Genomic DNA, 453,696 nt, shown 5'->3' on the forward strand with positions numbered 1-453,696 from the left:
GCCTCGACCGCAGCGTGTTGGTCGCCGTGTACGGCGCACCGGCCGATCGGGCGCCGCGATGAGCCACGGTGCGGGCGGCATCGCCGATGTCACAAGCGGCTTCGGCTTCGGCGGGCGGTGACCACGTGTCCGTCCTCGACATCGCCCGGCAACGATTCCAGGGCGGGGCCGTCGTCCAACCGCTCCGTTCGGTCGGCGAGTTCTTCGCGATGTCACTGGACACGTTCGTCGCGATGTTCAAGCTGCCCTTCCCGTGGCGGGAGTTCCTGCTGCAGACCTGGTTCGTCGCGCGGGTGTCCCTGGTCCCCACGCTGTTGCTGACGATCCCGTTCACCGTCCTCGTGGTGTTCACCATGAACATCCTGCTGGTCGAGTTCGGCGCGGCCGACTTCTCCGGCACCGGCGCGGCGACCGCCTCGGTCACCCAGATCGGGCCGGTGGTGACCGTGCTCGTCGTCGCCGGCACCGGGGCCACCGCGATGTGCGCCGACCTGGGCGCCCGCGCCATCCACGACGAACTCGACGCGTTGCGGGTGATGGGTGTCGACCCGATCCGCAGGCTCGCCGCGCCCCGGGTGCTGGCGGCCACGGTGGTGGCGGTGTCGCTGGTGTCCCTGGTGACGCTCGTGGGGATGGCCGGCTCCTTCGTCTTCTCGGTGTTCGTCCAGCACGTCACTCCCGGTGCCTTCGCCGCGGGCATGACCCTGCTCACCCACCTGCCCGACCTCATCCTGGGACTGGTCAAGGGCGCGCTGTTCGGCATGGCCGCTGCGCTGATCGCCTGCTACAAGGGCATTTCCGTCGGCGGCGGGCCGCAGGGCGTCGGCAATGCCGTCAACGAGACCGTCGTGTATTCGTTCATCGCCCTGTTCCTCATCAACATCGTCGCGACGGCCGCCTATTACACGGGTCCCCAATGAGCACCGACGGCGCGGCGGCCGGCCGGCTCCACCGCGCGGCCGGCGGCATCGCGGGCGGCTGGAATCGCGTCGGCGCCCAGGTGGCCTTCTACGCCACGACCATCGCCGCGATGCGGACGGCGTTCGGCCGCTACGGCAAGGAGATCGTGCGCTTGGTCGCCCAGATGAGCCTGGGGACAGGCGCGCTGGCGGTGATCGGCGGCACGGTCGTGATCGTGGGATTCCTCACCCTGTCCACCGGTGCGGTCATCGCCGTGCAGGGCTACAACCAGCTTTCCGGCATCGGCGTGGAGGCGATGACGGGATTCATCTCCGCCTATGTCAACGTGCGCATCATCTCGCCGGCGGTGGCCGGCGTCGGCCTGGCCGCCACCATCGGGGCGGGCGCCACCGCCCAACTGGGCGCGATGCGCATCGCCGAGGAGATCGACGCGCTCGAGGTGATGGCGGTCCGGTCCGTGGCCTACCTGGTGTCCACCCGGGTGGTGGCCGGGGTCGTCGTGGTGATCCCGCTGTATTGCGTGGCGGTGGTGTGCGCGTTCCAGGCCGCGCGGTTCGGGACGACCGGCATCTACGGCCAGTCCACCGGCGTCTACGACCACTACTTCCGCACGTTCCTCAATTCCACCGACCTGCTCTGGTCTTTCGTCACCGTGATCGTCGCCGCGGTCGCGATCATGTTGGTGCACACCTATTACGGCTACACCGCCTCGGGTGGGCCCGCCGGGGTGGGCCAGGCGGTGGGGCACTCGGTACGCACCTCGCTGATCGTGCTGACGCTGATCGTGCTGGCGATTTCGCTGTCCGTGCACGGCCAGTCCGGTCACTTCAACCTGTCGGGATAGCGGGATGCCCGAATCACGCTCCCGGTCAATGCATCCCGCATGGTGGACGTTGATCCTGGTCGTCGCCACGATCGGTGTCATCGCGCTGACATCGGCGCTGTTCTCGGGCTCGTTCAAGTCCTACGTCGCGGTGACGGCGGTCTCCGACCGGGCGGGCCTGGTGATGGAGCACGGCGGCAAGGTCAAGATGCGCGGCGTGCAGGTCGGGCGGGTCAGCGCGGTCAGCACTCGGCGGGGCCGGGTCGACCTGACGCTGGAAATCTCTCCGGACGAGGTCGAGTACATTCCGGCGAACGTACGCGCCCGCATCCGGGCCACCACGTTGTTCAGCGCCAAGTACGTCGAGCTGGTCTACCCGCGCGACCCCAGCCGCGCACGGCTCGCCGCGGGGGCGGTGCTCCCGGTCGACAGCGTGGGCACCGAGGTCAACACCATGTTCGCCAACCTCGTCGGGGTTCTCGACCAGATCGATCCGGCCAAACTCAACGGGGTGCTCTCCGCGCTGGCCGAGGGCCTGCGCGGCCGCGGCGAGAGCATCGGGCAGGGCATCAGCGACGCCAACCAGGTGCTGCTGGCGGTCAATCCGCGCGCCGAGACCGTGCGGGCCGACCTCCGCGCAGTCACGCGGGCCGGTGACGGCTATAGCGCTGCGGCACAAGACATCCTGAGGTTGCTGGATGCGGGCAGCGTCACCGGCGCGTCCGTCGCCGATGCCGCCGACTCCGGCGCGTTGGACTCGTTGCTCACCTCGGTGACCGGCCTGTCGCGCAGCGGCATCGGCCTCGTCGGCCCGCTCAAGGGCGATCTCATCGAGGCCGTGCGCCTGCTGGACCCGACGACCGGGCTGCTGACGAAGTACAACCCCGCGCTGACCTGCATGCTGGTCGGCGCCAAGATCGCGCTCGACACCGGCTACCGCGACGCCACGGGCGGCGCCAACGGATACTCGCTGATCATCGACAGCTCCCCGCTGCTGGGCGCCGACCAGTACCGGTATCCGCAGAACCTGCCCGTCGTCGGGGCCAGGGGCGGGCCCGACGGCAAGCCGGGTTGCGGGTCGTTGCCCGATGTCGCAGCCGATTGGCCACTGCGCCAACTGATCACCAACACGGGCTGGGGGACTGGCCTGGACCTGCGGCCCAACCCCGGGATCGCTTTCCCGGGGTATGCCGACTACCTGCCGGTCACCCGGGGAGTGCCCGAACCGCCCAGCATCCGGTATCCGGGTGGGCCCGCTCCCGGGCCGATCCCGTATCCCGGCGCGCCGCCCTACGGCGCCCCGCAGTACGCACCCGATGGCACCCCGCTCTACCCGGGGCTGCCGCCGGCGCCGCCGCCGGGGGCGCCGCGCGAACCCGGTCCGCCACCGCCGGGATCCGAGCCGTTCGTCGTCCCGGCGCCAGCGCAGCGGCAACCCACCCCCGCGCCGCCGTTGCCCGACGCGGTGACACCGTCACCCTGACATCCGAAGACAGGCCACCATGAGAGAGAACTTGCCGGGGGCGATCTGGCGGCTGGCCGTGTTCATGGCCGTATGCGCGCTGGGCCTGGTCGCCATGCTGGCCATCTTCGCCGAGCTGCGATTCGGCAAAGAGGTGCCCTACCGGGCGCAGCTCGCCAACGTGTCGGGGCTCGAGCGCGGCAATTTCGTACGCATCGCCGGAGTCGAGGTCGGCAAGGTCGGCAACATCTCGATCCAGGACGACGGCACCGCCGTCGTCGAGTTCAGCACCGAGGACACCGTGGCCCTCACGGAGGGCAGCAGGGCGGTCATCCGGTATGCGAACCTGATCGGCGGTCGCTACCTCGCGCTCGAGGAAGGGGCCGGCAGCACCAGGCGCCTGCGGCCCGGTGCCACCATTCCGCTGGCCCGCACCGCGCCGGCGCTGGACCTCGACGCGCTCATCGGCGGCTTCCGCCCGCTGTTCCGCGCGCTGGACCCCGATCAGATCAACGCGTTGTCCAGCGAGCTGATCAAGGCATTTCAGGGCGAGGGCCCCACGCTCAGCTCGTTTTTGGCGCGGACCGCCGCGCTGACCCACACGCTCGCGGACCGCGACCGGCTGATCGGACAGGTCATCGTCAACCTGAACACCGTGCTGGGCTCGCTCGGCGACCAAAGCGCCCGGTTCGCGCAGTCCGTCGATTCGCTGTCGCAGCTGTTGGCCACGCTGGCCGAGCGCAAACGCGACATCAGCACCGGCCTCGCCTACGCCGACGCGGCCGCCGGGTCCGTCGCGGACCTGCTCGCCCACGGGCGGGCGCCGCTGTCGAAGGTCCTGCGCGAGTCGGACCGGACCGCGGCGCTGATCCTGGCCGACCGCGACTACTTCGACGATTTCCTCAACACGCTGCCGGACGCCTACCAGATGCTGAATCGGCAGGGCCTCTACGGCGACTTCTTCAGCTTCTACCTGTGCGACCTGCTTTTCAAGGTGAACGGCAAAGGCGGGCAACCGGTCTACGTCAAGGTGATCGGCCAGCCGTCGGGGAGGTGCACGCCGCGATGAAGTACTTTTCCGAGCGCAACCCGCTGATCGTCGGCGCGGTCGGCGTCGTCGTGGTCACCGGGGTGGTGGTGGCATCGCTGACCTACAGCAAGCTGCCCCTGTTCACATCCGCGCGCGACTACTCGGCCTACTTCGCCGAGGCGGGCGGCCTGTTGCCCGGCACCGCGGTGCAGGTGTCGGGGCTCAAAGCGGGGAAGGTCAACAGCATCGCCCTGGACGGGCCCCGGGTGTTGGTCAAGTTCGAGGTCGACAAACACATCCGCCTCGGGGATCGCACGGAGGCGTCGATCAAGACCAAAAGCGTGCTGGGCGCCAAGATCCTGGAAGTCAGCACCCGCGGCGGCGGCCGGCTGGCGGGGCCCATCCCGCTCGAGCGCACCACATCGCCCTACCAGTTGCCCGACGCGCTCGGCGATCTGGCCACCGCGATCAGCGGGCTGGACACCAACCGGTTGTCCGAATCGCTGGCCGTGCTGGCGGACACCTTCTCCGGCACCGCGCCCGACCTCAAGGTCGCGGTGGCCGGTGTCGCCCGGTTCTCCGCGACGCTCAACGACCGCGACGCGCAGCTGCGCAACCTGTTGGCCGAAGCCAACAAAGCGACGACCGTGCTGTCGCGTCGCAGCGACGAGATAGTGCGCCTCGTCGCCGACAGCAATGCGCTGCTCGCCCAGTTGCAGGGCCAGAGCCGCGCGCTGGACCGGATCTCGACCGACATCGCGGCGGCGAGCCGACAGATCAAGGGATTCATCGCCGACAACCGGCAGACCCTCAAACCGACGCTGGACAAGCTCGACGAGGCGCTGGGCATCGTCGACAAGCGCAAAGAGCGGATCCAGTTGGCGATCAAGAGGTTCGACCAATACGCCCTGTCGCTGGGCGAGTCGATGTCGTCGGGACCGTGGTTCAACTTCTACATTGCCAACCTGATCCCCGGTCAGTTCCTCCAGCCGTTCGTCGATGCCGCGTTCTCCGATCTCGGGCTGGACCCCAACGTGCTGTTGCCCTCGCAGCTCACCGATCCCCAGGTGGGGCAACCGGGCACGCCGCCGCTGCCGGTGCCCTACCCGCGCACCGGGCAGGGCGGCGAGCCGAGGCTGAACCTTCCCGATGCGATCACCGGAAACCCGGGCGACCCGCGCTATCCCTACCGCGAGCCGCCGCCGGCGCCCCCGCCGGGCGGGCCACCGCCGGGGCCGCCGGCGCTCGCGCCGGGGCAGACGGCCCCGCCGCCGGCCCCACCCTCGCCGTCGCCCGTCTACGTGCCGGCGCCCGGGGAGCCGCCGGCGCCCCCGAGGGCGGGGCAGCAATGAAAGTCCTACGGAAAATGAACGTCCTACGGAAAATGAACGCGTCACGCAAGCGAAGCACCGCGCGGCTGGGCCTGGCCGCCGTGCTCGTGGCCACCTTGGTCGCCGGCGTTGCCGCGCTGTGGAATTCGGCTGCCGCGGTGCGCAATACGACCGTGGTGGGTTATTTCGCCAACAGCAACGGCATCTTCGTCGGCGACGAGGTGCGCATCCTGGGGGTGGCGGTGGGCAGGATCGACAAGATCGAACCGCAACCGCGGCACGCCAAGATCACCTTCTCCTACGACGCGAAATACGCGGTCCCCGCCGACGCCAAGGCCGTGATCCTGTCGCCGTCGCTGGTCACCGCGCGGGCGATTCAGCTGACCCCGGCCTACACCGGCGGACCGCGGCTGCGCGACGGCGCGGTCATTCCGCAGGAGCGGACCGCGGTCCCGGTCGAATGGGACGACCTGCGCCAGGACCTCGAAAAGCTCACCCAGATGCTGCAACCCACCCGGCCCGGCGGCGTCAGCGCGATGGGAGCGCTGGTCAACACGGCCGCGGCCAACCTGCGCGGCCAGGGAGCGGGCATCAGGGACGCCATCGTCAACCTCTCCCAAGCGGTTTCGGCGCTGGGCGACCACAGTGGCGACATCTTCGGCACGCTGAGGAATCTGTCGGTTCTGGTGTCTGCGCTGCAGAGCAGCACGGATCTGATGCGGCAGCTGAACCAGAACCTTGCCTCGGTCAGCGGGCTGCTGGCCGACGACCCCGACGAGGTGGCCAACGCCGTCGCCGCCCTTGCCGACGTGGTGGGCGACGTCCGAAGCTTCGTGGCCGACAATCGGGAGGCGCTCGGCGCGACGTCGGAGAAGCTGGCCTCGGTGTCGACCGCGCTGGACCACAGCCTCGACGACGTCAAGCAGGCGTTGCACATCGCCCCGACCGAGCTGCAGAACTTCGTCAACATCTACCAGCCCGCGCAGGGCACGCTCAGCGGCGCGCCCGCCTTCGCCAACTTCGCGAACCCGGTCGCGTTCCTGTGCGGGGCCATACAGGCGGCGTCCCGGCTGGGCTGGGACCAGTCGGCGAAGCTGTGCGTCCAGTACCTGGCGCCGATCTTCAAGAACCGCGAGTACAACTTTCCGCCGCTGGGGGAGAACCTGGTGGTGGGTGCGGTGGCGCGGCCCAACGAGGTGACCTACAGCGAGGACTGGATGCGCCCGGATTACGTTGCGCCGCCGTCGCAGTCGCACACGGCCGGTCCCGCCGCCGGATTGCGGGGGCTGATGCTGCCCGAGGGGGGCGCCTCGTGACGGCCCGGCGGGCGGCGGGCCTGCTCGCGGTGCTGGCCGTCGGGCTCGGCGGCTGCGGCTGGCGAGGCCTCAACTCGATGCCCTTGCCCGGGACCGCCGGCGGCGGCCCGGGCTCGTTCACCATCCAGGCGCAACTGCCCGACGTGGGCACCCTCGAGCAGAATTCGCGCGTGCAGGTGGGCGACGTCACGGTGGGCAACGTCGCCAGGATCGAGCGGCAGGGCTGGCACGCGCTGCTGACGATCAGGCTGGCCGGCGACGTGGATCTGCCCGCCAACGCAACGGCACGGATCGGCCAGACCAGCCTGCTGGGGTCGCTGCACGTCGAACTGGCCCCGCCGAGCGACGTCGCGCCGCAGGGCAGGCTGAAACAGGGCTCGCTTATCCCGCTGTCCTCGGCCGGCAGCTACCCCACGACCGAGCAGACGCTGGCCGCAATCTCGTTGCTGCTCAACGGCGGTGGCGTCGGGCAGCTGCAGGACATCACGCAGTCGTTGAGCACCGCGCTGGGTGGGCGCGCCGGTGAGCTGCGCAGCCTGATTCAACAGCTGGACACCTTCACCGGCTACGTCAACGACCAGAGCGGCGACATCATCGCCGCGACCGACAGCGTCAACAACCTGGTCGGCCAGTTCGCCGCCGAGCAGCGGGTGGTGGACCGGGCGTTGAGCACGATCCCCGACTCGCTGCGCGCGTTGGCCGACGAGCGGCGGACACTGGTGGACGCCCTCGACCAGTTCGGCAAGTTCAGTGCGCTGGCCGCCGACTCGGCGAACCAGACCAAAGACGCCCTGGTCAAAGAGCTCGAGGATCTGGGCCCCGTGCTCGAGTCGCTTGCCAACGCGGGCCCGGCGCTGACCCGCGCGCTGAGTCTGCTCCCCACCTATCCGTTCCCCAAGGAGACGATCAGCAAGTGGGCCCGCGGCGACTACGCCAACCTGACCGCCATCATCGATTTGACGCTGAGCCGCCTCGACGCGTCCTTTTTGACCGGCACCCGGTTCGAGGGCAATCTCACCGAGCTGGAACTGCAGTGGGGCCGGACCATCGGCCAGATGCCCAGCCCGTACACCGCCGAGAATCCGCTCGTGGCGCCCTATCACTGGGATCAGGGGCGCTGACATGCCTCCGCTGACCAGAAGGATCTTCGTCCAATTGGCGATCTTCGGGGTCGTCGCGTTGGTCGGCGGGGCGGTGATGGTGTTCGGCTACATCCAGCTGCCGGCCATGTTCGGGATCGGGCGCTACCGGGTCACCGTCGAACTGCCGCGGGCCGCCGGCCTGTATCCGAGCGGCAACGTGACCTATCGCGGCACCGAAGTCGGTCGGGTCGACAGCGTGCACCTCACCGACACCGGTGTCGCGGCGGTGCTTTCGCTGAAATCCGGCATCGACATCCCCTCCGACCTCGACGCCCAGGTGCACAGCCAGTCGGCCGTCGGTGAACAATATGTGGCTCTGCTACCGCACGCGGATTCCCGGCCGCTCAAGGACGGCGACGTCATCCCGCGCGACCGCGTGTCGGTGCCGCCGGATCTCGACACGATGCTGGACGCGGTGAACCGGGGGATGGAGTCGATCCCGCGGGAGAACCTCAAGACGGTGGTCGACGAGGCGTACGCCGCGGTCGGCGGCCTCGGGCCGGAAATCTCGCGGCTGGTCGGCGGCGGCGCCACCCTGTCCGGCGACGCCCGCAAGAACCTCGACGCGCTGCTCGTTTTGATCGACCAGTCCGGGCCGGTCCTGGACAGCCAGGGCGGTTCGTCCGACGCGATACGGGCCTGGGCATCACACCTGGCCGACGTCAGCCGGCAGCTGCGCGACAACGACCCCGCCGTGCGCACCGTGCTGCGCGAAACCGGCTCCGCCGCAAACGAAGTGCGTCAGCTGTTCGACCGGCTGAACCCGACGCTGCCGATCCTGCTCGCCAACCTCGTCGGCGTGGCCCAGGTCGCGCTCACCTATCACCCCGGCATCGAGCAGCTGCTGGTGCTGCTTCCCCAGGCGGTGGCCACCGTCCAGGCCATCGGCGTGCCGAACCGGAACACCAAGCAGAGCTACAAGGGGCTGTTCCTCAGCTTCAACCTGCGACTCAACCTGCCGCCGCCGTGTCTCACCGGCTTCCTGCCGCCCCAGCAACAGCGGGTGCCGTCCTGGGACGACCACCCGGATCGGCCCGCCGGCGACCTGTACTGCCGGGTGCCGCAGGACTCGCCGAAAAACGTTCGCGGCGTTCGCAACACGCCGTGCGTCGAGCGGCCCGGCAAACGCGCCCCGACGGTACGGATGTGCGAGAGCGACGAGAACTACATCCCGCTCAACGACGGTGACAACTGGAAAGGCGACCCCAACGCCACGCTGTCGGGCCAGCCCATCCCGCAGCCGCCGGCGCCGCCACTGCCCATCCCGGCCGCCGAATACGACCCGGCCACCGGCACCTATGTGGGATCGGACGGGCGGGTGTACACCCGCAGCGACCTGGGCGCGGCCGGCCGCAAGGAACGCACCTGGCAGACGATGCTGCTGCCGCCGAACTGAACGAGCCGACGGCCGGGGCCCGGGCGTCGGCTCGGGTCACGACTTCGGCAGCGCGTCCCACTGCCGCTGCAGCCGTCGTTCCGCGGCAGTGGCAATCAGCCCGGACGGCGCGAACCGCTTGGACGGCACCGGCTCGCCTTCGGTCACGGGCGGCCCACCGCCGCGGATTGCCTTGGCGGCGGCCAGGATTCCAGCGATCAGCACGATCACGACCACCACCGCGAACAGGATCGACAGCGTGCCCTGGACGAAGGTGTTGCGGATGACGTCGTCGAGCTGACGGATGTTGCGGGCCGGACCGAACGCCGTCCTGTCCGCGTGCTCGGCCGCCGCGTATTGCAGGTGCTGGGTCCAGTAGCCGACCGCCGGATCCCCGGAGAAGATCTTCTGCCACGATGCGGTGAGCGTGACCGTCAGGTCCCACAGCAGCGGAATGCCGGGGATCCACGCCCACTTCAGCAGGCCCTTCTTGATGACGACGACGGTGAGGACACTCAGCGCGATCGCCGCGAGCAGCTGGTTGGCGCCTGGCCAGCGGACCGCCGAGGTTGCCCAGCGCGTCCGACAGCATGAACCGTGCGACCCGGGTGCCCGCATCGACGGCGGTCAGGATGAACAGCGCCTCGAACATGATCGCGAAGTGATACCAGAACGCCTGCAGCCGGGCGCCGCCCACCACCCTGCCCAGCACCTCGGACATGCCGACGGCCAGCGTCGGCGCGCCACCGGTGCGCGAGACGATGGAGTTCTCGCCCAAACCGGCGGCGGCGCGGCTGAGCCGGTCGGCGGTCGCCGGGGGCCCCGACAGGCCGAGCCGGTTGACGTAGTCCGCGGCGGTGGCCGCGGTGCCGCCGGTGTCGGCGATCGGGGCGTTGAGGGCGAAGTACAGGTGCTGGTCCAGGATCGCCGCGGCGATCAGCGCCATCACGGCGACGAACGACTCGGTGAGCATGCCGCCGTAGCCGATCAGCCGCATCTGGCTTTCCTTTTCCAGCAGCTTGGGCGTCGTCCCCGACGAGATGTGTCGCGTGGAACCCCGACAGCGCGCCGCACGCGATCGTGATGAACAGGAAGGGGAAAAGCGAACCCGGGAACACCGGCCCGTCGCCGGCGGCGGCGAACCGGGACACCCACGCGACCGCACCGACCAGAGCGATCACCCCGAACAGCATCTTGTGGCGGGTGGTGATGGGGGAGCGGTCGACGATCGCGACGGGCGGCAGGTCCTGACGGGTGTGGATGTAGCCGATCTCGCCTTGCTGCTTTGCCACGGACAGACCCTACGACGACCGCCGGGCCGCCGCCGGGTGACTAGTACAGCGCGCGCACGGTGTCGATCGTGTCGGCGTCGGCCGGGCCCTTGTCGTCGCGGTAGCGCAGCACGCGGGCGAAGCGCAGCGCCAGCCCGCCCGGATAGCGCGTCGACTGCTGCACCCCGTCCAGCGCCACCTCGACCACCTGCTCTGGGCGTAGCCGCACCGCGCGGCCCCCGATTCCGCCGACGGCGAGTTCGGTGAACCGGGCCGTCTGCCAGTCGAGCATGGCGTCGGTCATGCCCTTGAAAGTCTTTCCCACCATCACGAATTCACCGGTGACCGGGTCGCGCGCGCCCAAATGGATGTTGGACAGCTTGCCGTGGCGCCGCCCGGACCCCCACTCCACGGCGAGCACCACCAGATCCAGCGTGTGCACCGGCTTGACCTTCAGCCAGCCCGCGCCGCGGCGGCCCGCCTGGTAGGGGGCGTCCGGCGACTTGGCCAGCACCCCTTCGTGGCCGGCGGCCAGTGTGGCGTCGAGAAAGGCGGCCGCCGCCTCAGGGTCGGAGGTCACCAGCCGGTCGACCCGGTGCGCGGCCGGCACCAAAGAGTCGAGGGCGGCCAACCGTTCGGTGGTCGGAGCGTCGATCAGGTCGGCGCCGTCGCAATGCAGGATGTCGAAGAAGAACACCGAGAGCCGTTGGGCGGCAACGGCCGCATCGACGTCGACCGAGCGGCCGAATCGCGACGCGGTGACCTGGAAGCGGTGCGGGCGGTCGTCCGGCCGCAGCGCGATCGCCTCGCCGTCGGCGATCAGGTCGTGCACCGGCAGCGCCAGCGTCGCCTCCACCACTTCGGGCAGGCGGGCGGTGACGTCGTCGAGGCTGCGGGTGTAGACGGTCACCGCACCGCCGGACCGGTGGATCTGCACCCGGGCGCCGTCCAGCTTCGCCTCGAAAAGCGTTGTGCCGCCATGCCGTTCGAGCGCATCTTTCACGCCGGTCGCGGTCTGTGCCAGCATCGGGCCCACCGGGCGGCCGACCCGCAGCGCGAACGCGTCCAGGGCGGTGGCGCCGCCGCACAGCGCGGCCGCGGCCACCGCCGGCAGGTCCCCGCCCAGCATCGCGGCGCGCCGGACGGCGGCGGCGGGAAGATCGGCGGCCGTGGCCACGGCGTCGGCCATGATCCCGGCCAGCGCGCCCTGGCGCAGCTCCCCGCCGAGCAGCCGGAACAGGAATGTCTGCTCGGGTTCCGTTGCGGCGCTGAATAATCCGGCCACGAGTGCGGCCCGGCGCGCCTGCGAGCCCTTGCCCGCCACCGCGCCGATCCCGGAAAGGGTGGCGTCGACGCCGGCGACGGTGAGCGACGGTTCGGGCGCGGGCGCAGGCCGGGACCGCAGCGACGCCCAGCCGACACCGATCTGGCGCTGCGGCAGCTCGCCGGAGAGCCAGGACACGACGACGGCCACCAGCTGCGGGTCGGGCGCGGCACGGCGCAGCAGCTCGGCGATCAGTGCGACCTTGGCCAGGCGCGACGACGTGCCGCCCACGGCCAGCGACGCCGCGGCCACATCGAGGAGGAGCACGAAACCAGCTTGGCACGGCTCGCCGACAACCCCGCCAGGGCGACGCGCTAGCGTGCCTACGTAACGTTACAGATAGCAGGCATTCTGACAAGGAGCACCGGATGGAGATCAACGGAAAGAAGGTCGTCGTCATCGGCGGCGCGTCGGGGATGGGCCGTGCCACCGCCGAACTGCTGGCGCAGCGCGGCGCCCAGGTCGCGGTCCTCGACCGGGAGAACTCCGACGGCAAGAGCGTGGCCGACGGGCTCGGCGGCGCGTTCTATCCCGTCGACGTCACCGACTTCACCGGCACCGAGCAGACCCTGCAGAGCGCCGTCGACAAGCTGGGCGGCCTGCACGTCGTGGTGACGACCGCGGGCGGCGGCATCGCCAAGCGGACACTGACCAAGGACGGCCCGCACGACCTCGAATCCTTCCAGTCCGTCGTCGATCTCAACCTCATCGCCACGTTCAACATCAGCCGCCTGGCCGCCGCGCACATGGCCAAGAACGAACCCGAGGACGAGGAGCGCGGCGTCATCATCAACACCGCGTCGATCGCGGCCTTCGAGGGCCAGATCGGGCAGATCGCCTACACCGCCGCCAAGGCCGGGATCGCGGGCATGTGCCTGACGATGGCCCGCGACCTGGGGTCGCTGGGCATCCGGGTGCTGGCGATCGCCCCGAGCCTGTTCCTGACCGGGATCACCTCCATGGTTCCCGACGAGATGGCGACCGCCCTGGTCAAGGACGCGGCGTTCCCCAAGCGGATGGGCCGGCCCATCGAGTACGCGAAGCTGGCGGCGGCCATCGTGGACAACCCGATGCTCAACGGCCAGTGCATCCGGCTCGACGCCGGGCAGCGGTTCGCGCCCAAGTAGCCACCCCGGGTCGGGCCCCTGACCGGAATAAGTACACTCTTTAGGCAGCCGCCCCGCTCCCTTCCGGAGCGGGGCAGGCGGTCAGCCCCGCGCGAGGAGAACCCATGGCTATCGCACTGACCGACGACCACCGCGAACTCGCCGAGGTGGCGCGCGCGTTCCTCACCTCGCACAAGGCGCGCTGGGCGGCGCGGTCGCTGCTCGACGCCCCCGACGAGGCGCGGCCGGGATTCTGGCCGAACCTGGTCGAACTCGGGTGGCTCGGGCTGCACATCGGCGAGGAGCACGGCGGGTCGGGCTACGGATTGCCCGAACTCGTGGTCGTGGTCGAGGAACTCGGGCGCGCGGTCGCGCCGGGACCCTTCGTCCCGACCGTGGTCGCGTCGGCGGTGATCGCCAAGGACGGCACCGCCGCTCAGAAGTCGCGGCTGCTGCCCGGCCTGATCGACGGAACCGTCACCGCGGGCATCGGCCTGGACGGTCGCGTCGAACTCAACGGCGGCATGGCCGAGGGCGAGGCCGGGATCGTGTTGGGGGCCGGGCTGGCCGAGCTGTTGCTGATCGCCGCCGGTGACGACGTCCTGCTGCTCGAGCGCGACCGCGCCGGCGTGTCGGTCGAGGTCCCGGAGAATTTGGATCCGACCCGGCGGTCGGGACGCGTCCGCCTGCAGAACGTGAAGGTCACCGCCGACGACGTCGTGACCGGCGCGCGGGACTCCGCGCTGGCCCGGGCCCGGACGCTGCTGGCCGCCGAGGCGGCGGGCGGAGCCCACGACTGCGTCGAGTCCGCCGTCGCCTACGCCAAGGTGCGCCAGCAGTTCGGCCGCACCATCGCGACTTTCCAAGCGGTCAAGCATCATTGCGCGAACATGCTGGTCGGCGCCGAGTCGGCGGTCGCCGCGGTGTGGGACGCCTCGCGCGCGGCAGCCGAGGACGAAGCGCAGTTCAGGCTGGCGGCCGCGGTCGCGGCGGCGCTGGCCTTCCCGGCGTACGCGCGCAACGCCGAACTCAACATCCAGGTCCACGGCGGGATCGGCTTCACCTGGGAGCACGACGCGCATCTGCACCTGCGCCGGGCGCTGGTGAGCGCGGCCCTGTTCGGCGGCGACGCGCCGCCGTGCGACGTCTTGGAGCGAACCGCGGCCGGGGTGACCCGGGAGAACAGCCTGGACCTACCGTCCGAGGCCGAAGAGCTGCGCACCCACATCCGCGCCGACGTCGCCGAGATCGCGGCGCTGGACGGCAAGGCGCAGCGCGACAAGCTGATCGAGACCGGCTACGTGATGCCGCACTGGCCCAAACCCTGGGGCCGCGCCGCCGACGCCGTCGAGCAACTGGTGATCGAGGAGGAGTTCCGCGCCGCGGGCATCAAGCGCCCCGACTACTCGATCACCGGGTGGGTCATCCTGACCCTGATCCAGCACGGAACTGATTGGCAGATCGAGAGATTCGTCGAGAAGGCGCTGCGCCAGGAAGAGATCTGGTGCCAGCTGTTCTCCGAGCCCGAGGCCGGCTCGGACGCCGCGTCGGTCAAGACCCGCGCGGTCCGGGTGGACGGCGGCTGGAAGATCAACGGGCAGAAGGTGTGGACCAGCGGCGCCCAGTACTGCGCCCGCGGCCTGGCCACCGTGCGCACCGATCCCGAGGCGCCCAAGCACGCCGGCATCACCACCGTGATCATCGACATGAAGGGTCCCGGGGTCGAGGTGCGGCCGCTGCGGCAGATCACCGGTGGCTCGGAGTTCAACGAGGTGTTCTTCAACGACGTCTTCGTCCCCGACGAGGACGTCGTCGGGACGCCCAACTCGGGGTGGACGGTCGCGCGCGCCACGCTGGGCAACGAGCGGGTCAGCATCGGCGGCGGCAGCGGGGCGTTCTACGGCGGGCTGGCCTCCACTTTGGTGCAGCTGGCCGGGCAAAGTGGGGACCGGGTGGCGGGCGCGAAGGCCCGGGTGGGCCAGTTCCTGGCCGAGGATCACGCCCTGCGGTTGCTGAACCTGCGGCGCGCGGCCCGCAGCGTCGAAGGGGCCGGTCCCGGCCCGGAGGGCAACATCACCAAGCTCAAGCTGGCCGACCACATGGTGGAGGGCGCCGCGATCTGGGCCGCGCTGGTGGGACCCGAGGTCGCGCTGACCGACGGGCCCGGCGCGGTCGTCGGCCGGATGGCGATGGGCGCGCGCGGCATGGCCATCGCGGGCGGCACCTCGGAGGTCACCCGCAACCAGATCGCCGAGCGGATCCTCGGCATGCCGCGCGACCCGCTGATCAACTAGCGCCCGTTACCCCGGGCGCGAAGCACCGGCCATCTTCGCCGCCAGCCGCGACTGGCCGATCCAGCCCGGCAGCGCCCGGCGCACCGCCGCGGGCGCGTGGACGGTCACGCTGCCGTTGAGCAGTGCGCGCGACCAGGACACCGGGTCGGCGACTTCGCCGCCGAGCGCCGCATGCTGCGGGTGGACCGGTTCGCCGACGGCGCAAGCTTCCGCGACTACTTCGAGGCCAACTACGGCCCGACGATCTCGGCCTACCGGGGAATCGCGCACCAGCCGCACCGGGTCGCGGCCCTGGACGCCGAACTGGCCGAACTCGGTGACCGCCACCTCGCGCGCCCCCTGCCGGCGCCCCTCGTCAGGCCGGCGCGAACACCGGTGCGCCGCCGCTGCCCCGCTCCGGGCGCAGGTCCACGTTCATCCCGCATGCCACCGAACCCGGCTCGCAGCCAACGATGTTGGAGGCCACGCGCAACCCGCTCTGCTCGGCGAGCTCCACGATGGCGATCACGTAGGGCGTCGGGATCTCCGGGTTGTACGGGTGGTGGTTGACCGTATAGGTGAACACCGTCCCGCGGCCGGAGACCGGCCGGGCGACCAGCGTGGCGCCGCAGTCGCGGCATTCGCCGCCCGGCGGATGCACCCAGTGCGCACAGGCGTCGCAATGTTCGATGAGCAACTCGGCCGACACGTGCAATACAGTACACTCAATTGCTCATGGGTTGGCCGACGGCGGTGTGGGGATGACGTATTTCGAAAAGGACGCGATCGTGTCCGGCATCGGCATCTCCCGAATCGGGCGCCGCACCGGCATCCCCGGGCCGGAGCTGACGCTGGAGGCGGTCCGGGCGGCCATCTCCGACGCCGGCCTGCAGGCGGACGACATCGACGGGATCGCGACCCTGGGCGACACCCCGCCGGGCGTCGTCAACGCCGAACTGCGGATCGCCGCGGCCGACTGCGGATCCGGTTTCGGCACCGGTGGGCTGCTGAGCCCGGTGATGTCGGCCTGTCGCGCGGTCGCCGAGCGGCGGGCCCGCCACGTCGTGGTGTACCGGACGGTCCAGATGCTCGGCGGTACGGTCCCGGTGCAGCCGCAGGGGGACGAGGCCCCCGCCCCGCCGCTGGCGCGGATGTTCGACGCGCCCGAGGGGGCGCCGCGGCCGGCGGTCGGCCCGATGGACGACGTCAACGACCTGATCGCCGCGCACGCCTATTCGGCCGCGAACTGGCTGGCGCTGAACTGCCGCCGCCACATGGAGCTCTACGGCACCACCAAGGAGCAGCTGGGCTGGGTCGCGCTCAACGCCCGGCGCAACGCGGCGCTGAATTCTCTTGCGGTGTACCGCGAACCGATGGCGATGGCCGACTACCTGGGCGCGCGCCCGGTGTCGACGCCGTTCGGGCTGCTGGACTGCGACGTGCCGATCGACGGATCGGTCGCGGTGGTGGTGTCGAACGCGGAGTACGCCCGCGACTGCCCGCACCGGGCGGTGTCGGTGGAGGCGATCGGCGGGTCCGACGGCGCCGGCGGCTGGTTCCACCGCGACGACTACCCCAAAATGGCCATGTCGGATGCCGCGGCCCAGATGTGGTCGCGCACCGAGTTGACGCCCGCCGATCTCGATGTCGCGCAGTTGTACGACGGGTTCACGTTCCTGACGATCGCGTGGTTGGAGGCCCTCAGAATCTGCGGCGACGGCGAGGCCGGGCCGTTCGTCGAGGGCGGGGCGCGGATCGCCCGCGACGGTGCGCTGCCGCTCAACACCTACGGCGGCCAGCTCTCGGCGGGTCGCATGCACGGCTACTGGGCGCTGCACGAAGGCTGCCTGCAGTTGCGCGGCGAGGCGGGGGAGCGGCAGGTGGCGCAGCGCCCCGAGGTCGGCGTGGTCTCCGTGGGCGGTGGTCCGGTCGCGGGGTGCATGTTGCTGACCTGCTGAAAATGGCTGTTGGAGGGCGTAGTTGAGCGCAGCGGTCGGCCAGGCCGACAAACTGGCTTCGAGAATCGCCCGCGACATCGAGGCGGACGTCGTTCGCCGCGGCTGGCCGATCGGGGAGTCCCTGGGCTCCGAACAGGCACTGCAGCAACGCTTTCGGGTCAGCCGATCGGTGCTACGCGAGGCGGTTCGTCTCGTCGAGCACCATCAGGTCGCCCGGATGCGGCGCGGACCGGGCGGCGGGCTTTTGGTCTGCGAGCCCGACGCCGGCCCCGCGACCCGGGCCGTCGTGATCTACCTGGAGTACCTGGGCACCACGCTGGGTGACCTGCTCAACGCGCGCCGGGTGCTGGAGCCGCTGGCGGCCTCGCTCGCCGCCGACTGCATCGACGAGGCCGGGATCGCGCGGCTGCGAGCGGTGCTGCGCGCGGAGGAGCAGTGGAAGCCGGGCCTGCCCACGCCCCGCGACGAATTCCACGTCGCGCTCGCGGAGCGGTCGAAGAACCCGGTGCTGCAACTGTTCGTCGACGTCCTGATCAGGCTCACCGCGCGCTACGCGCGCACGGCGCGCACGGACTCGGCGAGTGAGGCCATCGAAGCGATCGAGCACATGCACGGCGACCACTCCGAGATCGCCGCCGCCGTCACCGGGGGCGACGCGGCCCGGGCCAAGGCGCTCAGCGAGCGCCACGTGGAACGGGTGACCGCCTGGTTGCAGGAGCATCATCCCGCCGGAGGCGGCGGCCCCGGCACCCGCGCCGCACGCGCGCGCCGGCGCGACGCCCAGGCGCCGCGCGGCAAGTTGGCCGAGGGGCTGGCGGCCACCATCGGCGACGACATCGCCGTCAGCGGGTGGCACGTCGGTTCGGTCTTCGGAACCGAGACGGCGCTGCTGGAACGCTACGGCGTGAGCCGGGCGGTGCTGCGCGAGGCGGTGCGGCTGCTCGAACACCATTCGATCGCGCGGATGCGGCGCGGCCCTGGCGGCGGGCTGGTCGTGACCACGCCGCAGGCGCAGGCCAGCATCGACACGATCGCGCTGTACCTGCAGTACCGCAAGCCGAGCCGCGAGGACCTGCGCTGCGTCCGCGAGGCCATCGAGATCGACAACGTGGCCAGGGTCGTGCAGGGCCACACAAGACCCGAGGTGTCGGCCTTCCTGGACGCGGCGAGCGCCATCGGTCAGGGGGCGACCGGCGACGTCGGCCTGGTCGCCGTCGAGGAGTTCCGGTTCCACGTCGGCCTGGCGCAGCTGGCCGGGAACGCGCTGCTCGACCTGTTCCTGCGGATCATCGTCGAACTGTTCCAGCGGCACTGGTCCAGCAACACCGGCCGGCCACCGCCGACATGGGGTGATGTCGGCGCCGTCGAACACGCCCACCTGCGGATCCTGCAGGCTGTCGCCGCGGGCGACGACAGCCTGGCCCGCTACCGTCTCCGGCGCCATCTCGATGCCGCCGCATCCTGGTGGCTGTAGCGCAGTTTGCGCGTATAGCCGCGGCCCTTCGTGGGTATGGAACTAGGAGCATCGCCACGGCCGGTCCAGGAGGGGACCGGCGCTTTGACCGAAAGCGGGAGCGCCGAGGTGTCCTTGGACATGGGGTACGAACGACAGGGTTTCGTTCACTCCGCGCTCCTGTACCAATCCGAACGAGAGTGCCGGGAGCTCGTCGCCCGCTTCGTCGCCGACGGTCTGACGGCCGGCGAACCCGTGCTGGTCGCCATGCCCGACGGCAACCTGGCGACCCTGCGCGACGAGTTGTGCGGCGGAACCGACCCGACGCGCACCGGGCTGCGCCTGGCCGACATCGCCGAGGCCGCGCGTAACCCGAGCCGGTTCCTGGCGGTCGCGGGTTCCTTCGCCGAGGAACACGCGGACCGGCGGGTGCGGATCGTGAGCCAGCTCGCCTGGCCCGGTCGCACCGACGACGAGTTCGTCGCCTGCACACAGCACGAGGCGCTGGTCAACGGAGCATTCGAGGGCAGCCGGGTGACCGGGCTGTGTCTGTACGACGCGCGCCGGCTTAGCGACGACGTCCTGGCCGGCGCCCGTGCCACCCACCCGCTGCTGTGGCGGGGGGGTGCGCTGCACCGCAGCGCCGACTATGCGCCCGACGACGCGCTGGCGCGCTGCAACCAGCCGCTCACCGCCGATCCGGGAGCCGTCACCTACACGGTCCGGACGTCGGAGGATCTGCGCCCCGCACGGTCCTTCGCCGTCGACTACGCCGGCTGGATGGGGCTGTCCCAGGACGGCATCGAGGATCTGCAGCTGGTCGCCACCGAACTGGCCACCAACAGCCTCATGTACACGGACGGCGCCTGCCGGTTGTCCTTCTGGCGGGAAGCCGAGCACCTGGTCTGTGAGGCGCGCGACAGCGGGCGGCTCGACGACCCGCTGGCCGGGCGGCTCAACCCGGGCGCCGCCGGCCCCGCCAGCCGCGGGCTTTTCCTGGTCAATGCCATATCCGACCTGGTGCGTACCCATACCACCTCGACCGGCACGACGATCCAGGCCTACCTGCGGTGCGAGCCCTCGCCGCAGTCGACCGGATGAGAACGGGCCCGTCAGCCGCCCTGTACCAGCCCCCCGCCCCCCGGATTGTGCACCGGGGGAATCGACGCGGTCGGGCTGCCGCAGCCCGCGGCGAGCGCGGTGATCAGCACCGCCGCCACCAGCCGAACCGTCGGCTTCGTGACATTGCCGCGAGTTGTCATGGACCGTACCTTCCCTCGAGCGGTGCGCTGGACTTCACGGGTTTGGCCGGCGGAGCGACGAACGAGGTGGGCGACCGCGAAACGCTAGCGGGCGGGGGCCTGTGACACCGGAGCCACCCCGGTGCCCGTCGGTGCCTCCGCTGCACAACCGGCGGACAGCACCGCGAACAGCGTCGCACCCACGGCAACCAGGACCTTCACCGTCTGCATCCCCTTGCCCGTTTTCTTCGCGTTCATCGAAGCGCCTTTCGTTGCCTGGTGGAAGATCTGTCTTTTCGATTTCCGCCGCACCGAATGCTATCGCCATCACCGCACGGCGGCAGCCTTTTTGGATCTGGATCCGGAAAGTGTTGGCCACCAATCCAACTCACGGGGCCGCAGATGGTGAGACGAAGGTGACGCCGGGCACCCGCCCAGCCCGGGAGGGGTTGCGTCACATTGATTTGCTTCGCCGCGGCGCGGCGTCTACTGTTTCGCGAATGCGTCTTCTCACGCGTGCTGTAGTAGCCGGCACCCGCAGCGGGGTCTGACCAAGACCGACCCCCCGCTGTGGGTCGCAAGCTACTCCCGTCGGTCGCTCCCCTCGACCGAAGAAGACCGAAATGCTTGTTTCCCGGCCGGTTTCCCGATCTCTGCACCGCTGCGACGCCGCCCTGCCGCGCGGCCTGCGGGAGGAAGCCGGCGCCATGTCCTGGGAGAGCCTTCTCGCGACCTACGGTCACACCGCCGGTCCCGTGCGGCTGGGGCAATGGGAGTGCACCGACGCGCAGCGGCCCGCCGGCCGGCTCGGTCCGCAGGCACGCAACTTCCGGGCCGTGATCGCCGTCGGCGACCGCATCGGCAACTCGACCGCCGCCGCGAGCGGGCCGATCGCGGCCCTCACCTCGATGCTGCACGAACGCGGGATCACCGTGGAGGTCTTGAACTTCCATCAGAAGCGGTCGGGCGGCGACACCGTGACCTTCGTCCGCGGTACCGACGGGGTCCGCGCTCGCTGGGCACTGGGCTGTTCGGACGATCCGACGCAGTCGGCGCTGCTCGCCGTGATCGCCTGCGCCAACCGACTCCTCACCTGACCCCCGCGAGCAGACGCAGAATCGCAGGCGCGCGGCGCGCGCAATGCGATTCTGCGTCTGCTCGCCGTGGGGAAGCCGTCAGAGCGGGCGCAGCATGATCGGCATGCCGTCCTTGGGCACCGGCATGCCGCCGTAGTCCCACTCGGCCCGATATCCGGGCCGGGGCAGTTCGAGCCGATACCTGCGCAACAGGCGGTGCAGGATCGTCTTGATCTCCAGCGTCCCGAACACCGACCCGATGCACTTGTGGGCGCCGCCGCCGAACGGCGAGAAGGCATAGCGGTGCCGCTTGTGCTCGTTGCGCGGCTCGGTGAAGCGGTCCGGGTCGAACTTCATTGGGTCGGTCCACAATTCGGGCAGCCGGTGGTTCAGCCCGGGATAGGCGATGACGTTGGTGCCCTTGGGGATGTAGTGGCCCAGCAGGTCGGTGTCGCGGACGGTCTGGCGCATCGCCCACTGCACCGGCGTGACCAGCCGGATCGCCTCGTTCATCACCAGGTCGAGCGACTCGAGCTTCTCGAGCGATTCGATGTCGAGCGGCCCGTCGCCGAGCCGGTTGGATTCGTCGCGGCAGCGTTCCTGCCAGTCCGGGTTGCCGGCCAAGTGGTAGATCATCGTCGTCGCGGTCGACGTCGAGGTGTCGTGCGCGGCCATCATCAAAAAGATCATGTGGTTGACGATGTCCTCGTCGGTGAACTTGTTGCCGTCCTCGTCGGCGCTCTGGCACAACACCGACAACAGGTCGTTGCCGTCCTTGCCGCGCTGTTCGGCGACGCGCTCCCGGAAGTAGTGCTCCAGCAGTTCGCGCGCCTTGATCCCGCGCCACCAGGTGAACGGCGGAACGGGGGTGCGGATGATCGCGTTGCCCGCGCGCGTGGTGACCGTGAACGCCTTGTTCACCTTGGTCACCAGTTCGTGGTCGGTGCCGGGTTCGTGGCCCATGAACACCATCGAGGCGATGTTGAGGGTCAGTTCCTTCATCGCCGGGTACAGCAGGAAGCGCGCGTCGTTGATCACCCAGTCGTCGACGATCACCTGCGAGACGACCTTGTCCATCTGCTCGACGTAGGAGACCAGTCGCGAGCGGGTGAACGCCTCCTGCATGATCCGGCGGTGGTACAGGTGCTCCTCGAAGTCGAGCAGCATCAGCCCGCGGTGGAAGAACGGCCCGATCACCGGGACCCAGCCCTGCTGCGAGTAGTCCTTGGTGCGGTTGGAGTAGACGACCTGCGCGGCGTCGGGACCGAGTGCCGCGACGGCCGGCATGGCCGCCGAGTCCCCGAAGATGACGGGACCCTTGGTCCTGTACATGAACATCAGGTAGTCCGGTCCGCCGCGCAACATCTCGATGAGGTGCCCGACCAACGGCAGCCCGGAGTCGCCGAGCACCGGTTTGAGCCCGCTGCCGGGCGGTGGGTCGGCCAGCTTGTGCTCCGGGAACTGGGTGTTCAGCAGCTTGCGTTCGACCAGGCCCATGCCGGGAAAGTTGTTGACCGACGGGGTGAAGCGGCGCCGCGCCCGGTCGAGCAGGTACTGCGGGGTGCTGATGGTGGCGACCATGGACGCTCCTTCGGGTGCCCGGGGCAGGTGACTGCCGTCACTTGTCACCATCCTTCGACACAAACTTGACGGCTGTCAAGTTTGCTTTTCGGTAGGCGTGGTGCAAGGTCGGGGGATGGGCACCCATGCCGTCGACCCGGAGCCGGGGCCGGCCCTGCAGCGGCGTGGGGACAAGCAGCGGCAGGCGATTATGCAGGCCACGCGCGAACTGTTGCAGGAAAGGCCGTTCGCCGAACTGTCGGTCGCCACGATCAGCGCCCGGGCCGGGGTGGCCCGCTCCGGTTTCTACTTCTACTTCGACTCCAAGTACTCGGTGCTGGCCCAGATCGTGGCCCAGGCCACCGAGGAACTCGAAGAACTCACCCAGTACTTCGCGCCCCGCCAGCCCGGGGAGTCACCGGAGCAGTTCGCCAAGCGGATGGTGGGCAGCGCCGCGGCCGTGTACGCGCACAACGACCCGGTGATGACGGCCTGCAATGCGGCCCGCTATACCGACGCCGAGATCCGCGACATCCTCGAGCAGCAGTTCGAGGCGGTGCTGCGGGAGATCGTCGCGATCGTCGAGGCCGAGATGAAGGCGGGGACCGCGCACCCGATCAGCGACGACATCCCGACCCTGGTGCGCACCCTGGCGGGCACCACGGCGCTCGCGCTGACCGGCGACCCCGTCATGGCCGGCCCCGACGACGACGTGAACCGTCGGGTGGCGGTGCTCGAGCGGCTGTGGCTCACCGCGTTGTGGGGTGGCGGGCGCCGGTGAGCGCCGCCGCCGCCGGTATCGTCTCGACCATGGCGCACCGCGCACCCGGGGGGTACTTCGCAGGGAAGCGGTGTCTGGTCACCGGCGCGGCCAGCGGCATCGGCCGCGCGACCGCCCTGCGGCTGGCCGCCGACGGCGCCGAGCTCTGTTTGACCGACCGCAACGCCGAAGGCCTCGAGCTCACCGTCGCCGACGCGCGGGCGCTGGGCGCGCGGGTGCCCGAGCACCGCGCCCTCGACGTCGCCGACCATGACGCGGTCGCGGCGTTCGCCGCCGACGTGCACGCCGCGCACCCGGCCATGGACGTCGTGATGAACATCGCCGGGGTGTCGGCCTGGGGCACCGTGGACCGGCTGACCCACGAGCAGTGGGACAAGATGATCGCGATCAACCTGATGGGCCCGATCCACGTGATCGAGGCGTTCGTCCCGCCGATGATCGCGGCCGGGCGCGGCGGGCGCCTGGTGAACATCTCCTCGGCGGCCGGACTGGTCGCCCTGCCCTGGCATGCCGCCTACAGCGCCAGCAAGTACGGGCTGCGCGGGCTGTCGGAGGTGCTGCGCTTCGACCTGGCCCGCCACCGCATCGGGGTGTCGGTGGTGGTGCCGGGCGCGGTGCGCACCCCGTTGATCAACACGGTGGAGATCGCCGGCATCGACCGCGAAGACCCCAGGGTCGCCCGCTGGGTCGAGCGCTTCGGCGGGCACGCCGTGTCGCCGGAACGGGCGGCCGAGAAGATCGTCGCCGGGGTCGCCAAGAACCGGTACCTGATCTACACGTCGGCGGACATCCGGGCGCTGTACGCGTTCAAGCGATTCGCCTGGTGGCCCTACAGCGTGGCGATGCGGGGAGTCAATGTGGCGTTCACGCGCGCGCTGCGGCCCGCCCCGGTGCCCCGGCCGGGGCGTGACCGGTTCGGGTCGCATTCCGGATAACGGGGTCGGCGGCGCTGACGCCGCGAATTCCCGTCTCGGCAGCCATTCGGTGTCAACAGAGTCGACATTGTCGCCAAAGTTGATTTCTTTCGATAACGGTCAGATCTCGCTTCAAAGCGATGCAGATCGCCGGCCGTGCGGCCGTAAGTTCTTGCGCCACGGACTGCTGAACAACACGCGGGTGCGGGCAGTGCCCGACCGGTGTTGTGATCCCGATTGAACGGGCCGCCCGAGGCGGCCGGCCCTGGCCTGCGGCTTCCAGAACGCCGGGTACGAGCTCGCCGGCCTGTACTACGCGGGCACCACCCCGTGACCCGGGCGAGCTACCGCGGCATGGCCAGTTCGAGTCGCACCCCGAGCAACCGGTCCAGCCGGTCGAGCTCGAAGAGGTCGCAGACCCGCAGCGCCGCGGCCACCACGACGTCGGGCTCGGTGGTGGGACCGTCCAGCTTGCGGATTTTGGTGCGGGTGTAGAAGGTCGCGGTTCGCACGGTCACCGCCACCCGGGCGACGGCCCGTCCCGACGTCACCCCGTCGTCGAGCGCTTTGCGGGCCAATTCCGTTACCGCCTCGGCCATTTGCGCGCGGTCGGTCAGGTCGCGGGGGAAGGTGACGACGCGGCTGCGCGAACGTGGCACCCACGGCTCGGTGCTGACGTGGGTGTCACCGCCGCCCTTGGCCAACAGCAGCAGCCACAGTCGGCTGCGCGCGCCGAAGGCCGCGGTCAGCAGCTCGGCATCGGTGCCGGCGAGCTCTCCCACCGTGGTGATCCCGAGCGCCGCAAGCCGTTTCGCGGTCTTGGTGCCCACGCTCCACGGCGCGTCGACGGGGCGGTCGGCCATCACGCTCATCCAGTTGGCGTCGGTGAGCGCAAAGACGCCGGCCGGCTTGGCGAAGCCGGTGGCCACCTTGGCGCGCTGCTTGTTGTCGCTGATGCCGACCGAGCAGGACAGCCCGGTCTCGGCCGACACGACTTCGCGGATCCGCTCGGCGGCCTCGACGGCGTCGCCGTCGCCCACAGCGACGTAGGCCTCGTCCCAACCCCACACTTCGACCGGGTGCCCGAGGTCGCGCAGCGCGCCCATGACCTGAGCGGACGCCGCCTCGTACGCCACGGGGTCGGCCGGCAGAAAGGTCGCGGCGGGGCAGCGCCGCGCGGCGGCCCGCAGCGGCATCCCCGCGCGCACACCGAATGCGCGGGCCTCATAGGAGGCGCAGGTCACGACCTTGCGCGGTTCGGCCGGGTCGCCGCTGCCGCCGACGATGACCGGCACCCCGGCCAGTTCGGGACGGCGGCGCAGTTCGACCGAGGCAAGGAACTGGTCTCAAAAACCAGTCGAGTCGACGTGCAGGATCCAGCCGGCCATCACTCCCCGCACAGTTTGCGGGCCAAGCTCTCCCATGCGTCGCCGAGCGTGGCGAGCGTGTACCCGCCGTCGTGGAGTTGATGCTCGACGTAATCGGCGTCGAGCAAGCAGAGCAGCGCGTCGGTCTGAACCTCGAGGTCGCCGGTGGTCCCGGCGGCCCGCAGCAGCATCCGTACGTGCGTGCGCTGCACCATCGACGGCGCGTTGAACCGGCTGTGCGGGTCGCGGTTGGCGGCCGACAGCAGCGTGTGGTGGGCGTGGGCGAAGCCGATCCGCTGCCGGCCGAAGGCCACCAGCCGGTCCGGCGGGGGCGCGCCGGGCCCCAGTGGCGGCGGGCCGAACAGAAATGCCTGCTGGGTGGCCCGTTCGTCCTCGTCGAGCAGCACCATCATCAGGCCGGCGCGGCTGCCGAACCGGCGAAACAGCGTGCCCTTGCCCACGCCGGCCGCCGCCGCGACGTCGTCCATCGTGACGGCGTCCGCGCCGCGCGCGGCCACCAGGCGCCGCGCCGCGTCCAGCAAGAGCGCGCGGTTGCGGGCCGCGTCGCCCCGCTCCTGCGGGGCGGACACGGGCAGCTCGCCCGGCCGCAGGACCTCGCTCACCCCTGCACTGTAACGCCCCGGGAATAAATCGGACTACGGTCCGCTTTGCTCCTGGAAGGATGGAGACCAACGAGCAAAAGGGGACGCAACGGTGTCAGAGAACTCCAACATCACAGTCTTGGCCTTGGTGGGAAGCCTGCGGGCCGCCTCGATCAATCGCCGGATCGCCGAACTGGCCGCGGCCCTCGCTCCCGACGGCGTGAGTGTCACGGTGTTCGAGGGGCTGGGGGAGCTGCCCTTCTACAACGAGGAGATCGACCCCGCCGTCTCCGATGGGATCGCGCAGGCGCCCGCCGCGGTGGCGGCGCTGCGGGCCGCGGCCGCCGCGGCCGACGCCGCGCTGGTGGTCACCCCCGAGTACAACGGCAGCCTCCCGGCCGTGGTCAAGAACGCCATCGACTGGTTGTCGCGCCCGTTCGGCGACGGCGCGCTCAAGGGCAAGCCGCTGGCCGTCATCGGCGGGTCCATGGGCCGCTACGGCGGGGTGTGGGCACACGACGAAACCCGCAAGTCCTTCGGCATCGCCGGCGCCCGCGTGGTCGAGTCGATCAAGCTGTCGGTGCCGTTCGCCACGTTGGAGGGCACGGCCCCGGCGGACCATGCCGAGTTGGCGGCCAATGTGCGGGAGGCCGTCGGCAAACTCGTCGCCGAGGTCGGCTGAGCGCGTCGAGGACGGACAAACCGCAGGCCGGCGAGCGGCCGCCTCGTCGGGAACGGACAGCCGAAGCCGTCGACCCAGGGGCCGGCGGCTTTGCTGCCGGCCGGATGCGGGATGGCCCGGCCGGTTTGTCGGTGGCCGGTGATATACCGGCACGCATGGATTGCTTCAGCGGGCATTGTGACGCGCGACACGCCGGGCGGGCGTCCGTCGCAGTGCTTACGACCAGGGAATTTCATAAATGTTGTTCAGAACATCTTGTATCTCTTCTTCTCATGACCCACTAGGTGTAGTGTTTCGAGCACCGGCAGATCCCCGATTCACCACGCCAGCCGGGCTGGCGAGGTTCCCGGAACCGGCAGCACCGGCCCGCCCGGCGCGGCGGCCGCTCAACGGGAATTCAGGGGCTTGTCGGATCGCTGAACACAGCACCGATGTAGTACCCGAGCAGTTGCCAGATCGTGTCCCGGATCGTTTTCCCAGACCGTTTTCGAGTCCCCATCTTCCGCGAAGGAGCGGCATTCCATGAGCATCACCGTGTACAGCAAGCCGGCCTGCGTGCAGTGCACCGCCACCCAGAAGGCTCTGGACAAGCAGGGTCTGGCCTACGACAAGGTCGACATCACGCTGGACTCCGAAGCGCGGGACTACGTGATGGCCCTGGGGTACCTGCAGGCCCCGGTGGTCGTGGCGGGAAACGACCACTGGTCGGGATTCCGGCCGGACCGCATCAAGGCGCTCGCGGGCGCGGTGCTCAGCGCCTAGCGCAGTCGACGGACAGCTGAGAAGGAGGTTGCGGTGCCCATGGGCAGCGCGGGGCGCAACCTGGACTGGATGAGTGGCGATCCGCTGCGCCCGGCTACGCCGCGCTTGCGCTCTCCACTGGTCTATTTCTCCAGCGTGTCGGAGAACACCCACCGTTTCGTGCAGAAGCTGGGTGTTCCCGCCACGCGGATACCGTTGCACGGCCACATCGAGGTGCATGACCCGTACGTGCTGATACTGCCCACGTACGGCGGCGGCCGGGCCACCCCCGACCTCGATGCCGGGGGCTATGTCCCCAAACAGGTCATCGCCTTCTTGAACAACGAACACAACCGATCCCTGATCCGCGGGGTCATCGCCGCGGGCAACAACAACTTCGGTGCGGAATTCGCCTATGCGGGCAACGTGGTCTCCCGCAAGTGCGGCGTTCCGTATCTTTACCGCTTCGAACTGATGGGAACCCCGGACGACGTGGATGCCGTGCGCGCCGGGCTCGCCGACTTCTGGAAGGAACAGACGTGCCACCAACCGTCACTGCAGAGCCTGTAACGTCCGGCACGCACACCCTGCCGGGGGAGACGGACTACCACGCGCTGAACGCGATGCTGAACCTCTACGACGCCGACGGCAGGATCCAGTTCGACAAGGACGTGCTGGCGGCGCGGCAGTACTTCCTGCAGCACGTCAACCAGAACACCGTCTTCTTCCACAACCAGGACGAGAAGCTCGACTACCTGATCCGCGAGAACTATTACGAGCGTGAGGTTCTCGACCAGTACTCGCGCAACTTCGTCAAGGAGCTGCTGGACCGCGCCTACGCCAAGAAGTTCCGGTTCCCGACGTTTCTCGGTGCGTTCAAGTACTACACCTCCTACACGCTGAAAACCTTCGACGGCAAGCGCTACCTCGAGCGCTTCGAGGACCGGGTCGTCATGGTGGCGCTGACGTTGGCCGCCGGTGACACCGGCCTGGCCGAGAAGCTGGTCGACGAGATCATCGACGGCCGGTTCCAGCCGGCCACCCCGACGTTCCTGAACTCGGGCAAGAAGCAGCGCGGCGAGCCGGTCTCGTGCTTTTTGCTGCGCATCGAGGACAACATGGAATCGATCGGCCGCTCGATCAACTCCGCGCTGCAGCTGTCCAAGCGCGGCGGGGGAGTGGCGTTGCTGCTGAGCAACATTCGTGAGCACGGCGCGCCGATCAAGAACATCGAGAACCAGTCGTCGGGCGTCATCCCGATCATGAAGCTGCTCGAGGACTCCTTCTCCTACGCCAACCAGCTGGGCGCCCGGCAGGGTGCGGGTGCGGTGTATCTGCACGCCCATCACCCCGACATTTACCGCTTCCTGGACACGAAGCGGGAGAACGCCGACGAGAAGATCCGGATCAAGACGCTGAGCCTGGGCGTGGTGATCCCCGACATCACCTTCGAGCTGGCCAAGCGCAACGAGGACATGTACCTGTTCTCGCCCTACGACGTCGAACGCGTCTACGGGGTTCCCTTCGCCGACGTCTCGGTGACCGAGAAGTACTACGAGATGGTCGACGACGCGCGCATCCGCAAGACCAAGATCAAGGCGCGGGAGTTCTTCCAGACGCTGGCCGAGCTGCAGTTCGAGTCCGGTTACCCCTACATCATGTACGAGGACACGGTGAACCGGGCCAACCCCATCGAGGGCAAGATCACCCACTCCAACCTCTGCTCGGAGATCCTGCAGGTCTCCACGCCGTCGCTGTTCAACGAGGATTTGTCGTACGCCAAAGTGGGCAAGGACATTTCGTGCAACCTGGGCTCGCTGAACATCGCCAAGACGATGGACTCGCCGGACTTCGCCCAGACCATCGAGGTGGCGATCCGCGCGCTGACCGCGGTCAGCGACCAGACCCACATCACCTCGGTGCCCTCGATCGAGCAGGGCAACAACGACTCTCACGCGATCGGGCTGGGGCAGATGAACCTGCACGGCTACCTGGCCCGCGAGCACGTCTTCTACGGCTCCGAGGAAGGCGTCGACTTCACCAACATTTACTTCTACACGGTGCTCTACCACGCCCTGCGGGCCTCCAACCGCATCGCCATCGAACGTGGCACGCACTTCAAGGGTTTCGAGAAATCCAAGTACGCGTCGGGGGAGTTCTTCGACAAATACACCGAGCAGGCCTGGGAGCCCAAGACGGACAAGGTGCGCCAGCTGTTCGCCGACGCGGGCATCCGCATCCCCGACCAGGACGACTGGCGGCGGCTCAAGGAGTCGGTGCAGGCCAACGGCATCTACAACCAGAACCTGCAGGCGGTGCCGCCGACCGGGTCGATCTCCTACATCAACCACTCGACGAGCTCGATCCACCCGATCGTGTCCAAGGTCGAGATCCGCAAGGAAGGCAAGATCGGGCGGGTCTACTACCCGGCGCCGTACATGACCAACGACAACCTGGAGTACTACCAGGACGCCTACGAGATCGGCTACGAGAAGATCATCGACACCTACGCCGCGGCCACCCAGCACGTGGACCAGGGGCTCTCGCTCACGCTGTTCTTCAAGGACACCGCCACCACCCGCGACGTGAACAAGGCTCAGATCTACGCCTGGCGCAAGGGAATCAAGACGCTCTACTACATCCGGCTGCGCCAGATGGCGTTGGAGGGCACCGAGGTCGAGGGCTGCGTGTCCTGCATGCTGTAGGGCACACTCGCAGGGCGGCAGACAGCCAGTCTGCCCAGGTCAGCCACGGCAACGCGGTATGGTGCTTGACGTGGTGAGAATGCCTCGACCTTCTCGGCCCCACCCCAGCGTCCAACCCGGGGCCAAGGTCGACGCGCGCAGCGAACGCTGGCGCGAACACCGCAAGAAGGTGCGCGGCGAGATCGTCGACGCGGCGTTCCGGGCCATCGACCGGCTCGGGCCGGAGCTGAGCGTGCGGGAGATCGCCGAGGAGGCCGGCACCGCGAAACCGAAGATCTACCGCCATTTTCACGACAAGTCCGACCTGTTCCAGGCGATCGGGGAACGCCTGCGCGACATGCTCTGGGCGGGGATCTTCACCTCGATCGATCTGAAGACCGACTCGGCTCGCGAGGTGATCCGGCGCGCCGTCGAGGAGTACGTCAACCTCGTCGACCAGCACCCCAACGTGTTGCGGGTCTTCATCCAGGGCCGCTCGGCGGCCAGTCCCCAGATCCTCGACGAGGGTCGCGGCATCACGCTGGCCGTGGCCGACATGTTCGACAACGAGCTGCGCGAGATGGAACTGGACCACGCGGCGGTGGAACTGGCCGGGAACGCTGCCTTCGGGTCGGCCGCCTCGGCCACCGAGTGGTGGCTGGGCCCCGAGGCGGACAGCCCGCGACGCATGCCGCGCGACCAGTTCGTCGCCCACCTGACGACGATCATGGTGGGGGTCATCGTCGGCACCGCCGAGGCGCTCGGCATCTCGATGGATCCCGACCGGCCGATCCACGACGTGGTGCCTGCCAAACCCGCCGCCGGCTGAGCGCCGCTATCCCGTCGCGGAATTCCCGCCTCGGCCCACGAAGACGGCCAGCACCGCGCCGCCGACGGTGCCGATCAGGCCGATGCCCACCGACGTGGCGGCGAAGCCGATCACGCCGACGAAGAACGCCCGGCGCCTGCCGAAGCGATCGCCGAGCTTGCCGCCGAAGATCAGCAGCGAGGCCAGCGCCAGCATGTAGGCGTCGGTGATCCACTGCAGGTCCGACAGGGAGGCGTGCAGGTCATCGGCGATCCGCGGGTTGGCGATGGCCACGACGGACGCGTCGAGGCCGACCATGATCACGCCCATGGAGACGGCCAGCAGGGTCCACCACGGATTGCCCCGCAAGCCCCGGCGACTCGGCGCCGCGTGCCGGCCTTGGCCGGCCAGCTCCGGGGCAGTCAGTGCGAGCGACATGTTTGCTCCATTCATATGTGGAGGTTAGCCTCGATTTTTCGTGCGGGTGGGGTTCGGGGGTGCTGAGCCATGAAGATCGCTGAGCGATAGCGATTTTGGGCTTGGGGTGTGTTTGGCCGTCCCGTGTCGCCGGGGTGGGCGGGCTTTCCTATGGCCGGTGGGTCTTTCGGGTCGTCGGGGCGGGTTTGCGGTGGTCAGGGGAAGGCGGCGCGGATGCGCTGCCAGGCGGTTGCGATGGCACCGGCCCAGCGCCAGGTGGCGTCGATGCGCAGCCGTAGTTGGCGGGCGCCGCGGGTGATGCGGGCCGCGACGTGCAGGACCCGGTAGCGGAAGGCGGTGATCTCGCAGCGGGCCAGCTGCGGGGCGTCGGTGAATCCGATCAGTTGGGCCCAGGCGACCAGATCGGCGGCGGCCAGGACGATTTCGAGCCAGGCGGCGTTGGACTGGAAATCATGACAGGGCAGGTTGGCCAGGCCGGCGGCTTTGGCTTCGCGGATGCGGTCCTCGACGCGGGCGTGCTGGCGGTGGCGCAGTTCCAGACCGGCCAGCTGCCCGGGAACCATCCCCGGTGGGGTGTCGGTGATGAAGGCGGTCACCCGCATGCCGTCGATGTCGGTGAAGCGCAGCTGCGCCCCGGGGTGTGGGCGTTCTTTGCGCAGCACCAGCCGGGTCCCGGCAGGCCAGGCCGACAGGTTGACCAGGCCGGTGGCCTCGGCCACCCACGCCCCGTCCCGGATCTGCCCATCGGAGTCGATCCCCGGATACCAGCCATCGCCGAGGTTGAGGGTGTCCACGGCGTCCTGGACCCGGGCATCGACGGGAAACCCGAAGGAGAACCCGACCCCGTGATCGCGGCAGGCCTGGGCAAACTTGTGGGTGGCTCCGGCGGAATCTGAGCGCACCACCACCGCCGGCGCAGCCGGGTTCTGCGGGCCGGGACGCCAATCTGCCGGCAGCGAATCCAAAGCCTGCTGAAGGACCGTGACGTGATCGGCGGCGGTATTGGATCCGGCGTTGCCTTTGCGCAGCAGCCCGGCCAGGGCCTCACCGCCGGCGATCTCCGGGCGGTCCAGAAACGCCAGCAGCGGGTGATGGCCGAACGACTTCTTCCACGTCGGCGCCGCCTGCGCCTTGTTGTCGGAATGGTCGATGACCAGCGTGGCGTCGATGTCGATGTACAGCGGCACACCCGCCGGGGGCGCGGCCCCGGCCGCCCAGGCCGCCGCCCGCGCCGATGCCCGCGCGGTGCGAACCTTCGGCAGGTGCGCGGCATCGATGCGATAATCGATCAGCCGCCACATCGTCGTTGTCGAGGCCTTGGCCCCGAACACATGCTCGCGATCCCCACACAACTGGCCGACCCCGTCGATGCAGTCCGCCCCGTCAGCCACCGCCGCGGCAAGATCGGCGAACACCGCACCCGGGGCATAAGTCCACGGCCCCTTGTAAGTATCGGCCAACACCGCCGTGACCTGCGCTGATAACCCGGTCAGATCGGCCAGTTCCCGCAACAGCCCCATCCCGGCGTGCGACACCACCCCGCGACCGTCCGCCGATACTTTCACCCGCCGCGTCACCGCGATACTCTTCACTTGCGAAGTGCCTTCCGCTCGCCATATGGAAACCTAGAGAATTCCCATTATGCGTTGCAGGACAGGCACTTTCGCGCATCAACACCCAGCTACTTCGGCATTCCGCGAAAAATCCGGGTTAGTTAGCACTTATCCGCCTCCGGCGATAGGCAGAAGTGGATGCTTGTCTCCAGTTACGCCGCTATACTCGACCTGTGATTTCCAGCGCAACGTCGCGCGCAGAGGGAGCCAGGCCACTGCGGGCCGACGCGAAACTCAACCGCGACCGGATCGTCGTCGCCGCGGCCGAGCTGTTCGCTGAGCGCGGGCTGTCGGTGCCGCTCGAGGAAATCGCCGCCCGCGCCGGGGTGGGGGTGGCCACGCTCTACCGGCGGTTCCCGACCCGCGCCGACCTGGCGGCCGCGACGTTCGAGCGCAACATCTCCCGCTACACCCGGGCCGTGGAGCGCGCCCTGGACAATCCGGATGCCTGGGACGGATTCGCCGCGCTGGTGTTCGAGTTGTGCGAGATGCAGGCCGGCGACGCCGGGCTGCGCGACCTGTTGACGACGGCGTTCCCCGCCAGCAGCGCCGTGGAGCAGCGCACCAATGAGACGGTGGAGAAACTCAGGGCCCTGATCGGGCGCGCGCAGGCCGAGGGCACCCTGCGGCCGGACGTGGTGGCCGCCGACATCGTCGTGATGTTGCTGGCCAACGCGGGCGTGTTGCGCGCCACCGGGACGTCGGCCCCGGACGCGTGGCGCCGGCTGGCGGCACTGATGCTCGACGCCTTCCGGGCGCGCCCGGCCACACCGCTGCCGCCGACTCCGCCGGAGCACCAACTGCGCCGCTCCATCGCGCTGCTCACCGAGGGGCGCTGAACGCCGGAGGTTACCCGAACCTGCGTTGACAGCCTTCCGCCGGCCCGACAGACTGGGTTCGACAAGTACCCGGTACCGGCGTTCCCAGGAAGGACCGCAGCATGACCATTGCCGAGCCCACTCCGGCGACGCAGGCGCAGGAGCCGGTGCACACCCGCGCCCTGATCATCGGGACGGGTTTCTCCGGTCTGGGAATGGCCATCAAGCTGCAGCAGCGGGGCGTGGACTTCGTCATCCTGGAAAAGGCCGACGACGTCGGCGGCACCTGGCGGGACAACAGCTACCCAGGGTGCGCCTGCGACATCCCGTCGCACCTGTACTCGTTCTCCTTCGAGCCCAAGCCGGACTGGCGCAACCCGTTCTCCTATCAGCCCGAGATCTGGGACTACCTCAGGGGAGTCACCGACAAATACGGGCTGCGCCGCCACATCGTGTTCGATTCGCTGGTCGACCGCGCCCACTGGGACGACGTCGAGGACCGCTGGCACGTGTTCACCTCCGACGGCCGCGAATACGTCGCGCAGTTCCTGATCTCGGGTGCGGGTGCGCTGCACATCCCGTCCATCCCCGACTTCGCGGGCCGCGCCGAATTTCGCGGCCCCGCTTTCCATTCCGCGCAGTGGGACCACAGCGTCGACCTGACCGGCAAGCGGGTGGCGATCATCGGGACCGGCGCGAGCGCCATCCAGATCGTGCCGGAGATCGTCGGGCAGGTCGCCGAACTGCAGCTCTACCAGCGCACGCCGCCGTGGGTGGTGCCGCGCTCCAACCCCGAGTTCCCGCCGGCGCTGCGCCGGGCGATGGCGAACGTTCCCGGGCTGCGGGCCCTGGTGCGCGCCGGGATCTACTGGGCGCAGGAGGCGCTGGCCATCGGCATGACCAAGCGCCCGGACCTGCTGAAGTTCATCGAGGCCTACGTCAAATACAACATTCGCCGCTCGGTCAAGGACCGCGAGCTGCGCCGCAAGCTGCTCCCGCACTACCGCATCGGGTGCAAGCGAATCCTGAACTCCTCCACCTATTACCGCGCGGTCGCCGACCCCAAGACCCAACTGATCACCGAGCACATCGCGCGGATCACGCCCGACGGGATCGTCACGGCCGACGGCGTCGAGCACAAGGCCGACGTGATCGTGTTCGCCACCGGCTTCCACGTCACCGACTCCTATACCTACGTCCAGATCAAGGGGCGCGACGGTGAGGACCTGGTGGACCGCTGGAACCGGGAGGGGATCGCCGCGCACCGCGGCATCACCGTCGCCGGCATGCCCAACCTGTTCTTCCTGTTGGGGCCGAACACCGGGCTGGGGCACAACTCGGTGGTGTTCATGATCGAATCCCAGATCCACTACGTCGCCGACGCGATCGCGGCCTGCGACAAGCGCGGCGCGCAGGCGCTGGCGCCGACGCGCGCCGCCCAGGCCGCGTTCAACGACGAGCTGCAGCGCAGGCTGGGGCCGTCGGTGTGGAACAGCGGCGGCTGCAGCAGCTGGTATCTGGACGAGCACGGCAAGAACACGGTGCTGTGGGGCGGATACACCTGGCAGTACTGGCGCCAGACCCGTTCGGTCAGGCCCGGGGAATATCAGTTCTTCGGGTTCGGGGAGGGCGCGCCGGGCCGGCCGTCGGCAGCTCCGCTGGGGGCTGCGGTCAACGGCTGAGCAACTCGATGAAGGCCCGCGCGGCGGCGTCCACACCGGCGTCGTCGTCGGTGGCCACCAGATCCAGCAACAGCCCGCGGGTCACGGCCAGCCCCAGCCTTGCCATCGCGCGGTCGTAGGGCGCGCCGGCGTTGGCCTCGACGTCGCGCAGCCAGTCCTCGACGGCGCCGGGGACCATGCGGGTGAACGGCTTTTCGCCCTGGGCCGCGCGCGAATAGCACTCGAAGAAGAGGCGTTCCAGCTGCCGGAGTTCCGGGCGGCGCAGGTCGGCCCACATGGCGGCGAAGCTCTCGGCCGGGTGCATCGGCAGCTCGGGGACGAGGGCCATCTGGCGGCGTTCGGCCTCCTCGACGATCGCGACCAACAGATCTTCGCGTGACCCGAAGTGGTGCAACAGCATTCGGTGGCTGGTTCCGACTGCCGCGGCCACGTCGCGCAGCGAACGGTCGCCGATGCCGCCCGCGGCGAACTCGTCGAAGACGGCCTGGAGCAGGTCCCGCCGCCGCTGCAGGTCAGGAGTGCGGACCATCGGCCCCGCTCAGCCGCTCGGCGCGGGCCTTGAGGCCGCGGGCCTCGAGTTCGAGGAAGCGCCTGGTCCGCCTGACCGTCAGCCGCCCGACCAGCGTGCCGAGCACGCCGCCCTGGTCGAGTTCCTGGCGTACCAGGGTGCGGCCGCCGGGCAGCGCGCCGACGTGGTGACGGGCGGTCACTCGCACGCCGGGGGAGCGGTGCACCCACGTCCACGCTGCACCGGGCTGGAGCTCGGTGACCCGCCAGATGAGTTTCTGCAGGCCGGGCTGTTTGATCGCGAACCGTTTGCCGACGGCGAGGCCGGCTCCGTCGAGCCCGGACAGCGACGTCACCGAGGCGGTCCATTCGGGCCAGCGCTCGACGTCGCTGAAGACGTCCCAGACGCGCTGCGGTGCGGCGTCTATCTCGATGCTATCGCCGGTAAACATGTACCAAATGGTACATTAATCGGGCGGGATTGCACACGCGGGCCTGCGATGCGTGGGCCCGCCGCCGATGCGCCCCGACGCGGCGACACGCGAACACAACGTGTTGTGTTACCCCGGCTTGTCGTACCCCAGGGGTAGTGTTTGGGCTCTAGGTAACGGCAGGCAAACCGTCTGGTGAAGTGGGGTTCTGGTGACCGACAACATAAAGCTGATTGACCGCGTCTCGGCGATCAACTGGAACCGGCTGCACGACGACAAGGACGCCGAGGTCTGGGACCGGCTGACCGGCAACTTCTGGCTGCCCGAGAAGGTGCCGGTGTCCAACGACCTCCCGTCCTGGGGCACGCTGACCGCCGGCGAGAAGCAGCTGACGATGCGGGTCTTCACGGGGCTGACGTTGCTGGACACCATCCAGGGCACGGTCGGGGCGGTCAGTCTGATCCCCGATGCGCTGACCCCGCACGAGGAGGCGGTGCTGACCAACATCGCGTTCATGGAGTCGGTGCACGCCAAGAGCTACAGCTCGATCTTCTCCACGCTGTGCTCGACCGCCGAGATCGACGACGCGTTCCGCTGGTCGGAGGAGAACCCCAACCTGCAGCGCAAGGCCGAGATCGTCATGCAGTACTACCGCGGCGACGAGCCGCTGAAGCGCAAGGTCGCCTCCACGCTGCTGGAAAGCTTCCTGTTCTACTCCGGGTTCTACCTGCCGATGTACTGGTCGAGCCGGGCCAAGCTGACCAACACCGCCGACATGATCCGGCTGATCATCCGCGACGAGGCCGTCCACGGCTACTACATCGGCTACAAGTTCCAGCGCGGCCTGGCGCTGGTCGACGACGCCAAGCGGGCCGAGCTCAAGGACTACACCTACGAGCTGCTCTTCGAGCTCTACGACAACGAGGTGGAGTACACCCAAGACCTCTACGACCAGGTCGGGCTGACGGAGGACGTCAAGAAGTTCCTGCGCTACAACGCCAACAAGGCGCTGATGAACCTCGGATACGAGGCGTTGTTCCCGCGTGACGAGACCGACGTGAACCCCGCCATCCTGTCGGCGTTGTCGCCCAACGCCGACGAGAACCACGACTTCTTCTCCGGCTCGGGATCGAGCTACGTGATCGGCAAGGCCGTCAACACCGAAGACGAGGACTGGGACTTCTAGGAAGTGCGGGACGGGCCTACGGGCCCGTCAGGCGCAGGCCGGTGACGATCTCCGGCTCGATCGCCACGACGGTGTCGGCGTGATTCACCCACGGGTGCAGCAGTTGCTCGTAGCGGGCGACGAGGTCGGGATCGGTCACGGTTCGCGCGTGGCCGGTCACGACGACGCTCCAGCCGGTCCGGGTGCGGCGGTCGAGGTCGTCGGCCTCGTAGGCCACGACGACGTGATCGGAGTTGCGCACGGCGGCGGAGATCGCCGAGGTCAGCCGGCAGCGGATGATGATGACGCCGTCATCCACCAGGTGGTTGACCGGGCGGATCGCCGGCAGCGCCTGCAGGTCGAAGACGACCCGCCCGACGTCGATGCCGGCCAGCAACCGCATCGCCTCGGCCTTGTCCAATCGCTCGGCGCCGTCCGGCAGCTGCGCCAAGCCAAGGCCGCCGTCGTACCCGTGTTGATTCACATTGTTAATTGTTAAGCTCCGCTAAGTGGGCGATAGGGCCTTAAGGCCCGCCGTCGGCCCATACTTGCGGGCGGCACCCAGGCCTGCAGCGCTTTGCGTCCGATCAGCTGACAGCCGTGCGTGTGTGCCAATTGCTTTGCGGCGGCTGTGAACTCCTGGTTGCTGACCACGATGCTGCGCGTGCATCCGTGGTGGCGTGCCCCGGAGACCACCTGCTGGACGGCCGCGACGCCGACCGGTTTGCCGTAGCGCTTGCACTGAACCGCCACCCGCTGGCCGTCCTTCTCGGCGATCAGGTCGACGCCGTAGTCCCCGACCGCCGGGGTGAGTCCCACCCGCCAGCCCGCCCGGCCCAGGCGTGCGGCGACATAACCCTCGAACTCGACGCCGTCCATGGCGTCGACCGCGTGCATCGTCGCGCGGCCCCGGTGTCCGCGCGGCCAGCGCCGGTTGGTTGCCCACGCCAGGAGCGCCTCGAGCAACACCGCCACGTAGAAGCCCACGACACCCGCCCCCGGGCTGCGCTGGACGACGCCGACCAGCAGCCCGCAGGCGAGCGGAACGACAAAGAGTGCCTTGCTCATTCGCGGGCCGGGTCCCTGTGCACGACTCGATGGTAGGGACGGGCGCTGACACGGCCGCCGCTAGGAGAAGTCGGGCACGACCTCGCGGACCACCGGCAGGTATTGCGGGCAGTAGTTTTTCACGGAGAGCCCCACCACCCGCTGGGCCGCCGTCCTGGAGATCGCGCTGCGGTCCATCGTGTCGGCGACGGCTGCGTTGAAGCCCTGCACGTCCGGGTACTGGCCCAACTGTGCGCATGTCGTCTGCGCGTACCGGCTCGACAGCCGCTCCAGCTCTTCCTCGGGCGGGTCGGCCGAGGCCCGCGGCAGCCCCGGGCCCCACGTTGCCGCAAGGATTCCGGCGCCCGCCAGCACTACTGCCGCCGATCGCATGGTTCGCGTGATCACGGTGGTCGTCCCCTAACGGCGCCGGTTCCCGCTCAGCTTCGCACACCGGCCACTTCACAACCCGGACATGGTCGTGCCGTGAACGGCATATGAATTGTGGGGATGGCGAGACGCCGCGGTGGCGCCGGCGACACCGCTGCCGTGACACTGTGTGGGTGACGAAAACCCCCTCCTCGCACAACGATCACCACCACCATTTCTGCCGTTCAGTGATCCGCTGGCTGCAGGTCGGCTACCCGAACGGCGTGCCCGGCCCCGACCGGGTGCCGCTGATGGCACTGCTGCGCAGCACACCCCTGACCGAGGACCAGATCCGTGAGGTGGTGCGCAACATCACCGCGGAGGAAGGATCCCCGGAGACGATCGACCATCCCATCGATCGCGACGAGATCGCCGAATTCATCTCCGACATGACCCACTACGACGCCGGCAAGGAGAACGTCATCCGGGTGGCCGCCACGCTGGCCGCGGCCGGGTGGCCGCTGGCCGGCATCGACGTCAGCGAGGTCATCCCCGGCGACGAGGACGGCGAGGCGGCCGAGCGGATGGCGGCGCGGCCGGCGGTTGCCTCAGAGGCGTGAGGTGTCGATGACGAAGCGGTAGCGCACGTCGCTGGCCAGCACGCGCTCGTAGGCTTCGTTGACGTAGTCCGGCTCGATGACCTCGATCTCGGGCGTCACGTCGTGCTCGGCGCAGAAGTCGAGCATCTCCTGGGTTTCGGCGATCCCGCCGATGTTCGACCCCGACAGGCTGCGCCGCATCAGTGCCAGCGCGAACGCCGGCACCTCCATCGGGTGCTCGGGGATGCCGAGTTCGACGAGCGTCCCGTCGACTTCCAGCAGGTTGAGGTAGTCGCCGAGCTTCAGGTTGGCCGAGACGGTGTTCAGGATGAGGTCGAAGCTGCCGCGCAGGTTGCGGAACGTGTCGCGGTCGGAGGTCGCGTAGTAGTGGCTGGCCCCCAGCCGAAGCCCGTCCTCCATCTTCTTCAGCGACTGCGACAGCACCGTCACCTCGGCGCCCATCGCCGCCCCCAGCTTGACGCCCATGTGCCCGAGCCCGCCCAGGCCGATCACGGCGAGCCGGGTGCCGGGACCGGCGTTCCAGTGCCGCAGCGGCGAATACAGCGTGATGCCCGCGCACAGCAGCGGCGCGGCCTTGTCCAGCGGCAGCGAGGCGGGGATCCGCAGGACGTAGTTCTCGTCGACGACGATCGCCTGGCTGTAGCCGCCGTAGGTGCGCTGGCCGTCGCGGCCGATCGCGTTGTAGGTGGTCGTCATGCCGCGCTTGCAGTACTGCTCGTTGCCGGCCAGGCAGCTGCTGCATTCCCGGCAGGAGTCCACGAAACAGCCCACGCCGACGTGGTCGCCGACCTTGTGCTTGGTCACCTCGGAGCCCACCGCGGTCACCACGCCGGCGATCTCGTGCCCGGGGACCACCGGGTAGTCGGGCTGGCCCCACTCGGCTTTGACGGTGTGGATGTCGGAGTGGCAGATCCCGGCGAACTTGATCTCGATCGCGACGTCGTGCGGACCCGGGTCGCGACGGGTGATGGTGGTCTTGGTCAGCGGTGCGGTCGGCGACGTGGCGGCATAAGCGGAAACAGTGCTCATCAACAGTCCTTTTCGGTGATAGCGCGTCTCGAAGAAGTTTAGCCAGGGTAAAGTCCTCCGGCCATGTGACGGTTCGGTCACCACCCTAGCCTCGCTTGCTGAGGGCGAAGTTTACGATCAGACCAAGTTGGTGTTCAGGCTGCGGTGGTGAATTGATTGAGGCTGCGGTCAAGGGTGCGCCATGCGCTCGACAGATCGCTGTGGCGAGCGAGATCGGTTGGGAGCCTTGGATTTAGCTCGGCCAAGTCGGGTGCCGGGATAAGTCCGTAGACCTTGGTGAATAGCACCGCGACGCGCCGGCCCCGCGGTGTGAGTTGGTAGCGGTGATGTCCGGACAGTCTGACGGTGAGGCCCTTGCGTTTGAGGCGGCGCAGGTCGTAGGTGGCCTGCCGGCTGGTGTAGGGGCCGCCCAGCAGGGCGGTGACGGCGCGGACCGGGGCAGGGTTATCGAACCCTGCGCGTAGGTGGGTAAATCCGACGACGGCGGCCATGACCGCCATCACCCGTGGGTCCCCGAACGGTAGTCCGGGGGCGTGTTGACCGTCGATCTGCGATGGTCGGGTCACCTGCGTGAAGGTGGCCACATCCGGAGCGGGTCGGGCATCGGCGGCTTGCGCGTCACACAGACGCTGGTTGGCGTTGTCGCCAAGCGCCCGTAGGGCTTTTTAGTTCTCGGCGGTGCCCAGGTGTGCCCATTGAGGTTGGTCTTCCAAAACGCCCCACCCCACTCGGGATCCCACAGATAGAAATAAAAGTGGTTGACGGAACCCATCTGCCGGCCCCACTCCATGTGCGGATGCGCCACGTGTTCTTGGCTCTTGGCCTTCCACGAGCGCCACACCGGGGTCTTTTCTTGGGCGATTCCGATCAGCACCACCTTGCCGTCCCCGCCCTCGTGCTCGGCGGCCTCGATCAACGGACGGGCAATCGCCTCCTTGTTCTCCCTCTTAACAAAGCGCCGCACCGGAATCGCGTTCGCCTTGGCCCACCGATACACCTCGGCGACGTACGCATCGCCGATCTTGCCGAACGCCGCCGATGAGGAATCCCGAACCCTTTCTGCCAATACAGGAACTGGCATACCCCGCCCACGCACTGCAGTTTCGGCACATAGGCCTGCAGAAAGATCCGGTCCACCGATCGACACGTGACCGTCACATGATCCCGCAGTAAGGTTGCACAGTCGGCCGCGATCGCCTCCTTGGTCTCAACAACCCGAGGCTACGACCGACACGAGGACCGACACGAGGACCGACACGAGGGATCTCCCACCGCGGAGATCCCTCGCCTTATTCACATCTCGACCTAACGGCCGAGATCAACCCAACCAGCATCCGTTTCCGTATGAGGACGCTCGCTACGTCTAGTTGATCGGGGCGTTCACCCAGCGCAGGTCGTCGACGATGCCGCGGGCCGCGACCAGTCCCTGCCCGGTCTGCCAGATCTGGTCGTTGACGACGAAGACACGGTTGTCCTGAGTCGCCGAGAGCCTGCGCCAGGGCGCGCTGTCGAACAGGGTGGCGGCCCGCTGCGCGGCGGCCGGAGAGGCGCACGACACGTAGATGATGTCGGCGTCGGCGACGGAGAAGTCGGGCGACCTGGCCAGGTCGGCGTCGGTGGTGCCCATCTCGACATAGGCCTTGTCGGTGAACCGCTGCGCCGCCGGCCGGTCCACGCCCACCGCGTCGAGCACGCTGGCCGGGAAGTTCCTGGCGCCGTAGACGCGCATGGTGTCCGTGGTCAACTGCACAATCGAGGCCTGATAGTGAGTTGCGTCGTGCTTGGCCCCGACGCGGGCGGCCCGTGCGGCGAACCCGTCGATGAGCCCGTCGACGGCACCACCGCGGGCGGTGGCGGCGCCGAAACCGCGCAGGTTGTCCTCCCACGCCGCCCCGGCCGCCCCCGTGAACACGGTCGGGGCGATCGCCGCCAGCTGCGGGTACAGGGTGGGCGTCAGCCCCTGCGAACCCAGGATGAGATCGGGGTGCGCCGCCGCGATGCCGCCCAGGTCGGGCTTGGCGCGGGTACCGACCCCGGGCAGGTCGTGCACCGCGTTGCCCAGGTAGGAGGGCTGGCTCGACGCGCCGTCGGGCAGGGCGGCGGCGACGACCCGCGATTGCAGCCCCAGGGCGCACAGCGCGTCGAGCGCGTCACCGGCGAGCACCACGATGCGTTGCGCCTCGGCCGGCACCCCAACGACATCGGGGGTGACCCCCGCCGCGTTGTGGGCCTCCCGGGTCGCCGGCCCGGGATCCGCCGCGGCGGGCTCGCCCGCGCACGACTGGTCGGGCCGGCGGTCGTTGCCCAGCACGCCGGCGCCGGCGATCTGGGTGGTCGGGGTGACCAGCGTCCGGGTCGGGGAGGCGGCCCTGGTGCCCGGACCCGCGGAACCGCAGGCGCTGCACGCCGCCACCACCACGGCCGCCAGGCCGGCGGCGGTCGGCAGCAGGGGGGCGGTGCGGATCACGCGGAGCATGCCGGAGAGCACGAGCCCGACGCTAACATCCGGCCGGGTCGGCGCCGGGGTGTCGGCGACGACACGCCCGCGTCGCAGCGGCATATACGACAGTTTGTAGGACTCGTGCTGCCATCGGCATGATCGGAAGCTACGATGCGTGGTGAACGTGTCTGAGAAGGATGTTTGGAGGAGCAGTTGACAGCCGAAGCGCCCCCCTTGGGACAACTCGAGGCCGTCCGACCGTACCCACCGCGGACAGGTCCCAAAGGGAACCTCGTCTACAAGCTGATCACCACCACCGATCACAAGGTGATCGGCATCATGTACACCGTCACCTGCTTCGTGATGTTCTTCATCGGCGGGTTGATGGCGCTGCTGATGCGCACCGAGCTGGCGGCGCCGGGGCTGCAGTTCCTGTCCAACGAGCAGTACAACCAGCTGTTCACCATGCACGGCACCGTCATGCTGCTGCTGTATGCCACGCCGGTGGTGTTCGGCTTCGCCAACCTGGTGCTGCCGTTGCAGATCGGCGCACCCGACGTGGCGTTCCCGCGGCTGAACGCGTTCTCGTTCTGGCTGTTCCTGTTCGGCGCGCTGGTCGCCCTCGCGGGCTTCATCACCCCGGGCGGCGCCGCCGACTTCGGTTGGACCGCCTACACCCCGCTGACCGACGCCATCCACTCGCCCGGCGCGGGCGGCGACCTGTGGATCACCGGCCTGATCGTCGCCGGTCTGGGCACCATCCTGGGTGCGGTCAACATGATCACGACCGTGGTGTGCATGCGCGCCCCGGGGATGACGATGTTCCGGATGCCGATCTTCACCTGGAACATCCTGGTCACATCCATCCTGATCCTGATCGCGTTCCCGATCCTGACCGCCGCGCTGTTCGGGCTGGCCGCCGACCGCCACCTCGGGGCGCACGTGTTCGACCCGGCCAACGGCGGAGTCCTGTTGTGGCAGCACCTGTTCTGGTTCTTCGGCCACCCCGAGGTCTACATCGTGGCGCTGCCGTTCTTCGGCATCGCGACCGAGATCTTCCCGGTGTTCTCCCGCAAGCCCGTCTTCGGCTACACCACGCTGGTCTACGCGACGCTGTCGATCGCCGCGCTGTCGGTGGCGGTGTGGGCGCACCACATGTTCGCCACCGGCGCGGTGCTGCTGCCGTTCTTCTCGTTCATGACCTACCTCATCGCGGTGCCGACCGGGATCAAGTTCTTCAACTGGATCGGCACCATGTGGAAGGGCCAGTTGACCTTCGAGACGCCGATGCTGTTCTCGGTCGGCTTCCTGGTCACCTTCCTGCTGGGCGGGTTGACGGGTGTGCTGCTGGCCAGCCCGCCGCTGGACTTCCACGTGACGGACAGCTACTTCGTGGTGGCGCACTTCCACTACGTGCTGTTCGGCACCATCGTGTTCTCCACCTTCGCCGGCACCTACTTCTGGTTCCCGAAGATGACCGGCCGGCTGCTCGACGAGCGGCTGGGCAAGCTGCACTTCTGGCTGACGTTCATCGGCTTCAACGCCACGTTCCTGGTGCAGCACTGGCTCGGGGACATGGGCATGCCGCGCCGCTACGCCGACTACCTGCCCACCGACGGCTTCCAGGCGCTGAACATCGTCTCGACCGTTGGGGCGTTCATCCTGGGCGTGTCGATGTTCCCCTTCGTCTGGAACGTGTTCAAGAGCTGGCGCTACGGCGAAGTGGTCACCGTCGACGACCCGTGGGGCTACGGCAACTCGCTGGAGTGGGCGACCAGTTGCCCGCCGCCGCGGCACAACTTCACCGAGCTGCCCCGGATCCGTTCGGAGCGCCCCGCATTCGAGTTGCACTACCCGCACATGGTGGAGCGGCTGCGGCGCGAGGCGCACGTCGGTCGCGCTCATGGCCCGGCGGACAAGGACGTCACCCGAGCCGACGACGTGCACGTCCGCAGTTGACGAGCGGCAGCGGCCCCAGGCACGAATGAGCCACGAACGGAGCCGCGGGTGAGCGCCGCACCCAAGGTATCGGCGCTGATCACCGTCACCGGCGTGGATCAGCCGGGGGTGACGTCGGCGCTGTTCGAGGTGTTGTCCAAGCACGGCGTGGAACTGCTCAACGTCGAACAGGTGGTGATCCGGGGCCGGCTGACGCTGGGCGTGTTGGTGTCCTGCCCCGCGGAGGTCGCCGACGGCCCCGCGTTGCGGGGCGACGTCGAATCGGCCATCTTCGGGCTCGGGCTCGACGTCAGCATCGAGCGCAGCGACGACGTGCCGATCATCCGGACCCCGCCGAGCCACACCATCTTCGTGCTGGGCCGGCCGATCACGGCCGGCGCGTTCAGCGCGGTGGCCCGCGAGGTTGCGGCGCTGGGCGTCAACATCGACCTCATCCGCGGCGTCTCCGACTACCCCGTCACCGGTCTGGAACTGCGGGTCTCGGTGCCGCCGGGAGCCGACGTCCCGCTGCGCGCCGCCCTGAACCGCGTGTCCTGCGATGAGTGTGTCGACGTGGCGGTCGAGGAGTACAGCCTGGAGCGGCGGTCCAAGCGGCTGATCGTGTTCGACGTCGACTCCACCCTGGTCCAGGGCGAGGTGATCGAGATGCTGGCGGCCCGGGCGGGCGCCGGAGGAGCCGTCGCCGCGATCACCGAGGCGGCGATGCGCGGCGAGCTGGACTTCGCGGAGTCGCTGCAGCAACGGGTGGCGACCTTGACGGGCCTGCCCGCGACGGTGATCGACGAGGTCGCCGACCAGCTCGAACTGATGCCCGGCGCCCGGACCACGCTGCGCACGCTGCGGCGGCTGGGCTACCGCTGTGGCGTGGTCTCCGGGGGTTTCCGGGGCATCATCGACCCGCTGGCCCACGAGCTGATGCTGGACTTCGTCGCGGCCAACGAGCTGGAGATCGTCGACGGCGTTCTCACCGGGCGGGTCGTCGGCCCGATCGTCGACCGGGCCGGCAAGGCCGCGGCGCTGCGGGACTTCGCGGAGCAGGCCGGGGTGCCGATGGCCCAGACCGTCGCCGTCGGCGACGGCGCCAACGACATCGACATGCTGGCCGCCGCCGGGCTGGGCATCGCGTTCAACGCCAAGCCGGCGCTGCGCGAGGTCGCCGACGCGTCGTTGAGCCACCCCTACCTGGACACGGTGCTGTTCCTGCTGGGCATCACCCGCGGGGAGATCGAGGCCGCCGACGCGGTCGACGGCGAGGTGCGCCGCGTGGAGATTCCCCCCGCCTGAGCTGGGCGCGGGGGGGTGACCCGGCACTCGCGGCGGCGCCGCGGTACGGCACGATGGTCGGGTGCCCGAGAACGGAAGCGAGTCGGCCGACCCCGATCTGCTGCTCGACTTCAGGAACGTTTCGCTGCGCCGGGACGGGCGGAACCTGGTCGGGCCGCTGGATTGGGCCGTCGAGCTGGACGAACGCTGGGTGATCGTCGGCCCCAACGGGGCCGGGAAGACGTCGCTGTTGCGCATCGCGGCGGCCGCCGAGCACCCGTCGACGGGCGTCGCCTTCGTGCTCGGGGAGCAGCTGGGCCGGGTCGACGTGTCGGAGCTGCGCTCGCGGATCGGGCTGAGCTCGTCGTCGCTGGCGCAGCGGGTGCCCGGCGACGAGCTGGTGCGCGACCTGGTGGTCTCGGCCGGCTACGCGGTGCTGGGCCGCTGGCGCGAACGCTACGACGATGTCGACTACCGGCGAGCGGTCGACATGCTGGAGAGCCTCGGCGCCGAGCACCTCGCCAACCGCACCTACGGGACCCTGTCGGAGGGCGAGCGCAAGCGGGTGCTGATCGCGCGCGCGCTGATGACCGACCCGGAGCTGCTGCTGCTCGACGAGCCCGCCGCCGGCCTGGACCTGGGCGGCCGCGAGGAGCTGGTGGCCCGCCTGGCCGACCTGGCCGCCGACCCCGACGCCCCCGCGCTGGTGCTGGTCACCCACCACGTGGAGGAGATTCCCCCCGGCTTCAGCCACTGCATGCTGTTGTCGGAGGGCCGGGTGGTCGCCGCCGGCCTGCTGCCCGACGTCCTGACCGCGGAAAACCTGTCCACCGCGTTCGGCCAGTCGATCGCCCTGGACCTCATCGACGGACGGTATTTCGCGCGGCGGGTCCGCAGCCGCGCCGCTCATCGGAGGCAACTATGACGTCAACAACCGAGCCCCCGCTGGTTCCGCGCCCCGCGGCCACCGTGATGCTGGTCCGCGACGGCGCGGACGGCCTCGACGTCTTCCTGATGCGTCGCCACGCCAAGATGCACTTCGCCGCCGGGACCATGGTGTTTCCCGGTGGCGGCGTCGACGACCGCGACCGCGACGCGAGGCTGGAGCGGCTCGGCGCCTGGGCCGGACCGCCGCCACAGTGGTGGGCGCGGCGCTTCGGCATCGACACCGACCTGGCCGAGGCGCTGGTCTGCGCGGCGGCCCGGGAGACCTTCGAGGAATCGGGGGTGCTGTTCGCCGGGCCGGCCGGTGACCCGGACGGGATCGTCGGCGACGCGTCGGTGTACCGCGACGCCCGCCGGGCGCTCGCCAACGGGACGCTGTCGTTCGCCGACTTCCTGCGCGAAGAAAGCCTGGAGCTGCGGTCCGACCTGCTGCGCCCGTGGGCCAACTGGGTCACCCCGGAAGCCGAACGCACCCGCCGGTACGACACCTATTTCTTCGTGGCGGCCCTGCCGGAGGGCCAGCGCGCCGACGGGGAGAACACCGAGTCCGACCACGCCGGCTGGACGACGCCGCAGGCCGCCATCGACGACTTCGCCGCCGGCCGCAGCATCCTGCTGCCCCCGACGTGGACGCAGCTGGACTCGCTGTTGGGCCGGACCGTCGCCGACGTGCTGACCCTGGAACGCCAGATCGTCACCGTGCAGCCGAACCTCGAGATACGGGGCGACAACTGGGTTTTCGAGTTCTTCGATTCCGACCGCTACCACCGGGCCCGGGAGTCGGGCGGGCTGGAGTGGCGGCTTTGAGCGAGTTCGTCAGCGTCGTGGCGGGCGAGGGGCCGGCGGCGGGACTGGCAACGCTGGTGGTGTCGAGGCCACCCACCAACGCCATGACGCGGCAGGTCTACCGGGAGATCGCGGCCGCGGCCACCGACGTGGCGGGGCGTGACGACGTTGCCGCGGTGATCCTGTTCGGGGGCCACGAGATCTTCTCCGCCGGCGACGACATGCCCGAGCTGCGGACGCTGACGGCGCCGGAGGCCGACACCGCGGCCCGGGTGCGCCGCGAGGCGATCGACGCGGTCGCAGCCATCCCCAAGCCCACTGTGGCCGCGATCACCGGGTACGCGCTGGGCGCCGGACTGACGCTGGCCCTGGCCGCCGACTGGCGGGTCAGCGGCGACAACGTCAAGTTCGGGGCCACCGAGATCCTGGCCGGCCTGATCCCCGGCGGCGGGGGACTGGACCGGCTGACCCGCGCGGTGGGGGCGAGCAGGGCCAAGGAACTGGTGTTCAGCGGGCGCTTCTTCGACGCCCGGGAGGCCTGCGAGCTGGGCCTGATCGACCAGATGGTGGCCCCCGACGACGTGTACGAGGCCGCGGTCGCGTGGGCGGGGCGCTTCCTCGGCGCCCCGGCGCACGCGCTGGCCGCCGCCAAAGCCGGCATCAACGCCGCCTGTGGCGACCTGTGTGAAGTCCCGCCGGACGAGCGTGTCGCCGCCGAACGGCGCCGCTACGTCGAGGTGTTCGCCGCCGCTGCCCAGAACCGCGCCCCCGGCGGCGGTTAGGCTGCCCTGATGAGCAGTTCGACCGACGCCGCCCGTGTCACCGCCGAGCAGGTGGAGGCCGCCCGGCACGACAGCAAACTCGCCCAGGTGCTCTACCACGACTGGGAAGCCGAAACCTACGACGAGAAATGGTCGATCTCCTACGACCAGCGCTGCGTCGACTACGCCCGCGGCCGGTTCGACGCCATCGTGCCCGACGAGGTCCAACGGGAGCTGCCCTACGACCGCGCCCTCGAATTGGGTTGCGGCACAGGTTTTTTCCTGCTCAACCTGATCCAGTCCGGGGTGGCCCGCCGGGGCTCGGTCACCGACCTGTCGCCCGGCATGGTCAAGGTCGCCACCCGCAACGGGCAGGCGCTGGGCCTGGACATCGACGGCCGGGTCGCCGACGCCGAGGGCATCCCCTACGACGACGACACGTTCGACCTGGTGGTCGGGCACGCCGTGCTGCACCACATCCCCGACGTGGAGCTCTCGCTGCGGGAGGTGTTGCGGGTGCTGCGGCCGGGCGGCCGGTTCGTGTTCGCCGGTGAGCCGACCAGCGCCGGCGACGTCTACGCGCGCACCCTGTCCACGCTGACCTGGCGGGCCGCCACCACCGTGACCAAATTGCCGGGTCTGGGTGGCTGGCGGCGGCCGCAGGCCGAGCTCGACGAGTCCTCGCGCGTCGCGGCGCTGGAGGCCATCGTCGACCTGCACACGTTCACGCCGGAGCAGCTGGAGCGCATGGCCGTCAACGCCGGCGCGGTCGCGGTGCGGACCGCCAGCGAGGAGTTCACCGCCGCGATGCTGGGCTGGCCGATCCGCACTTTCGAGGCGTCGGTGCCGCCCGGGCGCCTGGGCTGGGGCTGGGCGCGTTTCGCGTTCACCAGCTGGAAGGCGTTGAGCTGGGTGGACGCCGGCGTGTTGCGGCACGTGGTGCCGAAGGCCTGGTTCTACAACGTGATGATCACCGGGGTCAAACCCTCCTGAGCCACCTCGCCTTCGGCGCCGACGACGTCAGCTACCTGGCCTCGCCCCCGGGCGCCTCGGCGCTGGCAGCGGTCGCCGAGCTCGAGCTGACCGACGCCAGCCGCATCGCCGACATCGCCGCGGTGCGAGCCCGGTTCGGCGACCGGGCCGCGGTGCTGGTGGAGACGACGCTGTTGCGCCGGCGCGCCGCGGACAAGCTCGGGCCGTTGGGCCCGCAGGTGTCGCAGTGGCTGTTCACCGACGAGGCGCTGCAGCAGGCGACCGCGGCGGCGGTGGCCCTGCACCGGGCCGCGCGCCTGGCCCGGGCCGGGTTACCGGTGCACGACGCGACCTGTTCGGTCGGCACCGAACTGGCGGCGCTGCACCGCTCGGGCGTGCGGGCGCTCGGCAGCGACATCGACCCGGTGCGGATCGCGATGGCCCGCCACAACGTGGGAGCCACGACCGTGCTCTGCCGTGCCGACGCGCTGCACCCGGTGACCCGGGACACGGTCGTCCTCGTCGACCCGGCGCGCCGCGACGGCGGCCGCCGGCGGCTGCGCCCCGAGGACTACCGGCCCGCGCTGGACCGGCTGATCGACACCTACCGCGGGCGGCACCTCGTCGTGAAGTGCGGTCCGGGAATGGATTTCGATGCGCTGCGACGCCGCGGGTTCGACGGCGAGATCGAGGTGACGTCGTACCGGGGTTCGGTCCGGGAGGCGTGCCTGTGGTCGGCCGGGCTGGCCGGAGCGGGTGTGCGCCGCCGCGCGAGCATCCTCGACGGGGCCGGGCCGGGCGAACAGGTCACCGACGCCGAGCCCGACGACTGCGGTGTGCGGCCGCCGGGGCGATGGATCGTCGACCCCGACGGCGCGGTGGTGCGGGCCGGGCTGGTGCGCCACTACGGCACCCGACACGGCCTGTGGCAACTCGACCCCGACATCGCCTACCTGTCCGGGGACCGGCTGCCGCCGGGGGTGCGGGGCTTCGAGGTGCTCGACGAGGTGGCGTTCGACGAGCGCCGCCTGCGCCAGGTGCTGGCAGCGCGGGATTGCGGGGCCCTGGAGATCCTGGTCCGCGGGGTGCGCGTGGACCCCGACGCGCTGCGGCGGCGGCTGCGGCTGCGCGGCGGCCTGCCGCTGTCGGTGGTCATCACCCGGATCGGCGCCGGGGCCGCGGGGCGGGCGACGGCGTTCGTCTGCCGCCCGTCGCGCTGACGCCAGGTACGCTGACGGCGGTCATTCTTCCAGGCGCCCCGCCTGTTCAGTCTGCGAGGACAATTCGACGATGCGTCATCTGATCGTGGCCGCGGTGCTGGCACCCGCGGTGCTGCTGGGCTGGCCGGTCCCGTCATCGGCCTCCGCCGCGCCGTCGGCATGCGCCGGCCTGGGCGGCGCCGTGGAGGCCGCCCAGATGTGCCGGGTGCACGTCACGACGCCGACCTACATGCTCGACCTGACGTTTCCGGTGGACTACCCCGACCAGCAGGCGCTGACCGACTACCTCACCAGGAACCGCGACGGGTTCGTCAACGTGGCGCAGAGTTCGGGCTCGCGTGACCAGCCCTACCAGCTGGAGGCCACCAGCGAACAACACAGTTCCGGCCAGCCGCCGCACGGCACCCGCAGCGTGGTGCTCAAGTTCTTCGAGGACCTCGGCGCGCACCCGTCCAACTGGTACAAGGCCTTCAACTACAACCTGGGCACCAAAAAGCCCATCACCTTCGACACCCTGTTCGCGCCCGGCGCCGCACCGCTGGACGCCATCTTCCCGATCGTGCAGCGCGACCTGGAACGCCAGAGTCCCTTCGGGGTGACCATCCTGCCCTCGACCGGGACGGACCCCTCGCACTACCAGAACTTCGCCATCACCGACGACGCGCTGATCTTCTACTTCGCGCCGGGTGAGATGCTGCCGCCGTTCTCCGGCCCCGTGCAGGCCCAGGTGCCGCGCAACGCCATCCCGCCGCTGGCGCTGTAGCTGCTAGGCCGGCGCGAAGCCGTACACCTGGCCGTCGCTGGTGGCGGCCACCACCCGGCGGTCCTTGCCGACCGCGACCCCGACCGGGTATCCGGTGGCGGCGGGCAGCGGATAGCTGTTCGTGGTGCGGCCGTTGCCGGGATCGAACACGAGCAGCGACATGCCGGGCGCCTCGCCCTGCGGCGGGCCGGCGACCACGGTGTACCCGACGCCGCCGCCGGCCAGGCTCGACGACGACAGGGGGGTGACGTCGTCGCGGCGCCAGACCTGCTCGGCGTGGTCACCGGCGTCGGTGAAGGCGGCCAGCCGGGTGTCGGGGCCCCCGCCGGACACGATCAGCCCCTGCGGGGTCACCGCGGGTGGCGTCTGCGCCAGGAACCCCAGCGGCACCGACCACTTCGCCTTCCCGTCGGCGGTGCTCAGAGCCCACAACCGCTCGTCGCGCCCGTTGACGTAGGCCGTCGAGCCGTCGGCGGACAGCACCGGGCTGGCGATGACGCCGCCGCCCACCGCGTCGCTCGTCCAGTCGCGGGAGAGCTGCCCGGCGCGGAACTTCAGGCCGACGAGCTGCGCGGCCGGCGCGTCCGGCTGCCAGACGCCGAGCACGATCGTTCCGTTGGCCGGCGCGAAGGCGGGGGCCGCCGCGACCGGGCAGCCCGGCCGGGCCGGCGCGCAGTCCGCCAGGCCGCGCGTCGCGTCGGTCGGGTCGACGCCGTCCACCAGGTCCAGCGGGCTGCCGACCACCTCGCCGCGGTGGGCGTCGAACACCAGCACCTGTCCGAGGTGGGTGACGACCAGCAGGTGGCCGTGCCCCAGGAAGCGCGGGGTGGTCGGCATCCCGATCACCGGCTTGCGCCACCGCGTCCACTGCGTCACCGGGAAGGAGACGATGGCGCCCGGCTGGCCGACGTAGAGGTTGTCGAAGCCGTCGAACAACGGGCCCGCGAAGCCGCCGCCCTGGACGAGCCGCACGCACCAGCGCTGCCGGCCGTGGTCGTCGTTCTGCCACTCCATCAGCGAGCAGCCGGCCGGCGTCTGCGCGTTCAGCGCGAGGTAGCTGCGTGCGCTGAGCGCCGGACCGGCCGCCAACGAGCCCTTGACCGCACGCGTCCACTGCAACGACAGCTTGGTGGCCCCGCTCGTGGTGGTGTAGCTGCTGTTGGCGGCGTCGCCGTACTGGGCGGGCCAGCCCAGCGCCGGTGCCGCGTCGACCCACGAGTCGGTGTTGCCGCATCCGCCCAGCCCCACCGAGACGACGGCCGCCAGCACGACAGCCGGCCAGCGCCTAAGCCCAGGCAGGACATGTCGGGCAAGCACCTCGGTTTCCCAGATCCTTCCGCAACGGCGTGTGGCACGGGCAGCGAACGAGTACAGGTGAGGGTAACCCGCGCCGTCGCGCGGGTGCCGGATTGCCCGGCTCCTCGGCCCGCCGATTCCGGTGCCCGGCTATGCTGTCCGGCCATGACGTCCATGTGGGGTGCCCCGGTCCATCGCCGCTGGCGTGGATCGCGGCTGCGTGACCCCCGCCAGGCCAAGTTCCTCACGCTGGCCTCCCTGCGGTGGGTGCTGGCCAACCGCGCCTACTCCCCGTGGTACCTGGTGCGCTACTGGCGGCTGCTCAAGTTCAAGCTGGCCAACCCGCACATCATCACCCGCGGCATGGTGTTTCTCGGCAAGGGCGTCGAGATCCACGCGACACCGGAGTTGGCGCAGCTCGAGATCGGCCGCTGGGTGCACATCGGGGACAAGAACACCATCCGCGCCCACGAGGGCTCGCTGCGGTTCGGCGACAAGGTGGTGCTGGGCCGCGACAACGTCATCAACTGCTACCTGGACATCGAGATCGGCGATTCGGTGCTCATGGCCGACTGGTGCTACGTCTGCGACTTCGACCACCGCATGGACGACATCAACGTCCCGATCAAGGACCAGGGCATCATCAAGTCCCCGGTCCGCATCGGCCCGGACACCTGGGTGGGGGTGAAGGTGACGGTGCTGCGCGGCACCGCCGTCGGGCGGGGCTGCGTGCTCGGCTCGCACGCGGTGGTCCGGGGCGTGGTCCCCGACTTCTCGATCGCGGTCGGCGCGCCGGCCAAGGTGGTCAAGAACCGGCAGCTGTCGTGGGAGAGTTCGGCCGCCCAGCGCGCCGAACTGGCCGCGGCGCTGGCCGACATCGAACGCAAGAAGGCGGCCCGCTGAGGCGTCCCTCGCGGCCGCGCTCAGCCGATGTCGCGGTAGCGGCGCAGCGCCTCGGCGCGCTCGGTGCCGTGGTCGACGATCGGCTCCGGATACCCTTGGGGCCGTTCGCCTTTGCGTAGGTGCGCGTGGTCCGCGCCGGCCAGTTCGGGGACCCAGCGCCGGATGTAGTCGCCCTCGGGGTCGAACTTCTCGCCCTGCTTGTCGGGGTTGAACACCCGGAAGTACGGAGCGGCGTCGGTGCCGCACCCCGCGGCCCACTGCCAGCCGTGCTGGTTGTTGGCCATGTCCCCGTCGACGAGCTGTTCCAGGAACCATTCGGCGCCCCACTGCCAGGGCAGGTGCAGGTCCTTCACCAGGAACGACGCGACGACCATCCGCAGCCGGTTGTGCATGAAGCCGGTCTCGCGCAGCTGGCGCATCCCGGCGTCGACGAACGGAAACCCGGTCTCGCCCGCTTTCCACGACTCGAAGCGGCGTTTCGCCGCGACCCCGCTGTCCGTCCGGATGCCGTCGAACTCGCCGTTCCAGTTGCGCCAGGCGCTGGCCGGCCACTGGTACAGCACGTCGGCGTAGAAATCGCGGAATGCCAACTCCCGCAGGTATGCCTGCGCTCCGCTGCCCCGAAGGTCGAGGTCGGCGGCCAGGGTGCGCGGATGGATGGTGCCGAACTTCAGGTGTGCCGACATCCGGCTGGTGCCGTTGAGGTCGGGCCGGTTGCGGTCCTGCGCGTAACGCCGCAGCCCGTCCGCGACGAACGCCTCCCACTCCACCAGGGCCGCGCGCTCCCCGGCGGCGAGGTCGAGCGCGTCACCCGGGTCGGGGATTTCGCACTGCTCGACGCGCAGCGGCGCCGGATCGATCCAGCGCGCCGGGCCGGCGCCGGAACGGGCGGGTCCCCGCCAACCGACGTCGCGCCACCGATGGAAGAACGGCGTGAAAACCCGGTATGGGCTGCCGTCGGGCTTGGTGACCCGCCCTGGCGACACCAGGTAGGGCGAGCCCGTGGCCACCAACGGCACCGGGTCCAGGGCCGCGCGTACCCGCTCGTCGCGGCGCCGCCCGAACGGTGCGAAGTCCTCCGAGATGTGCACCGCCGTCGCGCCGATTTCCCCGGCGATCCGGGGGATCCGTTCCTGGGGCCGGCCGCGGGTCACCAGCAACCGGCCGTCCAGGTCCTCGCGCAGCCGGCGCAGCGAGTCGCCCAGGAACTGCAGGCGGCGCCGCCCCGACGACGCCTCCAGTCGCGGATCGAGCACGAAACAGGCGAGCACCTCGTCGCCGTCGGCCGCCGCGGCGGCCAGCGCCGGGTGGTCACGCAGTCGCAGGTCGCGGCGAAACCATAAAAGTGTCGGCATCTTTCGGCGCGCCGCTCAGCGGTTGAGCCGCCAGATGTGGGTGGCCAGCACGGTGGCGAAGGTGCACCACAGCGGGTAGGGCGCCAGCGCCAGCCCGGCCCGGGGGTCGGCCTGCGCGGCGCGCCGAGCCAGGTCGGCGCTGCTGGCCGCCAGCACCGCGGCGCCCACGGCCGAGGCGCCGAGTTTGTGGTACCGGAAGAACAGCCAGCTCCAGCCGGCGTTGAGCGTCAGGTTGACGCCGAGCGCGGCGGCGTAGGCGCGCGCCTCCTCGTGCTGTCCGGCCGCGCGGAACCGGTCGATCACCCTCGCGGACGTGGTCGCGATGTCGGCGTAGAGGGTGGTCCAGACCACCGGGAACGCGACCCCGGGCGGCTGGTAGCGCGGCTTGCGCAGCCGCGAGTACCAGGCGGGTACCCGGTTCGGGCTGGCGACGCTCCCCGTGCCGGCGGCGGCGGCGACGGCCAGCGAGGTGCCGGCCAGTATCGACTTGTTCATGCTGTGCTCCGTTCTTGTTGGGGTTCAACGCTTTCGGTACGGACGGGAGAGGCGGGCCACCAGATGCGCGGGCCGGCGAGGGCGAACAGCGCGGGGATGACCAGGGTGCGCACGACGAACGTGTCGAGCAGGATTCCCAGGCCGACGATGATGCCCAGCTGGGTCAGCACGATCAACGGCAACACCCCCAGCACGCTGAAGACCGCCGCCAGAACGATTCCCGCGCTGGTGATCACGCCACCGGTGGCCGCCACGGCGCGGACCATGCCTTCGCGCGCGTCGTGCCGCGCGGCCTCCTCGCGGGCGCGGGTGACCAGGAAGATGGTGTAGTCGACGCCCAGGGCGGCCAGGAACAGGAACGCGAACAGCGGCGTGCTGTTGTCCAGCGCCGGGAATCCGAAGACGTGGCTGCTGGACCAGCCGCCGGCGCCGAGCGCGGCCAGGGCGCCCAGGATCGTCGCGCCCAGCAGGATCGGCGGTGCGAGCGCCGAGTGCAGCAACAGGTACAGGACCGCCAGGATCACGGCCAGGATCGCCGGGACGAGCACCCGGCGGTCGCGGGTGGCGGCGTCGCGAACATCGAGGGCCTGCGCGTCGGCTCCGCCCACCAGCGCGCCTGGGGCGGCATCCTTGGTCGAATGCCGGAGCGCCGCAACGGTTTCGAAGGCACGCTCGGACGACGGCGGAGCGTCGGTCACCACCGACCACTCGGTCAGCCCCGAGGGTGACCGGCCCGACTCGGTCGCCGAGACGACCCCGGGGGTCGAGTCGATGGCGCGCTGCACCCGCGGCGCCCGCGCGGTTTGCGCGACGACCAGCGTCGGGTTGACCAGGCCGGCCGGGAAGTGCGCGGCCACGACGTCGTACCCGGCCACCGAGTCCGCCCGGACCCGGAACTGCTCGGTCTGGGACAACCCGATCCGGGTGCCCAGCAGGCCGGTGGCCAGGGCCGCCAGCACCGTGATCGCGACCGCGGCGACCACGGCGGGGCGCCGGTCGACCCACTGCGCCACCCGCAGCCAGGGTCCCGACTCGCGGGCGTGGCCCGCCGGCTGCGGAACGAAGGGCCAGAACAGTCGCCGTCCGCACAGCGCGAGCACCGGCGGCAGCACCACGAGCACGGAGACCGCGGCGACGAGCAGGCCGCACGCTGCCAGCGCCCCCAGGCTGCGGGTGCTGGGGGTGGACGCGCACAGCAGTGTCAGCAACGCCAGCACCACCGTGGCGTTGCTGGCCACGATGGCCGGCCCGGCCCGGCGCACCGCGCGCCGCAGTGCTTCCCGGTGATCCGGGTGCGCGCTCTGGCGCCGGAGTTCCTGGCGGTAACGCGAAATCAGCAACAGCGCGTAGTTGGTGCCCGCCCCGAACACCAGCACGCTGGTGATCCCCGCGGTGGAGCCGTCGAAGCTGAGCCCGGTCAGCCTCGCCACCGCGGTGCCCACCGCCGTGGCGACCCGGTCGGCGAATCCGATCACCAGCAGCGGGGCCAGCCACAGCACCGGCGACCGGTAGGTGGCGACCAGCAGCAAGGCGACCACCGCCGCGGTCACCGCCAGCAGGGTGACGTTGGCGTCGGTGAATGCGTTGGCGATGTCGGCGCCGAACGCCGGCCCCCCGGTGACATGGGCCCGCAGGCCGGCCGGCAGGCCGTCGCGCGCGGCGGCGCGTGCGGCGGCGACCTGTTTGTCCAAATCGACGCCCGACAGGTCGGCGCTCACGGGCGCCACCGCGAGGGCGGCCCTGCCGTCGGCCGACACCATCGGCGGCGCGGCCGCGGCTGGCGCGCCGGGCCCGGTGGCCGCCCGCATCCGGGAGCCGGCCGCCCGGGCCGCCGAGACGTCGGCGGCGTCCAGCGGTGCGCCGTCGGCGCGGGTGACGACGAGGATCAGCGGAACCCGGTCGCCGCCGGGGAACTGGCGGGCCAGGGCGGCGAGTTGCGCGGAGTCGGAGGCGGCCGGCACCGACTGCGGCGCCTGGCCGGCCGCGGCGTTGCCGCCGACGAGCACCAGCACGCCGACGCCCAGCAGCACCGCGGCCGATCCGGGCAGCCACGATCGCCGGCGCGTCACGGCCGCCGCCACTGCGTCCCAACCCAGGAGCTTCACTAACTTAAACATTAACCCACTTAACAACTAGGCGTGGTCGCGGTACGCTGGAATCCTGATGAACCCGGATCGGAGTGCCCAGGAGCGGATGGGACTCGAAGCGCTGATCGCGTCCGACGCGCGCGCCCTCGCGGCCGAATCCGACCAGTTGGGGCGGGTTTTCGCGGCCGCCCACCACGTGCACCCCAGCGATTTCCGCGCCCTGGTGCACATACTGGTGGCCGAGAGCGAGGGCGCTCCGCTGACCTCGGGCGACCTGCGGCACAAGATGGGTCTTTCCGCCGCGGCCATCACCTACCTCGTCGAGCGGATGATCAACTCGGGTCACCTGCGGCGCGAATCCGACCCCGCCGACCGGCGCAAGGTCATCCTGCGGTACTCCGCCGAGCACCGCGACATCGCCGAGGCCTTCTTCACCCCGCTGGCCGCGCATACCTACGCCGCCATGGCTGACCTGCCCGACGACGACCTGATCGCCGGGCACCGGGTGCTGACCGCGCTTATCATGGCGATGCGAAGGTTCCTCGACGACCTGGAGGTCGCGCGCGCCGGCCTGGGCGTCACATGAGGACGGATCGGGGCGAGATGACCACGCGCAAGCGCCGCCACATCGACGTGTGCCTCGACGGCGACGTCGAATACCGGGGCGTCACGACCGGGTTGGAGCGTTACCGCCTGCCCTACAACGCGCTGACCCAGACCAATCTCGACGACATCGACCTTTCCACCGAGTTCCTCGGCGCGCCGTTGCGGGCGCCCGTGTTCGTCGGCGCCATGACCGGCGGCGCCGAGCTGTCTGCAACCATCAACCGTAATCTGGCCGCCGCCGCACAGCGACTCGGCATCGGCATGATGCTCGGCTCGCAGCGCGTGATGCTCGACAGCGTGTTGGGCGAGACCGCCGCCTCCAGCTTCGCCGTGCGCGACGTGGCACCCGACGTGCTGTTGTTCGGCAACATCGGCCTGGCCCAGCTGACCAAGGACGCGGTGCCCGACATCGTCCGGGCCCTGGATCGTGTCGGAGCCAATGCGCTTGCGGTGCATACCAATCCGCTTCAGGAGGCCGTCCAGTGGGGCGGCGACACCGATTTCTCCGGGTCGCTCGACCGCCTGCACGACCTGAGCGACCTGCTGGGCTATCCGGTGCTGCTCAAGGAGGTCGGTCACGGACTCGGCGGCGCGGCGGTCGCCGATCTGCTGCGGCTTTCGGGTACACCGCCGGTGGCCGCCATCGACGTGGCCGGCGCCGGCGGCACGTCGTGGTCGCGCGTCGAGCAGCTGGTCCGCTACGGCGAACTGCGCTACCCGGACCTGGCCGACTGGGGCATCCCCACCGCGCAGGCGATCCGGGAGGTGCGCGCCGCGCTGCCGGACATCCCGCTGGTGGCATCGGGGGGTATCCGCAGCGGCATGGACGCGGCCAAGTCGCTGATCCTGGGTGCCGACGTGGTGGCGGTCGCGCGCCCGCTGCTACCCGCGGCCATCGAGTCCGCGGACGCGGCGACGGCGTGGCTGCAGCGGTTCCTCGACGAGCTGCGGGTGTGCCTGCACGGCTGCGGCGCACCGGATCTGCGGGCCCTGCGCTCCGTCGGCCTGACGGACATCTGACGGCGGGAGCGCGCATGGCGGTGATTCTGGCGTACGGGTCCCCCGCACTGGGGCACCTGTACCCGATGGTCGCCCTGCTGCGGGAGCTGGCCGGCCGCGGCCACGCGGTACACCTGCGCACCCTGGCCGCCGAAGTCGACGCCATGAGCGGGCTGGGCATCCACACCGAGGCGGTCGACCCCCGGATCGAGGCCATCACCGGGCGGGATTGGCTGGCGCACAACGCGTTGGACGTCCTGCGGGAAACGATCGACGTTCTGTGCCGGCGTGCAGCCATCGAGGTCGAGGACCTGCGCCGGGGGATCGAGGCGCTGCGGCCCGACGCGGTCATCGTCGACGCCAACTGCTGGGGGGCGATGTCGGTGGCCGAAGCCACCGGTGTTCCCTGGCTGGTGTTCTCGCCGTTCACCCCCTACCTGCGCTCGCGCGGCGCTCCGCCGTTCGGCCCCGGCCTGCGGCCGCTGCCCGGTGTCCTGGGCGCGGTCCGTGACGCGTCGATGCGCCCGTTCGTGACCCACCTCTTCGACCGCCGGGTGATGCCGCGGGTCAACGCAGTCCGCGCGGATCTCGGTGTGCCGGCGGTCGACTCGGTGGACGCGCTGATGCGCCGCGCCCCGCTGCTGCTGGCCGTCGGCGGCGAGCCCTTCGAGTATCCCCACCCCGACTGGGGCGACGTGGTGCACTTCGTGGGCGCCTGCGAGTTCGAACCCGCCCCGGTGGCCGTGCCGGACTGGATGGCCGCCATCGAGTGCCCGATCGTGCTGGTCACCACCTCATCGATCGCCCAGGCCGACGCCCGGCTCGGCCGTATCGCCCTGCAGGCGTTGGCCGGCGAGCCCGTCCACGTGGTCGCGACCTTTCCCGCCGGCGTGCCCCCCGCACTGCCGCAGCCGCCCAACGCCACCGTGTGCCGGTTCCTGAATCACGGTGTGGTCCTCGACCGCGCGGTCTGCGCGGTCACCCACGGGGGCATGGGCAGCACCGTCAAGGCCCTCAACCGCGGGGTCCCGGTCTGCGTGGTGCCCTTCGCCCGCGACCAGGCCGAGGTCGCGCGCCGCGTGCAGGTCGCCGGCGCCGGCGTCCGGCTGCCGGCGAAGCGGTTGACCGCCGACCGGCTGCGGGAGGCGGTGCGCACGACGATCGGCATGGCCGACGGCGCGCGCCGGGTGTCCGCGGGTTTCGCCGCGACCGGGGGAGTGGCACGCGGCGCGGACGTGATCGAACAGCGCCTGCTGCAAGGGGTTCCGCCGGGACTACCGGGGGCTGCCCTGCCGCCGCCGCGGGGTCGCAGCGTCTCGCCCGACGTCGGCTGACCGTCTCGTGGGCTCAGGGACGAGCTCGTCCTGGAAATGGGCCATCGCGTCGATCATCGCGGCGAAGACCCGGTGCGCGGCGCGCAGGTCGTCGTCGCTCAGGTCGGCCAGGGCGGAGGACAGATGCTTACCGAGGGGCATGAAGAACTCGCGCGCGAGCTCCATGCCGCCGTTCTCGTAGCGCAGCAGCCACTTGCGACGGTCCTCCGGGTCGGGTTCGCGCCGGATGTGACCCGATTCGATCATCCGGTCGACGAGGTAGGTGACCGCCGCGGGTGAGACGTCCATGCGCTGGCCCAGCTGCGCCAGCGTCAGGGGCTTTCCCGCGGTCTCGGAGACCATGATGTGCAGGAGGGCGTGAAAGTCGTTGCTGTTCACGTCGTTGGTCCGGGCGAAGTGGCGGCCAATCCGGTCGGACTGCGCGGTGATCGCCCGCATGTCGGCCGAAAGCTGCTTTTCCAGCTCGGTGCGGCCGGGCGGTGGGTCTTGTGCGCGGCGCTTGGTCACCTACCCGCATCCTTCATCAGGACTACCAGGGTATCGGCGCAGTCGTCCAAAGACCTAATGCGGGCCGCCGTGCGGCGGAAGTCGGCTGCCGGCGCCGCGCGGTCTCGCCGACGCCGCAGCCACGGCGATCCAGGAGGTGGCGGCCGCGGCGAAGGCCAGGGCCTGGGCGGTTTCGGTGCGGCCCGCCGGGTAGCACACGCCCGCGACGTAGCGGTCGATGAACCCGCCCTCGGGCAGCGGCGCCATCCCGGCCCGGTCCCGGGCCCACCGTTCCAGCCGCGTCAGCGGGCACGGCCAGCCGAGCGCCACGACGCCGGCGCCCCAGCAGACCGTTGCCAGGTGCAGCCAGCGGGTGCGCGGCCAGCGCAACGCCAGGAAGCCGCCGCTGGGCAGGTAGATCAGGTACCCGAGGTGTGCGCCGACGGTGGCGGCCACCACCGCGGCATGCGGGTTCTTCATCGAGCGCCCGTGCGCACCCGATAACGGCGTTCGGCGTAGGCCAGGTCGTCGCGCCACAGCCGGGCGGCGGCGTAGCGCATCAGCGGCGTGACCAGCGGGGCGGCGCGGCGCGCGGCCGCGAATCCGGGGCGTTGCGACGTCGCGACGGTGGCCTCGACCACGGCGACACCGGGACGCCCGTCCGGGCCGGGACCGGTTGGGGTGGCGTGGGTTTCGACGACGCTGCCGGTTCCCTCGCCCTCGACGATGCGCATCAGCACGGTGCGCGCCTCCGGGGTGGTGAACTCCGCGATCACCGGCACCCCGAACCGGCCCATCCGGAAGGTGACCGACACCAGGAAGCGGTCATCCTCCTCGGTCGGGGTGGTGAGCACCTCCAGCCGGGTGAACGAATAGGGGTGAAACCATGCGCCGTGCCACGGGTCGAGCCGGTTGGCGATGACGTCGCACGGTTCGCAGCTGCCGTCCAGGCGGGTGACGGCCGCCAGCGTGGCCCCGGCCGGTCTGGCCGGGATCACCGGCGCGTCCAGCGGCGCCTCGCCGCCGACGGCATCGAGCCGCACCCACGCCAGCACGCCGTCGTCGTGAGCGGGCAAAGGCCGCCAACCGAATTCGCAGCGCTCGCCGTCGAGGGCCAGGCCGTGCCAGCGGCAGAACAAGACACCGTCGCGCACGATCCCGGTGGCGAGGTCGGCCCCCAGGTGCGGGCAACCGGCGGGACCGACCCGCAGCAGGCCCCGGCGGTCGCGCCAGGCGACCAGTTCCAGCCCGGCGACACGCGCGCCCAGCGGCCAGCCGGCGCGCACGTCGCGGCTGGCCGCGAACACGAACCAGTTGCCGGTCGGCTTGCGCTTCGACCGGGCCAGCGCGGCGTCGATGACGTCCGGCCGGGCATCGCGGTAGGTCGGCTGCTGCTTCGTCCACGCCACCCGCGGAACCATCTGCAGCGGCCAGTCTTTGGGCCAGCGACCACGCAGGCGGTCGGCGGCGCTCACGGTCGGCGCTCCCGGCCGGTGGCCAGCCGGCGCAGCATCGCCGATCGCCCGCGGGTGGGAACGGTGCACAGCGGGTGACCGGCGAGCCCCCACCTGCCCAGCAGGTGGTTGGCGGCCAGCCAGCCCGAGGTGGCCGCGCGCTCCATGAGTGCCACCGGCAGGTCGACGCGGATGCCGTCACCGGCCAGCACCAGCCCCGGCTGCGGCGTGACCACCGCCGGACGGCATTGGTGGGTGCCCGGGGCGAACAGCGGGCAGTCGCTTCGCCGGAGCACGCGCTCGTGGCGCACCTGGGCCGCCGCGGTTTCCGGGTAGAGGGCGTGCAACTGCTCGAGGGCGCCGGCCGTGGACTCCGAGCGCGCGGCGTACGAGTGCAGTTCGACGACGGAGCCGCGATTGCGGCGGGCCCAGTCCGCGGCCTCGCGTTCGTAGCGCTCCAGCACGCTGATGTTGTCGAGCGGCTCGTGACCGGCGGTGCCGAGAAAGGCCGGGCGATCGGCGTCGACGGGCCGGTCCAGCCACAGCCGGTGCACCACGAACGGCGGCGCCGTGCGCAACCCGCCGACCCGGGAGCGCCACGGCTCGTCGCCGAGGCCCGGTGAGGCGTCCACGACGTGTCGCAGGCCGTGCACGTCCAGGGCCAGCACCACGGCGTCGGCGTGCAGTCGCTCGCCGGCCTCGGTGTGCACGTGAAAACCTTGGGCCGCAACGGGTTCCACGCGCGAGACCTGGTCGCCCAGGTGCACCCGGACACCCCGGTCGCCCAGGTGCGCGGCCAGCGGATCCCACAGGGCCGCATCGAAGTTCGCGTTGGCCACGTCGAAGATCAGGCCCTCGCTGGAGCCGAGGAAGTAGATGTGGAACATCGTCGCCAGCTCGGCGGCCGACAGCTGTGCCGGTTCGGCGAAGAAGCTGCGCGAGAACACCTCGAACGCGAGGTGCCGCGCCGACTCGGGGAAGTTGATGTCCTTGAGGAAGGTGTCGGCGTCGACGTGGTCGAGGCGCTGGTAGATCTCGGGCACCGACACCGCCGCCAGTGGCGCGGCGGCGCGCACGTCGAGGCGCGCCAGGTCGGTGAGCCGGAACGTCGGGCTGCGCAACGCGAACGCCAGCGCGTTCCACGGCGGGATCTGCGGCAGCCCGCGAAACGTGTCCCGCCGGCCGGCGCCGTCGATGAGGGGGTAGTCCTCGACGGGGGTGAGCATGCGCAGCTTCGGGTCGACGCGGCGCAGCAGGGCCCGCAGGTTGTAGTACTGGCGGAAGAAGGCGTGGAATCCGCGGTTCATCGGCAGCCCGGCGCCCTCGCCGTCGTGTTCGGTCCAGCCGCCGACCCGCCCGCCCAGGTACTCCTGGCGCTCGACGAGGTCCACGGCGACCCCCCGTTCGGCCAGTCCGGTGGCGGCCGTCAGCCCGGCGATGCCCGCGCCCACGACGACGGCGCGGGGCCGCGACGGCAGCCCGCTCGCTTCGGGCAGGCCGGGCCGGGCGGGATGGATCTGGCGGCGGCGGTCGGTCATCGCTTCGCCTCCTCCGGTGGCGCGTATCCCAGGAAGGTGTGCACGACGTCGCGTTCCCAGCCCGGCATGGTCTGGCTGCCGACGTCGGTGAGACCGGCCTCGAGCATCCGGCGGCGGAAGCGCGCCGCACCGTCGAAGGCCAGCACGCTGCGCCACAGGTGCCGGTACAGCGTGGTGTCGCGGGTCCGCCACCAGCCCGACGGGATGATGATGCCCCAGCACACCGCGTGCCAGATCCTGGTCGCGGCGCGCGAGTCGCGTACCGAGTACTCGTGCACCGCCAGGGTCCCGCCGGGGCGCAGCAGCGCCCGGAACGCCCGCAATTGGCCGTCCGGGTCGGCGAGATTGCGCAGCAGGTAGGCGGCCAGGATGCCGTCGAACGGCCCCCGGACCTCGTCGTGGGCGGCGAGGTCCTCGATGCGCGAGTGCACGAACCGCACCGACGGCGGCCACGGCTTGGCGCGCGCCGCCTCCAGCATGCCGCCGGCGGCGTCGACGGCGACGATCTCGGCCTCGGGGGCCACCGAGAGCAGCGCGGCGGTCGACGCGCCGGTGCCGCAACCCGCATCGAGCAGCCGTAAACCCTTGCCGCGTGCGGGAATTCGCATGCGTTCCGCCGACCGCCGCAGGTTGGCGTGGTAGCCCGGATTGGCGCCGACCAGCCGGTCGTAGGCGGCGGCGCCGACGTCGAACGCGCCGGGCACCTCAGCGCGCGGCAGCCCCGCCCTATCGACGCGCACGTCGGCCCTCCCACAGCATCAGCACCGCGGTGACCAGCGCGAAGCCGAACAGGAAATCCTCGACCGGGATGTCGAACGGGAACCGCACGCCGCTGGTCTGGCGCTGGTCGTAGATCACGATCGGTGCGTTGCGCTTGGTCAGCCAGCCGTCGACCGGCACCTGGAAGCCGAGCACGATCAGCATCGACAGCCAGTAGGCGGGCCGCCGGAAGAGCCCGGTGTGCAGCAGCCCGAACTCCAGCGCCACGACGAGGAACACGGCCGCCACGGCCGGCAGGGTGTAGCCCAGGCCGGTCATCGCCGCCTGGCCCGGTCGAGGATCGTGGTGACCGCGTTGTAGGTCAGTAACGCGCACAGCGGGATCACCACGAAGAACAGCGCCTCCTCCAGGGGCACCCGGAACGGGAGGTGGACGCCGCTGATGTAGCGCGGGTTGTACGTCCACACGCCGGCGGCGATCGCGACCGCGTCCCAGACCAGGAACACCGCGGCGACCGGGGCCACCGCGCGCACGACCCGCCGCGGCCGGCGGTAGACGCCGGCGCCGAAGAACTCCAGCGGCGCCGTGATCGCCAGGCACAGACCCAGCACGATCAGGTACTGCCAGCCCCCGCTCATGCCGCACCGGGCTTGCGGTGCTCGGGGTGGGCCAGCCGGGCGCGCCACGACCGCAGCAGCCCGCCGCCGGCGACCTGCAGCCGTCGCGTGGTGCCGACGGTGGCGCGCCGGCTGAACACCGAGAAATCACTGCCCTCAATGCAATCGAGTATCTCAGAGTAGAGCGTCAGTGCGGTGGCGACACAGGGCCGGGAACGCGGTTGCAGCAGCGCGATGCCGTCGGCGGCGAACCGGTAGATGTCGCGGGTGACGTCGTGCTGGGCCGCCAGCGCCGCACGGACCCGCGGGTCGGTGCGGTGGTGGTCGTGACACCACGTCAGCAGCTCACGGTCGACGCCGTGGGCGGCCAGTTCGTCGGCGGGCAGGTAGACCCGTCCGCGCCGCAGGTCCTCGTCGACGTCGCGCAGGAAGTTGGTGAGCTGGAAGGCACGGCCCAGCGCGGCCGCGTACGGGGCCGCCTCGTCGCTGGGAACCACCGTGCCGAGCACCGGAAGCATCTGCAGCCCAATGACTTCCGCAGAACCGCGCATGTACCGGTTCAGCGCGGCCCGGTCGGGATAGTCGGTGACGGACAGGTCCATCCGCATCGAGGCGAGAAAGTCCTCGAACAGGTCCGCGGAAATTCCGTAGCGGCGCACGGTGTCGTCGGCCGCGGCCAGCACGGGCTCCTCACGAAGGTCGCCGCCGGCGAAGAAACGATCGGAGAGCCGCTGCAGCCTTTCCGCGCGCGCGGCGACGTCCAGGGACGGGTCGAGATCGTCGAGGATGTCGTCGGCGTGGCGGGCGACGCCGTACAGCGCGTGTACCGCCGGGCGCTGGTCCGGGGCGAGCAGCCGGGTGGCCAGGAAGTAGGTGCGGCCGTGCTCGGCCGCGATCTGCCGGCACCGGCGGTACGCCGCACGCAACTCGGGATCGGTGATCCCCGCGGCGTCGAGTTCGGTGCGGATCATGGTTGCCGCGCTTTCAGGTCGAAACTTCTCGCCGGCCGCCCGGAGGCGCCGGTGATGCGGTCGGCGGCCAGCCGGCCCGAGATCAGCGTAGTGGGCACCCCCACGCCGGGCACCGTCGACGAGCCGGCGAGCACCGCGTTCTCGATGCCGCGCACGATGTTGGCCGGCCGGAACGGCCCGGTCTGGGCGAACGTGTGGGCCAGGGCGAAGGGGGTGCCGGCCGCCATGCCCTGGTGGGCCCAGTCCGCGGGGGTGTCGACGTGCAGCACCTCGGCGTCCGCGCGCAGGCCCGGCAGCAGCCTGTCCTGCACGATGTCGAGCAGGGTGTCCGCGTAGCGCTCGCCGGTGGCCGCCCAGTCGATGCCGCCGCGCGACAGGTTCGGTGCCGGCGCCAGCACGTAGAGCAGGTCGCGACCGTCGGGGGCCAGGGCCGGGTCGCTTGCCGTCGGCCGGGTGACCAGCAGCGAGGGGTCCGTCATGAGCCGGCCGTCGCGGATGATGTCGGTGAAGGTCTGCTCCCAGGCGCTGCCGAACAGGATGGTGTGGTGCGCCGTGGGCGGTGCGGTGGCGGCGCGGCAGCCGACGTGCAGCACCACCGCTGACGGCGCGGCGCGCAGCCCGAGCGGCCGGCGCGGCCGGCGGCCCAGCAGCGCGTAGGTCTGCGGCAGTTCGGTGGTCAGCACGGCCGCGTCGCAGGCGATGCGCTCGCCCTGCGCGGTGTGGACCGCGGTGATCCGGTCGCCGGTGCGGTCCAGCGCGGTGACGGCCGTGCCGTAGCGGAACCGCACCCCGGCGTCGGCGGCCGCCGCGGCCAGCGCGTCGGGCAGGGCCCGCACCCCGCCGCGGGGGAAGAACACCCCGGCGACCGTGTCCATGTAGGCGATCACCGCATAGACCGCCAGGGCCTGCTGCGGCGCGACGCCGGCGTAGAGCGACTGGAAGGTGAACACCCGCCGCAGGCGCGGATCGCTGATGTGGCGCTTGACCATCGTGTCCCAGCGGCGGAACCCGCCGATCGCCGCGAGCCGGGCCAGCCGGCCGTTGAGCAGCGACAGCGGGGAGTCGAAGTTCGCGGAGATGAAGCCGTCGAACTCGGTGCGGTACAGCCGGTCCAGCCAGTCCCGCAGCCGAAGGTAGCCCGCGGCCTGTTGCGGCCCGGCGAACTCCCGCACCGCGGCGGTCATGCGGTCGGCGTCGGTGTGCACGTCGATCGCACCGCCGTCGGCGAACATCGCCCGGTACGCCGGGTCCACCGGCCGCAGATCGAGCCGCTGCGAACGGTTTTCGCCGACGGCGGCGAAGACCTCGTCGATGATGTCGGGCATCGTGATCACCGTGGGCCCGGTGTCGATCCGGTAGCCGGCGACGTCGCGCCGCCCGGCCCGCCCGCCCGGCCACGGCTGCTGTTCGACGACCGTGACCTCGCGGCCGCGGCCGGCCAGGTGCAGCGCGGCGGACAGCCCGGCGAATCCGGCGCCGACGACCACGACGTGGTCGGTGCGCCCCCGTATCGTGCGCATCAGTGCGAGCCTCTCATGCCGCCCGCCGCGTGCACACACCGGCCATGTCGACCAGCGCGTCCCCGATTTCGCCGCCGATCCCGCTGCGGTCCAGGGCTTTCCGCGCCGCGGCGACACGCTCGGCGATCAGTTGCTCGATCCACTGCACCGCCCCGGTGGACAGGATCAGGGTGCGCCAGTGGTCGACGGCTGCCGCGTCGAGCCGGTCGTCGTCCATCAGCTCCCGGAACTGCCGGCGCGTCGACGCGTCGGCCAGCTGGTGGGCGGCGACCACCACGCTGGTGGCCTTGCGTTCCAGCAGGTCCCCGCCGCTGGGTTTGCCCGTCACGGCGGGGCTCCCGAACACGCCGAGGATGTCGTCGCGCAGCTGGAACGCCTCGCCGACGGCGCAGCCGTAGTCGCCCAGTCCGCCGAGCAGCCGCTCGCCGCAGCCGGCCATCGCGGCGCCGATCTCCAGCGGGCGGCGCACCGTGTAGTTGCCGGACTTCAGCCGGGCCAGGGCCAGCACCGACTCCATCGTGGGCAGGTCGCGCACGTCGTTCGCCAGGTCGGCGAACTGGCCCACGGCCAGTTCGCTGCGCATGGCGTCGTAGCGCGGCCAGGCCCGCTGCAGCTGGTCGGGCGCCAGCCCGCTGTCGCGCAGCATCTGCTCGGCCCAGATCAGGCAGAGGTCGCCGAGCAGGACCGCGGCCGATTCCCCGAAGCGGCGCGACGAGCCGGACAGCCCGCGCCCGCGATGCCAGTCGGCGAACTGGACGTGCGCCGCGGGCCGGCCCCGCCGGGACGCCGAACCGTCCATCACGTCGTCCTGCAGCAGGGCGAACGCGTGCAACAACTCCAGGCTGCCGGTCGCCGACAGGGCCGCGTCGCTCGCCGGTGCGCCACACAGCCAGCCCAGGTACATGAACGTCGAGCGCAGGCATTTGCCGCCGTCGAGGAACTCCAGCAGGATCTCGCCGGCCACTTCGACGCCGGCCGAGCCCAGCGCCTCGTCGCACCGGTCGGCGACGAAGTCGGTCACCGCGGTGAGCACCGCACGCCGCAGCCAGGCCCGCCAGGAGTCCAACTGGGTGATGTCGGGTGTTGCGGCCGCGCCGCCGGCGGGAACCCCGCCGCACAACGGCCGTGGACAAGCACCCACGGCCCCCACCGAAGCACCTGCGGCAACGTCGGTCAGCCTCCGGCTCGAACGGCTCAGATTCACGCGATGTACCCCTTTGCCGAGAAATCAAACCACCGCGTGGCGGCGGACGTCATGGCGCGGACGTGGGCCGGCCGTCGTGTCATTCAGTTACTTAAACATTAATCTAATGAATTAGTCGGTGGTTCGCCAGAGGTCTTTTCCCGCGCTGCGGGGGCCGGCAGGACCCGGAGCGCCGTTTCGCGCAGACACCGCCGGGTAGCCCGTCCCACATATCTGACGCATGCAAGAGCCGGCCCGGTTCAATGGAACCTCTGCACGACCTTTGCCATCGCCTGGCGATCGGGTTCGCGTTGCTGGTCGCGATGCCCGACTTCGTCATGCTGGCCGTGCGGTTGCGGGCGTCGACGCCGTGGGACGTCCTGGCCGTCTCCTCGGGTTCGGGCGTGCTGGCCCGGGCGGTGGCGCTGCGGCCCGCCGCCACGTGGACCGGGCAGACCATGACCAGCCTCATGCCGTTCGGCTACCGGGGCAGGAACTGGTGGCTGCGGGCGCGGATCTGCAGCGACATCGACGGCCCGGGGCTGTCGCTGTCCGCCGTGCGGGAGCGGCTCGTGGCCGGCGGAATCGAGGTGGCGCTCGACCAAGCTTGTGGGCGAGGCGATCTCACGCCGCTGGCCCGGCTGAGGATGACCGGGCTGTTCGATCCGGCGCCGGGCGGGGACGTGTCGTTCGACCCGGTCATCAACCTCGCGCCCGGGCTGAGCCTGCGCCCGGCGTGGCTGGCCGGCCTGCGGGCCAGCGCGTACCGGCGCAGCCGGGAGGGCAGGGACGGCGAAGCGGTTCAGCCGGCGCGCCCGGACAGGTGACGCAGGGCCTGATCGAGGCCGGGCCGCGCCCTTTCGACCAGACGGGACAAACCGTTAATGTCCTGCGGTGTGGCATTCACCGCATTTGACCCGGAGTTGATGTCGACGGCCGTGTCGCAGGCGGCTGGTATCGGCTCCTCGCTGCGTTCGGCGTACAGCGTCGCAGGCGTCTCGACCACCTCGGTGGCGACCGCCGCCCACGATGAGGTATCGGGGGCGGTCGCGGCGGTGTTTTCCGCGCACGCCCAACGGTTTCAGGCTCTGGGCACCCAGGCGGCGGCGTTTCACGACCAGTTCGTGGCGGCGCTGCACGGGGTGCAGGGCGCGTACGGGGCCGCAGAGGCGGCCAACACCACCACCCTGGGCACGCTGGAGAACGCGATCGCCCAGGTGCCGTGGTTCTCCCCGGTGAAGGATCTGACCGGGCGGCCGTTGTTCGGCAACGGCTCCAACGGCATGGCGGGCACGGGGCAGGCCGGCGGATCGGGTGGCTGGTTGATCGGCAACGGCGGTAACGGCGGCACCGGCGGGCAGGCGGTCGCGGAAATCAACGGCGGAAATCCCGGCGCGGGCGGCATCGGCGGGCAGCCCGGATTGCTCGGCCATGCGGGAAGCGACGGGCAGACCGGCGCCCCCTTGACGGGGGGCGGCGGGACCGGGCAGGGGATCGTGATCTCCGACCCGTACGGCACGACCACCATCCAGAACGCCTACATAGTTCAGAACAACGCTTACAACATCGGCTCGGGGCAGCAGATTATCACCGTCAGCTCCACCGGATTCACGATCACCACCGAGACCGGATCTGCCTCCACCAACGGCGCGCCGCTGTCCTACCCGTCGGTCTATCTGGGCGGGGCCTACAACAACATCTCCCCGAACAGTCCTTTGCCGGACCAGCTGAGCCAAATCCAGACCGCGACCAGCAGCATCAGCTATACCTACCCCAGTAGCGGCACCTACGACGCCTCCTACGACATCTGGCTGAATCCCACGCCGAACACATCCACGGTAAACCAGCAGGAGATCATGATCTGGTTCAACCATGTCGGCCCCATCCAGCCGGTCGGCTCCGACGTGGGCAACGCCACGATCGACGGAAAGCAGTTCGCGGTGTGGGAGGGCTACAACGGGAAGAACAACGTGGTCTCCTACGTCGCGGACGCACCGATCAACTCGTGGAGCAACATGAACGTGCTGGGTTTCGTCGACTACACGGAAACCGTCGAGCCGTCGGTGAACAGCTCGTGGTACCTGACCAGCATCCAGGCCGGGTTCGAGCCGTGGAACGGCAGCGTCGGCGCGGCAGTCGACACATTCTCCGCCAGCATCAACGGCACCCCCTGACCTCACCTGTCGAGCAGTCGAGGGCGGGGACGGCGAAGCGGCTCAGCCGGTGCGCCCGAGCAGGTGACGCAGGGTCTGATCGAGGCCGGGCCGGCGGAACCGGTGTTCGGCCGCTTCGAGCTTGCGGGGTAGCACGCGCTGGCTGGCGCACGCGAGTTCGCGGGCGCCCTGCGCGCCGAGCAGTAGCCGCGGGCCCAGCGGCGGGACCGGCAGCAGCGCGGGTCGATGCAGCACACGGGCCAGGGTGCGGGTGTACTCGTCGTTGCGAACCGGTTGCGGCGCGACGGCGTTGACCGGACCGGTCAGCGCGTCGTCCCACAGCGCGCGGTGGTACACGTCGACCATGTCGTCGATGCCGATCCAGGACAGCCATTGCCGGCCGCTGCCCAGCCGCCCGCCCAGTCCGGCGGAAAACAGCGGACGCAGCAGTCGCAGGGTGCCGCCGCGGGGCGATTGCACGATGCCGGTGCGCACCCGCACCACCCGCAGCCCGGCTGACTCGGCCGGCGCGGTCGCGTCCTCCCAGTCGGCGACGACGTCGGCCAGAAACCCGTCCCCGCGGTCGCTGTCCTCGGTGAGAAACTCGTCGCCGCGGTCGTAGCCGTAATACCCGATCGCCGACGCGCAGACGAACGCCGTGGGAGCGGGCTCGGTGCGGGCCGCCAGTTCGGCCAGCCGGCGGGTGGGACCGATCCGGCTGTCGCGGATCGCGCGCCGGTGGCCGTCGGTGAAGCGCCCGGCGATCGAGGCGCCGGCCAGGTGGATCACCGCGTCGATCCCGGCGAGGAGATCGGGGTCGGGGTCGTCGGGGTTCCAGCGCCGCTCGTCGCCGGAGCGCGGGGTACCGCGCACCAGCCGCACGACGCGGTGGCCGCCGGTGCTCAAAAATGCCGTCAGCGCCGAACCGACCAGCCCCGAAGACCCCGTGACGGCGACGGTCAGCGGTGCCAGACCGCGCTCGGCCGCGCGCCGGTGGGCCGCCAGGTCGTCGGCCAGCTGCCGGTAGCGGTAGGCGAACATCTCGCGCAGCGCCGCACCGGGCACCGGCGTCTCGACCCGGTCGATCACCCGGGTCTGTTCGCCCAGGTCTTCGAACTCGTGAATGTGTTTCCACCGCATGGCGATCCGCGTCGGCAGCGAGGCCAACCCGTCGCCGCCGACGGTGTCGACGAAACGCCGCGGCGGGTCGTAGCCGTCCGGTTGGTGCACGGCGATCCAGCGCAGCCCTGCCGGCAGGGCGAGCTCGGCGCGCCCGTCTTTCAGCGAGGCGGCCTCGGCCACGAGCCGCATCGGCTGCCACGGCGGCGAGAGTCGTTCGAAAGCACCCGGCCTGGCGTACCAGGCGAAGACGTCGTCGCGCGGCGCATCGACCACGCTCGAGAATTCCAGAGCCATGCCTCGAAGGTAGCTAACGATCCGGCAGGGCGTGCTCGACGATCGGCAGCCGGGGCTGCGGCTGCCGCTCGCCGCGCTTGGCCGCCACATACACCTGCGCGGTCTGCTCGGCCACCGTCTGCCAGGAGAAGTCCGAGGTGAGCCGCTCGCGGGCGGCGCGGGCGCGCCGTTGCGCGGCCGCCGGATCGTCGAGCACCGCACGTACCGCGGACGCCAGCTTCGCCACGTCGCGCGGCGGGCACGATACGCCGGTCCGCCCGTTGATCACCGCCTCGCCCAGGCCGCCGACGTTCGACGTCACCAGCGGGGTGCCGGCCGCGGCGGCCTCCAGGGCGACGATCCCGAACGGTTCGTAGTGGCTGGGCAGCACCGCGGCGTCGGCGCGGTGCAGCACCGCCAGCAGCTCGTCGTGGCCGAGGTGCCCGACGAACCGGGTCGCCTTGAGCACCCGGTGCTTTCGCGCCTGCTCGACGAGCCGGTCCCGCCGGGTCCCGGTCCCGGCGAGGGTCAGGGTGGTGCCGGGGTGGGTGCGCCGGATCCGCGGCAGGGCGGCGATGAGGTCGTGCACGCCCTTCTCGTACTCCAGCCGGCCGAGGTAGAGCAGTTCGGCCGGCCCGGTGCGCGCCCGGCGGTCAGCGAACGGCCAGCACGTCACGTCGATGCCGTTGCGGATCACGGTGATGCCGGCCAGGCCGGGGCCGAACAGTTCGGTGATCTCCTCGCTCATCGACGCCGAACACGTGATCAGCGAGTCGGATTCGCGCACCAGCCACGACTCGATGGCGTGCACCTGCCGGCTGATCGTCCCGGACACCCAGCCGGAATGCCGACCGGCCTCGGTGGCGTGAATCGTGGAAACCATTGGCACGTCGTAGAACTGGGCAAGTGCGATCGCCGGATGGGCGACCAGCCAGTCGTGTGCGTGCACGACGTCGGGGCGCCACGGCCGGTCGCGGCCGTGGCGTTTGATGACCAGCCCGGCCCGGACCATCGCATGACCCATCGCCAGCGTCCAGGCCATCATGTCGGTGCCGAAGCCGAACTCGTGGGGGTCCTGGGCGGCCGCGATCACCCGGACGCCCTCGTCGATCTCGTCGGAGGTCGGGTGCGTGCTGGGGTCGGTGCCCGAGGGCCGCCGGCACAGGACCACGACGTCGTGACCGGCTTCGGCCAGCGCGGTGGACAGGTGGTGCACGTGCCGGCCGAGGCCGCCGACCACCACCGGCGGGTACTCCCATGACACCATCAGGATCTTCACGCGGCGACCTTTCGCCGCGAGCGTGCGTGAAATGCCGCGCGCGGCGGCGTGTCGCCGTGCAGACACGCGCGCTCGCGGGAAGAGGCGAAAGTCACCGGGGCAGCCTACGCGCGTCCAGGGCCCCGAACAGCCCGTCGGCGCGGTTCCACCCCTCGGCGAGCCGCTCGGCGGTGTCGCGCCGGCCCGACGCCAGCGCGCCCGCGATCTCCCGGGCGGCGTGCGCGTGCAGGTGGGCGCGGTAGCGCGCGTAATCGGCCGCCGAGTCCTTGCTCACCATGAACGGCCAGTCGCTGGAGACGGTGAGCAGGGTCTCGCGCAGGACCTGGTCGGCGACGCGGTCGCGGGGGACCGGGCCGCCCAGCGGCGCGGCCTGCGACAACGCCTTGTCGACGGTGGTCAGCGCGGTGTCGACGACCTCGGTGTTGAGCCGGACCAGGTCGGCCACCTGCTCCCCGGACCACACCTGCCAGTCCTTGCCCGACCCCCAGGAGCTGGGTGGCAGGTCGACCCGGGCGCCGACGAACCCGTCGGTGAGCGCGTCACGCAGGGTGCCCACCCGCACGCCGGCGGTGGGCAGGGCGCGCAACACCCGCGCCAGCCACGTCGGGCCCTCGTACCACCAGTGGCCGAACAACTCGGTGTCGAAGGCCGCCACGACGTGCGCCGGCCGCCCGATGCGCTCGGACTCCGCGGCCAGCCGGTTGCGCACGACGTCGACGAAGTCGGCGACATGGGCGTCGACCGCGCGGTCGGCGCGCTCGGGGTCGTAGGGCGCCTTGGCCCCCGAATCCACGTTGCGGCCGGTCACCCGGGCCGGCTTGAGCCCGGTGAGGTGGTCGTAGGTGTGGAAGTCGCGGTAGGCGGCATGCCCGGGGTAGCCGGACTTCGGAGACCACACCCGGTAGCTGACCTGCAGGTCGCGGCCGAACGCCACGACGCCGGACCCGCCGACGGGCCGGCCCAGCGCGGTGTCGCCGTGCAGCGACGGGCCGTCGACCATGAAGTGGGTGACCCCGGCGGCGGCGTAGCCGTCCTCCAGGCCGGGGGCGTAGGCGCATTCGGGTGCCCAGATGCCGGTCGGGAAGTGCGCCAGCCGCTGCCGCGCGTCGGCCAGGCCCTCACGCAGCGCGAACTCGCGCAGCCGCGGGGTGAGCAACGGCTGGAACGGGTGGGCCAGCGGGCCGCCGAGCAACTCCACGGTGCCCGCGTCGACCAGGCGGCGCAACAGCGGGCTGCCGCCGTGCCGCCATCGGGTGGCGAACTCGTCCAGCGCCCGGTCCGCCTCGGCGCACTCGCGAATCCCCAACGCGCGCAGAGCTTCCGGTGAGCACGACGGGTACTCGGCCGACGTCGACCGAGGCGCCGAGCGCACGCTGGCGGCCGCTGCGGCTGCTTCAGTCGCACGCAGCCGCCAGTTGGCCAGCCAGTGCTGCATGCCGTCCAGGCAGTACGGGTCGTCGAGCTGGGCGTTGACCACGGGGGTGACGCCCAGGGTCAGCAGCCCGCGGCGGTCCTCGTCGGCCAGCGTGCGCAGCACCCGCAGCAGCGGCAGGTAGGCTGCGGCCCACGACTGATAGAGCCATTCCTCGCCGACCGGCCAGCGGCCGTGGTGGGCCAGCCACGGCAGATGCGTGTGCAGCACCAGGGTGAACATGCCCGGGACCGGGCGCGCGGCCGGGATCACGGCCGCACCGCGATCGCGACGAGATCCAGGCTGTCGTCGATGTGTCGACTGTCACAGCCATCGGCCCCGGTCAGCTCGAAGTCGTCGGCGGTCACGGCGGCGACGTCGGCCACCAGCTGCGGCGGCCACGGCGCCTCGGTGACGGCCCGTGCGATCTGCGCGTCGATGATGGAGCCGCCGTGGCGGGCATCCATCTCGCGCAGGCGCGGGCCGTGGAAAACGCCGCTGACCTCCGGTTCGGCGAAACCGCCGGCGACCAGCAGGTCGGTCAGCTCGGCGGCGTCGAGTTCACGGGTGTGGAACGGGTTGACCGGGGTGTCGCGGCCGGGGGAGAACGTGATCCGGTTGGGCGTGGACATCATCAGCAGCCCCGACGGCCGCAGCACCCGGGCGCACTCGGCCACGAACTGGCCCTGGTCCCAGAGGTGCTCGATGACCTGGAAGTTGACCACGACGTCGATCGACGCGTCGGGCAGCGGCAGCCGGGCCAGGTTGGCCTGCATGACCTCCACGCGGGGGTAGCGGCCGCGCACGTGGGCCACCGTGGCCTCGTCGTAGTCGAGCGCGACGACCCGGCGGGCGACGCCTGCGATCAGGTCGGCGCCGTAACCCTCGCCGCACCCGGCCTCGAGGACCTCGCGCCCGGCGCACAGCGGCGCCAGCCGCCGGTAGACCACCTGGTGGCGGCGAAACCAGTAGTTCTCGATGTCGAGGCCGGGGATCGTGCGCTCGCCCGTCAGCGTCAGCGCCGGCGCGGCGGCGCCGGAGAGGGGCGGGGGAACGTCGGGGACGGAGGCGTTCATTGCATAGGCAGGCTAACGCGAAGTGTCTGATTCGCGAACCGGGAAGCGGGCGCCCCGGCTTTCGGAGGGCGGGCAGGCCGCAAGAACGCGCACGACTACCCGCTATGGTGTGAAGGCAGAGCGCACACAGTTACCGGGTAGTAACAGGTCCGTGCGTTGCGAATCGTGTACCGAGGTCGCGCAGCCGGGCGCTGCGGGACCCCTTCGAGGAGGACGAACCACACTCATGACGAACATCGTGGTCCTGATCAAGCAGGTCCCAGACACCTGGTCGGAGCGCAAGCTGACCGACGGCGACTTCACGCTGGACCGCGAGGCCGCCGACGCGGTGCTGGACGAGATCAACGAGAAGGCCGTGGAAGAGGCGCTGCAGATCCGGGAGAAGGAGTCCGCGGACGGCGTCGAGGGGTCGGTGACGGTGCTGACCGCCGGTCCCGAGCGCGCCGCCGAGGCGATCCGCAAGGCGCTGTCGATGGGCGCCGACAAGGCCGTTCACCTCAAGGACGACGGCATGCACGGCTCCTGCGTGGTGCAGACCGCGTGGGCGCTGGCTCGCGCGCTGGGCACCATCGAGGGCACCGAGCTGGTCATTGCGGGCAACGAGGCCACCGACGGCGGCGGCGGCGCGGTGCCGGCTATCATCGCCGAGTACCTGGGCCTGCCGCAGCTCACTCACCTGCGCAAATTGTCCATCGAGGACGGCAAGGTCATCGGCGAGCGCGAGACCGACGAGGGTGTCTTCGCGCTCGAGGCGACATTGCCCGCGGTGGTGAGCGTGGCCGAGAAGATCAACGAACCCCGCTTCCCGTCCTTCAAGGGCATCATGGCTGCCAAGAAGAAAGAGGTCACGGTGCTGACCCTGGCCGACATCGGGGTCGAGCCCGACGAGGTCGGGCTGGCCAACGCCGGGTCGACCGTGCTGTCGTCGACGCCGAAGCCGCCCAAGACCGCGGGTGAGAAGGTCACCGACGAGGGTGAGGGCGGCAACCAGATAGCCCAGTACCTGGTCGCCCAGAAGATCATCTAGCACCCGCGCACATCCCACACACGAGAAGCCCAGACACGAGAAGAGCGAACAACCCATGGCTGAAGTACTGGTGCTCGTCGAGCACGCCGACGGCGCGGTGAAGAAGGTCACCGCCGAACTGATCACTGCCGCCCGGACGCTGGGCGAGCCGGCCGCCGTCGTCATCGGCAAGCCGGGGACGGCCGAGCCGCTGGTCGACGGGCTCAAGGAGGCCGGCGCCGCCAAGATCTACATCGCCGAGTCCGACGAGGTCGACAACTACCTGATCACCCCGTACGTCGACGTGCTGGCCTCGCTGGCCGAGTCGGCCACCCCGGCCGCCATCCTGCTGGCCGCCAACGCCGACGGCAAGGAGATCGCGGGCCGGCTGGCCGCGCGGATCGGGTCGGGGCTGCTGGTCGACGTGGTCGAGGTCAAGGAGGGCAACAAGGCCGTCCACTCCATCTTCGGTGGCGCGTTCACCGTCGAGGCGCAGGCCAACGGCGACACCCCCGTGATCACGGTGCGCGGCGGCGCGATCGAGGCGCAGCCGCAGGCCGGGGCCGGCGAGCAGGTCAGCGTGGAGGTGCCGGCGGCCGCCGAGAACGCCACCAGGATCACCGCCCGCGAGCCCGCGGTCGCCGGTGACCGCCCGGAGCTGACCGAGGCCACCATCGTGGTCTCCGGGGGCCGCGGCGTCGGCAGCGCCGAGAACTTCAGCGTGGTCGAGGAACTCGCCGACGCCCTCGGTGCGGCCGTCGGGGCGTCGCGCGCCGCGGTGGACTCCGGTTACTACCCGGGCCAGTTCCAGGTCGGCCAGACCGGCAAGACGGTGTCCCCGCAGCTCTACATCGCGCTGGGCATCTCCGGGGCGATCCAGCACCGTGCCGGCATGCAGACGTCGAAGACCATCGTCGCGGTCAACAAGGACGAAGAGGCGCCGATCTTCGAGATCGCCGACTACGGGATCGTCGGCGACCTGTTCAAGGTGGCACCGCAGCTGACGGAGGCGATCAAGGCCCGCAAGGGCTGAGGTTTCGCGTCTGCCCGCGCCTTTTAGCCGGTGAGCATCTTCTGGATGCGGCGCACGGCGACCGAGCACACCGTCACATACGGCGCCGACCACCACGGCACCGCGATGCTCACCCGCGCGCCGTCGCCCAGCGGGTCGACCCGGTGGTGGGTCGCCGGCACCCCGGCCACCTTCCAGGCCCAGTGCCGGCCCGGGTCGAATTCGGTGACGACGAACGGCACCGTGACCAGCAGCGAGGTCTGCACCGTGCCGGTCGCGTGCAACCCCAGTTCGGTGTGGGGCTCGTCGAGCCGGGCCCGCCGGATCGTCGGACCCCACCGCGGCCACGCGTCGAGGTCGACCAGCAGCGCCCACACCGCCGCCGGCGGCGCCGCGATCACCCTCTCGGCGGTGAGCATGACGGCGCCGCCCGTCACGGCGCCGACCGCCCGAGCCGGCGCTGCTGGGCGACGACGTCGTCCAGGTCGGCCAGCCGCCGCAGCCCGGCCAGCGGCCGGTTCATGCGCCGGTTGCCGGCGTCGAAGTTCCACCGGCCCCGGCGGGTCCGTCGCCGTCCATCAGAATGCCGAACCGGCGGCGGGCGTCGCGGTAGAAGTCCTCGAGGCGCAGGGCCTTACGCCGCCCGGCCCACTCGCCGAACTCGGCCCGGCCCGTGCAGAACCCGCGGGCGGGCAGCACCTCGATCCCCGGCCGCGACCGCACGAAGCGGTCGGCCGCCCACGAGGTGGGCCGGCACACGCTGACCGGGCCGGTGATCCGGTCCAGCGCCTCGCCGTAGGTGCGAGTTTGCAGGAACTCGGCCCGGTCGCCGAGCTCGGCCGCGCGGTGGCGCAGCGCCGACAGCACCAGGTGGGCCTTGCGCCGGTGGAAGCGGCGGCGCTCGAACACCGCCCGTGACTCGATGAGCAGCACCGACTGGTCGGGCCGGTCCAGAAAGTGCGGGCCCAGCTGGTCGGCGAGACACCACCGCCGCGCCGCCGTCATCGCGCCTCCGGTGGGTTACGCCACATGGTGCTCACGCCCTATCCGAACGGCCGGTGACGGCTACGTGAACCGGCCTACCCCTGTGGGCGTCAGGTTAACCGCGGCCGGGCCCCGGCGCCCCCGCGCGCGTGCATTTCGTCATCTGACGTGCACCGACACGTCAGCGCGCCGATGCCGACTCGCCGAACGGTTGCGACACGGTCGTGACATGAGCATTGCTTCTGTCCTCATACCCGGCGACAAACCGGCCGGCGCGGCGGCCGGCCCCAGCTACTCCCTGCTGCTGTCCACCGACCCCGCCATGATCGAGGCGGCGCAGCGGCTCCGCTACGACGTGCTCAGCAGCACCCCCGGCTTCGTCCTGCCGGCCAGCGGTTACGACCGGCGCGACGTCGACCGGTTCGACGAGTACTGCGACCACCTGCTGGTCCGCGACGACGACAGCGGCGAGCTGGTGGGTTGCTACCGGATGCTGGCGCCGGCGGGCGCGATCGCGGCCGGCGGGCTCTACACCGAGACCGAGTTCGACCTTCGCGCGTTCGACCCGCTGCGGCCGTCGCTGGTCGAGATGGGCCGCGCCGTGGTGCGCGACGGCCACCGCAACGGCGGCGTGGTGCTGTTGATGTGGGCCGGCATCCTGGCCTACCTCGACCGCTGCGACCACGACTACGTGACGGGGTGCGTCTCGGTCCCGATCGGGGACGAGGCGCCGGGCAGCCAACTGCGCGGTGTCCGCGACTTCATCCTGAGCCGCCATGCCGCGCCGCCCCGGTACCGGGTGCATCCGCGCCGGCCGGTGGTCCTCGACGGCAGGACCATCGACGACATCCCCGCGCCGGCGCGGCCCTCGGTTCCCGCCCTGCTGCGCGGCTACCTGCGGCTGGGCGCCCAGGTCTGCGGCGAGCCCGCTCACGACCCGGCCTTCGGCGTCGGGGACTTCTGCGTCCTGCTGGACAAGCGGCGCGCCGACACCCGGTACCTGCGCAGGCTGCGGTCGGTGTCGGCGGCCTCCCAGCTGACCTCCGACGCGGCCGGCGGCCCGCGGTGAATCCCGCGACCGGCCACGCCTGGCTGCCCCACAACAAGTGCGACGTCGGCTGCATCGGCCCGGGCACCGCGCAGGACGAGTCCCGCCTGCGGGTGGCGCTGCGGGTGGCGCTGCGCTGCACGCTGGCGCTGCTGCTGGCGCCGGGGCTGCCGCTGCTGGCGGTGCCCCTGCCCGGCCGGACCCGCGTCCAGCGGCTGTACTGCCGGTTGGTGCTGCGCTGTTTCGGCCTGCGGATCACGGTGTCGGGCAACCCGATCCGTAATCTGCGCGGGGTGCTCGTGGTCAGCCCCCACACGTCGTGGCTGGACGTCTTCGCCATCGGTTCGGTGTTGCCCGGGTCGTTCGTGGCCCGCGCCGACATGTTCACCGGCCGCGGGACCGGTGTGGTGGCCCGCATCCTGAAGATCATCCCGATCGAGCGGTCCAGCCTGCGGCGCCTGCCCGCGGTGGTGGACGCCGTCGCCGGTCGGCTGCGCGCGGGGCAGACGGTCGTGGCCTTCCCCGAGGGCACCACCTGGTGCGGACAGGCCCGGGGATCGCACCAGGGCCGCGGGTCGTTCTACCCGGCGATGTTCCAGGCCGCCGTCGACACCGGGCGCCCGGTGCAGCCGCTGCGGCTGACCTACCACCACGCCGACGGCAGCGTGTCGACCGTGCCGGCCTTCGTCGGCGACGAGACGTTGCCGCGGTCGATTCGCCGCCTGCTCACCGTGCGCCGCACGCTGGCGCGGGTGCAGGTCGAAGCCCTGCAGCTGCCGGGCGCCGATCGGCGGGACCTGGCCGGCCGCTGTCAGTCCGCGGTGGCCGCGGGGGCCTCCCGGCGCCAGGGCGACGGACACGTGCTGGTGGCCTGACACAGGCAGGTAACGTGGGGCGCGTCATGGTCTACCTGGATCACGCTGCCACCACCCCGATGCACCCCGCGGCCGTCGAGGCGATGACGGCCGTGCTCGGCTCGGTCGGCAACGCGTCCTCGCTGCACGCCAGCGGGCGGGTGGCGCGGCGGCGGATCGAGGAATCCCGCGAGCTCATCGCCGACCGGCTGGGCGCGCGGCCCTCGGAGGTGGTCTTCACCGCGGGCGGCACCGAGAGCGACAACCTGGCCGTCAAGGGCATCTACTGGGCCCGTCGCGACGCCGATCCGCGCCACCGCCGCATCGTGACCACCGAGGTCGAACACCATGCCGTCCTGGACGCGGTGAACTGGCTCGTCGCACACGAGGGCGCCCGGGTGACCTGGCTGCCCACGGCCCCGGACGGGTCGGTCTCGGCGGCCGCGCTGCGCGAGGTGCTGCAGGCCCACGAGGACGTCGCACTGGTGTCGGTGATGTGGGCCAACAACGAGGTCGGCACCGTGCTGCCCGTCGCCGAGCTCGCCGCCGTCGCCGCCGAATTCGGCGTCCCGATGCACAGCGACGCCGTGCAGGCGGTGGGCCAGCTGCCCGTCGACTTCTCCGCCGGCGCGCTGTCGGCGATGAGCGTGACCGCGCACAAGTTCGGCGGGCCCGCCGGCGTGGGCGCGTTGCTGCTGCGCCGCGACGTCGGCTGCGTGCCGCTCTCGCACGGTGGCGGGCAGGAGCGCGACATCCGTTCCGGCACAGCCGATGTGGCCGGTGTCGTCGGGATGGCGGCGGCGGCCCGGATCGCGGTGGACGGCCTGGAATCCAACAGCCTGCGCCTGCGGGCGTTGCGCGACCGGCTGGTCGACGGCGTGCTGGCCGCCGTCGACGACGTCAGCCTCAACGGCGCGCCCGATCCGTTGCGCCTTCCCGGCAACGCGCACTTCACCTTCCGCGGCTGCGAGGGCGATGCGCTGCTGATGTTGTTGGACGCCAACGGGATCGAGTGCTCGACGGGTTCGGCCTGCACCGCCGGTGTCGCCCGGCCGTCGCACGTGCTGATCGCGATGGGGGCCGACCCGGCCGGCGCCCGCGGCTCGCTGCGGTTCTCGTTGGGCCACACCAGCGTCGACGCCGACGTCGACGCGCTGTTGCGGGTGCTTCCCGCCGCGGTGGACCGCGCCCGCCGTGCCGCCCTGGCCGCCGCGGGGGCCTCGTAGGTGAAGGTCCTCGCTGCGATGAGCGGCGGCGTGGACTCCTCGGTGGCCGCCGCCCGCATGGTCGACGCCGGGCACGACGTGGTCGGCGTCCATCTGGCGCTGTCGGCCGCGCCCGGCACGCTGCGCACCGGGTCGCGCGGCTGCTGCTCCAAGGAAGACGCCGCCGACGCGCGCCGGGTCGCCGACGTTCTCGGAATCCCCTTCTATGTCTGGGATTTCGCCGAGAAATTCCAGGCGGACGTGATCGACGACTTCGTGTCGTCCTACGCGCGCGGCGAGACACCCAACCCGTGCGTGCGCTGCAACCAGCGGATCAAGTTCTCGGCGCTGTCGGCCAGGGCGCTCGCCCTGGGTTTCGACACCGTGGCCACGGGCCACTACGCCCGGCTGTCGGGGGGGCGGCTGCGCCGCGCCGTCGACCGCGACAAGGACCAGTCCTACGTGCTGGCGGTGCTGACCGCCGGGCAGTTGCGCCACGCGGTGTTCCCGATCGGGGACACGCCCAAGCCGCAGATCCGCGCCGAGGCCGCCCGGCGCGGCCTGGCGGTCGCCGAAAAGCCGGACAGCCACGACATCTGCTTCATCCCGTCCGGGGACACACGGACCTTCCTGGGCGAGCGCATCGGGGTGCGGCCCGGCAGCGTGGTCGACGCCGACGGCGCCGTGCTGGCCACCCACGACGGGGTGCACGGCTTCACCGTCGGGCAGCGCAAGGGCCTGGGCATCGCCGGGCCGGGACCCGACGGCGCCCCGCGCTACGTGACGGCGATCGACGCCGAGACCGCCACGGTGCGGGTGGGTGGCGTGACCGACCTCGACGTCGACGAGCTGGTCGGGCGCGCGCCGGTGTTCACCGCCGGCGCCGCGCCGTCCGGCGCGATCGAATGCGCGGTCCAGGTGCGTGCGCACGGTGAAACGGCAAGTGCCGTAGCGGAATTGGTCGACGACGAGCTGGTCGTGCGGCTGCGTGACCCGCTGCGCGGGGTGGCGCGCGGCCAGACGCTGGTGCTGTACCGGCCCGATGCCGGCGGCGACGAGGTGATCGGCAGCGCCACCATCGCCGGGACCGTTGCCGGCACCGGGCGCTAATTCGGCACGTTGGCGACGATGTTCGTCATCACGATGTCGGACACCGACTGCGGGAAGCCGCAGTAGGTGACCTCCAGCAGGGCCACCGACAGGACCCGGTAGTCGCGCCCGCAGCCGCCGGGGCGCAGGTGCAGCGAGTTCGCGTCGGCCTGCCAGTCGCCGACGAGCAGCTGGCCGGCCGCGCTGTCGGCGCAGTTGCCGACGCTGGTCACCAGCGCGCCGAACGCCCGCCGGGCGGTGTCGGCGTCCGGGTAGGCGGCGGCGCCCTCCGAGATCAGCGCCCCCTCGGGCGGGTCCTGGAACGTCGTCTTGTGGAACTCCTCGATGTCGGGCCCGAACGTCGCGGTCTCGGCGAACAGGAACCGGCATTGCGGCGGCGCGTTGTCGGCCAGGGCGTCGATGTCCACCGGGGTGATGCCGTCCATCGACGGAATGATCGTGAGGTGTTCGCCGGCGCCGGTGATCGCGCGCATCCGGGGCTGGTCCAGCAGCACCGTGTCGACATCGACGCCGTGCACGGGATGCCGGGTGGCGCCGTAGCCCGGCAGCGCCGTGCCGTCCACCACCCGCGTGCACGCCGCGGTGAGCACCACCGCGCCGGTGATCAGCAGGGGCCGCGTGAATCTCACCATCCGCCACACCGTCCGTTCCAGGGTTGAAACTACCCGGGCGGGCCCCCGGCAAACACCCCTGGCGGGGTGAGTCCCACGTGGCGTCGAATACGGTTGCCCGGTGAGTGCCTTCGCAACCGCCAGCGGCGTCGGCTCCTGGCCCGGCGTCACCCCGCGGCAGGCGGCCGAGGTCGTCGTCGGCGAACTGGCGGGCGCGCTCGCCCACATCGCCGAGCTGCCCGCCCGCGGCGTGGGCGCCGACCTGATCGGCCGGGCCGGCGCGCTGCTGGTCGACGTGGCCATCGACACCACGACGCGCGGCTACCGCGTCGCCGCCCGGCCCGGCGCGGTGACCCGCCGGGCCGTCAGCCTCCTCGACGAGGACTCCGACGCGCTCGAAGAAGCCTGGGAGACCGCCGGTCTGCGCGGCGGGGGACGCGTGGTCAAGGTGCAGGCGCCGGGGCCGATCACGCTGGCCGCCGGGCTGGAGCTGGCCAACGGGCACCGGGCGATCACCGACCCCGGCGCGCTGCGCGACCTGGCGGCGTCGCTGGCCGAAGGTGTCGCCGCGCACCGCGCGGCGCTGGCCCGTCGGCTCGAGACACCGGTGGTGGTGCAGTTCGACGAGCCGTCGCTGCCGACGGCGCTGGGCGGGCGGCTGACCGGGGTGACGTCGCTGAGCGCGGTCCCCGCGCTGGACGAGGCGGTCGCGGGCGCACTGCTCGACACCTGTGCCGCGACGGTGGGGGCCGACGTGGTGCTGCACTGCTGCGCCCCCGAACTGCCGTGGGACCTGTTGCAGCGCAGCATCATCGGCGCCGTGTCGGTGGATGTGGACACGCTGCGCGCGGCGGACCTGGACGGCATCGCGGCGTTCGTGGAATCGGGCCGCACGGTCATGCTCGGTGTCGTCGCCGCGAAAGCCCCGGCGGCCCCGGAGAAACGCCCGTCGGCCGAGGAGGTGGCCGCGTCGGTGGTCGCGGTGACCGACCGGCTCGGGTTCGACCGGGCGGCGTTGCGCGACCGCATCGGGGTCACCCCGGCGTGCGGCCTGGGCGGGGCGACACCGCAGTGGGCCCGCACCGCCATCGGGCTCGCCCGCAAGGCCGCCGAGGCGTTCGCCGACGACCCCGACGCGATCGGCCAGTAACCCCTATGCGGCCAAGGGGTTGCCGCCAGACACTCGCAATCTGGCGGCTGACGCGAAAGTTGGTGACGTGGGTCGAGGCTGGTCGCAGGGCAGCGGGTGTGAACGGCGCTGCGCTCGATGCGCGACCTGGAGCGACGGCGGCATGCATAGGTGGTGAGTTGGCCGCGGCCGGCATTTCCGGCGCGGCTCGATCAGCGAGAACTACCGCCCGACGGAAAACCCGCTTAATCGCGCTTAACCGCGCTTAACCGGATGACTTCGGGCACGGCTCGCGGTATTCGTGGACGCATGCGGTGGAGATCGTGGCGGTCGACGAGGGTTCTGCGACCTACTTCAAACCGACGCTCACCGCATGCGCTACTCAAAGATCGCTACTCCTGATCAGCCCACAATCAAGATCAACAAGATTCACCTACAAATCAGGGAATCCAAGCCAAGCCGGCAGCGGCATAGGAAACCCTCCACGATTTCGGGGGAAGCACACATCTGACGCGCGCCCCGCGTCAACGAATGCGCCATGGCTTGTCAGACCGTTCGCTTACGCTGCGCTCGTGGCCATGACAACCTCATCGCATGACGGGCGAGCTGAATCTAGCCGGGCTGACCTAGGCGTCGCCACACAGCCACCTGTGCTCGCCGCTCATTCGCCGAACGACAGCGGTCAGTGGCATTCATTGGCGGACCACCTGGCGGATACCGGACGGCGGTCCGGTCAGTTCGGAGCGGCGTTCGTTTCGGCTGACGCCTGTGAATTTGTTGGAAAAGTCCACGACCTGGGCAAGGCCGACCCGGCGTGGCAGCGCTACCTCGCGGCGGCAGCTGCAGGAAGCAGCCTGGAGACGGTCGACCACAAGCACGCCGGCGCGTTCATTTGCACAGAGTGGGGCTTGGGGGCATGTGCGTTTGTTATCGCTGGTCATCACGGCGGCATTCCGAACGCGGCCGATTTGCGCTTGAAAATTGCGGGTGGACCAACAGAGGGCCAAAGAGCCGCGATTGCATATGCTGAGACGCTGGGCGTCACACCTCCCGAGGTTCAGACGGTAATTCCGCCGCGGTTTGTCCCCACCTCCAGCACTGACGCAGCTGGCATGCGCCGAATGGAATTCTGGCTCCGCATGGTGTTCTCGGCGCTTATCGACGCTGACAGGCTAGATACCGAGGATCATTTTCGCCAAGGCTTGAGGGCGTTTCCGCAACTGAGCGGGCTAAGCGATCTCGACAACCGATGTGACGTGGGGCGCAGAATTGAACTAGTGGAGCGACAGCATGATCCGGTGGCGCGGGCTCGAACGGAAATTTTCGAGCAGGTGATGTCAAGGGCCACCGACCCGCCAGGATGGTTCGAACTCACAGCGCCGACAGGGTCGGGTAAGACCATAGCCGCGCTTTCATTCGCCCTGCGCCACGCGGCCACCAATGGTCAGCGCCGCGTGGTGACGGCGGTTCCCTTCATTTCGGTGACTGAGCAGGTTGCGAACGTCTATAGAAAATTGCTCGAGGATGGGTCGGGCTCGCCGGTCGTTCTTGAGCATCACTCCGGCATGTTCACGGCGAACGAGTCGCAAGCTGGTGCTGGGCTTTGGTCTCGGCTTGCAGCAGAGAACTGGGATGCCCGCGCCATCGTGACAACCACGGTCCAGTTGTTGGAGTCTCTCTTCGATAACCACCCCAGTCGAACTCGCAAGCTGCATCGTTTGGCGCAGTCCGTCATTGTTCTGGACGAGGTGCAGTCGCTGCCCTGGCGACTTCTTGTCCCGACGCTGGATGTTCTCCGGGAACTTGTCAGGTCTTACGGATGCTCGGTTGTCCTTACGACGGCAACGCAGCCACCGTTCAACAAGATCGGGACTGTAGACGGAGTCGAGCGTCGGGCCTTGCTCGACGCCGAGAATCGGAACAATGTCTTCGACCGCACCGACGCAGATGTCATCCGAGATCGCTTGTCATGGGACGAATTTGGGTCACGGGTTGCCACCGAAAGCGATCAACACAGCGGACAGTGTCTTGTCGTCCTGAACACCATTGCCGACGCCCGCGAAGTTTGTAACCGCTTGGTGGGACGGCCAGGGCTGGCGCACCTGTCGAGTCGGCTGTGTCCGGCGCATCGGGTCGATGTGCTGGACACGGTCATGTCGCGACTTCGAGGCGGTCAGCCGTGCACGCTCGTGTCAACACAGCTCGTCGAAGCAGGTATCGACATCGACTTTCCAGTCGCGATCCGCGCATACGGCCCGCTGCCGGCCATTGTCCAGGTTGCGGGACGCGTTAACCGCCACGGTCTCGCGGAGAGCGGGAAACTGGTCGTGATGGATCCGGTGGACGGCCGCGTTCCGCCGGACGAATACAAGATCGGCACGCAGATCACTCGCGAACTTCTGCATTCCGGGGCCGACTTGTTCGCGCCGGAAACGCTGGAAACATACTACGACCAGCTAATTCACGCCACCCGCGACAAGCTGGACAAGCTGGAGATACAGCGCGAGCGTGAGTTGCTGAACTTCAAGACCGTTGCTGAGCGGTACCGCGTGATCGCCGACGAAACGAGCCCCGTGCTTGTTCCTTATGGCAGCTTCGATCCGGAGCAGACGGACATCCCCGATGACCCGGTTTCTCGGCGTCGATTGCTGCGACAGCTGCAGAAGTACATGGTGTCGCTTCGTGCCCGAGAGTTGAATCGCTGCAAAGAACTCATTGAAGAACGGGACGGAGGAGTAATGGTATGGCGCGGCCCATATGACGCAATGTATGGCCTTTCGCTTGATAAGGAAACGGAGGCTCTGATCTGGTGAACCGCCATCCTGACGAAGTCGTGGTACGGGTGTGGGGGCCGTTTGCCTGCTTCACGCGGCCCGAGTACGCAACAGAGCGTGTGTCTTACCCAGCGATCACACCGCCAGCAGCGGTGGGTGTGCTCTCGTCAATCTTCTGGAAGCCCGAGTTCGACTGGATCATCACCCGAATCTGGGTCCTCGCCGAGCCGCGATGGGTTTCGATGACCCGTAACGAGGTCAAGAAGCGCGCTACACGGGGCGGTAGGATCGACGTACTCGAGGATCGGACGCAACGGCATAACCTATTTCTCCGGGATGTCGATTACGTCATTTTCGCGCGGCCGTCGCTTCGACCGCACACGTCGGACCCGGTTGCCAAGTACCGCGATCAGTTCCGTCGGCGGGTTGAGCGCGGCGCCTTATTCTCACCGCCCTATCTCGGCTTGCGGGAGTATGCCGCATCGTTCGCACCGGTCGATCTGACTGCAACGCAGCCACTTTCCGGGCTGACTATTCCTATTGGCCCGATGAGTCTCGACCTGGGCTATCACGGCGACGGCGGAAGTTTGACCGAGCCTGAGTTTTTCAACGCGACCGTTAGCGGCGGCGTGCTTGACGATGTTCCAGTCCCCGCGCGGCTGAGGGGGCGATGATGCTGCTGGGTAGTCTCGACGACCTGTACGGTCGGCTCATTGCTGAGGACCGATTACCTCCGATCGGGTACCAGCGCAAGCGGGTCCGTTTCCTCGTCGACCTCAATACTGACGGCCAATGCCTGTCCATCGTCGACACCGCTCCGGATGAAACGATCCGAGCCGTTCCGGAGTTCGGCCGAACGAGCGGTATCCGGGCATTTTTGGCATGCGACAACGGTCAGTACGTCCTTGGCCTGCCGAAGCGTACCGGTGACGAGGCGAAGGCGCTGCGCTGCCACGCTGCATTCGTAGATCGGCTCGATGAAGCGATGAAAACGATAGAAGCGGAAGACATCTCGGCCGCAAAGTCCCTCCACGTCATTGCCAAGTTCGCTTGTGACCGTGATCAGGCTCTCGAACAATTCAAGACTCGGGGTATTCCATGCGATTTCAACGACACGGGTGAACTGCCTGAAGCTAACGCCCGGATCGCGTTCAGGGTCGGCGGCGTTGATCCGACCGAGTTGCCTGCGGTCCGCAAGTGGTGGGCAGAAATCGCCAGCGACGACATCAGCGGGGAAGCAGAAGGAGTGTGTCAGGTTTCGGGCAGCCGATCGCGACTGGCCAGAAAAATGCCGGGTGTATCTGTCAAGCTTGGAACTCCTCAAGCTTTGGTCTCTGCGAACTTTGCTGCCGCGGAACGCTACAACGCGAAGCAATCCGGCGGCGCGCAGATCGCGGTTCCTGTGGCGATCCGCAGCCACCAGGCACTCAACTGGTTGTTGTCCGACGACCATCACCACCGTCGGATTGGCGACCTAACATTCGTGTGGTGGCTAGCTCCCGACTTGGCATTCGATCCGATCAACTTCATCGCACAGCCGCATGAAGACGATGTCGGAGCGCTCCTCGCCTCACCCTGGACTGGCCGGCGCGGACTATCGTCGTCGGACAGTTTCCGCCTGCTTGGTCTGTCGTTGACTGAAGGCCGCGTCGTTGTCCGATTCGATCATGTCAGCACGCTGGCCGAGGTCGAGCGACACACAACACGCTGGTTTGACCTCATCGCCCGACCAGGACGAGACGGCAAGACATGGTGGCCCGCGATCTGGCACCTTGCCGAGGCCGCCGTTCCGCCCGGCGAAGGCAATGCGCGGAAGGCGCGGAAGGACCGAATCGTCGAAGCACTCGCCCGCGCAGCGGTGGCCGGGACACCACTGCCACGCTCGGTGTTGGCAGCGCTAGTTGACCGCTGCCGGGCCGTGCCAACTCCTCGCAACGGCGACAATATCGACTGGACAGCAGTCGGCAGTCGCCTCGCATGCCTCAACCTCTACGCACACCTCAAGGAGGACCGGATGGGCGAAACCCACATAGCTGCAGTGCTTTGCGGCCGAATACTTTCTCAGCTTGAAGCCGCCCAACACGCCGCACTCGGTTACGACATTAACCGCACGATCGTCGACCGCTATTATGCCAGCGCCTCGACGACGCCGAAAAAAGTCTTCGCGGGTCTCTACAAAACCGCCAATCACCACCTGGCGAAGGCTGGTCGATCGCCGGACGGCAAGGGTAGGGGAGCGCAAATTGCAATCTCTCGCCGGCTGGGAGAGCTGACCGCGCTGATGATCGAGGCGGGTGGTTGGCCGACCGCCCTTAGCCTCGAACAACAGGCCGACTTCGCGCTCGGCTATTGGGACGAACGGCAAGCGCGCTTCCATCGCACGCAGGCAGATACCGCTGAAACAACTTCTGAGGAGGAGTGATATGACAAAGTCTGCCCATCTCAACATTGGGGGACGTCACGATTTCGTGATGCTTTACGACGTCACCGGCGGTAACCCAAACGGAGACCCGGACAACGGAAATGCGCCGCGCAGTGATCCCGAGACTGGTTATGCATGGGTCACCGACGTGGCGGTGAAACGAAAAGTGCGATCGTTCATCGGGGATGCCTACGCGGGTCGCGAGGGCTTCGAAATTTATGTCGGCGAGGCAGTTGCCCTCAACCAGCGGCACCGTGTCGCGTCGGTAGCCCTTGGCATGAAGCCGAACAACAAGCGCCCTGCTGCCGAACAGCAGAAAGTCGGCGCCGAACTCGCGCGACGCTACTACGATGTCCGCGCCTTCGGCGCCGTGATGTCGACCGGCGACCATCCGGCGGGCCAACTTCGTGGGCCAATCCAGATCACCGGTATCAGCACGAGCGTCGAACCCGTGCAGCCTTCTGAATTGACGATTACCCGCGTCGCGGTGACGAAGGAGTCGGATTTGGAGAAGCTTACTACGGGGGTGAAGGGTGGCAAGGATCGTGAAATGGGCTCGAAACACGTAGTACCGTACGCGCTTTTCCGTGTACAGGGGTTCGTAACACCTTCGTTTGCTGACAAGACGGGTTTCGGCGAGGAGGACCTCGCAGTGTTCTGGGATGCGCTGCAACGCATGTGGTCGCTCGATCGGTCGTCGTCGCGCGGTATGACGGGGTGTCGTGGAATCCACATCTTCAGCCATGAAGACCGCTACGGGCGATGCCACGCGGATCGGCTGTTCAGCCGTATTGCTATCACACGTAAGGTGGAGGGCCCAGCGCGGCAGTTCAGCGACTACGAAGTCAACGTCGACATCGAGGGGCTGGACTCGCTTGGCATTACCCACAGTCTCATCGGTGACTGACGACGACTGGGTGTTGCTGTCTGAGATCGAGCACTGGGTCTACTGCCCGCGCCAGTGGGCGATCATCCATCACGAGCAGCACTTCGCCGACAACGATGACACGACCAGGGGTCACCTCGAGCATCAACGTGTCGACACTGTGGGCCACGAGAGCCGCCACGGCGTACAGGTCTACTGGGCAGTGGACGTCGCTTCTGAGGTACACCGGTTGCGCGGTCGCTGTGACCGCATCGTGGTCGAGGGTGAACGATTCACTCCGGTTGAACACAAGTCGGGGAGGCGGTCGCACCACGCAGCGGTAATCCAGCTTGTCGGACAGGCGATCTGCCTTGAAGAAATGCTTGGCATCTCAATTGCGCATGGCCGCCTCTACCTGGCCGCCAGCAACACATTCCAAGACGTAGACGTGGGCAGTGAGGATCGAAGAGCAGCCGTGCGCGCTGCTGCCGCCGCGATTCGCACTGCGCGTGGAGAGCAGCAGAGGCTCCCGCGGCCGGCGAATGATTCCCGTTGCCCGGGGTGCTCGTTGAACGGATCTTGCTTGCCCCGTTTAGTTGACGACTCGCACCGCCAGCGTGGTCTACATGGAGCGACATGGTGCCCCTGATCGCCGATAACCGCCGGAGCCTATACCTCACCACCGTAGGGACGTTTGTGGCGCTTGATCACGATGCGTTCGAGGTGCGCCGACCCGAGTTGCCGACGGTGCGGGCTCCGGTGCGGAGCATCGAATCGATCGTCTGCTTTGGCAACGTCACGCTGTCCACACTCGCGATGGCAAGGTGCGCCGAGGATGGAATCGACGTTTCGTGGTTGACACGCGGTGGGCGATTCCGGTTTGGGTTACGTACACCTACGCATGGGAATGTGCTGCTTCGGATGGAGCAGTGGCGTGCTGCGGTGGACGGCGATCGATGCCTCGATATTGCTAAAGTCGTTGTCGCCGCGAAGGTGCTTAATACTCGCGTGGTGTTGCTTGACGCGGCGAAGGATAGATCGGCGTACAGCGAGGCGCTTCGCGGTGCGGCAGATGAGCTTGCGGGATTCGCTGAACAGGTCAGATCGGTGTCCGATCTCGACACTGTGCGCGGAATTGAAGGGATTGGAGCGAAGCGCTACTTCGCGGAGTGGTCGAGTCTGCTGTCACCCGAAGGCTTCACTTTCACCGGTAGGGTCCGTCGACCACCCTTGGATCCCGTCAATGCGCTGCTGTCGTTCGGGTACGCGATGCTTCGGACGCGGTGCCTAGCCGCTGCGGAACACGTTGGACTGGACCCCCAAGTTGGCTTCCTGCACTCGGTCCGGCCCGGCCGACCATCGCTTGCGCTTGACCTGATGGAAGAACTGCGGGCACCGTTCGTTGACCGGCTCGTTCTAACTCTGATCAACCGGCGGCAAATAACAGCGAAATCGTTCACTGTCGAACCGACTGGTGCCTGGCGGTTGACCGACGATGGTCGCGCGACGTTCCTCGCTGCCTTCGATTCGCATATGCGGGCGGCAGTCTCGCACCGCGTGGTCGAACAAGATATTGAGCGGCGAAAGGTGCCCGGATTACAGGCGCTTCTCCTCGCCCGCTACCTCCGTGGCGATCTGACGCACTACTTTCCGTACAGGACGACAGGACGCTGAGGATGGAAATCCTGCTGGTCTATGACATCAGTACCGTGTCGCCTGATGGGGAACGCCGTCTGCGGGAGGTCGCCAAGGTCTGCGAGGGATACGGCCAGCGCGTTCAGAAGTCGGTCTTTGAGTGCCGCTTGGAGAAGCGCGAGATCCGTCTCTTGGTTCATGACCTCGAAAGAGTCATCGACCCGACCGCTGATCGAGTGGCGATCTACAGACTTCGTGAGCCCTATCAACACCACGTGGTGGCGCTGGGGCGCGGGCCCGAGGTTGACTGGCGGCGTCCGGTTATCTTGTGACTGGGCGGACCCCACCTAGACATGAGATCTGCGGTCGAACCGCCCGCAGATCGGGCGCTGCTAGCGCCGAGATGCTCCTTGATATGTTGATAGTCGGCGCGGCCAAGTGGGAAGATGCTGGTCGCGAAGGGCGGCGTCGGGCTTTGCTCGGCGCCGAGGATCGGAACATCTTGGCCGCCGCCTGGCTCAACTGGACGATCAGCGGCGGCGTCGGGCTTTGCTCGGCGCCGAGGATCGGAACTAGTCGACCCGGACCATGGCGTGGTGCGCTACGCAGCGGCGTCGGGCTTTGCTCGGCGCCGAGGATCGGAACATCAACCCCGTCGCCGACGACGTCTACGAGCGGGCGGCGGCGTCGGGCTTTGCTCGGCGCCGAGGATCGGAACAGCATGCGGCCGCCGAGCCGCCGCATCTACCACCGGCGGCGTCGGGCTTTGCTCGGCGCCGAGGATCGGAACGCCTTGATCTTGTCATCGAGACAGATCATCTCATCTAGGCGGCGTCGGGCTTTGCTCGGCGCCGAGGATCGGAACGCTGTCCGCCAACTACACGACGACGAACGGCAGCGGGCGGCGTCGGGCTTTGCTCGGCGCCGAGGATCGGAACGTGCAGGCCGCCCACCACGAGGGCCGCTGGCTGATGCGGCGTCGGGCTTTGCTCGGCGCCGAGGATCGGAACGCGTTGCTGTCGAGCTGTGACCTGATCGCGGAGGGGGGCGGCGTCGGGCTTTGCTCGGCGCCGAGGATCGGAACAGGGGAGCTGCATAGTACTGCAGCCGTAGTTCGTGATCATTGGTTTTCTTGTCGCTGGTAGTGGGATAGCTGGGCTCGGTATTGATGTCGTCGTCGCCAGCGTGACCATGCCAGCAGGCTGGCGATGGTGCGGCGGGTGGTCAACAGGACCATGTCGAAAAGGCGGCGAAATTCGTTGACGGTCAACGTGATCAGTCCGACTGGGGTGGGGTGGGTGTCGCGTTCGACAGCGGTGGCCACGGCCAAGAAGGCGTGGGCGAGCATGGCCAGAGTGGTCCAGCGCTGCCAGGAGCGCCAGCGACGGACCTGGTGCTGGTCGAGGCCAGTCAGGCCCTTGGCGGCTTGGAAGGATTCCTCGATGCGCCAGCGTTGACCGGCGACGGTGACCAGGGTGTGCAGGGTAACGGGGCGTGGGGCGTAGCAGCGCAGGTAGGCCAACTCGCCTGTGGTGTCGTTACGTCGGATCAGCAACTGGTGGCAGCCGGTGTCGGTGTCGTCTTCGGCAAGCAGTGTGATCCAGGCCCAGGAGTAGTAGCGCTGCCCGTGGCTGCCTGCGCCGGCGGAGTGTTTCTGCCACGCCCACGGCGGCAGCTGCGCGGGGAGTTGGTCGACGCGGATCGGCCCAGCTGAGGTGGGTACTCGCCGGTTGGCGGCCACGGCCAGCACATAACCCAGCCCGTGGCCGCGGATGGCGGCACGCAGCTTGGGGTCGGCGCCGTAGACCTCGTCGCCGGCCACCCAGGCCGCGGGGACCTTCGCCTCCACGGCCCGTGAGATCAGCTGCTTGGCCAGGGTGGGTTTGGTCGCAAACCCCCTGCTATTGCCGGGGATTCCCGCCTCGTCGCAGCGATCCGGATTCTCGGTCCAGCAGCGCGGCAGATACAGTGCGCGGTCGATCAGGGCATGCCCGCGTGGGGCGGCATACGTCAGGTACACCGCGACTTGGGAGTTCTCGATGCGCCCGGCGGTGCCGCTGTATTGGCGTTGCACACCGACGGTTGCGGTGCCCTTCTTGACGTCGCCGGTCTCGTCGATGATCAGCACCGCGTCGGGATCACCGAAAGCGTCGATGACGTAATCACGCAGATCATCACGGACCGTATCGGCGTCCCACTTGGCGCGGGCCAGCAGGTGCTGCAACCCGTCCGGGGTGGCATCACCGCGATGTTCGGCGATCGTCCAGCAATTTTTGCGGTCCAGCCCCGAGACCATCCCGGCCATCAGTGCTGCGGCATGCCGCAGGGGTTCGTGGCGGGTAAACCGCGGCGCGATCCGATCGATCACCTCCGAAAACTGCGCCCACCACCGGTCAGGGTCTACGCTGGCAGCCGCGGCGGCCGCGGCATATTCAGTAGTTGTCACAAACTCCGAACAATGCCCCGGCCACCGCTTCTACCAGCGTAGACACGCCGAAACACTCCAACCCCGAACTACGGCTGCAGTAATAGGTGGGAACCTGTCGTGTCGACGCGGCGTCGGGCTTTGCTCGGCGCCGAGGATCGGAACCTACCAGCGGAAACGTGGAAATGTCCACCGGGGACGCGGCGTCGGGCTTTGCTCGGCGCCGAGGATCGGAACGCCAATCCCTCCATGAAGTCGGGGATGTCGCCCGGGCGGCGTCGGGCTTTGCTCGGCGCCGAGGATCGGAACAGTGAGGGGACGAGCTCGACGAGGTTGTCTTCGACGGCGGCGTCGGGCTTTGCTCGGCGCCGAGGATCGGAACCTTGAGGACCGCGGCGAACCCCGTCTCATCCATGACGCGGCGTCGGGCTTTGCTCGGCGCCGAGGATCGGAACGCCAAATGAGCGGCGAACTGCCCACCAGCTGGATAGCGCGGCGTCGGGCTTTGCTCGGCGCCGAGGATCGGAACCGACTGGTCAACGTCCTCTATGAGAACGACGACATCGCGGCGTCGGGCTTTGCTCGGCGCCGAGGATCGGAACATGGAGGGATTGGCGAACGCCGGGGCCACCGCTCAGCGGCGTCGGGCTTTGCTCGGCGCCGAGGATCGGAACAGCGTCCCTATCCGACAGTGCAGCGCGCAATCAGGCGGCGTCGGGCTTTGCTCGGCGCCGAGGATCGGAACATCGGTGGTGTTGGTGATGACGTCGGTCCCGCGCAGGCGGCGTCGGGCTTTGCTCGGCGCCGAGGATCGGAACAGTGGACGGGCGAAAACGAAAAGCGCCTAACCAGGGCGGCGTCGGGCTTTGCTCGGCGCCGAGGATCGGAACCTTGAGGACCGCGGCGAACCCCGTCTCATCCATGACGCGGCGTCGGGCTTTGCTCGGCGCCGAGGATCGGAACCCCGGCCGCGGCGGGCCGCCGGCGGGACTGTTCGGGCGGCGTCGGGCTTTGCTCGGCGCCGAGGATCGGAACATGACCGTCGACGGAGTGCGGTTCATCGTCGACTACGCGGCGTCGGGCTTTGCTCGGCGCCGAGGATCGGAACCTGCCCAAATCGACCACATCGACGACGACGACTGGGCGGCGTCGGGCTTTGCTCGGCGCCGAGGATCGGAACCTCGGTTGATCTCGTCGATGCCGATCTGGGCGGCCGGGCGGCGTCGGGCTTTGCTCGGCGCCGAGGATCGGAACCCAAAAAAGGCGTCACGACCGCGCCGGCGAAGAAAGCGGCGTCGGGCTTTGCTCGGCGCCGAGGATCGGAACGAAGAATCGGCGTTCGCGTTCGGTCCAGGTGGCTTGGCGGCGTCGGGCTTTGCTCGGCGCCGAGGATCGGAACCTGATATCGAAAACGCTTGCGATCGGGATTTTCCGAGCGGCGTCGGGCTTTGCTCGGCGCCGAGGATCGGAACGGCGAGCGAGTCCGGCAGCTGCAGCGAGCTCTCAGCGGCGTCGGGCTTTGCTCGGCGCCGAGGATCGGAACTGCGGCGCGCTGGACGTGTGGAGTGCCGATAACGGGGGCGGCGTCGGGCTTTGCTCGGCGCCGAGGATCGGAACCCGTCACGTGACGGAACAACTCCATGCGTCCCAGAGGGCGGCGTCGGGCTTTGCTCGGCGCCGAGGGAACCACCGCAGGTGTCCGTTGACATCCGACGTTGGGTATTGCCGCCGCATCTGGGGTATCGGCGTGTCTTTGTCAATCTATTTGAGGCACGGCCGGTACCGTTGTTTGGTGCGCACGTCGCCGGCAGCGCTGTGGCCCCGGGTCAACGGTGGTGTTGAGCTTGAACTCAACTCCACCGGAGGTTACTCGCGCTTGCCGCTAGCCGAGTGCGCCGCGGTGGCCTTTGATTTGGACTGCTCACCTATCCGCGGATTCCCGTCGTTTCGTGGACAGAGCAATTATCCAGGGCTGTGGTGGTTTTCGAAGACTCGTGAGCACATCGGCTATGAGTCATGGGTGGAGCGCGACCATTTGATGGCGCTGGATGCCGATCCCGCGGTCATTGGCGTTGCTTCGCAGCCGTTCCGACTGCATTGGGGTGATGGCAGGCACCACGTGCCAGACTACTTCGTACGTTTGTCCGACGGATCCGCGAGGGTTCTCGACGTGCGCAGCGATAACCGAATATCGGAAGCTGATGCTGAGTTATTCGATCGATCGGATCAGGCGTGCCGTTCGCTCGGATGGACCTATCGGCGTGTCGGCGAGGCAGATCCGGTGGTGACGGCGAACCTGAGGTGGCTGTCCGGGTATCGACATCCACGGGTTTACCGCCCGGCGGTCGCCGCGGCGTTGCAAGCGGCCTTCGACTCGGCGCGGCCACTGATGGCCGGTGTGAGATCGGTCGGCGAAGCGATCATGGTGCTGCCGGTGCTGTTCCACCTGTTGTGGCATGGACAGCTGGGCGTGGACCTTTGCGGGGCCGTCTTGGCCGAGGATTCGATCGTCGGCCCCGCTTTGTCGCGATGACGGGTATGCGTTCAGGCGTCATCCGTGAAGGCGATGAAATCCGTTTATCCGATGGAGTGTTCACGATTGCCACACTTTCCGGTGGCGCGGCCAGGCTGACTGATGCGGTCGGCGGGCAGTCGGTGGTACCCCTGTCTCGGCTGCTGGGTGACCCGACGTTGGAGTTGGTGTCGGGGTCGCGGCCCGCGCTGTGCTCTGAGGAAGCCTTGGCCGGTGTGCCGGAGGCTGCAGCTGAGCGTGCCCGCTGGTGGGAGCGGCACTTGATCGAGGTGTTGACGGGTCGACGGGTTGACGCCGAGGCAGGGAGGCGGCCGCGACCCGAGTTCGATCCGACGTCGTGTTCGCTGCGGCAGCGCGAGCTGGCGAAGCTCGCCGAGCTGCAGTCGGCCGGCCACGAGATCAGCTTGAACACGTTGCAGCGGCAACGCTATGCCTACGAACGAGACGGCCTGTTGGGCGTTGTCGATCGTCGTCACATTCCCCGCCGGCCGGTGTTTGGCCGGGTTGACGAGCGGCTGGTGGCCGCGCTGCGGCAAGCCATCGATGAGGAGACCGACCTGTCGACCGGGACGGTGAGTCGCTTGCAGCGGCGAGTGACAAAATCGTTGGTGGCTCAATACGGCGCGCAGGACGCTCCGGCGCTGCCCTCGCAGCGCACTTTCTATCGCCTGGTGAAGAGGTTGTCGGCGGGCCGGCACACGTTCGGCTCGGCACGCACCCGCCGTTCGCTGGCCAAACAGCCAGATGGCCCGTTCGGTGTGCTGACGGTGGCACGGCCCGGTGAGATGGTCGAGATTGATTCGACTCCACTGGATGTGCGGGTGGTCCTCGATGACGGCACGGTGGACCGGGTCGAGCTGACCGGCATGGTTGACGACGCGACCCGCTCGATTCCGGCCGCGGTGTTGCGGCCCACGACCAAAGGGGTCGACGCGGCGCTGCTGCTGGCCCGGGCGTTGACGCCGGAGTCGATGCGGCCGGGGTGGTCGGATGCGCTGCGAATGTCGCGATCGGTGCTGCCGCATCGCTGTTTGACCGGCGTGGATCAGCGGTTGGCTGATGCGGCCGCCCGGCCGGTGATCGCCCCGGAGACCGTCGTGTGCGACCACGGGAAGGCATATCTGTCGCAAACGTTTCGGCAAGCGTGTTGCACGCTGGGGATCAACCTGCAGCCCGCCCATCCGGATACGCCGACCGACAAACCCAAGATCGAGCGGACGCTGCAGTCGGTGGCCACCTTGTTCGCCCAGCATGTCGCCGGATATGTCGGCTCCAGCGTCGAGCGGCGCGGCAAGAACGCCGAACAGGATGCGGTGTGGTCGATCGTGGAGCTGCAGGCACTGCTGGACGAGTGGATCGTCGCGGTGTGGCAGAACCGGCCCCACGACGGGCTGCGTGACCCCGTCACGCCGGGCAAGGCGCTGACGCCGAACGAGAAGTACGCCGCATTGGTTGAAGTCACCGGCTATGTTCCGGTCCCGCTGTCGGCCGACGATTACATCGAGTTGCTGCCGTCGTGCTGGCGGCGCATCAATTCCTACGGGATTCGGGTCAACAACCGCACCTACGACGCCAAGGCACTCAACCCCTACCGCCGCCAGCACTCGGGGGTGGAATCCAAGAAGGGCCGGTGGGAAGTGCGCTACGACCCCTACGACGTGTCGCGGATCTGGGTGCGCAACCATCACGACGAGGGCTGGCTGGCCGTGACCTGGACGCATTTGCGCACCCGCCCGGCGCCGTTCGGCGAATCGGTATGGCAGCACGCGCGCACCGTGCTGGCCCAACGCGGGCAGGATCAGGCGACCGAATCCGAGATCGCCCGCGCGGCCGATGAACTGCTTGACCGGGCCGCGCAAGGCCCCGCATCCTCCGCACAGGAATCGAAGGATCGCCGGGTGGCGGGTCGAACGCGAGCGACCGCGGCGCCGGCGTGGCCCCGCCCGGACGCCGCCGAACCCTTCGCCGAGGCGGACCCGCCGCCAGGCGGTGATGAGGACGCCGAGGACACCGAGATCGCGCAGGTCATTCCACTTCCGGTGTTCGATGCACGCAAGGAGGCTGAGTCGTGGCGGTTGTGAACACGTTTGCCCCGGTGAGTCAACTCGAGGACCGGCGCCAACCCACTACCACGCTGGAGGGTTGGCGCCGTTTCGTTGATGCGGATCCGCCCGAGTTCACTCTGTTGCCCGATGCGCAGTGGAGCGCCCTGTCGGAGATCGAGCGGACCAATTACAACGAAGCCCGGGTAGCGCATCACAGTGAGCTGGTCGTGGTCACCACATCGGCGATCCAGCGCATCACCAACGAGGGTCGGCTGCTGACCCTGCTCAACCAACGCGAGATCGGCGCCCGGCGCGGGCTGATCATTTCCGGGGCAGCCGCAACCGGGAAGACTACCGCGGTCAAACAACTCGGCCGGTTTCACGAACTGCGTATCCGGACACGATTCGCCGACAAGTCCCGGATCCCGGTGGTGTATGTGACCGCACCGCCGAAAGGCTCGCCACGCAAACTCGCGATGGAGTTCGCACGATTTCTGGGCCTTCCGCCGATGCAACCGCGGGTGAATGTCACTGACATCGCCGACGCCGTCTGTCAGGTCCTCATCGACACCCGCACCGACATCGTGATCGTCGACGAGATCCACAACCTCAACCTCGATACCCGCGCCGGCGAGGAACTTTCCGATCACCTGAAGTACTTCACCGAACACCTGCCAGCCACCTTCATCTACGCCGGCATCGACGTCGAACGCTCCGGTGTCTTCACCGGCACCCGCGGACGACAGCTCGCCGGCCGATGCGGTGTGATCAACACCAGCCCGTTTCCTTTCGCCGGTGAATGGAAGTCGCTGGTGGCCGCGATGGAAGGCACCCTACGCCTGCACGGTCACACCGCGGGAACGCTTGTCGCCGAGGCCAAGTACCTGCACCAACGCACCGGCGGCATGATCGGAAGCCTGGCGCACCTGATCCGTTCGGCGGCTATCCGTAGCATGCTCGATGAAACCGAGAGTGTTACCAAAGATCTGATGGACACGGTGCTAATCGACTACGCGGCCCAAACATCGGCACAGCGTCATGCCAGCTGAGATAGCTACCCGACCGACATGGCCTCGGGGCCCTGCCATGCGATTGCCCCGAACTGTCACACCGTTTCACGCCGAGACGGTCCAGTCCTACCTTGATCGCCTCGCGCACGCCAACCACCTAGACCCCAGACAGCTGCGCCGCTACCTGGCCGACGGTCCAGCGATTTGTTGTCCCCGGCCGGACTGGCTGGCAAACGCCAGCAGCCACCCATTGGTCACTCTGCAGACCCGGCTAATAGGGTTGGTCGGCCGCGACCGCGACACCACCCGACAACGCCGCCACGCCCGACCCGCGTGCCGGCTGTGCATGGCACGCCGCGGTGTCTACGAGCCCGTCTACTGCTGGTTCCCCGACCACGCCACCGTCTGCCACCGGCACCGTCGCTGGATCGGTCCGGGCACCCACACCCTCGACGATCAACGCGATCTGCGCTGCGCGCCTGCCGTGATCGCCGCCGCTCAGCGCCATGCGCGACTGCATCACCGTCACAACGACATGCTGGACTTCGCGGTTAGGGACGCCACTCGGATCCACCGCCGGTGGTCGGGCTGGACAAGCCGGTTCACACTGTCGTCCGCGAACGCCGACATCGACGCCTACATCGCTACGTACCCCGATTTGATCGCGTTGGCCGGAATCTTGGCGGATGCTCGTCGCCAGATTTGGAACACCGCGGTAGCAACACCGGCCCGAGCCCACGCCGTCGATGCGGTCTACGCCAGCGTTGGCCGCCAATTTCCCCAACACCGTGACCAGAACCAGCCCATCGAACACTGGATCGACGATCAGCAACTCAGTGCCACACGCATTAGCAGGCCCGGTTCCCAAGGCAGGGAACGAGCCCGCAGCGTTGAGTAACCCGTCCGGGCCGGTGAGTGCCACCCCGGCATCTCGGGCCTGGCGCACCAGTTCGCGGGCGACTTCCAGCTCGTCGACCTCACGATTTTGGGGGGCTTCGATCGCCGCGGTAGCGGCCTGTTCTTCACTGTTCTGCGATGGCTCCACAGCCACGACAGTCTCGGTCATTCTAGCGACCTTTCCGCCCCCGACACACCGGGGGCCGTCAGGCCCACTTACACCGTTACCGCGACAGTCCCCGCGCGTCAGCCACGGCCAGCGCGGGTGTCCGTTCTCGTTTGACCTGAGGCACTATTTGCTGCCTGACCTGCGGTGAAAATATCGCCGGCCTGTGTGGTTGCGGGTTCGCTGTCGTTGTGACGGTGGGCGGCGAGGAAGTCGTCGACGATGCGTGTGCAGTCGTGGGCAGCCATGGTGCGCAGGCCGGTCATTCGCGCGAAGGCGAATGGCCCGATGAGTTGGCACAGTACGAGTTCGACGTCGAAGTCGCCGAGTTCGGCGCGGGCTTCGGTGCTTTGCAGGATGGCGTCGAAGGGTTGTCGGTATTGGTCAATGACTCGTGCGCGTAGCGCCCTGGGGGCGTGCTCACCGCTGGTGTGATCGGTGGTTGCGGTGGGGCCCAGGGCGAGCCAGGCCAGCGCGGTGACGTGCAGCGGAGCGTCGGCGAATAAGGCGGCCTGGCGGGTGAGCAGTTCGATGAGCCGTTCGCGCAGCGTTCCACTGGCCGGTGCGGGCGGGGTGACTTGAGGTAGCAGCCGCTCGAAGGTCGCTGCGAGCAACTGCGACGAGTTGTTGAAATGGCGGTAGAGGGTGGTGCGAGCCACCTTGGAGGCTTTGGTGACCGCATCGATGGTGACGGCCTCAATGCCGCCGCTGGTGAGCAGTGCGGCCGCTGCGTCCAGTAGGCGATTGCGGGATCGGATCCGGCGGGGGTCGATGTTGTCATCGTCGTTGCCGTCGTCGTGGCCGAACTCCAGCCGGCTGCTCACCCTGGCTCACCTCGCTGCTTCTGCGTTTTTGGCCGGCGTTGCGCGCTTAGGCCGACGGTTATGGCACTAACGGTAGCGCAGCGAAACGGTTCGTAGTGGGAGCGCCGTAGTGTCCGTTCGGCCTCCGTGGCTCGCAGTTACCGCTACTACTAGTAGCGGAGCGCTACTAGTAGTACTATTTGTGCATCACCCGAGGATGTGCCGACGGAGGCGCCATGTACCCCCAATGGATTCAAGCGTGCGTTGTGCAACGCGTGTCGCTGCGTGATGGGCTGGTGTTGGACTTCGATGACTGCAATGAGGTGGTCATTTACCGCCCGCTGCGGCTTACGCTGCCCGCCGTCGGTGACTTTCCGGTCGAGGCAGTGTTCATCGATCCCGGCCGGGTCGCGACTCATGAGCGCCCACTGCTGGATCTCGCCGGCGCGGTGTGTACGCAGGCATGGTGCGGCGATGGTGGTGGGCTGCACCTTGGATTTTCCAGCGGACACCGCATCGATGTTGACGCCCACCCGCAGGTCACCGCCTGGGAGTTGTACGGCAGGCACCACGGCTACATGGCGTGCCTGCCGCATGGGCGGGTCCGGGTGGTCCGCTATGACATCCCCGAGGCCGACGACGCCGAGGTAGATCTCGCCGCACGTCGTTAATGGTCTATTCCGCGCTGCGTCGCGCGTGCGCCGCTGAATAGCGCATGTATCGACCGATGTGGTACTGCGAGTAGCGTAGCGATATCGATAGTTTCGTTTGATGGAGGTGTGGTGGCCGACGGCGATCGGGACTTCTCGGGTACCACGGCGACACTGCTGAAGCGCAATGGTCGTTCGACCCCTACGGCCGATTCCAGCGAGTACAGCGCGCGGTTGGCGGCGCTGGCTGGGTTCACGGTGCGGCACAAGGCGCTGGTGATGGGGGCATGGGTCGGCGTTGCGGTGGTGCTGGCGCTGTTGTTTCCCCAGTTGGAGACGGTGGTGCGGCAGCAGTCGGTGAACCTGCTCCCGCGCGATGTGCCGTCGTTTCAAACGGTGGACCGCATGAGCGCGGCGTTCGGCGAACAGGGTTCCAAAACGATGGTGTTCGTCGCGATGGAAGACCCCGCCGGGTTGACCCCCGCGGCGCGGCAGCACTACGACCAGCTGGTGGCGCGGCTGCGCGCCGACACCGATCACGTCTTGCTGGTTGAAGACCTGCTGGCCGACCCGGTCACCGCGGCCCACGCGGTCAGCCACGACCACCAGGCTTGGTATCTGCCGGTGGGCGTGGCCGGCACGCTGGGTGATCCCACCGCGGCCGCCTCCGTGCAGGCGGTGCGCGACATCGCCGCTGGGGTGTTCGCCGGCACGTCGACCACGGCGTATGTGACGGGGCCGCCGGCGACGTTCAGTGACATGATCGCTTCTGCCGAGCACGACCTGCTGCTGATTTCGATCGCGACTGCAGGTCTGATCGCGCTGATCCTGCTGATCGTGTACCGGTCGGTGTTCACCGCGCTGCTGCCGCTGCTGGTGATCGGGGTGAGCCTGGCCGTCGGGCGCGGTGCGCTGTCCGCACTGGGCGAGATGGGTATGCCTGTGTCGCAGTTCACCGTGGCGTTTATGACCGCGATCCTGCTGGGCGCGGGCACCGATTACACGGTGTTTTTGATCAGCCGCTATCACGAGCAGCGCCGCGCGCAGGTGCCCGCCGATCAGGCCGTTATCCACGCTACAGCCAGCATCGGCCGGGTGATCCTGGCCTCGGCGGCCACCGTCGCGTTCGCGTTTTTGGCGATGGTCTTCGCCCGCCTGAGTGTGTTCGCCGCGCTCGGCCCGGCGTGCGCGGTCGCGGTGCTCGTCGGATTCGCAGCCACGGTCACGCTGCTGCCGCCGGTGCTGGCGCTGGCCGCCAAACGCGGTATCGGCGAACCAAAATCCGATCGCACCCGCCGGTACTGGAACAGCGTCGCCGTCGCGGTGGTCCGGCGCCCCGGCCGGTTGCTGATCACCAGCCTGGTCATCCTGCTGGCTCTGGCAGGAGTCGCGGCGACGATGAAAATCAGCTACGACGACCGCAAAGGCCAGCCCACCAGCACCGCCAGCAACCAGGGCTACCAGCTGCTGGACCGCCACTTCGGCAAAGATATCGTCATCCCCGAATTCCTGGTCGTGGAAAGCCCCACCGACATGCGCACCGGTAAGGGGCTGGCCGACCTCGACGAAATGGCCTCCCGCATCTCCCAGATTCCCGGCGTCAAAAAAGTTTCCGGGGTCACCCGGCCCACCGGAGAGCGCCTCGAGCAGGCCCAACTCTCGTGGCAGAACGGCCAGATCGGCGACAAGTTGGCTGGCGCCGTCGCCGACGGCAACGAACGCAAGGACGATCTCGCCAGGCTCACCGACGGCGCCGACCAACTCGCCGGCGGGCTCGCTCAGCTTGACACCACCCTGCGCAGCGCTTTGACACCACTGACCGGGATACTGGCTCAAGCTCAGTCCGCCGGCACTCAGGTTCAGCGGTTCCAGCCTTTGCTGCAACAGCTTTCAGCCACCGCCCCGGCCGTCGACCAAGCCATCCAATCCGGCCCCGGGCTGCGGCCCCTGGCCGAACAAGCCCAAAACGCCATCGCCATCCTCGACCCCCTCGTCGGCGCCCTCAACACCTCCCCGTGGTGCGCCACCACACCGCAGTGCGCCCAAATCCGCGATCAAGTTCAGATTCTGGTGAGCTTGCGCGACAGCGGATTCTTCACCGAGGTCGCCGACCTCGGCGACCACTACAACCCCGACACTAATGCCACCGTGGCCGGCACCCTCGCCAATGTCCAAACCGCGGTCACCGCCTTGGACAAGGCCTTCGGAGCCCTCGGTGATCCCGCCGACCTGGCCGGCAACATCAGTCGACTCCAAGACGGCATCAGCCAACTCGCCGCGGGCGCCCAAGCACTGGCGACCGGCGTGCACACGCTGGTCGACAGCAACATCGAACTGCTGTCCGGGATGAACCAGATCGCCACCCAACTGCAGAACTCCGCTCGCGCCAGCGCCTCCTCGGACTCCGCCAGCGGCTTCTACCTGCCCGCCAATGTCTTTGAGAACCGCCGATTCGCCGATGTAGCGAAACAATTCCTGTCAGCCGACGGCAAAACCGCACGCTTTGCCATCGAATCGACCCCCGACCCCTACAGTGGCGCAGCAATCCGCCTGGCACACGAGATCGTCGACGTTGCCAACGCGGCGCGCCCCAACACCTCACTGGCCGACGCCACCGTCTCGGTTGCCGGGTTCCCCGCCGTCAACTCCGACATCCAGCGATTGCTGCGGGCGGACTTCGCCCAACTGGCCATCGCCACCCTGCTCATTGTCGGGCTCATCCTGGTGATGTTGCTGCGCGCCATAGTGGCCCCGTTGTACCTGCTGGGCACCGTCGTGTTGAACTACTTGGCCTCACTAGGCATCGGCGTTCTGATATTCCAATGGGGCCTCGGATACGAAATCGCCTGGCCGGTACCGCTGTTGGCGTTCATCATCCTGGTAGCAGTCGGCGCCGACTACAACATGCTGCTCGTCTCACGGCTGCGCGAAGAATCCGGACGCAATATCCGCGTCGGCGTACTACGCACCGTCGCCAACACCGGCTCCGTCATCACCTCAGCCGGCCTGATCTTCGCCGCCAGCATGTTCGGCCTCACCACCGGCTCGATAGCCATCATGATCCAGGCCGGGCTCATCATCGGCTGCGGACTACTCCTCGACACCTTCCTGGTGCGCACCCTTACCGTCCCCGCCATCGCCACACTGCTGCGCGAAGCCAGCTGGTGGCCCAACGTGCGGCACCGCCATCGCGGCCGGCGGGCCGCACTGAGTTGCTGATCGTAGATCCACTGGTGGATTGACCATGCATGGTCAGGGCGTTTCGGGAACCGGTGAGCGAGGCTGACGTGGACTGTGTCGACGGCGCGAGCGCGGGCCGGGGTTTCTGGCGGCCGCTTCAGGCCCCAGCCGGAACCAAGCAGTGTCCGCTGATGGCTGACAAACCCCGGCCGCGCGCTGGACAGGCGCGTCCGAATCCTCCCGCACCTGCCCCACAGGCGACCCCTCTCCAGAGACAACTGATACCCCACCAAGCTCCCTTGCTGCCACGAAAGTCGACTTACCCCAGATTAAATGGCAAACCATCCGTTGCCGGTTGTCACTTGATCTGAGGCACCGCAGGTCAAGCGGCCATGGGTGCCTCAGATCAAATGACAACGGACAGCAGGAGCATTTCTGGCCGATCTGGAATTGGCCGGGCGGCGTCGGGCTTTGCTCGGCGCCGAGGATCGGAACCTGACGCGGCGGTGGCTGTTTCCGGCGCGCGGTGGGCGGCGTCGGGCTTTGCTCGGCGCCGAGGATCGGAACGCTGACGTCTACGCCGTGGAGTTCGCACCACTGTGGCGGCGTCGGGCTTTGCTCGGCGCCGAGGATCGGAACGCCACGGGAATCGAGACGTGGCTGGCCTCCGGTGGCGGCGGCGTCGGGCTTTGCTCGGCGCCGAGGATCGGAACGTATCACGCGATGGACGTGCGGGAATGGCTCCGCGGCGGCGTCGGGCTTTGCTCGGCGCCGAGGATCGGAACCCGAAAGGAAGGAGCCCATTGTGGCATCCCTGAGTGGCGGCGTCGGGCTTTGCTCGGCGCCGAGGATCGGAACGTCGGGGGAATCCTCAAGCACATCCCCGGGATGCAGGCGGCGTCGGGCTTTGCTCGGCGCCGAGGATCGGAACACCGTCACCACGTAGGTAGGCTGGGTCAGATTGGGGCGGCGTCGGGCTTTGCTCGGCGCCGAGGATCGGAACCAGAACGCGATCGTCGAAGACGGCCGCGGTCCGAGGCGGCGTCGGGCTTTGCTCGGCGCCGAGGATCGGAACGTTGTAGGCGGGCTGGTTGGTCACGGTGTTCCCTTGCGGCGTCGGGCTTTGCTCGGCGCCGAGGATCGGAACAGTGGTGGCTACGGCGGCGCCTACCCGGCGGGCTGCGGCGTCGGGCTTTGCTCGGCGCCGAGGATCGGAACTCACCCTCCTCCGGAGCGACGAGTATCGCGTAGGGGCGGCGTCGGGCTTTGCTCGGCGCCGAGGATCGGAACAAGAGTCGGAATCGGGACGTCAACGAAGTCCGGCTGCGGCGTCGGGCTTTGCTCGGCGCCGAGGATCGGAACGTCAAGTTCGGACCGCTGCTGGCCAACCAGGTGAGCGGCGTCGGGCTTTGCTCGGCGCCGAGGATCGGAACCTGATCAGCACGACCGGAGGACCCAACCCGGTCAGGCGGCGTCGGGCTTTGCTCGGCGCCGAGGATCGGAACGTTTACCTCGCGGTCGTGGGCGATGGCCGCGGCGTCGGCGGCGTCGGGCTTTGCTCGGCGCCGAGGATCGGAACGCCACCGCGTAGCCGTTGGCGTCCTTGACGACCGGCGCGGCGTCGGGCTTTGCTCGGCGCCGAGGATCGGAACGTGTACCCCGTTTGGTGCCGTTGCCGCGCTTGGGGCCTGGCGGCGTCGGGCTTTGCTCGGCGCCGAGAATCGGAACGGTTATGCACACGTGCTTGGTGAGGCACGAGTGTTCGCGGCGTCGGGCTTTGCTCGGCGCCGAGGATCGGAACATCGGGGAAACAATGACAATTCGAGATTTGGAGGGGCGGCGTCGGGCTTTGCTCGGCGCCGAGGATCGGAACAGGAAAACGACGTGGTGGTCGTATCCGAGGCTGTCGCGGCGTCGGGCTTTGCTCGGCGCCGAGGATCGGAACTCCTTGTTCGCCTCGCGGTAGGCGCGCTGCCTCGGCGGCGTCGGGCTTTGCTCGGCGCCGAGGATCGGAACCTGGGCACCAGCCTGTCCTCGGAACTGCAGACGTTGGGCGGCGTCGGGCTTTGCTCGGCGCCGAGGATCGGAACTGGGGATCGACGCTGATAAATGGTCGGCCGATCCTGGCGGCGTCGGGCTTTGCTCGGCGCCGCGGATCGGAACATCGCAGACCGCATCGAAGCTGGGACTAAGACTGTAGGCGGCGTCGGGCTTTGCTCGGCGCCGAGGATCGGAACGTCAACCCAGAGCAATGGTGCGACTTTCACACAGTCGGCGGCGTCGGGCTTTGCTCGGCGCCGAGGATCGGAACGTGATCGCCAGCAGCGTGAACGGTAGGCCGTTGACGGGCGGCGTCGGGCTTTGCTCGGCGCCGAGGATCGGAACGTGGAGTTGTGCGCCGGCAAGAGCGGGTCCGCCGAGGATCGGAGCCTGAGACCGTCTATCGTGTATCACGTCGGTCGTGGCGCCAAGGTTTGCCCGACGTCGCGGTCGCCTAACCGGCGCACAATCAAGATCAGTAGCATCTACCTACATCGTCTGATCTGACGCGCACCCCGCGAGCCGACCGGCGCGCCGCTGCCGCGTCGGTGCGCTCCGTTAGCCTGCCAAGGTGAGTTCAGCAGAAGCCGGCCCCGCCCCGCCCGAGGTCCGGCGGCAATGGCGCGAACTGGCCGACGAGGTGCGCGAACACCAGTTCCGCTACTACGTGCGCGACGCCCCAGTCATCTCCGACGCGGAGTTCGACCAGCTGCTGCTGCGGCTCACTTCGCTCGAGGAGCGGTATCCCGAGCTGCGCACCCCCGATTCGCCCACCCAGCTGGTCGGCGGCGCCGGCTTCGCCACCGACTTCGCCTCCGCCGAGCACCTGGAGCGCATGCTCAGCCTGGACAACGTGTTCAGCACCGACGAGTTCGACGCGTGGGCCGCCCGCATCCACGCCGAGGCCGGCACCGACGTGGACTTCCTGTGCGAGCTCAAGATCGACGGGGTGGCGCTGTCGCTGGTCTACCGCGAGGGCCGGCTGGTGCGGGCGGCGACCCGCGGTGACGGGCGGGTCGGCGAGGACGTCACGCTCAACGCGCGCACCATCGACGACGTCCCCGAACGGCTCAGGGCCGGCCCGAATCACCCGGTACCCGAGGTGCTCGAGGTGCGCGGTGAGGTGTTCTTCCGGCTCGCCGACTTCGAGGCCCTCAACGCCAGCCTCGTCGAGGAGGGCAAGACGCCGTTCGCCAACCCGCGCAACAGCGCCGCGGGCTCGCTGCGGCAGAAGGACCCCGCGGTCACCGCCCGCCGCAGGCTCCGGATGATCTGCCACGGCGTCGGGCACACCGAGGGCTTCCGGCCCGCGACCCTGCACGACGCGTACCTGGCGCTGGGCGCCTGGGGCCTGCCCGTCTCCGACCACACCACCCGGGTGGACGGCGTCGCCGGCGTGCACGAGCGGATCCGCTACTGGGGCGAGCACCGCCACGACGTCGACCACGAGATCGACGGCGTCGTCGTCAAGCTCGACGACGTGGCGCTGCAGCGCAGGCTGGGCTCCACGTCCCGGGCGCCGCGCTGGGCGATCGCCTATAAGTACCCGCCGCAGGAGGTGCAGACCAAGCTTCTGGACATCCGCGTCAACGTCGGCCGGACCGGGCGGGTGACGCCGTTCGCCTTCATGACACCGGTCAAGGTCGCGGGGTCGACGGTGGGGCTGGCGACCCTGCACAACGCCGCCGAGGTCAGGCGCAAGGGCGTGCTGATCGGCGACACCGTGGTGATCCGCAAGGCCGGCGACGTGATCCCGGAGGTGCTCGGCCCGGTCGTCGACCTGCGCGACGGCTCCGAACGCGAGTTCGTCATGCCCACCCACTGCCCCGAGTGCGGCACCGAGCTGGCCCCCGAGAAGGAGGGCGACGCCGACATCCGCTGCCCCAATGCCCGGTCCTGCCCGGCGCAGCTGCGGGAGCGGGTGTTCCACGTCGCCGGCCGCGGCGCCCTCGACATCGAGGGACTGGGCTACGAGGCGGCCGCCGCGCTGCTGAAGGCCGGGGTGATCGCCGACGAGGGCGACCTGTTCACCCTGACCGAGGCCGACCTGCTGCGCACCGAGCTGTTCCGGACGAAGGCCGCAACGCTGTCGGCCAACGGCGCGCGGCTGCTGGCCAACCTCGGGGAGGCCAAGGCCGCGCCGCTGTGGCGGGTGCTGGTGGCGCTGTCGATCCGGCACGTGGGGCCCACGGCCGCCCGCGCCCTGGCCACCGAGTTCGGCGACCTGCAGGCGGTCGAGTCGGCGTCCACCGAGCAGCTGGCCGCGGTCGAGGGCGTGGGCCCCACGATCGCCGCGGCGGTCACCGAGTGGTTCACCGTGGACTGGCACCGCACGATCGTGCAGAAGTGGCGGGCCGCGGGCGTGCGCATGGCCGACGAGCGCGACACGAGCGTGCCGCGCACCTGCGAGGGCCTGACGATCGTGGTCACCGGCTCGCTGACCGCCTTCTCCCGCGACGAGGCCAAGGAGGCGATCGTGGCGCGCGGCGGCAAGGCCGCCGGTTCGGTGTCGAAGAAGACCGATTTCGTCGTCGCCGGCGACTCGCCCGGTTCCAAATACGACAAGGCCGTCGAGCTGGGGGTCCCGATCCTCGACGAGGACGGCTTCCGCCGGTTGCTCGAGCAGGGGCCCCCGGACGGGGAAACCCCCGAATAGTTCCCCGCGGCCGGTTGCGCGCCCGCGTGTGAGGGTACTCACACGCCAATTGGTGGGCTGTTGGATTGGGGGACACCGATGACCGCTGTCGAGGTTCAGCACGACGGATACCCGGCGTACCGCCGCAAGGTTCGGTTCGACTGGGCGGACACCCCGCTGCACTGGGTGCCCGACGACCCGTTCTCCACGCACGTGATGAACGTGCTGCACCTGCTGTTGCCGGCCGGCGAGCGCTGGTTCATCCAGGTCGTCAACGAGGCCGAGCCAATGGTCGACGACCCCGAACTGCGGGCCGCGATCAAGCCGTTCATTCAGCAGGAGGCCTGGCACGCCTGGGCGCACCAGATGGTGCTCGACCACCTGGCCGACCAGGGGATCGACACCGCGCCCTACACCGACAAGCTGCAGAAGTGGCTGTCGGCCCTCGGCGACCAGCACGAGAAGTGGCCCAAGGCGTTGCAGCGCTGGTGGCTGTACCGGCGGCTGGCCGACGTCGCCGCGCTCGAGCACTTCACCGCGGTGCTCGGGCAGTGGGTCATCCAGAACCGCGGCCTCGACTATGCCGGCACCGACCCGACGATGCTGGACCTGCTGCGCTGGCACGGGGCCGAGGAGATCGAGCACCGCTCCCTGGTCTACGACGTCTACCAGAACGTGTGCGGCAGCTACCCGCTGCGCGCGTTGTCGATGCTGCTGACCATGCCGCAGTTCGTGTTCTGGTGGCTGGCCGGGGTGCGCTACCTGATGGCCAACGACCCCACCACCGATGCCAAGCCGCGCTGGCGCGACTGGCTGCGCGCCGCGCGCCAATACCGGGTGCCGGGGCCGTGGAAGCTCACCGTGACCGTGCCGCTGCGGTACCTGAGGCCCAGCCACCACCCGAGCACCGAGGCGTCCACGCAGATGGCGATGGAGTATCTGGAGCACTCGCCGGCGGCCCGGGCCGCCGCGGGAGGCGAGGGCTAGCGCGGCGCCGAATCGGCGGCACCGAACCTCAGTAGGATGACGGGCGACTACATGACCGTCCCGCGCGGTAGGGCGGACGGGACGCTCGTAGCTCGTTGACCGATGCCGATGAACGGCGCTCACCCGATCCTTTCGAGGGGTTCTCCGATGCACGTTGCGCTTTTCACCGATCTCCACCCCGACAGCCTCGGCGGGACACAGGTATCGGTGGCCACCCAGCGCCGCGCGCTCGAGCAGTGCGGGCACCGGGTCACGGTCTTCACCGCGCCGCTGCCCCATGCGGTCGACCCCGATCCGGGGGTGGTCGAACTGCGCGCGGTGCCGGTCCTCGATCCGCTGATCCGCCGCCTGGGCAGGCACGAGGACTTCGTCTTCGTCTGGCCCTCGAAGGCGAACGCCGCGATCATCGACGAGGCGTTCCGCACCCGCGGGCCCGTCGACGTCGTGCACACCCAGGGTGATCTGGGGGTGGCGATCGCGGGCGCCGAAGCCGCGCGCCGGCAGGCCATCCCGGTCGTCCAGACCAAGCACACGCGCTTCGACGTCTACTTCGAGCAAGCCACCCCGGCGCCGCTGTTCCTGGCGATCCTGATCAGCCAGATGCAGAAGCGGCACCTGTCCCGCGACTTCCGCCTGACCCCCCGCAAGGAGAGCGCGGCGTCGCGGCTGGCGTGGCGCTTCATGGTGGCGCACGCGCAAGCCGTGGACCACGAGATCACACCGACCCGGCATTTCGCGCAGTCCCTGGCGAGGCGGGGGGTCAGCCGGCCGATCTCGGTCATCTCCAACGGCGTCGACGACGAGATCGTCGACCGCGCCCGGGCGGCGCGGGTCGCGGGCCCGTCGGCCGGCGAGCCGCTGCGCCTCGTGTGGTGCGGCCGGCTGTCGTCGGAGAAACGGGCGCTCGAGGCGATCGAGGCCGTCGCCCGGGTCGAGGGCTGCACGCTCGACATCTACGGTGAGGGTCACCTCGAGGCGGCGATGCGCAAGACCGTCGACGCTGCCGGGCTGTCCGGACGCATCCGCCTGCACGGCCGGGTGGGTCGCGAAGAGTGCCTGGTGGCGATGAGGTCGGGCGATGCGCTGCTGTTCACCTCCTACGACTTCGACACCCAGGGGGTGGTGCTGCTGGAAGCGGTCGCCATGTCGCTGCCGGTGATCTACTGCGACCCCGCGCTGGGTGAAACGGTCCCCGACGGCGGCGGGATTCTGGCCGTCGACCCGTCCCCGGCCGCGCTGTCGGCGGCGATCCGGGTGCTCGTCGAGGACCGCGACAAGCTGGGGGAGATGACCGGCATCGTCACCGCCCACCGCGACACCGGCCGTCAGTCGCTGCAGACCGAGAAGATCATCGCCATCTACGACAGCCTGGTGAACCGCGTGCCCGCATAACCGGGCTCAGCGCAGCATGGTGGCCACGATCCCCGCGAGGTAGCCCAGCCGGGCCACCTCCGACGGGCGGAAGTCGGGGCCGGGGCGGCCCAGCACCACCGCGGTGTGCGGGTCGCCCAGCGGCGCCGCGACCATCGTGGTGTCCATGTCGCGCCACGCCTGCGGCACCCAGTCCCCGGTGTTGTCCAGCGTGACCGCCTGCTCGATCGGCAGCCAGGGGGCCGAATCGGCCTTGGTCTCCGGAGCGCCCGAGCTGCCGGCCAGGCGGTGCACCTTGCCCTGCGCGCTGTGCAGGACCGTGCACCAGCTCACCCGCAGCACCCTGGGCGCCTCGTTCGCCAGCACCTGCAGCTTGGAGCCCTTGCCGGCCGCCGCCGCGACACGGTCGAGAAGTTCGAGCTCCCGGTGCGCCTCCAGCCGCCCGGTGTGCGGGCGGACGCTGTCCACCCGGACACCGGACAGCGACTCGGCGGCCGTGATCAACGTGTCGGGCATCGCCCCGGCCGGCAGTTCAATGACCAGGTCGTCGATCGCATAACCGGCGGCGCGCTCGACCACGTCGAGCGACAGGATGTCGGCGCCCACCGAACCGAGCGCCACGGCCAGCGACCCGAGGCTGCCCGGGCGGTCGGCCAGCTCGATGCGCAACAGATACGACGGCACGGCCAACACTGTCGCACAGGGATGTGTCGGGAGCGTTTCGGCCGTCCCGGATCGGCCGGCTACACGCTCGCGGCCGGAGCCCGGCTGGGTCTGATGGCCCGGCTCCTCAGCGGCGCCTGCGGCGCCGCATCGTCGCCGGGCTAGGTCTGATGGCCCGGCTCCTCAGCGGCGCCTGCGGCGCCGCATCGTCGCCGGGCTAGGTCTGATGGCCCGGCTCCTCAGCGGCGCCTGCGGCGCCGCATCGTCGCCGGGCTAGGCTTTTCGCTCGTGTCCCAGATCTCTCGCGACGAGGTCGCGCACCTGGCCCGGCTGTCCCGGCTGGCGCTGACCGATACCGAGCTGGATAGCTTCGCCGGCCAACTCGACGCCATCCTCAACCACGTCAGCCAGGTCCAGGCGGTCGACGTCAGCGGCGTGGAGGCGACCGACAACCCGCTCAAGGACGTCAACGTGATGCGCCCGGACGAGAAGGCGCCCTGCCTGACCCAGCAGGAGGCGCTCGCCTCGGCGCCCGAGGCCGTCGACGGCCGCTTCGCCGTCCCGCAGATTCTCGGGGACGCCGAGTGAGCGAGATCATCCGTCTGGACGCCGCCACGCTGGCCGCCAAGATCGCCGCCAGGGAGCTGACGTCGGCCGAGGTGACGCAGGCGTGCCTGGACCAGATCGCGGCCACCGACGACCGGTACCACGCCTTCCTGCACGTGGCGGCCGACGAGGCGCTGTCGGCGGCGGCGGCCGTCGACATGCAGATTGCCGACGCGGTGGCCGCCGGCGAGCGGCTGCCCTCGGCGCTGGCCGGTGTCCCGCTGGCGCTCAAGGACGTGTTCACCGCGGTCGACATGCCCACCACCTGCGGCTCCAAGATCCTGGAAGGCTGGCGTTCCCCCTACGACGCCACCGTCACGCTGCGGCTGCGCGCGGCCGGCATCCCGATCCTGGGCAAGACCAACATGGACGAGTTCGCGATGGGCTCCTCGACCGAGAACTCCGCCTACGGCCCCACCCGCAACCCGTGGAACGTCGAGCGGGTGCCGGGCGGCTCCGGCGGCGGCAGCGCGGCGGCCCTGGCCGCCTTACAGGCGCCGCTGGCCATCGGCTCGGACACCGGCGGCTCCATCCGCCAGCCCGCCGCGCTGACCGCGACCGTCGGCGTCAAGCCCACCTACGGCACGGTGTCCCGCTACGGGCTGGTGGCCTGCGCGTCGTCGCTGGACCAGGGCGGCCCCTGCGCGCGCACCGTGCTCGACACCGCGCTGCTGCACCAGGTCATCGCCGGGCACGACAGCCGCGACTCCACCTCCGTGGCCGCCGAGATCCCCGACGTCGTCGGCGCCGCCAGGGCCGGCGCGGCGGGCGACCTGCGGGGCGTGCGCGTCGGGGTGGTCAGGCAACTGCGCGGCGAGGGCTACCAGCCGGGGGTGCTCGCGTCGTTCCAGGCCGCCGTCGACCAGCTGACGGAGCTGGGCGCCGAGGTGAGCGAGGTCGACTGCCCCCACTTCGACTACGCCCTGGCCGCCTACTACCTGATCCTGCCGTCGGAGGTGTCGAGCAACCTGGCGCGCTTCGACGCGATGCGCTACGGCCTGCGGGTTGGCGACGACGGCAGCCACAGCGCCGAGGAGGTGATGGCGCTGACCCGCGCCGCCGGTTTCGGCCCGGAGGTCAAGCGGCGCATCATGATCGGCACCTACGCGCTGTCGGCCGGGTATTACGACGCCTACTACAACCAGGCGCAGAAGGTGCGCACGCTGATCGCCCGCGACCTGGATGCGGCCTACGAATCCGTCGACGTCGTGGTGTCTCCGGCCACGCCGACCACCGCCTTCCCGCTCGGCGAGAAGGTCGACGACCCGCTGGCGATGTACCTGTTCGACCTGTGCACGCTGCCGCTGAACCTGGCCGGGCACTGCGGCATGTCGGTGCCCTCGGGGCTGTCGCCCGACGACGGCCTGCCGGTCGGCCTGCAGATCATGGCACCCGCCCTGGCCGACGACCGCCTGTACCGGGTGGGCGCCGCCTACGAGGCCGCCCGCGGCCCGCTGCCGCCCGCCATCTAAGCGCTCGCGCCGCCCGCCCGTCACCGGGCAAGATGAGGGCATGCGGATCGGAGTTCTCACCGGCGGTGGCGACTGCCCCGGGCTCAACGCCGTCATCCGGGCGGTGGTGCGCACCTGCGACGCCCGGTACGGCTCCTCGGTGGTCGGGTTCCAGGACGGGTGGCGCGGCCTGCTGGAGAACCGGCGCATCCAGCTGCAGAACGACGACCGCAACGACCGGCTGCTGGCCAAGGGCGGGACGATACTGGGCACCGCCCGCGTGCACCCCGACAAGCTGCGGGCGGGACTGGACCAGATCAAACAGACCCTCGACGACAACGGCATCGACGTGCTGATCCCCATCGGCGGCGAGGGCACCCTGACGGCCGCGCACTGGCTGTCGGAGGAGAACGTCCCCGTGGTCGGTGTGCCCAAGACCATCGACAACGACATCGACTGCACCGACGTCACTTTCGGGCACGACACCGCCCTGACCGTGGCCACCGAGGCCATCGACCGCCTGCACAGCACCGCCGAATCCCACCAGCGGGTGATGCTGGTCGAGGTGATGGGCAGGCACGCGGGCTGGATCGCGCTGAACGCCGGGCTGGCGTCCGGCGCGCACATGACGCTGATCCCCGAGCAGCCCTTCGACATCGAGGAGGTGTGCCGGCTGGTCAAACGCCGCTTCCAGCGCGGGGATTCGCACTTCATCTGCGTGGTGGCCGAAGGCGCCAAGCCGGTCGCCGGTTCGATCGCGTTGCGGGAGGGCGGGATCGACGAATTCGGGCACGAGCGTTTCACCGGTGTGGCCGCGCAGCTGGCCGTCGAGGTGGAGAAGCGGATCAACAAGGACGTCCGGGTGACGGTGCTGGGCCACGTGCAGCGGGGCGGCACCCCGACGGCCTACGACCGGGTGCTGGCCACCCGGTTCGGTGTCAACGCCGCCGACGCCGCGCACGCGGGCGAGTACGGCCAGATGGTGTCGCTGCGCGGGCAGGACATCGGGCGGGTGGCGCTGGCCGACGCGGTGCGCCAACTCAAGCTCGTGCCCGCCAGCCGCTACGACGACGCGGCGGCCTTCTTCGGCTGAGGCCGCCCGGTTCGGCAAACGCCCGGTGGCGCCGGCCTGACGATCTCCTGAATTCGCCGTGAGATCGGGCTGTTCTCGCCGCTCGCGCGTGCCGTCGCGGTTTCCCCATCGGCCGCGAGCGGTTATACCGGAGCTATGAGCAACCGCGGTTCGATTCGCGGAGTCGTTCAGCAGCCCGCCGGTGGGGCGGGGCCACCGGTCCCGCCGCACCGCCCGTCGGTCCCGCCCCGCCCGCGCGCCGCGCCCTCCCCGGCGTCGGCGACCGTCCCGCAGCCCTACCGTGGGGCCCGCGGCGCGCCCCGACCGTCCGGTGTGCCGACCCCGGCGCGTCCGGCCGCGCCGGCGTTCCGCCGCGAGTGGGTGGCGGGCGGGGCGTCGCTCGACGTCCTCGACGAACGCGACGCCGAGACCCCACCGGGGTTCGGCTGGCGGCGCCTGGTGCGGCGCGTCACCGGAATCGACCTCGGGCGGGGCAAACGCGCGGCGTACGAAGACGGGCTGCGCGAACGCATCCGGACGCCGGTCGGCGGCGCATTCGCCATCGCCGTCCTCAACCTCAAGGGCGGCGTCGGCAAGACCTCGGTGGTCGAGGCGCTCGGCTCCGCCTTCGCCCGCGTGCGCGACGACCACGTCGTCGCCGTCGACCTCGACGCCGGCAACCTCGCCGAGCGACACGGCCGCCGCAACGCCCTGAGCATGGCGGAACTGCTCTCCGGCAGCGCGGTCACCCGGTATCCGGACGTCCGCGCCCACACCTACATGAACAGTGTGGGGCTGGAAGCACTCGGCCCGCCGGACCCCGCGCGCACCGATTGGCGGCTCGGGCGCGCCGACGTCGTCACGGCCTTTTCGATCCTGCGCAAGCACTATTCGGTGGTGCTGGTGGACTGCGTCAAGTCCCTCAATTCGCCGGTGATGGACGCCGTGCTGCCCGAGTCGCGGGCGCTGGTGGTGGTGACCGGGGTGTCCATCGATGCGATACGCAAGACGAAGACCACGCTGGACTGGTTGGGCAACAACGGATATCGGCGATTGCTGAAATCGACCGTGCTCGCGATCAACCACGTCGCGAACGCCAGGGTGAACGACGCGGCGGTCAAGGAACTCGACGAGTTGTCGGCCCGGGTCGCCGCCGTGGTGGTGCTGCCGTTCGACCGGCATGTGCAGCAGGGTAAAGCGATCGCGCTGGACCGCCTCAGCGCGCAGAGCAGGCGCAGCTACCTGGAGTTGGCGGCCACGCTGGCCGACATGTTCCCCGGCGGGGGGACGGAGCGCGTGGCCCCGCAGCGCCACTAGGATCGACGCATGACCGTTGCTGCCGGCGCCGAACTGCTGGATTACGACGACGTCGTCGCGCGCTTCGACCCGGTGCTCGGGCTCGAGGTGCACGTCGAGCTGTCCACCGCGACCAAGATGTTCTGCGGCTGCGCCACCGCCTTCGGCGCCGAACCCAACACTCAGGTGTGCCCGGTCTGCCTGGGCCTGCCCGGCTCGCTGCCGGTGCTCAACCGCGCCGCGGTGGAATCGGCGATCCGGATCGGGCTGGCCCTGAACTGTGACATCGTGCCCTGGTGTCGCTTCGCCCGGAAGAACTACTTCTACCCGGACATGCCGAAGAACTACCAGATCTCGCAGTACGACGAGCCGATCGCCGTCAACGGCTACCTCGAAGCGCCGCTGGAAGACGGCACCACCTGGCGGGTGGAGATCGAGCGCGCGCACATGGAGGAGGACACCGGAAAGCTGACCCACCTGGGCAGCGAGACCGGGCGCATCCACGGGGCGACGACGTCGCTGATCGACTACAACCGGGCCGGCGTGCCGCTGATCGAGATCGTCACCAAGCCGATCGTGGGGGCTGGGGCGCGGGCGCCCCAGATCGCCCGGGCTTACGTCACGGCGTTGCGAGACCTGTTGCGCGCGTTGGACGTTTCCGACGTGCGGATGGACCAGGGCTCGATGCGCTGCGACGCCAACGTGTCGCTGAAGCCGACCGGGGCGGCCGAGTTCGGCACCCGCACCGAAACCAAGAACGTCAACTCGCTGCGCAGCGTCGAGGTCGCCGTGCGCTACGAAATGCAGCGCCAGGGCGCGGTTCTGACCTCCGGCGGCCGAATCACCCAGGAAACCCGGCACTTTCACGAGGCGGGGTACACCAGCCCGGGCCGCGTCAAGGAGACCGCCGAGGACTACCGCTATTTCCCCGAGCCCGATCTGGAGCCCGTGGCGCCCAGCCGTGAGCTGGTCGAGCAGCTGCGGCAAACCATTCCCGAGCTGCCGTGGTTGAGCCGCAAGCGGATTCAGCAGGAGTGGGGTGTGTCCGACGAGGTGATGCGCGACCTCGTCAACGCCGGAGCCGTCGAATTGGTCATGGCGACCGTCGAGCACGGCGCGTCCAGCGAGTCCGCGCGCGCGTGGTGGGGCAACTTCCTGGTGCAGAAGGCAAACGAGGCCGGCGTGTCCCTCGACGAGCTCGCCGTCACGCCGGCCCAGGTCGCCGCCGTGGTGGCGCTGGTCGACGAGGGCAAGCTGTCCAACAAGCTGGCCCGCCAGGTCGTGGAGGGGGTGCTGGCCGGCGAAGGCGAACCCGAGCAGGTGATGACCGACCGGGGTCTGGTGCTGGTCCGCGACGACTCGGTGACGCAGGCCGCCGTCGACGAGGCTCTGGCCGCCAATCCCGATGTGGCCGAGAAGATTCGCGGTGGCAAGGTGGCCGCGGCGGGCGCCATCGTCGGTGCGGTCATGAAGGCCACCCGCGGACAGGCCGACGCGGCGCGGGTGCGCGAACTCGTCCTGGCCGCCTGCGGGCAGGGGTAACGGCCCGGCGGGCGCCGTGGCGCGAACGATCACCGGAAAAGCCTGGCCAACACCCGTCGCGCGGATCCATGATGTTCACGTGGTGGATGAATCGTTCGAAGATCTCATGGCGATGCTGGACTATCCGGTGTTCGTGGTGACGACCCACGACGTCGGCCAGCCCTCGGGGTGTCTGGTCAGCTTCGCCAACCAGGCCAGCGTCGACCCGCCGGGATTCCTGGTCGGCATCGCCAGGAAAAGCCACGGCTTCGAAGCCGCGAGCCGTTCGGAGCACCTGGCCGTGCACGTCCTGTCGCGGCAGCACCGTGGGATCGCCGAACTGTTCGGCGACCAAACCCGTTCGCAGTTCAACGTTTTCGATCGCTGCGCGTGGCGCGCCGGCCCTCAGGGGATGCCGATCCTCGACGTCGCGATCGCCTGGTTCGTCGGCAGGACGGTGGGCCGGCAGGAAGTCGGCGACCACCTGATGTGCTTGCTGGCGCCCGTCGCGACCTGGGCCCCCGACACCGGAGAGGAACCGCTGTACCTCTCCGACCTCGACGAGGCCGCCCCCGGGCAGGAGACCTCGCACCGGCTTTTCGACGGGGCACCGACCGACGCGACCCGCCGGTACGGCGTCAGGTTCACACTCGGCGGGCTGTGACCGCGCTACGTCTTGTCGTCGTTGCTGCGCGGGAAGCCGCCGCCCTGCGGGAACAGCGGGAAGACGACGTCGTCGAGCTTCTCGGCATCCCCGGCGGTCCTGTTGACCGTCGCGCCCCACACGTTGCCGTCGGGTGACATCTTCAGGGCCCAGGCGTGGGCGTGGGTGTCCTTGCGCACCACGTCGGGTTCGCCGGTGACCGCCCCCGTCTTGGGGTCGAGCCGGACGGCCTCCGTCAGCTTGGGGTTGATCAGGTTGATCAGCACGGTGCCGTCCATCGCCGCGCAGCCGGCCACCCCGGGCTTGTCCGGCCACGTCCACACCGTGGAGACCTCCGAGGTCTTGGTGATGCGCTGCAGGCGGTCCTCGGTGGGGGTGCGGTCGGCGACGTAGAGCGAACCGTCGACGGGGTCGATGCACAGGCCGCCGCCCGAGCCGATGCCCGACAGCGCCGTCGTCGGCGGCGCCTGGCCGATGGTGGTCGGCTGCTCGATGCGCAGCACCTTGCCGGCCAGCGAATTGGGGTCGGCGGCCATCGCCGGGTTGCCCGCGTCGCCGGTCAGCACGACCAGGGTGGTGGGGCTGGTGAAGACCAGCGCCCCCATGTTCCCGATCGCGCCCTTGGGGATGCCGGTCAGGATGTCCTTGGGGATGTCGCCGTCGGCGATGCGGATCACCCGGTTGTCGGTGGGCGTGCTGATGTAGGCGTACATCAGGCGGTCCTGGCTGTAGGTCGGCGACAGCACGATGTCCATCAGGCCGCCGTCCCCGGACGGGTCGACCGGGATCACCGTCTTCACCTTCGGTTCGGCGCTGACCGAGATCTCCTTGACCGCGCCGGTGAGGCGCTCGGCGACCAACGCGGTCTTGCTGTCCATGCCCATGATCAGGCCGCTGGTGCTGCCCAGGCAGCCCTGCATCACCCCCGGGGCCGGGCACTCCTTGGGGAACGGCGTGGGCGGCAGCGGCGGCGGCGGGGGCGGCGTGGAGCTGGGCTGGGGCTTGAGTTCGGGGTTGGTGGTGAAGGGCTGGGACTGGTCGTCGTTGAACCGTGCGCAGCCGCTCGACACCAGCACCGCCGCGGAAAGCGCGGCGAGCCCGCCCCGAACCCAGCGTCCTGAACGCCGTAGTCGCATGACCGACAGGCTACGGACCCGGCCGCGGCCGCCGCCACACGCCCGCGCCCGACGGCCGCCGCGGGCGCACAAATCGGGCGATTCGGGGCCGACACGGACCGTTTCGGCGGTAAAAGCGCCGATTGCCTGGCGAAAGGGCCGCTCAAATCCCCAATTCAGGCATAAATGCCCTTACCCTGACACGCGTGACCAGTCAATCGCATGACGCACCGTGGCAGCGGCCGGACCAGTCCCCGGAGCCGACCCCGGGGCGCCCCGCCTCGGCACGCTTGGTCGACCCCGAAGACGACCTGACGCCGGTCGGGTATCCGGGTGACTTCGGAACCACCACCGTCATCCCCTACGCCGACCCCAACCAGACGGGTGGTCACGGCGCCCCGGCCTACAACCTGCTCGACAACCAGGAGCCGTTGCCCTACGTCCAGCCCCAGGCGCCGGCCCGGCCCGCCGCCGTCGAACCCGCCCACATCGATGCCGACGAGGACGACGAGCGCGAGCACGCGGTGGGCCGGCGCGGCACCCAGCACCTGGGCCTGCTGATCCTGCGCGTCGGCCTCGGGGTGGTGCTGGGCGCCCACGGACTGCAGAAGCTGTTCGGCTGGTGGGGCGGCTCGGGCGTCACGGCGTTCAGGAACTCGCTGTCCGATGTCGGCTACCAGCACGCGGACATCCTGGCCTACGTCAGCGCCGGCGGCGAGGTCGTCGCGGGGGTGCTGCTGGTGCTGGGGTTGTTCACCCCGATCGCCGCGGCGGGCGCGCTCGCCTTCCTGATCAACGGCCTGCTGGCCACCGTGTCGGCGCGGCCGCATGCCCACACCCTCTCCTACTTCCTGCCCGACGGGCACGAGTACCAGATCACGCTGATCGTGATGGCCGCGGCGGTGATCCTGTGCGGACCGGGCCGCTACGGCCTCGACGCCGGACGGGGCTGGGCGCATCGGCCCTTCATCGGTTCGTTCGTCGCCCTGCTGGCCGGCATCGCCGCCGGCGTTGGGGTGTGGGTGCTGCTCAACGGCGTCAACCCGATCGCCTGAAACCCCTACTGATAGGGGTTGGGCACCCGCCCGGAACTGGCCTCGGTCAGTTTGGGCAGCGTCGCGAAGTCGACCGCGGGCAGGCGCAGTTCGGCGCCGCTCTCGAGGCGGGCGCGGGCCCACGACCCCCGGTGGAAGCGCAGCCCGTCGATCTCCTCCCATCGCACCGTCCGGCTGCCCAGCAGCGTCCGGACGGTGACGCCCCGGTCGTCGGCCACGGTCCGCAGCCGCACGATCAGCGCCGACAGCAGCACCGGGATGGCCAGCAACGGCGCCGACGGCGGCCAGGCCAGCACCGGGATCAGCAACCCGAGGGCGAAGAATCCCACGGCCAGGTGCGCGATCGGCGAAATCCGGATCACCACGGGGGTCTGGGACGACGATGCAGTAGCCACCCCCGCATCATCCCACCGCGGCTGTGCGGGCGGCCCCGTTGCGGGTGTGAAGGCCCCGGATTTGACGGCTGAGCAGTGCGAAGGCTACCGTCGGACGTTATGGATAACGCCGGAAAGCCCGGGATGCTCGTAGTAATCGGTCGGCGCGTTGGGGCCTGACCAGCTTTTCGGCATTTGAAGCGATCCAGCACCAACGCGCAACCCTCGTGCAGCAGCTGAGCTGACGGGGGTTTTTTCTTGCCCACAGCGAGACCCCCACAGCGAGACCCCCAGAGTGAATAAGGACCAAACGACAGTGAGCGCTCCCACCAGGCCGCACACCCCGCAGCCACCCAGCGCGGCCGACATCGCCTCGGACGCGGTCAAGCCAGCCGCGAAGCCCCCCGCCGTCGGATCGAAAGGTGTTGCGCCGCAGCAACTCACCGGCGCTCAGTCGGTGATCCGGTCGCTGGAGGAACTCGGCGTCGAGGTCATCTTCGGAATTCCCGGCGGCGCCGTGCTTCCCGTCTACGACCCGCTGTTCGACTCCAAGAAGCTGCGCCACGTGCTGGTGCGCCACGAGCAGGGCGCCGGGCACGCCGCCAGCGGCTACGCGCATGCCACCGGCAAGGTCGGGGTGTGCATGGCGACCTCGGGCCCGGGCGCGACCAACCTGGTGACCCCGCTGGCCGACGCGCAGATGGACTCGATCCCCGTGGTCGCGATCACCGGGCAGGTCGGGCGCTCGCTGATCGGGACCGACGCCTTCCAGGAGGCCGACATCTCGGGCATCACGATGCCGATCACCAAGCACAACTTCCTGGTCCGCGCCGGCGACGACATTCCCCGGGTGATCGCCGAGGCGTTCCACATCGCCGCCACCGGGCGCCCCGGCGCGGTGCTCGTCGACATCCCCAAGGACGTGCTGCAGGGCCAGTGCACGTTCAGCTGGCCGCCGCGCCTGGACCTGCCCGGCTACAAGCCCAACACCAAACCGCACAACCGGCAGATCCGCGAGGCCGCCAAGCTGATCGCGGCCGCCCGCAAGCCGGTGCTCTACGTCGGCGGCGGCGTCATCCGCGGCGAGGCGACCGAGCAGCTGCGCGAGCTGGCGGAGCTGACCGGCATCCCGGTCGTCACCACGCTGATGGCGCGCGGCGCGTTCCCGGACAGCCACCGCCAGCACCTGGGCATGCCGGGCATGCACGGCACGGTCGCGGCGGTGGCGGGGCTGCAGCGCAGCGACCTGCTGATCGCGCTGGGCACCCGGTTCGACGACCGGGTCACCGGCAAGCTGGACACCTTCGCGCCGGAGGCCAAGGTCATCCACGCCGACATCGACCCGGCCGAGATCGGCAAGAACCGCCACGCCGACGTGCCGATCGTCGGCGACGTCAAGGCGGTCATCACCGAGCTGATCGCGATGCTGCGCCACCACGGCGTCGCCGGCAAGATCGACATGACCGACTGGTGGGCGTATCTGGACGACGTCAAGTCGACCTACCCGCTGAGCTACGGCCCGCAGAGCGACGGCAGCCTGAGCCCGGAGCTCGTGATCGAGAAGCTGGGCGAGATCGCCGGTCCCGACGCGGTGTACGTCGCCGGCGTCGGCCAGCACCAGATGTGGGCGGCGCAGTTCATCTCGTATGAGAAGCCGCGCACCTGGCTCAACTCCGGGGGGCTGGGCACCATGGGGTTCGCCGTCCCGGCGGCCATGGGCGCCAAGATCGCCCGCCCCGACGCCGAGGTCTGGGCGATCGACGGCGACGGCTGCTTCCAGATGACCAACCAGGAGCTGGCCACCTGCGCGATCGAGGGCGTGCCGATCAAGGTGGCGCTGATCAACAACGGCAACCTGGGCATGGTGCGCCAGTGGCAGACCCTTTTCTACGAGGAGCGGTACTCGCAGACCGACCTGGCCACCCATTCGCATCGCATCCCGGACTTCGTCAAGCTGGCCGAGGCGCTGGGCTGTGTCGGATTCCGTTGCGAGCGTGCCGAAGACGTGGCGGACGTCATCGCCCGGGCGCGCGAGATCAACGACCGCCCGGTGGTGATCGACTTCATCGTCGGCGCCGACGCCCAGGTGTGGCCGATGGTGGCCGCCGGCACCAGCAACGACGAGATCCAGGCGGCCCGCGGCATCCGGCCGCTGTTCGACGACGAAAGCGAAGGCCACGCCTGATGAACCTCACCTCACACACGTTGTCGGTGCTGGTGGAAGACAAACCCGGCGTGCTCGCCCGGATCGCGGCGCTGTTCTCCCGGCGCGGGTTCAACATCGAGTCGCTGGCCGTCGGCCCGGCCGAGCAGAAGGACATGTCGCGGATGACGATCGTGGTCTCCGCCGAGGAGACCCCGCTCGAGCAGGTGACCAAGCAGCTCAACAAGCTGATCAACGTCATCAAGATCGTCGAGCTCGACGACGACAATTCGGTGTCGCGCGAGCTGGCGCTGATCAAGGTGCAGGTCGACGCCGGCACCCGCAGCCAGGTGATCGAAGCGGTGAACCTGTTCCGCGCCAAGGTGATCGACGTCTCACCGGAGGCGCTGACCATCGAGGCCACCGGCAACCGCGGCAAGATCGAGGCGCTGCTGCGGGTGCTGGAGCCGTTCGGTGTCCGCGAGATCGTCCAGTCCGGAGTGGTGGCGTTGTCGCGCGGTCCGCGCGGCATGGGCACCAAGTAGATTTCAGCTGTTGCGAACGAGAAGGAGATAGGGAACGTGCCATCCGAGGCATTGGAGATGTTCTACGACGACGATGCGGATCTGTCGATCATCCAGGGCCGCAAGGTCGGTGTGATCGGCTACGGCAGCCAGGGGCACGCCCACGCGCTGAGCCTGCGTGACTCCGGCGTGCAGGTGAAGGTGGGCCTCAAGGAGGGGTCGAAGTCCCGGGCGAAGGTCTCCGAGCAGGGCCTGGAGGTCGACACCCCCGCCGAGGTCGCCAAGTGGGCCGACGTGATCATGCTGCTCGCGCCCGACACCGCCCAGGCCGAGATCTTCAAGAACGACATCGAACCCAACCTGAAAGACGGCGACGCGCTGTTCTTCGGGCACGGGCTCAACATCCACTTCGGGCTGATCAAGCCCCCGGCCCAGGTCACCATCGCGATGGTCGCCCCGAAGGGCCCCGGTCACCTGGTGCGCCGGCAGTTCGTCGACGGCAAGGGCGTGCCGTGCCTGATCGCCGTCGACCAGGATCCCACCGGAAAGGGCCAGGCGCTGGCGCTGTCCTACGCCAAGGGCATCGGCGGCACCCGCGCCGGCGTCATCAAGACCACCTTCAAAGACGAGACCGAAACCGACCTCTTCGGTGAGCAGGCCGTGTTGTGTGGCGGCACAGAGGAATTGGTGAAGACCGGCTTCGACGTGATGGTGGAGGCGGGCTACCCGCCGGAGATGGCGTACTTCGAGGTGCTGCACGAGCTCAAGCTGATCGTCGACCTCATGTACGAGGGCGGCATCGCCCGGATGAACTACTCGGTGTCCGACACCGCCGAGTTCGGCGGGTACCTGTCGGGCCCGCGCGTCATCGACGCCGGCACCAAGGAGCGGATGCGCGAGATCCTGCGCGACATCCAGGACGGCAGCTTCGTCAAGAAGCTGGTCGCCAACGTCGAGGGCGGCAACAAGGAGCTCGAGGAGCTGCGCAAGCAGAACGCCGAGCACCCCATCGAGGTCACCGGCAAGAAGCTGCGCGACCTGATGAGCTGGGTCGACCGCCCGATCACCGAGACGGCTTAGCCCCCGGGCTGGTGCGCCGACGCGAGCCGCCCCGCGACCGCCACCACCCGGCGGGCCAGGTGGTCGAGGGCGTTCGCGGCGGTGTCGCCGATGTCGTCGATGTTGTCGTGGGTGGAGACCAGGCTCGCGCCGTAGGGGTTGCCGTCGACGAACTTGGACGGATCGGTGTATCCCGGCGGCACGATGATGCCGCCGAAATGCATCAGCGTGAGGTAGAGGGTGACCAGCGTGGTCTCCTGCCCGCCGTGCAGGGTGTTCGACGACGTGAAGGCCGCATACACCTTGTCGGCGAGCTTGCCCTGGGACCACAGCCCGCCCAGCGAGTCGAGGAAGGCGCGCAATTGCGCTGCGGGGGAGCCGAAGCGGGTCGGTGAACCGAAGATCACCGCGTCGGCCCAGACGATGTCGTCGCCGGTGGCCGCGGGAAGGTCCTTGGTCGCTTCGTAGTTCGCGGTCCAGGCGGGGTTGTGGGCAAACGATTGCGGGTCCTGGGTCTCGACGACGTGTCGCACCCGGACCTCGGCGCCCGCGGCCTCGGCCGCGGCGGCGACGCGCCGGGCCATCGTGGTGCCGTGCCCGGTGGCCGAGTAGTAGATGACTGCGAGTCTGGTCACCGCGACAGCTTAGGCGCGAGGGTGGTCCCGGCGACAGATCGTCGCGAAAGGTATTGGCGCCGCGGGCAAGCCATTCGGTGCGGGCGTCGCGCGCGACGATGCGCCGACCGTCCGCCACCGGCGGAAACCGCAGCCGATAGGCTGGCCGCGTGAATCTGCCTGTTGTATTGATCGCCGACAAGCTCGCCCAGTCAACCGTCGCCGCGCTCGGAGACCAGGTCGAGGTGCGCTGGGTGGACGGCCCCGACCGGGAGAAGCTGTTGGCCGCGGTGGGTGAGGCCGACGCGCTGCTGGTGCGCTCGGCCACCACCGTCGACGCCGAGGTGCTGGCGGCGGCCCCCAAGCTCAAGATCGTGGCCCGCGCCGGGGTGGGGCTGGACAACGTCGACGTCGACGCCGCCACCGAGCGCGGGGTGCTGGTGGTCAACGCCCCGACGTCCAACATCCACAGCGCCGCCGAGCACGCCATGGCCCTGCTGCTGGCCGCGGCCCGCCAGATCCCGGCCGCCGACGCCTCCCTGCGCGCCCACACCTGGAAACGGTCGTCGTTCTCCGGCACCGAGATCCTCGGCAAGACCGCCGGCATCGTCGGGCTGGGCCGCATCGGGCAACTGGTCGCCCAACGGCTCGCGGCCTTCGGCGCGCACCTGGTCGCCTACGACCCCTACGTGTCGGCGGCCCGCGCCGCACAACTCGGCATCGAACTGCTGTCGCTGGACGACCTGCTGGCCCGCGCCGACTTCATCTCGGTGCACCTGCCCAAGACGCCCGAGACGGCGGGGCTGATCGGCAAGGAGGCCCTGGCCAAGACCAAGCCGGGTGTCATCATCGTCAACGCCGCGCGCGGCGGCCTCGTGGACGAGGCCGCGCTCGCCGAGGCCATCAGCAGCGGCCACGTCCGCGGCGCCGGGCTCGACGTCTTCGCCAAGGAGCCGTGCACCGAGAGCCCGCTGTTCGAGCTGCCGCAGGTGGTGGTGACGCCGCACCTGGGCGCGTCCACGGCCGAGGCCCAGGACCGGGCCGGCACCGACGTCGCGGCGAGCGTCAAGCTGGCGCTGGCCGGGGAGTTCGTCCCCGACGCGGTCAACGTCGGCGGCGGCGCGGTCAACGAGGAGGTCGCGCCCTGGCTGGACCTGGTGCGCAAGCTGGGGGTGCTGGCCGCCGCCCTGTCCAGCGGTCTGCCGGCGTCGGTGTCGGTGCAGGTGCGCGGCGAGCTGGCCGCCGAAGACGTGGACGTGCTGCGGCTTTCGGCGCTGCGCGGGTTGTTCTCGGCGGTCATCGAGGACACCGTGACGTTCGTCAACGCGCCCGCGCTGGCCGAGGAACGCGGCGTGACCGCCGAGATCACGAAGGCCTCGGAGAGCCCCAACCACCGCAGCCTCGTCGACGTGCGCGCGGTCGGCCCGGACGGCTCGACCGTCAACGTGGCCGGCACGCTGTCGGGCCCGCTGCTGACCGAGAAGATCGTGCAGATCAACGGCCGCAACTTCGACCTGCGCGCCGAGGGCACCAACCTGGTGATCAACTACGTCGACCAGCCCGGGGCGCTGGGCAAGATCGGCACCCTGCTGGGGGGCGCCGGGGTGAACATCCAGGCCGCGCAGCTCTCCGAGGACGCCGAGGGCCCGGGAGCGACCATCCTGCTGCGGCTGGACCGGGACGTCCCCGCGGAGGTGCGTTCGGCGATCGCGGCCGCCGTGACCGCCAACAAACTCGAAGTGGTCGACCTGTCGTGAGGCGCGCATGAAGCTGGCCGTCATCGCCGGCGACGGGATCGGTCCCGAGGTGGTGGCCGAGGCGGTCAAGGTCCTCGACGCGGTCCTGCCCGGCGTCCAGAAGACCGACTACGACCTGGGTGCCCGGCGCTATCACGCCACCGGCGAACTGCTGCCGGAATCGGTGCTGGCCGAACTGCGCCAGCACGACGCCATCCTGCTCGGGGCGATCGGCGACCCGTCGGTGCCCAGCGGCGTGCTGGAGCGGGGACTGTTGCTGCGCATGCGCTTCGAGCTGGACCACCACGTCAACCTGCGCCCGGCTCGGCTCCTTCCGGGCGTGAGCAGCCCGCTCGCCGGAAACCCGCAGATCGATTTCGTGGTGGTGCGCGAGGGAACCGAGGGGCCCTACACCGGCACCGGCGGCGCGATCCGCGCCGGAACGCCCCACGAGGTGGCCACCGAGGTGAGCCTGAACACCGCGTTCGGGGTGCGGCGCGTCGTGGTCGACGCGTTCGAACGCGCCCGGCGGCGGCGCAAGCACCTCACGCTGGTGCACAAGACCAACGTGCTGACGTTCGCCGGCAAGTTGTGGTCGCGGATGGTGGCCGAGGTCGGCGAGGAGTATCCCGACGTGGAGGTGGCCTACCAACACGTCGACGCCGCCACGATCTTCCTGGTCACCGATCCGTCGCGCTTCGACGTGATCGTCACCGACAACCTGTTCGGCGACATCATCACCGACCTGGCCGCGGCGGTGTGCGGTGGAATCGGGCTGGCGGCCAGTGGGAACATCGACGCGACCCGCGCCAACCCGTCGATGTTCGAGCCCGTGCACGGCAGCGCGCCGGATATCGCCGGGCGGGGAGTCGCGGACCCGACCGCGGCGATCATGTCGGTGGCGCTGCTCCTCGCCCATCTGGGCGAGGAGGACGCCGCCGTCAGAGTCGACCGGGCTGTCGCGGCCTATCTGTCGACTCGCGGGAACGAACGGCTCGCCACCGGCGAAGTCGGCGCACGGATTGCCGCCGGGCTCTAGCCTGCAGTCCCGGCGGGAGCAGGCGCGCCGGCACCAACGGCACCGCCAGCAAGGGGAACAGCCCGCACAGGCCCCAGGCGACCGGATACTTCGACGCCGTGATCAGCGCACCGAACATCGGCGGCGCGGCGGCCGCCATCAGCCGCTGCGTGGTGTTCTGGATGCCCAGCGCACGCCCGCTCCAGAACGGCCCGGCGAACTCGGTGATCGCGGTCGCCTCCAGCCCGTTGTCGAGCACCGCGAGCACCGAGATGGCGATCATGAGCGGCACCTGGTAGGCCGAGTTCAGGTGATCGGCCCACGCCAGCAGGAAGAGGGTCACGGCGGCCGCGCCGGCGATGATGCGAACCGGCCGCATCCGTGAGCCGATCCGGTCCGACCAGCGGCCCACCATGATGCGGCCCCCGGCGCCCAGGAGTTGCGAGACGGTGACCATGGCGCCGGCGCCCGCGATCGACCAGTGCAGGTTGTTGATCAGCCACACCAGCATGAACGTCACGGTGACCGTCTGCGGCATCATCAGCAGACCGGCCACCGCGTGGATGCGCGGCAGCATGAGCGATCCCCGGTAGGGGCTGGCCAGTTCCTGATCGGTGGCCGCCTGCCGGGGTTTTCGCGGCGGGTCGACGATCCCGATGGCCGCGGCCACCGCCGCCATCGTGCACGCGAAGGCCGGAAACATCAGGCCCGATCGCGGGCCGTGTTCGGCGAGCTCGGGAATCACCATCGCGCCCAGGGCGATTCCCAGCGGCTGAGCGGTCTGGCGGATGCCCATGGCCAGGCCGCGCTGGTGGGGCGGGAACCACGCGGACACCAGCCGTCCGCCGGCGCTGTTGCAGCTCGCGGCGGCCATGCCGCCCAGGAACAGGTACATGCCGGTCAGGAACAGCGAGTGGACCGATGCCGCGGAATACGCCGCCAGCGCGGTCAGGGCGGAACCCGCGGTCAGCACGACGCGCTCGCCGACGCGGTCCAGCACGTAACCCCAGAGCACCAGGGTGACGACCATGCCCCAGCTGGGCATCGACGACAGCAGACTGGCCTCGGTCAGCGGGATCCCGCGGGCAAACTGCAGCGAGGGGATCAGAAAGGCGACGCCGTTGATGAACAGGAACGAACTCGCCGTCACCCCCAGCGAAACGGCCATGATCGACCACCGGGCGCCCGCACTGGGTTGGCCCGTAGAGCCCGGGTCGGTCGGCACCTGCCCATGGTTGCACACGCGGCTGGGACGTCTCTGAAAGCGCAGGCCCGACGACCCGCCACGCCCGGCGGGCCCGCGCAGCAGCCCGACTAGGCTCAACCGAATGCGCCTTGGTCGAATCGCCAGCCCCGACGGCGTCGCCTTCGTCAGCATCGAGGGTGACCCCGACGACCCCGCCGAAATGACCGTCCGCGAGATCGCCGAGCACCCGTTCGGCACGCCGACCTTCACCGGACGGTCGTGGCCGCTGGCCGACGTCCGGCTGCTGGCGCCGATCCTGGCCAGCAAGGTGGTCTGCGTCGGCAAGAACTACGCCGACCACGTCGCGGAGATGAGCAACATGACCGGCCCCGCGCCGGCGGACCCGGTCATCTTCCTCAAGCCCAGCACGGCGATCATCGGACCGAACGTGCCGATTCGCCTGCCGGCCAACGCATCACCGGTGCACTTCGAGGGCGAGTTGGCGGTGGTGATCGGCCGGGCCTGCAAAGACGTCCCGGCCGCCAAGGCCGCCGCGAACATTCTCGGCTACACCATCGGAAACGACGTCTCGGCGCGCGACCAGCAGCAGGCCGACGGCCAGTGGACCCGGGCCAAGGGGCACGACACCTTCTGCCCGATCGGGCCCTGGATCGTCACCGATCTCAAACCACTGGATCCGGCAGACCTCGAACTGCGCACCGAGGTCAACGGGGAGACCAAGCAGCACAGCCGAACCTCGCTGATGATCCACGACATCGGCGCCATCGTGGAATGGATCTCGGCCGTGATGACTTTGCTGCCCGGCGACGTGATCCTCACCGGGACGCCCGCGGGTGTGGGTCCCATCGAGGACGGCGACACCGTCTCGGTCACCATCGAGGGAATCGGCACGCTGAGCAATCCCGTAGTCCGCAAAGGAAAGTCGTGACCTCCACCACCAACGTCCGCGTCCGGTTCTGCCCTTCGCCCACCGGCACCCCGCACGTCGGGATGGTCCGCACCGCCCTGTTCAACTGGGCCTACGCCCGACACACCGGCGGCACCTTCGTCTTTCGCATCGAGGACACCGACGCCCAGCGCGACACCGAGGAAAGCTATCTGGCGCTGCTCGACGCGCTGCGCTGGCTCGGCCTCGACTGGGACGAGGGGCCCGAGGTGGGCGGCCCCTACGGGCCCTACCGGCAGTCGCAGCGCAAGGACATCTACCGCGACGTGGTGGCCAGGTTGCTCGAAGCGGGTGAGGCCTATTACGCCTTCTCCACGCCGGAGGAGGTCGAGGCGCGGCACATCGCCGCCGGCCGCAACCCCAAGCTCGGGTACGACAATTTCGACCGCCAGCTGACCGACGCGCAGCGCTCGGCGTTCCTGGCCGAAGGCCGTAAGCCCGTGGTGCGCCTGCGGATGCCCGACGAGGACCTGCGCTGGGACGACCTGGTGCGTGGGCCCACCACCTTCGCGGCGGGCAGCGTGCCCGATTTCGCGCTGACCCGCGCCAGCGGAGATCCCTTGTACACCTTGGTCAACCCGTGCGACGACGCGCTGATGAAGATCACCCATGTGCTGCGGGGCGAGGACCTGCTGCCCTCGACGCCCCGTCAGCTCGCGCTCTACCGGGCGCTGATCCGCATCGGCGTCGCCGAGCGGACCCCGGAATTCGCGCACCTGCCAACCGTGTTGGGGGAGGGGACCAAGAAGCTCTCGAAGCGCGACCCGGAGTCGAACCTGTTCACCCACCGGGAGCGGGGTTTCATCCCCGAGGGGCTGCTGAACTACCTGGCGCTGCTCGGCTGGGCGATCGCCGACGACCACGACCTGTTCAGCCTCGAGGAGATGGTCGCCGCGTTCGACGTCGTCGACGTCAACTCCAACCCGGCCCGTTTCGACCAGAAGAAGGCCGACGCGCTGAACGCCGAGCACATCCGGATGCTCGACGCCGACGACTTCACCGCCCGGCTGCGCGACTACTTCGGTGCGCACGGCCGTCGCACCGGGCTGGACCACGCCGGCTTCGCCGCGGCGGCCCGGTTGGTGCAGACCCGCATCGTGGTCCTCGGCGACGCCTGGGATCTGCTGAAGTTTCTCAACGACGACGAATACGCCCTCGACCCCAAGGCCGCCGCCAAGGAGCTCGGCCCGGCCGCCGACGCGGTGCTGGACGCGGCCCTGGCCGCGCTGGACGGGGTGCCGGAGTGGACAGCGACGCACATCGAGGACGCGCTCAAAGGCGCGCTCATCGAGGGGCTGGGGCTCAAACCGCGCAAGGCGTTCGGCCCGATCCGGGTGGCCGCCACCGGTGCGACGGTCAGCCCGCCGCTGTTCGAGTCGCTGGAGCTGCTCGGTCGCGACCGCAGCCTGCTGCGCCTGCGGGGCGCGCGCACCGGATAGGGACGACGGGCGTGCGGAATGCGCCCGAAGTCTTTGGTAGTCTGCTCTGCGGTTCACAAAGGCCGACAACAGCTGGCAACGGCGGTCCCGCGGGGTGGCTTCACTCGCCCGCGATCGCTGCGACCAGCGGTTTCAGGCCGACAGTGGGGTATGGTGTAATTGGCAACACAGCTGATTCTGGTTCAGCCATTCTAGGTTCGAGTCCTGGTACCCCAGCAAAAGATGCGAGCAAAAGATGCCCACCGCAAGCGATTAGGTGGGCTTAGCCGGGTGAGCTATGCTGGCAGCTCGGATCGGTTCTGGCCCCGTCGTCTAGCGGCCTAGGACGCCGCCCTCTCACGGCGGTAGCGTGGGTTCGAATCCCATCGGGGCTACAAAAACCGTTCACCGGTCACTCACCGACCGATCCCAGCACCGCCGGTGCGGTGCAGCCGCCCACCGGCATGTGCGGCAGGCCGAGCTTGCGGTGGTCCCACGAGCGGGCGCGGCGGGGGACGATGCGCACACACACCCGCTTGTTCATCATCTGCTCGACGAACGGCTTCATGTCGTCGGTGTAGGGGCCGGTGTAGCGCTCCCACACGCTGACCCCCACGCGGTGCGAGACCTCGGGATCGTCGACGATCTCCGCCACCCCCTCGAAGGAGACGCCGCGCAGGGTGTCGTAGGTGTGGCCGTCCTCGATCAGGAAGCTGACCCGCGGATCCCGCCCGAGGTTGACCGCTTTCTGCGACTTGGCTTTGGTCTCCAGCCAGATCTCGCCGTCGACGACGGCGTACCACATGGCGGTCAGGTGCGGCTGGCCGTCGGAGCCGATGGTGGCCAGCGTGCCGGTGCGGCTCTTGACGACGAAGTCGGCGATCTCGTCCTCGGACATGACGATGCTCGCGCGCTGATTGGTTCCCATGGGTAGTCAGTCTGGCAGGCGCCCCTGCGTCGTTTGCCCGTAGTCCGCACTCGGCCCGGATTCAGAGCCGGCGGGTCATCGCCTCGGCGGCCGCCAGCAGGTCGGCGGCCCAGCGTACGCCGGGGCGTCGCCCGATCCGGTCGATCGGGCCGGACACCGAAATCGCGGCGACGACGACCCCGCTGCCGTCGCGCACCGGGGCCGACACGCTGGCCACCCCCGGCTCCCGCTCGGCGACGCTCTGCGCCCAGCCGCGCCGGCGCACCTCGGCCAGTGTCCGGTCGGTGAATTTCGCCGTCGGCAGAACGGACTTCTGGGTCGCCGCGTCGCTATGGGCCAGTAGTACTTTGGCCCCCGATCCCGCCGTCATCGGCAACCGCGCCCCGACCGGGACCGTATCGCGAAGGCCGGCAGCCGGTTCCAGGGCGGCCACGCAGACGCGCGAGGTGCCCTCGCGGCGGTACAGCTGGACGCTTTCGCCGGTGGTCTCGCGCAGTTCGGAGAGCACGGCCGCGCCGGCGGCCAGCAGGGGATCGTGCACGCGTGTCGCCAGTTCGCTGACCGCGGGTCCCAGGCACCAGCGCCCGTCGTCGTCGCGTGCCAGAAGGCGGTGCACTTCCAGGGCGGCCGCCAGCCGGTACGCGGTGGCCCGGGGCAGGCCGGTTCGCTCGCAGAGTTCGGCTAACCCGCATGGCGATTCGGCAAGGGTGCGCAGGACGCCCACCGCTTTGTCGAGGACGCCGATGCCGCTATGCTGTCTCACGAAGAGATACTAGCGTCTCGCATGGTGAGATCACCAGTCCGGATCGGGCGGCGGGCGCAGACGAGGCGAATCGAGACGAGGTCGAGATGGGATCGCAGATCAAGGCGGCCGGCGCGGGCGCGCCGCGCACCCTGGCCGAAAAGGTTTGGGACGACCACGTTGTGGTATCCGGTGGCGGTCCCGAACAAGGGGGGGCGCCCGACCTGATCTACATCGACCTGCATCTGGTGCACGAGGTGACCAGCCCCCAGGCCTTCGACGGCCTGCGCCTGGCCGGCCGCCCGTTGCGCCGGCCCGACCTGACGCTGGCCACCGAGGACCACAACGTGCCCACCGTCGACATCGACAAGCCGATCGCCGATCCGGTGTCGCGCACCCAGGTCGAGACGTTGCGGCGCAACTGCGAGGAATTCGGGGTCCGCCTCTATCCGATGGGCGACATCGAGCAGGGCATCGTGCACGTCGTCGGGCCCCAATTGGGGCTGACGCAACCGGGAATGACGGTCGTCTGTGGGGACAGCCACACCTCCACCCACGGCGCGTTCGGGGCGCTGGCCATGGGCATCGGCACCTCGGAGGTCGAGCACGTGCTGGCCACCCAGACGCTGCCGTTGCGGCCGTTCAAGACCATGGCGGTCAATGTGGACGGGGGGGTCGACGGGCGGCTGCCCGAGGGGGTGACCGCAAAAGACGTCATCCTGGCGCTGATCGCCGAGATCGGCACGGGCGGCGGGCAGGGCCACGTCATCGAATACCGCGGCACCGCCATCGAATCGCTGTCGATGGAGGGCCGGATGACGATCTGCAACATGAGCATCGAAGCCGGCGCCCGGGCGGGGATGGTGGCGCCGGACGACACCACCTACGAGTTCCTGCGCGGCCGGCCGCACGCGCCGACCGGTGCGGACTGGGACGCCGCGATGCGGTACTGGCAGCAGCTGCGCACGGACCCCGGCGCCGTCTTCGACACCGAGGTGCATCTCGATGCAACGTCGTTGAGCCCGTTCGTCACCTGGGGGACCAATCCCGGCCAGGGGGTGCCGTTGGGCGCTACCGTCCCGGATCCCGAGCAGATCGCCGACGAGGGCGATCGACGTGCCGCCGAGAAAGCCTTGGTGTACATGGGCCTTCAACCGGGCACTCCCATGCGTGACATCGCCGTCGACGCGGTGTTCGTCGGCTCGTGCACCAACGGCCGCATCGAAGATCTGCGCGCGGTGGCCGACGTGTTGCGTGGCCGCAGGGTTGCCCGGGGGGTTCGGATGCTCGTCGTGCCCGGCTCCATGCGGGTCCGCGCACAGGCCGAAGCCGAAGGGCTGAATGAGATTTTCACCACAGCGGGGGCGGAATGGCGACAGGCCGGCTGCTCGATGTGCCTGGGGATGAACCCGGATCAGCTTGCGCCGGGGGAGCGGTGCGCCGCGACCTCCAACCGCAACTTCGAAGGCCGGCAGGGCAAGGGCGGCCGCACGCATCTGGTTTCGCCGGCCGTGGCCGCGGCCACGGCGGTCCGTGGAACATTGTCCGCGCCAGCGGACCTGAACTGAACGACTGACAAGGGGACGAGCATGGAAGCCTTTCGCACCCATACCGGTATCGGCGTGCCGTTGCGGCGCTCCAACGTCGACACCGACCAAATCATTCCGGCGGTCTTTTTGAAGCGTGTCACCCGAACCGGTTTCGAGGACGGTTTGTTCGCCACGTGGCGCTCGGATCCCTCTTTCGTGCTGAACCTCAGCCCCTTCGACCGGGGCTCAGTCCTGGTCGCCGGACCCGATTTCGGGACGGGCTCGTCTCGCGAGCATGCGGTGTGGGCACTCATGGACTACGGATTCCGGGTCGTCATCTCCTCGCGCTTCGGCGACATTTTCCGGGGCAACGCGGGCAAGGCGGGCCTCCTGGCGGCAGAAGTTTCCCAGGACGGCGTCGAACTGCTCTGGAAGCTCATCGAGCAGAGCCCGGGCCTGGAAATCACTGCCAATCTTCAAGATCGAAATATCACCGCCGGAACGGCGGTGCTGCCGTTCAAGATTGACGATCACACCGCCTGGCGACTGCTCGAGGGGCTCGACGATATAGCCCTTACGCTGCGGAAACTCGGCGAGATCGAGGCGTTCGAGGCCACCCGACCCGAGTGGAAGCCGCGCATTTCGCCCACCCGATGAGGCCGTGCCGGGCGCCGAATTCGGGCCCCGGCGACCGCGGCGGCGGGGCCGATTTCGGGGGTTGCCCACGAGTCAAGGGCGGCAACCGGATTGCGAAATTGACGCTCGGCATGCCCTGAAACTGCGCGTGGCTCTTGGAAATTTGCCCGGTAAAGGTTTACCGTGTGCACTAGTCGGTTCCCAAAAACGAGGACCAACGGCTTCGGAGGGTATGGATGAACAAAGCAGAGCTCATTGACGTGCTCACAGAGAAAATGGGCTCGGACCGTCGGCACGCCACCGCCGCCGTCGAGAATGTCGTCGACACCATCGTGCGTGCGGTGCACAAGGGCGACAGCGTCACCATCACCGGGTTCGGTGTTTTCGAACAGCGTCGGCGCGCGGCGCGGGTCGCCCGCAATCCGCGTACCGGCGAGACGGTGAAGGTGAAGCCCACGTCCGTCCCGGCGTTCCGGCCCGGTGCCCAGTTCAAAGCGGTTGTCTCTGGGGCGCAGCGCCTCCCGGCGGAGGGTCCCGCCGTCAAGCGCGGTGTCGTAGCCGCGGGTGCGGCCAAGAAGGCGGCGGCCAGGAAGACCGCCGCCAAGAAGACCACGGCGACCAAGGCCCCGGCCAAGAAGGCCGCGACCAAGGCCCCGGTGAAGAAGGCGGCGACCAAGGCCCCGGTGAAGAAGGCGGCGGCCAAGGCTCCGGTGAAGAAGGCCGCGACCAAGGCCCCGGTGAAGAAGGCGGCGGCCAAGGCCCCGGTGAAGAAGGCGGCGGCCAAGGCCCCGGTGAAGAAGGCCGCGACCAAGGCCCCGGTGAAGAAGGCGGCGGCCAAGGCCCCGGCCAAGAAGGCCGCGGCAACGTCGCGGCGCGGCCGCAAGTAAGCAGTCCGCAGCAGAAGCCCTTCGGGGGCAGCGATGCCCCCGAAGGGTATTCGCGCGTCAGGCGCGCACGTTGGCGGCCAGTGCGCCGCCGATGTGGTCGGCCCCCGTCAGCCGCCCGGCCGACATCGACAGCACCCAGGTGCTGCCCTTGTTGTTGCGCGCCGTGTCGGGCTTGAGGCCGTCGCGTTTGCACCACCAGGCGATCAGATCGGGAATCACCTTGCCCTGGGTGCAGATGACAGGTGTCCCCGGTTGCGCGGCGATCTGCAGGGCCCGCTCGCGGCCGCGATCCGGGTCCTCGGCGTAGGACTCCTCGGTCAGGGCGGTCTCGTTGTGGATGGGCACGCCGAGTTCGGCCGCAAGCGGTTCCACCGTCTGCCGGCAGCGCACCCGGTCGGCCGCGTACACGTCCGTGGCGCCGAAAGCCGTCAGTTGCGGAACCAGCGCCTCGGCCTGGGCCCTGCCCCGCTTGTCCAGCGGCCGTAGGGCGTCATCGCCGGCGAAACGTGATTTGCTGCCCGCGGTGCCGTGCCGGACCACGAGCACGGTGTGGGTGTCTGCCGGGCCCTTGGCAAAGCGGCGCAACACTTTCCGATCGTGCGGGTAGCTCACCCTGGCCATGGCGGCGGCGACCGGCAGCCAGATCAGCTCGTCGACCTCTTTGCCCGGCGCGAATTCGCCACCGGCACTGCGTGCCGCCCAGTAGTAGACCTTCTTGGTCCCCTGCGGGACGGGGTAGCTCACCGAGGTGAGCCGCCGGCCCAGAACGGCGTGGTGACCGGTTTCCTCGCACACCTCGCGCACCGCGGCCACCGGCGCCGTCTCACCGGGATCGATCTTGCCCTTGGGAAGCGACCAGTCGTCGTAGCGGGGACGGTGGATCACGGCGATCTCGACGTCCGGGCCGGCCGCGCATACCCGCCACAGCACCGCCCCTGCGGCGTAGACGATCCGGCTCCCCGGGCGCCGATCGGCAGGCGGGGTCTGGGACGGCAACTTCGCTCCTGCAGGTCAATTCGGCTGGGCTTGGTCGCCCCCCGGTGTGACCTGGAAAGCTACCACACGGCCTCAGGAGCTCCGGTGCCGCTCCATCAGCGACTCCTGGTGGTCGCGAACCGTGTGGCCGTCGTGCGGCATCGCCGTCCACTGGCCGTCGGTGCACAGCTCCCAGCAGCGCGTGGACGGATCCAGGGCGGACTCGAACAGGTCGTTCAGCTGCGGGGTGAGCTTGGGGTCCTTGACCTGAGCCAGCACCTCGACGCGCCGGTCGAGGTTGCGGTGCATCATGTCGGCGCTGCCGATCCAGAACTCGTTGATGTTGCGGAAATGGATGATCCGCGAATGCTCGAGGAAGCGGCCGAGGATCGAACGGACGACGATGTTCTCGGAGAAGCCTTCCGCGCCGGGGCGCAGGGCGCAGATGCCGCGTACCACTATCTCGACCCGCACCCCGGCCTGCGACGCGCGGTAGAGCGCATCGATGACCTGTTCGTCGACGAGTGCGTTCATCTTCATCCGGATCCGCCCGCCACCACGCTCCTGGTGAGCGGCGATCTCGCGGTCGACGCGTTCGATGATGCCGGTGCGAATTCCGTGGGGAGCCACCAAAAGGTTGCGGTAGGACAACTTACGCGAATAGCCGGTCAGCGAGTTGAACAGGTCGGTCAGGTCCGCGCCGAGGTCGGGGGCCGCCGTCAGCAGCCCGATGTCCTCGTACAACCGCGCCGTCTTGCTGTTGTAGTTGCCCGTCCCGATGTGGCAGTAGCGCCGGATCGCCGAACCCTCGCGCCGCACCACCAGGCAGGTCTTGCAGTGCGTCTTGAGCCCGAGCAGCCCGTAGACCACGTGCACCCCCGCCTGCTCGAGTTCGCGGGCCCACCGGATGTTGGCCTGTTCGTCGAAGCGCGCCTTGAGCTCGACCAGGGCCACCGCCTGCTTTCCCGCCTCGGCGGCCTCGACCAGCGCCCGGACGATGGGCGAATCGCCCGACGTGCGGTACAGCGTCTGCTTGATCGCCAGCACGTTGGGGTCGGCGGCGGCCTGCTCGATGAAGCGCTGCACGCTGGTCGAGAACGAGTCGTAGGGGTGGTGCACCAGCACGTCGCCTTCGCGCAGCGTCGAGAAGATGCTCTTGGGCGTTTCCCGGTCGGCGAAGGCGGGATGCGTATCCGGAACGAACGCCGCGTCTTTGAGCCCCGGGCGGTCCAGCCCGTAGATCTGCCACAACGACGACAGGTCGAGCAGGCCGGGCACCTCGATGACGTCACCGGGGTGCACGTCGAGTTCGCGCAGCAGCAACTCGAGCATGCTCTCGGTCATGTCGTCGGCGATCTCCAGGCGTACCGGCGGACCGAAGCGCCTGCGCGCCAATTCCCGCTCCATCGCCTGCAACAGGTCTTCGTCGCGGTCTTCCTCGACCTCCATGTCGGCGTTGCGGGTGATGCGGAAGGCGTGCTGCTCGACGATCTCCATGCCCGGGAAGAGATCGGGAAGGAAGACCGCGATGAGTTCCTCCATCGGCAGGTAACGCACGACTTCCGGCCCGTCGATGCCCACGTCGCGGCTGTCGAGTTCGACGAAGCGATCGACGTTGTTGGGCACCTTCACCCGGGCGAAGTGCCGGGTGCCGTCTTCGGGTTGCCGCACGCTGACCGCGAGGTTCAGGCTCAGCCCGCTGACGAACGGGAACGGGTGGGCGGGATCGACGGCCAGCGGCGTCAGGACGGGGAAGACCTGCTCGGTGAAATAGGCCGACAGCCGTTCGCGTTCGGCCTGATCCAGATCGGCCCACGTGACGATGTGGATGCCTTCTTCGGCGAGCGCCGGTCGGACCGAATCGAGAAACACCCGCGCGTGCTGACTGGCGATCTTCTGGGTCTGCTCGCCGATGACGGCCAGTTGCTCGCGCGGGGTCAGGCCGTCGGCCGAGCGGACCGACAGCCCCATCTCGTCGCGGCGCTTGAGGCCGGCGACGCGCACCATGTAGAACTCGTCGAGGTTGGAGGCGAAGATCGCCAGGAATTTGGCCCGCTCCAGCAACGGCAGCGAGCTGTCGGCGGCCAGCGCGAGAACCCGCGCGTTGAAGTCCAGCCAGCTGAGTTCCCGGTTGAGGTAACGGTCTTCCGGCAGGTCGGTGCCCGCCGCCGGAGTCGTCGCGGGGGGTGCCGCCACCGCGGGGTCGCCCGCATGCCATACGCTCTCGTCGGGACGGGGTTCAGCCTCGGTATCGGTCACGAAGTGATCATTGCTCATCACCCCCGTATGCTGCTAGCGCCCGACATACATCCAATCGCCGTTGGCCCGAAGTTCACCGAGCGGACGGATCCGCCGGGCGGCGGGCATCACTGCTGGGCGACGGCCCGGGCGGTCGCCGCCCCGACACCGAGGCGCCGTGCGGCCGTCAGGTCGGCCGGCGTGTCCACGTCGCAACGTAGACCGGGCCACGCGCCCGTCAACTCGATCGCGCCCGAACGGCGATGCCGCGCCGAGGAATCCGGGCCGAACCGGGGGTCGAGCGGGGTTCCGAACGCGCACAGCGCGGAGGTTCCCGTGGCCAGCCGGTCGGCGACGAAGCTGCGGCGGTACTGGCGCGCGGCGGCGATCGCCTCGGCCAGTTCCCGAGCTTGCAGTGCGGGCAAATCTCCTTGCAGCACAACGATATTGGCGAACCTCTCGGACACCGACCGTTCGGCCGCGGCGATCGCGTTGTTCAGCGGGTCGCCGTGGCCGTCGGGGGTCGGGTCGGCCAGCACGCCGGCGCCGAGCCCGGCCGCCGCGGCCGCGGCGACCTCGTCGGGCGTGATGACGGTGATCGAACCCAGCGCCGGCACCGCGGCCGCGGCGGTCAGGGTGTCCACGAGCATGGCCAGCACCACCTTCTCGCGGGCCTGCGCCGACAACACGGGGGCCAACCTGGTCTTGGCGGCGGCCAGTCGCTTGACCGCGATGATCAACGCGACGTCGCCCCCGCCGTCGCCCCCGGTGCCGGTCATGAGGTCATCCTGCCAGGGCGCAGACTCCGGCGGTCCCGCCCGGCACCCTGGCCCGGCTACTGTGAAGCGCCGGGTGATGGTTTGGTGTCGCGACGACAGACAGGGGTGCCCATGGCCGGTACCGGGGGTGACGGCGGCGTCGCGGTGATGGGCGCCGGCGCGTGGGGCACGGCGCTGGCCAAGGTCCTCGTCGACGCCGGGGGGCCGGGGGCGGCGGTCAGGCTGTGGGCCCGGCGCGCCGAAGTGGCCGAGCAGATCAACGCGACCCGGTGCAACCGGGACTACCTGCCCGGTGCGTTGCTTCCGCCGGGCGTCCTCGCCACCGCCGACGCGGCCGAGGCGCTGGCGGGCGCATCGACGGTGCTGCTGGGTGTTCCGGCCCAGACGATGCGCGCCAACCTCGAGAAGTGGGCGCCCCTGGTGGCCGACGGCGCCACCCTGGTCAGCCTGGCCAAGGGCATCGAGCTGGGCACCCTGATGCGGATGAGCCAGGTCATCGTCTCGGTGACCGGCGTGGACTCGGCCCAGGTCGCGGTGATCTCCGGTCCGAACCTGGCCGGTGAGATCGCCGCGAGCCAGCCCGCGGCCACGGTGGTGGCGTGCAGCGACTCCGGCCGTGCGGTGGCCCTGCAGCGGATGCTCAACAGCGGGTACGTGCGCCCCTACACCAACAGCGACGTGGTCGGCACCGAGATCGGTGGCGCCTGCAAGAACGTCATCGCGCTCGCGTGCGGGATGGCGGCCGGCGTCGGGCTGGGCGAGAACACCGCGGCCGCGATCGTCACCCGGGGCCTGGCGGAGATCATGCGCCTGGGGATAGCGCTCGGCGCCAAGGGCGCGACGCTGGCCGGGCTGGCCGGGGTCGGCGACCTGGTGGCCACGTGCACGTCGCCGTATTCGCGCAACCGCTCGTTCGGCGAACGCCTGGGCCGGGGCGCGACCGTGCAGTCGGCGTTGCGGGCCGGCGAGGGGGACACCGTGGTCGAGGGGGTGACGTCGTGCGAATCGGTGCTGGCGCTGGCGTCCAGCTACGACGTCGAGATGCCGCTCACCGACGCCGTGCACCGGGTCTGTCACAAGGGGCTGTCGGTGGACGCCGCGGTGGCCCTGCTGCTGGGCCGCAGCACCAAGCCCGAGTGAGGGCGACCCGCGAGCCGCCCAGCCGGTAGCCTCTCCATATTGTGGATGCCTCTGACCGGCCGGTGGCCCCGCCACCCGGTGGCCGCGTGCGCGTTGCCGTCGTCTTCGGTGGCCGCAGCAACGAGCACGCCATCTCCTGCGTGTCCGCGGGCAGCATCCTGCGCAATCTGGACCGGCGGCGCTTCGACGTGGTCGCGATCGGCATCACCCCGGAAGGCTCCTGGGTGCTCACCGACGGCGACCCGGACGCGCTGGCGATCACCGACCGGCGGCTGCCGGAGGTGACCACCGAATCGGGCACCGAGCTCTCCCTGCCGGCCGATCCGCGGCGCAGCGGCCAGCTGGTGTCGCTGCCCGCGAGCACCGGCGAGGTCCTGGCGTCGGTCATCGGCGAGGTCGACGTCTTGTTCCCGGTGCTGCACGGCCCCTACGGCGAGGACGGCACCATCCAGGGCCTGCTCGAACTCGCCGGTGTGCCCTACGTCGGAGCCGGGGTGCTGGCCAGCGCGGCCGGCATGGACAAGGAGTTCACGAAGAAGCTGCTGAGCGCCGAGGGACTGCCCGTCGGGGCGCACGTCGTGCTGCGCCCGTCGCGCTCGACCCTGCGGCCCGAGGAACGCGAGCGGCTCGGCCTGCCGGTCTTCGTCAAGCCCGCCCGGGGCGGGTCCTCGATCGGTGTCAGCCGCGTCTCGAGCTGGGACGAGCTGCCCGCCGCCGTCGCCATCGCCCGCCGGCACGACCCGAAGGTGATCGTCGAGGCGGCGGTCAACGGCCGCGAGCTGGAGTGCGGCGTGCTCGAGATGCCGGACGGCACCGTGCGGGCCAGCACGCTGGGGGAGATCCGGGTGGCCGGCGTGCGGGGCCGCGAGGACGGGTTCTACGACTTCGCGACCAAATATCTCGACGACGCGGCCGAATTGGACGTGCCCGCCAAGGTCGACGACGACATCGCCGACACCGTGCGCGAATTGGCGATCCGGGCGTTTCGGGCCATCGACTGCCAGGGCCTGGCCCGCGTCGACTTCTTCCTGACCGACGACGGCCCGGTGATCAACGAGATCAACACCATGCCGGGGTTCACCACGATCTCGATGTTCCCGCGGATGTGGGCGGCCGGCGGTGTGGACTACCCGACCCTGCTGGCGACCATGATCGACACGGCCCTGGCCCGCGGGACGGGCCTGCGCTGATCATTCGGGGCGGGCGGGGTCGATCGGCACCGCCGCGACGGTCCGGTCGATCACCTCGGAGAGCTCCTGGATGGGCGTCGGCCCCGAGTCCGGCGGCAGCGTCAGCGCGACGTACACCGGCCGGTCGACCGTGTACCACGTGAAGGCCGCCGCGTCAGTCGTTGCGGGACCGGCGGATTGCGCCGGGGCGGCCGTCTCGAACCACTGCACGCGGTCGACGACCTGGATCGGCGACCCCACCATGAAGCCGGCGGGCCGGTCCAGCCCGCAGCGCAGCACCACGGGTTCGCCCCGGGGGTCGGCGCGCCAGGCGGCCGCGCCGTGGGGTGCCGGCTGGGCCAGCGGTGCGCGCCGGTAGTCGCCGAGCCGTTGCGGCAGCGCGCGGTCCAGCGCCCGGCACGCCGGGTCGTCGGCATGCGGCGCGGGCATCGCCGGAAGCGACACCGGTCGCGGAGGGCCCTCCCGGTTCGCGGCGACGGCCAGCACCACCCCGATCGCCACGACGGCCAGGGCCACCGCGGCGACGATCACCGCGCGCGGCGGCCCCGAGTCGCCGGAACCGGTGGCCGGGTCGGTCGTCAACGCCCCGTGCCTCCTTCTCGTACACTGGCGCGGTCCGCTCGCGCGGGCAGGTACCGAACTTACCGCAGGTCGCAGGAGGTGTGGTGGGCGACGACACGGCCGGCACCGCCCCGACCCTGCGGCAGCTCGGCGAGTTCGCCGTGATCGACCGGATGGTGCGGGGGCGCCGGCAGCCCGGCGCGGTGCTGCTCGGCCCCGGCGACGACGCGGCGATGGTGTCCGCCGGCGACGGCCGGGTGCTGGCGTCCACCGACATGCTGGTGCAGGACCGGCACTTCCGGCTGGACTGGTCGACGCCCCACGACGTCGGACGCAAGGCGATCGCGCAGAACGCCGCCGACGTCGAGGCGATGGGCGCGCGGGCGACGGCGTTCCTCGTCGGCTTCGGGGCGCCCGGCGACACGGCGGCGGCCGACGCCGACGCGCTGGTCGACGGGATGTGGGAGGAGGCGGCACGGGTCGGCGCCGGAATCGTCGGCGGTGACCTCGTCAGCTGCCCGCAATGGGTGCTGTCGGTGACGGTGCTGGGGGACCTGGACGGCCGCGCGCCGGTGCTGCGGTCCGGCGCCAAACCCGGTTCGGCGCTGGCCGTCGCGGGCGACCTCGGTCGTTCAGCCGCCGGATATGCGTTGTGGCACAACGACATCGACGGGTTCGAAGACCTGCGCCGCCGGCACCTGGTGCCCCGGCCGCCCTACGGCGCCGGAGCCGCGGCCGCGGCCGCCGGAGCGCAGGCGATGATCGACGTCTCCGACGGGCTCGTCGCCGACCTCGGGCACGTCGCCGAGGCGTCCGGGGTGGGCCTCGACGTGTCCACCGCGGCGCTCGCCGCCGACCGCGACCCGCTGGGTGAGGCCGCCGCCGCCGCGGGCGCCGACGCGTGGTCGTGGGTGCTCGGCGGCGGCGAAGACCACGCGCTGGCGGCCTGTTTCGCCGGCCCGGTGCCGCCCGGGTGGCGCGTCATCGGGCGGGTGCTCGACGGCCCGCCCCGGGTGCTCGTCGACGGCGCGCCGTGGGGCGGGTACGCGGGCTGGCAGTCGTTCCAGGATTAGCCGGGCGACGTGAGTAGGGTGGCGCGGTGACCGTCTACGCGATGACGAGGTGGCGGCGGTGACCGCGCGGCCGATGCACGAGCTCGTCGAGCCGGGCTGGGCGCAGGCCCTCGAGCCGGTGGCCGACCAGGTGGCGGCAATGGGGCAATTTCTGCGGGCCGAGGTCGCCGCGGGCCGCCGGTACCTACCCGCGGGACCGAACGTGTTGCGCGCCTTCACCTTTCCTTTCGAGAGCGTGCGCGTCCTCATCGTGGGGCAGGACCCGTATCCGACCCCGGGGCACGCGGTGGGGCTGAGCTTCTCGGCGGCCCCGGAGGTGCGCCCGCTGCCCCGCAGCCTGGCCAACATCTTCGACGAGTACACCGCCGACCTGGGCCATCCGCAGCCCTCGTGCGGCGATCTGACGCCGTGGGCGCAGCGCGGCGTGCTGCTGCTCAACAGGGTGCTCACCGTGCGCCCGGGCAATCCGGCGTCGCATCGGGGCAAGGGGTGGGAAGTGGTGACCGAGTGCGCGATCCGCGCCCTGGTCGAACGCCCGCGGCCGCTCGTGGCGATCTTGTGGGGCCGCGACGCCTCGACGCTGAAACCCATGCTGGCCGCCGGCGACTGCGTGGCGATCGAGTCGCCACACCCCTCGCCGCTGTCGGCGTCGCGCGGGTTCTTCGGCTCGCGCCCGTTCAGCCGCGCCAACGATCTGCTGAAGGAGCTGGGCGCCGATCCGGTCGACTGGCGGTTGCCCTGAGCGCGACGATGACGGCGCTTCGGGCACACCGCCGCGGATGGCCCGGGGCGGGGAGCCTTCGAGAGCGGAAGCCAGCCTGGACGAACACGTCACGTTCCTCGACAAATCAACGCGCCCGGAGCCGATGTAGGGCGTCCGCGGCGAGTTCGGGGCGGGGTCAGCCCCGGACGACCTTGCCGGCCTTGATGCAGGACGCGCACACGTTGAGCCGTTGCTTGTTGCCGCCGGGACGGGTGACGACGTGCACGGTCTGAACATTGGGGTCCCACCGGCGGCTGGTGCGGCGGTGGGAGTGCGACACCGACTTGCCGAAGCCGGGGCCCTTCCCGCAGATATCGCACACAGCGGCCATGTCAAAGCTCCTCAAATCATCGGGGGTCCGGCAAGCCGGCCGGGATAGCGCAACAGAGGTATCCCTGGAAAACCGGGTCAGCCCAGGATACCGACTGTGGTGGGCAACCACCAAAACGACCGGCGCCGACGGCAATCTTACGAGGCGCGGTGTCGGCGCCGGTGGTTAGGCTCGATTTGGCCGCTCGCCCGTGCCCGCGGGGTGGTGGCTCGCGGGCCGGTCGTGCGCGTCGTCGCCAGGCTACGCTGGCGCGCACCGGAGGCCGGCGCGGGAGGAGGTGGGTCGCTGTGAGCGCTTCGGAAGGCACGCTCGAGGGCAGGCCGGATCGTCCGCTGGACGCGTCGGCCCTGCGGGACTGGGCGCACACCGCCGTCGGCGACCTGATCGTCCACATCGACGAGATCAACCGGCTCAACGTGTACCCCGTCGCCGATTCCGACACCGGCGCGAACATGCTGTTCACGATGCGTTCCGCGCTCGCCGAGGCGAACGCGGCGGCCGGCGGGTCGGGCTGTGTCGCCCGGGTCGCGGCCGCGCTGTCGGCCGGTGCGCTGAACGGCGCCCGCGGCAATTCCGGGGTGATCCTGTCCCAGATCCTGCGTGGTGTCGCCGACGTCGCCGCGGCCCGCGCCGCCGATTCCGGGGGTGAACTGCCCGAGCTGGACGCCGCCGTCCTCGGGGCGGCGTTGCACCGCGCCGTCGACCTGGTCATCGCCTCGATGGGCGGCCAGGAGGTGCCCGGGACCATCGTCTCGGTGTTGCGGTCCGCCGCCGACGCCGTCGCGGCGTGCGCCGAGGAGGGCCTGGCCGCGGCGCTGACCGCCGCGGGCGACGCGGCGGTGGTCGCGCTGGAGAAGACGACGGAGCAACTCGACGTGCTGGCCGACGCCGGTGCCGTCGACGCCGGGGGCCGGGGCCTGCTGGTGCTGCTGGACGCGCTGCGGTCGACGGTCACCGGGCAGACGTCCGCCCGCGAGGTGTACGAGCTGTCGCCGCGCGCGCCGCAGCCCGACGCCCCCGCCGAACGGCCGTCCCCGCAGTTCGAGGTGATGTACCGGCTGGACGGTTGCGCCGCCGCCGGCGCGGACGTGCTGCGGGACCGGCTCGGGGAGCTGGGCGACTCCGTGGCGATCGCGGCCGCGCCGTCGACGGAGGGTGGCTATTCGGTGCACGTACACACCGACGACGCCGGCGCCGCGATCGAGGCGGGGCTGGCCGCCGGGCGGCCCAGCCGGATCGTGGTGTCCGCCCTGAGCTCGGGGGCCGCGGGATTGCCGGCGGGCAGCTGGACGCGGGAACGGGCGGTGTTGGCCGTCGTCGACGGCGACGGGGCGGCCGAGCTGTTCGGCGGTGAGGGCGCCTGCGTGCTGCGTTCGGACCCCGACGGCACCGAGCCGCCCGGCCACATCAGCGCCCACCAGCTGATGCGGGCCGTGGTGGACACCGGCGCCGCGCAGGTGATGGTGCTGCCCAACGGATTCGTGGCCGTCGAGGAACTGGTAGCCGGCTGCACCGCGGCCATCGGCTGGGGCATCGACGTGGTGCCGATACCGACCGGGTCGATGGTGCAGGGGCTGGCCGCGCTGGCCGTGCACGAAACCGGCAGGCAGGCCGTCGACGACGGCTACACGATGGCGCGGGCCGCCGGCGCGGCCCGCCACGGTTCGGTGCGCATCGCGACAGAGAGCGCGCTGACGTGGGCGGGCCGCTGCAAGCCGGGTGACGGGCTGGGCATCGCGGGCGACGAGGTGCTGATCGTGGCCGACGACGTGGCCCAGGCCGCGATCGGACTGCTCGACCTGCTGCTGGCCTCGGGCGGCGACCTGGTGACGCTGCTGGTCGGCGCCGGCCTGGAACCGGACCACGCGACGGCCGGCGAGGATTGCGCGGGCGTCGGCGACGTGCTGCAGCGACACGTGCACGACCACCACCCGGGCACCGAGCTGGTCACCTACCGCACGGGCCATCGCGGCGACGTGCTGCTGATCGGGGTCGAGTAGCCGTGGCGTCACTCGGCGAACCGCTGACCTTCGTCCTTGGCGCCAAGGCCGCCGACCCGCTCGAAGAGGCCTTCGGCATCCGCACCGTCAACGACCTGCTGCGCCACTATCCGCGCAGCTACACCGAGGGCGCGACCCGCTGGGGCGCCGACGGGGACGGTCAGCAACGCCCGGAGGCCGGTGAGCACATCACGATCGTCGACACGATCGCCGAGGCCGAGTCGTTCCCGATGCGCAAGACCCCGAAGAAGAAGTGTCTGCGCATCACGCTCGGCTCCGGCCGCAACAAGGTGACCGCGACGTTCTTCAACGCGAACTACCTGATGAAGGACCTCACCAAGGGCACCAAGGTGATGCTGTCGGGGGAGGTCGGGTTCTACAAGAACGTCATGCAGCTCACGCACCCGGCGTTTCTCATCCTCGACGCACCGGACGGCAAGAACCGCGGCACGAACTCGCTGAAGAACATCGCCATCGCCTCGCAGGCCACCGCCGGCGAGGTGCAGATGTCGGCGTTCGAGCGGGCCTTCTTCCCGATCTACCCGGCAACCACCAAGGTGCAGAGCTGGGACATCTTCCGCTGCGTGAGTCAGGTGCTCGACGTCCTCGACCCGGTCGACGACCCGCTGCCGGCGGCGCTGCTCGCCGAGTACGGCCTGGTCTCGCAGGACCGCGCGCTGCGCGACATCCACCTGGCCGAGAGCGAGCCGGAGCGCCGGCGGGCGCGCGAACGCCTGACCTTCGACGAGGCCGTCGGCCTGCAGTGGGGGTTGCTCGGCCGCCGGCACGGCAAGCTGTCCGAATCGGGGCCACCGGCGCCGGTGCGGGACGCTGGCTTGGCATCAGAACTGTTGCGGCGGTTGCCATTCGATCTGACTGCGGGTCAGCGCGACGTGCTCGACGTGATCGCGCGGGAGCTGTCGGCCACCCGGCCGATGAATCGGCTGCTGCAGGGCGAGGTGGGCTCGGGAAAGACGATCGTCGCCGTGCTGGCGATGCTGCAGCTGGTCGACGCCGGCTACCAGTGCGCGCTGCTGGCGCCGACGGAAGTCCTTGCCGCCCAACATCTCCGATCGATCCGCGACGTCCTGGGTCCGTTGGGCATGGCGGGCCAGCTGGGTGGTATGGATGACGCCACCAGGGTGGCGTTGCTGAGCGGATCGATGACGGCGGCCCAGAAGAAGCACGTCCGCGCCGAAGTCGCGTCCGGCGAGGCCGGGATCGTCATCGGCACCCACGCGCTGCTGCAGGACGCGGTGGAGTTCCACAACCTGGGCATGGTGGTGGTCGACGAGCAGCACCGGTTCGGAGTCGAGCAGCGAGACCAGTTGCGCGCCAAGGCCGCTCCCGGGATCACGCCGCACCTTCTGGTGATGACGGCCACGCCGATCCCGCGGACCGTCGCGCTGACCGTCTACGGCGACCTGGAAACCTCGACGCTGCGCGAACTTCCGCGGGGACGCCGGCCGATCACCACCAACGCGATCTTCGTCAAGGACAAGCCCGCGTGGCTGGAGCGCGCCTGGCAGCGCATCGGCGAGGAGGTCGCCGCGGGGCGCCAGGCCTACGTGGTGGCGCCGCGGATCGACGAGAGTGACGGCAAAGAGGAGCAGGACGCCCGCCCGTCGGCGACCGCCGAGGGGCTGTTCGCGCGGTTGCGTTCCCATGAGCTGGCCGGCCTGCGGCTGGGCCTGATGCACGGACGGCTGCCGGCCGACGAGAAGGACGCCGTGATGGCGGCCTTCCGTGCGCGCGAGATCGACGTCCTGGTGTGCACCACCGTCATCGAGGTGGGCGTCGACGTGCCCAACGCCACCGTGATGCTGGTGATGGACGCCGACCGGTTCGGGATCAGCCAGCTGCACCAGTTGCGGGGGCGCATCGGCCGCGGCGAGCACCCCAGCCTGTGCCTGCTGGCCAGCTGGGTGCCGCCGGGATCGCGGGCCGGCCAGCGGCTCACCGCCGTCGCGGGCACCCTGGACGGCTTCGTCCTCGCCGACCTCGACCTCAAGGAGCGTCGGGAGGGAGATGTGTTGGGCCGCAACCAGTCCGGGCGCGCGATCAATCTGCGCCTGCTTTCCCTGGCCGAGCACCGCGAGGTCATCGAGGCGGCGCGCGAGTTCTGTGCCCGGTCCTACGAGCAGGACCCCGGGGACGCCGGACTGGAATTGCTGGCGGCCTCGTTCACCGACACCGACCGCATCGAATACCTGGACAAGTCATGAGGGGCGCCAACCACAAGATGCTGTTGTGGTTGTCGGCGATCGCGGTGCTCGCCCTGGTGGTCGCCTACCAGACGCTGGACTCGAAGGCGGCCGAGCGCGCCGAGGTGGCCGCGCGCGCCGACGTGCCCACCGTGGCGCCCGGCACCGACGTGCTCGCCGGCATCGCGGTGCTGCCGCGGCGGCTGCACCGCTACGACTACCGCAGGGCGGCGTTCGGCGACGCGTGGGACGACGACAACGACGCCCCGCTCGGGCACAACGGGTGCGACACCCGCGACGACATCCTCAACCGCGACCTCGTCGACAAGACCTACGTGTCGATCAAGCGATGCCCGGACGCGGTGGCCACCGGAACCCTGCACGACCCGTACACCGACAAGACCGTCGCGTTCCAGCGCGGCGCGCACACCGGTGAATCGGTGCAGATCGACCACATCGTCCCGCTGGCCTACGCGTGGGACATGGGGGCCTACGCCTGGCCGCCCGGCGAGCGGTTGCGCTTCGCCAACGACCCGGCCAACCTGCTGGCCGTCGACGGGCAGGCCAACCAGGACAAGGGCGACTCCCCGCCGGCGCGCTGGATGCCGCCGAACACCGCGTTCGACTGCCAGTACGCCATGCAGTTCATCGCCGTGCTGCGCGGCTACCGGCTACCGGTCGACGAACCTTCCGCCGGCGTCCTGCGGCAGGCCGCGGCCACCTGCCCGGCGGGCTGAGGCAGGGGCGCCTCGGGTCAGGAGCCCGTGCCGTCGAAGGTGTCCGGGTCCGGGCGCAGCCGGGTGCCGTCGTGCAGGCCGTTGATCGCGTCCATGTGCGAGGAGGCCAGTTCGAAGTCGAAGACGTCGAAGTCGCCCGCGATGTGCTCGGCCCGGGCCGAGCGGAACACCACGGCGTTACCCAGCTGCAGGTTCCACCGCAGCAGCACCTGCGCGGGCGTCTTGCCGTACTCGCCGGCGATCGAGGTCACCGTCGGGTTGTCCATCAGCTTGCCCAGCGCCAGCGGCGTGTAGGACTGCGTCACCACGTTGTGCTGCGCGTTCACCTTGCGCAGCTCGTCCTGGTTGAGCAGCGGATGCAGCTCGATCTGGTTGATGGCCGGGGTGACGAAACACAGGTCGATGACGGTCGACAGGTGGTCCTCGGTGAAGTTGCAGACACCGATGGAGCGGGCGTGGCCCTCGCCGCGGCACTGGATCAGGCCGCCGAAGGAGTCCACGTATTTGCCCACCGACGGGGCCGGCCAGTGAACCAGGTAGAGGTCCACGTAGTCCAGGCCGAGTCGCTCCAAGCTGGCGGTGCAGGCGTGCTGGGAGCTGCTGAAACCCTGGTCGGCGGTGGCCAGCTTGGTGGTGACGAAAAGCTCCGCGCGCGGAATGCCGGAGGCCGCGATCGCGCGGCCCACGCCGGCCTCGTTGCCGTAGGCGGCGGCGGTGTCGATCAACCGGCAGCCGATCTCCAGCGCCGACGACACCGCGCGTTCGGCGTCGTCGTCCGACAGCTCCGCGACGCCCAGGCCGAGAACCGGCATGGTGTTCTCGTCGTTGAGAGCTATCGAGGGTACGGCGGCGCCCGAGTCGCCAGTCACGTCATTCACCTACCTGTGAAATTGAAGGTTCGTGGGTCCGGCCCAAGCCGCGTTCCATCCTCGAGCGAAGAGATCCGCGCCATCTGGTCGGCGCTGAGTTCGAAATCGAACACGTCGAAGTTACTCGCTATCCGTGAGGGGTTCACCGACTTGGGGATCACGATATTACCCAGCTGGATGTGCCAGCGAATCAACACCTGCGCCGCGGTTCGTCCACAACTTTCCGCGACCGCCACCACCGTCGGGTTCCTCAGCAATTCTCCCTGGCCCAGGGGCGCCCACGCCTCCGTCGCGATGCCGCGCTGCGCGTGCGCCTCCCGCAGCTCGCGCTGGGGGAACCGGGGATGCAGCTCGATCTGGTTGACCGCCGGGACGATGCCGGTGGCGTCGATGAGGACCGTGAGGTGCTCGGGTTCGAAGTTGCTGACCCCGATCGAGCGGATCCGGCCCTGGTCGCGCAGGTGGGCGAACGCCTTGAAGGTGTCCACGAACGTGTTCTGCGCGGGCAGCGGCCAGTGGATCAGGTAAAGGTCGAGATAGTCGAGCCCCAGCCGGTCCATGCTGGCGTCGAACGCGGCCAGCGTGCTGTCGTAACCCTGGTCGGCGTTCCACAGTTTGGTCACCACGTAAAGTTGGTCGCGCGGCACGCCGGACCCGGCAACCGCCCGCCCGGTTTCCCGTTCGTTGCGGTAGGCCGCGGCGGTGTCGATGTGCCGGTAACCGGCCCGCAGCGCGGCGCTGACCGCCTGCTCGGCCTCCGCCGGCGGGACCTTGAACACCCCGAGCCCGACGACGGGGATCGCATTACCGTCGTTGAGCGTGACGCAGTTCTTCTCGAGGGAGCGGCCCATGTCTAAGAGTGTGCCAGGCGCGCAGGAGCTCCAGTCCGGAGCGAGGCGCGTGTCGATGCGCCTGCCCGCTCGGCTGCAGGGCGCGGTCACCACCGTCGGCGTCAAGCTCATCCCGTGGATACCGGACCCGGCCAAGCGGGTGCTGTTCGGCGGTCGTTCGGTCATCATCGACGGCAACACGCTGGACCCCACGCTGCAGCTCATGCTGTCGGGTCTGCGCGCAGTCGGCGTCGACGGCCTGGTCGTGGACGACGATCCGGCGGCATCCCGGGCCCAGATGCACGAGATGACCGTCGGGTTTCCCGGGCCGCAGATCCACGTCGAGGTCGAAGACCTCTCGCTGCCCGGGCCGGCCGGTGCGATTCCGGCGCGGCACTACCGCCCGGCGGCCGGCGGCCCCGCACCTCTGCTGGTCTTCTACCACGGCGGGGGCTGGGTGCTCGGCGACCTGGACACCCACGACATGCTGTGCCGGTTGACCTGCCGCGACGCGGGCATCCACGTGTTGTCCGTGGACTACCGGCTGGCGCCCGAGCACGCCGCCCCGGCGGCGATCGAGGACGCCTATGCGGCCTTCGTGTGGGCCCACCAGCACGCCGCCGAACTCGGTGCGACGCCCGGGCGCGTCGCGGTGGGCGGGGACAGCGCGGGCGGCAACCTGGCCGCGGTGGTGTGCCAGCTGGCCCGCGGCGACGCCGGGCCCACCCCGGTGCTGCAATGGCTGATCTACCCGCGGACCGACTTCACCGCGCGGACCCGGTCGCTGAGCCTGTTCGCCCGCGGGTTCTTGCTCACCAAGCGCGACATGGACTGGTTCCACGCCCAGTACCTGAGGGATTCCGGCGTCGACCCGGCGGATCCGCGGGTGTCGCCGCTGCTGGCCGAGTCGCTGTCCGGTCTGGCGCCGGCGCTGATCGCGGTCGCGGGTTTCGACCCGTTGCGCGACGAGGGGGAGAGCTACGCGGCGGCGCTGCGGGCGGCTGGCACCCCGGTGGACCTGCGGTCGATGGGTTCGCTGACCCACGGCTTCGCCAACCTGTTCCCGCTGGGAGGCGGTAGCGCGGCCGCGACCAGCGAATTGGTTTCGGCGCTGCGCGCTCACCTGAGCCGCGCGTGAGGCGCCCGGTAGTCTAGAGGCGCCGTCGCCCGACCGTGGTCGGGACAACACACAGCGAAAGACCCACGCACCGAAAGATCAGGGAACCCGTGGCCGACAACCCCAAACGTCCCCCTCGATTCGACATGTCTTCCGGCGGCGGCAAATCCGGCCGCCTCATCCAGATCGGCGGCACCGCGGTCGTGGTGATCTTCGCGGTCGCCCTCGTCGCCTACATCGTCACGTCGCATCACAAAAAGGACGGCAACGCCGGTTCGGGCGACACGGTGCGGGTGACGTCGAGCAAGTTGGTCACCCAGCCCGGCACCGGCAATCCCAAGGCGACGGTCACGTTCTACGAGGACTTTCTGTGCCCGGCCTGTGGCAACTTCGAGCGCACCTTCGGGCCGACGGTGTCCAAGTTGATCGACATCGGGGCCATCGAGGCCGACTACTCCATGGTGTCGATCCTGGACAGCCCGCGGAACCAGGACTACTCGTCGCGGGCCGGCGCGGCGGCCCTGTGCGTCGCCGACGAGTCCATCAGCGCGTTCCGCCGTTTCCACGCCGCGCTGTTCAGCAGCGACATCCAGCCCAGCGAACGCGGCAGCAGCTTTCCCGACAACGCCAGGTTGATCGAGATCGCCCGGGAATCCGGCGTGGTGGGCAAGGTGCCGGAGTGCATCAACAGCGGCAAGTACCTGTCCAAGGTGACCGGCGAGGCGGCGGCCGCGCACATCAACGCGACCCCGACCATCAAGATCAACGGCGACGACTACGACCCGTCGACACCCGACGCGCTGGTCGCCAAGATCAAGACCATCGTCGGCGACGTGCCGGGCATCGACACCGCGGTCACGCCTGCGGCTTCGTGACGGCCCCGGTGGCAGCCGAACCCGTCGCACCGGTGGGCGCGGATTCGCTTCCGCGGGAGCGTGTTCCGGCACCCAGTGCGTGGTGGATGCTGCTGGGCGGTGCGATCGGGTTGGTGGCCTCACTGACCCTGACGGTGGAGAAGATCCACCTGCTGGGCAATTCGTCGTACGTGCCCTCGTGCAACCTCAACCCGGTCCTGGCGTGCGGATCGGTGATGGTCACGCCGGAGGCGTCGATCATGGGGGTGCCCAACACGCTGCTCGGAATCGTGGGTTTCACCGTGGTCATCGTCACCGGTGTCCTGGCGTTGGCGAAAGTAGCATTGCCGCAATGGTATTGGACCGGTCTGACGGTGGGGATCCTGGGCGGCGTGGCGTTCGTGCACTGGTTGATCTTCCAGAGCCTGTATCGCATCGGGGCGTTGTGCCCGTACTGCATGGTGGTCTGGGTGGTGACCGTCTCGCTGCTGGTCGTGTTGGCATCGGTCGCGGTTCGCCCGGAGCTCGGGCAGGCGGGGGCCGCGACGCGGCTGCTCCACCACTGGCGCTGGTCGCTCGCCGTGCTCTGGTTGACCGCCGTGTTCCTGCTCATCATGGTCCGGTTCTGGGACTATTGGTCGACGCTGCTGTAGGTGCCCGGTGACCCGGATCATCGGAGGTGTCGTCGGGGGGCGGCGCATCGCCGTGCCCCCGCGGGGAACCCGGCCGACCACCGACCGGGTGCGCGAATCGCTGTTCAACATCCTGGCCGCGCGACGGGACCTGACCGGCCTGGCCGTGCTGGACCTCTACGCCGGTTCGGGGGCGCTCGGGCTCGAGGCGCTGTCGCGCGGTGCGGGTTCCGCGCTGTTCGTGGAGTCCGATCAGCGCGCCGCCGCCGTCCTCGCGCGCAACATCGACACCCTCGGCCTGCCCGGCGCGACGCTGCGCCGGGGGCCGGTGGCGGCGGTCCTGGCGAGCGGGCCGGCGGCTCCGGTCGACCTGGTGCTGGCCGACCCCCCGTATGACGTCGACGCCGCGGAGGTCGAGGCCGTGCTGACCGCTTTGTTCGACCACGGTTGGGTGCACGAGGGAACCGTCGTCGTGGTAGAGCGCGCGGCGAACGGCGCGCCGCTGACCTGGCCGGCCGGCTGGCGGCCGTGGCCGCCGCGCGGCTACGGCGACACCCGACTGGAGATGGCCGAGGTGGGCTGAGGCGGACGTGTACCGTCATGCGTCATGGACGCCGCTGTTCCCCATCGCCCGGATCCGCATCGTCGGCGGCGCGGCCTGTGACGGGCGCGGTGTGCCCCGGGTCGTTCGACCCGGTGACGTTGGGCCACATCGACGTTTTCGAGCGGGCCGCGGGCCAGTTCGACGAGGTGGTCGTCGCGATCCTGACCAACCCGGCCAAGCAGGGCATGTTCGATCTCGACGAGCGGATCGCCATGATCGAGGAGTCGACGACGCACCTGCCCAACCTGCGGGTGGAGGCCGGAGAGGGCCTGGTGGTCGACTTCGTCACGGCCCGCGGGATGACGGCCATCGTCAAGGGGCTGCGCACCGACACCGACTTCGAATACGAGCTGCAGATGGCGCAGATGAACAAGCACATCGCCGGTGTCGACACCTTTTTCGTGGCGACCGCGCCCGAGTATTCGTTCGTGTCGTCGTCGCTGGCCAAAGAGGTCGCGACGCTGGGCGGTGACGTGTCCCGGCTGTTGCCCGAACCGGTGAACCGCCGCATGCGCGGCAAGCTCTCCGGCAGCCCGCGATAGAGGCGCCGCTTCAGGAGACGATGGTCTGGTTGCCGTGCACGATCACCCGGTCCTGGCAATGCCAGAGCACGGCACGCGAGAGAACTGCGCGTTCCACGTCGGCACCGACGCGAACCAGATCGCCGACGGTGTGGGTGTGGTTGACGCGCACGACATCCTGTTCGATGATCGGCCCCTCGTCGAGCACCTCGGTGACGTAGTGCGCGGTCGCCCCGACCAGCTTGACCCCGCGTTCTCGTGCGCGCTTGTAGGGGGCTGCGCCGACGAAGGCGGGGAGGAACGAATGACGGATGTTGATCGGTGGGTAGCCGACCGCGTCGAGAAAGTGCGGACTCAGTATCTGCATGTAGCGCGCCAGCACCCGAGATCCGCATTGCCGCTGAGCAACTGAAGCTGTCGTTTCTCGGCGTCGGCGCGGGTGTCCCGGGTGGCGGGGACGTGGACGAACGGCACCGCGAAGGGGCGTACCCGCTCGGCGAGGTCGGGGTGGTTGGCGACCACCATCGCCACCGACATCTGGAGTTCGCCCCGACGGTTGCGCCACAACAGGTCCAAGAGGCAGTGGTCGTCCTTGGACGCCATGATCGCGACCCGCTTCGGCTTGGCGGCCTCGGTGAACCGGTAGTCGATGTCGAACTTGTCGGCGACCGTGGCGGCGAACTCGCGCTCCAGTTCGTCGATGGCGGAGGTCAGGCCGGATAGATGAAAGATCGCGCGCTGCAGAAACGTTCCGTCCTCCGGTGCCGTGGAGTGCTGATCCAGGGAGATGACGTTGGCACCCATTTTGGTCAGGAAGGTGCTCACCGCGGCGATCAGCCCCGGGCGATCGTGACAGCGAAGGAGTGGCCGGCCGATGTCCGTCGGCGGCGGTGCAACGGCCGGGCGTTGCGGGAAGCTGTCCGCCCCGCTCGGCTTGGGCGCCGCGGAGTGCGCCATCATGACTTCACTTTCCCGATGGGTCCGATACGGGGATCGGGAGGGCAAACTTTGCACGTCACGATACCGCCCGGCGCCGGCCGTTCGGACGTTATCCGCGGTAACGTGTGGCGGGCCGCCCGCCAGTACGCCGATGACACGGTGGTTACACCACGAACTCGAGTTGCGCCGCGCGCAGAAGGAGAGACCCGGTGGGATACATCGCCCTGGAAGAGGCCTTCTCGATCCCCGGGATCGCCGATCCCATGTCCGGGTTGTCCTCTCGCGCAACGCCGTACGCCGAGGAATGGCTGCGCAAGCTGCCCGACTTCACCCAGTACCGGCTCCCGGAGATGGACGCCGCAGGCATCGACATCCAGGTGCTGTCGCTGACCGTTCCAGGTTTGCAGGCCGACCTCGACGCCGCCACTGCGCGCGACAACGCCCGGCGCGCAAACGACTTCCTGGCCGATGTGGTGTCCCGGCACCCGACCCGATTCCGCGGTTTCGCCGCGCTACCCCTGCAGGATCCCGGGGCGGCGGTCGCCGAATTGGAGCGCTGCATAGGCGAGCTGGGGTTCTGCGGCGCGTTGGTCAACGACCATCTGGGTGGTCGCTATCTCGACGAGCCGGTCTTCGAACCGCTGTGGGAAGCGCTGGAATCCCTGGCCGTTCCGCTCTACCTGCACCCCGGCGCCCCGCCGGTCGATCACTGGCACGTGCTGAACGGCCACCCGGAACTCTATGGCGCCATGTGGAGTTGGGCGGCCGAGGTGTCCGGGCACGCGCTGCGGATCTTGTGTGGCGGCGTGTTCGACCGCCACCCGTCCGCGACGCTGATCCTGGGCCATATGGGCGAGTTCCTGCCGTTCCAGCGCAGCCGGCTGGACTCGCGGTATGCGACCACCACCCCCGACTACCGGCTGCAGCGCCCCCCGTCTGCCTACCTGGGCACCAATATCGTGTTCACCACCAGCGGCGTCTTCTCCCCGGCGACGCTCACCGGCGCCGTGCTCGAGGTCGGGGCGGACGCCATCATGTTCTCCGTCGACTATCCCTATGAGTCGTCGCAGGCGGCCGTCGAGGGGTTCGAGCACACCACGCTGAGCGTGGCCGACCGCGAGAAGATCGCCCACGGCAATGCCGAACGCATCTTGCGGATCTGACTCATCCGATGGCCGCCCCGATCCGGTCGGCCACTCCAGGGTCGCCCGGTGCGCCGCCTTCGAAGACCGGCTGAACTGCGGGAACCCGTGGATGAGATCGGGATGATGGATGTAGGTCAGTTCGTTTGCGGCCGCGGCGAGTTTCCTCGCGTAGCCGTGCCGGACGTCCCGTAACGGGTCGAAGCCGTTGGTGACCAGGATCGCCGGCGGCAGGCCGGCGTGGTTCGGGGCGTTCATCGGGGTGATGTAGGGGTCGCGCGCGTCGCCGCCGTCGCGCAAGAGGTTGCGCATGAACCCGAAGATGCCGTTGGTCTCCACGTACAGCCCGGTGCAGTTCTCGCTGGCCGCGGGGGTCTCGGGCGGGAACGCGGTCTCCGGGAACAGCAGCACCTGCAGGGCGGGGCGGGGTCCGCTCTTGTCGCGCAGCTTCAGGGTCAGCACGCAGGTCATATTGCCGCTCGCCGAGTCCGCGCCCAGAGCGATTTTCCCCGCGTCGACACCCTGCTCGGCGGCGCGCCCGAACAGCCACCGCACCGGAACTTCGAAATCGTCGAGCGTGCCGTGCAGTTAGACCAGCGCGCCCGACGGGGTGGACGCCGGCCGGGTGGGGAGGTGCCGCGGCCCACCGGAAACGGTCGCCGAGGATCAACCCGGGGCCGGTGGTTACCTGCCCATGACGACGACCTATGACGACGAGGTCGGCACGGCCGACAGGAGGGGCGGCAGGGGCGCGGCGCTCAGGGCGGTGCTGGACGTCCGTCTCCCGCAGCCGTGATGGCCGAGCGCCTACGGTTCGTCGTCGTCGTCTTCGTGGCGCAGGAGTTTTTCGGGGTGCCAGTAGGTGTTGGTGCGGGGTTGGCCGCGCTCGAGGTGTTTGGGCGGGATCCATTCGGTGTCGCCGTTGGCGTTTTTGCGGGTGGTCCAGCCTTTTTCGGTGATGGGGTGGTGGCCGCCGCAGCCGAAGGTGAGGTCGTCGATGCCGGTGGTGCCGGATTTCGCGTAGGGGATGACGTGGTGGACTTCGCAGTAGTAGCCGCCCACGGTGCAGCCCGGGGCGCTGCAGCCGCGGTCCTTGGCGTACAACACGATTCGCTGCGCGGGTGAGGCCAACCGCTTCGTGTGGTAGAGGGCCAGGGTTTTGCCTTGGTCGAAGATCGCCAGGTAGTGACGGGAGTGGCGGGCCAGGCGGATGACATCGCTCATCGGCAAGATCGTGCCCCCGCCGGTGAGAGCTTGTCCGGCGGCGGCTTCGAGTTCGGCCAGGGTGGTGGTGGCGATGATCGAGGCGGGCAGCCCGTTGTGCTTGCCCAATTCCCCGGAGGCCAGCATCGCGCGCAGCGCGGCGAGCAGGCCGTCGTGTTGGCGTTGGGCGGGGCCGCGGGCATCTTTGTCGATGGCGTCCTGGGTGGGGGTGCCGTCGATGCAGGGGTTGTCGTCGAGGTTGTTGCACATGCCCGGCGCGGCGAGTTTGGCCCACGCCGCTTCGAGGGTGGCGCGCAGTTCGGGGGTGATCCAGCCGCTCAGGTGCGACATCTTGTCGGGGCCCTGGGCGCCCAGGATCAGCCCGCGCCGGCGTGCCCGGTCGGTGTCGGTGTAGTTGCCGTCGGGGTTGAGGGCGTTGTCGAGTTGCTCGGCCAGTGTGCTGAGTTGTTCGGGGCGGATGTGGGTGCCGTGGCGGGCCAGGTCGGCTTCGGCGCGCTCGCGGGTGGGTTGGTCGACCCAGCCGGGCAGCTGGTGGCAGAAGTGGCGGATCACGGTGACGTGTTCGGAACCCAGGCTGCCCTGGCGCTGACGCAAAGCGGTCTGGGCCAGCACCGGGGGTAGGGGTTCCCCCGTCAGCCCGTGGCGGGGGCCCAGGTCGGCGGCTTCGCGCACCCGCCGGTTGGCTGCAGCACGCGAGATCAGGGTGGCCTCGGCGAGGGCGTGGGAGAGTTTGCCGCCCAACTCTTGCGGGGTGGCTTGGTGGGCCAGGGTGTTGATCACCGCATGCTCGAGGGCGGGCAGGCGCCGGCGCACCTTTTCCACCCGGCCCAGCCAGGCCAGTAACTCCGGGGTGGTCAACGCCTCGCAGTCGAACCCCAGCAGCGTGTCCAGGTCGGCGTCGAGCGCGTCGAACGCCGCACCCAACGCCTCCCGGTCAACACTCACACCGCGAAACTATCGGCACCCACCGACAAGAAACCCCGGAATGTGACCACAGAAACCAAAGTGACACAAGTTATTTCACGCCGAGAAGGCGTGGTCGCGCGCTGCGTCAGTGCTGATGCCGACTGTGATCGTGGTGGTCGTGTTCGGCGTCGGGCGAGCCGCCCATCATGCGCAGCATCGGCATACCCCCCGACGCGACGAACCGGGCGACCAGCGCCACCGCAACGACGAGGAACGCGATGTTGAGCCAGGTGGTGTAGTTCCACGAGATCCCCGCGTGCAGCACCACCGCACTGCGCTGTGCCGGGATGAGATGCGCTGTGCCGAAGAGCAATTCGACCAGGTAGCCGGCGAAGACCATCGCGGCGTAGAAGGTGGCCAGCAGCATCAGCATCATCCTGGTGCCGTAGTACTTGCGGTAGATGTGCAAGATCGGCACGATCAGCAGGTCGGCGTAGATGAACGCGACGATGCCCCCGAAGCTGATGCCGCCGTTCCACAGCACCGCGGCGAGCGGCACATTGCCGATCGAGCAGACGAACGACGCGATCGCCACGATCGGTCCGACGATCGGCCCCCACAGTGCCGCCCAGCCCGGGTGGTCAGCCAAAAAGAAGCCCTGCCAGAAGCTTTCGGGCACCCAGGCTCCGATAGCCCCCGCGATCAGCAGTCCCACTACCAGGTCGCGCAGGATCGCCGACCACTCCATGACGAACACGTGCGACACGGACGTGAAGCCTTGGCGGGACAGGAGCCGCCGCCGGAACGAACCCTCGCCCTGGATCGACATGTCCATCGCGGCATGGCCTTCCATCGACCCGGCGAGTCCCCGCTCGGCCTGCGCGCGGGCGGCGTCGACGAGCCGCGAGCGCACGAACAACCGGAACAGCACGGCCAGCGCGACGATCATCAGCGGCCCGCCGACGAACTCCGCGGCGGTGAACTGCCACCCCATCAGCAGCGCCAGGATGATGCCCAACTCCACGACCAGATTGGTGGAGCCGATCTCGAATGCCATCGCCGCGGTGAAGTTGGCGCCCTTGCGGAACAGCGACCGGGCCAGGGCCACGGCCGCATACGAGCACGACGACGAGGCCGCGCCCAGGCCCGCCGCCAGCGCCAGGGTGCGGGGCCGGTCGTCGCCGAGGAGGGCAACCACCGTCGAGCGGCGCACCACGGCCTGCACCACCGCGGACAGGGTGAAGCCGAGGATCAGCGCCCACAGGATCTCCCACGTCATCGTGCCGGCGAGGGTCAGGGCGTGGCCGATCGCTGCTAGCACTGTCACGAGTTCCTCCGCCCGGTTGACGCCGCCCGTGCCGACCAATTTATACCCCGGTGGGGTATATGCCAAGCCTGGTGCGGAGGATCGACCCCAATTTTGGGACCCGCCCCGGGCGGCGCGCTCTCTAGAATTGCTGTCTGCGCGACAAAAAGCCGCGACAAAAACAGCGACAAAACGCGACAAAGGCGCGAACGGGCGAATTCCTCCGGAAATTCTCCCCGTTCTCCGCCGGGCAAGTGCCCGACACACCGGCGTCGCCACCACTGCCACAGACGTAACAGCAGGCACACTGGTAACAACAGAGTTTTTTGGCGAGACGCCCAGGAGGGTATGGCCGTGTACCGAGTCTTTGAAGCGCTGGACGAACTGGCCGCCATTGTCGAAGAAGCCCGTGGCGTGCCGATGACGGCCGGCTGTGTGGTGCCCCGCGGCGACGTGCTCGAACTGGTCGACGACATCAAGGACGCGATCCCCGGCGAACTGGACGACGCCCAGGACGTCCTCGACGCGCGTGACTCGATGCTGCAGGAGGCCAAGGACCACGCCGAATCCATGGTGAGCTCGGCGACCACCGAGTCCGACTCGATGCTCAACCACGCCCGCGCCGAGGCCGACCGGCTCCTGTCCGACGCGAAAGCGCAGGCCGACCGGATGGTGAGCGAGGCCCGCCAGCACAGCGAACGGATGGTCGGCGAGGCCCGCGAGGAGGCGATGCGCATTGCCACGGCCGCCAAGCGCGAGTACGAGGCCAGCACCAGCCGGGCCCAGGCCGAATGCGACCGGCTGCTCGAGAACGGCAACCTCTCCTACGAGAAGGCCGTGCAGGAGGGTATCAAGGAACAGCAGCGCCTGGTCTCCCAGAACGAGGTGGTGCAGGCGGCCAAGGCCGAGTCCGCCCGGCTCATCGACACCGCCCACGCCGAGGCCGACCGGCTCCGGGGCGAGTGCGACGTCTACGTCGACAGCAAACTCGCGGAGTTCGAGGAATTCCTCAACGGCACGCTGCGGTCGGTGGGCCGCGGTCGCCACCAACTGCGGACGGCGGCGGGCACCCACGACTACGCCACGCGCTAGCCGAACCGGCTCACCGCGGCAAACGCCGGTTCAGCCTGGCGCTATACGACCGGCGCCGTAGGATTTCCCCTATGACGCGGCAGCACAGCACCAAGGCGCACCGCCGTCCGGGTTCGCCGATGACGCTGGACATCACACCGCTCGGCCGACGCCCGGGAGCGATGGTCACCGTGCGTGAAACGGTGCCCAGCCCGTTGCGCATCGGGCTGGACATGATCGCGATCGAGCGGGGCGCGCCGCTGGAACTGGATCTGCGGCTCGAGTCGGTGTCCGAAGGGGTGTTGGTGAGCGGAACGGTCACCGCGCCCACCTCCGGCGAGTGTTCCCGCTGCCTGGGCGCCGTCGACGGACGCATCCAGGTGGTCCTGACCGAGCTGTTCGCCTACCCGGGCAGCACGACCGAGGCGACCACCGAGGAAGACGAGGTCGGCCACATCGTCGACGACACCGTCGACCTCGAGCAGTCCGTCATCGACGCCGTCGGGCTGGAGCTGCCCTTCTCGCCGGTGTGCCGGCCCGACTGCCCCGGGTTGTGCCCCGAATGCGGCGTCTCGCTGGCCGCCGAGCCGGGCCACTTCCACGACCGCATCGACCCGCGGTGGGCCAAGCTGACCGAGATGTTGCCGCCCGGGCCGGAGGCCGCGGGGGGTGAGCGTTGACCTCGCGGCGAGATCTGCTCGACGCGCTCGGTGTCGACCTGCCCGACGAGCTGCTCGAGCTGGCGCTGACGCACCGCAGCTACGCCTACGAACACGGCGGCCTGCCGACCAACGAGCGTCTCGAGTTCCTCGGGGACGCCGTTCTGGGCCTGACCGTGACCGACGAGCTGTTCCACCGCCACCCCGACCGGTCGGAGGGTGACCTGGCCAAACTGCGCGCCAGCGTGGTCAACACCCAGGCGCTGGCCGACGTCGCGCGCAAGCTGTCCGACGAGGGCCTCGGGATCCACCTGTTGCTGGGCCGCGGCGAGGCGAACACCGGCGGGGCCGACAAGTCGAGCATCCTGGCCGACGGCATGGAATCGCTGCTGGGCGCGATCTACCTGCAGCACGGAATCACCACGGCACGCGACGTGATCCTGCGGTTGTTCGGCGCGCTGCTGGACGCCGCGCCGACGCTGGGGGCCGGGCTGGACTGGAAGACCAGCCTGCAGGAGCTCACCGCCGCGCGCGGCCTGGGCGCGCCGTCCTACGTGGTGACCTCCACCGGACCGGATCACGACAAGGAATTCACCGCGGTGGTCGTCGTGATGGAGATCGAATACGGCTCGGGCATCGGGCGCTCCAAGAAGGAGGCCGAGCAGAAGGCCGCGGCAGCCACCTGGAAGGCGCTGGAGGCGCTCGACACCGCGGGGAAAACGCCCGTCTAGCCAAATTGACCTTGTGGTCGCCCGTTCCGGGGTGAAAATGGTGTGGTGGTCGCCTTGCGACGCCGTCGCTCTATGGTCCTTGCAGGCCGTCGTCTAGCCGGGTGCTGGGATCGCGTTGTGGGCCCTTCATTGTTGCCGCTTGTTCGAGCACGAGGATTAGATTCTGTTGTTGGCCTTGCGATTCCACGGGCGACCACACCCTTAGATATAGATCGGTGTGGAGACGGGAGGTCAGTGGCGGTGTTGCAGGAGTCCCATGATGACGAACAGATCATCGCCAGGGTCGCGGCCCTGGATATCGGCAAGGCCGAACTGGTGTGCTGTGTGCGTGTTCCTGCGCCCGACAGCGCGCGCAAACGGTTGCAGGAGGTGTCGACGCAGTCGACGATGACCGGCTCGCTGATCGAGTTGGCCAACCGACTGGTCGAGTTACGGGTCGAGCGGGTGGTGATGGAAGCCACCTCGGATTACTGGAAACCGGTGTTCTACCTGCTGGAAGCCCACGGGCTGGATCCGTGGCTGGTCAACGCCCGCGATGTCAAACATCTCCCGGGCCGACCCAAGACCGATGTGCTGGATGCGGTGTGGTTGTGCAAGGTGGCCGAACGCCAGATGCTGCGGCCCAGCTTTGTGCCACCCCCACCGATCCGGCGGTTGCGGGATCTGACCCGCTACCGCATCGACCTGGTCGGGGTGCGCACCGCGGAGAAGAACCGGGTCGAAAAGCTGCTCGAGGACGCCTGCATCAAGCTCTCGGTGGTGGCCTCCGATATTTTCGGGGTGTCCGGGCGCGCGATGATGGCGGCGTTGATCTCCGGCGAACGCGACCCCAAGGTACTCGCGCAGATGGCGCGGTCTCGGATGCGGACCAAGATCGGCCGGCTCGAGGACGCGTTCAACGGCCACTTCGACGCCCATCACGGGTTCCTGCTGGCGCGGATGTTGGACCGCATCGACGGTATCGACGCCGACATCGCCGCCCTCGACGAACAAATCGAGGCCTATCTGGCCCCTTTCGCCGCGGCGGCGACACGCCTGGATGAAATCCCCGGCATCGGGCCCATCGCCGCCGCGATCATCCTCGCCGAAATCGGCACCGACATGTCGCGCTTCCCCACCGCCGGGCACCTGTGTTCATGGGCGAAGTTCTCACCGGGGATCAACTCCTCGGCAGGCAAAACCAAGGGCAACGGCTCGACCGGGCACGGTAATCGCTACCTGGCGCGGGTCCTGGGCGAGGCCGCCGTGGTGGCCGGGCGCACCGACACCTTCCTGGGCGAACGCTACCGGCGCATCGCCCGCCGACGAGGCAAGAAACGCGCCATCGTCGCCGTCGGCCGCTCCATCCTCGTCATCGTCTGGCACCTCCTGGCCGACCAGGACACCCACTTCACCGATCTCGGCGCCGATCACTTCACCAAACACACAAACCCAGAGGTCAAAAAACGCAACCACATCCGCCAACTCGAAGCACTCGGCTACACCGTCACCCTCACCCCCGCAGCCTGACCACACCCGTATCGAGTCAGCTCACCGCCATTTTCGGATTAGATGACCGAGACAGATGCCCGAACTGCCTGAAGTCGAGGTGGTGCGCCGGGGATTGCAGTCCCACGTGGTCGACAGGACGATCACGGCGGTCCGGGTGCACCACCCCCGCGCGGTGCGCCGCCACGAAGCCGGGCCCACCGATCTCACCTCGCGGCTGCTGGGGGCGCGGATCACCGGGACGGATCGCCGCGGCAAGTACCTGTGGCTGCTGCTCGGGCCGGACACCGCGCTCGTCGTCCACCTGGGCATGAGCGGGCAGATGCTGCTGGGCGCCGTCCCGCGCGCCGAGCACGTGCGGATCTCCGCGCTGCTCGACGACGGGACCGTGCTGAGCTTCGTCGACCAGCGGACCTTCGGCGGGTGGCTGCTCGCCGACCTGGTGGAAGTCGACGGCAGCGTGGTGCCGGAGCCCGTCGCGCACCTGGCCCGTGACCCGCTGGATCCCCGCTTCGACGCCGACGCCGTGCTGCGGGTGCTGCGGGGCAAGCACTCCGAGCTCAAGCGTCAGCTGCTGGATCAGCAGGTGGTGTCGGGGATCGGCAACATCTACGCCGACGAGGCGCTGTGGCGGGCCAAGGTGCACGGCGCGCGCGTGGCGGCCACGCTGAGCCGCGCGCGCCTGGCCGCGGTCCTGGACGCCGCCGCGGAGGTGATGCGCGAGGCGCTGGCCAAGGGGGGGACCTCGTTCGATTCGCTCTACGTCAACGTCAACGGCGAGTCGGGGTACTTCGACCGGTCGCTGGACGCCTACGGCCGCGCGGGCCAGGCGTGCCGGCGCTGCGGCGCGGTGATGCGCCGGGAGAAGTTCATGAACCGCTCGTCGTTCTACTGCCCGAAATGCCAGCCCCGCCCGCGGCTTTGAGCGTCTCTCCCGGGCTTTCTCGCGCAGCCGTCGATTTCGGCGAAACATGAACCACCGGTAGAAATGAGCCATGACGGAACTTTGGGTCGAACGCACCGGAACCCGCCGCTACACGGGCCACAGCTCGCGCGGAGCGCGGGTCCTTATCGGTTCCGAGGACGTGGAGGGCGTGTTCACCCCCGGCGAGCTGCTCAAGATCGCGCTTGCCGCGTGCAGCGGAATGTCCAGCGACCATCCGCTCGCCCGCCGCCTCGGCGAGGACTACGCGGCGGTGATCAGGGTGTCCGGCACCGCGGACCGAGAACAGCAACGCTATCCCCAGCTCGAGGAGACCCTCGAGCTGGACCTGTCCGGGCTGTCCCGGGAGGACAGGGACCGCCTTCTGCTCGTGGTCAACCGGGCCATCGATCAGGTCTGCACCGTCGGGCGCACGCTGAAGTCGGGCACCACGGTCACCTTCGGGGTCGCCGGTGACACATCCGACGCCGGATCCTGACGTTCGGCTCACCGCCTGGGTGCACGGGAAAGTCCAGGGGGTCGGCTTTCGCTGGTGGACGCGCTGCCGGGCGCTGGAGCTGGGCCTGACCGGTTACGCGGCCAACCAGCCCGACGGCCGGGTGCTGGTGGTCGCGCAGGGGCGACGCGAGGCGGTCGAGAGGCTGCTGCAGCTGCTGTACGGCGGCGAGTCCTGGCCCCCCCAGCCCGGCCGCGTCGACAAGGTCGTGGCCGACTGGTCGCAGCCGCGGGAGCGTTTCGACGGGTTCGTCGAGCGCTAGTCACTCCAGTCACGTTGGCACCGTCGCGGCTGCCTATGGTTGCATCGCAAAACTGGTATCGCCGGCGCTATCGCATTTCAGCAGGGAGCACGGCTTCCCTTCCAGTGACGGCTGTGACCCCTGTGACGTGTGCGCCGACGGGTCGATTTCGGGCCCGTCGACACCCCCCGCGAGGAGGCCGGACGCGACGAATTGAGCGGTAGTCTGGCACGCCGTGTACCTCAAGAGTCTGACGCTGAAGGGCTTCAAGTCCTTCGCTTCGCCGACGACTCTGCGCTTCGAGCCGGGTATCACCGCCGTCGTCGGGCCCAACGGCTCCGGTAAATCCAACGTGGTCGACGCCCTGGCCTGGGTGATGGGGGAGCAGGGCGCGAAGACGCTGCGCGGCGGCAAGATGGAGGACGTCATCTTCGCCGGCACCTCCTCGCGCGCCCCGCTGGGCCGTGCCGAGGTCACCGTCACCATCGACAACTCCGACAACGCGCTGCCCATCGACTACTCCGAGGTGTCGATCACCCGGCGGATGTTCCGCGACGGCGCCAGCGAGTACGAGATCAACGGCAGCGGCTGCCGGCTGATGGACGTCCAGGAGCTGCTGAGCGACTCCGGGATCGGCCGCGAGATGCACGTCATCGTCGGACAGGGCAAGCTCGACGAGATCCTGCAGTCGCGGCCCGAGGACCGCCGCGCGTTCATCGAGGAAGCCGCCGGCGTGCTCAAGCACCGTAAGCGCAAGGAAAAGGCGCTGCGCAAACTCGACGCGATGTCGGCCAACCTGGCCCGGCTCACCGACCTGACCACCGAGCTGCGGCGCCAGCTCAAACCGCTGGGGCGTCAGGCCGAGGTGGCCCGGCGGGCCCAGACCATCCAGGCCGACCTGCGCGACGCCCGGCTGCGGCTGGCCGCCGACGACCTGGTCAGCCGGCAGACCCAGCGCGAGGCGATCCTGGAGGCCGAGGCCGCGATACGGCGCGAGCACGACGAGGCCGCCGCCCGCCTGGCGGTGGCGTCCGACGAGCTGACCGCGCACGAGACCGCGCTGGCCGAGCTCTCGACCCGCGCCGAGTCGGTCCAGCACACCTGGTTCGGGCTGTCCGCCCTGGCCGAACGCGTGGCCGCGACCGTGCGCATCGCCAGCGAGCGCGCCCAGCATCTGGACGTCGAGCCGGCCAGGACCAGCGACAAGGACCCCGACGCCATGGACGCCGAGGCCCAGCGGGTCGAGGCCGCCGAGCGGCAGCTGCAGGCGGAGCTGGCCGCGGCGCGCACCCGGCTCGACGCCGCCCGCGCGCAGCTGGCCGAGCGCGAGCGCGAGGCCGCCGAGGCCGACCGGGCCCACCTGGCGGCGGTCCGCGCCGAGGCGGACCGGCGCGAGGGCCTGGCCCGGCTGGCCGGGCAGGTGGAGACCATGCGGGCGCGCGTCGAGTCGATCGACGACAGCGTCGCGAAGCTGTCCGAGCGCATCGAGCACGCCGCCGCGCGCGTGCAGCAGACCCGGGCCGAGTTCGAGACGGTGCAGGGGCGGGTCGGCGAGCTCGACCAGGGCGAGATGGGCCTCGACGAGCACCACGAGCGGACCGTGGCCGCGCTGCGGTCGGCCGACCAGCGCGTCGCCGAGCTGCAGGCCGCCGAGCGGGGCGCCGAACGGCAGGTGGCCTCGCTGCGGGCCCGCATCGACGCGCTGTCGGTGGGGCTGGAACGCAAGAACGGCGCGGCGTGGCTCTCCGAGCACCACGGCGGGGCGGGGCTGCTGGGGCCCATCGCCAAGATGGTCAAGGTTCGCTCGGGCTACGAGGCGGCGGTGGCCGCCGTGCTCGGCTCGGCGGCCGACGCACTGGCCGCCGAGAGCCTCGGGGCGGCCCGGTCCGCGGTCGCCGCGCTCAAGGAAGCCGACGGCGGGCGCGCCGCCCTGGTGCTGGGGGATTGGCCGGCCCCGGAGGATTCGGCGCGGGCCGGCGAGCTGCCCGGCGGCGCGGTGTGGGCGCTGGACCTGGTCGAGACCCCGCCGCGGCTGCGCGGCGCGCTGACCGCCATGCTCTCCGGCGTCGCAGTGGTCGACGACCTGGCCCGGGCGCTCGAGCTGGTGGCCGCCCGCCCGCGGTTGCGGGCGGTGACCCTCGACGGCGACCTGGTGGGCGCCGGCTGGGTGAACGGCGGCTCCGACCGCAAGATGTCCACGTTGGAGATCACCTCCGAAATCGACAAGGCCGGCAGCGAGCTGGCCGAGGCGGAGGCGCAGGTCGCCCAGCTGGGCGCGGCGCTGTCGGGTGCGCTGACCGAGCAGGCGGCCCGCCAGGACTCCGCCGAGCAGGCGTTGGCCGCGCTCAACGAGTCCGACACCGCCATCTCGGCGATGTACGAGCAGCTAGGCCGGCTCGGGCAGGACGCCCGGACGGCCGAGGAGGAGTGGAACAGGCTGCTGCGGCAGCGCGAGGAGCTGGAATCCGGCCGCGCGCAGACCGTCGAAGAGGTCACCGAGCTCGAGACGCGACTGCGCAACGCCCGGGAAACCCAGCACGTCCAGGCCGAGGAGCCGGCGGATCGGCAGCGGATCGCCGCCGCCGCCGAGAGCGCGCGCGGCGTGGAGGTGGAGGCCCGGCTGGCGCTGCGCACCGCCGAGGAGCGGGCCAACGCGGTGCGGGGGCGGGCGGACTCGCTGCGCCGGGCGGCCGCCGCCGAACGGGAGGCCCGGGTGCGCGCCGAGCAGGCGCGCGCCGCGCGGGTGCGGGCCGCCGCCATCGCCGCGGCGGTGGCCGATGCCGGGCGGCTGCTGGCCGCGCGCCTGGACGGGGTGGTCGGCGCGGCGTCGCACATCCGCGATGCGCTGGTGGCCGAGCGGCAGCAGCGCTCGGCGGCGATGGCCGCGGTGCGCGACGAGGCGAACGCGCTGGGCGCCCGGGTGGCCACGCTCACCGATTCGCTGCACCGCGACGAGGTGGCCAACGCCCAGGCGGCGCTGCGCATCGAGCAGCTCGAGCAGACGGTGCTCGAACAGTTCGGGATGGCCCCGGCCGACCTGATCGCCGAGTACGGTCCGCACGTCGGGCTGCCGCCCAGCGAGCTGGAGATGGCCGAGTTCGAGCAGGCCCGCGAGCGCGGCGAGCAGGTGGTCGCGCCGGCCCCGATGCCGTATGACCGGCCGACCCAGGAGCGCCGGGCCAAACGCGCCGAACGCGAGCTGGCCGAGCTGGGCCGGGTCAATCCGCTGGCGCTGGAGGAGTTCGCCGCCCTGGAGGAGCGCTACAACTTCCTGTCCACCCAGCTCGAGGACGTCAAGGCCGCCCGCAAGGACCTGCTCGACGTCGTCGCCGACGTCGACGCCCGCATCCTGCAGGTGTTCAGCGACGCGTTCGTCGACGTCGAACGCGAGTTCCGGGAGGTCTTCACGGTGCTGTTCCCCGGCGGCGAGGGCCGGTTGCGGTTGACCAATCCCGACGACATGCTCACCACCGGCATCGAGGTGGAGGCCCGTCCGCCGGGCAAGAAGGTCACCCGGCTCTCGCTGCTGTCCGGCGGGGAGAAGGCGCTGACCGCGGTGGCGATGCTGGTGGCGATCTTCCGGGCCCGCCCGTCGCCGTTCTACATCATGGACGAGGTCGAGGCCGCGCTCGACGACACCAACCTGCGCCGCCTGCTCTCGCTGTTCGAGCTGCTGCGGGCGCGCTCTCAGCTGCTCATCATCACCCACCAGAAGCCGACGATGGAGATCGCCGACGCGCTCTACGGCGTGACCATGCGGGGCGACGGGATCACCGCGGTGATCTCGCAGCGCATGCGCGGCCAGCAGGTGCAGCAGCTGGCCGCGGCGTCCCCCTAGGTGGCTGGTGTTTTTCGCGTGGCGTTGACCGGGTAATCGGGTGCGGTCGGCGAGAATGGTTGGGTGAGTTTGGGTTTGACGCCGAAACAGGCGGATTTGTGGCGGTCGACGGTGGATTTCTGCGAGGGCCGGGTGGCGCCGGACTCGATTTACAGCGTGCTGCACCGGGAGTGCTTCAACTTGTTCGGCGATGAAATGTTCGCCGACTTGTTCACCGATGTCGGCCGGCGCAGCGTGCCGCCGATGATTGTGGCGGTGGTGATGGTGTTGCAGCGCATCGAGGGGCTTTCGGATCGGGAGGCGGTGGATCGGTTCGCGTTCGACGCGCGGTGGAAGTATGCCGCGGGCGGGCTGGACTTCGATTATCCGGGGTTTGTGCACACCGTGTTGGTGGACATGCGCGCGAGGCTGGCCCGCTCGGATCGCCCGGACCGGATCTTTGAGGTCACCCTGCAAGCGGCCAAGGCGGCCGGGCTGGTGGGCCGTAAGCGGGTGCTGGACTCGACCCCGCTGTATGACGCGGTGGCCACCATGGACACGGTCACATTGATCCGCTCGGCGATCCGGGGACTGCTGGCGGTCGCCGGCGCGGAGCTGCAACCCGCGCTGCGGGCGCGGCTGTCCCGCGACGACGACTACGTCAGCGCCGGCAAACCGGTGTGTGACTACGACGACGTGGCGGCGCGCGAGGCGCTGGTGGACGCGCTGGCCCGCGACGCGTCTGCGCTGCTGGCCTGCCTGGATGAGCAGGCGCTGAAGCCCGAGGTGGACAAGGCGGCCAAACTGTTGGCCACCGTGGTCGGCCAGGACCTCGACCAAGACGCCGCCGACGGGATATTCCGCATCGCGCGCCGTGTGGCCGCCGATCGGGTGATCTCCACGGTGGACCCGCAGGCACGCCACGGCCACAAGACCTCCGCGCGGGGTTTCGACGGATACAAGGGTCACATCGCGATCGACCCCGACGCCGAGATCATCACCGCCACCGAAGTCACCGCCGGCAACGCCGGCGACGCCCAACCCGCCACCGACCTGCTGGCCGGCGACCTACCCACTCCGGTGACCAGCGACACCAACACCGCCGACGGAGATTGCGTTGATCCTCAGGACGACTCGAGCCTCGGTGCAAGTGCTGGCACGACGACCGCGGCCAGCGCGGTCGGTGATGGTGATGGCGACGGGAGCGCCCCCAGCGTGTGCGGAGCCCAAGACCAGCGATGCCCGGCGGTTTACGGCGACGCCGCCTACGGTGCGGGCAAACTGCTGGCCGTGTTGGAAACCGCGGGCGCGGAAATCTTCACCAAGGTGCAGCCACCGACCGCGCCGGGTGGCCGCTACGCCAAGGACCGCTTCGTCATCGACCTCGACGTCGGCACGGTCACCTGCCCGGGCGCGGTGACCGTGCCGATCCGCCCGGCCAAGGGCGGCGGCGGCAACGCGGTGTTCGGCCCGGCTTGCGCCTGCTGCCCACTGGCCGAGCAGTGCACCAGCTCAACCGCCGGGCGCACCATCGCGATCAGCCGCTACGAGGCCGAACTCACCCGTGCTCGCACCACCCAAGCAGATCCGGGCTGGGTCGCCGACTACAAGGCCACCCGGCCGAAAGTGGAACGCAAGATCGGCCACCTGATGCGCCGCCGCCACGGCGGCCGCCGTGCGCGCGTGCGCGGCACCACCAAGGTCGCCGCCGATTTCTCCCTGCTGGCCGCCGCGATCAACCTCGCACGCCTGGGTGTGCTCGGATTACACCGGGAAGGCGCAAACTGGGCCGCCGCCACGACCTGAGGCCGGTCGGCGATGCCAACCGGCCCACCAGGACCGCCTGTAGACCAGCCAAGCAACGGAATCGCCAATCCCGACAACCGAATTCACCTGAGCTAGGAACCGCTCACGACCACACGAGCATCGCCCAATAGCCCGACCGGTCAACCAGCGCCCCCACAATGGCCGTTCGACACCAGCCACCTAGCACGCGCGAGCACCCGGGCACCGGCTGCCGCCGCCGGACGCCGTTGGCACGGCTGGAACAATGTCAGCGTGTCGCAAGGATTTTGGATCGCCCTCGTCGTCGTCGCCGTCCTGCTGGTCATCGTCGCGCTGGTGGCGGGGCTGGTGCGGTACCGGCGACGGCGCATCCGGCTGGCCCGGCCCGAGCCCGGCACGCTCGAGCGTCCCCGCGGCTATACCGCGTCCTCGGGTATCACGTTCAGCCAGGGCGCGCCCACCGCGGAACGGCTCGACACGACGGGACTGCCCGGGGTGGGCGACGACGCGACGATTCCCCGCGACGCGCCGCGGCGCACGGTCTCCGACGTCGTGCTCCCCGAACCCGAGACTGTCGCGCCGCCGCCGGAGACCCCTGCTGAGGCGCCGCCGGAGGCCCCCCCCGAGGCGCCGGCGGAGGCCGCTCCCGAGGCTCCCGGGGCCCCTCCGGAGGCTCCCGAGATCGAGGCCATCGAGCCGACCGAGGGCCGGCTCGAACGGCTGCGCGGCCGGCTGGCCAAATCGCAGAACGCGTTCGGGCGCAGCCTGCTGGGCCTGATCGGCGGCGGCGACCTGGACGAGGACTCCTGGCAGGACGTCGAGGACACCCTGCTGATCGCCGACCTGGGGCCCGTGGTCACCGAGTCGGTGATGACACAGCTGCGCAGCCGGCTGGCCAGCAGCGACGTGCGCACCGAGGCCGACGCCAAGGCCGCGCTGCGCGACGTCCTGATCACGCAGCTGCAGCCGGGCATGGACCGCTCGATCCACGCCCTGCCCCACGCCGACCGCCCGTCGGTGCTGCTGGTCGTCGGCGTCAACGGCACCGGGAAGACGACGACCGTCGGCAAGCTGGCGCGGGTGCTGGTGGCCGACGGCCGGCGCGTCGTGCTGGGCGCCGCCGACACCTTCCGCGCCGCGGCGGCCGACCAGCTCGAGATGTGGGCGTCCCGGGTGGGCGCGGAGGTGGTGCGCGGCCCCGAGGGCGCCGACCCGGCGTCGGTGGCCTTCGACGCCGTCGACAAGGGCATCGCCGCGGGCGCCGACGTCGTGCTGGTCGACACCGCGGGCCGGCTGCACACCAAGGTCGGGCTGATGGACGAGCTGGACAAGGTCAAGCGGGTGGTGACCAAGCGGGCCGAGGTGGACGAGGTGTTGCTGGTGCTCGACGCCACCATCGGGCAGAACGGGCTGGCCCAGGCCCGGGTCTTCGCCGAGGTGGTCGACATCACCGGCGCGGTGCTGACCAAGCTCGACGGAACGGCCAAGGGCGGCATCGTGTTCCGGGTTCAGCAGGAACTCGGGGTGCCGGTGAAGCTGGTCGGGCTCGGCGAAGGGCCCGACGACCTGGCGCCGTTCGAGGCGGCCGCTTTCGTCGACGCGCTGCTCGGCTGAAACCCGTTGCACGACCCCCTTACACAACGGGGCCGACGTTAATACCGCCGAAACACGGCGGCCCCAGCGCGGAAACAACCATCTCGCATGGTTCTGGTCAGGTCATCAGGCACATGTCTGACGGCCAGTTCACGGCCGACCGGAGGTGGTAGCGAGTGACATTCCCGATGATGGGTCAGCCAGATACCGGCGATACCGCCTGGATGCTGGCGAGTTCGGCGCTGGTGCTGTTGATGACGCCGGGTCTGGCGTTCTTCTACGGCGGCATGGTCCGCGCCCGCAGCGTGCTCAACATGATCATGATGAGCATCAGCGCGATGGGCGTGGTGACGATTCTGTGGGTGCTCTACGGCTATTCGATGGCCTTCGGCGACGACAAGGGCAACGTCGCCGGTGACCCGGGCCAATTCTGGGGCCTGAAGGGCCTCATCGGCGGGAACGCGGCGAAGGCGGACCCGAGCGCCGGCACCGCCGCCACCGACATCCCGCTGGTCGGCGGCATGCCGGCCACGGTGTTCGTGGCGTTCCAGCTGATGTTCGCGATCATCACGGTCGCGCTGGTCTCCGGCGCGGTGTCCGACCGGTTGAAGTTCAGCGCCTGGCTGGTGTTCGCCGGGCTGTGGGCGACGCTGGTGTACTTCCCGATCGCGCACTGGGTGTTCGCGTTCGACGGCGTGGTGGCCGGGCACGGCGGCTGGATCGCCAACAAGCTGCACGCGATCGACTTCGCCGGCGGCACCGCGGTCCACATCAACGCCGGTGTGGCGGGCCTGATGCTCGCGATCGTGCTGGGCAGGCGCAGGGGCTGGCCCACCACGCTGTTCCGCCCGCACAACCTGCCGTTCGTGATGCTCGGCGCGGGCCTGCTGTGGTTCGGCTGGTACGGCTTCAACGCCGGTTCGGCCACCAGCTCCAACGGTTCGGCCGGCACCACGTTCGTGACCACCACGATCGCGACCGCCGCGGCCATGCTGGCCTGGCTGGCCACCGAGCGCATCCGCGACGGCAAGGCGACGACGCTGGGCGCGGCGTCGGGCATCGTGGCCGGGCTGGTTGCCATCACACCGTCGTGCTCGTCGGTCAACGTGCTGGGTGCGCTGGCGATCGGCGCCTGCGCCGGTGCGGTGTGCGCGCTGGCGGTCGGGCTGAAGTTCAAGCTGGGCTTCGACGACTCGCTCGACGTGGTGGGCGTCCACCTGGTCGGTGGGCTGGCGGGCACGCTGCTGGTCGGCCTGCTGGCCGCCCCGGAATCCCCGGCCATCAACGGCGTCACGGGCGTGTCGCGGGGATTGTTCTACGGCGGCGGCTGGGCCCAGCTGGAGCGGCAGGCGATAGGCGCGTTCAGCGTGTTGATCTATTCTGGTGTGGTCACGCTGGTTTTGGCTTTGATCCTGAAATACACGATGGGACTTCGATTGAGCCCCGAGGCGGAGGCCGCGGGCATCGACGAGGCCGAGCACGCGGAAAGCAGTTACGATTTCGCGGTGACGACCGGCTCGGTACTTCCCACCCGGGTTGCCGTGCGGGACACCCGGAACGGCCTGGAGGAGGAGCGAATGGGCGAGAAAGTTGAGGCCGAGTAGAAATGAAGCTCATCACCGCGATCGTCAAGCCGTTCACCCTCGACGACGTCAAGACCGCGCTCGAAGACGCGGGCGTCCTCGGGATGACGGTCAGCGAGATCCAGGGCTACGGGCGCCAGAAGGGCCACACCGAGGTCTACCGGGGTGCCGAGTACTCCGTCGATTTCGTGCCCAAGGTCCGGATCGAGGTCGTCGTCGACGACTCCATCGTCGACAAGGTCGTGGACAGCATCGTGCGGGCCGCGCGCACCGGCAAGATCGGTGACGGCAAAGTCTGGGTCAGCCCCGTGGAAACCATCGTGCGGGTGCGCACCGGTGAACGCGGGACCGATGCGCTGTGACGCCGGCCGGACGCCGTTGATCCGGACCATGGAGGGATGACCCCGACCGGGTCCGACCCGTCGGGAACAGGAAGCGCTTGCGAGGCAACCGATTTGGTTGCCTCGCGGCGCCTTCTGCTGGCCGGGGGCGGTGAGCTCGGTCCTGCGGAGCTGCGGCGGGCCTGGCTGGAACTGCACGAGTCCTGGCTGGCGGCCAAGGCCGCCGAGATCGGGATCACCGGCGACGGCGGCTTCGCGATCGTCGGCGTCGGCGGCCTGGGCCGCCGCGAGCTGCTGCCGTACTCCGACCTGGACCTGATGCTGCTGCACGACGACCAGCCCGCCGACGTGCTCGAGCGGGTCGCCGACGGGTTGTGGTATCCGTTGTGGGACGCCAACATTCGGCTCGACCACAGCGTGCGCACCGTGGCGGGCGCCCTCGGTGTGGCCAACAGCGACATGGTGGCCGCGCTGGGCATGTTGGACGCGCGCCACATCGCGGGGGACGCGCGGCTGTCGGAGGAGCTGATCGCCGGCGCACGGCGCCAGTGGCGCAGCGCCATTCGCTCTCGCATGGACGAGCTGGTCGAGATCACCCACGCCCGCTGGCGGCGGTGCGGCCGGATCGCCCAGCGCGCCGAGCCCGATCTGAAGTCGGGGCGCGGCGGTCTTCGCGACGTGCAGTTGCTGGACGCGCTCGGGCTCGCCCAGCTCATCGACCGCCATGGCATGGCCAACCCGGACATGCCCGGCGGCTCGCTGGACGCCGCCTACCTGATGCTGCTGGACGTGCGCACCGAACTGCACCGCGTCTCCGGACGCGGGGGTGACGTGCTGCTGGCCCAGTTCGCCGACGAGATCAGCGCCGCACTGCATTTCGGTGACCGGTTCGATCTGGCGCGGATCCTGTCCGGCGCCGGCCGCACCATCGCCTACCACGCCGAGACCGGGCTGCGCACCGCCGAGATCGCGTTGCCGCGCCGCGGGATCTCCGCCCTGGTGCGGCGGCCGAAGCGGCGTCCGCTCGACGAGGGGGTCGTCGACTACGCGGGCGAGATCGTCCTCGCCCGCGACGCGCGTCCCGGCACCGACGCCGGGCTGGTGTTGCGCGTGGCGGCCGCGTCGGCGGACAAGGGGCTGCCGATCGGCGCCGGCACGCTGAGCCGGCTGGCCGCCGAGGCCCCCGATCTGCCGACCCCGTGGCCGCGCGAGGCGCTGGACGACTTCCTGGTCGTGCTGTCGGCCGGCCCGACCGCGGTGGCCACCATCGAGGCGCTCGACCGTACCGGGTTGTGGGGGCGCCTGCTGCCGGAATGGGACGCCATCCGCGACCTGCCGCCGCGCGACGTCGCCCACAAGTGGACGGTGGACCGGCATGTGGTCGAGACCATGGTCAACGCCGCGCCGCTGTCGACCCGGGTGGCGCGCCCCGACCTGCTCGCGCTCGGCGCGCTGCTGCACGACATCGGCAAGGGCCGCGGCGTGGACCACAGCGTGCTCGGGGCCGAGATGGCCCTGAAGATCGGTCCCCGGCTGGGGATTTCACCCCAAGACACCGAGCTGCTGGCCATGCTGGTGCGCCACCACCTGCTGCTGCCGGTGGTGGCCACCCGGCGCGATCTGAAGGACCCCGAGACCATCAAGGCGGTGTCCGAAGCCCTGGGCGGGGACGCCCTGGTGCTCGAGGTGCTGCACGCGCTGACCGAGGCCGATTCGAAGGCCACCGGTCCCGGGGTGTGGAGCGAATGGAAGGCGTCCCTGATCGAGGACCTGGTCCGTCGCTGCCGGATGGTGATGGCCGGTGAGGCGCTGCCGCAGGCTGAACCCATTGCGCCACAATACCTTTCACTGACCGGCGAGCGCAGGGTGCAGGTGGAGGTCAAGCCCGGCGGCGGCGAGCGCCTGCGGGTCGTGATGATCGCGCCGAACCAGCGGGGGCTGGTGTCCAACGCCGCCGCGGTGCTGGCGCTGAACTCGCTGCGCATCCACTCGGCGTCGGCGAACGTCCACGGCGACCTCGCGATCATCGAGTTCGTGGTGTCGCCGCTGTTCGGCGCGCCGCCCGAGGCGGGCCTGCTGCGCCAGCAGTTCGCCGGCGCCCTGGGCGGTGACGTCGACGTGCTGGGCACGCTGGAGAAGCGCGACAGCGACGCGGTGAGCGCGGCCACCGCGCGGGCCGGCGAGGTGCAGGTCGGCGTGCCCGTCACCCGTTCGACCGCCCCGCCCCGCATCCTGTGGCTGGAGACCGCGCCGCTCGGCCAGCTGATCCTGGAAGTCCGCGCGATGGACCGGGTGGGACTGCTGGCGCTGCTGACCCGGGCGCTGGAACGGGCCGGGGCCCACATCGTCTGGGCGAAGGTCAACACGTTCGGATCGACGGCGGCCGACGTGTTCTGCGTGACGGCGCCGGCGGGGGACAGCGAGCAGTCCGCGCGCGCGGCGGTCGAGCAGCACCTGCTGGCCGTGCTGGGCGGCCCCGCCGTCGAGGTGCTCGAGGAGCCCGTGGGTGACTAGTGGGCGCTACGCCCGCTCCGAATTCATCTGCCGCAGCGCGACGATGCGCGCCTGGATCTGGTCGCGGGTGGCGGCCGCGATCGGCGGCCCGCCGCAGCGGCGGCGCAGCTCGTTGTGGATCCAGCCGTGCGGCTTGCCGGTGCGGTGGTGGGTCAGCGACACCAGCGTGTTGAGCTCGCGGCGCAGTTCGCGGAGCTCCCCGTGCATCGACGGCACCGGCGCCGCGTGCGGGGTCTGCTGCTGCAGCTGGGCCCGCTTCTGCAGTTGCTCGTCCTGGCGCTGGTGCAGCAGGGCCCTCATCTGGTCGGCGTCGAGCAACCCGGGGATGCCCAGGTAGTCGGCCTCCTCGTCGCTGCCGGCGGGGGTGGCGGTGCCGAACGACGACCCGTCGAAGATGACCTGGTCGAGTTCGGCGTCGGCGCCCAGGGAGGTGAAGCCGCGGTCCTCCTCGCCCTGCTCGGTCTGCGTGCGGGTGGCGGGATCGCCGTCGAGCGGGTCCTCGTCCGGCCGGTGCGGCCGGCCCAGCACGTGGTTGCGCTGGGCCTCCAGCTCGCTGGCCAGCTGCAGCAGGTTGGGCACCGACGGCAGGAAGATGCTGGCCGTTTCCCCCGGCCGTCGCGACCGCACGAACCGGCCGATGGCCTGGGCGAAGAACAGCGGGGTGGAGGCGCTGGTGGCGTAGATGCCCACCGCCAGCCGGGGCACGTCGACGCCCTCGGAGACCATGCGCACCGCGACCAGCCACCGGCCCGTGCTCTCGGCGAACTCGGTGATGCGCCCAGAGGAGCCGGGGTCGTCGGACAGGACGACCGTGGGCTGTTCGGAGGTCAGCCGCTCCAGCAGCGCGGCGTACGCGCGGGCCGCGGTCCGGTCGGAGGCGATGATCATGCCGCCGGCGTCGGGCACGTGGGTGCGCAGCTGACACAGCCGCCGATCGGCGGCCGCGATCACCGCGGGCATCCATTCGCCGGCGGGGTCCAGCGCCGTGCGCCAGGCTCTCGCCGTCTGCTCGGCAGACAGCGGCTCGCCCAGCCGCGCCGCGTGCTCCTCGCCGGCGCTGTCGCGCCAGCGCGCCTCCCCGGAGTAGGCGAGGAACACCACCGGCCGGACCACCCCGTCGCCGAGCGCCTCGGCGTAGCCGTAGGTGTGGTCGGCCCGCGAGCGGAGGATCCCGTCGGAGCCGGCTTCGTAGTCGACGAACGGGATGGGGCTGTCGTCGCTGCGGAACGGCGTCCCCGTCAGCGCCAGCCGCCGCGTCGCGTCGCCGAAGGCTTCGCGGATCGCGTCGCCCCAGGTCTTGGCGTCACCGCCGTGATGGATCTCGTCGAAGACGACCAGCGTCCTGCGTTGCTCGGTGCGCACCCGGTGCAGGGTCGGGTGCGCCGCGACCTGGGCGTAGGTCACGGTCACGCCGTGATATTCCGGCGAGGTCACCGGGCTGGTGTTGGAGAACCTCGGGTCCAGCGCCAGGCCGTGCAGCCCCGCGGCCCGCGCCCACTGAACCTTGAGGTGCTCGGTGGGCACCACGACGGTGATCTGGTCGACGGCGCGCTGGGCGAGCAGTTCGGCCGCCACCCGCAGGGCGAAGGTCGTCTTGCCCGATCCGGGGGTGGCCACGGCCAGGAAGTCGCGTGGCTGACCCCTCAGGTATTTCACCAGCGCCCTGCGCTGCCAGCCCCGCAACGCGCGGCCGGGGTCGTGCCCGGTCGCCGCGCGTGGCTCCGTGCTGACCGGTTGCAACGACATTTCCCCCTGTGGTCCCGTTATCCGATGCGGCCGGCCTGGTTAAGTGGCGGACGTGAAATCTAGCACGGCAAGGCTTTTCGTCGCGGCAGCGACTCGGGCGAGCTAGCGTGCCGAGGCGGTGAGGTCGCGGGCCCGCAGCCAGGCGAGGATCCGGCCGGCGACGTCGGGCCAGCCGGGCTCGAGCATCATGTTGTGACCCATGGGGAAGAACTCCGGCTCGGTCCGGTAGGCGCGCGCGGTGGCGCGCACCTCCCCGACGCTGACGAAGCCGTCCTGCTCGGCGCCCAGCACCAGGATCGGCGTCCTCACGCGCCGGGTTCTGACCCGGCGGAGGATCGGGTCGGTCATGGCGGCGCGCACGCTCTCGGCCCCGGCGCGTTGCCGGCAGGATTCGACGACGGCCTCGGGCGTGTCGGCGCAGAACAGGTAGTCGCGGGCCAGGGCCGGGGTGGCGAGGAATTTCAGCAACGTGCGGTCGTTCCAGGCCTCCAGCGTCATCGACGGCCGGCGGCGCCAGACCCGCAGCGCCAGCGTGAGCACGCCCTGCGGTGGCACCGAGCCGACCAGCACCGCGGCCGGAGCGCGGCGGGTTTCCAGGTAGCGCTGCACGACGAAGCCGCCCAGCGAATGGCCGATCAGCACCGGCCAGCCGCCGAGGTCGTCGGCCACGGCGCGGACGTCGTCGATGTAGTCGGCGATGGAAACCTTGTGCAGCGGTGTGGGGGTGGGGCTGGCGCCGTGCCCGCGCAGGCTCACCGCGACCGCGCGGTAGCCCGCGTCGGCGAAGAAATCCAGGAAATTCTCCCAACACCACGCCGCGTGCCAACCGCCGTGGACGAACAGCAGCGGCGCCGGATGCGTCGGGCTGGTGGAGCCCTTGTCGAGCACCTCGAGCATGCGACTGACCCTCGTTTGCCGGCGGCGCGCCGTCAAGGCCTTCGCGCGCGGCCGAAGTGCCCCCGCCGCCGAACCACTAGGCTGGTCGGGTGTTTGAATCCCTGTCTGACCGGTTGACGGGTGCCCTGGCGGGACTGCGCGGCAAGGGCCGACTGACCGACGCCGACATCGACGCCACCACCCGCGAAATCCGGCTCGCTCTGCTGGAGGCCGACGTCTCGCTGCCCGTGGTGCGGGCATTCGTCAACCGGATCAAGGAGCGCGCCCGCGGGGCCGAGGTGTCCGGTGCCCTGAACCCGGCGCAACAGGTCGTCAAGATCGTCGACGACGAACTCGTCGGCATCCTCGGCGGCCAGACCCGCCAGCTGGCCTACGCCAAGACCCCGCCGACGGTCGTGATGCTCGCCGGCCTGCAGGGCTCCGGCAAGACGACGCTGGCCGGCAAGCTCGCGGCATGGCTGCGCGGCCAGGGGCACACGCCGCTGCTGGTGGCCTGCGACCTGCAGCGCCCGGCCGCGGTGAACCAGCTCCAAGTCGTCGGCCAGCGGGCCGGGGTACCGGTGTTCGCGCCGCATCCCGGCGCCGGATCGCCGGATCCCGACGCCGGCCCGCCGGACCCCGTCGCCGTCGCGGCCGCCGGGCTCGCCGAGGCCCGCGCCAAGCACTTCGACGTCGTCATCGTCGACACCGCCGGACGGTTGGGCATCGACGACGAGCTGATGGCCCAGGCCGCGGCCATCCGTTCTGCCGTCGACCCCGACGAGGTGCTGTTCGTCCTGGACGCGATGGTCGGGCAGGACGCCGTCACCACCGCCGAGGCGTTCCGCGAGGGTGTCGGCTTCACCGGCGTGGTGCTGACCAAGCTCGACGGCGACGCCCGCGGTGGCGCCGCGCTGTCGGTCCGCGAGGTGACCGGGGTGCCGATCCTGTTCGCCTCCACCGGGGAGAAGCTCGAGGACTTCGACGTCTTCCACCCCGACCGGATGGCCAGCCGCATCCTGGGCATGGGCGACGTGCTGAGCCTGATCGAACAGGCCGAGCAGGTCTTCGACGCCGAGCAGGCCGAGGCGGCCGCCGCCAAGATCGGCACCGGCGAGCTGACCCTCGAGGACTTCCTGGAACAGATGCTGGCCATCCGCAAGATGGGCCCGATCGGCAACCTGCTGGGCATGCTGCCGGGCGCCGGCCAGATGAAGGACGCCCTGGCGGCCGTCGACGACAGGCAACTCGACCGGCTGCAGGCCATCATCCGCGGGATGACGCCGCAGGAGCGCGCGGACCCGAAGATCATCAACGCGTCGCGGCGGCTGCGCATCGCCAACGGCTCGGGGGTGACGGTCGCCGAGGTCAACCAGCTGGTCGACCGCTTCTTCGAGGCCCGCAAGATGATGTCGTCGATGCTCGGCGGCATGGGCATCCCCGGCATGGGCCGCAAGTCTGCGACGCGAAAGAGCAAGCAAGCCAAGGGCAAGGCCGGCAAGAAGGGCAAGAAGGGCGCGCGCGGCCCCACGCCGCCCAAGGCGAAGAGCCCGTTCGGGGCGGGCATGCCGGGAATGCCGGGCATGCCGGCGGGATTTCCGGATCTGTCGCAGATGCCCGACGGCCTCAACGAGCTCCCGCCCGGACTGGCCGATTTCGACCTGTCCAAGCTGAAGTTCCCGGGCAACCCAGGAAGAAAGTAGCCGCAGCGTGCGCATGCGGGTGCGAGGCCGGGGACTGCCCGACGAGGCCGGGGTCGAACTGTGGGTCGTCGACGGCCGCATCAGCATCGAACCGGCCGCCGGGGCCGACACCGTTTTCGACGGCGGCTGGATCCTGCCGGGCCTGGTGGACGCGCACTGCCACGTCGGGCTCGGCAAGCACGGCGAGATCGAACTCGGCGAGGCGATCGCCCAGGCCGAGACCGAACGCGACGCCGGGGCGCTGCTGTTGCGCGACTGCGGCTCGCCGACCGACACCCGCAGCCTCGACGACCGCGCCGACCTGCCCCGCATCATCCGGGCCGGCAGGCACCTGGCCCGGCCCAAGCGTTATATCGCCGGCTTCGCCGTGGAACTCGAGGACGAGTCGCAGCTGCCGGCGGCAGTGGCCGCGGAGGCCGCCCGCGGCGACGGCTGGATCAAGCTGGTCGGCGACTGGATCGACCGCGGCGTCGGCGACCTCGCGCCGCTGTGGTCCGAGGACGTGCTCGCGGCCGCGATCGGCGCCGCGCACGAGCACGGCGCCCGCGTCACCGCCCACGTCTTCAGCGAGGACGCGCTGCCGGGCCTGATCAACGCCGGCATCGACTGCATCGAGCACGGCACCGGCCTCACCGACGACAACATCGCCCTGATGCTCGAGCACGGCACGGCGCTGGTGCCCACGCTGATCAACCTCGAGAACTTTCCCGGGATCGCCGACGCCGCGGCGCGGTATCCGACCTACGCCGCGCACATGCGCGACCTGTATGCCCGCGGCTACGAGCGGATCGCCGCGGCGCGCGAGGCGGGGGTGCCGGTGTATGCCGGCACCGACGCGGGCAGCATGGTCGCCCACGGCCGGATCGGCGACGAGGTCGAGGCCCTCACGCGCATCGGCATGAGCCCGACCGCGGCGCTGGGCGCGGCGTGCTGGGACGCCCGCCGCTGGCTGGGCAGGCCCGGCCTCGAGCACGGGGCGCCGGCCGACCTGCTGTGCTACTCGCGCGACCCCCGGCGTGGGCCAGACGTGCTCGCCTCGCCGGACCTTGTGATACTGCGCGGCAACGCGTTTCGTGCGGGGGTTGCCGCCGGGGCCGGGCGCGCGTCGCGTCCGGCGAGGGAATAGGATCTGAAGATGGCGTTGCCCAGCGGCGCGACATTCGCCGGATACATCGTGGCTCGGAGGCTGGGCTCGGGAGCGACCGGCACGGTGTATCTGGCCCAGGATCCGCGATCGTCGCGCTGGCAGGCGCTCAAGGTGTTGTCGCCGGCGCTGTCGGGCGACGGCGAACTCGGCCGCCGGTTTCACGCCGAGACCCCGATCGCCGCAAGCCTCTATCACCCGCACATCGTGCGGGTGAACGATCGCGGCGAGTTCGAGGGACAGCTGTGGGTCGCCATGGACTACGTCGACGGCGTCAACGCCGCGCAGCTGATGGCCGGCCGGTTTCCCGCGGTCTCGCCGGTCGGCGAGGCGCTCGCGGTGGTCAACGCCCTCGCCGAGGCGCTCGACTACGCGCACCAGCGCGGCCTGCTGCACCGCAACGTCAAGCCGGCCAACGTCTTCCTGACCGGCCGGGACGAGGGCGAGCCCCGAATCCTGTTGTCCGACTTCGGGGTCGCCGCGCCTGCCGGGACGACGGCCTACGCGTCGCCCGAGCAGTCGACGGGCTCCGACATCGACGGGCGCGCCGACCAGTACGCGCTGGCGGCCACCGCGTTTCACCTGCTGACCGGCGCGCCGCTGGCGGCGGGCTCGCCGCCGCGGCTCAGCGAGCAGCGCCCGGAGCTGGCCCGCCTCGACGAGGTGTTCGCCAGGGCACTCGCCCCGCGGGCAGCCGACCGGTTCGCGCGGTGCGCCGACTTCGCCGACGCGGCCAACGCGCACGCGGGCCTCGCCCCCGGCGAACGCGGCCCGGAAGCGGTCCTGGTCGCCGACTACCCCGCCTACGCCTGGCCCGAGTCCGACGACGCACACGGCGGCGCGCGCCCGGCGGCAGGGGCGTGGGGAGGGCGACCGGCCGGTCCCCCCGGCGCGGACGCACCGGCCGCCCCGCCCGCGCGTCCGTCGCGGGCGGTGCCGGCCAGGCGCGGGTTACGCAAGGCCGCTCTGCGGGTCGTGGCGGTGGCGCTGGTCGCGGGGCTGGTCGCGCTGGGTCTCGTGATCGGGCGCAGGACCCAACCGGCCCCGGGTCAGGGCGCCGGCCGCACACCGCCCCCGTCGGCCGCGGCCGGCGGGACCCGTAGCGCCGCGCCGCCCGCCGCCCCGGTCCCGCTGGACGGCACGTACAGCCTCGACGTCGAACGCACGAAGCAGACGTACAACTACGCCGCCGACCCGCAACCCCCGGACGTGACCACCTGGTGGGCATTCCGCTCGTCGTGCGCGCCGCAGTCCTGCACCGCGGCCGCCACCCGGCTCGACGACACCGGCCACCTGCGCGAGGTGTCGCCCGGTGCGCCGCTGTTCCTGGCGTACGGGGACGGTCGATGGCAGTCCTCCCCGGTCGACATCCGGTTCCCGTGCATCGGATCGGACGGATTGCGCCAGAAGCAGACCGCGACGCTGGTGCTGATGCTGCAACCGCGGGCGCGCGGCGACTTCGCCGGGGAAGAGACCCTCACCGTGCAGACCAACGAGTGCGGCCAGCGCTCGGCGGTCATCCGCATCCCCGCGGTGGCCAGCCCGCACGGCGGGGTGCCGCCGGGGGTGACGGTGCCGGACCCGACCGCCGGTCCGGCCGGTCCCGAAGGGGTGGCGCCGGCGCCCGTCGGGCCGGGCGCGGTGCCGTCGGGCACGCCCCACCCCTGAACCGGCCCGTCCCCGACGCGCGCGGCGGATCCCAAGCGGGCCGCCGAAAAGATTGTGAGTGCTTGCTATCTATGTTAGGTTCGGTGGCACCTGACGAACCTTGGAGGCACCCGGTGACCTACGACGTGATCATCCGCGACGGCTTGTGGTTCGACGGCACCGGCAGCCCGCCGCGAACCCGCACGCTCGGGATTCGCGACGGGCTGGTGGTCGCCGTGGCCGGCCCCGCCGACGGCCCGCTGGACGAGACCGGCTGCCCCGAGGTGATCGACGCGGCGGGCAAGTGGGTCGTGCCCGGCTTCATCGACGTGCACACCCACTACGACGCCGAGGTGCTGCTGGACCCCGGCCTGCCCGAGTCGGTGCGCCACGGTGTGACCACGGTGTTGCTGGGCAACTGCTCGTTGTCGACGGTGTACGCCGACTCCGAGGACGCCGCCGACCTGTTCAGCCGCGTCGAGGCGGTGCCGCGCGAGTACGTCCACGGCGCCCTGGCGTCCCGCCGGACCTGGTCGACGGCCGCCGAATACGTCGAGGCGATCGACGCCCTGCCGCTCGGGCCCAACGTCGGCTCCCTGCTCGGGCATTCGGACCTGCGGGCCGCGGTGCTCGGACTCGACCGCGCCACCGACGCTGCCGCGCAGCCCACCGCGGCCGAACTCGAGAAGATGGCGGCGTTGCTCGACGACGCGCTGGACGCCGGAATGCTCGGCATGTCGGGGATGGACGCCGCGATAGACAAGCTCGACGGCGACCGGTTCCGGTCGCGCGCGCTGCCGTCGACCTTCGCGACCTGGCGGGAACGGCGCAAGCTGATCGACGTGCTGCGCCGGCGCGGGCGGATGCTGCAGAGCGCCCCCGACATCAAAAATCCGGCGTCGGGGCTGCTGTTCTTCCTGGCGAGCAGCCGGATCTTCGGCCGCGGCAGGGGAGTCCGGATGAGCATGCTGGTGTCGGCCGACGCCAAGTCGATGCCGCTGGCCGCGTACACCTTCGGTCTGGGCACCCGGATACTGAACAAGCTCCTGGGCTCCGACGTGCGGTTCCAGCATCTGCCGGTCCCGTTCGAGCTGTACTCCGACGGCATCGACCTGCCGGTGTTCGAGGAGTTCGGCGCCGGCACCGCGGCCCTGCACCTGCGCGACCAGTTGCAGCGCAACGAACTGCTGGCCGACCAGTCCTATCGCCGCCGGTTCCGGCGCGAGTTCGACCGGCGCAAGCTCGGGCCGTCGTTGTGGCACCGCGACTTCCACGACGCGGTGATCGTCGGGTGCCCCGACCGCTCGTTGATCGGCAAGAGCTTCGGGGCCATCGCCGACGAACGCGGGCTGCATCCGCTCGATGCCTTCCTCGACGTGCTCGTCGACAACGGCGAGCGCAACGTCCGGTGGACCACCACCGTCGCCAACCACCGGCCCCGGCAGCTCGACAAGCTCGCCGCCGAGCCCAGCCTGCACATGGGCTTCTCCGACGCCGGCGCACACCTGCGCAACATGGCCTTCTACAACTTCGCCCTGCGCCTGCTCAAGCGCACCCGGGACGCCGAACGCGCGGGCGCGCCGTTCCTGTCCGTCCAGGGCGCGGTGCACCGCCTGACCGGCGAGCTGGCGGACTGGTTCGGCATCGACGCCGGCACGCTGCGCGAAGGCGACCGCGCCGACTTCGTGGTGATCGATCCCGCCGGCCTGGACGAGTCGGTCGACGCCTACCACGAGGAGGCGGTGCCCCACTACGGCGGCCTGCGGCGCATGGTCAACCGCAACGACGGCGCCGTGGTCGCGACGGGCGTCGGCGGCGCCGTCGTCTTCCGGGCGGGCCGGTTCAGGGACGGCTACGGCCGGACGGTCAGGTCGGGGCGCTACCTGCGGGCGGGCGCGCGCCGCGGGTCCCCGGCAGTGAGCGCCTGACATGGCCCGCACCCAGCAGCAGCGCCGCGAGGAGACCGTCGCGCGACTCCTCGAGGCGAGCATCGACACGATCGTCGAGGTGGGCTACGCGCGTGCCTCGGCGGCGGTGATCACCAAACGCGCCGGGGTGTCGGTCGGGGCCCTGTTCCGCCACTTCGAGACGATGGGCGACTTCATGGCCGCCACGGCGTCCGAGGTGCTGCGCCGCCAGCTGGAAACCTTCACCAAGCGCGTCGCCGAAATCCCCGCCGACCGGCCCGCGCTGGAAGCGGCGCTGACGATCCTGCGGGACGTCACCGCCAGCCCCACCAACGCAGTGCTCTACGAGCTGTTGGTCGCCGCGCGTACCGACGAAAAGCTCAGGGAGACGCTGCAACACGAGCTCGGCCAGTACCGGGCCAAGATTCACGACGCCGCCCGGGCACTGCCCGGCGCCGAGAGCTTCCCGCAGGATACGTTCCCGGTCGTGGTGGCGCTGATGACCAACGTGTTCGACGGGGCCACCGTGGTCGAGGGGGTGCTGCCGCAGCCGGACATCGCGGAGCGCCGGGTCGCGGTGCTCGCGGCCCTGCTCACCGCGGCGCTGCCGGGCGCAGGCTGACCCGCGCGAGCAGACGCGGAATCGCACGAAAGCGTGCGATCTGATGCGATTCTGCGTCTGCTCGCGGGGCTAAAGCTAAAGCGAGCCGATGCCCGTCTCCGGGTTCAGCGCGAAACCCCAGTCCAGCAGGTTGGCGGCCTGATCCCAGTACGTCGGTCCGCCCTCGTGGACCAGCCCGTACATCATGGCGATGACCAGCCGTCGCCCGCCGCGCGCGGCCGCCCCGACGAACGTCTTGCGGGCCGCGTTGGTGAAGCCCGTCTTGCCGCCGATCGCCCCGGGATAGCGCTGCAGCAGCTCGTCGCGGTTGGTGATGAGGCGCTCGCCACCATCGCCCGGGCCGCCGGGGAACATCGCCGACGGCTCGGCGGTGATCTGCGCGAACACCGGGTTGGCCAGGGCGGCGCGGAAGATGACGGCCAGGTCGTGCGCGGTCGTCGCGCCGGACCCGCCGGGCCCGTCCAGGCCGGACGGCGTCGACGCGTGCGTGCTCGTCGCCCCCAGGGACGCGGCCTTGGCGTTCATCGCCGCGACGGTGGCGTCGGCGCCGCCCATCAGGTGCGCCAGCGTGTTGGCCGCATCGTTGCCCGACACCAGCAGGATGGCGTCCAGCAGTTGGCGCGCGGTGTAGGTGCGGCCCGGTTCGATGCCCACACAGCTGCATTCGACGTCGGCGTCGGCGGCGTCGGCGACCACGGTCGAGTCCAGGCTCACCTGGTCGAGCGCCACCAGTGCCAACAGCACCTTGATGGTGCTGGCGGGTGGGTGCTGCACGTCCTGGTCGCGGCCGGCGAGCACCTCACCGCTGTCGAGGTCCGCCACGATCCACGTCTGGGCCGGGCCGTCGGGGATCGGCACCGAGCCGACCGGCTGCATGTCGTCGGCGCGGGCCGCCGGGGCGCCGACCGCGCCGACCCCGCCGGCACCGACGGTGAGCGCCGCGGCGAGTGCGGCGATGAGCTTCCGCATGGCCGCAGAGTCTAACTTCCGGCTCGTCGGGCGCCCGCGTTCAGTACTGTGCGATGCATGCTGAGCCTGGCCGAAATCTCCGACCGCCTCGAGATCCAACAGCTTCTGGTGGACTACTCCACCGCCATCGACAACCGGCGCTTCGACGACCTGGACCGGGTCTTCACCCCCGACGCCTACATCGACTACCGGGCGCTGGGCGGCATCGACGGCCGCTTCCCCGAGGTGAAGAAGTGGCTCTCGGAGGTGCTGCCGAACTTCCCGGTGTACGCGCACATGCTCGGCAACTTCTCGGTCCGCATCGACGGTGACACCGCGTCGTCGCGGGTGATCTGCTTCAACCCGATGGTGCTGGGCGGCGAGAGCGACCAGGTGCTGTTCTGCGGGCTCTGGTACGACGACGAGTTCGCCCGCACCCCCGACGGCTGGCGGATGACCCGCCGGGTCGAGACGAAGGTCTTCCAGAAAGTGATGTGAGCCGGTCAGGCGGATTTCCGGTGGCGGCTCCCGCTCTGGCACAATGGGCGGCTGTCCCTCGTGCGACCCACCCCGGCCGGGTGCTCGGGCGCGGGTCACACACGCGAGGCAAAACCGGATCCGGGCATCCCGCCCCGATCGCCGAATTGCAGCGTGACACACACAGGAGCGCGTAACACATGGCTGTCAAGATCAAGCTCACCCGGCTTGGCAAGATCCGCAACCCCCAGTACCGCATCGCCGTCGCCGACGCCCGCACGCGGCGCGACGGCCGTTCGATCGAGGTCATCGGCCGCTACCACCCCAAGGAGGAGCCGAGCCTGATCGAGGTCGACTCCGAGCGCGCCCAGTACTGGCTGTCCGTGGGCGCCCAGCCCACCGAACCGGTCCTCAAGCTGCTGAAGATCACCGGCGACTGGCAGAAGTTCAAGGGCCTCCCGGGCGCCGAGGGCACCCTGAAGGTCAAGCCGCCCAAGCCCAGCAAGCTCGAGCTGTTCAACGCCGCGCTGGCCGAGGCCGAGGGCGGCCCGACCACCGAGGCCGCCAAGCCGAAGAAGAAGGCCCCCGCCAAGAAGGCGGGCAAAGCCGAGGCCGCCGGAGAGAAACCGGCCGAAGCCGCCGCAGAGACGCCTGCCGAGGCGCCCGCCGAGGGTGACCAGCCCGAGCCGGCCCAGCCCGCCGCGGAAAGCTGACCGGCGTGGGCACTGTCGTCGTCGACGCTGTCGAGCACCTGGTCCGCGGGATCGTCGACAACCCCGACGACGTCCGGGTGGACATGGTGACCAGCCGGCGCGGACGCACCGTAGAGGTCCACGTCCACCCCGACGACCTGGGCAAGGTGATCGGTCGCGGCGGCCGCACCGCGACCGCGCTGCGCACGCTGGTCGCCGGCATCGGCGGGCGGGGCATCCGCGTCGACGTCGTGGACACCGACCAGTAGCACCGCGCATGGAACTCCCTTGGAGTTGACCGTCGGGCGCGTGGTCAAGGCGCACGGCATCGGCGGCGAGGTGGTCGTCGAGGTCCGCACCGACGACCCCGCCGCCCGGTTCGCCCCGGGCACCGCGCTGCGCGCCAGAGACGCCCGCGGCAGCGGGCCGGACCGCAGCTACGTCGTCGACAGCGCGCGCGAGCACGGCGGGCGCCTGCTGGTCCGGCTGGCCGGGGTCGGCGACCGCGACGCCGCCGACGCGCTGCGGGGGACCCTGTTCGTCGTCGACTCCGCCGACCTGCCGCCGATCGACCCGATCGACGAGCCGGACACCTACTACGACCATCAGCTCGAGGGCCTGCGCGTGCGCACGACGACGGGCGCCGACGTCGGCGTCGTCGTCGAGGTGCTGCACACCGCGGCCGGTGAGTTGCTGTCGGTGCGTCCGCAGCCCGCCGACGGTGCGGGCGGGGAGGTGCTGGTGCCGTTCGTCGGCGCGATCGTCACGTCGGTGTCGCTGCCGGACGGCGTCGTCGAGATCGATCCGCCCGAAGGTCTTCTGGATCTGGCATGAGAATCGACGTCGTCACGATCTTCCCGGCGTACCTGGACCCGCTGCGGCAGTCGTTGCCGGGCAAGGCGATCGAGTCCGGTGTGGTGGACCTGCGCGTACACGACCTGCGGCGCTGGACGCACGACGTGCACCGCTCGGTCGACGACGCGCCCTACGGCGGGGGTCCCGGGATGGTGATGCGGGCGCCGGTGTGGGGCGAGGCGCTGGACGAGATCTGTTCCGGCGAGACGCTGTTGGTCGTCCCCACCCCCGCGGGTGCGCTGTTCACCCAGGCCACGGCCCAGCGCTGGAGCGCCGAGGCGCACCTGGTGTTCGCGTGCGGCCGCTACGAGGGCATCGACCAGCGGGTCGTCGAGGACGCCGCCCGCCGGATGCGGGTCGCGGAGGTCTCGATCGGCGACTACGTGCTGCCGGGCGGGGAGTCGGCGGCGGTCGTGATCATCGAGGCGGTGCTGCGGCTGCTGGCCGGCGTCCTGGGCAACCCAGCCTCGCACCGCGACGACTCGCACTCGCCCGGGCTGGACCGGCTGCTGGAAGGCCCCAGCTACACCCGCCCGCCCAGCTGGCGGGGACTCGACGTCCCCGAGGTGCTGCTGTCCGGGGACCACGCCCGGGTCGCCGCCTGGCGCCGGGAGGTCTCCCTGCGCCGGACCCGGGAACGCCGCCCGGACCTGTGCCCGCCGGGGGACAAGGCCGGACCCTAGTCGAGCGCGGGGCCGATCCGGCCGTCGGGGAACATCGTCCTGACCGCCCGGGTGATCGTCTCGCGGGCGGTCACGTCGTCGGAGGGCTGCAGCGACTGCACCACCATGATGTAGCGGTGGTCGGCGCCGACCAGCCCGGTCGACAGGTGCATCCAGTCGGCGCCGATGCAGCACATCCAGCCCTGCTTGACCGCGACCGGTTCGGCGTAGAGGCCGTCGGGGATGCCGAACCGTTGCGGGTAGCCGTCGACGCCGTTGGGCGTGGAGCGGTCCAGGTCGTCGACGATCATCTTCGCCCGTTCGGCGGGCAGCCCGCCGGAGCCGTCGAGCAGCTTCTGGTAGTAGCGGATCAGGTCGGTCACCGAGCTGATCGTGTTCCACCAGCGGCCGTCGGGCGGCGGCGTGGTCGAGCCCAGTCCGTACCGGGCCGCCACCTCGGTGATGATGGCGTTGCCGCCGTCCTGACCCCAGAACCGCTCGGCCGCCCCGTCGTCGGAGGACTGCAACATCAGGTCCACGGCCTGGCGGTCGTCGGGCGTCAGCGCGGTCCTGCCCGAGGCCTCCTGCAACAGCAGGTCGTCGGCGATGAACAGCTTGGCCACCGACGCCGTTCCGGGGATCTGGCCGTTGCCGTTGGAGACGAGGCGGTTGGTGGCGCGGTCCAGGACCGCGACCGACAGCGTGGCGCCCGCGGCGGCGGCCTCGTCGGTCGCCTGCTGCACCCGCGCCTGCAGCAGGCCGAACTCGACGGTGGGCAGCGCCCGCTCGAGCGGGCGCGGCGCGCCGGCCCCCTCGAACAGATCGGCCAGATGCTGCGGCGACGGGGGCGCCACCGGGTTGGACGCGGGGGCGAGCGGGGCGTCGTACACCTTCGCCTGCACCTGGGTGCGCAGCTGGGTCAGGCAGGCCGTCGCGATCACCAACGTCGCGGCCGCGAGGGCGGCCGGCAGCGTCAGGGATCGTCGTCGCATGCCGTCATATCTACCACTGACCTGCGCGGTTGGCTTGCCGCACGGCGCGGTGATCCCCTGTGATTTTCACTGCATGGCAGGTGTCTGGCACAATTGACCAGTTGTCTCCAGCGGTCGCCGGCCGGCCGGGTCGCTTCCCGCGCCTGCTGCGAGACGAATTGGAACGCTCGAACCCATCGGCTCGGTGCCCGCCTCGCGCCCGCGTGCGGGCAGCCGTGAGCCGCGACTGCAAGGAAGTGTCTTTTCGCATGAACAGGCTGGACTTCGTCGACCAGGCGTCGCAACGCGACGACATCCCGGCCTTCGGTCCGGGCGACACCATCAACGTGCACGTCAAGGTCATCGAAGGCGCAAAGGAGCGCATCCAGGTGTTCAAGGGCGTGGTCATCCGCCGGCAGGGCGGGGGCGTCAGCGAGACCTTCACCGTGCGCAAGGAGAGCTACGGCGTCGGCGTCGAGCGGACGTTTCCGGTGCATTCCCCGAACATCGACCACATCGAGGTGGTGACCCGTGGCGATGTCCGCCGCGCCAAGCTGTACTACCTGCGTGAGCTCCGTGGCAAGAAGGCCAAGATCAAGGAGAAGCGCTGACGCGGCGCCGGCCCGGCGCTTCACCAGGGCGCAAATCGGGCTGGCTACGCTGATCTCGTGACCGATAGCACGGACTCGCCCGAACCCCGGCCCGACGCCGTTCAGTCAGAGCCGAAGGTTTCCACCCGCGAACCGAACGCGGCCGACGACACGGCCGCCCCGGAGCCGGACGCGGGGTCGCAGGAGGCGCCGGAAGCGGCGGAGCCCAAGCGCACCAAGCGGTCCGCCGTGCGGGAGTTCGCCATCCTGGCGGTCATCGCGGTGGTGCTCTACTACGTGATGCTGACGTTCGTGGCGCGGCCCTACCTGATTCCGTCGGAGTCGATGGAGCCCACCCTGCACGGATGTCCCGGCTGTGTCGGCGACCGGATCATGGTGGACAAGGTCACCTACGACTTCGGCGTCCCGCACCCCGGCGACGTCATCGTCTTCAAGGGGCCGCCGGCGTGGAACGTCGGATACAAGTCGATCCGTTCGAACAACACCGCGCTGCGCTGGGCCCAGAACGCGCTGTCCTTCGTCGGCTTCGTGCCTCCCGACGAGAACGACCTGGTCAAGCGCGTTATCGCGGTCGGCGGGCAGACGGTGCAGTGCCGGGCCGACACGGGGTTGACGGTCAACGGCAAGCGGCTTTTCGAGCCGTACCTGGACCCGGCGACCATGATGGCCAGCCCGGCCGTCTACCCCTGCCTGGGCCCCGAGTTCGGGCCGGTCACCGTCCCCGCGGGGCGCCTGTGGGTGATGGGGGACAACCGGACGCACTCGGCGGACTCGCGCGCCCACTGCACCAGCACCCCGACCGACGCGCTCAAAGGCATCCTGTGTACCGGCGATCCGATGTCGGGCACCGTGCCGGTCTCCAACGTCATCGGCAAGGCCAGGTTCATCGTGTGGCCGCCGGGACGATGGGGCCTCGTGGATTCGGTGAACCCGCAGCGAAACCGGTAGCGATGGCTCGGATATGAGGGGGCCTTGGCCGCCGCGGACGGTGATCCGCAAGGCAGGGGGTTCGCGGGGGCTGCGCACCCTGGAGTCCGCGCTGTACCGCAGCGGTCTGGGGCCGGTGGCCGGGGTGGACGAGGTGGGTCGCGGCGCCTGCGCGGGCCCCCTGGTGGTGGCGGCCTGCGTGCTCGGCCCTGGAAAGCTGGAAAGCCTTGCCGCCCTGGATGACTCGAAGAAACTGACCGAGAAGGTGCGGGAGCGGCTGTTTCCCCTGATCCGGCGCTACGCGTTGGCCTACCACGTGGTGTTCATCCCGTCGACCGAGGTGGACCGGCGCGGCGTGCACGTCGCCAACATCGAGGGCATGCGCCGCGCGGTGGCCGGCCTGACGGTGCGACCCGGCTACGTGCTCAGCGACGGCTTCCGGGTACCCGGCCTGCCGATGCCCTCGCTGCCGGTGATCGGCGGGGACGCGGCCGCGGCCTGCATCGCCGCGGCCAGCGTGCTGGCGAAGGTCAGCCGGGACCGGCTGATGGTCGCCATGGACGCCGACCATCCCGGCTACGGATTCGCCGACCACAAGGGCTACAGCACCCCCGCGCACAGCACGGCGCTGGCCCGGCTGGGCCCGTGCCCGGAACACCGCCATTCGTTCATCAACGTCCGGCGCGTGGCGACCGGCTCACAGACCCGGGTGGTGGCCGACTGCGATCCGGACCCGCCGGACGGGCACGGCGAATACCGTTGAGGAAAGATGGGACCAATTCGCAACGAGAAGGACGTCTGACCAGATGAGTGCCGAAGATCTCGAAAAGTACGAAACCGAGATGGAGCTCTCGCTGTACCGCGAGTACAAGGACATCGTCGGTCAGTTCAGCTACGTCGTCGAAACCGAGCGGCGTTTCTACCTGGCCAACAGCGTGGAGATGATGCCCCGCAACGCCGACGGCGAGGTTTACTTCGAACTGCGCCTGTCCGACGCGTGGGTGTGGGACATGTACCGGCCGGCGCGGTTCGTCAAGCAGGTGCGCGTGGTCACCTTCAAGGACGTCAACATCGAAGAGGTCGAGAAGCCGGAGTTGCGGCTGCCCGAATAGCCGGCCCGGTCGGCCCGGCGCTCACCCCGGCCGACCGGGAGCTAGTGGTCTCGTTCGTAAGTTCGTCGGGGGTTATTACCAGACGCCGCTGGTGCCGAGTCTGCGCTGGCGGCGTCGAGACTGCGTTCAGCGCTCCCTTTTTCGCCTCGACGGCGCCGCCACCGCAGTCTCGGCACCTCAGCGAACGGGCCCGACGAATTAACGGGCAAGACCGCTAATCCTCGACGTCGAGAGGCAGGCGGCCCCGCCGCTCGATCACCGCCCGCGCCACGTCGGCGAGCTTGATGTTGAGGCTCTGCGAATGGCGGCGCAGCAGGTCGAAGGCCTGGTTCTCGCTCATGTCGTGCAGCAACATCAGCATGCCGACCGCCTTCCCGATCTCGCGGTTGCTGAGCAGGCCCCGCCGCAGGCTCGCGGCGTCTTCCCCTTTGGCCGTGGCGTTGATCGCCACGCTGGCGAACGAGGCCAGTACCGCGGCCGCACCGGCCGACTCGGCGTCGAACAGGTTGGGGGTGTCGCTGAACAGGTTCAGCGCCGCGGCCTTGCGCTTGTCGATCAGCAGGCGAAACCCCATGGCTCCGCGCACCGGTGTCTCCTCGACGAGGACCGCCGCCAGTTTCGGCCACAGCGACGGGGAAGTGAGGTCGGTGTCGATCTGGGGGGTCTCCTCCTCGATCGCATCGATGCAGGGGCCGTCCCCGACGCGCCGTTCCAGCTCGTCGATCGAGTGCGCGAGCCGGTCGCTGGCGCCGACGGTGACATACCGGCCGTTCTCCCGCAGCATCAGGCTGGCGTGGTCGCAGCCGCGCACCGTGAGGGTCGCGGCGATACAGATGGCCGAGTACATCTCACCCGGGTCCGAGCCCTGGTAGATGATCTCGGCGAGCGCCGCGAAGACCGTCGCCGGGTCGGCCCTCTCCCCGCCGGGCGGCGGGCCGGCCGGGCCGGTGTTCAAGTCGTCTACCACGTTGTGCCTCCCTCACGGCGGTGTCCGAGCGTAGTCCGGCCCGCCTCGTGGCCGTAGATTATCGGTCGGCAACGCGGCGCCGATGCCCTGTGCTGGGGTTGCCGGCCTGTCAGCGAGTCGCCGGGTCGCAGCGAGCGCCGCGGATGCGGCGCGCTGCGCCGCCAGCCTACGGCGTGGAGCCGCGGCCGTCGGCCGTAATCGGCGTACTTGTTTTGGTTGTCCCTCGGCAGGGAAGGACAGTGCACGTGGGAATAACCGTCGCCGTGACCGGACCGACCGGCGAGATCGGGATCTCCGCGGTGACGGCGCTGGAACGCGAGCCCGCGGTGGACGCCATCGTCGGGATGGCCCGCCGGCCGTTCGACCCGTCGTCGCGCGGCTGGATGAAGACGGTCTACCAGCAGGGCGACATCCTCGACCGGGAGGCCGTCGAAGCGCTGGTGGCGCAGGCCGACGTGGTGATCCACCTGGCGTTCATCATCATGGGCTCGCGCGAGGAGAGCGCGCGGATCAACCTGCAGGGCACCCGCAACGTCTTCGAGGCCACGGTCGCCGCCTCGCGGCCGCGGCGGCTGGTCTACACCTCGTCGGTGGCGGCGTACGGCTACTACTCCGACAACCCCGTACCGCTCACCGAGGACGTCCCGCCGCGCGGATCCCCCGAGCACTACTACTCCGCGCAGAAGGCGGCGTGCGAGCAGTTGCTCGCCGACCTCGGCGCGAATTCCCCGATCGAGGTGTTCGTGCTGCGGCCGTGCATCGTGGCCGGCCACACGGCGACCGTCCTGGCCGACGTGATGCCGTGGAACCGCTTGCCCGGCCCCCTGCGGGCCCTGGTCGGGGCGCTGCCGGTGCTGAAGCCGGTCGTGCCGGACCCGGGTTTCCCGCTGCAGCTGGTCCACAACGACGACGTCGCGGCGGCGATCGCGCTGGCGGCCACCGCCCCGGTGGCGCCCGGCGCGTACAACATCGCCGGTGACGGCGTGGTGACGGTGGCCGACGTCGCCAGGGCGCTGGGCGGCCGGGCGGTGCGGGTCCCCGCCGCCGCGGCGGCGGCGGCGTCCGCGGCGATCTCGAAGGTGCCGTTCGTCCCGTCCCTGCTGGAATGGCTGCACGTCGCACGGACCTCGATGGTGATGGACACGACGAAGGCCAAGACGGTGCTGGGCTGGCGGCCCCTGCATTCCTCGGCCGAGGCCCTGGCGGCGCTGTCCTCGGCGCTGTGAGGCACGCCGATGTAGTTTGATCCCATGGGGTTTCAGCGCTGCGCCGGGCCCGCTGGCGCCCGTACCGGCGGTGACAGCACCCGGTGGGCCGCGTAACGGCGCGTCGGCGGGTCCAGCGCCTCACCGCCGACACGTCGACCACCCGGTCGGACACCCTCGTCGTCGAGGAGCCGCTGGAGATCCGGGTCAACGGCGCGGCGGTCACGGTGACGATGCGCACCCCCGGCGCGGACGTCGAGCTCGCGCAGGGGTTCCTGCTCACCGAGGGCGTGATCGCGGGCCGCGGGGACGTTCTGAGCATCCGGTACTGCGGCGGCCGCGACGCTCGGGACGATGCCGGCGCCAACACCTACAACGTGCTCGAGGTGACGCTGGCGCCCGGCGTCGCGCCGCCCGATCTCGACGTCACCCGCAACTTCTACACGACGTCGTCGTGCGGGGTCTGCGGCAAGGCGTCCCTGGACGCGGTGCGGCTGAGCAGCCGCTTCCACCCCGGTGCCGACGGCGCCACCGTCGCCGCGGCCACGCTGCGCGCGATGCCGCGCAGGCTGCGCGCCGCGCAGAAGGTCTTCCAGAGCACCGGCGGGCTGCACGCCGCGGCGCTGTTCGCGGCCGACGGCGCCGTGTTGTCCGTGCGGGAGGACGTCGGCCGCCACAATGCGGTCGACAAGGTCATCGGCTGGGCGCTGGAGCACGAGCGGGTGCCGCTGGCGGCGTCGGTGCTGCTGGTCAGCGGTCGCGCGTCCTTCGAGCTCACCCAGAAGGCCGTGATGGCCGGGATCCCCGTGCTGGCGGCGGTGTCCGCGCCGTCGTCGCTGGCGGTCTCGCTGGCCGAGGAGTCCGGCATCACCCTGGTGGCTTTCCTGCGCGGCGATTCGATGAACGTCTACACCCGCGCCGACCGGATCACCTGACCGTTTGCCGCCCTCGGGCCGGCGCGCTTGTGGATACGTGCGCGACTGGGGATAACCGGCCCTTCGACCGGGGATCTCGCGCCCGCCGCGGCGCGCCGTGTCGGGGCCGCCGCGCAGGGTGGCAGGCGTGACGACAGAAAAGACGATGACCCGGGTGGAGTTGGGCGCGATGGGCGAGGCGCTCGCCGTCGATCACTTGACCCGGATGGGATTTCGGATCGTGGACCGCAACTGGCGGTGCCGCTACGGGGAACTCGACGTGATCGCCGCCGACGACGCCGCCCGCGCGGTGGTGTTCGTCGAGGTGAAAACCCGCACCGGCGACGGCTACGGCGGGCTGCCGCACGCGGTCACCCCGCGCAAGGTTCGGCGCCTGCGCCGGCTCGCCGGGCTGTGGCTGGCCGGGCAGGACGTGCACTGGGCCGCCGTGCGCATCGACGTGATCGGCGTGCGGGTCGGGCGGTGCCGCACCCCCGAGATCACCCACCTGCGGGGGATCGGCTGATGGCGCTGGGTCGGGCGTTCTCGGTCGCCGTGCGCGGGCTGGACGGCGAGATCGTGGAGATCGAGGCCGACATCTCCTCCGGCCTGCCGGGGGTGCACCTGGTCGGGCTGCCCGACGCCGCGCTGCAGGAGTCCCGCAACCGGGTCCGGGCGGCGGTCACCAACTGCACCGACAACTGGCCCCAGGCCCGGCTCACGCTCGCGCTGTCGCCGGCGACGCTGCCCAAAATGGGATCGGTCTACGACATCGCCCTGGCGGCCGCGGTGCTCTCGGCGCAGCGGAAAACCCCGTGGGAACGCCTGGAGAAGACGCTCCTGCTGGGCGAGCTGTCGCTGGACGGGCGGGTCCGCCCGGTGCGCGGCGTGCTGCCCGCCGTGCTGGCCGCCAAGCGCGAGGGCTGGCCGGCCGTCGTGGTCCCCGTGGACAACCTGGCCGAGGCGAGCCTCGTCAACGGCGTCGACGTCTGGGGCGTGCGCTCTCTGAGGCAGCTGCGGAGCTGGCTGTCCGGGTCCGCCCGCCTGAGCGAGCGGATCACGGCGGTCGCCACGGATTCGGAGCACTCGGCCGACCTCGCCGACGTGGTGGGGCAGGCGCAGGCGCGCTTCGCGGTCGAAGTCGCGGCCGCGGGCGCGCACCATCTGATGTTGACCGGGCCGCCGGGCATCGGGAAAACGATGCTGGCGCAACGCCTCCCGGGGTTGCTGCCGACGCTGTCGGACAGCGAGTCGCTGGAGGTCACCGCGATCCACTCGGTGGCCGGCCTGCTGTCGTCGGACACGCCCCTGATCACCAGACCGCCCTTCGTGGCGCCACATCACAGCTCCAGCGTCGCCGCGCTGGTCGGTGGCGGCTCGGGAATGGCGCGCCCGGGTGCCGTCAGCCGCGCCCACCGCGGGGTGCTGTTCCTCGACGAATGCGCCGAGATCAGCGTCGCCGCGCTGGAGTCGTTGCGGACCCCGTTGGAGGACGGGCAGATCCGTCTCGCCCGGCGCGACGGGGTGGCCTGCTACCCGGCTCGCTTCCAGCTGGTGCTGGCCGCCAACCCGTGTCCGTGCGCGCCGGCGGACCCGCAGGACTGCATCTGCGCGGCGGCGACCAAACGGCGCTATCTGGGCAAACTGTCCGGGCCCCTGATGGACCGCGTGGACCTGCGGGTGCAGATGAATCCGGTGCGGGCCGGGGCGTTCTCGGTCACCGACGGTGAACCGACCGACCGGGTCCGCCGGCGGGTGGCGGCGGCCCGCGAGGCGGCCGCCGCGCGGTGGCGGCCCCACGGGTTCCGCACCAATGCCGAGGTCAGCGGGCCGCTGCTGCGGCGCAAGTTCCGGCTCGGCAACTCCGCGATGGAGCCGCTGCGCAGCGCAGTGGACCGCGGGTTGCTCAGCATCCGCGGTGTGGATCGCACCCTGCGGGTTGCGTGGAGCCTGGCCGACCTGGCCGGCCGGGACCTCCCGGGGCTCGACGAGGTCGCCGCGGCGCTCAGCTTCCGGCAGATGGGGGCGCGGCGATGACGGCGCGGGCCGACGACCCCGCGGCCCTGGCCTGGGCCTACCTGTCGCGGGTGGCGGAGCCGCCCTGCCCCGAACTCGCCGCCCTGACGCACGCCGTCGGCCCGGTGGAGGCCGCCGACCGGGTCCGGCGCGGGCTGGTCGGCGACGACGTGGCGCGGCACACCGCGGCGCGACGGGAAATCGACCGGGCGGCAGCCGATCTCGAGCTGCTCGCCGCCCGCGGCGGGCGACTTATCACGCCCGACACCGACGAGTGGCCGCTGCTGGCCTTCGCAGCGTTCGGCGTGCGGCCCGGCGCGCGGCCGGGCGGGAACCCGCCGATGGTGTTGTGGGCACAGGGCCCGGCGCGCCTGGACGAGGTGAGCGAACGCGCGGCCGCCGTGGTCGGCACCCGGGCCTCGACCGCATACGGCGAGCAGGTGGCGGCCGACCTGGCGGCCGGCCTGGCCGAACGCGACGTCGCGGTGGTCTCCGGCGGCGCCTACGGCATCGACGGCGTGGCGCACCGCGCGGCGCTGAACTGCGACGGCATCACGGTGGCCGCCCTCGCCGGTGGGCTGGACGTCGCGTACCCGGCTGGCCATTCGGCGCTGCTGCACCGCATCGGCCGGCACGGGCTGTTGTTCAGCGAATACCCGCCCGGCGTCCGCCCCGCCCGGCACCGGTTCCTGACCCGCAACCGCCTGGTCGCCGCGGTCACGGGGGCGTCCGTGGTGGTGGAGGCCGGGCTGCGCAGCGGGGCGGCGAACACGGCCGCCTGGGCGCGCGCCCTGGGCCGGGTGGTGGGCGCCGTGCCCGGGCCCGTGACCTCGTCGGCGTCGGCGGGTTGTCACGTGTTGCTGCGTCACGGCGCCGAGCTGGTCACCCGGGCCGAGGACATCGTCGAGTTCGTCGGCCGCATCGGCGAGCTGGCGCCCGAGCAGCCGCGCCCGGCCACCGCCCTCGACGGGCTCAACCAGGCGCAACGTCAGGTGTACGAGGCGCTGCCGGGGCGCGGGGCCGCCTCGGTCGACCAGATCGCGGTGGCGTCGGGCCTGCCGCCGGAGCAGGTGCTGGGGCCGCTGGCGATCCTGGAGGTGGCCGGGCTGGTGCAGCGCGCCGACGGTCGCTGGAAGGTCGTCCGCGCCAACGCCGCCCGAGCTGGGCGGACGCCGCGGCTCGTATAGTCGACGTGAGCCGGGTCTGGACGGGAGGACAAGTGGCGGGTCGACCTCTGCAAACGTTTGAAGTCGTCAGCACACAACAGCTGGCACCACACATGATTCGGGTGCTGCTGGGCAGCAACGAGTTCGGCACCTTCGTGCCCAACAGGTTCACCGACACCTATGTCAAGATGGTCTTCGTCTCCGACGACGTCGACATGGCCGCGCTGCCGCGGCCGTTGACGCTGGACAGCTTCGCCGACCTGCCGCCCGAGAGGAAGCCCGCGGTGCGGACCATGACGGTGCGCCGCGTCGACGCGGCGAACCAGCAGATAGCGGTCGACATCGTCGTGCACGGCGAACACGGGGTGGCCGGCCCGTGGGCGGCCACGGCGCAACCGGGACAGCCGGCGTACCTGATGGGCCCCGGCGGCGCCTACACACCCGACCCGGCCGCCGACTGGCATCTGCTGGCCGGAGACGAGTCCGCGCTGCCGGCCATCGCGGCGGCGCTGGAAGCGCTGCCCCCCGACGCGGTCGGCAAGGCGTTCATCGAGGTGGCCAACCCCGAGGACGAGATCGCCTTGACCGCACCGGACGCCGTCGAGGTGCACTGGGTCTACCGCGGCGGTCGCGCCGACCTGGTGCCCGAGGACCGCGCGGGCGACCACGCACCGCTGATCGAGGCGGTCACCACCACGCCGTGGCTACCGGGGCAGGTGGACGTGTTCATCCACGGCGAGGCGCAGGCCGTCATGCACAACCTGCGGCCCTACATCCGCAACGAGCGCGGTGTGGACGCGCGCTGGGGGTCGTCGATCTCGGGCTACTGGCGGCGGGGCCGCACCGAGGAGACCTTCCGGCAGTGGAAGAAGGAGCTGGCCCAGAAGGAAGCCGAGGCCCAGGCGGCGGTTCGGTAGGACCGCACGCCCCACCAGCCGCGCCGGCTGGCATTCTCATCGCATGCCACATTTCGGGGACTACCAGAACGAGATCTACCTGCAGGGCCTGGCCGGGGTGGTGCCGCCGCTGCCGATGGCCTTCGCCGAGCTGGAGGCCAAGGCCGCGACGGCGCTGCCGCCGTCGGTGTGGTCCTACGTCGCAGGGGGAGCGGGCAACGAACGCACGCAACGGGTCAACTGCGAAGCCTTCGACGGGTGGGGGCTCGTTCCGCGCATGTTCGTCGGCGCCAAAGAGCGCGACCTGACCGTCGAGCTGTTCGGCATGACGCTGCCGAGCCCGGTCTTCATGGCGCCGATCGGCGTCATCGGCCTGTGCGCCCAGGACGGTCACGGCGACCTGGCCACCGCCCGCGCGGCCGCCCGCGCCGGCGTGCCCATGGTGGCCTCCACGCTGTCGGTCGACCCGATGGAAGACGTCGCCGCCGCGCTCGGCGACACGCCCGGGTTCTTCCAGCTGTACACGCCGACCGACCGGGAGCTGGCCGCCAGCCTGGTGCGGCGCGCCGAGGCCGCCGGCTTCAAGGGCATCGTCGTCACCCTTGACACCTGGGTCACCGGCTGGCGCCCCCGCGACCTGAGCACCTCGAACTTCCCGCAGCTGCGCGGCCACTGCCTGGCCAACTACACCAGCGACCCCGTCTTCCGGGCCGGCCTGCCACGCCCGCCGGAGGAGGATCCCCAGGGCGCGGTGCTGCGCTGGGTGCAGCTGTTCGCGAACGCCCTGAGCTGGGACGACCTCGCCTGGCTGCGCTCGCTGACCGACCTTCCGTTGCTCCTGAAGGGCATCTGCCATCCCGACGACGCGCGGCGCGCCAAGGACGGCGGCGTCGACGGCATCTACTGCTCCAACCACGGCGGCCGGCAGGCCAACGGCGGCCTGCCCGCGCTGGCGTCCCTACCCGAGGTGGTCGAGGCGGCCGACGGGCTGCCGGTGTTGTTCGACTCGGGGGTCCGCAGCGGCGCCGACGTCGTCAAGGCGCTCGCACTGGGCGCGACGGCGGTGGGAATCGGCCGCCCCTACGCCTACGGCCTGGCGCTCGGCGGCGCCGACGGGATCGTGCACGTGCTGCGCACGATGCTGGCCGAGGCGGACCTGATCATGGCCGTGGACGGATATCCGACCCGCAAACATCTCACCCCGGACACGCTGCGGCGCGTCGACTGAGGCGATCCCGCGGCGCCTGCGAACGTGGAGCCGTGGAGGCGGTCCTCGAGGAGTTCGACGAGTACCTGGCGCTGCAGTGCGGCCGGTCGGCGCACACCCGCCGCGCCTACCTGGGCGATCTGCGCTCGCTGCTGGCGTTCTGCGACGGGCGCGGGGTCGGCCTGGACGGGTTGAGCCTGCCGGTGCTGCGCTCGTGGCTGGCCGCGGCGGCCGGCGCGGGTGCGGCCCGCACGACGCTGGCCCGGCGCACGTCGGCGATCAAGACGTTCACCTCTTGGGCGGCGCGTCGCGGCCTGCTCGACGGGGATCCGGCCGCCCGGCTGCAGGTGCCCAAGGCGCATCGCACGTTGCCGGCCGTGCTGCGCAAAGACCAGGCCGCCGACGCCATGGCTGCGGCGAAATCCGGTGCGCAGCAAGGTGATCCGCTGGCGTTGCGGGACCGGTTGATCGTCGAGTTGTTGTATGCGACCGGGATCCGGGTGAGCGAGCTGTGCGGCCTGGACATCGATGACGTGGACACCCGGCACCGGCTGGTGCGTGTCCTGGGCAAGGGCAACAAGCAGCGCACCGTGCCGTTCGGGCTGCCGGCCGCCGACGCGCTCGCCGCGTGGCTGGCCGACGGTCGCCCCGCCCTGGTGACCGCGGCGTCCGGGCCGGCGCTGCTGCTGGGCGTCCGCGGCCGGCGACTCGACGTGCGCCAGGCCCGCACCGTCGTGCACCAGACCGTCGCCGCGGTCGACGGCGCGCCCGACATGGGGCCCCACGGGCTGCGGCACAGCGCGGCCACGCACCTGCTCGAAGGGGGAGCCGACCTGCGGGTCGTGCAGGAACTGCTGGGCCATTCCAGCCTGGCGACCACCCAGCTCTACACCCACGTCGCGGTGTCGCGGCTGCGGGCGGTGCACGACCAGGCCCACCCGCGGGCCTAGTTTCCACCGTCTGCTCGCGAGAGCAACTCAGCCGTCCAGCGGCTTGAGCCGCACCGGGGTGGACCGCAACAGGCCCAGCGGGTCGACGTAGCGGGCGCCCGACGCCGGTCCCCACATCGCACCCCAGTGCAGGCACGCCGGGGCCGGGCAGCCGGGGTGCCCGGCCAGCAACGAGCCGATCACCGTGCCCGCGGTCACCGCCTGACCGACCCGCACCGCCGCCCGGACGGGCTCGTAGCTGGTGCGCAGTCCGCCCGCATGGGCCAGCGACACGACCGGCCGCCCGGCCAGCGGCCCGGCGAACACCACGGTCGCGGTGCCCGCGGCGTACACCGGCCGGCCGGGCGCGCCGGCCAGGTCCACGCCCCGGTGGCCGGGCCGCCAGTCCGGCGCCGGGGCATCGAATCCCCGGGTCACGACCGGGCGCGGCCGCAGCGGCCAATCCAGCCGCTCGTCGCCGGCGGTCGCGGGCGCGGCACCGGCCACCGTCAGGCACAGCAGGAGCGGCAGGACCCGGCGCACCGGCCCAGTCCATTGCCGCGGCGGCCGCACCGCCAGTCGGGGCGGGGAGGTGCTGTGGAGAAACTACCTGCGCAGGCGGTGTAAACTCCTGGTCGCAGCTCGCTTGCGGGCTGACTTCGCGCGTCTGCAGCGCGACTCCCGTTCCACCAGGAGCTCGCACAGCATGCCGGGCGGTCCCGACCGGTTTTCCCCGGCCGGGTCCGGCACGCAGCAGACGCCAGGGCCCGGCCTCACCCGATGCCGGGCGGCAACCGACACACGTAAGGCACACCCATGGCCGTAGTCACCATGAAACAGCTGCTGGACAGCGGCACCCACTTCGGGCATCAGACCCGTCGGTGGAACCCCAAGATGAAGCGGTTCATCTTCACCGACCGCAACGGCATCTACATCATCGACCTGCAGCAGACGCTCACCTTCATCGACAAGGCGTACGAGTTCGTCAAGGAGACCGTCGCCCACGGCGGCACGGTGCTGTTCGTCGGCACCAAGAAGCAGGCACAGGAATCCGTCGCGGCCGAGGCCACCCGCGTCGGCATGCCGTACGTGAACCAGCGCTGGCTGGGCGGCATGCTGACCAACTTCTCCACCGTGCACAAGCGGCTGCAGCGCCTCAAGGAGCTCGAGGCGATGGAGCAGACCGGGGGCTTCGAGGGTCGCACCAAGAAGGAGATCCTGATGCTGACCCGCGAGAAGAACAAGCTCGAGCGCAGCCTCGGCGGTATCCGCGACATGGCCAAGGTGCCGTCGGCGATCTGGGTCGTCGACACCAACAAGGAGCACATCGCCGTCGGCGAGGCCCGCAAGCTGGGCATCCCGGTGATCGCCATCCTCGACACCAACTGCGACCCCGACGAGGTCGACTACCCGATCCCGGGCAACGACGACGCGATCCGCTCGGCCGCGCTGCTGACCAAGGTGATCGCCTCCGCGGTCGCCGAGGGTCTGCAGGCCCGCGCCGGCGTGGGCCGCGGCGACGGCAAGCCCGAGGTGGAGTCCGCCGAGCCGCTCGCCGAATGGGAGCAGGAACTGCTGGCCGCCGCGACAACGACAGCCACTGCCGGCGCCGAAGCTGCCGCGGGCACCACCGAACCAACCACTGACCCTTCATAGGAAGGCTGATATGGCGAACTTCACCGCTGCCGACGTCAAGCGGCTTCGGGAACTCACCGGCGCCGGGATGCTCGACTGCAAGAACGCGCTGACCGAAAGCGACGGCGACTTCGACAGGGCCGTCGAAGCGCTGCGGATCAAGGGAGCCAAGGACGTCGGCAAGCGCGCCGAGCGTGCCACGGCCGAAGGTCTGGTCGCGGCCAAGGGCGGCGCGCTCGTCGAGCTCAACTCCGAGACCGACTTCGTCGCCAAGAACGCCGAGTTCCAGGCGCTGGCCGACCAGGTCGTCGATGCCGCGCTGGCCGCCAAGGCCACCGACGTCGACACCCTGAAAGCCGCTCCCATTTCTTCGGGATCGGCGACTAAGACCGTCGAGCAGGCCATCGCCGACCTGTCGGCCAAGATCGGCGAGAAGCTCGAACTGCGCCGGGTGCAGTACTTCGACGGCAACGTCGAGACCTACCTGCACAAGCGGGCCGCCGACCTGCCGCCCGCGGTCGGGGTGCTGGTCGAGTTCGAGGGCTCCGGTCAGGACGCCGCGCACGCCGTCGCGCTGCAGATCGCCGCGCTCAAGGCGCGCTACCTGTCGCGCGACGACGTGCCCGAGGACGTCGTGGCCAGCGAGCGCCGCATCGCCGAGGAGACCGCCAAGGCGGAGGGCAAGCCGGAGCAGGCGCTGCCCAAGATCGTCGAGGGCCGGCTGAACGGCTTCTTCAAGGACGCGGTGCTGCTCGAGCAGCCGTCGGTGTCCGACAGCAAGAAGACGGTGAAGGCCCTGCTCGACGAGGCGGGAGTGACGGTGACCCGTTTCGTTCGCTTCGAGGTGGGCCAAGCCTAGGCACGCCCATGCGACACGTGCACGCCTTCGGTGACGACGCCCTCGGCGACCTCGACGCGGTCGGCCTGGCCGACGCCCTGCGTGACGGCCGGGTCGGCCGGGCCGAGCTGGTCGAGGCGGCCATCGCCCGCACCGAGGCCGTCGACCCGGTGCTCAACGGCCTGGCTTACGCCGCGTTCCAGCAGGCCCGGGACGCCGCCGAGGGCAAGCCCGCGGACGGTTTCTTCGGCGGGGTCCCGACGTTCATCAAGGACAACACCGACGTCGCCGGCCAGCCGACGATGCACGGCACCGACGCGTGGACGCCCTGGCATGCCGTCGGCAACAGCGAGTTCACCGAACTGTTCCTGGCCACCGGCCTGACGTCGGTGGGCAAGACGCAGTTGTCGGAGTTCGGGTTCAGCGCCTCGGCCGAACACCCCCGGCTGGGGCCGGTCCGCAACCCCTGGAACACCGAGTTCAGCGCCGGCGCCTCGTCGTCGGGATCGGGCGCGTTCGTCGCCGCCGGTGTGGTGCCGATCGCCCACGCCAACGACGGCGGCGGCTCCATCCGCATCCCGGCCGCCTGCAACGGGCTGGTCGGGCTCAAACCGTCGCGCGGGCGGTTGCCCCTGGACCCGACGCTGCGCCACATACCGGTGGGCATCGTCGCCAACGGCGTGCTGACCCGTTCGGTGCGGGACACCGCGGCCTTCTACCGGGAGGCCGAGCGCATCTGGCGCAACCACAAACTGGCGCCGGTCGGGGACGTCACCGGACCCGGCAGGCGGCGGCTCCGCATCGCCGTGCTGACGCGTTCGGTCATGCGCGAGTGCAGCCCCGGGATGCGGGAGCTGACCCTGAAGTCGGCCGGGCTCCTCGAGGAACTCGGTCACCACGTCGAACACATCGCCGAGCCGCCGGTGCCGGCCAGCTTCGTCGACGACTTCGTGCTGTATTGGGGATTCCTGGCCCTGGCGCAGGTCCGCATCGGGCGCCGCACCTTCGGCGACACGTTCGACCGCACCCGGCTGGACAGCCTGACGCTGGGCCTGGAGCGACACAGCGCCCGCAACCTCCACCGGCTTCCGTTCGCGATCGCGCGCCTGCGCCGGCTGCGGAGGCGTACCACGGAATTCTTCGGCGCCTACGACGCGGTACTCACGCCGACCCTTGCCGATGAGACGCCCCGCATCGGCCACCTCGCCCCCGTCGACTATCGGCAGGTCATCGACCGGCTGATCGACTGGGTCGCGTTCACCCCACTGCAGAACGTGACCGGCGAGCCGGCGCTTTCACTGCCGTTGGCCCAGTCGTCGGACGGCATGCCGGTGGGCATGATGCTGTCGGCCGACATGGGGCAGGAGGCGCTCCTGCTGGAGCTGGCCTACGAACTCGAAGCGGCCCGGCCGTGGGCCCGCATCCAGTCCGGCGGGTCACCGGGCTAGCCGCGACCGTCCGTTTGTCGCGACGCGCTTTCCCGGGCATCCCGGTGGCTGCCACGCCGAACGCCCGGCCCGTCACTTCGGCCGCCGGGGATTAAGGGCGGGGGCACGGGGTAGTCCACCGTCGTTGGAGGTCGAAGAGCGGCAGTCTGCGACTCCCGCCCGCGACGCCTCAGCCCTTGTGGCGCAAGAGATCGTGGTACGCCGAAGGCGATGATTGCGTTGCCGGGCAGACGCAAAAGGCATGGCGCACAGTCGGTTTGAGCGCGATATTCGGCTCCGGGCTTTCCTCCAGCACTCCTATTGCGGATATTGCGCAGGAGTCTCGAGAAGTGACGGTTCGAGGTCGGAGCAGGTACCCATGCCCAAGACGACGAAGAGTGGCAAGCCCAGGCAGGACGAGTTACCCAGCACCCTGCAGCGTTCCGACGCCAAAGCCCAGCGCACGTTCGCCAAGGCGCACGACTCCGCCGTCGAGGAGTACGGGGAGGGGCAGCGGGCGCACCGGGTCGCGTTCGCGGCCCTCAAGCACAGCTTCGAAAGGTCGGCGACCACTGGGAGCCCAAGGACGAGAAGGGCCCCTCCGACAAGCGCGCCGAGAGCGGCGGCCCGAACGCCAGCGGCCCGACCGCCGAGGGCGTCGACGCCAACGCCAGCAAAAAGCGTCTGTGCGACGTGGCCCGCCGCCTCGAGATCGACGGCCGTTCCAAGATGAACAAGCCGGACCTGGTGGATGCCATCGAGAAGCACAACCGCCGTGTCCGGGGGAAGTGAGCGCTCGGGTCTGACCGCCCGCAACCCGCGCGTGCGCGCCATCGCCGAAACCCTGCTGTGGTGGGGTGGTGACCGTCGCGGTGTGGATGGCCAGCCTGTCCTCCTTCGCGGCCGACAAATTCCTGGTCGGGACGATCTGCACGCTGCCGTGCGCGATGGTGGCCAGGCCGGCGCGGCAGGCCAACGACGGGAAGTGGCGGTTTCCGGTCCGCTGGCTGGGCTGGCTGCCGACCGTGCTGCGCGACATCGCGGCGCAGACGGTCACGGTCTGGCTGTATGCGCTGATCCCAAGCCGCCGGCACGCCGAGCTCACCACCCTGCGGCTGCCGGAGGAGGACGACCCGCCGGCCGCCGGCCGTCGCGCCACCGCGGCGCTGAGTTTCTCCACCACACCCGGGACGGTCGTCTGTTCGGCCAGTGAGCGCGACGGCACCCTGGTGCTGCACCGGGTGGGCCGGCCGGGCCGGCTCGAAGTGCAGGTGACGCGGTGAGGGCCGGGGCGATCGCCGTCGTCGTGCTGCTCCTCGGTCAGCCTCGTCGGCATCGCCCTGCTCTACTCGCAGGTTGGCCAGCTCGGCATGGCCCAGCTGGGAATGGGCCTGGCGCAACGGAAGCCGAACGCCTTTACGGTCACCGCCATGGTGCTGCTGTTCACGGCGCTGCTGGTGAAGGCCGCGATCATGCCGCTGCATTTCTGGCTGGCCGACGCGCACGCGGTCGCCCCCGCCGGGGTGTGCGTGATGTTCTCCGGTGTGATGGTCGAGATCGGTCTGTACGGGATGTGGCGGCTGTACACCACGGTGTTCGCCCACGCGCTTCCGCTGTTGACCGGCGTTCAAGGTGAGCATGTTGGCGGCGTTCTCGGTGAGGATGATTAGCGCGATTTGGTGTTCACGCTGACGCTGTGATGCTCGCGGTGACGGTGTCGGCCGGCGGTGGTGTTCACGGTGCCGGCCGGGGATGGGCGAGCGGGATCGCCGGCCCGGCCGGATTGGTCCGGGCGATGTGGGCGGTTCAGGTCGGTGCGGCCAGAAGCCGGCCTTGGGTGTGCACGCCGATCAGCGTCCATAGGGGTTCGGTCAAGCCCAGCCGCTGGCGGGCCGCGCAGGCGGCGGCGGCCAGGACGATAAGCGCGTTGTGCAGCGGGTTGCTGGCGCGAGGCAGCTGGTTGAACGCGTCGGGGTCGAGCCGGATGAGGGCCTGGCTGCCGCGCTGCCATAGCCATTGCAGATGAACGCTGCGCGTGGCGCGGCGTATCCAGCGGCGCACGGTCGACGGCGAGCGGTCAAGCGCGGTGGCAATACGGCGATGTCCGTGGCCGCCGGCCTTGCCGGCCAGGGCGGCGCCAATCACTTCGGTGGTGTCGGCCAGACGTGGCTGCAGGGTGGCCGGCAGCAGAATCTGGGTGCTGGCGCAGCGGGTGCATCGTGCCCGCCTGGGGCGCACGTCGAGGGTCCGCGCGCCGAGGCTACGGACGCGCCGGCGGCGGCCGTATCCCCACCGTGTGAGGGCGCCGCCGCACCCGGGGTGCGGACAGCCGAGCTCGCCGGCGCCCAGGGCCTGCTCGGCCCACTCGACGGTGCGGACGACGATCATCGGGTGCTCGGGAGGACATGAAGCACCAAGATGGTCTACCACGATGCCAGTCGGGAAGGGGTCATCTCGTGTTGGCCGCCCCGGGCTGGAACCGTCACTGCGCCAGTCGATCCCCCGGCCACGAACATCCGGCGCCACGATGATCGCCGAAACGAACCCAGGCCACCGTAACCCCGGGAACAGGGGGCGTCGTCACCATGCCGCCGCTCAGATCCCGCCGAAGCATCCTCACCCTCAACGCCGGAACCCCACCCCCAGGTGGTCACCCTGAATGTCCGTCAACATTCCGCACGCGGTCGTCAGTGCCACCTTCGAGGCGCTCGGCGCCATCGCCGCGGTCCTGGGCGCGATCATGTGCCTGTTGCAGCGGCACCTCAAGAGAATGCTGGCCTATTCGACGATCGAACATGTGGGGCTGTTCCTGGTGGCCATGGCGAGCCTGCACCCCGAGGCGGTCGGCGGCGCCGCGGTCTTCGTGCTCGGTCACGCGGGTGCGAAGTCCGCCCTGTTCCTCCTGGTGGGCATCCTGCTGACGCGCTGGCGGACCGTCGACGAGCTGGACCTGTCGGGCAAGGCGCGCGGCGACCGGATTTTTGGGCGCGCTCTATTTCATCGCGGCGGTGGCGCTCATCGGGTTGCCGCCGTTCGGGACCGGGCTGGGCAAGACGATCTGCGAGGACGCGATGAGATCGCCGTGGACATCCGCGTTGTTCACGGTGTGCGGCGCCCTCACCGGTGGCGCGGTGCTGCGCGGGGCGATGCGCTGTTTCACCCGGTGGGGCGTCGGTGCCGAGCCGAGCGCGGGCCTCGGCCAGGCGACGAAGGGCGAGGAGCAGCCCGACGCCGAGCTCAACGGCACGCCGGCCAGCATGTACGCCGCCGTCATCCTGCTGCTGCTGTTGTGTCTGGGAGCCGGTGCGTTCCCGGGCATCGCGCACGCGGCGAAAGCGGCCGGGGACCGCTTCCTCGACACTGCGAGCTACACCGCGGCGATCCTCGGCCACGCTCTCGCCGGCAACCCCGCCGGGGCCGCGCCCACCTGGTCGCTCACCGGGGCGGGTCTGGCGCTGGCGACCGTCGCGGCCGCCGCCTGCATCGGCTACCTGTCGCTGCGCCAACCGGGCCGCGACTCGCGCCCCGGGCGGGCCGCCATTGCGGTGCTCCGGCCGGGAATCGCCGCCCTGCGCGCCGCCCACTCCGGCCGGATCGGCGACTACGTCGCCCGGATGTACGCCGGCCTCGCGGTGCTGATGACGGTTCTGGTGGTGCAACTGCGGTAGTGGGGCCCGTTTACCCCGGCGGTCGCCGGGCACCCTGGGGACCATGGTTGCGTCCACCACCCGAGACCGGATCAAGAGCTGCCTCAACGACGTTGACTTCCCGGCGACCAAAGACGACCTGTTGCGCTCCGCGCGGCGCAACAGGTGCGACGCCGAGACCGCGCGCGTTGCGTGGCATCCCCGCCGAGACGTACAACAACCTCGAGCAGATCTGTGCGTCGGTCACCATCGTCGGTGGCGACCCGATGGGAGACGCACAGCGGGTTGGGGCCGGCCGTGCGCACATCGAAGCCGGTGTGGCCGAAGCGTCCAGGGGCATCGGCCCGCAGCACCCGATCGTCGACGAGTCGGGCGAGAACCGCGGCCTGACCGACTTTGGCTACTCCGACCCGAGCTTTTCGAGCATCCGCTTGAACTCGCGTTGCTGAGTTCCGGTCAGCTTCGCCAGGATGCGGGCGTCTGCCGCGCGCACCGCGGCCTCCGCGCGCTTCAACAACACGTGGCCTTGGCCGGTCAGCGTGGCCGGCAGCGCGCGCCCGGACGGGACCGTCGCCGGGCGTGTCACCGCCCCAACGTCTTCCAGCTTGCGCAGCACCGTGTTCATCGCCTGCGGCGTGACGTTGGTGTGGCGGGACAACTCGGCGCTGGACAGTCCGGGCGAGATCGAGAGAAGACGCAGGCAGACGAATTCGGGCAGCGTCAGACCCAGCGGGCCCAGCGCCGCGGAGACCTCGGGGCGCAGAACGGCGCCCACCCGGTAGAGCAGGTAACCAAGCGGAGCGTCTTGAGTCTGAACCATGTCAGCGATCTTGACATATTCTTCCGTGCTGAACCCACGACACGCGTTTTCGCGCCGCGATTGCGGGTAGAGGCCCTGCATGACGCCGAAACCGTTCCGGGACCGCCGCGAGGCGGGTGCGGTGTCGGCCGGCCGGCTGCAGCATTACCGGGGCCGTGACGACGTGGTGGTTCCGGCGCTCGGGGGAGTTCCGGTGGCGTTTCGAGGTCGCCCGGGGGCCGCACCGCCGGACGTCGTGGTCGTTCGCAAACTCGGCGCGCCCGGTTCGCCGGAGTTGGCGGTCGGTGCGATCGCCGGTGTCGGGGCGGTGGTCGACGACGGCCCGGCCACCGGGGCGACGAGGTACGCCGCGTCGCGGGTCGTGGTCGCGGTGCCGGTCGCCGACGAGGTGATCTGCGCGAGCACGCCAGGACGGTGCACCGCGGTCGGGACGGCGTACTGGCGCACCGCGCTCGGCGCCCCCGACGGCGTGCTCCCCGACCACGAACTGATGGCCCCGGTGGGCGACGCCCGGTTCGTGCTGACCGGCGAGTCCTACGAGGACGAGGTCGTCGCGCAACTGGTGGATCGGCAGCGCCCCGACCTCGATGTGGTGCGCCGCGACCGGCCCGGCTTCGAGCCGTTGCAAGAACTGGCCGATCGCCTCGACGCCGACAAAGACCCTTCGAAAATCTCTTTGTGGGAGCACAATTCGAATCTGGTCCACGCGCCTGCCACCGAACTGGGCGATGGCCGAACGGCGGAGTCACTACTTGCCGGCCCGGCCCGCCGAGCAGTTCGGCGCCGTTGTGCACCTCGACACGACCTCGGCTATCCTCGCGCTACCCGCACGCCGCTGCTGCCCGTCGTGCAGACCACCACGCCGAACCGGCCCGTCGCCGGCGGCCACACCCGCACGATTGGCGTTCAAACACCAAAGCGCCGGTTTTCTGGTGAAGTTCATTCGGCATCCATGGAACGGGATGTCGCGCAGGCGATTTTCACGCTCACGGGTCGGTCCGGTGCCCGGGGCCGGGGTGTGCGGTTCGGGCGGGGCCGCGCCGGCCGTGATATTGGAGCCGGCATTTGTTTGCTATCGCAGGGATCTGCGGGCACGGTTCGTGTGGCGGCGACGGGCGCCGACACCAATTCGCCGCCAAGCGAATTGGTGAGGAGCGCCAACGGGCGCACACTCCTAGTGACAACCCGGTCCGGCTCTGCTATACCTCAGAAGAGTCTTCAGACTGCAGGGCGACCATCCATCACGGGCCCATATCCTGTGCGGCGTGATCCAGAGTGGATCAACGGAACCTGCCTCCATATTTCCTGTGCTCCAAGTACTTCGAACGCCGGCGCCGTTGGCCCATCAGGCGGGGGACCGCAGGCTACCGACAGAGAGGTGATGACGTGAAGTGGCCGGACTTTTCGGAGCTGGGGCAGAGATTGAAGATCGGAGCGGGCGACAGGGTGGCGCTGATCAACGCGCCCTCCGGGTACGAGCACGTCATTCCGGGAGTGGACGGGTCAGCCCCTGATCGGGCCGACGTGGTCATCGGATTCATCGCGGGTCGCGGGGATCTGGACCTGTTCTCCGCCCTCTACGATGCCGTGCTCGCCGGCGGCCGGGGCTGGCTGGCCTACCCCAAACCGGGCCGGTCGCAAGTCGATCTGCACGTGCACCGGGACTGGCTGGCGCGGGAGGTGCGCCGCTACGGCGTGCAATCGATGGTGCACGTGTCGATCGACGAGTCCTGGTCGGCACTGGATGTGGAGGCCATCGCGCTCGACGGGGACGAAGCTGCGCTCGCCGAAGCGGATCTCGCCTGGCCCGTTTGATGACGGCGAAGCAACAGCGGAGCCAACCGACAACGAAGATGGAGACAAGGATGAGCAGGATTCGCTGGATGCTTCGACTGACGGTCGCCGGGATAGCGGCGGCGGCGATACCGGGACTGGCCGGTGTGAGCGGGGTTGCTGCGCCTGCGCGGGCCGCGGCGCCGGAATTCCTCAAGGTGCCCTCGCCGTCGATGGGACACGACATCACCATCGAATTCCAGAAGGGCGGCGCGCCGGCGGTCTACCTGCTCGACGGGTTGCGCGCCCAGGACGACCGCAACGGCTGGGACATCAACACCAACGCGTTCGACGACTACGCCGGCTCGGGCATCTCGGTGGTGATGCCGGTCGGTGGGCGGTCCAGCTTCTACACCGACTGGTACGGGCCGGCCAACAACAGCGACGGTCCTCCCCAGACCTACAAATGGGAGACCTTCCTGACCAGCGAGTTGCCCGGTTACCTGGCGAACAGGGGCGTCAGCAGAACCGACGATGCCGTCGTCGGGATCTCCATGTCCGGGTCCTCGGCTCTGATCCTGGCGGCCTACCACCCCAACCAGTTCAAGTACGCCGGCTCCCTGTCGGCCTACCTGACACCCTCGAGCGGCTCGGGTCCGATGTACATCGGCATGGCCATGGGCAACGAGGGCGGATTCAACCCGCACGACATGTGGGGCCCGGACGGCGGACCCGGCTGGCAGCGCAACGATCCCACGGTCCAGGTCGGCAGGTTGGTCGCGAACAACACCCGGCTGTGGATCTACAGCGGCAACGGGACGGCGTCGGAGATCGGTGAGGGCAGCATCCCGGGCACCGTGATCGAGCAGGTGGTACTGGACAGCAACGTGGCCTTCAAGGACGCCTACATCGGTGCGGGCGGCCACAACGCGACGTTCAACATCGATCAGAACGGTGTGCACAGTTGGGGATACTGGGGCGCGCAGTTGTCGGCCATGAAGCCCGACATGCAGCACACGCTGGGCGCCGGTGGCGGCGGGGCGTCCGGATAGCCGCCTCGGTCTCGACGCAGTCCTGACGATTCGGGCGGCGGCGCCGATGCGCCGCCGCCCGAATCGTTGCGCGGGCCCGTGCCGCGAGCCGATCAGCAGCGCGTGTGCCACCGGGGCACAACTCGCTGGGCATGCCGCAGGTTCAACCGAAGGAGCGGTCCGCCTGCGCGTATCACTCTGGCAGCCAGAGGCTTTCGCGGCGCCGTCGCCGGAATCGGCGGCCGGCCGGCTTGACCTGTTCCACCGCGTCGTGCTGGGTGGTGCCCAACGAGGTCATCGTCGGGATTTCCAAAGCTCCTCGGTCGCCCGCGGGCCCGCTAGCCGTTGTCGCGCGCAAAGTACCGGTCGCCCCCAGGTCACGGGCACCCGCGCTCCGGAGATGTAACTCGCCTCGTCGGAGGCCAGCAGCACGTAGACGGGGGCGAGCTCCACCGGCTGTCCGGCGCGTCCCAGTGGCACGTTCTGCCCGAACGATTCCACGCTTTCCGCGGGCATGGTCGAGGGGATCAGTGGGGTCCATATCGGTCCCGGCGCTACGCTGTTGACCCGAATGCCTCTGTCGCCCAGCAGTTCCGCCAGACTGGCGGAGAAGTTGGCGATCGCGGGCTTGGTCGCCGCGTACGGCGCCAGGGTGGGGTTGGGGGTGTCGGAGTTCACCGAGGAACTGCCGATGATCGACGACCCGGCGCTCAAGAACGGCAGGGCGGCCTTGACCAGGTAGAAACAGGCTCCGACGTTGAGCCGGAAGGTGTAATCCCATTCCTTGTCGCTGATTTCGTCCAGGTTCTGGTGCAGCATCTGGTACGCGGCGTTGTTGACGAGGATGTCGATCCCGCCCAGTTCCTGGACCGCGCGGTCCACGACGGCGCGGCAGTGGGTCGGGTCGGACAGGTCACCGGGCACCAGAATGCAGGTGCGGCCGGCCTCTTCGACGTAGCGGGCGACGGCGCGCGCGTCGTCGTGTTCGGCGAGGTAGGCGACGAGCACGTCGGCGCCTTCCCGGGCGTAGGCGATCGCGACGGCACGGCCGATGCCGCTGTCGCCGCCGGTGACGATCGCCTTCTTGCCGGCCAGGCGGCCCGTGCCGCGGTAACTGTCCTCACCGCAGTCGGGAACGGGTGTCATCCGGTCCTGTTCGTCCGGGACGGTCTGTTGCTGTGCCGGAAAGGCGATGGTCACTTCCTCTTTCGGTTCAGGATCGGTGAGTCGGGCCGGCAGTGGGAACGTCCGGGTCGTCGTCGGCCGGCGGTTCGGGATTGCGCCACTCCTCGCTGCGACTCGGCCGGTTGGCGCGCAACGTGCCGTCGAGCTCGTGATTGAGCTCGACGTCCTCGCGCGAACCGTGCTTGGCGTTTCCGCGTTCCATTGCCGCCCCGTCACCCCCTCGACGTCGAATCCCGCGCGGTCCGGCGGCTCGGGCGGCTCGCTTGCGGCTACCCCGCTGATCGGCGGTTAACCATGGGGCGCCGGGCGGGCCCGCCACGCCGGTGGCTGTGGTACACGTGTTGCAGAAGTGGCGCAGTTGTGTTGCCGCGCAAACTATTTTCGTGGCGTTGACGCAGGCAGGGCGGCCAACCGCGATGCCTGCGCGGTAGCGACGTGTTTGAGACTCCGGCCGACAGGTTATGGAACTTGGGTGCGGTTGTCGCCCAGAGAGCGACTGTTCGACACGAAAGGAATGAACATGAAGTTCACCACTACCGCTGCAAAAACTGCAGTTGCTGCCGGTGCGATCGCAGCGGCAAGCGTCTTCACCGCTGCGACGGCATCCGCCGCGCCGCCGACCGTGCAGGGTTTCGGCACCAGCGAAAAGCTCGTCGACGGGCCGTTGGTCACTGCCTACACCGTGAACAACCTGCACGCGACCAACACCGTCATTCCGGGCTACACCCCGAAAGGCAAGCTGTACCAGGCCGACATCACCGCCACGGCTGATGGTGGCACCGTCACCCCGCTGGTTTCGGACTTCAACGCCCGTTCGGCCGACGGCCAGACCTACCGGGTGATCGACAATGTCCCCACCCCCAACGGCCTGAGTCCGGCGCCAATCGCGCAGGGCCAGCAGTCGAGCGGGACGCTGTACTTCGACGTGACCGGACAGCCGCCGAACGGCGTCGTCTACAACGACGGAGTGCAGGACGTTCTCATCTGGACGAGCAACGTCTGATCGCCCCCCGGGCCTCCCCGCGTCGCGTCCGACGCGGGGAGGTTCGTTTCTGCGGTTCGTCACGGTGCTTCCGCCGCGCCAGAATCGGGTATCCGACCCCCATGAGCGACGTGGATCACAGGCCGGCCGAGTTACAGGAGCAAGCGCAGCGTTACGCCGAACGGGCTCGCGCGCGCATGGAGAGCGTGCGCGACGATCCGGGCGGCGGGATCGGTGCATGGGTCGCCGGGCGCGCCGGCGAGTGGGATCTCGGCGGCCAGGACGAGGACACCCTGCAGCGCCAGAAGTTCCTGTGGAACCTGTTGGTCGACTACTGGTTCCGGATGGAGATCGACGGCTGGGAGAACATTCCCGGCGCGCCGGTGCTGCTGGTCGGGATCCATTCCGGTGCCCCGTTCGTCTGGGACGCGTGGACTGTCGGTCTGCAGTGATGGCGCCGATACGGTCAGGACCGCCCGCTGCACGGCACGGCCCACGACGCGCTCATGGCCATCCCGGTCGTCGGGCGCTACTTCCGGTCGATGGGCGTGCTTCCCGCCGCTCCCGACGCCATCGCCACGGCCCTGGCCGAGGGACGCGACGTGGCGCTGTGGCCCGGTGGCGAGGTGGATTCGTTGCGCCCGTGGATCGAGCGTGACCGTGCCAACCTCGCGGGGCGGAAGGGCTTCGTGAAGATGGCGATCCGGGCCGGCGTGCCGATCGTGCCCATTGCGACGGTCGGCGGCGCCGACGCCATGCCGGTACTGATTCGCGGTGACGGGCTGTCCAAGGCCCTGCGGCTCGATCGGCTGTTGCGGCTCAAGGTCTTTCCGTTCGCGGTCTCGCTGCCGTGGGGGATTGCGCCGGCGGCGCTTCCGCAACTGCCGCTGCCGGCCAAGATCAGGACGCGGTTCATGCCCGCCGTCGAACTCGATCACGACCCCGCGCGCGCCGAGGACGACGACTATGTCGACGGCAAGTATCGCGAGGTGCAAGACGCGATTCAGCGGGGGATGGACGCGCTGGCGCGCAAGCGGGCGTTGCCCCTATTCGCCTGATAGGTGACGAAAGCCGTTGCACCACAGAGGCGCACCGGCCGGTCAACCGTCGTGCGGGCCCGGATCGGACGGTGCCTGCGCGGGCGGCCGGTCGCCGACGATCCATTGTGGCCGTGGCGGCGTCACCGCCATGTAACCCACCCCGCGGACGGTGTCGATCATCGATTTGTGCTCGGCCCCGAGCTTGGCGCGCAGCCGTCGCACGTGCACGTCGACCGTGCGGACACGACCGTTGCTGTCATATCCCCACACCTCGTGCAGCAGCCGGGTACGGCTGAACGCGCGGCCGGCGTGCTGCACCAGGAAGCTCAGCAATTTGAACTCCGTGAGCGTCAGGTGCAGATCCGCGCCGTCCAGCGACCCCGTGCGGCTGGCCGGGTGGAGCATCAGGCCGCCGAACTTCAGCGAGCCGTCCAGTGCGCTGCGCCGGCGTGCGATGGCCAGCCGGAGCCGCGCCTGCAGTTCGTCGGGTTCCGCGGCGGGGGGCATCACATCGTCGAAATGCCAGTCGACGTCGATCGCCGCGAAATCCGCGGGTGCCACGACGGCCACCACCGCGATCGCCGGGGCGTCGGCCGTCAGCCGTCGGCAGACGTTCCGGGCCGTCGCCGGGTCGGTGCGCGCGTCGATGATCGCGATGTCGGCGGAACCGGGATGCCCGTCGGCGTGGTCGGCAAGGGGCGAGCGCCGCAACCGGCCCGCAAACGACTTCAGCGTCGGCAACGCCGATTCGAAATCGTCCTCGTCGGTGACCAGTAGAACGTCCAACGACATCTCCAAAACCGGGGTCTGCTCCGAGACACCTCGCGCGGAGGTGCCCGGCGGCGCAGCGAGGATTACCCGCTCGCGAGGGAAATTATGCCAACCCTCCCCGCTTTGCGGGTCCCACGCCGCGCGAGCCGAAGCACGCCCGGGAAAAATTTGCCCACGGTTCGAGAACGCCGGAATGCCGCCGGAATGCCGCCGGAATGCGATGAGCCCGGCCCGTCGGCACGGGCCGGGCTCATCGTTGGGTCAAGCTACTGGTTGGATTCCTGGCGCTTTTCGGCTGCCTCGGCGCTGCCGCGTGCAGCCTCGGCCTCGGCTTCCTTCTTGGCCGCGTTGCGCTGCGCTTCGGCCTTGTCCTGCTGGGCCTGGCCCTCGCGAGTGAGGTCATCCTGGCCCGTCACCGCCCCGACGGCCTCCTTGGCCTTACCTTTGACGTCCTCGACGACGCCCTTCACGGCTTCCGCGGGTCCGGAGTTGTTGGTGTCCGCCATGGATCAGCTCCTCTTCAGTGGCGTGCGTGCAAACGAGCGGTTTACGCTCCTTGCCGATCGGTGAATGATTCGGCAACACAGCAGCTAGCGGCCCTATTTCTCAAGACCGGGGGTTTCCTGCTGCGCTTTCGCCTATTCCCCCGCCGCCGCGCGGCCAAACATGCTCCGGCGGGCCGGGCGCACCCGGCCCGCGCGACCTGTGCCGATAATCCACCCCGCCGATGCCGGTATGTGCCGCGATGAGGCAGGATGTGAAAGGCCGTTCCGGATGAGTTCGCCCGGGATGGCGCTCTCATGCGAGGAGTCTGATGACGGAGCCGACGGAAGGCGCCAACGGCGTAGCGGCGAGTCGAGCCAAGTATTCGAGGGTGCTGCTCAAGCTGGGCGGGGAGATGTTCGGCGGCGGCCAGGTCGGCTTGGATCCCGACGTGGTAGCCCGGGTGGCCCGCCAGATCGCCGAAGTGGTGCGGACCGGCGTGCAGGTCGCCGTGGTGATCGGCGGCGGAAACTTCTTCCGGGGCGCCCAGCTTCAACAGCGCGGCATGGAACGCACCCGGTCGGACTACATGGGGATGCTCGGCACGGTCATGAACAGCCTTGCGCTGCAGGATTTCCTGGAGAAGGAGGGCATCGTCACCCGGGTCCAGACCGCGATCACCATGGGCCAGGTGGCCGAGCCCTACCTCCCGTTGCGGGCCGTCCGTCACCTGGAGAAGGGCCGGGTGGTGATCTTCGGCGCCGGCATGGGCCTGCCCTACTTCTCCACCGACACCACCGCGGCCCAGCGGGCGCTGGAGATCGGCGCGGACGTGGTTTTGATGGCCAAGGCGGTCGACGGCGTGTTCAGCGAGGACCCCCGGGTGAATCCTGAGGCGGAGCTGCTGACCGTGATCACCCATCGCGAGGTGATCGACCGCGGCCTGCGGGTGGCCGACACCACCGCATTCAGCCTGTGCATGGACAATGGCATGCCGATCCTGGTGTTCAACCTGCTGACCAATGGCAATATCGCCCGCGCGGTCGCTGGTGAGAAGATCGGAACTCTGGTCACCACCTGAGGGGAAGACGCGATGATCGACGCTGGCGACGATGCAGAGCGCAGCGATGAGGAGGAGCGGCGCAGATGATCGACGCTGGCGACGATGCAGAGCGCAGCGATGAGGAGGAGCGGCGCAGATGATCGATGCTGGCGACGATGCAGAGCGCAGCGATGAGGAGGAGCGGCGCAGATGATCGACGAGGCTCTTTTCGATGCGGAAGAGAAGATGGAGAAGGCCGTAGCTGTGGCCCGTGACGACTTGTCGACGATCCGGACGGGTCGCGCCAACCCGGGCATGTTCTCCCGGATCGTGATCGACTACTACGGCTCCGCCACCCCGATCACCCAGCTGGCCAGCATCAACGTCCCCGAGGCGCGGCTCGTCGTGATCAAGCCCTACGAGGCCGGCCAGCTCGGCGCGATCGAGACGGCGATCCGCAACTCCGACCTCGGCGTCAACCCCACCAACGACGGCACCCTCATCCGGGTGGCGGTGCCGCAGCTCACCGAGGAGCGCCGCCGCGAGCTGGTCAAGCAGGCCAAGCACAAGGGCGAGGACGCGAAGGTTTCCGTGCGCAACATCCGCCGCAAGGCGATGGAGGAGTTGCACCGCATTCGCAAGGACGGCGAGGCGGGCGAAGACGAGGTCGGCCGCGCGGAGAAAGACCTGGACAAGACCACCCAGCAGTACGTCACCCAGATCGACGAACTGGTCAAGCACAAAGAAGGGGAGCTGCTGGAGGTCTAGCGGCCGCTCAGCAACCAAGTCCGTGGCAACCCCCGACGCCGGCAAAGGAAGCACGCCCGAGGGCCCGGCGCCTGCCCGCGGGACCCCTGGGCCCCGCAACGTCGTGCGATCGCGGCCCGGAAAGGCCGAAAAGGCCCCGCGGGCGGGACGCGACCTGCCCGCCGCCATCCTCGTGGGTGCCAGCATCGGCGCGGTTCTGATCGCAACACTGATCTTTGCTTCCCGCTACTGGGTGGTGCTCGTCGCCATCGCCATCTTCGTTGCCAGTCACGAGGTGGTGCGCCGGCTGCGCGAAGCCGGATACGTCATCCCGGTCATCCCGCTGTTGGCCGGCGGCCAGCTGACCGTCTGGCTGACCTGGCCGTTCCACGCGGCCGGCGCGATGGCCGGTTTCGGGGTGACGGTGGTGGTGTGCATGGTCTGGCGGCTGTTCATGCAGGACAACAGCAAACGGCCCGAGCCGTTCGCCGGTTCGTCGTCGGCGAACTATCTGCGGGACGCGTCCGCCACGGTGTTCCTGGCCGCGTGGGTCCCCCTGTTCGCGTCGTTCGCGGCGCTGCTCGTCTACCCGAAAGACGGTGCGGGCCGGGTCTTCTGCCTCATGATCACCGTCGTCGCCTCCGATGTGAGCGCCTATGCCGTGGGGGTGCTGTTCGGCAAGCACCTGATGGTTCCCGCGATCAGCCCGAAGAAGTCGTGGGAGGGGTTCGCGGGTTCGTTGGTGTTCGGGACCGCCGCGGCGACCCTGACCGCGACGTTCCTGGCCGGCAAGCCGCCGTGGATCGGGGTCCTGCTGGGCGTGGTGCTCGTGCTGACCTGCACGCTCGGCGACCTGGTGGAGTCGCAGGTCAAGCGCGACCTCGGCATCAAGGACATGGGCCGGCTGCTGCCCGGCCACGGCGGGTTGATGGACCGGCTCGACGGCGTCCTCCCGTCGGCGGTCGCGGCCTGGACGGTGCTGACGTTGCTGCCCTAGCTTTTCGGGGCCGGGCGCGACGTGACCGATACTGGACGGGTCATGGTTCAACAACTGGTTTTCGACGCACCGCGCCCCGCCAGGCCGCCGCGGCACCTGGCCGACCTGGACGAGGCCGGCCGCGCGTCGGTCATCGCGGAGCTGGGCTTGCCCGCGTTCCGGTCCAAGCAGCTGGGGCACCAGTACTACGGGCGGCTGATCGCCGATCCGCATCAGATGACGGACCTTCCCGCGGCCGTCCGCGAGCTGGTCGCCGAGGCGATGTTCCCGACGCTGCTCACCGCGGCCACCGACGTCACCTGCGATGCCGGCCAGACCCGCAAGACCCTGTGGCGGGCCACCGACGGCACCACCGTCGAGTCTGTGCTGATGCGCTACCCGCAGCGCAACACGGTGTGCATCTCGTCGCAGGCCGGCTGCGGCATGGCCTGCCCGTTCTGTGCGACCGGTCAGGGCGGGTTGCGGCGCAACCTGTCGACCGCGGAAATCCTCGAACAGGTACGGGCCGCCGCGGCGGCGCTGCGCGACGACTTCGGCCCGGCGGCTCAGCGGCTCTCGAACGTCGTCTTCATGGGCATGGGGGAGCCGCTGGCCAACTACGCCCGGGTGCTGCCCGCGGTGCAGCGCATCACCGCGCCGGCGCCGCACGGCTTCGGCATCTCCGCCCGTTCGGTGACGGTGTCGACGGTGGGGCTGGTGCCCGCGATCCGCAAACTCGCCGACGAACGGCTGGGGGTGACGCTGGCGTTGTCGCTGCACGCGCCGGACGACGAGCTGCGCGACACGCTGGTGCCGGTGAACACCCGGTGGAAGGTCGGCGAGGCCCTCGCCGCGGCCCGCTATTACGCCGACGTGACCGGTCGCCGGGTGTCGATCGAATACGCGCTGATCCGCGACGTCAACGACCAGGCGTGGCGGGCCGACCTGCTGGGCAAGCGGCTGCATCGCGCGCTCGGGCCCCTGGTGCACGTCAACCTGATCCCGCTCAACCCGACCCCGGGCAGCGAGTGGGACGCCAGCCCCAAGCCGGTGGAGCGGGAGTTCGTGCGGCGGGTGCGGGCTCAGGGGGTGTCGTGCACGGTGCGGGACACCCGCGGCCGCGAGATCAGCGCCGCCTGCGGACAGCTGGCCGCCGCAGGCGGGTAGCTGGAGCGCGGGCGATCAGGCAGAGGCCTGCGGACAGCTGGCCTTGGAAAAGGAGTAGCAGGCGGGTAGCTGCGGCTACCTGAGCCAGCCGCGGCGGCGGCCCCACAGGTCGCGCACCAGGACGAACAGCGCCACCACGGCAAAACCGACCAGCCAGATGTCTTCGACGCGGCCGACGTGGTTGCCGCGCAGCATCGCCAGCAGGAATATGACGGCGAACACGCCGACGAAATGCCAGGTGCGGTGGTTGATCCTGCTCCAGCCCCACGCCGCCGACGGCACCTCGGCGGTGTCGACGCCGGCGGAGTATTCCAGTTCGGTACTGGCCACGGCGAGTCCCTTTCGGATCGGATCGGCTTCTAAAGAGGTGATTCTGGCATACCCGCCGCGCGGTCCCGCGAGTTCGGTCACCCCCCGGGCCACCTCGTGGCCCGCGTCGGCGTCGGACGGCACAATGGGTGGGTGACCACTGCGACGACCGACGGGCATGGCGAGGGCCGCCTGCGGGTGCTGGTGCTGGGCAGCACCGGCTCCATCGGCACCCAGGCGCTCGAGGTCATCGCCGCCAACCCCGACCGTTTCGAGGTGGTCGGGCTGGCCGCCGGGGGCGCGAACCCGGACACCTTGCTGCGGCAACGCTCGGAAACCGGGGTCACCAACATCGCCGTCGCCGACGAGCGGGCGGCTGAGCGCGTCGGTGACGTCCCGTTTCGGGGCCCGGACGCCGTCACCCGGCTCGTGCAGGAAACCGAGGCCGACGTCATCCTCAACGCGCTGGTCGGAGCGCTGGGGCTGCGCCCGACGCTGGCCGCGCTGGAGTCGGGCGCCCGCCTGGCGCTGGCCAACAAGGAGTCGCTGATCGCCGGCGGCCCCCTGGTGCTGCGGGCGGCGCGCCCGGGTCAGATCGTGCCCGTCGACTCCGAGCACTCCGCGCTGGCCCAGTGCCTGCGCGGCGGTTCCCCCGACGAGGTGGCCAGGCTGGTGTTGACCGCGTCCGGCGGACCGTTCCGGGGCTGGACGGCCGCCGACCTCGAGGGCGTCACCCCCGAGCAGGCGGGCGCCCACCCGACGTGGTCGATGGGCCCGATGAACACGCTGAACTCGGCGTCGCTGGTGAACAAGGGTCTCGAGCTCATCGAAACCCACCTGCTGTTCGGCATCCCCTACGACCGCATCGAGGTGGTCGTGCACCCGCAGTCGATCGTTCATTCGATGGTCACCTTCGTCGACGGCTCGACGATCGCACAGGCCAGCCCGCCGGACATGAAGCTGCCCATCTCGCTGGCGCTGGGCTGGCCGCGCCGCGTCCCCGGCGCGGCCGCCTCCTGCGACTTCAGCACCGCCTCGAGCTGGGAATTCGAGCCGCTCGACGGCGACGTGTTCCCCGCGGTCGACCTCGCCCGGCACGCCGGGGAGACCGGCGGCTGCATGACCGCCGTCTACAACGCCGCCAACGAAGAGGCGGCCGAAGCGTTCCTCGACGGCCGGATCGGCTTCCCGGCCATCGTCAAAACGATCGCCGACGTGCTGCACGCCGCCGACCAATGGGCCGTATCACCCGCTAACGTGGATGAGGTACTGGACGCGCAGCGCTGGGCACGGGAGCGGGCGCGGCGCACCCTCGCAGTAGCAACAACTGCGACCCCGGCAGTGGCCCCTGACAAGGTCTCGGGATTGGCTTGAGAAAGGTCCTGGCAGCGAAATGATGTTCGTTATCGGCATTGTGCTGTTCGCGCTGGCCATCCTGGTCTCGGTGGCCCTGCACGAGTGCGGCCACATGTGGGTGGCGCGCGCCACGGGCATGAAGGTGCGCCGCTACTTCGTCGGCTTCGGGCCGACGCTGTGGTCGACCCGGCGCGGGGAGACCGAGTACGGCGTCAAGGGCGTCCCGCTGGGCGGCTTCTGCGACATCGCCGGCATGACGCCGGTCGAGGAGCTGGCGCCCGACGAGGCCGACCGGGCGATGTACAAGCAGGCGACCTGGAAGCGGGTTGCGGTGTTGTTCGCGGGCCCCGGCATGAACTTCGTCATCTGCCTGGTGCTGCTCTACGGGATCGCGCTGGTCTGGGGGCTGCCGAACCTGCACCCGCCCACCAAGGCCGTGGTCGGCGAAACGGCTTGTGTCGCACCGGAAGTGGCGCCCGGCAAGCTCGGGAACTGCACGGGCCCCGGTCCGGCCGCGCGCGCCGGGATCCGCCCCGGCGACGTCGTGGTCAAGGTCGGTGACACCCCGGTGTCCAGCTTCGAGGACATGGCCGTGGCGGTCCGCAGGTTGCACGGGACCGTTCCGGTCGTCGTGGAACGCGACGGCTCCACCGTCACCACCTACGTCGACATCACGCCCACGCAACGCTTCGTCGGAAACGGACAGGACGGCAAGCCGGAGGCCTCGACGGTCGGCGCCATCGGTGTCGGCGCCGTCAGGCTCACGCCCACCCACTACGGCGTGTTCGCCGCGGTGCCGGCCACGTTCGCGTTCGCCGGGGGCCTGACCGTCGAGGTGGGCAAGGCGCTGGTCGCGATCCCGACGAAGGTCGGCGCGCTGGTGCATGCCATCGGCGGTGGGCAGCGCGACCCGCAGACGCCGATGAGCGTCGTCGGGGCCAGCATCATCGGCGGCGACACCGTCGACCACGGGCTGTGGGTGGCGTTCTGGTTCTTCCTGGCCCAGCTGAACCTCATCCTCGGTGCGATCAACCTGGTGCCGCTGCTGCCCTTCGACGGCGGCCACATCGCCATCGCGGTGTTCGAGAAGATCCGCAACGTGATCCGCTCGGCCCGCGGCATGGTGGCGGCCGCGCCCGTGAACTATCTCAAGCTGATGCCCGCGACGTATGTGGTCCTGGTCTTCGTCGTCGGGTACATGCTGCTGACCGTGACAGCCGATCTGGTGAACCCGATCCGGCTCTTCCAATGACCAAGCTCCGATGACGAAGCTCCGATAACGAAGCAAAGGATCGACAAAGTGAGCATTGGCCTGGGCATGCCGGACGCGCCGGCACCCACGCTCGCGCCCCGGCGTCCCACGCGCCAGCTGATGGTTCGCGACGTCGGGGTGGGCAGCGACTACCGGATCTCGGTGCAGTCGATGTGCACCACCAAGACCCACGACGTCAACTCGACGCTGCAGCAGATCGCCGAACTGACCGCGGCGGGGTGCGACATCGTGCGGGTGGCGTGTCCGCGTCAGGAGGACGCCGACGCGCTGGCCGCGATCGCCTCCAAGAGCAAGATCCCGGTGATCGCCGACATCCACTTCCAGCCCAAGTACATCTTCGCCGCCATCGACGCCGGCTGCGCCGCGGTGCGCGTCAACCCCGGCAACATCAAGGAGTTCGACGGCCGGGTCGGGGAGGTCGCCAAGGCCGCCGGCGATGCCGGCATCCCGATCCGTATCGGCGTCAACGCCGGCTCGCTGGACAAGCGGTTCCTGGAGAAGTACGGCAAGGCCACCCCCGAGGCGCTGGTGGAGTCGGCGCTGTGGGAGGCCTCGCTGTTCGAGGAGCACGGTTTCTCCGAACTCAAGATCAGCGTCAAGCACAACGACCCGGTGGTGATGGTCGCCGCCTACGAGTTGCTGGCCGCCCGGTGCGACTACCCGCTGCATCTCGGGGTCACCGAGGCCGGGCCGGCGTTCCAGGGCACCATCAAGTCCGCGGTCGCCTTCGGCGCGCTGCTGTCCAAGGGCATCGGCGACACCATCCGGGTGTCGCTGTCCGCCCCGCCGGTCGAGGAGGTCAAGGTCGGCGTCCAGATCCTCGAGTCGCTCAACCTGCGGCCGCGGGGCCTCGAGATCGTGTCGTGCCCGTCGTGCGGCCGGGCCCAGGTCGACGTCTACACGCTGGCCAACGAGGTCACCGCCGGCCTGGACGGTCTCGACGTGCCGCTGCGGGTCGCCGTGATGGGCTGCGTCGTCAACGGTCCGGGGGAGGCCCGCGAGGCCGACCTGGGCGTGGCGTCGGGAAATGGCAAGGGCCAGATCTTCGTTCGCGGCGAGGTGATCAAGACCGTCCCGGAAGCCAAGATCGTCGAGACCCTGATCGAGGAGGCGATGCGGCTCGCGTCCGAAACGGGTGACGAATCGGGCGACGGGCCGCAAACAACGGCGAGCGGTTCGCCGATTGTGACCGTAAGCTGATGGGGGCCGGTGCGCTCGCACCGGTCCCCGGCACCCACCACAGGGAGTTCGCCCCCATGTCGGCTCCGCCCATCTTCCGCCTCGTCGGCGAGCGGCGGGTGTCCGTGGTGCGCGATGCCGCCGCCGTGTGGCACGTTTTCGACGAGGACCCGGTCGGGTCGTGCATGGTCGCGGCCCGCGTCGCCGACCACGGCGTCGACCCCAACGCGATCGGCGGCGAGCTGTGGACCCGCCGCGGCCCGGAGGAGTCGTTGTGCTTTGCCGGTGCCAACCTGATCCCGCTGCGTGGCGCGCCGGCCGACCTCAACGCGTTCGCCGACGAGGCGATGAGCGGGACGCGGCGCTGTTCGTCGCTGGTCGGCAGGGCCGACCTGGTGCTGCCGATGTGGGAGCGGCTCGAGGTGGCGTGGGGCCCGGCGCGTGACGTGCGCGAGCAGCAGCCGCTGATGGCGCTGTCCGCCCATCCCAACTGCGACATCGACGTCGGGGTGCGCCAGGTCCGGCCGGACGAGTTGGACGCCTACCTGGTGGCCGCCGTCGACATGTTCATCGGGGAGGTGGGCGTCGACCCGCGCATCGGCGACGGCGGCCGTGGCTACCGGCGCCGGGTGGCCAGCCTGATCGCCGCCGGGCGGGCCTGGGCGCGCTTCGAGGACGGTCAGGTCGTGTTCAAGGCCGAGGTGGGGTCGCAGTCCCCGCGGGTCGGCCAGATCCAGGGCGTCTGGGTGCACCCGGAGTGGCGCGGCCAGGGACTGGGCACGGGCGGTACCGCGACGGTGGCCGCGGTGATCGTCGGCGCCGGGCGCATCGCCAGCCTCTACGTCAACGATTTCAACGCGGTGGCCCGCGCGGCGTATGCGCGCGTCGGTTTCACCGAGGTCGGCACGTTCGCGACCGTCCTGCTGGATTAGGGACGGCCGCGAACCATAACGGTTGCGTCTCGGTGTGTCGGCGGGGGTGTCCCGGCCACAGTTCTTAACATCAGCACCGATGGCAACTCGAACAACATTCGTCTCATCAGTCACATGCTTGGTGGTCGTTGCGGCGATCGCGCTGTCCGCGTGCACCCCGCGGCCCGACGGGCCTGGCCCGGCCGCCGAGAAGTTCTTCGCCGCCCTGGCCGTCGGGGACACCGCGACCGCCGCCCAGCTCAGCGACAGCCCCAACGACGCCCGCGAGGCGCTCAACGCGGCCTGGGCGGGGCTGCAGGCCACCCACCTGGACGCGCAGGTACTCAGCGCCAGATACGCCGAGGACACCGGCAAGGTGGACTACCGTTTCTCCTGGCATCTGCCCAAGGACCGGGTCTGGACCTATGACGGCGAGCTGAAGATGGCCCGCTACGAGGGACGCTGGCGCGTGCGCTGGACCACCACCGGGCTGCACCCCAAGCTGGGCGAGCACCAGACGTTCGCGCTGCGGGCCGACCGGCCGCGGCGCGCCTCGGTCAACGAACTCGGCGGCACCGACGTGCTGGTGCCGGGCTACCTGTACCACTACGCGCTGGACGCCACGCAGGCCGGCTCCGGGTTGGCCCTGAGCTCGACGGCGCACGCGGTGGTCGACGTCCTGCACCCCTTCAACGACGCGCTCGGCGATCCGCAGCTGCTCGCCGAGCAGGCCAGCTCGTCGACCCAGCCGGTGGACCTGGTCACCCTGCATCCGGACGACAACGACAAGGTCTTCCCGGCGATCGGCCGGCTGCCCGGCATCGCGATCACGCCCCAGCCCGAGATGCTGCCCACCGATCCGCATTTCGCGTCGACGGTCGTGGCCGAGGTGAAGAAGGCGGTCATCGGCCAGCTCGACGGCGAGCCGGGTTGGCGGGTGGTCAGCGTGAACCAGAACGGTGTCGAAGTCGAAGTGCTGCACGAGGTTCCGGGGTCGCCGGCGCCGTCGGTCTCGCTCACCCTGGACCGGGCGGTGCAGAATGCCGCCCAGCACGCCGTCGATACCCGCGGCGGCAAGGCGATGATGGTGGTGATCAAGCCGTCGACCGGGGAGATCCTGGCGATCGCGCAGAACGCCGGGGCCGACGCCGACGGCCCGCTCGCCACCACCGGCCTGTTCCCGCCGGGGTCGACATTCAAGATGGTGACCGCCGGTGCGGCCGTCGAGCGCGACATGGCCACGCCCAACACGATGATGGGCTGCCCGGGCCACATCGACATCGGGCACCGCAGCATCCCCAACTACGGCGGCTTCGACCTCGGCGTGGTGCCGATGTCGCGCGCGTTCGCCAGTTCCTGCAACACCACGTTCGCCGAGCTGAGCAGCAAGATGCCGCCGCGCGGGCTGACGCAGGCGGCCAGCCGCTACGGCATCGGGCTGGACTACCAGGTCGAGGGCATCACCACGGTCACGGGCTCGGTGCCGCCGACGGTGGACCTGGCCGAGCGCACCGAGGACGGCTTCGGGCAGGGACGGGTGCTGGCCAGCCCGTTCGGCATGGCCCTGGTGGCCGCCACGGTGGCTGCCGGCAGGACGCCGGTGCCGCAGCTGATCGCCGGGCGGCCGACGACGGTACAGGGCGACGCGACGCCCATCAGCCCCAAGATGGTCGAGGCCCTGCGGCCCATGATGCGGCTGGTGGTGACCAACGGAACCGCCAAGGAGATCTCGGGCTGCGGGGCGGTGTTCGGGAAGACCGGCGAGGCCGAGTTCCCGGGCGGGTCGCACTCCTGGTTCGCCGGGTACCGCGGCGACCTGGCGTTCGCGTCCCTGATCGTGGGGGGTGGCAGCTCGGAATATGCGGTGCGGATGACCAAGGTGATGTTCGAGTCGCTGCCCCCGGATTTCCTCACCTGAGGCCCCGGCCCGCCCGCGGCGGTAAATTGCCAGGGTGGGCGCTGAGAGCGGTGGAGACATGGTGGCTCCGGTATCGCTGCGGGTTTCCGACGCCGACCGCAACGGCACGATGCGGCGACTGCACAACGCCGTCGCGCTCGGGCTGATCGACATCGACGAGTTCGAGCAGCGCTCGTCGCAGGTGTCCTACGCGCGTACCCGGGGCGAGCTGGACGGGTTGGTCGGCGACCTGCCGGGGCCCGGCGCCATCGTCACCTCCGCGGCGGACCGGGTGGAGCTGCGCGGCTGGGCGGGCTCGCTGAAGCGGCACGGCGAATGGATGGTGCCCACCCGCCTGGCGCTGGTGCGCCGACTGGGCTCGGTGGAACTCGACCTGACCAGGGCCCGGTTCGCGGGGCCGGTGGTGGTCATCGAGATGGACATGAGGTTCGGCTCGGTGCAGATCCGGTTGCCCGACGGCGCCAGCGCCTCGATCGACGACGTCGAGGTCTACGGCGGCAGCGCCAGCGACCGACGCAAGGACGCACCCGGTGAGGGCAGGCCGCATGTGGTGCTGACGGGACGGGTGGTGTGCGGATCGGTGACCATCCGGGGACCGCGGCGGTCGCTGCTGCGCCGGCATCGGGTGTGAGTCGACGCCGCCGATTCACCCTCGCGGCCGAGCCGGCTCCAGGCGGGCGATTAAGCTGGCGGTATGCCTGCTCGCACCGCGCTTTCCCCCGGAGTGTTGTCCCCGACCCGGCCGGTGCCCACCCGCATCGCGCGCCCGGAGTATGTCGGCAAGCCGACCGCCCGCGAGGGCAGCGAGCCGTGGGTGCAGACGCCGGAGGTCATCGAGAAGATGCGCGTCGCCGGCCGGATCGCGGCGGGCGCGCTGGCCGAGGCGGGCAAGGCGGTCGCGCCGGGGGTGACCACCGACGAACTGGACCGGATCGCCCACGAGTACATGGTCGACCACGGCGCCTACCCGTCGACGCTGGGCTACAAGGGATTTCCGAAGTCGTGCTGCACCTCTCTCAACGAGGTCATCTGTCACGGCATCCCCGACTCGACGGTGGTCGAGGACGGCGACATCGTCAACATCGACGTCACCGCCTACATCGACGGGGTGCACGGCGACACCAACGCCACCTTCCCGGCCGGCGACGTCTCCGAGGAGCACCGGTTGCTGGTGGAGCGCACCCACGAGGCCACCATGCGGGCGATCAACGCCGTCAAACCGGGGCGTGCGCTGTCGGTCGTCGGCAGGGTCATCGAGTCGTACGCAAACCGGTTCGGCTACAACGTCGTTCGCGACTTCACCGGGCACGGTATCGGCACCACGTTCCACAACGGGCTGGTGGTGCTGCACTACGACCAGCCCTCGGTGACCACGACCATGCAGCCGGGGATGACGTTCACCATCGAGCCGATGATCAACCTGGGCGGGCTGGACTACGAGATCTGGGACGACGGCTGGACGGTGGTCACCAAGGACCGCAAGTGGACGGCGCAGTTCGAGCACACGCTGCTGGTCACCGAGACCGGTGTCGAGATCCTCACGCTGCCATGAGTTTGCGGCGCGAGCAGACGCAGAATCGCACTGATTCGCGGGGAATCGTGCGATTCTGCGTCTGCTCGCGGTAAGTCGTGAGCGGCGCGCTGCTGGTTGCCGGCACCAGCTCCGACGCGGGGAAGTCGGTGCTGGTGGCGGGCCTGTGCCGGCTGCTGGCCCGCCGCGGGGTCCGGGTCGCGCCGTTCAAGGCGCAGAACATGTCCAACAACTCGGCCGTCACCGTCGAGGGCGGCGAGATCGGGCGGGCCCAGGCGATCCAGGCCCGGGCGGCGGGCCTGGAACCCAGCGTCCGCTTCAACCCGATCCTGCTCAAACCGGGCGGCGACCGCACGTCGCAGCTGGTGATCCGGGGCCGGGTCGCCGAGTCGGTCACGGCGAGCGGCTACATGCGGCACCGGGAGCGGCTTGCCGGCGTCGTATTCGACGAATTGTCCTGTCTACGTGAAGAATTCGACGCGGTGATCTGCGAGGGTGCGGGTTCTCCCGCCGAGATCAACCTGCGCGCAACCGATGTGGCCAACATGGGTCTGGCCAGGGCCGCGAACCTTCCGGTGGTGGTGGTCGGGGACATCGACCGCGGCGGTCTGCTCGCGCATCTGTTCGGCACGCTCGCCGTGCTCGAGCCCGAGGACCAGGCGCTGGTCGCCGGCTTCGTCGTCAACAAGTTCCGCGGTGACCCCGCACTGCTGGAGCCGGGCCTGCGGCAGCTGCACGCCATGACCGGGCGCCCCACCTACGGTGTGCTGCCCTACGCCGACGACCTCTGGCTGGACGCCGAGGACTCGCTGTCGGTGGTCGCCCACCGCACCGTGGGCAGGCCCGCGCCACCATGCGGCGACGAATGGCTGCGGGTCGCGGCGGTTCGCCTGCCCCGCATCTCCAACTCCACCGACGTCGAGGCGCTGGCCTGCGAGCCGGGCGTCCTGGTGCGTTGGGTCACCGACCCCGGCGACCTGGCCGACGCCGACCTGATCGTGCTGCCGGGCAGCAAGGCCACCGTGGCCGACCTGGCCTGGCTGCGCGACCGCGGCCTGGCCGGCGCGATCGTCGGTCACGCCCGCGCCGGCAAACCGGTGCTGGGCATCTGCGGCGGCTTCCAGATGCTGTGCCGGCGCATCGTGGACCCGGTGGAATCCCGGGCGGGGGAAATCGCCGGGCTGGGGCTGCTGGACGCCGACATCGCCTTCGCCGAGGCCAAGGTCCTGCGGCGCTGGCAGCGGCCGCTCACCGGATACGAGATCCATCACGGGCGGCTGTCCCGGTGCGCCGAACGGAGCTGGTTCGAGGTCGAGTCCGAATCGCAGGGCATCGAACGCGCCGCGATTTTCGGCACGCATTGGCACGGCCTGCTCGACAACGACGAGTTCCGCCGCGCGTGGCTGAGCCGCGTCGCCGACGCGGCCGGCCGCCGCGGATTCGTCGTCGGAGACGTCGAAGTCGCCGCCCGGCGCGACGCCCAGCTGGACGTCGTCGCCGAGATGCTGGAGTCGCACCTGGACCTCGACGCCGTTCTCGGCCTGCTCGACGCGCCGCCGCCGCGGCGACCGCACATCGCAACCGCGTTGCGGGTCTGAGGGGGTGTTGGCTGCGGAAAAGCCTCGCGCCCGCATGCCGATCGGCTGTAGCGTGCGTAAGTGCCCTCGATGATGACCACCCTGGACGGGTTTCCCGTCCCCGTGGGGATCGCCGGTCCGGAAAAGGGCGTGGTCGTGGTCATCATGGGCGACGTGCAGCGGCCGCCGGCGGCCTACGACGCGGTCTGCGAGCGGCTGCACACGGCCTCGCTGCGGACGGTCGTCATCGGCTTCGATCCGCGGCTGACTCCCAAGTCGGTGGTCGGCATCCTCGATGCGGTGGGAATCGGGTGGGCCGTCGTGGTCGGCGACCGCGCCGGGGGAGAACTCGCCTGGGAGTTGGCGGCGACCAAGCTGGGCCGGTTCGTCGGCCTGGTGGCCATCGACCGTGGACATCCGCGGGTGGCCGACACCCAGGGCGCGGTGCGCGACGACCATTGCCCGCCGGTGGAGATCGGGACGACCGTGCTGGTCAGTTCCCCGCAGGCCCGCGCGGTGGCCCACGAGAGCCAGCGGTTCGTCTACTCCGATTACCGCGTCGTGGAACTTGCCCGATGCACCGCGCAGGAGTCGACCGCCCAGCTGGCCGCCGAGATCGTGCTGCGCACCAGCACCTGGTAGCGCCGGCTGGTTGGGCTGCAAGCGATTTGCCGACGGCTGCCGCGCGGTGCGGCGCGTCGGCGGTGACCGAGGAGGCGATGCGTGGTCGACACCGCTGGCACGGCCGGTCCGGTCGTCGGCCTGACCACCTACCTGGACCGGGCCCGGACCGGGGTGTGGGACGTGCCGGCCGGTTTCCTGCCCGCCGGCTATTTCCAGGGCGTCGCGATGGCCGGCGGTGTCGCCGTGCTGCTGCCGCCGCAGCCGGTGGGGCCCGGCGTCGCCGACCGGGTGCTCGACTGCCTCGACGCCCTGGTGCTCACGGGCGGCAACGACATCGATCCCGCGGCCTACGGGCAGCAGGGGCACCCGCAGACCGACCAGCCGGTACCCGCGCGGGACGCCTGGGAGTTCGCGTTGTTGCGCGCCGCGTTGCGGCGCGGGCTGCCGGTGCTGGGCATCTGCCGCGGCGCGCAGCTGCTCAACGTGGCCTTCGGCGGGACGCTGCACCAGCACCTGCCCGACGTCCTGGGCCACCACGGGCATCGGGCCGGCAACGCGGTGTTCACCTCGTTGGCGGTGCGCACGGTGCCCGGCACGCGGTTGGCGGCACTGCTCGGCGAATCAGCCGAGGTGCGCTGTTACCACCATCAGGCCGTCGCGGAAGTCGGCGCGGGACTGGTGGTCAGCGCGTGGGACGCCGACGGGGTGGTCGAGGCGCTCGAGGTGCCGGGCGACGGCTTCGCGCTGGCCGTGCAGTGGCATCCGGAGGAGTGCCTGGGGGACCTGAGGCTGTTCTCGGCGATCGTGGCGGCCGCACGCGAATACGCCGCGCTCCAATGAAGCCCGGCGCGCCGGGTTCAGCTCGGCCTGCGCCGTGACGGTTGCCCCGGTGGTTCGGTCTCGGCGACCAGGCGGATCGGCTCGCCGGCGCGGGCCCGACGCAGCGGCAGTGCGCCGCCGCACGTTGCCGTGACGGGTTCGGTCCAGGCGCTCGGCACCGTCAACAGCCCGACCGACGTCCCGCGACCGACTCGCGCGGTGACCGTCGCGGCGCCCGCACCACTCGGATCGGGCAGCATCCGCCGCAGCGCCGCCGCCTTGTTGAGGGAGTTGAGGTGTCTGATCGCGACGTCCAGCGGCGCGGACAGCGAACTGAGCTTGGACAGCGACGCGGTCACCGGCAGCAGGGGCTCATCGAAGCTGCTCAGCGGTGAGCGCGAGAGCCCGGCCAACCCGTCGGGGATTGCCGCGGTCACCTGCCGGCCGGCCGCGACGACGTCCGGGGCTGCCTTGACCCGCCATCCGCCGGACACCCGCGTGGCCGTCTCGCCGGGGTGAGCCGGCGGCGGGGCGAAGGTTGTCACCGTCGCCGCATCCGCGGACGCGGCCGCGTAGGCGTACATGGCGGCGGCGTCTTGCGCCCACATCCGCTCGTAGTCGGCTTCGGTGTCCGCGATGTCCGCGCTGGTGTGGCCCAGGAAATTCGTGGCGGCCAACGCCGCGCGCCGCGCGCGGTTGGCCTCGACCGCGGGTGGGGGAACCGTCGCGGCGAACGCCGCCTCGTAGGCGGTCGCGGCCGCCTCGGCGTGGGCGGCGGTCTGCCGGGCCCGCGCGGCGAGGGCGTCCAGCCAGTCGCGGTGGTGCGCCAGCGCCTGGGCCGTCGCCGCCGGGCCGGGGCAGCCCCGTGCGAGTTGCCCGATCGCCGCGGCGTAGCCCGCCGCCGCCTCGCCCAGGGCGCCGGCCAGCGCCTCCCAGGCGGTGGCGGCGGTCATCATCAGTTCCGAACCGGGGCCCGAATACAGCTGTCCGGAGATGATCTCCGGTGGTCGCATCCCGAAGTACATCGCTAGCTCACTTGAAGGACGGATCGGGTGGTGCGCAGGAACATGAAATCTCCCTCGATGCTCGAGTGCGAAGACGGCCGGTGCCGGTGGTCGTCGGACACATGTCGAAAGCTCCACCCGTTCGCGTCTCGGCGAATCGGCAGCAGCCACGGGCGTGACGGTCCGACGCCGGCCTGTCAGCAGCGGGCGACGCAGAACTCGGTCAGGATGTCGCGAGCGGTCGGGGCGATCGCGGGCGCGCGCGCGCCGGAGTCGCCGGGCCGGCATTGCGACGCGACGGCGGGCGACGGGGACCGCACCGCCTGGGCGGCGATGCGGTTTCCGGTCGGCGGCCGGTCGCGGGTCATCCAGGCGTTCTTCTTCTGGTGGGTCGGCGAACGATCGCTCGAAAAGCCATGGGCGAGCAAGGATCCGCGATCCTCACGCTGCGCGTGGGTGCCGCCGGCGCCTGGGGCGGTGTGCGACACGGATACGGGTTGCGGGACGATGGCGGCGGCAACCGCGGTGCCCCGGGATGCCCAGCCCGTCGTCACGGCGGCGAGGACACACAGTGCGGCCAGGGCCGCGACCGCCGCCCACCACCGCCGACTCGTACCGCCACACCGGAACTTCACAGTGGTCTTGACTGTAGTGGGGCGGTGGTCTCGGCCACCTGTGAGAACGGTCAGAGTCAGGTGTGCGTTCCCCTAACGGGCGCGGGCGGGCGACCGGGGCGCCGGCTCACCCGACGGCCGGGACGCGGGGCATCACGGTGGGCGTCGACCCGTAGCGGGGCATCTGGGGGACGAAGCCGCGCCCTCCCGGCGCGGACAGCGGCATGCCGCCGAGCATGCTCGCCGGGCCTTGCGCTGCGGGGTTGCCGAGGCTGCCGAGTACGCCCGGGCCGGGCAGCGCCGACGCGGCCGCGCCCAGGGGGCCGGTCGCGGTCCAGGCGGGGGGCACGGACAGCGGACCGATCGAGGCCGCGTGCCCCAGCCCGGCCGACACCGTGCCGCCGAGCCCGCCCATCGACTGGCCGAGCCCGCCGGTGGCGGCGCCGGCGGCGTTCTCGGCCGCCCCCGCGGCATCGGCCGCCGCCGCGCCGGCACCCTGCAGGCCGAGGAAGTCGACCATGTTTCCCAAGAAGTTTCCCGGCATGTAGAAGCCCGAGGAGAAGATCGTGTTCAGGGCGTTGTCGTTGATGAACGCGCCGAGCGGCGACCCGTCGGTTCCCCCCAGGAGGCTGAGGATTCCCGCCGGGCTGGAGACGTCGACCCCGCCCAGCCCGAGCCAGTTCTGGACGCCGCCCAGGCCCGGGCCGGCGAGCGCCTGCAGCGTTGTCGGCACCGAACTCATGAGCTGGGAGAGCGTGGTCTGGGTCTCGGCGGCGGTGTTGGTGGCCTGCGGCGGGCCGGGGAATGACGTCAGGTCCGCGGCCGCTGCCGACGAGCCCGCGTAGCCGTACATCGCCGCGGTGTCCTGGGCCCACATCTCGGCGTACTGCGCTTCGGTGGCCGCGATCGCCGGGGTGTTCTGGCCCAGCAGGTTGGTGGCGACCAGCGACGCCAGCTGCGCGCGGTTGGCCACGATCACCGGCGGGGGCACCGTCATGGCGAAGGCGGCCTCATAGGCCCCGGCGGCCGCCTTGGCCTGGGCGCCGGCCTGCGCGGCCTGCGCGGCGGTGCTCCCCATCCAGGTGACATAGGGCGCGGCGGCCGCCGCCATGGCGGCCGATGCCGGCCCACGCCAGGAGCCGGTGGCGATGTCTGCGACCACCGAACCGTAATCGGCTGCGGTACGTGATAATTCGGCGGCCAGGCCGTCCCAGGCGGCCGCCGCGGTGAGCATGGGGCCCGATCCCGGCCCGGTGTACATGCGTGCGGAGTTGACTTCGGGCGGAAGCGCTGCGAAATCCATGACCGGGTCCTCCCGTCGGTTGGTTCGGCTGATGGTGTTGCGGACGCTGGTGTCGACGGCCCGCGCACGCAGAACGACGGACCCCCAACGTTTTTGGGCATGACCAAGCATCGACATCCGAAACGCTTGCGGCGCAACGTCTATCATGTGGCGGCCCTTCGGTCCGAAGCGGCCACCGCAAGAAGAACCTAACCCCGCGGGCCCCGCAGATGCAATCGATTCGCAACAATAATGCAAACAGTTCGCAACTGGGCGCCCGGGGCGGCTTTCGCCGCCGACGGTGTCAGCCGCGCCAGACGATGAGGGGGATGGCCATCTCGGCGGGTGTGGCCGCGCCGTGAAAACCTATGAGCCGAGCCGTCTCCGGGGGTTCGTGCGCGGTCGCCAATACGGCCAGGTCGCCGGTGCAGGTGACCACGACGTCACCGATCCGGGCCGCGTGGCGCGGATCGACCGGCCCGAACACCCCGGTGGCCACGGCCTCCTCGCGGCTGTGGACCTGCGCGCGGTCGCCGAGGACACCGGCCCAGGCCGCCCGCACGTCGGCGGCGGCCCCCGCCTCGGTGTGCAGGTGGCGCACCCGCGGCTCGCCGGCCACCACCCGCACTCCGGCGGCCAGGCGCGGGTCGGCGTCGAGGTCGATGCGGGCATCCGGCCCGACGTTGAGGCCGCCGTGGTCGGCGGTCACCAGCAGCACGGCACCGGCGGGCAGCTCCTCGACCAGCCGGGTCAGCAGCGCATCGACGCGGGCCGCCGCCTCATGCCAGCCGGGGGAACCGATGCCGAACACGTGGGCCGCGGTGTCGAGGACGGCGGTGTAGCCGTAGACGAGGCCCGGCGCCGACCGCAGCGTGGTGGTCACCGCGGCGGCATAGTCGTCGTCGGGAAGGGTCGGGACGAACCGCGCCCCGCGGTAGGCCGCGTCGGTCAGGCCGCTGCCCATAAAAGCCGCGGGCAGCACGGCGTGTGCGGCGGTGCCCGCCCGCTCGAGACGGGCAAACCACGTCGGCAACGGCTGCCAGGCCGCGTACGGCGGGTCGTCGCGCCAGAGGATGTGGTTGACCACCCGGTCGGTGCCGGGGACGTTGAGGGTGAAGCCCAGGATGCCGTGTTCGCCGGGGCGCGCGCCGGTGCCCAGGGACACCAGGCTGGTCGGCGTCGTCGACGGGAACGTGCACGCCAGCCGGGTGAGCCGCCCGGTCCCACCGGCCAGCACCGAGGACAGCAGCGGCGCGCTGGCGGCCAGCTCCGCCAGCAGGTGCCAGCCCAGCCCGTCGACCAGCACCACCACAACGCGATCGACCCGATCCCCGGCCGCCTCCGCCAGCGCGAGGCGGTCGGGCGCCTCGGGCACGCCCAGCACCGCGGCCGCGGCGGGCAGTACGTCGCAGAGGGAACCGGTCATGACGGCCAGGCTAGACCCGGGCCAGCCGCCGGCTGGTCACCTCCAGCTGGCGGTCCGTGCTGTCGGCCAGCGCCCGGACCTGCGCGGGCCGCAGCCGCCCGCACAGCCTGCCCCAGTGCACCGCGACCTCGTCGCCGACCGCCACGTCGGGCACCGCGCTGTACCCGTCGGCCCAGACGTCGAGGGAGAACACCGAAGGCTCGGCCAGCGCCACCGACCGGCCGTCCCACGCCAGCGCGCGGCGCGACACCTCGACGTCGTCGCCGGCGCGCGAAACCACTGTGCCCCAGCTGATGCGGCAGTTGTCGAGCACGCTCAGCGGGTGCTCGCCGCGGCCCAGGAACCGCGTCCACGGATACACGCCGAACACGTGGAAGCAGTGGTTGGGGGCCGCCTCGCGGGCCAGGTCGGTTGTGAGGTGCGACCAGTAGCGGCCCGCCTGCGGCCCGATGATGTCCAGCAGCGCGGCGAAGAAATCGTCGGGATCCACCTGCGCGCCGACACCGCCGCCGAGCCAATAAGATTCGACGAGCCGGTGATCGAGCGGGTCGGCGATTCCGGTCAGGGCCGACAGGACGCGCAGATAGGGCCACGCCCCGGAGAACCGCGTCGCCGCGGCGCGCACCTCCTCGACCGAGCCGTCGCGCAGGGTGGCGCCCAGCGGGGGCCCGCAGTAGCCCAGCGCGTTGGGGGCGTAGGCGTAGCGGGCGAACATCTCCACGCCGTCGCCGGAGCCGGGCACATCGACCGTCAAGTGCGCCCCGCGAGCTTGGCGGCGTCACGGTGCATGCGCCCGAAGTTGTAGTAGGCCGCGCAGGCGCCCTCGGGGGACACCATGCACGTCCCGATCGGGGTCTCCGGGGTGCATGCGGTGCCGAAAACCTTGCATTCCCAAGGCTTGAGCACCCCCTTGAGCACCTCGCCGCACTGGCAGGCCTTGGGGTCGGCGACGCGCACGCCGGGCATCGCGAAGCGCAGCTCGGCGTCGAAGTCGGCGAAGTCGTCGTGCAGCCGCAGCGCGCTCTGCGAGATGAAGCCCAGTCCGCGCCATTCGAAGTGCGGGCGCAACGCGAACACCGTGCCCAGCAGCGCCAGCGCCGCCGGATTGCCCTGTTCGGGAACCACGCGCTTGTACTGGTTTTCCACCTCGCAGCGGCCCTCGCGGATCTGGGTCAGCAGCATCGCGACCGCGGCCAGGATGTCGAGCGGTTCGAAGCCGGCCACCACCAACGGCTTTCGGTAGACCTCCGGGACGAAGCGGTAGGGCCGGTTGCCCACGACGGTCGAGACGTGGCCGGGGCCGATGAAGCCCGACAACCGCAGGTCCGGCGACTCCAGGATCGCCTTGATCGGCGGCACGATCGTGACGTGATTGCAGAACACGCTGAAGTTGCCCACGCCCAGCTCGCGGGCGCGCACCAGCGTGACCGCGGTCGAGGGTGCGGTGGTCTCGAAACCGATGGCGAAGAAGACCACCTGCTTGTCGGGGTTGTCGACCGCGATCTTCAGCGCGTCCAGCGGCGAGTAGATGAAGCGCACGTCGGCGCCTTTGGCCTTGGCGTCCAGCAGGCTGCCCTTGGAGCCGGGAACGCGCATCATGTCGCCGAAGCAGGTGAAGATGACGCCGGGTTGGGAGGCCAGCCACATGGCGTCGTCGATGCGGCCCATCGGGATCACGCACACCGGACAGCCCGGGCCGTGCACCAGTTCGACGTTGTCCGGCAGCAGGTGCTCGATGCCGTGCCGGTAGATGGTGTGGGTGTGCCCGCCGCACACCTCCATGAACTTGAACTGGTCGTCGTCGCCCTCGCCGGCCAGGCGCGCCAACTCTTGAATGGCGGAGAGCAGCTTGCGGGCCGCCGCCGGGTCGCGGAATTCGTCAACGAATTTCATTGCGCCTCCTCAGGTTATCGCCGACGAGTCGAAGGCCTCCAGCTCGGTGCTGTACGCGTCGCCGAGTTTCTGGATGGCGTCCAGGGTGAGCAGCGCCTCGGTCTCGTCGATCTTGGCCATCGCGAACCCGACGTGCACCAGCACCCAGTCGTCGGGTGCGGGCGGGTCGTCTTCGAGCAGGCGCACGCTGATGGTGCGCTGGACCCCGCTGACGTCGACCTTCGCCAGATAGTTGGCGGGATCGGTGATCTCGACGATCCGACCCGGAATGCCCAGGCACATAACATTTTCCTCTCAGCAGATTCGCGGCAGCGGGTCCCCGACGAGCATGTCGACGATCCGGGTGCCGCCGAACCCGGTGCGCAGCACCACGCTCTCGCCCGGCTCGGTGATGATCTCCCCGACCTCGGCGGCCTGCGCGCCCAGCGGATGCGACCGCAGGGCGGCCAGCCCGTCGGCCGCCTCCTCGGGGGCGACGACCGCGACGAACTTTCCCTCGTTGGCGACGTAGAGCGGATCGATGCCGAGCAGCTCGCAGGCACCGTTGACCGTGGGCGCCACGGGCAGCCGCTCCTCGTCGAGCAGCACGCCGAGGCCGCAGGCCTGGGCGAGTTCGTTGCACACGGTGCCCACTCCGCCGCGGGTCGCATCGCGCAGCCAGCGGGTGGCCGGGGCGGCCGCCATGAGCAACTCCACGAGGGGGCTGAGCGACGCGGTGTCAGAGGAGATGTCGGCCTCGATGGCCAGGTCGCCCCGGGCCAGCATCACGGCCATGCCGTGATCGCCCATCGACCCCGACAACAGCACCTTGTCGCCGGTGCGCACCGACGCCGCCGACAGCGCGCGGCCCGCGGGAACGACGCCGGCCCCGGTGGTGGTGACGAACATGCCGTCGGCGGCGCCCCGGGGCACCACCTTGGTGTCGCCGGTGACGATCTGCACGCCGGCTTCCGCCGCGGCGGCCGCCATGTCGGCGACGATCTCCTTGAGCTCGGCGATGGCGAAGCCCTCTTCGAGGACGAACGCCGCCGAGATCCACGACGGCACCGCGCCGGTCATCGCCAGGTCGTTGCAGGTGCCGTGGACGGCCAGGGCGCCGATCGAGCCGCCCGGAAAGCGCAGCGGCTGCACCACGAACGAGTCGGTGGACATCGCGATCCGCTCGCCGCCGGGCAGCGTGAGGACCGCGCCGTCCCCGAGCGACTCCAGCGCCGGGTTGCGGAACGCCTCCAGGAACACCGCGTCCACCAGTGCCGCCGAGGCCTTGCCGCCCGCTCCGTGCGCCAGGGTCACCTGCTCGTCGCGCAGCCTGGGGCGGCGCCGCCGGAACGACTCGATGCGCTCGATCACCTCGCCCTCGGCGAACCGCGGCCCCGACGAGAGGTACTCACCCGCCGAATTGCTCATGCCGCCCCCACATGCGGGTCGCCGAGCCGCCCGTGGGTGGTCGACCACAGCGAATAGGCGAGCAGCGCCTGGGCCTCCTGGATGCGGTGCACGCTCTGCGAGCGCACGACGAAGCAGCAATCCACATCCGCATTGTCCACGAAGGCCCCGCCGTCGTAGCCGGCGAAGCCGACGGTGTAGAGGCCGCGCCGCCGGGCCTCGGCCAGCGCGGCGAGCAGGTTCGGCGAATTGCCGCTGGTCGACATCGCGATCGCGATGTCGCCGGCCCTGGCGCGGGCGATCAGCTGGCGGGCGAACACCAGCTCGAACCCCACGTCGTTGCCCAGCGCGGTCAGGATCGCCGGGTCGGCGGTCAGGGACCAGGCCGGCAACGACGTTTCGGGCCCCCCGATCGGTGGCCGGGCGAACAACCGCGCCAGCGTCGTGGAGTCGGTGCAGCTGCCGCCGTTGCCGAAGGTGAACAACCGCCCGCCCGCCGCGAAGCGGCGGGCCAGCTCGGCGGCGGCGCGGTCCAGCAGGTCCGCGTTGGCTTCCAGCGTCGCGCGCCGCAGCGCCAGGCTCTCGGCGGCCTTGGCCTGCGCGGAGGCGGCCAGGTCGGTGAGCAGGGAGGCCGGGTCGTCCGCGGCGCCGTCGATGAACGGGTACAGGAAGTTGGTCGGTTCGTCAGTCATCGTCCTCCTCCTCGCCGAGGCGGCGAATCGCCGTACCGGCGTGCAGCACCACCAGATCCCCGGCGGCCACCGGATCGACGAGCGCCGTCACCACGGCCTCCACGCCCCGCGCGGTGCGCACCGGTGCCTGCCCGGCCACGGACGCCGCCACCACCTCACCGAGGCGGCCCTCGTCGCCGCACGTCACGCAGACCGCTTCGGCGCGTTCGGGTTCCAGCAGGCCCGAGTGCTCGAAACACACGTGCGTCAGCTCCCACAACAGGTGGTAGAACAGCACGAAGCCGCCGGTGGCGGGCACGCGCGGGTCGGGGTCGTCGAGCCACAGGACGTGGTCGGCCGCACCGGTCGCGGGCCGTTCGCCGCTGCCGATCCAGAGCGTGGTCGCGCCCCACGCCGGGGCGCGGCGCAGCACGGAACGCACCCGCGCGTCGTCGCCGCCGGCCACCGCGACCACGATGTCGCCGGGCCGCACGGAGACGCGCGTGAGGTCGACGATGTCCGGTCCGGTCAGCGCCACGGCGGGCAGCGCCCGTTTGCCCATGATCACCGGGTGCACGAACTCGACCGCGATGTGCAGCGCGTGCGGCTCCCACGACGGCGCGATCGACCACAGGGTGGCGCCCGCGGCGAACCGCCTGGCCAGTGTGAACGCGGCGGCGGCCAGGTCCCGGGCCAGCTCCGCGCCGAGTCCGCGATCGATGGCCGTGGCGGGATCGGGGGTCACGGCCCGGCCTCCTCGAGCGCGATCAGCGTCGCGACCGCGGCCTGCCCGAGCGCCAGCCCGCCGTCGTTGGGCGGAACGATGTGGTGGGTCAGCACCTCGAACCCGTTGCGCTGCAGCCGGTCACGGCAGGCGCGCAACAACAGGACGTTCTGGAACACGCCGCCGGTGAGGCCGACGAGCCGGGTCTGCCCCGCCACCCGGTTGACCGCCGCGGCGACCGCGTCGGCGACCGCCCGGTGGAACGACGCGGCGAGCAGCGCGGGCCGGGTGCCGGCGTGCAGCGCCGAAACCAGCGTCTGCACCATGGGAGTGGGATCGATCACCCCGTCGGCCCGCACCGCCGGCGGCAACGACGGCCCGGGCGCGTCGCCGGCCGACTCGGCCAGCGCCTCGAGTTCGATCGCGGCCTGGCCCTCGTAGTCGATCCGGTGCCGCACGCCCAGCAGGGAGGCGACCGCGTCGAAGAGCCGGCCCATGCTCGAGCACGGCACACAGCCGGTCCCGCTTTCCAATTGTGAACGGAGCAAAGCCAATTCTTGCGCACTCGCCGCGGCAACCGGCGCCAGGTCCGGGGCCCAGTCGAGGTCGGCCGCCCACAACTGGGCCAGCGCCATCCGCCACGGGTTGCGCACCGCGGCGTCGCCGCCCGGCAGCGGCACCGGCAGCAGGTGGGCGGCCCGCACGAAGCGGTGGCTGTCGCGGCCGAGTCGCAGGATCTCGCCGCCCCAGATGGTGTGGTCGCAGCCGTACCCGGTGCCGTCGAACGCGACCCCGATGATCGGTTCGCCGATGCGCCCGTGCTCGGCCAGCAGCGACACCACGTGGGCGTGATGGTGCTGGACCAGGTCCAGCGGCCGGTCGCCCGCGTGGCGTTCCGCCCAGGCGCGGGTGTGGTAGCCGGGATGCAGGTCGGCGGCCAGACGGGCCGGGGCGCGGCGTATCTCGCCGAGCTGTTCGACCGCGCGGCCGAACGCGCGCAACGTCTCCCAGGTGCCCATGTCGCCGATGTGCCCGGACAGGTAGGCGCGCGAACCGTCGGTGAGGCAGCAGGTGTTCTTCAGTTCCCCGCCGACGGCCAGCACCCCGGGGCCCTCGCGCCCGAGATCCACCGGCAGCGGCGCGTAACCGCGGGAGCGCCGGACGGGCAGCTCTGCTCCGTCGACGATGCGCACCACCGAGTCGTCGCACGGCACGTGGATGGGCCGGTTGTGGTCGAGCACCGCGTCGCACAGCGCCGGAAGCCGCTGCGCGGCATCGTCGTCGGTGAAGCAGATCGGCTCGTCGGAGCGGTTGGCGCTGGTCAGCACCAGCGTGTCGGGCACGCGCCCGCCGGCCCCGGGGACGGTCGCCAGCAGCAGGTGGTGGATGGGGGAGTAGGGGAGCATCAGCCCCAGCAGCGGGCTGCCGGGCGCGACCGCGTCGGCGACCGGTGCGCCGGGCCGGCGCGGGAGCAACACGATCGGCCGGGCCGGACCCGACAGCACGGCCGCCTCGTGGTCGCCGATCGGGGCGTAGCGGCGCGCGACGTCGAGGTCACGCACCAGTAGCGCGAAAGGCTTGGCGCCGCGGGCTTTCCGGGACCGCAGCGTCGTCACCGCCCGCTGATCGTCGGCGCGGCAGGCCAGGTGGTAACCGCCGATGCCCTTGACGGCCACCACCGCACCGCCGGCCAGCGCGCGTTGCGTGGCGGCCAGCGCGGCGTCCGCGCCGTCCACCCGCCCCTCGGGCGCGGACGGGTGCGGGGCGAACCACAGCGACGGGCCGCAGTCCGGGCACGCGATGGGCTGTGCGTGAAACCGGCGATCGGCGGGATCGGCGTATTCGCCGGCGCACCGCCCGCACATCGCGAACGCCGACATGGTGGTCGCCGGGCGGTCGTAGGGCAGCGCGCGGATGATGGTGAAGCGCGGACCGCAGTTGGTGCACGTGACGAACGGGTGGCGGTGGCGCCGGTCGCCGGGATCGAACAGCTCGGCGACGCAGTCGTCGCACACCGCGACGTCGGGCGGAATCGGCGTCGTGCCACCGGCGACCACCTCGCTGGCCGCGATCTCGAACCCGCGGCGGGCGCCGACGGCCCCGTCGATGTCGACGTCGATGTCGACGACGCGAACGGTGCCTATCCGCGCCAGCGGCGGCGCCTCGGCGCGCAGCCGGCGCCCGAACTCCCGCACCCGCGCGGGATGCCCCTGCACCTCGAGGAATACCGCGCCCGAGTCATTGCCGACGAATCCGCTCAGCTCCAGTTCGGTGGCGAGGCGATGGACGAAGGGCCGGAAGCCGACCCCTTGGACGACGCCGGTCACGGTGACGCGCTGCCGAACCTGACCGGATCGCAGCATCAGGGAGGGCCCGGTCATCTCAGCCGCCCTCCGGATCCCCGCGCCCCATCAGCTCCAGGCCGGCCATCGCCTCGTCGGCCCCGGCGCGGTCGGTCTTCTCGACGACGAAGCCCATGTGGATGATGACCCAGTCGCCGGGGGAGAACGTCTCCTCGGGCAGCATGCCGACGTTGACGCGCCGCTGCTCGCCGACGACGTCGACCAGCGCGAGCTGTCCCGCGTAACCGTCCAGCATTCCGATCACCCGGCCCGGGATCCCCAGACACATGCTCAACACTCCTTCGGCGCCGAGGCGGCCCCAGAGGCCGAAGGTGCCGGACTCTGCAGCGCCGCGACGATGTCCTCGACCGCCCGCGCCGCCCGCGGAACCGCCTGGGCGACGGGTTCGGTCAGGCCGATTCCCTCATCGACGCTACCCGCCTCGCAGCCCACGACCACCGTGTAGGGCGGGCTGCCGCCCAGCGCCCGCAGGCTGGCGAACACCGCAGCCGGGTCCATGCCGTGCGCGTCCACGCCGGGCGTTTCGTCCGGCGCCCCGTGGTCGGCCTGGAACACGTGCAGGGTGCCCGGGTTGCCGCGGCTCGGGATCGCGTCGACGAGGACCAGCGTGTCCCAGCCGTCGAGCAGGTCGTAGGCCAGATGCATTCCCCGGATGCCGTAGTCGACGACGCGGACGCCCGGATTGTCGTGCGGGAGCTCGGCGTTGCGGACCACTTCCGAGCCGAATCCGTCGTCGCCCAGGAAGATGTTGCCGATGCCGGCCACCAGGATGCGCGCTGTCATCACCGCGCCCGGCCGGCTACATCCGCCTCAGCTTGAGGTAGCGGCGGGCATCCGGCAGGGACACCACCCCCATCGCCACCGCGACCGCGACCACCACCGCGATGATGGCCAAAAAGATCCACCCTAGAACTTCCATGTCGGACTCCTTTCCGTGTTGTTGCCGTCGTCCTGCAGCGGCTCGACCTCGTCGGGGGAGAAATACAGGTAGCGCCCGTACCAGTCGTGCAGGTCGGCGGCCGGGTCGTCGTCGACGACCACCCCGACGTGCCGGTTGCCCTCGACGTCCTCGTGCACCGAGGTGACGCGGGCGGTCTTACCGGCGACGAAGATGTCCTGGGCGTCGGCGTTGCGGTTCGGGCGCAACCGGACGCGGCTGCCGCGGGCCACCCGGACCCCGTTCACCAGCACGGCGTCGATCTCGGGGCGGACGGCGTTGTCGGCCAGCGGGTCCCACCAGTCGACGCCCTCGGGTATCTCGGGCACCAGCCCCGCGGGCGGCCGCGGATCGCGCAGGACGCCGTGCAGGCGCGCCATCGCCTCGGGCGACGTGGCATCGCACCTGTCGATGAGCTGCGCGGCCCGCGGATCGGTGGCCCGGGCCTGCGCCTTCTCCTCGTCGGTCATCGTCATCACGCGCAGGGTGAGGATCTCGTCGATCTCGGTGCAGTCGTACAGGGCGGTGCTGCTCTGTTCGGCGACCTCGGGATGGTCGTAGAGGATGATCGGGGAGACCAGCAACACGTCGCGGGTCCCCGGTGCGCCGGCCAGCACGGGGAAGCAGCGATGCCGGGCGCACCGCGACACCGCGCCGGCCGCGCCGGGCGGCGGTTCCAGCAGCGAGACGAACTGACCGCCGTCGGCTTCGACGATCAGGTGGGTCCCGATCATCGAGCGCGCGATCGCGTCGGCCTTGTCGGTGGCGCCGCGGCCGGTGTTGGCCACCCGCACCGAGACCCGGCGCAGGTCCCCGTCCGGCCGGGCGACCACCGTCAGCTCGCCGCGCACCTGCCGGCGTCGGCGGACCAGCCGCCCGCCGTCCAGCAGTTCGATGTCGGTTGCCGCATCCGCCACCAGCGGAAGGTTCCACGACCGGCCATCCAATGCGATAGGGCCGAAGGACCTCTCGCATTCGACCGCCTCGTCCCAGGAGAGCCACGACCCGGTCGGGGTGGCCAGTTCGGCCACGGCTTCGAAGCCACCGCCGCGGACCTCGCGTTCGGCCCGGCGGTGCTGCAACTGCAGGAACCGCACCACCACGGTGATCGCCCGCCCCCCGTCGACCGGGAAGTCCGCCCCCATGGCGTCGTCCTCGCCGAAGCCCGCGTCCGCGGCGCCGGGTGGCCCCAGAACCCCGAACTGCCAACGCGACTGGTTCTTGCCGGACGTGCCGCGATAGGGGTAGAGCAGGTAGCCCTCGTAGAGCACCGCGTCGGCGACGGCGCGGGCCCGGGCCCGGCTGGAGGTTTCGGGCGCGGTCACCGCGCGGCCTCCCGCTCGGCGCCCAGCAGCGAGGCGACCGCCCCGTCGAGGTCGAGCAGGCCCCGTGCCGCCTTGTAGCGGGCCAGCGCGGCGGCGGTTTCGTGGCGCAGCCGCACCCAGCCGGTGTCGGGGTAGTGCTGAGCGATCAGCGCGCGCCACACCGCGACCGGCATGTCGTAGCGGCACTCGCAGTCCCACGGCACCTGCTGAACCGAGAACCCATGCTCGGAGTTGACGAAAATCGTTCCGCTGAACAGGAATTGAAGGGGCAACGCGCCCTCCTGCAGGGCGTGCGCGTATTTGGCGGCCGTCACCTCGAAGTCGTAGGTGCACTCCAGCGGGAGCGTCACCGTCGTGTGCCCGGCGAATCCCGGCACCATCGCGGCGCAATGCTGCCACAGGAACGTGCGCTGCGTGTGGGCCCAACGCTCGCGGCCGCCGAACAGGTCGAGCAGGCCGGCGGCCTCCTGGTCGGAGTAGGAACGCCGGAGCGGTTCGATGCGGACCTGGCACCGCAGCGCGATGGCGTGCACCGCGCGGGTGCGACCGGCCGGGCCGGCGTCGGTGACGCCGACGCGCGCGGTGAGAACCGGTGTGACGCTGTACGGCTCGGGCGCCACGTCGTGGACGGCGAACGCCAGGTCGATCGGCTGCCCGGTCATCGCGGCCTCGCCACGGCACGGGCGGCGAGCCGGGCGAAGAAGTCGTCGATGAACGCACGGGCTTGCTGTCCGCCGTCGAAACCCCGCCACAGCATGCGCAGGCGCCCGACGAATTCGTAGCAGGCGTCGATCGGCACCAGAAAGGTCTGCGGCTCCGCGGCTTCGGGCCCGTCGTCCACCCGGACCAGCAACGCCTCCACGTCATCGGCCGCCAGCCCCGCCCGCGGGTCCGCGCCGGCGAGGGCGGCCCAGGCGTCCAGGTCGAGCTCGGACTCGCATGCGCCGGCCGGGCCGGGGTAGAAGGCGACGGTGCGGCCGAGGGCGGAGTTGGTGAAGAAGAACGCCACGCCGACCGGGATCTGCAGCGCCTCCCAGGCCCGGCGGTCCAGCGCGAAACCGGGGAAGGTGAGATACCGGTCGGGCACCGCGCGGTAGCGCAGATCGGCCGCCGCATCGGTGAACAGCAGGTAGCACGCGCGGCAGACGCACATCAGTTGCCGGGCGGCCACGCTCACCACGTGCTGGTGTTCGTCGGCGACCGGCTCGGCGCACATCTCGCACCGCTCGCCGTCGGGTTCGGGGAGCGGCCGGTTTGCGGTGATGCGGGCCAGCACGTCGTAGGGGCTGGTCATAGCGCTGCCCCCATCGGCTCGCCCCGCAGCGCCACCGACGGCACGCCGTCCCGTTGCAGCACCGGGACCGGCTCCAGGTGGGCACCGCCGGCGCCGGCGCCCGCGCGCACGGCGTCGTATTCGGTCCGGCAGCGCGGGCATTGCAGCAGGGCCAGGTGCAGTCGCGCCCCCGCGAGCGTGTCGTCGCACACCGGGCAGCGGTCCCGGTAGGCGAAGAACCTATCGTCGACCCGGCAGGCCAGCAGAGCGGTGCCCTCGACGGCGAAGCCCGCCACCTCGCCCGGGTTCAGCTGCGCGAGCTCGGGCATCGGGTGCCAGGCGGTGTGCCCGGCCGAACGCACCTGGGCCAGCAGGGATTCGGCGGGGATCACCCCGGTGGGCTCGGCCGCCACCACCTCGATCGCGCCGACCTCCGGTGCGGCCGCCCGGATCGCGTCCTCCACGGCCAGCTCCAGCGTCACCGCCGACGACGGGCAGCTCTTGCAACTGCCCGTGAAGGCCAGCCGCACGGTGTCGCCGTCGATCCCGATCAGCTCGACGTCGCCGCCGTGGGAGCCCAGATACGGGCGGACCCGTTCGAGGGCGTCGGAGACCCGGCGCCGCACGTCGTGCGGGTGCAGGCCGTGCACGAGGAGCAGGCTGGCCACCAGGTCGTCGGTGGCCAGCCGCTCGGCCAGCCCGGGGTCGTCGGCCAACCCCAGGATCCGTTCCAGCCCGGCGCCGTAGAGCCCGACCACCTCGCGGACCAGCTGGCGGGCGCGGTCACCGGCGGCGGCGCCGCCCGCCGCGCAGGAATCCAGGAGGGTCTGGATCCGATCGCCCGCTGTGCGCCACTGCGCGTCGTCGTGTGAGAGGTCCGGGCGATCCACCATGCCTCACTCCGCAGCGGGTGACTGCGTGGGCGTGTGCAGTCTGTCCAGCGTCTTGCCCTTGCCCAGGTACATGTGCACACCGCAGGGCAGGCACGGGTCGAAGCTGCGCACCGTGCGCATGACGTCGATGCCCTTGAAGTCCTCCCTGCCGTTCTCCTCGAAGATCGGCTGACCCTGCACCGCGTCCTCGTAGGGTCCCGGAGTGCCGTAGCTGTCGCGCGGGTTGGCGTTCCACGGCGTCGGCGGATACGGGTGGTAGTTGGCGATCTTGCCGTCCCGGATCACCAGGTGGTGGCTGAGCACCCCGCGCACCGCCTCGGTGAAGCCGCAGCCGATGCCCTCGTCGGGCACCTCGAAGCGCTCCCAGGTCTTGGTGCGCCCGGCGCGGATCTCGGCGAGCGCCTTCTCGGCGAAGTGCAGCGCGCACGCCGCCGCATAGGCCTGGAAGTAGGTGCGCGCCCGGTCGCGCTCGATCGTGTTGCTGCCGTACTTGGGAATCTGCCATTCGAACTCGACCGGTCCCTTCAGGGCGGTCTTGGGCAGGTTGATCTTGACGCTGGTGCCCGTCGCCTTGACGTAGCCGATGTCGACCAGCCCGGCCAGCGCGGTCGCCCACAGCCGGGCCAGCGGACCGCCACCGGTGTCCAGCGCCAGGTGGTCGCGGCCGTCGAACCAGCGCGGCGACATCACCCAGCTGTACTTGCCGCCGTCCATGTCGCGCTTTTGCGGGTGCGGGTTGGTGTGCTGGTTCCACGGGTGGCGCCGGTCCACGGCGTTGCCCAGCGGGTCGGTGTGTACGAACATCTCCTGTTCGGTCCAGTCGTCATAATACGAACTGCCCAAAAGGATTCGGATCCCGAGGTTGATGTCCACCAGCGAGTGGGTGACCAGCTTGCCGTCGACCACCACGCCCGGGGTGACGAACATCGCGTTGCCCCAGCGCTCCATGTCCTTGTATTCGAAGTTGCACACCTCGGGGTCCTGGAAGGAGCCCCAGCAGCCGAGCAGGGTCCGGCGCAGCCCGACCTTCTCGTAGCCGGGCAGCGCGTCGTAGAAGAAGTCGAACAGGTCGTCGTGCATCGGCACGACCTTCTTCATGAACTCGACGTAGCGCATCAGCCGTGTCATGTAGTCGGTCATCAGCTGGATCGTCGCGACGGTGCCGACCCCACCGGGATACAGCGTCGACGGGTGCACGTGCCGTCCCTCCATGAGGCAGAACATCTCTCGCGTCCACCGGCTGACGACGAGGGCTTCGCGGTAGAACTCGCCGCTGAACGGGTTGAGCGAGCGCATGATGTCGGCGATGGTCTTGTATCCGTGCGCGTCGGCGTGCGGCGCCGGCGTCTTCTCGGCCTGGGCGAGCACGCTCGGGTTGGTCTCGGCGACCATCTTCTCGCAGAAGTCCACGCCGACCAGGTTCTCCTGGAAGATGTTGTGGTCGAACATGTATTCCGCGGCCTCGCCGAGGTTGACGATCCACTCGCCCAGATGCGGGGGCTTGACGCCGTAGGCCATGTTCTGCGCGTAGCACGAACAGGTGGCGTGGTTGTCGCCGCAGATGCCGCAGATGCGGCTGGTGATGAAGTGGGCGTCGCGCGGGTCCTTGCCCTTCATGAAGATCGAGTAGCCGCGGAAGATCGACGACGTGCTGTGGCACTCGACGACCTCTTTGTTCTCGAAGTCGATCTTCGTGTAGATGCCGAGGCTGCCGACGATCCGGGTGATCGGGTCCCAGGCCATCTCGACGAGTTGACCGGGCTCGCGCTGGCTGGTGGTCGGTTCGGGGACGATAGTTGTCATCGATCTCTCCGTCTGCGGTGGGAATTCCGCGGTGAGAATGGAGTGCCCGGCCTACCAGGTGCGGCGCGCTCCGGTGGTGAGTTGGTTGCCGTTGTGCCGCCAGCGCGGCTCCTTGTCGACGGTGCGGGCCGTGATACCCCTCAAATTGCGAATCACGGTCCCGTACAGACCCACCGCCGCGCTCGATATCTTGCCGCCCGGCGGCTCGTCCATGAACGGCATGAACTTGTCCGGGAAGCCGGGCATGGTGCACCCGATGCAGATGCCGCCGACGTTGGGGCAGCCCCCGACGCCGTTGATCCAGCCGCGCTTGGGCACGTTGCATTTGACAACCGGCCCCCAACAGCCAAGCTTGACAATGCATTTCGGTGAGCCGTATTCGGTGGCGAAGTCGCCCTGCTCGTAGTAGCCGGCGCGGTCGCACCCCTCGTGCACGGTCTTGCCGAACAGCCACTGCGGGCGCAGCGCGTCGTCGAGCGGGATCATCGGCGCCTGACCGGTCGCCATGTACAGCAGGTAGGTCAGCGTCTCGGACAGGTTGTCCGGATGGATCGGGCAGCCGGGGACGCAGACGATCGGGATGCCGGCCTTGCTCTTCCAGTCCCAGCCGAGATAGTCCGGCACTCCCATCGCCCCGGTCGGATTGCCGGCCATAGCGTGGATGCCACCGTAGGTCGCGCACGTCCCGACGGCGACGATCGCGGTGGCCTTGGGCGCCAGCCGGTGGAGCCACTCGCTGGTGGTCATCGGCTGACCGGTGGCGGGGTCGTTGCCGAACCCGCACCAGTACCCCTCGTCCTTGATCTTCTCGTTGGGAATCGAGCCCTCGACCACCAACACGAAGGGTTCGAGCTCGCCGCGGTCGGCCCTGAAGAACCAGGCGAGGAAGTCGTCGGCTCCTCCGCTGGGGCCGCATTCGAAATCGATCAACGGCCAGTGCACGGCGACCTTCGGGAGGCCCGGCAGCGCGCCGAGCGCGATCTCCTCGACGCTGGGCTGGGTGGCGGCAGTCAACGCCACCGAATCGCCGTCACAACTGAGTCCTGCATTGATCCAGAGAACGTGGATCAGCGTTTCTTCTGCTTTGACTGCCGCTTCTGTTGGCATGCTGCAGCTTTCCGGAGCGGGCCAACGCCCCTACGCCGCCGGAGTCGACCGTCGGCCCACTTGCGCGGCGCTGTTTCTGGGTCTACTCCCGCAGGCAGGCGTTGTCAACGGTTCGCGTTGACTCACCAAAAATGCGCGCGTAGACCCATTCGTTGCCTCAGCTGAGAATGCGCGCGTGCGGCGCGCCTACCCGGCCGGAGATGTATCGCTGGATAGGCCCAGAGGATGGGACTGACGGTGAGTCAACGCAAGGCTGTGACGAAGGCGATCGCGACCCGCTACGCGCGAGCTGACAAGGCCGGCAAGGGCCGGATCCTCGATGAGTTGTGTGCTACCACCGGCTGGCACCGCAACCATGCACGCAAGGCATTGAAGAATGCACTGCGCCCGAAGGTCGTCAAGATCAGGGCGCCGCGTCCACCGAAGTATGGGCCGAAAGTTATTGCGGCGCTGACGTTCTGCTGGGCGGTGCTGGGAATGCCCGCCGGCAAACGACTGGCGCCGATGCTCGACGAGTTGGTGGCGATCTTGCGCCGGTTCGGCGAGCTGATCATCGATGACGACACCGCGGCGCTGCTGGTGGGCATGTCGGCGGCCACCATCGACCGCCGCCTGGCCCCCGAGCGCAAGCGCCACGAGCTCAAGGGCCGCAGCCATACCAAGCCGGGATCACTGCTCAAATCCCAGATCCCGATCCGCACCTGGGCGGACTGGGACGACGCGGTGCCCGGGTTCGTTGAGATCGACCTGGTCGGCCATGAGGGCGGCAACGCCGCTGGTGAGCACGCTTACACGCTGACCGTCACCGACATCGCCACCGGGTGGACCGAGAACCGCAGCGTGCCCAACAAGGCCCGTAAATGGGTGCTCGCGGCGTTGGACGATATCGCGAAGGCCATGCCGTTCCCGATCCTGGGCGTAGACAGTGACAACGGAAGTGAGTTCATCAATCATCACCTGTTGGCCTGGTGCGAGCAGCGGAAGATCACCTTCACCCGCTCACGGCCAGGCAACTCCAACGACGGTTGCCACGTGGAGCAGAAGAACTGGGCGATCGTGCGCACCGTGGTCGGCTACCACCGTTACGACACCACCGCGGAACTGTTGCTGCTCAACAAGATCTGGGTATTGCAGTCACTGCTGACCAACTACTTCTACCCGCAGCAAAAACTCGTTTCGAAGACCCGTGTCGGCGCGAAGGTCAGCAAAAAACACGACAAGGCCACCACCCCGCATCGTCGCGCGGAGCGCCACGAGGCGGTCTGCGCCCAGGACAAGGCGATCCTCGCCGACACCTACACCGGCATCAACCCAGCCGCCGTGCAACGCCAGATCCAGGCCCTGACCACAGAGCTACTCACGATCACCACCAGCAAGGCCGGGCCGGCCAAAAAAGCCCCCGTTACGCGCGCATCCTCGAATGAGGCAACGAATCAATCCTCGCGCGCATCTTGACACGAGGCAACAGGCGGTTACCCAGGCCCGGATAAGTGGACGGATGTCGCATAGCCGTGGAATGTCGTGGAAAGCGTTGGGGGACAGCATGTTACGTAGCACAGGCGAGCGTTGCGCATCGCCGCGGCCGGCCGATCGCCGGGACTTTCGGCATCGGGTGCCGATTGTCGGGCAACCGCGCGCAGGCCGCGGCCGCAAAGCCGGTGAGGTCAGGCCGGCGACGTGCCGGCGAACCGCCGCAGCCAGCCGAACCAGGCGTCCAGGCCGGCGCCGGTGCGGGCGCTGACGGGCAGGATCGGTGCCGTCGCGTTGACCTGACGAACGTGGTGCACATAGGCGTCGACGTCGACGTCCAGATGGGGCACCAGGTCAATCTTGTTGAGCAGCACCACATCCACCGAGCGAAACATCACCGGATACTTCAGCGGTTTGTCCTCGCCCTCGGTCACCGAGTAGACCATGGCCTTGGCGTGCTCGCCGACGTCGAACTCGGCCGGGCAGACCAGGTTGCCGACGTTCTCGATGATCACCAGGTCCAGGCGGGACAGGTCGAGGCCCGGCAGTGCGCGATTGACCATGGGCGCGTCGAGATGGCATTCGCCGCCAAAGCCGTTGCTGGTGTTCAGCAGTGACACCTGGGCGCCGCGGCCGCTGAGTTTGGCGGCGTCCAGATCGGTGGCGATGTCGCCCTCGATCACCCCGATCGCGATCTGTCCGGCCAGCTCGTCCAGCGTGGCCCCCAGGATGCTCGTCTTGCCCGATCCCGGCGAGCTCATCAGGTTGAGGGTGCGGATCCCGTTGCTCTCGAACGCCGCCCTGTTGGCCGCGGCGAGCACGTCGTTCTCGGCGAAGATCGACTCCAGCACGTCGATGCGCTGCTTGCCCGTCCCGTAGTGGCTGTGGTCGCCGTGCTCGTGCTCGTGGGCGTGCACGGTGCCGTCGTCGTGGCGGTGAAATCTACCCATTACCAGATCCATTCATGCCGAATGCCTTTCACGAGACGTGCCCCTCACGAGACGTCCAGCGACGTCACCAGGAATTCGTTGCCGCACAACACCTCGACGTCGGGACTGTCGCACCGCGGGCACCAGATCGACCACGACGATGCGATCTCTGACCGCTGATCGCACGCGCGGCAGCGCACCTCGGCGGCGACGCATTCGAGCTCGAGCTCGGCGTCCGGCATGTCCTCGGCGTCCCGGACGAGGGTCCAGCAGAACGACAGCGATTCCGGCACCACCTGGCGAAGGGTCCCGATCCGCACCCGCACCACCTCGACGTGGCGGCCGCCGGCATGCGTCTTGGCCACACCGGCGATCGCCTCGCAGAGCGCGAGCTCATGCACCGCGGATCACCGCTGCCCGCGCGCGGCCGAGGAGCACATGGCACCGTTCTACACCCCAACCACGGTTCTGCGGGAGGGTCGCAGGACACGCTTCAAGGCGTGCTCTCGGCCCCCGCGGTGGTGGTGTCCCACCTCTCCTCGATGCGGCCGTAGCGCCAGACCAGCAGGGCGACGGCCCAGGTGAGAACGAACATGCCGACCACGAAGTAGCCGACCGCGTTGAGGTCCAGCCCGCCGATCCACTCCCAGAACGGCCCCCGCCAGCCGAACTGGCCGGCGAACAGGCCCAGCAGTTCCACGCTGCCGATGAGCAGCGCGACGGCCACCGACAGCGCGGTGATGATGACGTTGTAGTAGATCTTGCGCACCGGGCTGGAAAAGGCCCAGCCGTAGGCGAAGTTCATGAACGACCCGTCGACGGTGTCCAGCAGGCACATGCCGGCGGCGAACAGCACCGGCAGGCACAGGATGGCATACCAGGGCAGGCCGGACGCGGCGCTCGAACTCGCGAGCACCAGCAGCGCGATCTCCGTGGCGGTGTCGAACCCGAGCCCGAACAGCAACCCGACCGGGTAGGCGTGCCAGGACTTGGTGATCGACTTGGTGAACCGGCCGAGCAACCGGTTGATCAGTCCCCGGTTGTCCAGGTGCTGTTCGAGTTCGGTCTCGTCGTACCGGCCGCGGCGCAGCCGGGCGAACACCCGCAGGATGCCGACGAGGATGACGACGTTGACGATGGCGATCAGGTACAGGAACGCACCGGAGACGCTCGTCCCGATCAGGCCCGTGTAGTGGTGCAGCGCCGAGGAGTCGTTCTCTACAGGGCCGCCGAGGGCTTTGATCCCGCACGTCAGCAGCACCGCCAGCGCGAAGACCACAGTGGAGTGGCCCAGCGAGAAGAAGAAACCGACCGCAAGGGGGCGCTGCCCGTCGTTCATCAGCTTGCGGGTGGTGTTGTCGATCGCGGCGATGTGGTCGGCATCGAAGGCGTGCCGCATGCCCAGGGTGTAGGCCGTGATGCCGATGCCGATCCCGAAGGCCTTGCCGCCCACGCTGAGCTGGGCGGGCTCGACCAGCAACACCAGGGTCAGCCAGCCGATCAGGTGCAGTGCGACGATGAGCGCCGACATCGCTCCGAGCCGCGACCACTCCGCCGGTGTCAGGGCGCTGCGAAGCCTGGTCTTCCATGAGGGCCGCCAGTCGAGCTGAGCACTGGCCACTGGAATCCTTCCGGTATCGGGCGGACGACAACCGGCCCGACTGTAAGCAGCATCCACGCCTAGATGCAAGTCGCTTGCAGGAGCCGCCACGCCGCGCCGGGGCGAAAACTGGCGGTCTCGGGCGCCGGGGGCAACACTGGACGGGTGACCGCTAAGCAGTCCGTCCTGGACCCCGACGTCACCGAGCGAATCGGTGACTTTCTGCGCGCGCGCGGGCTGCGGCGGATGGCCTCGCGAATCCAGGTGCTGGCGGTGCTCGAGCCGGTCGACGGGCACCTCCCGGTCGCCGAGATCCACAAGCGGGTGCGCGAATGTCTGCCGGCCGGCACGCAGGCGCCCGACGTGGCGACCATCTACCGCACGGTGACCACTCTGGTCGATCAGGGGGTGCTGCACGCGTTGACGCTGGACAGCGGCGTCACCACCTACGGGCTGGCCACCGCCCCCCATCACCACGCGGTCTGCACCCAGTGCGGCGCGATCATCGAGGTGCCCGCCCGGCAGCTCAGTTCGGCGCTCGAGCAGGCGATGGTGGGCAGTTCGTTCGAGCTCTCCGAGCGGGCCGGCCTCACCCTGCGGGGGCTGTGCCCGCAGTGCCAGGCCGGTGAGCCCGGGCCGCGGCCGCGCGGTCGCGCGCGCCGCTGACCTCAGCACAGGCCCAGCAGCGCGTTCTCGACCACCTCGGGCAGCGCCGGATGGATCCAGTACTGGCCGCGGGCCAGCTCCGGTGCGCTCAGCCCGAAGCTCATCGCCTGGATCAGCGGCTGGATGATCGACGACGCCTGCGGGCCCATGATGTGGGCGCCCAGCAGGCGCCCGCCGGGGCGCTCGGCGATCAGTTTGACGATCCCGGTGGTGTCCTCCATCGCCCAGCCGTAGCCCACGTCGCCGTAGTCCTGGATGGCGACCGAGACTTCGAATCCCGCTGCGACGGCCTGGTTCTCGGTCAAGCCGACCATGGCCAGCCGGGGATCGGTGAACACCGCCGCCGGGACGTGGCGGTGGTCGGTCACGGCCATCGACGCGGTGTCGTCCCAGTCGCACAGCAGGTTGTGCTGCACGACGCGGGCCTCGTGGTTGGCGACGTGCTTGAGCATATACGGCGACGAGACATCGCCCAGGGCGAAAACGTTGCGCGCCGAGGTGCGCTGATACGCGTCGACGACCACGCGTCCGCATTCGACGTCGACACCGGCCAGCCCGGCGTCGAGGAGATCGCCGTTGGGCACCCGGCCGGTCGCCACCAGCAGCGCGTCGGCGGCCAGCGTGGCTCCGTCGTCGAGCCGCAGGGTGACGCCGCCGCCGCGCCGGGCGGCGCCCACGACGTTGCGGTGGGTGCGCAGCTCCCATTTGGCGGCCGCGATACGGGTGAACCGCTCGCAGATGGTGTCGTCGCAGTGCCTCAGCAGGCAGCCGCCGCGGACCACCACGGTCACCCGCACCCCGAGCGCGGAGAAGACGTGCGCGAATTCGGCTGCCACGAAGCCACTTCCGACGATCGCCAGGTGCTCGGGCAGCTCGGGGATCCGCATGATCGTGTCGCTGGTGTGGTAGTCCACCCCGGAGGCCGAGATCGCCGGCGGAACCACCGGCCGCGACCCCGCCGCGATCACCACCTGATCGGCGGCGAACTCGGCGTTGTCGGTGCGCAGCAGGTAGCGCCCGTCGGATCGGGTGGGCCCGAACCGGGTGTGCCGGCGGTACACGTCGATGTTGGCCGCGCTGCGCCGGTATTCCTCGCCGCCGACTGCGACGGGATCGATGCGGCCGAAGATGCGGGAGACGACGTCGCTCCAGCGCACCCGGTCCAGGTGCGCGTCGAGGCCGTAGCGCGCCGCGCCGCGGATCGTCTCGGCGACGTCGGCGGCGTAGACGAACATCTTCGTGGGCAGGCACCCGACGTTCAGGCAGGTGCCGCCGAAGGGGCCCTGCTCGCAGATCGCCACCCGCTTGTCCGCGTAGCGGTCGTCGGGAATGCCGTTGCCCGAACCGGTTCCGATGATCGCGATGTCGTAGGTTTCCATCAGGGGCCGCTCACCTGCCTTCCCGCGACGCCGCGGCGTCGGTGTTGTCGGTGCGCAGGTGGTCGTCCAGCCACCGGTCGAGTTGGCGATAGGCCTCCCGGCGCGGTTGCGCCAGGGACAGGAACACGTCGTGTTTGGCGCCGGCCACCGGTGCGACGGTGGTGTGGTTGCCGATGCAGCCGGCCCACCGGGCGATCTGGGTGACGTCGAGAACCGCGTCCCCGCTGTGCATCGCCGCCGGGTCGCCGCATTCGGCGACGCTGCGGTCCGACCGCAGGATCAGGTTGGGCACGCCGACGTCGAGTCCGCGGTGCAGCCGCGCCTGGCCGCGCCGGACGGCGTGCAGCCAGCCGAACGTGATCGGGAAGCCGCCCACGGGTTTCCACGTCAGGTCGTAGTCGAACTCGCCGTGGTAGTCGCGGTGCAGGGTGGTGCCGTAACCGTCCTCACCGGGCGGCCGGGCCACCCCCTTGGACCGCACCCGCGACAGCCCGGCGATCACCGCCGAGGTCAGCGGAAGGCGCAGGACGGCCGGGCCGGGCAGGTCCAGGAACGGGCTGTTGAGCACCAGTCCCCCGATGCCGGCGTGCGCCGCGGCGTCGCGGCGTCGCAACCGGTCCAGCCACAACGACGCGATCAGCCCGCCGGCGGAGTGGGCGTACACCAGGACCTTCCCGGGTTGGGCCCGCTCCCGGATCGCGGCCAGGGCGTGCCCGAGTTCGGCGTCGTAGCCCTCCAGGTCGGTGACGAAGTGCGGCGTCTGGCCGTCGCGCCGCGACCGGCCGCACTTGCGCAGGTCCAGCGCATAGAAGGCGAAACCGCGGGCGGCGAAGTGATCCGCCAGCGCGGTGTGGAAGAAGTAGTCGGTGTAGCCGTGCACCGCCAGGACCGCGTGGCCGCCGTCCCCGCCCGGTGGCCCGCCGCGCCGGACCAGCGTGGCGACGATCTCGCCTTCGCCGTCGGGATCGGGACCCAGCGGCAGGGTGCGCTGCCAGTAGCCGGGCAGGACGTCGGGCACCCAGCCAGTCACCCAGCCAGCTTAAGGCGCGGTCACGGCCGGTGGCCGCAGGGAGGCGCACGTCTTTGCGCCGCTACCGGTCGATAGCCTGAGGATCGGCACTCCCCGAGGGAAGGAACCGACGATCCGGTGTCGAGGCAACCCAGAACCGCGCGGACCGACGTCGCGCTGGTGGGCGCGGGCATCATGAGCGCCACGCTGGGCGCGTTGCTGCGCCGGCTGGAACCGGACTGGTCGATCACCCTGGTCGAGCGGCTGGACGCCGTCGCCGGCGAGAGCAGCAATCCCTGGAACAACGCCGGCACCGGGCATTCGGCGCTGTGCGAGCTCAACTACACCCCCCAGCGCCCGGACGGGTCGATCGACATCGGCAAGGCGGTGCACGTCAACGAGCAATTCCAGGTGACCCGCCAATTCTGGGCCTACGCCGTCACGAACGGGATCGTGGCCGATCGCGGCTTCCTCAACCCGATTCCGCACGCGAGCTTCGTCCGCGGCGCCCAGCGCGTCGACTACTTGCGGCGGCGGCGGCGGGCGCTGGCCGGCAACCCCCTGTTCGCCGGCACCGAACTGATCGAGGACCCCGACGAGTTCGCGCGCCGGCTGCCCCTGATGGCCGCCGGGCGGGACTTCGCCGAGCCCTTCGCGCTGAACTGGGCCCCCCACGGCACCGACGTCGACTTCGGTGCGTTGTCCCGCCAGCTCGTAGGCTTCTGCGTGCGCCACGGAGCCACCGCGCTGTTCGGTCATGAGGTGCGAAACCTCACGCGCCAGGGCGACGGCAGCTGGACGCTGCTCATCGGCAATCGCCGCACCGGCGAAAGGCGCAGGCTCAACGCGAAATTCGTCTTCGTCGGCGCCGGTGGCGATGCGCTGCCGCTGCTGCAGAGATCGGGCATCGGGGAGGCCCGGGGCTATGCCGGCTTCCCGATCGGCGGTCGCTTCCTGCGGGCCGGCAAGCCGGCGCTCACCGGCGCGCACCGCGCCAAGGTCTACGGCGTTCCCGCGCCGGGCGCCCCACCGCTGGGCGCGCTGCACCTGGACCTGCGGCTGGTCAACGGCAAGGCGTGGCTGGTGTTCGGCCCCTACGCCGGCTGGTCGCCGAAGTTCTTGAAGCACGGGCATTTCAGCGATCTGCCCCGCTCGGTGAAGCCGGACAACCTGCTGTCGATGCTCGGCGTCGGTGTCACCGAACTGGCCCTGCTGAACTACCTGATCGGTCAGCTGCGACTCACCGCCCCCGGGCGGGTGCGCATGTTGCGGGAATTCGTGCCGAGCGCAAAGGATTCGGATTGGGAGCTGACGGTGGCCGGTCAGCGGGTGCAGGTGATCCGGCGGGACCGGCGCAGGGGTGGGGCCCTGGACTTCGGCACGACCCTGCTCAGCGACGCCGACGGCACGATCGCCGGGCTGCTCGGGGGCTCGCCGGGGGCCTCGACCGCCGTGCCGATCGCGCTCGACGTGCTGCGGCGGTGCTTTGCCGACCGGTACCAAACCTGGCTTCCCGCACTCAAGGAGATGGTCCCGTCCTTGGGCGTGAAGCTTTCCGACGAGCCGGCCCTGTTCGACGCGGTGTGGTCGTGGGGCAGCAAGGCCTTACAGCTGGAGGTTGCATGAGGAGGAGTGGCGCCGATGAGTTGCGCCGGCGACGATGCAGTGGGGGTGCCCCCAGCCGCGAAGCGGCTAGGGGGACGAAGCGATGAGGAGGAGTGGCCGATGAGTGAGCCGCTGCGTCGTGCCTGGTCGCAGGACCTCGACACCCCTACCCTCTACGAGCTGCTCAAGCTGAGGGTCGAGGTGTTCGTCGTCGAACAGGCCTGCCCCTACCCGGAGTTGGACGGGCGCGACCTGCTCGCCGAAACCCGGCACTTCTGGCTGGAATCCGCCGACGGCGAAGTCATCTGCACCCTGCGGCTGATGGAGGAGCACGCCGGGGGCACCAAGGCGTTCCGCATCGGTCGGCTGTGCACCAAACGCAGTGTGCGGGGTCAGGGCCACACCACCCGGCTGCTGCGCGCCGCGCTGGCCGAGGTCGGCGACTACCCGTGCCGGATCAACGCGCAGACGTATCTGGCCGACATGTATGCACAGCACGGGTTCGTCCGCGACGGTGAGGATTTCGTCGACGACGGGGTGCCGCACGTGCCGATGCTGCGGCCCGGTTCCGGTCTGGCCGAGCTGCCGTGAAGCCGTATCCCTTCAGCGCGATCGTCGGGCACGACCAGCTGCGGCTCGCCCTGCTGCTGTGTGCCGTGCGCCCGGACATCGGCGGAGCGCTCATCCGGGGCGAGAAGGGGACGGCCAAGTCGACCGCCGTGCGCGGGCTTGCCGCGCTGCTGTCCGCCGCGACCGGCGGTGCCGGCCTGGTCGAGATGCCGCTGGGCGCAACCGAAGACCGGGTGATCGGTTCGCTGGACCTGCAGCGGGTGCTGCGCGAGGGCGAGCACGCCTTCTCGCCCGGCCTGCTGGCGCGCGCCCACGGTGGCGTCCTCTACGTCGACGAGGTCAACCTGCTGCACGATCACCTGGTCGACGTGCTGCTCGACGCCGCGGCGATGGGACGGGTACACGTCGAACGCGACGGCATCTCCCATTCGCACGAGGCGCGGTTCGTGCTGATCGGCACGATGAACCCCGAGGAGGGCGAGCTGCGGCCGCAACTGCTGGATCGGTTCGGCCTGACCGTCGACGTGCACGCCTCCCGCGATGTCGACGTCCGCGTGCAGGTGATCCGGCAGCGGATGGCCTACGAGGCCGATCCCGACGCCTTCGCCGAGCGCTACGCCGACGCCGACGCCGAGCTGGCCCGGCGGATCGCGGCCGCGCGCTCCCTGGTCGGCGACGTGGTGTTGCCGGACAGCGAGTTACGCCGCATCGCGGCGCTGTGTGCCGCGTTCGACGTCGACGGCATGCGGGCCGACCTGGTGCTGGCCCGCACCGCGGTCGCCCACGCCGCCTGGCGCGGGGCGGTCACCGTCGAGGAACAGGACATCCGGATCGCGGCCGAGTTGGCGTTGCCGCACCGGCGCCGCCGCGACCCGTTCGACGACCCGGGCATCGAGCGCGAGCAACTCGACGCGGCGCTGGCGCAGGCCGGTGGCGAGGATCCCGAGCCGGACCCCGACCCGCCCGGCGGCGGTGCATCCGAGACTCCTGAGAATGCTGCGCCACAACAGGATTCGCGGTCGCAGCCGTCGCGGTCGCAGCCGTCGCGTCCGCAGCCGCCGCGGCCCAGCGCGCCGCCGTCGCAGACCTTCAGGACCCGCGCGCTGCGGATTCCGGGCGTCGGTACCGGCGCACCCGGGCGGCGATCGCGCGCCCGTAACGCCACCGGCGGCGTGATCGGGGCGACCGAGGCCGGCGACACCGGCTCCGGCGCGCGGGGGCTGCACCTGTTCGCCACGCTGCTGTCGGCCGCCGGGCACGGCGGCGGGGGACCGCTGCGCCCACGGCCCGACGACGTCCGCCTGGCCATCCGCGAAGGGCGCGAGGGCAATCTGGTGGTCTTCGTCGTCGACGCGTCCGGTTCGATGGCCGCACGGGATCGCATGGCCGCGGTCGGCGGCGCCGCGCTGTCCCTGCTGCGCGACGCCTACCAGCGCCGCGACAAGGTCGCGGTCATCACGTTCCGCCAGCGGGAGGCCAGGCTGGTGCTCCCGCCGACGTCGTCGGCGCACATCGCCGGACGGCGGCTGGCCCGGTTCGACACCGGCGGCAAGACCCCGCTGGCCGAGGGCCTGCTGGCCGCGCGCGAGCTGATCGTGCGGGAGCGGGCGCGCGACCGGACCCGGCGCGCCCTGGTCGTGGTGCTCACCGACGGGCGGGCCACGGGTGGGCCGGACCCGTTGGGCCGCACCCGGATCGCGGCGGCCCGGCTGGCCGCCGAGGGTGTGGCCGCGGTGGTCGTGGACTGCGAGACGTCCTATGTGCGGCTGGGTTTGGCCGGGCAGCTGGCCCGCCGGCTCGGCGCGCCGGCCGTGCGGCTCGAGCAGTTGCACGCCGATCATTTGACGCGGGCCGTGCGCGGCGCCGCCTGAACCGTCGGAAGGTAAGCGCCTCATGCCCCAGGGAACGCCCCTGCAAGTCCCCGACGACGGCCTGACCACGCGGGCCCGCCGCAACACCCCCGTGCTGGCGGTGCACACCGGCGCGGGCAAGGGAAAGTCCACCGCGGCGTTCGGGATGGCGCTGCGGGCGTGGAACGCCGGGCTGGACGTCGCCGTCTTCCAGTTCGTCAAGAGCGCCAAGTGGAAAGTGGGCGAGGAGGCGGCGTTTCAGCGGCTCGGCGAGCTGCACGAGAACCACGGGCTGGGCGGCGCCGTCGAGTGGCACAAGATGGGCGCGGGCTGGTCCTGGACGCGCAAGCTGGGCAGCGACGTCGACCACGCCGCCGCGGCGGCCGACGGATGGGCCGAGATCGCCCGGCGGCTGGCCGCCCAACGGCACGACTTCTATGTGCTCGACGAGTTCACCTACCCGCTGAAGTGGGGCTGGATCGACGTCGACGGCGTGGTCGATGCGCTGCTGAGCCGGCCCGGTTGTCAGCACGTGGTGATCACCGGGCGCGACGCCGCGCCGCGGCTTATCGAGGCCGCCGACCTGGTCACCGAGATGGCCAAGGTCAAGCACCCGATGGACGCGGGGCGCAAGGGCCAGAAGGGCATCGAGTGGTGAGCCCGCGCCCCCTTCCCCGCGAGCGTGCGCGTCTGCACGCCGACACGCCGCGCAGCACGGCATTCTGTGCACGCTCGCGGGCCGATCCGTGACCCCGGTACCGGCCGTCGTCATCGCCGCGCCCGCATCGGGCAGCGGAAAAACCACGGTGGCAACGGGTTTGATGGGCGCCCTGCGGCAGAACGGGCATCTCGTCGCCCCGTTCAAAGTAGGCCCGGACTTCATCGACCCCGGCTATCACGGCCTGGCCGCGGGCCGGCCCGGCCGCAACCTGGATCCGGTGCTGGTCGGGGAGCGGCTGATCGGGCCCCTGTACGCCCACGGCGCCGGCGGGGCGGACATCGCCGTGGTCGAGGGCGTCATGGGGCTGTTCGACGGGCGGATCGGCTCCGGCGCGACGACGCCGGCGGCCGGATCCACCGCCCACGTCGCCGGGCTGTTGGGCGCCCCGGTGGTCCTGGTGGTCGACGCGCGCGGCCAGAGCCACAGCATCGCGGCCCTGCTGCACGGGTTCGCGACGTTCCACACCGCGACCCGGGTCGCCGGGGTGATCCTCAACCGCGTCGGGTCGCCCCGGCACGAACAGGTGCTGCGCCAGGGCTGCGAGCAGGCCGGTGTGCCGGTGTTCGGGGCGATTCCGCGCACCGCCGAACTGGAGGTGCCGACGAGGTATCTGGGCCTGGTCACCGCCGTCGAGTACGGCCGGCGCGCGCAGGCCGCCGTCGAGGCGATGACCGGCCTGGTCGCCCGCCACGTCGACCTGGCGGCCGTCGTCGCGGCCGCCCGCGGTGGCGGCCCCGAGGGCCCGGCGTGGGATCCCGCGACGGCGGTGGGGGAGACGGGCGTCGAGCGCGCCGGGGCCGCCACCGTGGCGATGGCGGCGGGCAAGGCGTTCAGCTTCAGCTACACCGAGCACGCCGAGCTGCTGTGCGCCGCCGGCGCCGAGGTCGTCGAGTTCGACCCGCTCGTCGACCCGCTGCCCGACGGCACCGGCGCGGTGGTGCTGCCCGGCGGCTTCCCCGAACAGTTCACCGCCGAACTGTCCGCCAACGACCTCGTGCGCCGCCAGATCCGCGAGCTGGCCGGCGCCGGCGCGCCGGTGCACGCGGAATGCGCCGGGCTGATCTATCTGACCTCCGCGCTCGACGGGCACCCGATGTGCGGGGTGCTGGACGGGTCGGCGCGGTTCACGCCGCGCCTCACCCTGGCGTACCGCGACGCCGTCGCGGTGGCCGATTCGCCCCTCTACCGTGCGGGACGGCGGCTGGTCGGGCACGAATTCCACCGCACCGCGGTCGCCTACAGCCGCGACTACCCGCCGGCGTGGGCGTACCGGGGCGACGGCGTGGACAGCATGCGGGACGGGGCCGTGCACGCCGGCGTCCACGCGTCCTACCTGCACACCCATCCGGCCGCGGCACCGGACGCGATGGCGCGCTTCGTCGCCCACGCCGCCCGCCGCGCCCGGCTTCGCCGCGTCGGTGGTCGCCACTAGGCTTGCCGGGTGACCCAGACCGAGAACCCGTACCTGGTCGGATTGCGGCTGACCGGCAAGAGGGTCGTCGTGATCGGCGGCGGGTCCGTCGCACAGCGCCGGTTGCCCCTGCTCATCGCCAGCGGGGCGGACGTGCACGTCGTCTCCCGCACCGCCACTCCCGCCGTCGAGTCGATGAGCGGTGTCACGTTGTCCCTGCGGGACTACCGCGACGGGGATCTCGACGGCGCCTGGTACGCGATCGCGGCCACCGACGACCCGGAGGTCAACGCCGCCGTCGTCGCCGAGGCCGAGCGCCGCCAGACCTTCTGCGTCCGCGCCGATGTCGCCGTCGAGGGGACCGCGGTCACGCCGGCGTCCTTCAGCTACGCGGGACTGTCCGTCGGCGTGCTCGCCGGCGGGGAGCACCGCCGGTCCGCGGCGATCCGGTCGGCGATTCGCGAGGCGTTGCAGCAGGGCGTCATCACGGCCGAGAGCTCCGATGTCGTGCGCGGCGGCGTGGCGCTGGTCGGGGGCGGCCCGGGGGACCCCGAACTGATCACGGTGCGCGGCCGCCGGCTGCTCGCCCAGGCCGACGTGGTGGTCGCCGACCGGCTGGCGCCGCCGGAACTGCTCGCCGAGTTGTCGCCGCACGTGGAGGTCATCGACGCCGCCAAGATCCCGTACGGGCGGGCCATGGCCCAGGACGCGATCAACGACGTGATGATCGAACGGGCGCGGGCCGGCAGCTTCGTGGTCCGCCTCAAAGGCGGGGATCCCTTCGTGTTCGCGCGCGGCTACGAGGAGGTGCTCGCGTGCGCCGACGCCGGGATCCCGGTGACGGTGGTGCCGGGTGTGACAAGTGCCATAGGCGTGCCCGCGCTGGCGGGCGTCCCGGTCACCCATCGAGCGATAAATCATGAGTTCGTGGTGGTCAGCGGCCATCTGCCGCCCGGCCACCCCGAATCGTTAGTGAATTGGGACGCTTTGGCCGCATTGACCGGCACCATTGTTTTGCTGATGGCGGTCGAACGCATCGAACTCTTCGTCGACGCCCTGCTGAAAGGCGGCCGACCTGCGGATACGCCCGTCCTCGTCGTCCAGCACGGCACGACGGCGGCTCAGCAGACATGGCGGGCCAGCCTCGCCGACACGCCAGAGAAGATCCGCGCCGAGGGCGTCCGACCTCCCGCGATCATCGTTATCGGGGCCGTCGCCGCCTTCGGGGCTTTAAACGATTCTTAAGATTACTGTAAGGTAACCCATTATGACGGCTCTCAACGACTCCGAGCGAGCGGTCCGGAATTGGACATCCGCACGCCCCGATCGTCCGGCCCCGGCGCGCGCGACGCGTCCGGCAGAGACCGCCTCCACTCGCATCGGCCGGTATTACCCGACGTGGCTGCCTTCCCGCCGTTTCATCGCGGCCGTCATCGCGATCGGCGGCATGCAGTTGCTGGCGACCATGGACAGCACCGTGGCCATCGTCGCGCTGCCCAAGATCCAGAACGAGCTCAGCCTGTCCGACGCGGGCCGTAGCTGGGTGATCACCGCCTACGTGCTCACCTTCGGCGGCCTGATGTTGCTCGGCGGGCGTCTCGGCGACACCATCGGGCGCAAGCGCACCTTCATCGTCGGCGTCGCGCTGTTCACCATCTCCTCCGTCCTGTGCGCCGTGGCCTGGGACGACGCGACGCTGGTCATCGCGCGGCTCTCCCAGGGCGTCGGGTCGGCCATCGCGTCGCCGACCGGTCTGGCGCTGGTGGCGACGACCTTCCCGAAGGGGCCGGCGCGTAACTTCGCCACCGCGGTGTTCGCCGCGATGACCGCTGTCGGGTCGGTGATGGGCCTGGTGGTCGGCGGGGCGCTGACCGAACTGTCGTGGCGGCTGGCGTTCCTGGTGAACGTGCCGATCGGGCTGGTGATGATCTACCTGGCCCGCACCGCGCTGCGGGAGACCAACCGGGAACGGATGAAGCTCGACGCGGCGGGGGCCATGCTGGCCACCCTGGCGTGCACCGCCGCCGTCTTCACCTTCTCGATGGGCCCGGAGAAGGGCTGGATCTCGATCACCACCCTCGGGTCGGGCGCGGTGGCGATGGCCGCCGCCCTGGCGTTCGTCATCGTCGAGCGCACCGCCGAGAACCCCGTCGTCCCGTTCCGGCTTTTCCGCGACCGCAACCGGTTGGTCACCTTCATCGCGATCTTCCTGGCCGGGGGCGTCATGTTCACCCTCACGGTGTTGATCGGCCTCTACGTGCAGGACATCCTGGGCTACAGCGCGTTGCGCGCGGGCGTCGGCTTCATCCCGTTCGTGATCGCGATGGGCATCGGCCTGGGCGTCTCCTCGCAGCTGGTGTCGCGGTTCTCGCCGCGGGTCGTGACGATCGCCGGCGGCTACCTGCTCTTCCTCGCGATGCTGTACGGCTGGTGGTTCATGCACCGGGGCGCACCCTATTTCCCGAACCTGGTGATGCCGATCGTCATCGGGGGGATCGGCATCGGGATGGCGGTCGTCCCGCTGACCCTGTCGGCCATCGCCGGCGTGGGCTTCGACCAGATCGGTCCGGTATCGGCGATGACCTTGATGCTGCAGAGCCTGGGCGGGCCGCTGGTGCTGGCGGTCATCCAGGCCGTGATCACCTCGCGCACGCTGTACCTGGGCGGCTCCACCGGCCCGGTCAAGTTCATGAACGACGCCCAGTTGCGGGCCCTCGACCACGGCTACACCTACGGTCTGCTGTGGGTGGCCGGAGCCTCCATCATCGTCGGCGCGGCCGCGCTGTTCATCGGCTACACCCCTGAGCAGGTCGCCCACGCGCAGGAGGTCAAGGAAGCGATGGACGCCGGCCAGCTGTAGCGCCCCGCGTCGCCGCCGGCCCTCCCGCGCACACTAGGCTGGCGGCCTGTGATCACCCGGATGTCCGAGCTGTTCCTCCGCACCCTGCGTGATGATCCCGCCGAGGCCGAAGTCCCGAGCCACAAGCTGCTGATCCGCGCCGGATACGTGCGCCCCGTCGCGCCCGGGCTGTACAGCTGGCTGCCGCTGGGACTGCGGGTCCTGCGCAACATCGAACGCATCGTCCGCGAGGAGATGAACGCGATCGGCGGCCAGGAGATCCTGTTCCCGGCGCTGCTGCCACGCGCGCCGTACGAGACGACGAACCGCTGGACCGAGTACGGCGACAGCGTGTTCCGGCTGCAGGACCGCCGCGGCCACGACTACCTGCTGGGCCCGACCCACGAGGAGCTGTTCACCCTGACCGTCAAGGGCGAATACAACTCCTACAAAGACCTCCCGCTGGTGCTCTACCAGATCCAGAACAAGTACCGCGACGAGGCGCGGCCGCGGGCCGGGATCCTGCGCGTCCGGGAGTTCCTGATGAAGGACTCCTACTCCTTCGACGTCGACGACGCCGGGCTCGAGGCCGCCTACCGCGCGCACCGGGAGGCCTACCAGCGCGTCTTCGCGCGGCTGCGGGTGCGCTACGTCATCGTGTCCGCGACGTCGGGCGCGATGGGCGGCAGCGCCTCCGAGGAGTTCCTGGCCGAGAGCCCGGTCGGCGAGGACACCTTCGTGCGGTGCCTGGAGTCCGGTTACGCGGCCAACGTCGAGGCCGTGGTCACCCCCCGGCCCGAGCCGCTTCCCGCTGACGTCGTGGCCGGCCTGCCCGAGGCGCAGGTCCACGACACCGGCGACACCCCGACCATCGCGAGCCTGGTGGAGTGGGCCAACAACGCCGGCCTCGGCCGCACCGTCACCGCGGCCGACACCCTGAAGAACGTGCTGCTCAAGGTCCGCGAGCCCGGCGGCGACTGGGAGCTGCTGGCCATCGGGCTGCCCGGGGACCGCGAGGTCGACGAAAAGCGGCTGGGTGCGGCCCTCGAGCCCGCCGAGCATGCCATGCTCGACGACGCCGACTTCGCCAGGTACCCCTTCCTGGTGAAGGGCTACATAGGCCCGAAGGGTTTGTGCGACAACAAGGTTCGCTACTTGGTCGATCCGCGGGTGGTCGAGGGCACCAGCTGGATCACCGGGGCCGACGAGCCCGGGCGGCATGTCGTGGGCCTGGTGGCCGGCCGGGACTTCACCGCCGACGGCACCATCGAGGCCGCCGAGGTGCGCGACGGCGACCCGTCTCCCGACGGGGCGGGACAGCTGGTCTCCGCGCGGGGCATCGAAATCGGGCACATCTTCCAGCTCGGCCGCAAATACACCGACGCCTTCGCCCTCGACGTGCTCGGCGAGGACGGCAAGCCCGTGCGGGTGACGATGGGGTCCTACGGCATCGGGGTGTCGCGGCTGGTCGCCGTCATCGCCGAGCAGCACCACGACGAGCTGGGGCTGCGCTGGCCGTCGGCGGTGTCGCCTTTCGACGTCCACCTGGTGATCGCCAACAAGGACGAAGCGGCCCGGGCCGGAGCCACCGCGCTGGCCGCCGACCTCGACCGGCTGGGCGTCGAGGTGCTGCTCGACGACCGTCCGGCATCCCCCGGCGTGAAGTTCAAGGACGCCGAGTTGCTGGGGGTGCCCCGGGTCGTCGTCGTCGGGCGGGGCTGGGGAGACGGCGTGGTCGAGCTGCGCGACCGCTTCACGGGGCAGACCCGCGAGCTGGCCGCCGGAGAATCGCTGGCCGGCGAGATCGCGGCGGTGCTGAGGTCCTGAAGCCGCGGGCGGGAGCTATTCGTCCGCGCCCGGGAAGGCCGTCGTGATGGGCCAGGCGTTGAGCACCCGATTCCACCTGGAGGCCATCACCGCGCTCTGCGTCAGGGCCGTCGAGGCGAACGCGCGGTCGTCCGCCGTCTCGGCGCGCTCGACGACCACACGCCACGCGGTCGCGCAGTCGCTCTCCATCCGCACCGCCAGGCGGGCCGCGTCCGCCGGGCTGGCCACCACCATGGGCAACTGGTAGCCGGCCGCGGGGACCGGAGCGCTGACCTTGCGTGCGTCGAGCATCGCGATGACGTCGTCGCGGCGCTGGCGGTGCTCGGTCAGGCCGTCCACCACCAGGTTGTTGACGCCGGGCGGCGACAGTGCCGAGACGATGCCGTAGCCGTAGATGGTGGAGTGCTCGACGGCGAGCGCGTCGCACAGCGCCGCGTCGTCGCCGTTCTTGGCGGTGGGGCCGGCGGGCGCACGCTTCGGTGTCGTCACGGCGTCGTCCCCGCGGGGGCCAGGGCGACCGAGTAACTCGCGGTGCAGCTCGCGGCGATGGACGCGAGCAGCCCGGCCCGGTAGCCCGACGAGGTGGCCACCAGGCGGCCGGCGCTCTCGGCGGACGCGCGCAGCGACTCGACCACGTCGGACAACGGGGGCGGCGGCGGTGGGGGCGCCGCCTCGCCGGTCGGGCTGGGGCTGGTGGTCTCACTCGTCGTGCTCGAGGGCGCACCCAACTTGGCGGAGGCCCGCCAGATCTCCGTGGACAGGGCGCGCGCGTGCGCGGCGCGCTGGGTGGCGACCACGGACAGCGCCGCGGCGACCTGGGGTGGGTTGCCGACGGCGGCCGCGGCCGCGGCGGCGAGCGCACTGTCGTGCCGCGCCTGGTCCAACGGGCCCAGCAACTCTTCGACGGCGGGGGGCTTGGGTTTGGGCTCGCCGCAGGCGGATACCGCCACGCCCAGCGCGGCCAGGGCCGCGCCGCCGGCAAGCACGCCCCGCCTGTTGGTCACGGGTGATGCGCTAGGCACAGCAATATCCTGCCATTGGCACGAGGCTAACCGGTGTCAGGACCTTGACCAGGCGATCACGCCGTCATCCGCGATCCCTGGCGTATCGTTGAGACACGGTTCTCGGGGAACGGCGGCCGTCACCGTTCCACCGCGCCACTCGCCAGTTGACCGGACAACTCAAGATGAGGAGCTCGCCGTGACCACCGGGCTACCTTCGCAGACGCAGGTGATCGAGCTGCTCGGTGGGGAGTTCGCGCGCGCAGGCTTCGAGATCGAGGACGTGGTCATCGACACCCGGGCGCGCCCACCGCGGATCACGGTGGTCGCCGACGGCGACACCGCGCCGGACCTCGACACCATAGCGGCCCTGTCGCGTTCGGCGTCGGCGTTGCTGGACGCCCTGGACAGCGCGGGGGACCGCTATGTGCTCGAGGTCAGTTCGCCCGGGGTCGAGCGCCCGCTGACCAGCGCCAAACACTTTCGCCGCGCCCGCGGCCGCAAGGTCGAGGCGACGTTGTCCGGCGGCTCCCGGCTCACCGGCCGGGTCGGTGAGACCCGCGATGACACCGTTGCGCTGGTGGTGCGTGACGGCCGCAACCTCGCGGTCCGCGAGATCCCGCTCGCCGACATCGTGAACGCGGTGGTGCAGGTGGAGTTCTCCCCGCCGAGCCAGGCCGAGCTGGACCTGGCCACCAAAGATCTGGCCGGGACGGATCGGGCCCGCAGGACGGAGGCCGAAGCATGAACCGCGCCGGCGACGATGCAGAGCTGAGCGATGAAGAGGAGCGGCGCTGATGAACATCGACATGGCGGCGCTGCATGCCATCGAGGTGGACCGGGGCATCTCGGTCACCGAGCTGCTCGAGACGATCAAATCGGCGCTGCTCACCGCCTACCGGCACACCCAGGGCCACCAGAACGACGCGCGCATCGAGATCGACCGCAAAACCGGTGCCGTGCGGGTGATGGCCCGTGAGACCGACGAGGACGGCAACGTCATCAGCGAGTGGGACGACACCCCCGAGGGTTTCGGCCGCATCGCCGCCACCACCGCACGGCAGGTCATGCTGCAGCGCTTCCGCGACGCCGAGAACGAACGCACCTACGGCGAGTTCTCCACCCGGGAGGGCGAGATCGTCGCCGGGGTGATCCAGCGCGACACCCGGGCCAACGCCCGCGGCCTGGTGGTGGTCCGGATCGGCACCGAGACCAAGGCCTCCGAGGGCGTGATCCCGTCCGCCGAGCAGGTCCCGGGGGAGAGCTACGACCACGGCAACCGGGTGCGGTGCTATGTGGTCGGCGTGACCCGCGGGTCCCGCGAGCCGCTGATCACGCTGTCGCGGACCCATCCCAACCTGGTGCGCAAGCTGTTCTCCCTGGAGGTGCCCGAGATCGCCGACGGATCGGTGGACATCGTGGCGGTCGCCCGGGAGGCCGGCCATCGCTCCAAGATCGCGGTGCGGTCGATCGTTCCCGGCCTGAACGCCAAGGGCGCGTGCATCGGCCCGATGGGGCAGCGGGTCCGCAACGTGATGAGCGAGCTGTCCGGGGAGAAGATCGACATCATCGACTACGACGAGGACCCGGCCCGGTTCGTCGCCAACGCGCTGTCCCCGGCGAAGGTCGTCTCGGTGTCGATCATCGACCAAGCCGCCCGCGCCGCCCGCGTGGTGGTGCCCGACTTCCAGCTGTCGCTGGCCATCGGCAAGGAGGGGCAGAACGCGCGGCTGGCCGCCCGGCTCACCGGATGGCGCATCGACATCCGCGGGGATTCGCCGGTGCACGCCGAGGACCAACCCGATCCGGGTGCCAGCCGGGCGATCGGACGATCCGGCTAGGCCCGCCCGGAGGCGAAGGTAACGGTACGGCTGCGGGTGGTTCTGACCACGGGTTGGGTGACGCTAGACTGAGCCGTGATCCAGCGCAAGCCTTCGGCCGTGGCGCGCAGAAGCACTGATGGACCGGTGCGGACGTGCGTCGGCTGCCGGAAGCGAGAGTTGGCCGTCGACCTGCTTCGAGTGGTGGCTGTGTCCACGGGGAACGGTTCCTACGCCGTGACCGTTGACACGGGCAATAGCCTGCCGGGGCGGGGTGCGTGGCTGCATCCCGAACCGCAGTGCATCCAACAGGCGGTGCGGCGGCGAGCTTTCACCAGATCGCTGCGCATCGCCGGTTCACCGGACACCACCGCGGTGGTCGAGTACGCCAATGCACTCGGCCCCCCGGCAAACAGAACAGGTAGCAAGAACATGAGCACACCGTGAAGTCCCGATGACCATGCGTCATAGCTAAACCCGAGGCGCCGGCCTACGACTGTCGCGCCTCATAGACAGGAGATGTAGTGGCAGGTAAGGCCCGCGTACACGAGTTGGCCAAGGAACTCGGTGTCACCAGCAAGGAAGTTCTCGCCCGGCTGAACGAACAGGGCGAATTCGTCAAATCCGCGTCGTCGACCGTGGAGGCGCCGGTTGCCCGCCGGCTCCGGGAGTCCTTCGGCGGCGGTAAGCCGGCCCCCGACAAGGGCGCGGGCAAGGCGCCCGCCAAGGGCCCCGACAAATCCCTCGACCAGGCCCTCGACAAGGCGATCAGCAAGTCCGTCGGCAACGGCGCAGCCGCCCCGGCGCCCGCCAAGCCGGAGAGCCCCCCGGCGCCCGCGGCGCAGGCTCCGCAGGCCCCGCCCGCCGCAACCCCGCGGCCGGCGGCGCCGACCCCCGCACGCCCGTCGGCCCCGCCCCCCCAACCGGCACCGTCGGCGCCGGGGCAGCAACCCGGCCAGCCGGGGCCGCACCCCGGTGGTGCGACGCCGGGGCCGCGCCCCGGGCCCAAGCCCGGCGTGCGCACCCCGCGCGTCGGCAACAACCCGTTCTCCTCGGCTCAGCCCGTCGACCGGCCCATCCCGCGGCCGGCGGCGCCCCGCCCCGGGGCACCCCGGCCCGGAGCGCCCCGGCCGGGTGCTTCGCCCGGCAACATGCCCCCCCGTCCCGGCGGGGCCGCCGGTGGGCCCCGCCCACCGCGGACCGGGGCACCCCGGCCCGGAGGCGCTCGCCCCGGGGGCGGCCGCTCCGACGGTGGCGGCGGTAACTACCGCGGTGGTGGTGCCGGCGGTGGCGTCGGTGCCGCACCCGGCGCCGGCGGCGGTTTCCGCGGCCGCCCGGGTGGCGGCGGCGGTGGCGGCCGTCCCGGCCAGCGCGGCGGCGCGGCCGGCGCGTTCGGCCGTCCCGGCGGCGCGCCCCGGCGCGGCCGCAAGTCCAAGCGGGCGAAACGCGCCGAGTACGAGAACATGCAGGCGCCGGTCGTCGGCGGCGTGCGGCTGCCGCACGGCAACGGCGAGACGATCCGGCTGGCCCGCGGCGCATCGCTCTCCGACTTCGCCGAGAAGATCGACGCCAACCCGGCCGCGCTGGTGCAGGCGCTGTTCAACCTCGGGGAGATGGTGACGGCCACCCAGTCGGTGGGCGACGAGACGCTCGAGCTGCTGGGCAGCGAGATGAACTACAACGTTCAGGTCGTCAGCCCCGAGGACGAGGACCGCGAGCTGCTGGAGTCCTTCGATTTGACCTACGGCCAGGACGAGGGCGGCGAGGAGGACCTGCAGGTCCGGCCCCCCGTGGTCACCGTCATGGGCCACGTCGACCACGGTAAAACCCGGCTGCTGGACACGATCCGGCAGGCCAACGTCCGCGAGGGCGAGGCCGGAGGCATCACGCAGCACATCGGCGCCTACCAGGTGGCCGTCGAGCACGACGGCGTGCAGCGGCCGATCACCTTCATCGACACCCCGGGCCACGAGGCGTTCACCGCCATGCGGGCCCGCGGCGCCAAGGCCACCGACATCGCGATCGTGGTGGTGGCCGCCGACGACGGCGTCATGCCGCAGACGGTGGAGGCCATCAACCACGCGCAGGCCGCCGACGTGCCGATCGTGGTGGCGGTCAACAAGATCGACGTCGAGGGCGCCGACCCGGCCAAGATTCGCGCGCAGCTCACCGAATACGGTTTGGTGGCTGAGGAATTCGGCGGCGAGACGATGTTCGTCGACATCTCGGCCAAGCAGGGCACCAACATCGAGCAGTTGCTCGAGGCGGTGCTGCTGACGGCCGACGCCGCCCTGGACCTGCGGGCCAACCCCGAGATGGAGGCCCAGGGTGTGGCGATCGAGGCGCACCTGGACCGCGGTCGCGGGCCGGTGGCCACGGTGCTGGTGCAGCGCGGGACGCTGCGCGTGGGCGACTCGGTGGTGGCCGGCGACGCCTACGGCCGGGTCCGCCGCATGGTCGACGAGCACGGCGAGGACGTCGAGGAGGCGCTGCCGTCGCGTCCGGTGCAGGTCATCGGCTTCACGTCGGTGCCCGGGGCCGGTGACAACTTCCTCGTCGTCGACGAGGACCGCATCGCCCGCCAGATCGCCGACCGGCGCAGCGCGCGCAAGCGCAACGCCCTGGCCGCGCGCTCCCGCAAGCGGATCAGCCTGGAGGACCTGGACTCGGCGCTGAAGGAAACCAGCCAGCTGAACCTGATCCTCAAGGGCGACAACGCCGGTACCGTCGAGGCGCTGGAAGAGGCCCTGATGGCGATCCAGGTGGACGACGAGGTGGCGCTGCGCGTCATCGACCGCGGTGTCGGCGGCATCACCGAGACCAACGTCAACCTGGCGTCGGCGTCGGACGCGGTGATCATCGGCTTCAACGTGCGCGCCGAGGGCAAGGCCACCGAGCTCGCCAACCGCGAGGGCGTCGAGATCCGCTACTACTCGGTGATCTACCAGGCGATCGACGAGATCGAGCAGGCGCTGCGCGGGATGCTCAAGCCGATCTTCGAGGAGAAGGAGCTGGGCCGTGCCGAGATCCGGGCGATCTTCCGGTCCTCCAAGGTCGGCAACATCGCCGGCTGCATGATCACCTCCGGCGTGGTGCGCCGCAATGCCAAGGCCCGGCTGTTGCGCGACAACATCGTGGTCACCGACAAACTCGCGATCAGCTCGCTGCGCCGGGAGAAGGACGACGTGACCGAGGTCCGCGAGGGCTTCGAGTGCGGTATGACGCTCGGCTATTCCGACATCAAGGAAGGCGACATCATCGAGTCCTACGAGCTGGTGGAGAAGGAACGCACCTGACCACCGCCGACGATGCAGACCTGGTGATGCAGAACGAGTGATGAGGAGAAGGCGGTGAGACCATAATGGCGGATCCCGCACGGGCGCGCCGCCTGGCCAAACGGATCAACACCATCGTCGCCTCGGCGATCGAGTTCGAGATCAAGGACCCGGGGCTGGCCGGGGTGACGATCGTCGACACGAAGGTGACGGCGGACCTGCACGACGCGACCGTGTTCTACACCGTGATGGGGCCCACCCTGGACGACGAGCCGGACCACGACGCCGCCGCGGCCGCGCTGGAACGGGCCAGGGGCGCGCTGCGCACCATGGTCGGGGCGGGCACCGGGGTGCGTTTCACCCCCACGCTGACGTTCGCCCGGGACACCACGTCGGACACCGTGCAGCGGATGGACGAGTTGCTCGCCCGGGCGCGTGCCGCGGACGCCGATCTGGCGCGGGTCCGGGTGGGGGCCAAGCCCGCCGGCGAGGCCGATCCCTATCGCGACACCCGGTCGGACGGCGCCGCGGCCGGCGAGGACAGCGGTGAGGGCGATCGATCCCGGGACTGAGGTGGCCGTTGAGGTGATTGCCCCGTGCGCGGACGCACGGGGCCGCTGCGTGGACGCGCTCGGCGCGGCCGGGCTGCTGGCGGATGCCGCGGTGATCGCGGTGATCGCCCACGTCCATCCCGACGCCGACACGATCGGCGCCGGGCTGGCGCTGGCCCTGGCGCTGGACGCGCGCGGCAAGCGGGTCGAGGTCACCTTCGCCGCACCGGCCACGCTGCCGGAGTCGCTGGCCTCGCTGCCCGGATGTCACCTGCTGGTGGGCCCCGAGGCGATCCGAGCCGATGTCGATCTCGTGGTGACCGTCGACGTCCCGAGCGCGAAGAGGCTGGGTGGGTTGAGTGGACTGGCCATGTCGGCACCCGAGCTGCTGGTCATCGACCACCACGCCTCCAACGAGATGTTCGGCACCGCGAATTTCGTCGACTCGTCGGCGGATTCCACCACGATGATGATCGCCGACCTGTTCGACGCGTGGGACCAGCCGATCGGCCCCGACATCGCCCACTGCATCTACGCCGGGCTCACCACCGACACCGGGTCGTTCCGCTGGGCCAGCGCCCGCGCGCTGCGGCTGGCGGCCCGGCTGGTCGAGGTCGGCGTGGACAACGCCACGATCAGCCGGACGCTGATGGACACCCACCCGTTCGCGTGGCTGCCGCTGTTGTCGCGGGTGCTGGGCTCGGCGCGGTTGCTGCCCGATGCGGTCGGCGGCCGGGGGCTGGTGTATGCGGTCGTCGAGAACCGGGACTGGGTGTGCTCGCGGGCCGAGGAGGTCGAGAGCATCGTCGACATCGTGCGCACCACGCAGCAGGCCGAGGTGGCGGCGGTCTTCAAGGAGGTCGAGCCGCGGCGGTGGTCGGTGTCGATGCGGGCCAAGGACGTGGATCTGGTCGCGGTCGCGTCCGGCTTCGGCGGCGGGGGTCACCGGCTGGCGGCCGGCTACTCGACCGCGGGCCCGATCGACGACGTGGTGGCGTCGCTGCGCGCCGCGCTCGGCTGAGTCCGGCCCGGCTAGAACGCCCAGCTGCCGGAGCGCTGCAGAACGAACCCGTGGTCTCCGCTGGTGGTGTCCAGGCAGGCGACGAGGTTGTCGCCGCCCACGGCGCACGTCACGTTCAGGTACGACACCTTTTGGCCCAGACCCAACAGCTTGCCGCTCGAGGGCAGCGAGGCGGGGTTGCCGTCGCAGCCGCCGTAGGACATGCGGCTCAACTCGTAGCCGGGCCCCTTGAAGCTCACGGCTCCCACCACGCAGTCGCCCGGCCGGGGATGGCCGCTGCCGGGGAAGGGGACGTCGCTCATCCCCGGCATGTCGCCGGTGCACTTGATGTCCTGTGAGGGGCGCGGCGCGGGCGCCGGCCCGCCGTAGAAGTCGCACACCAGGTTGTGCGGGGTGGAGAAACTTATCCGGGGGGACGTGTGCGGGCCGGCCGTGGTGACGTAGCCGTCGGAGGGGACCGCGCTGAAATCGTCGAGGCTGGGAAATCCGGGCGGGGGCTGGGCGGCCGCCCGCGGTGCGGCCGCCACGATCGCGAATACCATCGCGGTGGCCGCCACCAGCGCCGGTGCGCCGTGCGCCCGCGCGGTGAGATCGACGACAGCACGCACCGATGCCTCCTGCGCTCCCGAACCTTTTCTGCGGTTGTTGGGATCGTATTGGCTTTTGTGGCCCCTGGCGATCACCGGCCGCCGCGGCTAGCGCACCTGGGCGCGCCCGCGCTGCAGCACCGCCTCGCGGTTGGCGGCGATGTCCTCGCCGGTGGTCCGGTATTGCCTGGCCGCCATGGCTTCCAGCCACAGGCCCGGGCTGGTCTGCTCCTCGTCGATCCGGTGGTAGGACGCCAGCAACGCCCGCACCGCGCCCTGGTTGTTGCCGACGATGGACGCCGCCACGGCCCGCGCGGTGCTCAGCAGCTGCTCGTGCGGCACCACCTCGGTCACCAGCCCGGCGCGCAGCGCGTCGGCGGCCGACAGGTAATCACCGGTCATGCTCATGCGCCGGGCCATCCCCACGCCCACCTTCTGCGGCAACCGCACGCTCAACCCCCACGTGGGGAGCAGGCCGACGCGGGCGTGCGTGTCGGCGAAGCGCGCGTGCTCCGAGGCGATCAGGATGTCGCAGTACAGCGCCAGCTCCAGCCCGCCGGTGACCGCGGCACCGTTGATCGCCCCGATCACCGGTTTGGTCATCGACGGCCACCGCGGCGAGATGTCGGGAAGCGCCGACCGCTCGCCGAGCTCCTTGAGGTCCAGGCCCGCGCAGAAGACGGGGTCGGCCCCGGTCACGATGACGACGTCGACGTCGGCGTCCGCCTCGGCGTCGGCCAGGGCCCCGAAGAACCGGTCCCGCAAGGCCGAGGACAGCGCATTGCGCGACTGCGGCCGGTTGAGGGTCAGGGTGCGCACCCGCTCGTCGGTACCGGTCAGCAGGATGTCGTCGCTCATGCGATCACCGTAGTCAGTGGCTTCCGGCGGCGATCGCGCAGACCCTGCCGGCCAGTAAACTGACATGATGACCAGAAACATGACCGCTACCGAGGTGAAGGCCAAGATCCTTGCGTTGCTTGACGAAGTGGCGGTAGGCGGGGAAATCGAGATCACAAAACACGGCCGTGCGATAGCCCGTCTAGTACCAGCGCCCGGATCCCATGCTCTCAAAGGTCGGTTGTCGGGAGTGGCGATGACGGCCGCCGACGAAGACCAACTCTTCACCACCGGGGCATCGTGGAACGCCTCATGACAACGGTGTTGCTCGACTCGCACGTGATCCATTGGTGGTCAGCCGAACCGGGCCGCCTCAGCAAGGTAGCCAGCCGGGCTGTCGAAGAGGCCGACGAACTTGCGGTCTCCGCGATCACATGGTTCGAGCTGGCTTGGCTCGCCGAGCACGAACGCATCCGACTGACGATTCCCATGCGTTCGTGGCTTCAGTTGCTCGCCGAGCATGTCCGCACTGCCAGCATCACCCCGTCGGTCGCCGCCACCGCGGTGTCGCTCCCGTCGTCGTTTCCCGGCGATCCGGCCGACCGGTTGATCTATGCCACCGCCGTCGAACATGGCTGGCGCCTGGTGACCAAAGACCGTCGCCTGCGCAGCCATCGGCATCCGCGCCCGGTCACGGTCTGGTAGGCGCAGGCCGCGCCTATCGTTGAAGACATGTGCCGGAACATCACCGAACTGCGCGGTTTACAGCCGGCGGCCACGGCCGAAGAGACCGCGGCGGCGGCGCGTCAGTATGTGCCCACCGTTGCGTCGGCCCGAGGTGGTCGTCCGGCTGGCCGGCGCGAGATGACCTCCACCGCGAAGACGCCCGCACTCAAGGAGTGGAGCGCGGTCGTACACGCGCTGCTGGACGGTCGGCAGCGGGTGCTGCTGCGCAAGGGCGGCATCGGGGAGAAACGGTTCGAGTTGGCGGCCCGGGAGTTCCTGCTGTTCCCCACGGTCGCGCACAGCCACGCCCAGCGTGTCCGGCCCGAGCACCGCGACCTGCTGCAACCCGCGGCCGCCGACAGCACCGACGATCACCTCGTGGTGCGGGCTGCGGCGAAAGTCGTTGCCGCACAAGAGGTCAACCGGCCCGACGGGCTCGCGACGATCGAGGACCTGCACATTTGGACCGCCGAGTCGGTGCGTGCCGACCGGCTCGACTTCCGGCCGAAACACAAACTGGCGGTGCTGGTGGTGTCGGTGATCCCGTTGTCCGAGCCGGTGCGGATCGCCCGCGATCCCGGGTACGGGGGGTGCACCAGCTGGGTGGAGCTGCCGCTGCGGCCGGCGCTGGGGGCGCCGGTTCACGACGAACCCGCGCTAACCGAGGTCGCCCGCCGGGTCCGCGACGCGGTCGGCTGACACGTCGGGCGGACCCACCGGCAGCAGCAGCCGGGAGCGCCCGTAGTGCACCGCGTGGGTGGCCGGCTCGGCCCGCCGGCCCGTCAGCGCCGGTTCGCCGGTGCCGAGGTTGCGCGCGTAGCGGGGAAACCAGCTGCCGGCGATCAGGAGGCGGATGCGTGAGCCGGCCCGGAAGCGGTGGGCGATCCCGTCGAGTTCGACGCCGACCGTGTCGGCCGCCGTGCCCGCCGCGCCCAGCCGCCGGTAGCCGTCGCTGACGTTGCGGGACCGGCCGTCGGCGTCCACCTCGCTCACCCGCACGAACAGGTCGACGTGGGGATTGTCGGAGGTGTGTACCAGCTCGGCCACCGGGTTCCCGTACACGCACAGGTCGTGGGTGAGGGTGGCGCTGGTGAAGGCCAGCACGTCGTCGCGGGCCGCCAGCCGGCTGTCGTCGCGGTAACCGGCGCCCGGAGACAGCAGGGGACCGCCGACGGTCGGTGTCGGGTCGGTGGGGTCGTAGCGGAACGTCGCCGGGGGCACCCCCGCCAGGTCCGCCGGTGTCGTCTCGCCCAGGTGGCCGCCCGGCCGCAGGTAGAGCGCGCGTTCGGCGGTGCGGGGCGGCCAGTCGGCAAGGGTGCGCCAGCCCTGCCCGGTGACGCAGACGCGGACGGGACCGGGCCGCCGCGACGCCGGCGCGCTGCCCAGGTGCGCGTCGAGCCAGTCCAGGGATTCCCGGAGGTTGGTGGCCAGCCCCTTGGTGAGCAGCTGGGTGTGCGCCCACGGCCCGACCGTGAGCGCGACGTCGACGCCCCGGTCGCGCAGGCGCGCGTACTGCTGCAGGGTCTGCCGCAGGAAGATGTCCTGCCAGCCGCCCACCAGCAGCACCGGTACCCGCACGCGGTCCAGTGCCTCGGTGAACCGCAGCGCATTCCAGAACGGATCCTTCGGGTCGTCGTGTTCGACCCACGATTCGAACCACGGAGCGCCCTCGCCCAGCATGGTCCGCGCCCCGGCCGCCATCGGCAGCGCGGCGGCCGCCTGCGCGACCTTGTGGCGGGCCCGGAGCTGGCGGATCGCGGTCCGGACGCGCTGGGGGTCCTCCTGGTGGGCGACCAGATCGCTCCAGCCCAGGAAGTCGTTGACGGTGAACGCGCCGGTGTCCCAGACCGCGGCGTTGAAATCGTGGGGGCCGGCGGTGATGACGGCCGCGGCCAGTTCGGGCGGTGGATCCTGCAGCAGCGCCCACTGGGTGAAACCCAGATACGACACGCCGATGGTGGCGAAGCTGCCGGTGAACCACGGCTGCTCACGCAGCCAGGCGGCCGTGTCGGCGCCGTCGGCGGCCTCGTTGACCATCGGCTCGAACGCGCCGCCCGACCCGAACGTGCCGCGCACGCTCTGCAGCACCACGTGATAGCCGCGGGCGGCGTAGGGCCGGCCGAACGCCATGGAGAACGGGAACTGCCGCCCATAGGGTCCGCGCACCAGCAGGGTTCCCGCCGGGGCGGGGGTGAGCGGGGCGTAGTGGTCGGCCACCAGCCGTGCCCCGTCGCGCATCGGGATCTCGACGCGGTTCACGGTGTAGTCGGTGCTCGCGGGCGGCAGGCCCAGCAGCCGGCTCAGGGCACGCTCGCCGGCCTGCCGTGTCAGGGCGCGCAGGGCGGGTTGGACGCGGCGGGCCGCTGTGGTACTCACCGTGCTCAGGCTAGGCCCAGTAGGGCCCGATCAGAACTTGTAGTACGGGGCGAGGTCGTTGGCGCGTTGCAGGTTGGTCGCCATGCAGTCGACGTCGGGGTCGGAGTACACGGTCGAGTAGAACAGCGCCTGCTGGAGCAGCCCGTAGCTGGTCTTCAGCACGATCATGCAGGACCGGTACCAGAAGTCGTTGTGATAGGTCGGCTTCATCACCCAGTACTGCGCGGCGCGGTGGCCCGCGATGGTGGTCTCGACCGCGTCGGGGGGCAGCGTCTGCGCATAGGTGCGCCAGATGATGGGCTCCACGGCCAGCTGGTAGTTGCCCGCGTCGAAGTGGCAGCGCAGGCCGTCCTCGTGTTCGGGCGGGGTGAACGCGAGGCCCAGCCGTTGCAGGGCGTCGAACGGGATGTCCTCGCAGGCGTCGAACGGCCGCGGGTCGGTGGTCGCCAGGATCGGGCTCTTCATCGTCGTTTCCAGCGGCTGCCCCGTCGACCGCAGCTCCACGGGCTCCGCGCGGCCCGGCGCGGCCGGTGCGGGGGCGCCCTGCCAGCCCAGCGCGCCCACGATGACCGCTGCGAACAGTGCCCCCAGTGCCCCCATCAGACGCACGTTGGCGAACACGTCACCCCCTGATGCCCTCGGCGGTCCCTTGCCCGGGAGTGTACAAGTCGCGTGGTCGCCGTCACAGCCGAACCCGGGTACCTCCCGGGCACGCCCGGGCACGCCCGGTGCGAATCGTTAGGCTGGTTGGTCATGGCCGGGCAGGAATCGACGAGCGGGGGGCAGCAGACGCCTCAACCGACCCCCCAACCGACCCCCCAACCGACCCCCCAACCGACCCCCCAACCGACGTTGTGGGCGGTGTCCGACCTGCACACCGGGCATCTGGGCAACAAGCCGATCGCCGAGTCGCTGCGCCCGTCGTCGCCGGACGACTGGCTGATCGTGGCGGGCGACGTCGCCGAACGCACCGACGAGATCCACTGGACGCTGGACCTGCTGCGGCGGCGCTTCGCCAAGGTGATCTGGGTGCCGGGCAACCACGAGCTGTGGACCACCAACCGGGATCCCAGGCAGATCTTCGGGCGAAGCCGCTACGAGTACCTGGTCAACATGTGCGACCAGATGGGCGTGGTCACGCCCGAGCATCCGTTCCCGGTGTGGACCGAACGCGGCGGCCCGGCCACGATCGTGCCGATGTTCTTGCTCTACGACTACAGCTTCCTGCCCGAGGGGGCCGCGACCAAAGCCGAGGGCCTGGCGATCGCGCGGGAGCGCAACGTGGTGGCCACCGACGAATTCCTGTTGTCGTCGGAGCCCTACGCCACCCGCGATGCCTGGTGCCGGGACCGGCTGGCCAAAACCCGCGCCCGGCTCGAAGAGCTCGACTGGATGACCCCGACCGTGTTGGTGAACCATTTCCCGCTGGTCCGCGAGCCCTGTGACGCGTTGTTCTACCCGGAGTTCTCGCTGTGGTGCGGGACCACCAAGACCGCCGACTGGCACACCCGCTACAACGCCGTGTGCTCGGTGTACGGCCACCTGCACATCCCGCGCACGACCTGGTATGACGACGTGCGCTTCGAGGAGGTGTCGGTGGGCTACCCGCGGGAGTGGCGGCGCCGCACGCCCTACAGCTGGCTGCGCCAGGTGCTGCCCGACCCCCGGTACCCGCCCGGCTACCTCAACGACTTCGGCGGCCACTTCGAGATCACCCCGCAGATGCGGGAGCAGGCCGTTAAGTTCCGGGAACGAGTGCGGCAGCGGCAGTCGCGATGACGGCACGCATGCTGGTGTCGGCGGTGCTGCCCGAGACGGTGTCGCAGGACCTCGCCTATTCGGAGCTGTACTCCGACCCGCCGGGTTTGGCCCCGCTGCCCGAAGAGGAGCCGTTGATCGCCAAGTCGGTGGCCAAGCGGCGCAACGAGTTCGTCACCGTGCGGCACTGCGCCCGCACCGCGCTGGGTCAGCTCGGCGTGCCGCCGGTGCCGATCCTCAAGGGCGACAAGGGGCAACCCTGCTGGCCCGACGGCGTGGTGGGCAGCCTCACCCACTGCACGGGCTACCGCGGGGCGGTGGTGGGCCGCGCCGGCGCGGTGCGTTCGGTCGGCATCGACGCCGAACCGCACGACGTGCTGCCCGACGGGGTGCTGGACGCGATCACACTGACCGAGGAACGCCGCGAGATCGCCGCGCTGCCCGACGGCCTGCACTGGGACCGGATCCTGTTCTGCGCCAAGGAGGCGACGTACAAGGCGTGGTTCCCGTTGACCAACAGGTGGCTCGGCTTCGAGGACGCGCACGTCGTGTTCGACGTCGACCCGTCCGGCGCCGGGGCCATGGGGACGTTCGTCTCGAAGATCCTCATCGATCCCGAAGCGCTGTCGGGTCCGCCGCTGACCGCGCTGCGGGGCCGCTGGTCGGTCGAGCGCGGCCTGGTGCTCACCGCGATCGTCCTATGAGCGACGGTCCGTGCGGGCCGGGGATCGTCGTCGTCGACAAGCCGGCAGGCATGACCAGCCACGACGTGGTGGCGCGCTGCCGGCGCGTCTTCGCCACGCGCAGGGTGGGACACGCCGGCACGCTGGACCCGATGGCCACCGGCGTGCTGGTGATCGGCATCGACCGCGCCACCAAGATCCTCGGCCTGCTGACGGCGGCCCCGAAGTCGTATGCGGCCACCGTCCGGCTGGGGCAGACCACCTCCACCGAGGACGCCGACGGCGAACCGCTGGACAGCGTCCCGGCCGGGCACCTGACCGACGAGGCGATCGAGGCGGCGGTCGCCGGGCTGCGCGGCGACATCGAGCAGGTGCCCTCGGCCGTCAGCGCCATCAAGGTGGACGGCCGGCGCGCCTACCGCCTGGTCCGCGAGGGCCGTTCCGTCGCGCTCGCGGCCAGGCCGGTGCGCATCGACCGGTTCGACGTGGTGGCGCGCCGGTCCCACGGCGGGTGCGTCGACCTGGACGTCGAGGTCGACTGCTCGTCGGGCACCTACGTCCGGGCGCTGGCCCGCGACCTGGGCGCCGCGCTGGGGGTGGGCGGGCATCTGACGTCGTTGCGGCGCACCCGCGTCGGCCGCTTCGGCCTGGACCAGGCGAGCTCGCTCGACGACCTGACCGAGCGGCCCCGGCTGAGCTGCACCCTGGACGAGGCCTGCCTGCTGATGTTCGCCCGCCGCGACCTGACCGCCGCGGAGGCCGAGGCCACCGGCCACGGCCGGCCCCTGGCGCCGGCCGGCATCGACGGCGTCTACGCCGCCTGCGGCCCCGACGGCCGCGTGATGGCGCTGCTGCGCGACGAGGGCGCGCGGACGAAGTCGGTGGTGGTGATCCGCCCGGCGACGCTGTAGCGAGGGATGCGTGGCCCGCGTCACATCGCGCGCCGTACCCTGACACGTATTCGGAAGGAGCACGATGTCCCAAAACACGATGTCCAACAGGGTCTACGTGATCGGCGTCGGCATGACGAAATTCGAGAAGCCCGGCCGCCGCGAGGGCTGGGACTATCCGGACATGGCGCGCGAGTCCGGGACCAACGCCCTGGCCGACGCGGGCATCGACTACCGCGAGGTGCAGCAGGGCTACGTCGGCTACGTCGCGGGCGACTCGACGTCGGGGCAGCGGGCGCTCTACGAGCTGGGCATGACCGGGATCCCGATCGTCAACGTCAACAACAACTGCTCGACCGGGTCGACGGCGCTGTTCCTTGCGGCTCAGGCGATCCGCGGCGGGCTCGTGGACTGCGCAATCGCGCTGGGGTTCGAGAAGATGCAACCCGGTTCGCTCGGCGGTGGGGCCGAGGACCGCGAATCGCCGATGGCCAGGCACGTCAAGGCGATGGCCGAGATCGACGAGTTCGCGATGCCCGTCGCGCCGTGGATGTTCGGCGCCGCAGGCCGCGAGCACATGAGGCAATACGGTTCCACCGCGGAGCATTTCGCCAAGGTCGGCCACAAGAACCACCAGCACTCCGTCAACAACCCGTTCGCGCAGTTCCAGGAGTCCTACACCCTCGAGGACATCCTGGCGTCGCGGATGATCTCCGACCCGCTGACCAAGCTGCAGTGCTCGCCGACGTCGGACGGCTCCGGTGCGGCGATCCTGGCCTCGGAGGGTTTCGTCGAGCGTCACGGGCTGGCCGGCCGGGCGGTGGAGATCGTGGGGCAGGCCATGACCACCGACTTCGCGTCCACCTTCGACGGCAGCGCCAAGAACCTCATCGGCTATGACATGAACGTGCAAGCGGCGCAACAGGTCTACGATCAGTCCGGGCTGGGGCCGCAGGACTTTCAGGTGATCGAGCTGCACGACTGTTTCTCGGCCAACGAGCTGCTGCTCTACGAGGCCCTCGGCCTGTGCGGGCCCGGGGAGGCGCCCAAGCTGATCGACAACGGCGACACCACCTACGGCGGCCGCTGGGTGGTCAACCCGTCGGGTGGCCTGATCTCCAAGGGGCACCCGCTCGGCGCGACCGGGCTGGCGCAGTGCGCCGAGCTGACCTGGCAGCTGCGCGGCACCGCCGACAAGCGTCAGGTCGAGGGCGTCACCGCCGCGTTGCAGCACAACATCGGTCTCGGCGGCGCGGCCGTCGTCACCGCCTACCAGCGCGCCGAACGCTAGCGCCGTGTTCGAATGGTCCGACACCGACCTGATGGTTCGGGACGCGGTGCGTCAGTTCATCGACAAGGAGATCCGCCCGCACCTCGACGAGCTGGAGACCGGTGCGCTGTCGCCGTATCCGATCGCGCGAAAGCTGTTCAGCCAGTTCGGCCTCGACGTCATGGCGGCCGACGCCGTCAAGAAGATGTTGGACCGGGAGCGCGGCGGGCCGACGGGCGACGGCGACGGCGATTCGGGCATGGCTGCGCAGGCGTCGATGATGGCGGTGCTGGTGTCCGAGCTCGCCGGGGTGAGCATCGGACTGCTGAGCACCGTGTCGGTCAGCCTGGGCCTGGGCGCGGCGACCATCATGAACCGCGGCACGCCGGCCCAGAAAGAACGCTGGCTGCCGGACCTGATGACGCTGAAAAAGATTGCGGCGTGGGCGATCACGGAGCCGGACTCCGGCTCGGATGCGTTCGGGGGGATGAAGACACACGTCAAGCGCGATGGTGCCGACTACATCCTCAACGGGCAGAAGACGTTCATCACCAACGGGCCCTGCGCCGACGTGCTGGTGGTCTACGCCAAACTCACCGACGACACTGCCGGCGACTCCGACCCCCGCAACCGGCCGGTGCTCATCTTCGTGCTGGACGCCGGGATGCCGGGCCTGACGCAGGGCAAGCCGTTCAAGAAGATGGGCATGATGTCCTCGCCGACCGGCGAATTGTTCTTCGACAACGTGCGGCTGACGCCGGACCGCCTGCTCGGGGAGAGCGCACAGCACGCCGGGGGCGACGGCCGCGACAGCGCCCGCGACAACTTCGCCGCCGAGCGGATCGGGATCGCGATGATGGCGCTGGGCATCATCAACGAATGCCACCGGCTGTGCGTGGACTACGCGAAGACCCGCACGCTGTGGGGCAGGAACATCGGGCAGTTCCAGCTGATCCAGCTCAAGCTGGCCAAGATGGAGATCGCCCGGATGAACGTGCAGAACATGGTGTTTCACACCATCGAGCGGCAGCAGGCCGGCAAACCGCTGACCCTGGCCGAGGCGTCGGCGATCAAGCTGTACTCCTCGGAGGCGGCCACCGACGTCGCGATGGAGGCCGTGCAGCTGTTCGGCGGCAACGGGTACATGGCCGAGTACCGGGTGGAGCAGCTGGCGCGGGATGCGAAGTCGTTGATGATCTACGCCGGCAGCAACGAGATTCAGGTCACCCACATCGCCAAGGGCCTGCTGGCCTGAGCCGCCTGCGCCGAACGTGAACCGGGTGGGAAAATCCGCGGAAAAATCGCGGTGGCTTCGCGCTCGGCGCGACAGACTCAGGCGACCACCCAGATCGCCCGGGCCGCCGGGCTGCCCAGGTCGACCGTCGCCTCGGCGCCGTCGGCCGCTTCGATCGCCACCGAGATCATGCCCGCGAACTCGCGCCGGGTCAGCACCCGCAGCCGCGAGTCGAGGTTGATCCCGACGTCGGCGAAATAGCGCAGCATCTCGGGGTCGGCATCGGAGATGCGCGCCACGGTGCCGCGGTCGCCGTCGGCGCAGGCCCACAACTGGCGCGCCGGCGGCGTGGGCACCTGTCCGTCGGTGGCCGGGATCGGGTCCCCGTGCGGGTCGCGCTGCGGGAACCCCAGCTTGGCGTCGATGCGGGCCATCAGGCGGTCCGACACCGCGTGTTCGAGCACCTCGGCCTCGTCGTGCACCTCGTCCCAGCCGTAACCGAGCTCGTTGACCAGGAAGGTCTCCAGCAGCCGGTGCCGGCGCACCATCTCGAGCGCGGCCCGCCGCCCCGCCTCGGTCAGCGACACCGCGCCGTATTTCTCATGGTCGACGAGGCCCTGCTCGGCGAGTCTGCGGATCGACTCCGAGGCCGTGCTGGTCGCCACCCCGATCTTCTCGGCCAGCATCTTGGTGCTGACTTTGTGCGGGGCGTCTTTGGGGGACCACTCCTGGGCGTTCCAGATGGCCTTGAGGTAGTCCTGGCCGACCGCGGTCAGGCCACCCGGCTCGTCGTCCGCCCTCACAAGCCTGCAGTTTAGGCATCCCACACCTGGTCCGCCGTGCCGCCCGTGCGCGCACTCGCATCTCGCGCCGTAGGCTTGCGGTTGTGCAGCGCTGGCGCGGCCAAGACGAGATCCCCACGGACTGGGGCAGGTGCGTCCTCACCATCGGCGTGTTCGACGGCGTGCACCGCGGGCACGCCGAATTGATCGCCCACGCGGTCAAGGCGGCCCGGGCCCGCAACGTGCCGTCGGTGCTGATGACCTTCGATCCCCACCCGATGGAAGTCGTCTATCCCGGCAGCCACCCGGCCCAGCTGACGACGCTGGCCCGCCGCGCCGAACTCGTCGAGGAGATGGGCATCGACGTCTTCCTGGTGATGCCGTTCACGACGGACTTCATGAAACTCACGCCCGAGCGCTACGTCCACGAGCTGCTGGTGGAGAACCTGCACGTGGTCGAGGTCGTGGTGGGGGAGAACTTCACGTTCGGCAAGAAGGCGGCCGGGAACGTCGGCACGCTGCGCAAGGCGGGTGAGCGATTCGGTTTCGCGGTGGAGTCGATGTCGCTGCTGTCCGAGCACCACAGCAACGAGAACGTGACGTTCTCCTCGACCTACATCCGGTCCTGCGTCGACGCCGGCGACATGATGGCGGCCACCGAGGCGCTGGGCCGCCCGCACCGCGTCGAGGGTGTCGTGGTCCGGGGCTACGGGCGGGGCGCCGAGTTGGGCTATCCGACCGCCAACGTGGCGCCGCCGATGTATTCGGCGATCCCGGCCGACGGCGTGTACGCCGCCTGGTTCACCGTCCTGGGGCACGGACCGGTGACGGGCACGGTCGTGCCGGGGGAGCGCTACCAGTCCGCGGTCTCCGTAGGCACCAACCCGACGTTCTCCGGGCGCACCCGCACCGTCGAGGCCTTCGTGCTGGACAAGTCCGCCGACCTGTACGGACAGCACGTGGCGCTGGATTTCGTCGCGCGCATCCGCGGCCAGAAGAGGTTCGACGCGGTGAGCGATCTGGTCGAGGAGATCGGCGCCGACACCGATCGCACGCGGGCCCTGCTCAAGGACTGAGCGGCGGCCGTGCTGCTAAACTGCCGGTCGACATCGGCGCGTGCTGCGGTTCGCGGTGGCCGCGCCGGGATATCTACTCATCGCGGACCGATTGATGGAGTTGTTTTCGTGGCGCTGACAGCCGAGCAGAAAAAAGAGATCCTGGGCACCTACGGCCTGCACGACACCGACACCGGGTCCCCGGAGGCGCAGGTGGCGCTGCTGACCAAGCGGATCGCCGACCTGACCGAGCACCTCAAGGTGCACAAGCACGACCACCACTCGCGCCGGGGGCTGCTGCTGCTGGTCGGGCGGCGGCGCCGGCTGCTCAAGTACGTCTCCCAGACCGACGTGGAGCGCTACCGCTCCCTCATCGAGCGCCTGGGCCTGCGTCGCTGACCCCGGCCGCGCAGGTCGGCCCGGCGATTCGGGCGCATCGCAGCGGCCGTGTAGAGTGAGGTCGTTCTGGGCCGCTTCGGCCCGAACAAAACGGTGCGGTGCGCGCAGATCCGCGGGTGCCGTTCCAGCGTGTCACTATGCACCTCCGAGTGAGCAGCGCAGTCTGCATCGGGCGGTCTTCGGTAGTGGCTGCCGGGCTCTCCGGATCTGGGGCAGGTCGGCCGCTTCGATCGATGGCCGTAGCCGTATTCAGACTTCGCTCTTCGCGCTCTCGCGGGTGACTTGCGGGAGCACGCGAAAAAGCTGAATACCCAGAGAGGCTGTACGCCCACAGATGTCTGTATCTGAGATTGACCAGGGTGTGTTCGAGTCGACCGCCGTCATCGACAACGGGAGCTTCGGCGCCCGCACCATCCGCTTTGAGACCGGCCGGTTGGCCCAGCAGGCCGCCGGGGCCGTGGTCGCCTACCTGGACGACGAGAACATGCTGCTGTCGGCGACCACCGCCAGCAAGAGCCCCCGCGAGCACTTCGATTTCTTCCCGCTGACGGTCGACGTCGAGGAGCGCATGTATGCCGCGGGCCGCATCCCCGGCTCGTTCTTCCGGCGCGAGGGCCGGCCCTCCACCGACGCGATCCTGACCTGCCGGCTGATCGACCGCCCGCTGCGCCCGTCGTTCGTCGACGGCCTGCGCAACGAGATCCAGGTCGTGGTGACGATCCTGAGCCTGGATCCCAACGACCTCTACGACGTGCTGGCGATCAACGCCGCGTCGGCCTCCACGCAGCTGAGCGGCCTGCCGTTCTCCGGCCCGATCGGCGGCGTGCGCGTCGCGCTGATCGACGGCACCTGGGTCGCCTTCCCCACGGTCGAACAGCTCGAGCGGGCCGTCTTCGACATGGTGGTGGCCGGGCGCATCGTCGGCGAGGAAGACGGCAAGGCGGATGTGGCCATCATGATGGTCGAGGCCGAAGCCACCGAGAACGTCATCGAGCTCGTCGCGGGCGGCGCCCAGGCGCCGACGGAAAGCGTTGTGGCGCAAGGCCTGGAGGCCGCCAAGCCGTTCATCGCCACGCTGTGCGAGGCCCAGCGGGAGCTGGCCGGCGCCACTGGAAAATCGGGGAAGCCCGCGGCTGATTTCCCGGTGTTCCCCGAGTACGGCGAGGACGTCTACTACGCGGTCTCCTCGGTGGCCACCGAGGAGCTGGCCGCGGCGCTGACCATCGCCGACAAGACCGAGCGCAACAACCGCACCGACGAGCTCAAGGCGCAGGTCCTCGAGCGGCTCGCCGGGGCCTCCGGCACCTACGCGGGCCGGGAGAAGGAGGTCGGCGCCGCGTTCCGGTCGCTGACCAAGAAGCTGGTCCGCCAGCGCATCCTCACCGACCACTTCCGCATCGACGGCCGGGGCGTCACCGACATCCGCGCGCTGAGCGCCGAGGTCGCCGTGGTGCCGCGGGCGCACGGCAGCGCGCTGTTCGAGCGCGGCGAGACCCAGATCCTGGGCGTGACCACGCTGGACATGGTCAAGATGGCCCAGCGGATCGACTCGCTGGGGCCCGAGACGACCAAGCGCTACATGCACCACTACAACTTCCCGCCGTTCTCCACCGGCGAGACCGGCCGCGTCGGTACGCCCAAGCGGCGCGAGATCGGGCACGGCGCGCTGGCCGAGCGGGCGCTGATCCCGGTGCTGCCCAGCGTCGAGGACTTCCCGTATGCGATCCGCCAGGTCTCGGAGGCCCTGAGTTCCAACGGTTCGACGTCGATGGGATCGGTCTGCGCCTCCACCCTGGCGATGCTCAACGCCGGGGTGCCGCTGAAGGCGCCGGTGGCCGGCATCGCGATGGGCCTGGTCTCCGACGACGTCGAGGTTGACGGCCGCACCGAGCGTCGCTTCGTCACCCTGACCGACATCCTCGGCGCCGAGGACGCGTTCGGCGACATGGACTTCAAGTGCGCCGGCACCAAGGACATGGTCACCGCGCTGCAGCTGGACACCAAGCTGGACGGGATTCCGTCCCAGGTGCTCGCGGGCGCGCTCGAGCAGGCCAAAGACGCCCGGCTGACCATCCTGGAGGTCATGGCCGAGGCGATCGACGCCCCCGACGAGATGAGCCCCTACGCCCCGCGGGTGACCACCATCAAGGTCCCGATCGACAAGATCGGCGAGGTCATCGGCCCCAAGGGCAAGGTCATCAACGCCATCACCGAGGAGACCGGCGCGCAGATCTCCATCGAGGACGACGGCACCGTGTTCGTCGGCGCCACCGACGGCCCGTCCGCGCAGGCCGCCATCGACCGGATCAACGCGATCGCCAACCCGCAGCTGCCGACGCTTGGCGAGCGGTTCCTGGGGACCGTGGTCAAGACCACGGACTTCGGGGCGTTCGTGTCGCTGCTGCCGGGCCGTGACGGGCTGGTGCACATCTCCAAGCTGGGCAAGGGCAAGCGCATCGCGAAGGTCGAGGACGTGGTCGGCGTCGGCGACAAGCTGCGCGTCGAGATCGCCGACATCGACAAGCGGGGCAAGATCTCGCTGGTCGTGGTCGACGACGACAGTGCCGCCTCCGAGACGCCTGCCGACTCGGGGGCCGCACCTGCCGATGCCGCGACCACCGGCAGCTGACCCGCCGGCCGGGCCCAAGCCCCGCAAAGCGGCGGCCCTGCGCCGGGGCACACTCGGAGCCGAGGCGAAACCGGAGCACCGGGCCGCGCTGCGCCGCACCACCCTGCCGGGTGGGCTGCGGGTGGTCACCGAGTACCTGCCCGCGGTGCGCTCCGCGTCGGTCGGGGTGTGGGTGGGCGTCGGCTCGCGGGACGAGGGTTCGACCGTGGCCGGGGCGGCGCACTTCCTGGAGCACCTGCTGTTCAAGGCGACCCCGACGCGCACCGCGGTGGACATCGCGCAGGCGATGGACGCCGTCGGCGGGGAGTTGAACGCGTTCACCGCCAAGGAGCACACCTGCTACTACGCGCATGTGCTCGACAGCGACCTGGAGCTCGCCGTCGACCTGGTCGCCGACGTGGTGCTCAACGGCCGCTGCGCCGCCGAGGACGTCGAGCTCGAACGTGACGTCGTCCTCGAGGAGATCGCCATGCGCGACGACGACCCCGAAGACGCGCTGGGCGACATGTTCCTGTCGGCGCTCTTCGGCGACCACCCCGTCGGCCGCCCGGTGATCGGCACCGCGGAGTCCGTGTCGGCGATGACCCGGACCCAGCTGCACTCCTTCCACGTGCGCCGTTACCGGCCGGAACGCATGGTCTTCGCGGTGGCCGGCAACGTCGAGCACGACCGGGTGGTCGCTTTGGCGCGCGAGCACTTCGGCCCGCATCTGGTCCGCGGGCGCCGGTCCGTGGCCCCCCGCAAGGGCGCGGGTCGGGTGCAGGCGGTGCCCGTCCTGGCGCTGGGCCACCGCGACTCGGAGCAGACCCACGTGGCGCTGGGGGTGCGCACGCCGGGCCGCGGCTGGGAGCATCGCTGGGCGCTGTCGGTGCTGCACACCGCGCTGGGCGGCGGCCTGAGCTCCAGGCTCTTCCAGGAGGTGCGCGAGCTGCGCGGGCTGGCCTACTCGATCTACTCCTCGCTGGACATGTTCGCCGACAGCGGCGCGCTGTCGGTGTACGCGGCGTGCCTGCCGGAGCGTTTCCCCGACGTCATGCGGGTGAGCGGCGAGGTGCTCGACGCGGTGGCCCGCGACGGCATCACCGACGCCGAATGCCGGATCGCGAAGGGCTCGCTGCGCGGCGGGCTGGTCCTGGGGCTGGAGGATTCGAGTTCCCGGATGAGCCGTCTGGGCCGCAGCGAACTAAACTACGGCAGGCACCGCAGCATCGAGCACACGCTGCGGCGGATCGACGAGGTGACGGTCGAGGAGGTCAACGCGGTGGCCCGCAGGCTGCTGAGCCAACGGTACGGCGCTGCCGTCGTCGGCCCGTATACCTCGAAACGTCAGCTGCCCCAACAACTTCGGGCGATGGTAAATTAGCGCAGATGGTACTGGGCTTTTGGGACATCTCGGTGCCCATCGTGGGTGCGCCGATGGCCGGCGGTCCCGGCACCCCGGCGCTGGCCGCGGCGGTGTCCAACGCGGGAGGGCTGGGCTTCATCCCCGGGGGGCACCGCACCGCCGCACAGTTCGCCGCTGACATCGCCGCGGCGCGCGCGGCCACCACCGGCCCGCTCGGGGTCAACCTGTTCGTGCCCCAGCCCAGCGTCGCCGACTGGCTGGCGCTGGAGTACTACGCCGAAGATCTCGTGGAGATCGCCGAGCACTACCAGGTCGAGGTCGGCCGGCCGGAATACGGCGACGACGACGACTGGGAGCGCAAGCTCGAGGTGGTGGCCGACGTGCGGCCCGAGCTGGTGTCCTTCACCTTCGGCGTGCCCGCACCCGACGTCATCCACCGGTTGGGTGCGCTGGGACTGCTGGTGATGGTCACGGTGACCTCGGCCTACGAGGCCGGCGTGGCCGTCGCCGCCGGCGCCGACAGCCTGGTCGTCCAGGGACCCGCCGCCGGTGGGCACCGCGGCACGTTCGCTCCCGACATGGAGCCCGCCAACGAGTCGCTGCACCAGCTGCTCGCCCGGATCCGCAGCGCGCACGACGTCCCGCTGATCGCGGCCGGCGGCCTCGGCACCGCGCGGGACGTCGCCGACGTGCTGAACCGGGGGGCGGTCGCCGCGCAGGTCGGCACCGCGCTGCTGCTGGCCGACGAGGCGGGCACCAACCCCGCGCACCGCACGGCCATGAAGAACCCGCTGTTCGCCACGACCGTTGTCACGCGGGCGTTCTCGGGGCGCTACGCCCGCGGGCTGGAGAACGACTTCACCCGGATGCTCGACAATGTGGCGCCGCTGGGCTATCCGGAGGTCAACCAGATGACGTCGCCGATCCGGGAGGCGGCGGCCGCCCTGGAGGACCCGAACGGGTTTCCGCTGTGGGCCGGTACGTCGTTCCAGCACGCGCAGGCCGGACCGGCGGCCGACATCATCGCCGGCCTGCTGGACTAGCCGGGACGCGGGGTCTAGCGGGGACGCGGGAATATGATCCCGAGGACATAGATTATATGTATCGAATGAAGTAGATAATCGACCAGCGAACAGGAGGTGGTGACAATGTTGGGGTTTGAGCCGCTCTTCCGTGATCTCGACCGACTCACCCAACTGTGGGGGAATACCGTTGGTACCGCCGCGCGGCCGGCGTTGATGCCGATCGATGTCTGGCGTGATGGCGACAAGTTCGTCGTGGAGCTTGACTTGCCCGGCGTCGATCCCGACTCGATCGACGTTACGGCCGACCAGGGCACGCTGATGGTGCGCGCCGAGCGGCCCTACGTAGGCGATGAGGGCCGTGACTGGGTGGCCGCGGAGCGTCCGCACGGGGTGTTCAGCCGGCAGCTGTTGCTCGGTGACCAGCTCGATACCGAGCACATCGGCGCCAGCTACACCGACGGGGTGCTGCGGCTGACGGTTCCGGTGGCCGAGCAGGCCAAGCCGCGCAAGATCGCGATTACGACCGGCCTCAAACAGAAGGCCATCGCCTGAGCAATCGGTGGGTGGTGTCCACGGCCAACACCACCCACCTACAGCCGTTTCTCCTTGGAGAGGAGATGATCAGCCATGGCCGAGTATCCACGTCGGCCTCGCGACTCGCGCCGCACCGGCGCGCGAATTCTCGATAGCGCCGAAGGAGTCCTGGTCACCCTGCGGCGCTACCGCGTCGACCAAGCATTCGTCGAACTGATGTACACCGCGAAGCGACACGGGATTAATCCGGTCAACCTGGCAGACGCGCTGGTCGCCATCGCCGAAGACCAGCATGCCGAGTACGTCGACAACGCCGCCGTCGCTGTTGCGCGTGCCACCTGGGGAAACTTATTTGCTGTGAGCGAGCGCGCCAGCACCCTGCCGCAATGGCTGCGCGACCTTACCGCCGGGAATGCCTAACCTATTGCAGCCGAACGGCCGACTTACTGCGTAGCGTCTCGATCATTTCCTCCAGGGCGGGCACGACGGTGGCTTGATCGACCACGTCGGCCTCGTCGACGTGGTCGATCACGAAGCGTGTCGAGCTGGCTCGTGTCCAGCCCGGGTTCGCCGTCAGCATCGACGACAAGGCGCTGTTCGATCACATCCGCCTCGGGTGCGTCGTCGGGCAGAAGCCTGTGCTCGATGTCCTTCATGAACCCTCCCTTCTTTCTTCCCGATACACCCTGCGACCGGCCGCCGGCCGGCGGCTGACTTTCAGTTTGGCGTTCAGCAGCTCGAGCTGGGTGTAGTCGGATAACAGCTGGCTATTTTTTGTTTCCAGGTCCAGGATCTGGGCAATGCCGGCGAGGTTGATGCCTTGGTCGACCAATTCGGTGATGCGCTTGCAGGCGTTGGAGATCCTCGTCGCTGTAGCGGCGGGTACCCCCTTCGGTGCGCGACGGGCTCAGCAGTCCACGCCGCTCATAGAGCCGCAGCGTCTGGGGGGCGATCCCGGACGGTTCGGAGGTCACCGAGATGCCGTAGAGACCGCGCGCGGATCGGGCTGTCGAGTCGTCGGCCAACGGCTTCTCCTCGGAAAAGATTCTCACTGGGACTTGCGTGAATATGCACTCAGTGCTATAAAAAAACTATGTCCATAGACATAGATCCTGTCCCTGATCGGGGGTTGAAATCATGGCATTGATGCGTACAGATCCGTTCCGCGATCTCGACCGCTGGACCCAACAGGTCTTCGGCACCGCCGCCCGGCCGGCGGCGATGCCCATGGATGCCTGGCGAGACGGCGACAACTTCATCGTCGAATTCGATCTGCCTGGCGTGAACGCGGATTCGCTGGATCTCGACGTGGAGCGCAACATGCTCACCGTGCGTGCCGAGCGCCCAAGCCTAGACCAAAACCGGGAGATGCTGTCCGCCGAACGCCAACGCGGCGTGTTCAGCCGCCAGCTTTTCCTCGGCGAAAACCTCGACACCGACAAGATCGAAGCCAACTACCACGATGGTGTATTACGGCTAACGATCCCGGTGGCTGAGAAGGCCAAGCCGCGGCGCATCGAGATTCGTCACGACGGCCAAAAGACGGCGATCAACGCTTGACCACTCTGGCAGCGGCGCGCAAGCGAAAGGGGTGACAAAAAGATGACCACCGACACGCTAACGGAGGCATTGCTCGAAGAGGCCGAGGCGATCGTGGGCGCCGAATGGATGCGCGTCCAGCGCGAAACGGCGTTGGCCGAGTACCCGTTCGCCGGGGCTTGTGCCGAAGCGCCCGCCGCACGGCCACGCCCCACCCAGGTCGCCTGCCTCACCACAACCCTCGACCGACCCTGCGGGGCACCTCTCGGCAACAGACAGGGATCCATCCGGCGTCGTCAGGATCCGGTGTGGCCCACCCAGCGGTCTCCTCCGTGCACAACCGGTACCTGACCGCTGGCGTTTGCCGAACGGAGGTGATGCCCTGACCGATGACCAAACAAGCGGGCAGCGATTCGCGTGCCGTCCACAGCGACCTCACCACGCGCACGACGCGGGTACTGACCTACGCGCGCACCGCCACCGACGTGGCACGCCAAACAGCACTGGGCGATACGTGAATACCGCTTAATGTGGTGTGGCCCGTCTGATGTGGCCCGCCGCTCCCCCTCCCGTGGGGCGGCGGGCCGCGCCCACCGGAGCCAGATCACGCCAGCAGCCCCCCGGAAGTTTTCCCCCGGAAGTTTCGGAGTGTTGACGGGCCGATACACCCCCGGCATGCACCCCACGCTCTCATCTTCGACCAACGACGCCAGTGATGAACCCGCCAGTGATGAACCAGCGTGCCGATCCCGCCGACCTTTATGCCGTGCTGGGCGTGACACCTACAGCAACCCCCACTGAAATCGCTCACGCCTTCCGGGTCAAGCTCCGCGCCCTTCACCCCGACACCCACTATGCGGGCTCGCCCGCTGATGCAGAAATCCAGCTTCGGCAGGTTCTAGCCGCGTACGCGCGACTGCGTGACCCGCAGCGCCGGGCCATTTACGACCAGAATCATCCCGCCCACATCGACACGGCCACAACGCAAGTCACAGTCACCCACCACCGCAACCCCCAAGCCAACCGCTCTGCGCTATGGATCGGGCCAGTGCGCTGGCAGCGCTGACGATTGGTCGCCCCAACCGTCCCGGCGACCCGCGTGACCCGTCAACCGCCACACATCTGACCGACGGCTCTGGCGCCGCTGCCATCGCCCGACCCACAACCCCCGGACCACTTGCGATCTACTCCCCGGGTCGGCGAAGCCGTCCCAGCAGCTGTCGAGCAACCTCGTGCAATTTGACGTTTTGCTCCTGCGATCCCCTGACGAGCCGCTGAAACGCCTCGTCGGCGTCGCAACCGTGGATGGCCATCAGCGCCCCTTTTGCTTGATCGATTTCGGCCCGCGAGGTCAACGCGCGTTCCAGACTGACCACGGTGTCCCGAGTCTTTTGCCACCGGCGGGCGTTGATGATCGCTTGGCCGGCCGTGACCGTATACAGCCGGACCAGTCCCTCGTCGAACGGGTCGAACGCCGACGCGGTATAGCTGTAAACATTAAGCGAACCAACAAGTTCGGGTTCGGCGTCATCGACGAGCAACGGCGCCGACAAGCAGGCCCGAACACCAAGCTTTTTGGCCTGCGCAGCGAATTCGGGCCATCGATCCCCATCCGCGGCGGCAATCTCCACACGGACGGGTCGACGCTGCTGAGCCGCTTGCATGCACGGCCCTCGCCCGAACTCCTGCTGAACGCGATCCAAGGCCATGATCCGCTCATCAGTGCTCACCTGAGTGCTGCAGGCGCTGCCGTCGCTGATCACCGTGATACTGACGGCATCGGCGTCGGGAATCGCCCTCAAAGCGATCTGGGCAACCCGCGCCAAGACATTACCTACCGGCTCTTCGGCGGCGAAAACATCACGCAGGCCCGAGATCGCCTCCGCTGTGGCGTCCAGCCGCAACAAAGGATCTGGTCGTTCGGCACCCATCATTCTTCCTTGTTTTTCGCCTAAACCACGTCGTGGCGAGCACTGGCGAACCGATCCTAGCCGCCCAGCACCGAGCAAGAGCGCGCCGCTACCTGGACTCGATCGCTAACTCGCAGCCCGTTGCCTTGCCAGCATGCAGCCTCGCCCCGGCGATCACCGGGGCACCTTTCTCCGCGCTGATCGTGTTCACCAGCGGGGAGGGCTACTCTCCGCAGCAGACGCGGAATTGCATGAAAGATCGGGCCTACGGCCTCCAGCGGCAGGCCCGGCGCGTGCGAACGCAACAGCTGGCAGCTCCCTGCGAGATCACACCACCGTCGCGGCGACCCACTTCCGATGCCGGTTAAAATCCGGCTCTCCTGACGCATCCGTGGGTCCGATCTGGTGATGGTTGGACGTTTGTCTGGTCCTTTCCGCGATAGTTGCTTTTGGCGCTGCCTCGCGTAGGGAGGGGTCCATGTGGAGCCCCCGAGCGCAGCGAGGCGGAACGACATGGACGCCGACGAGCGGGTGGCGCAGAATCGGCAACGCTCGGGGAAGGGGGCACCCTCCGAGAGGTGCCCTGGTGGGGGGTGTCAGCCGCGGCCGGGTAGGGCGGGTCGCTGCCCGCCGAGGGCGAGCATGGCCAGGGCGATCAGTGCGGCGGGGTTGTGGAAGCCGAATGCGATGCGGGTCAGGACCCGGATCTTGGTGTTGGTGGATTCGATCAGTCCTTGGGATAGGCCGTGGTCGAGGGCAGCGTCGATGGCTTGACGGTGGCGCACGATGCGGCGGGCCAGCTCGACGAACACCGGGATGCGGCAGCGCCGCGCCCAGGAGGTCCATTTATCGAGGGCGTCTTTGCCTTGTTGGCCTTTGACCGAGAACACATGCCGCAGGCCCTCTTTCAAAAGGTAGGCGCGGTAAAGCCGGGTGTCGGTTTTGGCGATCCAGGCCAACTTGGCGCTCTGGCGTTCGGTGAGGTCTTCGGGGTTTTTCCACAGCGCGTAGCGGGCGCCTTTGAGTCGGCGGGCCTGCTCGTGTCCGGGTCTGGGTGCGGCGTCGTTGGCGGGGCGGCCGCGGCGGCGTTTGGGCTCGCTACGGGCCAGCGTCCGCGCATCGTTCCAGGCCCGGCGCCGCTCGGCATCAAGGGCCTCGGTGGCCCAGGACACGACATGAAACGCATCGGCGCACAGGATCGCGTCCGGGCAGCGTTCGGCGACCACGGCAGCGATCCAGTCCGCGGCATCGGCGGAGACGTGGGTGATCAACGCGGCCCGCTCAGCACCCAAAGCGTCGAAGAAGCGTCGCAGGGTCGCCTTGTCGCGTCCCGGCGCGGCCCAGACCAGATGCCCGCTGTCGTGGTCAACGACCACCGTCAAGTACTTGTGGTGGCGTTTGTAGGAGATCTCGTCGATGCCGATCCGGCGTAGGTTGGCAAACCGATCAACAGTCTTTTCGGTGTCGGCCCACACCCGCGCCACGATCGCCCCGACGGTGCGCCACGCGATGCGCATCAACTCGCAGACCGCCGTTTTCGAGCAAGCCACCGCCAGCCAGGCCACCGTGTCATCGAAGGCCAGCGTGTGTCCGGCGTGATGACGCGACCACGGCACCGCAACCACGGTCGGCCCGTGGGTGGGGCAGTTCACCCGCGGCGCCTCGGCCTCCAACAGCACTTGCACCGTCCCCAAATCCAGGCCCCGCCACCGGCGGAGACCCTCCCCGCGGTCATACCAAGGCGCCTTGCTCCCACAGCGCCCACAACGCTGTGAAACACCGCTGCGTGGGCGCACCCGCGCCACCACCACCTCGGCGCCCTCGTCCTCCTCGCAGAATTCGATGTCCTCGACCACCGTGCGCCTATCGACACCCAGCAGCGCACGCCATAACCTCGCATTGCGCACGTCGTTGCCCGCTTCCTTTGGTTCCTGACCTTTGACAGCCAGAAACCCTAAGCCACAACGACGTGCGCCTACTCAGCGCACAAAACCACCCACGGAAGCGTCAGGGGAGCCTAAAATCCGGGTAGTTCTCGTCGCTACTCCCCAGTGCCAGCCACCGGACGCCGCGGAATTCGACTACGAGGAGGTGTCATGGTGGTGCGAGCCATCGCGTTGATAGTCTTTTCCGTCGGGTTCGCCGCACCGGCCCGCGCGGACGCCACCGACGACGCATTCATTGCCAACCTCGACACCTCCGGAATGAATTACGGCGCAACCGATCAGGCAATCCGGGTCGCCAAAACCGTCGTCGGCGCCACGCTCGACAACAACCCCGACACCAGCAACGCGGACCTGGTCACCCGGGTCACCAGCGCCACCAGCCGGCCGCCGCTCAACGCCGCCTACTTCACGGGAGCCGCGATCCAGGCCTACTGCCCCCAGTACGGCTCCATCGCAGTGCCTGCCCTGCCCAGCAGGGGCCCCAAAGCCCCCGGCACGGCTCCGTCGACGCCCCCGAGTCCGGGCGTTCAGTCAGCGTGAGCGGTCACCATCCCCCGACGCGGTGGCCCTGTGGACGAAAACCGCGTGCGGCGACAGCGTGCGGAACTCGACAGCATTGCGTCATCGATAAACGGCACGACGATGCGCGATGTGGATCACGCGGACGACGACTCTGTCCTCGAAAATCGGACAAAGCAAGCGAAATTCGCCTCGACGCGCCGAGAACCGGCCATCCAACTGACCGCGAAGCCTTACCCACTTTGATGGGGATTCTCCGCCAGCGGGCCTCCGATGAACTCCCAGCAGGCGAAGGAAACTGATTTTCGGGCAACAGCTCGGTCAGCGCCCTCTTTGCCGCCCCCGTCAATTCGACGCGGTAGCTCACCGCGGCAGCCGGCCGGCGGCGCGCAGCTCCGCCGTTACCTCCTCGAGTGAGAAGAGCTCACCGTTTTCAGCCTCGGCCTCGGCCCTCCGGACTTCACGCATGAGTTCCCGATCGCTGGGGATCACCGCGGCCCGGCGCCCTTGCGGAGTCACCTCGATCCGCTCGTGCGTCCGCACCGCTTCATCGACGAGGTCTGACAGGTTTGACAGGTTTGCCCGTACCACGGCGAGCGGCAGCGTCGTCGTGTACGGAATTCTAGCCAGCATCAGGCGAGCACGCTCGCCGGCTCGGTGTACGGCAGGCCCAGGTCGGCGGCGACGCGTTCGGACAGCAGCGCGCCGTCGTGCGTCGAAAGCCCTTTGGCCAGGGCCGGATCCGACTCGCAGGCCGCCCGCCAGCCCCGGTCGGCGAGCTGGAGCACATACGGCATCGTGGCGTTGGTCAGCGCGTAGGTCGACGTCTTGGGCACCGCGCTGGGCATGTTGGCCACGCAGTAGAACAGCGTGTCGTGCACGGCGAAGGTGGGATCGTCGTGGGTGGTCGGGCGTGAGTCTTCGAAGCAGCCGCCCTGGTCGATGGAGATGTCCACCAGCACCGCACCCGGCTTCATCTGTGCGACAAGCGAGTTGCCGATCAGCTTGGGCGCCTTGGCGCCGGGCACGAGAACCGCCCCGATCACCAGGTCGGCGCGCTTGACCGCGCCTTCGAGCTCGTACTTCGAGGAGTGGCGGGTGCTGATGTGGCCGCCGAACTCCGCGTCGAGCAGTCGCAGTTTGTTGACGTTGACGTCCAGGACCCGGACGGCGGCGCCCATGCCGGAGGCGATCCGGGCCGCGTTGTAACCGGCTGTGCCGGCGCCGATCACCACGACGTCGGCGGCCTTGACGCCGGGCACCCCACCCATCAACACGCCCCGGCCGCCCTGGGTGCGCATCAGGTGGTAGGCCCCGACCTGAGCGGAGAGCCGGCCGGCGACCTCGCTCATCGGCGCCAGCAACGGCAGCGCGCCGTCGGCGGTCTGGACGGTCTCGTAGGCGATCGACGTGGTGCCGGCGGCCAGCAGCGCATCGGTGCAGGACCGGGACGCGGCCAGGTGGAGATAGGTGAAGAGCACCTGGCCCCGCCGCAGGAAGCCGTACTCGGCCGGCAGCGGTTCCTTCACCTTGAGCACCAGGTCCGCCTCGGCCCACACCTGATCGGCGGTGCCGGCCAGTTGGGCGCCCGCCGCCTTGAATTCGGCGTCGGCGATCGCCGAGCCCTCGCCGGCGCCGGTCTGCACGAGCACCTCGTGGCCGCGGTGGGTCAGTTCGGTGACACCGGCGGGAGTGATGGCCACTCTGAACTCGCTGTTCTTGGTCTCGGTCGGAACGCCGACGCGCATTTGGGCCCCCTGCCACGGGATTTCGGAATGACTACTCCAAGTGTGAAGAAAGTTCGAGCTCTTCGCAAACGGGACGCCGATGATTCGGTAAAGTGGTGAGATGGCTGAGGAAACAACTGGCCTGGACGGTGGGCGAGGTGGCCCGCCGAAGGATGTTCGACCCGCCGACCTCGACGATGTGGACCGCAGGATTCTGACCCTGCTGCACGCCGACGCGCGCATCACCAACACCGCACTGGCCGAGACGGTCGGCATCGCGCCGTCGACGTGTCACGGTCGCGTCCGGCGGCTGGCGGAGCTCGGCGTCATCCGGGGCTTCTACGCCGACATCGACCCGGTGGCCGTGGGGCTGCCGCTGCGGGCGATGATCTCGGTCAGCCTGCAGTCCCACGCGCGCGGCAAGATCCGCAGCTTCATCCACCGGATCAGCAGCAAGCCGCACGTGCGGGACGTCTACTTCCTGGCCGGCGCCGACGACTTCCTGCTCCATGTCGCCGCGCGCGACACCGAGGACCTGCGCTCGTTCGTGGTCGAGAATCTGAACGCCGACGCCGACGTCGCGAGGACCCAGACGTCGCTGATCTTCGAGCATCTGCGCGGGGCCGCACCGATATGATCGGGCGATGACCCGGCCCGCAGATTCCGCCGTGACGGCCACCGTGCACGTCGACGCCCCCGCCGAGGTGGTCTACGGGCTGCTCACCGACCTGCCGACGCTGGCCTCGCTGGCCGAGGAGACGGTGGCGATGGAATGGCGCAAGGGGGACCCCGGGGGTGGCGGTGTCCGGCCGGGTGCGGTGTTCACCGGCCACAACGCGAGCGCCAGCCGGCGCTGGAGCACCCGCTGCACGGTCACCGACGCCGAACCGGGCCGCCAGTTCGCGTTCGACGTCACCCACACGGTGCTGCCGATCGCCCGCTGGCAATACGACATCGTCGCGGACGGCGGCGGCTGCCTGGTCACCGAGAGCACCTGGGACCGCAGGCCCGGCTGGTTTCGCAAGCTGGCCGGCAAGGCCACCGGCGTGCCCGACCGGGCCGCCGCCAACGCCGAGCACATCCGGCTCACCCTGCAGCGCCTCAAGCAGCGCGCCGAGGCCGGGTAGGCGCACCCGGACCGGCCCCCGATGACCCCACGCGATCCCGCCGTAGCCGTCGTCGGAGCGGGCATGTCCGGGTTGTGCATCGCAATCGCTTTGCTGCGCAACGGGATCGGCGACGTCACCATCTACGAGAAGGCCGACGACGTGGGCGGCACGTGGCGGGACAACACCTATCCGGGCCTGTTCTGTGACGTGCCCTCGCGGGTCTACCAGTACAGCTTCGCCCGCAAGCCGGACTGGTCGCAGATGTTCTCCCCGGGCGGGGAGATCCAGGCCTACTTCCAGGGCATCGCCGACACGTTCGGGCTGCGGGACCGGATCCGGTTCGGCACCGAGATCGTCAGCGCCCGGTTCGACGGCGCGCGCTGGGTGCTGCGCACCGGCGCCGGCGCGGAGTCCGAGGTGGACTTTTTGATCTCGGCGACCGGTGTGCTGCACCATCCGCGGGTCCCGTCGCTGCCCGGTGCCGGCGACTTCGGCGGCCATCTGTTCCACTCGGCCCGCTGGGACCATTCCGTCGAGCTGCGGGGGCGGCGCGTCGCGGTGATCGGCAACGGATCGACCGGGATCCAGTTGGTCTGCGGCCTGGCCGGCGTCGCGGAAAAGCTGACCCTGTTCCAGCGCACCGCGCAATGGATCGTCCGGCTGCCCAACCCGCGGTATCCCGGGCTGGCCGGGCGCACGCACCGGGCGATTCCGTGGCTCGGCGGGGTGGCCCACCGGGCCTACAGCCTGGCCTTCGACACGTTCGCGGGCGCGCTGACCAAGCCGGGCCTGCGGCGAAAGGCGATGGGGGCGCTGTGCCGCGCCAGCCTGCGCAGCGTGCGCGACCCCGGCCTGCGCGCCGCGCTGACCCCCGATTACCAGCCGATGTGCAAGCGGCTGGTGGTCTCGGGCGGCTTCTACCGGGCGATCCAGCGCGAGGACGTCGAACTGGTCACCGCCGGCGTCGACCACCTGGAACGCCGCGGCATCGTGACCGGCGACGGGGTCCTGCACGAGGCGGACGTCATCGTGCTGGCCACCGGGTTCGACACCCACGCGTTCTTCCGGCCGATGCGGCTGACCGGCCGGGACGGGATCACCGCCGACGAGGTGTGGCGCGACGGGCCGCGGGCGTACCAGACCGTCGCGATGCCGGGCTTCCCGAACTTCTTCATGATGCTCGGGCCGCACAGCCCGGTGGGCAACCTCGCCCTGACGTCGGTGGCCGAGTCGCAGGCCGACCACATCCTGCGATGGATCCAGCGTTGGCGCCGTGGCGAATTCGACACCGTGGAGCCCAAGGTATCGGCCACCGAGACGTTCAACGCCGCACTGCGCGCCGCGATGCCCCGCACCGTGTGGACCACCGGTTGCGACAGCTGGTACCTCGGCAAAGACGGCATCCCCGAGGTGTGGCCCTTTACGCCGGCCGCACATCGGGCCATGCTGGCCAAGACGGATTCCGCTCAGTACGAGCTGCGACGGTAGGGGGCTACGATGTTGCGCGTCGACGACCGGGCGGCGGGTCCGCATGACGCCTCGTTGGACCACGAACGCCTGGTCCTCGAGGCCCGCGACGTCGAATTCGACTGGTCGGCGCTGCCGTTTTACTACGTGCCCGGTGAGCCGTTCGTCACCCACGTCCTGTCCGTTCTGCACCTGCTGCTGCCGGCGGGCGAAGAGTTCTTCGTCGAGGCGTTCAAGAAGTCGCTGCCGCTGATCAAAGACGACCAGCTGCGCCAGGACGTGCAGGGCTTCATCGGCCAGGAGGCCGTGCACTCCCGCGCGCACGCCAAGGTGCTCGACCACTTCGCCGCCCGGGGCGTGGACGTGACGCCCTACACCGACCAGATCCGATGGCTGTTCGACAAGCTGCTGGGGGAGCGGCCGGGGTGGAGCCTGCGGCGGCAGCGCAGCTGGCTGCTGGAGCAGATCTCGTTCGTGTCGGCGATCGAGCACTACACCGCCGTGTTGGGCGAGTGGGTGCTCAACTCGCCGGCCCACGACGTTATCGGCACCGACCCGGTGATGCTGGACATGCTGCGGTGGCACGGCGCCGAGGAGGTCGAACACAAGGCGGTGGCCTTCGACACCATGGTCCACCTGCGGGCCGGGTACTGGCGGCGGACCCGCGCACAGCTGGTCGTCGCACCGGCCATGGCGCTGTTGTGGTTTCGCGGGGTGCGGTTCCTGTACTCCATCGATCCGCACCGGCCGCCGGGCACCAGGGCGCGGTGGTGGCTGTGGTGGTGGGACTACGTCCGCGCGGCACGTCGGGGCCTGGTGCCGTCTCCGCTGCGATTCGTGCGGGCCTTCGCCGACTACCACCGGCCCGGCTTCCATCCCTCGCAGCTGGGCGGGCTGGCCCGGGCGGTCGACTACCTGGCCGTCTCACCGGCCGCGCGTGCGTCGCGCTGACGGGTCGCGCCGTGCCCGAGAGCCTTTGGCGCAGCAGGCCTGCCGACCTGTACGGGCGGCGCGACCGCGACCGGCTCGGTGCGCTGTTGTGGGGGCTGCGGGTGGTTTTCGACGGGTTCGCCTCGGTCTCGCGGTGGGAGCCGTCCCGGGTGCGACCGGTCCGGCGGACGCAGACGGCGGTGGTCACGCAGCGCGAACTCGTCGCCCCCGACGTGGTCGCCCTGACGTTGGCCGACGCTGACGGCCGACCGCTCCCGTCCTGGACGCCCGGCGCGCACATCGACGTCCGGTTGCCCTCGGGACGGCACCGGCAGTACTCGTTGTGCGGTCAGCCCGGGCGACGCACCGACTACCGCATCGCGATCCGCCGGATCGCCGACGGCGGCGGTGGTTCGATCGAGATGCACGAGTCTCTCGGCGTCGGCGACACCGTGGTGTTCGAGGGCCCGCGCAACGCGTTCTTCCTCGGCGCCGCCGAGCGCGACGTGCTGTTCGTGATCGGCGGCATCGGGGTGACGCCGATCCTGCCGATGATGCGGGCGGCCCAACGGCAGGGAATCGGCTGGCGCGCGGTGTACGCCGGTCGCAGCCGGGAATACATGCCGCTGCTGGACGAGGTGGTGTCGGTGGCGCCGCAGCGGGTGCGGGTCTGGGCCGACGACGAGCATGGCCGCTTCGCCGGCGTGGACGAGCTGCTGGCCGGCGCCGGGCCCGCCACGGCGGTGTACGTGTGCGGGCCGACCGCGATGCTGGAGGCGGTGCGCACGGCCCGCGCCGAGTTTGCCATGGCGCCACTGCATTACGAGCGGTTCACCCCGCCGCCCGTCGTCGCGGGCGTGGCGTTCGAGGTGGAGCTCGCACGGTCGCGGCAGGTACTCGGCGTTCCGGCGGACCGGTCGGCGTTGAGCGTCATGCTCGACCGAGACCCCACCACCCCCTACTCGTGCCGGCAGGGTTTTTGCGGCACCTGCAAGGTGAAAGTGCTTGCCGGACAGGTCGACCACCGGGGACGTCTCGGCGTGGGCGCGGACGAGATGCTGGTCTGCGTCTCGCGGGCCGACGGTCGGCGCATCGTCATCGACGCCTGAGCGTGTAGCCCACGTGCGGCACCCGCACTCCCGCCAGCGGCTCCCAGTCCAGGGTGCGGCCGTCGAGGCGGAACTGCTTCTTCTCGTAGAAGGTGCGCGCCCTGTCGTTTCGCTCGGCACACCACAGCACCGCGTCGGCCGAGGGCAGCGTGCTCAGCGCCGTGTCGAGCAGGCGGCCCCCGAGGCCGCGGCGCTGGCAGTCCTCGGCCACGTAGAGCGCGTCGATCTGAAGCTGGCCGGGATCGGCGGGGTCGGGCCCGAAGATCGTCACGCCCGCCACCGCGTCGCCGGACTCGGCGATCCACATGCTCCACCCGGGCCGGCTCAGGTTCTGGGGGTAGATGTCGGCCGCCCAGCGCCGGGCGGGGCCGAGGATGTCGAGCAGCGGCGCGGTGAGGATCCCGGTCCAGGACCGCCGCCACGCCGGGTAGTGCATGTCCGCGACGCGGCCGAAATCGCTCGGCGTCGCTTCGCGGATCGCGGGGTCGCTGACGTTCATTCCACCCGGGACTGTTCCAGATAGGCGACCAGCGCGTTGGTCAGACCCCGCCGTGCCATGTCGAGGTCGGCGTAGGAGCCCAGTTGGCGCTCGGACACCAGGCCGCGCATGGCGCCGGGGATGAGGGTGGCCACCTCGCGGACCCGCTCGGGGTCGACGCCGAGCCCGGCGAAGGCGTTCTGGCAGGTCTGAAGCCAGCTCTTGCCCCAGGAGAACAGCTCGGCCGCGGTGCGCGGGTAGAGGCGTTCGAGTTCCTTCGGGTCCCGCGGCAGTGCCGCCCGCAGGTTTTCGATCGCCCGCGAATCGGGCGACGCCAGCCCCCGGTAGAGGGTGTCGACGATGGCGCCGACTCGTTCGCGCAGGGGCACCTCGGGCTGCGTGGTCGTCGCCAGCGTCGAGATCGTCGCGGCGCGGCGCTCGGCGGTGCGGTGCAGCACCGCGGCCCAGAATCCGTCGGTGTCGCCGAACTGGTACTGCACCGCGCCCCAGGTGGCGCCGATCTCCTTGGCGATGCGGTTGGCCGACACCGAGCCCGGATCGCCGGAGGCCAGCGACGTCAGCGCGGCCTCCAGCATGCTCTCGCGGGTCGCCTGGCCGCGGCGGTTGGGGCGGCGGCCCGCGACATCGGTGCCTGTCACACGGCCGAGCCTAGTGAGGCCGTCCATATTTTCATAGAGGGTACTTTGATTTCTGGTGCGAGCCCCCTATCATTCGTACACATGGCGAAGCCGCCGTTGTCGATGAAACCGACCGGATGGTTCCAGGTTGCCTGGTCCGACGCGATCGGGATCGGCGACGTCCACAAGATGAAGTATTTCGACCAGGAGATGGTCGCCTGGCGGGCCGAGTCCGGCGAGCTCACCGTGATGAACGCCTACTGCGAACACCTCGGTGCGCACCTGGGCTATGGCGGTCAGGTCATCGGCGAGATGCTGCAGTGCCCGTTCCACGGGTGGCAGTGGAATCAGCAGGGCCGCAACGTCCGCATCCCGTACCAGGACCACCCCAACCGCGGCAGGCGGATCCGGACCTACCCCGTGGTCGAGCGGAACGAGTCGGTCTACATCTGGCACGACGTGCAGCGCCGCGAGCCGTACTTCGAGGCGCCCGACGTCTTCGCCGCGTTCGACGACGGCAGCAGCGCCGCCGACTACTATCCGCAGCAGCGCCTGTACCGGGAGAGCCTGGAGCTGCACCCGCAGTACGTGCTCGAAAACGGGGTCGACTTCGCGCATTTCAAGTTCGTGCACCACACCCCGATCGTGCCGGTCTTCACCCGCCACGACTTCGCCGACGCGGTGTCCTACGTCGACTTCACCATCACGTTCGAGGGCGACGACGGCCAGAGGATCGAGGACGTCAACAGCGGCGTGCAGGCCGTCAACGGCGGTCTGGGAATCGCGGTGACCAAGAGCTGGGGGATGGTCGACAACCGGACGATCTCGGCGATCACCCCCGTCGACGAGTCCACCTCCGATCTCCGTTTCATGGTCTACATCGGCCGCCCGGCGCTCGGCGCGGGCAAGGATCCGGAGCGCGCCGAGCGGAAGGCGCGCGAGTTCGGGCAGGAAGTGATCCGCCAGTTCACGCAGGACATCGAGATCTGGGCGCACCAGCGCTACTCGGACCCGCCGGGGCTGACCACCGACGAGTACGAGGGCTTCACCGCAATCCGGGCGTGGGCCAAGCGGTTCTACGAGAAAGGCTGAACGCGAATGAGTCCACCCGCTCGCCCGATCCGCGTGTTCCAGGTGGCCACCGGCAACGTCGGCAAGGAGATGATCAAGCGTATCGCCACGCAGCCCGACCTGGAACTGGTTGGCGTGCACTGCTATTCGCCGGACAAGGTCGGCCGGGACGCCGGTGAGCTGGCCGGCCTGGCGCCCAACGGCGTGAAGGCCACCGGCACCGTCGAGGAGATCATTGCCGCCGGGCCCGACGTGCTCACCTTCCATGGTGTGTTTCCCGACGAGGACCTCTACGTCAGGGTGCTCGAGGCGGGGATCAACGTCGTGACCACCGCCGACTGGATCACCGGGTGGCACCGCGACAAGAATCATCCGCACCCGTCGGGCAAGCCGGTGACGCAGCTGCTTTCGGAGGCCTGCGCGAAGGGGGGCGCGACGTTCTACGGCACCGGGATGAACCCGGGCCTGAATCAGATCCTGGGAGTGGTCTGCTCGGCCGACGTGGCCGAGATCGAGAACGTGACCACGATCGAGTCCGTCGACGTGTCGTGCCACCACTCCAAGGACACCTGGATCGAGGTGGGCTACGGCCTGCCGGTGGACGATCCGGAAATTCCGGCGAAGCTGGAGAAGTACACCCGGGTGTTCGCCGACAGCGTGCTGATGATGGCCGACTGCTTCGACCTGCCGCTGGACGAGGTGAAGTTCAGCTACGAGTTGGGCGCGTGCACCAAGGACGTCGACCTCGGCTGGTACACCCTGCCCAAGGGATCGCTGGGCGGCAACTACATCAAGTACCAGGGCATGGTCGACGGCGTACCCCGGGTCGAGACGCACCTGGAATGGCAGATGACCCCGCACACCGACCCGAGCTGGGACATCAAGGGCTGCTACATCACCCAGATCAAGGGTGATCCCTGCATCTACAACAAGCACATGATCTTCCCCAGGCCCGGGGTGGACCTGTCCAACCCGGACAACTTCGCCTCCATCGGCATGACCGTGACCGGCATGCCCGCGCTGGCGTCGATCAAGTCGGTGGTGGCGGCGCGGCCGGGGCTCATCACCAGCGCGGACCTGCCGCTGCGCGGCTTCGCGGGGCGTTTCAAGCTCTGAAGTCATCATGGCGCGTCGTCGTCGTCGAAGTCCTCGAAGAGGCGCTCCGGATGGTGGTAGTCGTTGGTGCGCGCACCCCGGTCCAGCTGGGGCGGCGGGATCCACTCGGTACGACCGTTCGGGAGTTTCCTTGTCCGCCATCCCTTGTCGGTGAGCTTGTGGTTGGGCTTGCAGGCGAAGGTGAGCTTGTCGGCATCGGTCGGGCCGCCGTGGGCCCACTCGTGAACGTGGTGGATCTCGGACCAGTAGCCCGGCACGTCGCAGCCGGGATGGGTGCAGCCGCGATCCTTCGCGTAGAGGACCACGCGCTGGTCCGGTGACGCGATCCGCCTGGTCCGGCCCAGATACAGCGGGCGGTCCGAGTGCTCGTCGAACACCGCCAGGTAGTGATAGGCATGGGCGGCCATGCGGATCAGGTCGCGCATCGGCAGCATGGTGCCGCCGCCCGTCACCGCCCGGCCCGCGCCCGCGGTCAGCTCCTGCAGCGTGGTCGACACGACCACGGCGACCGGCAGACCCTTGTGCACACCGAGTTTCGGATCGCCCAGCTGGCCACGGACCAGGGCGTCGAGCGCGTCATGCTGGCGCTGGGAATGGCTGCGCCGATCCCGGCCCGCGGCTTCCTCGTCGGGTTCGCCCGCGACGCAAGGAGACTCGTCGTCGGGGTTGCACATGCCCGGCGCGGCGAACTTGGCCAGCCACGCGTCGAGGTGGGCGCGCAGATCCGGCGAGGCGAACAGCTTGCCCACGCTCATCCCGTCGGGGCGCTGGCCGCACCACGTGAAGCCGCGCTGCCGGGCGCGGTCGGCGTCGGAGAACTTCCCGTCGGGATTGAGCCGCAGCGCACAGCGGTGCGCCACCTTCTCCAACTGGTCGGGCCGCAACTGTGTCGCCTGGCGGGCGAGGAACCTCTCGGCCTTGTCCACCGTCTCGACCGGGATGTCCTGCGGCAGGTCACGGACGAAGGTCTGGATCACCCGCAGGTGCTGCGCGTCGAGCATGCCGTCGCGCCAGGCCTCCGCGGTGGCCGGCAGCTCCGGCGGCAACTCCTGGCCGGTGAGCGTCACCCGCGGGGAAAGCTGTGTGGCGTCGCGCAGCCGGCGGCCGGCCTCGGCGCAGCTGATCCGCAGCCAGTCCGCGACCACCTTGTGCACCGGGCCGCCCACGTCGGCGGAATCCTCCTTGGCCAGCCCCGCGATCACGTCGTGGCTCAGTGCCGCCTGCCGCCGGTGAGAGGTTTCCATGCGCTCCAGCGCGCGCAGCCGCACGGCGGGGCTGTAGGCATCGAAGTCCAGCGCGCCGAGCGCGGCGCGGGCCGCGTCGAGGCCGTCGAGAGCGGCGGCCAGCTCCGGCGGAACCTCGATCGAACGCATATTCGAATGATATTCGCGCCCGGCGAAAAGCGACGGGCCGCAGCCGGTGCCTGTGGATGAACACCGGACTGTGGACAAAGCCACCGCGAACCGCCGGTCTAGTCTTGACCACCATGCGGGTAGGTGTGCTGGGGGCCAAGGGGAAAGTCGGGGCGACGATGGTCGGGGCCGTGCAGGCGGCCGAGGACCTGACCCTGTCCGCGCAGGTGGACGCCGGTGACCCGCTGAGCCTGCTGACCGAGGGCGGCACCGAGGTGGTCATCGACTTCACCCACCCCGACGTGGTGATGGGCAACCTGGAGTTCCTCATCGGCAACGGGATTCACGCCGTGGTCGGCACCACCGGCTTCACCGCCGAGCGACTGCGGCAGGTCGAGTCGTGGCTGGCCGGGACCACCACGAACGTCCTCATCGCCCCGAACTTCGCGATCGGGGCGGTGCTGTCGATGCACTTCGCCAGGCAGGCGGCGCGGTTCTTCGACTCGGCCGAGGTCATCGAGCTGCATCACCCGCACAAGGCCGACGCCCCGTCGGGCACCGCGGCCCGCACCGCCAAGCTGATCGCCGAGGCGCGAAAAGGCTTGCCGCCCAACCCCGATGCCACCAGCACCGGCCTGCCCGGGGCGCGTGGGGCCGACGTCGACGGCATCCCGGTGCACTCGGTGCGGCTGGCCGGGCTGGTCGCCCACCAGGAGGTGCTGTTCGGCACCACCGGGGAGACGCTGACCATCCGTCACGACAGCCTGGACCGGACGTCGTTCGTGCCGGGCGTGTTGCTGGCGGTGCGGCGCATCCCCGAACACGCCGGCCTCACGGTGGGCCTCGAGCCCCTGCTCGACCTGCAATGAACGCCACCCGGCGCATCCAGCTGCTGATCGGCTTCATGTGCGCGGCCATGCTGGTGTATTTCGTGCTCCTGGGGCGCGAGGCCGTCGCGATGATCGGCTCCGGCCGCCCCGCCGCGGCGGGGCTGGGCGTGGCGCTGCTGATCATGCCGGCCATCGGGCTGTGGGCGATGATCGCCACGCTGCGCGCGGGATTCGCCCACCAGAGGCTGGCCCGCCTGATCGCCGACGAGGGCATGGAGCTCGACACCTGCGGCCTGCCGCGACGCGCGTCGGGCCGGATCGAGCGGGGCGCGGCCGACGCCTTGTTCGCCAGCGTGCGCACCGAGGTGGAAAGCGCCCCCGACGACTGGCGACGGTGGTACCGGCTGGCCCGGGCCTACGACTACGCGGGGGATCGCCGGCGGGCGCGGGAGGCCATGAGGACGGCCGTCGAAATGCAGGGCCGCCCATGACGAAAACGCTGCTGATCGTGCACCACACGCCGTCGCCGCACACGCAGGCGATGTTCGAGGCGGTGCTGTCGGGCGCCACCGATCCCGAGATCGAGGGAGTGGAGGTCATCCGTCGCGCCGCCCTGACCCTCTCCCCGGCCGACATGCTGCAAGCGGACGGTTACGTGCTGGGGACCCCGGCCAACCTGGGTTACATGAGTGGTGCCCTCAAGCACGCCTTCGACGTGTGCTACTACCCCTGCCTCGACGCCACCCGCGGGCGCCCGTTCGGCCTGTACCTGCACGGCAACGAGGGCACCGAGGGCGCCGAGCGGGGCGTCGCCGCCATCACCACCGGGCTGGGTTGGGTGAAAGCGGCCGACACCGTGGTGGTTTCGGGCAAGCCGAGTAAGGACGACCTGGAATCGTGCTGGAATCTCGGGGCGACGGTGGCCGCTCAGCTGATGGGATGAGGCGGCTGGAACGCGTCGGCGGGTTGGGCCAAAGCCAGCGCGCAACTGGTCCCGAGGGGACCGTGCCGGTCGAACAGCGTCGCACTGCCGGTCGCCACGCCGGCGGCGCCGAAATGGCTCGCCGCCGCCAGGCCGAGGTACTCGCCGTCGGGCAGCCGGCTGGCGGTGACGGTGTAGTCGGCGTTGATGTAGCGCAATCCGCCGGTGCCCCAATGGGTCAGCGAGCTGGTGAAGTCACCGACGAACGCCAGCCGGGTGAAGGCCGTGAGCGGGTGGCCCTGCACCATCGGGCGAATCAGCCTGGTCCACACGAACTTCTGGGAGTGCGCCTGCTCCCACTCGCCGGCGGCGAGGCCGGGAGTGCCCGCTGCGGTGGCCCCGTAGCGCCAGATGAGAAACGGCATGCCCGGCGGATGGCCGTCGGAACCCGCCGGAATCGGGGGTATCCCCACCGGGGCGGACCAGACCTCGCCCTCGGGATGCTCGCCTCGTCGCAGGAACAGCGCACTGGCGCGGGCCACCTGCCGGCCGTTCTGGATCAGGGCGGCGTCGACGAGCCTGATGCGCCGGCCCTCCCGCTGCACCGCGACCTCGATCCGCACCGGCTCGAGCAGAACCGGGCGCAACAGGTCGACGGTGAGGCGGGCGGGCTGCAGGTCCGGGTCGATACCGGACTGCTCGATGCCCCAGCCCAGCAGGCCGCCGACGACCTGACCGCCCATGGCGCCGCCCCACGGCCCGCGCGTCAGCGCGCCCGGCAGGTAGGAGTCGCCGTCGACAGTGAAGAACGCCTCGGGCATGATGGCGGAATCCTCGATCGTCACCGCTATCACGATAGGCGAGGCGGATATTAAGGAGCGGGCATGCCTGCAGTGACCGAGATTCCCCGCACTCACAACCCGTTCGCGACGACGGGCGTCTCCAGCGGCGCCGACGGCATCCCGCGCTACGACCGCCTGCCCGCCACGCTGCTCGACATGCTCGCCGAGCAGGTCGACAACCGCCCCAACAGCGAGGCGGTGGTCGAACTGGGCGGCGACCGGCTGACCTACCGGCAGTTGTGGCGCCGTGCCGCGCGCGTCGCCGGCGGGCTGCACGCCGACGGTCTGCAACCCGGGGACCGCGTCGCGGTGCGCTACGCCGCCGGGATCGACTGGGTGCTGGCGTTCTGGGGCACCGTGATGGCCGGTGGCGTTGCGGTGCCGGTCAATACGCGCTCGGCGCCACCCGAGGTCGCGTTCGTGCTGTCCGACTCGGGTGCGCGGATGGAGCTGGCGCCGCAGACGCCGCTCCCCGACGGCGAGCCGTATGTGACGCACCAGCTGCGGCACACCGACACCGCCGCCCTGTTCTACACGTCGGGCACCACCGATCACCCCAAGGGGGTGCCCACCACGCACGAGGCCTTCCTCACCAACACCGAGAACATGCTGCGCAGCATGGGCGAGCCGGCCGATCTGGGCGAGGCGCTGCGCACGCTCATCTCGGTGCCGCTGTTCCACGTGACCGGTTGCAACTCGCAGCTTTTGGTGGCCGCCCGCGTCGGCGGGGCGGCGGTGATCATGCCCGCCCTCGACCTCGACGGGTTCCTCGCCGCCCTGTCCGCGGAGCGGATCTCCTTCCTGGTGACCGTGCCCGCCATCTACTCGCTGTTGTTGCGGCACAGCAACTTCGGCGCGGCGGACGTTTCCGCGGTCCGGTGGGCGGGCTACGGCGGCGCGCCGATCGCGCCGTCGCTGGTGCGGTCGGTGCAGAACGGGTTCCCGCACGCCACGGTGTTCAACGGCTACGGCATGACCGAGACGGCCTCGCTGATGACCGTGCTGCCCGACGCCGACGCCGTCGAGCACGCCGACTCGGTCGGCTACGCGGTGCCCTCGGTGGATCTCGGGGTGGTCGCCGCCGGTGACGACCCGATGACGGGTGAGTTGGTGGCACGCGGGGCCAACGTGACCGGCTCCTACTGGAACCGCCCGGAGGCCACCTCGACCACGATCGTGGACGGCTGGCTGCACACCGGCGACGTGGTGCGCGTCGACGACGCCGGCCGGGTGCACATCGTCGACCGGCTCAAGGACATCATCAACCGGGGCGGGGAGAACGTCTCGAGCGTCGAGGTCGAAGCCGTGCTGCTGTCCGCGCCCAGCGTCGCGGACGCCTGCGTGCTGGCGGTTCCCGACGACGTCATGGGGGAGAAGGTCGGTGCCGTGCTGTTCGGTGGCCCGGACACCGTCGACGTGGCCGCCGTGATCGACCACTGCCGCGAACAACTCGCCGACTACAAGGTTCCCCAGTACGTCACCGTCGTCGACAGCGCGTTGCCGCGCAACGCCGGTGGCAAGCTGCTCAAGGGCAGGCTGCGCGAGCGGGTGCGGTGGGGTGAACCGTGGCGGTGAGCGCGACCCTGCTGATCGCCAACCGCGGCGAGATCGCACTCCGGATCGTCCGCACCGCAACCGAACTGGGTATGACGACGGTCGCGGTGTACGCCGAGGACGACGCCGCCGGCCCGCACGTGCACGCGGCCGACGAGGCGATCGGCCTGCCCGGCGCCGGGCCCGCGGCCTACCTCGACCAGCAGGCCATCCTCGCGGCGGCCGACAAGTCCGGCGCCGGACTCGTCCATCCCGGGTACGGGTTTCTCAGCGAGAACGCGGAATTCGCGCGCGCCTGCGCCGCGGCCGGGCTCACGTTCGTGGGTCCCGACGCCGCCGCGCTCGAGTTGGTGGGCAACAAGTCCTCGGCCCGTGCCGCCGCCGTCGCCGCCGGCGTGCCGGTGCTGCCGGCCACCGAGGGGCCGAGCGGCGTCGCCGACATCGCCGCCTTCTTCGCGGCGCACGGCGGCGCCGTCATGATCAAGGCGCTGGCCGGCGGCGGCGGCCGCGGGATGCGGAAGGTGACCGCCGCCGACCAGATTGAGGCCGCCTGCCGGCAGTGTGCCGCCGAGGCGCAGCGTGGCTTCGGCGATCCGGGGCTGTTCGCCGAGGCCGTGCTCGGCGCGGCCCGCCACGTCGAGGTGCAGGTCGTCGCCGCGCCGGCCGGCCACCAGACGCACGCGCTCGCGCTCGGCGACCGCGACTGCAGCCTGCAGCGGCGCCACCAGAAGCTGATCGAGATCGCCCCCGCCCAAGGACTGTCCGACGCGCTGCGCCGCAGCCTGCATCAGGCCGCGGCCCGGCTGTGCGCCCGGGTCGGCCTGCGCGGGCTGGCCACCGTCGAATTCCTGGTCTCCGGTGAGCAGTTCGTCTTCCTGGAGGTCAACCCGCGGATTCAGGTGGAGCACACGGTGACCGAGGAGACGACGGGGATCGACCTCGTCGCCGTGCAGCTGGCCATCGCCGGTGGCGCGCCGTTCTATGAGCTGGGGCTCCCGGCCGGGATCGCCTCCGACGGCACCGAGATCATCGGCGAGCCCGCGGCGCGCCGGGGCATCGCGATCCAGGCCCGGGTCAACATGGAGACCTTCGCCCCCGACGGCTCCGTCGTGCCCGCGGCGGGCACCCTGACGGCGTTCACGCCGCCCAGCGGGCCCGGCGTGCGCGTCGACACCTACGGCCGGCCGGGGTTGGCCGCCGCCCCCCACTACGACTCGCTGCTGGCCAAGGTCGTCGCCCACGTGCGCGGGCCGTCGTTTCCGGCCGCGGTGCGCAAGGTGCGGACCGCCTTGGGCGAGTTCGCCGTCGAGGGCATCCGCACGAACCTCGGGTTGCTGCGAGAACTGTTGGCGCAGGAGGAACTTCAATCCGGCTGGGTGACCACGGACTTTCTCGACGAGAAACTCCCCGGGCTGGCGGCCGTGGCGCTGTCGCGGGAGGGCGAGGCGCGTGCCGCCGAGGTCGAGCTGTACCCGGGGGAGGAACCGCTGCGCGCCCACCTGGCCGGCACCGTGGTCGAGGTGCCGACCGAGGACGCCGAGTTCGGGCCCGGTGACCAACTGGTGGTCCTCGAGGCGATGAAGATGCAGCACGTGCTCACCGCGCCCGGCGCGCTGCGGACGGTCCGGGTCCTGGTGGTCCCCGGGCAGATCGTGGGGACCGGCGACCCGCTGCTGGTGTTCGCCCGCACGGGTCCCCGCACCGACAACGGATCAGATCCTGCCGCGGTCGATCTCGATCGGCAGCGGGCCGACCTCGACGAGGTCCGGCAGCGGCACCGGCGCACCCTGGACGAGGGACGGGAGGCCGCGGTCGCCAAGCGGCACAAGCAGGGCCGGCGCACCGCCCGGGAGAACATCGCCGACCTGGTCGACGCCGGCAGTTTCGTCGAGTACGGCGCGCTGGCCATCGCCGCGCAGCGCAGCCGGCGCTCCGAGGAGGACCTGATCGCCAACACCCCGGCCGACGGCCTGGTCGCCGGCCTGGCCACCATCGGCGCCGAACGGTTCGGGCGGGCCGCCGCCGAGGCCGTCGTGGTCTCCTACGACTACACCGTGCTGGCCGGAACCCAGGGCATGCGCAACCACGCCAAGACCGACCGGGTCTTCGACCTGGCGGCACGCAGACGCGTTCCGGTGGTGCTGTTCGCCGAGGGGGGTGGCGGGCGGCCGGGGGACACCGACGTGGGCGGCGCCGCCGGGCTGGACGTGCCCACCTTCCGGATGCTGGCCGGCCTGCGCGGCCGGGTGCCGCTGGTGTCGGTCGTGTCCGGCCGCTGCTTTGCCGGCAACGCCGCGCTGGCCGGGGTGTGCGACGTGATCATCGCGACCCCCGACGCCAACATCGGGATGGGCGGGCCGGCCATGATCGAGGGCGGCGGGCTCGGCGTGTACCCCCCGGAGGCGATCGGCCCGATCGAGGTGCAGCGGCACAACGGCGTGGTGGACCTGGTCGCCCGCGACGAGGCGCACGCGGTGGCGCTGGCCAAGCGCTACCTGTCCTACTTCCAGGGCGCGCTGCGGGACTGGGAGGCACCGGACCCGCGGCTGGCCCGGCACGTGGTGCCGCAGAACCGATTGCGCGCCTACGATATTCGTCGGGCGATCGAGTCGATCGTCGACGTCGGCTCGATCCTGGAGCTACGGCCCGACCACGGTGTCGGGGTCGTGACCGCCCTGGTTCGCGTCGAGGGGGCGGCCTACGGGCTGATCGCCAACAGCAGCCATCACCTGGGCGGGGCGATCGACGCGGAGGCCGCGGACAAGGCCGGTGACTTCCTGGGCCTGTGCGAGTCGTTCCGGCTGCCGGTGATCTCGCTCTGCGACACCCCGGGGTTCATGGTGGGGCCGGACGCGGAGAAGGAGGCCACCGTGCGGCGGTTCGGCCGGATGTTCATCGTCGGGGCGGGGCTGACGGTGCCGGTCGGAATGATCATCCTGCGCAAGGGGTACGGCCTGGGCGCCATGGCGATGGCCGGCGGTTCGTTCCGCGCGCCGCAGTTCACCGTCGCCTGGCCCACCGGGGAGATCGGCGGCATGGGCCTGGAAGGTGCTGTGCGGCTTGGCTTCCGCAAGGAACTCGCCGAGGCGGATCCCGACGAACGGCAGCAACTGTTCGACCGTTTGGTCGAGGCGGCCTACCAGCACGGCAAGGCGCTGCGGTCGGCCACCACCTTCGAGCTGGACGACGTGATCGACCCCGCGGACTCGCGCGCCTGGATCACCCGGCTGGCAGGAGCCTGAGGGGCGGGCGGGTCAGCCGTGGCCCGAGCCGCAACCGACACCCGGCAGGCATCCGACCCCGCCCGGTACGCCACCGGGCCCGGCGAACTGGCCGCCGGAGCCGCAACCGACGCCCGGGACGCAACCGTGGCCGCCCGGACCGCCGCCGGGACCGCCGTTCTGGCCTCCCCAGCCGCAGTTGCCGTTGTTGTCGCATCCTCCGCCGCCCGGACTGTCTTGGAAGGCAACGTGTGTGGATGATGCGGTGATCGGCGCGGGGGCGGTCGCGAAAACCTCGGCCGCTGCCGTGGGGGTGGCGGTGACCGTCGCTGCAACAGCCCCGGCCACCACCAGTGGTTTGATGAGGGCTAATTTCGCTGACATGCGCATTGGTTACCACATTGACACGTGTACAAAACCTGCCCCGGTGCGGCGGATGACAGAAGGCACTGCGAAATGAGCTCCCCGGACCTGACCGGCCGCACCGCGATCATCACCGGCGCATCCCGGGGCATCGGGCTGGCCATCGCCCAACAACTGGCCGAAGCGGGCGCCAACGTGGTGCTGACCGCCCGCAAGCAGGAGGCGGCCGAGGAGGCCGCGGCGCAGGTGGGGCGCGGGCCCTGGGTGTGGGCGCCCACGCGGTCGACGAGGACGCCGCCCGGCGCTGCGTGGACCTGGCCATGGAGCGCTTCGGCAGCGTCGACATCCTGGTCAACAACGCGGGGACGAACCCGGCCTTCGGTCCGTTGATCGATCAGGATCACGCCCGCTTCGCCAAGATCTTCGACGTCAACCTGTGGGCCCCGTTGCTGTGGACGTCGCTGGCCGTGAAGTCCTGGATGGGTGAGCACGGCGGCGCGGTCGTCAACACCGCCTCCATCGGCGGCCTGCACCAGTCGCCGGGCATGGGCATGTACAACGCCACCAAGGCGGCTCTCATCCACGTCACCAAGCAACTGGCACTGGAACTCTCGCCGCGGGTGCGGGTCAACGCGATCTGCCCCGGGGTGGTGCGCACCCGGCTGGCCGAGGCGCTGTGGAAGGACAACGAGGACCCGCTGGCGTCGTCGACGGCCCTGGGCCGGATCGGCGAACCGGTCGACGTGGCCAACGCGGTCGCCTTCCTGGTCTCCGACGCCGCGAGCTGGATCACCGGCGAGGTGATGGTCATCGACGGTGGTCAGGTGCTCGGCAACGCCGCGGGCTTCCAGGCACACCCGGGTGGCGGGCGGTGAACACCGCAGACCTGGACGCACGCGTACAGGCGCTGCTCGACGGCCACGACCCGGCGACCACCGCCCCGCGGGAATTCCTCGGCGCGCAGTACGACGCCGGCCTGGCGTGGGTGCACCTGCCGGAGGGTTTCGGCGGGCTGGGCCTGCCGCGCAGCGCCCAGCAACGGGTCGACGCCCGGCTGGCCGCCGCCGGCGCGCCGGTCGGGGGGACACCGAAGAACTTCATCGGGATGGGCATGGCGGCCCCGACCATCGCGGCGTTCGGCACCGACGAGCAGAAACGGAAGTTCCTGCGGCCGTTGTTCACCGGGGAGCAGGTCTACTGCCAGCTGTTCAGCGAGCCCGGTGCCGGGTCGGACCTGGCCGGGGTGGCCACCCGGGCGGTCCGCGACGGTGACGAGTGGATCGTCAACGGGCAAAAGGTGTGGACGTCGATGGCCCAGCACGCGCAGATGGCCATCCTGGTCGCCCGCACCGACCCGACGGTGCCCAAACACGCCGGCCTGACGTACTTCCTGTGCGACATGACCCAGCCCGGTGTCGAGGTCCGCCCGCTGCGCCAGATCACCGGCGAGGCGGAGTTCAACGAGGTGTTCCTCACCGACGTGCGGGTGCCCGACGCCAACCGGCTCGGCCCGGAGGGCGCGGGCTGGAAGGTCGCGACCACCACGCTCAACAACGAACGGGTGGCGATCGGTTCGCGCCCCGGCGTGCCGCGGGAGGGCGGGATCATCGGCAAGGTCACCGCGGCCTGGCGCGACGAGCCGGGGCTGCGCGACCCGGCCATGCACGACGAGCTGATGCGGCTGTGGGTCGACGCCGAAGTGCTCCGGCTGGCCGGTGAGCGGCTGGGACAACAGGCCCAGGCCGGTCAGCCCGGACCCGAGGGCGCCGGCATGAAGATCGCGTTCGCCCGCCTCGCGCAGGCCATCTCGGGTTTCGACATCGAGCTGCACGCCGAGGCCGGGCTGCGCTACGACGACTGGACCATGCGCAGAACCGAAGTCGTCGACCTCGTCGGGCGCGAGCCCGGCTACCGCTACCTGCGGGCCCGCGGCAACTCGATCGAGGGCGGCACCTCGGAGATCCTGCGCAACACCGTCGCCGAGCGAATCCTGGGCCTGCCCGGCGAACACCGCGTCGACAAGGACGTCGCCTGGAAGGACATCCCTCGATGAGCATCGGCGATTTGCTGTACTCCGACACCGAGGAAGCCCTGCGCGACAGCGTGCGCCAGCTGTTCGCCGACCGCTGCCCACCCGAGTCGGTGGCCCGCGCCTACGATCCAGACCCGCAGGACTTCTCGGCGCTGTGGCGGACGCTGGCCGCCGACCTGGGCGTGGCCGGACTGCTGGTGCCCGAGGCCCTCGGCGGCGCCGGCGCGAGCGCCCGCGAGGCCGCGGTCGTCATGGAGGAGATCGGCCGGGCCGTCGCGCCGGTGCCGTACCTGTCCAGCGCGGTCCTGGCCACCGTCGCGCTGCTGCGTGCCGGCGACGACGACACCGTGCCCGCGCTGGCGCGGGGGGAGCTCACCGCCGCGCTGGCGGTACCGCTGTCCACCGCGCCGGGTGATCCGGTCACCGGCGTGAGCACCGGCGCCGACGGCCTGACCGGGTCGGTCACCAGCGTCGCCGGTGCCGGTGAGGCCGACGTGCTGGTGGTGCCGGTCGCGGGCCGGAACGGACTCGAGCTGCACACGGTCGCACGCGCCGCGCCGGGTGTCGAGGTGTCACCGCTGGTGGCCCTGGACATGACCAGACCCCTTGCGGACGTGCGCTTTTCGGGCGCCGCCTCAGCGCCCGTCGGGCCGGCGGGTTCGGCTGTGACCGAGGCGCTCCGGACCGCCGCGGCGCTGCTGGCCTCCGAACAACTCGGGGTCGCGCAGTGGTGCTTCGACACCACGCTGGGCTATGCCAAGCAGCGCAAGCAGTTCGGCCGCGCGATCGGCTCCTACCAGGCCATCAAGCATCGGCTGGCCGACCTGTGGTTCGAGGTCGGATCCGCCACGGCCGCCGCCCGCTACGCCGCCGACACCTGCGCCCGCGGCGACGAGGACGCCGACATCGCCGCGGCGATCGCCCAGGCGTACTGCAGCGGAATCGCCGTCCACGCCGCCGAGGAGTGCGTGCAGTTGCACGGAGGCATCGGCATGACCTGGGAGTATCCGGCGCACCTGTATCTCAAGCGGGCCAAGAGCGATCAACTGGCGCTAGGCACCACCTACCGTCACCGGGCCCGCCTGGCCGAACTGGTTGATCTGCCTTCCGGCGGCTGACCCAGTGGTCCATGGCCCCGCTGTTGACCCAGAGCTCCTCGGTGCGGTCGTGGAAGATGTTCAGGGTGACGGTGTCGTCGCAGCGGCGCATGGCCGACTCGCTCATGTTCGCCCACACGGAGTGACCGTCCTTGTGGCGCAACCCGATCAGCCGATCGGTGTCGGTTCGCTTGCGCGGCACCCAGCCGTCGTCGGACGGTAGGCCGTAGAAGATGTCGTCGAATGTCATCGACAAGAGTTCGTCGTAGGCGTAGCCGACCATGTCGCAGAACGAGTTGTTGACGAACAATATGGTTCCGACGCCGTCGACCGCGAGGGCGGGCATGGGCAGCCGCTCCAGGGCGATTAGCGCGGGCATTTCGTGCAGTGCCTCGATGGGCAGTTGGTCAGGTGGTGTCGGGCGTCTGCGCTCGACACCACGACTGTCGACAGCTGTGGACTGGCTCAAAACCACGGATACCCCCCCGGGTGATCTATTCCGCCCCACCCCCCACGCGGTGGAGCCCGCAACGCGCTGATGCTGACGACAGCAAATGCTAGGTCATGCCCACGCGTACGTCCATTTGTGATTGTCAATCTTAGCCAGTTCCCGAAAAGTTCGGGTTAACAGGCAATTAAAACTGCCTGTTATTGACGGCGGCGATCGTTTGCCAGGAGCAGCTTCCATCGAAGACGTGCGAAATCAGCTTCCCACTCGGCAAACTTTGAACTCGCGATCCTCGATCAAAACTGCATCGCTCAGCTCAGCATCGTCACCCCCCGGCCACGACGGATCAAGTACCCACCGGGCGCCAACTTAATCAGTGAGAAACCTACAAATTCGGGACGTTGCGGGTGTCGGGTCCGCCACACGGGTGCGTTACCTTCGCCCCAGTGCCGAGCCGAAGAGGTCCGCCATCGCCGCCCAATGCCGCTCGTCGGCGCCGGCGTCGTACGGGGGGTTGTCCGGGACCGCGAAGCCGTGCGCCGCCGGGTAGAACTCGATCGTGTGCGGCACACCTGCCGCCGTCAGCGCCTTGTCGAGCTGTTCGGCATGACCGGGCGTGAAGGACGCGTCGTTCTCGGCCGCGCCGACGTACACCGTGGCCCGCATCCGGTCGGCCGACAGGTGCGGGCTGTCCGCCGTGTCGGTGACCAGGCCGCCGCCGTGGAACGACGCCGCGGCCGCGACACGCTCGGGAAGGCGGCCCGCCACGATCACCGAGGTACGCCCGCCCATGCAGTAGCCGCACACGCCGAATCGGTCGCCGGACACCTCGGGGCGGCCCGCCAGGTAGTCGAAGAAGGCGCCGGCGTCGTCGGCCGTCTTTTCCGGGGTGACGCTGCCGATCATCGAGAACAACCGTCGGCGCTCCGTCGCATCGGCGAACACGGTGGCCATGTCGAACGGGGCCCAGTCGCCGCTGCGGTAGTACACGTCGGGGAGCAGCACGGCGTAGCCGTATCCGGCCAGCTTGGCGGCCATCCCGTCGAAGGTGTCGCGCACCCCGCCGGCGTCGGTGTACATGACCACGCCCGGCCACGGGCCGTCCCCCTCGGGGGTGAAGAGCTTGACGGCGCAGACGCCGTCGGCGGTCGTGATGGTGTCGGTGATTTTCGGCATGGTTTTCGTTGTACTCCCCGCGCTCGCCGCGGGGTTTGTCGGCGTCGACCGGCTAAGCTGACCGCGTGCCGATACCGACGCCCTACGAGGACCTGCTGCGCCTGGTGCTCGAGCGGGGCGCGGCCAAATCCGATCGCACCGGCACCGGCACCCGCAGTCTGTTCGGCCAGCAGTTGCGCTACGACCTGTCGGCCGGATTCCCGCTGCTGACCACCAAGAAGGTGCACTTCAAGTCGGTGGTCTACGAACTGCTGTGGTTCCTGCGCGGCGACTCCAACGTCGGCTGGCTGCAGGAGCACGGGGTCACCATCTGGGACGAATGGGCCGACGGCGCAGGCGATCTCGGTCCGGTCTACGGCGTGCAGTGGCGCTCGTGGCCCACGCCGTCCGGCGAGCACATCGACCAGATCAGCGCCGCGCTGGACTTGCTGCGCACCGACCCGGACTCCCGGCGGATCATCGTGTCGGCCTGGAACGTCGGCGACATCCCGCGGATGGCGCTGCCGCCGTGTCACGCGTTCTTCCAGTTCTACGTCGCCGGCGGGCGGCTGAGCTGCCAGCTCTACCAGCGCAGCGCCGACCTGTTCCTCGGCGTGCCGTTCAACATCGCCAGCTACGCGTTGCTCACCCACATGATGGCCGCCCAGGCCGGCCTGTCCGTCGGCGAGTTCGTGTGGACGGGCGGTGACTGCCACATCTATGACAACCACGTCGAGCAGGTGCGGCTCCAGCTGACCCGCGAGCCCCGTCCATACCCGGAACTGGTTCTGGCGCAGCGTGATTCGATCTTCGATTACGCCTACGGGGACGTTGTCGTGCGCAATTACGATCCCCACCCGGCGATCAAGGCGCCCGTCGCCGTATGACGGTCGGCCTGGTCTGGGCGCAGTCGACGTCCGGTGTGATCGGGCGCGGCGGCGACATCCCGTGGCGGGTGCCCGAAGACCTGACCCGATTCAAACAGCTGACCATGGGACACACCGTGGTGATGGGTCGGCGCACGTGGGAGTCGTTGCCGGCCGGCGTCCGGCCGCTGCCGGGCCGGAGGAACGTCGTCCTGTCCCGCCGGGCCGGCTTCACGGCCGACGGGGCCGAGGTGGCGGCTTCGCTGGAGGAGGCTTTGGCCGGTTGCGGGACCGAGCCCGAGACCTGGGTCATCGGTGGCGGGCAGATCTACCTGCTCGCGCTGCCGCGCGCCACCCGCTGCGAGGTCACCGAGGTCGACATCGACCTGCCGCGCGCCGACGACGACGCGGTGGCCCCGGTGCTCGACGCCACCTGGTGCGGCGAGACGGAGGAGTGGCGGGTGAGCCGGTCCGGGCTGCGGTACCGGTTTCACAGCTACCGTCGGGCGTGAGCGCTCGTGACCGCGCCGGCGGCACGACCTGACATACTCGACCTCGGGGGGTCGGTTCCATCGGGTCTATCCAGGCGTTCCCAGGAGGGGGGATCAGCAGTGATAACCGAACCCGCAAAGACGTTCTCGCGCAGGTTCAGGGGCTACGATCCGGCGGCCGTCGACGCCTGCGTCGAGGTGTTGACGACCAAACAGCAGCTGCTGCTCGACGACGTCGAGAGCCTGCGGGCCAGGCTGGAGGAATCCGGCGAGGAGGTCGCCGCGCTGCGCAACGAGGTCGCCGTCCTCACGGACAACTCACCGGCGCCGCATGCGATGCAACAGCGCATGGCCAATATGCTGCGGCGCGCGGTCGACGAGGTTTCCGAGATGCGGGCCGAGGCGAGCACCGAGGCGGAGGCGCTGATCGCGGCGGCCCGGGCCGAGGCCGAGGAGGAGCAGCGCAAGCACGAAGTGCTGTTGAGCGAGATGGCCGGACAGTTGAAGACCCTGGAAGCCGAGTACGCCGAAACCAAGGACGCGCTCGACGCGGAACTGGCCGGCATGCGCGCCGAGACCCAGGCGGCGATCGACGAGGCGTTACAGGACGCCCAGCGGGAGCGCGAGCAACTCCTCGCCGACGCCAAGCAGGAGGCCGATCACTACCGCGAGCAGGCCCGCCGCGCGGTGGACGAGGCGAGCCGGCAACGGATCGAGGTCCTCGAGCAGCTGATGGCCGTCTACCGCGACCTCGAGGAGGTGCCCGACGCGCTCGAGTCGGCGTATCGGGAGCGCAAGGATGCGGCGGCCCCGCGACCGGAAACGAACGGCGAGGCGGCCGCGGAGCAGAAAGTCGGCACCGGGTAGGCCCGCGGCGGCCCGGAAGCGGCCGGACGGGGCGGTATTCTCGGCGCCGTGCCGATCCCGAGCCGAAGGCTGACCGCAGCGCAAGCCCGGCGGACGGCCGTTGCGGCTCAAGGATTTAGCGGTGCCGGCTCGACGGGCAAGATCACCGCCGCGCAGCTGAAGCGGCTGATGTCGCGCATCCAGGTGCTGCAACTGGACTCGGTGTCGGTGGCGGTGCGCGCCCACTACGCGCCGGTGTTCAGCCGGCTCGGCCCCTACGACCGCGACCTGTTGGATCGCGTCGCGTGGGGCCCGCGTTCGTCGCGGCTGCTGGCCGAGTACTGGGCGCACGAAGCCGCACTCGTGGCGGTCGAGGACTGGCCGCTGCTGCGCTGGCGGATGCGTCAGTACTCCCACGGCCGTTGGCGCACCCACATCGTCAAGGACAACCCGCAACTGGTCGACGACGTCGTCGCGGCCGTCGCCGCACTGGGCCCCAGCACCGCCGGGCAGATCGAGGTGCACCTGGCCGCCGAACCGCGGCCCAGGAAGGGCGCCTGGTGGAACCGCAGCGACACCAAGTGGGTCGCCGAGGCGCTGTTCGCCTCCGGTGTGTTAACCACCGCCACCCGGGTCGGTTTCGCCCGCCACTACGACCTGGTGGAAAGGGTGTTGCCGGCCGAGGTGCTCTCCCGCGAGGTCGCCGACGAGGAGGCGCTCCGGGAACTCACCCTGCGGGCCGCCACCGCGCTCGGCGTGGGTACCGAGGCCGACATCCGCGACTACTTCCGCCTGTCGGCAGCCCAGGTCAAGCCCGCCCTGGCGGGTCTGCTGGCCGCCGGGGAGGTCGAACGGGTGCAGGTGCAGGGCTGGTCCGCGCCGGCGTACCTGCGATCCGGGCAGGCCGTGCCGCGCTCCGACACGGGCACCGCGCTGCTGTGCCCGTTCGACCCGTTGATCTTCTTCCGCCCCCGGGTCGAGCGGCTGTTCGGCTTCCACTACCGCGTCGAGATCTACACGCCCGCGAGCCAACGCAAGTACGGCTACTACGTGTGGCCGCTGCTGCTGGACGGACAACTTGTGGCGCGGGCCGACCTGAAGGCCGACCGGGCGGCCGGCACCCTGCGCGTCGTCGGCGCGTTCGGGGAACCGGACGTTTCCAAGCCGCGGGTGGCCGCGGCGCTGGCCGGGGAACTGGAGTCGATGGCCTCCTGGCTCGGGCTGGGCGGGTTCAGCGTCGGCCGTCGCGGTGACCTGGCCGGAGAGCTCCGTGCGGCTGCCAGGCGGGTCAGCTGATGGCCGGAACCGTCGAGTTGCGCGACCACCTCGACTTCGGCGCCGGAGCCACCCCTCCGGTACGAACGGCCAGGGGCGCTAGCCCGTTTGCGGCGCCAACGGGCCGCCCGCTGATCGTGGTACTACACCGCTGGCGGGCTGTGGACTTACTGGATATCCGGAAATGCCCGGATGAAGGACGCCGTGGCCATGGTCGACGCGAAGGCGTAGATGCCCTACGACGCCACCGCATCCGGCGCTGCGCTGCCGGGCGACTGCCCCTCCAGTTCGGGCTTCGCGTCGGTCAAGGCGGCGAGGGCATCGCTCAGCATTCGCTGGATCCCGGAAGTGATTCCGCTGCAGGTGGTTTCGATCTTGATAGCGCTTTTCTGAATCGAGCCGGCGGATTTCTTCACTTCGTCGAGCTTCTCCAGCTGCGCGATGGCTTCGGTAATTTTCTCCTCCGCCGTGGCGATTTGCTGTGCGCCCCTGCGCGTGGCCGCCGTGATCGTGGCCGTCCGCAACAACATGACGACGGTGCGCACCAGATCAGGGTCATCTGACCCGGGATTGAACGCGAGGACGATACGGCGGGCGCTGAGTACCCGGATGGACTGGCCACCGTTCTGCTCGATGGTCCGTACCAGACCGAGTGCTGCCCCGGCAAGGCGGTTGCGCTCGGCCTCATCGAAGTACTCCGCCCAGCTTGCGCGTGCCGAGTCGGTCATCTCGATCACCACGCGCGCCGTACCACCGTCGATGGTCAGCACCGCATCGCCCTTTTTCGATCGCGGCACGGAGCCCACGAGGGCGCGCGTGTCGGTGAACTCGTCGCCGAGGCCGACGGCGATCTCCGAAAGCACCGCGTTGACTTGGTTCTCGAAGGTGTCGCCCTTGATCGGAGTCACTTTGGCGAGCGAGGCCTTGGCGTCTTGAACTTTCAACGCGGTCATCAGTTCGTCGACCTTTTGGACGACGTCGGCGTGGTTCTTGTCGATCTGCTCGGTCAGCTTCTGTTGGCGCGCGCCCAGGTCGGCGGCATGCTTTGCCATCGGGGATGTCGGATCACTCGGGTCGAACTGCTTGGCCGCCTTGGTGAGCAGCTCGCTGGTGCCGGCCCTCACCTTGGCGTCGAGGTCGGTGCCGAATTTGTCGAGGACGGGCTGCAGGCGCTCCAAGAGCTCCGGGCTTTCGCCGCCAAAGATACGGCGGACCTCCGCGTGGAGATCCTTCTTGGCTGCCGCGACCGATTCGGTGAACTCCTTGCGGCTGGCGGCGTCGGCTTCGGTGATCGCCTTCTTGGCATCCGCAGCGGCTTTCCCTACGGTCTCGGATGCCGACTTGACCGCTCGCTCGGTTACCTCGGCCGCCTTGTTGGTCGAGTCGGCCGCTTTCTCGCCGAGTTCCATCAGCATGTGCTCCAACAGGCGCGACTCCAGGGCCTGGCCGGTGGCGGAGAGAGCGTGTGCGCCGATCTTGATCGCCTCGACAGTGAACGCTGAGAGGTCGGCAGCGGTGAGGGCGTCGGGATCGTCGACTACAGGTCCGCGTTCGCCACTGGTCCAGCGCTGCGCTTCCCGCACGACGTCCTTGTCCTGCACGGTGAGTCGTTCGATCTCGACGGCGGTCAGGGTGTCGTCGAAGTGGGCTTGGGGCTTGTCTTTTCGCATGGCTTCCTCGGGAGAGTCGGGCTGCCGCGGGGTGCGGAAGCGCTGATTGAAGAATGTGCCCCACGCAATGGCTAAGCAATAGGTTTACTTGATAAGGGCGCTTATCAGAAAATTGCCTTGTTTAGATGACGACGGGGGTCTACGTTCGGATGGGATCGAAAGGAAAGCCCCGTGACGACGCTGACGCTGCAAGACGTCGCTGACCTTGCCAAGGTACAGCGACCTGTCGTCAGCATGTGGCGGAAACGTCCAATGGTGCGCGGCGTGTCGATGCCATTCCCCGATCCGGTAGATACCGTCGACGGCATTGCGCGCTTCTCCCGCGACGAAGTGGTGAGTTGGCTGGCTCGCACCGGTCGGGGCAAGAACGTCGAATATGACTACGACGCTCCTGCAATCTCGGTGCCTGATGATGCGGCGCTCGAGGACGTGGTGACGTTGCTGTGCTGGCATGTGCTCACCGGCGAAGACCTGGCTGGCAGATCGCACGCCGACTTGGTCCGCCTGGCTGACCAGTTTGATCCCGAGGACACCGTGCTGGCCGCCGAGATACGTGAACTACGGGTGTCGAGCGGCGTGTTGGGTTACGTCGATGATTTGGTGGAAGCGTCGCACGGCCCGGCCGACGCGCTGCAGCGCATCGAGGCGGGACGGCTCAAACGTCGTGAGGAGTTGCGGGAACTCACCGAGGACGCGGTGAAACTATTGCGCTGCATGGTTGAAGCCGCGGCCGTCTACCTCGAGCAGGATCGAGTGGTGTTGCGCGCCGAGGGGTCGGCGGTGGCCCTCGACGTGGCCGAGGCGTGTGCGCTCGAGGTCGTATCGAACGATCGAGCGCTACGGCGCCGGGCGGTCATTCGTGGCATTCACGTCCGGGAAAACGTCGTGGACAAATGCGTCTTGGCGTTGTCCTTAATTGGTCGTGCCGTTGCGGACACCCTCGACGGTGTCGATGATGCTGTTCTCGAGCTGCCGCCGGGGGACGTGGCGATCCTCATCGGCTCCGCGGCCGCGCTCTCCGATGAGCTCGCCGGGCCCATGCAGAACCGTCGCGCGGATGCGCTTCGTGTCAACAATCTCGTCGCCGCGGTGCGTCTTCCGCGGGGACTGTGGCGCGAGGCGCACCGGCAGAGCCTTGCCGTGTGGATTTGCGTCGGCGGCGCGCAGGCGCAGCAGCCCTGGGTTGCCGATCTCGGTGCCTTCGACCACATCGAGTTGACAGATGTCGCGGCCGATGTCGCGGGTGCGTTGGAGCAGACCGACGACCGCGCATTCCGGTACGCACGACGCATCGAGCTGTCGAGTGTGCTCGCCGGTGCGGCCGTGGTGCCCAGGGGAGTGCGGGCAGTACGACTGCGCGGGCACGATGAAAGTGAGCACCTGGACCGGGTGCACCGGGCAACACTGGTGACGACGACACCGCTACCGCTGCTGGATGTGCTGGTCGCCCAGTCTCCGGGACGAATGCACCTCGCCCACCGCTCCCTGGCGGAGTTGCAATCTGGCAAGCGCCTCGTCATGAAGCGGGGCCGACGTATCGACATCAAGCATGGCTCGCCGGAGGGAACGGTGCGGGTGCTTCCCGAGTACGTGGTTGGCACGCTTGCGCTCGATCCCATTGATGCCGAGGCAAAATACCCGCGGGCCGCGCGCACCGAACCTGGCGACGTGATTTTTGTGGAGAAGCCAGAGCCGCGGGCCTGGGTGGACCCGGTGGGCGGGGCCATGGTGGCATGCCCGGCCAGGATCCTCCGTCTCGAAGAGTCCGCCGAGGTCGGCCCGCTCGTGCTCGCCACGCTCATCAATGAAACGGCTTTTCCCGGGAGTGAATGGCCGACCTGGACGGTTCCTGTGCTGCCGCGCGCCGAAGCTGACCGTCTCGAGGCCGCGCTTGCCCAGGCTGATGAATACGAACAGCAAGCGAGCCGCCGCGTCGCAGCCGCTCGCAACTTGAAGACAGCGTTGATCAACGGGGTAGCCGCCGGCGCCCTGACCCTTGACGTGGAACACGTCACGCCCGGCTTCGCCGGGACGAAAAAATAGGAAGGACGCAGGTGATGGCGCCCCGGAAAAGACAAGAACCGCAAGCACCGTCGACTATGAAGGAGCTCAAGGACACGCTGTGGAAGGCGGCAGACAAGCTGCGCGGGTCGCTGTCGGCCAGTCAATACAAGGACGTGATCCTGGGTTTGGTGTTCCTCAAATACGTCTCGGATGCGTTCGACGAGCGCCGTGAGGCAATCCGGGCCGAACTGGCGGCCGACGGCATGGACGACGATCAGATCGAGGAACTGATTGACGACCCCGAGGAGTACCACGGCTACAACGTGTTCGTGGTGCCGCCGAACGCGCGGTGGAAGTTTCTGGCGGAGAACGCGAAAGGCAAGCTCGCTGTCGGCGCTGAGCTCGGCAAGAACATCGGTCAACTCATCGATGAGGCGATGGATGCCGTTATGAAGGCCAACCCGACGCTGGGCGGTACGTTGCCGAGGTTGTACAACCGCGACAATATCGACCAGCGGCGCCTCGGCGAGTTGATCGACCTATTCAACAGCGCGCGGTTCAGCCGCCAGGGCGCACACAAAGCGCGAGACCTAATGGGCGAGGTTTACGAGTACTTCCTTGGCAATTTCGCCCGCGCGGAAGGCAAGCGGGGCGGCGAGTTCTTCACCCCGCCCAGTGTGGTGAAAGTGATCGTCGAGGTGCTGGAGCCCACCAAGGGTCGCGTGTATGACCCCTGCTGTGGGTCGGGCGGCATGTTCGTGCAGACCGAAAGGTTCATCGCCGACCACCACGGCGACACGAAAGACATTGCCATCTACGGCCAGGAAAGCATCGAGGAAACCTGGCGGATGGCCAAGATGAACCTGGCCATCCACGGCATCGACCACAGTGGGCTCAGCAGCCGGTGGGGTGACACATTTGCGCGTGATCAGCATGCCAACGTACAGATGGACTACGTGATGGCCAATCCGCCCTTCAACATCAAGGACTGGGCGCGCAACGAGGAAGACCCGCGGTGGCGGTTCGGGGTGCCGCCGGCCAACAACGCCAACTACGCCTGGATTCAGCACATCCTGTCCAAGCTCAAGCCCGGCGGCAAGGCCGGGGTGGTGATGGCCAACGGGTCGATGTCGTCGAACTCCAACGGGGAGGGCAATATCCGTGCCCAAATCGTGGAGGCCGACCTGGTGTCCTGCATGATCGCGCTGCCGACGCAGCTGTTCCGCAGCACCGGAATTCCGGTGTGCCTGTGGTTCTTTGCCAAGGACAAGCTTGCGGGCAAGCAGGGTTCGATCGATAGGTCCGGACAAGTGCTGTTCATCGATGCACGCGAGCTCGGTTCCATGGTGGATCGCGCCGAGCGGGCACTGAGTGACGACGAGATTGTGCGGATCGGCGACACCTACCATGCCTGGCGTGGGTCGTCGTCAGCTGCCGCAAAAGGCGTTACCTATGAAGATGTTCCGGGATTCTGCAAGTCGGTGACGTCGGCGGAGATCAAGGCTGCTGACTACGCGTTGACGCCGGGGCGGTATGTCGGGGCGGCCGAGGTTTCGGATGACGGCGAGCCGATCGACGAGAAGATTGAGCGGCTGAAAACGGAACTGCTTGCGGCGTTTGACGAGTCGGCACGGTTGGAGAAGATGGTTCGGGAGCAGCTGGAGCGGATTGGTGGGTAAATGGCGAGAGGTGTCATTGGGCGAAGTGGCGCGCGAGGTGACAGTTGGATTTGTCGGGCTGATGGCGGACCAGTATCGCGGTGTCGGCGTCCCTTTTCTACGCTCGCAGAATGTTCGACCGCACCGGATTGACCTTTCCGACGTCAAGTATATCGATCATGATTTTCATGGGAGGCTGCGTAAGTCAGCGTTAGCGCCCGGTGACGTTGTAACGGTTCGCACCGGGAAACCTGGGACTAGTGCGGTGATCCCCGATTGGATGCACGTCGCGAATTGTTCGGACCTTGTCGTTACCCGTCCAGGTCCGTACGTCGATTCTCGGTGGCTAAGCTACTACCTCAACTTCGTGATCGATTCGCATATCGGTGGTCAGCTGGTAGGAGCTGTTCAACAGCATTTTAATGTGCAATCTGCAAAGAAACTCACGTTGTTGCTGCCGGACATCGCGGAACAACGAGCGATCAGCGGCGTGCTCGGTGCCCTCGACGACAAGATCGTCGCTAATGAGCGGATCATTGCGACAGCTAGTGACCTTATGTTAAGGATCGTCCAATCAGTCGGAAGATTCGTACCGCTGTCTGCGCTTGCTCGGCAGACAACGACGTCCGTTAGACCTGAGCAATTCGACAATATTGTCGCGCATTTTAGCCTTCCGGCCTTTGATGGTGGGGCGCAGCCTGAAGTTGTTAATAGCCAGGCGATCAAGAGTAACAAGTTTATGTTGAGCGAACCGTGCGTGCTGTTCTCGAAACTGAACCCTCGGATTCCCCGGATCTGGGATGTCGGAACACTTCCGGAAGAAATGGCTTTGGCGAGCACGGAGTTCGTAGTACTGCTTCCGCAAGCGCTTTCCACGTCGTTGGTCTGGGCGGCGTTGTCTCAAGCAGAGGTTTCAGACAGGCTACAGCAAATGGTTGCTGGAACCTCGGGCAGCCACCAACGGATCAGACCGCACGAGTTGCTGAGTGTTGAAGTGCGGGACGTGCGTGCGTTGAATCCGACGTCGGCCAGTGGTGTAAGCCAGCTTGGGCTCGTATGTAGTGAGCGCCGTCAAGAATCGGCGGGGCTTGTTCGCGCCCGCGACGAACTTCTCCCGCTGCTGATGTCCGGCAAGCTTCGCGTTAAGGACGCCGAGGCCGTCGCGTCGGAGGTGCTGTGATGGAGACTTGCCATGCTCGGCGAGGCTGCGATGAACTCCGTCAGCGTCGAAATGTGTCTGACCTGCTCATAGACAGTCTTCGCCACTACATAGACAGTGTCAGAGTCAGTCAAAGCGTGCGTCCCGCGAGGTTGCAGCTCGTCGCCAACAGGTGCTCGGCCGTCGGCAGAGGATCATGATGGCGCACACTGACCACGGCGAGAACCAGGCCAGGTTCCCTGCGGCGCAACCCAATGCCGTCGTCCCGGACTGGTACCCAGAGCTGCTGAGTGCAGTCGCCAACCGCGTTCAGGTTGGCCGCCATCGGGCAGTCGCCGCGGCCAATCAGGAGCTGGTCGCGACGTACTGGGGCGTCGGCAAGGAAATCTTGGCTCGTCAGGATGCCGAAGGTTGGGGTGCTCGCGTCATCGACCGGCTCGCCTGTGACCTGAACGAACGCTTCCCGGACACCAAGGGATTCTCGCCGCGCAATCTCAAGTACATGCGGGCGTTTGCGGCGGCCTGGTCGGAGGATGCAATTGTGCAAGCGCCGCTTGCACAATTGCCGTGGTATCACCACATCACGCTGGTAGAGAAGCTCGGCACCTCTGATCTGCGGTTATGGTACGCCGGGGTGGCCGTTGAGCAGGGTTGGAGCCGCAATGTCCTGGTCCACCACATCGACGGTCAACTCCACCAGCGTGCTGGCCGCGCGGTCACCAACTTCGCCGACACCATGCCGCCGCCTGACTCAGACCTCGCCCAGCAGGCCACCCGCGACCCGTATCTTTTCGACTTCGTCGGCATCGCCGACATTCGCCGTGAACGTGACCTGGAGCAGGCGCTAACCGCCCACGTCGAAAAGTTCCTGCTGGAACTCGGGCAGGGTTTCGCGTTCGTCGGCCGTCAGGTGCACCTGGAGATCGGTGACGCCGACTTCTACGCCGACCTGCTCTTCTACCATCTGAGGCTGCGTTGCTTCGTCGTGATCGAACTTAAGGTCGGTGACTTCGACCCGAGCTATCTGGGCCAACTCGGCATGTACATGTCGGCCGTCGACGACCTACTTCGTCACCCTGAAGATAGGCCCACCATCGGCCTGGTGTTGTGCAAGACAAAGAACAACGTCGTCGCCGAGTACGCACTGCGCGGATACACCGCGCCGATTGGTGTCGCGGAATGGAAGACCGCGATCACCGCGAGCCTGCCGCCGGAGCTCGAAACAAGCCTTCCCACAGTCGAAGAGCTCGAAGCCGAGCTGGACGGCGGGAGCGATGAGGAACAGCCATGACCGAATTCGGTGAGGCCGCCTGGGAACATAAAGTACTCGACGAATTGGCCGAGCACGAGTGGACCGCCATGTCGGGCAGCGACATTGCTCCCGGCTCCGACGGCGGCCGCGAGTCCTGGTCGGACATCGTGCTGCCCGACCGCATGCTGGTCAAGATGCGCGAGCTGAATCCGGACGTCCCTGGCGAATACCTGGACCAGGCGCGCGCAGAGATCATTGCGCCGCGATCCCAGGACGCCATCACCGAGAACTTCCGGTTGCATCGCTACCTCGTCGAGGGCTACCGGGGCATCACCTACATCGACTCCGACGGTATCGAGCAGAACCCCACTATCAGGCTAGTCAGCCATCGGCCCGAAGAGAACGAATTCCTTGCAGTCCGACAGGTTACGATCCGTACCACCGAGAAGCAGCGGCGATTCGACGTGGTGCTGTACCTCAACGGGATGCCGGTCGCGATCTTCGAACTCAAGCAGGCCGGCGCGCAGCGCGCCGACATCGCAGCTGCGCACGCGCAGCTGCAGACCTATTTGCGTGAATTCCCCATGGCATTTCGGTTCGCCGTGGTCGCGGTAGTCAGCGACGGCATCAATGCCCGCTATGGCACACCCTTCACTCCTCTGGAGCATTTCGCGCCGTGGAACGTTGACGACGACGGCAAGCTCGTCGAGGTCGGGCGGTCCGCCGACGATCTAGACGTGCCGATCGAGTTAGAGACTCTGATTGACGGTGTATTCAACACCGAACGCTTCTTGCAGCTGCTGCGCAACTTCACCGCGTTCGATGAAGAGGACGGGTTGGTCAAGCGAATCGCCAAGCCGCACCAGTATTTTGCCGTCACCAAGGCGGCTGGCCAGACGGTGCAGGCAGCCGAGAGCAACGGTAAGGCCGGCGTGGTCTGGCACACCCAGGGCTCGGGCAAGTCCATGGAGATGGAACTCTACGCGCATCTGGTCACGCAATACCCCAAGCTGAAGAATCCGACTATCGTCGTCGTGACCGACCGCACCGACCTTGACTCTCAGTTGTATGAAACGTTCAATCGCTCAGCTCTGCTCGCTGAGAACCCGGTCAAAGTGACCACGCGTTCGCAGCTGCGCGAGGAGCTGTCGAACCGCACCACCGGCGGCATCTACTTCACCACGTTGCAGAAGTTCGGCCTCACCAAGGCAGAACGTGCGTCCGGCGCCGACCACCCCCTATTGACCGATAGGCGCAACGTCATCGTCATCGTCGACGAGGCCCACCGCAGCCATTACGACAACATCGACGGCTATGCCCGGCACATCCGAGACGCGCTGCCCAACGCGGTGTTCATCGCCTTCACCGGCACACCGATCTCCGAGGTCGACCGCAATACCCGCGAGGTCTTCGGCCCGACCATCGACACCTACGACCTGACCCGTGCGGTAGCCGACAACGCGACGGTGCCGGTCTATTTCGAGCCGCGCTTAGCCAAAGTGGGTTGGTCCGAGGGCTTCAGCGAGAATGAGCTGGATGAGGCCGCCAAAGAGGCAACGCTTGGTCTCGACGACGTCGAACGTGCGCAGGTCGAAAAGTCGGTCGCCGTCATCAATGCCATCTACGGCGCGCCCGAGCGCCTGTCGAAGCTGGCCGACGACATCGTCACGCATTGGGAAGCCCGTTCCGAAGCGATACGGCCGTTCATCGACTGCACCGGCAAGGCGTTCATCGTTGGCGCAACACGGGAGATCTGCGCGCGACTCTACGAGCAGATCGTCACGCTGCGCCCGGACTGGCATCACGAGTCCGTCGACAAGGGTGTCATCAAAGTCGTCTACTCCGGTTCTGCGCACGACTCGGAGCTGATCGCGAAACACGTCCGCAGGGAAGGCCAGAACAAGACCATCCAGAAGCGGCTGCGCGACCCCGACGACGAACTGCAAATCGTCATCGTCAAAGACATGATGCTCACCGGCTTTGACGCGCCGCCGCTGCACACCCTGTACCTGGACCGGCCGCTCAAGGGTGCGCTACTGATGCAGACCCTCGCGCGGGTCAATCGGACGTTCCGTGGCAAGCCCTCGGGATTGCTGGTCGCCTACGCGCCGCTGGTGGACAACCTCGCGGCCGCCCTGGCCGAATACACCGAGACCGACCGCGCCGAAAAGCCGCTCGGCAAGGACATCGACGCCGCGGTCATCGAGACCCGCAAACTCGTTGAGCGGCTCGACGAGTTGTGCGCGGGCTACGACTGGCGGTCCAAGGTACCGCTGGTCGGCTGGTTGAAGGCGGCGATCGGTGTGGCCGTCTACTTGCGTGCGCCGACCACTCCGGGAAATCAGAGCGAACCGACGCTCGGCGATCAATTCCGCGGATTGTCGCGCCATTTGGCGCGGGCGTGGTCGCTGTGCGCGGGCAATGAGACGTTGGGCGGGTTACGGCAGACCGTGAAGTTCTATGAACAGGTCCGAGTGGTGATGGGCAAGTTCGATGCCCAGCAGCGCCAGGCTGAGGGCAAGCCGATTCCGGAGGAAATTAAGCGACTGCTTTCGGGATTGGTCGATGCATCGACCGCAGGCGGTGAGATCGTCGATATCTACGAGGCTGCGGGACTCGGCAAGCCGTCACTGTCCGAGCTGACACCGGAATTTGAAGTCAAAGCCAAACAGTCGGAAAACCCCCACCTGGCCATCGAGGCACTACGCGCGCTTTTGACCAAGGAGATGGGCGGGGCGACGAGGAACAACCTGGTGCGTCAGCGCGCCTTCTCCGAACGAGTTTCGGAGTTGATGCTCAAGTACACCAACCAGCAGCTCACCTCGGCGGAGATCATCGCCGAACTCATCGCAATGGCCAAGGAGGTGGCCGCGGAGGGGGACAGGGGCAAGCGGTTCACCCCGCCGCTGTCACATGACGAGCTCGCCTTCTACGACGCGGTCGCGGACAACGAATCTGCGGTTGAATTCCAGGGCGAGGAGGTGCTGGCGCAGATTGCCCGCGAACTGGTGGCTGTAATGCAGCGTGACACCAAAACGGACTGGACGGTGCGGGACGACGTGCGTGCCAAACTGCGGTCGTCGATCAAGCGGTTACTGGTCAAGTACAGGTACCCGCCGGACAAACAGCCGGCCGCGATCAAGCTGGTCATCGAGCAAATGGAGGCATTGGCGCCCCGTTATGCAGTGCAGGTGGATCGCACGGCCAATGTGGAAAAGCCATGAGCGGTTACGCCTGAGCGCCTCGAAGAAACCATCGGTCTGCGCGCTGGCGGCGCAATTTGAACTGATCGTCCACGCGCCGCTGCATCGACGCTGCCCGGTGCTGCCGTTGCTGGGGTCACGCAAAGGGTGCTGCGAGCGTTGATTTCGAGGACGTGAATCAATGTCGGTGCGCCGAGTTACCTTGTAGCGGTGCACTGGTATGCCCGTCCTGAGAACCACTTCCTGCAGCTGAGGGTCGAGCCTCGCCTGGCGTCGTGGAACAAAGCCGGCGATCCCAGCCAAGTTCGGCTGCGGGACTATTTGGATGACACCGAAGCGCTCCTCGGTGGCTCCCAGATCGGCGGCCCCTGGGGGCTACGCCTGGACGTCGGGCTCCCCGCTACGCGGAATCTGCTCGATGCAGCCGACCTCGACAACTATGCATATCCACTCGCAGATCGAATTGGGGATCCCCGCTTGGTGTCGGTGTGGTGCACAAAGCAGCACCAACCGCAGTCGTACGTGCGAATCGATGCCGCCCGCGAAGTGCCTCCGCCGTTGACGGGCGTCGTGGTTGTAGAAGCGCCGTGTTGACGGACATTCAGGGTGACCACCTGGGGGTGGGGTTCCGGCGTTGAGGGTGAGGATGCTTCGGCGGGATCTGAGCGGCGGCATGGTGACGACGCCCCCTGTTCCCGGGGTTACGGTGGCCTGGGTTCGTTTCGGCGATCATCGTGGCGCCGGATGTTCGTGGCCGGGGGATCGACTGGCGCAGTGACGGTTCCAGCCCGGGGCGGCCAACACGAGATGACCCCTTCCCGACTGGCATCGTGGTAGACCATCTTGGTGCTTCATGTCCTCCCGAGCACCCGATGATCGTCGTCCGCACCGTCGAGTGGGCCGAGCAGGCCCTGGGCGCCGGCGAGCTCGGCTGTCCGCACCCCGGGTGCGGCGGCGCCCTCACACGGTGGGGATACGGCCGCCGCCGGCGCGTCCGTAGCCTCGGCGCGCGGACCCTCGACGTGCGCCCCAGGCGGGCACGATGCACCCGCTGCGCCAGCACCCAGATTCTGCTGCCGGCCACCCTGCAGCCACGTCTGGCCGACACCACCGAAGTGATTGGCGCCGCCCTGGCCGGCAAGGCCGGCGGCCACGGACATCGCCGTATTGCCACCGCGCTTGACCGCTCGCCGTCGACCGTGCGCCGCTGGATACGCCGCGCCACGCGCAGCGTTCATCTGCAATGGCTATGGCAGCGCGGCAGCCAGGCCCTCATCCGGCTCGACCCCGACGCGTTCAACCAGCTGCCTCGCGCCAGCAACCCGCTGCACAACGCGCTTATCGTCCTGGCCGCCGCCGCCTGCGCGGCCCGCCAGCGGCTGGGCTTGACCGAACCCCTATGGACGCTGATCGGCGTGCACACCCAAGGCCGGCTTCTGGCCGCACCGACCTGAACCGCCCACATCGCCCGGACCAATCCGGCCGGGCCGGCGATCCCGCTCGCCCATCCCCGGCCGGCACCGTGAACACCACCGCCGGCCGACACCGTCACCGCGAGCATCACAGCGTCAGCGTGAACACCAAATCGCGCTAATCATCCTCACCGAGAACGCCGCCAACATGCTCACCTTGAACGCCGGTCAACACGCCGTCGGCAAAGAATCCCGACTATAAGGGGCTCCCCTGACGCTTCCGTGGGTGGTTTTGTGCGCTGAGTAGGCGCACGTCGTTGTGGCTTAGGGTTTCTGGCTGTCAAAGGTCAGGAACCAAAGGAAGCGGGCAACGACGTGCGCAATGCGAGGTTATGGCGTGCGCTGCTGGGTGTCGATAGGCGCACGGTGGTCGAGGACATCGAATTCTGCGAGGAGGACGAGGGCGCCGAGGTGGTGGTGGCGCGGGTGCGCCCACGCAGCGGTGTTTCACAGCGTTGTGGGCGCTGTGGGAGCAAGGCGCCTTGGTATGACCGCGGGGAGGGTCTCCGCCGGTGGCGGGGCCTGGATTTGGGGACGGTGCAAGTGCTGTTGGAGGCCGAGGCGCCGCGGGTGAACTGCCCCACCCACGGGCCGACCGTGGTTGCGGTGCCGTGGTCGCGTCATCACGCCGGACACACGCTGGCCTTCGATGACACGGTGGCCTGGCTGGCGGTGGCTTGCTCGAAAACGGCGGTCTGCGAGTTGATGCGCATCGCGTGGCGCACCGTCGGGGCGATCGTGGCGCGGGTGTGGGCCGACACCGAAAAGACTGTTGATCGGTTTGCCAACCTACGGAGCCTGTCACGATTTCTGTGTAAGTCAGAGGTGATTTGACTACGAGTTGTATTCTAGCACAATGGGATTCGCCCAGGGAATAGTCTGGCGAGTGTGTTGAGCGCCACAGTCCAGTTGTGCGTTCCAGTACCCGAATAGCCTCCTCTCTCGCTGGAGATGTTGCGCAGCCCGAGGTACAGCAACTTCATCGCGGCGTCCTTGTCCGTGAAATGACCACGGTTCTTGGTGATCTTGCGCAACTGGAAGTTGATCGACTCGATCGCATTGGTGGTGTAGACGATCTTGCGCAACTCCACCGGATAGTCCAGGAACGGAACGAATTCCCCCCAGGCGTTGTGCCACACGTCAATTGCACCCGGATATTGGGCGCCGAATTGCTGGTCGAACTCCTTGAGTGCGAGTTCGGCTCCATCGACGGTCGGCGCACTGTAGATCGCCCGCATCGCGGTGGCGACCTTCTTGCGGTCCTTATAAGACACGAAGCGCATCGCATTCCTAATGACGTGCACGACGCAGGTCTGCACCACGGTATCGGGATAGATCGAGCGGATCGCATCAGGCAGACCGGTCAGCCCGTCGCAGCAGGCGATGAGGATGTCGCGCACCCCGCGGTTGCGCAGGTCGATGACGACCTTCTGCCAGAACTTCGCCCCCTCGGAGTCCTGGATCCAGCAGCCCAAGGCGTGTTTGCGGCCCTCCAGATCCACGCCAATGGCCAAATAGGCGACCTTGGTGGTGATGACCCCGTTGTCGCCGATCCGCAGCCGCAGCCCATCGATGTAGAGGATCGGGTAGACCTCATCGAGCGGGCGGGCCTGCCAGGCCTTGATCTCATCGACCACCACCTCGGTGATATTGGAGATCAACTCCCGCGACACCGACGCCCCATAGACCTCCTGCAGGTGGGCTTCGATATCGCGGGTGGTCATTCCCCGTGAATACAGCGACAACACCACCGAATTGATGTTGTTGAGCCGGCGGGTCTTCTTCGGCACAATCGCCGGCTCAAACGAGCCGTTGCGATCACGCGGCGCATCGATCTGCACCGGGCCGTTGACGGTGGTCACCGTTTTCGGCGTGGTGCCGTTGCGCGAATTTCCCGATCCGCGTCCGGCCGGATCGCCGGCCTCATAGCCCAGATGGTGGGTTAGCTCCGCATTCAGCGCCCGCTCCAGCACGGCCTTAGTCAGCTGGTTCAGCAAACCGTCCGCGCCGTCGATCGGGGTCCCGGTCTTCACCGCATCCTTAATCAACGAGTCCAGCGTCTCTTCGGTGAACATCTCGGCCAGCCGCCGCGCCGCGGTCGTCTCCTCAGCCGGCATCTGCATGGTCTTGGTCACAAAACACTCCTTCTGTCCGCCCAACGGCGGTCCGATGATGGACCACCCCGGACTTACACAGATGGAATGACACGCCCAACCTACGCCGGATCGGCATCGACGAGATCTCCTACAAACGCCACCACAAGTACTTGACGGTGGTCGTTGACCACGACAGCGGGCATCTGGTCTGGGCCGCGCCGGGACGCGACAAGGCGACCCTGCGACGCTTCTTCGACGCTTTGGGTGCTGAGCGGGCCGCGTTGATCACCCACGTCTCCGCCGATGCCGCGGACTGGATCGCTGCCGTGGTCGCCGAACGCTGCCCGGACGCGATCCTGTGCGCCGATGCGTTTCATGTCGTGTCCTGGGCCACCGAGGCCCTTGATGCCGAGCGGCGCCGGGCCTGGAACGATGCGCGGACGCTGGCCCGTAGCGAGCCCAAACGCCGCCGCGGCCGCCCCGCCAACGACGCCGCACCCAGACCCGGACACGAGCAGGCCCGCCGACTCAAAGCCGCCCGCTACGCGCTGTGGAAAAACCCCGAAGACCTCACCGAACGCCAGAGCGCCAAGTTGGCCTGGATCGCCAAAACCGACACCCGGCTTTACCGCGCCTACCTTTTGAAAGAGGGCCTGCGGCATGTGTTCTCGGTCAAAGGCCAACAAGGCAAAGACGCCCTCGATAAATGGACCTCCTGGGCGCGGCGCTGCCGCATCCCGGTGTTCGTCGAGCTGGCCCGCCGCATCGTGCGCCACCGTCAAGCCATCGACGCTGCCCTCGACCACGGCCTATCCCAAGGACTGATCGAATCCACCAACACCAAGATCCGGGTCCTGACCCGCATCGCATTCGGCTTCCACAACCCCGCCGCACTGATCGCCCTGGCCATGCTCGCCCTCGGCGGGCAGCGACCCGCCCTACCCGGCCGCGGCTGACACCCCCCACCAGGGCACCTCTCGGAGGGTGCCCCCTTCCCCGAGCGTTGCCGATTCTGCGCCACCCGCTCGTCGGCGTCCATGTCGTTCCGCCTCGCTGCGCTCGGGGGCTCCACATGGACCCCTCCCTACGCGAGGCAGCGCCAAAAGCAACTATCGCGGAAAGGACCAGACAAACGTCCAACCATCACCAGATCGGACCCACGGATGCGTCAGGAGAGCCCTATAAGGAGCGTGTCTACGCAGCCGTTGCCGATGCAGCAGAACTACCGGACGGAGCAGTCCGACTCGAACTCGCATTCGTCGTCGGTCCTGGCAGGAACTGGCTTGAGCTATGGAAGCCAACGATCGACGCACTGGAACCGCTCTTAGGGCGTGATTCCTCAGAAAATCGCGCCTGGCATCCGCGCGACGGCAGGATTACCGAGCTCGGCATGCACTTCACTGTTGACCATGCTGCGCGCCACGAGGTTGTGGTCGGTATCAATGCCGTGCCCGGACGAATGAGTGTCAGCCCATATGGCCGCTTTGACCTCAACGACAGGGTGCTGATCGACGAGCCCGGCACGCGGGTCCATCGCCGTGCGGCCACCATCGTCGGTCTGGGGCCGGGCGAGGGAGCGGTCCTGGAAATCGGACAGCTCAGCTTCGGGATGCCGACCAACAAGCTCACCGTCATCGACAGGCGCCTTCCGGAGGGGGCGGTGATCACCGACCTGGTCGGTCACGACGGACCGTGCCGCGACACTGAAGGCACGCCGGGGCGCTGCGACGTCATCATGGCCTGGGGCTACACAACGCCCGACGACCGTGAATTGCGCAGCTTCCGGTGCGGGCAGCCCTGCAAACCAAGACCGGAAGACTCGCGTCCGGTTCCTGCCGGGCGGGAATCGCAGAATGGTCCACAGCCAGCGGCTCCAGCCGATCCAGAATCGCAAGACGACCCGCATGGCGACGCCCAAATCATTCTTCGCGCCGCCGCCCGCGCGAACGGGTGGCAGGTGCTCACCGCTAACAACCGCGAGGACACGTATCTGCTACCGAGCGACCCGGACAACAGGATCCGGGTGATTTGGTCCGCCGGCGGCGACGTGCTATTTGCATACGGGGGCGCAGGTAGCTTCATTTCCCGATTCGACGGTTACCCGTACAGCTCGGCCAAGACTGAGCGCGTCTTGAGCGCCCTACAGGGCCGAACCGACGTAATCCCTTCGCACCGCCCGAACGATCCAGCGGTCGGTCACGACTCGACTCCCGAGAGATCGCAGCCGCCCACCGACGGACTTGTCGATCAAGAACTCCTGCGGGCAACCAAGGTTGACGTCCAGAACCCCGGCCCGCTTGAGTTTCGTGACGACGACGTCGGCTATCTGGCCTGGCTCGCCGCCCACCCCAATGGCTACGTGATCAACATCGCGCGCAGCCACAGCAAGAGCGCAGCACGTGTGCACCATGCCGGTTGCCGGACCATCAGCGGTCAGAACCCCCACAAGGGACCGTGGACGGGACCATACGTAAAAGTCTGCGCGGAACAATTAGCCGACCTTGAGCAATGGGCGACCGACAACGTGCGCGAGCCGATCCCGCTGTGCGGGATCTGCCACCCAGGCTCGGCGCTACAAGCGCAGGCTCGGCGTGGTCAACCTAAGCGCTAAGGTGAGCGCCGTGGCCGAGACCGCGCCGCTGCGCGTGCAACTGATCGCCAGGACCGACTTCCTGGCGCCGCCGGACGTGCCCTGGAGCACCGACGCCGACGGGGGTTCGGCGCTGGTCGAGTTCGCCGGCCGCGCCTGCTACCAGAGTTGGTCGAAGCCCAACCCGAAGACCGCGACCAACGCGGGCTACATCAAGCACATCATCGACGTCGGCCACTTCTCGGTGCTCGAGCACGCCGGCGTCACCTTCTACATCACCGGCATCTCGCGATCGTGCACCCACGAGCTGATCCGGCACCGCCACTTCTCGTACTCGCAGCTGTCGCAACGCTATGTGCCCGAGGGCGATTCGCGGGTCGTGGTGCCACCGGGCCTGGAAGACGACCCTGAACTCCAACAGGTGCTGACCGACGCCGCCGACGCCAACCGCGCCGCCTACGCCCGCCTGCTGGCCAGGCTGGAAGCCAAGTTCGCCGACCAGCCCAACGCGATGCTGCGGCGCAAGCAGGCCCGCCAGGCCGCCCGCGCGGTGCTGCCCAACGCCACCGAGACCCGCGTCGTCGTGACCGGCAACTACCGCGCCTGGCGGCACTTCATCGCCCAGCGGGCCAGTGAGCACGCCGACGTGGAAATCCGGCGCCTGGCCATCGAGTGCCTGCGCCTGCTCGCCGGGGTGGCCCCCGCGGTGTTCGCCGACTTCGAGATTTCCACGCTGGCCGACGGCACCGAGGTCGCCACCAGTCCGCTGGCCACCGAAGGCTGAGCTTTCGTCGCGAGCGTGCGCAGATGTACGGCTTTCTCGGCGTGTCGCCGTGCAGACACGCACGCTCGCGCGGGTGGTAACCGCCTTGCGACCGCCAGGTAACCTGAACACCGTGAGCATCGTCGGATTCGACGCCCCCGCACGGCTGGGAACCCTGCTGACCGCAATGGTGACGCCGTTTGCCGCCGACGGCGCTCTCGACACCGCCGGCGCGGCCCGGCTGGCGAACCACCTGGTGGACGCGGGGTGCGACGGGCTGGTGGTGTCGGGAACCACCGGCGAGTCGCCGACCACGACCGACGACGAGAAACTCGAGTTGCTGCGCGTCGTGCTCGAGGCGGTGGGCGACCGGGCCCGCGTCGTCGCCGGCGCCGGCACCTATGACACCGCGCACAGCGTCCGGCTGGCCAAAGCCTGTGCGGCCGAGGGCGCGCACGGCCTGCTGGTGGTCACGCCGTACTACTCCAAGCCGCCGCAGAGCGGGCTGATCGCCCACTTCACCGCCGTGGCCGACGCGACCGAACTCCCGATGCTGCTCTACGACATCCCCGGGCGTTCCGTCGTGCCCATCGAGGCCGACACCATCCGCGCGCTGGCGTCGCACCCCAACATCGTCGGCGTCAAGGACGCCAAGGCCGACCTGCACAGCGGTGGCCAGGTGATGGCCGAGACCGGGCTGTTCTACTACTCCGGCGACGACGCCCTGAACCTGCCCTGGCTGGCGATGGGCGCCATCGGCTTCATCAGCGTGATCTCGCATGTGGCGGCCGGTCAGCTACGGGAGTTGTTGTCCGCCTTCGCCTCCGGGGACATCGCCACCGCCCGCAAGATCAACGTCAGCCTCGGGCCGCTGTGCAACGCGATGGCCCGCCTGGGCGGGGTGACGATGTCCAAGGCGGGCGTGCGCCTGCAGGGCATCGACGCCGGCGACCCCCGGCTGCCCCAGATGGCGGCCAGCCCCGCCCAGATCGACGCGCTGGCGGCCGACATGCGCGCCGCCGGGGTGCTCAGGTGAGCCGGCAGTGGAGGTAGACCTCGCCCCTCCGGGGCCTCTGGCCGCAGGCGGGTTGCGGGTCACCGCGCTCGGCGGCATCAACGAGATCGGCCGCAACATGACCGTTTTCGAGCATCTGGGCCGGCTGCTGATCATCGACTGCGGGGTGCTGTTCCCCAACCACGACGAGCCCGGCGTCGACCTGATCCTGCCGGACCTGCGCCACATCGAGGACCGGCTCGACGACATCGAGGCCGTGGTGCTGACCCACGCCCACGAGGACCACATCGGGGCGATCCCGTTCCTGCTCAGGCTGCGCCCGGACATCCCGATCGTCGGGTCGCGGTTCACCCTGGCGCTGGTCGCCGCGAAGTGCCGCGAGCACCGCATCAAGCCGGCGTTCGTCCAGGTCGCCGAGGGCCAGCGCAGCACCCACGGGGTATTCGGGTGCGAGTACTTCGCGGTCAACCACTCCATCCCGGACGCGCTGGCCATCGCGGTGCACACCGGCGCGGGCACCGTGCTGCACACCGGCGACATCAAGCTCGACCAGCTTCCCCTCGACGGCCGCCCCACCGACCTGCCGGGCATGTCGCGGCTGGGCGACGCGGGTGTGGACCTGTTCCTGTGCGATTCGACGAACGCCGACCATCCCGGCGTGGGGCCCTCGGAAAGCGAGGTGGGCCCCACCCTGCACCGGCTGATCCGGGGCGCCGACGGCCGGGTCATCGTGGCGTGCTTCGCCTCCAACGTCGATCGCGTGCAACAGATCATCGACGCCGCGGTCGCGCTGGACCGGCGGGTGTCGTTCGTCGGGCGGTCCATGGTGCGCAACATGGGCATCGCCCGCGACCTCGGCTTCCTGCGGGTGGACGATTCGGACGTGATCGACATCGGCGTCGCCGAGACGATGCCGCCCGAGCGGGTCGTGCTGATCACCACCGGCACCCAGGGCGAGCCGATGTCGGCGCTGTCGCGGATGTCGCGCGGCGAGCATCGCAGCATCACGCTGACCGCGGGCGACCTCATCATCCTGGCGTCGTCGCTGATCCCGGGCAACGAGGAGGCGGTCTACGGCGTCATCGACGCGCTCGCCAAGATCGGGACCCGCGTCGTCACCAACGCCCAAGCGCGGGTGCACGTTTCGGGCCACGCCTACGCCGGCGAGCTGCTGTTCCTGTACAACGGCGTGCGCCCCCGCCACGTCATGCCGGTGCACGGCACCTGGCGGATGCTGCGCGCCAACGCCAAGCTGGCGGCGAGCACCGGGGTGCCCGAGGAGTCCATCCTGTTGGCCGAGAACGGCGTCAGCGTCGACCTCGTCGCCGGGCGGGCCGCCATCGCCGGGGCGGTGCCGGTCGGCAAGATGTTCGTCGACGGGCTGATCACCGGCGACGTCGGTGACATCACCCTGGGGGAGCGGCTCATCCTGTCGTCGGGATTCGTGGCGGTCACGGTGGTGGTGCGGCGCGGCACCGGGCGTCCGGTGGGGGCGCCGCACCTGTTCTCCCGCGGCTTCTCCGAAGACCCCAAGGCGCTCGAGCCGGTGGTGCGCCGGGTCGAGGCGGAACTGGAATCCCTGGTCGCCGACAACGTCACCGAGCCCGCGCGGATCGCCCAGGCGGTGCGGCGCACCGTGGGCAAGTGGGTGGGCGAGACCTACCGGCGGCAGCCGATGATCGTGCCGACGGTCATCGAGGTCTGAGGCCGGACCGCTAAAGCTAGATCTTCTCGGCGAAAGCCGACCATTCCAGCGCCGACGTGCTGAGCGCGCGCCCGGTCGGCTCGACATAGCGCCGGGCGAGCTCGTCGGGACCGGCCTGTTCCACCAGTCGCCAGCCGTAGCCGGCGACGAACGCGGCCACCTCGTCGGGTTGCAGGCCGAAATGCCACAGCTGCCGGCGCTGCCGGACGGCGCGGTACAGCACGTGGGTGCCGTACCGGTTGGTCCCGTCGATGAAGTCCCTGCGGACGTAGGTGAACGCCAGCCGGCTGCCCGGGGCGGCCGCCCGCAGCCCCTCGAGGGTCCGCCGGACGGTCGCCTCCGTCAGGTACTGGGTCACGCCCTCGCAGATGAAGAACACCCGGAAGCCGGGCAGATAGCCGTGTTCGCCCAGCGCGGTGAGCAGGTCGTCGCGCTCGAGGTCGAGGGCCACCAGCCGGACCGACAGCGGCAGCTCGCCCAGCACCCGGCGCACCGTCTTGAACTTCCTGGCGACATTGACCGGCAGATCCACCTCGAAGACCGGCCTGCGGACCCGCCGGGTCAGCTGGTAGGCGCGGGTGTCCAGTCCGGCGCCGAGGATGACGACGGCGTCGATGTCGTCCAGCGATTCGGTGAGCTTGTCGGCGATGAACCGCTTGCGGCAGGCCAGGCTGGCCCACAGGCCCGGGCCGGACCACTCCGACCCGCGGATCATCAGGCGGCGGATCGGGGCGAACCGGGTGGCGCCGACGAGCCGCCGCAGCGCCGCCGGCAGGAACAGCTCGGCGAAGTCGTCGTCCACCAGACGCCGGCCGGGTGGCTCGTTCTGTTCCACGGCCGCCAGCACCATCGGTCCGAGGGCGGTCTGGGCCACGGGGTTGCGCGCCATCAGCGACTACTTGTTCAAGAAACCCGCATCGACCGGCAGGGTCACGCCGGTGACGTAGCGCGCCTGGTCGGACACCAGCCAGGCCACCGCGTTGGCGATGTCCTCGACGTCGAGCACCTCCACCGGCATGGCATTGCCCATGGCGCCCGGCGTGTCCGTCCCGGCGGCCATCTTGGCCAGCCACTCCCGGGTGAACTCGTTGTTGATCATCGGGGTCTCGACGCCCGACGGATGGATCGAGTTGACCCGGATGTACTGCGACGCGAGCAGGTTCGCGTACACCCGCATCAAACCGACCACCCCGTGCTTGGCGGCGGCGTAGCCGACCGAACCCGCGTCGGGGCTGCCGACGCCGGCCAGCCCGGCGGACGAGCTGATCAGCACGATCGACCCGCCGCTGCCCTGCCTGACCATGGTCGGTATCGCCACCTTGATGGTGTTGTAGACGCCGGTCAGGTTGACGTCGATGACGTCGCGCCAGCCGTCGTCGCCGGACTGCATGGGCGCGATCCCCGCGTTGGCCACCACGATGTCGAGCCGGCCGAACTCGTCGAGGCCCGCCTGCAGGGCCGCCGACAGCGATGCCCGGTCGCGCACGTCGCCGCGGGCGGCCACGATGCGCGCGCCGGCGTCCTCGACGAGCTTGACGGTGGCCGCCAGATCCTCCGGGGTGGCCAGGTCGTAGGGGACGCTGGCGATCTGCTCGCACAGGTCGACCGCGATGATGTCCGCGCCGTCGCCGGCCAGCCGGACCGCGTGCGCGCGGCCCTGGCCGCGCGCCGCACCGGTGATGAACGCGACCTTTCCTTCCAGCGGACGGGTCATTACGCGCGCAACTGTCCCTTGTCCCGGTTGCCCGCGGGCACCGGCTGCAGCATCTTGATGTCGGGCGCTCCGGCCAGGTGCTCGCCGATCGCGGTGAACATCTTGGCGACCGCGGGGGCGGTGCTGTGCGCCTTGAGGGCGTCTTCGTCGGCCCACTGCTCGACGAAGACGAAGGTTTCGCCCGTCTGGTGCAGCGAGTAGAGCTGGCAGCCGGGTTCGCCGTGCACCTCGGCGACCGAGGCGGTGAGGATGTCGCGGGCGGTGTCGACCGATTCGGGCTTGACGGTCATGGTGGCGACGACGACGACGGGCATGCGAGGGCCTCCTGGGACTGCGTGAACGGCTGGGTGCGTTGCGGGCGGGCATGACGTGGATCACCCTACTCACGGGCGCCGGGGGCCCGTCCGCCGCGGGTCTGGCAACCGAATCGTTACCAGTGTGGCGGGTGGTGCAGATGTTGTGTTTGCGACTACGCTGAACGCATGGCTAGTAAGACCGTCGCCCGCTCCGGAAGCCGAACGAGCAGGTCAAAGGCCACTTCGCGGGGCGGTTCCCGAAGTGCGCGCCCGGCGGCCCCCCGCAAGAAGGCGAACCGGCCCGGCCCGCGGCGCAACCAGTCGCTGCTGGTCACCGCCGGGCTGAGCTGCGGACGGGCGATGCGCGCGGTCTGGCTGATGACCGCGCGGGGCACCGGCGGCGCGGCGCGGTCGATCGGACGGGCCCGCGATCTGGAGCCCGGGCACCGCCGCGACGGCATCGCGCTGTTCCTGCTCGGGGTCTCGGTCGTGGTGGCGGCGAGCTCGTGGTTCGACGCCGCGCGCCCGGTCGGCGCGTGGGTCGACACGCTGTTGCGGACGTTCATCGGCTCGGGCGTTCTGATACTGCCGCTGGTCACCGCCGCGGTGGCGGTGACGCTGATGCGGACCCAGCCCGACCCCGACGCCCGGCCCCGGCTGATCCTCGGCGGCAGCCTGATCGCCCTGTCCTACCTCGGCCTGTGCCACCTGTGGTCGGGGTCGCCGGAGGACCCCGACGCGCGCCGCCGCGCGGCCGGATTCCTCGGCTTCGCCATCGGCGGGCCGCTGCGCGACGGGTTGACGGCCTGGATCGCCGCGCCGCTGCTGTTCATCGGCGCCCTGTTCGGGTTGCTGTTGCTGACCGGCACCACGATCCGCGAGGTGCCCGACGCCCTGCGGGACATGTTCGGCACCCGGCTGTTCCAGCGCGACTACGCCGACGAGCCCGACGGCGACGACGACATGCCCGCCGACGAGGCGCCCGCGCCCGCCGAGGACTTCTCCGACGGCTACTACGACGACGAGGCGTTCCACCCCGACAACGAGCCGCAGGCGTGGCCCTCCGCAGGCGGTGACGCCGAGGCCGGGCCGCCCCCGATCGAGGACGACGTGCCGACCGTTCCGGAGCCCGCCGCCAAGGGCCGCCGGCGCGGCAAGGCGGAGCAGGACACCATCGAGCTGGACCGGGTCGTCGAGGGGCCCTACACGCTGCCGTCGCTGAGCCTGCTGGTGGCCGGCGACCCGCCCAAGAAGCGCAGCGCCGCCAACAACGTCATGGCCGACGCGATCGGCGAGGTGCTCACCCAGTTCAAGGTCGATGCGGCCGTCACCGGCTGCACCCGCGGGCCCACCGTCACGCGCTACGAGGTCGAGCTGGGGCCCGGCGTCAAGGTGGAGAAGATCACCGCGCTGCAGAAGAACATCGCCTACGCGGTGGCCACCGAGAGCGTGCGCATGCTGGCCCCGATCCCCGGCAAGTCGGCCGTGGGCATCGAGGTGCCCAACACCGACCGAGAGATGGTGCGGCTGGCCGACGTGCTCACCGCCCCGTCGACCCGCCGCGACCACCACCCGCTGGTCATCGGGCTGGGCAAGGACATCGAGGGCGACTTCATCTCGGCGAACCTGGCCAAGATGCCGCACCTGCTGGTCGCCGGGTCCACCGGGTCCGGCAAGTCCAGCTTCGTCAACTCCATGCTGATCTCGCTGCTGGCCCGGGCCACGCCCGAAGAGGTCAGGATGATCCTGATCGACCCGAAGATGGTCGAGCTGACGCCGTATGAGGGCATCCCGCACCTGATCACCCCGATCATCACCCAGCCCAAGAAGGCCGCGGCCGCGCTGGCGTGGCTGGTCGAGGAGATGGAGCAGCGCTACCAGGACATGCAGGCCTCGCGGGTGCGCCACATCGACGACTTCAACGCCAAGGTGCGCTCCGGTGCCATCACGGCGCCGCTGGGCAGCCAGCGCGTATACCGGCCGTACCCGTACGTCGTCGCGATCGTCGACGAGCTGGCCGACCTGATGATGACCGCGCCGCGCGACGTCGAGGACGCCATCGTGCGCATCACCCAGAAGGCGCGGGCGGCCGGCATCCACCTGGTGCTGGCCACGCAGCGGCCGTCGGTCGACGTCGTCACCGGGCTGATCAAGACCAACGTGCCCTCGCGGCTGGCGTTCGCCACCTCGTCGCTCACCGACAGCCGGGTGATCCTGGACCAGGCCGGCGCGGAGAAGCTCATCGGCATGGGCGACGGCCTGTTCCTGCCGATGGGTGCGGGCAAGCCGATCCGGTTGCAGGGCGCCTTCATCACCGACGAGGAGATCCAGGCCGTCGTCGCCGCCTGCAAGGACCAGGCCGAGCCCGAGTACACCGAGGGCGTCACCGCCGCCAAGCCCACCGGCGAGCGCACCGACTCGGATGGTCGGGACCCCGACATCGGCGACGACATGGACGTGTTCCTGCAGGCCGTGGAGCTGGTGGTGTCCAGCCAGTTCGGCTCCACCTCGATGCTGCAGCGCAAGCTGCGGGTCGGTTTCGCCAAGGCCGGACGCCTGATGGACCTGATGGAAACCCGCGGCATCGTCGGGCCCTCGGAAGGCTCCAAGGCGCGCGAGGTGCTGGTCAAGCCCGACGAGCTGGCCGGCACGCTGGCCCTGATCCGGGGCGGCAGCGACGCCGACGGCGGCGACCCCGACGAGTAGCGCAGTCAGAGGACCAGGAGCATCCGGGAGTTGCCCAGGATGTTGGGTTTGACGTAGCTCAGGTCCAGGAACTCGGCGACACCGATGTCGTAGGACCGGCACATCTCCTCGAAGACCTCCGCGGTGACCGGCGTGCCCTCGATCTCGGTGAACCCGTGCTGGCCGAAGAACTCGGTCTCGAAGGTCAGCACGAACAGCCGCTCCAGTTGCAGCTCGCGGGCGACCTCGAGGAGCCGGTCGACGATCGCGTGCCCGATGCCCCGGCCGGTCATGGCGGGATCGACCGCCACGGTGCGGATCTCGCCGAGGTCGGCCCACATCACGTGCAGCGCCCCGCAGCCGACCACCTCGCCCGGCTTCTCGGGGCATTCGGCCACCCAGAACTCCTGGATGGTCTCGTAGAGGGTCACCAGGTTCTTTTCGAGCAGAATCTTGCCCGCGTAGGTGTCGACGAGCCGCTTGATCGCGGGAACGTCGGATGTGCGCGCGCGCCGGACTACCGGACGGTGGTCCTCAGGGCTTTCGGTCACGGGTAACAGTATCGACATGAGGGACGTGTGAACTGGTCAACCGTTATTCTGTTGCCGTGTCCGGGCACCCTCAAACGAGTCCGATCTCAGGTCGCGCCCGGATCGCCAACCTCGCGAACGTCCTCACCGGCGTTCGGTTGGCGCTCGTTCCGGTTTTCCTGCTCGCGCTGTTCGTCGGCGACGGTCACCAGATCGTCGGCCGCGTCGTGGCCTTCGCCATCTTCGCGGTCGCGGGCATCACCGACCGGTTCGACGGCCTGCTGGCGCGCAATTACGGCATGGCAACGGAATTCGGGGCTTTCGCCGATCCGATCGCCGACAAGACGCTGATCGGCTCGGCCCTGATCGCGCTGTCGATGCTGGGCGACCTGCCGTGGTGGGTGACCGGGGTGATCATGACCCGCGAGGTCGGGGTGACCCTGCTGCGCCTGGCGGTGATCCGGCGCGGCGTGATCCCGGCCAGCTGGGGCGGCAAACTCAAGACCGTCGTCCAGTCGGTCGCGATCGGGTTGTTCGTGCTCCCGCTGTCGGGGCCCTTCCGGATCGCGGCGGCCGTGGTGATGGCCGCCGCGATCGTGCTCACGGTGGTCACCGGGATCGACTACGTCGTCTCGACCGTCCGGGAAGTCCGGCGGACGCCCCGCTGATCGCCGGGCGCGAACGGGAACCAACGCCACCGCCGCCGGCGTTGATCCTGTGACGAGCCTGGACCGAAGGAGAGCAGGATGCCGCCATTGGTGCGCGAGGTTATCGGCGACGTGCTTCGCGGGGCCCGGATGACACAGGGCCGGACGCTGCGCGAGGTGTCCGATTCGGCGCGGGTGAGCCTCGGATATCTGTCCGAGGTCGAGCGTGGCCGCAAGGAGCCTTCCAGCGAGTTGCTCAACGCGATCTGCGACGCGCTGGACGTGCCGCTGTCCGCGGTGCTGACGGACGCCGGCGAGCGGATGGCCGGCGAGGAGCGTGCGGTCCGCGCCGCGCCGGGCAGTGCGCCCGGCGGCACGACCATCGACGCCGACACCAAGGTCGTCATCCCGCCGGTGCCGTCCCTGGCCGTGGCCTGAAACGCCCGGATCGGACGCTCCGGGTTCGAGCTGCAAGGGTGGGGCTATCGGTGCCGACCCGTTAAATTGAGCGACAGGGCGGGCGCACGCACCCTGGCCGCGTCCGACACACGGCCCCGCCAGCCCACGGGAAGCGGGCCCACGGAAAGCGAAGGTGGAGCTACTCATGGCCAACCCGTTCGTAAAAGCGTGGAAGTACCTGATGGCGCTGTTCAATGCGAAAATTGACGAGCACGCCGACCCGAAAGTGCAGATCCAGCAGGCCATCGAGGATGCCCAGCGCACCCACCAGGCGCTGACGCAGCAGGCGGCACAGGTGATCGGCAACCAGCGGCAGCTCGAGATGCGCCTCAACCGGCAGCTGGCCGACATCGAGAAGCTGCAGGTCAACGTCCGTCAGGCGCTGACGCTGGCCGACCAGGCCACCGCCGCCGGTGACGCCGCCAAGGCCACCGAATACAACAACGCCGCCGAGGCGTTCGCGGCCCAGCTGGTGACCGCCGAGCAGAGCGTCGAGGACCTCAAGACGCTGCACGACCAGGCGTTGAACGCGGCCGGCCAGGCCAAGAAGGCCGTCGAGCAGAACGCGATGGTGCTGCAGCAGAAGATCGCCGAGCGCACCAAGCTGCTCAGTCAGCTCGAACAAGCCAAGATGCAGGAGCAGGTGAGCGCCTCGCTGCGGTCGATGAGCGAGATCGCCGCGCCGGGCAACGTGCCCAGCCTCGACGAGGTCCGCGACAAGATCGAACGCCGCTACGCCAACGCGATCGGTGCCGCCGAGCTCGCCCAGGGTTCCGTGCAGGGCCGCATGCTCGAGGTCGAGCAGGCCGGCGTGCAGATGGCCGGCCATTCCCGGCTCGAACAGATCCGCGCCTCGATGCGAGGCGAAGCGCTGCCGACGGGCGGGGCCGCCGCCCCTCCCGCTGCCGCGCCCCCCGAGACCACCGGACCGGCGGTGCCCGAGCAGCCGTTCGGCCAGTAGCGCGGGCTCATCGGGGTTTTCGGATGGCCGTGAACTCGACTCAGCGCGGGCTGTGGCGCGCGCTGCTGCAGCGAGGTCTGGGCACCGCCGCGGAGCTCTCCGAGCTGCTCGCCCGGCGGCTGCGCGCGGCCGCGGACCCGCGCGCGCGGCTGCTGCGCCGGCGCCGCCGTGCGCTGCGCTGGGGGCTGATCTTCAGTGCCGGGTGCCTGTTCTGGGCGGTGGTGACGGCGCTGCTGGCGGCCTGGGGCTGGTTCGTGCTGCTGTTGCAGATCACCGGCGCCCTCGCGGTCGTGCAGGCGATCCCGGCGACGTTGTTGCTGTTCCGCTACCGGTGGCTGCGCGCCGAGCCGCTGCCGTCGGGACAACCCGCGGGAGCCCGCCGGCTGCCGCCGCCCGGCTCGGCCGCGCGCCCGGCGATGTACGCGCTGGGCGCCTCCGAACGCGGATTCCACTCGCTGGTGGGTGTGCTAAAGCGGGGCGCCATGCTGCCGGCCGCCGAGATCGAAGACCTGACCGCGGCGGCGGACAGGACCTCGGCGGCGATGGCGGCCACCGCCGCGGAGGTGGTGTCGATGGAGCGCGCGGCGCGCTATTCGGAGTCGTCGCGGCCGCACCTGGTGCCCACCATCAACGCGTTCACCGCACAGTTGAGCGCCGGTGTGCGTCAGTACAACGAAATGGTCACCGCCGCGGCCCAAGTGGTGTCTTCGGCCAGCGGCGGGTCGGCGGCGTCGCAGCGCTACCGCGCCGAGCTGACGCAGGCCACCGATCGCCTGACCGGCTGGGCGCAGGCGTTCGACGAACTCGGCGGGCTCCCGCGCGGCTGACTAGTCCCCGGACCTGGGTCCGTAGCGTTCGACGTACGACCGATGGATGTGCGCGTCGCGCTGCCGGGCGCGTTCGTCGGCGAGCTCCGGGTCCAGGCCGTGCACCTGCAGCATGTGCCGGCGCCACACCTTGTTGAGCGCATGCGAGAAATACACGAACGGGATGAGGATCGGCAGGGTCATGCTCAGGTGGACGTCCAGCGTCGTCGGGATCAACCAGAACGGGGCCAGGACCAGCACCGCCGGAACCGCGACCCGCAGCATCATCCGCCTGGTGGCGCCCTTGCCGGCCAGGTCGCGGCGCACCCAGTCGCGCATCGAGTCGGGCAGCCGGCCTCCGTAGCAGTAGCGCAGGTACTGCAAGGCGTTCGGTCGGGTGCGGGTGCCGTTGTCGCTCATCAGCCTCGGCCGTCGGCTAGAACGTCGCTTTGAGCGAGGGCAGCACCAGCGCCGCCACCCCGCGGGCGGTGGCCTTCATCATGTCGAAGAAGTCGAAGTAGTCGCGCCACAACGTGATTCGCCCGTCGTGCACCTCGAACACCCCGCACACCCAGAACTGCAGCCGCAGCGGGCCGAAGATCAGCGCGTCGGTGCGTTCGGTGAGCACCGCCGCCCCGTCGGCGGCGATGCGGTGGATCTTGACCTCGAAGGCGGCGCGCCCGTCCATGCGACGGAACAGCTTCATCGCCCTGGCGCGGCCGTGGATCGTGGGCAACCCGACGTTCTCGTAGACGAGGTCGTCGTCGAGGGCGGCGTCCGCCGTCTCGTAGTCCGCGTCCTGCAGGGCGTTCAGGAAACGCTCGACCGTGCGAGTGTTCGCCACGCCGGCTTCGGTCAGCTCGGTCATGCCTGCCAGCGTAGGCCAGGATCGCGCCCGCGCGCTGTGGCAGGGTGAAGCGGATGCGCGTCGCCGTGGTCGCCGGGCCGGATCCCGGGCACTCGTTCCCCGCGATCGCGCTGTGCCGGCGCTTCGCCGAGGCCGGTGACGCGCCCATGCTGTTCACCGGTGCCGAGTGGCTCGACACCGCCCGCGCCGCGGGTCTCGACGCCGCCGTGCTGGACGGCCTGGCCGCCACCGACGACGACCTGGACGCCGGGGCCAGGATCCACCGGCGCGCGGCCCGCATGGCCGTCCTCAACGCGCCGGCGCTGCGCGACCTGGCGCCCGACCTGGTGGTGTCCGACGTCATCACCGCCGGCGGCGGCATGGCCGCCGAGTTGCTGGGGATTCCCTGGGTCGAGCTCGACCCGCATCCGCTGTACCTGCCGTCGAAAGGGCTGCCGCCGATCGGCAGCGGGCTGGCCCCGGGCACGGGTGTCCGCGGCCGGCTGCGGGATGCGACGATGCGGGCTCTGACCGCGCGGTCGTGGCGTGCCGGGCTGCGGCAGCGGGCCACCGCCCGCGCCGGAATCGGCTTGCCGGCCCGCGACCCCGGGCCGCTGCGGCGGCTGATCGCCACCCTGCCCGCGCTGGAGGTGCCCCGCCCGGACTGGCCGGTCGAGGCGGTCGTCGTCGGCCCGCTGCACTTCGAACCCACCGAGCGGGTGCTGGAGATCCCCGACGGCCCCGGGCCGGTCGTGGTGGTCGCGCCGTCGACCGCCCTGACCGGGGCCGTGGGGCTGGCCGAGGTCGCGCTGGCCTGCCTGACGCCGGGCGAGACGCTCCCGGCGGGATCGCGGGTGGTGGTCTCGCGGCTGGGCGGCGCCGAGCTGACGGTGCCGCCGTGGGCGTCGGTCGGGCTGGGACGCCAGGACGAGTTGCTGAGGCGCGCGGACCTGGTCGTCTGCGGGGGCGGTCACGGGATGGTGGCCAAGGCGCTGCTGGCCGGGGTGCCGCTGGTCGTGGTCCCGGGCGGTGGGGATCAGTGGGAGATCGCCAACCGGGTGGTCCGCCAGGGCAGCGGGCGGCTGGTCCGGTCGTTGACGGCCGACGCGCTGGTGGCCGCCGCGGCCGAGGTGCTGTCGTCGCCGGGTTGTCGCCGGGCCGCGCAGGCGGCCGCGGCCGGCGCCGCCGGCGTGGCCGATCCGGTGCGGGTCTGCCACGAAGCGCTGGCGTTGGGGGCGGCCTGACCGTCTGGGTATGTTGGCTGGCGTGCGGCTAACGGAGTTCCACGAACGGGTCGTGTTGCGGTTCGGCGCCGCCTACGGCCCGTCGGTGCTGGCAGACCACGCGCTGACCGGCCTGGAGGGCCGGACCGCCGCCCAGGCCATCGAGGAGGGCGTCGAGCCCCGCGACGTGTGGCGGGCATTGTGCGTCGACTTCGACGTGCCCCGCGACCAGTGGTGAGTCGGGTCGTTCCCGGGACTGCGTCCACGGCGGGCGCGCGGCCCCAGATCACGCCGTGACCGCAGGTTCGGTGCACCCCGCGCGGACTCGGCGCCCCGCAGGGCGCTAGCGGGCGGCCGACGAGTTCGTGTCCTCCCTGGCGTGTCCGCTTGAATCGAACAGGTGTTCGTCTACTGTGGTGGGCGTTCGTCAGAATCGACTTGTCGGTGGCCTTCTCTAGTGTCACGGCCAACCGACCGGCACCGGTCAGAAGAACACACCGACTATAGGAGAGACACCATGGCGCAAGCCCCCGACCGCGAGAAGGCACTCGAACTGGCGATGGCCCAGATCGAGAAGAACTACGGCAAAGGCTCGGTGATGCGTCTCGGCGACGAGATACGCCAGCCGATCTCGGTCATCCCGACCGGATCCATCGCACTGGACGTGGCCCTGGGCATCGGCGGCCTGCCCCGCGGGCGGGTCGTGGAGATCTACGGCCCGGAGTCCTCGGGTAAGACCACCGTGGCCCTGCACGCGGTGGCCAACGCCCAGGCCGCCGGCGGCGTGGCGGCGTTCATCGACGCCGAGCACGCCCTGGACCCCGAGTACGCGAAAAACCTCGGCGTGGACACCGACTCCCTGCTGGTCAGCCAGCCCGACACCGGCGAGCAGGCCCTCGAGATCGCCGACATGCTGATCCGCTCCGGCGCCCTGGACATCCTGGTCATCGACTCGGTGGCGGCGCTGGTGCCGCGCGCGGAGCTCGAAGGGGAGATGGGCGACAGCCACGTCGGGCTGCAGGCCCGGCTGATGAGCCAGGCGCTGCGGAAGATGACCGGCGCGCTCAACAACTCGGGAACCACGGCGATCTTCATCAACCAGCTCCGCGAAAAGATCGGCGTGATGTTCGGCAGCCCCGAGACGACCACGGGCGGAAAGGCTTTGAAGTTCTACGCGTCGGTGCGCTTGGACGTGCGCCGCATCGAGACGCTCAAGGACGGCACCAACGCGGTCGGTAACCGCACCCGGGTCAAGGTCGTCAAGAACAAGGTGTCGCCGCCCTTCAAGCAGGCCGAGTTCGACATCCTCTACGGCAAAGGCATCAGCAAGGAAGGTTCGCTGATCGACATGGGGGTGGATCAGGGTTTCATCCGCAAATCCGGCTCCTGGTTCACCTACGAGGGCGAGCAGCTCGGGCAGGGCAAGGAGAACGCCCGCACCTTCCTGATGGAGAACGCCGACGTGGCCAACGAGATCGAGAAGAAGATCAAGGAAAAGCTTGGCATCGGCGCGGTCGTGACCGCTGATGACGTCCTGCCCGCCCCCGTCGACTTCTGAGCCCTCCCGCGAGGAGCAGGCGCGGGCGTTGTGCCTGCGCCTGCTCACCGGGAGAGCGCGCACCCGGGCCGAGTTGGCCGGTGCGCTGGCCAAACGCGGATACCCCGACGACGTCAGCGTGCGGGTGCTCGACCGGCTGGCCGCCGCCGGGCTGGTGGACGACACCGACTTCGCGCAGCAGTGGGTGCGCTCCCGGCGGGCCAACGCCGGCAAGAGCAGGCGCGCCCTGGCCGCCGAGTTGCACACCAAGGGTGTCGACGACGACGTGATCACCGCGGCGCTGGGCGGCATCGACGCCGGCGCCGAACGCGACCTGGCCGCCAAGCTGGTCCGGTCGAAGCTGCGGCGCGAGGCGCTCGGCGGGGGCGGTAAGGACGAGATGCGGGTGAGCCGCAGGCTGGTCGGGATGCTGGCGCGCCGCGGCTACAGCCAGAACCTGGCGTGCGAGGTCGTCCTCGCCGAGCTGGCCGCCGAGCGGGAGCGCCGCCGGGTGTGACGTGCGCGGCCGGCGGCCGCGTAACGCCGAAGCCGTACCATGGCCCCGTGACTTCGATGGTGACGCGCGGGGCCTGCGATGGCCCCGCAGACCGGCCCGGGCTCGGGCCCTCGCCGGTGCGCACCTACCAAGTCCGCACGTACGGGTGCCAGATGAACGTCCACGATTCCGAGCGGTTGGCCGGTCTACTGGAGGCGGCCGGTTACCGGCGCGCGGCCGAGGACGGCGACGCCGATGTCGTGGTGTTCAACACCTGCGCCGTGCGCGAGAACGCCGACAACAAGCTCTACGGCAACCTCAGCCACCTCGCGCCGCGCAAACGCGACAACCCCGACATGCAGATCGCGGTCGGCGGTTGCCTGGCGCAGAAGGACCGCGACGCGCTGCTGCGCAAGGCGCCCTGGGTCGACGTCGTCTTCGGCACCCACAACATCGGGTCGCTGCCCACGCTGCTCGACCGGGCCCGGCACAACAAGGTCGCCCAGGTGGAGATCGCCGAAGCGCTGCAACAGTTTCCGTCCTCGCTGCCCACCGCCCGCGACTCCGCCTATGCCGCCTGGGTGTCGATCTCCGTCGGCTGTAACAACACCTGCACCTTCTGTATCGTGCCGGCGCTGCGCGGCAAGGAGGTGGACCGCAACCCGGACGACATCCTGGCCGAGGTCGGCTCCCTGGTGGCCGACGGCGTGCTCGAGGTCACCCTGCTGGGCCAGAACGTCAACGCCTACGGGGTGTCGTTCGCCGATCCGGCGCAGCCGCGCGACCGGGGCGCCTTCGCCAAGCTGCTGCGTGCCTGTGGCCGCATCGACGGGCTGGAGCGGGTCCGGTTCACGTCGCCGCACCCGGCCGAGTTCACCGACGACGTCATCGAGGCCATGGCCGAGACGCCGAACGTCTGCCCCGCCCTGCACATGCCGCTGCAGTCGGGGTCCGACCGCGTCCTGCGCGCGATGCGGCGTTCCTACCGCGCCGAGCGCTACCTGGGCATCATCGACCGCGTTCGGGCGGCCATGCCGCACGCCGCCATCACCACCGATCTGATCGTCGGCTTCCCCGGTGAGACCGAAGAGGACTTCGCGGCCACGCTCGACGTGGTGCGCCGGGCCCGGTTCGCCGCGGCGTTCACCTTCCAGTACTCCAAACGGCCGGGCACCGTCGCCGCCGAACTCGAGGGGCAGCTACCGAAAGCCGTGGTGCAGGAACGCTACGAACGGCTGGTCGAGCTGCAGGAGCAGATCTCGCTGGAAGGCAACCGGGCCCTGGTCGGGCAGACCGTCGAATTGCTCGTGGCCGCCGGTGAGGGCCGCAAGGACCCCCATACCGCGCGGATGACCGGCCGGGCCCGCGACGGCCGGCTGGTGCACTTCGGCGCGGGGCAGTGCACCGACGCGGTGCGGCCCGGTGACGTCGTCACCGCGGCGGTCACCGCTGCCGCGCCCCACCACCTGATCGCCGACGCGGGAATCCTGAACCACCGGCGCACCCGGGCGGGCGATGCGCACGCCGCCGGGCAGCGCCCGCGCGGCACCGGTCTCGGCATGCCCGCCGTCGGGCCGCCCGTCGGCCCGGCCGAACCCCTCGGATGTGAGCGATGACGAAGAAACAACACACGCAGCTGGACGCCCTGCGCACCGAGATCGAGGCGGCGGAGCGCCGGGTGGCGCGTCAGATCGAGCCGGGGCCACGCGGTTTCGTGATCTCGATCCTGGTGTTCGTGCTGCTGGCCACGTTCATCCTCCCGCACACCGGTGACGTGCGCGGCTGGGACGTGCTGTTCAGCAGCCACGGCGCCGGCGCGGCCGCGGTCGCCCTGCCCTCCCGGGTGTTCGCCTGGCTGGCGCTGGTGTTCGGGGTCGGTTTCTCGATGCTGGCGCTGATGACGCGGCGTTGGGCGCTGGCCTGGATCGCTCTGGTGGGTTCGGCGCTCGCCTGCCCGGCCGGGCTGCTGGCGGTCTGGTCGCGCCAAACCGTGACCGCCGGGCACCCGGGCCCGGGCTGGGGCCTGATCGTCGCCTGGATCACCGTGATCGTGCTGACCTACCAGTGGGCCCGCGTGGTGTGGTCGCGCACGATCGTGCAGCTCGCGGCCGAGGAGGAGCGGCGACGGGCCGCGGCCCGGCAGCAGTCGATGACGCTGTTGGACAGCCTCGGCAAGCCGGGCCGCCCCCACGACCCGGACGGGGCCGGTGACCCGGACGCCGCCCGGGGTGTCCCCAAGCCGGCGGATCCGCAGCAGGACGACCGCTAGGGTCAGCGCCGCAGCGCCGCAGCGGCCGCCTGCGCCCACTGCCGCCACTGTTCGGCGTTGGCCTTCGCCTCCTCGGCGTCTTTGGTGCGGCCGGCGGCCGCCGCCTTCTGGGCCTGCTGCTCGTACTGCTCGGCGCGAACGCGGAACTGCTCGGCCCGGGCCTGCGCCTGGGGATCCGACCTGTCGGCTTCGCCGGCGTCGCGCACCTTCTTCTCGACCGCGCGCAGCCGCCGCTCCAGCTCGGCGGACCGTTCCCGCGGCACCCGGCCGATGACTTCCCACCTGTCCACGATCGACCGCAGCGCCGCCCTGGCGGCGTCATGGTTGCCGGTGTCGAGCTTCTCGGCCTCGGCCAGCAGCGCCTCCTTGGCGGTGGCGTTGGCGCGCAATTCGGCGTCCTTCTCCGCCGTCGCGGCGTTGCGTGCCGAGAAGAAGGTGTCCTGGGCGGCCTTGAAGCGTCGCCACAGCGCGTCGTCGACGTCGCGGGACGCCCGTCCCGCCGCCTTCCAGTCGGTGAGCAGCTTGCGGAACTCCGCGCTGGTGGCGGCCCAGTCCGTCGAATCGGACAGCTCCTCGGCCTGTTCGCAGAGCCGCTCCTTGGCCTGCCGGACCGCCGAGCGCTCCCGGTCCAGTTCGGCGAAATGCGATCCCCGCCGCCGGTTGAAGGTTTCCCGGGCCGCGGAATAGCGCTTCCACAGCGCGTCGTCGACCTTGCGGTCGAGGCCGTTGATGGTCTTCCACTCGTCGAGAATTGTCCGCAGCCGGTCGCCGGCGGCCTTCCACTGGATGGAGTTGGTGGCCAGGTCCTCGGCCTCGGCGGCCAGCGCCTCCTTGCGCGCGGTCTGCGCGGCCCGCTGTTCGTCGCGGCGCGCGCGCTCCGCGGCGATGCCGGCGTCGGCCTGGTTGACCAGGCTGTCCAGGCGGGCGGCGAGGGCGTCGACATCGCCCAGCACCGACGCCGTCGGCAACGTCTCGGCCAGCTCGGCGGCGTGCGCTTTGATCTTGCGGGCGTCCCCTGTCCCCGACGCCAGCCGCTCCTCCATGAGCGTGACCTCGGTGCTGAGGTCGTCGAACCGCCGGCCGAAGTGGGCGAACGCGGCTTCGGGGTCACCGGCCTGCCAGGAGCCGACGACACGCTCACCGGCGGCGCTGACCAGCCAGACCGTGCCGTCGTCGTCCACGCGCCCGAACTGGTGCGGGTTGCTGCGCGGGGGCGCCGGTACCGGGTGGGCGGCGGGCCGCGGTGTGGGCCGGGGTCCGGGGCGGGGACCGGGGCGCGGCACCGGCTGGGCGGCCGGCGGGTCGACCGGCCCGGAAACCGGCCCCGAAACCGACTGAGTGTCCGGCTCCAGCGCCGGTTCGGCCGAATCGTTGCTGCGGGGCTCGTCAGCCGTCATACGCTCGCCATCACCCTCTTGCAACCCTTCCGCGCGGGATCTGTCCCGCGCATCTGCCGCGCGTAGCGGCGCCCGTCCGGCCGGAGGGCCGGTGCCGCCCACGCCGGGTGGCCCATCACCAGCTGCTCCTCGACCGTCCCCACAGTATTCAAACAGCTTGCCGGGCCGCATGCCGCCACCTTCCCGTCACCGCCCGGACACCGAGATTGTGCAACAGTGGAGAGATACGAAGTTATCTGCTCATGTCCCCTCACGACACGACGGAGAAATCGTTCATGGCGAAGGTGGATCTCGCCACCCTGCTCGCGTTGAGTGCGGCGCTGTGCGTGGCGATCGGCGATGTACTGCAACAACGGGCCACGCACCGGATCATCGACCGATCGGTCGGGCACCTGGAATTGTTCGCGGTCCTGCTGCGCAACCAGCGGTGGCGCTGGGGTGCGCTGCTGCTCGTGGTGAGTATCGCGTTGCAGGCTGCGGCGCTGGACGAGGGTTCGGTGCTGCTGGTGCAGGCGCTGCTGGTGCTGTCGCTGTTGTTCGCGCTGCCGGTGAGCGCGCGGCTGGCCGACCGCAGCGTGACCGGACGGGAGTGGCTCTGGGCCGCTTTGCTGACCGCCGCGGTGGTGGTGATCGTCACCGTCGGCAACCCGCGGGCCGGTCACTCGAACGGATCGTGGCAGACCTGGGCCGCCGTGGCCGCGGTGACGGGACCGCTGCTGATCGGGTGCCTGGTGGTCGCCCGGATGCGCGGCGGCGCGGTGGCCGCGGTGCTGTACGCCCTCGTGTCGGGTTCGCTGTGGGGCATCTTCGGGGTGCTCACCAAGGGAGTTGTCCACCGGATCGACGACGGCGGGTGGGCGTTGGTGCGGACACCCGAGGTGTACGTGTGGCTGTTGCTCGCGCTGGGCGGGTTCGCCTGGGAGCAGTCGGCGTTCCGGGCCGGCGCCCTCACCGCGTCGATGCCCACGCTGGAGGTGTCGCAGCCGGTGGTGGCGGCTTCGCTGGGTGTCGTCGTCCTCGGCGAGACGCTGAACACCGGCCGGGCCGGGATGGTCGCCCTGGTGGTGGCCGCGCTGGTGATGACGGCCGCCACCTTCGAGCTGGCGCGGATCGACGCGGTTGCCACGCACAAGAAGGTCGAGCGCAAGCTTCGCGGCCGGGTGCGCCAACCCGCGTAGCCGCCGGGCGGCCGCGCGCGCAGGTAACCTCGTGCCGGGTCGTGCGCGGCGCGGGGGCCGCGCGTCGGTGAGGAGGTCGCCATCGGAAAGGTGGACATCGCGGCGTTGCTGGCGCTGATCGCCGCGCTGATATCCGGCGCCGGTGACGTGGTCAGGCAGCGCTCCGCGCAGGAGATCACCGACCAGCGGGTCGGCCACGTGGAGTTGCTGCGCATGTCGTTGCGCGACGCCAAGTGGTGGCTGGGGGGAACGGCGGCCATGGCGAGCTTCGCCCTGCAGGCGGTGGCCCTGGGCCTGGGCTCGGTGGTGTTGGTGCAGGCCTTGCAGGTGACGGCGCTGCTGTTCGCGCTGCCGGTCTATGCCTGGCTGACCAAACAGGGTCTGACCCGCGGGGAATGGGTGTGGGCGTTCCTGCTGGCCGGCGCGGTGGCGGTGTTCGTCTCGGTCGGCGAACCCGCCGCCGGCTATCAGCGCGGGTCGCTGCATTCGTGGGCTGTGGTGGCGCTGGTGCTCGGCCCGGCGATGGTGTTGTGCGTGCTGGGCGCGCGGGTGTTCACCGGGCCGGTGGCCGCGGTGCTGCTCGCGCTGGTCTCGGCGTCCTCGTGGGCGCTGTTCTCGGTACTCACCAAGGCGATCGTCGACACGCTGCACAGTGGCCTGGAGACCGTGCTGCGCACCCCGGAGCTCTACGGCTGGGTGCTGGTCGCGGCGCTGGGCACGGTGTTTCAGCAGTCGTCGTTTCGGGCCAGTTCGCTCACCGCGTCGTTGCCGACGATGACGGTGGCCGAACCGCTGGTGGCGTCGGTGCTGGGCATCACCGTGCTGGGGGAGACCCTCACGGCCGACGGGCCGGAGCTGATCGCCCTGGTGGCCGCGGCGGTGGTCGTGGTGATCGCGACGGCGGCCCTGGCCCGCGGTGAGGCCGTCTCCATGAACGCCGAACTCGGCGAGAGCGGCCCGGCGGCCGGCGGTCCGGCCGCCGTGGTCCCCTCGGGCGCGGAGGCATAGCCGGCGGGGGCGCCCGGAACTCTTGGCCGGGGTACAGCTGCGGCACAGCTTGGTGCTGTAGGTGTGGAGCGTTACCCCCGGCCGGCGGTCACCTACCGCGCAATGTCACACAGTCGTAGGTGAACCGATGCCAAACAGTTGGTGTATTTGCCGTCGCCCGGGGAACACTGGTGGAACGGGTTTGAGGTGAGGGGTCTGCATGTCCAAAGTCGATGTCGCGGCGTTGCTGGCTTTGTGCGCGGCGATGGCGTCCGCCGTCGGCGACGTGATCAGGCAACGCTCCGCGCAGGAGATCACCGACAAGAAGGTCGGTCACCTGGAGTTGTTCCGCATGTCGTTGAAGGACACCCGGTGGTGGCTGGGCGGTCTTGCGGCGATCGTCAACTACAGCCTGCAGGCCGGCGCCCTGGCGTGGGGCTCCGTGGTGTTGGTGACGGCGTTACAGGTCACGGCGCTGCTCTTCGCGCTGCCGATCTACGCCCGTCTGACCGATCGCCGGGTGACCCGCTGGGAGTGGCTGTGGGCGGTGATCCTGGCCGGCGCCCTGGCGGTGGTCATCATCGTCGGCGACCCCGCATCGGGCCAGCAGCGCGCCTCGATCGCTACGTGGATGATCGTCGGTGGCGTGATGCTCCCGCTGCTCGTGGGGTGCGTGCTGGCCGCGCGGGCATGGTCCGGTGGCCCGTTTGCGGCCGTGTTGCTCGCCCTGGTGGCGGGTTCGTCGCTGGCGCTGTTCGCGGTGCTGACCAAGGGGATCGTGGAGATCAGCGAGCACAGCCTGGTCGGCGTGCTGACCGCCCCGGAGTTCGTGCCGTGGATTCTGGCCGCCCTGGCCGGGATGATCTTCCAGCAGTCGGCGTTCCGGGCCGGCGCGCTGACCGCGTCGATGCCGACGATGACCGTGGCCAAGCCCGTGGTGGCCGCGATGCTCGGGGTGTTCGTGCTGGGCGAGACGCTGAGCACCGACGGCCCCAAGGCGTTGGTGCTGATCGCGGCGGTGTCGGTGGTGATCATCGCGACGGTGGCGCTGGCCCGCGGCGAGGCCGCCACGATGGTCGCCCAGACCGGCCGGGACGGGGTCGGCGCGGCCCCGTGCAGGCGGCGGGGCGCCGGCGAGAGTTCCGACCCCTCCGGGCACCCGGTTGCCGTGGCGGATGGCCGGGCCTGACGTTCGCTGGCGGCCGGACCGGCGAGGATGCCCCCACGGGGAAGGCGCACTTCGCGGTGGTTCGGTCCCGTTCCGCACGGGAGATCACCGACAGGCAGGTTGACCACCGGGAGTTGCGGTGGCCGGCGGCGGAGGCTTGCCAGGCCGCGGGGACCGGCGGCCCGAGACGCTAGTTTGGTGGCGTGCTGAGCGCCATCGCCATCGTTCCGTCCGCCCCCGTACTTGTTCCCGAACTGGCCGGAGGGGCCGCCGCCGAGGTGTGCGACCTGGCCGCGGCGGTGGTGGCGGCGGCCGCGTTGCTGCCGTCCCGATGGGTCGTCATCGGCACGGGTGGCCGCGATGACGTGCTGGGCCCCGACGGTGTCGGCACGTTCGCGGGGTTCGGCGCCGACGTGCGCGTCCGGTTGTGCCCCGGCGACGACGGCGGCGAGCCCGCCGATTTTCCGCTGTGTGCGCTGATCGCCGGCTGGGTGCGGGGCCGGGCGCGGCCCGACGCCCGCGCGCGGGTGCACGTCTACCGCGGCGACCACGGTTCGGACACCGCGCCGGCCCGGGGCCGGCAACTGCGCGCCGAGATCGACGGGACGCCCGATCCGGTCGGCGTGCTGGTGGTGGCCGACGGCGCGAACACCCTGACCGCGGCGGCCCCCGGCGGCCACCACCCGGGTGACGCCGCCGCGCAACTGGCCCTCGACGACGCGCTGGCCAACGGCGACGTCATCGCCCTGACCCGGTTGCCGCCGCCGATCCTGGGGCGGGTCGCGTTCGGGGTGCTGGCCGGTCTGGCCGGGCCGGGGCCGCGTGCGGCCAAGGAGCTCTACCGGGGCGCGCCGTTCGGGGTGGGGTACTTCGTCGGCGCCTGGCAGCCGTGAATCCGATGCTGCGACCGCTGGCGATCATCGGTCCGACCGGCACGGGTAAGTCGCAGCTGGCGCTCGACGTCGCCGAGCGGCTCGGCGACACGGCCGGCGCCGAGGTCGTCAATGCCGACGCCATGCAGCTCTACCGCGGCATGGACATCGGCACCGCCAAGGTGCCCGTCGAGCAGCGTCACGGCATTGCCCATCACCAGCTCGACGTCCTCGACGTCACGCAGACCGCGACCGTCGCCCGCTACCAACGAGCCGCCGCCGCCGACGTCGAGGCGATCGCGGCCCGCGGTGCGGTACCGCTCGTCGTGGGCGGGTCGATGCTCTACGTCCAGTCGCTGCTGGACGACTGGTCGTTTCCGGCCACCGATCCCGAGGTGCGGGCGCGTTGGGAACGACGCCTCGCCGAGGTCGGGGCGGGTGGGCTGCACGCCGAGCTGGCCCGCCGCGACCCGGCCGCGGCCGCGGCGATCCTGCCCACCGACGGCAGGCGCACGGTGCGGGCGCTGGAGGTCGTCGAACTGACGGGGAAGCCGTTCGCCGCGTCGGCGCCGCGCGTCGGCACTCCGCGCTGGGGCGCAGTCATCATCGGGTTAGACTGTGACACAACGATTCTCGATGAAAGGTTGGCGCGTCGCACCGATGCGATGTTCGACCAGGGACTGGTCGAGGAGGTGCGCACCCTGCTGCGCGCCGGCCTGCGCGACGGGGTGACCGCGTCACGCGCGCTGGGCTACGCCCAGGTTCTCGCGGCGCTCGACGCCGGTGGGGGAGCCGCGGCGCTGCGGGATGCCCGGGAGCAGACGTTCGCGGGGACCCGGCGCTACGTGCGACGGCAGCGGTCCTGGTTCCGCCGGGACCACCGGGTACGGTGGCTCGATGCCACCGCGGGTGCCGGTCTCGTCGACGCCGCGTTGCGGGCGTGGCGGCAAGTACCCTGAACAGGTGATCCGCGCCGACGGCGACACCGAGGAGTCGCGCAGATGATCTTCGCCAAGGGCCACGGCACCGAGAACGACTTCGTGCTGCTGCCCGACGTGGATGCTGCGCTGACGCTGACCCCTACCGGGGTGGCCGCGTTGTGCGACCGGCGCCGCGGAGTGGGCGCCGACGGGGTGCTGCGGATCACCACCGCCGGCGCCGCGCTGGCGGCCGGTGTGCTCGGGCGGCTGCCCGACGGTGTCGCCGCCGACGACTGGTACATGGACTACCGCAACGCCGACGGGTCGATCGCCGAGATGTGCGGCAACGGGGTGCGGGTGTTCGCCCACTACCTGCGGGCCGGCGGCCTGGAGTCACGCGACGAGTTCGTCGTCGGGTCGCTGGCCGGCGCCCGCCTGGTCACGGTGCACCATGCGGATGCGGCCCGGGCCGACGTCAGCGTCGACATGGGCAAGGCCAACCGGATCGGCACCGGGGAGGCCGTCGTCGGCGGTCGGCGGTTCGCCGGGTTGGCGGTCGACGTCGGCAACCCCCACCTGGCCTGCGTGGATCGGCGGCTGAGCGCCGACGCGCTGGCGGCCCTCGATGTGGCCGCGCCGGTCGGCTTCGACCACGCCCAGTTCCCGGAGGGCGTCAACGTCGAGGTGCTCACCGCCCCCGTGGGTGGGCTGGTGCGGATGCGGGTACATGAGCGTGGTGTGGGGGAAACGCGGTCGTGCGGCACCGGGACGGTCGCGGCCGCGGTGGCCGCGCTGGCCGATGCCGGTGCCGACACCGGGACCCTCACCGTGCGGGTTCCGGGCGGTGACGTGACCGTCACGGTCACCGACGCCACCAGCCACCTGCGCGGGCCCTCGGTTCTGGTCGCTCACGGCGAAATCGGCGGGGAATGGTGGAGCGCGCAGCAGTGTTGAATCGGATGCACCACGCCGATGCGGCGTGCACTATTGCAGATTGCCTATGACACATCCCGAATTTCCTCATCAGGACCCCAGCGTCGGCGAACTCGCCCTCGAAGACCGGTCGGCGCTGCGCCGGGTCGCCGGGCTGTCGACCGAGCTGGCCGACGTCTCCGAGGTCGAATATCGCCGGCTGCGGCTGGAACGCGTGGTGCTGGTCGGCGTGTGGACCGAAGGCAGCGCCGCCGACAACCAGGCGAGCATGGCCGAGCTGGCGGCGCTGGCCGAAACCGCCGGCTCCCAGGTGCTCGAAGGGCTGATCCAGCGCCGCGACAAGCCCGACCCCGCGACCTACATCGGCTCCGGCAAGGCGGCCGAACTGCGCGCGGTGGTCCTGGCGACCGGCGCCGACACGGTCATCTGTGACGGGGAGTTGTCCCCGGCGCAGCTGACCGCGCTGGAAAAGGCCGTGAAAGTCAAGGTCATCGACCGCACCGCGCTGATCCTCGACATCTTCGCCCAGCACGCCACCAGCCGGGAGGGCAAGGCCCAGGTGTCACTCGCCCAGATGGAGTACATGCTGCCGCGGCTGCGTGGCTGGGGTGAGTCGATGTCGCGGCAGGCCGGTGGCCGCGCCGGCGGCAGCGGGGGCGGTGTGGGCCTGCGCGGTCCCGGTGAGACCAAGATCGAGACTGACCGCCGCCGCATCCGCGAACGCATGACCCGGCTGCGCCGCGAGATCAAGGACATGAAGCAGGTCCGCGACACCCAGCGCAGCCGGCGCCTGCACGCCGACATGCCCTCGGTCGCCATCGTCGGATACACCAACGCGGGCAAGTCCAGCCTGCTCAACGCGCTCACCGGGGCGGGCGTGCTGGTGCAGGACGCCCTGTTCGCCACCCTGGAACCCACCACCCGGCGCGCGGAACTGCCCGACGGCCGGCCGTTCGTGCTCACCGACACCGTGGGCTTCGTCCGGCACCTGCCGACCCAGCTGGTCGAGGCGTTCCGCTCCACGCTGGAGGAGGTCGTCGACGCCGACCTGCTGGTGCACGTCGTCGACGGCTCCGACGCCACCCCGTTGGCCCAGATCGACGCGGTCCGCCAGGTCGTCTCCGACGTCGTCACCGACCACCGGGGCGAACACGATGCCGAACCGCCGCCGGAGTTGCTGGTGGTCAACAAGATCGACGCCGCCAGCGACCTGACCCTGGCCAAACTCCGGCACGCCCTGCCCGGCGCGGTGTTCTTGTCCGCGCGCACCGGCGACGGCATCGAGGCGCTGCGGCGGCGGATAGCCGAGCTCGCCGCGCCCACCGACACCGCCGTGGACGTGGTGATTCCCTACCACCGCGGTGACCTGGTGTCCCGGCTGCATTCCGACGGGCGGGTCCAGCACGAGGAGCACAACGGCGACGGCACCCGGATCAAGGCCCGGGTTCCGGTGGCGCTGGCCGCCAGCCTGCGGGAATTCGCCGCCCGGTGAGAGCCACCGCCTGCCGACCAACCGGGTGGTTGGTATATGTTGGGCGGCAGAGTTCCCTTCCGCCGGAGGTCTTCCCATGAGTTCAGTGAGTTCAGCGAGTAGCGCCATCAAATACGAACGCACGCTGTTCGAGCCCGAGCACGAATTGTTCCGCGAGTCCTACCGGGCGTTTCTCGAGCGCCACGTCGCGCCCCACCACGAGGAGTGGGAGAAGGCCAAGATCGTCGACCGCGGGGTCTGGCTCGAGGCCGGCAAGCAGGGCTTTCTGGGGATGGCGGTGCCCGAGGAGTACGGCGGCGGCGGCGATCCCGACTTTCGCTACAACACCATCATCACCGAGGAGACCGCCGCCGGGCGCTTCAACGGGATCGGTTTCGGGCTGCACAACGACATCGTCGCGCCCTACCTGCTGGCGCTGGGCACCGAGGAGCAGAAGCAGCGCTGGCTGCCCAAGTTCTGCACCGGGGAGCTGATCACCGCGATCGCGATGACCGAGCCGGGCACCGGCAGCGACCTGCAGGGCATCAAGACCCGCGCGGTCAAGCAGGGTGACCACTACGTGCTCAACGGGTCAAAGACGTTCATCACCAACGGAATCAACTCCGATCTGGTGATCGTAGTCGCGCAGACCGATCCGGACAAAGGGGCGCAAGGCTTTTCGCTGCTCGTGGTGGAGCGCGGCATGGAGGGCTTCGAACGGGGCCGCCACCTGGACAAGATCGGCCTGGACGCGCAGGACACGGCCGAGCTGTCGTTCACCGACGTCAAGGTGCCGGCCGAGAACCTGCTCGGCGAGGAGGGCATGGGCTTCATCTATCTCATGCAGAACCTGCCGCAGGAACGCATCTCGATCGCCGTGATGGCGGCCGCGGCGATGGAGCAGGTACTCGAACAGACGCTGCAATACACCAAGGAGCGGAAGGCTTTCGGCAAGCCGATCGGCAGTTTCCAGAACAGTCGATTCGTCCTGGCCGAGTTGGCGACCGAGGCGACCGTGGTGCGCGTGATGGTTGACGAGTTCCTGCGGCTGCACCTGGACAAGAAGCTCACGGCCGAACAGGCCGCAATGGCCAAGTGGTATGCCACCGAGAAGCAGGTGCATCTGATCGACCGCTGCCTGCAATTGCACGGCGGCTACGGCTATATGCGCGAATACCCCGTTGCGCGAGCCTATCTCGATGCTCGGGTGCAGACCATCTACGGTGGCACCACCGAGATCATGAAGGAGATCATCGGTCGCGGGCTCGGGGTGTAGCCGGATCCCCATCGCGTACAACGGGACTCGTCCCCGTCGGCGAAGTTACTGACGCGTAGCGGGTTTGGGTCGCCTCTTTCGCAGGCGCCGGAGTTCATCGAGGGCGAATGAGTTGAAATTCGCGCGATCCGGCAATCGTCGGTCCGGTGTCGGCCCGCTGATGCTCTGACGTACCGTCGACGCATGCGTTTTGCAGGTGGCGACGGTGTTGTCGCACATCGTCAACCCGGCGACCACGGGGCCGGTGAGCGCGCGAAGGGGTGCGCGGACGTCGACGTCACGGAGCGCGGCCGGGGGCCCGCGACGGCCCCGGGGTGCGGCAGCGCGATCCGAACGATGCGCGCACGGCCGCACGCTTCGTTGCGACGCGCACCCGGTTCGGCATCATTTGCACATCGATGCGGTATCCATTTTTGTAATATCCCTAAATTGAGTTCGCATTTCTCGTCGATTGGAGCAATGTTGTGCGGGCCCGGCGAAAATGCGGACCGTTACGGGGGTACGGCCCGTTGGTGGGATGACCCTCCGCTCGCAGGGCCGCGGGATATGGGCATGGCCGCAGATCGGCGCACACCCGTGGACTGGAGGGCTTGGTGAACAGGCAGAGAGGTCACATGCGAAAGCTGGTCGGGCGTGCACTGGTCGGCTTGGTGACCACAGCGCTGGCCGCGGTATTGCTGGCTCCCACGGGCGCCGCGAGCCCGATCGGCGACGCCGAGGCGGCCATGATGGCCGCATGGGAGAAGGCCGGGGGCGACACGTCACCGCTGGGCGCGCGCAAGGGTGACGTCTACCCCGTCGGCGACGGCTTCGCCCTGGAGTTCGACGGCGGCAAGATGTTCTACACCCCGGCGACCGGCGCCCGGTACGCCTACGGGCCGATCCTGGACAAATACGAGTCGCTGGGCGGTCCGGCCGGCAGCGACCTGGGTTTCCCGACGATCAACGAGGTGCCCGGTCTCTCGGGGCCCGACAGCCGCGTGAGCACCTTCTCGGCCAGCGACCACCCGGTGATCTTCTGGACGCCCGACCACGGCGCGTTCGTCGTGCGCGGCGCGATGAACGCCGCCTGGGACAAGCTGGGCAGCTCCGGTGGCGTCCTCGGGGTGCCGGTCGGCGACGAGACCTACGACGGCGAACTCGCCACGCAGAAGTTCAGCGGCGGCCAGGTCTCCTGGAACCGGGATACCAAGGAGTTCACGACCGAGCCGGCGGTCTTGGCTGACCAGTTGAAGGGCCTGCAGGTGCCGATCGACCCCACCGCGGCCATCAACATGGCCTGGCGCGCGGCCGGGGGAGCCAACGGCAAGCTGGGCGCCAAGCAAGGCGGGCAGTACCCCATCGGCGGTGACGGGATCGCCCAGAACTTCGCCGGCGGGAAGGTGTACTTCAGCCCGGCGACCGGTGCGAACGCCGTCGACAGCGACATCCTGGCCAAGTACGAGTCCCTGGGCGGCCCCGTGGGCAGCGACCTGGGGTTCCCCGTCGCCAACGAGTCCGACGGCGGCATACCGTCGAGCCGGATCTGCACCTTCTCCGCGGCCGACAAGCCGGTGATCTTCTGGACGGCCGAGCACGGCGCGTTCGTGGTGCGCGGAGCCATGAAGGCCGCCTGGGACAAGCTGCGCGGTGCCGGCGGGAAGCTGGGCGCCCCGGTGGGCGACCAGGCCGTGGACGGCGACGTGGTCTCGCAGAAATTCGCCGGCGGCACCATCTCGTGGAACCGCGCGAAGAACACGTTCACCACCGACCCCTCGAACCTGGCGCCCCTGCTGGGCGGCCTGCAGATATCGGGCCAGAACCAGCCGAGTGCGGTGGCCATGCCACCCCACACCAAGAAGCCGGTCTGGCAGCAACGGTGGTGGCTGCTGGGCGGCGCCGCGGCGCTGGTGCTTCTCGCGTCGCTGGTGCTGGTGGGCGTCCGCCTGCGCCGCGGTCGCGCCGGTCGCGACACCGCCGCCGGTGCCGCCGAGCAAGACGGGGGCGCCGGATACGGCCCTGCCGACGGACTCTGGGGCCACGACGGCGAGGCGGCCACCGAGCACTTCGGGCGCGATGACCTGCACCCCTCCGAGGAGCACGCGGCGGACGCCGAGCCCGAGCGCCAGGTCAGCTGGGGGCGCGGGACCGGGGCCGCGCTCGCGGGCGAGGAGGTTGCGCATCGCGGGCACTACGGCGGCGAGGCGTCGCCCGGCCCGGGGGAGGATGCGGACGAGTTCCAGAGCGTGTTCCACGGCGGGGAGGAAAATCCCGACGCGGTGGACACCGACTCCATCCCCGTCGTCATCGAAGCCGACTTGTCGGAAGCCGGGTATCCGGAGTTCGACGAGGAAGAGGGCTATCTCGACGTGCCGGAGGCCGGTTACGCCGAGTTCGCCGTGGAGCAAGTCCCTGAGGACGAAGGCGCCGAGCAAGGCGGATACCCGGAGCCGGCGGACGAATACCGCGAGGCGGCGGAGCCCGGCGGGCCGGGCGGCGGCCATGCCGAAGCCGCGTTCGACGGGTCGGCTGCCGACATCGCCGGCGTCGAGGCCGTCTCGCCCGTGGCCGAGGCGCGAACCGGGCGGCACGCGGCCGTGGACACCGACGAGACCTCGCCGTTGGCCACGCACGCTGCCAGCGCGGGCCCGAGCGCGCCGGGGCGCCCGACGATTCACCTACCGTTGGACGATCCCTATCAGATGCCCGACGGGTATCCGATCAAGGCGAGCGCCCGCTTCGGCCTGTACTACACCCCCGACAGCGCCCTCTACCAGGACACGCTCGCCGAAATCTGGATGTCCAGCGAACAGGTCGCGCAGGCCAACGGGTTCATCAAGGCCGACTAGGCCCGCCGCTGGGTACGGTCAGACCTTGCGGATCACGGTGACGACCTTGCCCAGCACGGTCGCGTCATTGCCCGGAATGGGATCGAACGCCGGGTTGTGGGGCATCAGCCACACCTGACCCCCGGCGCGCTTGAACGTCTTGACCGTGGCCTCGCCGTCGATCATCGCGGCGACGATGTCGCCGTTCTCGGCGACGTGCTGCTGCCGCACGACCACCCAGTCGCCGTCGCAGATCGCCGCCTCGACCATCGAGTCGCCGACGACCTTGAGCAAAAACAGCGTCCCCTCGCCGACCAGTTCGCGGGGCAGCGGGAAGACGTCTTCGACGGCCTCCTCGGCGAGGATGGGTCCGCCTGCCGCGATCCGCCCGAGGACAGGGACGAAGGTGGGTTCGGGCAGCGCGTCCGAGCCGGCCACCTCGGTGGTGGGCGCCGCGGGCACGGCCTCGTCGGCCCGGCGGACATCGACGGCGCGCGGACGGTTCGGGTCGCGGCGCAGGTAACCCTTGCGCTCCAGGGTGCGCAATTGGTGGGCGACCGAGGAGGTCGACGTCAGGCCGACGGCGTCGCCGATCTCCCGGATGCTCGGGGGATAGCCGCGGTTGGTGACCGACGCGCGGATGACATTCAGGATCGTGCGCTGCCGCTCGGTCAGCGATGCATCGCCGGCAGAGGTGTCGTTGCTGTCGCTCATGGCAATGAATGTAACCGCCCGGGATCCGATAATCAAACATGTGTTCGACTGGCGTGTCTACCGTCGAGAGCGGCCGAATAACAAAGGTGTAACTCCGCGGCCGATCGGGTATTTGAGCGGCATGTCCCAGGTGATCGATGACCGCGGCGCCGTTCGTCCGCAAGGCGTTGTCGGTGGGTCGGTCTAGCGTTTGGCTCGTGCGACACGCTTCGCTCAAATGTTCGGACATCGAACACGCGAGCGATAGTGTCGAACACACGAGCGAGGATCAGTTGACCGGAGGAACGCAGATGACCATCATTCACACAGTCTCGCCGCGGGTCGGCAGCGTTCGGCGCCCGATCAACGGGCCTGTCCTGGAGCCTCGCCGCGGGCGGGCCCGGACACCCGGGTCGCGCCGACCGGCCCCGTACGGGCCGGCGGGCGCCCCGCTGCGCTACCACGGCACCGGCGTCGCGATGTCCGTCGCGCCCCACCGCAGGCGTTCGGTCACGTGGGCGAAGACGGCGGCCCTGGCCGTGGGCGCCGGGCTGATCACCCTGTGGCTCGGGCTCATCGCCGACGTCGGGCAGGCGATCAACGGCGGCTCCCCGGCTTCGGCGGCGCCCGTGCCCGACAGGCTGGCCGTCGTGCGGGTCGAACCGGGGGAATCGCTGCAGGATGTCGCGCACCGCGTCGCGCCCGATGCGCCGGTTCGCCAGGTGGCCGAGCGCATCCGCGCACTCAACGAGCTGAACTCCCCGACGCTCGCGGCGGGTCAGCCCCTGATCGCGCCGGTGGGCTGACCCCGGCGCCACATGGCGCCGGAACCGCCGCCACGGCCGCCGCGCCGGCAGCGCGCACGGGTACGCTCGGAGTGTCCTGCGAGGTCCGTGAGCGCGGCGAAGGAGCGGTCATGCACTGTCCGTTCTGCCGTCACCCGGACTCCCGGGTGATCGATTCGCGGGAAACCGACGAGGGCCAGGCCATTCGCCGCCGCCGGTCCTGTCCCGAGTGCGGACGGCGCTTCACCACGGTCGAGACCGCGGTGCTGGCGGTGGTCAAGCGCAGCGGTGTCACCGAGCCCTTCAGCAGGGAGAAGCTGATCAGCGGGGTCCGCCGCGCGTGCCAGGGCCGCCAGGTCGACGACGATGCGCTGAACCTGCTGGCCCAGCAGGTGGAGGACACCGTGCGCGCGGCGGGCTCACCGGAGATTCCCAGTCACGAGGTCGGACTGGCGGTGCTGGGACCGCTGCGCGACCTCGACGAGGTGGCCTACCTGCGGTTCGCGTCGGTCTACCGGTCCTTCGAGTCCGCGGACGATTTCGAGCGCGAGATAGAACTGCTGCGGGCGCACCGCAAGGTGCCGACCTCGGGCTGACGGGCCGCCTCGGGCCCGGCACTAGGGTGGTGCCATGGCCGCTGAATTGCATCCCGATCTGGAGGCGCTCGCGCCACTGCTCGGTACCTGGGCGGGACGCGGTGCCGGTGAGTACCCGACGATCGAGTCCTTCGAATATTTCGAAGAGGTCGTGTTCTCCCATGTCGGCAAGCCGTTTCTGGCCTACGCCCAAAAGACCAGGGCGGTGGCCGACGGCAGGCCGTTGCACGCGGAGACGGGCTATCTGCGGGTGCCGCAGCCGGGCAACCTGGAGCTGGTCCTGGCGCATCCGACCGGTGTCGCGGAGATCGAGGTGGGCACCTTTTCGGCCGCCGGCGGCGTCATCGAGCTCGACTTGTCCACCACCTCGATCGGACTGACGCCGACCGCGAAAGAGGTTTCCGCGCTTGGCCGTTCGTTGCGCATCGAAGGCGACGAGCTGTCCTACTCGCTGCGCATGGGTGCCGTCGGCCAGCCCTTGCAGCATCATCTGGCCGCGGTGTTGCACCGGCAGCACTAGAACGTTCGGGGAGGCCGCCGGGGCGCGGCCTCAGGTGGCGCTGCGCTCGTCGTTACCCATGGCGTTGAGCACGGCGACGCGGGTGTCGGCCGGACCGGTGACCGCCTTCTCGCCGCCGCCGGAACGGAGCAACTGCCGGAGGGCGGCCTGGTCGTATTCGCCGGGTTCGGTGGCGTCGATGAAGCGCTGCGCGACGTCGATGAACCGGGCCGGGTCGTCGTGGAACGGAAAGTGCCCGGAACCTTCGAAGATCTCCAGTCGCGAGCCCGGCATCGCCGCGTGCGCCATCCGCGCATGGCGGACGGGGACGACCACATCTTTGGTACCCCAGATGATCTGCACCGGAATGGCTTCGGTCAGATAGCACCGGTCCAGCATGGTGACGATCTGGCCGCGCCAGTCCACCACCGCGCGCAGGGTCCGGCTGAACGCCGCCGAGGCCGTCGGCTCCGGGAGGTCGTCGAGGATGCGCAACACGTTGGGCAGGTCGTGGCCCAGGCCGGTGCTCCCGAACGCCGCGCCCAGCACGCGGCCGACGACCTGGACCGCCGGCAGCACCAGGGGCAGCCGCAGCAGCGCGAGGGCTTCGCTGCCCATCGGCAACGACGCCCACCGCAGGACGAGGTTGACGTCCTTGGTGACACCGCCGGCGGCGACCAGGATGAGGCGCTCGACCAGATGCGGGAACTGGTAAGCGAATTGCATGGCCACCCCGCCGCCGAGCGAGTGGCCGACGATGGTCACCCGCTCGATGTCGAGCACACTGAGCAGGTCGCGCATCCCGTTGGCGTACGCGGCGATCGAGTAGTCGGCGCGCGGTTTGTCGGACTGCCCGTGGCCCAGCAGGTCAGGGGCGATGACGGTGAACCGCTGAGCGAGCTTGGCCTGCACGGTGTTCCACGTCGTGGAGTTGTCGCCGATGCCGTGGACGAGCAGGATCGCCGGCCCCGAGCCGGCGATCCGATAGGCCCGCCGGTAGCCGTGAATGGTGCGGAACTCCAGCCTGGGTGCCGTCACTTCCCGCACCGGGCGAAGATTGCTCTTGCGCTGCCGCTCGGTCATCTTCACCCTTGTCGTCTGGCCGCGAAGGCATTCCGGGGCACTCGGACGGCGCTCAGGCCGAGTCGTCGTCGTTGTACTTCTTCTCGGCCTGCTGGGCCAGGAACCGCTCGAACTCCGCGCCGATCTCCTCGCCGCTGGGCAGCTCCTCGTCGCGAGCCAGTAACGATCTGTTCTCCTGCGCGTCGATGAAGGCATCGTACTGACGCTCTAGCGCGGCCACCACTTGAGCCACTTCGGCGCTGGCCTGGACCTGCTCATCGATCTTGGCCCGGATTTCGCCCGCCGCTTCCGACAGCGCCGACAGCGGTAGCTCCAGCGACCCGCTCTTGGCCACCTGCTCGAGCAGCGCCTGGGCTGCGGCGGGGTAGTCGGTCTGCGTCAGGTAGTGCGGCACGTGCACGGTGAACCCGACCACCTCGTGACCATGCTGGGCCATCCGGTATTCGAGCAAATTGGACGCGCTGCCCGGGACCTGAATCTCGGCGATCCACGGCTGGAAGTCGGCGATCAGCTCTCCGTTGTTGGAATGCGCGGTCAGCGTGATCGGGCGGGTGTGCGGGACCGCCATGGGGACGGTGCCCAGTCCGATGGTCCGCCGCACGCCCAACCGCTCGGCGAGCAGGCGCACCGCGGTGATGAAACGCTCCCATTTCAGGTCCGGCTCCATGCCGGCCAGCAACAGGAACGGCGTCCCGACGCTGTCGCGCAACGCGTACAGGCTCAGTTCCGGATCGTCGTAGTTGGTGAAGTGATCCGTCTTGAAGGTCATCAGCGGGCGCCGCGAGCGGTAATCCAGCAGTTCGTCGATCGCGAAGGACGCGACCAGCTCGGTGTCGAGGGCCGCCTTGAGGTGGCTGGACGCCAGCCGTATCGCATGACCGGCATCGGAGAAGCCCTCCAGCGCGTGCACCAGCACCGGTCCCTGGCCGTCGGACGTCAGCAACTGCGGCGCCGGGAACTCGAGCTCGTACATGCCCGCCTGTTCGGGCTGGTAGTACTCGTCGTCCGGGTCGTGGCGGTGAGCCATCGATGTTGCCTCCTTCCGGGAGCTGCTTGAGGGGTGCCCCCTGTAGTGTCCCCCAAATCGGGGGAACCCGACAATTGAACAGGGAACCCATGTGCGCCCGTATGTTCGAAACGCCAAAACGCGCCGGCGAAATTCCCGGGGCGTTGCGCGCGACCGTGCGGATCTGTCCGGCAAACCTCGGGGCGCACCCGCTGCGGTGGGAAATGCTCGCGCGGCGCCGGTCGGGCATGATGGGAGCCAATGCGAACCGCACTGAGAATGCTTTGTCCGCTGGTCGGCCTGGCGACGCTGTTGACGGCCTGCGGCCGGCCCGCCGACCACGCCTCGGCCCCGAGGGTGCCGCCGCAGGCGGCCAGCAAGCCCGTGGAGCGGCTCAGCAAGCCCGAAAACGCGGCGCTCGCCGCGCCGGTGGACCCCGACATGCGTGTCGGGCCGATCTTCCTCGACGGGGGCACGCTGCACGTGTGCACGGGGGCGGTGGTGCACTCGGCGAGCGGGAACCTGGTGATGACCGCGGCGCACTGCCTGGCCGGCGGCTCGCAGATCAGCTTCGCTCCCGGTTTCGCCGGGGATGCCGCGCCCACCGACCTGTGGACGGCCGATGCCGTCTATCTCGACCCGCGCTGGACCGCCGCCAAGGACCCGCACGCCGACTACGCGGTCATCCGGGTCAGCGGCCCGGCCGGCGAGTCGGTGGAATCGCACATCGGCTTGGCGCTGACCCTGGGCCAGGCGCCGCCCCCCGGCAGTCACGTCACGGTGCTGGGGTATCCGTCGGGGATCGGCGGTTCCCCGGTGGCCTGTCAGGCCAGCGCCGAGATCAGTGAGAGCGGTTACCCGTCGGTGGTGTGCGAAGGCCTGGTCGACGGCACCAGCGGTGGACCGTGGGTGAGCGGCACGACGATCACCGGTCTCACGGGCGGTTTCGAACGCGGCGGGTGCGCCGAGAATGTGTCGTATTCGGCGCCGTTCGATCAGCATGTCGCCCAGCTGCTGGCCCGGGCCGACGCCGGCGGTCCCGGCGACACCGCCCCGAACGGCCTGGACGACTCCTGCTAGCGGGACGGGCGGATCAGCGGCGGAACTGGTTGAGCGCCCGCACCTTGTTCATCACGTCGAGCGCGGCGACCTTGTAGGCCTCGGAGAACGTCGGGTAGTTGAACACCGCGTCCACCAGGTACTCCACGGTGCCGCCGCAGCCCATCACGGCCTGCCCGATGTGCACCATCTCGGTGGCGCTGGTGCCGAAGATGTGCACGCCGAGCAGCTTGAGATCGTCGGTGGAAACCAGGAGTTTGAGCATGCCGTAGGAGTCGCCGGCGATCTGCCCGCGCGCCAGCTCGCGGTAGCGGGCGACCCCGACCTCGTAGGGGATCGCATTCTTGGTCAGCTCCACCTCGGTGGCGCCCACGTAGGAGATCTCGGGGATCGAATAGATGCCGATCGGCTGCAGTGCGGTGATGCCCTCCACCGGTTCCCCGAACGCGTGGTAGGCGGCCAGCCGCCCCTGCTCCATCGACGTCGACGCCAGGGCGGGGAAGCCGATCACGTCGCCGACGGCGTAGATGTGGGGGACCTTGGTCTGGAACGTGTCGTCGACGAAGATTCGCCCGCGGCTTTCCACCTCGAGGCCGGCGTTGTGCAGGTCCAGGTGGTCGGTCTGGCCCTGACGGCCCGCGGAGTACATGACGGTCTCGGCCGGAATCTGCTTGCCGCTGGTCAGCGTGGTCATCGTGCCCGCCGCACCGACGTCGACCGCGGTGACCTCCTCGCCGAACCGGAAGGTCACCGCCAGGTCGCGCAGGTGGAACTTCAGCGCCTCGACGACCTCGGGGTCGCAGAAGTCGAGCATGTCGTCGCGCTTCTCCACGACGGTGACCTTGGTGCCCAGGGCGGCGAACATCGAGGCGTACTCGATGCCGATCACCCCGCCGCCGACCACGACCATCGAGGCGGGCAGCGACTTGAGGTCGAGGATCCCGTCGGAGTCGAGCACCTTCTCTTCGTCGAACTCGACCCCGGAGGGGCGGGCCGGCCGGGTGCCGGTGGCGATGACGATGTAATCGCCGGTGATGATCGTTCTTTCGCCGCGAGCCTGGTCTTCGACGCGGACGGTGTGCGGGTCGACGAACCGGCCATGACCCGTGAGGAGGTCGATGCGGTTGCGCATCAGCTGGTTGCGCACCACATCGGTTTCCTTGCCGATCACGTGCTGGGTCCGGGCCAGCAGGTCGGCGGGGGTGATCCGGTCCTTCACGCGATAGCTCGCGCCGTAGAGCTCGCGCTGGTTCATGCCGGTGAGGTAGAGCACGGCCTCGCGCAACGTCTTCGACGGGATCGTGCCGGTGTTGACGCACACCCCGCCGAGCATGCGGCCCCGCTCCACCACCGCGACCGACTTGCCCAGCTTGGCCGAGGCGATGGCGGCCTTCTGCCCCCCGGGCCCCGACCCGATGACCACCATGTCGTATTCGCGCGTGCACGCCATGAGCTAGACAGTAGAACAGCGCCGTTCACAGTGCTGAGTTCATGCACAGCGGGAACGCTGCGCCGGTTCCGGTGCGCACCGGCCGACGGTGGTGCCCGTCAGCGTTGGGACTCATGACGACGGATCACGCGGACTTCGAACTGAATCGCCCCGGGGCATTGATCGCGGCGCTACCGGCCGTTCTCGGCTTCGTCCCGGAGAATTCACTGGTGCTGGTGGCACTCGACGGCGGCGAGCTGGGGTCGGTGCTGCGGGTCGACCTCTCCGAGAAGCTCATCGAGCGGATCGCTTATCTGGCCGAGGTTGCGGCCTCGGCCGAACCCGAGGCCGCGATCGCGGTCGTCGTCGACGAGGCCGGCGCCCGTTGCCCCGGATGCAACGAGGAATACCGGCACCTGTGCGCGGCGCTCACAGATGCGTTGTCCGAGCACAACATCGAACTGTGGGCCGCCCACGTCGTGGATCGGGTGGCCGCGGGCGGACGCTGGCATTGCGTCGACGGCTGCGGCGCGGGCGGTGTGGTCGACGATCCGTCGGCGTCGCCGCTGGCCGCGGCGGCCGTGCTGGACGGGCGGCGGCTCTACCCTCGGCGTGCCGACCTGCAGGCCGTCATCGCCATCGAGGACCCGCGACGCACCGGCGAGCTGACCGAACTGCTCAGCCGGGAGGCCGCCGCCCGGGACGTGGCACACCGGGGCGATCCGACCGGGTGCAGCCGCCGGGACGTGGAGCGCGCGCTGGCCGCCGCCGCCCGGGTCGCCGACGGCCGTCCGCTGCCCGAGGCCGAGTTGGCCCGGCTGGGCTGCGCGCTGAGCGACGTGCAGGTGCGCGACTCGCTGTACGCGCTGGCGGTCGGCGAGAGGGCCGGCGAGGCGGAGTCGCTGTGGGCGCAGTTGGCCCGGATGTTGCCGCAGCCCTGGCGCGTCGAAGCGCTCGTGTTGCTCGCGTTCAGCGCCTACGCCCGCGGTGACGGGCCGCTCGCGGGAGTGTCACTGGAGGCGGCGTTGCGTTGCGATCCCGAGCACCGGATGGCGGGGATGCTGGACACGGCGCTGCAGTCCGGGGTGCGGCCCGAGAACATCCGGGAACTCGCCCTCACGGGCTACCGCCTGGCCAAGCGCCTCGGTGTGCGGCTACCGCCGCGGCAGGCGTTCGGCCGGCGCGCCGGGTAAGCCGGTCAGACCTTCTCGACCTTGACCGCGTGCGCCATCTCGTGCGGCAGGGTGACGTTCTCGTGACCGGGTATCAGGATGGTCACCCCCGCCGGCCCGGTCTCGACGGTCACCCGGGCGTTGGGCACGACGCCGGCATCCTTCAGCCGGCTGATCAGGTCGATGTCGCCCTGCACGTGCTCGGTGAGCTGCCGCACGACGACCGCCACCGGCGACCCGCCGGGCAGTTCGGTCAACCGGACCAGGTCGGCCTCCTCGGCGCCGGAGTCCGGGCCGACGCCCAGGTCCCAAAGACCCGGGATCGGGTTGCCGAACGGGGAGGTGGTCGGGTGGTTGAGCACCTTCACCAGCCGGCGTTCGACGTCCTCGCTCATGACGTGCTCCCAGCGGCAGGCCTCGGCGTGCACTTCTTCCCAGGGCAACCCGATGACGTCGACGAGCAGCCGTTCGGCCAGGCGGTGCTTGCGCATCACGGAAACGGCCAGGGCGCGGCCCTTGTCGGTGAGCTCGAGGTGCCGGTCGCCGGCGACGTGGAGTAGGCCGTCGCGTTCCATGCGGGATACGGTCTGGCTGACGGTCGGTCCACTCTGATCGAGGCGTTCGGCGATCCTGGCGCGCAGCGGCGTGACGCCCTCTTCTTCGAGGTCATAGATGGTCCGCAGGTACATCTCGGTGGTATCAACCAGGTCGTTCATTCAGCACCCTCCAATGACGCCGAGTCTACTGGGACAGCTGCGCGAACGGGTGCAACGCTTCCGCGGCGAGCAGTATGCCCGCCGCGGTGACGGCGGGCATACTTCCCTGCTACCTGGCTCTGGCCGGCGTCCTTGCCGGCGGCGTCAGCTCGCGTACGACCGGAGGCGGTCGGCGCGCTCGCCGTTGCGCAGCTTGGACATCACGTCACGCTCGATCTGGCGGACCCGCTCGCGGGACAGGCCGAACAGCTTGCCGATCTGGTCCAAAGTGCGCGGCTGCCCGTCGTCCAGGCCGAAGCGCAGCCGGATGACCTGATGCTCACGCTCGTCGAGAGTGGCCAGCACGCTGCGGATGTCGGTGTGCAGCAGCTCGGCGATCACCGCGTTCTCGGCGGACATCGCTTCGGCGTCCTCGATGAAGTCGCCCAGCGGCGCCTCTTCTTCGGAGCCCACCGGCATGTCCAGGCTCACCGGGTCGCGGCTGTGCTCGAGCAGGTCGTTGATCTTCTCGATCGGGATGCCCGATTCGGCGGCGAGTTCCTCGTCGCTGGCCTCGCGTCCCAGGTTCTGGTGCATCTCGCGCTTGATCCGCGCCAGCTTGTTGACCTGCTCGACCAGGTGCACGGGCAGCCGGATGGTGCGGCTCTGGTCGGCCATGCCGCGGGTGATGGCCTGGCGGATCCACCACGTCGCATACGTCGAGAACTTGAATCCCTTTGTGTAGTCGAACTTCTCCATCGCGCGGATCAGGCCCAGGTTGCCCTCCTGGATCAGGTCGAGCAGCGGCATGCCCCGGCCGGTGTAGCGCTTGGCCAGCGACACCACCAGACGCAGGTTCGCTTCCAGCAGGTGGCGCCGCGCTGCCTCGCCATCGCGCACGACGGCCGCCAGGTCGCGCTTGCGGTTCTCGCCGAGGCGCTTACGGGTTGCCAGCAGATGCTCGGCATAGAGGCCGGCTTCGATGCGCTTGGCCAGTTCGACTTCGTCCGCCGCGTTGAGCAACGCCGTCTTGCCTATGCCGTTCAGATACACGCGCACCAAGTCCGCTGCGGGGCTTTGAGCATCCAGATCGCCTTCGATCCTGCTGGGGGTGGCGTTCGCCATAGCGACCTCCTGATCGGCTTGTGCTGTCGTATGACTTAACGACACGTACGGCCTGAGAGTTCCCGGCGATCTTTGATCTCACACGCTATGACGTGCAGAAATGTACCGGCGATCTGAGAAAGTCCTGAGAAGTGCGGGGGGTCGCGGCCCGCGCGCTAACCGTCTTGGTGCCCGCCGCGCGAACCGGGGTGCGGCTGGGGGTCGCGGCGGGGCTCGAGAGTCGGACGCTCCGCCGTCGGGAACAGGGGAGTGCGGGGCGGGGCGGGGTCGAACCGCCGGGGCTCGTTGCGGCGCCGTGGCGGGCGGTCGTTGGCGATCAGCACGGCCATCCACGGCAGCGGCAGAGACGCGGCCACGATCGCCAGGGAGATCAGCCCGTTGTGCCAGGCGCCGTAGGCGACGGCGGCCAGGATGAGCGCCGGTATCCGGAAAGCCATCAGCGTGAGGTACTTACGCACCCGCGCGCGGTGCTGTTCGTCGTAGGAGGGCGCGGCGGCGGTGATGAGTACGGGACGGCCCTCGTCGTCGAACCTTTCATCGGGTCCCGGATCGGAGCCGCGCTTCATCCCTCCACTGTTCCACATGTCGCCGATTCCGGCTCGGCCGGTTTTCCGACCGTGCGCAGCGGTGCACAATGTCGGGCATGGAGATGTCGGGTATGGAGATGTCGGGTATGGAGATGTCGGGTACGGAGACGCAGACGATCGAACGCACCGAGACCGACGAACGCGTCGACGACGGGACCGGCAGCGATACCCCGAGGTACTTCCACTACGTCAAGAAGGACAAGATCGCCGAGAGCGCGGTGATGGGCAGCCACGTGGTCGCGTTGTGCGGTGAGGTTTTTCCGGTGACGCGCGCGGCCAAGCCGGGGTCGCCGGTCTGCCCGGACTGCAAGAAGATCTACGAGACGCTCAAGAGGGGCTGATCAGACCGGCGGCTCGACCGTCGCGACGTCGCGCTGCTGCGCCGCCGGGCGCTCGGGCGAATCCCCGGTCGCCGCCAGCGCGCGCACGCGCGACATCAACCAGTGGCGCAACCGGTGGGCATGCGTCTTGGGCGCGGGGAACTCCTCCTGGACGGCGGCGTTGAGTTCGGCGCCCAGCATGATCGCGAAACCGCCGAAAAAGGCGAACAGCAGAAACGCGATGGGTGTCGACAGCGCCCCGTAGGTGTAGCCGGTACGGGTGATCCAGCTCAGGTAGATCCGCAGGCCCAGCGTGGTGACGACGAACACCGCCGTCGCCAGCACCGCCCCCAGGATCAGCCGGTGCGACGGCAGCGGCACCGGCAGCGCTACCCGGTACAGGATCATGATCCCGACCATCAGCCCGAGCGCCAGCGCCGGGTAGTAGCCGTAGTGCAGCACGTTGGCCAGGGTGACCGGGATGTGTTGTCCGATCTTGCGCGGGCCCACCACCAGCAACGGCGCCGTCGACACGACGACCACGAGCATCACCACGTACAGGAACAAGGCGAAGAACCGCTGACGCACGGGGTGGCGCAGCGGTGTCTGGCCATGCGCTTCGACCACGGAGTCGACGAACGCCGAGATCGCCGAGGAGCCCGCCCACAGCGAGATCACGAAGCCCAGCGACACCACCTCGCCCCGCGCGCCGTTGGTGATGTCGCGCATGGTGGGTTCGATGATCTCGTTGACCACGCTGCGGGAGAACACCGTGTGGGCCGTCGTGATCACCTGGCGTTCGATGCTGGGCAGCATGTCCGGCCCGAACAGCGGCGCCACGTAGGCCAGGCTGCCCAGCATGCCCAGCAGTAGCGGGGGCAGGGACAGCGCCGACCAGAAGCCGGCCTGCGCGGACTCGGAAAAGATCGAATCGTCCCAACTCTTCGCGAGAGTTCTGAGACAGATTCGCCAGACGTGGTGGCGGGACGGTTTCGCGACCTGATCGCTCACTGGACTACCTTCCTGAGGTCATCGCTTCTGGATGAAGCGTTGATGCACCCGAGGTGCCACCAGGTCACTGCCCTGCTCGCTTGACGCGGTTGATGTCCAGTATGAGATCTGCAGGCCCTGGTGGTTGCCCGGGGCGTGTCGACCGTCGATAGGGCTGAGCGCCAACGCCGCGTCTGGCTGCGAGCGCCGATCAGTGAGCGGACCGGCAACCACGTCCCGGCACCAGCGGCACCAGAAAAGATGGGTGCCTCCCCACTGGGACTAGCAGCGAGGAGGCTGACGTGAAGTCTGCCAGCAATACCCCGACCGATACCACCCTGCCGCAGGAGCCGCCGGGGGGTGTGACCGCCGGTCTGGACTGGGCCCGCGACGACCACGCGGTCAGCGTCGTCGATGACCGGGGCCGCGAACTCGACCGAGCCACGGTGCCCCATAGCGCGCCCGGACTGCGGGAACTCATCGCTTTCCTGCGCCGCCATGGAGTGGGTGAGGTCGCCATCGAACGTCCCGACGGGCCAGTCGTCGACGCCCTGCTGCTCGCCGGTCTGGCCGTGGTGGTGATCTCGCCGAATCAGGTCAAGAACCTGCGCGGCCGCTACGGCTCGGCCGGCAACAAGGACGACCGGTTCGACGCCTACGTGCTCGCCGACACCCTGCGCACCGACCGCGCCCGGCTGCGGGCGCTGATCCCCGATACCGACGCCACCGTCGCCCTGCGGCGCGCCTGCCGCGCCCGCAAGGACTTGGTCAATCACCGTGTGGCCGTTGCCAATCAGCTGCGCGCACACCTGCGCAACGTGCTGCCTGCCGCCGTCGGATTGTTCAAAGACATCGACTCCGCGATCAGCCTGGCGTTCCTGACCCGATTCGACACCCAGGACAAGATCGACTGGCTGACCCCCAAACGGCTCGGCGACTGGCTCGCCAAGCAGGGCTACTCCGGCAAGGTCGACCCCGCCGTGCTGCACCACCGCATCCTTGACGCTGCCCCCGGCGCAACCGGTTCTCACGGCAGCACCCAGGCCCACATCACCGCCAGCTACGTCGCACTGCTGGGCACCCTGGTCGCACAGATCAAAGCGCTCTCGACCCAGATCGAGGCACAACTGGACACCCACGCCGACGCCCACATCTTCACGTCCCTGCCCCGCGCCGGACGGGTCCGCGCCGCGCGCCTGCTTGCCGAAATCGGGGACTGCCGTGCTCGATTCCCCACCCCGGAGTCGCTGACCTGTCTGGCCGGCGCCGCGCCCTCTACGCGCCAGTCCGGCAAATCCCGCATTGTCGGATTCCGCTGGGCTTGCGACAAACAACTCCGTGACGCCGTCACCGACTTCGCCGCCGACACCCGACTGGTCAACCCCTGGGCCGCCGACCTCTACGACAGGGCCCGAACCCGCGGGCACGACCACCCCCACGCCGTACGCATCCTCGCCCGCGCCTGGCTGCACATCATCTGGCACTGCTGGCAAGACAACCTCGCCTACGCCCCCGACAAACACCGCGCACTCCAACGAATCCTCACCCAAGACGAGGCGGCTTGACATAGGGCTTCTCATACGAGTCCAGCATTACCGAAAACTGCGCCCGCGGCCCACATTGGCCGCGGGCGAGTTGGTGTTGGCTAGCTCTCGCTGAACTCCAGCACGGCGGCCAACTCGACCAGCTTGGCTTCGTGCTCGTTCGCGTGGTGCTGGCAGAAGAGAAGCTCGGCTCCGGAGGGCAGCGTGGCCCGTACGCGGGCCGCGGCGCCGCAGCGGTCGCAGCGGTCAGCTCTGGTCAAGGGACTGGTCAGAGTTGCGTTCATGGCTTCTCCGTTCTGGCGTTTATTCACTGTCTCAGACGTATGGGGTTTTCGCGTTGTTCCCCGATCGTTATCGGGTGTGTCGTTTCTCACGCGCTCCTGACGCCTTCCAGGAAGGCTCTTTAAGGTGTCCTTCCGTGACCTTCGCTCCTGACGTACTGGTGCATTTGTGCGGTGCCGACGAGTGGTCGCGGGCTCGCGAGGAGGGCGCGATCCGGCCGGAACCGTCCGGCTCTGACGTCGGGTCCGGGTTCATCCACCTGTCGACGCCGCAGCAGGTGCATCTGCCGGCAAACCGGCTCTACCGCGGCCGTGCGGACCTGGTGATGCTGCACATCAATCCTGGGCTGCTGGATTCGCCTGTTCGTTGGGAGCCCGGTGTGGCAACGGATCCGACCTCCATGGTGTTCCCGCATTTGTACGGTCCGTTGCCGGTCAGCGCTGTTATTCGGGTCACGGCTTACCGGCCGGGGCCCGATGGTGCGTTCCCGCCGGTCGCCGTAGCACCGGGGTCCGGGTAGCCGCGCGCCCGGTTCGCTAATCCGAAAATGGCGGTGAGCTGACTCGATACGGGTGTGGTCAGGCTGCGGGGGTGAGGGTGACGGTGTAGCCGAGTGCTTCGAGTTGGCGGATGTGGTTGCGTTTTTTGACCTCTGGGTTTGTGTGTTTGGTGAAGTGATCGGCGCCGAGATCGGTGAAGTGGGTGTCCTGGTCGGCCAGGAGGTGCCAGACGATGACGAGGATGGAGCGGCCGACGGCGACGATGGCGCGTTTCTTGCCTCGTCGGCGGGCGATGCGCCGGTAGCGTTCGCCCAGGAAGGTGTCGGTGCGCCCGGCCACCACGGCGGCCTCGCCCAGGACCCGCGCCAGGTAGCGATTACCGTGCCCGGTCGAGCCGTTGCCCTTGGTTTTGCCTGCCGAGGAGTTGATCCCCGGTGAGAACTTCGCCGATGAACACAGGTGCCCGGCGGTGGGGAAGCGCGACATGTCGGTGCCGATTTCGGCGAGGATGATCGCGGCGGCGATGGGCCCGATGCCGGGGATTTCATCCAGGCGTGTCGCCGCCGCGGCGAAAGGGGCCAGATAGGCCTCGATTTGTTCGTCGAGGGCGGCGATGTCGGCGTCGATACCGTCGATGCGGTCCAACATCCGCGCCAGCAGGAACCCGTGATGGGCGTCGAAGTGGCCGTTGAACGCGTCCTCGAGCCGGCCGATCTTGGTCCGCATCCGAGACCGCGCCATCTGCGCGAGTACCTTGGGGTCGCGTTCGCCGGAGATCAACGCCGCCATCATCGCGCGCCCGGACACCCCGAAAATATCGGAGGCCACCACCGAGAGCTTGATGCAGGCGTCCTCGAGCAGCTTTTCGACCCGGTTCTTCTCCGCGGTGCGCACCCCGACCAGGTCGATGCGGTAGCGGGTCAGATCCCGCAACCGCCGGATCGGTGGGGGTGGCACAAAGCTGGGCCGCAGCATCTGGCGTTCGGCCACCTTGCACAACCACACCGCATCCAGCACATCGGTCTTGGGTCGGCCCGGGAGATGTTTGACATCGCGGGCGTTGACCAGCCACGGATCCAGCCCGTGGGCCTCCAGCAGGTAGAACACCGGTTTCCAGTAATCCGAGGTGGCTTCCATCACCACCCGCTCGACCCGTAACTCGACCAGTCGGTTGGCCAACTCGATCAGCGAGCCGGTCATCGTCGACTGCGTCGACACCTCCTGCAACCGTTTGCGCGCGCTGTCGGGCGCAGGAACACGCACACAGCACACCAGTTCGGCCTTGCCGATATCCAGGGCCGCGACCCTGGCGATGATCTGTTCGTCATCATGGGACTCCTGCAACACCGCCACTGACCTCCCGTCTCCACACCGATCTATATCTAAGGGTGTGGTCGCCCGTGGAATCGCAAGGCCAACAACAGAATCTAATCCTCGTGCTCGAACAAGCGGCAACAATGAAGGGCCCACAACGCGATCCCAGCACCCGGCTAGACGACGGCCTGCAAGGACCATAGAGCGACGGCGTCGCAAGGCGACCACCACACCATTTTCACCCCGGAACGGGCGACCACAAGGTCAATTTGGCTAGTCGAGGTAGTCGCGCAACACCTGGGAGCGGCTGGGGTGGCGCAGCTTCGACATCGTCTTGGACTCGATCTGGCGGATGCGCTCGCGGGTGACCCCGTAGACCTGGCCGATCTCGTCGAGGGTGCGGGGCTGGCCGTCGGTGAGACCGAAGCGCAGGCGTACCACGCCGGCCTCGCGTTCCGACAGCGTCTCCAGCACGGACTGCAGCTGGTCCTGCAGCAGCGTGAACGACACCGCGTCGACGGCCACCACGGCCTCGCTGTCCTCGATGAAGTCGCCCAGCTGGCTGTCGCCCTCGTCGCCGATGGTCTGGTCCAGCGAGATCGGCTCGCGGGCGTACTGCTGGATCTCGAGCACCTTTTCGGGCGTGATGTCCATTTCTTTGGCGAGCTCTTCGGGCGTGGGCTCGCGGCCCAGGTCCTGCAGCAGCTCGCGCTGGATGCGCCCCAGCTTGTTGATCACCTCGACCATGTGCACCGGGATGCGGATGGTGCGGGCCTGGTCGGCCATGGCGCGGGTGATGGCCTGGCGGATCCACCACGTCGCATAGGTGGAGAACTTGTAGCCCTTGGTGTAGTCGAACTTCTCGACCGCGCGGATCAGGCCCAGGTTGCCCTCCTGGATCAGGTCGAGGAACGCCATGCCGCGGCCGGTGTAGCGCTTGGCCAGCGAGACGACTAGCCGCAGGTTGGCTTCCAGCAGGTGGTTCTTCGCGCGGTCGCCGTCGCGGCAGATCCACATCATGTCGCGGCGCTGGGCCGCGGGCAGTTTGTCGCCGCGGTCGGCCATCTCGGTCATCAGCTGGGTGGCGTACAGGCCGGCCTCGATGCGCTTCGCCAGCTCCACCTCTTCCTCGGCGTTGAGCAGCGCCACCTTGCCGATCTGCTTGAGGTAGGCGCGGACCGAGTCGGCGGAGGCGGTGAGTTCGGCGTCCTTACGGGCCTGGCGCAGCGCCTCGGATTCGTCTTCGTCCCACACGAAATCGCCGGACGCCTTGTCCTTCTCGCTGGGCTCGGCGATCTCCTCGTCGTCTTCGGCGGGAGCCGCAGCCGCGGCCGCGGCGGGGGCGGTGGCGGCGTCATCCTCGGCGTCGCCCGCGTCGAGTTCGGCGTCGTCGCCTTCCGGTGCCGCATCGTCATCGAGGTCGTCGAGACCGAGGTCGGCGATGTCGATCTCGTCGGCCGGCTCGAGGTCCGGCTCGGTGTCCAGCTCCTCGCCGGTCTCGAGCGCATGCGAGTCGGCCGCGGATTCCTTTGCGGCCGCTTTGGTGCCGCGGGCCGGGGCCTTCGCGGCGGCGCCCTTTGCGGTGGTGCGGGTTTTCTTCTCCTCGCCACCCGCCGCATCGGTCTCGGGCCCCGCCGTGGACTTGGAGCTGCGCGGTGTGGCCTTGGCGGCCCGCTTCGCGGGCGCGGCGCCGTTGGCGGACTTTGCCGCCGGTCGCTTTGCGGGGGACGCTGGTGACTTCGTGGCGTTGCGCTTCACCGGTTCATCGGTGCTGGGTTTGGTCGCTGCCACTTACACCCCTTCGTTCGGATTCACTCACGGCGCTCTGGGCATACTGAACCGAAAGTGTCTGCTATGTCGAATGTCGGCGTTGGATATCAGCGTGGCGATACGCACGCTAATGACTTTGGGCTGCCGCCGTGGACCATTGTAACGATACCGGGCGCCCGGACCGTCCGACCGGGCGAAATTCAGTGCGTCACGGCGGCGGTGGCGGCCATGGCCGCACCCACGATGCCGGCGGTGTTCTGCAGCGCCGCGGCCACCACCGGGGTGCGGTTCTCGAGCAGCGGAATCCACTTGTCGCCCTTGCGGCTGATGCCGCCACCTGCGATGAACAAGTCCGGCCAGATGGCGTTCTCGATGGCCACCAGCACCCGGGTGACCTGCTTTGCCCACTTCTCGTAGCTCCAGCCGTGCTTCTCCTTCACCGATGACGCCGCCCGCTGCTCGGCCTCTTTGCCGCCGACCTCGAGGTGACCGAACTCGGTGTTGGGAATCAACGCGCCGTTGTGGATGAGCGCGGAGCCGATCCCGGTGCCGAACGTCAGCAGCACCACCAGTCCGGCCCTGCCTTTGCCCGCTCCGTAGTGCTCCTCGGCGAGTCCGGCCGCGTCGGCGTCGTTGAGGATGGTCACGTCCTGGCCGTTCAGTTCGGCGCTGATGACGTCGCGGGCGTTGGTGCCGATCCAGGACTTGTCGACGTTGGCCGCCGTCTGGACGACGCCGTGGGTGACCACACCCGGGTAGGTGACCCCGAGCGGACCCGTCCACCCGAATCCGTTGACGACCTCGGCGATGGCCTTGGCGACTGCCAACGGCGTTGCCGGTTGCGGGGTCGGCAACTTGATCCGGTCGCCGACCAACAGGCCGGTGTCCATGTCGACGATGCCACCCTTGATGCCGCTGCCGCCGACGTCGACGCCGAATCCACGACGCTGCGGCAGACCGGCGACTGTCTCGGGGCCAGGCGTGTCCGTGGTCGGTTCGGTGCTGGTCATCGAGTCTCCTCGGCGGGGGAGAGAGGGCGGGCGAGAGAGGGCGGGGGCGATAGGTAGTCCGGCTCACCTTAGCTTGGTGACGAAGCGGGCCGACGTTTCTGCGTGGCCGTGGCGATTGTGATGCGATGGAGCGGTGACCGGAACCGACGACGACCCCGCCCTGCTGCGTTCGGTGGCCGAGACGCTGGCCACCGAGGCCGCCGAGTTCGTGCGGCGCCGCCGCGCCGAGGTGTTCGGCGCGCATGCGGGCGCCCCGAGTGCCCCAGGTGACGGCGCGGTGCGCTCCAAGAGCACTCCGACCGACCCCGTCACCGTCGTGGACACCGAAACCGAACGGCTGCTGCGAGACCGGTTGGCGCGGCTACGCCCCGGTGACCCCATCCTCGGGGAGGAGGGCGGTGGCCCCGCCGAGGTGACGGCCGCGCACGACGGGGCGGTCACCTGGGTGCTCGACCCCATCGACGGCACGGTGAATTTCGTGTACGGCATCCCCGCCTACGCGGTGTCGGTCGGCGCCCAGATCGACGGCGTGTCGGTGGCCGGGGCGGTCGCCGACGTCGTCGCCGGCCGGTTGTATTCGGCGGCGACCGGCCTCGGCGCGCACGTCAGCGACGGCCACGAGTCGCGTTCGTTGCGGTGCGCGGTGGTCGAGGATCTCTCGATGGCGTTGTTGGGCACCGGTTTCGGCTACTCCGCGTCTCGCCGCGCGGCCCAGGCCGAGTTGCTGGCCAGGATGTTGCCGATGGTGCGCGACGTGCGCCGCATCGGTTCTGCGGCGCTGGACCTGTGCATGGTCGCGGCGGGCCGGCTGGACGCCTACTACGAGCACGGGTTGCAGGTGTGGGACTGCGCCGCCGGCGGGTTGATCGCGGCGGAGGCGGGCGCTCGGGTGGTGCTGCCGCCCCGCGACGTCGACGGGGCGGGGCTGGTGATGGCCGCGGCGCCCGGCATCGCCGACGAGTTGGTCGCGGCCCTGGAGCGGTTCAACGGCCTGGACCCGATCCTGGACTGAGCAGAGCTCTCAGCAGCTGCTGGCGTGAATCTTCTGCAGCAGCATGGGATCCGACGGCTCGGTGGCACCGGGGCGCAGGCTGGCAAGCACGGCGTCGATGTCGTCGGTGTGCGCCAGCGTGCCGAAGTCGGTGCCCAGCGCAAGGTCGACGGAGTCGTCGGCGCGGTTGTCGTTGAACAGTTCCGTGCACGGCGCCACCAGCCACACCGCCGCCGCGGTGGCCTGTCCGGCCGTCCCGAAGCGGATCTGGCCCTGGCAGTTGAGCCGCGTGCCGGCGTAGATCGGGTCGTTGGCGACGGTCGGCTGCGCGAAACCCAGGTCTTTCATCGCGCCGGCGACGTCGGCGGCCTGGCCGCCGCGGCCGCTCGCGTTGAGCACCCGCACCTTGGTGTCGGCGAGTCTGGCGGGCGACACGTCCATCATCGCCGTGCGCGACACCTGCTCGCCGAGCTGCGGGCGGGCCGATCCCGGCGGTTGGGGCGGCGGATTGCACGCCTCGGCCTCGCGAACCGTCACGGGCCGCGTCAGCGCCACGGTCCAGACCACGCCGGTCGCCACGATCAGCAGCACCAGCACCACGATGGCCGGTCGAGGGTTGCGGCGCCGAAATGGCCGACCGTGCTTGTCGAACGCTGTACCCTGTGTGATTTGTGCGACCACAGGTGCACTCTAGTCGCACACCGATCACACTGTTTTGACGCCGAACGCAAGACTTATCTTGCGGTGTGATGCAAATCACACATTAACGGGTCGAGATACGGGCACGAATCGTTTGGTGGATGCGTTCGACGCTGATACAAAGCGTTGCTTGAAGTTATAGGGCTTGCGAGGGGAACAGGGCAGGTAATAGATATGCCGACCGATTACGACGCTCCACGGCGAACCGAGACGGACGACGTCTCGGAAGACTCGCTGGAGGAGCTCAAAGCACGGCGGAACGAGGCGGCGTCGGCGGTGGTCGATGTCGACGAATCCGAGACGGCCGAGTCTTTCGAGCTGCCCGGCGCCGACCTGTCCGGCGAGGAGCTTTCAGTACGCGTCATTCCGAAGCAGGCGGACGAGTTCACCTGTTCGAGTTGCTTCCTGGTGCAACACCGCAGCCGGCTGGCCAGCGAGAAGAACGGCGTGATGATCTGTACCGACTGCGAGGCCTGAGAGCTGCACTCAGCTTGTCAGGGCCGACAGCACCCGCCCGGGGTGACGGCAACTCACCAGCCAGTACGGCGTGGGGTCGTCCGGGTCGTCGAGGACGACCAGGACCATCGGGCCTATCCACGCCCGGTGCAGCACAAAGGCGGCGGGGTCGAGTTGCCGGCCCAGGGCCGCGGACTTTGCCGAGCGCGGGATCTCCGCGGACCGGGTTATCGCCGTGACGGGCAGATGCGCCCGGCCCGCCCACAGCTCGACACCGTCGGGCCCGGCTGTGACTTGTATCTCGATACGGCCCAGCCACAGCAGCGTTCCCGCGGCGACCGTGAACAAAGTCACGAACGGCACCCAGGCCGGCAGAGCCGCGCCCGCACCCATGTTGACCTCGAAGGCGATCAGCCCTGCCAGCGCCAAGCCGAGCGGCCACCACCACCACGGCACCCACAGCCGCTCGCGGTACCGCACGCTGCGGGGCGCGACGCGCGTTCCAGACACGCGGTCAAGGGTAATCTGTGCCCCCGTGTCGACCCCTCTGGCGATCGTTCGCCTCGACCCCGAGCTTCCGGTGCCCGCGCGCGCTCACAGCGGCGACGCCGGAGTGGACCTCTACAGCGCGGAAGACGTGACGCTCGATCCGGGACACCGTGCGCTGGTGCGGACGGGGGTCGCGGTCGCCATCCCGTTCGGGATGGTCGGGCTGGTCCACCCCCGCTCGGGGTTGGCGGCGCGGGTGGGACTTTCGATCGTCAACAGCCCGGGCACCATCGACGCCGGCTACCGCGGTGAGATCAAGGTCTCACTGATCAACCTCGACCCGGCCGAGCCCATCGTGGTGCATCGCGGAGACCGCATCGCCCAACTGCTGGTGCAGCGGGTGGAATTGTTGGAGCTGGTCGAGGTCGCGTCGTTCGACGAGGCCGGGCTGGCCGAGACGTCCCGTGGCGACGGCGGCCACGGATCCTCCGGCGGACACGCGAGTTTGTGACCGCCGGCGGGAATGCTGAGGGAAGCGATGCAGACGGATGCGATGAGGAGGAGCGGCGCTGATGGTGGCATTCGGCAGGCGCTCAGGTAAACGCGGTGGGGACCAGGCCCCCGACGCCCCCGGCGCGCCGGGCGACGGACCCGCGGAAACGGATCGGCCCGTCGAGGAGCCGGTCGAGGCGGAGGCTGCCGGCGCGCAGGCCGCCGACGAGCCGGCCGCACTCGAGGGCCCGTTCGACATCGACGACTTCGACGACCCGGCCGTCGCGCAGGTGGCCCGGCTCGATCTGGGTTCGGTGCTCATCCCGATGCCCGACGGCGGCCAGTTGCAGGTCGAGCTGACCGAGACCGGCGTTCCCAGCGCTGTGTGGGTCGTCACACCCAATGGCCGTTTCACCATCGCCGCCTACGCGGCGCCGAAGACGGGCGGTCTGTGGCGGGAGGTGGCCGCCGAGCTCGCGGAGTCGCTGCGCAACGACTCGGCCAAGGTCAGCATCCAGGACGGGCCGTGGGGCCGGGAAGTGGTCGGCAGCGCCGCCGGGGTGGTGCGTTTCATCGGGGTCGACGGTTATCGCTGGATGATTCGTTGCGTGGTCAACGGCACGCACGAGACGATCGAGGCGCTGGACCGGGAGGCCCGTGCGGCGTTGGCGGACACGGTGGTTCGCCGCGGCGACACGCCCCTGCCGGTGCGGACGCCGCTCGCGGTGGAGCTGCCCGAAGCGATGGTGGCGCAGCTGCGGGAGGCCGCCGCCGCCCAGCAGGCCCCGCAGCAGGACCAGCAGGCCGACGACGCACAACCGGCGCCGGACGGGCCCACGGAACGCCGCAGCGCCCAGGGATCGGCCATGCAGCAGCTGCGGTCGACGACCGGCGGCTGACCCGGATCCCGGGGCTCACACGTCGGCCAGGGCCGCCAGGCACGCCGTGCCGAGTTCGGCGGTGTCGGCGCCGAACTGCCGCAGCGTCACCGTGCGCAGGGCCGCACGCGGCGCGGCGGCGACCCATTCCACCGCGACCTGCAGCGGGTGCACGGTGTCGTCGACGGCGCCGACCACGGCCAGCGGCGCGGCCAGCCGGGCCAATTCGGCGTGGCTGGGCGCGACGTAGCCCGCCGCTGCGTCCATGGCGTCGGGCAAGTGCGGCCATTGCGCCCGCCACGACCGCGCCAGCTCGTCGCCGAGCCAGGGCGGGCTGGATGCCCGCATCTGGCTCGTCGTCGCCGCCAACCCGTCGCTGCGCAGCCGGGCCGCCGAGTACCGGGCCGCCAGCGCGGCGGGCGCCGACCCCGGCGCTCCGGCCCAGGCCGGCAGCGCGGCCAGCACGGCGACCGTGCGATCCGGGTGCGCCAGCGCCCAGGCGGTTGCCACCGCGGCGCCGATCGAGATGCCGCCGACGCAGACCGGCCCGTCACGCGCGGCGTCGTCCAGGGCGGACAGATACCCGTCGACCAACCGCTCCGGGCGCGGCGCGGGGGCCACGAGCAGCGCACCGACCCGCCCCAACGGGCCGGAGAACGCCCGCCGGACGTAGTCGTCGTCGGAGCCGGTCCCGGGCAGCAGCACGGTGGTGACACCGCTCAGATCGACACCCACCTCTCCGATAGTGCCCGGCCGTGACGTTCGCTCCAACACGAGGTTTGGCCCGGTTGGCGCGTGGGAACCAACAGGTCTACGGTGTCCGTTGGCATAACGGAAAGCGCCATCAGCATTGTCAGGAGTGGCCATGGGGGCCCAAGGGTATCTGCGCCGGCTCACCCGTCGGTTGACGGAGCACCCGGATCAACGCGACTCCGAGGAGTTGTCCGACGAAGTGACGAGTACCGGCGCGCAGCGTGTGATCGATTGCGAGCGCGGCCAGGAGGTCACCATGGTCGGCACGCTGCGCAGCGTGGAGACCAACGGCAAGGGATGCTCGGGCGGCGTTCGCGCCGAGTTGTTCGACGGCACCGACACCGTCACCCTCGTGTGGTTGGGTCAGCGCCGCATTCCCGGCATCGACTCGGGCCGCACGCTGCGGGTGCGGGGCCGGGTGGGCAAGCTCGAGAACGGCGCCAAGGCGATCTACAACCCGCACTACGAAATTCAGCGGTGACCGTCTCCGACGACGGGGGGGCCGCCCCGATCGGCCCGACGGACCTCGGTGGCGTCGCCACCGGGCGCACCGGTGCCGAACGCCTGCTGGCGCAGCTGGGCGGGGTCAGCGGCGTCGTCTACTCGTCGCTGCCCGTGGTCACCTTCGTGTTCGCCTCCAACCTGTTCGGGCTGCTGCCCGCGGTCGGGTCCGCCCTGGGGGTGTCCGCACTGGTGCTGCTGTGGCGGCTCGCCAGGCGGGAATCCATGCAGCCGGCGGTCTCCGGGTTCGGTGGCGTCGTCGTATGCGCGCTGATCGCCTATGTCATGGGGGAGTCCAAGGGCTACTTCCTGCTGGGCATCTGGATGTCGTTGCTGTGGGCGATCGTCTTCTCGGTGTCGGTGCTGGTGCGCCGGCCGCTGGTCGGCTACCTGGCCAGTTGGGCCGGCGGGTGCCGGCACACCTGGCGCGGCGTGCCTCGCGCGGTGTACGCCTTCGACGTCGCGTCCCTGTGCTGGGTGCTGGTGTTCGGGGCCCGGTTCGTCGTGCAGCGGCACCTCTACGAGGCCGACCAGACCGGTTGGCTGGGGGTGGCCCGCATCGGGATGGGCTGGCCGTTGACCGCGATGGCCGCGCTGGTTACCTACGCGGCCTACCGGTCGGCCCAGCGCGCGATCGCCGCGGTCGACGAGGCCGGGGCCCGCGGCGTGGACTAGTCGGCCTGCGCCGGTTCTGACGGCTCGGCCGGCTGAGTGCTCGGCAGCAGCAGTGCGCGCAGCTCCTCTTCGGCCTCGGTGACCGCGACGAACAGCAACTCGTCGCCACCTTCCAGGGGTTCGTCGGCCTCCGGGACGATCACGCGCGGACCGCGCAGGATGGTGACCAGGGCGGCGTCCCGCGGCAGTTGCAGCTTGCGCACCGGCTTGCCGCCCCAGGGCGTGTCGTCGGGCAACGTGATCTCGACCAGGTTGGCCTGACCCCGGCGGAACTCCATGAGCCGCACCAGGTCGCCGACGGCGACGGCCTCCTCGATCAGCGACGCCAGCATGCGCGGGGTCGACACCGCGACATCCACACCCCAGGCGTCGGTGAACAGCCATTCGTTGCGCGGATCGTTGACCCGGGCCACGACCCGCGGCACCGCGAACTCGGTCTTGGCCAGCAGGCTGAGCACGACGTTGGCCTTGTCGTCGCCGGTCGCGGCGACCACCACGTCGAAGTCCTCGAGGTGCACCGACTCGAGCAGGCTCAGTTCGCAGGCGTCGCCGAGGCGCCAGTGCGCGGCCGGGATGGCGTCCACGTCGACGTGGTCGGGGTTGCGCTCGATCAGGGTCACTTCGTGGTCGTTCCCGATCAGTTCCCGCGTGACCGAACGACCGACCGCACCGGCCCCGGCGACAGCTACCCTCATCTGGCCCACTTTCTCCCGCAAGCGGGTGGTACCCCCACGGCCCCGCCGGTCGGCTCTGCCCGCTTCACCGGCCCGGTCCCGACTCGAGATCCTCGCTCGGCGGCAGGGCCCCGATGGCCACCGCCTCGGCGGCACGACCGGAGATCGCGGCGACATAGACCTGATCCCCGGCCTGGATGACCGTTTTCGGCTCCGGCAACACCCCCGCCCCGAACCGGATCAGGAACGCGACGCGGGCGCCGGTGGCCTGTTCGAGATCGGTTATCCGGTGGCCCATCCACTCCTCGTGCAGGACGACCTCGGCGACGACGACCGTGCCGGTCGGGTCGCGCCACTTGGCGGTCTCGGTGTCGCGCAGCAGCGCGTTGAGCAGCCGATCGGTGGTCCAGGGCACGGTGGCGATCGTGGGTATCCCCAGGCGCTCGTACACCTCGGCGCGCTTGGCATCGTAGATGCGGGCGACGACGCGCTGGACGCCGAACGTCTCGCGCGCCAGCCGCGCCGAGATGATGTTGGAGTTGTCGCCGGAGGACACCGCGGCGAACGCCTCGGCCTCCTCGATGCCGGCCCGCAGCAGGACATCGCGGTCGAACCCCTGGCCCAGCACCCGCTCGCCGGCGAACTCCGGGCTGAGCCGGTTGAAGGCGGTGCTGTCGCGGTCGATGACCGCGACGTCGTGGCCGATCCGGGATAGCCCGTCGGCCACCGACGAACCCACCCGGCCGCACCCCATCACTACCACCCGCACTTGGAGTCCTCCCGGCTGGTCCCGCTGGTGTTCATCTGTCGGCAACCTTGTTTGGCCAGCCGATTTCGGTCCTGAACATTCTCGCCTGGAGAACGCTACCGGCAAGCCGGGGTGGGCTTACTCTTGGCTCTCGTGTCCAAACTTTCCACCGCCGCTCGCCGGTTGCTGATCGGGCGACCATTTCGCAGCGACAGGCTGACTCACACACTGCTGCCCAAGCGCATCGCCCTGCCGGTGTTTGCCTCCGACGCCCTGTCCTCGGTGGCCTATGCGCCCGAGGAGATCTTCCTGATGCTCTCGGTGGCCGGCGTGGCCGCCTACTCGCTGACGCCGTGGATCGGACTCGCGGTCGTCGCGGTCATGCTGGTGGTGGTGGCCAGCTACCGGCAGAACGTGCACGCCTACCCCTCCGGCGGCGGTGACTTCGAGGTCGTCACCACCAACCTCGGCGACAACGCCGGCCTCACGGTGGCCAGCGCGCTGATGGTGGATTACGTTCTCACCGTTGCCGTTTCGACGGCGTCGGCGATGTCGAACATCGGTTCGGCCATCCCGATCGTGGCCGAACACAAGGTGTGGTTCTGCGTGGCGGCCATCCTGCTGGTGATGGGGCTGAACCTGCGCGGAATCCGCGAGTCGGGGGTGGCGTTCGCCATCCCGACCTACGCGTTCATCGTCGGGGTCGTCATCATGATCGGTTGGGGGCTGTTCCGGATCTACGCGCTGGGCAATCCGTTGCGCGCGGAATCCGCCGCATTTCAGATGCACGCCGAGAACGGCCCGGTCCTCGGTTTCGCGTTCGCCTTCCTGGTGGCGCGGTCGTTCTCCTCGGGCTGTGCGGCGCTGACCGGTGTCGAGGCGATCAGCAACGGCGTGCCGGCGTTTCAGAAGCCCAAGTCGCGCAACGCCGCCACGACGCTGCTGATGCTGGGCGGGATCGCGGTGGCGCTGCTGATGGGCATCATCGTGCTGGCCGAGAAGATCGGGGTCCAGCTCGTCGACGACCCCGCGTCCCAGCTGACCGGCACCCCGCCGGGCTACTACCAGAAGACCCTCGTCGCGCAGCTGGCGGAGACGGTGTTCGGCAGCTTCCACATCGGGTTCCTGCTGATCGCGACGGTGACGGCGCTGATTCTGGTGCTGGCGGCCAACACCGCGTTCAACGGCTTCCCGGTGCTGGGCTCCGTCCTGGCGCAACACAGCTACCTGCCGCGCCAGTTGCACACCCGCGGAGACCGGTTGGCGTTCTCCAACGGCATCCTGTTCCTGTCGGCGGCGGCGCTGCTGGCGATCCTCGCGTTCCGGGCGGAGGTCACCGCCCTGATCCAGCTGTACATCGTGGGGGTCTTCATCTCGTTCACGCTCAGCCAGATCGGCATGGTCCGGCACTGGACGCGGTTGCTGCGCACCGAGACCGACCCGCGGGTGCGGCGCACGATGATGCGCTCACGGGTGGTCAACACCGTCGGGCTGCTGTCCACGGGCACGGTCCTGTTCATCGTGTTGATCACGAAATTCCTTGCCGGGGCGTGGATCGCGATCGTCGCGATGAGCGCGCTGTTCGTCGTGATGAAACTCATCCGCAAGCACTACAACACCGTCAACCGGGAACTGGCGCAGGCCGCGGAAGAGGAGAAGGAGATCGTCCTGCCCAGCCGCAACCACGCCGTGGTGCTGGTGTCCAAGCTGCACCTGCCGACCCGGCGCGCGCTGGCCTACGCGCGGGCCACCCGGCCCGACACGCTGGAGGCCGTGACGGTCAGCGTCGACGACGCGGAGACGCGGGAGCTGGTGCACCAGTGGGAGGAGAGCGAGATCAGCGTGCCGCTCAAGGTCATCGCCTCCCCGTATCGCGAGATCACCCGCCCGGTACTGGATTACGTCAAGCGCGCCAGCAAGGAGTCGCCGCGCACCGTGGTGACGGTGTTCATCCCCGAATACGTGGTCGGTCACTGGTGGGAGCAGCTGCTGCACAACCAGAGCGCGTTGCGGCTCAAGGGCCGCCTGCTGTTCATGCCCGGCGTGATGGTGACCTCGGTTCCCTGGCAGCTGACCTCGTCGGAGCGGCTCTCCCACCTGCAGCCGCAATCCGCGCCCGGCGACGCCCGTCGCGGAATCTTCGATTGAGCACACGACAGCGGCCCGACCCGTCTCGGGCGGCGACGGCGCCGCCGGCCGAGGCCGAGCTGACGCTGGTCACCGGCGACCCCGCCAACGGCGGCAGCTGCGTGGCGCACCACGAAGGCCGGGTCGTGTTCGTCCGGTACGCGCTGCCCGGCGAACGGGTGCGGGTACGCGTCACCGCGGACCGCGGATCCTATTGGCACGCCGAGGTTGTCGAGGTGATCGAGCCGTCGGGGGACCGCACCGACTCACTGTGCCCGATCGCCGGGGTGGGCGGCGCCGGATGTTGCGATCTGGCGTTCGCCACCCCGGAGGCGACCCGGGTGCTCAAGGCCCAGGTGGTGGCCAACCAGTTGCAGCGGCTGGGCGGGTTCGACTGGAGCGGTGCGGACGCGGGGGCCGAGCAGCTGGCGGGCTCCGGCCCGACCGGTTGGCGCACCCGGGTCCGGCTGGAGGTCGGGCCGGACCGGCGCCCCGGCTTTCACCGGTACCACAGCGACGCGCTGGTGACCGACCTGCGCTGCGCGCAACTGCCCGCCGGCATGCTGGACGGGATCGCCGAGAGCCTGGCCGAGAACCTCGCCAAGGTTGACCTGCCGCCGGCCGCGCAGCTGCACGTGGCCGTCGACGACGACGGCCGGCGCCACGTGGTGCGCACCGTGCGGCAGGGCGGGCGGACCGCCACCAAGGTGGTGGAGGGCGGCTACGAGGCGGTGCAGCGGGTGGGCGAGCGCAGCTGGCGGGTGCCCGTGACGGCCTTCTGGCAGGCCCACCGCGACGCGGCGCGGGTCTACACGAGTCTGGTCGCCGAGTGGGCGCAACCGGCGACGGGCATGGCGGTGTGGGACCTCTACGGCGGTGCGGGGGTCTTCGCCGCCGCGCTCGCCGACGCGGTGGGGCGCGCCGGGCGGGTGCTGACGGTCGACACGTCGCGCGCGTCGACGCGGGCCGCCCGGGTGGCGCTGGCCGACCTGCCGCAGGTGAACGTGGTCACCGACTCGGTGCGACGGGCGCTCGCGTCGCAGCGCGCCGGCGCCGACGTGGCCGTCCTGGATCCGCCGCGGGCGGGGGCCGGGCGCGAGGTGATCGATCTGCTGGCCGCCGCCGGCGTTCCGCGGGTGGTCCACATCGGTTGCGAGGCAGCGTCTTTCGCGCGTGACATCGGCCTGTACCGCGGGCACGGCTATGTCGTGGAGAAGCTCAAGGTGTTCGACGCGTTCCCGCTGACCCATCACACCGAATGCGTTGCGCTGTTGACCCGCGCGCAACGGCGACCTTGAAGCGCACGAGAGACCAGTAAGCGCAATGCCTCTGCGGGTGGTGCCTGCCGAGAGCGGCTACACTCCATTCGCGGTGTGCCGGGAAGTCTGGTCGGCGACGTCTTTGTCGACCGACCGAAAGGCTCAGGTGCTTACCACAATGGGACGGTCCCGGCCGTCGGGCCGGGTCGATCGCCCGTGAGGTGGTTCCCGGGCCAGGTCCGAGTGCCGCCGTCGTGAACGAGACCCTCCGTTACGCGCTGATGGTCCTGTTCGCCAGCGCCATCGGTTTGGTCGCGGTGCTGGCAAACCGCCTGACCGAGCGGTTCAAGGTTCCGGTGCCCCTGCTGGTGCTGGTCGGAGCGGCGGTGGCGGTGCGCGCCGTGCCGGCGGTGCAGCCGCCGACCGAGCGGATCGTGGAGCGGGTCATGACCATCGCGCTGGTGCTGGTGTTGTTCGACGGCGGAATGCACATCGGGCCCGCCCGTTTCCGCGCCGCAGTCGCCCCGATCCTGTCGGTCGGCGTCCTGGGTACCGCCCTGACCGCCGCCGGCGCGGCGTTGATGCTGCACTACGCGTGCGGAATCGGCTGGTTCCCCGCGGTGCTCGTCGCGACCGCGGTGGCCCCCACGGATCCGGCCGTGGTCTTCTCCGTGCTCGGCAAACGCGAGATCAGGGGGCGCAGCAGCACCATCCTGGAGGGCGAGTCCGGCGCCAACGATCCGGTCGGCATCTCGTTGATGACGAGCCTGATCGCCGCCGGCGGCCTCAGCGCGGCCGGGTTTGCCGGCGTGGGAACTCAGTTCATCCTGCAGATGGCGATCGGCCTGGCCGTCGGGGTGATCGGCGGCCGCGCCCTGCTCGCCTTCATGCGCCGCGTGACACTGCCGAGCGAAGGCCTCTACCCGTTACGGACGCTGGCATCCTGCCTGATGCTGTACGGCATCGCCACGCTGGCGCACGGCTCGGGATTTCTGGCCGTGTTCGTCGCCGGCATCGTGATCGGCGGCGCTCGCGCGCCCTACAAGCCCGAGATCAAGCGGTTCCACGCCGCCCTGGCCGGTCTCGCCGAAATCGTCGCGTTCGTCGTGCTGGGCCTGACCGTCGATCTCAACGTGCTCACCCATCCCGACGTCTGGATTCCCGGGCTGGCTCTCGGGGTGGCCCTGACGGCGCTGATTCGTCCGCTGGCGGTGAGCTCCTGCCTGCTCGGTGTGGATCTTGCGCGAAACGAGCGTGTCTTCATCCTGTTCGCCGGCCTCAAGGGGGCGGTGCCGATCCTGCTCGGCGAGTTCCTGCGCGCCGCGCACGTGCCCGACGCGGAACGCCTGTACGGCATCGTGGTCGTCGTCGTGATCTTCTCGGTTCTGGTGCAGGGCAGCGCGGTGCCCGGCGTCGCGACCCTGTTGCAGCTGCCGATGCGCACGGTCGAGACCCAGCCGTGGGAGATCGGTGTCCGGCTCGCGGACGAACCGCACGGGGTCCATCGCTTCAGTGTTGCCAAGGGCTCGGCCGCCGAGGGGTGCACGGTCGAGGGGCTCAGTGATCGCGTCGGCGACATCTGGGTGAGCATCGTGGTCCGCACCACCGGCCTGGTGCCGGTGCGGGGCGACACCGAACTTCAGGCCGGCGACCAGGTCGTCATGCTGGCAGACCCCGAACTGCACGGCACGCTGGCCGAACTCTTCGGTCCCCCGTAGGCCGGCTGCCTTCCGCCGCAGCCCTGCTGTTCCCGCAATCGCTGCGTAGACTGACTGGATGCTCGAACAGATCCGCGGGCCCGCTGATCTGCAGCACCTTTCTCAGCAGCAACTGCGCGATCTCGCCGCCGAGATCCGCGAGTTCCTGATCCACAAGGTCGCTGCCACCGGAGGACATCTGGGCCCCAACCTGGGCGTCGTCGAACTGACGCTGGCGCTGCACCGGGTGTTCGATTCTCCCCACGACCCGATCATCTTCGACACCGGCCATCAGGCCTACGTGCACAAGATGCTGACGGGGCGTTGCCAGGACTTCGAGAGCCTGCGCAAAAAGGGCGGGCTGTCGGGCTATCCGTCGCGCGCCGAGAGCGCGCACGACTGGGTGGAGTCCAGCCACGCCAGCGCCGCGCTGTCGTACGCCGACGGGCTGGCCAAGGGGTTCGAGCTAGGCGGTCACCGCAACCGGCACGTGGTCGCGGTGGTGGGCGACGGCGCGCTCACCGGCGGCATGTGCTGGGAGGCGCTGAACAACATCGCCGCATCCCGCCGGCCGGTGGTCATCGTCGTCAACGACAACGGCCGCAGCTACGCGCCGACCATCGGCGGCGTCGCCGACCATCTCGCCACGCTGCGGCTGCAGCCGGCCTACGAGCAGGCGCTGGAGAAGGGGCGCGAGGCGTTGCGGGCGATGCCGCTCGTCGGCAAGATCGCCTACCGGTTCATGCACAGCGTGAAGGCGGGCATCAAGGATTCGTTGTCCCCGCAGCTGCTGTTCACCGATCTCGGGCTCAAATACGTGGGCCCGGTCGACGGTCACGACGAACGCGCGGTCGAGGTCGCGCTGTGCCACGCGCGCGATTTCGGGCGCCCGGTGATCGTGCACGTGGTCACCCGCAAGGGGATGGGCTACGCGCCGGCCGAGGACGACGAAGCCGAGCAGATGCATTCCTGCGGCGTGATCGACCCGGTCACCGGCCGGGCCACCAAGATTCCCGGCCCGGGGTGGACGGCGACCTTCTCCGACGCGCTGATCGCCTACGGCAGGCAACGCCGCGACATCGTGGCCATCACCGCGGCGATGCCCGGCCCTACCGGGCTGACGGCGTTCGGGCAGCAGTTCCCGGACCGCCTGTTCGACGTCGGCATCGCCGAGCAGCACGCGATGACGTCCGCGGCCGGTCTGGCCATGGCGGGGATGCATCCGGTGGTGGCGATCTACTCGACGTTCCTGAACCGGGCGTTCGACCAGATCATGATGGACGTGGCGCTGCACAAGCTGCCCGTCACCATGGTGCTCGACCGGGCCGGGATCACCGGTTCGGACGGCCCGAGCCACAACGGCATGTGGGACCTGTCGATGCTGGGCATCGTGCCGGGCATGCGGGTGGCCGCGCCGCGCGATGCGACGCGGCTGCGCGAGGAACTCGGCGAGGCGCTCGACGTCGACGACGGGCCGACCGCCATACGCTTCCCCAAAGGCGATGTGGGCGAAGACATCCCGGCCCTGGAACGGCGTTCCGGCGTCGACATCCTGGCGGTGCCGGCCAGTGGCTGCAACCACGACGTCCTGCTGGTGGGGGTCGGGGCGTTCGCGGCGATGGCGATCGCCGTGGCCCGGCGGCTGCACAACCAGGGGATCGGCGTGACCGTGATCGACCCCCGCTGGGTGCTGCCGGTGTCCGACGGCGTCCTGGAACTGGCGGCGCAGCACAAGCTGGTGGTCACGCTCGAGGACAACGGCGTCAACGGCGGTGTCGGGTCGGCGGTGTCGGCCGCACTGCGCCGTGCCGAGGTCGACGTCCCGTGCCGCGACGTCGGGCTGCCGCAGGAGTTCTTCGAGCAAGCCTCGCGCGGTGAGGTGCTGGCCGGCCTCGGGCTGACCGACCAGGACGTGGCCCGGCGGGTCACCGGCTGGGTCGCCGCCCTGGGCAGCAGCATCGCCGCCGAAACGGAGATCCGCGAGCGCCTGGACTAGTTCGGGTTTTCCGCGCCGCCGTCGGTGTCGGCTCCCTCGGCGTACTGGACCGCGCGCGCCAGCACGGCGACCACCAGCTCCCGCTGCCAGGTCCGGGCCTGCCCGGCGCGCAGGAACGCGTCGACCGCCTCGACCGCCCCGTCGCCGGGGGCCTCCCAGTCCCAGCACAGCCGCCGCACCAGGTCGGGCGAAACCAGGTTCTCGGTGGGGACGTCCACCCGCTGCGACACCTCCGCCAGCGCGGCCCGCGCCGCCTCCAGCCGCGCCGCCGCCTCGGGTTTGCGTCTGCTCCACCGCGACGCGGGCGGCGGCCCGTTCGGTTGCTCGGCGTCCACCGGCGGATGACGGTTCTCGCGGGCCGCCCGCAACGCCGCCAACCACACCTCGGCGCTGCGCCGCTGGTTGCGCCCACCGAACACCGGCAGCGCGACGAGTTCCTCGACCGTCGTCGGGTTGGCGACCGCGGCGTCGATGATGGCCGAGTCCGGCAGGACGCGGCGCGGTGCGACGTCGCGGCGCTGGGCGATGCGGTCGCGGGCCAACCACAGCTCGCGTACCGCGGCCAGGCCCCGGCGGTCGCGAACGCGGTGGATTCCCGACGTCCGTCGCCACCGGTCCCGGCGCACCGCCGGGGCCGCGTCGATCACCCCCATCGCCCGCAGATGGTCGAATTCTTGTGCGGCCCAATCGGTTTTGCCTTGTTCGGCCAGAACCTGCGAGACCGCCTCGCGCAGTTCGATGAGCAGTTCGACGTCCAGGGCCGCGTAGTTGAGCCACTCAGTGGGCAGTGGGCGCTTGGACCAGTCGGCCGCGCCGTGGCCCTTGGCCAGCCCGTAGCCCAGCAGCCGCTCGACCATGGCCGCCAGGTTCACCCGGTCGAAGCCGGCCAACCGCCCGGCCAGCTCGGTGTCGTAGAGCGCCGGGGGCCGCATCCCGACCTCGGCCAGGCACGGCAGGTCCTGGTCGGCCGAGTGCAGGATCCACTCGTCGGTGCCGAGCACGTCGGCCACGGGCCGCAGCGCCTCCAGTGGCTCGGCGCCGTGGCTGACCGGGTCGATGAGCACGGTGCCGGCGCCGGCCCGCCGGATCTGGATCAGGTAGGCCCGGTTGGAGTAGCGGAACCCCGACGCGCGCTCGGCGTCCACCGCGAACGGGCCGTGGCCGCGGTCCAGCTGTTCGGCGGCCGCCCCGATCTCGCGGACGCTGACGGACAGCTCGGGCAGCCCGGCGGCCGGATGCAACAGGGGGGTGGCGTCGGGCGCGTCGCTGTCGGGCGCGGCGCTGTCGGGTTCCGCGGCCGGCGCGCCACCCGGCCTGGAGGCCGACGGTTCGCGCATGTCAGGCGCGTGACCGCGAGCTCAGGTCGGTGACGCCGGACGGCGGCAGGCCCGCGGCGTGCTCGAGCACCTCACAGAACGCCTCGACATGGACGCCCAGGTCGGGGGTGGTTGCGGTCCACGACGCCCGAAGCTCGAGCTGGTTGGCGCGCGGCGGCCCGGAGATGTCGCCGTAGCGCACCGAGGTGGTGGCGGTGACGGTGCCGCCCAGGGCCGTGACGTGTTGCAGGCGTGCCTCGAGAGCGTCGTTCAGCCAGCTCCACGCCACCTCGGGGAGCAGCGGGTCCACGGCCTCGCTGGCGTCCAGGTCGGCCTGGATGTAGGCGACCAGGCGCAGCGTGCCGTCCCAGGCGTCGGCGCCTTCGGGGTCGTACAGCAGGATCAGCCTGCCGAACGCGTCACCCTCGGACCGCTCCGGGACGATCTCGAGGTCGGGGTGCTTGACCTCGGCGCCCAGCGCGTAGCTGTAGGGTGCCAGCCGCTGCGGCGGCCGGATCGGGCCCAGCTCGATCTCCGGCCGCACGCTGGCGGCGTTCATCGCCGCGACCGCATCGCGGAATGGGGCCGGTTCAGCTGAGCTCACGAGCGCCGCTCCTCGTCACAACGTCCGACGGTAGACCCCCGGCCCGACACGCCGCGACAGGCACGCCGCGTTGCGCGCCGTCGCGACCAAGCCGTTATGTCGGCCCGCCGGTCCCGCGGCAGCAGGTGTCGGCCCTGCTCAGGTGGCGGTGCCGGTGAAGTTCGCGGGGCGTTTCTCGCGGTGCGCGGCCAGGCCTTCGGCCACGTCGGGCCCACTGAAACTGAGGAATTCCAGCCCCAACGACGTCTCGAAGGTCGGGCCGAACATCCGGTACCAGTGGTTGAGGCTGTGCTTGGTGAAGCGGATCGCGTTCTGCGCGCCCTGGGCCAGCTTCTCGGCGATGCCGGCGGCGGTGGTCAGCACGTCGTCGTCGTCCACGCACTTGGAGACCAGGCCGATGCGCTCGGCCTCCTCGCCGTCCAGCGTCTCGCAGGTGAGCAGGTAGTACTTGGCCTTGGCCATGCCGACCAGCAGCGGCCAGCAGATCGCGGCGTGGTCACCCGCGGCCACCCCGAGCTTGGTGTGCCCGTCGATCAGCTTGGCGGTCCGTCCTGCCACCGAGATGTCGGACAGCAGCGCCACCACCAGGCCCGCGCCGACGGCCGGGCCCCGGATCGCCGAGACCACCGGCTTGTCGCAGTGGATCATGTTGAACACCAGGTCGCGGGCCTCGCGCATGATGCGCATGCGGCCCTCGTAGTCGCCCATGGTCTCGGCGATCAGGTCGAAGCTGCCGCCGGAGGAGAACGCCCTGCCCGCACCGTGCACCAGAACCGCACGCACGTCGGGGTCGCGATCGATCACCGGCCAGATGTCAGCGAGGTCGCGGTGCATCTGGGGCCCGACCGAGTTCAGCCCGGGCGCGTCGAGGACCAGCGTCAGCACCCCGTTCTCGCCGCGTTCGCAATGCAGGCTGGGGAATTCGTCGTAACTCACCGGGGGGACACTGACGGGCATCCGGGCTCCTGAATCTTCGGTCGATACGCGCTGAACGGTTGCGGTTTTGGATAGTACGCAGCCGCTAGCCAGGCCCGGAGCGTGCACCCGCGCGCGCGGTCTGGGCCTTGATGTCGCCGCGGGCGATCCGCTCGCCCAGCCGCGAGGCCAGCGCCATGATGGTCAGCGCCGGGTTGGCGCTGCCCTGGGTGGGGCACACCGAACCGTCGGTGATGAACAGGTTCGGCACCGCCCAGCTGCGGTGGTCGGAGTTGACGACGCTCTTCTCCGGGTCGCTGCCCATCCGGGCGCCGCCGATGAGGTGGGCGAAGCGCTCGATGGTGAGGATGTCCTGGGCGCCGCCGGCCTGCAGGATGTTGGTGATGACCTCCCTCGAGTAGTCCATGTTGGCCCTGTCGTTGCCGCAGAGGTGGTAGTCCATCCGGGCGATCGGAATGCCGTAGCGATCGGTCTCCCCGTCCACGGTGGTCACCCGGTTGTCCGCATGGGGCAGCAGTTCGTTGAGCACGCCGACAACGGCCCAGTGGTTGTAATCGCGCATGTATTCGCGCAGCGCCGGCCCCCAGTGCCCGTCGGCCAGCACGTGCTCGGCCCAGCCGATCGGCATCGGGGAGACGGTCTGGATGGAGAACCCGCGGGCGAAGCCCCGGTCGGGATCGGTCTCGTAGAACTGCTCCGAGGAGACCTCCGGCGGCGGCGCCTTGTACATCCGCAGCTCCTCCGGCCAGCGCCCGGCCGTCTGGGTGGCGCCCTGCACCATCACGTAGCGGCCGACCTGGTCGTGGTTGTTGCACAGGCCGTCGGGGAAGCCCGGGCTGGTCGAGTTGAGCAGCAGCCGGGGCGTCTCGATCGAGTAGCCGGCCACCGCGACAACCTTGGCGCGCTGGAACCGCTCCCGAAAACTCCCGTCGGCGTCGTTGGCGAAATAGGTTACCCCGCTTGCGTTTCCGCTTTCGTCGAGCTCGATGCGCCCGGCCATGCAGTTCGCGCGGATCTCGACACCGTGGTTAAGCGCGTCGGGCAGGTGGGTGACGTACGGGCTGGCCTTGGCGTTGACCTTGCAGCCCTGCAGGCAGTAGCCGCGGTAGATGCAGTGCGGCCGGTTGCCGAAGGTGCCGTTGACGATGCCCACCGGGCCGACGCGCATCTCGATGCCCAGGTTCAGCGCGCCCTCCCAGATCCTCATGGCCGACCCCGACACCGGATGGGGTGCGTGCGGGTAGCGGTGCGGGTATCCCCACGGCCAGTCCTGGCCGGCGACGGGGAGTTCGCGCTCGACGCGTTCGTAGTGCGGCAGCAGGTCGGCGTAGCTGATCGGCCAGTCGGCGCCGACCGCGTCGCGGCTGAAGGTCTCGAAGTCGCTGGGGTGGAAGCGGGGCGTGTAGCCGGCATAGTGCACCATCGACCCGCCCACGCCGCGGCCGGAGTTGTTCTTGCCCAGCTCGATCGGGTCCGCGCCGCCGATGATCCGCTTCTGCGTCCAGTACAGGTGGTGCGATCCGGCTTCGTCGGAGACCCAGTCCTCGTCGGGGTGCCAGAACGGCCCGGCCTCGAGGATCACGATGCGCCAGCCCGCGCGGGCCAGCCGCTGGGCCAGCACCGAGCCGCCCGCGCCCGCGCCGACGATCACCAGATCGACTTCCTCGTCGTCGGAGTAGCGGCGCATGGTGGCCTCGCCGGGCAGGTCGCGCGAGTGCACGTCGAGCAGAAATCGCGAATCGTTGTCGCGCGGTCCCACCGAACCCTTGAACACGCCGCGCCAGAAGTCACCCATAGAGGTGGTCCTCCTCGACGGCCCCGACCGGGTCCTCGGAGGTGGCACCCGGGGTCTCGAACGGCTCCCGGTTCGCCACCCCGCCGAGCCGCATGAACCCGCGCGGGTAGGCCGGCCCGCCGAACCCGATCTCGTTCCAGGCCCACGGGTGGCTGTAGAACGCGCCCAACGCGCCCCGCATCACCACCGACCACGCCCGTTTGACGTTGAGCTTCTCCCACGTCCCGCCGTAGAGCTGCGCCTTGGCGAAGCGCCCGACGATGAACTCCTGGTCCTTGGTGCCGGCGGCCGCGAACGACTCCGCGCCGCCGTCGCGGGCCGCCTCGTCCAGGCCGGTGAGCACCATGTGCCAGGTGTCGCGGTCGTCGGGCATGCCGGCGTACTGGTAGCCGTCGAACTCGCCGTCGGCCAGCTTGGCGTCGACCATCTCGGCCACCGGGATCCGCGGCTCGGCGTCCTGGGCCAGCGCGATGTCGCAGAACGCGCGCAGCGTCGGCTCCTCGGAGGCGTCGAAGAAGCGCAGCTGGCCCGGCTCCTCGAGCCGGGCCAGCACCACCCGACGGGTGGCCCCGTCCCAGGTGTCCATGGCGCTCAGCACGTCGTAGTCGGGGTAGCGGCCGATCATCTGCGGTGTGACGCCGCGGCGCTGGCGGGGCAGCCACGACGGGTGCAGGGGCTTGCCGCCCGGACGCAGGTTCGGCAGGTGATGGCCGCTGGTGACGTCAGCCACGGCTCACTTCTCCCGGCGCAGGATCGCGGCGAGCAGGCCCATCGCGCCGACGATGCTCATCAGCCCGGGCGCGGCGATCGGCGGGCCCATCGGCACGTTGTAGTTGAACAGCTTCCAGCCGCCGGGCCGGCGGGCGACGCCGCGGGCGTGGAAGTACTCGCCCATCAGGCCGTTGGCCGCGTACACCGCCGAGGTGATCGGCAGCCACCGCTTGGCCCACCGCCGCGAGAACACGCCGGCCACCCCGGCGACCACCACCGGCGGGGTGACGACGATCGGGCTCCACATCCACTTGTTGCCGAAGCTGGCGCGATAGTGCTCGAAGTAGATCTCGGTGGTCGTCACCAGCGCCCCGATGGCCGTCAGGCCCGACAGTGACCGTTCGAAACGACCGTGCGCGACGTTCTCCAGCGCGCGATCGACGAAATGCTCCACCTCCTCGACCGCGCCCTTGCCCTTCGCCGAGCCGCCCGTCAGCAACATCAACCGTCTCCTTCCGTAGCCATCGAGGAAAAAGCCGGCGCGACGCGAACGCACGACCTCCGTATCACCCATTACCCAGAAGATCGCCGCGCACACCTTGCCGGCCGCTCGTGGGAGCATTGAGCACAATGAGTACTCGTCGCGACCTACCCGAGTCGCCGTATCTGGCCGCCGTCACCGGTCGCAAACCCAGCCGGGCGCCGGTGTGGTTCATGCGGCAGGCCGGCCGCTCGCTGCCCGAATACCGCGCGCTGCGCGCCAACCACAACATGCTGGCCGCCTGCTTCGACGCCGAGCTGGTGTGTGAGATCACCCTGCAGCCGGTGCGCCGCCACGGCGTCGACGCGGCGATCCTGTTCTCCGACATCGTGGTGCCGCTGCTCGGCGCCGGCATCGACCTGGACATCGTCGCCGGTGTCGGGCCGGTCATCGCCGCACCGGTGCGCACCGCCGCCGACGTTGACGGGCTCAAACCCCTTGACCCGCAACGGATTCAGCCGGTCGCGGATGCGGTCGGGTTGTTGGTGGCCGCGCTCGGGGAGGTCCCGCTGATCGGGTTCGCCGGTGCGCCGTTCACCCTGGCGTCCTACCTGATCGAGGGCGGCCCGAGCCGCCACCACGCCCGCACCAAGGCGATGATGCTGGCCGAACCCGACACCTGGCACGCGCTGCTGGGCAAGCTGGCCGACATCACCGTCGGTTTCCTGCGGGCCCAGCTCGACGCCGGGGTGGACGCCATCCAGGTGTTCGACTCGTGGGCGGGGGCCCTGTCGCTGGCCGACTACCGCGCCTACGTGCAGCCGCACAGCGCTCGGGTGTTCGCCGAGCTGGCCGACTACGGCGTGCCGATGACGCACTTCGGGGTCGGCACCGCCGAGTTGCTGGGTGCGATGTCGGACTGCGGAGCCACGGTGGTCGGTGTGGACTGGCGCACCTCGCTCGCGGACGCCGCGTCCCGCGTCGGCGCCGGGACGGCGCTGCAGGGCAACCTCGACCCGGTGGTCCTGCTCGCGGGCTGGCCGGCGGTGCAGCGCGCCGCGCGCGCGGTGGTCGACGACGGACGCCGCGCCGTCGACGCCGGGGCGGCCGGTCACGTGTTCAACCTCGGTCACGGGGTGCTCCCGGAAACCGATGCCGGCGTGCTGACCGAGTTGGTGTCGCTGGTCCACTCGCTATGACATCTCGCTCGTATTGTGTTGTCGGGGGCGGTATTTCGGGGCTGACGGCGGCCTACCGGCTGCGTGCGGCCGATGCGGACGCCGACATCACGCTCGTCGAGCCCGGTGACCGGCTGGGCGGGATACTGCGCACCGAACGCGTCGGGGGGCAGTCGATGGACGTCGGCGCCGAGGCGTTCGTGCTGCGCCGGCCCGAGATGCCGGAGCTGCTGGCCGAACTCGGCCTGTCCGGGCGCCAGCTGGCCACCACCGGCGCGCGGCCGCTGATCTACAGCGGGCAGGGCCTGCATCCGCTGCCGACGGGCACCGTCGTCGGGATCCCGTCGTCGGCGGCCTCGATGGCCGGGCTGGTCGACGACGCCACCGTCGCACGCATCGAGGCCGAGCCCGCCCGCCCGCTGGACTGGCGCCCCGGCGCCGACCCGGCGGTCGCCGAGCTGGTGGGCGAGCGCTTCGGCGAGCAGGTGGTCGCCCGCTCGGTGGACCCGCTGCTCAGCGGGGTGTATGCGGGTTCCGCGGCGACGATCGGCCTGCGCGCGGCGGCCCCCGGCGTGGCGGCGGCCCTCGACCGCGGCGCCGCCTGCCTGACCGACGCGGTGCGCCAGGCGCTGCCGCCGGTCACCGGCGCGCCCGTGTTCGGGGCGATCGACGGCGGCTATCAGGTGCTGCTCGACGAGCTGGTGCGGCGCAGCCGGTTGCGCCGGGTCCGCGCCGCGGTGCGCCGGCTCGACCGGGCCGGGGCCGGCTGGGACCTGCTCGACGACTCCGGTGCGCGCCACCACGCCGACGCGGTGGTCCTGGCGGTTCCGCCCGCCCAGGTGGCGCAGCTGGTGGCCGGCATCGCCCCGCACAGCGCCGCGGCCGCCGGCCGGATCGTCTGCGCGTCGTCGGCGGTGGTGGCGCTCGCGGTGCCCGCCGACACCCCGTTCCCGCAGTGTTCGGGCGTGCTGGTGGCCAGCGGGGAGCGGTTGCGGTGTAAGGCGGTCACCCTGTCGTCACGCAAGTGGGGCACCCGCGGGGACACCCAGCTGCTGCGGCTGTCGTTCGGGCGCTGCGGCGACGGGCTGGCCGAATCCGCCTCGGACGACGATCTGCTGGGCTGGGCGCTGAGCGACCTGGTCGACGTGTTCGGGCTGTCCGTCGAGCCTGTCGACGCGCGCGTGCAGCGCTGGCTCGCGGCGATGCCGCAGTACGGTCCCGGCCACGCCGCCCTGGTCGCCGAGGTGCGCGCGGGTCTGCCCCCGGGGCTGGCCGTGGCGGGCAGCTACCTGGACGGCATCGGCGTGCCGGCGTGCGTCGGCTCGGCGGGACGCGCGGTCGAGGCCCTCGAAGCGGAAGTGGCACGATAGGTTTCATGGCCAAGCTCGATTACGACGCGCTGAATGCGACGGTGCGCTACCTGATGTTCTCGGTGTTCTCCGTGCGCCCGGGCGCGCTCGGCGAACAGCGTGACGCCGTCGTCGACGACGCGGCGACCTTCTTGAAGCTGCAGGAGGAGCGCGGCGTCGTGGTGCGCGGCCTCTACGACGTGGCCGGCCTGCGGGCCGACGCCGACTTCATGATCTGGACCCACGCCGAGACCGTCGAGGCGCTGCAGGCGACCTACGCCGACTTCCGGCGCACCACCACGCTCGGCCGGGCCTGCACGCCGGTGTGGAGCAGCGTGGCGCTGCACCGCCCGGCCGAGTTCAACAAGAGCCACATCCCGGCGTTTCTGGCCGGCGAGGAGCCCGGCGCCTACATCTGCGTGTATCCGTTCGTGCGGTCCTACGAGTGGTACCTGCTGCCCGACGAGGAGCGCCGCCGCATGCTCTCCGAGCACGGCATGGCCGCCCGGGAGTACAAGGACGTCCGCGCCAACACCGTTCCGGCGTTCGCGCTCGGGGACTACGAGTGGATCCTTGCGTTCGAGGCCCCCGAGCTGCACCGCATCGTCGACCTGATGCGCGAGCTGCGCGCCACCGACGCCCGCCGGCACACCCGCGAGGAGACGCCGTTCTTCACCGGGCCGCGGGTGGCGGTCGAGCAGCTGGTGAACGCGCTGCCATGACGGCCCCCTTCGACCCGACAGATCCCGCCCGGTTCGAGGAGATGTACCGCGACGAGCGGCTGTCGAACGGCCTGCCGGCGGCCACGCCGTGGGACATCGGCGGGCCGCAGCCGGTGGTCCAGCGGCTCGTCGCCCTCGGCGCGGTGCGGGGCGAGGTGCTCGACCCGGGCACCGGGCCCGGCCACCACGCCATCTACTACGCCGCCCAGGGGTACGCGGCCACCGGCATCGACGGCTCGGCGACGGCGTTGGAGCGGGCCCGGGACAACGCGCGCGAGGCCGGGGTCTCGGTCGATTTCGAGCTGGCCGACGCGACCCGGCTGGACGGTTTCGAGGGCCGGTTCGACACCGTGGTGGACTGCGCTTTCTACCACACGTTCAGCACCGATCCCGAGCTGCAGAAGTCCTACGTGCGGGCGCTGCACCGGGCCACCAGGCCGGGCGCGCGGCTGTACATGTTCGAGTTCGGCGCGCACGACGTCAACGGCTTCACCATGATGCGGTCGCTGTCCGAGGACGACTTTCGTCAGGTGCTGCCGCCGGGTGGCTGGGAGATCACCTACCTGGGCCCGACGACCTACCTGGTCAACATGAGCGCCGAGACCATCGAGATGATGGCCGCGCGCAACCCCGACATGGCCGAGCAGGCCCGGAGCCTGCTGGAGCGCTTCCGGGCGATGGAGCCGTGGCTGCAGGGCGGTCGTGTGCACGCCCCGTTCTGGGAGGTGCACGCCACGCGCGTGGACTAGGCGTCGCCCCCGGCTTGTCGCGACACATAACTCGTTGCGACGACACGCCGACGCGGGTCGCAACGAGTTATGTCCCGGGGATCCTGGGGCCTCGTAATTGCGTCTGCCCGTGAGTGGACGAGGTGTTTGTCGGCAGCGACGCGGTGCGGCAGGGGCGGCTGAGCCCGTACCGATTGCGCACCGATTTCCAGGCCATCTACCCCGATGTTTACCTGCCGCATCATGCCGCGCCGTCGCTGCGTACGCGTTCCCGTGCGGCGTGGCTGTGGTCGGGCCGGCGCGGCGTCGTGGCCGGGCTCGCCGCGGCGGCGTTGCACGGCTCGAACTGGATCGACGACGACGTGCCCGTCGAGTTGATCTGGCGTAACCAGCACGCTCCGGACGGCGTGGTCACGCGCAATCAGCGCGTCCGGCCGGATGAGGTCACCCGCGTCGCCGGTTTACCGGTGACCACCCTTGCGAGGACGGCGTTCGACCTGGCCAGACAACTACGCTGGGGCGAGGCTGTGGCGCGGCTCGACGCCCTGATGCGCGCGACGCCTTTCGACGTCGAGGAGGTGTCAGCGCTGGCCACGCGGTACCGCGGTGCGCGGGGCCTGCGGCGGTTACGCGCGGCGCTTCCGCTCGTCGACCCTGGTGCCGCGTCGCCCAAGGAGACCTGGCTGCGTCTACTGCTGATCGATGCCGGGTTGCCGGCTCCGACGACCCAGATACCGGTGCATGACAACTGGCGATTGGTCGGCGTGCTCGACATGGGCTGGGAGAGATACAAAGTAGCCGCCGAGTACGACGGTGACCAGCATCGGTCCGACCGCCGGCAGTACGCCCGAGACCAGTGGCGCTCACGCAAGCTGCAGGAGCTCGGCTGGATCGTCGTCCGGGTGATCGCCGAGGACAAGCCGCAGGACGTCGTGCGGCGGGTGCGCGACGCGCTCGTCCGTCGCGGATGCTGCGAGATATAAACCGTTGCGTTGAGCATCGGCGTGTCGTCGCAACTGGTTATGTGTCGCGAGGCTGGGGCCCGGCTACGAGCCCGTCGGGACCAGTCGCAGCGAGATCGAGTTGATGCAGTAGCGCTGGTCCGTGGGCGTCGGGTAGCCCTCGCCGGTGAACACGTGCCCCAGGTGGCTGTGGCAGTTGGCGCACAGCACCTCGGTGCGGGTCATCCCCAGTGAAGTGTCCGAACGCAGGATCACCGCGTCGGAGCTCGACGGGTCGAAGAACGACGGCCAGCCGCAGTGCGACTCGAATTTCTCGGTGCTGCGGAACAATTCGGCACCGCAGGCCCGGCATTGGTAGATGCCTTCGGTGGTGGTGTCGGTGTATTCGCCCGTGAACGGCCGCTCGGTGCCGGCACGGCGAAGCACCTCGAACTCCTCACGCGTGAGTTTCTGCCGCCACTCGGCGTCGCTCAGTTGCACCTTGGGACTGGTCATGAGTCAACGGTAGCGCGGCCGGCCGGCAACCAGGCGGGGTCGATCCCCTCGGCCAATCTGTCCTCGGCCTTGGCGTCCAGGTAGCGGAAGTACAGCACGGTGAACGCCACGATCAGCAGCAGCGACCAGCCGTAGGTGATCTTCAGGTAGTGCAGAGCGCGGCCGTACCGCATCCACTTGTAGATCAGCCAGTCGTCCAGCGTCATGAAGCCGTAGATGCCCAGCCACGCCGGCCAGTTGCGGATCAGCGAGTTGGGCAGCACCACGGTCATCAGGAACGGGAGCAGCATCATCGAGTAGTAGCCCTGGGCCAGCGACAGCACCAGCCACGACCACAGCAGCAGCACGCCCGTCGAGCTCGTGAACCAGAACAGTTGGTCGCGGGTGCGGTAGTAGCGGTACAGCAGCCACAGGGCGCCGATCGCCAGCAGCGTGAACAGGATCCGCATGAACACGATCAGCCAGGTGGGCAGGCCGAAGTACACGCCGTTGCCCTCGATGGAGCTGTTGAAGTAGTCGCGGGTGCCCAGGATGTAGGGCACCGTGCGGGTGACGAAGTCCATCGGGTCGCTGACCAGCGGCCACGCCGCCGCGTTGATCACCAGAGGGATCACGAAGGCCGGCACCAGCGCGCGCCACTGCCGGTTCAGCAGCGGCAGCAACAGCAGCGGTCCGAGCAGCGGTTTGAGCGTGAGCGTCAGACCGATCGCGACACCGGCCCACCACTGCCGGCCGACCCGGCCGTCCAGCAACCAGCGCAGGAACAGGATTTCCGCCAACAGGACGCAGCCGTTGATGTTGGTGAACACCAGCGTGCTGGTCACCGTCTCGGTGGCGAACATGGCCGTCAGCAAGGCGGGCGCGGCCACCGAGGACAGCGTGAACTTGAACATCCGCAGCAGCAGGTACCAGGCGATCAGGATGGCCACGGTGTTGATCAGGATGAACAGGTAGCGCGACGGCGTGAAGGGCAGGTATCCGAACGGCGCCATCAGCAGCGTGCCGCCGGGCGGGTACAGGTAGTGCGGGTCGACGTAGTCGAAGTGCTCGTTGTAGATGTCCCAGCCGTGCCGGAAGTTCAGCACCGCCCGGTACACCGGCTTGAAGTCGTCGGTGATGTTGCCGTTGAGGGAAAGCGGGATGCTGCGGTGCAGCACCGACAGGATGGCCACCGGCCACAACGCCGACCGCACGACAGCCGCCGCGCCGGGTGCGCCGGTGCGGGGACGAAAAGCGGTCAGGATCCGGTCACCCCAGCCGGTTCGGGTCGAGTCAGCTGCCGTCACGAGCGAACCGTACACCGGGGCAACGCGGGCCGGGGCAAGGGACTCAGGCGGGACAGTAAGTGTCGGTGCCGGGCAGCTTGCCGTCGTTGAGGTAGGCGATCAGCGGCGGGATCGCGCACGCGGAATAGATGCTCGCACCGTGTCCGATGCCCTGCCACATCACCCGCTTGCTGGCCGCGTTGGCGTTGATGATGAGGGCCGCCGTCGCGGCGACGCCACCGGTGCCCACGATCGGGTCCTTCTGCACGCCGGCCAGCAACACGTCGATCTTCAGGTCTTTCGGCGGCGCCGGCGGCGAGCTCGTGGGCCAGTGCACGCATTCGACCAAGTTGAGCGCGCCGACCGTGCCGAACTGCGGGTAGAGCTTGCCCCACGCCACCACGAGTTCGCGGACCCGGTCGGGGGTGGGGCGGTTGACCGCGTCGCTGCAGGAGTTGACGAACTGGCCGTCGGTGTCCTGGGTGGCGTCGGCGTGGCTGATCAGGGTGTTCAGCGGATCGACGTCGCCGGAACGGGCACTGGCCAGCGCGTCGGCCAGGCTCGAGACGGTGTCGGTGCTCCCGCCGGACGGGTAGCCCAGGGCGACGGTGATGGCGTTGGCCACCTGCGCCACCGACGCCCCGCCGGGGCCCCGGCCGGCGCGCGCGTCGGACAGCAGCGCGCTGACGGCGCCCTTGGGGTCGGGGCTCAGCGCGCAGTTCAGCGCCGCGCACTGGGCGGCGAACGCGTCGAGCGCGGCCTGCTGGCCCTTGACCTGCTGCTCGGCGGCCGCCTCGGCGCCGGTTCCCAACGCGACCGGGGAGTCCAGGATCAGCCGGGCGACCTTGCCCGGCCGCGACGAGGCGTAGGTGAGCGCCACCTGGGCGCCGTTGCCGACTCCCACGAGCGCGACCGCGGGCACGTCCCACAGGGTGCGCAGCCGCTCGATGTCGGAGGCGGCATGCACGTTGTCGTAGGCGGAGGCGCCCGGCGCGATGGCGTCGGTGCAGTTGGTGGTGGCGGTGTTGGAGATGTCGGACAGGTTGGCGACGGGGTCGTCGCCGCGCTGGAATTGTGCCTGGTTGCGCATCGCGTCCCGGTCGAAGTGGTCGCGGCAGTCGATCGGGGTCGACATCCCCATGCCGCGGCGGTCGACGGCGACGATCGGGTGGGTTTGCAGCACGCCGGCGCCCGCCCGCGCCAGCCACACCGGCAGCTGCGCCGAGGACGGCAGGTCGGAGCCGGTGGTGAACACCAGCGGACCGGCGTCGCGCGGGGTGCGATCCGACCGGGCGCGGACCGCCCCGATGGTCAGGGTTCCCGACCCGCCGTTGATCGGGTCGAGGTCGGTGTCGTAGGTGGCGCAGTCCAGCCGGACACCGGCGGGGGCGGGGACGGCCGCGTCGGTGAACACCCGCGACGTGCAGTCGCGCCAGGAGAGGTCGTTCTTGGGTGCGGCGATCGGCGGCGGCCCGCTCGGCTTCGGCTTGCTCGGGGCCGCCCCCTGCGGCCGGGCGCCGGAGTCGGTGGCGAAGCGCGGGTCGGCGGGCAGGCCCGGGACACAGCCGGCCAGCACCGTGCTCACCGCGAGCAGGGCCGCAACGGACGTGAGGGGCCGACGCATGACGACCACCCTAGCTAGGTGCGCACGTAGCGGGTGTAGAGGTAGCCGGCGTCGTCGGTCAGGACGTGGGCACAGCGCATCCGGGTCAGCAGCTGGCCCTGGCCCGTCGCGATGCGGCGCGCCTGGCCGCCGACCACGAAGGGCGCGATCGTCAGGCACAGCTCGTCGAGCAGGTCGCGCTGCATCAGCGAGCCGAGCAGCATCGGGCCGCCCTCGGTCAGGATGCGGCGCATCCCGCGGGCCGCGAGGTGGGCCAGCAGCGCGGCCTCGTCCACCGTGCCGGGATCGTCGCCGGAGCAGTCGACGACCTCGCTGACCTCCCCGAGCAGCCGGCGCGCCTCGTCGGTGGCCGCCGAGCTGGTGAGCACCAGCGGCGGCACCTCGGTCCGGGTGAACACCGTCATGTCGCGATCCAGGCGGCCCGCCTGGGTGACGATCGCCAGTTGCGGGACCTCGCTCTGGCCGCGGGCCTGCCGGCGCTGCCGCTGGCCGGCGCCCACCTGCACGCCGGAGTACCCCTCGACCCGCACGGTGCCCGCCCCGACGACGATGACGTCGGCGAGCTCGCGCAGCAGGTTGAAGACCATCCGGTCCCCGGGCCCGCCCATCGCGCCGCTGGTGCCGTCGGTGGTGGCGCCGCCGTCCACGCTGGTGATGAAATTGGCGCGCACCCACGTGCCGTCCCGCCGGGGATAGTCGTAGAGCAGGGACAGTTCGCCCTCGTCGAGCTCGCGGGCGGACCCCAGCTGGGTCAGCGGGGTGTCGATCGCCTCGGAGTCGGGCATGAGCTTGATTGCAGCACGTCGGCGGCGTTCGCGCACGCAGGGGCCGCTTCCGGACGCGGGGTCAGCGAATCTCGCGGACCATGACGTAGTCGTCCTCGCGGCGGGCGCCCACCTGAAACGTCCGGGTGCCGCTCACGCGGAAGCCGCTCTTGGTGTAAAAGCGTTGTGCGCGTTCATTTTTCTGGTTGACACCCAGCCACACGCAGCGGGCGCCCCACCGTCGTGCGGTGTCCAGCGCCCGCGCCATCAGCGCCGCCGCGGCCCCGGTGCCGTGCTGCTCGGCGAGCATGTACATCTTCGAGAGCTCGGCGGCCGGGCGGAGGTCGACGGCCCGCTGCACGTCGGCGTCGTCACCCACGCCGCGAACCAGCATGGCGTAACCGATGATCCGGTCGTCCTGGCGTGCGGCGAGCACCGCCCGGTCCGGGTCGGCCAGGTACTGCGCGAAGCGCGCGGCGGACAGGTTCGCACCGATGAACGAGGCCACGCTCTCGGGCGGCACCGACGGCGGGCACGCCAACGAAAAGGTAAGCGCGGCAACGGCGGCCAACTCGTCGACGGAATCCGCCGTTGCCGGGTGGACGGCTCGGGTCAGAGATTCCATTGCGCGAGATGGTAACCCGTCTTCTTGTCCAGCAGGACGACGGTGGAGACCGGGTCGCGGTAGGCGTCCCAGTACACCTCGCCGCGCACGATCGCACCGTTGGGTGCGTTGATGAGCACGTTGTCCAGCGCGTCGGGCGCGTCGGAGGTGCGCGGCACGTAGGCGTCGGCGTTCGGGGTCACCCCGTCGAAGGCGAAGTCGGTCGCCAGGATGAACGGGGTGGGCACCCGGACCGCGCGCACGGTCACGTCGGCGCGCTCGACGGTGCTGCCCGGGAAGCCCTTGTAGGTGCCGCTGCGGATGTAGCCGAATCCCGGCGGCGGGTCGCAAGGGCCCACGCTGCTGACGGTGACGTCGGCGATGTAGTCGCCGTTGTCCACGCGCAGGGTGTCACCGAGGTGACCGATCGGGGCGTCGCCGGCCAGGGCCCGCGGTGCGGCCCAGCCCGCCAAACCCACGCCGGTGGCGCTCGCAGCGGCGACGAGGACGGTCGACAAGACGATCAGCCAGCGGCGCATCTTGGCATGATCGCACACCCGGCGCTGCGCCGGGGAGGGGTCGGCGCGGCCGGATCAACCGTCGTGAGCTGGGCCGCCGTCGAGGTTTGCGCCGCCCGCGAGCGCGTCGAGGGCGTCGGCGAGGTCGGCCTCGACACGGTCTTTGTCGGCGCCGCAGCGGTGCAGCGGGCCGTCCCCGCCCTCGAGTTCCAGCAGCGCCAGCAGCAGGTGCTCCGTGCCGATGTAGTTGTGGCCCAGCCGCAGCGCCTCGCGGAAGGTCAGTTCGAGGGCCTTGCGGGCCGGGCCGCTGAACGGGATCAGCTCCGGTGTCGTGGCCGGTGCGGGGTCATCCGACGGTGAGGGGGTCACGGCCGCGCGCAGCGCGTCGGTGTCGACGCGCCGGCGGTGCAGCAGCATCGTGGCCAGCGCGGTGGGGTCGCCGAGCAGGCCGAGGAGCAGATGGTCGGGGGTGATCTCGGCGGCGCCCGCCTCGTGCGCGGCGTTCTGCGCGGCGACGACGGCATTGCGGGCCCGCGGCGTGAAGCGACCGAAGCCTTGCTGGGGGTCGAGTGTCGTGGCTTCGGGGCGCGGGACGAACCGCTTCTGGGCGGCCTGTTTGGTGACGCCCATGCTCTTGCCGATGTCGGTCCAGGACGCCCCGGAGCGGCGGGCCTGGTCGACGAAGTGCCCGATGAGGTGGTCGGCGATCTCGCCGAGGTGCTCGGCGGCCAGGACGGCGTCGGCGAGCTGGTCCAGCACGTCGGGGTGGACCTGTTTGATGACGGTGATCAGGTCGTCGAGGCGGACAGGGTAGGAGATCGGCGTGGCATCCGGCATGCGTCAACGGTAGGTTGACGGCAGCGGCGCTGTCAACCTACCGTTGACGCCTCGTGGTCGCTCTGAGACGATCGGGGCGGTATGAGATTGTGCGCTGCGCTGATCGGGCTTGCCGTCATGCTCGGCATGGCGGTGCCCGCGCACGCCGACGCCCCCGATGACCAATTCCTCGCGACGCTGCAGGCGGCCGGCATCACGTATTCGGATCCGGGCCGGGCGATAGCGGCCGGAAAGGCCGTCTGCAACATGGCCGGCCAGGGCACGCAGATGGCCGACATCGTCAAAAGTGTCCAGAAACTCAACCCCAAGCTGCAGGGCGACAACGCCGCGAAGTTCACCGCGATCGCGGCCAACGTCTACTGCCCGGACGCGCTGGGCAGCGGCCCCGCGCCCCCGAACGGGGGCTGACCGGTCGCGCCGGTCGTGATCGTCTTTTTACATTCGCGCTACCGGGGTTCGATCGGCGAAACGTGTTGTCAACATTCCGAATTTAAGCTTCGTCGGACGGCGCCCGGCTTTCCTCGAGGATGCGAATTTGGACGTTCTGCAGCGGCAATTGGTCGATCCACTCAGCGAAATCCTCAATACGCGCATCCTCGTCTATCTGCTCATCGGCGTCGGCATGTATTTCACGGTGCGCACCAGATTCGTCCAGATCCGTTACTTCGGCCGCATGCTGCGCCAGCTCCGCAGATCCCGTCGCGGGCACGGCGGGATCTCGTCGTTTCAGGCGTTCTGCGTCGGCTTGGCGTCGCGAGTGGGCACCGGCAACATCGCCGGGGTCGCGATCGCGCTCACCGTCGGCGGGCCCGGTGCCATTTTCTGGATGTGGGTGGTGGCCGCGGTCGGCATGGCCACCGCGGTGATCGAGGCGACCCTGGCGCAGATCTTCAAGGTCGGCTCCGAGGACGGGGCCTTCCGCGGTGGCCCCGCGTTCTACATCCAGCACGGGCTGCGCTCGAGGGCGGGCGGCGTCTTGTTCGCCATCCTGCTGGTGTGCAGCTTTGCCACCGCGTTCAACATGGTGGAGACCAATGCGATCAGCGGGGTGTTGAAATCGTCGCACGGCATCGGGACCGGCTGGACGACAGCGGGTTTGATCTTGCTCGCAGCGCCGGTGCTGTTCGGCGGGGTGCGCAGCGTCGCGAAGTTCGCGGGATTGGTGCTGCCGGTGGTGGCGCTGGTGTATGCGTTGCTGGCCCTGGCGATCGTGACCGTCAACATCGCCCAGCTGCCGGCGGTGATCGAGGAGATCGTGGGCGGGGCGTTCGGGGTCAGGCAGATGGCGGGCGGTTTTGCCGGTGGCATCGCGGTGGCCATGCTGACCGGGGTCAAGCGGGGCCTGTTCGCGTGCGAGGCCGGTCTGGGCAGTTCGCCCAACATCGCCGGCGCCGCGACCGTGGCGCATCCGGTGGAACAGGGGCTGATCCAGTCGCTCGCGGTGTTCGTCGACACCATGGTGATCTGCACGGCGACGGCCTTCATCGTGTTGATGTCGGGGCCCGGGGTCTACGATCCGGCGCACCCGGGTGCGCTCGCCGGTGCCAGCCTGACGGAGTCGGCGATCGCCGCGGGTCTCGGCTCGTGGACCACGGTGGTGATGACGTCGGTGGTGTTCGTCTTCGCGTTCGCCTCGGTGCTGAGCAACTACGTGTGCGCCGAGGCCAACCTCTTCTTCCTGGGTGGCCGGCGGCCGGCGATCAACGCGCTCAAGGGCGTGACCCTGCTGTCGATGGCGGTGGGCGCGATGTCGCAGCTGACGCTGGTGTGGGCGCTGGCCGATCTCACGATGGCGCTGATGGCCATCGTCAACCTGGTGGCGATCTGCCTGCTGGGCAGGTGGGCGTTCGCCGCGCTGCGGGATTTCCACCGGCAGTCCGCCCGGGGTGTGCGCCCGGTGTTCGTGGCCAGCGAGGCGGGACTGCCGGGGGTGCTCGCCGGCGGCGTCTGGGAGTCGCCCGAGCCACGGCCGGTCCGCGCGCTGCCCGAATCGTCGCCCGCTCGGCGGCCCTTGCCGCGCGTTCCGTGGGTTACGCGGGCTTCGCGGGCGCCTGCAGCGTAGCGGCTGGGTGGCCGGTGGCTTCGGAAAGTTCACCTACAGTTTGCCGCCGGGCATGTCGGCCCGCCGCGGCGTGCGCGAGAATTGTCGGGTTATGAAATTTCTACTTCCGCTCACTTGTGTGGCCGCTGCGATCGGCATAGCCGCACCGGCGCACGCCGACGTCAACAACGATCAGGACTTCCTGACGCAGCTGCGCGCCGCCGACATCACCTACAAGAATCCCGACCTGGCCATCAGCGCGGCCAAATCGGTGTGTTCCCTGCTCGACGACGGGTCGTCGGCCGCGGAGATCGTGACGGAGCTGCGCAACCGCAACCCGGAGTTCCAGGGTGCCGGTGCCGCGAAGTTCACCACGCTGTCGGCCGCCCACTACTGCCCGAACTACCTGACCGGCAGCGGGGGACCGAAGCCGGCGAGCGAGGCCGGCGGCCCGGCCGCCCCGGGCAAGCCCGGCAACTGACGGGCCTACGGACGCGGCGTCACGTCGCGCGGGCCTCGATGATGCTGAACCGCGACGCGGTTTCCACCACGCGGGTCATCTCGAAGCCGGCGTCCCCGAGCAGGCGGCGGTACTCCTCGACGGTGCGTTCCCGGCCGTTGTTGATCAGCAGCATCTCCATGTCGACCAATTTTGCGACGGGTGCGCTGTCGTCCTCGGGTACGACCGCCTCGACCAGCAGGAGCGTGGCGCCGGCGCCCCCGGCCGCTCGCACGTTGCGCAGGATCTGCACGCACGGGCCGTCGTCCCAGTCATGGATGATGTGCTTGAGGACGTAGGCGTCGCCGCCGGCGGGGACACCGTCGAAGAACGACCCCTCGGCAAGTCGAACCCGTTCCGCCGCACCAAGTTCCCGCAGCAGCGGCATCGCCCCGGCGACGACGTCGGGCAGGTCGTAGAGCACGCCCTGTGCCTCGGGTGCCGACTCCAGGATCGCGGCGAGCAGGCGGCCGTGACCGCCGGCGACGTCGACGACGGTGCCGTAGGGCGCAAAGTCGTAGGCCTGCACGACGGGTCCGATCGCCGCACTGGACAAGCCCGTCATCGTGTCGTTGAAGATCTGCCCGAATTCGGTGTCGTCGCCCATGTATTCGAAGAAGCTCTTGCCGCGTAGCTTCTTGACGACGGAGGTGCCGGTCTTGATCGCCTCCGTCAGCAGGCTCCAATGCTCGCGATGCTGGCGCGAGCCGACGAAGCGCGCCATGGCCGCCATCGACACCGGTGCGTCGGAACGCAACAGGTCGGCCAGCGGGGTCAGCGCGTAGCGGCCGTCGGCGCGCAGGGCGAAGATGTCCCGGCTGGTCAATGTCCGCAGCAGCCGGCGCAGCGCGTCGGGGTTGGCGCCGACCCTGCCGGCCAGTTCGTCGAGGGGGAGTGGCCCGGACGCCAACGCGTCGGCCACCCCCAGATCGGCGGCCGTGGTGATCGCCTGCGACAGCCAGGCGCCCAGGATCAGCTCGTTCATCACCTCCGGCAACGGGGGCGGCTGCGGGTCGGATGATGGTGTGTCGGAAGTCGTCACGGGTGCCCTCGGGTCGGTGGCCACTGAACTCCACGGAGTCTTTCACGGATGGCCGCGGCGGTGCCCGGCGCGTACCGTATCGGCGGGAGGTATGCGGTGAGGGCAAAGCTCGCTGCCGGTGCGGCGGCGGCCGGTGCGGTGGGTTCGGCGTGGGGGGTGGCGCGGGTGGCGGTCGCGCGCATCCAGCACAACCCGGACCCCGTTGCGCGCGAGCGGTTGCTCGCCGAGCCCCGGGGCGAGCAGGTTCGGATCACCCGCCCCGACGGGACCGTGCTGCACGCGCTGGCCGCCGGGCAGGGACCGCCCGTCGTCCTCGTCCACGGCTACGGCGCGCGCATCCTGGAGTGGAACCTGGTGTGGGAAGGATTGCAGGCCAGGGGGTTTCGCGTCATTGCATTCGACCAGCGCGGGCACGGGCATTCGGCGCTGGGCGCCGACGGTGTCGGTTCCAAATCCATGGCCGCCGACGTGGCCGCGGTGTTGCGGCACTTCGAGGTGCGCGACGGCGTGCTCGTCGGGCACTCCATGGGCGGGTTCGTCAGCATCCGGGCGGTGCTCGACCACCCCGACGTGGCGTGCCGGCTGCGCGGGCTGGTGCTGTTCGCCACCTGGGCCGGCCGCATCCTGGACGGGGCGCCGCAGAATCGGCTGCAGATCCCGCTGCTGCAGTACGGCATCCTGCAAGCGGCGCTGCGCAACCGGAGCGTCGCGGCATTGTTCGGCGCCGCGCAGTGCGGGGCGCATCCGTCGCCGGCGATGGTCTCGGTGTTCGTCGAGTTCTTCAACCGGCACCTCGACGAGCACGGGCCGCTGCTGCCGATCGTGCGGGCCTTCTCGCGCGAGGACCGCTACCCGCGGCTGGGCGAGATTCGGGTTCCGACCGCGGTCATGGTCGGCACCGCCGACAGCACCACGCCGCCAACCCATTCGCGCCGGCTCGCGGCGGGGATACCCGGCGCACGGCTGGTGCAGGTGCCCGATGCGGGACACCTGCTGAACTGGGAGGCGCCGGAAGACCTGATCGACGTCGTGGGATCGTTTGCAGCGCAATAGGTTCAGAGTAGTCGGTCGTATGACACCCGCGGTCGGACCGCGCGAGGCCGGCGCCATCACCAGATGACCACTTCGGCGTCGTCCCCGCCGTAGCACCGGGTCGAGATCATCGTCGATCCGTCGTCGAAAAATGCGGGGTATCTGCCGACACAGGTCATCTCGTAGGCCTCCCCGGTGACCGGTGAGAACGCGGTGAAGTTGTCGGACATGCCCGTGGCGTAGAAGATTCGGCGCACGTTTTCGGCGAACGCACAGCTGGTGTGTCCGCCGACGACGCCTTCGTGCCCGTCCGGGCAGATGGTGAAGACGTCGGTGCGGTCGCCGGCGGGCGGCGGCGCGGCGCCGTCGCCATGGACGGGAGGCGGTGGGGCTGCTTGCACCGTGACCGTCGGCGGGGGCGCCGGGGTGACCGTCACCGTCGACGGCGCCGGGACCGGTGCGGCCGCCGGGACCGGTGCGGCCGCCGGGACCGTAGCGGCAGGCTTCGTGGCCCGCCCGGCGGAGCTCGGCTTGGTCTTGCCGTAGATGGAGAACCCGAGCCACGTCAGGAGCCCGACAGCGAGCGCAACCGCGACGGCGGCGGCGAGGATGATGCCGGCGCGTCGTGCGGCTGCTCCCCACGAGACAGCGGTGTCGTCGTCCTCGTCGCGCGACCAGGCCAGCGCGGGCGCGCCGTCGGCGAGCGGGGGGACGATCGCCGTCTCGTCGGCGGCCGGCCCGATCGCGGTCGCAGCACTGTCGGCGGCCGCCGTGGTTGGCGGCTGCCCTTCGCCTCGGTCGTCGTCGATGCTCATGTTCGGGCTCCTGTTTGGCTCGTCACTGAATATTGGCACCGGGGTATGACAACCGTTCGGAAAATGTCCGTAACCGCAATGGAAACTGGCGCGCGCCGCGGCAGCCCGGGCGTTCGAAGGGACCGGGGGCTGCGCCGGTCCCTGGTGGTGGCAGCGTCAGGCCAACTGATCCGCCGGTATCGGCTCCGGGACCGCGTTCTGTCTGGTGGTCATGTCCCGGCATTCGCCGTAGAGGGTGATCGAGCCGCCCGCGTCTTGAACGGGGGAGTAGGGATCGAAGACGGCCGTGACGTTCTGTTTGGTCACGGCGGGGGAATGACTGTGGAAGTCGCTCGGCGCTGACCACCCGTGCTCCTTGAGCACACCGATCATCTGTTGAATCTGGGCTTGGGATGCTTCGAGAGTCGGTGCGTGGTCGTAGCTGAGCCCGACGACTCCGCGGAAGGGTGCGACGGCTTGGTCGTTGCAGGACTCACGGCTGAAATGCCCGGAGACGTCTTTGAGTCTTAGCGTTGCGACGATCTCTCGTGCGGCATTGACGACTTGCGCCTTGGACTGATCGGGAGTCATTGGGTTAGGTACCCCCTCGCTGAGATTCTTTACGGTGCTGCAGGATTGGATGGCGATGGCGAGCATGGCCGCGACGAGGGCGGCAATCACCGCACGCAGTGCTGCGGCGTCGCTTCTCTTGGGTCGGTCCATCGAGACATTCAATGGTAGTGGCCCCCTGTTGGTTCCCGGAAAGTCTCCGGGTCGACTTCGTCGGGCAGCCAGTAGCTGCCGCGGTGCGCAGCGGTCATGTGGTCGTGCTCGAGTGCGTCACCGTGCGCGGAGGCGATGTCGGCGATGCTGAACAACGATTCGCCACCGTTGGTGAAATAGGAGCTGTGATCCTTCAACGGCGACGTCAGGCCGGGGGCCTCGGCTTTGAACCGGGTCGATCCGTAGCCTTCCACGGCGGGATCGTTCCCGAGCCCGATGGTGACTCCGGTGCCCGGTAGATGTCCTTGGATGCCGCCGAGGTGGGTGATCGGGTCGGAGGAGGCGGCGCCCACGTAGACGTGACCGCCTTCGGAGAGGTGAAAGTCGGCGGCGCTGTGGGCCAGGTCCGTTCCGGGGCAGCCGACGAGGACGACGTCGTTGGCGTGCATCCCGGAACCCGCTGCGGCGTCGGCCACGGTGGTCGAACCGTAGGAGTGGCCGATCACGCTCACATGGGAGGCCCCCGCCCGGTGCGTGACGGCGAGCGCGTTGACGTCTCCGGTGAGCAGGCCGCCTCCTTGTCTGGCCAGCGTGGTTTGCCCGATCTGGGGGTCGATGGCGCTGTCGGGGGCGTGGTATCCCATCCACACCAGGACCGCGTCGGATCGGTTCGGGTCAACTCGTCGAGCTTCGTTGTAGAGATTTCGCCCCTCGGTGTGGCTCAAGTAGCCGTCGCGCACACTGCTGCCCGTCCCCGGCACCAGGACGGTGGTGTTGTCGGCCTTGTCGGGGTTGCCGATCGCGATGGCTTCGCGGCCGCGTCCGTCGAAGGCCTCGGGATCGTAGGTTTGCAGGAAGACGGGGTTCTTGCTGCCGTCGGGGTTGGTGGCGTCTGTCTTGAGGCCGTTGCGGGTCTGTAAAGCGTTGGTGTAGCGGGTGATTGCCGTGGGCGTGAGGCCGTATTGCTGCGGGTGTTGGGTGACCTGATCGACCGATACGTGCTGGCTCGAAGCGGTGCCTTCCACCCGGGCGATGTCGTCGTTCATCACGGCCTGGTTGATGTTGTCGCGTGCGTCTGTGTCAATACCGTTGAGGTTGCCCAGTTCTGGCGGGTGCTGAGCGATCAGCTGATCGCGTTGTTGCCGGCTCAGAGAGTCCCACCATCTCTTGACGTCCTCAGGATTGGTGTTCGGCGGCGGAATCTGAATCTGCTCGGGTTTCTCCTGCGCATCAACGGGGTCGAGGGCCGTGGGATCGTATCCATCGGTGCGCAGCGTGGTCAGCGACGCCTGTAGGCACTTCGAGTACCCGCTGCGTACCGACTCGATTTGGGCCACTGCCGCTTTGGTGTCGGCGATGGCATCCTCTTCGCAATTGGCGATCAACGTGTTCAGAGCGTCTCGGTCCGCCGCGCTGAGGGTGGGGTCGTGCTCGAGTTGCAGCGCTTGGCCGATCAAGTCGTCGAGCTGCACCAGCTGGGCGTCAAGCGTCGCGATCTGGCCGGCGGCGCTTTTCTGCGCCTCGGCCAGCGACGCGGCGATGCCTTCGAGATCGGCTGCGATCTTCGGCAGTTGCAGGGACTGCGCACCCAGCGATTTGGTCACCCGTTGGACTTCGGCGGAATCGTTGATCGGGTGATCGCCATTCTGGTGGTTCCAGGCGGCGTCGAAGCGGCGACGAGCCATGTCGAATGAGTGGTCGGCCTCGGCGGTGCTTCGGCCCGCAGTGTGAAATGCCGCTGCGAGATCCGAGACGTGCGCGGGGCTACCCGCCTGCAGGCTGTTGTTGATTGCCCACGGATCACCGCCGGCTTCGGCGATCAGCGCCGGGACGCTTATGAAGCGAAGCTGCATCCCACCGCCCGCAACATCCCCATGCCCTTCCCAAACCTGGCTGGCAATGCTACTCGCGTTTTGCTGGCCACCAGGGTGTTTTGTCGACGAGGGTGGCCTGGGTCTTCCTCTGCCCGAGCGGGACCTGCAGGATGCGTCTCATATCGTTAGTTCTGAGTCCAGGCCGTCACGATGGACGTGTGTGCTATATATTTCGATCATCCGAGCATCCGGCTGAAATGATCGAAATATTGATCATTTGGACATGCCAGTCGTATGATCGAAATATGTATCATCCTGTTCCGCTTGTATACGACACCATCGAACTCGGCGAACACATCCGGCGCGCGCGCCAAGACAGAGGCTTCAACCAAGATGAGCTCGCCAACCGTATCGGAGTCACTCGTATGACCATCTCCCGTCTTGAGCGGGGGGAATCTGTCAGCGTCGACATAGCGCTGCGCGCACTTTCGGAGTGCGGCATCGCGCTTGCGCTGGTGCCGAAGTTCTCCCGAGTGACGACAGTCGATGGCACGCAAAGCGCTTGACGTTTGGTTGTACGGCGTCCACGTCGCAAGGCTGAGTGAGCCACGCCGGTTTCGCCTGCGTCTGGATTTCACCGGGGAGGCGCTCGACACCTTCGGCGAGGGAAGCCGAGTCCTGTCCTTGGCGTTACCCATCTCGCGAAAACCCATCCAAGACCGTGACGGCAAGTTGCAAGTGTCGGCGTTCATCGAAGGTCTTCTGCCGGAGGGCAACCTGCGTCGTCACATCGCCACTGAGGCTCGCGTACCAACCAACGACACGATGACGCTATTAGAACGGGTAGGCGCGGAATGTGCCGGTGCTGTCCAGATCCTTCTCGACGGCGCAAAGCCCGGTGCCGGCCAGGTCCGCCGTTTGACGAAACAGGAGGTCGACAGTCTGATTACGGACCTGCCGACCTACCACCTGCCCGAGGGCGCCACACCACAGGCATCGCTCGCCGGCATTCAGGACAAAGTGCTGTTAGTAGCTCTTCGGAACATGTCAAGGCCGGTGAGACAGTTTCTTACGCGGATTTGATGAGTGCTTCGGGGGTTGGTTGGTTGATCCAGGCGACGGTGGGCAGTTTCGGTGGGGTGGGTCGGCGGTGCCGGAATCTGGCGGGGTTGGCGGCGTAGGTCGCATCCAGGGTGGCGGCGCGCTGGGCCTGGATCTGGGTTGCGGTGCCGTAGTGCACTGAGGCCGCGGTGTGTAGCGCAATGCCACTGTGACGATGTTCATGGTTGTAGTAATCGAAGAATGCGCCGCAGAAGGCGCGGGCGTCTTCGATGGAGCCGAACCGGGCCGGGAACGCCGGGCAGTACTTGAGGGTCTTGAAATTGGCCTCCGAGTAGGGATTGTCGTTGGATACATGCGGGCGGCTGTGGCTGCGGTCCACACCCAGGTCGGTCAGCAGTTGGGCGACCGGCTTGGAGGTCATCGAAGTGCCGCGATCGGCATGTAGGGCCAGTTGACCGGGCTCGATGCCGTGGCTGGCCAGCGTGTCGTCGATGAACTGCTTGGCCAACTCACCGGTCTCGGTGGCAGCGAGGGTCCAACCGACCACGTAGCGCGAGAAGATGTCGATGATCACATACAGCTGATAGAAGATACCGCGTTGCGGCCCTTGCAGTTTCGTTATGTCCCACGACCAGACCTGGTTGGGTGCGGTGGCGATCAGCTCGGGTTTCTTGCGCGCCGGGTGGGTGCGCTGACGGCGCCGCTCCCGATTCTCCCCGGCAATGGCTAAAAGCCGGTACATGGTGCGAATCGAGCACAAGTAGATGCCGTCATCGAGTAGCCGCGCCCACACCTGCGCCGGTGCCAGATCGCAGTACTCCGCCGATCGCAGCACCGTCAGGATCTGCTGGCGTTGGGCCTCGGTGAGCTTGTTGGGCGGCTCCGGCCGAGCCCGCGGCGCCGGGCGTGGTGGCGGGTTGCGGCGCCGATACAGCGTGGCCCGTGACGCGCCCAGCAACTCACACGCCCGCGTCGTCGACGTCGCCGCCTCCAGGGCGGGCAGATGCTCGCCGATCACGGCTTGCACCTCGGCTCGGAGTCCGCGCTCCCGGAGAGCATCTCCAAGAGCGCGTGTGCTTTTCCCGTGATCTCCAGGGCCAGCTTGGTGCGGCTCAGCTCGGCTTCCAGCGCCTTGGTGCGCCGCCGCAGCTTGTCCAGCTCGACCTGCTCAGCGCTGCGTTTCGGCTTGCCCCGCGACGCCAGCCCGGCACGGGCACCGGCGTCGCGGGCCTTGCGCCACTCGGCGATGTGCGAGCTATACAGGCCCTCGCGGCGCAGCAACGCACCACGCTCGGACGAACCCGCCGGCAGCGCGTCGTACTCATCGAGGATCCGGGCCTTGTACTCAGCGGTAAACGTGCGCCGCCGGGCCCGAGCACCTGGATCCGGCGCGCTGTCCACTTGATCAGTATCAGCGCACCCCTGCAGGGATGCGATCGTCATAGTCACGGAAATGGTGATCCTGTCTCGCCCTGTAGCGATAATCGGCTACTGCTGCTGTCTCACCTAACCCTGTCACACAGGGCTTCCCAACGGTGAATGGGGCTGGCCCGAAGCCGGTGCGGCCTCAACGCACATCATCAAACCCGAGCCACTCGGCGGCGCCGTAAAGCATCTCATTCAGACGGAAGACTGGGCGCTACGAGTGGCACGCGGAGCAGGCATCAATGCTGCGGAGTCGCGATTAGAGCGGTTCGGTGAACGCGAGGCCATCGTCGTGGTCCGCTATGACCGAAGCCCTGACGGCAATCGGCTGCATCAGGAGGATTTCTGTCAAGCGCTAGGTCTCGATCCTGCCGCCAAATACGAGAGCACCAGCGAAGCAACTCGCTCAGGCTCGCGGCTACGACGCGTAGCACGCGCGGCCGCACCGAGAGCGTTGGACCCTGACGGGTTTCGCTTGGCGTTGCTGCAGGCCGTCACATTTAACGTCGTCATTGGTAATGCTGACGCGCACTCAAAAAACTACTCGGTGATGATCGGCCGCGATGGGAGCGTGTCCCTGGCACCGATCTACGATGCCTCGCCGGTCATGTACCTGGATCCCGCATTCAAGGGCACAGGCCATGTGATTAACGGCAAGACGAGTATCGACCGCATCAACGTCGATGATCTGACAGCCGAAGCGGCTTCCTGGGGCATGGGGAAGCGGCGAGCACTTGCGGCGGTACAGGCATGCATGGAGCGGATATACAGCTCAGTCGAGCGTGTCGCGCTTCCACCGGGAACCGAGTCGGTCAAGCCGAACCTCGACCGACTATGGACCCAACGTTCTTGGCCGACAGCGTCTTTGAAATCCGGAGAATCCGACTCTGCCTTGGACGCCAGCCCGTAAAAGCCGCCGCGCTTCGGCGCACCGCCTCGACTTCCTTAGGCTGAGGGCGAACAACAGTGTCGTGAGCCGCATGGTCACCTACACATGCTCAGTCCAACGACGTAGACGCACGGTGCCATCGCTCAGTGGATCCACCCACACAATCACAAGCAATGTTTGCTACAAGGACGACCCCGACCGCTTCGCAGCCTCTGACACGTTGTCCAAAAAAGGGATGACGGGTAAAAATGCAGGTAAAACGTGTTTTGATACGCGAATGCAGGTTGCTGGGCAGCGCACGTTGCGCGGATGGGACACAAAAGCATGTCTAGTCGGTTTGCTGGATGGTCGGGTGGTCACCGGGTTGCTCGGAAACCCGCGCTCTCGGCGTGGTCCAGCAACGCACCAGCAAACACCAGCAAACATCGTCTCCGGTTGGCAAGGGGCGGGTTTATCGCGATTCACGAACCCTCCCGGGCGTGCCCTCCCGCCGCGAGGGGTTGAAGGTCGGGGCGTTGCATTTCCGGTTTGCGCTACCACCGAGCACATGCGGCGATGGACGGGGCCTTTTTTGCGTGCGCAGGACGCTCCAGAGACTCAGCTGAGCTTTCCTCGCTCCTGCGGGCAGTACGCGCCGATAGCGACATCTATCATCTGCGACAACTGAGGGTAGGTGACGCTCGGGTTTTGCGAGTGCATGTCCTCATAGATGTCATAGCGGGTGGACCCGTGCTCATGTCCCAAACACACCCCGCGACCCCAATGCTCTTCCAATTCCCAGTCATCGGTGCCGGTAAATCCGGGGATCGCCCGAACGCCGGCGATTGGAAGCGCTCGTCCGGTGTAGGTGCGGGGTCGTGGTGCGCCCAGAGATACCAGGCAGCGCCCCCGGCGATCACGACAGCCAGCAGCGCGGCAGCGAACAGTATCGGCGCGGCCGCGGCGAAGGACGCCCGCCAGGACGAGTCCGGGATCTGGATGGGGTCGTTGTCTTCGGACTAGGCGCGGGGCTCGGGATCGCGTCGCGCCGAGCGGGGCGCCTTGGTCGTCTTATCGGCCGACGGGTCGATTGCCGTGGGATCTGCCTCGCCGCTCATTTCACCGCACCCCCGCAGCCGCCCGGCGGTGCGGGCTGCGGAACCGGCCCGTTATCGGGGTCGACCACGCACGACATGCCCAGATCAGCTGGCTCGCTCTGGCCGGGCACCATGATCGGCAGCGAGTACGCGCCGCCAGCCATCAGCTTGTGCCAGTAGGAGCCATCTGGGTAATGCTTGTTGACCGGCGTTCAAGGTGAGCATGTTGGCGGCGTTCTCGGTGAGGATGATTAGCGCGATTTGGTGTTCACGCTGACGCTGTGATGCTCGCGGTGACGGTGTCGGCCGGCGGTGGTGTTCACGGTGCCGGCCGGGGATGGGCGAGCGGGATCGCCGGCCCGGCCGGATTGGTCCGGGCGATGTGGGCGGTTCAGGTCGGTGCGGCCAGAAGCCGGCCTTGGGTGTGCACGCCGATCAGCGTCCATAGGGGTTCGGTCAAGCCCAGCCGCTGGCGGGCCGCGCAGGCGGCGGCGGCCAGGACGATAAGCGCGTTGTGCAGCGGGTTGCTGGCGCGAGGCAGCTGGTTGAACGCGTCGGGGTCGAGCCGGATGAGGGCCTGGCTGCCGCGCTGCCATAGCCATTGCAGATGAACGCTGCGCGTGGCGCGGCGTATCCAGCGGCGCACGGTCGACGGCGAGCGGTCAAGCGCGGTGGCAATACGGCGATGTCCGTGGCCGCCGGCCTTGCCGGCCAGGGCGGCGCCAATCACTTCGGTGGTGTCGGCCAGACGTGGCTGCAGGGTGGCCGGCAGCAGAATCTGGGTGCTGGCGCAGCGGGTGCATCGTGCCCGCCTGGGGCGCACGTCGAGGGTCCGCGCGCCGAGGCTACGGACGCGCCGGCGGCGGCCGTATCCCCACCGTGTGAGGGCGCCGCCGCACCCGGGGTGCGGACAGCCGAGCTCGCCGGCGCCCAGGGCCTGCTCGGCCCACTCGACGGTGCGGACGACGATCATCGGGTGCTCGGGAGGACATGAAGCACCAAGATGGTCTACCACGATGCCAGTCGGGAAGGGGTCATCTCGTGTTGGCCGCCCCGGGCTGGAACCGTCACTGCGCCAGTCGATCCCCCGGCCACGAACATCCGGCGCCACGATGATCGCCGAAACGAACCCAGGCCACCGTAACCCCGGGAACAGGGGGCGTCGTCACCATGCCGCCGCTCAGATCCCGCCGAAGCATCCTCACCCTCAACGCCGGAACCCCACCCCCAGGTGGTCACCCTGAATGTCCGTCAACAGTAATGCTCCCCGTCGCAATACCCGCCCATGAGCACATTGCCGACGCCCCCACCCGGGCAGTAGTCGCGCAGCGGGTCGGGCATGTGTGGGTCGGGTGCGGCGTGCGCGGGCCAAGCGGAGGCCCAAGTCGCGCCCGCGGCGACAGTCACAGTGGCGAGAACCGAGACAAGTCGATTCATGATCGACCACCTTTCAGACTGGCATGCTTAGCAAACCCGCAGATGGTGGCTCGCGCAAGTGCCCGGCTGGCGTACTCGTCGGCGAGGGGTAGCGCGGCCACCGCAGGAAGCCGCTCCTCATCGCGCCGACCCGCTGATCTCGTCGGCCGCTGCGATCAACGCCTCACCGAGCGCGCGGGCCTGCTCGAGCGTGAGGGGCCAGTCGGAGTTGACGTGCAACACCCGGACCGCCCAGCCGTCAACGCGGCCGTCTCCCCATTGCGCGCCCTCGATGGTGACCTCGGCGTCGCGGTCGCGGTTGTCGAGCGCCACCGTGCGGGTGGTTCCGTCGAAGTAGCGCAGCCACTCCGGGTGCCCGCTGACCGCGGGTGACTCCCAGGGCAGCAGCCGCACCGCGCCGGCCGGCGCCGGAACATCGGGTTGGCGGTCGGGCGTGTGGGCGCCGATGCCCTTGCAGCAGGGCCGGGTTGCGGAGTCGACCGGGTACGCGATCCGGTCGGCGGATTGGTCGGGTGCTGTGGTGCTCATGGCTAGCTATCTCTCAGATAGGTTGCTAGCTTGCCGTCGACCAGTTCACATCTAGTTCACGTGCCCGGCTTCTCGTCTCAGATTGTGCCTCTGAGCATTACGAAAGCTGGTGCGCGATACTGGGATTGAACCAGTGACCTCTTCCGTGTCAGGGAAGCGCTCTCCCGCTGAGCTAATCGCGCTGGGGGTTCGAAAGCGGAGGTGGAGACGGGAATCGAACCCGTGTGCACGGCTTTGCAGGCCGTTGCCTCACCACTCGGCCACTCCACCGCTGGGAACTGATGCCACTTGCACCTTCGAGCGGATGACGGGATTCGAACCCGCGACCCTCACCTTGGCAAGGTGATGCGCTACCAACTGCGCTACATCCGCGCGCAACGGGCGAGATCGTCGCCCGGTGCGAAGGACGACGATAGTCCACAGCGGCGGGCACTTACAAGTTTCCAGGTACGCTGCGGTTCCGGGCTATCCCGGGCCGCCAGGCCGAGGATGGGCGCGCACTGGGATCCTCGGATCGTGCTAGTCTTCGACGTCGTTCGCCTCTCGGCGCCGGTCCCGTGGCTCAGTGGAAGAGCGTCCGCTTCACACGCGGAAGGTCGCTGGTTCGATCCCAGCCGGGACCACACACATCAGTACAGGTCATGGCCTTTTCCGCTGTCCGGATTTCGATCCATCACCGACCACGCTACCCTTGGCCCGACGGTTCGGAATCGGGGACCTTATGTAGTGGTCCCTGGGGCACCAGGGGGAGGTAGAGCATGAATCCATGGTTCGGACGATCCGCGGCGGAATCTCACGAACGATGGTGGGCGTGATGGCGGATCCGTCAATCGTCGCAGCCGCGGCGGCGGCCAGCTAAGCGCGGATACCAATAGTTGGTATCCTCCGATGTGTGGGTAAGAATACGTCGTTCAGCCTCGACGAGCATTACAGCGCATTCATCGATGCGGAGGTGGCGTCGGGCCGTTACCGCTCGGCCAGTGACGTCGTGCGTTCTGCTCTGCGGCTGCTTGAGGATCGTGAGACCCGCCTGCACGCATTGCGCCAGGCGCTCGACGCCGGCGAACGAAGTGGTGAGTCGACACCATTCGACTTCGATGAGTTCGTTGCGCGCAAGCGAGCTGAGCAACCTCGGCGCCGGTGACTCGGTATGTACTTTCGCCCGCCGCCCGCGCCGACCTGGAACAGATCTGGGAGTACACCTGCCAGCGCTGGGATGACGATCAGGCCGAGGAATACGTCCGTGAAATCCAGCGGGCGATCGAACGAGTCGTGGACAATCCGATGATCGGACGGGCCTGCGACGAACTCCGCCCTGGCTATCGGAAGCACGTTGTTGGATCGCACACGCTCTACTACCGGATTGTCAGCGGCGATGTGATCAATGTGGTGCGCATACTCCACCAACGGATGGATGTCGACCGGCACCTCGATTGACTTCATGCGGCGCGTGCCTGTGGATCACAGCTTGAGTTTCATTCGCTCCGCATCCGCTGCGCCGCGTGATTCGCGTGTTCTGAACCTCCAAGATTGGTCCAGGTCGTCCAGCTTGACCAGCATGAACGTCTGGCTTTCGGCATCGCCTCCGCTTCACACGCGGAAGGTCGCTCGTCGATCCCAGCCGGGACCACAGATATCGTCGCAGTTGAGAGGTAGTTTCGGTAGATTTAGGATGCGCTCTCGACAAGCCAACTCGTGTCTCACCTCATTCCCGCAGCTAGCGCCCTCGTTTTCAGATTATTGTCCTCGTTCGACACGCCGCTGCGCATCGGCGCGGTGTCGACTTCCTGACCTTCAACGGTCTCGCCAGGCCCGTCGGGCGCCTTCAAGATCCACGAAAAGATGATGCGCTGCAACGCCTTGGCTGCGTCGATAAGCGCTGGATGCGAAATGTCCAGCGGTTCGACACGAATAACCTTCGGCCGCAGCCAGCTTCCAAGGACAGTCCAGGCGGGGCGGTGATAAGACCACCACGACACCGCCTGCCATCTGCGATCCCCGCCGTGTGGGTCTGTCTCAGACCAGATCCGGTGGCCCCACGCCTGGGTGACCGCGAGATTGCGAACCACGGTCTGCGTTGGCCGCAACCCCAGCCGCACCAGCTGAGCGGGGTCATCGAGGTCGAGCACGCGCAAATCATCCGGCAACTCGTAGACGCCGATTGCCCGACTGGAGCCGGGAATTTGCGGAAACTCGAACATCGAGGCATCCCAGCGGGAAAGGTTTCCGAAGGTCTCACCACATGCCGCCTCACTGAATCGCGACAGGTACCACACGTGGTAGTCGGGATGGTCTATCCGGCCGCCCCGCTGCGGCCGATGCTCATACAGCGGATGGCCAGGCTTACCCGGCCGCGCGGCCGCCAAGTGTGGGAACACGCGGTAAGCGAGCAATCAGACTGCCCCGCCCCAACTTTCGGCGTCGAGGGCTTCGAGCACCGGCGCCGGCCCTGAAAGCTGCAACACGTCAATGGGTCGTGCACCGTCGAGGTAGCTATTGGCGCTGTCCAGCCAGGTCGCCGCCGCAGCGTCCCCCCACACCAGTCGCGCACGAGCAATGACGTGTTCAAGATCGATCAACAGCGGTGCGGCAGTGGGTCCGGGCCGCTCTTCGCCTGTCATCCACCGCGACGGCTGTGAACGATTCACCCCGACAATCGCCGCCAGCCGCGCCCCGCCGATGATGTCGGCCAGATACCGTACCCGTGAGGCCGCCAACGGATCATCGGCCCCCATTCTGGTTTGCTTCCGCGCTGTCTTTCGTGCCGTGATCGCCATGCCACCAGTTTGCCCAACATTATCGTTGGGTGCCATCCCGGTAAACGCTGGTCTAGTCGATGCGTCGGCGCAGCCGACAACACCGCCACGCCACTTCGCATATTCCGCCGACCCGGCCACGCAGAGAATAGGACGCTGGGCCGCAAGTTCCGGTTTCGCCCGACCACGCATCAACCAGTTGGCTACACAGTTCTTCCGCAGTTGGACGCAGGTCGGCCGACGCCGGGCTCACCAGTTCTTGCCGACCGCCGGGTCGTCGTCGCCTTGCAGCGTGTGCGCGGCCTCGAACAGCAGGGCGTGCACGAACGCCTGCGGCAGGTTGCCCCGCAGCTGGCGCTGGGCGACGTCGTACTCCTCGGTGAACAGGCCCGGGGGGCCGAAGGCGCCGCGGTTGCGCTCGAACCAGCGCGCGGCCGCCACCCGGTTGCCGCACTGGTGCTCGGCCAGGCACATCAGGAAGCCGCACAGCAGGAAAGCCCCCTCCTGCTGGCCCAGCGGTTGCTCGTCGGGCCGGAACCGGTACACGTAGCCGTGCCGGCTCAGGTCGGTGCGCACCGCGTCCAGCGTCGCGGTGGTGCGCGGATCGGTGACGGGAATGGCGCCCCGGATGGACGGGATGAGCAGCGCCGCGTCCACGCGCGGATCCCCCGGCGCGCGCTGCCACCGCCCGCTGGGATGCAGGCAGTCCGACGCGGTGTCGGTGATCAACAGGTCGGCCAGGTGCTGCCACTCGGCGCCCTCGTGCGCCGGTGCCATCTCCCCGATGGTGCGCAGCCCGGCCGCGCAGGTCAGCCGGGAGTGGGCCCAGCACTGCTGGTCCAGCTCCCAGATGCCGGCGTCGGGCTCCCGCCACCGGTCCTTGATGGTCTTGCACCAACGACTGCACCGCCTTCCAGTGCAGGCCGTCGAGACGGTCCAGGCGGGCGGCGGCCCCCAGCAACAGCAGGGCCTCGCCGCAGGCGTCGAGCTGGAACTGGTCGACGACCCGGTTGCCGGTCATGACGGTGGCGCCGGGATAGCCCGGCAGGTCCAGGTGCCGCTCGCGGGGCACCGGACCGCCCGTGACCGTGTAGGCCGGCTTGAGCTGCCCACCGTCGGCGAGCACGCGTTCGCTGACGAAGCGCACCGCGTCGTCGAGCAGGGGGTGGGCACCGGCGGAGGCCACGGCCTGCCCGGCGTAGCACTGATCGCGGATCCAGCAGTAGCTGTAGTCGTAGTTGCGGCCCTGCTGGGCGCGTTCCGGCAGCGACATGGTGGCCGCGGCAGCCATCCCGCCGCCGCTGGAGGTCAACCCGCGCAGCACCGCATAGGCGGCCTGGGAATCGGCGTCGGCCACGGTGCCGGTGATCTCGGGAACCGCTTCGCGCCAAGCGATTTCGGTCCATCGCCAGCAGTCGTTGGGGCGTGGCACGTCGGCGGGCAGCTCGCTGTCGGAGATCTCGAGGACCAGGTCGTGATCGCGTCCGGGTACCACGCAGATTGCCGTCCGCAGCGAGCCGTCGTCGCAGACCTTGGCTCCGCCGGCCCCGAACCACCGGAAGCGCAGCGGGCCTGATCGACCGGTCCAGATCCCGTCGTCGAGGGACAGGTCGCACATCGGCTCCGAGCCGAAATCCGCGCGGACGTCGAGCGTGACCTGCATCCACATCGGCCGGTCGAGCGCCCGGCATCGGCGCAGCACCACCGCGGTGTGCGCGTCGCCGGGAAATGCCAGCGCTTCGCGGCTTTCGACGATCCCGTCGGTGGTCACCCATCGTGACCGCCAGATCAGCGACCGTTCCTCGTACCGGCCGCCCCACACGAACTGCGCGTTGTCCGGGGAGACGACGTAGGCGCCGCCGCCTCCCAGCAGCGAGCTGAACACCCCGGGGCCGTCCCAGCGCGGGAGGCACATCCAGGTGCACTCGCCGCGGGGTCCGATCACCACGCCACGCTCTCCGTCGGCCAGCAGGGCGTACTCGCGGAGTACCTCCGGAGAGAAAAGCTCGGCGATGGAAGGGGCGATGGGAGGGTTGTCGGTCATAGTCGCCTTTCACTGCAGACCCGTGCATACCGCCGTCACCCGTTGAGTCGCACCGTGGCGGAAACGGGCGCCGATTGGGGGCCGCGACGAGCACACCGGCCGGCCCGGGGCGACAATACGTGTGGACCGACGAGACCACGACTTCGCGAGGACGGTGGACGGTGAGCAATCAAGAGGGTATCGGCGTGCTGAAACTCGAATGCCCGCAAGGCCATCCCGTCGGCAGGATCCTCAGGGACGCTCCGCATCAGTCGGTGCAGTACGACCCGGGCGCCGCGGTGGGGCCACGCCGGTTCTGGCCGGACGAGGACGACCAGCCACGGTTCGCCATCCACTGCCGGTTCTGCGACCGGCAGGTGGGGGAGGCCACGGCCACGTTGCAGTCCACCCTGGCCGAGCTGCTCAACGACACGACCCAGGGCACCGCCGTCACCACGGTGCCGTACCTGTAGACCGGCCGCCGGACCCGCCCCTACATACTGTAAGAGCTACAGTATCCCCACCGCGCGGCGCGCTGACGCGACGACGCGGTCGCCGACGTCGAAGGAGTCCCGTGACACAGCAGCCCTCGCCCCCGCACGGCAGCCCGCGCCCGCCCGAGGGGGACTGGCTGGGCACGCCGTACCTGACGTTGCAGCGGCAGGGGCCGATCGCGGTGTGCACGATCGACCGCCCGGACGCCCGCAACGCCCTGACCCCGGCGATGTACTTCGGAATCCGTTATGCCGTAGGCCGTCTCAACGAGGACCCGGATCTGGCCGGGCTGCTGATCACCGGAACCGGTGACGTGTTCGCGCCCGGCGGCGACATGGGCGGCGGGGCCGGCGGCGCCGACGCCTGGATCACCTTCGGCGCCGCGCTGGGCATGGACGTCACGCCGTTCGACGCGGTGCGGACCTCGGCCAAGCCGATCGTCTCGGCGGTCAACGGGCTGTGCCAGGGCGGCGGCTTCCAGATCGCGCTGTGCAGCGACCTCTCGGTGGTCAGCGAGCGGGCGACCTTCCGCGTGCCCGAGTTGTTCCGCGGCTACGCCGACACCTACTACAGCCAGATGCTGGCGCGCCTGATCGGGCCGGTGCGCACCCGCGACCTGATGTTCACCGGACGGGTGCTGAGCGCGGCCGAGGCCTACGACTGGGGCCTGGTGAGCCGGGTAGTGCCGCAGGAGAGCCTGCTCGCCGAGGCACACGACGTGCTGGCCCAGGTGTGCCGCACCGCCCCGCGGGCCCGCGGGGTCATCAAGTCCAGCATCGACAACTACCTGGGCCTGTACGACCGCATCGGCATGACCGCCAGCCTGAGCGACGCCGAGGCGCGGGAGGGTTTCCGCGCCTTCAAGGAGCGCCGCTCGCCGGACTGGGTGCATCCGCAGCTGCGCGTCGAGGGACGGCTGTAGGCACCCGGCAGTCACACCTTCCTGGCGCGGTCCCGCCAATATGGTTCCCGCAGTTCGGTTTTGAGGATTTTGCCGCTCGCGTTGCGGGGGAGCTCCGCCACGAAGTCGACGGTGCGCGGGCACTTGTAGCCGGCGAGGTGCTCGCGGCAGAACGCGATGACATCCTCGGGGCCGACCTCGCCGGCGGCCACGACGATCGCCTTGACGGATTCGCCCCAGCGGTCGTCGGGCACCCCGATGACGGCGGCGTCGGCGACGGCGGGATGCTTGATCAGCACGCTTTCCACCTCGGGCCCGTAGACGTTCTCCCCGCCGGTGATCACCATGTCTTTCAGCCGGTCCTCGACGTAGACGTAGCCGTCGGCGTCGAGGCGCCCCACGTCGCCGGTGCGCACCCACTCGTCGCCGGTGATCGTGTCGGCCGTTGCCTCCGGGCGGTTCAGGTAGCCGCTCATGTTCTGGTTGCTGCGCACCCAGATCTCGCCCGGCCGCCCCGCCTGCAGCAGATCGCCAGTCTCGGGATCGACGATCTTAATCGCCGTTCCCGGCAACGCTTTTCCGGCAGAGAGCTGCAGATGGGGCCGGGCTGGATCGCGATGGTCGGTGTCGCCGAGCGCCGTGACTGCTCCGCACAGTTCCGTCTGGCCGTACACCTGAACGAATTTCGTGCCGGGCCAGGCCGCCAGCGCCCGGTGTAGCAGGGGCAGCGGCATCGGGGCGGCGCCGTACACGATGTAACGCAGCCCCGAGATGGCGGCGACCGCCGCCTCGCCGCCGTCGAGGAACCTGGCGATCACCGAAGGCACGACGAACGCATGCGTCGCGCCGGCGCGCACCGCCCCGATCAGCTCCGCGGCGTCGGGCTCGCGGGTCATGATCGTCGGCATGCCGGGCCGGATGCCGAACAGTGCATACCCGATCCCACCCACGTGGAACAGCGGCATGCACACCAGGTTCGTGTCGCCTTCGCCGGAGGGAAACGCCGGCGCGACGTTCGCCGCGTGGTTGACCAGCGCCCGCTGGCTCAGCACCACGCCCTTGGGGCGCCCGGTGGT

Annotated in this window: 430 protein-coding genes, 6 tRNA genes, 20 pseudogenes and 3 CRISPR repeat arrays (2 of these 459 only partly in view); of the genes and pseudogenes, 281 read left to right on the forward strand and 175 right to left on the reverse strand. The window is 69.8% G+C overall.

What is annotated here, in order from left to right:
• From ACJ512_RS08195 to ACJ512_RS08235, 9 genes are all read left to right on the forward strand, one after another.
• Window positions 1–62: the final stretch of a CAP domain-containing protein gene (locus tag ACJ512_RS08195; RefSeq protein ID WP_407689566.1), read on the forward strand. The gene continues 427 nt to the left of window position 1, outside the view; the window shows 62 of its 489 coding nt (coding positions 428–489); its start codon lies off the left edge, out of view; it ends in the stop codon at window positions 60–62.
• Between the two features lie 147 nt (window positions 63–209).
• Window positions 210–920, forward strand: coding sequence for an MlaE family ABC transporter permease (locus ACJ512_RS08200; RefSeq protein ID WP_407689567.1), 711 nt, complete (start codon window positions 210–212; stop codon window positions 918–920).
• Window positions 917–1,765, forward strand: coding sequence for an ABC transporter permease (locus tag ACJ512_RS08205; protein WP_407689562.1), 849 nt, complete (start codon window positions 917–919; stop codon window positions 1,763–1,765). The genes ACJ512_RS08200 and ACJ512_RS08205 overlap by 4 nt, the downstream gene beginning before the upstream one ends.
• A 4-nt stretch (window positions 1,766–1,769) precedes the next feature.
• Entirely contained in the window at window positions 1,770–3,227 is a 1,458-nt protein-coding gene (locus tag ACJ512_RS08210) for an MCE family protein (protein WP_407689563.1), read from the forward strand.
• Window positions 3,228–3,246: 19 nt separating this feature from the next.
• The gene (locus ACJ512_RS08215; protein ID WP_407689564.1) at window positions 3,247–4,275 is read left to right on the forward strand and encodes an MCE family protein; all 1,029 of its coding nucleotides are present in this window, start codon (window positions 3,247–3,249) and stop codon (window positions 4,273–4,275) included.
• Window positions 4,272–5,588, forward strand: a complete 1,317-nt coding sequence (locus ACJ512_RS08220) for an MCE family protein (protein ID WP_461480025.1) — start codon at window positions 4,272–4,274, stop codon at window positions 5,586–5,588. Before ACJ512_RS08215 ends, ACJ512_RS08220 begins: the two co-directional genes overlap by 4 nt.
• Before the next feature lie 32 nt (window positions 5,589–5,620).
• Window positions 5,621–6,883: a virulence factor Mce family protein gene (locus ACJ512_RS08225; protein WP_407688129.1), complete on the forward strand. Its 1,263-nt coding sequence runs from the start codon at window positions 5,621–5,623 to the stop codon at window positions 6,881–6,883.
• Window positions 6,880–8,004, forward strand: coding sequence for a virulence factor Mce family protein (locus ACJ512_RS08230; RefSeq protein WP_407688128.1), 1,125 nt, complete (start codon window positions 6,880–6,882; stop codon window positions 8,002–8,004). Before ACJ512_RS08225 ends, ACJ512_RS08230 begins: the two co-directional genes overlap by 4 nt.
• A gap of 1 nt (window position 8,005) precedes the next feature.
• The gene (locus tag ACJ512_RS08235) at window positions 8,006–9,421 is read left to right on the forward strand and encodes an MCE family protein (RefSeq protein ID WP_407688127.1); all 1,416 of its coding nucleotides are present in this window, start codon (window positions 8,006–8,008) and stop codon (window positions 9,419–9,421) included.
• A gap of 36 nt (window positions 9,422–9,457) precedes the next feature.
• On the opposite strand, the pseudogene ACJ512_RS08240 reads toward ACJ512_RS08235, so the two are convergent.
• Window positions 9,458–10,551, reverse strand: a pseudogene (locus ACJ512_RS08240) (carbon starvation CstA family protein); the annotation flags it as partial.
• 181 nt (window positions 10,552–10,732) lie between these two features.
• Window positions 10,733–12,262: an ATP-dependent DNA ligase gene (locus ACJ512_RS08245; RefSeq protein ID WP_407688126.1), complete on the reverse strand. Its 1,530-nt coding sequence runs from the start codon at window positions 12,260–12,262 to the stop codon at window positions 10,733–10,735.
• A 101-nt stretch (window positions 12,263–12,363) separates the two neighbouring features.
• Between ACJ512_RS08245 and ACJ512_RS08250 the strand changes: the two genes are divergently transcribed.
• Window positions 12,364–13,122, forward strand: a complete 759-nt coding sequence (locus ACJ512_RS08250; RefSeq protein ID WP_407688125.1) for an SDR family NAD(P)-dependent oxidoreductase — start codon at window positions 12,364–12,366, stop codon at window positions 13,120–13,122.
• A gap of 104 nt (window positions 13,123–13,226) precedes the next feature.
• Window positions 13,227–15,395: an acyl-CoA dehydrogenase gene (locus ACJ512_RS08255; protein WP_407688124.1), complete on the forward strand. Its 2,169-nt coding sequence runs from the start codon at window positions 13,227–13,229 to the stop codon at window positions 15,393–15,395.
• Between the two features lie 6 nt (window positions 15,396–15,401).
• Here ACJ512_RS08255 and ACJ512_RS08260 read toward each other — a convergent pair whose 3' ends face one another.
• Window positions 15,402–15,722, reverse strand: coding sequence for a hypothetical protein (locus ACJ512_RS08260; RefSeq protein ID WP_407688123.1), 321 nt, complete (start codon window positions 15,720–15,722; stop codon window positions 15,402–15,404).
• 28 nt (window positions 15,723–15,750) lie between these two features.
• A complete protein-coding gene (locus ACJ512_RS08265; protein ID WP_407688122.1) occupies window positions 15,751–16,083 on the reverse strand; it encodes a Zn-ribbon domain-containing OB-fold protein in 333 nt (110 codons plus the stop codon).
• Window positions 16,084–16,135: 52 nt separating this feature from the next.
• On the opposite strand from ACJ512_RS08265, the gene ACJ512_RS08270 reads away from it, so the two are divergent.
• From ACJ512_RS08270 to ACJ512_RS08280, 3 genes are all read left to right on the forward strand, one after another.
• Complete coding sequence (locus ACJ512_RS08270) at window positions 16,136–17,332, forward strand: thiolase family protein (RefSeq protein ID WP_407688121.1); 1,197 nt, start codon at window positions 16,136–16,138, stop codon at window positions 17,330–17,332.
• A 22-nt stretch (window positions 17,333–17,354) separates the two neighbouring features.
• Window positions 17,355–18,806 carry a FadR/GntR family transcriptional regulator gene (locus tag ACJ512_RS08275; RefSeq protein WP_407688120.1) on the forward strand — a complete coding sequence of 484 codons (1,452 nt, stop codon included), beginning with the start codon at window positions 17,355–17,357 and terminating at the stop codon, window positions 18,804–18,806.
• 84 nt (window positions 18,807–18,890) lie between these two features.
• Window positions 18,891–19,886, forward strand: coding sequence for an anti-sigma factor RsbA family regulatory protein (locus ACJ512_RS08280; protein ID WP_407688119.1), 996 nt, complete (start codon window positions 18,891–18,893; stop codon window positions 19,884–19,886).
• Between the two features lie 11 nt (window positions 19,887–19,897).
• Here the strand turns inward: ACJ512_RS08280 and ACJ512_RS08285 are convergent, their stop codons facing one another.
• Window positions 19,898–20,047 (reverse strand): hypothetical protein, encoded by a 150-nt coding sequence (locus tag ACJ512_RS08285; RefSeq protein ID WP_407688118.1) that lies wholly within the window; start codon window positions 20,045–20,047, stop codon window positions 19,898–19,900.
• Window positions 20,048–20,131: 84 nt separating this feature from the next.
• Window positions 20,132–20,284 carry a hypothetical protein gene (locus tag ACJ512_RS08290; protein WP_407688117.1) on the reverse strand — a complete coding sequence of 51 codons (153 nt, stop codon included), beginning with the start codon at window positions 20,282–20,284 and terminating at the stop codon, window positions 20,132–20,134.
• A gap of 365 nt (window positions 20,285–20,649) precedes the next feature.
• On the opposite strand from ACJ512_RS08290, the gene ACJ512_RS08295 reads away from it, so the two are divergent.
• On the forward strand, window positions 20,650–21,123 hold the full coding sequence (locus tag ACJ512_RS08295; RefSeq protein ID WP_407688116.1) for a 2-isopropylmalate synthase: 474 nt from the start codon (window positions 20,650–20,652) through the stop codon (window positions 21,121–21,123).
• 78 nt (window positions 21,124–21,201) lie between these two features.
• On the opposite strand, the gene ACJ512_RS08300 is transcribed toward ACJ512_RS08295, so the two are convergent.
• On the reverse strand, window positions 21,202–22,683 hold the full coding sequence (locus tag ACJ512_RS08300; RefSeq protein ID WP_407688115.1) for a cytochrome P450: 1,482 nt from the start codon (window positions 22,681–22,683) through the stop codon (window positions 21,202–21,204).
• A gap of 115 nt (window positions 22,684–22,798) precedes the next feature.
• On the opposite strand from ACJ512_RS08300, the gene ACJ512_RS08305 reads away from it, so the two are divergent.
• A complete protein-coding gene (locus ACJ512_RS08305; RefSeq protein WP_407688114.1) occupies window positions 22,799–23,443 on the forward strand; it encodes a TetR/AcrR family transcriptional regulator in 645 nt (214 codons plus the stop codon).
• Between the two features lie 29 nt (window positions 23,444–23,472).
• Window positions 23,473–24,378 (forward strand): SDR family oxidoreductase, encoded by a 906-nt coding sequence (locus ACJ512_RS08310; protein ID WP_407688113.1) that lies wholly within the window; start codon window positions 23,473–23,475, stop codon window positions 24,376–24,378.
• Between the two features lie 323 nt (window positions 24,379–24,701).
• On the opposite strand, the gene ACJ512_RS08315 is transcribed toward ACJ512_RS08310, so the two are convergent.
• Entirely contained in the window at window positions 24,702–25,679 is a 978-nt protein-coding gene (locus ACJ512_RS08315) for a DNA polymerase IV (RefSeq protein WP_461480105.1), read from the reverse strand.
• Between the two features lie 65 nt (window positions 25,680–25,744).
• Entirely contained in the window at window positions 25,745–26,347 is a 603-nt protein-coding gene (locus ACJ512_RS08320; RefSeq protein ID WP_407688112.1) for a TetR/AcrR family transcriptional regulator, read from the reverse strand.
• 91 nt (window positions 26,348–26,438) lie between these two features.
• Between ACJ512_RS08320 and ACJ512_RS08325 the strand changes: the two genes are divergently transcribed.
• The 5 genes from ACJ512_RS08325 to ACJ512_RS08345 all read left to right on the forward strand — a co-directional run bounded on the left by ACJ512_RS08325 (window position 26,439) and on the right by ACJ512_RS08345 (window position 31,262).
• The gene (locus tag ACJ512_RS08325) at window positions 26,439–27,008 is read left to right on the forward strand and encodes an NAD(P)H-dependent oxidoreductase (RefSeq protein ID WP_407688111.1); all 570 of its coding nucleotides are present in this window, start codon (window positions 26,439–26,441) and stop codon (window positions 27,006–27,008) included.
• Window positions 27,009–27,530: 522 nt separating this feature from the next.
• The gene (locus ACJ512_RS08330) at window positions 27,531–27,770 is read left to right on the forward strand and encodes a redoxin NrdH (protein ID WP_407688110.1); all 240 of its coding nucleotides are present in this window, start codon (window positions 27,531–27,533) and stop codon (window positions 27,768–27,770) included.
• A 69-nt stretch (window positions 27,771–27,839) separates the two neighbouring features.
• A complete protein-coding gene (nrdI, locus tag ACJ512_RS08335; protein WP_407688130.1) occupies window positions 27,840–28,319 on the forward strand; it encodes a class Ib ribonucleoside-diphosphate reductase assembly flavoprotein NrdI in 480 nt (159 codons plus the stop codon).
• A complete protein-coding gene (gene nrdE / locus ACJ512_RS08340) occupies window positions 28,289–30,454 on the forward strand; it encodes a class 1b ribonucleoside-diphosphate reductase subunit alpha (RefSeq protein ID WP_407688109.1) in 2,166 nt (721 codons plus the stop codon). The genes nrdI and nrdE overlap by 31 nt, the downstream gene beginning before the upstream one ends.
• Before the next feature lie 79 nt (window positions 30,455–30,533).
• Window positions 30,534–31,262, forward strand: a complete 729-nt coding sequence (locus ACJ512_RS08345; RefSeq protein WP_407688108.1) for a TetR/AcrR family transcriptional regulator — start codon at window positions 30,534–30,536, stop codon at window positions 31,260–31,262.
• A gap of 48 nt (window positions 31,263–31,310) precedes the next feature.
• On the opposite strand, the pseudogene ACJ512_RS08350 reads toward ACJ512_RS08345, so the two are convergent.
• Together ACJ512_RS08350 and ACJ512_RS08355 are read right to left on the reverse strand one after the other, a co-directional pair.
• A pseudogene (locus tag ACJ512_RS08350) lies at window positions 31,311–31,679 on the reverse strand (MFS transporter); the annotation flags it as partial.
• Window positions 31,680–31,873: 194 nt separating this feature from the next.
• Complete coding sequence (locus ACJ512_RS08355; protein ID WP_461479895.1) at window positions 31,874–33,271, reverse strand: IS1380 family transposase; 1,398 nt, start codon at window positions 33,269–33,271, stop codon at window positions 31,874–31,876.
• A 194-nt stretch (window positions 33,272–33,465) separates the two neighbouring features.
• Between ACJ512_RS08355 and ACJ512_RS08360 the strand changes: the two genes are divergently transcribed.
• Both ACJ512_RS08360 and ACJ512_RS08365 read left to right on the forward strand, forming a co-directional pair.
• Window positions 33,466–34,131, forward strand: coding sequence for a TetR/AcrR family transcriptional regulator (locus ACJ512_RS08360; protein WP_407688209.1), 666 nt, complete (start codon window positions 33,466–33,468; stop codon window positions 34,129–34,131).
• A 101-nt stretch (window positions 34,132–34,232) separates the two neighbouring features.
• Complete coding sequence (locus tag ACJ512_RS08365) at window positions 34,233–35,792, forward strand: flavin-containing monooxygenase (RefSeq protein ID WP_407688210.1); 1,560 nt, start codon at window positions 34,233–34,235, stop codon at window positions 35,790–35,792.
• On the opposite strand, the gene ACJ512_RS08370 is transcribed toward ACJ512_RS08365, so the two are convergent.
• Together ACJ512_RS08370 and ACJ512_RS08375 are read right to left on the reverse strand one after the other, a co-directional pair.
• Window positions 35,782–36,321 carry a TetR family transcriptional regulator gene (locus ACJ512_RS08370; protein WP_407688211.1) on the reverse strand — a complete coding sequence of 180 codons (540 nt, stop codon included), beginning with the start codon at window positions 36,319–36,321 and terminating at the stop codon, window positions 35,782–35,784. The two genes, ACJ512_RS08365 and ACJ512_RS08370, sit on opposite strands and share 11 nt — an antisense overlap.
• On the reverse strand, window positions 36,305–36,751 hold the full coding sequence (locus tag ACJ512_RS08375; protein WP_407688212.1) for an SRPBCC family protein: 447 nt from the start codon (window positions 36,749–36,751) through the stop codon (window positions 36,305–36,307). Before ACJ512_RS08375 ends, ACJ512_RS08370 begins: the two co-directional genes overlap by 17 nt.
• A gap of 190 nt (window positions 36,752–36,941) precedes the next feature.
• Here ACJ512_RS08375 and nrdF point away from each other — a divergent pair, with 190 nt between their 5' ends.
• Window positions 36,942–37,916: a class 1b ribonucleoside-diphosphate reductase subunit beta gene (nrdF, locus tag ACJ512_RS08380; protein ID WP_407688213.1), complete on the forward strand. Its 975-nt coding sequence runs from the start codon at window positions 36,942–36,944 to the stop codon at window positions 37,914–37,916.
• Between the two features lie 16 nt (window positions 37,917–37,932).
• On the opposite strand, the gene ACJ512_RS08385 is transcribed toward nrdF, so the two are convergent.
• The 3 genes from ACJ512_RS08385 to ACJ512_RS08395 are packed head-to-tail and all read right to left on the reverse strand — an operon-like array spanning window position 37,933 to window position 39,350.
• Entirely contained in the window at window positions 37,933–38,346 is a 414-nt protein-coding gene (locus tag ACJ512_RS08385; protein WP_407688232.1) for a pyridoxamine 5'-phosphate oxidase family protein, read from the reverse strand.
• Window positions 38,347–38,390: 44 nt separating this feature from the next.
• Window positions 38,391–38,963, reverse strand: a complete 573-nt coding sequence (locus ACJ512_RS08390; RefSeq protein WP_407688214.1) for a restriction endonuclease — start codon at window positions 38,961–38,963, stop codon at window positions 38,391–38,393.
• Between the two features lie 60 nt (window positions 38,964–39,023).
• Complete coding sequence (locus tag ACJ512_RS08395; RefSeq protein ID WP_407688215.1) at window positions 39,024–39,350, reverse strand: hypothetical protein; 327 nt, start codon at window positions 39,348–39,350, stop codon at window positions 39,024–39,026.
• A gap of 155 nt (window positions 39,351–39,505) precedes the next feature.
• On the opposite strand from ACJ512_RS08395, the gene ACJ512_RS08400 reads away from it, so the two are divergent.
• Complete coding sequence (locus ACJ512_RS08400; protein ID WP_407688216.1) at window positions 39,506–39,931, forward strand: DUF3349 domain-containing protein; 426 nt, start codon at window positions 39,506–39,508, stop codon at window positions 39,929–39,931.
• Here ACJ512_RS08400 and ACJ512_RS08405 read toward each other — a convergent pair.
• From ACJ512_RS08405 to ACJ512_RS08420, 4 genes are all read right to left on the reverse strand, one after another.
• A complete protein-coding gene (locus ACJ512_RS08405) occupies window positions 39,920–40,960 on the reverse strand; it encodes an NAD(P)-dependent alcohol dehydrogenase (protein ID WP_407688217.1) in 1,041 nt (346 codons plus the stop codon). The genes ACJ512_RS08400 and ACJ512_RS08405 overlap by 12 nt on opposite strands.
• Window positions 40,961–41,094: 134 nt before the next feature.
• A complete protein-coding gene (locus ACJ512_RS08410; RefSeq protein ID WP_461480026.1) occupies window positions 41,095–41,460 on the reverse strand; it encodes a hypothetical protein in 366 nt (121 codons plus the stop codon).
• A gap of 62 nt (window positions 41,461–41,522) precedes the next feature.
• Complete coding sequence (locus tag ACJ512_RS08415) at window positions 41,523–42,041, reverse strand: hypothetical protein (RefSeq protein ID WP_461480027.1); 519 nt, start codon at window positions 42,039–42,041, stop codon at window positions 41,523–41,525.
• Between the two features lie 282 nt (window positions 42,042–42,323).
• Window positions 42,324–43,436, reverse strand: a complete 1,113-nt coding sequence (locus tag ACJ512_RS08420; protein WP_407688233.1) for an iron-siderophore ABC transporter substrate-binding protein — start codon at window positions 43,434–43,436, stop codon at window positions 42,324–42,326.
• 177 nt (window positions 43,437–43,613) lie between these two features.
• On the opposite strand from ACJ512_RS08420, the gene ctaD reads away from it, so the two are divergent.
• The 8 genes from ctaD (at window position 43,614) to ACJ512_RS08460 (ending at window position 52,069) form a co-directional block, all read left to right on the forward strand.
• Window positions 43,614–45,359, forward strand: a complete 1,746-nt coding sequence (gene ctaD, locus ACJ512_RS08425) for an aa3-type cytochrome oxidase subunit I (protein ID WP_407688220.1) — start codon at window positions 43,614–43,616, stop codon at window positions 45,357–45,359.
• A 48-nt stretch (window positions 45,360–45,407) separates the two neighbouring features.
• Window positions 45,408–46,643, forward strand: a complete 1,236-nt coding sequence (serB, locus tag ACJ512_RS08430; RefSeq protein WP_407688221.1) for a phosphoserine phosphatase SerB — start codon at window positions 45,408–45,410, stop codon at window positions 46,641–46,643.
• 61 nt (window positions 46,644–46,704) lie between these two features.
• Window positions 46,705–47,547, forward strand: a complete 843-nt coding sequence (locus ACJ512_RS08435; RefSeq protein WP_407688222.1) for an ABC transporter ATP-binding protein — start codon at window positions 46,705–46,707, stop codon at window positions 47,545–47,547.
• Window positions 47,544–48,374 carry an NUDIX hydrolase gene (locus ACJ512_RS08440; protein ID WP_407688223.1) on the forward strand — a complete coding sequence of 277 codons (831 nt, stop codon included), beginning with the start codon at window positions 47,544–47,546 and terminating at the stop codon, window positions 48,372–48,374. Before ACJ512_RS08435 ends, ACJ512_RS08440 begins: the two co-directional genes overlap by 4 nt.
• The gene (locus ACJ512_RS08445) at window positions 48,371–49,135 is read left to right on the forward strand and encodes an enoyl-CoA hydratase (RefSeq protein ID WP_407688224.1); all 765 of its coding nucleotides are present in this window, start codon (window positions 48,371–48,373) and stop codon (window positions 49,133–49,135) included. Before ACJ512_RS08440 ends, ACJ512_RS08445 begins: the two co-directional genes overlap by 4 nt.
• A 9-nt stretch (window positions 49,136–49,144) precedes the next feature.
• The gene (locus ACJ512_RS08450) at window positions 49,145–50,107 is read left to right on the forward strand and encodes a class I SAM-dependent methyltransferase (RefSeq protein ID WP_407688225.1); all 963 of its coding nucleotides are present in this window, start codon (window positions 49,145–49,147) and stop codon (window positions 50,105–50,107) included.
• A complete protein-coding gene (locus ACJ512_RS08455; RefSeq protein ID WP_407688234.1) occupies window positions 50,065–51,306 on the forward strand; it encodes a class I SAM-dependent methyltransferase in 1,242 nt (413 codons plus the stop codon). The genes ACJ512_RS08450 and ACJ512_RS08455 overlap by 43 nt, the downstream gene beginning before the upstream one ends.
• A gap of 70 nt (window positions 51,307–51,376) precedes the next feature.
• On the forward strand, window positions 51,377–52,069 hold the full coding sequence (locus tag ACJ512_RS08460; RefSeq protein WP_407688226.1) for an esterase: 693 nt from the start codon (window positions 51,377–51,379) through the stop codon (window positions 52,067–52,069).
• Window positions 52,070–52,072: 3 nt separating this feature from the next.
• Here ACJ512_RS08460 and ACJ512_RS08465 read toward each other — a convergent pair whose 3' ends face one another.
• Window positions 52,073–53,386: an outer membrane protein assembly factor BamB family protein gene (locus ACJ512_RS08465; RefSeq protein WP_461480028.1), complete on the reverse strand. Its 1,314-nt coding sequence runs from the start codon at window positions 53,384–53,386 to the stop codon at window positions 52,073–52,075.
• Between the two features lie 144 nt (window positions 53,387–53,530).
• On the opposite strand from ACJ512_RS08465, the gene ACJ512_RS08470 reads away from it, so the two are divergent.
• Complete coding sequence (locus tag ACJ512_RS08470; protein ID WP_407688228.1) at window positions 53,531–54,268, forward strand: acetyltransferase; 738 nt, start codon at window positions 53,531–53,533, stop codon at window positions 54,266–54,268.
• 20 nt (window positions 54,269–54,288) lie between these two features.
• Here the strand turns inward: ACJ512_RS08470 and ACJ512_RS08475 are convergent, their stop codons facing one another.
• Genes ACJ512_RS08475 through ACJ512_RS08485 form a run of 3 tightly spaced genes read right to left on the reverse strand, consistent with a single transcriptional unit; the run spans window position 54,289 to window position 58,235 of the window.
• Complete coding sequence (locus ACJ512_RS08475) at window positions 54,289–55,623, reverse strand: cryptochrome/photolyase family protein (RefSeq protein ID WP_407688229.1); 1,335 nt, start codon at window positions 55,621–55,623, stop codon at window positions 54,289–54,291.
• Window positions 55,624–55,638: 15 nt separating this feature from the next.
• The gene (locus tag ACJ512_RS08480; RefSeq protein WP_407688230.1) at window positions 55,639–56,118 is read right to left on the reverse strand and encodes a TspO/MBR family protein; all 480 of its coding nucleotides are present in this window, start codon (window positions 56,116–56,118) and stop codon (window positions 55,639–55,641) included.
• Window positions 56,115–58,235: an MMPL family transporter gene (locus tag ACJ512_RS08485; protein ID WP_461480029.1), complete on the reverse strand. Its 2,121-nt coding sequence runs from the start codon at window positions 58,233–58,235 to the stop codon at window positions 56,115–56,117. The genes ACJ512_RS08480 and ACJ512_RS08485 overlap by 4 nt, the downstream gene beginning before the upstream one ends.
• Before the next feature lie 46 nt (window positions 58,236–58,281).
• On the opposite strand from ACJ512_RS08485, the gene ACJ512_RS08490 reads away from it, so the two are divergent.
• From ACJ512_RS08490 to ACJ512_RS08500, 3 genes are read left to right on the forward strand one after another with little or no spacing between them, the layout of a single operon-like run.
• Complete coding sequence (locus tag ACJ512_RS08490; RefSeq protein ID WP_407687436.1) at window positions 58,282–58,791, forward strand: MarR family winged helix-turn-helix transcriptional regulator; 510 nt, start codon at window positions 58,282–58,284, stop codon at window positions 58,789–58,791.
• Window positions 58,788–59,831, forward strand: a complete 1,044-nt coding sequence (fni, locus tag ACJ512_RS08495) for a type 2 isopentenyl-diphosphate Delta-isomerase (RefSeq protein WP_407687437.1) — start codon at window positions 58,788–58,790, stop codon at window positions 59,829–59,831. The genes ACJ512_RS08490 and fni overlap by 4 nt, the downstream gene beginning before the upstream one ends.
• Window positions 59,832–59,845: 14 nt before the next feature.
• Complete coding sequence (locus ACJ512_RS08500; protein ID WP_407687438.1) at window positions 59,846–61,144, forward strand: glycosyltransferase; 1,299 nt, start codon at window positions 59,846–59,848, stop codon at window positions 61,142–61,144.
• Here ACJ512_RS08500 and ACJ512_RS08505 read toward each other — a convergent pair.
• Genes ACJ512_RS08505 through ACJ512_RS08550 form a run of 10 tightly spaced genes read right to left on the reverse strand, consistent with a single transcriptional unit; the run spans window position 61,085 to window position 69,591 of the window.
• Window positions 61,085–61,651, reverse strand: a complete 567-nt coding sequence (locus tag ACJ512_RS08505; RefSeq protein ID WP_407687439.1) for a MarR family winged helix-turn-helix transcriptional regulator — start codon at window positions 61,649–61,651, stop codon at window positions 61,085–61,087. The genes ACJ512_RS08500 and ACJ512_RS08505 overlap by 60 nt on opposite strands.
• Before the next feature lie 54 nt (window positions 61,652–61,705).
• On the reverse strand, window positions 61,706–62,110 hold the full coding sequence (locus ACJ512_RS08510; RefSeq protein ID WP_407687440.1) for a DUF2784 domain-containing protein: 405 nt from the start codon (window positions 62,108–62,110) through the stop codon (window positions 61,706–61,708).
• Window positions 62,107–63,051 (reverse strand): DUF5914 domain-containing protein, encoded by a 945-nt coding sequence (locus ACJ512_RS08515; RefSeq protein WP_407687468.1) that lies wholly within the window; start codon window positions 63,049–63,051, stop codon window positions 62,107–62,109. The genes ACJ512_RS08510 and ACJ512_RS08515 overlap by 4 nt, the downstream gene beginning before the upstream one ends.
• A gap of 50 nt (window positions 63,052–63,101) precedes the next feature.
• Window positions 63,102–64,622, reverse strand: a complete 1,521-nt coding sequence (locus tag ACJ512_RS08520; RefSeq protein WP_407687441.1) for a hydroxysqualene dehydroxylase — start codon at window positions 64,620–64,622, stop codon at window positions 63,102–63,104.
• A complete protein-coding gene (locus ACJ512_RS08525; RefSeq protein ID WP_407687442.1) occupies window positions 64,619–65,362 on the reverse strand; it encodes a class I SAM-dependent methyltransferase in 744 nt (247 codons plus the stop codon). Before ACJ512_RS08525 ends, ACJ512_RS08520 begins: the two co-directional genes overlap by 4 nt.
• Complete coding sequence (locus tag ACJ512_RS08530) at window positions 65,349–65,660, reverse strand: lycopene cyclase domain-containing protein (RefSeq protein WP_407687443.1); 312 nt, start codon at window positions 65,658–65,660, stop codon at window positions 65,349–65,351. The genes ACJ512_RS08525 and ACJ512_RS08530 overlap by 14 nt, the downstream gene beginning before the upstream one ends.
• Window positions 65,657–65,980: a lycopene cyclase domain-containing protein gene (locus tag ACJ512_RS08535; RefSeq protein ID WP_407687444.1), complete on the reverse strand. Its 324-nt coding sequence runs from the start codon at window positions 65,978–65,980 to the stop codon at window positions 65,657–65,659. The genes ACJ512_RS08530 and ACJ512_RS08535 overlap by 4 nt, the downstream gene beginning before the upstream one ends.
• Window positions 65,977–66,930 (reverse strand): phytoene/squalene synthase family protein, encoded by a 954-nt coding sequence (locus ACJ512_RS08540; RefSeq protein WP_407687445.1) that lies wholly within the window; start codon window positions 66,928–66,930, stop codon window positions 65,977–65,979. Before ACJ512_RS08540 ends, ACJ512_RS08535 begins: the two co-directional genes overlap by 4 nt.
• Window positions 66,927–68,450 (reverse strand): phytoene desaturase family protein, encoded by a 1,524-nt coding sequence (gene crtI / locus ACJ512_RS08545; RefSeq protein WP_407687446.1) that lies wholly within the window; start codon window positions 68,448–68,450, stop codon window positions 66,927–66,929. Before crtI ends, ACJ512_RS08540 begins: the two co-directional genes overlap by 4 nt.
• Window positions 68,451–68,463: 13 nt before the next feature.
• Window positions 68,464–69,591, reverse strand: coding sequence for a polyprenyl synthetase family protein (locus ACJ512_RS08550; RefSeq protein ID WP_407687469.1), 1,128 nt, complete (start codon window positions 69,589–69,591; stop codon window positions 68,464–68,466).
• Window positions 69,592–69,896: 305 nt separating this feature from the next.
• Between ACJ512_RS08550 and ACJ512_RS08555 the strand changes: the two genes are divergently transcribed.
• Both ACJ512_RS08555 and ACJ512_RS08560 read left to right on the forward strand, forming a co-directional pair.
• On the forward strand, window positions 69,897–70,460 hold the full coding sequence (locus tag ACJ512_RS08555; RefSeq protein ID WP_407687447.1) for a phosphodiesterase: 564 nt from the start codon (window positions 69,897–69,899) through the stop codon (window positions 70,458–70,460).
• 69 nt (window positions 70,461–70,529) lie between these two features.
• Entirely contained in the window at window positions 70,530–71,807 is a 1,278-nt protein-coding gene (locus ACJ512_RS08560; RefSeq protein ID WP_407687448.1) for a GH12 family glycosyl hydrolase domain-containing protein, read from the forward strand.
• Window positions 71,808–71,849: 42 nt separating this feature from the next.
• Here ACJ512_RS08560 and ACJ512_RS08565 read toward each other — a convergent pair whose 3' ends face one another.
• From ACJ512_RS08565 to ACJ512_RS08580, 4 genes are all read right to left on the reverse strand, one after another.
• A complete protein-coding gene (locus ACJ512_RS08565; RefSeq protein ID WP_407687449.1) occupies window positions 71,850–73,202 on the reverse strand; it encodes a TIGR01777 family oxidoreductase in 1,353 nt (450 codons plus the stop codon).
• Window positions 73,203–73,215: 13 nt separating this feature from the next.
• Window positions 73,216–74,460 carry a glycosyltransferase family 4 protein gene (locus tag ACJ512_RS08570; RefSeq protein WP_407687450.1) on the reverse strand — a complete coding sequence of 415 codons (1,245 nt, stop codon included), beginning with the start codon at window positions 74,458–74,460 and terminating at the stop codon, window positions 73,216–73,218.
• Window positions 74,461–74,551: 91 nt separating this feature from the next.
• Window positions 74,552–76,114 carry a 1,4-alpha-glucan branching protein domain-containing protein gene (locus ACJ512_RS08575; RefSeq protein WP_407687470.1) on the reverse strand — a complete coding sequence of 521 codons (1,563 nt, stop codon included), beginning with the start codon at window positions 76,112–76,114 and terminating at the stop codon, window positions 74,552–74,554.
• A gap of 26 nt (window positions 76,115–76,140) precedes the next feature.
• Window positions 76,141–76,947, reverse strand: coding sequence for a class I SAM-dependent methyltransferase (locus ACJ512_RS08580; RefSeq protein ID WP_407687451.1), 807 nt, complete (start codon window positions 76,945–76,947; stop codon window positions 76,141–76,143).
• A 226-nt stretch (window positions 76,948–77,173) separates the two neighbouring features.
• Between ACJ512_RS08580 and ACJ512_RS08585 the strand changes: the two genes are divergently transcribed.
• Together ACJ512_RS08585 and ACJ512_RS08590 are read left to right on the forward strand one after the other, a co-directional pair.
• The gene (locus tag ACJ512_RS08585) at window positions 77,174–77,974 is read left to right on the forward strand and encodes an electron transfer flavoprotein subunit beta/FixA family protein (protein ID WP_407687452.1); all 801 of its coding nucleotides are present in this window, start codon (window positions 77,174–77,176) and stop codon (window positions 77,972–77,974) included.
• Window positions 77,975–78,029: 55 nt separating this feature from the next.
• Window positions 78,030–78,986, forward strand: a complete 957-nt coding sequence (locus ACJ512_RS08590; protein ID WP_407687453.1) for an electron transfer flavoprotein subunit alpha/FixB family protein — start codon at window positions 78,030–78,032, stop codon at window positions 78,984–78,986.
• Window positions 78,987–79,009: 23 nt separating this feature from the next.
• On the opposite strand, the gene ACJ512_RS08595 is transcribed toward ACJ512_RS08590, so the two are convergent.
• Window positions 79,010–79,402, reverse strand: a complete 393-nt coding sequence (locus ACJ512_RS08595; protein WP_407687454.1) for an SRPBCC family protein — start codon at window positions 79,400–79,402, stop codon at window positions 79,010–79,012.
• An 82-nt stretch (window positions 79,403–79,484) separates the two neighbouring features.
• Window positions 79,485–79,970 carry a cryptochrome/photolyase family protein gene (locus ACJ512_RS08600; protein ID WP_407687455.1) on the reverse strand — a complete coding sequence of 162 codons (486 nt, stop codon included), beginning with the start codon at window positions 79,968–79,970 and terminating at the stop codon, window positions 79,485–79,487.
• 208 nt (window positions 79,971–80,178) lie between these two features.
• Here ACJ512_RS08600 and ACJ512_RS08605 point away from each other — a divergent pair, with 208 nt between their 5' ends.
• Genes ACJ512_RS08605 through mnmA form a run of 4 tightly spaced genes read left to right on the forward strand, consistent with a single transcriptional unit; the run spans window position 80,179 to window position 84,166 of the window.
• On the forward strand, window positions 80,179–81,018 hold the full coding sequence (locus tag ACJ512_RS08605) for a GNAT family N-acetyltransferase (RefSeq protein WP_407687456.1): 840 nt from the start codon (window positions 80,179–80,181) through the stop codon (window positions 81,016–81,018).
• Entirely contained in the window at window positions 81,015–81,872 is an 858-nt protein-coding gene (locus tag ACJ512_RS08610) for a lysophospholipid acyltransferase family protein (protein ID WP_407687457.1), read from the forward strand. Before ACJ512_RS08605 ends, ACJ512_RS08610 begins: the two co-directional genes overlap by 4 nt.
• A 26-nt stretch (window positions 81,873–81,898) precedes the next feature.
• Window positions 81,899–83,077: a cysteine desulfurase family protein gene (locus ACJ512_RS08615; RefSeq protein ID WP_407687471.1), complete on the forward strand. Its 1,179-nt coding sequence runs from the start codon at window positions 81,899–81,901 to the stop codon at window positions 83,075–83,077.
• Complete coding sequence (gene mnmA, locus ACJ512_RS08620) at window positions 83,078–84,166, forward strand: tRNA 2-thiouridine(34) synthase MnmA (protein WP_407687458.1); 1,089 nt, start codon at window positions 83,078–83,080, stop codon at window positions 84,164–84,166.
• Here the strand turns inward: mnmA and ACJ512_RS08625 are convergent.
• A complete protein-coding gene (locus tag ACJ512_RS08625) occupies window positions 84,163–84,798 on the reverse strand; it encodes a sensor domain-containing protein (protein ID WP_407687459.1) in 636 nt (211 codons plus the stop codon). The two genes, mnmA and ACJ512_RS08625, sit on opposite strands and share 4 nt — an antisense overlap.
• A 100-nt stretch (window positions 84,799–84,898) precedes the next feature.
• Between ACJ512_RS08625 and ACJ512_RS08630 the strand changes: the two genes are divergently transcribed.
• From ACJ512_RS08630 to cas2, 8 genes are all read left to right on the forward strand, one after another.
• Window positions 84,899–85,927, forward strand: coding sequence for a uroporphyrinogen decarboxylase/cobalamine-independent methonine synthase family protein (locus ACJ512_RS08630; RefSeq protein ID WP_407687460.1), 1,029 nt, complete (start codon window positions 84,899–84,901; stop codon window positions 85,925–85,927).
• Between the two features lie 629 nt (window positions 85,928–86,556).
• Window positions 86,557–88,719: a CRISPR-associated helicase Cas3' gene (cas3, locus tag ACJ512_RS08635; RefSeq protein WP_407687461.1), complete on the forward strand. Its 2,163-nt coding sequence runs from the start codon at window positions 86,557–86,559 to the stop codon at window positions 88,717–88,719.
• A complete protein-coding gene (gene cas5c, locus ACJ512_RS08640; protein WP_407687462.1) occupies window positions 88,716–89,354 on the forward strand; it encodes a type I-C CRISPR-associated protein Cas5c in 639 nt (212 codons plus the stop codon). The genes cas3 and cas5c overlap by 4 nt, the downstream gene beginning before the upstream one ends.
• Window positions 89,351–91,102 carry a type I-C CRISPR-associated protein Cas8c/Csd1 gene (gene cas8c / locus ACJ512_RS08645; protein WP_407687463.1) on the forward strand — a complete coding sequence of 584 codons (1,752 nt, stop codon included), beginning with the start codon at window positions 89,351–89,353 and terminating at the stop codon, window positions 91,100–91,102. The genes cas5c and cas8c overlap by 4 nt, the downstream gene beginning before the upstream one ends.
• A gap of 1 nt (window position 91,103) precedes the next feature.
• Window positions 91,104–92,009 (forward strand): type I-C CRISPR-associated protein Cas7/Csd2, encoded by a 906-nt coding sequence (cas7c, locus tag ACJ512_RS08650; protein ID WP_407687464.1) that lies wholly within the window; start codon window positions 91,104–91,106, stop codon window positions 92,007–92,009.
• The gene (gene cas4, locus ACJ512_RS08655; protein ID WP_407687465.1) at window positions 92,002–92,616 is read left to right on the forward strand and encodes a CRISPR-associated protein Cas4; all 615 of its coding nucleotides are present in this window, start codon (window positions 92,002–92,004) and stop codon (window positions 92,614–92,616) included. Before cas7c ends, cas4 begins: the two co-directional genes overlap by 8 nt.
• On the forward strand, window positions 92,604–93,641 hold the full coding sequence (gene cas1c / locus ACJ512_RS08660; protein ID WP_407687466.1) for a type I-C CRISPR-associated endonuclease Cas1c: 1,038 nt from the start codon (window positions 92,604–92,606) through the stop codon (window positions 93,639–93,641). The genes cas4 and cas1c overlap by 13 nt, the downstream gene beginning before the upstream one ends.
• 2 nt (window positions 93,642–93,643) lie before the next feature.
• Window positions 93,644–93,934: a CRISPR-associated endonuclease Cas2 gene (gene cas2, locus ACJ512_RS08665; protein WP_407687467.1), complete on the forward strand. Its 291-nt coding sequence runs from the start codon at window positions 93,644–93,646 to the stop codon at window positions 93,932–93,934.
• Between the two features lie 130 nt (window positions 93,935–94,064).
• Window positions 94,065–94,686: a CRISPR direct-repeat array (repeat unit 37 nt; unit sequence GCGGCGTCGGGCTTTGCTCGGCGCCGAGGATCGGAAC).
• 36 nt (window positions 94,687–94,722) lie between these two features.
• On the opposite strand, the gene ACJ512_RS08670 is transcribed toward cas2, so the two are convergent.
• Window positions 94,723–95,967, reverse strand: coding sequence for an IS701 family transposase (locus tag ACJ512_RS08670; RefSeq protein ID WP_407689811.1), 1,245 nt, complete (start codon window positions 95,965–95,967; stop codon window positions 94,723–94,725).
• A gap of 188 nt (window positions 95,968–96,155) precedes the next feature.
• Window positions 96,156–97,718: a CRISPR direct-repeat array (repeat unit 37 nt; unit sequence GCGGCGTCGGGCTTTGCTCGGCGCCGAGGATCGGAAC).
• Window positions 97,719–97,819: 101 nt separating this feature from the next.
• On the opposite strand from ACJ512_RS08670, the gene ACJ512_RS08675 reads away from it, so the two are divergent.
• From ACJ512_RS08675 to ACJ512_RS08690, 4 genes are all read left to right on the forward strand, one after another.
• On the forward strand, window positions 97,820–98,560 hold the full coding sequence (locus ACJ512_RS08675; RefSeq protein ID WP_067255671.1) for a TnsA-like heteromeric transposase endonuclease subunit: 741 nt from the start codon (window positions 97,820–97,822) through the stop codon (window positions 98,558–98,560).
• A 122-nt stretch (window positions 98,561–98,682) separates the two neighbouring features.
• Entirely contained in the window at window positions 98,683–100,641 is a 1,959-nt protein-coding gene (locus tag ACJ512_RS08680) for a Mu transposase C-terminal domain-containing protein (protein WP_067255893.1), read from the forward strand.
• On the forward strand, window positions 100,629–101,654 hold the full coding sequence (locus tag ACJ512_RS08685) for a TniB family NTP-binding protein (protein ID WP_067255668.1): 1,026 nt from the start codon (window positions 100,629–100,631) through the stop codon (window positions 101,652–101,654). The genes ACJ512_RS08680 and ACJ512_RS08685 overlap by 13 nt, the downstream gene beginning before the upstream one ends.
• 37 nt (window positions 101,655–101,691) lie before the next feature.
• Entirely contained in the window at window positions 101,692–102,513 is an 822-nt protein-coding gene (locus ACJ512_RS08690) for a TniQ family protein (RefSeq protein WP_067255666.1), read from the forward strand.
• Here the strand turns inward: ACJ512_RS08690 and ACJ512_RS08695 are convergent.
• A pseudogene (locus ACJ512_RS08695) lies at window positions 102,502–102,681 on the reverse strand (IS256 family transposase); the annotation flags it as partial. The gene ACJ512_RS08690 and the pseudogene ACJ512_RS08695 overlap by 12 nt on opposite strands.
• A gap of 77 nt (window positions 102,682–102,758) precedes the next feature.
• Entirely contained in the window at window positions 102,759–103,502 is a 744-nt protein-coding gene (locus ACJ512_RS08700; protein ID WP_067255664.1) for a TetR/AcrR family transcriptional regulator, read from the reverse strand.
• Window positions 103,503–103,717: 215 nt separating this feature from the next.
• Between ACJ512_RS08700 and ACJ512_RS08705 the strand changes: the two genes are divergently transcribed.
• From ACJ512_RS08705 to ACJ512_RS08725, 5 genes are all read left to right on the forward strand, one after another.
• The gene (locus ACJ512_RS08705) at window positions 103,718–104,152 is read left to right on the forward strand and encodes a DUF6188 family protein (protein ID WP_041317922.1); all 435 of its coding nucleotides are present in this window, start codon (window positions 103,718–103,720) and stop codon (window positions 104,150–104,152) included.
• 111 nt (window positions 104,153–104,263) lie between these two features.
• Entirely contained in the window at window positions 104,264–107,350 is a 3,087-nt protein-coding gene (locus ACJ512_RS08710) for an MMPL/RND family transporter (RefSeq protein WP_194074202.1), read from the forward strand.
• A gap of 419 nt (window positions 107,351–107,769) precedes the next feature.
• A CRISPR array of direct repeats spans window positions 107,770–109,696; the repeat unit is 37 nt; unit sequence GCGGCGTCGGGCTTTGCTCGGCGCCGAGGATCGGAAC.
• Between the two features lie 226 nt (window positions 109,697–109,922).
• Window positions 109,923–112,007, forward strand: coding sequence for an NAD-dependent DNA ligase LigA (gene ligA / locus ACJ512_RS08715; RefSeq protein ID WP_407685635.1), 2,085 nt, complete (start codon window positions 109,923–109,925; stop codon window positions 112,005–112,007).
• A gap of 78 nt (window positions 112,008–112,085) precedes the next feature.
• On the forward strand, window positions 112,086–112,973 hold the full coding sequence (locus ACJ512_RS08720; protein WP_407685636.1) for a metal-dependent hydrolase: 888 nt from the start codon (window positions 112,086–112,088) through the stop codon (window positions 112,971–112,973).
• A 147-nt stretch (window positions 112,974–113,120) separates the two neighbouring features.
• Window positions 113,121–114,365, forward strand: coding sequence for a glycosyltransferase (locus ACJ512_RS08725; RefSeq protein WP_407685637.1), 1,245 nt, complete (start codon window positions 113,121–113,123; stop codon window positions 114,363–114,365).
• Between the two features lie 6 nt (window positions 114,366–114,371).
• Here the strand turns inward: ACJ512_RS08725 and ACJ512_RS08730 are convergent, their stop codons facing one another.
• Window positions 114,372–115,028: an ACT domain-containing protein gene (locus tag ACJ512_RS08730; protein WP_407685638.1), complete on the reverse strand. Its 657-nt coding sequence runs from the start codon at window positions 115,026–115,028 to the stop codon at window positions 114,372–114,374.
• Window positions 115,029–115,295: 267 nt separating this feature from the next.
• Here ACJ512_RS08730 and gatC point away from each other — a divergent pair, with 267 nt between their 5' ends.
• From gatC to ACJ512_RS08760, 6 genes are all read left to right on the forward strand, one after another.
• Window positions 115,296–115,595, forward strand: a complete 300-nt coding sequence (gene gatC / locus ACJ512_RS08735) for an Asp-tRNA(Asn)/Glu-tRNA(Gln) amidotransferase subunit GatC (protein ID WP_407685639.1) — start codon at window positions 115,296–115,298, stop codon at window positions 115,593–115,595.
• Entirely contained in the window at window positions 115,592–117,085 is a 1,494-nt protein-coding gene (gene gatA, locus ACJ512_RS08740; RefSeq protein ID WP_407685640.1) for an Asp-tRNA(Asn)/Glu-tRNA(Gln) amidotransferase subunit GatA, read from the forward strand. Before gatC ends, gatA begins: the two co-directional genes overlap by 4 nt.
• A gap of 40 nt (window positions 117,086–117,125) precedes the next feature.
• Window positions 117,126–118,157, forward strand: a complete 1,032-nt coding sequence (locus tag ACJ512_RS08745; RefSeq protein ID WP_407685641.1) for an ATP-dependent 6-phosphofructokinase — start codon at window positions 117,126–117,128, stop codon at window positions 118,155–118,157.
• Window positions 118,158–118,292: 135 nt separating this feature from the next.
• Window positions 118,293–119,453 (forward strand): MinD/ParA family ATP-binding protein, encoded by a 1,161-nt coding sequence (locus tag ACJ512_RS08750; RefSeq protein WP_407685642.1) that lies wholly within the window; start codon window positions 118,293–118,295, stop codon window positions 119,451–119,453.
• 9 nt (window positions 119,454–119,462) lie between these two features.
• On the forward strand, window positions 119,463–120,974 hold the full coding sequence (gene gatB / locus ACJ512_RS08755; protein WP_407685643.1) for an Asp-tRNA(Asn)/Glu-tRNA(Gln) amidotransferase subunit GatB: 1,512 nt from the start codon (window positions 119,463–119,465) through the stop codon (window positions 120,972–120,974).
• A 79-nt stretch (window positions 120,975–121,053) separates the two neighbouring features.
• Window positions 121,054–121,617, forward strand: a complete 564-nt coding sequence (locus ACJ512_RS08760; protein ID WP_407685644.1) for a flavin reductase family protein — start codon at window positions 121,054–121,056, stop codon at window positions 121,615–121,617.
• A 5-nt stretch (window positions 121,618–121,622) separates the two neighbouring features.
• Here the strand turns inward: ACJ512_RS08760 and ACJ512_RS08765 are convergent, their stop codons facing one another.
• Window positions 121,623–122,753 (reverse strand): PQQ-dependent sugar dehydrogenase, encoded by a 1,131-nt coding sequence (locus ACJ512_RS08765; protein ID WP_407685645.1) that lies wholly within the window; start codon window positions 122,751–122,753, stop codon window positions 121,623–121,625.
• A gap of 185 nt (window positions 122,754–122,938) precedes the next feature.
• Between ACJ512_RS08765 and ACJ512_RS08770 the strand changes: the two genes are divergently transcribed.
• Complete coding sequence (locus tag ACJ512_RS08770; protein WP_407685646.1) at window positions 122,939–123,787, forward strand: DoxX family membrane protein; 849 nt, start codon at window positions 122,939–122,941, stop codon at window positions 123,785–123,787.
• Between the two features lie 5 nt (window positions 123,788–123,792).
• Here the strand turns inward: ACJ512_RS08770 and ACJ512_RS08775 are convergent, their stop codons facing one another.
• The gene (locus tag ACJ512_RS08775) at window positions 123,793–124,152 is read right to left on the reverse strand and encodes a PH domain-containing protein (RefSeq protein ID WP_407685678.1); all 360 of its coding nucleotides are present in this window, start codon (window positions 124,150–124,152) and stop codon (window positions 123,793–123,795) included.
• 325 nt (window positions 124,153–124,477) lie between these two features.
• Here ACJ512_RS08775 and ACJ512_RS08780 point away from each other — a divergent pair, with 325 nt between their 5' ends.
• The 3 genes from ACJ512_RS08780 to ilvC are packed head-to-tail and all read left to right on the forward strand — an operon-like array spanning window position 124,478 to window position 127,908.
• A complete protein-coding gene (locus ACJ512_RS08780; protein ID WP_407685647.1) occupies window positions 124,478–126,346 on the forward strand; it encodes an acetolactate synthase large subunit in 1,869 nt (622 codons plus the stop codon).
• On the forward strand, window positions 126,346–126,849 hold the full coding sequence (ilvN, locus tag ACJ512_RS08785; RefSeq protein ID WP_407685648.1) for an acetolactate synthase small subunit: 504 nt from the start codon (window positions 126,346–126,348) through the stop codon (window positions 126,847–126,849). Before ACJ512_RS08780 ends, ilvN begins: the two co-directional genes overlap by 1 nt.
• Before the next feature lie 57 nt (window positions 126,850–126,906).
• Complete coding sequence (ilvC, locus tag ACJ512_RS08790) at window positions 126,907–127,908, forward strand: ketol-acid reductoisomerase (protein WP_407685679.1); 1,002 nt, start codon at window positions 126,907–126,909, stop codon at window positions 127,906–127,908.
• Here ilvC and wrbA read toward each other — a convergent pair.
• On the reverse strand, window positions 127,905–128,522 hold the full coding sequence (gene wrbA / locus ACJ512_RS08795) for an NAD(P)H:quinone oxidoreductase (RefSeq protein WP_407685649.1): 618 nt from the start codon (window positions 128,520–128,522) through the stop codon (window positions 127,905–127,907). The two genes, ilvC and wrbA, sit on opposite strands and share 4 nt — an antisense overlap.
• A 149-nt stretch (window positions 128,523–128,671) precedes the next feature.
• On the opposite strand from wrbA, the gene serA reads away from it, so the two are divergent.
• The gene (gene serA, locus ACJ512_RS08800; protein ID WP_407685650.1) at window positions 128,672–130,258 is read left to right on the forward strand and encodes a phosphoglycerate dehydrogenase; all 1,587 of its coding nucleotides are present in this window, start codon (window positions 128,672–128,674) and stop codon (window positions 130,256–130,258) included.
• A 7-nt stretch (window positions 130,259–130,265) separates the two neighbouring features.
• A complete protein-coding gene (locus ACJ512_RS08805) occupies window positions 130,266–131,276 on the forward strand; it encodes a 3-isopropylmalate dehydrogenase (protein ID WP_407685651.1) in 1,011 nt (336 codons plus the stop codon).
• Here the strand turns inward: ACJ512_RS08805 and ACJ512_RS08810 are convergent.
• Window positions 131,179–132,423 carry an MFS transporter gene (locus ACJ512_RS08810; RefSeq protein ID WP_407685652.1) on the reverse strand — a complete coding sequence of 415 codons (1,245 nt, stop codon included), beginning with the start codon at window positions 132,421–132,423 and terminating at the stop codon, window positions 131,179–131,181. The two genes, ACJ512_RS08805 and ACJ512_RS08810, sit on opposite strands and share 98 nt — an antisense overlap.
• A gap of 160 nt (window positions 132,424–132,583) precedes the next feature.
• On the opposite strand from ACJ512_RS08810, the gene ACJ512_RS08815 reads away from it, so the two are divergent.
• The 4 genes from ACJ512_RS08815 (at window position 132,584) to ACJ512_RS08830 (ending at window position 135,221) form a co-directional block, all read left to right on the forward strand.
• The gene (locus ACJ512_RS08815) at window positions 132,584–133,390 is read left to right on the forward strand and encodes a fumarylacetoacetate hydrolase family protein (RefSeq protein WP_407685653.1); all 807 of its coding nucleotides are present in this window, start codon (window positions 132,584–132,586) and stop codon (window positions 133,388–133,390) included.
• Window positions 133,387–134,847 (forward strand): glutamate--tRNA ligase, encoded by a 1,461-nt coding sequence (gene gltX / locus ACJ512_RS08820; protein WP_407685654.1) that lies wholly within the window; start codon window positions 133,387–133,389, stop codon window positions 134,845–134,847. The genes ACJ512_RS08815 and gltX overlap by 4 nt, the downstream gene beginning before the upstream one ends.
• Window positions 134,848–134,991: 144 nt before the next feature.
• Window positions 134,992–135,063, forward strand: a tRNA-Gln gene (locus tag ACJ512_RS08825).
• Between the two features lie 85 nt (window positions 135,064–135,148).
• Window positions 135,149–135,221 (forward strand) — tRNA-Glu (locus ACJ512_RS08830).
• 17 nt (window positions 135,222–135,238) lie between these two features.
• On the opposite strand, the gene ACJ512_RS08835 is transcribed toward ACJ512_RS08830, so the two are convergent.
• Both ACJ512_RS08835 and ACJ512_RS08840 read right to left on the reverse strand, forming a co-directional pair.
• The gene (locus tag ACJ512_RS08835) at window positions 135,239–135,754 is read right to left on the reverse strand and encodes a pyridoxamine 5'-phosphate oxidase family protein (RefSeq protein ID WP_407685655.1); all 516 of its coding nucleotides are present in this window, start codon (window positions 135,752–135,754) and stop codon (window positions 135,239–135,241) included.
• 61 nt (window positions 135,755–135,815) lie between these two features.
• A complete protein-coding gene (locus ACJ512_RS08840; RefSeq protein ID WP_407685656.1) occupies window positions 135,816–136,517 on the reverse strand; it encodes an IclR family transcriptional regulator in 702 nt (233 codons plus the stop codon).
• Between the two features lie 86 nt (window positions 136,518–136,603).
• Between ACJ512_RS08840 and leuC the strand changes: the two genes are divergently transcribed.
• From leuC to ACJ512_RS08855, 3 genes are all read left to right on the forward strand, one after another.
• Window positions 136,604–138,064 (forward strand): 3-isopropylmalate dehydratase large subunit, encoded by a 1,461-nt coding sequence (gene leuC, locus ACJ512_RS08845; protein WP_407685657.1) that lies wholly within the window; start codon window positions 136,604–136,606, stop codon window positions 138,062–138,064.
• Window positions 138,065–138,085: 21 nt separating this feature from the next.
• A complete protein-coding gene (leuD, locus tag ACJ512_RS08850; protein ID WP_407685658.1) occupies window positions 138,086–138,682 on the forward strand; it encodes a 3-isopropylmalate dehydratase small subunit in 597 nt (198 codons plus the stop codon).
• Between the two features lie 215 nt (window positions 138,683–138,897).
• Entirely contained in the window at window positions 138,898–139,548 is a 651-nt protein-coding gene (locus ACJ512_RS08855; protein WP_407685659.1) for an HU family DNA-binding protein, read from the forward strand.
• Window positions 139,549–139,605: 57 nt separating this feature from the next.
• Here ACJ512_RS08855 and mutT1 read toward each other — a convergent pair whose 3' ends face one another.
• The 3 genes from mutT1 to cofC form a co-directional block, all read right to left on the reverse strand.
• Complete coding sequence (gene mutT1 / locus ACJ512_RS08860; RefSeq protein WP_407685660.1) at window positions 139,606–140,544, reverse strand: 8-oxo-(d)GTP phosphatase MutT1; 939 nt, start codon at window positions 140,542–140,544, stop codon at window positions 139,606–139,608.
• 72 nt (window positions 140,545–140,616) lie between these two features.
• Window positions 140,617–142,803: an RNA degradosome polyphosphate kinase gene (locus ACJ512_RS08865; RefSeq protein WP_407685661.1), complete on the reverse strand. Its 2,187-nt coding sequence runs from the start codon at window positions 142,801–142,803 to the stop codon at window positions 140,617–140,619.
• A gap of 86 nt (window positions 142,804–142,889) precedes the next feature.
• A complete protein-coding gene (cofC, locus tag ACJ512_RS08870) occupies window positions 142,890–143,540 on the reverse strand; it encodes a 2-phospho-L-lactate guanylyltransferase (protein ID WP_407685662.1) in 651 nt (216 codons plus the stop codon).
• 111 nt (window positions 143,541–143,651) lie between these two features.
• Between cofC and ACJ512_RS08875 the strand changes: the two genes are divergently transcribed.
• Together ACJ512_RS08875 and ACJ512_RS08880 are read left to right on the forward strand one after the other, a co-directional pair.
• Window positions 143,652–144,680 (forward strand): NAD(P)H-dependent glycerol-3-phosphate dehydrogenase, encoded by a 1,029-nt coding sequence (locus ACJ512_RS08875; protein ID WP_407685663.1) that lies wholly within the window; start codon window positions 143,652–143,654, stop codon window positions 144,678–144,680.
• A gap of 62 nt (window positions 144,681–144,742) precedes the next feature.
• Window positions 144,743–145,870, forward strand: a complete 1,128-nt coding sequence (locus tag ACJ512_RS08880) for a D-alanine--D-alanine ligase family protein (protein WP_407685680.1) — start codon at window positions 144,743–144,745, stop codon at window positions 145,868–145,870.
• Here the strand turns inward: ACJ512_RS08880 and ACJ512_RS08885 are convergent, their stop codons facing one another.
• The gene (locus ACJ512_RS08885) at window positions 145,871–146,452 is read right to left on the reverse strand and encodes a DUF3515 domain-containing protein (protein ID WP_407685664.1); all 582 of its coding nucleotides are present in this window, start codon (window positions 146,450–146,452) and stop codon (window positions 145,871–145,873) included.
• Between the two features lie 152 nt (window positions 146,453–146,604).
• On the opposite strand from ACJ512_RS08885, the gene ACJ512_RS08890 reads away from it, so the two are divergent.
• Both ACJ512_RS08890 and ACJ512_RS08895 read left to right on the forward strand, forming a co-directional pair.
• Entirely contained in the window at window positions 146,605–147,504 is a 900-nt protein-coding gene (locus tag ACJ512_RS08890) for a thiamine-phosphate kinase (RefSeq protein WP_461480106.1), read from the forward strand.
• A 58-nt stretch (window positions 147,505–147,562) separates the two neighbouring features.
• A complete protein-coding gene (locus ACJ512_RS08895; RefSeq protein ID WP_407685666.1) occupies window positions 147,563–148,246 on the forward strand; it encodes a uracil-DNA glycosylase in 684 nt (227 codons plus the stop codon).
• Between the two features lie 157 nt (window positions 148,247–148,403).
• On the opposite strand, the gene rpmB is transcribed toward ACJ512_RS08895, so the two are convergent.
• The gene (gene rpmB, locus ACJ512_RS08900) at window positions 148,404–148,598 is read right to left on the reverse strand and encodes a 50S ribosomal protein L28 (RefSeq protein ID WP_407685667.1); all 195 of its coding nucleotides are present in this window, start codon (window positions 148,596–148,598) and stop codon (window positions 148,404–148,406) included.
• 332 nt (window positions 148,599–148,930) lie between these two features.
• On the opposite strand from rpmB, the gene ACJ512_RS08905 reads away from it, so the two are divergent.
• From ACJ512_RS08905 to ACJ512_RS08915, 3 genes are read left to right on the forward strand one after another with little or no spacing between them, the layout of a single operon-like run.
• Complete coding sequence (locus ACJ512_RS08905) at window positions 148,931–150,598, forward strand: DAK2 domain-containing protein (RefSeq protein WP_407685681.1); 1,668 nt, start codon at window positions 148,931–148,933, stop codon at window positions 150,596–150,598.
• Window positions 150,599–150,600: 2 nt separating this feature from the next.
• Window positions 150,601–152,823 carry an ATP-dependent DNA helicase RecG gene (gene recG, locus ACJ512_RS08910; protein ID WP_407685668.1) on the forward strand — a complete coding sequence of 741 codons (2,223 nt, stop codon included), beginning with the start codon at window positions 150,601–150,603 and terminating at the stop codon, window positions 152,821–152,823.
• Window positions 152,820–153,539: an HNH endonuclease family protein gene (locus tag ACJ512_RS08915; protein WP_407685669.1), complete on the forward strand. Its 720-nt coding sequence runs from the start codon at window positions 152,820–152,822 to the stop codon at window positions 153,537–153,539. Before recG ends, ACJ512_RS08915 begins: the two co-directional genes overlap by 4 nt.
• Before the next feature lie 17 nt (window positions 153,540–153,556).
• On the opposite strand, the gene ACJ512_RS08920 is transcribed toward ACJ512_RS08915, so the two are convergent.
• Both ACJ512_RS08920 and ACJ512_RS08925 read right to left on the reverse strand, forming a co-directional pair.
• Window positions 153,557–154,408, reverse strand: a complete 852-nt coding sequence (locus tag ACJ512_RS08920) for an aldo/keto reductase (protein WP_407685670.1) — start codon at window positions 154,406–154,408, stop codon at window positions 153,557–153,559.
• A 5-nt stretch (window positions 154,409–154,413) separates the two neighbouring features.
• A complete protein-coding gene (locus ACJ512_RS08925) occupies window positions 154,414–155,259 on the reverse strand; it encodes an aldo/keto reductase (RefSeq protein ID WP_407685671.1) in 846 nt (281 codons plus the stop codon).
• Here ACJ512_RS08925 and ACJ512_RS08930 point away from each other — a divergent pair.
• The 5 genes from ACJ512_RS08930 to coaD all read left to right on the forward strand — a co-directional run bounded on the left by ACJ512_RS08930 (window position 155,258) and on the right by coaD (window position 158,987).
• Window positions 155,258–156,376: an alpha/beta hydrolase gene (locus tag ACJ512_RS08930; protein WP_407685672.1), complete on the forward strand. Its 1,119-nt coding sequence runs from the start codon at window positions 155,258–155,260 to the stop codon at window positions 156,374–156,376. The two genes, ACJ512_RS08925 and ACJ512_RS08930, sit on opposite strands and share 2 nt — an antisense overlap.
• A gap of 89 nt (window positions 156,377–156,465) precedes the next feature.
• Complete coding sequence (locus tag ACJ512_RS08935) at window positions 156,466–157,230, forward strand: DsbA family protein (protein WP_407685673.1); 765 nt, start codon at window positions 156,466–156,468, stop codon at window positions 157,228–157,230.
• A complete protein-coding gene (locus tag ACJ512_RS08940; protein ID WP_407685674.1) occupies window positions 157,227–157,862 on the forward strand; it encodes a vitamin K epoxide reductase family protein in 636 nt (211 codons plus the stop codon). Before ACJ512_RS08935 ends, ACJ512_RS08940 begins: the two co-directional genes overlap by 4 nt.
• 7 nt (window positions 157,863–157,869) lie before the next feature.
• Entirely contained in the window at window positions 157,870–158,424 is a 555-nt protein-coding gene (gene rsmD, locus ACJ512_RS08945) for a 16S rRNA (guanine(966)-N(2))-methyltransferase RsmD (RefSeq protein WP_407685675.1), read from the forward strand.
• 77 nt (window positions 158,425–158,501) lie between these two features.
• Window positions 158,502–158,987, forward strand: coding sequence for a pantetheine-phosphate adenylyltransferase (coaD, locus tag ACJ512_RS08950; protein WP_407685676.1), 486 nt, complete (start codon window positions 158,502–158,504; stop codon window positions 158,985–158,987).
• Between the two features lie 10 nt (window positions 158,988–158,997).
• Here coaD and purU read toward each other — a convergent pair.
• A pseudogene (gene purU / locus ACJ512_RS08955) lies at window positions 158,998–159,923 on the reverse strand (formyltetrahydrofolate deformylase).
• Between the two features lie 191 nt (window positions 159,924–160,114).
• Here purU and ACJ512_RS08960 point away from each other — a divergent pair.
• On the forward strand, window positions 160,115–161,068 hold the full coding sequence (locus ACJ512_RS08960) for an amidohydrolase family protein (RefSeq protein ID WP_407685677.1): 954 nt from the start codon (window positions 160,115–160,117) through the stop codon (window positions 161,066–161,068).
• Between the two features lie 138 nt (window positions 161,069–161,206).
• Here the strand turns inward: ACJ512_RS08960 and ACJ512_RS08965 are convergent.
• The 3 genes and pseudogenes from ACJ512_RS08965 to ACJ512_RS08975 all read right to left on the reverse strand — a co-directional run.
• A pseudogene (locus ACJ512_RS08965) lies at window positions 161,207–161,602 on the reverse strand (alpha/beta hydrolase fold domain-containing protein); the annotation flags it as partial.
• A gap of 252 nt (window positions 161,603–161,854) precedes the next feature.
• Window positions 161,855–163,216 (reverse strand): HNH endonuclease signature motif containing protein, encoded by a 1,362-nt coding sequence (locus ACJ512_RS08970; RefSeq protein WP_461480030.1) that lies wholly within the window; start codon window positions 163,214–163,216, stop codon window positions 161,855–161,857.
• Window positions 163,217–163,322: 106 nt separating this feature from the next.
• Window positions 163,323–164,456, reverse strand: a complete 1,134-nt coding sequence (locus tag ACJ512_RS08975; protein WP_461480107.1) for a permease — start codon at window positions 164,454–164,456, stop codon at window positions 163,323–163,325.
• Window positions 164,457–164,837: 381 nt separating this feature from the next.
• Between ACJ512_RS08975 and sepIVA the strand changes: the two genes are divergently transcribed.
• From sepIVA to ACJ512_RS09040, 13 genes are all read left to right on the forward strand, one after another.
• On the forward strand, window positions 164,838–165,575 hold the full coding sequence (gene sepIVA, locus ACJ512_RS08980) for a cell division protein SepIVA (protein WP_407689717.1): 738 nt from the start codon (window positions 164,838–164,840) through the stop codon (window positions 165,573–165,575).
• 71 nt (window positions 165,576–165,646) lie between these two features.
• Complete coding sequence (locus tag ACJ512_RS08985) at window positions 165,647–166,234, forward strand: YceD family protein (protein WP_407689715.1); 588 nt, start codon at window positions 165,647–165,649, stop codon at window positions 166,232–166,234.
• Window positions 166,231–166,944 carry a ribonuclease III gene (gene rnc, locus ACJ512_RS08990; RefSeq protein WP_407689714.1) on the forward strand — a complete coding sequence of 238 codons (714 nt, stop codon included), beginning with the start codon at window positions 166,231–166,233 and terminating at the stop codon, window positions 166,942–166,944. Before ACJ512_RS08985 ends, rnc begins: the two co-directional genes overlap by 4 nt.
• A 240-nt stretch (window positions 166,945–167,184) precedes the next feature.
• On the forward strand, window positions 167,185–168,453 hold the full coding sequence (locus ACJ512_RS08995) for an IS110 family RNA-guided transposase (RefSeq protein ID WP_461480087.1): 1,269 nt from the start codon (window positions 167,185–167,187) through the stop codon (window positions 168,451–168,453).
• A 55-nt stretch (window positions 168,454–168,508) separates the two neighbouring features.
• Entirely contained in the window at window positions 168,509–169,357 is an 849-nt protein-coding gene (gene mutM, locus ACJ512_RS09000; RefSeq protein WP_407689741.1) for a DNA-formamidopyrimidine glycosylase, read from the forward strand.
• A gap of 70 nt (window positions 169,358–169,427) precedes the next feature.
• The gene (locus ACJ512_RS09005) at window positions 169,428–169,853 is read left to right on the forward strand and encodes an OsmC family protein (protein ID WP_407689742.1); all 426 of its coding nucleotides are present in this window, start codon (window positions 169,428–169,430) and stop codon (window positions 169,851–169,853) included.
• Window positions 169,828–170,133: an acylphosphatase gene (locus tag ACJ512_RS09010; protein WP_407689743.1), complete on the forward strand. Its 306-nt coding sequence runs from the start codon at window positions 169,828–169,830 to the stop codon at window positions 170,131–170,133. The genes ACJ512_RS09005 and ACJ512_RS09010 overlap by 26 nt, the downstream gene beginning before the upstream one ends.
• 214 nt (window positions 170,134–170,347) lie before the next feature.
• Window positions 170,348–173,950 carry a chromosome segregation protein SMC gene (gene smc / locus ACJ512_RS09015; protein ID WP_461480031.1) on the forward strand — a complete coding sequence of 1,201 codons (3,603 nt, stop codon included), beginning with the start codon at window positions 170,348–170,350 and terminating at the stop codon, window positions 173,948–173,950.
• Window positions 173,951–174,013: 63 nt separating this feature from the next.
• Window positions 174,014–175,735, forward strand: a complete 1,722-nt coding sequence (locus ACJ512_RS09020; protein WP_407689781.1) for a transposase — start codon at window positions 174,014–174,016, stop codon at window positions 175,733–175,735.
• Between the two features lie 252 nt (window positions 175,736–175,987).
• Window positions 175,988–177,328, forward strand: coding sequence for a signal recognition particle-docking protein FtsY (ftsY, locus tag ACJ512_RS09025; RefSeq protein ID WP_407689119.1), 1,341 nt, complete (start codon window positions 175,988–175,990; stop codon window positions 177,326–177,328).
• 167 nt (window positions 177,329–177,495) lie between these two features.
• Window positions 177,496–178,911, forward strand: a complete 1,416-nt coding sequence (locus ACJ512_RS09030; protein ID WP_407689118.1) for an ammonium transporter — start codon at window positions 177,496–177,498, stop codon at window positions 178,909–178,911.
• A gap of 2 nt (window positions 178,912–178,913) precedes the next feature.
• On the forward strand, window positions 178,914–179,252 hold the full coding sequence (glnB, locus tag ACJ512_RS09035) for a nitrogen regulatory protein P-II (protein ID WP_144956377.1): 339 nt from the start codon (window positions 178,914–178,916) through the stop codon (window positions 179,250–179,252).
• A gap of 36 nt (window positions 179,253–179,288) precedes the next feature.
• Window positions 179,289–181,745: a [protein-PII] uridylyltransferase gene (locus ACJ512_RS09040; protein WP_407689116.1), complete on the forward strand. Its 2,457-nt coding sequence runs from the start codon at window positions 179,289–179,291 to the stop codon at window positions 181,743–181,745.
• A 6-nt stretch (window positions 181,746–181,751) separates the two neighbouring features.
• Here the strand turns inward: ACJ512_RS09040 and ACJ512_RS09045 are convergent, their stop codons facing one another.
• On the reverse strand, window positions 181,752–183,491 hold the full coding sequence (locus ACJ512_RS09045; RefSeq protein WP_407689115.1) for a DEAD/DEAH box helicase: 1,740 nt from the start codon (window positions 183,489–183,491) through the stop codon (window positions 181,752–181,754).
• A gap of 102 nt (window positions 183,492–183,593) precedes the next feature.
• Complete coding sequence (locus tag ACJ512_RS09050; RefSeq protein WP_407689114.1) at window positions 183,594–184,388, reverse strand: alpha/beta hydrolase; 795 nt, start codon at window positions 184,386–184,388, stop codon at window positions 183,594–183,596.
• 89 nt (window positions 184,389–184,477) lie between these two features.
• Here ACJ512_RS09050 and ffh point away from each other — a divergent pair, with 89 nt between their 5' ends.
• From ffh to ACJ512_RS09075, 5 genes are all read left to right on the forward strand, one after another.
• A complete protein-coding gene (gene ffh, locus ACJ512_RS09055; RefSeq protein WP_407689113.1) occupies window positions 184,478–186,070 on the forward strand; it encodes a signal recognition particle protein in 1,593 nt (530 codons plus the stop codon).
• A gap of 13 nt (window positions 186,071–186,083) precedes the next feature.
• Complete coding sequence (locus tag ACJ512_RS09060; RefSeq protein WP_407689117.1) at window positions 186,084–187,196, forward strand: metal-dependent hydrolase family protein; 1,113 nt, start codon at window positions 186,084–186,086, stop codon at window positions 187,194–187,196.
• Window positions 187,197–187,205: 9 nt separating this feature from the next.
• On the forward strand, window positions 187,206–188,882 hold the full coding sequence (locus ACJ512_RS09065; protein WP_461480032.1) for a serine/threonine-protein kinase: 1,677 nt from the start codon (window positions 187,206–187,208) through the stop codon (window positions 188,880–188,882).
• A gap of 71 nt (window positions 188,883–188,953) precedes the next feature.
• Entirely contained in the window at window positions 188,954–190,789 is a 1,836-nt protein-coding gene (locus tag ACJ512_RS09070) for an N-acyl-D-amino-acid deacylase family protein (RefSeq protein ID WP_407688537.1), read from the forward strand.
• Window position 190,790: 1 nt separating this feature from the next.
• Window positions 190,791–191,390, forward strand: coding sequence for a TetR/AcrR family transcriptional regulator (locus ACJ512_RS09075; protein WP_407688536.1), 600 nt, complete (start codon window positions 190,791–190,793; stop codon window positions 191,388–191,390).
• A gap of 75 nt (window positions 191,391–191,465) precedes the next feature.
• Here the strand turns inward: ACJ512_RS09075 and ACJ512_RS09080 are convergent, their stop codons facing one another.
• On the reverse strand, window positions 191,466–192,359 hold the full coding sequence (locus ACJ512_RS09080; RefSeq protein WP_407688535.1) for a D-alanyl-D-alanine carboxypeptidase family protein: 894 nt from the start codon (window positions 192,357–192,359) through the stop codon (window positions 191,466–191,468).
• A gap of 57 nt (window positions 192,360–192,416) precedes the next feature.
• Between ACJ512_RS09080 and ACJ512_RS09085 the strand changes: the two genes are divergently transcribed.
• The 5 genes from ACJ512_RS09085 to trmD all read left to right on the forward strand — a co-directional run bounded on the left by ACJ512_RS09085 (window position 192,417) and on the right by trmD (window position 195,045).
• Window positions 192,417–192,836, forward strand: coding sequence for a nuclear transport factor 2 family protein (locus ACJ512_RS09085; protein ID WP_407688534.1), 420 nt, complete (start codon window positions 192,417–192,419; stop codon window positions 192,834–192,836).
• A 179-nt stretch (window positions 192,837–193,015) separates the two neighbouring features.
• On the forward strand, window positions 193,016–193,528 hold the full coding sequence (gene rpsP, locus ACJ512_RS09090; protein ID WP_407688533.1) for a 30S ribosomal protein S16: 513 nt from the start codon (window positions 193,016–193,018) through the stop codon (window positions 193,526–193,528).
• Window positions 193,529–193,533: 5 nt separating this feature from the next.
• On the forward strand, window positions 193,534–193,776 hold the full coding sequence (locus tag ACJ512_RS09095; protein WP_369739544.1) for an RNA-binding protein: 243 nt from the start codon (window positions 193,534–193,536) through the stop codon (window positions 193,774–193,776).
• Between the two features lie 19 nt (window positions 193,777–193,795).
• Window positions 193,796–194,341, forward strand: a complete 546-nt coding sequence (gene rimM, locus ACJ512_RS09100) for a ribosome maturation factor RimM (protein WP_407688532.1) — start codon at window positions 193,796–193,798, stop codon at window positions 194,339–194,341.
• The gene (gene trmD / locus ACJ512_RS09105; RefSeq protein WP_407688531.1) at window positions 194,338–195,045 is read left to right on the forward strand and encodes a tRNA (guanosine(37)-N1)-methyltransferase TrmD; all 708 of its coding nucleotides are present in this window, start codon (window positions 194,338–194,340) and stop codon (window positions 195,043–195,045) included. Before rimM ends, trmD begins: the two co-directional genes overlap by 4 nt.
• On the opposite strand, the gene ACJ512_RS09110 is transcribed toward trmD, so the two are convergent.
• Window positions 195,042–196,016 carry a serine hydrolase gene (locus tag ACJ512_RS09110; RefSeq protein ID WP_407688530.1) on the reverse strand — a complete coding sequence of 325 codons (975 nt, stop codon included), beginning with the start codon at window positions 196,014–196,016 and terminating at the stop codon, window positions 195,042–195,044. The two genes, trmD and ACJ512_RS09110, sit on opposite strands and share 4 nt — an antisense overlap.
• Before the next feature lie 248 nt (window positions 196,017–196,264).
• Here ACJ512_RS09110 and rplS point away from each other — a divergent pair, with 248 nt between their 5' ends.
• The 4 genes and pseudogenes from rplS (at window position 196,265) to ACJ512_RS09130 (ending at window position 198,645) form a co-directional block, all read left to right on the forward strand.
• Complete coding sequence (gene rplS / locus ACJ512_RS09115; RefSeq protein WP_407688529.1) at window positions 196,265–196,606, forward strand: 50S ribosomal protein L19; 342 nt, start codon at window positions 196,265–196,267, stop codon at window positions 196,604–196,606.
• 57 nt (window positions 196,607–196,663) lie between these two features.
• The gene (gene lepB / locus ACJ512_RS09120) at window positions 196,664–197,554 is read left to right on the forward strand and encodes a signal peptidase I (protein WP_407688528.1); all 891 of its coding nucleotides are present in this window, start codon (window positions 196,664–196,666) and stop codon (window positions 197,552–197,554) included.
• Window positions 197,555–197,567: 13 nt separating this feature from the next.
• Window positions 197,568–198,312, forward strand: a pseudogene (locus tag ACJ512_RS09125) (ribonuclease HII); the annotation flags it as partial.
• A gap of 27 nt (window positions 198,313–198,339) precedes the next feature.
• On the forward strand, window positions 198,340–198,645 hold the full coding sequence (locus ACJ512_RS09130) for a DUF2469 domain-containing protein (protein WP_076122808.1): 306 nt from the start codon (window positions 198,340–198,342) through the stop codon (window positions 198,643–198,645).
• A gap of 214 nt (window positions 198,646–198,859) precedes the next feature.
• On the opposite strand, the gene ACJ512_RS09135 is transcribed toward ACJ512_RS09130, so the two are convergent.
• On the reverse strand, window positions 198,860–199,612 hold the full coding sequence (locus ACJ512_RS09135) for a GAF and ANTAR domain-containing protein (protein WP_407688527.1): 753 nt from the start codon (window positions 199,610–199,612) through the stop codon (window positions 198,860–198,862).
• A 245-nt stretch (window positions 199,613–199,857) separates the two neighbouring features.
• Between ACJ512_RS09135 and ACJ512_RS09140 the strand changes: the two genes are divergently transcribed.
• The 8 genes from ACJ512_RS09140 (at window position 199,858) to ACJ512_RS09175 (ending at window position 207,966) form a co-directional block, all read left to right on the forward strand.
• Window positions 199,858–200,838: an NAD-dependent epimerase/dehydratase family protein gene (locus tag ACJ512_RS09140; protein ID WP_407688526.1), complete on the forward strand. Its 981-nt coding sequence runs from the start codon at window positions 199,858–199,860 to the stop codon at window positions 200,836–200,838.
• An 83-nt stretch (window positions 200,839–200,921) separates the two neighbouring features.
• Entirely contained in the window at window positions 200,922–201,752 is an 831-nt protein-coding gene (fdhD, locus tag ACJ512_RS09145; RefSeq protein WP_407688525.1) for a formate dehydrogenase accessory sulfurtransferase FdhD, read from the forward strand.
• Between the two features lie 127 nt (window positions 201,753–201,879).
• Window positions 201,880–202,257: a YraN family protein gene (locus ACJ512_RS09150; RefSeq protein WP_407688524.1), complete on the forward strand. Its 378-nt coding sequence runs from the start codon at window positions 201,880–201,882 to the stop codon at window positions 202,255–202,257.
• Entirely contained in the window at window positions 202,257–203,768 is a 1,512-nt protein-coding gene (locus ACJ512_RS09155) for a YifB family Mg chelatase-like AAA ATPase (protein ID WP_407688523.1), read from the forward strand. The genes ACJ512_RS09150 and ACJ512_RS09155 overlap by 1 nt, the downstream gene beginning before the upstream one ends.
• Window positions 203,765–204,934, forward strand: a complete 1,170-nt coding sequence (gene dprA / locus ACJ512_RS09160; RefSeq protein ID WP_407688522.1) for a DNA-processing protein DprA — start codon at window positions 203,765–203,767, stop codon at window positions 204,932–204,934. The genes ACJ512_RS09155 and dprA overlap by 4 nt, the downstream gene beginning before the upstream one ends.
• A 32-nt stretch (window positions 204,935–204,966) precedes the next feature.
• Window positions 204,967–205,830 (forward strand): siderophore-interacting protein, encoded by an 864-nt coding sequence (locus ACJ512_RS09165; RefSeq protein WP_407688521.1) that lies wholly within the window; start codon window positions 204,967–204,969, stop codon window positions 205,828–205,830.
• A gap of 43 nt (window positions 205,831–205,873) precedes the next feature.
• A complete protein-coding gene (locus ACJ512_RS09170; RefSeq protein ID WP_407688520.1) occupies window positions 205,874–207,037 on the forward strand; it encodes a lactate 2-monooxygenase in 1,164 nt (387 codons plus the stop codon).
• A 32-nt stretch (window positions 207,038–207,069) separates the two neighbouring features.
• On the forward strand, window positions 207,070–207,966 hold the full coding sequence (locus tag ACJ512_RS09175) for a tyrosine recombinase XerC (protein WP_407688519.1): 897 nt from the start codon (window positions 207,070–207,072) through the stop codon (window positions 207,964–207,966).
• 36 nt (window positions 207,967–208,002) lie between these two features.
• On the opposite strand, the pseudogene ACJ512_RS09180 reads toward ACJ512_RS09175, so the two are convergent.
• Window positions 208,003–208,524 (reverse strand): annotated as a pseudogene (locus ACJ512_RS09180) (M23 family metallopeptidase); the annotation flags it as partial.
• A 237-nt stretch (window positions 208,525–208,761) separates the two neighbouring features.
• Between ACJ512_RS09180 and rpsB the strand changes: the two are divergent.
• The 6 genes and pseudogenes from rpsB to ACJ512_RS09210 form a co-directional block, all read left to right on the forward strand.
• Window positions 208,762–209,601 (forward strand): 30S ribosomal protein S2, encoded by an 840-nt coding sequence (gene rpsB / locus ACJ512_RS09185; RefSeq protein WP_407689625.1) that lies wholly within the window; start codon window positions 208,762–208,764, stop codon window positions 209,599–209,601.
• 10 nt (window positions 209,602–209,611) lie between these two features.
• Entirely contained in the window at window positions 209,612–210,439 is an 828-nt protein-coding gene (tsf, locus tag ACJ512_RS09190) for a translation elongation factor Ts (protein WP_407689626.1), read from the forward strand.
• 8 nt (window positions 210,440–210,447) lie between these two features.
• Window positions 210,448–211,866 carry an amidase gene (locus tag ACJ512_RS09195; RefSeq protein ID WP_407689627.1) on the forward strand — a complete coding sequence of 473 codons (1,419 nt, stop codon included), beginning with the start codon at window positions 210,448–210,450 and terminating at the stop codon, window positions 211,864–211,866.
• A 358-nt stretch (window positions 211,867–212,224) separates the two neighbouring features.
• Window positions 212,225–212,637: pseudogene (locus ACJ512_RS09200) on the forward strand (ChaB family protein).
• Between the two features lie 68 nt (window positions 212,638–212,705).
• Entirely contained in the window at window positions 212,706–213,128 is a 423-nt protein-coding gene (locus tag ACJ512_RS09205) for a Na+/H+ antiporter subunit E (RefSeq protein WP_407689628.1), read from the forward strand.
• 42 nt (window positions 213,129–213,170) lie between these two features.
• Window positions 213,171–213,515 (forward strand): annotated as a pseudogene (locus ACJ512_RS09210) (proton-conducting transporter transmembrane domain-containing protein); the annotation flags it as partial.
• A 136-nt stretch (window positions 213,516–213,651) separates the two neighbouring features.
• On the opposite strand, the gene ACJ512_RS09215 reads toward ACJ512_RS09210, so the two are convergent.
• Window positions 213,652–214,233 carry a helix-turn-helix domain-containing protein gene (locus ACJ512_RS09215; RefSeq protein WP_407689831.1) on the reverse strand — a complete coding sequence of 194 codons (582 nt, stop codon included), beginning with the start codon at window positions 214,231–214,233 and terminating at the stop codon, window positions 213,652–213,654.
• Window positions 214,234–214,585: 352 nt separating this feature from the next.
• Between ACJ512_RS09215 and ACJ512_RS09220 the strand changes: the two are divergent.
• The 3 genes and pseudogenes from ACJ512_RS09220 to ACJ512_RS09230 form a co-directional block, all read left to right on the forward strand.
• Window positions 214,586–214,720 (forward strand): annotated as a pseudogene (locus tag ACJ512_RS09220) (proton-conducting transporter transmembrane domain-containing protein); the annotation flags it as partial.
• 106 nt (window positions 214,721–214,826) lie between these two features.
• Window positions 214,827–215,513: a hypothetical protein gene (locus tag ACJ512_RS09225; RefSeq protein ID WP_461480174.1), complete on the forward strand. Its 687-nt coding sequence runs from the start codon at window positions 214,827–214,829 to the stop codon at window positions 215,511–215,513.
• 43 nt (window positions 215,514–215,556) lie between these two features.
• A pseudogene (locus ACJ512_RS09230) lies at window positions 215,557–215,628 on the forward strand (hypothetical protein); the annotation flags it as partial.
• A 264-nt stretch (window positions 215,629–215,892) separates the two neighbouring features.
• On the opposite strand, the gene ACJ512_RS09235 reads toward ACJ512_RS09230, so the two are convergent.
• The gene (locus ACJ512_RS09235; RefSeq protein WP_407689663.1) at window positions 215,893–216,312 is read right to left on the reverse strand and encodes a MarR family winged helix-turn-helix transcriptional regulator; all 420 of its coding nucleotides are present in this window, start codon (window positions 216,310–216,312) and stop codon (window positions 215,893–215,895) included.
• 79 nt (window positions 216,313–216,391) lie between these two features.
• On the opposite strand from ACJ512_RS09235, the gene ACJ512_RS09240 reads away from it, so the two are divergent.
• The 3 genes from ACJ512_RS09240 to ACJ512_RS09250 are packed head-to-tail and all read left to right on the forward strand — an operon-like array spanning window position 216,392 to window position 219,137.
• A complete protein-coding gene (locus tag ACJ512_RS09240) occupies window positions 216,392–217,702 on the forward strand; it encodes a hypothetical protein (RefSeq protein ID WP_407689662.1) in 1,311 nt (436 codons plus the stop codon).
• A complete protein-coding gene (locus ACJ512_RS09245; protein WP_407689661.1) occupies window positions 217,699–218,127 on the forward strand; it encodes a hypothetical protein in 429 nt (142 codons plus the stop codon). The genes ACJ512_RS09240 and ACJ512_RS09245 overlap by 4 nt, the downstream gene beginning before the upstream one ends.
• A gap of 38 nt (window positions 218,128–218,165) precedes the next feature.
• Entirely contained in the window at window positions 218,166–219,137 is a 972-nt protein-coding gene (locus ACJ512_RS09250) for an esterase family protein (RefSeq protein ID WP_461480033.1), read from the forward strand.
• 336 nt (window positions 219,138–219,473) lie between these two features.
• On the opposite strand, the pseudogene ACJ512_RS09255 reads toward ACJ512_RS09250, so the two are convergent.
• A pseudogene (locus ACJ512_RS09255) lies at window positions 219,474–220,310 on the reverse strand (SDR family oxidoreductase); the annotation flags it as partial.
• 19 nt (window positions 220,311–220,329) lie between these two features.
• On the reverse strand, window positions 220,330–220,503 hold the full coding sequence (locus ACJ512_RS09260; RefSeq protein WP_461480034.1) for a hypothetical protein: 174 nt from the start codon (window positions 220,501–220,503) through the stop codon (window positions 220,330–220,332).
• Between the two features lie 318 nt (window positions 220,504–220,821).
• Here ACJ512_RS09260 and ACJ512_RS09265 point away from each other — a divergent pair, with 318 nt between their 5' ends.
• Window positions 220,822–221,304, forward strand: a complete 483-nt coding sequence (locus ACJ512_RS09265; RefSeq protein ID WP_461480108.1) for an MPT63 family protein — start codon at window positions 220,822–220,824, stop codon at window positions 221,302–221,304.
• A 101-nt stretch (window positions 221,305–221,405) separates the two neighbouring features.
• Window positions 221,406–222,341: pseudogene (locus tag ACJ512_RS09270) on the forward strand (lysophospholipid acyltransferase family protein).
• Window positions 222,342–222,383: 42 nt separating this feature from the next.
• On the opposite strand, the gene ACJ512_RS09275 reads toward ACJ512_RS09270, so the two are convergent.
• On the reverse strand, window positions 222,384–223,115 hold the full coding sequence (locus ACJ512_RS09275) for a winged helix-turn-helix domain-containing protein (protein ID WP_407687398.1): 732 nt from the start codon (window positions 223,113–223,115) through the stop codon (window positions 222,384–222,386).
• 245 nt (window positions 223,116–223,360) lie between these two features.
• The gene (gene mbp1, locus ACJ512_RS09280; RefSeq protein ID WP_407687399.1) at window positions 223,361–223,600 is read right to left on the reverse strand and encodes a microaggregate-binding protein 1; all 240 of its coding nucleotides are present in this window, start codon (window positions 223,598–223,600) and stop codon (window positions 223,361–223,363) included.
• Window positions 223,601–223,908: 308 nt separating this feature from the next.
• On the opposite strand from mbp1, the gene pyrH reads away from it, so the two are divergent.
• The 4 genes from pyrH to rlmN all read left to right on the forward strand — a co-directional run bounded on the left by pyrH (window position 223,909) and on the right by rlmN (window position 227,509).
• Window positions 223,909–224,658: a UMP kinase gene (gene pyrH / locus ACJ512_RS09285; RefSeq protein WP_407687400.1), complete on the forward strand. Its 750-nt coding sequence runs from the start codon at window positions 223,909–223,911 to the stop codon at window positions 224,656–224,658.
• Between the two features lie 171 nt (window positions 224,659–224,829).
• The gene (gene frr / locus ACJ512_RS09290; protein ID WP_407687401.1) at window positions 224,830–225,387 is read left to right on the forward strand and encodes a ribosome recycling factor; all 558 of its coding nucleotides are present in this window, start codon (window positions 224,830–224,832) and stop codon (window positions 225,385–225,387) included.
• Between the two features lie 22 nt (window positions 225,388–225,409).
• Window positions 225,410–226,363 (forward strand): phosphatidate cytidylyltransferase, encoded by a 954-nt coding sequence (locus ACJ512_RS09295; protein ID WP_407687402.1) that lies wholly within the window; start codon window positions 225,410–225,412, stop codon window positions 226,361–226,363.
• A 42-nt stretch (window positions 226,364–226,405) separates the two neighbouring features.
• Complete coding sequence (rlmN, locus tag ACJ512_RS09300) at window positions 226,406–227,509, forward strand: dual-specificity RNA methyltransferase RlmN (protein WP_407687403.1); 1,104 nt, start codon at window positions 226,406–226,408, stop codon at window positions 227,507–227,509.
• Between the two features lie 75 nt (window positions 227,510–227,584).
• Here the strand turns inward: rlmN and ACJ512_RS09305 are convergent, their stop codons facing one another.
• Window positions 227,585–227,839 (reverse strand): DUF2631 domain-containing protein, encoded by a 255-nt coding sequence (locus ACJ512_RS09305; protein ID WP_407687404.1) that lies wholly within the window; start codon window positions 227,837–227,839, stop codon window positions 227,585–227,587.
• 132 nt (window positions 227,840–227,971) lie between these two features.
• Here ACJ512_RS09305 and dxr point away from each other — a divergent pair, with 132 nt between their 5' ends.
• The 10 genes from dxr to ACJ512_RS09355 all read left to right on the forward strand — a co-directional run bounded on the left by dxr (window position 227,972) and on the right by ACJ512_RS09355 (window position 239,027).
• Entirely contained in the window at window positions 227,972–229,192 is a 1,221-nt protein-coding gene (gene dxr / locus ACJ512_RS09310; RefSeq protein WP_407687405.1) for a 1-deoxy-D-xylulose-5-phosphate reductoisomerase, read from the forward strand.
• A gap of 19 nt (window positions 229,193–229,211) precedes the next feature.
• Complete coding sequence (locus tag ACJ512_RS09315; protein WP_407687406.1) at window positions 229,212–230,426, forward strand: M50 family metallopeptidase; 1,215 nt, start codon at window positions 229,212–229,214, stop codon at window positions 230,424–230,426.
• A gap of 48 nt (window positions 230,427–230,474) precedes the next feature.
• A complete protein-coding gene (gene ispG, locus ACJ512_RS09320; RefSeq protein WP_407687407.1) occupies window positions 230,475–231,647 on the forward strand; it encodes a flavodoxin-dependent (E)-4-hydroxy-3-methylbut-2-enyl-diphosphate synthase in 1,173 nt (390 codons plus the stop codon).
• A 56-nt stretch (window positions 231,648–231,703) separates the two neighbouring features.
• Entirely contained in the window at window positions 231,704–232,558 is an 855-nt protein-coding gene (locus tag ACJ512_RS09325) for a GNAT family N-acetyltransferase (RefSeq protein WP_407687408.1), read from the forward strand.
• Window positions 232,559–232,637: 79 nt separating this feature from the next.
• Window positions 232,638–234,455 (forward strand): penicillin-binding transpeptidase domain-containing protein, encoded by a 1,818-nt coding sequence (locus ACJ512_RS09330; protein ID WP_407687409.1) that lies wholly within the window; start codon window positions 232,638–232,640, stop codon window positions 234,453–234,455.
• A 58-nt stretch (window positions 234,456–234,513) separates the two neighbouring features.
• Window positions 234,514–235,086 carry a DUF1707 SHOCT-like domain-containing protein gene (locus ACJ512_RS09335; RefSeq protein WP_407687410.1) on the forward strand — a complete coding sequence of 191 codons (573 nt, stop codon included), beginning with the start codon at window positions 234,514–234,516 and terminating at the stop codon, window positions 235,084–235,086.
• Between the two features lie 63 nt (window positions 235,087–235,149).
• Window positions 235,150–236,007 (forward strand): type I methionyl aminopeptidase, encoded by an 858-nt coding sequence (gene map, locus ACJ512_RS09340; protein WP_407687411.1) that lies wholly within the window; start codon window positions 235,150–235,152, stop codon window positions 236,005–236,007.
• A 77-nt stretch (window positions 236,008–236,084) separates the two neighbouring features.
• Window positions 236,085–237,584, forward strand: coding sequence for a cobyric acid synthase (locus tag ACJ512_RS09345; RefSeq protein ID WP_407687412.1), 1,500 nt, complete (start codon window positions 236,085–236,087; stop codon window positions 237,582–237,584).
• A 69-nt stretch (window positions 237,585–237,653) separates the two neighbouring features.
• On the forward strand, window positions 237,654–238,205 hold the full coding sequence (locus ACJ512_RS09350; RefSeq protein ID WP_407687434.1) for an alpha/beta hydrolase: 552 nt from the start codon (window positions 237,654–237,656) through the stop codon (window positions 238,203–238,205).
• A gap of 81 nt (window positions 238,206–238,286) precedes the next feature.
• Window positions 238,287–239,027 carry a gamma-glutamyl-gamma-aminobutyrate hydrolase family protein gene (locus ACJ512_RS09355; protein WP_407687413.1) on the forward strand — a complete coding sequence of 247 codons (741 nt, stop codon included), beginning with the start codon at window positions 238,287–238,289 and terminating at the stop codon, window positions 239,025–239,027.
• Between the two features lie 17 nt (window positions 239,028–239,044).
• Here the strand turns inward: ACJ512_RS09355 and ACJ512_RS09360 are convergent, their stop codons facing one another.
• The 20 genes from ACJ512_RS09360 to ACJ512_RS09455 form a co-directional block, all read right to left on the reverse strand.
• Entirely contained in the window at window positions 239,045–240,031 is a 987-nt protein-coding gene (locus tag ACJ512_RS09360) for a PPE domain-containing protein (protein WP_407687414.1), read from the reverse strand.
• Between the two features lie 176 nt (window positions 240,032–240,207).
• On the reverse strand, window positions 240,208–240,564 hold the full coding sequence (locus ACJ512_RS09365) for a hypothetical protein (protein ID WP_407687415.1): 357 nt from the start codon (window positions 240,562–240,564) through the stop codon (window positions 240,208–240,210).
• A 187-nt stretch (window positions 240,565–240,751) separates the two neighbouring features.
• Entirely contained in the window at window positions 240,752–241,927 is a 1,176-nt protein-coding gene (locus tag ACJ512_RS09370) for a PPE family protein (RefSeq protein WP_407687416.1), read from the reverse strand.
• Between the two features lie 283 nt (window positions 241,928–242,210).
• On the reverse strand, window positions 242,211–243,332 hold the full coding sequence (locus tag ACJ512_RS09375) for an alkaline phosphatase family protein (protein WP_407687417.1): 1,122 nt from the start codon (window positions 243,330–243,332) through the stop codon (window positions 242,211–242,213).
• 10 nt (window positions 243,333–243,342) lie between these two features.
• Entirely contained in the window at window positions 243,343–244,047 is a 705-nt protein-coding gene (locus ACJ512_RS09380) for a DUF6390 family protein (protein WP_461480109.1), read from the reverse strand.
• Between the two features lie 35 nt (window positions 244,048–244,082).
• Window positions 244,083–245,225 carry a hydrogenase formation protein HypD gene (gene hypD, locus ACJ512_RS09385; RefSeq protein ID WP_407687419.1) on the reverse strand — a complete coding sequence of 381 codons (1,143 nt, stop codon included), beginning with the start codon at window positions 245,223–245,225 and terminating at the stop codon, window positions 244,083–244,085.
• Between the two features lie 9 nt (window positions 245,226–245,234).
• Complete coding sequence (locus ACJ512_RS09390; RefSeq protein WP_407687420.1) at window positions 245,235–245,507, reverse strand: HypC/HybG/HupF family hydrogenase formation chaperone; 273 nt, start codon at window positions 245,505–245,507, stop codon at window positions 245,235–245,237.
• Between the two features lie 12 nt (window positions 245,508–245,519).
• Entirely contained in the window at window positions 245,520–246,632 is a 1,113-nt protein-coding gene (gene hypE, locus ACJ512_RS09395) for a hydrogenase expression/formation protein HypE (protein WP_407687421.1), read from the reverse strand.
• Window positions 246,629–247,303, reverse strand: a complete 675-nt coding sequence (locus tag ACJ512_RS09400) for a D-sedoheptulose-7-phosphate isomerase (protein WP_407687422.1) — start codon at window positions 247,301–247,303, stop codon at window positions 246,629–246,631. The genes hypE and ACJ512_RS09400 overlap by 4 nt, the downstream gene beginning before the upstream one ends.
• Entirely contained in the window at window positions 247,296–248,027 is a 732-nt protein-coding gene (locus tag ACJ512_RS09405) for a hydrogenase assembly protein HupF (RefSeq protein WP_407687423.1), read from the reverse strand. Before ACJ512_RS09405 ends, ACJ512_RS09400 begins: the two co-directional genes overlap by 8 nt.
• Window positions 248,024–250,387 carry a carbamoyltransferase HypF gene (hypF, locus tag ACJ512_RS09410; protein WP_407687424.1) on the reverse strand — a complete coding sequence of 788 codons (2,364 nt, stop codon included), beginning with the start codon at window positions 250,385–250,387 and terminating at the stop codon, window positions 248,024–248,026. The genes ACJ512_RS09405 and hypF overlap by 4 nt, the downstream gene beginning before the upstream one ends.
• A gap of 1 nt (window position 250,388) precedes the next feature.
• Window positions 250,389–250,637, reverse strand: coding sequence for a HypC/HybG/HupF family hydrogenase formation chaperone (locus ACJ512_RS09415; protein ID WP_407687425.1), 249 nt, complete (start codon window positions 250,635–250,637; stop codon window positions 250,389–250,391).
• A 2-nt stretch (window positions 250,638–250,639) separates the two neighbouring features.
• Complete coding sequence (locus ACJ512_RS09420; RefSeq protein WP_407687426.1) at window positions 250,640–251,152, reverse strand: hydrogenase maturation protease; 513 nt, start codon at window positions 251,150–251,152, stop codon at window positions 250,640–250,642.
• A 16-nt stretch (window positions 251,153–251,168) separates the two neighbouring features.
• Window positions 251,169–251,288: a DUF6893 family small protein gene (locus ACJ512_RS09425; protein ID WP_407687427.1), complete on the reverse strand. Its 120-nt coding sequence runs from the start codon at window positions 251,286–251,288 to the stop codon at window positions 251,169–251,171.
• Window positions 251,276–252,631 (reverse strand): hypothetical protein, encoded by a 1,356-nt coding sequence (locus ACJ512_RS09430; RefSeq protein ID WP_407687428.1) that lies wholly within the window; start codon window positions 252,629–252,631, stop codon window positions 251,276–251,278. The genes ACJ512_RS09425 and ACJ512_RS09430 overlap by 13 nt, the downstream gene beginning before the upstream one ends.
• Entirely contained in the window at window positions 252,628–253,293 is a 666-nt protein-coding gene (locus ACJ512_RS09435; RefSeq protein ID WP_407687429.1) for a DUF6084 family protein, read from the reverse strand. Before ACJ512_RS09435 ends, ACJ512_RS09430 begins: the two co-directional genes overlap by 4 nt.
• Entirely contained in the window at window positions 253,290–253,925 is a 636-nt protein-coding gene (locus tag ACJ512_RS09440) for a DUF5947 family protein (RefSeq protein ID WP_407687430.1), read from the reverse strand. Before ACJ512_RS09440 ends, ACJ512_RS09435 begins: the two co-directional genes overlap by 4 nt.
• A complete protein-coding gene (locus ACJ512_RS09445; RefSeq protein ID WP_407687431.1) occupies window positions 253,922–254,797 on the reverse strand; it encodes a NifU family protein in 876 nt (291 codons plus the stop codon). The genes ACJ512_RS09440 and ACJ512_RS09445 overlap by 4 nt, the downstream gene beginning before the upstream one ends.
• 3 nt (window positions 254,798–254,800) lie before the next feature.
• The gene (locus ACJ512_RS09450) at window positions 254,801–256,600 is read right to left on the reverse strand and encodes a nickel-dependent hydrogenase large subunit (protein WP_407687432.1); all 1,800 of its coding nucleotides are present in this window, start codon (window positions 256,598–256,600) and stop codon (window positions 254,801–254,803) included.
• 51 nt (window positions 256,601–256,651) lie between these two features.
• On the reverse strand, window positions 256,652–257,707 hold the full coding sequence (locus ACJ512_RS09455) for an NADH-quinone oxidoreductase subunit B family protein (RefSeq protein WP_407687433.1): 1,056 nt from the start codon (window positions 257,705–257,707) through the stop codon (window positions 256,652–256,654).
• A 225-nt stretch (window positions 257,708–257,932) separates the two neighbouring features.
• Between ACJ512_RS09455 and ACJ512_RS09460 the strand changes: the two genes are divergently transcribed.
• Window positions 257,933–259,162 (forward strand): transposase family protein, encoded by a 1,230-nt coding sequence (locus ACJ512_RS09460; protein ID WP_407689821.1) that lies wholly within the window; start codon window positions 257,933–257,935, stop codon window positions 259,160–259,162.
• Between the two features lie 209 nt (window positions 259,163–259,371).
• On the opposite strand, the gene hypB is transcribed toward ACJ512_RS09460, so the two are convergent.
• The 3 genes from hypB to nicT form a co-directional block, all read right to left on the reverse strand.
• Window positions 259,372–260,127, reverse strand: a complete 756-nt coding sequence (gene hypB, locus ACJ512_RS09465) for a hydrogenase nickel incorporation protein HypB (RefSeq protein WP_407688559.1) — start codon at window positions 260,125–260,127, stop codon at window positions 259,372–259,374.
• A gap of 44 nt (window positions 260,128–260,171) precedes the next feature.
• Window positions 260,172–260,507: a hydrogenase maturation nickel metallochaperone HypA gene (locus tag ACJ512_RS09470; protein WP_407688560.1), complete on the reverse strand. Its 336-nt coding sequence runs from the start codon at window positions 260,505–260,507 to the stop codon at window positions 260,172–260,174.
• A gap of 92 nt (window positions 260,508–260,599) precedes the next feature.
• Window positions 260,600–261,727, reverse strand: a complete 1,128-nt coding sequence (gene nicT, locus ACJ512_RS09475; protein WP_407688561.1) for a Nickel transporter NicT — start codon at window positions 261,725–261,727, stop codon at window positions 260,600–260,602.
• Between the two features lie 144 nt (window positions 261,728–261,871).
• Here nicT and ACJ512_RS09480 point away from each other — a divergent pair, with 144 nt between their 5' ends.
• Window positions 261,872–262,372, forward strand: a complete 501-nt coding sequence (locus ACJ512_RS09480) for a Fur family transcriptional regulator (protein WP_407688562.1) — start codon at window positions 261,872–261,874, stop codon at window positions 262,370–262,372.
• 2 nt (window positions 262,373–262,374) lie between these two features.
• On the opposite strand, the gene mtr is transcribed toward ACJ512_RS09480, so the two are convergent.
• Window positions 262,375–263,751 (reverse strand): mycothione reductase, encoded by a 1,377-nt coding sequence (gene mtr, locus ACJ512_RS09485; protein ID WP_407688563.1) that lies wholly within the window; start codon window positions 263,749–263,751, stop codon window positions 262,375–262,377.
• 10 nt (window positions 263,752–263,761) lie between these two features.
• Window positions 263,762–264,781, reverse strand: coding sequence for an alpha/beta hydrolase (locus ACJ512_RS09490; protein WP_407688564.1), 1,020 nt, complete (start codon window positions 264,779–264,781; stop codon window positions 263,762–263,764).
• 174 nt (window positions 264,782–264,955) lie between these two features.
• Here ACJ512_RS09490 and mqo point away from each other — a divergent pair, with 174 nt between their 5' ends.
• From mqo to ACJ512_RS09530, 8 genes are all read left to right on the forward strand, one after another.
• Window positions 264,956–266,386, forward strand: a complete 1,431-nt coding sequence (mqo, locus tag ACJ512_RS09495; RefSeq protein WP_407688577.1) for a malate dehydrogenase (quinone) — start codon at window positions 264,956–264,958, stop codon at window positions 266,384–266,386.
• Window positions 266,387–266,485: 99 nt separating this feature from the next.
• The gene (locus ACJ512_RS09500; protein ID WP_407688565.1) at window positions 266,486–266,956 is read left to right on the forward strand and encodes a GNAT family N-acetyltransferase; all 471 of its coding nucleotides are present in this window, start codon (window positions 266,486–266,488) and stop codon (window positions 266,954–266,956) included.
• Window positions 266,953–268,806: a magnesium chelatase subunit D family protein gene (locus ACJ512_RS09505; protein WP_407688566.1), complete on the forward strand. Its 1,854-nt coding sequence runs from the start codon at window positions 266,953–266,955 to the stop codon at window positions 268,804–268,806. Before ACJ512_RS09500 ends, ACJ512_RS09505 begins: the two co-directional genes overlap by 4 nt.
• Window positions 268,807–268,828: 22 nt before the next feature.
• Entirely contained in the window at window positions 268,829–269,443 is a 615-nt protein-coding gene (cobO, locus tag ACJ512_RS09510; protein WP_407688567.1) for a cob(I)yrinic acid a,c-diamide adenosyltransferase, read from the forward strand.
• 88 nt (window positions 269,444–269,531) lie between these two features.
• Entirely contained in the window at window positions 269,532–270,938 is a 1,407-nt protein-coding gene (locus ACJ512_RS09515) for a cobyrinate a,c-diamide synthase (protein ID WP_407688568.1), read from the forward strand.
• Window positions 270,939–270,947: 9 nt separating this feature from the next.
• Window positions 270,948–272,162 carry a uroporphyrinogen-III C-methyltransferase gene (gene cobA / locus ACJ512_RS09520; RefSeq protein ID WP_407688569.1) on the forward strand — a complete coding sequence of 405 codons (1,215 nt, stop codon included), beginning with the start codon at window positions 270,948–270,950 and terminating at the stop codon, window positions 272,160–272,162.
• A gap of 22 nt (window positions 272,163–272,184) precedes the next feature.
• Complete coding sequence (locus ACJ512_RS09525; RefSeq protein WP_407688570.1) at window positions 272,185–273,777, forward strand: MFS transporter; 1,593 nt, start codon at window positions 272,185–272,187, stop codon at window positions 273,775–273,777.
• 48 nt (window positions 273,778–273,825) lie between these two features.
• The gene (locus tag ACJ512_RS09530; protein WP_407688571.1) at window positions 273,826–275,583 is read left to right on the forward strand and encodes a proline--tRNA ligase; all 1,758 of its coding nucleotides are present in this window, start codon (window positions 273,826–273,828) and stop codon (window positions 275,581–275,583) included.
• 15 nt (window positions 275,584–275,598) lie between these two features.
• On the opposite strand, the gene ACJ512_RS09535 is transcribed toward ACJ512_RS09530, so the two are convergent.
• Window positions 275,599–276,072, reverse strand: coding sequence for a ferritin-like domain-containing protein (locus ACJ512_RS09535; protein ID WP_407688572.1), 474 nt, complete (start codon window positions 276,070–276,072; stop codon window positions 275,599–275,601).
• Window positions 276,069–276,605, reverse strand: coding sequence for a hypothetical protein (locus tag ACJ512_RS09540; RefSeq protein WP_407688573.1), 537 nt, complete (start codon window positions 276,603–276,605; stop codon window positions 276,069–276,071). Before ACJ512_RS09540 ends, ACJ512_RS09535 begins: the two co-directional genes overlap by 4 nt.
• 178 nt (window positions 276,606–276,783) lie before the next feature.
• Here ACJ512_RS09540 and rimP point away from each other — a divergent pair, with 178 nt between their 5' ends.
• The 6 genes from rimP (at window position 276,784) to ACJ512_RS09570 (ending at window position 283,251) form a co-directional block, all read left to right on the forward strand.
• A complete protein-coding gene (gene rimP, locus ACJ512_RS09545; protein WP_407688574.1) occupies window positions 276,784–277,332 on the forward strand; it encodes a ribosome maturation factor RimP in 549 nt (182 codons plus the stop codon).
• Between the two features lie 49 nt (window positions 277,333–277,381).
• Window positions 277,382–278,425, forward strand: a complete 1,044-nt coding sequence (nusA, locus tag ACJ512_RS09550) for a transcription termination factor NusA (RefSeq protein WP_407688575.1) — start codon at window positions 277,382–277,384, stop codon at window positions 278,423–278,425.
• A gap of 159 nt (window positions 278,426–278,584) precedes the next feature.
• Window positions 278,585–278,851, forward strand: a complete 267-nt coding sequence (locus ACJ512_RS09555; protein ID WP_461480035.1) for a YlxR family protein — start codon at window positions 278,585–278,587, stop codon at window positions 278,849–278,851.
• A 77-nt stretch (window positions 278,852–278,928) separates the two neighbouring features.
• Entirely contained in the window at window positions 278,929–281,700 is a 2,772-nt protein-coding gene (infB, locus tag ACJ512_RS09560) for a translation initiation factor IF-2 (RefSeq protein WP_461480036.1), read from the forward strand.
• Window positions 281,701–281,765: 65 nt separating this feature from the next.
• The gene (gene rbfA / locus ACJ512_RS09565; RefSeq protein ID WP_407688179.1) at window positions 281,766–282,251 is read left to right on the forward strand and encodes a 30S ribosome-binding factor RbfA; all 486 of its coding nucleotides are present in this window, start codon (window positions 281,766–281,768) and stop codon (window positions 282,249–282,251) included.
• A gap of 1 nt (window position 282,252) precedes the next feature.
• Window positions 282,253–283,251 (forward strand): DHH family phosphoesterase, encoded by a 999-nt coding sequence (locus tag ACJ512_RS09570; RefSeq protein ID WP_407688183.1) that lies wholly within the window; start codon window positions 282,253–282,255, stop codon window positions 283,249–283,251.
• Between the two features lie 11 nt (window positions 283,252–283,262).
• Here the strand turns inward: ACJ512_RS09570 and ACJ512_RS09575 are convergent, their stop codons facing one another.
• Together ACJ512_RS09575 and ACJ512_RS09580 are read right to left on the reverse strand one after the other, a co-directional pair.
• A complete protein-coding gene (locus tag ACJ512_RS09575) occupies window positions 283,263–283,859 on the reverse strand; it encodes a hypothetical protein (RefSeq protein WP_407688178.1) in 597 nt (198 codons plus the stop codon).
• 87 nt (window positions 283,860–283,946) lie between these two features.
• Entirely contained in the window at window positions 283,947–284,696 is a 750-nt protein-coding gene (locus ACJ512_RS09580) for an enoyl-CoA hydratase (protein ID WP_407688177.1), read from the reverse strand.
• Window positions 284,697–284,775: 79 nt separating this feature from the next.
• On the opposite strand from ACJ512_RS09580, the gene ACJ512_RS09585 reads away from it, so the two are divergent.
• Genes ACJ512_RS09585 through ACJ512_RS09595 form a run of 3 tightly spaced genes read left to right on the forward strand, consistent with a single transcriptional unit; the run spans window position 284,776 to window position 286,100 of the window.
• Window positions 284,776–284,991, forward strand: a complete 216-nt coding sequence (locus ACJ512_RS09585) for a type II toxin-antitoxin system Phd/YefM family antitoxin (RefSeq protein ID WP_369741672.1) — start codon at window positions 284,776–284,778, stop codon at window positions 284,989–284,991.
• Window positions 284,988–285,380: a type II toxin-antitoxin system VapC family toxin gene (locus ACJ512_RS09590; RefSeq protein WP_407688182.1), complete on the forward strand. Its 393-nt coding sequence runs from the start codon at window positions 284,988–284,990 to the stop codon at window positions 285,378–285,380. The genes ACJ512_RS09585 and ACJ512_RS09590 overlap by 4 nt, the downstream gene beginning before the upstream one ends.
• A 27-nt stretch (window positions 285,381–285,407) precedes the next feature.
• Window positions 285,408–286,100, forward strand: coding sequence for a DUF1802 family protein (locus ACJ512_RS09595; protein WP_407688176.1), 693 nt, complete (start codon window positions 285,408–285,410; stop codon window positions 286,098–286,100).
• On the opposite strand, the gene ACJ512_RS09600 is transcribed toward ACJ512_RS09595, so the two are convergent.
• Both ACJ512_RS09600 and ACJ512_RS09605 read right to left on the reverse strand, forming a co-directional pair.
• Window positions 286,059–287,777: a CocE/NonD family hydrolase gene (locus tag ACJ512_RS09600; protein WP_407688175.1), complete on the reverse strand. Its 1,719-nt coding sequence runs from the start codon at window positions 287,775–287,777 to the stop codon at window positions 286,059–286,061. The genes ACJ512_RS09595 and ACJ512_RS09600 overlap by 42 nt on opposite strands.
• A gap of 30 nt (window positions 287,778–287,807) precedes the next feature.
• Window positions 287,808–288,398, reverse strand: a complete 591-nt coding sequence (locus ACJ512_RS09605; RefSeq protein ID WP_407688174.1) for a DUF3558 domain-containing protein — start codon at window positions 288,396–288,398, stop codon at window positions 287,808–287,810.
• Between the two features lie 132 nt (window positions 288,399–288,530).
• Here ACJ512_RS09605 and ACJ512_RS09610 point away from each other — a divergent pair, with 132 nt between their 5' ends.
• From ACJ512_RS09610 to ACJ512_RS09630, 5 genes are all read left to right on the forward strand, one after another.
• Window positions 288,531–289,556, forward strand: a complete 1,026-nt coding sequence (locus ACJ512_RS09610; RefSeq protein WP_407688173.1) for a metallophosphoesterase family protein — start codon at window positions 288,531–288,533, stop codon at window positions 289,554–289,556.
• Complete coding sequence (pptT, locus tag ACJ512_RS09615) at window positions 289,553–290,239, forward strand: 4'-phosphopantetheinyl transferase PptT (RefSeq protein ID WP_407688172.1); 687 nt, start codon at window positions 289,553–289,555, stop codon at window positions 290,237–290,239. The genes ACJ512_RS09610 and pptT overlap by 4 nt, the downstream gene beginning before the upstream one ends.
• Complete coding sequence (truB, locus tag ACJ512_RS09620; RefSeq protein ID WP_407688171.1) at window positions 290,236–291,129, forward strand: tRNA pseudouridine(55) synthase TruB; 894 nt, start codon at window positions 290,236–290,238, stop codon at window positions 291,127–291,129. The genes pptT and truB overlap by 4 nt, the downstream gene beginning before the upstream one ends.
• A gap of 79 nt (window positions 291,130–291,208) precedes the next feature.
• Window positions 291,209–292,399, forward strand: coding sequence for a lipid-transfer protein (locus tag ACJ512_RS09625; protein WP_407688181.1), 1,191 nt, complete (start codon window positions 291,209–291,211; stop codon window positions 292,397–292,399).
• 4 nt (window positions 292,400–292,403) lie between these two features.
• A complete protein-coding gene (locus ACJ512_RS09630) occupies window positions 292,404–293,633 on the forward strand; it encodes an acyl-CoA dehydrogenase family protein (protein ID WP_407688170.1) in 1,230 nt (409 codons plus the stop codon).
• Between the two features lie 77 nt (window positions 293,634–293,710).
• Here ACJ512_RS09630 and mntR read toward each other — a convergent pair whose 3' ends face one another.
• Entirely contained in the window at window positions 293,711–294,415 is a 705-nt protein-coding gene (gene mntR, locus ACJ512_RS09635; RefSeq protein ID WP_407688169.1) for a manganese-binding transcriptional regulator MntR, read from the reverse strand.
• 83 nt (window positions 294,416–294,498) lie between these two features.
• Here mntR and ACJ512_RS09640 point away from each other — a divergent pair, with 83 nt between their 5' ends.
• The 7 genes from ACJ512_RS09640 (at window position 294,499) to ACJ512_RS09670 (ending at window position 301,801) form a co-directional block, all read left to right on the forward strand.
• Complete coding sequence (locus ACJ512_RS09640; RefSeq protein ID WP_407688168.1) at window positions 294,499–295,470, forward strand: bifunctional riboflavin kinase/FAD synthetase; 972 nt, start codon at window positions 294,499–294,501, stop codon at window positions 295,468–295,470.
• Between the two features lie 108 nt (window positions 295,471–295,578).
• Window positions 295,579–295,848, forward strand: coding sequence for a 30S ribosomal protein S15 (rpsO, locus tag ACJ512_RS09645; protein ID WP_407688167.1), 270 nt, complete (start codon window positions 295,579–295,581; stop codon window positions 295,846–295,848).
• A 334-nt stretch (window positions 295,849–296,182) separates the two neighbouring features.
• A complete protein-coding gene (locus ACJ512_RS09650; protein ID WP_407688166.1) occupies window positions 296,183–298,477 on the forward strand; it encodes a polyribonucleotide nucleotidyltransferase in 2,295 nt (764 codons plus the stop codon).
• On the forward strand, window positions 298,455–299,840 hold the full coding sequence (locus tag ACJ512_RS09655) for a M16 family metallopeptidase (RefSeq protein WP_407688165.1): 1,386 nt from the start codon (window positions 298,455–298,457) through the stop codon (window positions 299,838–299,840). Before ACJ512_RS09650 ends, ACJ512_RS09655 begins: the two co-directional genes overlap by 23 nt.
• Before the next feature lie 5 nt (window positions 299,841–299,845).
• A complete protein-coding gene (locus ACJ512_RS09660) occupies window positions 299,846–300,865 on the forward strand; it encodes a nitronate monooxygenase (RefSeq protein ID WP_407688164.1) in 1,020 nt (339 codons plus the stop codon).
• Window positions 300,866–300,961: 96 nt separating this feature from the next.
• Window positions 300,962–301,399 (forward strand): Hsp20/alpha crystallin family protein, encoded by a 438-nt coding sequence (locus tag ACJ512_RS09665; protein WP_461480037.1) that lies wholly within the window; start codon window positions 300,962–300,964, stop codon window positions 301,397–301,399.
• A 75-nt stretch (window positions 301,400–301,474) separates the two neighbouring features.
• Window positions 301,475–301,801, forward strand: a complete 327-nt coding sequence (locus ACJ512_RS09670) for a hypothetical protein (RefSeq protein ID WP_407688162.1) — start codon at window positions 301,475–301,477, stop codon at window positions 301,799–301,801.
• Window position 301,802: 1 nt separating this feature from the next.
• Here the strand turns inward: ACJ512_RS09670 and ACJ512_RS09675 are convergent, their stop codons facing one another.
• Together ACJ512_RS09675 and ACJ512_RS09680 are read right to left on the reverse strand one after the other, a co-directional pair.
• Complete coding sequence (locus tag ACJ512_RS09675) at window positions 301,803–301,961, reverse strand: hypothetical protein (protein WP_407688161.1); 159 nt, start codon at window positions 301,959–301,961, stop codon at window positions 301,803–301,805.
• 72 nt (window positions 301,962–302,033) lie between these two features.
• Window positions 302,034–302,406 (reverse strand): annotated as a pseudogene (locus ACJ512_RS09680) (MerR family transcriptional regulator).
• 112 nt (window positions 302,407–302,518) lie between these two features.
• On the opposite strand from ACJ512_RS09680, the gene ACJ512_RS09685 reads away from it, so the two are divergent.
• The 3 genes from ACJ512_RS09685 (at window position 302,519) to ACJ512_RS09695 (ending at window position 303,986) form a co-directional block, all read left to right on the forward strand.
• Window positions 302,519–302,941 carry an Hsp20/alpha crystallin family protein gene (locus tag ACJ512_RS09685; protein ID WP_407688160.1) on the forward strand — a complete coding sequence of 141 codons (423 nt, stop codon included), beginning with the start codon at window positions 302,519–302,521 and terminating at the stop codon, window positions 302,939–302,941.
• A gap of 368 nt (window positions 302,942–303,309) precedes the next feature.
• Window positions 303,310–303,438, forward strand: a complete 129-nt coding sequence (locus ACJ512_RS09690) for a hypothetical protein (RefSeq protein ID WP_407688159.1) — start codon at window positions 303,310–303,312, stop codon at window positions 303,436–303,438.
• A gap of 197 nt (window positions 303,439–303,635) precedes the next feature.
• On the forward strand, window positions 303,636–303,986 hold the full coding sequence (locus ACJ512_RS09695; RefSeq protein WP_407688158.1) for a J domain-containing protein: 351 nt from the start codon (window positions 303,636–303,638) through the stop codon (window positions 303,984–303,986).
• Between the two features lie 118 nt (window positions 303,987–304,104).
• Here ACJ512_RS09695 and ACJ512_RS09700 read toward each other — a convergent pair whose 3' ends face one another.
• Both ACJ512_RS09700 and ACJ512_RS09705 read right to left on the reverse strand, forming a co-directional pair.
• Window positions 304,105–304,851: an ANTAR domain-containing protein gene (locus ACJ512_RS09700; RefSeq protein ID WP_407688157.1), complete on the reverse strand. Its 747-nt coding sequence runs from the start codon at window positions 304,849–304,851 to the stop codon at window positions 304,105–304,107.
• A 575-nt stretch (window positions 304,852–305,426) separates the two neighbouring features.
• On the reverse strand, window positions 305,427–306,737 hold the full coding sequence (locus ACJ512_RS09705) for an ISL3 family transposase (RefSeq protein ID WP_461480038.1): 1,311 nt from the start codon (window positions 306,735–306,737) through the stop codon (window positions 305,427–305,429).
• Window positions 306,738–306,926: 189 nt separating this feature from the next.
• On the opposite strand from ACJ512_RS09705, the gene ACJ512_RS09710 reads away from it, so the two are divergent.
• Window positions 306,927–307,316: a DUF732 domain-containing protein gene (locus tag ACJ512_RS09710; RefSeq protein WP_407687270.1), complete on the forward strand. Its 390-nt coding sequence runs from the start codon at window positions 306,927–306,929 to the stop codon at window positions 307,314–307,316.
• Window positions 307,317–307,346: 30 nt separating this feature from the next.
• Window positions 307,347–307,541, forward strand: coding sequence for a hypothetical protein (locus ACJ512_RS09715; RefSeq protein WP_407687271.1), 195 nt, complete (start codon window positions 307,347–307,349; stop codon window positions 307,539–307,541).
• Window positions 307,542–307,658: 117 nt separating this feature from the next.
• Here the strand turns inward: ACJ512_RS09715 and ACJ512_RS09720 are convergent, their stop codons facing one another.
• A complete protein-coding gene (locus ACJ512_RS09720; protein ID WP_407687272.1) occupies window positions 307,659–307,928 on the reverse strand; it encodes a type II toxin-antitoxin system prevent-host-death family antitoxin in 270 nt (89 codons plus the stop codon).
• On the reverse strand, window positions 307,928–309,043 hold the full coding sequence (gene ald, locus ACJ512_RS09725; RefSeq protein WP_407687273.1) for an alanine dehydrogenase: 1,116 nt from the start codon (window positions 309,041–309,043) through the stop codon (window positions 307,928–307,930). The genes ACJ512_RS09720 and ald overlap by 1 nt, the downstream gene beginning before the upstream one ends.
• 100 nt (window positions 309,044–309,143) lie before the next feature.
• Between ald and aldR the strand changes: the two genes are divergently transcribed.
• Genes aldR through ACJ512_RS09750 form a run of 5 tightly spaced genes read left to right on the forward strand, consistent with a single transcriptional unit; the run spans window position 309,144 to window position 313,637 of the window.
• Window positions 309,144–309,659, forward strand: a complete 516-nt coding sequence (gene aldR / locus ACJ512_RS09730) for an HTH-type transcriptional regulator AldR (RefSeq protein ID WP_407687274.1) — start codon at window positions 309,144–309,146, stop codon at window positions 309,657–309,659.
• Window positions 309,660–309,666: 7 nt separating this feature from the next.
• Entirely contained in the window at window positions 309,667–310,149 is a 483-nt protein-coding gene (locus ACJ512_RS09735) for an SRPBCC family protein (protein ID WP_407687275.1), read from the forward strand.
• Between the two features lie 21 nt (window positions 310,150–310,170).
• Window positions 310,171–311,619: a flavin-containing monooxygenase gene (locus ACJ512_RS09740; protein ID WP_407687276.1), complete on the forward strand. Its 1,449-nt coding sequence runs from the start codon at window positions 310,171–310,173 to the stop codon at window positions 311,617–311,619.
• 9 nt (window positions 311,620–311,628) lie between these two features.
• Window positions 311,629–312,549 (forward strand): metal-dependent hydrolase, encoded by a 921-nt coding sequence (locus ACJ512_RS09745; protein ID WP_407687277.1) that lies wholly within the window; start codon window positions 311,629–311,631, stop codon window positions 312,547–312,549.
• Window positions 312,546–313,637 (forward strand): PDR/VanB family oxidoreductase, encoded by a 1,092-nt coding sequence (locus tag ACJ512_RS09750; RefSeq protein ID WP_407687301.1) that lies wholly within the window; start codon window positions 312,546–312,548, stop codon window positions 313,635–313,637. Before ACJ512_RS09745 ends, ACJ512_RS09750 begins: the two co-directional genes overlap by 4 nt.
• On the opposite strand, the gene ACJ512_RS09755 is transcribed toward ACJ512_RS09750, so the two are convergent.
• Window positions 313,624–314,136 (reverse strand): GNAT family N-acetyltransferase, encoded by a 513-nt coding sequence (locus tag ACJ512_RS09755; protein WP_407687278.1) that lies wholly within the window; start codon window positions 314,134–314,136, stop codon window positions 313,624–313,626. The genes ACJ512_RS09750 and ACJ512_RS09755 overlap by 14 nt on opposite strands.
• Complete coding sequence (locus ACJ512_RS09760; protein ID WP_407687302.1) at window positions 314,133–314,711, reverse strand: TetR/AcrR family transcriptional regulator; 579 nt, start codon at window positions 314,709–314,711, stop codon at window positions 314,133–314,135. Before ACJ512_RS09760 ends, ACJ512_RS09755 begins: the two co-directional genes overlap by 4 nt.
• A 144-nt stretch (window positions 314,712–314,855) precedes the next feature.
• Here ACJ512_RS09760 and ACJ512_RS09765 point away from each other — a divergent pair, with 144 nt between their 5' ends.
• Both ACJ512_RS09765 and ACJ512_RS09770 read left to right on the forward strand, forming a co-directional pair.
• Window positions 314,856–315,845 carry a Rieske 2Fe-2S domain-containing protein gene (locus tag ACJ512_RS09765; RefSeq protein ID WP_407687279.1) on the forward strand — a complete coding sequence of 330 codons (990 nt, stop codon included), beginning with the start codon at window positions 314,856–314,858 and terminating at the stop codon, window positions 315,843–315,845.
• A gap of 6 nt (window positions 315,846–315,851) precedes the next feature.
• A complete protein-coding gene (locus tag ACJ512_RS09770) occupies window positions 315,852–316,940 on the forward strand; it encodes an NAD(P)H-dependent amine dehydrogenase family protein (protein WP_407687280.1) in 1,089 nt (362 codons plus the stop codon).
• Window positions 316,941–316,945: 5 nt separating this feature from the next.
• On the opposite strand, the gene ACJ512_RS09775 is transcribed toward ACJ512_RS09770, so the two are convergent.
• On the reverse strand, window positions 316,946–318,313 hold the full coding sequence (locus ACJ512_RS09775; protein ID WP_407687281.1) for an HNH endonuclease signature motif containing protein: 1,368 nt from the start codon (window positions 318,311–318,313) through the stop codon (window positions 316,946–316,948).
• A 113-nt stretch (window positions 318,314–318,426) separates the two neighbouring features.
• On the opposite strand from ACJ512_RS09775, the gene dapB reads away from it, so the two are divergent.
• The 3 genes from dapB to ACJ512_RS09790 are packed head-to-tail and all read left to right on the forward strand — an operon-like array spanning window position 318,427 to window position 320,065.
• Window positions 318,427–319,161: a 4-hydroxy-tetrahydrodipicolinate reductase gene (gene dapB / locus ACJ512_RS09780; RefSeq protein ID WP_407687282.1), complete on the forward strand. Its 735-nt coding sequence runs from the start codon at window positions 318,427–318,429 to the stop codon at window positions 319,159–319,161.
• Window positions 319,158–319,613: a hypothetical protein gene (locus tag ACJ512_RS09785; protein WP_407687283.1), complete on the forward strand. Its 456-nt coding sequence runs from the start codon at window positions 319,158–319,160 to the stop codon at window positions 319,611–319,613. Before dapB ends, ACJ512_RS09785 begins: the two co-directional genes overlap by 4 nt.
• On the forward strand, window positions 319,610–320,065 hold the full coding sequence (locus ACJ512_RS09790) for a flavodoxin family protein (protein ID WP_407687284.1): 456 nt from the start codon (window positions 319,610–319,612) through the stop codon (window positions 320,063–320,065). The genes ACJ512_RS09785 and ACJ512_RS09790 overlap by 4 nt, the downstream gene beginning before the upstream one ends.
• Here ACJ512_RS09790 and ACJ512_RS09795 read toward each other — a convergent pair.
• Window positions 320,050–320,889, reverse strand: a complete 840-nt coding sequence (locus ACJ512_RS09795; protein ID WP_407687285.1) for a thioesterase family protein — start codon at window positions 320,887–320,889, stop codon at window positions 320,050–320,052. The genes ACJ512_RS09790 and ACJ512_RS09795 overlap by 16 nt on opposite strands.
• A gap of 39 nt (window positions 320,890–320,928) precedes the next feature.
• On the opposite strand from ACJ512_RS09795, the gene ACJ512_RS09800 reads away from it, so the two are divergent.
• Both ACJ512_RS09800 and ACJ512_RS09805 read left to right on the forward strand, forming a co-directional pair.
• On the forward strand, window positions 320,929–322,461 hold the full coding sequence (locus tag ACJ512_RS09800; protein ID WP_407687286.1) for a class I adenylate-forming enzyme family protein: 1,533 nt from the start codon (window positions 320,929–320,931) through the stop codon (window positions 322,459–322,461).
• Entirely contained in the window at window positions 322,458–325,682 is a 3,225-nt protein-coding gene (locus ACJ512_RS09805; RefSeq protein WP_407687287.1) for an acetyl-CoA carboxylase family protein, read from the forward strand. The genes ACJ512_RS09800 and ACJ512_RS09805 overlap by 4 nt, the downstream gene beginning before the upstream one ends.
• A gap of 12 nt (window positions 325,683–325,694) precedes the next feature.
• On the opposite strand, the gene ACJ512_RS09810 is transcribed toward ACJ512_RS09805, so the two are convergent.
• The gene (locus ACJ512_RS09810; protein ID WP_407687303.1) at window positions 325,695–326,009 is read right to left on the reverse strand and encodes a PE-PGRS family protein; all 315 of its coding nucleotides are present in this window, start codon (window positions 326,007–326,009) and stop codon (window positions 325,695–325,697) included.
• Between ACJ512_RS09810 and ACJ512_RS09815 the strand changes: the two genes are divergently transcribed.
• From ACJ512_RS09815 to ACJ512_RS09830, 4 genes and pseudogenes are all read left to right on the forward strand, one after another.
• A complete protein-coding gene (locus ACJ512_RS09815; RefSeq protein WP_407687305.1) occupies window positions 325,915–326,121 on the forward strand; it encodes a hypothetical protein in 207 nt (68 codons plus the stop codon). The genes ACJ512_RS09810 and ACJ512_RS09815 overlap by 95 nt on opposite strands.
• Window positions 326,118–326,899: pseudogene (locus tag ACJ512_RS09820) on the forward strand (SDR family oxidoreductase). Before ACJ512_RS09815 ends, ACJ512_RS09820 begins: the two are co-directional and overlap by 4 nt.
• On the forward strand, window positions 326,896–328,077 hold the full coding sequence (locus ACJ512_RS09825) for an acyl-CoA dehydrogenase family protein (protein ID WP_407687288.1): 1,182 nt from the start codon (window positions 326,896–326,898) through the stop codon (window positions 328,075–328,077). The pseudogene ACJ512_RS09820 and the gene ACJ512_RS09825 overlap by 4 nt, the downstream one beginning before the upstream one ends.
• Window positions 328,074–329,174, forward strand: a complete 1,101-nt coding sequence (locus ACJ512_RS09830) for an acyl-CoA dehydrogenase family protein (RefSeq protein ID WP_407687289.1) — start codon at window positions 328,074–328,076, stop codon at window positions 329,172–329,174. Before ACJ512_RS09825 ends, ACJ512_RS09830 begins: the two co-directional genes overlap by 4 nt.
• On the opposite strand, the gene ACJ512_RS09835 is transcribed toward ACJ512_RS09830, so the two are convergent.
• Window positions 329,080–329,532 (reverse strand): PAS domain S-box protein, encoded by a 453-nt coding sequence (locus ACJ512_RS09835; protein ID WP_407687290.1) that lies wholly within the window; start codon window positions 329,530–329,532, stop codon window positions 329,080–329,082. The genes ACJ512_RS09830 and ACJ512_RS09835 overlap by 95 nt on opposite strands.
• Window positions 329,533–330,033: 501 nt before the next feature.
• Window positions 330,034–330,777, reverse strand: coding sequence for a dienelactone hydrolase family protein (locus ACJ512_RS09840; RefSeq protein WP_407687291.1), 744 nt, complete (start codon window positions 330,775–330,777; stop codon window positions 330,034–330,036).
• Between the two features lie 65 nt (window positions 330,778–330,842).
• Between ACJ512_RS09840 and ACJ512_RS09845 the strand changes: the two genes are divergently transcribed.
• The 4 genes from ACJ512_RS09845 to ACJ512_RS09860 all read left to right on the forward strand — a co-directional run bounded on the left by ACJ512_RS09845 (window position 330,843) and on the right by ACJ512_RS09860 (window position 334,255).
• The gene (locus tag ACJ512_RS09845; RefSeq protein ID WP_407687292.1) at window positions 330,843–331,643 is read left to right on the forward strand and encodes a thymidylate synthase; all 801 of its coding nucleotides are present in this window, start codon (window positions 330,843–330,845) and stop codon (window positions 331,641–331,643) included.
• Window positions 331,640–332,134, forward strand: a complete 495-nt coding sequence (locus ACJ512_RS09850) for a dihydrofolate reductase (RefSeq protein WP_407687293.1) — start codon at window positions 331,640–331,642, stop codon at window positions 332,132–332,134. The genes ACJ512_RS09845 and ACJ512_RS09850 overlap by 4 nt, the downstream gene beginning before the upstream one ends.
• 99 nt (window positions 332,135–332,233) lie before the next feature.
• Complete coding sequence (locus tag ACJ512_RS09855) at window positions 332,234–332,980, forward strand: DivIVA domain-containing protein (RefSeq protein ID WP_407687294.1); 747 nt, start codon at window positions 332,234–332,236, stop codon at window positions 332,978–332,980.
• Window positions 332,981–333,034: 54 nt separating this feature from the next.
• Window positions 333,035–334,255: a winged helix-turn-helix domain-containing protein gene (locus ACJ512_RS09860; protein ID WP_407687304.1), complete on the forward strand. Its 1,221-nt coding sequence runs from the start codon at window positions 333,035–333,037 to the stop codon at window positions 334,253–334,255.
• A gap of 215 nt (window positions 334,256–334,470) precedes the next feature.
• On the opposite strand, the gene ACJ512_RS09865 is transcribed toward ACJ512_RS09860, so the two are convergent.
• The gene (locus ACJ512_RS09865; protein ID WP_407687295.1) at window positions 334,471–335,904 is read right to left on the reverse strand and encodes a Fis family transcriptional regulator; all 1,434 of its coding nucleotides are present in this window, start codon (window positions 335,902–335,904) and stop codon (window positions 334,471–334,473) included.
• Between the two features lie 171 nt (window positions 335,905–336,075).
• Here ACJ512_RS09865 and ACJ512_RS09870 point away from each other — a divergent pair, with 171 nt between their 5' ends.
• The 7 genes and pseudogenes from ACJ512_RS09870 to ACJ512_RS09900 all read left to right on the forward strand — a co-directional run.
• Window positions 336,076–337,947 (forward strand): hypothetical protein, encoded by a 1,872-nt coding sequence (locus ACJ512_RS09870; protein WP_407687296.1) that lies wholly within the window; start codon window positions 336,076–336,078, stop codon window positions 337,945–337,947.
• Between the two features lie 14 nt (window positions 337,948–337,961).
• A complete protein-coding gene (locus tag ACJ512_RS09875) occupies window positions 337,962–339,587 on the forward strand; it encodes a class I SAM-dependent DNA methyltransferase (protein WP_407687297.1) in 1,626 nt (541 codons plus the stop codon).
• Window positions 339,580–340,746 (forward strand): restriction endonuclease subunit S domain-containing protein, encoded by a 1,167-nt coding sequence (locus ACJ512_RS09880; RefSeq protein ID WP_461480039.1) that lies wholly within the window; start codon window positions 339,580–339,582, stop codon window positions 340,744–340,746. The genes ACJ512_RS09875 and ACJ512_RS09880 overlap by 8 nt, the downstream gene beginning before the upstream one ends.
• A 178-nt stretch (window positions 340,747–340,924) precedes the next feature.
• Window positions 340,925–342,016, forward strand: a complete 1,092-nt coding sequence (locus tag ACJ512_RS09885) for a PDDEXK nuclease domain-containing protein (protein WP_407687299.1) — start codon at window positions 340,925–340,927, stop codon at window positions 342,014–342,016.
• Window positions 342,013–345,201, forward strand: a complete 3,189-nt coding sequence (locus tag ACJ512_RS09890) for a type I restriction endonuclease subunit R (protein WP_407687300.1) — start codon at window positions 342,013–342,015, stop codon at window positions 345,199–345,201. The genes ACJ512_RS09885 and ACJ512_RS09890 overlap by 4 nt, the downstream gene beginning before the upstream one ends.
• A gap of 851 nt (window positions 345,202–346,052) precedes the next feature.
• Window positions 346,053–346,634 carry a helix-turn-helix domain-containing protein gene (locus tag ACJ512_RS09895; protein WP_407689831.1) on the forward strand — a complete coding sequence of 194 codons (582 nt, stop codon included), beginning with the start codon at window positions 346,053–346,055 and terminating at the stop codon, window positions 346,632–346,634.
• A 333-nt stretch (window positions 346,635–346,967) separates the two neighbouring features.
• Window positions 346,968–347,453: pseudogene (locus tag ACJ512_RS09900) on the forward strand (helix-turn-helix domain-containing protein); the annotation flags it as partial.
• A 47-nt stretch (window positions 347,454–347,500) separates the two neighbouring features.
• Here the strand turns inward: ACJ512_RS09900 and ACJ512_RS09905 are convergent.
• The gene (locus tag ACJ512_RS09905; RefSeq protein WP_369741377.1) at window positions 347,501–348,736 is read right to left on the reverse strand and encodes an IS256 family transposase; all 1,236 of its coding nucleotides are present in this window, start codon (window positions 348,734–348,736) and stop codon (window positions 347,501–347,503) included.
• Window positions 348,737–348,861: 125 nt separating this feature from the next.
• Between ACJ512_RS09905 and ACJ512_RS09910 the strand changes: the two are divergent.
• The 5 genes and pseudogenes from ACJ512_RS09910 to ACJ512_RS09930 all read left to right on the forward strand — a co-directional run.
• Window positions 348,862–349,704: pseudogene (locus tag ACJ512_RS09910) on the forward strand (ISL3 family transposase); the annotation flags it as partial.
• A gap of 434 nt (window positions 349,705–350,138) precedes the next feature.
• On the forward strand, window positions 350,139–351,359 hold the full coding sequence (locus tag ACJ512_RS09915; RefSeq protein WP_461480040.1) for a hypothetical protein: 1,221 nt from the start codon (window positions 350,139–350,141) through the stop codon (window positions 351,357–351,359).
• Between the two features lie 10 nt (window positions 351,360–351,369).
• On the forward strand, window positions 351,370–352,122 hold the full coding sequence (gene thyX, locus ACJ512_RS09920; protein ID WP_407686828.1) for an FAD-dependent thymidylate synthase: 753 nt from the start codon (window positions 351,370–351,372) through the stop codon (window positions 352,120–352,122).
• Between the two features lie 112 nt (window positions 352,123–352,234).
• A complete protein-coding gene (dapA, locus tag ACJ512_RS09925; protein WP_407686827.1) occupies window positions 352,235–353,137 on the forward strand; it encodes a 4-hydroxy-tetrahydrodipicolinate synthase in 903 nt (300 codons plus the stop codon).
• Window positions 353,138–353,144: 7 nt separating this feature from the next.
• Window positions 353,145–354,821, forward strand: coding sequence for a ribonuclease J (locus ACJ512_RS09930; protein ID WP_407686826.1), 1,677 nt, complete (start codon window positions 353,145–353,147; stop codon window positions 354,819–354,821).
• A 16-nt stretch (window positions 354,822–354,837) separates the two neighbouring features.
• Here ACJ512_RS09930 and ACJ512_RS09935 read toward each other — a convergent pair whose 3' ends face one another.
• From ACJ512_RS09935 to ACJ512_RS09945, 3 genes are read right to left on the reverse strand one after another with little or no spacing between them, the layout of a single operon-like run.
• Complete coding sequence (locus tag ACJ512_RS09935) at window positions 354,838–355,710, reverse strand: SAM-dependent methyltransferase (RefSeq protein WP_407686825.1); 873 nt, start codon at window positions 355,708–355,710, stop codon at window positions 354,838–354,840.
• A gap of 6 nt (window positions 355,711–355,716) precedes the next feature.
• The gene (locus ACJ512_RS09940; protein WP_407686824.1) at window positions 355,717–356,535 is read right to left on the reverse strand and encodes a mycofactocin-coupled SDR family oxidoreductase; all 819 of its coding nucleotides are present in this window, start codon (window positions 356,533–356,535) and stop codon (window positions 355,717–355,719) included.
• Complete coding sequence (locus tag ACJ512_RS09945) at window positions 356,535–356,849, reverse strand: putative quinol monooxygenase (protein WP_407686823.1); 315 nt, start codon at window positions 356,847–356,849, stop codon at window positions 356,535–356,537. The genes ACJ512_RS09940 and ACJ512_RS09945 overlap by 1 nt, the downstream gene beginning before the upstream one ends.
• A gap of 55 nt (window positions 356,850–356,904) precedes the next feature.
• Between ACJ512_RS09945 and ACJ512_RS09950 the strand changes: the two are divergent.
• Window positions 356,905–359,537: pseudogene (locus ACJ512_RS09950) on the forward strand (FtsK/SpoIIIE family DNA translocase).
• Window positions 359,538–359,542: 5 nt separating this feature from the next.
• Here ACJ512_RS09950 and ACJ512_RS09955 read toward each other — a convergent pair.
• Window positions 359,543–360,067 carry an amino-acid N-acetyltransferase gene (locus ACJ512_RS09955; RefSeq protein ID WP_407686822.1) on the reverse strand — a complete coding sequence of 175 codons (525 nt, stop codon included), beginning with the start codon at window positions 360,065–360,067 and terminating at the stop codon, window positions 359,543–359,545.
• A gap of 56 nt (window positions 360,068–360,123) precedes the next feature.
• Here ACJ512_RS09955 and pgsA point away from each other — a divergent pair, with 56 nt between their 5' ends.
• The 4 genes from pgsA to pspM all read left to right on the forward strand — a co-directional run bounded on the left by pgsA (window position 360,124) and on the right by pspM (window position 362,940).
• The gene (pgsA, locus tag ACJ512_RS09960; protein WP_407686821.1) at window positions 360,124–360,714 is read left to right on the forward strand and encodes a CDP-diacylglycerol--glycerol-3-phosphate 3-phosphatidyltransferase; all 591 of its coding nucleotides are present in this window, start codon (window positions 360,124–360,126) and stop codon (window positions 360,712–360,714) included.
• Window positions 360,715–360,792: 78 nt separating this feature from the next.
• Window positions 360,793–361,131, forward strand: coding sequence for a transcriptional regulator ClgR (clgR, locus tag ACJ512_RS09965; protein ID WP_407686820.1), 339 nt, complete (start codon window positions 360,793–360,795; stop codon window positions 361,129–361,131).
• 166 nt (window positions 361,132–361,297) lie between these two features.
• A complete protein-coding gene (gene pspA, locus ACJ512_RS09970; RefSeq protein WP_407686834.1) occupies window positions 361,298–362,113 on the forward strand; it encodes a phage shock protein PspA in 816 nt (271 codons plus the stop codon).
• 23 nt (window positions 362,114–362,136) lie between these two features.
• Complete coding sequence (pspM, locus tag ACJ512_RS09975) at window positions 362,137–362,940, forward strand: phage shock envelope stress response protein PspM (protein ID WP_407686819.1); 804 nt, start codon at window positions 362,137–362,139, stop codon at window positions 362,938–362,940.
• Here pspM and ACJ512_RS09980 read toward each other — a convergent pair whose 3' ends face one another.
• Window positions 362,941–363,339 carry a DUF5313 domain-containing protein gene (locus ACJ512_RS09980; protein WP_407686818.1) on the reverse strand — a complete coding sequence of 133 codons (399 nt, stop codon included), beginning with the start codon at window positions 363,337–363,339 and terminating at the stop codon, window positions 362,941–362,943. It lies immediately after the preceding gene.
• A 16-nt stretch (window positions 363,340–363,355) separates the two neighbouring features.
• Entirely contained in the window at window positions 363,356–363,787 is a 432-nt protein-coding gene (locus ACJ512_RS09985) for a limonene-1,2-epoxide hydrolase (RefSeq protein ID WP_407686817.1), read from the reverse strand.
• Window positions 363,788–363,840: 53 nt separating this feature from the next.
• Here ACJ512_RS09985 and ACJ512_RS09990 point away from each other — a divergent pair, with 53 nt between their 5' ends.
• The 6 genes from ACJ512_RS09990 to ACJ512_RS10015 all read left to right on the forward strand — a co-directional run bounded on the left by ACJ512_RS09990 (window position 363,841) and on the right by ACJ512_RS10015 (window position 369,291).
• The gene (locus ACJ512_RS09990; protein ID WP_407686816.1) at window positions 363,841–365,010 is read left to right on the forward strand and encodes a glycosyltransferase; all 1,170 of its coding nucleotides are present in this window, start codon (window positions 363,841–363,843) and stop codon (window positions 365,008–365,010) included.
• A gap of 22 nt (window positions 365,011–365,032) precedes the next feature.
• Window positions 365,033–365,227: a DUF3046 domain-containing protein gene (locus ACJ512_RS09995; protein WP_407686815.1), complete on the forward strand. Its 195-nt coding sequence runs from the start codon at window positions 365,033–365,035 to the stop codon at window positions 365,225–365,227.
• Window positions 365,228–365,506: 279 nt separating this feature from the next.
• Window positions 365,507–366,547: a recombinase RecA gene (recA, locus tag ACJ512_RS10000; RefSeq protein WP_407686814.1), complete on the forward strand. Its 1,041-nt coding sequence runs from the start codon at window positions 365,507–365,509 to the stop codon at window positions 366,545–366,547.
• Window positions 366,513–367,043 (forward strand): recombination regulator RecX, encoded by a 531-nt coding sequence (gene recX / locus ACJ512_RS10005; protein WP_407686833.1) that lies wholly within the window; start codon window positions 366,513–366,515, stop codon window positions 367,041–367,043. Before recA ends, recX begins: the two co-directional genes overlap by 35 nt.
• 56 nt (window positions 367,044–367,099) lie before the next feature.
• Complete coding sequence (gene miaB, locus ACJ512_RS10010) at window positions 367,100–368,638, forward strand: tRNA (N6-isopentenyl adenosine(37)-C2)-methylthiotransferase MiaB (protein ID WP_407686832.1); 1,539 nt, start codon at window positions 367,100–367,102, stop codon at window positions 368,636–368,638.
• Window positions 368,635–369,291 (forward strand): Rv2732c family membrane protein, encoded by a 657-nt coding sequence (locus tag ACJ512_RS10015; protein WP_407686813.1) that lies wholly within the window; start codon window positions 368,635–368,637, stop codon window positions 369,289–369,291. Before miaB ends, ACJ512_RS10015 begins: the two co-directional genes overlap by 4 nt.
• A gap of 2 nt (window positions 369,292–369,293) precedes the next feature.
• Here the strand turns inward: ACJ512_RS10015 and ACJ512_RS10020 are convergent, their stop codons facing one another.
• Window positions 369,294–370,688 (reverse strand): DUF349 domain-containing protein, encoded by a 1,395-nt coding sequence (locus ACJ512_RS10020; RefSeq protein WP_407686812.1) that lies wholly within the window; start codon window positions 370,686–370,688, stop codon window positions 369,294–369,296.
• 275 nt (window positions 370,689–370,963) lie between these two features.
• Between ACJ512_RS10020 and ACJ512_RS10025 the strand changes: the two genes are divergently transcribed.
• The 9 genes from ACJ512_RS10025 (at window position 370,964) to ACJ512_RS10065 (ending at window position 382,321) form a co-directional block, all read left to right on the forward strand.
• On the forward strand, window positions 370,964–371,866 hold the full coding sequence (locus ACJ512_RS10025) for a DMT family transporter (protein ID WP_407686811.1): 903 nt from the start codon (window positions 370,964–370,966) through the stop codon (window positions 371,864–371,866).
• A gap of 81 nt (window positions 371,867–371,947) precedes the next feature.
• Entirely contained in the window at window positions 371,948–372,874 is a 927-nt protein-coding gene (locus ACJ512_RS10030) for a DMT family transporter (RefSeq protein WP_407686831.1), read from the forward strand.
• A gap of 199 nt (window positions 372,875–373,073) precedes the next feature.
• Window positions 373,074–374,042: a DMT family transporter gene (locus tag ACJ512_RS10035; RefSeq protein ID WP_407686810.1), complete on the forward strand. Its 969-nt coding sequence runs from the start codon at window positions 373,074–373,076 to the stop codon at window positions 374,040–374,042.
• A 182-nt stretch (window positions 374,043–374,224) separates the two neighbouring features.
• Window positions 374,225–374,914: a class III extradiol ring-cleavage dioxygenase family protein gene (locus tag ACJ512_RS10040; RefSeq protein ID WP_407686809.1), complete on the forward strand. Its 690-nt coding sequence runs from the start codon at window positions 374,225–374,227 to the stop codon at window positions 374,912–374,914.
• A gap of 8 nt (window positions 374,915–374,922) precedes the next feature.
• Window positions 374,923–375,852: a tRNA (adenosine(37)-N6)-dimethylallyltransferase MiaA gene (gene miaA, locus ACJ512_RS10045; RefSeq protein ID WP_407686830.1), complete on the forward strand. Its 930-nt coding sequence runs from the start codon at window positions 374,923–374,925 to the stop codon at window positions 375,850–375,852.
• A 42-nt stretch (window positions 375,853–375,894) separates the two neighbouring features.
• Window positions 375,895–376,767: a diaminopimelate epimerase gene (gene dapF, locus ACJ512_RS10050; protein ID WP_407686808.1), complete on the forward strand. Its 873-nt coding sequence runs from the start codon at window positions 375,895–375,897 to the stop codon at window positions 376,765–376,767.
• A gap of 46 nt (window positions 376,768–376,813) precedes the next feature.
• Window positions 376,814–378,238: a GTPase HflX gene (hflX, locus tag ACJ512_RS10055; RefSeq protein WP_407686807.1), complete on the forward strand. Its 1,425-nt coding sequence runs from the start codon at window positions 376,814–376,816 to the stop codon at window positions 378,236–378,238.
• A gap of 85 nt (window positions 378,239–378,323) precedes the next feature.
• Window positions 378,324–379,493, forward strand: a complete 1,170-nt coding sequence (locus tag ACJ512_RS10060) for an acyl-CoA dehydrogenase family protein (protein ID WP_407686806.1) — start codon at window positions 378,324–378,326, stop codon at window positions 379,491–379,493.
• Between the two features lie 593 nt (window positions 379,494–380,086).
• Window positions 380,087–382,321, forward strand: coding sequence for an LGFP repeat-containing protein (locus ACJ512_RS10065; RefSeq protein ID WP_407686805.1), 2,235 nt, complete (start codon window positions 380,087–380,089; stop codon window positions 382,319–382,321).
• 18 nt (window positions 382,322–382,339) lie between these two features.
• Here the strand turns inward: ACJ512_RS10065 and lexA are convergent, their stop codons facing one another.
• Window positions 382,340–383,014 (reverse strand): transcriptional repressor LexA, encoded by a 675-nt coding sequence (gene lexA / locus ACJ512_RS10070; protein ID WP_407686804.1) that lies wholly within the window; start codon window positions 383,012–383,014, stop codon window positions 382,340–382,342.
• Window positions 383,015–383,304: 290 nt separating this feature from the next.
• Here lexA and ACJ512_RS10075 point away from each other — a divergent pair, with 290 nt between their 5' ends.
• The 3 genes from ACJ512_RS10075 to ACJ512_RS10085 all read left to right on the forward strand — a co-directional run bounded on the left by ACJ512_RS10075 (window position 383,305) and on the right by ACJ512_RS10085 (window position 384,894).
• Entirely contained in the window at window positions 383,305–383,799 is a 495-nt protein-coding gene (locus ACJ512_RS10075) for a LysM peptidoglycan-binding domain-containing protein (RefSeq protein ID WP_407686803.1), read from the forward strand.
• Between the two features lie 110 nt (window positions 383,800–383,909).
• The gene (gene nrdR, locus ACJ512_RS10080) at window positions 383,910–384,374 is read left to right on the forward strand and encodes a transcriptional regulator NrdR (RefSeq protein WP_407686802.1); all 465 of its coding nucleotides are present in this window, start codon (window positions 383,910–383,912) and stop codon (window positions 384,372–384,374) included.
• Between the two features lie 34 nt (window positions 384,375–384,408).
• The gene (locus ACJ512_RS10085) at window positions 384,409–384,894 is read left to right on the forward strand and encodes a peroxynitrite isomerase (RefSeq protein ID WP_407686801.1); all 486 of its coding nucleotides are present in this window, start codon (window positions 384,409–384,411) and stop codon (window positions 384,892–384,894) included.
• Window positions 384,895–384,924: 30 nt separating this feature from the next.
• On the opposite strand, the gene ACJ512_RS10090 is transcribed toward ACJ512_RS10085, so the two are convergent.
• Both ACJ512_RS10090 and ACJ512_RS10095 read right to left on the reverse strand, forming a co-directional pair.
• Window positions 384,925–385,956 carry an alpha/beta fold hydrolase gene (locus ACJ512_RS10090; protein ID WP_407686800.1) on the reverse strand — a complete coding sequence of 344 codons (1,032 nt, stop codon included), beginning with the start codon at window positions 385,954–385,956 and terminating at the stop codon, window positions 384,925–384,927.
• Window positions 385,957–386,008: 52 nt separating this feature from the next.
• Window positions 386,009–386,983: a proteasome assembly chaperone family protein gene (locus ACJ512_RS10095; protein ID WP_407686799.1), complete on the reverse strand. Its 975-nt coding sequence runs from the start codon at window positions 386,981–386,983 to the stop codon at window positions 386,009–386,011.
• Between the two features lie 240 nt (window positions 386,984–387,223).
• On the opposite strand from ACJ512_RS10095, the gene ACJ512_RS10100 reads away from it, so the two are divergent.
• A complete protein-coding gene (locus ACJ512_RS10100; RefSeq protein ID WP_407686798.1) occupies window positions 387,224–388,042 on the forward strand; it encodes a trypsin-like serine peptidase in 819 nt (272 codons plus the stop codon).
• Window positions 388,043–388,055: 13 nt separating this feature from the next.
• Here ACJ512_RS10100 and sthA read toward each other — a convergent pair whose 3' ends face one another.
• Window positions 388,056–389,471: a Si-specific NAD(P)(+) transhydrogenase gene (sthA, locus tag ACJ512_RS10105; RefSeq protein WP_407686797.1), complete on the reverse strand. Its 1,416-nt coding sequence runs from the start codon at window positions 389,469–389,471 to the stop codon at window positions 388,056–388,058.
• A 113-nt stretch (window positions 389,472–389,584) separates the two neighbouring features.
• Here sthA and ACJ512_RS10110 point away from each other — a divergent pair, with 113 nt between their 5' ends.
• A complete protein-coding gene (locus ACJ512_RS10110; protein WP_407686796.1) occupies window positions 389,585–390,643 on the forward strand; it encodes a DUF4192 domain-containing protein in 1,059 nt (352 codons plus the stop codon).
• Window positions 390,644–390,648: 5 nt separating this feature from the next.
• On the opposite strand, the gene ACJ512_RS10115 is transcribed toward ACJ512_RS10110, so the two are convergent.
• The 3 genes from ACJ512_RS10115 to ACJ512_RS10125 all read right to left on the reverse strand — a co-directional run bounded on the left by ACJ512_RS10115 (window position 390,649) and on the right by ACJ512_RS10125 (window position 393,026).
• The gene (locus ACJ512_RS10115) at window positions 390,649–391,338 is read right to left on the reverse strand and encodes a metal-dependent transcriptional regulator (RefSeq protein ID WP_407686795.1); all 690 of its coding nucleotides are present in this window, start codon (window positions 391,336–391,338) and stop codon (window positions 390,649–390,651) included.
• Window positions 391,339–391,482: 144 nt separating this feature from the next.
• A complete protein-coding gene (sigB, locus tag ACJ512_RS10120) occupies window positions 391,483–392,442 on the reverse strand; it encodes a sigma-70 family RNA polymerase sigma factor SigB (protein WP_461480041.1) in 960 nt (319 codons plus the stop codon).
• Between the two features lie 155 nt (window positions 392,443–392,597).
• Complete coding sequence (locus ACJ512_RS10125) at window positions 392,598–393,026, reverse strand: DUF3099 domain-containing protein (RefSeq protein ID WP_407686793.1); 429 nt, start codon at window positions 393,024–393,026, stop codon at window positions 392,598–392,600.
• A 95-nt stretch (window positions 393,027–393,121) separates the two neighbouring features.
• On the opposite strand from ACJ512_RS10125, the gene ACJ512_RS10130 reads away from it, so the two are divergent.
• The gene (locus ACJ512_RS10130; protein WP_407686829.1) at window positions 393,122–393,370 is read left to right on the forward strand and encodes a DUF3039 domain-containing protein; all 249 of its coding nucleotides are present in this window, start codon (window positions 393,122–393,124) and stop codon (window positions 393,368–393,370) included.
• Here ACJ512_RS10130 and ACJ512_RS10135 read toward each other — a convergent pair whose 3' ends face one another.
• Window positions 393,371–394,360 (reverse strand): YihY/virulence factor BrkB family protein, encoded by a 990-nt coding sequence (locus ACJ512_RS10135; protein WP_461480042.1) that lies wholly within the window; start codon window positions 394,358–394,360, stop codon window positions 393,371–393,373.
• 317 nt (window positions 394,361–394,677) lie between these two features.
• On the opposite strand from ACJ512_RS10135, the gene ACJ512_RS10140 reads away from it, so the two are divergent.
• The gene (locus ACJ512_RS10140) at window positions 394,678–395,904 is read left to right on the forward strand and encodes an IS110 family RNA-guided transposase (RefSeq protein WP_461480091.1); all 1,227 of its coding nucleotides are present in this window, start codon (window positions 394,678–394,680) and stop codon (window positions 395,902–395,904) included.
• An 80-nt stretch (window positions 395,905–395,984) separates the two neighbouring features.
• Here the strand turns inward: ACJ512_RS10140 and ACJ512_RS10145 are convergent, their stop codons facing one another.
• Window positions 395,985–396,167 carry a DUF7455 domain-containing protein gene (locus ACJ512_RS10145; protein WP_369739392.1) on the reverse strand — a complete coding sequence of 61 codons (183 nt, stop codon included), beginning with the start codon at window positions 396,165–396,167 and terminating at the stop codon, window positions 395,985–395,987.
• Between the two features lie 134 nt (window positions 396,168–396,301).
• Here ACJ512_RS10145 and ACJ512_RS10150 point away from each other — a divergent pair, with 134 nt between their 5' ends.
• Window positions 396,302–396,685 carry a DUF952 domain-containing protein gene (locus tag ACJ512_RS10150; RefSeq protein ID WP_407689845.1) on the forward strand — a complete coding sequence of 128 codons (384 nt, stop codon included), beginning with the start codon at window positions 396,302–396,304 and terminating at the stop codon, window positions 396,683–396,685.
• A gap of 58 nt (window positions 396,686–396,743) precedes the next feature.
• Here the strand turns inward: ACJ512_RS10150 and ACJ512_RS10155 are convergent, their stop codons facing one another.
• The 3 genes from ACJ512_RS10155 to ppgK all read right to left on the reverse strand — a co-directional run bounded on the left by ACJ512_RS10155 (window position 396,744) and on the right by ppgK (window position 400,759).
• The gene (locus ACJ512_RS10155; protein WP_461480110.1) at window positions 396,744–398,012 is read right to left on the reverse strand and encodes an IS110 family RNA-guided transposase; all 1,269 of its coding nucleotides are present in this window, start codon (window positions 398,010–398,012) and stop codon (window positions 396,744–396,746) included.
• 240 nt (window positions 398,013–398,252) lie between these two features.
• On the reverse strand, window positions 398,253–399,770 hold the full coding sequence (locus tag ACJ512_RS10160) for an RNA polymerase sigma factor (RefSeq protein WP_461480043.1): 1,518 nt from the start codon (window positions 399,768–399,770) through the stop codon (window positions 398,253–398,255).
• 179 nt (window positions 399,771–399,949) lie between these two features.
• Window positions 399,950–400,759 (reverse strand): polyphosphate--glucose phosphotransferase, encoded by an 810-nt coding sequence (gene ppgK / locus ACJ512_RS10165; protein WP_407687006.1) that lies wholly within the window; start codon window positions 400,757–400,759, stop codon window positions 399,950–399,952.
• Between the two features lie 133 nt (window positions 400,760–400,892).
• Here ppgK and ACJ512_RS10170 point away from each other — a divergent pair, with 133 nt between their 5' ends.
• On the forward strand, window positions 400,893–401,771 hold the full coding sequence (locus ACJ512_RS10170) for an inositol monophosphatase family protein (protein ID WP_407687005.1): 879 nt from the start codon (window positions 400,893–400,895) through the stop codon (window positions 401,769–401,771).
• A 9-nt stretch (window positions 401,772–401,780) separates the two neighbouring features.
• On the opposite strand, the gene cei is transcribed toward ACJ512_RS10170, so the two are convergent.
• On the reverse strand, window positions 401,781–402,431 hold the full coding sequence (gene cei / locus ACJ512_RS10175; protein ID WP_407687004.1) for an envelope integrity protein Cei: 651 nt from the start codon (window positions 402,429–402,431) through the stop codon (window positions 401,781–401,783).
• Window positions 402,432–402,623: 192 nt separating this feature from the next.
• On the opposite strand from cei, the gene ACJ512_RS10180 reads away from it, so the two are divergent.
• The gene (locus ACJ512_RS10180) at window positions 402,624–402,926 is read left to right on the forward strand and encodes a DUF4193 domain-containing protein (protein WP_407687003.1); all 303 of its coding nucleotides are present in this window, start codon (window positions 402,624–402,626) and stop codon (window positions 402,924–402,926) included.
• A gap of 9 nt (window positions 402,927–402,935) precedes the next feature.
• On the opposite strand, the gene ACJ512_RS10185 is transcribed toward ACJ512_RS10180, so the two are convergent.
• A complete protein-coding gene (locus tag ACJ512_RS10185) occupies window positions 402,936–403,415 on the reverse strand; it encodes a DUF3093 domain-containing protein (RefSeq protein WP_407687002.1) in 480 nt (159 codons plus the stop codon).
• A 25-nt stretch (window positions 403,416–403,440) separates the two neighbouring features.
• Between ACJ512_RS10185 and dut the strand changes: the two genes are divergently transcribed.
• Entirely contained in the window at window positions 403,441–403,905 is a 465-nt protein-coding gene (dut, locus tag ACJ512_RS10190) for a dUTP diphosphatase (protein WP_369739384.1), read from the forward strand.
• 64 nt (window positions 403,906–403,969) lie between these two features.
• A complete protein-coding gene (locus tag ACJ512_RS10195; RefSeq protein WP_407687010.1) occupies window positions 403,970–404,785 on the forward strand; it encodes a DUF3710 domain-containing protein in 816 nt (271 codons plus the stop codon).
• Window positions 404,786–404,800: 15 nt separating this feature from the next.
• Here ACJ512_RS10195 and ACJ512_RS10200 read toward each other — a convergent pair whose 3' ends face one another.
• Complete coding sequence (locus tag ACJ512_RS10200) at window positions 404,801–405,499, reverse strand: alpha/beta hydrolase (RefSeq protein WP_461480044.1); 699 nt, start codon at window positions 405,497–405,499, stop codon at window positions 404,801–404,803.
• Window positions 405,500–405,629: 130 nt separating this feature from the next.
• On the opposite strand from ACJ512_RS10200, the gene ACJ512_RS10205 reads away from it, so the two are divergent.
• Window positions 405,630–405,998, forward strand: coding sequence for an OB-fold nucleic acid binding domain-containing protein (locus ACJ512_RS10205; RefSeq protein WP_407687000.1), 369 nt, complete (start codon window positions 405,630–405,632; stop codon window positions 405,996–405,998).
• Between the two features lie 29 nt (window positions 405,999–406,027).
• Window positions 406,028–406,693, forward strand: coding sequence for a DUF3159 domain-containing protein (locus ACJ512_RS10210; RefSeq protein WP_407687009.1), 666 nt, complete (start codon window positions 406,028–406,030; stop codon window positions 406,691–406,693).
• On the opposite strand, the gene ACJ512_RS10215 is transcribed toward ACJ512_RS10210, so the two are convergent.
• Window positions 406,690–407,388, reverse strand: a complete 699-nt coding sequence (locus ACJ512_RS10215; RefSeq protein WP_407686999.1) for a potassium channel family protein — start codon at window positions 407,386–407,388, stop codon at window positions 406,690–406,692. The genes ACJ512_RS10210 and ACJ512_RS10215 overlap by 4 nt on opposite strands.
• Window positions 407,389–407,452: 64 nt before the next feature.
• Window positions 407,453–408,136 carry a potassium channel family protein gene (locus tag ACJ512_RS10220; RefSeq protein ID WP_407686998.1) on the reverse strand — a complete coding sequence of 228 codons (684 nt, stop codon included), beginning with the start codon at window positions 408,134–408,136 and terminating at the stop codon, window positions 407,453–407,455.
• A 132-nt stretch (window positions 408,137–408,268) separates the two neighbouring features.
• On the opposite strand from ACJ512_RS10220, the gene ACJ512_RS10225 reads away from it, so the two are divergent.
• The 4 genes from ACJ512_RS10225 to dxs all read left to right on the forward strand — a co-directional run bounded on the left by ACJ512_RS10225 (window position 408,269) and on the right by dxs (window position 415,194).
• Window positions 408,269–410,263 carry an APC family permease gene (locus ACJ512_RS10225; protein WP_407686997.1) on the forward strand — a complete coding sequence of 665 codons (1,995 nt, stop codon included), beginning with the start codon at window positions 408,269–408,271 and terminating at the stop codon, window positions 410,261–410,263.
• Window positions 410,264–410,322: 59 nt separating this feature from the next.
• Window positions 410,323–411,540 carry a class I SAM-dependent RNA methyltransferase gene (locus ACJ512_RS10230; protein WP_407687008.1) on the forward strand — a complete coding sequence of 406 codons (1,218 nt, stop codon included), beginning with the start codon at window positions 410,323–410,325 and terminating at the stop codon, window positions 411,538–411,540.
• Between the two features lie 215 nt (window positions 411,541–411,755).
• Complete coding sequence (locus ACJ512_RS10235) at window positions 411,756–413,219, forward strand: cation:proton antiporter domain-containing protein (protein WP_407686996.1); 1,464 nt, start codon at window positions 411,756–411,758, stop codon at window positions 413,217–413,219.
• Window positions 413,220–413,277: 58 nt separating this feature from the next.
• Window positions 413,278–415,194, forward strand: a complete 1,917-nt coding sequence (gene dxs, locus ACJ512_RS10240) for a 1-deoxy-D-xylulose-5-phosphate synthase (protein ID WP_407686995.1) — start codon at window positions 413,278–413,280, stop codon at window positions 415,192–415,194.
• Here the strand turns inward: dxs and ACJ512_RS10245 are convergent.
• The 6 genes and pseudogenes from ACJ512_RS10245 to ACJ512_RS10270 all read right to left on the reverse strand — a co-directional run bounded on the left by ACJ512_RS10245 (window position 415,191) and on the right by ACJ512_RS10270 (window position 421,058).
• Window positions 415,191–416,531: a ribonuclease D gene (locus ACJ512_RS10245; protein ID WP_407686994.1), complete on the reverse strand. Its 1,341-nt coding sequence runs from the start codon at window positions 416,529–416,531 to the stop codon at window positions 415,191–415,193. The genes dxs and ACJ512_RS10245 overlap by 4 nt on opposite strands.
• A gap of 1 nt (window position 416,532) precedes the next feature.
• Window positions 416,533–417,164, reverse strand: a pseudogene (locus ACJ512_RS10250) (DUF3000 domain-containing protein).
• Window positions 417,165–417,252: 88 nt separating this feature from the next.
• Window positions 417,253–418,071 (reverse strand): enoyl-CoA hydratase/isomerase family protein, encoded by an 819-nt coding sequence (locus tag ACJ512_RS10255; protein ID WP_407686993.1) that lies wholly within the window; start codon window positions 418,069–418,071, stop codon window positions 417,253–417,255.
• A 64-nt stretch (window positions 418,072–418,135) separates the two neighbouring features.
• On the reverse strand, window positions 418,136–419,845 hold the full coding sequence (locus tag ACJ512_RS10260; protein ID WP_407686992.1) for a GMC family oxidoreductase: 1,710 nt from the start codon (window positions 419,843–419,845) through the stop codon (window positions 418,136–418,138).
• Window positions 419,838–420,575 (reverse strand): gluconate 2-dehydrogenase subunit 3 family protein, encoded by a 738-nt coding sequence (locus ACJ512_RS10265; protein ID WP_407686991.1) that lies wholly within the window; start codon window positions 420,573–420,575, stop codon window positions 419,838–419,840. Before ACJ512_RS10265 ends, ACJ512_RS10260 begins: the two co-directional genes overlap by 8 nt.
• A gap of 3 nt (window positions 420,576–420,578) precedes the next feature.
• On the reverse strand, window positions 420,579–421,058 hold the full coding sequence (locus ACJ512_RS10270) for a hypothetical protein (protein ID WP_407686990.1): 480 nt from the start codon (window positions 421,056–421,058) through the stop codon (window positions 420,579–420,581).
• A gap of 128 nt (window positions 421,059–421,186) precedes the next feature.
• Between ACJ512_RS10270 and hemE the strand changes: the two genes are divergently transcribed.
• The 5 genes from hemE (at window position 421,187) to ACJ512_RS10295 (ending at window position 425,997) form a co-directional block, all read left to right on the forward strand.
• Complete coding sequence (gene hemE / locus ACJ512_RS10275; RefSeq protein ID WP_407686989.1) at window positions 421,187–422,236, forward strand: uroporphyrinogen decarboxylase; 1,050 nt, start codon at window positions 421,187–421,189, stop codon at window positions 422,234–422,236.
• A complete protein-coding gene (locus ACJ512_RS10280; RefSeq protein ID WP_407686988.1) occupies window positions 422,233–423,585 on the forward strand; it encodes a protoporphyrinogen oxidase in 1,353 nt (450 codons plus the stop codon). Before hemE ends, ACJ512_RS10280 begins: the two co-directional genes overlap by 4 nt.
• Window positions 423,586–423,590: 5 nt before the next feature.
• Window positions 423,591–424,286 (forward strand): hydrogen peroxide-dependent heme synthase, encoded by a 696-nt coding sequence (hemQ, locus tag ACJ512_RS10285; RefSeq protein WP_407686987.1) that lies wholly within the window; start codon window positions 423,591–423,593, stop codon window positions 424,284–424,286.
• Window positions 424,283–425,035 carry a class I SAM-dependent methyltransferase gene (locus ACJ512_RS10290; protein ID WP_407686986.1) on the forward strand — a complete coding sequence of 251 codons (753 nt, stop codon included), beginning with the start codon at window positions 424,283–424,285 and terminating at the stop codon, window positions 425,033–425,035. Before hemQ ends, ACJ512_RS10290 begins: the two co-directional genes overlap by 4 nt.
• Window positions 425,036–425,148: 113 nt before the next feature.
• A complete protein-coding gene (locus ACJ512_RS10295; protein ID WP_407686985.1) occupies window positions 425,149–425,997 on the forward strand; it encodes an endonuclease domain-containing protein in 849 nt (282 codons plus the stop codon).
• A 63-nt stretch (window positions 425,998–426,060) separates the two neighbouring features.
• Here the strand turns inward: ACJ512_RS10295 and msrB are convergent, their stop codons facing one another.
• From msrB to ACJ512_RS10330, 7 genes are all read right to left on the reverse strand, one after another.
• Entirely contained in the window at window positions 426,061–426,471 is a 411-nt protein-coding gene (msrB, locus tag ACJ512_RS10300) for a peptide-methionine (R)-S-oxide reductase MsrB (RefSeq protein WP_407686984.1), read from the reverse strand.
• A complete protein-coding gene (gene aftC, locus ACJ512_RS10305) occupies window positions 426,468–427,772 on the reverse strand; it encodes an arabinofuranan 3-O-arabinosyltransferase (protein ID WP_407686983.1) in 1,305 nt (434 codons plus the stop codon). The genes msrB and aftC overlap by 4 nt, the downstream gene beginning before the upstream one ends.
• Before the next feature lie 28 nt (window positions 427,773–427,800).
• Entirely contained in the window at window positions 427,801–429,360 is a 1,560-nt protein-coding gene (locus tag ACJ512_RS10310; protein WP_407686982.1) for an alpha/beta fold hydrolase, read from the reverse strand.
• Window positions 429,361–429,374: 14 nt separating this feature from the next.
• Window positions 429,375–430,145: a pyrimidine reductase family protein gene (locus ACJ512_RS10315; protein WP_407686981.1), complete on the reverse strand. Its 771-nt coding sequence runs from the start codon at window positions 430,143–430,145 to the stop codon at window positions 429,375–429,377.
• 61 nt (window positions 430,146–430,206) lie between these two features.
• The gene (locus tag ACJ512_RS10320; protein WP_407686980.1) at window positions 430,207–430,749 is read right to left on the reverse strand and encodes a GNAT family N-acetyltransferase; all 543 of its coding nucleotides are present in this window, start codon (window positions 430,747–430,749) and stop codon (window positions 430,207–430,209) included.
• Complete coding sequence (locus ACJ512_RS10325; protein WP_407686979.1) at window positions 430,737–431,267, reverse strand: hypothetical protein; 531 nt, start codon at window positions 431,265–431,267, stop codon at window positions 430,737–430,739. Before ACJ512_RS10325 ends, ACJ512_RS10320 begins: the two co-directional genes overlap by 13 nt.
• Before the next feature lie 54 nt (window positions 431,268–431,321).
• Window positions 431,322–432,083 carry a Clp protease N-terminal domain-containing protein gene (locus tag ACJ512_RS10330; RefSeq protein ID WP_407686978.1) on the reverse strand — a complete coding sequence of 254 codons (762 nt, stop codon included), beginning with the start codon at window positions 432,081–432,083 and terminating at the stop codon, window positions 431,322–431,324.
• A gap of 81 nt (window positions 432,084–432,164) precedes the next feature.
• Here ACJ512_RS10330 and ACJ512_RS10335 point away from each other — a divergent pair, with 81 nt between their 5' ends.
• From ACJ512_RS10335 to ACJ512_RS10345, 3 genes are all read left to right on the forward strand, one after another.
• Window positions 432,165–432,491, forward strand: coding sequence for a DUF732 domain-containing protein (locus tag ACJ512_RS10335; protein ID WP_407686977.1), 327 nt, complete (start codon window positions 432,165–432,167; stop codon window positions 432,489–432,491).
• A 127-nt stretch (window positions 432,492–432,618) separates the two neighbouring features.
• Window positions 432,619–434,145, forward strand: a complete 1,527-nt coding sequence (locus ACJ512_RS10340; protein WP_407686976.1) for an alanine/glycine:cation symporter family protein — start codon at window positions 432,619–432,621, stop codon at window positions 434,143–434,145.
• 91 nt (window positions 434,146–434,236) lie between these two features.
• Window positions 434,237–434,605 carry a DUF732 domain-containing protein gene (locus tag ACJ512_RS10345; protein WP_407686975.1) on the forward strand — a complete coding sequence of 123 codons (369 nt, stop codon included), beginning with the start codon at window positions 434,237–434,239 and terminating at the stop codon, window positions 434,603–434,605.
• A gap of 19 nt (window positions 434,606–434,624) precedes the next feature.
• On the opposite strand, the gene ACJ512_RS10350 is transcribed toward ACJ512_RS10345, so the two are convergent.
• Window positions 434,625–435,608 (reverse strand): methyltransferase, encoded by a 984-nt coding sequence (locus ACJ512_RS10350; protein WP_407686974.1) that lies wholly within the window; start codon window positions 435,606–435,608, stop codon window positions 434,625–434,627.
• A 153-nt stretch (window positions 435,609–435,761) separates the two neighbouring features.
• On the opposite strand from ACJ512_RS10350, the gene ACJ512_RS10355 reads away from it, so the two are divergent.
• Entirely contained in the window at window positions 435,762–436,718 is a 957-nt protein-coding gene (locus ACJ512_RS10355; protein WP_407686973.1) for an alpha/beta fold hydrolase, read from the forward strand.
• Between the two features lie 56 nt (window positions 436,719–436,774).
• Here ACJ512_RS10355 and ACJ512_RS10360 read toward each other — a convergent pair whose 3' ends face one another.
• The 3 genes from ACJ512_RS10360 to ACJ512_RS10370 all read right to left on the reverse strand — a co-directional run bounded on the left by ACJ512_RS10360 (window position 436,775) and on the right by ACJ512_RS10370 (window position 440,067).
• Window positions 436,775–437,512: a hypothetical protein gene (locus ACJ512_RS10360; RefSeq protein ID WP_407686972.1), complete on the reverse strand. Its 738-nt coding sequence runs from the start codon at window positions 437,510–437,512 to the stop codon at window positions 436,775–436,777.
• A 156-nt stretch (window positions 437,513–437,668) separates the two neighbouring features.
• A complete protein-coding gene (locus ACJ512_RS10365; protein ID WP_407686971.1) occupies window positions 437,669–438,214 on the reverse strand; it encodes a hypothetical protein in 546 nt (181 codons plus the stop codon).
• An 8-nt stretch (window positions 438,215–438,222) separates the two neighbouring features.
• Window positions 438,223–440,067, reverse strand: a complete 1,845-nt coding sequence (locus ACJ512_RS10370; protein WP_407686970.1) for a putative alpha/beta hydrolase — start codon at window positions 440,065–440,067, stop codon at window positions 438,223–438,225.
• Window positions 440,068–440,285: 218 nt separating this feature from the next.
• On the opposite strand from ACJ512_RS10370, the gene ACJ512_RS10375 reads away from it, so the two are divergent.
• Window positions 440,286–440,594 carry a helix-turn-helix transcriptional regulator gene (locus ACJ512_RS10375; RefSeq protein WP_461480045.1) on the forward strand — a complete coding sequence of 103 codons (309 nt, stop codon included), beginning with the start codon at window positions 440,286–440,288 and terminating at the stop codon, window positions 440,592–440,594.
• Window positions 440,575–441,111: a HipA N-terminal domain-containing protein gene (locus ACJ512_RS10380; protein ID WP_461480046.1), complete on the forward strand. Its 537-nt coding sequence runs from the start codon at window positions 440,575–440,577 to the stop codon at window positions 441,109–441,111. The genes ACJ512_RS10375 and ACJ512_RS10380 overlap by 20 nt, the downstream gene beginning before the upstream one ends.
• On the opposite strand, the gene ACJ512_RS10385 is transcribed toward ACJ512_RS10380, so the two are convergent.
• Window positions 441,098–442,533, reverse strand: a protein-coding gene (locus ACJ512_RS10385) for an IS3 family transposase (protein WP_407689799.1) whose coding sequence is annotated in 2 segments (ribosomal slippage) — window positions 441,098–442,173 and window positions 442,173–442,533 — 1,437 coding nt in all. Because the reading frame shifts where the segments join, the coding sequence is not laid out codon by codon here. The two genes, ACJ512_RS10380 and ACJ512_RS10385, sit on opposite strands and share 14 nt — an antisense overlap.
• Before the next feature lie 175 nt (window positions 442,534–442,708).
• Here ACJ512_RS10385 and ACJ512_RS10390 point away from each other — a divergent pair.
• Complete coding sequence (locus ACJ512_RS10390; RefSeq protein WP_461480111.1) at window positions 442,709–443,425, forward strand: HipA domain-containing protein; 717 nt, start codon at window positions 442,709–442,711, stop codon at window positions 443,423–443,425.
• Window positions 443,426–444,001: 576 nt separating this feature from the next.
• Here ACJ512_RS10390 and ACJ512_RS10395 read toward each other — a convergent pair.
• The 7 genes from ACJ512_RS10395 to ACJ512_RS10425 all read right to left on the reverse strand — a co-directional run bounded on the left by ACJ512_RS10395 (window position 444,002) and on the right by ACJ512_RS10425 (window position 446,817).
• Window positions 444,002–444,103 carry a DUF732 domain-containing protein gene (locus ACJ512_RS10395; RefSeq protein ID WP_461480112.1) on the reverse strand — a complete coding sequence of 34 codons (102 nt, stop codon included), beginning with the start codon at window positions 444,101–444,103 and terminating at the stop codon, window positions 444,002–444,004.
• A 394-nt stretch (window positions 444,104–444,497) separates the two neighbouring features.
• Complete coding sequence (locus ACJ512_RS10400; RefSeq protein ID WP_461480047.1) at window positions 444,498–444,644, reverse strand: hypothetical protein; 147 nt, start codon at window positions 444,642–444,644, stop codon at window positions 444,498–444,500.
• Window positions 444,645–444,871: 227 nt separating this feature from the next.
• Entirely contained in the window at window positions 444,872–445,453 is a 582-nt protein-coding gene (locus ACJ512_RS10405; RefSeq protein ID WP_407689831.1) for a helix-turn-helix domain-containing protein, read from the reverse strand.
• A 581-nt stretch (window positions 445,454–446,034) separates the two neighbouring features.
• Window positions 446,035–446,445 (reverse strand): hypothetical protein, encoded by a 411-nt coding sequence (locus ACJ512_RS10410; protein ID WP_407688991.1) that lies wholly within the window; start codon window positions 446,443–446,445, stop codon window positions 446,035–446,037.
• Between the two features lie 107 nt (window positions 446,446–446,552).
• A tRNA-Val gene (locus tag ACJ512_RS10415) sits at window positions 446,553–446,627 on the reverse strand.
• 17 nt (window positions 446,628–446,644) lie between these two features.
• A tRNA-Cys gene (locus ACJ512_RS10420) sits at window positions 446,645–446,715 on the reverse strand.
• A 29-nt stretch (window positions 446,716–446,744) separates the two neighbouring features.
• Window positions 446,745–446,817 (reverse strand) — tRNA-Gly (locus ACJ512_RS10425).
• A gap of 179 nt (window positions 446,818–446,996) precedes the next feature.
• On the opposite strand from ACJ512_RS10425, the gene ACJ512_RS10430 reads away from it, so the two are divergent.
• The 3 genes from ACJ512_RS10430 to ACJ512_RS10440 all read left to right on the forward strand — a co-directional run bounded on the left by ACJ512_RS10430 (window position 446,997) and on the right by ACJ512_RS10440 (window position 447,882).
• Window positions 446,997–447,068, forward strand: a tRNA-Val gene (locus tag ACJ512_RS10430).
• Window positions 447,069–447,337: 269 nt separating this feature from the next.
• Window positions 447,338–447,589, forward strand: coding sequence for a type II toxin-antitoxin system ParD family antitoxin (locus ACJ512_RS10435; protein WP_407688990.1), 252 nt, complete (start codon window positions 447,338–447,340; stop codon window positions 447,587–447,589).
• Window positions 447,586–447,882 carry a type II toxin-antitoxin system RelE/ParE family toxin gene (locus tag ACJ512_RS10440; protein WP_407688989.1) on the forward strand — a complete coding sequence of 99 codons (297 nt, stop codon included), beginning with the start codon at window positions 447,586–447,588 and terminating at the stop codon, window positions 447,880–447,882. Before ACJ512_RS10435 ends, ACJ512_RS10440 begins: the two co-directional genes overlap by 4 nt.
• Window positions 447,883–448,145: 263 nt before the next feature.
• On the opposite strand, the gene ACJ512_RS10445 is transcribed toward ACJ512_RS10440, so the two are convergent.
• The 3 genes and pseudogenes from ACJ512_RS10445 to ACJ512_RS10455 form a co-directional block, all read right to left on the reverse strand.
• On the reverse strand, window positions 448,146–448,823 hold the full coding sequence (locus ACJ512_RS10445; RefSeq protein ID WP_407688988.1) for an RES domain-containing protein: 678 nt from the start codon (window positions 448,821–448,823) through the stop codon (window positions 448,146–448,148).
• Between the two features lie 15 nt (window positions 448,824–448,838).
• The gene (locus tag ACJ512_RS10450) at window positions 448,839–449,222 is read right to left on the reverse strand and encodes an antitoxin Xre/MbcA/ParS toxin-binding domain-containing protein (protein ID WP_407688987.1); all 384 of its coding nucleotides are present in this window, start codon (window positions 449,220–449,222) and stop codon (window positions 448,839–448,841) included.
• A 228-nt stretch (window positions 449,223–449,450) separates the two neighbouring features.
• A pseudogene (locus tag ACJ512_RS10455) lies at window positions 449,451–451,245 on the reverse strand (glycoside hydrolase family 15 protein).
• A gap of 161 nt (window positions 451,246–451,406) precedes the next feature.
• On the opposite strand from ACJ512_RS10455, the gene ACJ512_RS10460 reads away from it, so the two are divergent.
• Window positions 451,407–451,697: a hypothetical protein gene (locus ACJ512_RS10460; protein ID WP_407688986.1), complete on the forward strand. Its 291-nt coding sequence runs from the start codon at window positions 451,407–451,409 to the stop codon at window positions 451,695–451,697.
• 101 nt (window positions 451,698–451,798) lie between these two features.
• A complete protein-coding gene (locus tag ACJ512_RS10465) occupies window positions 451,799–452,641 on the forward strand; it encodes an enoyl-CoA hydratase/isomerase family protein (protein ID WP_407688985.1) in 843 nt (280 codons plus the stop codon).
• Window positions 452,642–452,652: 11 nt separating this feature from the next.
• Here the strand turns inward: ACJ512_RS10465 and ACJ512_RS10470 are convergent, their stop codons facing one another.
• Window positions 452,653–453,696, reverse strand: partial view of a long-chain-fatty-acid--CoA ligase gene (locus tag ACJ512_RS10470; RefSeq protein ID WP_407688984.1) — the 3' portion only. The gene runs 528 nt beyond the window's last position; 1,044 of the gene's 1,572 nt are visible here — the last part of the coding sequence; its start codon lies off the right edge, out of view — the gene reads right to left on this strand; the stop codon is at window positions 452,653–452,655.

This window comes from Mycobacterium cajalii (genome assembly GCF_045809005.2).
Classification (GTDB): Bacteria; Actinomycetota; Actinomycetes; order Mycobacteriales; family Mycobacteriaceae; genus Mycobacterium.

Excerpts from the sequence above, each read along its gene's own strand:
- ACJ512_RS08390 (WP_407688214.1), bottom strand. The coding sequence starts at position 38,963 with ATGAGCAAGGCACTCTTTGTCGTTCCGCTCGCCTGCGGGCTGCTGGTC.
- ACJ512_RS09690 (WP_407688159.1), top strand. The coding sequence starts at position 303,310 with ATGACCAAACAAGCGGGCAGCGATTCGCGTGCCGTCCACAGCGACCTC.
- ACJ512_RS09360 (WP_407687414.1), bottom strand. The coding sequence starts at position 240,031 with ATGTACTTCGGGATGCGACCACCGGAGATCATCTCCGGACAGCTGTAT.
- aldR (WP_407687274.1), top strand. The coding sequence starts at position 309,144 with ATGGCTGAGGAAACAACTGGCCTGGACGGTGGGCGAGGTGGCCCGCCG.
- ACJ512_RS09450 (WP_407687432.1), bottom strand. The coding sequence starts at position 256,600 with ATGACAACTATCGTCCCCGAACCGACCACCAGCCAGCGCGAGCCCGGT.
- mqo (WP_407688577.1), top strand. The coding sequence starts at position 264,956 with ATGAGCGCCACGCTGGGCGCGTTGCTGCGCCGGCTGGAACCGGACTGG.
- ACJ512_RS09155 (WP_407688523.1), top strand. The coding sequence starts at position 202,257 with ATGGCGCTGGGTCGGGCGTTCTCGGTCGCCGTGCGCGGGCTGGACGGC.
- pspM (WP_407686819.1), top strand. The coding sequence starts at position 362,137 with ATGGCCGTGAACTCGACTCAGCGCGGGCTGTGGCGCGCGCTGCTGCAG.
- ACJ512_RS08345 (WP_407688108.1), top strand. The coding sequence starts at position 30,534 with ATGCCTCGACCTTCTCGGCCCCACCCCAGCGTCCAACCCGGGGCCAAG.
- crtI (WP_407687446.1), bottom strand. The coding sequence starts at position 68,450 with ATGCGCACGATACGGGGGCGCACCGACCACGTCGTGGTCGTCGGCGCC.
- ACJ512_RS08510 (WP_407687440.1), bottom strand. The coding sequence starts at position 62,110 with ATGAAGAACCCGCATGCCGCGGTGGTGGCCGCCACCGTCGGCGCACAC.
- rpsP (WP_407688533.1), top strand. The coding sequence starts at position 193,016 with ATGGCTGTCAAGATCAAGCTCACCCGGCTTGGCAAGATCCGCAACCCC.
- ACJ512_RS08925 (WP_407685671.1), bottom strand. The coding sequence starts at position 155,259 with ATGGGCCGCTCCCTCGAGAAGAACTGCGTCACGCTCAACGACGGTAAT.
- ACJ512_RS09650 (WP_407688166.1), top strand. The coding sequence starts at position 296,183 with ATGTCTGTATCTGAGATTGACCAGGGTGTGTTCGAGTCGACCGCCGTC.
- hemQ (WP_407686987.1), top strand. The coding sequence starts at position 423,591 with ATGGCCAAGCTCGATTACGACGCGCTGAATGCGACGGTGCGCTACCTG.
- ACJ512_RS10180 (WP_407687003.1), top strand. The coding sequence starts at position 402,624 with ATGCCGACCGATTACGACGCTCCACGGCGAACCGAGACGGACGACGTC.
- ACJ512_RS10395 (WP_461480112.1), bottom strand. The coding sequence starts at position 444,103 with ATGCACTCGCAAAACCCGAGCGTCACCTACCCTCAGTTGTCGCAGATG.
- ACJ512_RS09040 (WP_407689116.1), top strand. The coding sequence starts at position 179,289 with ATGACCCCGACCGGGTCCGACCCGTCGGGAACAGGAAGCGCTTGCGAG.
- ACJ512_RS10345 (WP_407686975.1), top strand. The coding sequence starts at position 434,237 with ATGAAATTTCTACTTCCGCTCACTTGTGTGGCCGCTGCGATCGGCATA.
- ACJ512_RS10365 (WP_407686971.1), bottom strand. The coding sequence starts at position 438,214 with ATGGACCGACCCAAGAGAAGCGACGCCGCAGCACTGCGTGCGGTGATT.
- ACJ512_RS08985 (WP_407689715.1), top strand. The coding sequence starts at position 165,647 with ATGACGCGGCAGCACAGCACCAAGGCGCACCGCCGTCCGGGTTCGCCG.
- ACJ512_RS09250 (WP_461480033.1), top strand. The coding sequence starts at position 218,166 with ATGGAGACAAGGATGAGCAGGATTCGCTGGATGCTTCGACTGACGGTC.
- ACJ512_RS08470 (WP_407688228.1), top strand. The coding sequence starts at position 53,531 with ATGACGTCCATGTGGGGTGCCCCGGTCCATCGCCGCTGGCGTGGATCG.
- ACJ512_RS09390 (WP_407687420.1), bottom strand. The coding sequence starts at position 245,507 with ATGTGCCTGGGCATTCCGGGTCGGATCGTCGAGATCACCGATCCCGCC.
- frr (WP_407687401.1), top strand. The coding sequence starts at position 224,830 with ATGATCGACGAGGCTCTTTTCGATGCGGAAGAGAAGATGGAGAAGGCC.
- ACJ512_RS08310 (WP_407688113.1), top strand. The coding sequence starts at position 23,473 with ATGGCGCACCGCGCACCCGGGGGGTACTTCGCAGGGAAGCGGTGTCTG.
- ACJ512_RS08295 (WP_407688116.1), top strand. The coding sequence starts at position 20,650 with ATGCTTGTTTCCCGGCCGGTTTCCCGATCTCTGCACCGCTGCGACGCC.
- cas7c (WP_407687464.1), top strand. The coding sequence starts at position 91,104 with ATGACAAAGTCTGCCCATCTCAACATTGGGGGACGTCACGATTTCGTG.
- trmD (WP_407688531.1), top strand. The coding sequence starts at position 194,338 with ATGAGAATCGACGTCGTCACGATCTTCCCGGCGTACCTGGACCCGCTG.
- ACJ512_RS09775 (WP_407687281.1), bottom strand. The coding sequence starts at position 318,313 with ATGCGTTCGATCGAGGTTCCGCCGGAGCTGGCCGCCGCTCTCGACGGC.
- ACJ512_RS09685 (WP_407688160.1), top strand. The coding sequence starts at position 302,519 with ATGGCATTGATGCGTACAGATCCGTTCCGCGATCTCGACCGCTGGACC.
- ACJ512_RS09865 (WP_407687295.1), bottom strand. The coding sequence starts at position 335,904 with ATGCGAAAAGACAAGCCCCAAGCCCACTTCGACGACACCCTGACCGCC.
- ACJ512_RS10035 (WP_407686810.1), top strand. The coding sequence starts at position 373,074 with ATGTCCAAAGTCGATGTCGCGGCGTTGCTGGCTTTGTGCGCGGCGATG.
- ACJ512_RS08485 (WP_461480029.1), bottom strand. The coding sequence starts at position 58,235 with ATGTTTAAGTTAGTGAAGCTCCTGGGTTGGGACGCAGTGGCGGCGGCC.
- ACJ512_RS08605 (WP_407687456.1), top strand. The coding sequence starts at position 80,179 with ATGAGCATTGCTTCTGTCCTCATACCCGGCGACAAACCGGCCGGCGCG.
- ACJ512_RS08765 (WP_407685645.1), bottom strand. The coding sequence starts at position 122,753 with ATGCGACTACGGCGTTCAGGACGCTGGGTTCGGGGCGGGCTCGCCGCG.
- ACJ512_RS09085 (WP_407688534.1), top strand. The coding sequence starts at position 192,417 with ATGCTGAGCCTGGCCGAAATCTCCGACCGCCTCGAGATCCAACAGCTT.
- ACJ512_RS08890 (WP_461480106.1), top strand. The coding sequence starts at position 146,605 with ATGGTGCGGGGGCGCCGGCAGCCCGGCGCGGTGCTGCTCGGCCCCGGC.
- ACJ512_RS09215 (WP_407689831.1), bottom strand. The coding sequence starts at position 214,233 with ATGATCGTCGTCCGCACCGTCGAGTGGGCCGAGCAGGCCCTGGGCGCC.
- ACJ512_RS09990 (WP_407686816.1), top strand. The coding sequence starts at position 363,841 with ATGCGCGTCGCCGTGGTCGCCGGGCCGGATCCCGGGCACTCGTTCCCC.
- ACJ512_RS08225 (WP_407688129.1), top strand. The coding sequence starts at position 5,621 with ATGAACGCGTCACGCAAGCGAAGCACCGCGCGGCTGGGCCTGGCCGCC.
- ilvC (WP_407685679.1), top strand. The coding sequence starts at position 126,907 with ATGTTCTACGACGACGATGCGGATCTGTCGATCATCCAGGGCCGCAAG.
- ACJ512_RS08290 (WP_407688117.1), bottom strand. The coding sequence starts at position 20,284 with ATGAACGCGAAGAAAACGGGCAAGGGGATGCAGACGGTGAAGGTCCTG.
- ACJ512_RS10405 (WP_407689831.1), bottom strand. The coding sequence starts at position 445,453 with ATGATCGTCGTCCGCACCGTCGAGTGGGCCGAGCAGGCCCTGGGCGCC.
- nrdI (WP_407688130.1), top strand. The coding sequence starts at position 27,840 with ATGAGTGGCGATCCGCTGCGCCCGGCTACGCCGCGCTTGCGCTCTCCA.
- cofC (WP_407685662.1), bottom strand. The coding sequence starts at position 143,540 with ATGACCGGCACCGGGGGCGACGGCGGGGGCGACGTCGCGTTGATCATC.
- pyrH (WP_407687400.1), top strand. The coding sequence starts at position 223,909 with ATGACGGAGCCGACGGAAGGCGCCAACGGCGTAGCGGCGAGTCGAGCC.
- dapF (WP_407686808.1), top strand. The coding sequence starts at position 375,895 with ATGATCTTCGCCAAGGGCCACGGCACCGAGAACGACTTCGTGCTGCTG.
- ACJ512_RS09275 (WP_407687398.1), bottom strand. The coding sequence starts at position 223,115 with ATGTCGTTGGACGTTCTACTGGTCACCGACGAGGACGATTTCGAATCG.
- ACJ512_RS08210 (WP_407689563.1), top strand. The coding sequence starts at position 1,770 with ATGCCCGAATCACGCTCCCGGTCAATGCATCCCGCATGGTGGACGTTG.
- hemE (WP_407686989.1), top strand. The coding sequence starts at position 421,187 with ATGAGTACTCGTCGCGACCTACCCGAGTCGCCGTATCTGGCCGCCGTC.
- ACJ512_RS08475 (WP_407688229.1), bottom strand. The coding sequence starts at position 55,623 with ATGCCGACACTTTTATGGTTTCGCCGCGACCTGCGACTGCGTGACCAC.
- ACJ512_RS09370 (WP_407687416.1), bottom strand. The coding sequence starts at position 241,927 with ATGGATTTCGCAGCGCTTCCGCCCGAAGTCAACTCCGCACGCATGTAC.
- ACJ512_RS09060 (WP_407689117.1), top strand. The coding sequence starts at position 186,084 with ATGCGGGTGCGAGGCCGGGGACTGCCCGACGAGGCCGGGGTCGAACTG.
- lexA (WP_407686804.1), bottom strand. The coding sequence starts at position 383,014 with ATGAGCGACAGCAACGACACCTCTGCCGGCGATGCATCGCTGACCGAG.
- ACJ512_RS09945 (WP_407686823.1), bottom strand. The coding sequence starts at position 356,849 with ATGCCCGTCGTCGTCGTCGCCACCATGACCGTCAAGCCCGAATCGGTC.
- ACJ512_RS08915 (WP_407685669.1), top strand. The coding sequence starts at position 152,820 with ATGAGGGGCGCCAACCACAAGATGCTGTTGTGGTTGTCGGCGATCGCG.
- ACJ512_RS08440 (WP_407688223.1), top strand. The coding sequence starts at position 47,544 with ATGACGTCAACAACCGAGCCCCCGCTGGTTCCGCGCCCCGCGGCCACC.
- nrdR (WP_407686802.1), top strand. The coding sequence starts at position 383,910 with ATGCACTGTCCGTTCTGCCGTCACCCGGACTCCCGGGTGATCGATTCG.
- ACJ512_RS08975 (WP_461480107.1), bottom strand. The coding sequence starts at position 164,456 with ATGACGTGGGAGATCCTGTGGGCGCTGATCCTCGGCTTCACCCTGTCC.
- ald (WP_407687273.1), bottom strand. The coding sequence starts at position 309,043 with ATGCGCGTCGGCGTTCCGACCGAGACCAAGAACAGCGAGTTCAGAGTG.
- ACJ512_RS10100 (WP_407686798.1), top strand. The coding sequence starts at position 387,224 with ATGCGAACCGCACTGAGAATGCTTTGTCCGCTGGTCGGCCTGGCGACG.
- ACJ512_RS10380 (WP_461480046.1), top strand. The coding sequence starts at position 440,575 with ATGGCACGCAAAGCGCTTGACGTTTGGTTGTACGGCGTCCACGTCGCA.
- ACJ512_RS09325 (WP_407687408.1), top strand. The coding sequence starts at position 231,704 with ATGTCGGCTCCGCCCATCTTCCGCCTCGTCGGCGAGCGGCGGGTGTCC.
- ACJ512_RS09240 (WP_407689662.1), top strand. The coding sequence starts at position 216,392 with ATGACGCCGAAACCGTTCCGGGACCGCCGCGAGGCGGGTGCGGTGTCG.
- ACJ512_RS09610 (WP_407688173.1), top strand. The coding sequence starts at position 288,531 with ATGGCCGGGCAGGAATCGACGAGCGGGGGGCAGCAGACGCCTCAACCG.
- nusA (WP_407688575.1), top strand. The coding sequence starts at position 277,382 with ATGAACATCGACATGGCGGCGCTGCATGCCATCGAGGTGGACCGGGGC.
- rpsB (WP_407689625.1), top strand. The coding sequence starts at position 208,762 with ATGGCCGTAGTCACCATGAAACAGCTGCTGGACAGCGGCACCCACTTC.
- ACJ512_RS09850 (WP_407687293.1), top strand. The coding sequence starts at position 331,640 with ATGACGGTCGGCCTGGTCTGGGCGCAGTCGACGTCCGGTGTGATCGGG.
- ACJ512_RS10320 (WP_407686980.1), bottom strand. The coding sequence starts at position 430,749 with ATGGAATCTCTGACCCGAGCCGTCCACCCGGCAACGGCGGATTCCGTC.
- ACJ512_RS08220 (WP_461480025.1), top strand. The coding sequence starts at position 4,272 with ATGAAGTACTTTTCCGAGCGCAACCCGCTGATCGTCGGCGCGGTCGGC.
- ACJ512_RS09315 (WP_407687406.1), top strand. The coding sequence starts at position 229,212 with ATGATGTTCGTTATCGGCATTGTGCTGTTCGCGCTGGCCATCCTGGTC.
- ACJ512_RS09765 (WP_407687279.1), top strand. The coding sequence starts at position 314,856 with ATGGCGAAGCCGCCGTTGTCGATGAAACCGACCGGATGGTTCCAGGTT.
- ACJ512_RS08875 (WP_407685663.1), top strand. The coding sequence starts at position 143,652 with ATGGCCGGTACCGGGGGTGACGGCGGCGTCGCGGTGATGGGCGCCGGC.
- map (WP_407687411.1), top strand. The coding sequence starts at position 235,150 with ATGCCTGCTCGCACCGCGCTTTCCCCCGGAGTGTTGTCCCCGACCCGG.
- truB (WP_407688171.1), top strand. The coding sequence starts at position 290,236 with ATGAGCGACGGTCCGTGCGGGCCGGGGATCGTCGTCGTCGACAAGCCG.
- ACJ512_RS10125 (WP_407686793.1), bottom strand. The coding sequence starts at position 393,026 with ATGTGGAACAGTGGAGGGATGAAGCGCGGCTCCGATCCGGGACCCGAT.
- ACJ512_RS10450 (WP_407688987.1), bottom strand. The coding sequence starts at position 449,222 with ATGGCGATCACGGCACGAAAGACAGCGCGGAAGCAAACCAGAATGGGG.
- ACJ512_RS08580 (WP_407687451.1), bottom strand. The coding sequence starts at position 76,947 with ATGAACGCCTCCGTCCCCGACGTTCCCCCGCCCCTCTCCGGCGCCGCC.
- dxs (WP_407686995.1), top strand. The coding sequence starts at position 413,278 with ATGCTCGAACAGATCCGCGGGCCCGCTGATCTGCAGCACCTTTCTCAG.
- ACJ512_RS09840 (WP_407687291.1), bottom strand. The coding sequence starts at position 330,777 with ATGCCGAAAATCACCGACACCATCACGACCGCCGACGGCGTCTGCGCC.
- ACJ512_RS09895 (WP_407689831.1), top strand. The coding sequence starts at position 346,053 with ATGATCGTCGTCCGCACCGTCGAGTGGGCCGAGCAGGCCCTGGGCGCC.
- ACJ512_RS09885 (WP_407687299.1), top strand. The coding sequence starts at position 340,925 with ATGGCGCACACTGACCACGGCGAGAACCAGGCCAGGTTCCCTGCGGCG.
- ACJ512_RS08250 (WP_407688125.1), top strand. The coding sequence starts at position 12,364 with ATGGAGATCAACGGAAAGAAGGTCGTCGTCATCGGCGGCGCGTCGGGG.
- ACJ512_RS10335 (WP_407686977.1), top strand. The coding sequence starts at position 432,165 with ATGAGATTGTGCGCTGCGCTGATCGGGCTTGCCGTCATGCTCGGCATG.
- ACJ512_RS09050 (WP_407689114.1), bottom strand. The coding sequence starts at position 184,388 with ATGCTCGAGGTGCTCGACAAGGGCTCCACCAGCCCGACGCATCCGGCG.
- ACJ512_RS10330 (WP_407686978.1), bottom strand. The coding sequence starts at position 432,083 with ATGCCGGATGCCACGCCGATCTCCTACCCTGTCCGCCTCGACGACCTG.
- ACJ512_RS08750 (WP_407685642.1), top strand. The coding sequence starts at position 118,293 with ATGAGCAACCGCGGTTCGATTCGCGGAGTCGTTCAGCAGCCCGCCGGT.
- ACJ512_RS10245 (WP_407686994.1), bottom strand. The coding sequence starts at position 416,531 with ATGCGCGAACCGTCGGCCTCCAGGCCGGGTGGCGCGCCGGCCGCGGAA.
- ACJ512_RS09590 (WP_407688182.1), top strand. The coding sequence starts at position 284,988 with ATGACAACGGTGTTGCTCGACTCGCACGTGATCCATTGGTGGTCAGCC.
- ACJ512_RS10310 (WP_407686982.1), bottom strand. The coding sequence starts at position 429,360 with ATGCGTCGGCCCCTCACGTCCGTTGCGGCCCTGCTCGCGGTGAGCACG.
- gatB (WP_407685643.1), top strand. The coding sequence starts at position 119,463 with ATGACCGTTGCTGCCGGCGCCGAACTGCTGGATTACGACGACGTCGTC.
- ACJ512_RS08585 (WP_407687452.1), top strand. The coding sequence starts at position 77,174 with ATGACGAACATCGTGGTCCTGATCAAGCAGGTCCCAGACACCTGGTCG.
- ACJ512_RS10205 (WP_407687000.1), top strand. The coding sequence starts at position 405,630 with ATGGGGGCCCAAGGGTATCTGCGCCGGCTCACCCGTCGGTTGACGGAG.
- ACJ512_RS09595 (WP_407688176.1), top strand. The coding sequence starts at position 285,408 with ATGTGCCGGAACATCACCGAACTGCGCGGTTTACAGCCGGCGGCCACG.
- ACJ512_RS10280 (WP_407686988.1), top strand. The coding sequence starts at position 422,233 with ATGACATCTCGCTCGTATTGTGTTGTCGGGGGCGGTATTTCGGGGCTG.
- rbfA (WP_407688179.1), top strand. The coding sequence starts at position 281,766 with ATGGCGGATCCCGCACGGGCGCGCCGCCTGGCCAAACGGATCAACACC.
- ACJ512_RS08480 (WP_407688230.1), bottom strand. The coding sequence starts at position 56,118 with ATGAACAAGTCGATACTGGCCGGCACCTCGCTGGCCGTCGCCGCCGCC.
- ACJ512_RS09500 (WP_407688565.1), top strand. The coding sequence starts at position 266,486 with ATGAGTGAGCCGCTGCGTCGTGCCTGGTCGCAGGACCTCGACACCCCT.
- ACJ512_RS09695 (WP_407688158.1), top strand. The coding sequence starts at position 303,636 with ATGAACCCGCCAGTGATGAACCAGCGTGCCGATCCCGCCGACCTTTAT.
- ACJ512_RS08930 (WP_407685672.1), top strand. The coding sequence starts at position 155,258 with ATGTCTAAGAGTGTGCCAGGCGCGCAGGAGCTCCAGTCCGGAGCGAGG.
- sthA (WP_407686797.1), bottom strand. The coding sequence starts at position 389,471 with ATGGCGTGCACGCGCGAATACGACATGGTGGTCATCGGGTCGGGGCCC.
- ACJ512_RS09445 (WP_407687431.1), bottom strand. The coding sequence starts at position 254,797 with ATGGTGGATCGCCCGGACCTCTCACACGACGACGCGCAGTGGCGCACA.
- tsf (WP_407689626.1), top strand. The coding sequence starts at position 209,612 with ATGGCGAACTTCACCGCTGCCGACGTCAAGCGGCTTCGGGAACTCACC.
- ACJ512_RS08625 (WP_407687459.1), bottom strand. The coding sequence starts at position 84,798 with ATGGTGAGATTCACGCGGCCCCTGCTGATCACCGGCGCGGTGGTGCTC.
- ACJ512_RS09460 (WP_407689821.1), top strand. The coding sequence starts at position 257,933 with ATGGGACTGACGGTGAGTCAACGCAAGGCTGTGACGAAGGCGATCGCG.
- cobO (WP_407688567.1), top strand. The coding sequence starts at position 268,829 with ATGCCCCAGGGAACGCCCCTGCAAGTCCCCGACGACGGCCTGACCACG.
- ACJ512_RS09420 (WP_407687426.1), bottom strand. The coding sequence starts at position 251,152 with ATGACAGCGCGCATCCTGGTGGCCGGCATCGGCAACATCTTCCTGGGC.
- ACJ512_RS09425 (WP_407687427.1), bottom strand. The coding sequence starts at position 251,288 with ATGGAAGTTCTAGGGTGGATCTTTTTGGCCATCATCGCGGTGGTGGTC.
- ACJ512_RS09260 (WP_461480034.1), bottom strand. The coding sequence starts at position 220,503 with ATGGAACGCGGAAACGCCAAGCACGGTTCGCGCGAGGACGTCGAGCTC.
- ACJ512_RS10410 (WP_407688991.1), bottom strand. The coding sequence starts at position 446,445 with ATGAGCACCACAGCACCCGACCAATCCGCCGACCGGATCGCGTACCCG.
- ACJ512_RS08330 (WP_407688110.1), top strand. The coding sequence starts at position 27,531 with ATGAGCATCACCGTGTACAGCAAGCCGGCCTGCGTGCAGTGCACCGCC.
- ACJ512_RS09265 (WP_461480108.1), top strand. The coding sequence starts at position 220,822 with ATGAAGTTCACCACTACCGCTGCAAAAACTGCAGTTGCTGCCGGTGCG.
- ACJ512_RS09585 (WP_369741672.1), top strand. The coding sequence starts at position 284,776 with ATGACCGCTACCGAGGTGAAGGCCAAGATCCTTGCGTTGCTTGACGAA.
- ACJ512_RS08815 (WP_407685653.1), top strand. The coding sequence starts at position 132,584 with ATGCGCCTTGGTCGAATCGCCAGCCCCGACGGCGTCGCCTTCGTCAGC.
- cas1c (WP_407687466.1), top strand. The coding sequence starts at position 92,604 with ATGGTGCCCCTGATCGCCGATAACCGCCGGAGCCTATACCTCACCACC.
- ACJ512_RS09075 (WP_407688536.1), top strand. The coding sequence starts at position 190,791 with ATGGCCCGCACCCAGCAGCAGCGCCGCGAGGAGACCGTCGCGCGACTC.
- pspA (WP_407686834.1), top strand. The coding sequence starts at position 361,298 with ATGGCCAACCCGTTCGTAAAAGCGTGGAAGTACCTGATGGCGCTGTTC.
- ACJ512_RS09375 (WP_407687417.1), bottom strand. The coding sequence starts at position 243,332 with ATGACCGGTTCCCTCTGCGACGTACTGCCCGCCGCGGCCGCGGTGCTG.
- ACJ512_RS09435 (WP_407687429.1), bottom strand. The coding sequence starts at position 253,293 with ATGACCGGGCAGCCGATCGACCTGGCGTTCGCCGTCCACGACGTGGCG.
- ACJ512_RS10085 (WP_407686801.1), top strand. The coding sequence starts at position 384,409 with ATGGCCGCTGAATTGCATCCCGATCTGGAGGCGCTCGCGCCACTGCTC.
- ACJ512_RS08490 (WP_407687436.1), top strand. The coding sequence starts at position 58,282 with ATGAACCCGGATCGGAGTGCCCAGGAGCGGATGGGACTCGAAGCGCTG.
- ACJ512_RS08415 (WP_461480027.1), bottom strand. The coding sequence starts at position 42,041 with ATGCCAGTTCCTGTATTGGCAGAAAGGGTTCGGGATTCCTCATCGGCG.
- ACJ512_RS09785 (WP_407687283.1), top strand. The coding sequence starts at position 319,158 with ATGAACGCCACCCGGCGCATCCAGCTGCTGATCGGCTTCATGTGCGCG.
- hypF (WP_407687424.1), bottom strand. The coding sequence starts at position 250,387 with ATGACCGGGCCCTCCCTGATGCTGCGATCCGGTCAGGTTCGGCAGCGC.
- ACJ512_RS08520 (WP_407687441.1), bottom strand. The coding sequence starts at position 64,622 with ATGACCGACCGCCGCCGCCAGATCCATCCCGCCCGGCCCGGCCTGCCC.
- ACJ512_RS09440 (WP_407687430.1), bottom strand. The coding sequence starts at position 253,925 with ATGACCAGCCCCTACGACGTGCTGGCCCGCATCACCGCAAACCGGCCG.
- ACJ512_RS09335 (WP_407687410.1), top strand. The coding sequence starts at position 234,514 with ATGGTGGCTCCGGTATCGCTGCGGGTTTCCGACGCCGACCGCAACGGC.
- ACJ512_RS10095 (WP_407686799.1), bottom strand. The coding sequence starts at position 386,983 with ATGGCTCACCGCCACGACCCGGACGACGAGTACTACCAGCCCGAACAG.
- hypD (WP_407687419.1), bottom strand. The coding sequence starts at position 245,225 with ATGAAATTCGTTGACGAATTCCGCGACCCGGCGGCGGCCCGCAAGCTG.
- ACJ512_RS08600 (WP_407687455.1), bottom strand. The coding sequence starts at position 79,970 with ATGACGGCGGCGCGGCGGTGGTGTCTCGCCGACCAGCTGGGCCCGCAC.
- ACJ512_RS10400 (WP_461480047.1), bottom strand. The coding sequence starts at position 444,644 with ATGGCTGGCGGCGCGTACTCGCTGCCGATCATGGTGCCCGGCCAGAGC.
- ACJ512_RS10215 (WP_407686999.1), bottom strand. The coding sequence starts at position 407,388 with ATGAGGGTAGCTGTCGCCGGGGCCGGTGCGGTCGGTCGTTCGGTCACG.
- ACJ512_RS09710 (WP_407687270.1), top strand. The coding sequence starts at position 306,927 with ATGGTGGTGCGAGCCATCGCGTTGATAGTCTTTTCCGTCGGGTTCGCC.
- ACJ512_RS10130 (WP_407686829.1), top strand. The coding sequence starts at position 393,122 with ATGTCGGGTACGGAGACGCAGACGATCGAACGCACCGAGACCGACGAA.
- ACJ512_RS08215 (WP_407689564.1), top strand. The coding sequence starts at position 3,247 with ATGAGAGAGAACTTGCCGGGGGCGATCTGGCGGCTGGCCGTGTTCATG.
- dprA (WP_407688522.1), top strand. The coding sequence starts at position 203,765 with ATGACGGCGCGGGCCGACGACCCCGCGGCCCTGGCCTGGGCCTACCTG.
- miaB (WP_407686832.1), top strand. The coding sequence starts at position 367,100 with ATGGTGACGCGCGGGGCCTGCGATGGCCCCGCAGACCGGCCCGGGCTC.
- ACJ512_RS08285 (WP_407688118.1), bottom strand. The coding sequence starts at position 20,047 with ATGACAACTCGCGGCAATGTCACGAAGCCGACGGTTCGGCTGGTGGCG.
- ACJ512_RS09065 (WP_461480032.1), top strand. The coding sequence starts at position 187,206 with ATGGCGTTGCCCAGCGGCGCGACATTCGCCGGATACATCGTGGCTCGG.
- ACJ512_RS09675 (WP_407688161.1), bottom strand. The coding sequence starts at position 301,961 with ATGCTGACGGCGAACCCGGGCTGGACACGAGCCAGCTCGACACGCTTC.
- ACJ512_RS09720 (WP_407687272.1), bottom strand. The coding sequence starts at position 307,928 with ATGCTGGCTAGAATTCCGTACACGACGACGCTGCCGCTCGCCGTGGTA.
- ACJ512_RS10315 (WP_407686981.1), bottom strand. The coding sequence starts at position 430,145 with ATGCCCGACTCCGAGGCGATCGACACCCCGCTGACCCAGCTGGGGTCC.
- ACJ512_RS09745 (WP_407687277.1), top strand. The coding sequence starts at position 311,629 with ATGTTGCGCGTCGACGACCGGGCGGCGGGTCCGCATGACGCCTCGTTG.
- ACJ512_RS10075 (WP_407686803.1), top strand. The coding sequence starts at position 383,305 with ATGACCATCATTCACACAGTCTCGCCGCGGGTCGGCAGCGTTCGGCGC.
- recA (WP_407686814.1), top strand. The coding sequence starts at position 365,507 with ATGGCGCAAGCCCCCGACCGCGAGAAGGCACTCGAACTGGCGATGGCC.
- ACJ512_RS10270 (WP_407686990.1), bottom strand. The coding sequence starts at position 421,058 with ATGTTGCTGACGGGCGGCTCGGCGAAGGGCAAGGGCGCGGTCGAGGAG.
- hypE (WP_407687421.1), bottom strand. The coding sequence starts at position 246,632 with ATGAGCAATTCGGCGGGTGAGTACCTCTCGTCGGGGCCGCGGTTCGCC.
- ACJ512_RS08540 (WP_407687445.1), bottom strand. The coding sequence starts at position 66,930 with ATGATCCGCACCGAACTCGACGCCGCGGGGATCACCGATCCCGAGTTG.
- ACJ512_RS09800 (WP_407687286.1), top strand. The coding sequence starts at position 320,929 with ATGCCTGCAGTGACCGAGATTCCCCGCACTCACAACCCGTTCGCGACG.
- ACJ512_RS08690 (WP_067255666.1), top strand. The coding sequence starts at position 101,692 with ATGCGATTGCCCCGAACTGTCACACCGTTTCACGCCGAGACGGTCCAG.
- cas2 (WP_407687467.1), top strand. The coding sequence starts at position 93,644 with ATGGAAATCCTGCTGGTCTATGACATCAGTACCGTGTCGCCTGATGGG.
- ACJ512_RS09670 (WP_407688162.1), top strand. The coding sequence starts at position 301,475 with ATGGCCGAGTATCCACGTCGGCCTCGCGACTCGCGCCGCACCGGCGCG.
- ACJ512_RS09195 (WP_407689627.1), top strand. The coding sequence starts at position 210,448 with ATGCGACACGTGCACGCCTTCGGTGACGACGCCCTCGGCGACCTCGAC.
- ACJ512_RS10370 (WP_407686970.1), bottom strand. The coding sequence starts at position 440,067 with ATGCAGCTTCGCTTCATAAGCGTCCCGGCGCTGATCGCCGAAGCCGGC.
- rpmB (WP_407685667.1), bottom strand. The coding sequence starts at position 148,598 with ATGGCCGCTGTGTGCGATATCTGCGGGAAGGGCCCCGGCTTCGGCAAG.
- ACJ512_RS08615 (WP_407687471.1), top strand. The coding sequence starts at position 81,899 with ATGGTCTACCTGGATCACGCTGCCACCACCCCGATGCACCCCGCGGCC.
- ACJ512_RS09380 (WP_461480109.1), bottom strand. The coding sequence starts at position 244,047 with ATGTTCGCCCGCTACGCCTACGCCCCCAACGCGCTGGGCTACTGCGGG.
- ACJ512_RS10260 (WP_407686992.1), bottom strand. The coding sequence starts at position 419,845 with ATGGGTGACTTCTGGCGCGGCGTGTTCAAGGGTTCGGTGGGACCGCGC.
- ACJ512_RS10090 (WP_407686800.1), bottom strand. The coding sequence starts at position 385,956 with ATGACCGAGCGGCAGCGCAAGAGCAATCTTCGCCCGGTGCGGGAAGTG.
- cas8c (WP_407687463.1), top strand. The coding sequence starts at position 89,351 with ATGATGCTGCTGGGTAGTCTCGACGACCTGTACGGTCGGCTCATTGCT.
- dapB (WP_407687282.1), top strand. The coding sequence starts at position 318,427 with ATGCGGGTAGGTGTGCTGGGGGCCAAGGGGAAAGTCGGGGCGACGATG.
- ACJ512_RS08575 (WP_407687470.1), bottom strand. The coding sequence starts at position 76,114 with ATGTTCACCCTGGTGCTGCACACGCATCTGCCGTGGCTGGCCCACCAC.
- hflX (WP_407686807.1), top strand. The coding sequence starts at position 376,814 with ATGACACATCCCGAATTTCCTCATCAGGACCCCAGCGTCGGCGAACTC.
- ACJ512_RS08530 (WP_407687443.1), bottom strand. The coding sequence starts at position 65,660 with ATGACCGGCCTGGGCTACACCCTGCCGGCCGTGGCGGCCGTGTTCCTC.
- ACJ512_RS09835 (WP_407687290.1), bottom strand. The coding sequence starts at position 329,532 with ATGCCCGCGCTAATCGCCCTGGAGCGGCTGCCCATGCCCGCCCTCGCG.
- ACJ512_RS09170 (WP_407688520.1), top strand. The coding sequence starts at position 205,874 with ATGCCACATTTCGGGGACTACCAGAACGAGATCTACCTGCAGGGCCTG.
- ACJ512_RS09655 (WP_407688165.1), top strand. The coding sequence starts at position 298,455 with ATGCCGCGACCACCGGCAGCTGACCCGCCGGCCGGGCCCAAGCCCCGC.
- mutM (WP_407689741.1), top strand. The coding sequence starts at position 168,509 with ATGCCCGAACTGCCTGAAGTCGAGGTGGTGCGCCGGGGATTGCAGTCC.
- ACJ512_RS08535 (WP_407687444.1), bottom strand. The coding sequence starts at position 65,980 with ATGAGCGGGGGCTGGCAGTACCTGATCGTGCTGGGTCTGTGCCTGGCG.
- ACJ512_RS08590 (WP_407687453.1), top strand. The coding sequence starts at position 78,030 with ATGGCTGAAGTACTGGTGCTCGTCGAGCACGCCGACGGCGCGGTGAAG.
- ACJ512_RS08810 (WP_407685652.1), bottom strand. The coding sequence starts at position 132,423 with ATGGCCGTTTCGCTGGGGGTGACGGCGAGTTCGTTCCTGTTCATCAAC.
- ACJ512_RS09005 (WP_407689742.1), top strand. The coding sequence starts at position 169,428 with ATGACGGAACTTTGGGTCGAACGCACCGGAACCCGCCGCTACACGGGC.
- ACJ512_RS09400 (WP_407687422.1), bottom strand. The coding sequence starts at position 247,303 with ATGACTGACGAACCGACCAACTTCCTGTACCCGTTCATCGACGGCGCC.
- ACJ512_RS09625 (WP_407688181.1), top strand. The coding sequence starts at position 291,209 with ATGTCCAACAGGGTCTACGTGATCGGCGTCGGCATGACGAAATTCGAG.
- ACJ512_RS08235 (WP_407688127.1), top strand. The coding sequence starts at position 8,006 with ATGCCTCCGCTGACCAGAAGGATCTTCGTCCAATTGGCGATCTTCGGG.
- ACJ512_RS10110 (WP_407686796.1), top strand. The coding sequence starts at position 389,585 with ATGACGACGGATCACGCGGACTTCGAACTGAATCGCCCCGGGGCATTG.
- ACJ512_RS09330 (WP_407687409.1), top strand. The coding sequence starts at position 232,638 with ATGGCAACTCGAACAACATTCGTCTCATCAGTCACATGCTTGGTGGTC.
- ACJ512_RS09580 (WP_407688177.1), bottom strand. The coding sequence starts at position 284,696 with ATGAGCGACGACATCCTGCTGACCGGTACCGACGAGCGGGTGCGCACC.
- ACJ512_RS09755 (WP_407687278.1), bottom strand. The coding sequence starts at position 314,136 with ATGAACGTCAGCGACCCCGCGATCCGCGAAGCGACGCCGAGCGATTTC.
- sigB (WP_461480041.1), bottom strand. The coding sequence starts at position 392,442 with ATGGCGAACGCCACCCCCAGCAGGATCGAAGGCGATCTGGATGCTCAA.
- ACJ512_RS10290 (WP_407686986.1), top strand. The coding sequence starts at position 424,283 with ATGACGGCCCCCTTCGACCCGACAGATCCCGCCCGGTTCGAGGAGATG.
- ACJ512_RS10375 (WP_461480045.1), top strand. The coding sequence starts at position 440,286 with ATGATCGAAATATTGATCATTTGGACATGCCAGTCGTATGATCGAAAT.
- ACJ512_RS08410 (WP_461480026.1), bottom strand. The coding sequence starts at position 41,460 with ATGGCGGTCATGGCCGCCGTCGTCGGATTTACCCACCTACGCGCAGGG.
- ACJ512_RS09070 (WP_407688537.1), top strand. The coding sequence starts at position 188,954 with ATGTTAGGTTCGGTGGCACCTGACGAACCTTGGAGGCACCCGGTGACC.
- ACJ512_RS08300 (WP_407688115.1), bottom strand. The coding sequence starts at position 22,683 with ATGGTCGCCACCATCAGCACCCCGCAGTACCTGCTCGACCGGGCGCGG.
- ACJ512_RS09045 (WP_407689115.1), bottom strand. The coding sequence starts at position 183,491 with ATGTCGTTGCAACCGGTCAGCACGGAGCCACGCGCGGCGACCGGGCAC.
- ACJ512_RS09790 (WP_407687284.1), top strand. The coding sequence starts at position 319,610 with ATGACGAAAACGCTGCTGATCGTGCACCACACGCCGTCGCCGCACACG.
- ACJ512_RS09830 (WP_407687289.1), top strand. The coding sequence starts at position 328,074 with ATGAGCATCGGCGATTTGCTGTACTCCGACACCGAGGAAGCCCTGCGC.
- ACJ512_RS08365 (WP_407688210.1), top strand. The coding sequence starts at position 34,233 with ATGACCATTGCCGAGCCCACTCCGGCGACGCAGGCGCAGGAGCCGGTG.
- ACJ512_RS10145 (WP_369739392.1), bottom strand. The coding sequence starts at position 396,167 with ATGAACGCAACTCTGACCAGTCCCTTGACCAGAGCTGACCGCTGCGAC.
- ACJ512_RS09980 (WP_407686818.1), bottom strand. The coding sequence starts at position 363,339 with ATGAGCGACAACGGCACCCGCACCCGACCGAACGCCTTGCAGTACCTG.
- ACJ512_RS09890 (WP_407687300.1), top strand. The coding sequence starts at position 342,013 with ATGACCGAATTCGGTGAGGCCGCCTGGGAACATAAAGTACTCGACGAA.
- ACJ512_RS10025 (WP_407686811.1), top strand. The coding sequence starts at position 370,964 with ATGGCGAAGGTGGATCTCGCCACCCTGCTCGCGTTGAGTGCGGCGCTG.
- ACJ512_RS10325 (WP_407686979.1), bottom strand. The coding sequence starts at position 431,267 with ATGCGCCGCTGGCTGATCGTCTTGTCGACCGTCCTCGTCGCCGCTGCG.
- ACJ512_RS08745 (WP_407685641.1), top strand. The coding sequence starts at position 117,126 with ATGCGGATCGGAGTTCTCACCGGCGGTGGCGACTGCCCCGGGCTCAAC.
- rplS (WP_407688529.1), top strand. The coding sequence starts at position 196,265 with ATGAACAGGCTGGACTTCGTCGACCAGGCGTCGCAACGCGACGACATC.
- ACJ512_RS08805 (WP_407685651.1), top strand. The coding sequence starts at position 130,266 with ATGAAGCTGGCCGTCATCGCCGGCGACGGGATCGGTCCCGAGGTGGTG.
- ACJ512_RS09735 (WP_407687275.1), top strand. The coding sequence starts at position 309,667 with ATGACCCGGCCCGCAGATTCCGCCGTGACGGCCACCGTGCACGTCGAC.
- ACJ512_RS09455 (WP_407687433.1), bottom strand. The coding sequence starts at position 257,707 with ATGCCAACAGAAGCGGCAGTCAAAGCAGAAGAAACGCTGATCCACGTT.
- ACJ512_RS09350 (WP_407687434.1), top strand. The coding sequence starts at position 237,654 with ATGATGACCACCCTGGACGGGTTTCCCGTCCCCGTGGGGATCGCCGGT.
- ACJ512_RS08420 (WP_407688233.1), bottom strand. The coding sequence starts at position 43,436 with ATGCTCCGCGTGATCCGCACCGCCCCCCTGCTGCCGACCGCCGCCGGC.
- ACJ512_RS09235 (WP_407689663.1), bottom strand. The coding sequence starts at position 216,312 with ATGGTTCAGACTCAAGACGCTCCGCTTGGTTACCTGCTCTACCGGGTG.
- ACJ512_RS09940 (WP_407686824.1), bottom strand. The coding sequence starts at position 356,535 with ATGACCCGTCCGCTGGAAGGAAAGGTCGCGTTCATCACCGGTGCGGCG.
- ACJ512_RS08450 (WP_407688225.1), top strand. The coding sequence starts at position 49,145 with ATGAGCAGTTCGACCGACGCCGCCCGTGTCACCGCCGAGCAGGTGGAG.
- glnB (WP_144956377.1), top strand. The coding sequence starts at position 178,914 with ATGAAGCTCATCACCGCGATCGTCAAGCCGTTCACCCTCGACGACGTC.
- ACJ512_RS09080 (WP_407688535.1), bottom strand. The coding sequence starts at position 192,359 with ATGCGGAAGCTCATCGCCGCACTCGCCGCGGCGCTCACCGTCGGTGCC.
- rlmN (WP_407687403.1), top strand. The coding sequence starts at position 226,406 with ATGGTTCAACAACTGGTTTTCGACGCACCGCGCCCCGCCAGGCCGCCG.
- ACJ512_RS08565 (WP_407687449.1), bottom strand. The coding sequence starts at position 73,202 with ATGGCTCTGGAATTCTCGAGCGTGGTCGATGCGCCGCGCGACGACGTC.
- ACJ512_RS08855 (WP_407685659.1), top strand. The coding sequence starts at position 138,898 with ATGAACAAAGCAGAGCTCATTGACGTGCTCACAGAGAAAATGGGCTCG.
- ACJ512_RS08270 (WP_407688121.1), top strand. The coding sequence starts at position 16,136 with ATGACGTATTTCGAAAAGGACGCGATCGTGTCCGGCATCGGCATCTCC.
- ACJ512_RS08205 (WP_407689562.1), top strand. The coding sequence starts at position 917 with ATGAGCACCGACGGCGCGGCGGCCGGCCGGCTCCACCGCGCGGCCGGC.
- ACJ512_RS09110 (WP_407688530.1), bottom strand. The coding sequence starts at position 196,016 with ATGCGACGACGATCCCTGACGCTGCCGGCCGCCCTCGCGGCCGCGACG.
- ACJ512_RS09700 (WP_407688157.1), bottom strand. The coding sequence starts at position 304,851 with ATGGGTGCCGAACGACCAGATCCTTTGTTGCGGCTGGACGCCACAGCG.
- ACJ512_RS08200 (WP_407689567.1), top strand. The coding sequence starts at position 210 with ATGTCACTGGACACGTTCGTCGCGATGTTCAAGCTGCCCTTCCCGTGG.
- ACJ512_RS09525 (WP_407688570.1), top strand. The coding sequence starts at position 272,185 with ATGACGGCTCTCAACGACTCCGAGCGAGCGGTCCGGAATTGGACATCC.
- ACJ512_RS08255 (WP_407688124.1), top strand. The coding sequence starts at position 13,227 with ATGGCTATCGCACTGACCGACGACCACCGCGAACTCGCCGAGGTGGCG.
- ACJ512_RS10020 (WP_407686812.1), bottom strand. The coding sequence starts at position 370,688 with ATGACGGCTGACGAGCCCCGCAGCAACGATTCGGCCGAACCGGCGCTG.
- ACJ512_RS10115 (WP_407686795.1), bottom strand. The coding sequence starts at position 391,338 with ATGAACGACCTGGTTGATACCACCGAGATGTACCTGCGGACCATCTAT.
- ACJ512_RS09660 (WP_407688164.1), top strand. The coding sequence starts at position 299,846 with ATGGTACTGGGCTTTTGGGACATCTCGGTGCCCATCGTGGGTGCGCCG.
- fni (WP_407687437.1), top strand. The coding sequence starts at position 58,788 with ATGAGGACGGATCGGGGCGAGATGACCACGCGCAAGCGCCGCCACATC.
- ACJ512_RS08725 (WP_407685637.1), top strand. The coding sequence starts at position 113,121 with ATGCACGTTGCGCTTTTCACCGATCTCCACCCCGACAGCCTCGGCGGG.
- ACJ512_RS09770 (WP_407687280.1), top strand. The coding sequence starts at position 315,852 with ATGAGTCCACCCGCTCGCCCGATCCGCGTGTTCCAGGTGGCCACCGGC.
- ACJ512_RS09935 (WP_407686825.1), bottom strand. The coding sequence starts at position 355,710 with ATGGCGCGCAACCCCGTGGCCCAGACCGCCCTCGGACCGATGGTGCTG.
- ACJ512_RS09760 (WP_407687302.1), bottom strand. The coding sequence starts at position 314,711 with ATGCTGGAGGCCGCGCTGACGTCGCTGGCCTCCGGCGATCCGGGCTCG.
- ACJ512_RS09985 (WP_407686817.1), bottom strand. The coding sequence starts at position 363,787 with ATGACCGAGCTGACCGAAGCCGGCGTGGCGAACACTCGCACGGTCGAG.
- ACJ512_RS08500 (WP_407687438.1), top strand. The coding sequence starts at position 59,846 with ATGGCGGTGATTCTGGCGTACGGGTCCCCCGCACTGGGGCACCTGTAC.
- ACJ512_RS08835 (WP_407685655.1), bottom strand. The coding sequence starts at position 135,754 with ATGGGAACCAATCAGCGCGCGAGCATCGTCATGTCCGAGGACGAGATC.
- ACJ512_RS09875 (WP_407687297.1), top strand. The coding sequence starts at position 337,962 with ATGGCGCCCCGGAAAAGACAAGAACCGCAAGCACCGTCGACTATGAAG.
- ACJ512_RS08370 (WP_407688211.1), bottom strand. The coding sequence starts at position 36,321 with ATGGTCCGCACTCCTGACCTGCAGCGGCGGCGGGACCTGCTCCAGGCC.
- msrB (WP_407686984.1), bottom strand. The coding sequence starts at position 426,471 with ATGACCAGTCCCAAGGTGCAACTGAGCGACGCCGAGTGGCGGCAGAAA.
- mbp1 (WP_407687399.1), bottom strand. The coding sequence starts at position 223,600 with ATGGCGGACACCAACAACTCCGGACCCGCGGAAGCCGTGAAGGGCGTC.
- ACJ512_RS09130 (WP_076122808.1), top strand. The coding sequence starts at position 198,340 with ATGAGTGCCGAAGATCTCGAAAAGTACGAAACCGAGATGGAGCTCTCG.
- ACJ512_RS08375 (WP_407688212.1), bottom strand. The coding sequence starts at position 36,751 with ATGTTTACCGGCGATAGCATCGAGATAGACGCCGCACCGCAGCGCGTC.
- ACJ512_RS09415 (WP_407687425.1), bottom strand. The coding sequence starts at position 250,637 with ATGTGTCTGGGGATCCCGGGCCGGGTGATCGGAATGCTGGACGGTTAC.
- ppgK (WP_407687006.1), bottom strand. The coding sequence starts at position 400,759 with ATGACCAGCACCGAACCGACCACGGACACGCCTGGCCCCGAGACAGTC.
- ACJ512_RS10350 (WP_407686974.1), bottom strand. The coding sequence starts at position 435,608 with ATGAACGAGCTGATCCTGGGCGCCTGGCTGTCGCAGGCGATCACCACG.
- ACJ512_RS09030 (WP_407689118.1), top strand. The coding sequence starts at position 177,496 with ATGATGGGTCAGCCAGATACCGGCGATACCGCCTGGATGCTGGCGAGT.
- ACJ512_RS08705 (WP_041317922.1), top strand. The coding sequence starts at position 103,718 with ATGTACCCCCAATGGATTCAAGCGTGCGTTGTGCAACGCGTGTCGCTG.
- ACJ512_RS08555 (WP_407687447.1), top strand. The coding sequence starts at position 69,897 with ATGGAACCTCTGCACGACCTTTGCCATCGCCTGGCGATCGGGTTCGCG.
- ACJ512_RS08460 (WP_407688226.1), top strand. The coding sequence starts at position 51,377 with ATGCGTCATCTGATCGTGGCCGCGGTGCTGGCACCCGCGGTGCTGCTG.
- ACJ512_RS08515 (WP_407687468.1), bottom strand. The coding sequence starts at position 63,051 with ATGGTTCCGCGGGTGGCGTGGACGAAGCAGCAGCCGACCTACCGCGAT.
- ACJ512_RS08720 (WP_407685636.1), top strand. The coding sequence starts at position 112,086 with ATGACCGCTGTCGAGGTTCAGCACGACGGATACCCGGCGTACCGCCGC.
- ACJ512_RS10255 (WP_407686993.1), bottom strand. The coding sequence starts at position 418,071 with ATGCCCGTCAGTGTCCCCCCGGTGAGTTACGACGAATTCCCCAGCCTG.
- pptT (WP_407688172.1), top strand. The coding sequence starts at position 289,553 with ATGACGGCACGCATGCTGGTGTCGGCGGTGCTGCCCGAGACGGTGTCG.
- ACJ512_RS10015 (WP_407686813.1), top strand. The coding sequence starts at position 368,635 with ATGACGAAGAAACAACACACGCAGCTGGACGCCCTGCGCACCGAGATC.
- leuD (WP_407685658.1), top strand. The coding sequence starts at position 138,086 with ATGGAAGCCTTTCGCACCCATACCGGTATCGGCGTGCCGTTGCGGCGC.
- ACJ512_RS10360 (WP_407686972.1), bottom strand. The coding sequence starts at position 437,512 with ATGAGCATCGACGACGACCGAGGCGAAGGGCAGCCGCCAACCACGGCG.
- leuC (WP_407685657.1), top strand. The coding sequence starts at position 136,604 with ATGGGATCGCAGATCAAGGCGGCCGGCGCGGGCGCGCCGCGCACCCTG.
- ACJ512_RS09740 (WP_407687276.1), top strand. The coding sequence starts at position 310,171 with ATGACCCCACGCGATCCCGCCGTAGCCGTCGTCGGAGCGGGCATGTCC.
- ACJ512_RS08305 (WP_407688114.1), top strand. The coding sequence starts at position 22,799 with ATGGGCACCCATGCCGTCGACCCGGAGCCGGGGCCGGCCCTGCAGCGG.
- hypB (WP_407688559.1), bottom strand. The coding sequence starts at position 260,127 with ATGGGTAGATTTCACCGCCACGACGACGGCACCGTGCACGCCCACGAG.
- ACJ512_RS08405 (WP_407688217.1), bottom strand. The coding sequence starts at position 40,960 with ATGAGCACTGTTTCCGCTTATGCCGCCACGTCGCCGACCGCACCGCTG.
- mtr (WP_407688563.1), bottom strand. The coding sequence starts at position 263,751 with ATGGAAACCTACGACATCGCGATCATCGGAACCGGTTCGGGCAACGGC.
- ilvN (WP_407685648.1), top strand. The coding sequence starts at position 126,346 with ATGAACCTCACCTCACACACGTTGTCGGTGCTGGTGGAAGACAAACCC.
- clgR (WP_407686820.1), top strand. The coding sequence starts at position 360,793 with ATGCCGCCATTGGTGCGCGAGGTTATCGGCGACGTGCTTCGCGGGGCC.
- ACJ512_RS09915 (WP_461480040.1), top strand. The coding sequence starts at position 350,139 with ATGCACTTCACTGTTGACCATGCTGCGCGCCACGAGGTTGTGGTCGGT.